Raw genomic sequence first — 461,373 nt, 5'->3', positions numbered from 1 at the left:
TTTTAGGCGGATTTTTCTTACGTTGAATATAATACGTTAGAAAAATGATGCCCGCAAAAATCACTAATTGTAAAAGCCAAGCACCGCCGTATCCGAGTCCAGTATCTGTAGCTAATGAAATAGCAGGAAGCGTTGGTGTTTCGTTCATCCAAAAATCAAAATGAGCAGCCCCGATAACGGAACCTGCAATAAAGCCAAATAGCGTAATAAACATCGAAGAGCGTCCGCCTCCAACCGAGTAGAGAGTACCAGAGGCACAGCCGCCTCCCAGCTGCATGCCGATTCCAAAGATAAAGGCACCGACTAATAAACTCGTACCGACTGGTGATACAAACCCAGTTGGATCATGCCCATAAAAACTTGCTCCATAAGCTAATATCGGAGCGAATAAGGAAGAGGCTACAGCAAGCATCAGCATATGAGCTCTTAGCCCTTCGCCATTACCAACGGACATCAGTCTGCGAAAAGCAGACGTGAAACCAAAGCGAGCATGAAATAAAGTATATCCGAGTAATAAACCGATCCAAAGCTGGATCAGCAGGTTAGCATCTGCAATCGTAAAAGTTGCAATACTTAACAAAATAGCTGCTGTGATTCCCGCTGCCAAAAAGATGGTCTGCACGGGCGGGAGTGCAGGGTGTTCAAGCGAGCGAGAATCTAGCGGCTCCGCTTTTGTTTGTAAATTCATTTATAAACACCTCTAATTCTTAGTGGTTTAATAGGATATGAACATGGTAAAGGATTGTTACAAATGCGTCAACAATAAAAGCCTATCCAATTTATTGAATAGGCTTTGGTGCTAGTTGGTTGAAATGGATTTCAAGTAAGTAAAGATTTCCTGTGAATGATCTTTAAGTGTGTATCCTTCCGCAGCTAAGACAGCTTGGTGTTCTTTATTGAATAACCAAGATTCTACGTGAATGTCCTTCACATGACTAGCTAATTCTTCTTGTTCAGAGGTTGTCAAAGATTCTTCAACAGTGGTACATATAAAAGAGCGGCACACAGCATTTTTAAATGAGGGAGGCAGTGTGCAGCCTTTGCCGTCTTCAAAATAACGGCAGACAGAATAAGATGTTTTTAAGTCGTCAAATTCTAATGATGATAATGATGTATGTTTAGAAACTTCGAAAAACGCTGGGTGGACAAAAGCATGTACACAAATTGTGTAATCAAAAATCACAGCATGCTCGTCCTTTAGCAGGTTGAAGTAGAAAGCAGGATTGGATTGTGCCATTTTTGCCAATTCAAATAACGTAAAAACGGGACTATAGGAGCAGCATCCAACTTGTGGAAGATCTGCAATAGGCCTCCTGAAATGAGGTTCACTGCAAGAAAAACAGGCATCTGTAAGCAGCTGGCGGTTCTTTTTGTCAAAATTTATCATCTGAAAACGTCCTTTTATAAAAAATATTGAAAAAAAGCAATAAATCTTTCGAAATAACTAGATTTTCTGAATAAAAAGTTTTACACTTTTTAGTGAAGGAAAGCAGTATAGCGAATTGATACTTCCCAATACATTTAACTATATTCGTTCCGAGTTTATCAGACAAGAGTAAACAAATCTATGAATGTTGCAGATAACCTTTGAGCAAATGTGACAATCATGTTAAAATGGGAATGAAAGCGTTATAATTTCCAGTCTCTCACTAGAGTCAACTAGTGTCCGACTTAAAAGTTACTAGGAGGTTTTTGTCACATGTCCAGCAAGGAGCACAAACCGGAAGAGCCATGGCAAGGATTTCATGGTCCGAACCTTGGCGTCGCAATTGAGTTGTATGAAGAATTCACTAAAGACCCAGAAGCTGTAGAGGAAGACCTACGCGAATTATTTGAACAATGGGGTCCACCGCCTTCTTCTACTCAAACTGAACCTGTTCAAGCGACAAATGCCCCTTCAGCAAACCAAGCTGCAGGAGCGGACATGATGAGGAAGTTTGTCGGAGCAACAAAGCTTGCCGACATGATTAGAACGAAGGGCCATTTAGCAGCCGACGTTCACCCGATTCATAAGGATAAGAAGAATGAAGAGTTAATTGAACTTTCTCGCTACGGTTTAACCGAAGCAGATCTGAAACAAGTACCAGTTGATTTAATTTGTCCAGATGCCCCTTCACATGTTAAGGACGGTTTAGATGCAATCAAACACTTAAAAAATGTTTATACAAAGACAATTGCATTCGAATTTGGTCATGTACATGATGAGGAAGAGCGTCAATGGTTAAATAAGATGGTGGAATCCGGTATCTACTTGCCGAATCTATCAAAACAACAAAAAGTTGCATTACTTAAGCGTTTAACACAAGTTGAAGGATTTGAGAAATTTATTCATCGTACGTTTGTTGGACAAAAGCGCTTCTCTATCGAAGGGCTTGATATTATGGTGCCGATGCTTGATGAGGTTGTTCGTGAATCTGTCCATGAAGGAACAGAGCATGTCATGATTGGTATGGCGCACCGCGGACGTTTGAATGTATTAGCGCACACACTAAGCAAGCCTTACAAAATGATCTTCTCTGAGTTTTTACATGCTCCTAACAAAGATTTAGTGCCTTCAGAAGGATCAACTGGCATTAACTACGGTTGGACAGGAGATGTGAAGTATCACTTAGGTGCTGATCGTCAAATTAAAGAAGAGAATACAGTAGAAGCAACGGTTTCACTTGCAAACAACCCGTCTCACCTTGAATTCGTGAGTCCAATTGTAGAAGGTTATGCACGTGCAGCTCAAGAAGTACGTACGAAAAAAGGCGATCCAGAGCAAACGGTTTCAAAAGCATATTCAATCTTAATCCACGGAGACGCTGCTTTCCCAGGACAAGGGATTGTTACTGAAACTCTAAACCTCTCTCGTCTAACAGGTTATCAAACGGGTGGATCACTTCATATTATTGCTAACAATAATATTGGGTTCACTACTGAAACGTATGATTCACGTTCTACTACATATGCAAGTGACCCAGCTAAAGGGTTTGAAATTCCGATCGTTCATGTCAATGCAGACGATCCTGAAGCCTGTCTTGCTGCTATGCATCTTGCATTTCAATATCGAAAGCGTTTCAAAAAGGATTTCTTGATTGACTTAATCGGATATCGTCGCTTCGGTCACAATGAAATGGATGAGCCGGCTGTTACTCAACCAGGACTTTATCAAAAAATCAGAGCGCACAAAACGGTACGTGTGCTGTATGCAGACCAACTAGTCGCTAGCGGTGAAATTGAGTCAGGATACGGCGAGCAGCTAGATAAAGAAGCCCAAGAGTACCTTCAATCACAATATGATGCGGTTGCAGGCAATAAGTCTAATAAAGCAAAAGAAATCGTTACACCTGATTTCATTGTAAGCGGACTTCCAAAAGTGAAGACTTCAGTTGAATTTAATACACTAAAGTCTATTAATGAACAATTGCTGACGTGGCCGGAACAATTTAAACCAAATGAAAAGCTTGAGAAAATTCTTAAGCGTCGTCTTCAATCGTTTGAAGGGGAAGGTAAAATTGACTGGGCATTAGCTGAAACACTTGCATTTGCTTCAATTTTACATGATGGTACTCCAATTCGTCTTTCAGGTCAGGATTCAGAACGTGGTACATTTGCACATCGTCACTTAGTGCTGCATGACCGTGAAACGAACGAAACACATACGCCGCTTAAAGAATTTGATGATGCGAACGCGTCGTTCTCTGTTCATAACAGCCCGCTTTCTGAAATGGCTGTAGTCGGCTTTGAGTATGGCTACAACGTATTTGCACCTGAGACTCTTGTTCTATGGGAAGCTCAATTTGGAGATTTCGCTAACGGTGCTCAAGTAATGTTTGATCAATGGGTATCTGCAGGGCGTGCTAAGTGGGGCCAAAAATCAGGACTTGTATGTCTTTTGCCACACGGATATGAAGGGCAAGGACCTGAGCACTCAAGCGGCCGTGTTGAACGTTTCTTAGTACTTGCGGCTGAAAATAACTGGACAATTGCTAACTGTACATCAGCAGCGCAATATTTCCACATTTTACGTCGTCAAGCGGCTATCCTTGAAAAAGATTCGGTTCGTCCGTTAATTATTATGACACCAAAAAGTCTGCTTCGTAATCAAGTTGTTGCTTCCACGCATGCTGAATTTACTGAAGGAGAATTCAAGCCTGTGTTTGAACAAGCTGGCTTAGGTGAAGCTGCAGATAAAGTAGAACGTATTGTCCTTTGCAGCGGTAAAGTAGCGATTGACCTTGCAGACCGTGTGAAGAAATCTGACGAAAACTGGGATTGGCTTCACATTGCACGTGTTGAAGAGCTGTATCCGTTCCCGAAAAAGCAAATTCGCGAATTATTTGCTAGATACTCAAACTTAAAAGAGATTGTTTGGGTTCAAGAGGAGCCTAAGAATATGGGTGCTTGGCCATTTATCGAGTCACGCATCCGTGAGATTACACCTAGCGAGGCATCGGTTTCATACATTGGACGTACTCATCGTTCAAGTCCTGCTGAAGGTGACCCGGTTGCACATAAGAAAGAACAAGATCGTATCATCACAGAATCATTGACTCGCAAATAATAAGGAGGCCATCGCCGTGATTGAAATTAAAGTACCAGAACTAGCTGAATCGATTACTGAAGGAACGATTGCACAATGGTTAAAACAAGTTGGTGAGCAAGTAAACCAAGGGGAATATATTGCTGAACTTGAAACGGATAAGGTTAACGTAGAAATTACTGCAGAACACTCTGGTGTGATTAAAGAGTTTAAAAAAGAGCCAGGTGATACAGTTGAAGTAGGAGAAGTTATCGCTGTGATCGATGAATCAGGAGATGCTTCTGCATCAACTGAAGCACCAGCTGCTAAGGAAGAGCCTAAAGAAGAGCCAAAAGCAGAAGCTCCAAAAGCAGAAGCTGCCGAAGAAACTCAAGAAGAGACGTCATCTACAGATCGTCCTCTAGCTTCACCTGCTGCTCGTAAGCTTGCTCGTGAAAAAGGAATTGACTTAAAAGAAGTGGCAACAAATGATCCGACAGGACGAATCCGCAAACAAGATGTGGAATCTCATCAGTCACAACCAAAGGCCGCGCCGCAAGCAAAATCGGAAGCACCTGCTAAGAAGCCGCAAGCAGCAGCTGCAGACCAGCCAGGCAAGCCTGTAGAGCGTATTAAAATGTCACGCCGCCGCCAGACGATTGCAAAACGTCTTGTTGAATCTCAACAAACAGCTGCGATGCTGACTACGTTTAATGAAGTGGATATGTCGGCTGTTATGGATTTACGTAAACGCCGTAAAGATGGCTTCCTTGAGAAAAATGGTGTGAAACTTGGTTTTATGTCATTCTTCACAAAAGCAGTTATTGGTGCTCTTAAAGAGTTCCCATTACTAAACGCTGAAATTCAAGGCGATGAAATCCTAATGAAGAAGTACTACGACATCGGTGTTGCAGTATCTACTGATGAGGGCTTAGTTGTCCCTGTCGTACGTGATGCAGATCGTCTAGGATTCGCTGGTATCGAGCGTGAGATCGGTTCACTTGGTAAGAAAGCTCGTGACAATAAGCTTGCGATTTCTGACTTACAAGGCGGAACGTTCACTATTACAAACGGCGGTGTATTCGGTTCATTATGGTCTACACCAATCCTAAATGCACCACAAGTTGGTATCCTTGGCATGCATAAGGTACAATGGCGTCCGGTTGCGATTGATCAAGAAAACTTTGAAAATCGCCCAATGATGTACATTGCTTTATCTTATGATCACCGTATCGTTGATGGTAAAGAAGCAGTTAGCTTCCTTGTAAAAGTGAAGGAACTTCTTGAAGACCCAGAACAACTTTTACTTGAAGGATAATACAAAAAGCAGCCTATCTCATTGATAGGCTGCTTTATTTTGCTATAGAATTCCTTGATCTTTAGCCATTTTCTTCGCAACTTTAGGAGCAAGCCACAACGTAGGGAGCATGATCAATGAGACAGGGACTGCAGTAAAGACAATAAAGGATTGAAGAGCATTAATACTGCCTTCTCCTAAATATAATAGCACTGCAGCTACAGCACCCATTGAAAGCGCCCAAAACAATCGAATCGATTTAGCTGGTGTACTGCTTCCTGTTACTGTCATTGAAATGGTATAAGACATCGAATCTGTAGTAGTCGCAACAAACACAATGGTTACTAATAAAAACGCAGCAGCGATCCAAAAACCAAACGGCAATTGAGTGACAATAGCAATCATGGAAGCGGGCAGCCCGGCTTCATAAAGCGGTTCGCTGACTGAACCAGGATTTTGGAGTTCAAAGAAGATTCCGGAGCCTCCTACAACAGTGAACCAAAAGTTCGTCACAAGAGGGGCAATAACAATTACGGCAATAAATAGTTCTCTAATCGTACGGCCGTGAGAGATACGGCTGATAAAAATAGCCATCATTGGACCATACCCGATAAACCATCCCCAAAAGAAAATCGTCCAAAATGATAACCAGCCTGTATCACCTCGATATAAACTCAGTTCAAAATAATCGCGCAGGTAAACACCGTATGTTCCAACAAATGAATCAATAATAAAGCCAGCTGGTCCTACTAATAATACAATGACGACGAGGACGAGAGTAAAGATTATATTAAATCGGCTTAGCCATTGAATTCCCTGATGAATCCCGGTTACTGCAGAGATCCCTGCAATCGCAACTAATCCAAAAATAATCAATAACTGAGTGAGAAATGTATTTGGAATGCCAAATAAGGAATCTAACCCATATGCTGCTTGTAATCCAAGAAAACCGATCGGACCAATGGTACCAGCAGCTACGGCAATAATGGAGAATGAATCTACCGCAATACCTAATACATTGTTTTTATTCATGATGTTTTTACCTACTAGAGGGTAAAGCAAAGTTCGAGGTTTAAAAGGCAATCCCTTAGAATAGCCATACATAAGTACTACTACACCTAATGTACCTAAAATCGCCCAAGCAGAGAATCCCCAATCAAGAAAAGATTGAGCAAGAGCTGGAACGATTGTCTCCTGCTGACCAGGCGGAATATCACCGTACATAGGCGGCGTCTCTAGAAAATGATAGATCGGCTCAGCGGCAGCCCAAAAAACTCCTCCGCCTGCGAGTAACGTACACATTATCATGGAGATCCATTTAAATGTACTTGTTTCTGGTTTTTCACTTCTTCCGAGACGAACAGACCCGTACTTTGAAAACAATAACCCAAGTGCAATCAAGAACGTTAGAAGTATAAATACTTGCCAAAAGGCACCGAAATAGGCTGCAGACCAATTGAATGTAGCATCTACATAATTGGCAACTCCTTCAGCTGATATAAATGAAGCTAGTACGAATAAGATCAAAGCCCCGCCGCTAATGATAAAGACCGGCCAATCAATTGTTTGTTTATTCAAAAATATAACCTCCTATATAACTATCCGAAATAAAAATAACTTTATTACCCTACCATATAAATAAAGCTGGGTAAAACGTATCATTAATAGGCAAAATACTTAAATTTTAATCACTGTAGGACGAGCCTTATTATTAGCATTCTAATAAAGCACAAAAGCTATTCTCTCAAGGCCATGTTTTTGAAATCATTTGCTTCAACTAACAATTCTATTTATAATGAAATAAGCAGAAAAAGGAGGGGATATTATGCTTCACAAAACGTGGATGGATAAACAAACGATTCGTACAGTGGAATGTGTACATACGGATGCAAAAAAATACATGGTCGATCGTGCTTTAACGAAAGGCAAAACATACGAGCTTAAAAATGAAACGGATGAATTTTATTTTGTCATTGATAACACTGGTAAAATGGGTGGGTATTACAAAGAGTATTTTAAGAATTAAGACAGTGGGATCACTGTCTTTTTTATGTTCGATTGAGAAAGACGTATTGATTGCTTCAATATGGTCATTCTACTAAACTAGATATATAGGGAAAAATGAGAGGGGGCCATGATGGTTGCTTTTACTGAAATGATCTCTTTTATCCAAAGTCTTGGTTATATGGCCTTGTTTCTGATTTTTTCAATCGGATTATTCTTTTTTCCAGTCCCAAATGAAATCCTCCTGATGAGTGGAGGTCTGATTGCTACCACTGCTTATGTAGAGCCTATCCCAGCTATGTTTGTCGTTTATGCAAGCATTCTAGTGCACGGGACCTCCCTTTATATCGTTGGTCATTTCTTAGGTACTAAATCCATTCCTATTAAAGAAGAACGGTCGATTTGGTATAGGCGGGCATTAAAGGGAAAAGAGCTGCTTGATCGTTATGGATTAAAGGCAGCATCGTTTAGTTACTTTTTTCCTTTTATCAGGCATGCGGTGCCATTTAGTGTAGGGTTGTCAGCTATTTCCTATCAACGTTTTGCGGCGATCGGATTTAGTTCTGCTTTTGTTTGGATGAACCTTTACTATTGGATTGGATTTCATTACGGACGTTCGATTAAAGACTGGTCCTCATTTGTTCAACAATTAATTTACACATTAATAGGAATTGCGATCTTATTTGGCATTTATACCTTTATTAAATACAGGAGAGAACGTCACAGAAAGCAGCAGCCTAATGATCAATGAAAATGCCTGAAGATTTATCAGGTATTTTTTTGTTGCCAATTTTCATCTTTTGATCTATGATAGCGTACGTATGAAAGGGGAATGCAAAATGAGAGTGAGAGTCAGCGGGAGAGATCAAAAAGAATTAGTTGATTTTATGAAAGACCTTGAGAAGCTTCAGAACTTCGAGATTACGTACACCTCTGATTTAAGAGATTCAACGCGCACGAACAATCCGAAGTATAGAAACAGTAAAGAGATTATGCAGTATGTTGATATAAAACGCAAATCATAAGAAAACAGACACCCTACACGGCATGCTTGGGTGTCTGTTTTTTTATAGAGCGTGCTTTATCCGGCTTTGAAACTAAAAAGATAGAGAAGAGAACAAGAGCTACTCCGAACCATTGAATCAGTGATAATTGGTCTTTGAAAATGAGAAATCCGATGCCGATTGCTACCACAGGTTCAATTGTAGATAAAATAGAAGCCCGGCTGGATTCGATCTCGGCTAAGCCACGTGTATAAAGCAAGTAAGCTAAAACAGTGGGGAAAAAGGCCAGCCCGAGTCCATAACCGACTACATCTATCTGAGCGAATAAATGAGCTTTGTTCCATAACCCTGATGTAGGAATCATAAACATAGCTGCACAAATAAACGAATACGTAGTAATGGTCATTGAAGAATATCGTTTCGAACTCACTTTAGCAAATATGCTGTACAAGGCATAAAAGAACCCAGATCCAATACCAACTAGCAGTATATACGGAGTAATTACTGTGTTAAAGCTTGGGAGAAGACCAACGACAAACGCACAGCCTATAATTGTCAGCACTAGGGCTGTTACTTTATTCGGTGTTAACCATTCTTTAAAAAATATCCGCGATAAAAGCGTTACAAAAAATGGGCCCGTATATAAAAGGACAACTGCCAGCGATAGATTTGATTGATCAATCACGGTAAAGAAACACCAATTAAAGAATACAATACTGATAATACCGGTACCAATAAATAAAGGCAGATCGCGAATGTGAATCCTTAGCATCTTTCTATTTGTAATAATCAAATAGCCCACTAGCAAGAGCGCAGAAAAGATTGCTCGTATTGCGACTATTTCCCAAGCTGTAAAGCCATATGAATAAAGGGGCTGCACAAATAAACCGATAATCCCCCAAAGAGCTGCGCCTAAGACAGCATAAAGATAGGCTTGTTTAACGCTCATCCATCATCCCTCCACACATCCATTCCTATTATCATATCACGACTCATATAGCTTGTAAGCAGGGTACATGTATTTTGTAAGAATTAGTAAAAGAGATTGCAGAACAGCCAATAGTAGCATATACTTTCTTAAAAGATGATACATGTACGTACATAAAAAAAGCGATGAGAAAGAGGAGTACATACATAAAGCCTTCTTAAGAGAGCTCGTGGCAGGTGGAAACGAGTGCTGGCTGTGTATGGAATGGACTTTTGAGCTGTAGGCTGAACATAACAAGTAGGCTGTATCGTGTTAGTCCCGACGTTATCAGGGGACGCTGTTTCATAAAAATGAGACGGTGTAAGCGGGTTTATTAAGTTGTGCATATAAACCAATAAAGGTGGTACCACGGGTTCTCCCGTCCTTGTATAGGATGTGGAGGGCTTTTTTTATTTATTAAAGGGGGTGATCGTCATGGATTCTGATTGGTGGTGGCAAAGACTTTTTCCGACATGAATAAAACAAATAAGGAGAGATAGTGATGACTCAAAAACAAACATTAGTATCAGGGATCAGACCAACAGGCGATCTCCACCTTGGAAATTATATAGGAGCGATGAAGGACATTCATAGGCTGCAAAAAGAATATGAGGCTTACTTTTTTATAGTTGATTTGCATGCGTTAACGACACATCCTAAGCCCGAATTAATAAAACCAAGGACACGTGATGCAGTGAGAAGTTATTTAGGAGCCGGCCTTGACCCAAATCAGGCAACGATTTACGCCCAATCATCATTGGCTGCTGAGATAAGTGAATTACATCTTTACTTGAGTATGGTTATGCATATTGGTGAGCTGTTAAGATGTCCCACATTTAAAGAAAAAGCAAAACAGCATGCTGATCACGTTAGTTATGGGTTAGTAGGGTATCCGGTCTTAATGGCAGCTGATATGTTTATTCACGGAGCTCATAAGGTGCCTGTTGGAGCAGATCAGCTTGTGCACATCGAAATCGCAAGAGATATCGCACGCAAATTTAATTCTATGTATGGAGAAATATTGACTTTGCCAAACGGAATGGTTGAAAAAGAGGCGAGGGTACCCTCATTAGGCGGAAAAGGAAAAATGAGTAAATCATTAGGGGCGAAAACCTATATTTCTCTGCAAGATTCAAAAGAAACAATCGAAAATAAAGTGAAGAGAGCTTATTCTGATCCAACACGTACCCATCTAAGCGATCCCGGCCACCCGACAGTAGATGGCTGTAATGTATATCATCTCCATTCCTATTTTTCCAATGAAGAAGTGAGGAAAGATATAGAGAAGAGATGCAGCGATGCAAATATAGGATGTGTAAGGTGTAAGCAAATGCTTAGTGAATCTATCATTGAGCTGACAGAACCGATGCAAAAGCGCGCTCTGGCCTACAGTGATATCGATGTGGATGACATTTTACGAGAAGGGGCTAAAAAAACGCAAGAATCAGCGCAGGTAACGATTGCTAAAGTGAGGAAGGCAATCGGGCTGATTCAATTATAATTTCACGTACTGAATTAAAAACAAAATAGTTCAATTTAAAAAAGCCGCTAGTGAATAACTAGCGGCTTAACTTATTACTTTTTGTATTCAAGGAATTCATTGTAAGTCATTTGCTTATCAATCAAGCCATCTTCCGTAAGTTCAATAATACGGTTAGCAATGGATTCATTAAATTGATGGTCATGACTCGAGAAGATCATGGAGCCTTTGAAGGCAATTAAGCCATTATTTACAGCTGTAATTGATTCAAGATCTAAGTGGTTTGTAGGCTCATCTAACAGCAATACATTTGCACCGCTTAACATCATTTTAGAGAGCATACAACGAACTTTTTCTCCCCCTGAAAGCACGCTTGCTTTTTTCAATACTTCCTCACCAGAGAATAACATTCTTCCAAGGAAGCCGCGTAAGAATGTTTCACTATCGTCTTCCGGAGAGTATTGGCGCAGCCAGTTGACAAGGTTTAAGTCACAGCCTTCGAAGTATTCGGAGTTGTCTTTAGGGAAGTAAGCTTGAGAAGTGGTTACACCCCATTTATACGAACCGCTGTCAGGCTCCATTTCACCAGCTAAAATTTTGAATAAAACGGTTTTCGCAATTTCATTTGTACCAACTAAAGCGATCTTATCGTCTTTATTCATTGAAAAGCTGACGTTGTTTAGAACTTTTTCGCCATCAATTGTTTTTGTTAATCCTTCAACACGAAGCAAATCATTCCCGATTTCACGTTCCGGTTGGAAGTGTACATATGGATATTTACGGGAAGAAGGTTTAATATCGTCTAAAGAGATCTTATCAAGCAGCTTTTTACGTGATGTTGCTTGTTTCGATTTAGAAGCATTCGCGCTGAATCTAGCTACGAAGTTTTGAAGCTCTTTAATCTTTTCTTCTTTTTTCTTATTTTGGTCTTGAGCCATTTTAAGAGCTAACTGACTGGACTCATACCAGAAATCGTAGTTACCTACATAAATTTGAATCTTGCCAAAATCAAGGTCTGCGATATGAGTACATACTTTGTTTAAGAAGTGACGGTCATGGGAAACAACAATGACCGTATTCTCAAAGTTAATTAAGAACTCTTCCAGCCACTGAATCGCTTGTAAGTCAAGGTGGTTAGTCGGCTCATCTAGTAAAAGGACATCGGGCTCACCAAATAACGTTTGAGCAAGTAATACTTTTACTTTCTCACTACCTGTTAGATCAGCCATTTTCTTTGAGTGAAGATCTTCTTGAATGCCTAATCCTTTTAGTAAGATCGCAGCTTCAGACTCGGCTTCCCAACCATTTAACTCTGCAAATTCACCTTCAAGCTCCGCTGCTTTAATGCCATCTTCATCAGAAAAATCTTCCTTCATGTAAATAGCATCTTTCTCCTGCATCACTTGGTAAAGGCGTGCATGTCCCATAATAACTGTTTGAAGCACTTCATACTCTTCGTATTCGAAGTGGTTCTGCTTTAACACAGCGAGACGCTGGCCAGGCTTCATATGCACGTCGCCTTGTTGTGGTTCAATTTCACCAGATAAAATTTTCAAGAACGTTGATTTCCCTGCGCCGTTCGCGCCAATTAAGCCGTAACAGTTACCAGGTGTAAATTTAATATTAACTTCTTCAAATAGTTTACGGTCCCCATATTGTAGACCAACATTTGTTACTGTAATCATGTAGCTATATGCCTCCAATGTCTGTAATCGTATGAATTATACCATTCCTAACAACAAGAGGATAGCCAAAGAGCTGTTTTCTCAAAAAAACATCATAAAATGCGATTCGAAAAATGATTATAATAAGTAATAAAAAGCATATACAGCAAGGCCTGCACCAGCTGCGAGCATCACCACAGCAAGAAATTTCATTGATTTTAAAGAGTAATTGACAATGATTGCCCCAAGTAAAACAGCAAAGTATAATGAGAAGTCAAGCGGGAAACGTTCGACTGAATGAAGAAATGTATCTCTTGTTGCAATCATAATCAAGACAGGAGCTAAATAAATCAAGGCAACAATAATCAATCCGATGGTATTCTTTTGTTTTAACGTAAAGTTCATCAGGAACACACCTTTCTAACGTATGGTTATTACGTATAATGTGCCCATAATATTCATTTTTATCATCCATTTGAAAAGGGGAGAGGCTGTTGAGTATAGAGAAAATGCATGAGGCAGAACAGATTCTAAAAACGTATTATGGCTATGATTCCTTTAGGTATGGTCAACAACAAATTATTGAACAGGTGTTAGCCCAAAAAGATACGCTTGGGATTATGCCTACAGGCGGGGGGAAATCGCTTTGTTATCAAATTCCAGCCCTTACTCTTGAAGGAGTAACATTGGTGATCTCGCCATTAATATCATTAATGAAAGATCAAGTAGATGCCCTTCATCAGCTTAATATAGCAGCTACATATTTAAATAGTACATTAACAAGAGAAGAGGAAGAAGAACGGATCAGTCTTATTCAGACAGGTGAGTATAAACTGGTGTATGTTGCGCCCGAACGCTTAGTGCAGCCATTCTTCCAACAACTGCTAGCTTCAATTCCGCTTTCATTAGTAGCTATTGATGAAACCCATTGTTTGTCTCAATGGGGGCATGATTTTAGACCGAGCTATTTAGGGATTTCAGCGTGGCTCAACAATTTTAATCAAAGGCCGCCAGTCTTAGCTTTAACTGCTACAGCCACTGAGGCAGTACAAAAAGACATCCAAAATCATCTAGACATCCAAAACGAGAATACGGTTGTCACCGGTTTTAATCGTGAGAATTTAACGTTAAAGGTATTAAAGGGAATAGATAAATGGCGCTATGTGAAACAGTATGTACAAACCCATAAAAGCGAAGCCGGGATTATTTATGCAAATACACGTAAAGAAGTGGAACAGCTGTATCATAAGTTACAAGAGGCCGATATTCAGGCAGCAATGTATCACGGTGGACTGAATGAAAATGAAAGAGCACGACATCAAGAAGCTTTTTTGCATGATCAAGTAAGTGTGATGGTAGCGACCAATGCGTTTGGGATGGGGATTGATAAAAGTAATGTCAGGTACGTTGTCCACTACAATATGCCGCGTACAATCGAATCATATTACCAAGAGGCTGGTCGTGCCGGACGAGACGGAGAAGATAGTGAATGTGTACTCTTGTTCAGCCCTCAAGATATTCGTGTTCAATCCTTTTTAATTGAACAATCTGAGCTGACAGAAGACCGTAAAGCTCAAGAGTATGAGAAGCTTCAACAAATGACGTCTTATATTCATACGGAAGGCTGCTTAATGACGTACATCTTAAGCTATTTTGGGGATGTGTCTAAAGCGGATTGCGGCAGGTGCTCATCATGTGTCCGTGAAGGAGAAAAAGTGGACCGAACGAAAGAGGCACAAATGGTTTTCTCTTGTATAAAACGAATGAGGGAACGCTTCGGAAAAATGATGGTGGCTCAAGTATTAGCTGGCTCTGAAAATCAAAAAATAAAACAACTGCAGCTTCATACTCTTCCGACCTATGGCATTATGAGCGGGTATACGGCAAAGTATGTGGCAGAGTTTATTGACTATTTAACAGCCGAGAAATACATTAAACCCACTGGTTCACAGTATCCAACACTTCAGCTGACTGATTTAGCTCTGCCTGTTCTTAAAGGGGAAAAGCAAGTTCATCAATTTGTTGCTTTGCAAAAAGAAGAGGCAGAAGAAAATGATGAAGTATTTGAAGCATTACGGGATTGCAGAAAAAATCTTGCAGCAAAAGAAAATATCCCTCCTTATATGGTGTTCTCTGATAAAACGCTCAAGCAGATGAGTCAATATATTCCATTAACTAAAGAGGAATTATCCATGATACAGGGAGTGGGCGAACAAAAACTTGAGCGGTATGGTGAGACTTTCTTGAATGTACTCAGTTTGTTTAAGGATCAAAAAACAACAATGATTAATGAAACAGCAACTAGATCAAGCTCAAGTTCTAAAGGCACGAAAGCAACAAAAGGAAGCCACCTCATCACAATTAAGATGTTTCAAGATGGTCAGAAGGTAGAGGATATTGCAAAAGAGCGAGGGCTGAGCGAACAAACGGTATTAAACCACATTCTTAAATCAAAAGATGAGGGCATCGATCTTAAGCTGCCAACTTATGTGGAAGAAGAGGTTCGAAAGGAAATTGAAAAGGCTGCTGAACAAATCGGAACAGATAGGCTTCGACCGATAAAAGAAGCACTCGGAGATCATATAACGTATCAAGAGATCCGCTTTACAATAGAGAAGTGATTTAAATAAAAATTCACTTAATTGATCATAGATAATTCATGGTTAAGAGCCGATAAGGTGTCAGAAATGTGGTATGATAGGGACTAGAGAGAAGTTTTTTGCCCATTTCGAGAATGGGACAAGCGAACGGGAAGATAAAGGAGAATGTGAATATGACGACGATAAAAATTGTTACGGATTCAACTTGTGATTTACCTGCAGAGCTAGCTGCAAAGCATGGAATAGAGGTTGTTCCCTTATCGATAACATTTGGAGAAGAGACGTTTTTAGACGGGGTTGATATAACAGCTTCTGAATTTATGGATAAACTGAGAGCGAGTGAGGAATTACCAAAAAGTTCACAGCCTGCAGTTGGGGTATTTGAAGAAACCTATAACCGTTTAGCAGCAAGTGGTGATGATGTGAAGATCATCTCTATTCATATAACAGATGGTATGAGTGGAACGATGAATGCAGCACAAACTGCAGCAGACATGAGTAATGCTGATGTAACCGTTGTTAATTCACGATTTATTTCTCAAGCTTTAGCCTTTCAAGTAGTTAAAGCGGCTGAACTAGCAAAGGAAGGGAAGTCTGTAGAGGAGATTATTAAAGCCATTGATAAGGTACGTGAGGGTACATCATTATTTATAATGGTTGATACATTAGAGTACTTAAAAAAAGGCGGAAGAATTGGACGTGGGAAGGCATTACTCGGCTCTTTACTAAAAATTAAACCGATTGCTTCTTTAGCGGATGGAGTGTATACACCTGTTACAAAGGTACGTACTCATATGCAGATGATTCAGACGCTAACGAAGACGTTTGCTGATGAGACAAAAGGAAGAGTCGTAAAAAAAGTGGGTATTGCTCATGCAGATGCAGAAGCACTTGCTGCAAAATTAAAGCAATCCGTTGAATCAATTAATGAGTCAGTTGATATCACCATTTACCCAACTTCACCGATTATCAGCACTCACACCGGACCTGGTGCGATTGCATTAATGTATTATTCTGAATCAAACTAAAAAGAGGAGTGATGAGCATGAAAGAAATAACAACAGACCAAGAGTGGCATGACTTATTTAAGCAATCAGATGATGGTCCTGTTTTATTATTGAAGCATAGTACAACTTGTCCGATTAGTGCAGAGGCATATGATGAATTTCAATCATTTATAAATTCCTCGAACGAGAATGCTCACACGTATGCTATGGTTAAAGTCATCGAGTCACGACCTGTATCTAATCTAATTTCAGAAGAACTAGGTGTGAAGCATGAATCTCCACAACTATTTATTTTAGACAAGAAACAAGTTAAATGGGTTGATTCTCATTTCTCGATTACAAAAAAGAAAATTGAAAAAGCACTTGCTTAAATATAGAGTTCTCAACAATATGAAAGCCGCTTCATTTTTGAAGCGGCTTTTTTACTTTCTTTCGAGCCATTTGAATATAAGTGAATATTAAACAACTTGCCCCGCCAAATGAACAGATGTATTGTAAGATCCTCATAAACTCCATTAAAACCGCCTCCTACTTATAGAATGTACGAGCAAGAGGCGAATTATGCAAAAATGTGTAAAATATTGCAGAGGAATTTATAACTTTTTTTATTTGAGGGAGGAGTTCGGCAATCATTGTCGAATCTTTGTCAGAGTAACAAATAAAAGGGGGAACTCAAAATGAACGCTAAAGAGAAGCTAAGAGCATTAGTAGAAAAAATGAACCGTGAACCAGCACATATTGCTGAGGAGAAAGACCGCGTATTTCAATTTGATTTAAAGGAGTCAGGAAGCATTCAAGTGCAATTTAAAGATGGAAAAGCATATATGATAGAAGAGGCCACAGAAGAGCCTAATGTCACCCTTAAAATGAATGATGAATCATTCATAAAGATGTTGAATGATGATTTAAATACGACGATGGCCTTTATGAGCGGTAAATTAAAAGTAGACGGCAGTATGGGACTGGCGATGAAACTGCAGCAATTAGTAAAAGAATATAAAGAAGTATCCTAATAAAAAACAGGTCATCCGCTAATGGACGACCTGTTTTCATTTTATTTATAGAGCAAAAATAGCGAAACTGATACCGATCAAACCTATGATTGCCATGATATAAACCGGCAGTTTAGGCATCTCTCCGTTATTTTCCATTGCTTTACCGAACATAAAGAACACGACAGGGTGAACTAGAAACGGCATAGAGAAGATGAATGGAATAAGGAGTGAAGATTCAACCCCAAACATTTCACCTTGAATCGCTGCAAATAAACCAAAGTGAGAAATAGCTGAAGTTTGTGCCATTGCTCCGTATTCAAATGACATTGAACTCATACTTAGAAGGGCAAGACCACCGAAAACTGCACAGATCTGCCATCCAAATGAGAACTGCATTAACGCTTTCACCTCTTTACGATCTTCACCTTGTGCATTACGTAAATTTTTGAGTGCCAGCGCTGTTAAAACAATACCAATTGTTACGATAATGGCTGTTGGAATGAACCATAATGAGCCTTGTTCTGCACTAATCGCAAGAACAGAGAATACGAAAATATGTCCGAAAAACGGAATGTTAATCATAATTGGTGCACGTTGAGCCGCCACCTTACCAAAGTCTCCAGCTGTACAAGCGCCTGTCAGACCTGAGTGGGACAATGAACCTGCCATTCCTGGTGCTAGGTTGCGTGTATGAGCTGTTTTAGCAATGAACATCACAAGGGCAATACCGCCAAACATCCAGAACAATTGACCAAAGAAGCCATAGAATAGAACGGCATTCATACCTTCAATGGCAAATGCATCCCCAATTCGTGAACCTCCGACCATGAAGTTCGCTGCAAGGACAACAGGAATACCGGCAAATAGTAAAGCACGAACGGTCGGACCAAATGTCCAGTTATAAAAAATAGCTCCGATCGCTGCTGAGATCATCATAGCAAAGAAAATTTGCGGCAGGGCAATGATAGGCTGTACTGCTTGGGCAATCGCAAATGAAATAAATAAAACGATGATAATAAGAGCTGTCTCAAGAAGCCCTTTACGAATGTAGATATGCTTATTGCCAACTTGAGCTTTGTTATCGACTAAAATAACAGAGGCAATCAAACCGATAAACGCAATAAGCGGGTAAAAGCCAGCTACTGTATCAAGCGATCCTGGCTGCAAGAACATTCTCATGAATCCTTCAATCCCAATTAATAAGAAGAACGAACGAAGGATGAAGATGAAATGAGTACGGCCTGTACCTAATACCACTTCTTCATTCATAGGGACGACAATATCCTTCACTTCCATCTCTTTGTTTCCAAGAATCTTACGTAATTCTTGACCACCTACAAAGAAGGAAACGATCAAAGCGATAATCGTCGTACGCGCCATAAAATCAACAAGCGGGAATTCTGGAAGACCAGGTGTTGCAATATTCACCTCAACTAACAAAAATCCTAAAAGCAAACCGAAAATAACGATAATTAAAATCGGTGAAAACCTAGATCCTGCAACAACCATCCTTGAGATAATCACCATAGGAACGATAAAAAACAATAATAACCAAAACTGGTTCAAAACTTGTACCTGTGAAAGCTGATGAACGATTTCCATTGACATACTCCTAACTATTATACAAATGTGCTATCAAATACTATCTCATTAAAGCATTTACTGCAACACGTGAAAGCGTCTACAGAGTAAAGTTGTAATACTAAGTGTTTTCAAAAAATAATTACTCACTAAAAATATTTACATCTATATAAAAAAACGGAAATTGAAACATTTTTTGATATGATATCGTAAAGAGAGTGAGGGGGAATATTCAAATGAATCAGAAATTATTAGAGACATGTAAAGAAAACATGCGTCAAAAGGAAAAATGGGAGGATCATCTAAAACGGGCAAAAGATTATTTGAGGGGAGAACAAGCGAAAATCATACAATTGAAAAAACAAATAAAGAAAGAACAGCTAGATGTTGAGCGATTAGAAGGATTATCGTTTTCCAATCTATTTTATACGATCACCGGTCAGAAGCTTGAAAAGATGGAAAAGGAGCAACAAGAAGCGGCAGCTGCCCAGCTAAAGTATGAAGAAGCTAAGGAGACAGCAGCAGACCTTGAGAGGGAAATAGAAGAGATCAAGCAAAAATTGACCAATCTCGGCGACCCTATTAAAAAATATGAGCAGCTCATGCATGAGAAAGAAAAGCAGCTTCAATCAAGTAATAGTAAATTAACAGTTGAAATGGATGAATTAAGTGAAGAAGAAGCGAACAAAAAGTTGATTCTAAACGAATTAAAAGAAGCAATCAGCGCAGGTAATCAGGCCAGTTCTGCCTTATCGATTGCAATCTCCTCTTTAAACAGTGCAAAGGGCTGGTCAACATGGGATTTATTTGGAGGAGGAATGGTATCAACAGCAATTAAGCATAGCAAGATCAATGATGCTAAAAGCGATATTCATCATGCTCAGCGAAAGCTCCGCCATTTTGAAGAAGAAATGAAAGACGTACAAAAGTTTGCTTCATATTCCATTCATATCGGTGACATGCTTACGTTCGCTGATTACTTCTTTGACGGCTTTATCGTTGATTGGATGGTCCATGGGAAAATCAATGATTCACTCAAACAAACCGAAAAGATGAAATATAAGGTTGATCAAGCAATTGACTCCTTGATTGAGTTTCAAACAGAAATCCAAACAGAAAAAGAGCAAATCAAGCAGCAGCGTATCCGTTTGATAGAAGAGGCATAGACAGAGATATGAATAAACAAAAATGGATCATTATCCTCGTTTTATTAGCCGGCCTGACCTTGTTTGCTTATATCCAATCACTTGGTTACGAAACAGCTGGTACCGATGACAAAAACAATAAGGAAGAAGTCACGGACAGAATTTATTCTTATTTAAATGAAGTTAATGAAAAAGGTTTAGCCGAAGTCATGGAGAAGGCCGCACCTGGTATTACGAAGGCAAGAGAGTTGGGGTTGACGAGAACCTATGATACAGAGTGGGAGTTAGGTGATACGAATGATACGCTTCGCATAGAAGAGGTGTGGGTTCGTAAAAGTCATCATTCATTCCTCTTTTACAGTGTGGATTTAGCAGATGACACAGAACGCATACATGATTTCCCTAAACTAACAAGCCGGATTGAGTTCGATGATCATGATTTTGAATATTATAATGAAGTGTACTCAGACAATGAGTTTACGGGATTCAACCATGTTTATAAAGACGGGCGGTATTATGGTGTGGCCATGTTTTACCTGCCGTATTTTTCACCGGATATCGAAATTGTAGAGCTTGATGAGATCAAATTAACTCCAACCACGGTCCATTCGGGAGGAAACATTCATCAAATCGAATCCATTACGTTGGATGTGGATTATCAATATGATGACATTCCATATAATGAAATCAATGGTTCAGCTGTTATGGATATAGGAGATCTATCCGTTAAAGTTGATTCGATCAGAGCTCATCCTGAATCATTTGATCTGCAATTTAAGTTTATGGAGCACTCAGACTTAATGCTTGATTCACTTTGGGGCTACTTAACAGGAGCTGGAGATTCAAACAGTTCAGTGGGGATGAAGAAAGATAATTATACTTATTTAATCAGTTATGATACTTACAGCGAACCTGTTAATGATCCTACATTTACCTTGGATTGGGTCCGTTTAATAAGTAATGAAAGCTTTGCGGTGACACTGCCAACAAATAAAGAATTATTTGAAAGTGTCAAGGATGCAGAAATTTACAGCGGGGAATATGGCACCATTTTAATTAAGCAAGTATCTTATAATCAGGATAAGCATTACACCATTGATTTCCGTTTTATTCCGCATGAAGACGCCCCTTACCATTATGATTTATCGCATGTATCAATTGATTACGGAGATACACAATGGTCAGAAAATGAGGAGTTTGAACGGGCTAATATCCTTAGCTTCAGCTCAGATAATGAAAAATTAGATCCTCAGTACCTTTATATGGGCAGTGGTTCCTCGGAACATTCTTTTGAGCTTTTGCTTGATCAGAGAAAAGTGGAAGAACTAGATGAGATCACCTTGTCATTTGAAAATATCGGTATCAATGTTGATCTGAACGATTCATTCACCATCCCTCAAGATATCTTTAATTATTAATTTGCATAAGAATAAAATCACTTCACTCATCAAACGCTAAGCGTGAGGTGAAGAAGATGAATCGGCCAATGCTGACTGCGCTGTTAACAATCGGGCTTGCGCAAAGCCTTAAAGTTCCTATTAAAAAAATGCAAACGGACCAGTGGGAGTGGGATACGTTGTTAGAAACGGGAGGTATGCCAAGCTCTCACTCTGCAGGGGTCACAGCTCTTGCCACGTATGTAGCACTAGAGCGCGGGGTATCATCCGTAGATTTTGCTCTTTCCACTGTATTTGGCTTAATTGTGATGTATGATGCACAAGGAATTAGACGCCAAACAGGTGAATTAACGATTAAAGTGAATGAAATGAATGCAGACCTTGAACGAATGGCTGGGGACTCTCATGCGAAACAAAGTGAGAAACGCTCTGTGAAATTAAGAGAACGTTTAGGTCATCAGCCTGAAGAAGTTGTTGGAGGCGCTCTTTTAGGGCTGATTACAGGTGGAATTAGCTATGCATTGACGGGCAGGAGAAAAAAGAAATCATTTATATTTTAATGGAGGAATTGCCGAAAGTGGGCAATTCTTTTTTTTTAGATGAAACGTATACTCACTAACAGGCGTCTTATTGATAAAGAATATAAGGGGTGCACAAAAATGAAAAAGTTATTCGGGGTATTCATTATTTCCTTTTTAGTCATGCTCACAGCTTGTAATCAGCCGGTAGAAGATTCACAAGTAGAAGATTCACAAGAAGAGCAGCCTGTTGAGGAAAATGAAGAGGAAGTGATTGATGAGGAAGAAACAGACGGTGAACATGAAGACGGAAACGACGTGGAATCGCCAGGGGAAGCGGAGAATGGTGAAGGGGAAATTGAATTAGCAGACGAAAAAGAATTGACGTTTGAAATAGAAGGGCAGACAGAAACGCGTGTTGCTCAGTTTAACCGCAGCGAACTTGGATATGGGATCTATGTGCTAGAAGGGTATACGCTTCATAGTGAAGAGCCAGGCAGAGATGTCCTTGTTTTCAACAATGATGGAGACTTTTTCACACGTATTATCCCACATAAGAATGAAGGTTCGGCAGAGGAATTAAAGGGTGCTATTGAAGAGCATGCCCAAGGAGAGATTGAAAACCTTCAAGACCTGCCAATGAGCGGCCTGCAATATGCCCTAAAGGAATCAGTTGAGATTAGTGGAGAGCGAACGACGATCTATCATTTGGCGAAAGAGGCAGAAGGGGAGTTGTTTCAATTGACCGTCTTTCTACCTGCTAAAGAGGCACAGGAAGGCGTTGCTCCTAGCATGCTGGCTATGCTTGAAACAGTGCATCCATAAGTAAGGGACGTACCATTCTGATTTCAGTCAGGATGGTTCTTTTTTTAGGGTAGATAGAGGTGAATAAAGACAGCAGAAGGAAGACTATGGTACTGTAAAAAGAGATAAATTCCGTGTTGCGAAGGGTAATATAAGTAGTATATAGATAATACGCTCATATCAATAAGATATAACACAAGCCCTGAGGAGTGTGAGAAGCATGGAGGAGAAAATTTTGATCGTTGAAGGGACGAATGACCGCAAACGAGTGAAGAAAGTATTAAATGAATCCATTGATATCGTTTGTACGTATGGGACCCTGAGCGATGAAAAGCTTGAACAATTAATCCTTCCTTTTGAAGATCAAGATGTATACATTTTAGTTGATGCAGATGAGGCGGGCGAGAAATTAAGAAAACAGTTAAAAAGAGAGCTCCCGAATGCAACTCACCTTTATACACAAAGGGGATATGGACAGGTTGAAACGACTCCGCTTGATTATTTGAGCCAGGTGCTCAGGGGGTATTTTGAGGTGAAGCATTAAAGAAGTTGTGATAATTGCAAGAATACGCTAGCGTTCCTATTCGCCTATTATAACCGCTAGCATGCTTATATTATTTGGAAAAAAGACTGCTTATTTATACGTTTAAATATCAACTTCTTTTGACGCTCGTTGATTGTAGCGGAAGGCACCGACTCCTGCGGGATGCGCGTGGCCAGGGGAGATCCCACAGGAGCGTAGTGACGAGGAAGCTCCCGGACCGCCCGCGGAAAGCGTGTGCCTGCAGCGTAAATCAACATATTCAGTAAGCGGGGAGTTAGTACTGTTCACCTGATCATTATGAAGCTGGATTCCATATAAGGTCTCCAGATTTGTCTTGATGATCTACTTCTACATCAAAATGATGCTTTTCATAAAAATGGATGAGTCTGTCAAGATGACCCCAATCGCGTTGTGCGATATCACCGGTAATGTATTGAACATTTTGATCCATGGCATGGTTTTTTAAGTAATTCATGCAGATCGAACCATATCCTTTGTTTTCTTCCCCTTTTATATCACCGATGTGGATCGTATGATCATCTGCATATGTGGCTTGAATTGAAAAATCCCAGACCCCTCTAAAGGCAGAGTCACATTCATTGAGCATAATTTTACACTGAGCTCCATCATCTAAGATGTACACAATCACCCATTTTTCTTCTTTGGTCTGCTCGATGCCGAGTACCTGCCACCGTTTAGCAATTTGTTTCAAATTTTCTTGCATCCGGAACATTTGAAACTCCAAATCATTTAATTCTTTTTGCAGCTCCTCTGGCTCTTTGACTTCATCAGTCGTGAGAGTTGCGAGTACCACCGAACCACTCCTTTTATATTTAATATTTCTTAGTTAATTTGGCTCACACAAGTTCAGTATTATAAAGGAACTTAATCATTTTTTCAAATTAAAAAGCCGAGCTCAGCTCAGCTTTTTCTTACTAGTATTGACGAGTAATCCACTTAGATAATGCATCACGTACTTGTTTAAGTTGTTCTTCTGTAGAAATGGACGCTGGGGTGTCGCCTTTTTGAGCTCCGTAAGATCCAAATTGTGCATGGTTGCCGCCTTCGATTATGATTTCAAGGTGTTCAGAAGCGAGATATGCTTCGGCTTCATCGTAGCGGTCTTTATTTAAAACAGAATCATTTGTTGCAATAAATGAAATCGAGGAAAGTTGTTTATCTGTAAGGCTTCCTTTTTCATCAGGATAAGACGCTAGGAAAAAGACCCCGTTAAATACTTCCTCATTGTCAGCTGCAAATCTTGAGGCCATCACCCCGCCGAGTGAATGCCCGCCGATAAATACCGGCTCATCGCCTAACTCTTTGATCAAGCCCTGAGCTTTGTTCCCACCAAGAACAGCTAAATTCACCGGCATTTTTATCACAAATGTACGGAAGCCTTCTTCTGCAAGCGAGTAAGCAAGAGGGGCGTAGCTCTCATGCTGTACAAGGCCGCCAGGATACATAATCACGTTAGCTTCAAGCTCTGTTTTGCGCGGAGAGAATTCAATCCAGTTTGAATTCATTTTCACTTCGACTTGTTCTGATGATTGTAGGAGTGACAAGGCCTCTTCACTTGCCGTGTATGGTCTTAGGAACCAAAAGATTATTGCTATTAATATAAGGATGGTCGCTAATAAAACCTTCCACCAATGTTTGCGCAGCCACATGATGCCATCTCCTTTATATGACTTTTAAAAAAGCTATCCAGCAATTTGATAGCTTAGACATTATAATAAGGTTGTATGCAGTTTGATCTTTAATTCAACTGATTGGAAAACAGATTCCACACGCTCATGGTCCATTTCAAATGTATAAGTTGTAAAATCAGTGTCTTCAAGGTCTGGAATCTCGCAAATAATCGTAGCCAGTTTTTTACTGAGGATGGCCGACTCCCTACCTGCAATCAGCTTCTTCTGATATCGTTTATATGCAGGGTCAAATTCTCCAGTTTCTAATTGATTATAAACACCTTCAACGGATCCATATTGCTGAATAAGCGGAAGAGCGGACTTCTCTCCGACCCCAGGACAGCCCGGAATATTATCACTCTTATCACCAAGCAAAGCTTTTACATCTATCCACTGTGTCGGTGTAATGCCATATTCCTCTTCGAAATGGGTATGAGTGTATAGTATTTCTCCCTTTTTACTTGCGATAATTTGAGTCGTGCGCTCATCTAAAAGCTGAAGAAGATCGCGGTCATTACTATAAATCAAGCAGCGTCCATCGTTTCTGTTTGACCATTGACAGGAAAGAGCTCCGATTGCGTCATCGGCTTCATAAGGCGGAACCGTTACTTGCAATATTCCCATATCTTCTAAGATGCGAGTACACGTTTCATATTGCTCAATAAGCGGGGCAGGGAGATCATTACGTGTTTCTTTGTAAGTCGGAGCATATTGTCGTCTAACCGAATCTTCACGCTTAACATCCCATGCTACTGCGGCATGCGTGACATCATGTTCATGAATTAAATTCATTAATTTTTGAAAGAATACACGCAGTGCGTTTGTATATAAACCATCACTATTTTTACTAAGCTGATCATCACTTCTGCCATAAGACGTAGCAAAATATCCTCTGCTCAGTAAATTAAAACCATCAATTAATAATAAGGTAGGCTGTGTCAAAATAACGTCTCCTTTAAAATGAAAGTTCTTATATTTTAACATGTCTTATGCATAAATGAGCAATTCTTTTAGGAAAGGGATTTCATTAGATGGAGAAGTCATTTAATGATAAAATGGAATGAATTGATAAAAAAGGAGTTCCACAGTATGACGGTCTTATTTATAATCGCTATCATCACATGTATCGCAGCTCTAGTGATTACTCTTGCACTAACAAAGCAAGAGGATGAACAGTATGGAAGCAAACGCAGTATTACGAATCTGTCCCTCGTTTATTTAATTATCTTGCCAATCATTACGGTTATTATTGTATTCATCTGGTGGATATTCTAAAGAAAAACATGCAGCCAAATTGGACTGCATGTTTTTTTAGAATGATTTTTTTAGTTACACTTCTAATTGATCCACATCCACAGTCCAAAATTGTTCAGTGAAAAATTTCACTGCAGCATCTGGCTGATCTCCGTTTACTAACGTTTCTTCAAGGTCTTTTAACATCCAGGCAGTTTGTGAGATGTGTGCTCTTAAAGCAGCCATTTTTTGATTAGCAAACGGGCTGATCGAGTGAACGACATCTGCATTGCCAATATGTTCTTCATGTCCATTTGAGAAGGCGACACAGTGAAGAGTCGGACGGTCTTCTTTTTTCATCTTTTTAACCGCACGTACAACAGCTCTAGCTGTCGCTTCATGGTCAGGGTGTACGGAATATCCAGGATAGAAACTGATAATAAGAGATGGATTACTTTCCCTAATAAGGTCACTTACCAACTGAACCATTTGATCATCATCTTCAAACTCCAATGTTTTATCACGCAGCCCCATCATTCTAAGGTCAGTGATTCCAATAGCTTCCGCAGCCTTTTTCAGCTCATCTTTACGGATAAGGGGCAGAGATTCACGTGTGGCAAAAGGAGGATTCCCCAAATTTCTTCCCATTTCTCCTAGTGTTAAACAAGCATATGTAACAGGCGTTCCGCTAGATGTGTGCATCGCAATGGTTCCTGACACTCCAAACGCTTCATCGTCTGGATGAGGAAAAATGACAAGAACATGTCTTTCATTACTTGTAGTCATGGACATTCACTCCTTTACTGATTATTCGAATGGTGTTTTGCTGATTTCAAGCGCCACGGCTAGTTTTCCGTCAAAACCATGGCCAGCTAACAGCAGACGCCCTTCTTGATCTAATTCAAAGTGAGTCAATCCCTCTGCATAGACCCAGCCGATTTCAATTTTAAGACCGGCGCGAAAAGGACCTTCGCCTATAATTTTTCCATGCTCGTATGTAACATTTGCATTTCGTATATAAGCACTAGCTGAGAAAAAAGATTGATCAAAATGACTCGCATAGGCCCCGTTTGTTGTTTCAAGATGTATGTATACGGGCTGCTTAGCAAATTGATTAATCAAAGGCTGTACTTCTTCAATTGTTATTGGTTTCACTGAACAGTCCTCCAAATGTAGTCTAGTATGTCGTTCATTATAATGTATCAGCGAATGTAATAACAGTAAAACGCGTTAATGTGTGTGCTTAAAAAGGATTATAATTGAGTTTTGTCGAACCTAGGGAGGAAAAGCTATAATCAAACAATTAAAATAGGGGCTGGATGATAAATGAGTAGAAAAGCTTTATTGATCGTAGATATGAGTTATGATTTTGTAGCGGATGATGGCGGATTAACTGTCGGTACTCCTGCACAGACCATTGTGCCTGATATTGTCCGTACAGCAAATTTGTTTCTTGAAAAGGGAGACGTAGTGGCCGTTTGTATGGATGCCCATACAGAAGATGATCCCCATTTTGAACTATGGCCAAAGCATAATATTATCGGAACGAAGGGGCAGGAATTGTACGGTGAACTCGGGACGTGGTACGATAAAAACAAAGAAAATAAGAGTGTCCTCTATATTCCAAAGCCTGAATATGACGCATTTTTTAACACGAATTTAGAAGAGGAATTACTTGCAGCGGATGTTGGTGAAGTATATGTTGTAGGTGTATGCACCGATATTTGCAATTTCCTTACTGTGTACGGGGCCTATGCACGAGGCTTTAAAACGGTTGCGATTTATGATCAGATGACAACATTCACGCAAAATCAAGATGTTTTTATCCAGCAAATGGAATCTATTTTTAAAACGAAGATTGTGTATACAAGTGATTTAGAGAAGCTAGAGTAAGGGGGATTATTGAGATAGTGTCTAGGCACCGAGATGATTCAGATGAAACAAAAAAAGATCAATTAGATGAAGACATAATGGAAAATAATACTGAGGAAGATCCTTATGGAGAACCACCGCTAGAAGATTTCTTATTTGATGAAGAAGAAGAGGAAGGTCCGGAAATACTTGAACAGAAACGCAAAAGAAAACAATTTATCATTCGATCGATTGCTATAGGCATCAGTTTATTATTAGTAGTCAATGTGCTAAGCATCTGGCTGAATGTGTTTAGTTTAGATTCCCTTAAGCTCCTTCGTGGAACGGAACAATATTCAGAGGATGAGATGGTACAAAACAGCATGGAATCAGTCGTTCTGATCCAGAACCAACAGTCACGCGGCACTGGTTTTATTGTATCAAGCGAGGGACTTATTGTGTCTAATGATCATGTTGTCGATGGCGGTGGACCGTTAGCTGTCACGTTACCTTCTGGTGAGCAGTATGTAGCTGAGATCGTTGATTCTGATGAAGGGCTGGATCTAGCGCTGCTTGAAATTGAGGCGGATGGACTGCCGTATCTGCCATTAAGTGATGTAGGGGCTGAGCGCGATGAGCGAATTTTAGTTATCGGAAACCCGCTTACCCAGCAGCAAATTGTTAATGAAGGAGAAGTCTTAGATCAACAAGAAGGCTTTGAGATTTTACGAATTTCTGCACCAATCTATGGCGGTCACAGCGGAAGTCCTGTACTGACAGAAGCTGGTGAAGTCATTGGCGTTGTATATGCGAGAACGGTTCCTGGTTTATTTGATGAAGAACCTTCAAGAGGGCTGGCAGTTCCAATTGAAAAAGTGAAAACAAGATTTGCAGAGTATTTAAATGAATAAAGAGAGCTGTCCGCTATTAAGAAGTGGACAGCTTTTTCGTTTGAGAGGCGAATGGACGCAAACTGCAGATTGACGCAATTACTGTCTCAACTGGCGCTATCCTTCAAGCAATCCGCGCAATTCCCTTACTGACTGACGCCATAAAGAGGCTGAAAAAATATAATAGATGATTGCTTCAGGTACCGGGTACTAGCAGCATCCTCTACTCATATAGCTTCCCGTTTTGGTCAACATAGACGCTCTTTATCAACGTTCGCTCGAAAGGGTAGCCTTTTTTCGTTTCGCTTTCCATGTCAATCGTAAGCGTATAGATGCCTTCTTTCTTTAGAGGAATGGACAATTCGCCTGCTGAGTTGATTGTAACTGGAACGCTGCGGCTTTTCTGTTTACCGTGTTTATCTGTATAGGTTGCTTCTGCACGATAGGTTGTTTTCTTGGACGGTGGAGGCTGGAGGTTATCTTTAATAGCTATTTTCTGCTTAGCGGCGCCTGTTATTTCAAGTGTAACCGCTTTATCATAAGGGCTGTCAATCGATGCTGTTACTAAATAGGCGCTGCCTTTTGCATGATTCGTTTGAATATGCCACTCTCCTGGTGATGGCTGATTTAGCTTGTATAAATGATGGTAAGCGCCTTCAAAAATTTCGTCATTTGAATAAGAGATATTAGCAGGAATAACTTCACCATTTGGTCCGTGCAACGTTGCAGCAGAAAAATGCTCATCACTTAAGAAATCAATGGTGACGGACGTTACGTCTTCTTCAATATGAAAGGAATCCGTTTTACCGAAAGCTTGAAGAGGGCCTCCGCGTACAATTTGGCTGCTTGCTTCTTGCTTACTTGGAATGTCTTCGTTTGCAGTCATTGAAAACAGCGATTTCTCAGATGTAAGATAAGGCTTAAATGTCGTGAATGTCGCATGACCTTCTTTAACTGTTGTATGATTCCAGCGTCCGACGGCAAGTTCTCTTGAGTATGGAAGTCTAGAATTAGCGACGGTTACGGCTCCATCATTTTGACCGTATGAGCTTAAATATACACCGCCCCAGTAAAGGGATGAACCAAATGACCCCCAGCTTGTTCCTGCCAGTGTAAAGAAAGGGTTGATTCGGGCGTTAGGGTGATGGTCGGTTTCACTCCTGAAAAATGCCATGTATCCCGTTTGGAGAGAGTTCGTTGCTGCATTTCTTCCACCTATAATGCCGGCTAGCCATCCTGCCCAGCTGCTATAAGCTAAATCAGCCAGCTGCGAGCCATAATGCGGGGTCGATAATGTGATCACATTGGATACATAGGCATGAGCACCATGATGAACTAAGGCCGATTGAGTATCAATCCCGCCTTTACTATGTGTGACTAGGACAAGATCTTTGCCGAAATACTGATGAATTTCAGCCAGCTTTGCAGCCAGCAGTGCGCCGTTTGTCCACATATCTTCCGTTCCGTGAAGGTCAACAAAAGCTGTTTCATATCCATCTTGCAGAGCGACTTGATACATGTCATTTCCTTCCCACCATGTGCGAGAGGAGCTGTTTAGCCCATGGATAAATATAAGCGGCGCTTTTGTCGGATTAATGCTCTCAGGTGATTCTCCAATATACCACTGGCCCGGAACGCCTGGAGTCCCTTTGTCGCCAAACGACCCAGCGTGGACTTGGATGGGGCTGACTAACATAACAATAAGCAGAAGAATCAACAACACGTGTTTAATCATGCATAACCTCCTTGTATAAATGATAATGAACTGCACAGAAGTGAATATATGCAATGAGTACTTACTCTATTAACCTTTTTTTATTGTTTTCCTGCAGGAAGGAAGACTTATTTTGAATAAAATGACAGATGGAAAAAGTCGAATAATAACGTTATAATGGAGTAATACATATCCAAGTATTTAGATGTACGCAACTCAACTGTAACCTGAATCATTAAGAACTGGGAGGAAAGCAAAATGATTTCACAAGAAATTAAGCAAAATTTAACTCAAAGCTCATGGATTCGTAAAATGTTTGAAGAAGGTCAGCGCTTAAAAGCAATCCACGGGGCGGATAAGGTTTATGATTTCTCCTTAGGGAATCCTGTGATTGATCCTCCAAAAGAATATTTCGAAGCTCTAAAAAATTATGCGCATAACCCTATTTCAGGAGGCCACAGCTATATTCCTAACCAAGGTCTAGTCGAGGCGCGAGAGAAGGTAGCTGAACATTTAGGGGATCGTTACGGTGACATTGGAGTAAGCCATGAGTCCGTGATTATGACTTCTGGTGCAGCAGGTGCATTAAATGTGGCGTTAAGAAGTATTCTTAACGAAGATGATGAAGTGATTATTTTTACGCCGTTCTTTGTCGAATACAAGTTCTATGTAAATAATGCAAAGGGTAAGGCAGTGTATGTTCCTCTTGCTGAAGACTTTACTATTGATTTAGATAAATTAGCTGAACATATTACAGGCAGAACGAAAGCGGTTATCTTAAACAACCCGCATAACCCAACAGGACAGCTTTTGACTCAGGAAGATCTTGAAGCATTTAACAGTCTTCTTCGTGAAAAAGAAACAGAGCATGAAGCGATGATTCACGTCCTTTATGATGATCCATACAGTCAATTAATCTATGATTATGATGCGCCAAATCCATTTAAAGCAATTGACCGATTATTTTACGTATCATCATTCAGTAAAGACCTTGGACTAGCCGGTGAACGTCTTGGCTATTTAGCAATAGACAGCCGCATGGAAGACGCAGGTGAATATATGGCTGCCTTCGTATTTGCAAACCGTACATTAGGATTTGGAAATGCGTCCGTTACAGTGCAGCGTATGATCAGTCAATTGCCGACTCTTACACAAGAGCAAGCAGGTTATAAAGAAAGACGTAATGCGATGGTTGAAGTGTTAACAGATGCCGGTTTTGATTTTGTGGAACCTAAAGGTGGATTCTTCATTTTTCCAAAATCACCTTTAGCTGACGATACAGCTTTCTGTAAGCTTGCAGCTGAAAAGTTCAATATCTTACTTGTACCTGGATCTGGCTTTGGCCGGGAGGGACATTTCCGTCTCTCATACAGTGTGTCACTTGAGCAGATTGAAAACTCAAAAGAGGCTTTCAAAGCATTACTTCAGGAATGTAAGGCTATGAACCAAAAATAAAGAATGGGTTAGGAGTTTTTACTATGTTTATCGTCCATTCGACGTTTAAAGTTCCAGACGAAAAAGCAGATGAAGTAATTGATATTTATAAAAATAGATCTGGCCTGGTTGATAAAGCCTCGGGATTTCAACGGTTCAGGCTGCTTCAAAATGCAAAGCGGGATGGAGAAATTACGGTTGAAATTGAATGGGATTCAAAAAAAGATTATCTAAACTGGGTCCGCAGTGCAGAGTTTAAGCATATTCATGATCTTGAGAAGAAATATCCAGACCAAGAGCTTGCTGCTGTTATTCCAGAAGTAAAGCAGTTTGAGGTGGTGATTGATTGATACCTTTTCCATATCCTGAATACCATCCAATTATTGATGCCATTACAGAAGAGATTTATCAAGCTTATCCTGAACTTGAAGAAAAGTACGGAGAGGCTGGCCGGAGAAAGTGCCGAGAGGACAATCAACACCACTTCCATTCCTTAGAAACAGCTTATCAAATGAAACAAGAAAAGATCTTTGTCGACTATGCGCTTTGGTTAAATGGAATATTAGTCAAACATGGAATGGACAAACAGCATTTAATTGATAATTTCGAGCGAATTGAACGTTTGATCAAAGAGAAAGTAGACGATCAAAAGGAAGAAGCGTTTAAAGCATATCTACAAGCTGCTATCCAAGCTGTAAACGAGAACAGTGAGTGAAAGCAGCTATAAAACTAGAAAAAAGTGCTCGGCAGCTGCTGAGTACTTTTTTTGTTAAGTAGCTATTTTGAAACCATCGAATGGCTCCATCACAGTTACTATGAAAAATAAAATAAGGAACGTTGACATTATGCCGTTACAATTCCTCTTTGATATGCATCCATTAGTAGTAGAAGGAGGATGAAAAATGGACTTTAACATAGCGAATGAAATCGCTACAAGTCAATATGTGTGGGCTATTCTTTGTATTCTGTTAGGCTACTATGTGATTCGCGAAATGAGAAAAGAAAACAAAGAACATAGAGAGCATTCTAGACAAAGAGAAATAGATTTGATGAAGCATTTAGACAGGTCGAATGAATCACAAGAAAAGATGGTTATAACCCTTGAGAAACTGCATGATTCTCTAGATTCGCTTGAGAAAAGAATTGACCGCATTGAACAAAAAATGGATAAAGATTAACGTTTAATCCCTTGATGCGTTTTCACTCCAAAGGGATTTTTTACATAACTGAATTAGTTCATTAAAATACAAAGGACGGTTCCTTGTGTTTTTATTTTGAGAATAGAAAGAAATACCTTGTACTGGTTAAGAAAGAGGAATAAACTGAATATACTAACTAACATACTGACTGGTAGGTATTAAAATCATGGAGGTGCAGAGGTGGATACGAAGAGAATATGGATGTATTCAATAATTGGAATGCTTACTACGATTGTTGTTCTTGCTTTTGCCAGGCTTTCTTTTGGAGTTATTCTTCCTTTTATGAGGGAAGGGCTGGTCATTACGTATAAAGAAGCAGGCATATTAGGAACGGCGATCTCTTTTGGATATGTGAGTATGGTTGTGTTCTCAGGGGTTGCTGCATCAAAATGGGGAAGCAAAAGAACCATCATCTTTGGTACTATCCTTGTCAGCATGGGGTTCATCGGGATTGCAATGACACCTGGCTACTGGGTTGCATTCGTTTTTATGATCATCTTAGGTATCGGGACGGCATTCACCTATACACCTCTGATATCATTGTTGGTAGCATGGTTTCCTTTAAAGAGAGGGTTAGTGATAGGATTAACGACAAGCGGTGTTGGGATAGGTATTCTTTTATCCGGTATTATTATTCCTTTTATAAGTACGATGTTTCCTGTGTTTGGCTGGAGATATGCTTGGGGAATGTTTGCATTATGCGGAATCATCGTTATATTTATTATCGCTTTCTTTATTGAAAATCCTCCCATAACCAAAAGAGGAGCAGCAGATGAGAAAACAGCGAATGTACGAGAGATTTATAGAGACAAAGGTGTCATCAATGTTAGTCTTATTTACGGTGTCGTTGGCGTTGCCTATATTATTCAAATGGTGTTTGTTATGAGCTTTATGATAGAATCAGGGATCTCAAGTAGAACAGCAGGACAATTCATGGCACTAAATGGATTTCTATCGATTTTTACGGGGCCGGTGTGGGGGCATCTTTCTGATAAAATAGGCAGGAAAAAATCATTAAATCTCACAATGGCTATAACATTGATTGCGATGATGATCCCTGTTTTTTATCCAACATTTATTGGTTTCACTGCACATATCATTTTAATAAGCTGTACATTAACCGGTTTATTCACCCTTGTTCAAGCTGCAACACTTGATCAAGTGAAGCCAAGTGATATGCCTGTCGCTTTTAGTTATGCAACCTTTTACTTTGCGGTAGGCCAGCTTATTGGACCAGTTATCGCGGGATGGCTGATTGAAGACTTTGGCGGGTTTACATATGCCTTTCTCTTTTCATCGATGTGTCTAGGAGCAGGGTTCATTTTAAGTCTGAGAGTAAAGAACCGGCAGCATGAGACTGTCGCAGTAGAAGGGGAAGTAAGTGTATAAGAATTTAATGTAAATTCAAAAAAGGTCATCATTCGTTGAAGAATGGTGACCTTTTTTAGCATGTTACTAGAAAAACCAAAGCCCGAACAAAGTGGCAGCAATTAACCCCAATATAACAGGGAGGAAGCTTTTACGTACTAGTTCCATCACTGGCACCTTGGCAAATCCAGCAACAGCCACAAGAGAGGACCAGGCAATGAGCGTTCCTCCTCCGACCCAGATCGATCCCATTTGACCAATAGCAGCAAGGGTAGCCGTATCTACACCGACCGTTGGGCCGATTGCACTTGATAAGGCACCTACTAACGGAAGCCCTGAGAATCCTGAGCCATCAAGACCTGTAATCATTCCAATGATTAATATCGCAAACCCGGCAAGGAAAGCGCTCTCTGGTATGAGTTGTTGTCCTGCTTGCACAAGATCGAATAAGAAGGATGGAGACGCCTCGCTTCCAACTCCTAAAATCGTACCGGCTAGTTCACCGCTTCCGATAAAGAAGAATCCTGCAATGGGAATAACGGGCCCCATCGCTTTAAACGCAAACACAAAGCCAGTAATTAAATGTTCACTTACTTTTGTAAGAGAGGTTTTTGCCTTATCAGCAGTGGTAGAGGCGAGTAATAGCAGGGCAGCTGTTCCACCGATTAATGCAGCGCCAGTTCCACCTTCAATCGATGGAATCACATCTGAAAACTTAGCCATGACCATGTACACAATGATGAATAAGAAAGAAGCTGGTACAAGTAAGGCAAAAACCATGCTTTTCTTTGTGACAGGTTTTCTCGTTTGGTTGGACTCTTCTGTTGATGCTGAAGTGATTTTCTCCCATTTAATTAAATGATTTTTTGATGGAGATTTAATCCACTTTCTAAGCAAGAGGTAGGCCGTCGTAATAGCAATACCGCCTGTTACAAGGGAAAGAACAAACGCACGGTCTGCTACTAGAGAAATATCAACACCAGCAGCTGTAGCACTAAGCATCGGCGCTATTTGAATAATGTAATCCGATGACAGAGCCATCCCTTGGCCCGCGAGTGATATCGCGATGGCAGCACCAATCGGCGGAAGGCCTGCACGGATTGCCACAGGAATGAGCAAAGCTCCTACAAGCGGAACCGCTGGAGTTGGCCAGAAGAACAATGAAATGGAATAGGTAACTAGAACAATAACCCAAAACGAAATGTGACCATTGACCATGACTTTTTGAAATGGGGTAATCATTTGTTCATCGGCACCTATATCTTTTAATGCATGCAAGAGAGCAGTCATGATTGCAATAATTAAGAAGATATTAAACAGCTCGCCAGCAGCAATCAAACTGGCTTGGAAGATGGTCTGCAAGCCGATAGATAATGACCCGCTGAAGATCCATCCTACTAAAAATGTCATCAATATAGCCGGAACGACAACATTTTGCCTAAATAACATCGTTAAAATGATTAAGAGTGTCCCAGCTAAATACATCCAATGAGACATCGTAAGCTCAATCATATCGCAGCCTCCTATCTGTCAAACTACGATATCTTATGAAACAAACTAGGCATTGGTGTATAGGGTGAAAAAATCTTAAATTTTCTACCTCAATATATATCTGAATTTTCTTTTTCTTTGATTAATTTTTAGGTTTTATTCTTTTTTTAGAAGGGAATATCTAGCAACATATTGAATTATTTTATCAACCATTTTTTGAAGGAGATGACCTAAATGACACAGTCTGAAATCAAAGAAATGAATGCAGCTCAATCTGAATCAAGACGTTTAAAAGTACATAAGGAATTAGATGAACAATTTAAGAAACCTCTCATTCATAAGGCGATAACAAGTAATACTGTGTATGTTCCTTTGAATAAAGAGAAGTTATGGGGTTAAGGATCAACTTTTGTTGGTCCTTTTTTCTTTTTAAGATTAGATTGCTAAAAAATAAAGGAAAGCTTAGAGAAGAGTAGTACTTTAATAGTAAGGATACAGGATTGATTTCCTGAGCGATTGGAAGTAAGCTAGGTAATTAGTATAGATAACAGGAGGGTCAAATGAAGAAAGGGATACTCATTTTTCTCGTAATCATTTTATTGCTAGCTGGAATCGGGTATGGCGTTTACTATATTGGAACTAATATTGCTTCAAAGAAGATCACTGATGATCTATCGGCAGAACTTCATAACAGCGGGCAATTGGAAGAAGTTAGGGCATATATCGAAAACGATCCTGACTTACAACGCTATGTAGAAGAAGCTAGGCAGGCAGATCGTGCTGCGCTCCCGTTCACAACGAAAGAAGAAGCGACTAGAGTGCTCATAAGAAAAGTCGGTGTTACGGATCTGCTTGAGATGCAGTCACGGGTTGAGAGAGGGAAGGCGAGCCACCAAGAAATCATTAATGAGCTTGAATCGAGTTTAACAGAGGATGAATTACTTGCTTTAAAAGTGATTGCTTATAAAGAGCTATACGAATAAAAAGGCTAAGCTCAAAGATGAGAGCTTAGCCTTTTTTCTTATTCTGGTACGCGGATCTTATTTTGGTAGCCATTTGTTTTGTGAGAGCCGTCACAGAATGGAAGGGACTTTGATTGTCCGCACATACAGAGAGAGAAGGCAGGTTTTTTAGGAAAAGGCTTTCCCTCACCGTCAAGTAGTTCAACATCTCCGGTCACTCGTATTGAGCCATTGTCATTAATTTTTAACGTTACTTTTTTGTCTTCAGCCATAATCTTCAGTCCTTTATAAGTAGTATAATTATGTAGTTCAGCAAAAAATGCCTAAATCCTTTAATATTCTAGCATAAACTTACATTAAATAGCTCTCAATCCTATAAAGAGTGCGAGATTCTGTGTGAAAGGTACTAGGGAATCACTCATTTTTTACGGTTCTCACAAGTTATTACACGGTTACTTTTAAGAAAATATGCTATGATATTGGCTATAGCTTTCGTAGGATAGCTAGATAAGATAAAAGATTTATGTAAAGAAGGGGATCTAAATGAATCAACGGACCTATCCATCGTTATTCTCTAGTATTAAAAAGCCAGCTTCAGCGTTTGAATGGTTTACGGCCTTTTTATTTGTTTTATTATTTATCGTTGGCTTATTTAATGCGTTTGCATTTAGGTTATTTGTGATGTTGTTTTTAGTAGGGTTATTACTGCAAGTGAACCGATTTATCCAAAGTCGTCCTATGGAGAAAGTTCCAGTGACTGATATTGAACAGGAAGCAGCAAAAGTGAAAGTCCAGTCGGCTGCTGCGGCAGAGCGTACTAAGGAACATACAGATGAGGACATTTTAGAAAAGACTACACAGCTGCAGAAAATTGATTTAGATCGTACTGAGCTTCTTGAAGAGCTGTTTGCGAAAGCGTCATTAGATGATGAAGAAAAGCAAAAATACCGCTCTAAAATTAAACAAAAAGATAATGAGATTTCAAGACTACGCCAAGAATTAATGAATGCTGGTGAGAAGATCCAGCAAGTGGTGCTAGATACAAAAAATTATTTTGTGAAGCACGATCCAATGAAGGAGCTTGCTACATCAATCGATCAAGAGCTGCTTGAAGCTGATTCGCTTGATTTATTAAATGAGCACTTGCAAAGAAAGCGTGCGACGATGTCAGAGGAAGATCTCATGGCTTTAAGCAAAGCAGGCTATGTTGATGAGGATTTCAAATTGACGCGTGCCGGGTTTAAAGCTTTAACAAAAGCAGTAGAGAAGTAGTATGAGGTGCAGTGTGGTAAAGAGATTGCTTTATTGTGGAGCTTTATTGAGCGGATTTAAGGCAATATAGCGTCAGTTCGGTCTGTAAATGCGTCGCTTCGGCTGCTATATGCGCCGGTTGAGAGGAAATGCGTCAATGCAGCGTCTGATTGCGTCTGTTCATGTTCATATTGCGCCGCTTCACCACATAATTGCGTCAATCTCAACTATGCGTGTCTCACCAAAAAAAGGTTTGCCCAAATCGGGCAAACCTTTTTCTATTTTCCTTCAAATTCATCGACTAACTCTGTAAAGAAGGCTAAGGCTTTCTCGATTGGCTCAGATGTCGTCAAATCTACACCGGCCTTTTTAAGCAGCTCGAGCGGATAATCAGAACTTCCGCTTTGCAGGAATTCAAGGTACGCTTCTTTTGCACCTTCTTTATTTTCTAAGAGACCGTTGGCTAGTTGAATAGCCGCTGCGAATCCTGTAGCGTACTTATACACGTAGAATGGGCGGTAGAAATGCGGAATTCTAGACCAGCCGTATTTTACTTCCTCATCAAATACCATATCAGGTCCGTTGTATTCACGGAATAACTGCTCATATACCTCATTAAACACCTCAGCAGTAAGCGGCTTGCCGGCTTCTGCTAACTCGTGAGTATCCTTTTCGAAGTTCGCAAACATTACTTGAGTGAAGAACGTGCCTTTAAACTTGTCGATAAAGTCATTCACTAAATATTTTCTTGTTTTATCGTCTGTCGATTGGTTGAGTAAGTAATGAATGAGTAACACTTCATTTACTGTTGATGCAACTTCGGCGACGAAGATCGTATAGCCGGCTGTGATTTGCGGCTGATGCTTCGCTGACAGGTAGCTGTGCATTGCGTGACCCATTTCATGGGCGAGTGTAAATAAGCTGTTTAAATTATCTTGATGGTTAAGGAGTACGAATGGGTGAACCCCATACAGCCCCATATTATAAGCGCCTGAACGTTTGCCTGGCGTTTCACGGACATCAATGTAGCGTTTGTCTTTAAATTCAGCTAAAGTCTCTACATACTCCTCGCCAAGCGGAGCCAAGGCTTTAAGCATTAAATCATATGCTTCATTGTAAGGTATATCCTTATCTACACCTTTAACTAGCGGAATGGATAAATCGTACTGACGGAGTTCATCCACACCGAGCATCTCTTTCCTAATCTTTTGATAGCGGTGGTAAGGGGCAAGATGGTTTTTCGTTGCTTCAATCAGCTTGTCATACACTTCTTTTGGAACTTGATCGGCAAAAAGTGATTTTTCAAGCGCTGACGGATAATTCTTCATTTTTGAGACGGTGACATTTGTTTTAATGGCTGATGACAGGGTTGAAGCAATCGTATTATTCAGCTCCACATAAGGCTTATAATACGCATGATAGGCTTCTTTTCGCTTATTGCGGTCTTCGTTTTTAAGCAGCTTTTCATACATGCCGCGCGTTAATTCTACTTTCTCGCCATCATCTTTTGTCACTAGACCGAATTTAATATCTGCATTATTTATCATGCCAAAGGTTTTACTAGGAGAGGACAGGGCTTCGCCGAGCTGAGTTAACACCTCTTCTTTTTCTTTACTTAAAACATGGGGCTTATAGCGAAACAGATCCATTAAATCGTCTTCAAAATAAGTCAGCCCTTCTACTTCTGATATGTATTCTTGAAGGGTGGACTTATCAAGACTTAAGATGAAAGGTCTGAAAAAAGAGACTGCTGTACTTGCTTTTACACTTAGTTGAGTCGCTTCATCAAGTATGGATTCAGCCTTCTTATCGCGAGTATCAACATCTACTTGCAGCCTAGCATAGACGACTACTTTAGATAAATGAAAGCTTAGTTTTTCCTGCATGGATAAAAAATCGTACAAGGAATGTCCATCCTCAATCTTTCCATCAAACTCTTTAAGCTTTACTGTCATTTCCTCAATGACTGCTACATCTTCTCTCCATTCATCTAAAGAAGAGTAAATATCGGAAACATCCCATTTTTCGTGTTCTGGTACCTCTTTGCGAGAAGAATATGTGCTCAATACGATCACTCCTTTTTTATTAGGTTTACCATTATCCACCATAGTTATGATTGTATCACAAGGAAATGCACACAAAAATGGAGAAGCTTTATAGGAACAGTAATCGTTATATAATTCTGACTATCTTTACAAAATCCCTCTATTTGTCTACGATATAGATATGTTTACTAGGAGATGAAACGGATTTAATTAGTTGGAGGATGATGACATGGGGAAACCATTAGCAGGTAAAACAATTGCATTGACTGCGTCGCGTAAAGTCGAGGAGATGAGCACGCTGATTGAAAAGCAGGGCGGGAATGTGATCGTTCGGCCGATGCAAGGTACGGTGTATGTTGCAAAAGAGGAAATTGTTTCAGAACTAAAAGAAATGATTGATCAAGGAGTAGATTGGTTTGTCCTTACAACGGGTATAGGGACAGAGAAGCTCGTTGAGTTAGCTGAAGAGATTGGTTTGAAAGATGAATTAATCGAGCGATTACGTCATGCGAAGATTGCAGCAAGAGGCTACAAAACGAAAAATGCATTAAAAAAGCTTGGGTTAACAGCAGATATTAGTGACGAGGATGGTACGACCAATGGACTGATCCGTGCAATGGAATCAAATTCATTTAAAGGTAGTAAAGTGGCGGTGCAGCTTCATGGTATCCCTTCTCCAAACCTTCGTACATTTTTTGAAAGCGAGGAAGCTGAAGTTGTTGAAGTCTTGCCATATCGTCATATAGCACCTGATGAAGAAAAAGTTAAAACACTTTATGAAGAAGTAGTTGAAGGAAAAGTGGATGCTGTCTGCTTTACTACATTTCTGCAAGTGAGAGCATTGTTTCAGTATGCGGAATCTATCAAGAAAGAAGAGACGCTGCTCAATCAATTTAATAAAAATGTCTTAGCGGTTGCAGTAGGTAAAGTGACTGCCGAAGCGTTAACTGATGCCCAAGTGACAAGAGTCATTGTACCCGAAAGAGAGAGAATGGGTGCCATGATCATTGAGCTTGCTAAATTTATGGATGCGGATGAATAGAAGACAGTCATGTAACATGTTACTTTATAAAGTGAATATAAAAAGTTTGTACATAATCTAGTGTATATAATCGAAAGGTGGAATAAGCTATGCGTACATTTGATGTGTTTGTCATTGATCTTGAAGACGGAAAAACAAAGCTTGAGCACAAGCAGGTAACGGAAGAATTTTTAGGTGAAGGAGAAGTGACGATTGAAGTTGCTTATTCAAGCGTAAACTATAAAGATGGACTAGCCACTTTGCCAAAACAGATTATCCGAAACTATCCGTTAATTCCAGGGATTGATCTATCAGGTACTGTCATCGAATCAAAAGACGACCGTTTTAAAGAGGGGGATGAGGTCATCGCCACTAGTTATGAAATAGGCGTGTCTCATCACGGCGGCTTTAGTGAAATTGCTAGAGTACCAGCTGATTGGGTTGTTCCTTTGCCTGACGGTTTATCACTAAAAGAAGCAATGGTGCTTGGCACAGCTGGATTCACGGCAGCTTTATCTGTCCAAAAGCTAGAAGACCAGGGTATCACGCCTGAAGCTGGACCTGTTCTTGTTACAGGTGCTACAGGCGGTGTCGGCAGTGTAGCCGTTGATATTTTAGCAAAAAACGGCTATGAGGTGCATGCTAGTACAGGGAAAGAAAGTGAGCATGCCTACTTACGTGAGCTAGGTGCTGCTGAAATCTTAAATAGAGAAGATTTAACGCCAGAAGACAGAAAGCCGCTTCGAAAAGAAGTGTATGCTGCGGCAGTTGATCCCGTAGGAGGAAGAACTCTTGAACATATTTTAAGTACGCTGAAGTACGGGGGCTCTGTAGCTACAAGCGGACTGACTGGCGGTAATAAAGTAGAGACGACCGTATTCCCGTTTATCTTAAGAGGGATTAACTGGCTCGGTGTCGATTCTGTTTTCTGTCCAATGGATGTACGTAAGAAAATTTGGGACAGACTTGCATCTGATTACAAGCCAAATCATTTAACAGCAGGCATTGTCAATGAAATCACTCTAGATGAGCTGCCAGATACCTTATCTAGCATTCTAAAAGGTGAGGTACGAGGCAGAACAATTGTGAAGATGAAGTAATCCTTTGCCTAAGTCTGTTTTATTCAGGCTTAGGCTTTTAAGATCTAAGGAGGTGAGAGGATGCCTCACACCATTTTACCGCGTGAATTTTATGATCAACCGACTCTTGACTTAGCTAAAGCTCTTTTAGGAAAACTCCTTGTGCACGAAACAAGTGAAGGAATCTGTTCAGGCTATATTGTTGAAACGGAAGCTTACCGAGGGCCGGATGATCAAGCGGCACATAGTTATCAAAATTTGAGGACAAAGCGAACAGAAGTAATGTTTGGTGAAAACGGACACTGTTATGCCCATGTGATGCATACTCATTGCTTAATTAATGTCGTAAGTGGTGGAGTCGATCGGCCGGAAGGTGTACTGATCAGGGCTTTAGAGCCAGTTAGCGGGATTGATCTTATGTACAAAAGGCGAGAGAAAGCGAAACGGGACAAAGATTTGACGAGCGGCCCTGGAAAATTAACCAAGGCGCTCAACATTACCAAAGCAGATTACGGCAAGCCATTTTTTCAACCGCCGCTTTATATCGCTGAAGGAAAAGAAGTAAGTCAAATTTCGATGGGCCCTCGGATTGGAATTGATAACAGCGGGGAAGCGAAGGACTACCCTTGGCGTTTTTGGGAAACGGGTAATCCTTATGTATCTAGATAATAAACAGAGCCTCATCTAACTAATAGATGAGGCTTTGTTGTCGTTATCAGCTGCTATGACTATTCTTTTTATTATATTTCCACATCATATAACGATAGCGGATCGTACAGCCAATACAGTATCCGGAAAGAGCAAGAGCAGCAGCTAGAACAACCATACCAGACATGATGTACATGATGACTAGAAAGCCGAAGCTATAGCTGATAAAGGCCACAGCTAAACAAATCGTCGCAATCCACTGATTAAATCGCTGCTGAGCTGCATCCTCTTGTACGTATTCTCGAGCAGGCTTTTTTAAGAAAGGTGTAAATGCGCGCATGATTAGGTTGCGTCTGAAAGCAAGAGCGATGATTCCAACAATTAAAGGAACGAGAAGTAAAAGCGGGTTTACTAGCCAGCTTAATAGAACAAAAACGATAAGAAACACTTGATTAATCTGTACAAGTGGTTTCGGGATACTCATTTTAAAACCTCCAACATGTTAATAACATTGTTACTCATTCAAGTATACCAGTAAGAGTACCACATGAAAAGAAATAAACCGACTAAATAGGGCGGTTTAATGAATGGTCGTATGAATGTGGGTTACAGTATAGTCGCCGTTCCTGAAAAGTGCTTTGCTTTCCGTGGGGAGCTGGTGAGTTTCCTCGAGCTTTGGCCTGTGAGATACAGCCCTGTTCTAGTAGGCGCTCATTACCTCTCTAACATAAAGTGCCTCAAACATGGGTTACAGCAAAGTCACCGCTCCTGAACTATACTTCGCTTTTCGCAGGGAGCTGGTGAGCTTCCTCGGGCTTGGGCCCTGTGGGATCTCACCCCTGCTCTAGTCCCTGCAGAAGTCTCCGTATAGTTCATCCGCTTGGTTACTGCTTTTTGTAATTATGAAGTAGAGCGATTTAGTTAGGTTCAGTTCAAATTATAAACCGCCTTTCGTTTTCTAAATCACTGAGCAACGAACAAGTTCGATGAGGGAGCACTATACAACCTTCTTGCTCCGTTGATTGGAGCTGCAGGCGCCGACTCCAGCGGGATGCGCGTGACCAGGGAGACCCCACAGGAGCGTATAGCGACGAGGAGGCTCCCGGACCGCCCGCGGAAAGCGTGCGCCTGAAGCGGAGATCAACAGTTATGGCAGGAGGGGATTTTTCAGCTTCCTAAAAACCCCTACTGGTCTGTCGGGAATGTTACAAATGGTAATGACTTTTGCTCCAATCGAACTTCCGCCGGTGTTTCTAAGTAAATTTCCCCGTCCATATCGATTTCTTCCTTCTGTTCGATTTGTAATTCGAAGGAGTCAGTTTGGATAAAGTCGATTCCTTCCATCTCCTCAGGGAAGGTTGGAGAAGTGGCTTTACTAAATAGGTTCTTCAACAATGATAACCCTGCTTCTTTGATTAAATAGACGTCTAGCAGACCATCTGTCAGGCTTGATTTTTCATGGTATAAACTGGTTGTCCCTAAAGAATGCCCGTTCATCGCGAGTATCATCACTGCCTCGTCTTCATACACGCCATCGTTTGTTTTCATCTTATAGGAAAACGGATCTGCCTGCTGCATCGACTGCAGTGCGCTGACAAAATAGCTGAACTTTCCTATGCTTTGTTTAAGATCATCATTTGTCCCTTCAGATGCTTTTGTGATAAGTCCTATCCCAAAGAAATTAGAGAAGGCTCGGCCATTTACTGTACCTATGTCTGATTGGATCATTTTTGCCTCTTCAAAAGCTTCACATGCTGCATCTATTTTAAGTGGAATGTTCAAGGATCTAGCAAAGTCATTGCATGTGCCTGTTGGAAGAATAAAAATAGGGGGCGATTCCTTAAGCTTGATTAATCCATTTACACATTCGTGTACTGTCCCGTCACCGCCCATAATGATAATAAGATCAAATTGAGATGCACGCTCTAAACAAAAGGTTTCCGCATCTCCTTTTTTTAGTGTTTTCATTAAGGTTAATTCATTGATATAAGACTCAAGTCCTTCGACTGCTTCAGCTAGGGAGGCTTTAATATCATTGCTTCCGGCAGAGCCGTTATAGATCAGCATCGCTTTGTTATACATTTCCATCCCTCATTTCTATACTGTGTATAGTTTCCCTTATTCCCTTATTAGATGAGTTCAACACATAGGATCCGTCCTTTTTTAAATGACCAAATTTAGTATGACATTGTCTAAAATGGTTTGTTATAATACGGAAGAATACTTGGTCAGTTGACGTGAAGGAGTTTATCTAATGGATTTTACGATACAGTACTTATCATTTTTTGTGATCAATGTGGAAGGACAAGGAGAGCAAGCTAACAAGACATATAAGCATTATCAGACACTCGATCATACGTCTTATGAAAACCATGCGTTAAAAGATTTCTTAGATGGGGAATTAATGAAAGTGGCGAAGCGAAAAGTAGAACAAAATCCGAAATCAGAGCAGGTGCCGACTAAAATTGGACGCTTTGTCGTAGAACCGGGTTATGATCTGGATACTAATCCTAATTACAACCAATTTAATCGGATTCGTTTAGCCGAGACATCTGAGGATTTTAAACGCCATAGTGAGCAGCTCGTTCATGCTTATATGGATACGAGTGCGATCCGCGGCGGTGCTTTGCTTGTCATTAGAGCTAAATTGAATAAATACATGGATGACCCTTTTGTCTTTGTTTTAAAATGTGATTTTGAACAGAAGGTAGCAAGTATTACGGATGAGAAAACGTTGATTCATCATGTCAATCGTGCGATTACAACAAAGAATATGAAATCCATTCAATACCCTTATATGCCAGAAGAAGGAATGGTCGAAGAGTGGGAGCTGAAGGTTCATCAATCCTCCCATGCAAGATATTTTGAAGACTTCTTGAAATTTGTGGAATACAATAAATCAATGCCTGAACTTGTAAAGCATCAAATGATCGAAATGGCACAGCAGCATATAGCCGACACGTATCAAGAAGCAAGTCCAGAAAGAGAGCAGGAAGAAGAGTTTATTGAAGCATGGTCCAATACGCCTGTACGTGAAATGCAGGAGAAATGGACGCCCGATCAGGTGGTAGAAGCTTCTGCACCGATCATTGAGCATCAACCAGAGATTGAATTGAAGCTAAAGCTAGACCATATCGATGTGCGTGCCATGCTATCAGATTTCGGTGAATGTCTGCATATTGCTAAAGTAAACGGTAAATACGTGATTGTCATAGAAGGAGATTCATTTACGTTTGAAAAAGGCGTGTCGCCAGTAGAATTTTTGAAGCCTGATGATTTAGAGGAAGTGTTGAAGAGGGTAGGGAGATAGTTTTATATAATTAGTACGCAAGCATAGAGGCCACAGTGATCGTGTGGCTCTATGCTTTTTTATGATGTGAAAAAAACCATTTTTACGCCCCTTTAAATAGAAGGAGGACAAGAGTCTTTGCACTAACAAATTTCGAACATATGGTGGAAGTAAAGGGGGTGTAAAGATGTCAATCAGCAGAAGAAAGTTACGCAAAGCATTAAGAGTTGTAGCAAGCCTGCCTTTAATTCCACTATATCAGCCGCCGGCAGAAGGGAGCTCTGGCAGCTGCTCAAACTTCTGTTCTAACGTGTGCAGGACGCTTTATCCGTTTCAGTTTAACCAATGTTTTAATGACTGCATCAATTGCCAACAAGGCGCCGCAGAAACAGAAGAGGACTAATTAAAAGAAAAGAAGCAGGAAAAAGTTGAGGCTGACATGCCTCAATTTTTTATTTTCCTATCATTAATTTCCTATTAATTAGTGCTTATCCGATAAAGTGCTTTTTCTGTCTCTATTTTAATCTCGTTTCCATCTGAATGAAATTTGAATGATTCATCAAGAGGAATTTCAAAGTAATTATCAGGGAGCGGGGTGCGAGTTTCATCTCCATGTATGTAGCCTTCACCGTATAAAATGACTTCTTCGCTAGGCAGGTAATCATCTTGAGTGTTCTGATTTGCTGAACGAACCTCAACTGATTGTAATTCAAGTGAAATTAAATCAATATCTAATACATCTTTGCTTCCTGTCTCATGTTCACCTTTTTGAATAGAAAGAGTTTGACCGTTATGTTCATCAAGCCATTGCGTAAATTGGTCGACATTTGTGTTCATTTATATCAGCTCCTTACTTTAGTGTGTGCAACTTAGTATGGTTAAGAACCCTTTACTTTATAAGGGTGAATTCATTTCATAACAAAAAGCAATGAAAGAATGAGCCTTTGATTGCTTAATTAACCTGATTTATATTGTTCTAAACCTAAATAAAGAGATAGAAGCTGAAAATTGCTTCTATCTCATTTAACTATATTTATCTCACTTGTCCTGAACCTGAAATTTTAAGCTTTGTTGTCGTTAGAGCAGGGAGCCCCATAGGTCCGCGTGCGTGAAGCTTTTGAGTTGAGATCCCAATTTCTGCACCGTATCCTAGGGCACTTCCGTCAGTAAAGCGTGTAGAAGCATTATGGTAAACTGCTGCTGCATCCACTTGATTTAGGAATAGATCGGCTGCAGCTTGGTCCTCTGTTACAACAGCCTCAGAATGTTTCGTTCCATATTGCTCAATATGATTGACGGCTTCTGTAATGTCATCGACAATTTTCAGAGCAATATCAAGGCTTAAATATTCTTCAGCCCAATCCTTTTCTTTCGCAAGGACAGCGCCAGGGATCGTATTGACGACCTCTTGCTCACCATGAACCGTAATACTGTATTCTTTAAATGTTGAAATGAATGTTTCTTTGTGAGCTGTGAAAAACTCACGGTGAATAATTACTGTTTCAAGCGCGTTACACACAGCAGGGCGGTCTGTTTTCGCATTGATCATGATATCAAGCGCTTTTTTTAGGTCTGCTTGTTTATCGACATACACATGCACGTTTCCAACACCTGTCTCAAGCACCGGAATCGTTGCCTTACGTACAACCGTATCAATTAATGAACCGCCGCCACGAGGAATAAGCACATCAATATGTTCTTTCATCGTAAATAACTGCTCGGTTGCCTCGCGGTCTGTGCTCGCGATAAATTGAACAGCATCAACTGGTATGCTTGTTTTTTCAAGTGCTCGATGGATAACGGAGATAATTCCTTTATTAGAATTCAAGGCAGATGAACCGCCTTTTAACACGATCGCATTTCCTGATTTTAGAGCAAGCCCTGTTGCATCAACCGTTACATTTGGACGAGCTTCATAGATCATTCCGATCACACCTAGCGGAACACGCTCATTTTTAACATTCAGCCCGTTCTCAAGCGTCCATTCAGAAACGGTTTCACCTACAGGATCTTTAAGTTTAACTAGCTCGCGTAGGCCGTTTGCGAAATCTTCAATTCTTTCTTTTGTTAAGAGCAGGCGATCCATAAATGCTTGCTCATAACCTTTTTCGCGTCCAAGCTCTAAATCTTTCTCGTTCTCTTCTAAGATAGACGAATGATTGGCTTCAAGTTCATCGGCAATAATTAAAAGTGCTTCATCTTTTTGCTTTGTTGAAAGGGCAGCGAGTGATTTGCTCGCTTTTTGAGCCTTTTGTGCTTGTTCTCCTACATTAACAGTCGGTTTTGTGATGGTAGTCAATTCGATCCTCTCCTTATATCGGTTTTAGGACATAGTTACACTTGGAACACAAACAAATTCATCTTGACGAATTGCTTCACTTTTCGTCACTTTTATATCAGCAGGTATATCATTAAGTTTCAGACGTTTAATTTTACGCAGTTGTTCAGCCGAATAGTTAATAACGCCGCGGCCAACTTCCTCGCCATTCAGGTGGCGTATAACTACAACATCCCCGCAGTCAAAGTCTCCATTTACTTCACGTACGCCTTGAGGGAGGAGGTGGCTTTGTTCTTCTGTGATCGCAACTCTGGCGCCATCATCAATGATGACTTCTCCTTTAGAGCCAGAGTTAAATGCAATCCAGTGCTGAGTGACATCAAGACCGTCTTCTTTTTCATCCGGTTTGAAATATGTTCCTCTAGCTGAATGATGCACAGCATCTGAGAGAATATTCGACTTGTTCGCATCCCCGATAAACGTTTCAATGCCTGCAGCTAAAGAGATTTTCACCGCATCGATCTTAGAGCTCATTCCACCTGTACCTACATCACTGTTAGAATCTCCGGCGGCAGCCTCAATTTCAGGAGTGATTTCACGTACTTCTTCTAATAGGGTAGCTTCAGGATTCGTTTTAGGATTGTCATCATATAACCCGTCAATATCAGAAAGAATGATTAATTCATCAGCCTCGACAAGGCCGGCTACTTTTGCTGACAAGGTATCGTTATCGCCGAATTTCAGCTGTTTAATTGTAATCGTATCATTTTCATTAACAATTGGAACGACGCCGCGTTCAAGCAAGACTTGAATCGTGTTACGTGCGTTCATGTAACGCATTTGATCAGAGAAATCACTGCGCGTAATTAAAATTTGCGAGGCAATATACCCGTGAGAAATGAAGCGCTCAGAGTATGCCTCCATTAATAGACATTGTCCGATTGAAGCGGCTGCTTTTTTTCTGCAAGTTTAGTAGGGCGCTCAATTAAGCCAAGCTTCCTGTAACCTGCTGCAACAGCTCCTGAAGAAACTAATACGACCTCATGACCCTCTTCTTTAATAAGTGCGATCTCATCGACTAAACGGTCAAGTTTACGTAGGCTGATCTCACCGTTACGGCTAGTCAATGAACTGCTTCCAATTTTTACTACGATACGTTTTTTGTCTGTCAATTTCTTCACTCCAGTATATCTATAAAATTAGCTAAGTGTTTTCTCACGTACAGTTGATAATTCTTTCGTAATATCGCGAGAGCGCTTTGCTGCTCCTTTAATACATTCAATAATAATGTCTTGATAATCATTGTCTTCAAGAACATTTAATCCAGCTTCTGTTGTACCGCCTGGACTTTTTACATTTTGATATAGTTCACGAGGAGACTTATCTGTTGATTTCATTAAATCAATTGCCCCTTGCATCATCTGTAAAATGACTTCTTCTCCTAGATCTTGATCAAGGTTAAGCTCCTCAAGAGATTGCTGCATCCCTTCAACAAGATAGTACATATAAGCAGGACCGCTGCCTGCGATCGCAGTAAGGCTGTCAATATCATGTTCAGGCACTGTTTTAACCATACCGACTGATTTAAATAGTTCCTCTGCAATAGTCAGCTGATCCTTTGTCACACCATCGCCCGCTGCAATCATTGTTGCAGATGAACCAACAGCAGCTGACGTGTTTGGCATAATTCGAATCACAGGCGCATCGTGACCAAGCAATTCTGAAATATATTCAGTTGTTATACCTGCAAGAACCGATAAGAATAGTTGGTTTTCTGAAGTGAATGAACGAATTTCTTCTATTGAATCCTTCACACCAACAGGTTTCATCGCAAGAATAACAACATCTGCTTTCTTTAAAATTTCTTCTTTATTCGTACTCGTTTGTACACCATACGTTTCCTTTAAATGGTTCAGGCGGTCAAGATTTGAGCGGTTTGTCACATAGATATTCTCCGCTCGGACCATTTTTTGTTTAATCAATCCTGCAAAGATCGCTTCTGCCATCGATCCTGCACCAATAAAAGCAACATTCTGTTGTATCACGTAGTATCATCTCCACATTTCGTTTTTGGCTGTTAACCATTTAATTCTGTTGTTAGTTGATAAAGCTTAAATCTGGTCATATTCGCTTAAAAAAGCTGATTAATTAATCTCACAAGTAATAATGCTAAAGGAATTGTTCATTTGATTCAACTCGTGTAAGGCTTCATTATATGTACTGTCGCATTCTATCGCAGATTGTGAAAAACGTGAGGAATGGTAAGGTTACATATACGGCTTTATAGGAGCTGATGCTCGCGGAAGCTAAATAAACTTGAAGATTTGAGGTGAATAGTTTTAACTATTTAACAAAAAAAATCACGTTAGGCTACATACCCAAAGTGATTTGGTATTACTATTATGGAAGAATATAAGGTCCTAATTGGTTACATGGAATATCTCTGTATGTTCTAGAAGTTGAAGGAAGAGTTGCATATATGATTCTAACAGTAGTACAACAATTTTTTTTGTTTATATTAGTTAAGATGATCTCAGCAATTGTTCCAGCTCCTGCTACTGGATCACCTCCTCCGACTCTAAAGATCGCTCCATTGATTACTAACGATGTGAAGTAAACAGGAGTTTCTTTCGCAAATTGGTTACATAAGCAGGCACACGATCTCTTTTCTTTTTTCTTCTTAGATTTATGCTGAGGGTGCCCATCTTGATTTCTAGATCCGCAACCACATCCGTATTGTTTAGGTTTAATGGAATTGAAGTTATTCATATTATTTCCTCCTAATATATGTTTTTTATTTCCTTTTCATTAAGGTTACTATACTCTATGTTTTAGAGGTGAAAAGGTATAGGTTTGTGGCTAGTAAATGTAAAAACAGGCAAGATGCAGCGGTGGATTCTCTGTTTTTACTAGATTTCAGACAATCAACAGTTAATCCTGTATCTAAAAAATTACTCACCTTTCAGAAATAGTAAGATTACATATGAAGATATATATGAGCTGAAACTCTTTTTAACGAAGATGGTAAGTTCTATAGAGATGCTACTTTATGTACCATGAGCAAGAAACTATTCACTATATGTTACCTAAATTGAATGATGTTTGTTGTTGAAGTGGTGTGTACCTCAATAAAAGACAAAGACATTAAATTAAAGTTAAAAAATCTGCCAGTATAACCGGCAGATTTTTTAACTTTATAGCTCTTCATATAACACTATATTTTTACAGTCAGTTGTAAAAGTGTAATTTTGAATATTAGGGTTGTCGCCTTCACAAGGGCTTCCACCCGGACGTGAAATAATTCTAAAAGTGGCACAGCAATCTTTTATTCTAATGAGTGTAATTCGACAAATATTTAAAGGTGGACTACTGAAGAACGGATCTCTTTCATCTAGAACAAAGTTCTTATCATCAATTACTAACTTTGCTAATGCAACATTTGTTTCGCCTTTAAATTCTTTACAGAAACACCCTTCACATTTCTTCTTTTCTTTCTTCGGCTTATGGTGGTGATGATGTCTTTCAGGTGAAACAGGACCGCATCCACAACCTTCGAATTCTGAATCAAAAGAATTAAATCTACCCATTTTTATTTCCTCCTAATATAGTTAATTTCCCTTTTCATCAGGGTTACTATACTCTATGTATTTGGGGTAAAATGGTATAGGTTAGTGGCTACTAGAATGAAAAACAGGCATAATGGCTCTATGAATAGCCTACGAATGCTAGATTTTTAGACGTATATAACATGATTTGACAAATGGAATGCAGATGCCGTCAGCATCCGTCGAAATATGCGCTTACCCGGGAAATTTACATTTTCACCATGGAAATAGAGGAATGAAAGGAGTCTATCATGAAGACAAAACTTTATTATGAATCAGCTTATTTAACCCATTTTGAAGCGAAGGTAATAAAGAAAGATACAGACGAACGAGGTACTTACCTCGTATTAGATCAAACCGTCTTTTATCCAACTGGCGGGGGGCAGCCTTGTGATAGGGGGCAGCTAGATGATGTGGAAATAACATTAGTAGAAGAAGTAGAGGGAGAAATAAGACATTATGTACAATCGCCTTTACTAGAAACTGGTCAAACGGTCCACGGTCAAATAGATTGGAGCAGGAGATTTGACCATATGCAGCAGCATGCAGGCCAGCATATCCTATCAGCGGCTTTTGCTGAACTGTTTGGCTATCAAACAGTGGGATTTCATTTAGGTACAGAAGAAGTAACGATTGATTTAGAGATTCCCCAGCTGACAATAGACGAGGCGGAGAAAGTGGTCCACTATGCAAATGAAATCATCCAAGAAAACCGAGTAATCGAGGCAAGATGGGTGAGTGAGGAAGAAGCTAATCGTTATCCGCTTCGCAAAGCACTCTCAGTTAAAGGGGATATCAGGCTTGTGATTATTCCTGATTTTGATTACAACGGCTGCGGGGGCACCCATCCAAAACAGACGCTTGAGGTGCAGGGGCTATCGATTACTGGCTGGGAAAAACAGCGAAATAATATCCGTATTAGCTTTTTGTGCGGTAATCGGGTGTTTAAACAGTTCGCTCGGCACAACCAAATTCTGCAGAAACTGTCCCAAACGCTAAATGCTCAGTACATTAAATTACCTGAAAAAGCAACAAGCCTTATCGTAAAACAAAAAGAGGCGGATAAAGAGCTTGAGCAGATAAAGAGTGAGTTATTAAAGTATGAAGCAGCGGAATTATTGAATAGCTGTGAAGTAGTGAGCAATCAATCGCGATTATTTAAACGCTTCAAAAACCGTTCAATCAAGGAACTCCAGCAGCTTGCGAAAGATGTTGTCGAAGAAAATGATCAAGCTGTGGTCTTTTTTGTATCGGAAACAGCTGAAAAAACTCAACTTGTTATGGCTGTCGGAAAGGCGGTAAATTCTGTTCAAGCGAATATGATGATGAAAAAGGTACTGCCTTATCTAGATGGAAGAGGCGGTGGAAATCAACATTTTGCTCAAGGCGGAGGAAATAAAGGGGCGGACGTCGAATCATTATTTGAGCTTGTTAGAGAGTTATTCTAGAGATGAACGAGAGAGGCTGCAGCTGTAGTCTCTTTATTATGTAAAAGTTCACATTACATATCGCATCAGAAGGTATGTTCTGCTATGATAAGGAGTGGACTTTTACAGAAAGCATACTAGATAAGGCTGATAGACTGTATAGTAAGGAGATTATGATTTGATTAAACCATTACCATTTACAATATCAAAAACAGAAAATTTCTTTGATCAATTAGGTGATTATGTCGGAGATGTCTTTTATGACATCTTGCCTGAAAAGGGCTATGAGCTGCGTGATGAGCAGATATTTATGGCTTTTCAGGTGGAGCAGGCGTTTAAACAGAAGAAAACGATCTTTGCAGAGGCTGGAGTAGGGACTGGAAAGACATTTGTTTACCTCCTTTATGCGATTTGTTACGCACGCTATATGCGTAAGCCTGCAATTATTTCCTGTGCAGATGAGACGTTGATCGAGCAGTTAGTGAAAGAAGGCGGAGACATCGAGAAGCTGCAAAAGGCGTTAGGGCTTCAAGTAGATGTTCGCCTAGCAAAAGCGCGTGAGCAATATGTCTGTATGAAGAAGCTCGACCCGCTTTCTAACCAAACAGATGATGAGGATATTTTGCGTGTGCATGATGAGATTCCTAACTTTGTGTATGATCAGTCAACCTCAATGAATGCATTTAGAAGCTATGGTGACCGTAAAGAGTATCCATGGGTGCCAAATGATAAATGGGAGCAGATTGCATGGGATCCGTTGCAGCAATGTTCCACCTGTGATTGGCGTCATCGCTGCGGGCAAACGTTAAACCGTGAATATTACCGTCATGCTGGTGATTTGATCATTTGTTCACATGATTTTTATATGGAACATGTGTGGACGAAGGAGTCAAGAAAACGTGAAGGACAGCTGCCGCTATTGCCTGAGGCGAGCTGTGTCGTGTTTGATGAAGGTCATTTATTAGAATTTGCGGCTCAAAAAGCACTAACGTACCGCTTCCATTCTGAGACGTTAACAACTGTACTTACCGGTTACATGAGCCAGGATGTACGCGAGGAATCATTATTTGCGATTGAGGAGCTCCTTGCTCTTCATGATGAATGGTTTGATGTTCTTAGAGAAACGGCTAAGCAGGTAGAAGGCTCACAAAGACGTGAGGTGCCTCGTACAAAAGAAATGCAAGCTCTAGCTTCTAAAATGGATAAGCAGGTGCAGATTATTTTAGAGCAGCTTGTTTTTGATTCTGAGTTATTTGTGCTTGAAGATTATCATATTAAAATGATTGAAGAGTACTTAGAGTTCTTCTCTTACGGGTTATCGATCTTGTTAAAAGAAGACGAGGGGATTTTCTGGCTTGAAGAGAACGCAACAGAGACTTCCTTTGTTATCATGCCGCGGCTGGTTGAAGATATCTTGAAAAAAGAAGTCTTTACTCAAAACATACCGTTCGTTTTTTCTTCTGCGACATTATCGCGTAATAAAGATTTTTCATATATGTCTAACAGTCTAGGAATTGACGAGTCTCTTTCGTTCTCTGTCGAATCACCATTTGATTATGATGAACAGATGAATATCTATGGCCATATTGATCAAGATGAAGAAAAAAAATGGGAAGAGATCGGCAGTAAGCTTGTTGAAAATGGCGGCCGCTCGCTCATCCTATTTTCTTCTGTAGAAGAAATGAACCGATTTAGGAGCTTTACAGAACAACAAAACTGGTCGTTTCAAATGATCTATGAAGGTGACGGGGAAATAAGTGAAGCGGTGAAAGAGTTTCAATTCAATGAAACAACTGTCTTATGTTCGTATCATTTATGGGAGGGACTTGATGTTCCTGGGCAGTCACTAACACAAGTATTGATCTCATCCCTGCCATTCCCGCCACAAGACCCAGTATTTAAAGCGAAGCGAATGCATGCGCTAGATCCTGTTGAAGAAGTAGATGCACCGTACATGCTGCTGCGGCTTCGTCAAGGTATCGGCCGTTTGATTCGCAGCAGTGAAGACAAGGGAGCTGTCCACATCTGGATGAATCGAGCTCAAAAAGAAAAACATGAAGCAAGTATTCAAGAAGTTTTTCCTGTATCACTGAACTGGAAATAAACCATATTGGAAGCCGTGCGTAAATAATCGCACGGTTTTTCTCACAAAAGTGTTGACAGCGAATACAATAGCGAGTAAGATTATCTTAAATTCAAGACAATCGCACCGACAGACAAAGTCGGTTAATTATTCAACTAATATCTTAAATTCAAAACACTTTGTCTTAAGATATTTTATTTTAGAATAATATCTTGAATTTAAGATAGTGTGTAAGATGGATGGAAAATGGTAACAGTAAAGCAAGTAAAGGTTGCTTATCTCAGTTTACCGACTGATCACATAAATAAAATATGCTGAGGTGAGATGGATGGGATTTTTAGAAAAATTATTCGGGAAACCAACCCAAAAGGAGAATGAAACGATGTCAAACGTAAAAGTAGCAATCATTTATTACAGTTCAACAGGTACTAACTACAAGATGGCGAAGTGGGCAGAAGAGGGAGCAAAAGCACAAGGAGCAGAAGTGAAACTAGTTAAGATTCCTGAGCTTGCTCCCCAAGCAGCGATCGATTCAAATCCAGCGTGGAAAGCTCATGTAGAGGAAACAAAGGACGTACCTGAAGTAACGCTTGATGATCTAGAGTGGGCAGATGCATTTATCTTCAGCGTACCTACACGCTTCGGTAACATTCCTGGCCAAGTAAAACAATTCCTTGATACAACTGGCGGACTTTGGTTTAACGGGAAGCTTGTTAATAAAGTAGCAAGTGCAATGAGTTCGGCTCAAAATGCACATGGTGGACAAGAGGCTACGATCTTAGCACTTTATACTACGATGCATCACTGGGGAACGATTGTGGCATCACCAGGTTACTCAGATCCAGTAACATTCGCATCAGGCGGGAATCCATACGGTACAAGTGTAACTGTTGACCAAGATGGAAACATGAAAGAAGACGTAGAAGAAGCAGTAAAATACCAAGCAAAACGTACAATTGACATTGCTTCACGTATTAAAAGAGGAAATGAGTAAGAAGAAGCAAAAGAAGCTGTCCCGAGGGGGCAGCTTCTTTGTTTGGATTTGGTCAAGTGACGCAATTGTCCTGGCAATTGATACAATTCTTTTTAAGCATGACGCATATAGTGGGTGAACAGACGCAATGGATTGAGATAAGCGCAATTATGTTCGCAATGGACGCAATAACCCAAAACAAGTGCGCCATCAACTTGCAGATAGACGCATAAATCGCTTCAAATTATACAATCCCAGCCTAGACTACATCACACACAAACGACTATTCTTCATTAGATGGTCTAGTCGTTTGGAAAGGAAGTGTCTCCCAGAAACTTGTGTCGACTGTATCAATCGAACCATCAGCAATGGCTTTTACTGTTGAATCTAGTGTATTAACCGTTTGTCTGATTAAGTAGCCGTTACTTTTTTGACCAAGAACAGCTGTCGGATTCGTATGATCACTCATCCCGCGCATTTCAAATAATAGTGTAGCGATGTCATAACGCAATGCGATTCCGTTACGGCCGATATTGTCGCCGCTGCCACCATTATACTTGCCAAGATGTCCCCAGCCTTTTGATTCAATTTCATGGAAGACAACCGCGCCTAGTTTCTTAGAATCCTCCACAATAGCAGGATCTACATTTGGATTTGTAGGGTAAAGTATAGAACCTGATACAAGCTTTCCATCACGCTCGCTTTGAGTGCCTTGGTGGTGAAGGTCAATTAAGTAATCGATTTCATATTTTTCAAATACGTTTTCATAGAGAGCACGAGCTTCTGGCTCCATTTCATCGATTGGCTTGTTATGCTCACGGTTTAAATCAATATTATTTGCATTCGTACGTGTTAAGTGGCGGTCTCCACTTGCAATATAATCATCGGTAGAGAAGTTTACATCACCCATAGCCCCGTCCGCATTCAACATTGGAATGATTAAAATGTTTACGTTATCTAAAACAGAGCTTGTCTTGCCTGTCCCTAAATGCTTAATGAATTCCATTGCGCCCTCAGTCGTTAACTGCTCATTTCCATGCTGCTGGGTTAAGAATAGGATGGTAGGATTTTCTTCATTTGAAATATATTTGGCCATATAAATGTCACGGCCTTTAACTGTTTCACCAATAACTTCAAGCTCCATTGCTTGTTGTCTTTGTTCTTGCTTCTCTAAGTAATCAACTAATTCTTCATATGTAGTAAGGATGGAAGTTTGAATGGATTCATTCCCATTATAGTTTGGACCATTTCCCACCGCTCCAACAGGAAGGCCTGCCGTTGTCAGTGCACCAAACGTCATAACACCTGATAAGGATAATGCTAGCATTGTCTTTGTGATCTTTTTCATTCATTTTCCTCCTCTAAAGAAATGTGGGTAACTTACTAAAAATAACTATATTTTAATAATAAAGAAAAGTGAATAATCTGTGAATAAGGAAGAAAGACTGTTTTGGGAATCGAAATATTAGGGAGGATAGAACTATTAGTGTGAGGTTATCTATCAAGGCTTGATTCAAAAGTTTGGGATAAGTAGATAAAAGATTCCTATATTATGAGTATACTAATATATTTATGATGAATGCAGGTGGGAAAGGGCTTTCTCGAATGAAAAAGAACTAGAATCTATTGTTTCCAATAATGGCTAGCGCTGTAGAAGAGGTTTTTTTGTCATCACTCGTGAATATAGTAGATACATAAGAAAACAACCTAAAAGTGGTGATGCTCATGTTTATTGAAACCATAAAACGACCAGAATTATTAGAAGCCATTATTCATAGTATTGATGAAGCCATTCATGTGGTAGATGCAAGTGGGATCACGATTTTTTATAATGACAGGGCAGCCCAGAATGATGGAATCTCCATACATGATGCCCTCGGAAAACATGTGCTTGATATTTTTCCATCGTTAAATAAAGAAAACAGCACCTTACTCAAGGTCATTGAAAGCGGCCAGCCTATCTATCAGCAGCATCAATCGTTCACAAACATACGGGGGAAGCTTATAGATACCGTGAATACAACGGTTCCGATCTATTCTGGAACAAAATTAATTGGTGCGGTCGAGATTGCCAAAGACCTTTCTACAGTCAAACAGCTCTCACAAAAATTAATCGACCTGCAGTCAAGTGTGGTGAGTCAGCAAAAACCAAGTCTGACCACAGGTGCCACCTATACATGGGATGATCTTATTACACAAGATGCGCAGATGTTGAAAATGATTGAGCGAGCCAAAAAAGCGGCAGCCACTTCTTCACCTATTATGGTCTATGGCGAAACAGGGACAGGGAAAGAACTGGTTGTCCATTCCATTCATCAATCTTCAAAAAGAGCCAAGGAATCACTGATTGCTCAAAACTGCGCTTCACTGCCATCCACGCTTTTAGAGAGTATGTTATTTGGAACGAAGAAGGGATCCTACACAGGAGCAGTGGACCGGGCGGGTTTAATTGAACTAGCACATGGGGGGACCTTATTTCTAGATGAATTAAATACGATGCCGCTTGATTTTCAAAGTAAATTATTGCGTGTATTAGAAGATGGAGTGATTAGAAGACTCGGAGGCTCACAAAGCTATCAAACGGACGTACGCTTTGTTGTCGCACTGAATGAGCATCCTCATGTATGTATGGAAAAAGGGATCCTTAGACGGGATCTTTATTATAGATTGAATGTATGCTTGCTTGAGATTCCACCTTTACGCGAAAGAAAAGCTGATATACCCTTGTTAATGGAGCATTTTAGAAAGAAATATAATTATACGTTTCAAAAGCTTGTTACTCATATTGACGAAGATGTATTAGAGCTTTCTAGCAGGTACTACTGGCCCGGAAATGTGCGAGAACTTGAGCATGTTGTTGAATACGCGATGATGATGACAGAAGGAGATGCGATTCAGCTAGACCATCTCCCAGCTTATCTAAAACAAGAGTTGATGAATCATTCAAGCGTAAAACGAGAGCAGCCAGAGAGAAAGCGTTCATTGCGTAAAACGCTTGAGGAGACCGAGCGAACGTTAATTAAAGAAGCGATTCAAGATGCAAAAGGAAATGTCTTGCAAGCAGCCAAACGGCTTGAGATACCAAGACAAACACTTCAATACAAGCTGCAAAAATTACACATTACGTACGAGGAGGGCAGAACATGACAGAAACTGTGCAAAAACCTTCATTTACAATGGAGCTTACAAAAGATGATTTTAATAAGCGGCTTAGAGTGGAATCGTTTAGAGGCAATGTAGACGACGTCGCAGCCTTTCTTTTAACAGAGGCCAATTCAGGGAACTATGAAAAGGTGATTGTTCAATCTGCCGCTAGCCAATGGCAGGCATTTCTCAGGCAGGGGTTTGAATTAGAAGGTGTGCTAGAAGGATTTTTTAATGGAAGTGATGCGCATGTGATGACCTTTTATACAACAGACGCAAGGAGAACAAGTTCAGCTTGGCAAGAAGAGCAAGATATTTTAAAAGCGGTTCAACAGAAATATGTAAAGCCCCATCTAAATGATCTTCCACTATTATACCAATTGCGAAAAGCGACAGAAGTGGATGCAGAAGCATTGGCCCATCTATATAAAACGGTGTTTCCTGTATATCCCACGCCGATGGATCAGCCAGAATATGTCCGCAAAATGATGGCGGGCGGCAGTCTTTTCTGTGTGACCGAGTATGAAGGAACGATTATCAGTGCCGCGTCGGCTGATGTAAATGAAACCTTTCATCATGCTGAACTTACGGATTGTGCAACCTTGCCAGAGCATAGAGCACACGGGTTGATGAAGCATCTGCTCTTAAAGCTAGAAGAGGAGCTGAGGGAAAAAGGTATTTACTGTGCCTTCTCCCTTGCTCGTGCAAAATCATTTGGGATCAATGATGCCTTTTTCCAGCTAAGCTATTCGTACGGGGGCAGGCTGACGAATAATTGCTACATTTTTGAGGATCTAGAGGATATGAATATTTGGGTAAAGGATCTATCACAAAATTAATACCTGTTACAAAACGAGCTGCCAATAATTAGTCGAGTGCTGATTATTAGGCAGCTTTTTTTGGGGTGGTTTTCCTTATAGAGTGCCAGAAAATCGGCAGTTTTTTTCATTCAAGTAAGACCCAGCCCATTTCTTTTACGTCTCGGTAAAACCAAAAACGTTGATAAACCAGCCTTGGGTGCCCAATTTAGGCAAAAGAGGAACAATTGGCACGTTCCTTGCTTTTATTATTAGGGAGTAGATAAAGGGGGAGATCATATGTGGATGGATTTATACAAACCTGATCGTCATTGGAAAGAGATTTCTTTATGGAAAGATGTCACAGATGAGCAGTGGAACGACTGGATTTGGCAGCTCACCAACACCATTCGTACGTTAGATGACTTAAAGCAAGTAATCAATCTGACGCCTGAAGAAGAAGAGGGCGTGCGTATTTCGACAAAAACGATTCCTTTAAATATTACTCCTTACTATGCTTCCTTAATGAATCCAGATGATCCGAGATGTCCGATTCGAATGCAGTCGGTGCCGATTGGAGAAGAAATTTACAAAACGAAATACGATATGGAAGATCCGTTAGAAGAAGATGAGGATTCTCCTGTTGCGGGCCTTACGCACCGCTATCCAGATCGAGTGTTATTCCTTGTAACCAATCAATGCTCGATGTATTGCCGCTACTGTACACGCCGCAGGTTCTCCGGACAGATTGGGATGGGGGTTCCGAAAAAGCAATTAGACGGGGCGATTGACTATATTAAAAACACACCTGAGGTTCGTGATGTTTTAATTTCTGGCGGTGACGGACTATTAATTAATGACACGATTCTAGAATATATTTTAAAGAATTTGCGCGCTATTCCGCATGTAGAAATCATTCGCATCGGTACCCGTGCACCGGTTGTATTCCCGCAGCGAATAACTGAAAATTTGTGCAATATTTTAAAGAAATACCACCCAGTCTGGCTGAACACCCATTTTAATACGTCGATTGAGATTACTGAAGAGTCAAAGAATGCCTGTGAAATGCTTGTCAATTCAGGCGTGCCTGTTGGAAACCAAGCTGTTATTCTTGCTGGCATTAATGACAGTGTGCCAATTATGAAAAAGCTATGCCAGGATCTTGTGAAAATTAGAGTAAGACCGTATTACATTTATCAATGCGACTTATCAGAAGGGATCGGGCATTTTAGAGCGCCGGTATCAAAAGGACTTGAAATTATTGAAGGCTTAAGGGGGCATACCTCTGGCTACAGTGTACCAACCTTTGTTGTCGATGCTCCGCATGGCGGCGGGAAAATCACCTTGCAGCCAAATTATATGATCTCTCAAAGTCCCGATAAAGTGGTGCTTCGTAACTTTGAAGGCGTAATTACAACCTATCCAGAGCCGGAAAATTATACAGCAGGTACAGCTGATGAGTACTTTAACGGCGTATATCCAGATACGGCTCTAAAGCATACAGATGTGGGCGTTGCTTCTCTGTTAAACGACAGTCAGCCAACATTAACACCAAAATCATTAAAGCGTTATGAGCGTCGCGTGGCATATCAGTCAACTGCTGAACATACAACTTTAAAAGATAAACGTGAAAAGCGTGACCAGCTGAAAGAAAAGAAGTACCAAGCAGAATTAAAAAAGAATGCGTCGAAAGAGGAGCCACCAGAACAACCGGAGAGTAAAGAGAAGGAGGCGTAACGGATGCAATGTGTTTGGTGCGAGGAGGAGAGCGCAAAAGAAACGACATCTAGTGTGTATTGGGAGCTTCCAGACGGCACAAGGGCGATTGAAATAACCGACACTCCGACCATTGAGTGTACGGAGTGCGGGATGATGTATCAGGATGATCAATTAATTGAAGAACTTGAAGACCACCTTGTATTAATCAATATCAAAAATGTACCGAACTGTATCTCTTATAAAGCACTTATGGCAGAGCCGAAACTGTTAAAACGTAATTACTTCCGTTTTTAAAAATGGCAGCAGCAACGAGTGTGCGGAGGGGTGGGGAGGTTTGTGAAAAAATATCAGTCGCTTGTCATTAAACCGTTGTTAGATGAAAATTATCCAGTCATTTCACACGGTGAGGGCATCTATTTATATGATAAGGACGGAAAAGCTTATATCGATGCCGCCTCAGGTGCTGTGACTGCAAGCATTGGACACGGCAACGCGGAGATTATTGAAGCGATGAATGAGCAGGCAAAGAAAGTCTCTTTTGTGTACCGGTCTCAATTTACCTCAGATGCTGTAGAGGAGCTTGCGCGTGAGTTAAATGAATGGGCAGGTGGAGACGAGGATTATTATACTTTTTTTGTTAACAGCGGCTCAGAGGCAACAGAAACAGCGATGAAAATAGCAATTCAGCATTTTCAAGAGAGAGGGCTGCCTCAAAAAAATAAAATCATCTCCCGCTGGACCAGTTACCATGGCATTACGATCGGAGCGCTGTCCATGTCTGGTCATAAAAAGCGGCGCGAGCGGTTTCACAGCTTATTAGCCGATTATCCAGTCGTCGCCCCTCCCGCGTGCTACAGGTGTCCATTCGGTGAAACGTATCCTGCTTGTCATTTGAAATGTGCAGACGATCTTATTACTGCAATTGAAAAAAACGGTGCAGAGCATATCGCTGCTTTTATCGCTGAGCCGATTATCGGAGCGGCTGGGGCAGCGATTGTTCCGCCTCCGGGCTATTACGAGCGCATCATGGAAATTTGCCGGGAGCATGACATTTTGTTTATCGCAGATGAAGTGATGACCGGAATTGCGAGATGCGGTACACCTCTTGGTATCAATCATTGGGACGTATTGCCTGACATTATTGCATTAGGGAAGGGGTTAAGTGCTGGCTACACCCCGATAGCTGCGGCCTTATGTACGGAGACGGTTCTCGAGCCGATTAAAAACGGCTCCAATTTCATCATGAGCGGACACACATATAGTGCCAATCCGCAATCTGCCGCAACGGCCTTAGCGGTTTTACGCTATGTAAGGAAGCATGGTCTGATTGAGAGATCAAAAGAAAATGGGACATATTTGAAAACAAAATTAAAGTCGCTGTTTAACTACTTCGCATGTATTGGAGACGTACGTGGTGCGGGAATGATGGTCGGCATTGAATTTGTACAGCACCGTTCGTCAAAAAAGCCGTTTGACAGCCAATTAGGGTTTACACAGAAGCTGGTTAAAGCCGCACAGAACAATGGATTATTAATATATCCCGCCGGCACAGCACGGACGAAAGGCGACGGTGATGCTGTAATCATTGCCCCTCCTTTAATTACTACTAAAGAAGAAATAGATGAGATTGTTCACCGGTTAAAACAATCGATAGAGCAGATTCTACTAGAAATGCCTAGCTGAGATAAGATGGGAGGAGTGGAGATGGAGGCCAAAAGGTCGTTAAATAAAATAGGTACCTTATCAGATGCTCTGTCTGTGATTCACGATGGCTCAACTGTGATGTTTGGCGGATTCGGAGGGATCGGGAATCCGCCGACCATTATTCGCGGAATGTTAGAAAAAGGCGTGAAGGATCTTACCTTAATAGGGAATGATTCGGCCTTTCCGCATATTGGAATCGGACAAATTATTAAAAATAAACAAGCAAAAAAGTTGATAGCCTCCCATATTGGTTCCAATCCAGTGGCAGGTCAGTTGATGACAGAAGGCGAATTGGAAGTTGAATTCTCTCCACAAGGAACGTTAGCTGAACGGATTAGAGCCGGCGGTGTCGGCATTCCAGCATTTTTAACCGATGTGGGTCTTGGCAGCATGATTGAAGAAGGAAAAGAGAAAGTCACCTTAAATAATAAAGAATACTTACTTGAAACAGCTTTAACAGCAGATGTTTCCATTGTATATGCCAAAAAAGCAGATACATTTGGCAACCTTATTTATGAAACGAGTGCCCGCAACACAAATCCGCTCGTCGCAATGGCTGGTACATTTACAATAGCCGAAGTAGAGGAGATTGTAGAACCAGGAGAGCTGGCGCCAGAGGAAATTACAACTCCTGGTATTTTTGTGGACCTCATTATTAAGACCGAGGGGGTCGATTGGAAGTGGGTATGGGAGTAGATATCAGAAATCAAATGGCCAATCGTGCGGCTAAAGAAATACAATCAGGCATGATCGTTAACCTTGGCATCGGCATCCCTTCGCTCATTCCAAATCATATTTCACAGGAAGTAGAGGTTCTATTTCATGCAGAGAACGGGGTGCTTGGGATGGGGCCATCACCAAGAAAAGGAGAAGAAGATCCTACTTTATGTAATGCGGCGGGCTATCCGGTAACGACGGTTCACGGAGCTTCTTATTTTGACAGCGCAATTGCTTTTGGAATTATTCGTTCAGGCTATCTCGATATGACCTTCCTTGGCGGTCTTGAAGTCAGCGAAGACGGAGACCTTGCCAATTGGATTGTTCCTGGAAAACGAGTGCCAGGAATTGGCGGAGCGATGGAGCTTGCGCAAAAAGCAAAAAAGGTTGTTGTTTTGATGAATCATTTGAATAAGGACGGTGAGCCGAAAATTGTAAAGCAATGCTCCTTCCCGCTTACCGCAAGGCGATGTGTATCATTGATTATTACTGATATGGCAGTGATTGAAGTGACATCTTCTGGACTCCTATTAAAAGAGGTTATCGCTCCCCGCACGATAGAGGATGTGATAGCTGCAACAGGCGCAGAGCTTACGATCGCTGACAGGGTTAAAGTCCTTGACCCGAGGAAGGAGGAACATTCATGAAGCCATCTATCAATAAGGCTCAAGTGATTAAACAAAGTATTGATTCAAAAAAGAACGAGATCATTCATTTGCTTAGAGTTTTTGTTCAAGCAGAAAGTACTCAAGGGAATGAACGAGGGGCTCAAAGTCTCGTCATTGAAACCCTGCAGCAGATGGGACTTGAAGTAGATGTTTGGGAACCTGATGCAAAGGAAATTACAAGCCATCGTTATTTTGCCTCATCTAGAACAGAGTTCAGGGGCAGCCCGAATGTAGTCGGGGTGTTGAAGGGAACGGGGGGCGGCAGGTCCATTATCCTTAATGGACATATTGATGTAGTTCCTGCAGGAGATGTCACGCAATGGAGTGACCACCCATACAGCGGTGTTGTGAAAGACGGGAAGATGTACGGGCGTGGTGTGACGGATATGAAAGGCGGCAATGTTGCCCTCCTGCTAGCCATTCAGGCGATCCAAGAAGCGAAGATCTCTTTAAAAGGGGATGTCATTTTTCAAAGTGTCATCGAAGAAGAGAGTGGAGGGACGGGGACACTTGCTGCTCTTTTGCGCGGCTACAAAGCAGATGCAGCGATTATTCCGGAACCTACAAATATGAAGTTTTTCCCTAAGCAGCAAGGCTCGATGTGGTTTAAGCTGCATGTAAAAGGCTTATCTGCCCACGGAGGGACGAGGTATGAAGGAGTAAGCGCGATTGAAAAAAGCATGACCGTTATTAATCATATAAAAGAGCTGGAGAAGATTCGAAACGACCGTATTACGGACCCGTTATATCAAACGATTCCTATTCCTATTCCAATCAATATAGGCAAAATTCATGGAGGAGACTGGCCGTCTTCTGTACCTGATCTAGTGACGGTGGAAGGCAGATTTGGAGTGTCGCCTGAGGAGACTATTGAGGAGGCGAAAGAAGAAATGAAGCAATGGATCCTAAGGCTTGCCGAGAAAGATCCTTGGTTCGAAGAGTTTCCAGTAACCCTTGAGTGGTTCGGGGCCAGATGGCTTCCTGGCTCACTTGATCCAAATCATTCATTTATGCAGTTACTCGGGGATAAATATAAAGAAGTAATCGGTGTTCCACCTGTGATTGAGGCCTCACCATGGGGCACAGATGGAGGTCTCTTAACTGAAATTGGCAGCATTCCAACGGTTGTATTTGGTCCAGGTGTAACAGAGAAAGCACATTTCCCTAACGAATATATTGAACTTGAAAAGGTCTTCTCTTGTGCCGAAGTGATTGCGCACACGATCATTGGTTGGTGCGGCGACGAGAAAGGCTGAGCAAGTCACTCTCATTCTATTCGGTCTTAAAATATGCTAGGATTTAAAAGGAAGATTTATTCGATCGCATAGAAAGGGAGATTGTGAGTAGGAATGAAGTTGATTTCATGGAACGTAAATGGCCTGCGAGCTTGTGTGAAAAAAGGATTTCTTGATTTTTTTCATGAGCAGAATGCAGATATCTTCTGCCTGCAAGAGACGAAGCTGCAGGAGGGACAGATTGAATTAGAGCTTGACGGCTATCATCAATTTTGGAATTATGCATTGAAGAAGGGGTATTCCGGCACGGCTGTATTCACGAAACAAAAGCCGATCTCCGTCAGGTACGGAGTAGGTGAGCTAGAATCAGAGGATGAGGGCCGCATTATCACTTTGGAGTTTGATTCGTTTTATTTAGTTAATGTGTATACGATTAATGCAAAACGTGATTTATCTCGTTTGCCAGAGCGGCTGGAATGGGAGGATGCATTAAAAGAGTATCTTCTAGATCTCGATCGGCATAAACCCGTTGTCTACTGTGGAGACCTAAATGTTGCCCACGCCGAGGTTGACTTGAAAAATGCCAGATCAAATCACGGCAATTCAGGGTTTACTCTAGAAGAGCGAGGGAAGATGACGACTCTCTTAGAATCTGGTTTCATTGATAGTTTCCGTTATTTGTACCCTGAGCGGACAGATGCTTTTACTTGGTGGTCTTATATGAGAGATGTTCGTGCAAGAAATATTGGCTGGCGGATCGACTATTTTATTGTCTCCACTCAGCTAAAAGAAAAGATTAACGAAGCATCGATCTATGCTGAGGTTTTAGGAAGCGACCACTGTCCGATTGGCTTAGAACTTGATATATAATTAAACCATGCTCTAACAATTATAGTAAATCTGGATATCTATTCTCATCTAAACCAACAACAGCACATCACAAGATATGCTGTTGTTTTACGTATAGAACCAAGGTAGTTTGCTATCTAGTAACACATAAATGAATGATGAATAATAATTGAAGATCGCTTAACATTCAAGTAAAATAGGTGATTATTTACTTTGTGTTAATATTGTTAGGAGGTACAGCATGAATTTTATAAGTGATAATAATAAATGGATCTTTAAACCTAAGAAGTTTGAGATTCAAGATCACAATGTAGCAATTACTACAGAACCACAAACGGATTTTTGGCAACGTACATACTATGGTTTTCAAAATGATAATGCTCCTGCGTTGCTGTTACCTGTTGAAGAAAAGTATTTTTCATTCGTAGTGCGCACGGATTTTGATTATAACGGGCGGTTTGACCAATGCGGTGTGATCATTTATCAAGATAGTGAGAATTGGTTCAAGGCTTCTATTGAATATGAAAATGAACAGTTTCAACGTCTTGGAAGTGTCGTTACGAACAATGGATATTCCGATTGGGCAACCATAGATATATCTTCAAAACAAAAACATATGTATTACAGATTAAGCCGTCGAGAGAGTGATTTTTGCATTGAGTGTTCGTATGATGGTATAGATTTTAAGCAAATGCGAATTTTTCATTTGTTCTCTGGAAATGAAACTGTAAACATTGGTATTTATGCATGCAGCCCTGAAAGTTCAAGCTTTTTAGCTAGATTTTCTGAGTTTGAAATGACCGATTGTTTGTGGAAAGAGCATGAATAGCAGCTGCTACAGTATCCAAAAACCTAACAATTAAAGTAGACGATGAAGCTTATAGCTTTTAAAAAAACTGCACCTCCAATTGTTGATTAATGACCAACAATTGAGGTGCAGTTCTATTTCTGTAAGTTTTCTTTGGTTATTCCCCTAAATCAACATTATGATGGACTTGCTGTACATCTTCTAAATCTTCTAAGGTGTCAATAATCTTCTCAAATTGAACTAGATCATCACCAGTCAGTTCTACTTCACTTTGCGGAAGCATCGTAATCTCAGTGACAGTAAAGTCTTCAACTCCTGCTTGCTTGAACGCTTCAAGTACCGCGTGGAATTGATCAGGCGCAGCATATGTAATGACTGACTCGTCTTCTTCAATGATGTCACGAACATCCACATCCGCTTCCATTAATAGTTCAAGAGCTTCATCAGCCGTTTTACCTTCTAAACCAATAACAGCTGTCTCATCAAACATATAGGCAACCGAGCCGCTCACACCCATGTTTCCGCTGTTCTTACTGAAAGCTGCACGAACCTCTGCTACGGTACGGTTTACATTATTTGTTAAGGCATCAACGATAATCATCGAGCCGCTCGGACCAAAGCCTTCATAACGAAGCTCATCATAGTTTTCTTCTGTGCCGCCTTTTGCTTTTTCAATTGCGCGTTCAATAATATGTTTTGGAACATTGTACGTTTTAGCACGTTCTAGTACGAATTTTAATGCCTGATTTAATTCAGGGTCAGGTTCGCCTTGTCTAGCTACCACATAAATTTCACGACCGAATTTTGCATAGATTCGGCTCGTATTTTTATCTTTTGCCGCTTTTTTCTCTTTAATATTGTTCCATTTACGACCCATCGTGAACACTCACTTTCCAAAATAAGTTTCTTCTTAATACGTCCTCTATTATACATCATCCTATTATGAAGGAAACAAGGAATGCCTAATTTTAGGTGAATGAAGAGGCCGGCCGCATGAATTGTGGCAGCCTCTATAATTAACCTATTTATTGGGTAACCTTATTAAGTACAAACTCTTCAACCACTTTGGCTACACCGTCATTCATATTCGTGTCTGTTACATAATCGGCAATCTCTTTAATGTCATCTGGGGCGTTGCCCATTGCAACACCAAGTCCTGCAAACTCAATCATCGTCTGATCATTGTAGCTGTCGCCCATTGCGATAACCTCTTCTTGCTTAATTCCAAGCTTTGTGATCAAGCTGTGTAAGCTCGCTCCTTTTGTCACACCATCTTCTGTAAATTCAAGAAAATAAGGCTTTGAGCGCATCACACTAAGCTGGCCGCGAAACTCTTCTTGAAGCTTCTTTTCTACCTCTACTAAACGATCGGGATGACCGACCATTAATGCTTTTACACAAGGTTCATCAACGGCATCAACAAAACGCTCGACTTCAATTACTGGCATTCCTGTAATTTCGCCTTCAATCATCGTATATTCGTTATTAGCCTCCGTAACAATGTCATTTTCCATATATGTGTGGATCCCGACATTTTCACGCTGGCTGACATGATACAACTCGTGGAGTTGTTTGGGAGATAATGTGCTGCTGTACATTTCTTCATTCGTTTTGGAGTTAATGATTTTAGCTCCGTTAAACGATAGAATAAAGCTTCCGTAATCAGCTAGTTTTAATTCGTTGGCAACAGGTACCATTCCGTATGTTGGTCTGCCTGAAGCAAGTACGACTTTTATGCCGTTTTTTTGTGCCTGCATTAATGCTTCTTTCGTACGGCTGGAGATCGTATGGTCGTCTCTAAGCAGTGTATCATCTAAATCTAGGACAATCATTTTATACTCTTTATTTATATCAGTCATGGTAAAAAATCCTTTCGTCCTTTACTGTTGTGCTAGTTTACTATAACGGAATGTTGTCTATTCTTGCAAGGGCAGGACTTGGTAAAGCTAAGAGGAATTGAGAGGCTGCATCTCGAATCAGTAAGGGTACGGCATAATTTAACCAGCGGAGGATCTAGAATGAACATTAAGATTTTACAAAGTGAGCAATATATAGAAGCTATTAATTTATCAGAATATGCCTTTCAATATAAAGTATCAAAGGAACGAATAGAGGAATTAAAGGAACGGATGCACCAACATCATATTGTATATGGAATTGATGAGGAGGAAAAGCTGGCCTCAAAGCTTCATCTTCTTCCTCATCATATTTATTTGCAAGGTAACAAGTGGAAGATGGGAGGGGTAGCCGGGGTTGCGACTTACCCTGAATATCGCAGGAGCGGTCATGTGAAGGCGCTGCTGCATCATTCTCTTTGTGAGATGCGAGAAAAAGGCATGACGATCTCGATGCTTCATCCATTTTCTGTGCCATTTTATCGAACATACGGGTGGGAACTTTTCACAAATCGTCTAATCACCACCCTCAAAAAGAGTGACCTTAAAAGGATCGGCAATACTGCTGGGAGCATCAAACGATTCACCACAGAGGAAGAGCATCCCGACCTAACTGAAGTGTACAATACCTATGCGAGCCAATTCTCAGGTATGCTGATCCGAGTGGCGTACTGGTGGAAAACGGTTGTAAAGGATATGAATATCGCTGTGTATTACGATAAAGCAAAAAGTCCAAAAGGTTATCTTCTTTATACAGTGAAGGACTCAAAGATGGACGTTGAAGAATTTATCGCTCTTGATGCGGAAGCAAGAACAGGGTTATGGAATTTTATCTGCCAGCATGATTCGATGGTAGAGGAAGTGAGCCTCACTACTCATGAGAGAGAACCGCTCTTTTTTGCCATAGACGAACCAAGAGTAAAAGCTGAAGTGAAGCCTTACTTTATGGTGAGGATTGTTGATGTGGAAGAATTTATCGCAAACTATGAGTGGGGTCACACTAAGTTAGCAGAACCGCTTACTATCCATGTTACTGATTCATTTGCCGAGTGGAATAATCAATCATTTCTATTCAATAAAAAAGGCGTTAAATCACAAAAGCCGAATAAAGAGGGTGTCACATTAACCATTCAATCGCTAGCAGCACTTTGCTTTGGCTATAAGAGTCCGGCTGAGTTAAAAGCAAGCGGTCTGCTTGATGCAACAGAAGAACAGCTAAATCAGCTAGAGCAACTAATCCCACAATCAATACCTTACTTTTATGATTTCTTTTAACGCTTAGAGGATTAGCTGAGAGAAAATAAGCATTTTAAGACGAGCTCGGGAGCAGGTATTTTAACTTATATGGGATCAACACATTATAGAAGTGTCTAGACATGCCGCTCCTGAAATATACTTCGCTTTTCGCGGGGAGCTGGTGAGCTTCCTCGGGCTATGCCCTGTGGGATCTCACTCCTGCTCTACTCCCTGCAGAAGTCTACGTATATTTCATCCGCTGTTTTTCTGCTTTTTCCAGGAATGAAGTGAATAATGTAGGTAATGGGCTCAGTGCTAAAATATACTTTTACATTCATCTCCCGCTCCGATTTTAAGGTCCCTAAAAGCTCATTATAAAGAGGGAGGACCTTCACAACATCCTTCCTCTGTTGATTGGAGAGGAAGGCACCGACTCCAGCGGGATGTGCGTGGCCAGGGAAGACCCCACAGGAGCGTAGCGACGAGGAGGCTTCCGGACCGCCCGCGGAAAGCGTGTGCCTGCAGCGGAAATCAACTACTACTATAGGAAGAGGATGTATCTTTTCCAGCTACGTCTTTACTCATTATTCTCTTGAAGGGTTTTGATGAGTTCTTCAAAATTCTCGTTGAATCTATTTAATTCATAATCTAATTCATAATAATACGTGTCATTGCCTGTGTAGTTTGGTTGAGTGTCTCTAATTGCACTTGATATATTACATGAAGAAAATAATATCGTAATACTTAATAGAACGATTGCGCCTGTCAAAGACAATCTTGGTTTTTTCTCCTCCAAAAATACTTCCCCCTAGTAAATTTAGGTTGTATATAATACCGTATTTTAACATTTGATTACAATTAAGCTGTTAAATAGTGTAGGTGCTTCAATCATAAAAATGGTCAAATTCATAGTCTTCATACGGATAAATCATCCGTGTATGTTTTTTGCCATTTCCGTACGTAACCTCTAATTCAATCTCTCTTATTTGCAACCCGCTAATTTGAAGTTTCCATTGTTCTAAGTTTCCATTCTTATTCTTAGTAAGCGGAACCTTTGAAATCTCACCGTTTTTATCGGTCACAATGGCCTGGGCTTTAGTTGCTTTAAAATAGTCTGGCTGATTAGCAGGTAAAGAGAACGCTGCCTCGTAAGCTGAGATGATATCATTATTTGTATGAGTATAAGAGCTAAACTCCATGGTTAACGGCTGCGGTCGGTAAAGGTCAGCAGGCACATAGTCAATATCAGAACTTCTGGTCATGGCTCCCTTTGACACAACTTGGTATTCATATTCTAGGTTAGGTAGGACATCAAAGCTTGCTTCATAAAAGAGCTCATCTGATTGGATTGCATCTACTGTGTGCCATTCAGACTCACCCACGGCTCTGCTTCTTAAAAAGACCGAGGACTCAGATTCATTTTCTGAAAAAGACCAGCTTATCGTAATCGCAACAGGAGGCCCATATGTTTCAGGGTAGGCTGCTGTATAGTCCGTGTACGACAGCCATTTAGTTTCTTCTCTTATTGTGTAGAGTTCGGAATGTAAATACGACAGTTCTGACTGAGTGTTTTGCAGCTCATTTTGAACATGGTACAGTGCCGCTTTGACTGAGGTTACGACATACATTTGATACAGGGAAAAGATGAGTAAGCAGGTGATAAGGAGGATGTTTACATAGAGAAGGCGTTTGAGCTTCATGGATTTAGTCCCCTTCACTTGATGTAATGGTGTTTTCTTCCTTATTATATTCCGAAGATGAGGTTGGAGGGATGTCATTTACTCGACAAAAAACGCAAATAGCTGTCTATTTGCGTTTCTTTAAGTTATTCATTTCTTCCGTAACGACAAAGGCTAAATCATCATTACCGAATAAAGAGAGTACTCCAAGCAAGGTCTGATCATTTATTTCACCTGCTTCTTCTTTAGGTACTGTTAATTCTAAGGCATGCTTAAGGGCTGGATTATCTCCTTGATTGGGGTAAGCACGCTTATAAAGGTCAGCAGGGTCTAGGTCGTGATTGACACACCACTGTGCAAAGACGAGGATCATCATGCTTTCTTCTTGTTGATATTGTCCAATAATCTTATCTTCTATCTCTTTTTTGTTCATCTTAATGACTCCTTTTTTAAAGGTATATGTTGCTAGTATAACGAACATAGCATGAAAATCCTATAAAAGACTATGAAAACAGCAGCTTACATAGTAAAATGTAAGAATTTAGAAAGAGTAAATGTGTAAGGGGAGCAGATAGAACATGAGTGTAGACATCAAGGAATACGAAGAAAAGATTAAAGAACAAATTATAAATTTAATCCTGCCGATCCAGCAAGATGAATACGGGGTTTCAATTACCGCGGCTGACCAGCCAGATTTATTAGATATCCATAGCCACTACATCAAAAAAGGCGGGAATTTTTGGACGGCTGCTATTGAAGATGAAGTGGTAGGGACGGTCAGTTTTCTTAAAGTAGAAGAAGGAGTGTTGGCCCTTAGAAAAATGTTTGTAAAAAAAGAATATAGAGGATCTCGTTACAACATTGCAGCCAGGCTTTTAGAGTATGCGCTTGAATGGGCAAAAGCGAACGAATTTGACGTAATCTATCTTGGAACGACAAACGAATTTAAGGCGGCACATCGTTTCTATGAGAAGAATCATTTTCAAGAGATCACAAAGTCAGACTTGCCCTCGTCATTTCCGATTGTGCATGTCGATCGAAAGTTTTATAGACGTAAATTAAACTAGCCATGCGTTACTCGCACGGCTAGTTTTTTTGACGAAGCTCTTTGATCGAATAGAACGTTCCTCTCCATACAATCCCGCCGCGATAGGCAGTAAGAAAGGCAGCACGGGCAATACAGTAAATAAAAAGAAGAGCAGTAACCGGGAGGACGGGAAGAGACTTAAGGGCCCCTTTAGTCATCTTATGAACGGTCTGCATGTACACACCAGCAATCAACACGATACTAAGAATAGATAACATACGGACGAGTTCAGAGTTTGAAAATAAGGTCAAGAATGGGAGAACATGGGTGATAAACACACCGCTTACTGCAAGAGCGACCATGGAATATCGATAATAGAGTCCTGCTAATGTGTTTTTCTCAAGGCCTACAAATGCCTCTTTTAAAGTCGCATACCATTCTACTTCGAGGTGATTGAGTGCCGTGACCATCCTCTGCTTATATCCTTTTTGTTTCAAAAGGACCCCAAGCATCAAATCATCGTCAGGCCGCTCTTTTATTGCTTGATGACCACCGATTGATTCGTAAGCCTCCTTTGAAACTAAATTAAAGGCACCAATCCCGATGGCTGATTTACTTGCATCAACATTGGCCATCCACGGTCTTTTAAAGAAGGAAAATCCAAATAAGAAAAACGAAATAAACGCCTTAGGCCAAAATCGTTTCACATTCATGTTGGGTGCGAGCGTGAGATGATCGATATCGTTTTTCTTCACGTAGTTCATCGCCTTTTCAATCGTATCAGGCTGATAGATAATATCCGCATCCGTAAATAAAAGATAGTCTCCTTTTGCTTTTTTGTACCCCTGATACAGCGCATGATTTTTACCAAGCCAGCCTTGTGGAAGGTCCTTTATATGGATAGGGGTTATTCTCGCATCTGTTTTACGAATAGATTCAATATGCTCGCGGGTAAGGTCAGTAGAACGGTCATTCACGACGATCCATTCCAGTGCTGGATAGCTTTGTTTTAGCTGTGAATAGAGACTAGCAGATATACCTGTTTCTTCATTTCTAGCAGCAATAATAATGGATATAAGGGGAGCGTCATCGAGCATTTCCACACTTACATCTTCTAATCGATCAATCTTTCTCATTCCAATCGCTGCATCTATTAAAATGATCAGCCAAAAAAGGCAAGTAAATAGAAGAAGCCACATAATCATATAGTAATCACTCCTTACCTATGATCTTAGCCTTTTTTAGTATCGATGAGAAGCGAGATGATCAAATAAAAAAAGCGAGGGGAATCCCCTCGCTTTTAGCGGCCAATGAACATTTGTGTCCAATAGTGACCGTACGAACCTCCTTTTGCATAACCTACACCAATGTGTGTATAGTTTGAAGAAAGAATATTCTGACGGTGGCCTGTGCTGTTCATCCAAGCATTGAACACAGCCTGTGCAGAAGTTTGACCAGCAGCGATGTTTTCACCCGAAGCGCGGTATGTAATCCCGAAATTACGGATCATTTGATGCGGACTTCCGTATGTTGGTGATGTATGGCTGAAGTAGTTTTTATCACGCATATCCTCTGACTTGAATCTAGCAACACGTGATAATTCCCAGTTGCTTTGTAGTGGATTTAAGCCGTGTTTCGCACGTTCTTGGTTCACAAGACGAATGACTTCTTCTTCCATTGATACAAAGCTTGATGCGCTAGGGATCGTTAGGCGCTGGCCAGGATAGATCACATTAGGATTAGATACTTGCGGGTTTGCTTGGATAATTTCTGTCACACCCACTTGATAGCGGACAGCAATTTTCCACATTGTATCTCCTTGTGAAACAGTGTGTGTGGTAGACGCTTCGGCATCTGTTCCACCAAAACCAAAGACTAGGGCAACGGACAATAAAAAGAGTGAGGTAAATCGTTTGAAATGTCTCATAAATCTATAATAAAAAGGTTTACTATGTAAGTATAGCGGTAATTGCTGCCTCTAAAGGGTAGTAATTGGCTCGTTTACTAGTGTTAGGAAGTTTAGTACGTCCATCGTTTTTATATGAAAAAACGAACTAAGGCGAATGGAGGGATCTAGTAATGAAAATGTTGCTGCTTATTGGGATGTTATTACTAGTTTTGGCTGCATGTCAAAATTCTGCAAATGAAAGGGAGGATTTACTACAAGAGGAAGTATCTGTTGAAAATGTAGAGACTGATCCAGAAGAAGCAGAGGGTGATGCAGAGCTCACGGAAAAAGAAAAACTGCTGAAAAAAGCAGATACTGCGCTTCTTACACTTTCAAAGCAAGATTGGCCGAGTCTCTCTAAAATGACTCATCCCGATAAAGGCTTAACATTTTCCTTTTATGCCGCTATCGGAACAGATGAAGATAATGATGTAACCTTTACAAAAGAAGAGGCAGCCAACCTCGGTAATGACACGGAGTATATATGGGGATATGATCACGGCGATCAGCAATTTATAATGACAGCCCATAATTGGGTGACAAATTACCTCCTTATGCATCAAGGAGTATCGTCCGTTGATTACACTGAAGTGACCTATAACGACTCCATTGTAGAAAGTGGGGGAATGATAAATACGATTGCTGATGAGTATCCTGAAGCAAAGTATGTAGAGTATTACTCACCACCTTCTGACATTGAGTTCGATTGGCAGGCGCTTCGGTTTGTATTTGAAGAAAAAGAGGGCGAGTGGTATCTAGTTGCCATTGTTCGTGATGTCTATTCGCCATAAAGACCTTTAACCCCCATGAATGAATTATCATTCATAGGGGATTTTTGTTGAATAAGCAGGAAAAACCTGTTTACTAGACGAATGTAAAAGTATAGTAGTAAGAATATTATGTTAATGAGAATGGTGAGCGTTGCATAAAGTAATAGCGATAAGATAGTTAATAAAGTAGAAATGAAAGCGTTTTAAAGGGGGATATGCATGGGTACAGCATCTTTTTTAAAAGAAGAGCATATGATTTTTCGTAAAGCGGTTCGGAGTTTTCTAGAAAAAGAGATTAAACCTCATTATGAAAAATGGGAGAAGGATGGACTCATTCCTAGGGATATTTGGTACAAGCTTGGAGGTGAAGGACTTTTATGTCCGTGGCTTCCTGAAGAGTACGGCGGAATGGGAGCTGATTTTGGCTACTCCTTTGTCCTGATCGAAGAACTAGAACGCATTGGTTCAAGTCTAGTAGGAGTTCCATTGCATAATGATGTGGTTGTTCCTTATTTATGGCACTATGGTAATGAAGAACAAAAGGGTCGGTGGCTTCCTAAATGTGCTACAGGGGAGGCAGTGACAGCCGTTGCGATGACAGAACCAGGGACAGGTTCTGACCTGCAGGCAATTAAAACAACGGCAATATTAGATGGCGATTCCTATGTATTAAATGGCTCTAAAACGTTTATTTCAAATGGCCTTCACGGGGATCTGTTTGTCGTCGTTTGTAAAACAGATCCAAGAGCAGAGCCAGCTAGAGCAGGAATCAGTCTTTTAGTCGTAGATGGAAATTCTGAAGGATTCATTAAAGGGAAAAAACTCGATAAGGTCGGACTCAGATCTCAAGACACGCTTGAACTCACATTTGAAGATGTCCGTGTACCAAAGGAAAATCTATTAGGAGAGGCCGGGAAGGGTTTCTACTACTTAATGGAGCAGCTGCAGCAGGAGAGGCTGATCGTAGCGATCGCAGCTGTTACAGCAGCAGAAGTGACGCTTGATTCTACTCTTACGTATGTAAAGGAAAGAAAAGCATTTGGAAAACCGGTCGGATCGTTTCAACATAATCAATTTACTTTAGTTGAACTAGCAACAAAAGGGGAAATTGGCCGTACCTTCCTTCACTCCTTAGTAGAGCGGCATATGAGAGGCGAGGATGTGGTTAAAGAAGTGTCTATGGCAAAGTGGTGGCTCACTGATCTTGCGAAAGAGACAGTCAGTACGTGTGTCCAGCTGCACGGAGGGTATGGATACATGGAAGAGTATGAAGTAGCAAGACGTTCTAGAGATATTCCTGTATCAGCAATTTATGCAGGGACAAATGAAATCATGAAAACGATCATTGCGAAAAAAATGGGGTTATAGAGATGATTCTGGCTAAACAAGGAATGCTTGATTCAATAAAAATCATTGATTTCACAAATTATCTCCCTGGTCCTTTTGCTTCTTTACGACTTGGAAACATGGGGGCACAAGTAATTAAAGTAGAACCTCCGCATGGTGATCCTGCCCGGCACCTGTCCACGATGCATGAAGGCGTGGGAGTTATTTATGCCGCAACGAACTGGAATAAACAATCGATTCACCTTAATTTAAAGGACCCCGCAGATCAAGAAAGAGCCCTGCAGCTCATTAAGAATGCGGATGTTGTCATTGAGTCATTCAGGCCTGGTGTGATGGAGAAATTCGGCCTTCATTACGAACGGCTGAAAAAAATGAATCCTGGCTTAATATATTGTTCAATCTCTGGCTACGGGCAGCATACAGATCATCAAAGCGGATTTGGCAGCCATGATATTAATTACATGGCAGAGAGCGGGATATTATCTTTGTTATCTGATGAAAATGGGAAGCCTGTTCATCCCCATATTCAATTTGCCGATTATATGGGCGGAATGTATGCTTCTGAGCAAATTCTTGCGGCCCTAGTCAGCCGCGGTGTGAATGGATACGGGCAATATGTAGATATCAGTCTTGTCGATGCCTTATTTTCAATGCTTGGTGCCCATGAGTTAATTTACAGGGAAACTGGACGTACTGCCGGAGTAGATGAACTGAACGGTCAGTATGTATGTTATTCCATTTATGAGACGAAGGACGAGCGCTATATGGCAATAGGGGCGCTTGAGGAGAAATTTTGGAGTAACTTTTGTACAGCTGTTCACCAGCCGCACTGGAGACATAGAGGACAAGACCGGCGGGATGAGGTGCATTCAATTGCAAGTGAAGTCACTGCTCTGTTTAAAAGCAGGACGTTAGATGAATGGACGCAATTTGCTAAGAAAGTCGATTGCTGCTTGTCCCCAGTCCTGACCATAAACGAGGCAGTTTCTTCTCCGCTTATACATGAACGAGGGCTGATTGAGATGCTTACAGATGAGAGAGCAAGAATTCGCACATTACCAGCTAACCAACCTAACAAAAGAAAGGAACGATCAATATGAGAGAAGTAGTCATTGTAGAAGCAGTAAGAACTCCGCTAGGAAAGAGAAAAGGTGCCTTATCAAACCTCCGTGCAGATGAACTATTGGCGCTGCCTTTAAAAGAGCTTGTTGAGCGGACGAACATTGATCCCGCAGATATTGAAGATGTAATTGCCGGCTGTGTCTCGCAAGTAGGAGAGCAGGCACCAGATATTGCACGGCTCGCAGCGCTTATTGCAGGCTATCCCATTGAAGTACCTGGTGTGACGATCGACCGTCAATGCGGCTCAAGCCAGCAAGCCGTTCATTTTGCTGCGCAAGCGATTGCTAGCGGTGATATGGATGTCGTCGTTGCAGCCGGAGTTGAGCATATGACGCGGGTTCCAATGTTTTCAAATGTTCAAGGAAGCTCTTACAGTAAAAAGCTAAGCGACAAATATGAACTCCTGCATCAAGGGGTATCATGTGAACGGATGGCCGAAAAATGGGAATTAACAAAAGAAGAATTGGATCAGTTCTCGTTAAACAGTCATAAAAAAGCAGTAAGTGCTTGGGAAGCTGGACATTTCGACCGTGAAGTGATGCCGATTCATTGTACGGCAGAAGACGGATCAGTTATTGAGCTGACAAAAGATGAAGGTCCAAGAGCAGATACAACATTAGAAGCTTTGCAATCTTTAAAAACAGTGTTCAAAGAAGAGGGTGGCACCATTACGGCGGGAAATGCAAGTCAAATGAGCGACGGGGCGGCAGCAATTCTACTTATGTCACGTGATAAAGCAGACGCTTTAGGTCTTAAACCCCGCTGTAAAATTACAGCACGGAGCGTAGTCGGCTCTGATCCAACACTTATGCTGACCGGACCAATCCCAGCTACGCATAAAGTATTAAAGAAAGCCGGCTTAACGATTGAGGACATGGACCTTTATGAAGTAAATGAAGCGTTCGCTCCCGTTCCGCTTATTTGGGCGAAGGAAGTAGGGGCGGACTTAAATAAACTAAACCCTAACGGTGGTGCGATAGCTCTTGGCCACCCGCTTGGAGCAAGCGGGGCACGTGTGATGACGACTTTGCTCCATGAGCTTGAACGTACAGGAGGACGCTACGGCCTTCAAGCTATATGTGAAGGTTTTGGCATGGCGAATGCGACGATTATTGAACGACTAGACTGATCTTTTCGATGGATTAACTCGATGAATTAACTCGATTGATTAACTTAGAGGGGGGCGTGAGAAAATGAGAGTAAAGAACAAAACGTTTCTAGTGTCAGGAGGCGCATCAGGCCTAGGCGAGGCGACGGTACGGATGATCGTTTTAAATGGAGGTCAAGCGGTGATTGCTGACCTAGATTCGACGAAAGGCGAAGACTTAGTAGCTGAACTAGGAGAAGCAGTCACATTTGTCAAAACAGATGTGACAAACGATGAAGATGCAAAAAGTGCAGTCGCTCATGCTGTTTCCCATTTTCAAACGTTGCACGGTCTCATCAATTGCGCAGGCGTAGGAATCGCCAAAAAAGTGCTAGGTAAGAGAGGGCTTCACGGGGTCGAAACATTCCAAAAGGTCATGCAGGTGAATTTAATCGGTACTTTTTCAATGATTCAACATGCAGCAGAAGTGATGAAAGAGAATGAGCCGAACCGTGAAGGAGAGCGGGGAGTCATTATTAATACAGCATCTGTTGCTGCTTTTGACGGACAAATTGGGCAAGCTGCCTATGCTGCCTCAAAAGGTGGAGTAGTCAGCATGACATTGCCGCTAGCTAGAGAGCTTAGCGCATTTGGCATCCGAGTGATGTCGGTAGCACCAGGAATATTTGAAACGCCGATGTTTGCTACGCTTCCAGAGGCCGCTAAGCAATCACTAGGTCAAATGACCCCATTCCCCAATAGACTCGGTCATCCGAAAGAGTATGCCGATCTCGTTCAGCATATTATCACAAACCCGATGTTAAATGGGGAAGTGATCAGGCTGGACGGGGCCATTCGAATGCAGATGAAATAATGTCTTGAAAGCCGCTAAAACAAAACTCATGACTAGGTCCAGTCAACGCACTTGATGTTCTAAAATTCCTTTCTGCATTAGTTGTTGATTTCCGCTGCAGGCACACGCTTTCCGCGGGCGGCCCGGGAGCTTCCTTGTCGTCACACTCCAGCGGGATCTCCCCTGGCCACGCACATCCCGCAGGATTCGGTGCCTTCCGCTATAATCAACGGAGGAAGGATGTTTTATAATGCTCCCATTTTATTAAGTAGCTGTTAAGTAATCCTTACAATCAACTCAAGGATGTCTGCTTTAATATAATTTGAACTTCTCCATAACTAAATCTCTCCACACAATAATTACATAAAGCAACACCCCAGCGGATGAAATATGCGTAGACTTCTGCGGTGCCTAGAGCAGGGCTGAGATCCCACAGGGGTATAGCCCGAGGAAGCACAGCAGCTCACCGCGAAAAGCGAAGCATATTTCAGGAGCGAAAACTATGCTAAAAACCGTGTTTAAGGCACTTAAAGTTTTGAAGCTATAACCACATCACTTTGCATAATAATTACACATCAATAACCCGGCACACTTTCTGTTAGGGCAGTTAATCCCTTCTAACCCCCTTTAGTTAACCCTGCTCTATCCAAATACTCTATTAATCCGCAAATAATAAAAAGACTTATTTCCAAATGGATAAGAATGGTGTAAGATGAATGAAGTTTAGGTCTAATGTATTGTGAAAAATGTCTGTTATATGTTTATGAGGGTATGTATATAAAAAAGGGTGATAAGGGGAGAGAATGACGTTGAAGCTGTTATTTAAACAACGTAAAAAGCAATCTGAATTATTAGAAGAAATGGATACACTTACCTATGATGATGTAGTGCTAGATGTATCACCAGAAGTGGCACTCCAATTAAAAATGATTCATTTAACAAAAGAAGATTTAGTTCGAATTAAAGCAATCCAACCGCTTATTCATGAGCATATTGAAGAGATTGTCGATAATTTTTATAAAAATCTCTATCAAAATCCTGCACTTACAACGATTATTGAAGATCACAGTTCAGTAGACCGGTTAAAGAAAACATTGAACAGACATATTGAGGAAATGTTCGCTGGGAAAATGGATGCAGCGTATGTAGAGCAGCGAAATCGAATTGCTCATGTTCACGTTAAGATTGGTTTAGAACCAAAATGGTATATGTGTGCATTTCAAGATTTGTATACATCGATTGCAGTGATGATCAAAGAGCATGCGGTGGATACTTCTGAATGTCTGGATGCAATGCTCTCTGTATCCAAAATTTTAAATATTGAGCAGCAGCTCGTACTTGAGGCTTATGAAAATGAAAATGAGCGTAACCGTCAGAAAGATCTTGAAGAACGCCACGAGCTTCAGTTGAAAGTGAATACGACTGCTGAAGAGCTTGCAGCGATCTCAGAGGAAACGAGTGCGTCGATTGACGAGTTGAAAGCAAAGTCAGAGGATGTGCATCGTTACAGCACGGAGGGGACAGCTGCCTCATCTCAAGTGGAGAGCCTATCGAAAGAAGGAAAGGATAAGCTTCAAGAACAGTATTTAAAAGTAAAAGAAGTCGATCAATACATGGAGAAAATTTCATCTGAAATGGAATTATTAAAAGACGTTTCAGAAAAAATTAATGATATTGTAGGGCTTGTCCAATCGATTGCTGATCAAACGAATTTGCTTGCACTAAATGCAGCGATTGAGGCAGCACGTGCAGGAGAAATGGGTAAAGGCTTTTCAGTTGTAGCAAGTGAAGTCAGAAAGCTTGCTGAGCAGACAAAAGCATCCGTAAGTGAAGTGTCTGGCTTAATCGTCTCTACAAAAGAACGGATAGGTTCTGTATCGTCCTATATGTCGACCATTGATGAACTTGTTAAAAATAGTGCCAATGGTTTATCTAGTACGAATGAATTTTTCGACCGTATTGTCACTCAAACAGAAACGACGAAAGAACAGAACAGGAATGTCGATCAAGAAATTAAGAAGATCGCTCATGTTATTGAAGAGATTAATGATGCAGCCTATCAGCTTGCAACAACTGCTAATGAATTGAATATGATTACGCATCATCTTGACTAACAGAACGCACCTGAAGTGAAAAACTTCAGGTGTTTTTTTCGTTCTTAATTAAATTTTAATATTTATCTTGTACATTATAATCAACTACTTAGAGAGGATGAAAATAATGAAAAAAGCAACTTTTCTAGCATCTGCCTTATTAGGTGCTTCCATATTTGTAGCAGGCTGCAGCGAGGAAACGCATACGGACCATGAGCCTGCTATGGAACAAGAGATGGATGAGAATATGAACGAAGAAATGGAAAATGAGGGAATGGATCACGATGATATGGATCATGATCAAATGGACAGTGACGACTCCACTGAAGATGCCCATCAAAGTCATAATAATCAAGGTGGAAAAACGGATTATGCAGACGAACCCCATTCATTTAACGAGGCTGCAACCGAACAGTTACTCGTATCAAACACAAAAAATATTACAAGGTTAAATGAAGATAATCCGATAACATTGTCTATTCATGTATCTCAGATGATCTGGCCTTCTACACATGAGGAAAATCAACCGGGCACCGTTATTTTAGCTCCAGTTAATAATTGGCAGTATTCTTTAGCTGCTTTAACTTTAGTACATCATCCAAATGATGGCCCTATTCTTTATTATGATGAGGAAATAAATGATGATGTATTAAATGAATTAAACCGTCTAAATCCAAAAGGTAATAATGAAGGAATTGAAGTATTAGCTGTCGGGGAGCTTAGCGAGTCTGAACGAAGTAAATTAACTGCATTTGAAGTGAAAACGATTAACGAGAACAACCCAGCGGCGTTCGCACAAATGGTAGAAGAAGAGTTTTCAAAAACAATTGATACTGTAGAAGAGGCAGTAATCATTGGTTCGATGGAAGACTCTGCAAAAGAATATACGCTCACTGCAGCGAATTGGATTTCTCATATGAATGAATCACTTTTGTATGTGAATAGCGACACGATTCCAGAAGAAACAAAAGAAGCCTTAGCACAAAGAGAAGGTTCGGCAAAAATATATGTGTTAGGACCCGAAAAAGTTATTAATCAATCGGTAGTAAGCGAACTAGAAGAGTATGGTGATGTTGAACGTATAGAAGGTGAGAATGCGGTCAGTCAATCAATTGAAATGGCTTCTTTTAAAGACGAAGAGACTGGTTTTGGCTGGGGGATCACAGAACCAGGACACGGCTTAGTGTTTGCATCGACTGCCTCACCAGAGCTCGCGATTGCAGCGGCCCCATTTGCCCATTTAGGCAAACATGCTCCAATGATCTGGCTCGATGAAGGAGAACTTACTGAAGATCTTTACAATTATTTGGCTCAAGTAAAGCCTGAATTTCAGGAAGATCCAACAGAAGGACCTTATAATCATGGATATCTGCTAGGTACCTTTGATACAATATCATTCAATACACAAGGAATACTAGATGAAAAATTAGAGATTGTCTCAGCTGATGGAGACGGTCATGGTCAACATTAAGCAAAAGGAGAAATAAAATGAAAAAATGGTTGTTACTAGGAGCGGGTTTAGTAAGTATCCTTGCGGGATGTCAAACTGCAGGAAGTGAAGTAGAAGAGTTTTCTCACCTCCATGGACTGGAGTATGCCCATCATGAAGATGCTTTTTATGTTGCTACTCACCACGGGTTAATTAAGCATGCAGATGGGGAGTGGATAGATGTAAATAAAGAAGCAGAGAAACATGATTTTATGGGTCTTGCAATTCTGGATGAGAATACAATGCTCTCAAGTGGTCACCCGAGTCACTCGTCAGATTTAGAAGATCCTCTTGGGGTGATGAAAAGTACCGATCAAGGAGAAACGTGGGAACCGATTGCTCTTTATCCAGAAGTGGATTTTCATCTTCTTCATGCAAATAAAGGAGACTCAAACCAAGTTTATGCTATAGATGCGTACAACTCTCACTTTTATCACTCGGAAGATGGTGGTTATTCATGGGAACAGGTTGAAACAGAAGGGTTGCCAGAGCCAATTGGTCACACGTACAGTTTAACGTCACATCCTCAGTTTCCTAGTCATGTACTTGCTGGTACTGAAGAGGGAGTGTATATGTCATTAGATAACGGTCAGACCTGGGAAGAAATGGAGAGCAATTCTACAGCGACTGCACTTGAATCATTAAACGGAGATAACGAAGAATTAATGGCCTACTTTGTAGGTGAATTAGAAGGGTTATATTTTAGTAAAGATTTTGGACAAACATGGGAGTCCCTCGATTTCACTTTAGAAAATGATATGATTTCTTATATTAGTCAACATCCAGGCCAAGATAATGAAATCATTTTAGGTTCCATGCAAGAGGCGATCTATCATACAAGTGATTTTGGAGACACTTGGACGCAATTAGCGGAAAATGGAAAATTTCTTCCGTAGAACATTAAGCTGACCATTTAGAAGATATCTAAATGGTCAGTTGTTTTTATAGCATGATGATGATTGGAATGGGGATCTTCATTTGGAGCGAGACTTGGAACTTCGATAAAATGAATACAGATAAAGCTTGCGCAAATGAATAAGAAATACCAGATAGTCTTGAGAGATAAGGTCTTTTGGGTGTTGTTTTTTATTTCTTGAGCTAGTGCTAAATAAAGAATAAACAGGGTGCCGACTAAAAGCAGCAGCATGACTTGAGTGAGTGGCAAGTGATGCTGCGTGGGCACCATTACGGCAAGCATAGTGCCCATCATACCTCCCATTAAACCTGAGATAAATCCGTCCATTACAGCAATAAGTGAGAATGGATAGCCAAATAAAACGCCTATTAAAGCGCCGATAAACATGCTGATGATGGTCGTCTCAAAAAAGGCATCTGAAAATAATATTCCAAGGACAACACCCGATGAAAGTCCTATCATCATACCAATTGCCATAGCTGCGCACATTCCGAGCATATTTGATAAATAAGATTTATAAACAAAGACAATAAAACCAATGATGGCCAGTAAAAGGACGAGGAGACATAGTAAATACCACTGCATGACGAATTCTCCCTTCTATTTCAAAATGTACATTTATGGACTATGTAAATACAACGATTAACCCTTTATTCAAAAGGTAGTTTGTACACTAGTATTAGTTTGTCTTAATAAATATGTCTAAAAACGTAAAGAAGAGATTGGTGAGAATAGATGAAGAAAATATTAATTATTGATGATGAGAGGGAAATGCAAAAGTTACTTGAACTCTGCATTCAATCAAGCAGCTATGATATTAGAACGTTATCAAGCGCCATTGAGGCAGAGTTTTATTTAAACAAGGAGGATATCCACCTCATCTTATTAGATATTATGATGCCAGAGATGACGGGTTTTGAATTTTTGAAGCTCATAAATGAATTACAAAAAGAAATTCCGGTCATTTTAATTACCGCTATGGATGATACAGAAGCTGTTGTTAAGGGTCTTGAGCTTGGTGCTTATGACTTTATCACAAAACCGTTTGAGCCTAGAGAATTAAAGGCTAGAGTTCAATCAGTTATCAAAAGAACAGAACACTTATTTGAGAAAGATACAATTATTAGCAGGTTCGGAATTAATAGGAACCCATCTCAAAGAATTTTCACATATAATGAACAGGTCATCCCGTTTACAAACAAAGAATATCAATTATTCTCTAGGTTCTTTCAATATCCAGGAAGAGTATATACCAGAGATCAACTCCTAACACTTGAATGGGAAGAGGAAGAAGAACGCTTCAACCGAAATGTAGATGTCCATATCAAGCATATTCGAGACAAGTTAGTACAAGCTGGCATAGAAAGACCCTTAATTGAAACCGTGTGGGGTGTGGGGTATAAAATGCCATTAGAGGAGCTGGACTAGGTGAAGCTGGCTACAAAATTATTAATAGCTATTTTCTTCTCTATTGTTTTTGTCATCATCGTAATGAGTCTATCTTTTTATCATTTTTCTAAGTCTTATTATAAACATCAACTTCAAGAAGACGTGGAAAACCGGCTGCTTTCTCATGCCGAAATAATAGGCGCGCACTCTGATGAGACAACCTTAGCGCATGTCATGATGATGGAGGCAGGGCAAGAAGAAAATACATTCATTATTTTTGATGAATCACTACAAGTCATCAACAGTTCGAGGTATTTTTCTGATGAGGTCTTAGCTAATTACCAATTATGGATATCAAAGAAGATTCATCAGAACAGCAAAACTGAATTTATCGACACAATGGAAGAACATATCCCTCATGCTTGGTCTTACACTTCCTTTGCGACAATAGATGGAGAAAGAGGGTATTTGTTTATTGATCAAGATACTGGAAGCTTCGAGAAGACGAGAAAACATATCTTTCTATTAACATTAGGCATAGGTTTCCTTGCCATGTGTTTAGCTGTCATCGTAAGTTTCTATTTATCAAAGCGGCTGACCAATCCTATTATGAAGGCTCAAGAACTAACTAGAGAGATTGCCTCGGGTCGATTAGATGTAGACGTACCTATATCGACTAGTAAAGATGAGGTCTCCATATTGCTTTCCGATATTTCAATTATGGCTATAAGTTTAAAAGAGTATCGAGATGAAAGGCAGCAATTTTTAACGAATATCTCTCATGATCTTAGAACCCCCTTAACTTACATAAAGGGCTATTCCGCGTTATTAAAAGATCAGCAGCTTGAACCACCTGTAGTCAAAGAGCAATCAAACATTATTTATCAAGAAGCCTCCCGGATGGAGCATTTAGTTCAAGATCTCTTTCATTTAATGAAATATGAAGAGGGTTCATTCCATTTGGATGTTGAAAGAACGGATCTGAAAGGTTTTTTTGATCAAATACAAACAAAATTGAAGCTTGACATCCAATCAAAACAGCTAAATTTAAAGGTTCATGCAGCTAATGATGATATGTATGTAGCTATTGACAGAGGACAGTTTGAGAGGGCGGTAATGAATCTTTTATCTAATGCGATTCGTCATACTCAACCTGGGGGAGAAATTAATGTTGCTCTAACTCGGGAAACTCAGAGGTGTATGATTGAAATACGCGATAATGGCACAGGCATACCTGAAAAAGATCTTGATCGCATTTGGGAAAGGTTTTACCGAGTAGATTCTTCTCGTTCTACTAAACTTGGCGGCAGCGGTTTAGGTCTTGCCATTACGAAAGAGATCATTCATCTCCACCACGGGTTGATCTCCGTTTCTAGTAAAATGGGGGAGGGGACAACGTTTATAATCGAAATTCCTGCTGAATAGAACGCTTTTATGATATATTTCAATTATATGAGTCTTTTATACAATTGGAGAGGGGCATATCATGAATACAATACATCCAACAACAATCCCAGCACTAAATAAAGAATTAGGCGAGCAGGTTTCAGGTTATATTAACACTTTAACGAAACCGCCAGGAAGCTTAGGAAGATTAGAAGAATTAGCGATTCAGTTAGCCGAAATGAAAAATAATCCATTTCCTAAAGTATCCCCTGCGGGCGTTCTAGTGTTTGCGGCTGACCATGGAATAGCCGCTGAAGGGGTCTCTGCATTCCCGCAAGAAGTGACCGAGCAAATGGTCATGAATTTTCTTAACGGCGGAGCTGCGATTAATGTATTTTCAAGACAAATTGGTGCTGCATTGAAGGTTGTAGATATTGGTGTAGCAGGAGAGATCGAGCATGAGGCGTTAATTGCGGATAAGGTACGAAACGGCACTCGTAATTTCTTTGAAGAAGATGCGATGACATACGACGAAGCAGTTGAAGCCATTGCGGTCGGAAGAAGGCAGGCTGAAAAACTCATTGAAGAAGGCATTGAGAGCATCATTCTTGGAGAAATGGGAATTGCCAACACAACATCAAGCAGTGCGCTCCTAGCTGTATTGACTGGCAAGCCCGTTAAAGATTTAGTTGGATATGGGACGGGTATCACAAATGAACGCCTGCAGCATAAAATAGAGATTATTAATCAGTCAATCGAGAATAGAAAAGCGGATGCAGCAGATCCGATTGATATTTTGAGGAAGCTAGGGGGTCTTGAGATTGCAGGCATGACAGGAGCTATGCTGTTTGCGGCTGAACGTCGCGTTCCGATTATTTTAGATGGGTTTATTTCCACGGTCGCAGCACTGATTGCTGTCCGTATGGCACCAGTATGTGCAGAGTACATGATTGTCGGGCATCAGTCGGTTGAGCCAGGACACTTAACAGCAGTGGAAGCCCTCGAAAAGAAACCGCTAGTTAATTTGGGATTAAGGCTTGGTGAAGGTTCTGGTGCTGCGGTAGCTTTTTCAATTATTGAATCTGCATGTAGAATGGTGAGTGAAATGGCTACCTTTGAATCGGCTGGTATCTCGAAATAATTATCACACAAAAATGATCTCGCCATAAAAAATCCCGGTAGACACAGCTAGTCGCTGTCCACCGGGATTTATTTTTACAGTTATTCAGTACGTGTATTACCGCCATTATTCTGCCCATTTCCACGAACTAGAACTTTTAATCCTTGTCCCATATCAGAAGCTAGTACGTAATTTCGGTCAACGAATACGCCCCATACATCGCCTTGATCTGGTACATACTGACCGATTTGCTCTGGGTTAGCTGGGTCTGAAATATCTACCATGTACACGCCGCCAGCATAGTGGCTTAAGTAAAGCGTATTTCCTTGTACTTTAGGGTCATGAACAGTATTAGCAAATGTCGTACCATCTTCTACTTTTTCCGTTAAGTCCGTTTTGAACTCACTTAAAAGCTTTGGATTGGTCTTATCCTTCACATCGAAAATACGAGTATAACCATAAGACTCTTCATAGCCCGCGCGTACAGGAACATACACTTCTCTTGTTTCAATTAAGACGTTGCCGCCACGAGCAAGTGCAGCGGAGTGAGCAGAACCTTGCTGCTCAGAAGAGAAGTCTGTGCGCCCAAGGTATACAGGGTTTTCAGGGTCACGTACATCGAAAATGACCGTTCCTAAATCCCACATAGACACATATGCATATTGTGCATTATTGTCTGTAATGACTGAATGATTAAATACTGCTCTAGTTTTACCGTCCGGAGCGTTCCAGTGGTATCCATTAAAGGAATCGTCTACTTCAGCAAGATCACGAGGGTCAAACTCCCACAACTTTTCAGGGTTTGCAGGATCAGTGACATCAATAATTTGGAAGTCTTTTTCTTCGCCCCCACTATAGTAGTCAGCATACGGGTTTGAAGTGAATACTAGGGCGCGATTTCCTTGAGTCGCTAAATAAAGCTCATGTGTACCTGCTGTATTATCATACACTTCATAGAATCCAAGTTTTTCTGGGCTGTATGGATCGGTTACATCATAAAGCAAGAATCCTCCTGCAGTGTCGGCATTGCGGTTCCGCTGCTGAACACTTACAACCGCAAGATCTCCTTTGAATTCTGGTGTATTCACTGATTTAACAATCACTTTCTCCTGCCATGTACCAGGGACGTCATCGTGAGCAAATGCAGCTACTTCAACAGGGTTGGAAGGATCTTTCATATCAAAAACACGAACCCCGCCGTTCGCACCGCCAGCTGTATGTGTTCCTAAATAAGCAAATCCTTTATGGGCATACACATCAGCGGTATTGTTTTGAGCACCTCCGTTAATTTTCTCGATTTGTACAGATGCTGCTTCTTGTAAGCTTGACACTTTGCCTGACCCTTCATTTTTCGCCTCACCTAGCGTGGCTAACTCTTCATTTGAGAAGACGATACGCTCACCCTTTTGAAGTCCAGACTCATCTAGTGCATCATGTGCAAGTACTGCAGGTGCTGCAGCCGATAATACTAAAGCGCCTGCTAATGTAGATTTAAGAACAACATGTCTCATTTTTTTCAATCGAATAACCTCCAATAATTTTTAGATTATTTCACCTTTTCACAATTCAATATACTAAAGCAGAAACCTTTATTAGTATACTAATTATTTCGGTTATTGAAATAATTAATGCTATTTTCCTAACGAGCAGTAGGTATGTAGTTGGATATTTTTTCTAGGATGATAGTTGCTGAATAAAAAAGAACTAGAATATTTCTACATGCGAAACATTCTCATTGCTTCTATTATTAAATAGGAGTAAAGTGGAGGAATGGAAAAAAGAGAGTAAGAGGGGAAACCAATGAATCATTTTTTGAAGCAACATTTATATGTTGTTTATTCTGTCATTTTACTTATGTATATAGCCAATACGTTTATAGGCAGTGAACCAATTCATTATGTAATCGGAATCCTTGCCATTCCGATGCTTCTCATATCCTTTTTAGGGGCGAGTAAACTATTTCGTATTTTAGGCAGTATTTTTATTACTGTCGGTACGGGGATGTATATCTATTCTGGACTGCCGCTCTATCAAGTCCCGCTGTATTTTACATCCACTATGCCGTTACTCGCCTTTTTAACCGTGTTACCTTGGATGAACAGCATCGTTCGTGCAGGACGTTTTGACCGTCGTATTAATGAATTAATGAAAGCAAATGTGTCAGACTTAGGGAAGCTGTATGTCAGAAGCTCGTTTACGACGTACACTTTATGTTCGTTCATTAATTTATCCGCCTTATCGATTTCTCAAGAAGTGCTCCTAGAGAATATGGCTAAAATGAAGAAAAAAATCAAGGATTCTTTTATAAGTCAAACGACGCTGCGAGCATTTGCCGTTGCACTCTGCTGGAGTCCGATGGAGATTATGGTGGCGATGACAGTGGATGCGACAGGTGTCAGCTATCTAGCTTATCTTCCTTGGCTCATTCTTTGTTCATTCATTGTGTTAATGGTGGATTGGTTATGGGGGTCCAGGCGATTCAAGTCGGTACCTTATGAAGCAGCTGTCTACCATCCCGAACGAACGATTGAACCTGGCATCATTGCATGGAAAATCACCAAACTGGTAATTGCATTAACTGCCTTTTTGCTCATTGTGGTGACATTAGGGAATGCCTACAACTTAAACTTTATTTTATCTGTTACGCTTGTCATCTTGCCATTTAGTTTCTGCTGGGCTCTTGTTATGAACAGGATGCGGAGTTTTCTTGCGATTGGATGGGGGACGTGGAAATTTCGAACAAATCACATGCAAAATTTTGTTGTGTTGTTCTTATCACTTGCTTTTTTCTCTTCTAGTTTAAACGAAACACCTTTTCTAGGAATGATCCAGCAGCCGTTTTTAGCTGCCTCTGAGACACCTTTAGTCATTTTACTGCTAATTCAAGGTACTTACTTATTGATGAGTATGATCGGAGTCCATCCTGTAGCTACAATCGGCATACTAGCTGAGGTAATGCAGCCTTTATATTCAGTCATTAATCCAATGAGCGTCGGAATGGTATTAATTACAGGTGCACTAGCAACAGCTACAGTTGGAGCTTACGGGATCACTGTCACGATGACCTCGATGAACACGATGCAAAATCCTTATCGCATTACGTTGCGGAATATGCCATTTGCTATATTGTACGGAGGGGTTGGCACGTTAATCGGATATTTGCTTTTATAAATTAAAAAAGGAGATGACCAGCGCATTGGCGGTCATCTCCTTTTACCTTACCCTAACAACTTACAATCTGGGGTCGTAACGATTATTATCTGCCACAGACACCTCATTTCATTCTTGTTAAAAACAATCTTGAAATTTCTGGTTACTGTACAATGCAATCACCTCATAAAAGGGATAATCGAAAAACATCCAATTTGTATAGCTAACATCATGTTAAAATGATGGGGTATGGTTGTTGAGAGCACTGCTGCCCTCAAAACTTATTATAGCCAGAGGATTATTTTCTATACAAAAAAATAAAAAACATTTAGGTGCCTATAAAAGTGCAACCTAATCATATGGACAAAAGAAAAGATGAGGGATGTTATGGAGAATCGAATAAGCAAGGGAATTCAAATAAACAATGAAATTCAAATAAGTAAAGAAGTTCAAAAAGCGCTTGACCTCTTGAATTATAAAAAGCTGACGAACGTTCAGGAAAAAGTTGTACCGGTCGCTATAGCTGAAAAAGATGTCATCGTTAAAGCACAAACAGGAAGCGGAAAGACAGCTGCTTATGCCATTCCTTTATGTGAGAAGGTCATTTGGGAGGAGAATAAACCGCAAGCATTAGTATTAACACCGACAAGAGAATTAGCGGCCCAAGTGAAAGAAGAAATCATCAATATCGGCCGATTTAAAAGGGTGAAAGCAGCAGCGGTTTATGGAAAGCAATCCTATGAAAGACAAAAAATAGAGCTGAAGCAGAAAAATCATATTGTCACAGGCACTCCAGGACGAGTTCTTGACCATATCGAGAAGAATTCACTGGATACAACAAATATTCGATTTTTGGTTATTGATGAAGCAGATCAGATGCTGAATATGGGATTTATTGATCAAGTGGAGGCCATTATCGCACGGATACCAGCTAATCGAGTGACAATGTTATTTTCAGCTACGTTTCCTTATGGAGTAGAGGAGCTTTCTAAGCGTCATATGAGTCTGCCTGAATATATCGAAATTAACTCAACGGAAGCAAGCCGGCCAAATATTAACCACGCTATAATTGAAGTAGAGGCTGATGAGAAAACAGACGTTTTAAAAAAGGTATTAATTACAGAAAATCCTGATAGCTGCATCATTTTCTGCCAAACGCAAGTAGAGGTAGATAAGCTTGAAAAATCCCTTTTAAGAAGCCAATATCCTGTAGAAAAATTACATGGGGGAATGAAGCAGGAAGACCGTTTTGATGTAATGGATCGGTTTAAAGAAGGTGCTTTTCGTTATTTAGTCGCAACAGGGGTAGCGGGCAGAGGGATTGATGTCGCTGATATAGACCTTGTCATTAACTATGATGTACCTGCCGAAAAAGAAAATTATGTGCATCGGATTGGGCGGACAGGCCGGGCAGGGAAAAAAGGAAAAGCGAGAACCCTTGTTACTCCGAGTGAACATGGATACATTGATGATATTGAGGATTTTATTGGTGAGCAAATTACACGAGTACCACGTCCTGGAAAAGAAGAAGTAAAGAAAGCTATGAAGGCGTTTCAGATTAAATTGAAAAAGAAACCTCAACTAAAAGAAAATAAGGCAAAAAAACTGAATCAAGATATTATGAAATTGTATTTTAATGGGGGAAAGAAAAAGAAATTACGTGCGGTTGACTTTGTAGGAACTCTCTCTTCCATAAATGGCATACAGTCAGATGATATCGGGATTATTACCATTCAAGAAAGAGAAACCTATGTTGAAGTTTTAAATGGAAAAGGCCCGCTCGTTCTTGAAGAAATGAAACATCGTACGATTAAAGGCAAGCAATTAAAAGTTCACCCGGCGAAAAAATAAGCGAACTGCCAGTCTAGTACTGGCAGTTTTTTCTATAAAAATGTTCACGTTTCGTTCAATCAGATTAAGTGCATTTTACTAATAGATTGTTTATAATAGACATCAATAAAGATATTGTGAATCATTTCACTAACTCCAGCTATACAAGTTAAAAAACAGGGGAATGAAACGATGACTGAACTTAAGCAAATCGCAAAATCATATAAAATGACTAGGCTTGCTCTTATTATCACAGCGATTTTAACTGGTGCAACAGTGATTGCCCAAGCCTATTTCATTGTCACGATTGTCGATGAAGTATTTGTACAGGGCAGCGCATTTACAGAACTCATCCCACTATTCGGCTGGCTTCTTGCGGCACTTATTGGGAGAGTGGTCCTGACTCATATAAACGGATTACTTGGTGTTAAAATGGCTGCATCAGCTAAAGCCAAGCTTAGAAAAACATTAATTGACAGGCTGGCAGCGAATCCGCTTCAAGCATCGATGAAAGGACAGTCTGGAAGAAAAGTCAGTGTGCTGATGGATTCAGTGGATGAGGTGGATAGTTATTTCAGCAAGTATATCCCGCAGGTCATCCAGACCTCTGTTATTCCGCTGATGATTTTGATTGCCGTTTTTCAAGCGCATATCTATACCGCGCTGATCATGATTATAACAGCACCATTTATTCCATTGTTCTATGTGATCATTGGATTAAAAACAAAGCAAAAATCAGAAGAACAAATGGATAAGCTTGCTGCATTTTCCGGACGTTTTTTAGATACACTCCAAGGGTTGACGACATTAAAATTATTTGGTCAGGCTAAAAAACAAAAAGAGACGATTCGAGAGAGCAGCACGGGGTTTCGCGAAGCGACAATGGATGTATTAAAAATTGCCTTCATCTCCTCATTAATGCTCGAATTTATCTCCATGCTGGGGATTGGCTTGATCGCTCTTGAAGTAGGATTACGTTTAATCATTTTTGAGAGCATCACGTTTCATGCAGCCTTCTTTGTCCTTGTTTTGGCACCGGAATTTTATATGTCGCTAAAAGACCTCGGCAGTGCCTTTCATACAGGGCGAGGCAGTTTAGGGGCTGCTAAAAAAATTACCGATGAACTAAAGGAAGAAAGCGGGAAAGTAAACTGGGGTGATGCTCAAATGAAGAGTGATGAAGTGCCGCCTCAAATTGAGCTGCAACAGTTCGAGGTCAAATATGGCGAAGGAGAATTCACTTTACAGGACATTAATACAACAATTAAACCATATGAAAAAGTAGCCATTATCGGACGCAGCGGCTCGGGCAAAACCACACTCCTCCATGCTATTGCGGGGCTGTTGCCACGCACTGCGGGAGCGATTCTGATCGACGGTTTATCTCAATCAAAGTATAAAGAGTCAGAATGGTTTGATCAGGTTTCCTATATTTCGCAGAACCCTTACTTGTTTGCTGGCACTATTGCTGAGAACATTGCGATTGGAACAAGTGGTGAGGTGACTCGCAATGATATTGTTGAGGCATGTGACAAGGCAGGCTTAACTGAGTTAATCAACGAGTTAGAAAATGGCTATGATACAGAAGTCGGTGAAGCCGGACGAGGACTTTCTGGCGGTGAGAAGCAGCGTCTCGCAATCGCTCGTGCGTTCTTAAAGCAGCCTAAAATTATTCTATTTGATGAGCCTACTACCGGCCTGGATCTGAAAACAGAGAGAATTCTGCAAGCGTCAATCGAGGAGCTTTCTAAAACATCAACGGTAATTACAGTAGCTCACCGTCTTCATACGATACGCCATGCAGATCGCATTATTCTCTTAGAAAAGGGTGAAAAGATCGCAGAAGGTCGTCATGAAGAGTTATTACAAACGTCTCGTGAGTACCGTGAGATGGTTCAGATTCAACGAGGAGGGGAGACTCGATGAAAGAATTAGCGAATGTGGCGGCTTTATTGCTTTCACAAAAAAGAGACATTGTCTATTCAGTTCTTTTAGGCTTTTTAGCGGGTCTTGCTGCCATTGGGTTGTTTTCTGCAAGTGGATATTTAATCTCCAAAGCAGCCCTCGCCCCTCCGCTTTATGCATTATCCATCATGATTGCGTTATTGAAGTTGTTCAGTATATCAAGAGCAGCAGCCAGATACGGCGAGCGGCTGTTCTCACACCGAGCAACATTTACTATGCTAGGGGACCTGAGAGTTTCCTTTTATGAGAAACTTGAACCGCATGCCCCTAATTTATTTACTAAATACCGGAGCGGTGACCTGCTTGCGCGAGTTGTCGGTGATGTGGAAAGCCTGCAGAACTTTTTCTTGCGTGTATTCTATCCGCCCCTTGTGCTTGGGCTCGTTTTTTTAGCAACAATCATGTTTTCAATGTTCTACTCATTCTATATTGCCTTATTGCTTTTATTTGGCTTGCTGTTAACAGGCATTATTCTCCCAGCTCTTTTTGCAGTCAGCCTGAAGAAAAAGAAAAACGCCGTGCGAGTGGAACGAGCAAAGCTATCAACCGATGCCACGGAATTCATGCATGGGTACCGCGACTTGAAAATTTATCAGAAGCTAAATGAGAAACAAGGTCTGCTTGAGAAATCAGCTGCCTCCTATGTTAGGGAACAGCAGATTGAAGGGAATGTAGCAATGGTCAATCAAACAATTCATCAAGCTGCATCTCTTATGATTTCATGGGGCGTCCTTCTTTTAGGTGCCTATCTTGTAAGCGGCGGACAGTTAGATGGAGTGTTCCTTGCGATGCTCGTGATGATTTCGTTAACAGCATTTGAAAATGCAGCCCCGATGGCTGTTTTTCCGAATCATTATGAGGAAAGTCGTAAAGCTAGCAGCAGATTAAATGAAGTGGTGAAGGATGAGGCGCAAGAAAAGTCAATAAAGCCATTGTCACTTTCTGACCCACCATCCATTGAAGTGAAAAGTCTACAATTTTCATTTGAGGGAGATTTTAGACCGGTATTAAGAAACATTTCAGCGGTCTTTCCAAGAGGCTCCAAAACAGCGATTGTCGGTGCAAGCGGCTCTGGAAAATCAACCTTGATGCAGCTTTTATTAAAGGTACAAAAAGCAGACTCAGGTGAGGTTGCTTTTAACGAAACATCGATTAATGATGTATCAGACGAGAGTATATGGACACATGCAAATGTTGTTCTTCAAGAAAATCATTTCTTTTACGGCACAATTAAAGATAATCTATTAATCGCTAAAGGTGATGCATCAGATGAAGAGCTGATTGAACTCTTGCACAAAGTGGAACTAAGCGGGTTTCAGCTAAAGGATCAGGTATATGAAAAGGGAGAAAACTTATCTGGCGGCGAGAAGCAGCGTCTGGCCATTGCTAGAGCGATGCTAAAAGGAAAGTCTCTCTGGCTGTTAGATGAGCCGACCTCTTCACTCGACGCTCTAACAGAAAAGAACATTTATAGGCATCTCTTTCAACAAGCCAAGGACGATACAATGATTTTCATCACCCACCGCCTGACAGGTCTTGAACACATGGATCAAATCATTGTGATGGACCACGGGGAAATCGTAGAATCAGGAAGTTATGAAGAACTGATGGAGAAAAAAGGATACTTCTATGAGATGAAGCAAGTGGAAAGAGAAATGGTTGGATAAACCTATATAAATAAACCGAGTGAAGGATGCTCGGTTTATTTTTTTATGATCGTTTTTGGGGTGGAGTGTATGGGGCCTTAAGATGCTCACTGAAAAAGTCCCCCCTGCAGTAATTGTTGATTTCCACTGCAGGCACACGCTTTCCGCGGGCGGTCCGGGAGCTTCCTCGTCGCTACGCTCCTGTGGGATCTCCCCTGGCCACGCTCATTCCGCAGGAGTCGGTGCCTTTCGCTCCAATCAACGGAGTGAGTAGGTTGATAAGTGGTCCCTCTCATTTATTTAGCTTTTTACTAATCCTTTCAAACACACAGTAATGAAACAACAATAATATTTTAAATTTGAACTGACCTTCAACTCTATCATGTCACTAAATATTTCCAAGAAGCAGTAACCGAGCGGATGAAATATACGTAGACTTCTGAGGGAACTAAAGCAAAGGTGAGACCCCACAGTGCTTTTGCACGAGGAGGCTCACCAGCTTCCCTCGAAAAGCGTAGTATATTTCAGGAGCGGTATCCCATAGGCCGCATCTATAATATTCTAATTCATACAAGTTAAAATACTGTTCCCAGCCTCTTTTATTAAATACTAATTATTTCTTCCCCAGCTTCTTCAACTCTCCAAGCACTGCCGCAAACGCTTCTCCTTGCTCATCAAGATTTTCACGTATGCTGCGGAATGGATCACCTTCCGAACGTAACCGCTCGATTACTCGTGGAATCGTAAAGTCATCAGGTGTAAGTTTGTCACCAACCTCATCCCAATAAAGCGGAGTGGCAACAAGCCCTCGTCTGTGCCCTCTCGTTGAGTACGGAGCAATGATTGTTTTTCCAGCATCATGCTGAATGTAATCAATGTATAAACGACCGCCACGATTTTTCTTCAGCCGCTCAATGGTAAATATCTCAGGGTTTTGTTCGCATAAATAAATACTGACAAACTCACTAAATGCTCTAGTTTGCTTATATGAAAATGCTTCCTCTGGCAGCGGGAGATAAAGCTGAAGTCCTTTATTCCCTGACGTTTTCACATAAGAGGTGAGATGAAACTGATCAAAGATCTCCTTCATCTGTAAGGCTGCTTGAACAGCTAGTCCAAATTCATCTACACTGGGCGGATCAAGATCAAATACTAATTCTGCAGGCTTGGTTTGATGAATCGTCTGATACGGGATGTGAAACTCAAGTGCTAATTGATTACCAAGCCACAATAAGCTTTTAAGGTCATTGCAAAGTATATATTCAATATCCTCATCGACTGCCGTTTGAATGAACGATGGGGCATAATCAGGCGTGTTTTTCTGGTAAAATGACTCATCATCTGCTCCGTGTGGAAACCGGATAACAGTTAACAGTCTGTCTTGTAAAAAGGGAAGGAAGAATGGAGCTGCTTTTTGCAAATACAAAAGATAATCATCTTTCACTAGATGAATAGATGGCCAAACTGGCTTGTCAGGATGAGTGATTTCAACTTGTTTAGGGATAGGGTGGAGCTGTCTTTGTAGAGAATTCCATGTGCAACCATCCGGTTCTGCGTCCATCAAAAATGAATCAAACTGAGGTTCACGAAGCTGTTTTCCATCAAAGCCGATAGAAGCTATATTCACCACGATAGATGGTGGCAGGGTCCACGTTTCTTTCCCTCTTTTTTCGCCATTTTCCTTAAATAATGCAGTTAGAGTCGTGTACTCCTCATCCTTCATTCCGTGTTTAAAATGAGTTACAGCAGTCAGCTCACCATCTTTTAAAACGCTGCCTTCAAAATATCCGTTTCCTTTATCATAGGCGGTCACTATTAATTGAACATAGCGCCAGTTTTTAATTTTCAACCAGTCTTTTGAGCGGGTAGATCGGTACGTACTCGTCTTCTTCTTTGCTACAAGACCCTCGCCATTATGTTCTGTAACAAAGTCAAAGAGTTCCTCTCCTTTCTTAAATGTTTCGATGATCTGCAGAGGAGATGTATCTTTTGTTATGCCTAATACTTTGCATAGCTTATCTAACTGTTTTTTTCGTGTGAAAAGTGGATTCTCCATAAGAGATGTGCCGCTGATTTTTAGGAGGTCAAATGCGATAAAATTCATTGGGTAAAGCCTGCTGTGTCGGGTGATGGATTCTATTGTCCGCAGTTTGCCGCGCTGCTGCACTAATGTGAATTCACTTTGATAGGAGTTGGTAAGGTGAACCAACTCACCGTCTAATATAAGAGGCAGATATTCTTTAACTTGCTCATAATTCGAGCGGCACCACTCAATGATTTCTGGAAAGTTTGCTGTTAATTCTTTTTCGTTCCTGCTATAAAGCTGCGGCGTTTCATTTTCCCAAACCAACAGGCAGCGATAACCATCGTACTTTGCTTCGTAGAGCCATTGGCCGCCTCGGGGTATGGTTGGATTGGAGTGAAGAAGCATCGGTTTCAAGTGTAAAACCTGCCTTTTCTTTTTTCTAGGTAGCGTTTGATAAATCCAACCTTCTATACATAATTCGAGACAAACTTCTGCATAGTAAGAAAAAAAGCAGGTGAGAAAATGCATACAGTATGGAAGGGCAGCATTAGTTTTGGACTTGTAAATATACCAGTGAAACTGCATACAGCAACTGAAAATAAAGATATCAAATTAAGACAGCTCCATAAAAAGTGTCACACACCGATCACTTACCAAAAAAGATGTCCTGATTGCGAGGAAGAAGTGGCTCAAGAAGATATCGTCAAAGCCTATGAATACGCTAAAAATAAATTTGTCGTTCTTGACGCAGAGGATCTTGAGCAATTAAAGAAAGAACAAGAAGAAAAAGCGGTAGAAATTATTGACTTTGTGAAGTTAGAGGAAATTGATCCGATTTACTTTGAAAAGAGTTATTTCATGGCACCTGATGCTGGAGGTGCGAAAGCGTACAGTCTACTTAAAGAAGCGCTGAATGAATCAGGAAAAATCGGCATCGCAAAAATTATCATTCGTTCAAAAGAGCAGTTAGCTGTTGTTCGGGTCTATAAAGAAGGCTTAATCATGGAGACCATTCATTTTCCCGATGAGGTCCGAAAAATAGAAGATGTACCAAACTTGCCTGAGGGGCAGAAGATTGTGAAGAAGGAATTAGACACGGCCTTGTTGTTAGTTGAACAGCTGACGACCACGTTTGACCCTGAAAAATACCACGATGAGTACAGAACCGCATTGATGGATCTTATAGAAGAGAAGAAAACGGGCAAGAAGACCGTTACAGCAACAGATAAAAAGCCGAAAGAATCGAATGTCACTGACTTAATGTCTGCGCTGCAAGCATCGATTGATAAGACGAAAAAGAAAAAGCCTGCTGCAAAGAAGCGGACAACGGCTAAAGCTAAGAAAAACGCATAAGGATGAAGCTGCCGAGGCAGGGGCTTAGGAACAATTGTATAGATTCAGACGATTTATGTGTCAATGTGAGCGCTGATTGCGCAGGTGTTATAGATATTTGTATTCGTACACCTCATTATTGCGTCGCTTCCAACACCGAAAGAGAGCTGCGAAAATGCAGCTCTCTTTTCTTAGGAGGAAATAACCTTTAGATGTATTTTCCGGTTTTTTCTCGGGCCGTCAAATTCACAGAAATACACACCTTGCCATGTGCCAAGAACAAGCTGTCCATTTGAGATAATAAGGGTTTGCGCGTGGCCGACAGTGCTTGTCTTTAAGTGAGCGGCCGTATTGCCTTCTGCATGACGATCAAGTTCCTGCTCCCACGGATATACTTCATCTAGTCTTCTTAGGAAATCTGTTTTCACATCAGGATCCGCATTCTCATTAACCGTAATTCCTGCTGTTGTGTGCAGTGAAGAAGCGATCACAATCCCATCTGCTGCTCCAACATCTTTTAACCAATGTTCAATTTGCGAGGTGATATCAATCATCTGATCTCGGCTGTTCGTATCGATATGTAAGGTTTTCTCCATTGCTACCCTTCCTTTCTTTTCCTTTAACGTATCATTAACGTATCATTCATATCGTACCCTTACTATAGAAGACAGAAACATGAATAGAAAAAAGCCGCTGCACGAGGCTGCGGCTTTCTCTATTAATAAAAGTAAGGGAAGAATAAACTGCTTAATAAGAAGAAAGGGAAAAATTGACGTCTAAATCTGCGGAATCTTCTAGGGTAACGGCCATAATAGCCATAAGGATATTGACGCTGATTGTTGTTCATGTTGTTATCATAATCATCATCACCAGCAGGCATCAGCATCGTAACCCCTTCTTGATTGACATCCTCAATGATTCCATCGTACATACTTCCATCATTTGTACCAAATTGTACTAAATGCTGCATGAATTGAGTACAGAAATTATACATTTCTTCTTGAGAAGGTTGATCCATCTGTCCATTTCCATTCATCATCTCAGGCGGCATTTGTCCATTCATGCCTGGCATCTGCATCTGTCCGTTGCCATTCATCATTTCAGGCGGCATTTGCCCATTCATACCTGGCATCTGCATCTGGCCAGTACCATTCATCATACCCGGCATCATCTGTCCATTCATACCGTTTTGCATATGGTGATCTCTCATTGCGTTTCTGTTCATGTGTAACATAGTTAATTCAGCCTCCTTGTTTTGCTCTCATCGTTAGCCTATTCATGACCTAGTCAAATGACACAAAAAATTGCAAGAGATATTTAAAGTGTCCAGGCATTATATTTCATTTTATGAATACCGTTTTTAGAGGAGCAAAGTACGGCACAGAAAAGATAAGATAAGAGGGGGGCGGGAATTTGCAAATTCATGTGGTGGTACCGGGAGATTCGGTCTGGTCAATCGCTAGACAATATGAGATCCCTTATCAGATGATTGTAGATGCAAACCAGCTAGAAAACGCCGACCAGCTTGTTGTAGGGCAAGCGTTGGTCATTCCATCAGTCGGGAGATTTCACTGGCTGCAGCCTGGTGAGAATATTTGGGAAGTGAGTCAACGGTATCACATTCCGCCAGAGCTGATAACTCAAGTTAATCAAATTCATTCTACACGCGACGTGCATGTGTGGAAGAGGTTGTATATTCCGACCGAATACCGTCAAAAGCCTGCGATTGATGTGGGTGGTTATATTGATTTAAATATTACAGGGGAAGATTCGGCAAATGTTGTAGGGGATAAGGCCCGCTATTTAACATTTGTGATGGTATTTAGTTACGAAATGAACTACGATGGAACGCTTCGTCCGATTGATGATCAAGCGATTATAAATACTGCATACAGTCAGAATGCGATTCCGCTTATGGTCATTACAAATATTGAAGATGGTGGCTTCAGCACAGAGCTTGCTACAGCTATTTTGCAAGATGAACAGCTGCAGGACCGGCTGCTCGACGAAGCGATCGCAATTATGGAGGAAAAAGGCTACTTAGGGCTTGATTTTGATTTGGAATATTTAGGATCAGAAAATCGAGAAGCCTATAACAATCTTATGAGGAAAGCAAAAGAAAGATTGGATGAAAAAGGATTTTACTTATCGAGCGCGCTTGCACCTCAAGTGGAAGAGGGGATGGAAGGGGTCTTATATGAAGGGCATGATTACCGGACGCATGGCGAGGTCGCTGATTTTGTCTTTTTAATGACCTATGAATGGGGTTGGACAGGAGGACCTCCTAGAGCTGTTGCGCCAATTGACCAGGTAAGGCGAGTGATTGAGTTTGCCGCCTCTCAGATGCCTAATGATAAAATTATGATGGGCATTCCGTTGTACGGCTATGATTGGACTCTGCCATTTGTCGCAGGTCAATCACGTGCGAGAGCCATTGATCATCAAGAAGCGATCAGGCTTGCTGCCACATACAATGCAGCCATTGAATATGACCAAACCGCTCAATCTCCCTATTTCAGGTATGTTGATGAAGAGGGCCGCCAGCATGAAGTGTGGTTTGATGATGCAAGAAGCATTCAGGCTAAATTCGATCTTGTCAAAGAATTTGGGCTGCGTGGTTTATTTTACTGGGTGCTTGGCTGGGATTTTCCACAAAACTGGCTCTTGCTTGAAGACAATTTTATGATTAATAAACGAGTGTAAGTATTTTACCTCTAAGCCCTCTGGTTTAGAGGTTTTTTGATTTCCAATAACACCCTGATTGATGGGGTGCTATTTTGCAAATAGTTAAAGAATGCAAGTTAAACTTAAATAGCAGGTTAAACTTCAATAAAGGATGGGAAAAAAATGACACGACTTTTAGTAAGTGTACTACTATTCATGGCCATTATGATGCCCCATTCTGCCTTAGCAAAAGAGGAAGCTGCGCCAATCATGCTTGTGGTCAAGTCATCGAGTGATGCTGTTCATCAAACAGAGCTTGAGATTCGGTCTTCTCTTGTCAATCGAGCACTGCAAAACATAAGACCCATTCAAAAGGTCCAAGAAATCCCTTTCTCTACCCGCTCGATTTTAGTTGATCAAGGGTATCGTGTACAAGCTTTTTCAATTGATGAAAGAGGGTATTTATATGACCCCTCAACTATGACCAAATATCAATTTGAAAAAGAGGAGATATGGAAGAAGCTAAGGACGTTCTTTAACGGGCTAGAAGAAAAGCATTTTGGTGAATTGATGGAATGGGAAGAAGTGGATAAGCTCATCCCAAGGTACACGAGTTTTACGATTTTAGACCTTGAAACAGGACTAAGCTTTCGAGGACAACGCAGAGCAGGAGCGAATCATGCGGATGTGCAGCCTTTAACACTAGAAGACACAAAAATCATGAAAGAGATATATGGCGGAAAATGGAGCTGGGCGCGTCGAGCGATTCTTATCCAACATGACGGCCGTGAAATCGCTGCTTCTATGCATGGCATGCCGCATGGGGGCGGGGCCCTTGCAAATGGATTTCCAGGTCATTTTTGTATTCATTTTGCAGGGAGTGTAACCCATAAAACGAAGAATTTGGACTTGTCTCATCAAGTAATGATACACAAGGCTGCAGGGTTAGTTGTTCCTTTTGTAAAGCAGCAAACGCCTGAAAACATCGTACATTTATTAGCAACAGCATACAACCATAATGATTCAGACTTGGCCAAATTAATTCATATACCTAAAACCGACATCCGAACGGAAGAATTAAAACAGATAGAGATTATGCGAATCACAAAAGAGCACACACCTAGCTTAGATAACCTTCTGTACCGGGAAATACCATTTACGTACAGGTTGTCTGAGAGAGGGAAAAAGGAAAGAGAACTCACAACCACATTCCGCTTACAAAGAGAATCTCCTCTAAGTGAATGGAGAATGATTAGAACCGCAATCAATTAACATTGCGGTTCTTTTTGATAATGTAGTGTGATATTCACTCAATTAGTAAAAAAACGAAACTGTCTCGTGTTGGAGGCAGCTTCGTTTACAATTCCCTTTCTATTCATCTACATCAACTTCAGGCGGGAGTTTATTAGGCGCACGTCAGGGCCATACCAGCTGACTGTTGCATCTCTTCCTGGCGGCACGTACGTCACACGTTTTGAATGCGTATAACGCTCAATGATGTTCATGCCAGCTTTATCTACGGCATTAAACAAGGTCGATGAAACCTGACAAATGCCGCCGCCGATTCCTTCCGTTAATTCACCGCGCACAATGACTGGTGCTGGAAGGTAACCTCGCTCAGGTGTCCTCTTGCCCACCGCTTTATTAAAGGAAAAGCGTTCATTTGGAAAGACAACATAATTATTAATCGCTTCAGCTGCGAGGGTAATATTATGGGCTCGTTCCTTGTTGTGTGAATTGAAATAGGTAACATAGGCACCCATCTGAACAGCGCGGATCTCTTTTAACAGTTCTTTATCTACTTTTGCAAATAGAGTAAAGGTCGGCACGTCAGTTGAGACCCGTTCGCTTCCGTAAAAATACTCAAAAAATAACTCTCTAAACGCTCTGCGGTCTAAGGTTATCCCAGTTTCTTCAGGGATAATCTGGCCAAATTCATCAAGCTTGGCATTTACAGGATCCATGTACACCTGAGTGGCAATGGTATCCTCAAGCTCAGCGTATTTATCCTCATCTACAGCAGCTCTGCCAAGAATGCCATCTGCAAATTCAGTGCGATGAATGGTAATCAGTGTTTCACCGTCATGGGTTAACGTTAGAGTTTCTTCACTCGGCATAAAAGAAAATAATAGTATGATGGATAGTAGTGCACTTGACATTTTAATGGTAATCACCCCTCAAACTAGTATGAGTCTGGCTCTAGATTTTCATTCGAAAAAAATCGCCAGTGCCGGGGTGTTCCGTTGTATAATGGACTGATGCAGAATACGAACAAACAAAGAAAGGAGATTTAGCGATGAAAGGTTCGTTTGAGCAAAAAAATAAGCCGGACATTGATCCAAAAGATCCACGATTTAAAATTGCTCATCGTGAGGCGCTGATTGGACTCATTTTAGTCATCATAAACTTCGCATGGTGGTACGGCTTTGCATATGGACTTGGCTCTAAGCCAGTGAGTGAATATACATATATATTCGGACTGCCTGCATGGTTTTTCTACAGCTGTGTAGTTGGATTTCTCGTTATGGTTGTTCTCGTCATTATTGCTGTAAAGGGATTCTTCAAAGAGGTTCCGTTTGAGGATGAGGAGGGGGAGTCTAAATGAACTGGCCCGTCATCATTCCACTGATTATTTTTTTAGCTTCAATTTTTGTCGTTGGTTTTTGGTCTTCGAAGTTTTTAAAGCGGTCTGACTCCTTTTTACAAGAATATTTCCTAGGGAGCCGGGAGCTTGGCGGCTTTATATTAGCGATGACCATGATTGCTACATACGGCAGTGCTAGCAGCTTTATCGGCGGGCCTGGCATCGCTTATACCCAAGGATTAGGCTGGGTACTACTTGCAATGGCGCAAGTGGCGACAGGTTATTTTGTCTTAATGGTGCTTGGGAAAAAGTTTGCGATCTATGCTAGAAAATACAAAGCGATTACGCTTGTTGACTTTTTAAAGCAGAGGTATCAAAGCAAGTGGGTCGTGCTGTTTTCTGCCTTCAGCATTATTATCTTTCTATTTTCAGCGATGACTGCCCAGTGGGTTGGCGGTGCGCGATTAATTGAGTCGCTAACTGGGTTAAGTTATACGTCGGCTTTATTTATTTTTGCCGTTGCGGTCCTATTTTACGTTATTATCGGGGGCTTTAGAGCTGTTGCTTTAACGGATACGATTCAAGGTGTGGTCATGGTATTTGGTACATTGATCATATTAATTGGGACGATTATTGCAGGGGGCGGGATTACGAACATTATGCAGGAGCTCGTCGCTGAAAATCCGAATTTGGTTACCCCGTTTGGGCATGACGGTGGATTGACGCCTGCTTATGTCTCATCTTTTTGGATTTTAGTCGGAGTAGGAGTTGTCGCTCTGCCGCAAGTAACCGTTCGTGCGATGTCTTATAAAAATGCCAAGGCGATGCACCGCGCCTTGATTACTGGAACAATTGTTGTCGGTTTTATTATGCTCGGAATGCATTTGATCGGTGTATTTGCACGTCCGATTCTTCCAGGCATTGAAGTGGCTGACAGTGTCATGCCGCTTATTACATTAGAGGTGCTGCCGCCATGGCTTGCCGGCATCGTACTCGCAGCACCAATGGCAGCGATCATGTCAACGGTGGATTCCCTGCTTCTTTTAGTCAGCTCCACTGTTGTTAAGGATGTCTATTTAAATTACATTAAGCCCGATGCAGCTGATAAAGAGGTAAAGAAAATTACCATAGGAACAACCTCGGCTCTTGGTATTTTAGTGTTTATGCTTGCGTTAAGCCCGCCTGATTTGCTTATTTGGTTAAATTTATTTGCATTCGGAGGACTTGAAGCGGCCTTTATATGGCCTGTTATTATGGGACTGTATTGGCAAAGAGGGAACAAACACGGTGCTCTCGCTTCGATGATTGTTGGAGTGGCATCCTATATTCTTATTCATACCTTTGCGCCGAATTTACTCGGTTTGCATACCGTGGTGTTCCCAATCGTATTATCCTTTATTTTCTTTGTGGTCGTCAGTTTACTAACAAAGCCTGCAAATGAAGCTGTCCTGTAGAGGGCAGCTTTTTCATTTATCTAGCAAGTTATAAAAGCGAATTATTTATGAACTAATATATATAAACGTTCGTAAATGGTGTAAAATACCTTGATTATATCATCTGATTCGCGTTATCATTAGTTAAAACCAATCATTTGATAAAGGGGTCGTTACATATGTATGGTGTGCCAAATACAGTGAATGCCAAAAAAATGCTGCTATTAGGATCAGGTGAATTAGGAAAAGAAATGATCATTGAGGCTCAAAGACTCGGAGTGGAAACGATTGCTGTTGACCGTTATGCGGGGGCACCAGCGATGCAGGTTGCTCACAGATGTCATGTGGTAAATATGCTTGATGCAGAGGAACTGCGCAAAGTGATTGAATTAGAAAAGCCAGATCTCATTGTTCCAGAAGTAGAGGCCATTGCAACAGATGCATTGGTTGAACTTGAAGGAGAAGGCTTTAACGTGGTTCCTACTGCAAGAGCGACGAAGCTTACTATGGATCGTGAAGGAATCAGACGTTTGGCAAGAGAAGAACTAGGTCTGCCAACAGCGAATTATGCGTTTGCTGACTCTCTTGAAGAATTAAAAGAAGCGGTTGCTGAAATTGGTACACCATGCGTGATTAAGCCGCTTATGAGTTCTTCGGGAAAAGGACAAACGCTTTGCAAAACATTTGAAGATGTTGAATCCTCGTGGAATGAAGCGATTGAAGGCGGCCGCGGGAAGAGCACACGAGTCATTGTTGAGGAATTCATTCACTTTGATTCAGAAATTACCTTGTTAACAGTCCGCTCTGTATCAGGGACTTCTTATTGCGCACCAATCGGCCATGTGCAAAAGGGTGGAGATTACATACAATCATGGCAGCCGCACCAAATGTCAGCTGCTCAAATCGAGGAATCACAGCAAATTGCTAAAAAGATTACTGATGAACTAGGCGGATATGGATTGTTTGGCGTTGAATTATTCTTAACAAAGGATAAAGTATACTTCAGTGAAGTGTCACCGCGTCCTCATGATACAGGCCTTGTTACATTAGTCACGCAGAATTTATCTGAATTTGCTCTTCATGTTCGTGCGATTTTAGGGCTGCCTATCACTGAAATCGAACTGCATTCAAACGGCGCAAGCCATGCGATTAAAGCAACAGAAGCAAGTAACACGTATCAAATGACAGGTATGGAAGACGCTCTAAGGGTTCCTAACACACAATTACGGATCTTTGGAAAACCGAATGCCCTCAAAGGAAGACGTCTTGCTGTCAGCTTAAGCACGGCTGATACAGTGGACGCGGCATGTGAAAAATCAAAGAAGGCTGCAGAGAAAATTGGCATTATTTATGAGAAGGAAGTCCAACCGATTAACTAGTAATCTTTTCATTGTTTGTAAGCTGGAAAACATTGAATCTACTCCCTTTATTCATCCATAGATGTCACTTAACATCTCACCTATAATGAGGGGAGCGAATAATAAAGGATGATCGGTATGGATAAAGAACAAGCGATTTCATTATGTGAGGACCTTCTGAGGAATGAAGAAGAAGTTTCAGAAGTGACCTATCTCTATCTATTTTGGAATATGAAACAAAACTATGAAACCAAAACATTCGAATGGCTCTTAGCTAATGCCACATTGCTCGCATCTCTTCAGGAACAAGCTGCAGCAAATGAGATCTTTATTGATATGCTAAAGAAAATGAATAGCTATCAAGATGCTGTCAAGCTGATGAAAGACCCGGAGGAAGTAAGAGAATTTAACCGTTATACGAATGTGGTGCCGTTGTTTAGTTGAGATGGTGATGCCCTTAACACTTAGTGTTAAGGGTTTTTTAGTATTTACAGCAGGGAAAGTAAAGGGGCGCAATGATTTCGTGAAAGCATACAATTACCATTCACACCCGCACATATAGTATTTAGATTGACGCAATACGTGTGGATTGACGCAAATCCCTCTTTAAAAGATTCGATTAAGAGGTGAAAGGGCGCATTAAATCATTCAAAGGACGCATATACGGCTTGAAAGGAAACAAAAGCAGACTGCACTCTTTATCTTTTCTTTAGAAATTACGCCTAAATCATATGCTAAACTTTAGTTGTGTGTAATAAGTTATAAGATTGAGATTAGGAGGAAGGTACATATGGTTTGGGATTTTATCTTTATTGGAGCGGGGATTGCAGCAGCTGGTTATTTTATTGGTGAGGGGTTAAAAAACTTCAAAAATCCAAACTCGCCAAATTTTTTTGATTCACTAACGGAAGATGAAGAGTATGGATTAATAAAAGAAAACGAGATTCATTATTTTATGGGGATTTCAAAAGAGGATGCAAAACATTTAATAAAAGAACATCCCCAAATTCCTCATTTAATAATTAATAATACAGTCTATTATCCAAAAGCTAAGGTCAGAGCGTGGCTGAAGAGGGTTGGTGACTAAACGATTTCTGCATGCTAGTAAAAGGGGGAGTATAAATGAGCAAAGTCGTTGTAATAACGGGATCAAATTCAGGTATTGGCCGAGTTGCTGCTTATAAATTTGCAGAGCTTGGCTGTGAGGTCGTAATGGCTTGTAGAGATATGGAAAGAAGTAAACAGATACAAGAGGAAATCATTCAAACGACAAACAACCGGCATATACACCTCATGCAGGTGGATATGTCCTCATTTAACTCAATAAAAGTATTTTGCAAAGAGTATAAAGCACGTTTTAATAAACTTGATATCTTGATACATAATGCGGCTTATATTAATCATGGTTCCCCGCATCGTTTAAATTCCGATAATATAGAATTGACATTTGCCACGAATGTGGTCGGCCCGTTTTACATGAGTGAAATATTGAGAGATGTTTTAAAGCGTGGAGAAAAGCCTGTCATTTTAAATGCATCGAGCAATATCGTTAAGCACTTCTTTGATCCGAAAAAGCACATTCATTTTGAGCACTTAAAGGGTGAGTGGAGTGCTAGTGAGCCATTTAGTGTGTATAAACAATACTGTGAATCAAAAATGGCTCTAGTGATGTTAACCTTCTATTTAGCTGAAAAGTATAAAGAGGAGGGCATCAGAGTAAACGCATTGCAGATCAACGGGGCACGAATGTCACGAGAGACCCTGGATAAATTCACGCTTAAGTGGAGGCTTGCAGCTAGAGCTCAAAATGTATTCTTCCCGCCTCCTGAAAAAATGGCGAAATGCTATGTGGATATTTGTACATCATCACGCTTTAAGGATGTAACAGGGTCACTAATGAACGATAAGCTTGAACTGATGGTGCGTGCAGATGAGGAGCCATCTGTCTTTAAGCAGGTTAAGCAGCTAACCGGATCTCAGTATTATCCGTATTATGCAGATAATCAAGAAGTTAGAAAAAAGCTGATTGAGTTCTGTGAATCGATCATGACTCCCTATCAACAAGATGTTTCAACTCTTTGAACCTTCCTAGCTCACACAAGACACAATAGCTGTGAAGAGGTATAATAGAGGGTGATGACGACATAGACATAGGAGTTTAGATCATGTACCAAAACCTTGAAGAATGTATTGTTGACTTAGAAAAAAATGGGCAGTTAATTCGTATAAAAGAAGAGGTTGACCCTCATTTAGAAATGGCAGCCATTCACTTGAAAGTATTTAATGAAAATGGACCTGCTATTTTGTTTGAAGATGTGAAAGGCTCAAAATTTCCAGCCGTGTCGAATTTATTTGGCACAGTTGAGCGCAGTAAATTTATTTTTAGAAAGACATGGGAAAAAACACAGGAAATCATTGGGCTTAGAAATGATCCCATGAGCGCACTAAAAAGCCCATTTAAACATGTCGGTTCAGGGCTTGCAGCAACGAAAGCACTTCCGCAAAAAAAATCTTCACTACCAAGCACATTTAAAGAAGTGAAGATTTCAGATCTTCCTCTGATTCATCATTGGCCGGATGACGGCGGGGCCTTTGTGACTTTGCCGCAAGTGTACTCAGAGGACCCTGAAAAGCCAGGGATAATGAATGCTAATCTCGGCATGTACCGTGTCCAGTTAAGCGGTAATGAATATGAGCTAAATAAAGAAATTGGACTTCATTACCAAATCCACCGCGGAATCGGTGTTCATCAAGCGAAAGCGGTGAAACAAGGCAAGCCGTTAAAAGTGAGTATCTTTATCGGTGGACATCCATCTCATACCTTATCTGCTGTTATGCCGCTGCCTGAGGGCTTAAGTGAGATGACGTTTGCTGGAATGCTTGCTGGACGACGCTTCCGTTACAGCTATGAAGACGGCTACTGTATTAGTCATGATGCTGATTTTGTGATCACCGGAGAAATTCATCCTGGAGAGACAAAGCCTGAAGGACCATTCGGTGACCATCTCGGTTACTACAGCTTAACCCATGAATTTCCGCTGATGCTTGTGCATAAAGTGTATGCAAGGGACAATGCCATTTGGCCGTTTACGGTTGTGGGACGTCCGCCACAAGAGGACACAGCATTCGGTGATTTAATCCATGAGCTGACTGGAGATGCCGTGAAGCAGGAGATTCCTGGGGTTAAAGAAGTACATGCGGTTGATGCTGCTGGCGTTCACCCGCTGTTATTTGCAATCGGAAGTGAACGGTATACGCCTTACCAAAAAGTAAAGCAGCCGGCAGAGCTTTTGACGATTGCCAATCGAGTACTCGGCACGGGTCAGCTTAGTCTTGCTAAATACCTGTTTATCGCAGCAGAAGAGGACAAGCCGTTATCGACTCATAAAGAAGTAGAATTCCTATCGTATATACTAGAACGGATGGATTTGCGCCGGGATATCCATTTCCAGACGAATACGACGATTGATACACTCGATTATTCTGGAACGGGCTTAAATACAGGAAGTAAAGTTGTGTTTGCCGCTTGCGGAGATAAGAAAAGAGACCTTGCTTCTAGTCTTCCAAGCGAGCTTGAGGGCTTTATGAACGCGCGCTTCGTAATGCCGGGAGTTGTTGCTCTTCAAGCGTCTAAGTTTGAAGACTATACGAAGGTCGAGCAGGAAATGAACGAACTGACCGCTGCATTAAAGCAAAAAGGGGACCTCTCAGGTTGTCCGCTATTTATTGTGTGTGATGACAGTGAGTTCATGAGCGCCTCTCTCAGCAATTTTTTATGGGCAACATTTACTCGCAGCAATCCATCTCATGATATGCACGGAGTAAACAGTTCGATAGAGCACAAGCATTGGGGCTGTGACAATCTAATCATTGATGCAAGAATTAAACCGCATCACGCACCGCCGCTTATTCCCGATGCGACAGTGGAGAAGAAGATTCAGCGCTTTTTTGAAAAAGGTGCAGTGTTAGGGAATTTAAGTAAATAGATAGAGGAAGGAGCTGTCCCTTTTTGGGGCAGCTCCTTGTTTGTTAATGTGAAGAGGTGCAATTATAACGTGAATGTGGGTAATGCCGATTAACATCGACGCATATAGCTGCTGAACCGGCACAAATAGAGCAGACTGACGCAATTAGTGAGTGAAGCCACACAATAACCGGATGAACCCGCGCAATCCTCTCACCAACTAACAAATATACAGCTTCAAAAGAGACAATACATGCTGCCGGGCTATAGCAGCAGCTATTTACTATAAAGCTAAAACCATTAAATCCTCATCATAATAACAGTCATCAATTTTCAAAGCATGTTGATCAACACCGTATGGGGTGAACCCGAGTGATTCATATAATCGTTTTGCTGGGAGATTTGTTGAGGTCACTGTCAAATAGATTCGTTCCATCTCACATTCATTTTTTGCTGTTAGAATCGCTTGCTTCACTAAAGCCTTACCTATGCCAGACTTTCGTTGCTCTGGTGCGACATACATGGCAACGATGGTTCCCCGATGCATGATTTTTTGTTTTTCCTCTTTGAGTAAAGTGACCATTCCAACGAGTTGTTCGTCCACGTACGCGCCAAAAGTTATAAAATGATCGAGTGTAAGGCGTTTTTCTGTTTTCTTCAGCGACCATTTCTTTTCTTCTTCATAACTCGAACTAAACGCTTCCGGATGATGTTTGAGTGCTCGTAGGCGTAAGCATTTGTAATCATAAGCATTCGCAGCATCTAGTAATCGAATATCCATGTCAGAGCCCTCCAATCTATTACTACTCAGTATAACAATAGATTAAAGAGGACGAAATAAATAAGGTAGTGTATCTTTTAATCAGCTCACATATGAAGTGGCGCTATAATCGATTAAGTGAATACAATTGTGCTCTCCACCGGCACATATCCCCGCTGAACCAGCGCAATTAGAGTAAACTGACGCAATTAAGCCTTGAAGCAATGCTATAACCGGTGGGACCCGCGCATTAACATCCTCAACCGACGCATAAACGGTGACAAAGGGACAAATACGGTTACCTCTTTACGAAACATAAAAAAGAGCATGATCCTCATCATGCTCTTTCTCTCGTACTATGAACGATCTTTCAACATCTGTTTCATCTTATCACTGACAAACTCAACATCCGTGCCAACAATGACTTGAATGCTTGATTTACTCATTTTCATTACCCCGCGGGCGCCACTTTTCTTAAGGGTACTCTCATCAATCAAACTAGAATCAGCAATCTCAAGACGCAAGCGTGTCGCGCAGTTATCAATGGAAGTGATGTTTTCTTTGCCGCCTAATGCATCAATGAATTGAACAGCCATCGTGTGATACTTGTCGCCAGCTGCATGCTCGGCACTTGCTTCTTCAACGATCTCATCATCATCTTCACGGCCCGGTGTTTTTAAGTTTAATACGCGGATTAATACATAGAAGATGACAAAATAGATGACCCCGTACACAAGTCCGACTCCTAACAATAAGAGAGGCCTTTGTGCTATGGAGAAGTTCAACGCATAATCTAGAAAGCCTGCTGAGAATCCAAACCCATGCCGTATTTCAAGTAAGTAGGTGATCGACATCGCAGCCCCTGTTAAGAGTGCGTGAATCACATAAAGTAATGGAGATAAGAACATGAACGAGAATTCAATCGGCTCTGTAATTCCTGTTAAGAATGAAGTAAGCGCAAGACCAATGAACATTCCTGTCACTTGCTTTTTCTTCTCTTTTTTAGCCGTTAAAATAATCGCCAGACACGCTGCAGGAAGACCGAACATCATGACAGGGAAGAAACCAGTCATAAAGATTCCGGCACTAGGATCACCTGCAAAGAAACGATTCAAGTCACCTGTTGCTCCGTTAAACTCTCCAAATACAAACCATACTAAACTGTTTAACACATGATGCAGTCCGATTGGAATAAGCAAACGATTTAAGAAACCATATACTCCGGCACCTAGTGCACCTGCATCGATGATCCATTGCCCAAGGCCGTTAATCATTTCTTGAATCGGCGGCCAAACGACACCGAAAATACCAGCTAATATAACCATTGTCGCAGCAGTAACAATCGGGACAAACCTCCGGCCGGAGAAAAATCCGAGCCATTGCGGGAGCTGGATGTTATGAAAGCGGTTGTATAAAAGTCCAGCAATAATCCCTGAGATAATTCCTCCTAAAATAGCCATCTCAATGTTGTCGTTAATTGCCTGTGTTCCATTCACTAAGACAAAATATCCGATCGCCCCTGCAAGAGCAGCTGATCCATTGTTATCGTGAGCAAATCCAATTGCCACACCCATCGCAAAGATCAACGCCAGGTTGTCAAAAATAGCAGCTCCAGCTCCGGCCATAAATGGAATGTTTAATAAGTCCTCTTGCCCAAGCCTGAGCAACAGTGCAGCTGCGGGTAAAACAGCAATTGGCAGCATTAATGATTTACCAATCTTTTGTAAAAACGCAAGCATGTACCTCATCTCCTTATCGAATAATAGGGTAGTAAAGATGAAATTAGTGTAGCATTAGAAAAGTATAGATGTCTATACCTATTATTTTATTTTGAGACTTATGACAGTCGTTTATTGAATTAACAAAGAAAATCATATATAATTGGTATAGACAAATAAAAGTTGTTTTGTTTTGGAGAAGGATGTGAGAGTAGGTATGAGAGAGAATCTTTTTATTACAAATGTAGAGATATATGAGGAGATGAACCTGACTACAAACGGGTTTATCAAAATACATGACGGAAAAATTGCAGAGGTTGGGTCAATGGATGCGTTTAAATGCGCTGAAACGGACACGGTTTTGGATTATACCAATGAGTATTCGCTGCTTCCTGGCTTTATTGATGTTCATATTCACGGGGCCAATGGGGCTGATACGATGGATAACAGTGTTGAGTCGTTAAAAGTGATTGCTGAGTATCTTCCAAGGGAAGGGACGACAAGCTTTTTAGCAACAACCATCACCCAATCGGAAGATTTAATCGAAGAGGCTTTAAAACAAACGGCTTTCTATAAAGAGGTAAAAGCCTCAAATCTTGGTGCAGATATGGCAGGTGTACACCTAGAAGGGCCTTTCATTTCGGATAAACGAGCAGGAGCACAGCCCCTTCATCATATTAAAGAACCTGACATCGAGCTTTTTAATCAATGGCAAGAATGTTCAAATCATCAAATTAAAGTAGTAACGATGGCACCAGAAGAAACGAATGGACTCGCTTTTGTAGAAGAGGTTCAGAAAAATAGTGTGGTCGTATCGATCGGACATTCGGATGCCACTTATCCGGTCATTGTGGAGGCGATTGATAAAGGCTTATCGCATGTCACCCATTTATATAACGGCATGAGAGGTTTGCACCACAGGGAGCCAGGTGTTGCGGGTGCAGCAATAGCCCATTCAGAATTAATGGTCGAAATGATTGTGGATGGCGTGCATATTCATCCGACAGTCGTGAAGAGTACCTATAGAGCAAAAGGGGCGGATGAGATTATTTTAATTACAGATGCCATGAGAGCGAAAGGGCTTGGAGAAGGAACATATGACTTAGGCGGACAGGAAGTAAAGGTAGAAAACGGCAAAGCATTATTAGCCGATGGGACGCTCGCTGGAAGTATTGTGAAAATGGATGAGGCTGTAAGAAATATGATCGCTTATACTGGCTGCTCACTAAGGGACATAACTAAAATGACGGCGGTGAACCCAGCGAAACAGACAGGGATTTGGGATAACACAGGCAGTATTACCGTTGGAAAAGATGCGGATCTTGTGCTTTTAGACAAGCATAATCAAGTTGTATTGACCATTTGTAAGGGACATATTGCTTTCCAAGAAGGAGTGGAATCATGAATATTGTAAGAGTAGATAATTATGAGGAAATGAGCAAGGCTAGTGCTCGTTATATTATAGATAAAGTAAAAGCTAACCGTAAGATGACGCTAGGTTTAGCAACTGGAAGTACGCCTAAGGGCACCTATCAATATATCATTGAAGATCACAAGCAAAAAGGGACGTCATATCAGCAGATTTCAACGTTTAACCTTGATGAATACATCGGGCTTTCGGCGAAAGATCCAAACAGCTATCATTTTTATATGAAAGATGTGTTATTTAATCATATTGATCTTCCTTTAAATCATACGCATATTCCAAACGGAGATGTATTGGATAAAGAGGAGGAATGTGTTCGGTACGAGGCAAAAGTGAAGGAATCTTCTATTGATTTACAGATTCTTGGAATCGGTGCGAACGGGCATATTGGATTTAATGAGCCAGGTACATCCTTTCAAAGTGAAACGCATGTTGTTGCGCTTGCTGAATCGACAAGAGAAGCCAATGCACGCTTTTTCCCGTCAATTGATGATGTGCCGACACATGCAATTACAATGGGGATTGCCTCGATTATGGCAAGTAAAGAAATTCTGCTCCTTGTCTCAGGGGAGGCAAAAAGTGAGGCGCTCGAACGATTGTTATCAGATCAATTACCAAGCGAGGACTTTCCTGCTTCTATTTTAAAAACACACCCTCGTGTTACAATTATTGCTGACAACGAAGCGCTCATGGCGACAGGAATCACTCGTTAACAGAAAGGAGACTGGTTTTATTTTGATGATAGATAAAAATTCACCTCTGCCGATTTACAGCCAGATTGAAGAATATATAAAAGAACGAATTGAAAAAGGGGAATTAAAGCCAGGAGACGTTCTCCCGCCAGAGCGAGAATATGCGGAGCAGTTTGATGTGAGCCGTATGACAATCAGGCAAGCCATCAATAACCTTGTGAATGACGGCTTGATTTATCGTAAAAAAGGAAGCGGAACATTTATTGCGGAAAAGAAATTTGAACAGCCGCTGCAAGGATTGACCAGTTTCACGGAAGATATGAAAGGAAGAGGACTTACTCCAAGCAGCAAACTTCTCTCGTTTGAATTAATCCCGGCTTCTGCTAATATTGCGGCCGTATTGCACATTTCTGAATATACACCTGTATATGAAATCAAACGAATACGAATGGCTGACAATACTCCGATGGCTCTTGAAACGTGTTATATCTCTGCCAACCTGATTAAAGGGCTGACAGAAGAAATTATTAACCAGTCATTATATCAATATATAGAAGAAAAACTACAGCTAGAGATCGGCGAAGCGACGCAAGTAATAGAGTCAGCACTTGCTAATGATCTAGAAGTGGAACTGTTAAAAATAAATGACGGTGATCCGATCCTTTTAATTGAGAGATGTACGTATTTAAAAAATGGCACCCCATTTGAGATCGTTCGTTCTTCGTACCGGGCCGACCGTTATAAATTTACATCTAAATTAAAACGCTAAATGAGGGGTTTTATTGATTACGAACTATTTTGAGCAGATTAAAGCACTATTAAAAAAGGTAGAAGTAACCGAAGCTGAGTCTATCGAGAAAGCGGCTTCTAACATCGCTCACGCCATAAAAAGTGGAGGGATTGTACACGTGTTTGGCTGTGGGCATTCTCATATGCTTTCAGAAGAAGTGTTTTACCGCGCTGGCGGCCTTGTACCTGTACAGCCGATTTTTATCGAAGAACTGATGCTGCATAAAGGAGCCGCTAATTCTTCGAAGCTGGAACGAAGTGAGGATTATTTTCAGGAGATAAAGGTACAGCTTGATATTAGAAGCGGGGACGTGTTGCTTGTTGCCTCCACCTCTGGCAGGAATCCAGTGCCGATTGATCTTGCCCTTTATGGAAAAGCGCAAGGGGCATACGTGATTGGCATAACGTCTCTCTTATATAATCGATCTCAAGCATCCAGGCATAAAAGCGGGAAGCTGTTAGCGGATGCAGTTGATCTTGTTTTGAACAATCATACAAAACCAGGCGATGGCGTACTGCATAGAGGGGAGCTCTCGTTTGGCCCCACGTCCTCTGTGATTGGACTGGCCTTAATCAATGCGCTAATGGCAGGTGCGGTCGATAATCTGATTCAATCAGGCAAGACACCGCCTGTATTTAAAAGCGGAAACATTGATGGGTCTGATGAGTATAATCAAAATCTCATGGATCAATATTCGGACCGCATTCGCTTTTAATAAGTTTGTAAGAAGCTTTTGCAAATATGTAGATTCGCCCTAGACTTTGTCTGGGGTTTTTGTATGGGAGAATAAGGTATCTTTTAAAGGGGAGATTAAGAACATGTCTTATTATCAGGGGTTGATGGTAGATGATGCAAGAATCTCTCGTTACGATTGTGCGAGCAGTCATAACTTTTTTTACGATCCTATTATATTCAAGGTTAATCGGCAAGCAGCTCATAGGGAATCTTACGATGTTTGATTACATAAACGGGATTACAATAGGTTCAATCGCTGCGACTCTCGCAACCGATGTTTCCTCAAAAGCACTTGTCCATTGGATTGCGTTAACCGTATTCCTCGTACTAACGATTGTTTTGCAATACATCGGTTTAAAAAGCCGCTTTCTCTCAAAAGTTCAAGACTCTGAACCTGTTGTGCTTCTGCAGCGTGGGAATATGCTAGAGAAAAACTTAGCGAAAGCAAGAATCACGAAAGATGAATTGATGCTCCAGCTTCGCTCCAAAAATATATTCTCGCCTATAGAAGTGGAAGTGGCGCTGTTAGAACCTGACGGCACGGTGTCTGTTTTACCCAGATCACAGTATCAGCCGGTCCAGAGGGGAGATCTTAATCTCCCGCCAAAACCAGCAAAACTTACAACAGAATTAATTATTGATGGAAGAATCATTGAACAAAATTTAGAACAAAGGAAAAAAGATAAAGACTGGTTAATGAGTCAGTTAAAACTGCACGAGATTTCTTCATTAGAAGAGGTTTCTTATGCGGCGATTCTTCCGAATGATCAATTGTATGTTGATAAGTTTGATGATGACGTTTCAGATGATATGAACATTAGTGATTATAAGGGACCTTATTAAGAAAGGAGGAATGAGTACCTTGAGAAAGTTTTTATTGTATGCCATTCCTATTCTTTTTATGATCGTATCTTTTTCCATTATGATCAGCGGCATATGGTTAAAGGAGCCTCTTGGCAGCGATGATCATCTCCTATCCTACATTCAAAACGTTGAAGAAAATGTGAAAGCAGAAAATTGGGAGCAAGCAGATCAAGAGCATCAAAAAGCTGAACGCGCTTGGAGGAAAATATCCAAACGAGTTCAATACAGCGTAGAACGTGATGATATGATGGCCATCACAGAGGTCTTATCTCGAATTGAAGGAGGGATTAAAGCAAAAGATGAACCGACTATTTTACCAGACATTTATTATTTTTATGGGATATGGAAAGATCTCGGATAACAATACGGATCAACGTTTGCGGATGGAGAATGTTGATCCGTTTTTTGCTTGAACGTTTATAATAACAGCCGGAACACCGGTTGAGCGAAATAATAAATACTAAAAACAACAAAAACTCCTCCAGTTACAAACGCACATGAGAGAATTATAAATTTTCTTCGGCTTATTTCTTCTTTTGATAATGCGATTTTTAATACCTTTACCATATAAAACACGGTTATAAAGACGATTACTGCTGAAAAGGCGCAGAATAATAGAATTTCTATCTTCATCCGGGGAGTCCACCTCTTTCTTATTTTTATTTTTGGAAAATTACGTTAATATAAATGGTATTAGATAAGCAGTAAAAAAGAAAGGGGAATCCCCATGTATATCCCAAAAGCTTTTAAGCTGAATGATCAAGCCGTAATAGAGAAAATTATAAACGAGAATGGCTTTGCCACCCTGTTCAGCCAGCATAAAGGAAGACCTGCTGCTACACATTTACCGCTGATTCTAGATCGTGAAAGACATTATTTATACGGTCATTTCGCACGTCCTAACTCACAATGGAAGGACATTGAAGGTCAAACGGTGCTCATGGTATTCCAAGGTCCGCATAGTTATATTTCACCAACTTGGTATGAAACAGAAACAGCTGTTCCAACGTGGAATTACCTATCTGTCCATGTGTATGGCAGCGTAGAATTAATCGATGACGAAAAGAGTACGCTGGCATCTCTTTGTGAATTGATAGAAAAATATGAAGGCCCTGATAGTACATACAATCTTAATGAAGTGGATGCTGATTATATAGCTGGACTAACAAAAGGAATTCAAGCGTTCCGAATCAGAATCACAGAAATGGAGGGAAAAGCCAAACTGAGTCAAAATCATCCAACAGAACGTCAAGAGCGGGTAGCTGAACAATTGGCGAAAAGTGAGCATACCAATGATAAGCTGATTGCTGAGTGGATGACGGCACAATCTAAAAATAATGATTAGGAGAGAGGTTAAATGAAGCAAAAAAAGAGCGTCTTTCCTGTGCTCGAAACAAAACGACTAAAGTTACGTGAAGTTACGCATGAAGATGCAGCTGATATGTTGAACTATATGTCTGATCCTGAAGTAGTAAGGCATATCGGCTTAGAGCGGTTTAAATCTTTAGAAGATGCCAAAAGTGAAATTGATTGGTATGAGACGATTCATAAAGAAGGTTCAGGAATGAGATGGGGCATTACCTTGAAAGGGGAGGATCAGCTAATCGGAAGCTGCGGGTTCCTTAATAGAGCAAAAAAGCATTTTCGAGCAGAAATTGGAACAGAGCTTAGCAGGGAGTATTGGGGGACTGGGATAGCAAGTGAGGCATTTCAAGCTGTAATTAGCACAGGCTTTAATCACATGCAGCTTGAAAGAATTGAGGCATTGATTGAACCGCTCAATATTGCCTCGCAGCGACTAGCAGAAAAACATGGGTTTGTTAAAGAAGGCCTTCTACGTAAATATGAATACACGCAAGGGAAATTTGATGATTTGTATATGTATTCATTGTTGAAAGAAGAATGGGGTTAATAGGGGGGATAAATAATCGCTTTATCATCTAAACAAAGAATGCTATTAAACATTAAGTGCCTCAAACAAGGGTTATAGCTTTGACGCCGCTCCTGAAATATATTTCGCTTTTCGCGGGGAGCTAGTGAGCTTCCTCGGGCTTTGCCCTGTGGGATCTCACTCCTGCTCTACTCCCTGCAGAAGTCTACACATATTTCATCCGCTTGTTTACTGTTTTTTGTAACTATTATGTGGTCCGATTTAGTTAGGTTCTGTTCAAATCATAAAAACTTACATGCGGTACTTCGTTTTACTAAAATCGCTGAACAGCTGCTTATATGAGGAATCAGCTTAACAATATCAACGATTACTGCAGGGGACCCATTTTCCAGTGTACTTATGTCTGTTATGAGCGGATGCGACGAGGAGGCTCCCGGGCCGCCCGCGGAAAGCGTGTGCCTGCAGCGGTGATCAACAATTACTTCAGGGAAGGTAAATAATTTTAGTTGCTTTGAAACGTCTATGGGATTTAAAACAACGGTTCTTGTTTATCTGTAAAATGAAATGTGAATGGACTGAAAGATAATCCTATGAGTAAGAAAAACAGGCCGTAAAGTATAATTCCAGGAAATCCTATGTCAAACATATTTAAGCCAATAACCATAATGATGATTAGAATAGGCGTATACCAAGCGCCTTTTTTTCTTGATTCCGCGGTTAAATAATTCGTTTCTCCGCAGCGTGGGCAGACAGTACTTCCTACCCATAATAGCAAGAGCTTTCCGTAGCTAAACTGTTTTTTGCAGCTCCAGCATGCAGGTAATTTCATGCATGATCCCTCCTTCTACCGATGTTTCATATTATTCAGCTTTTCTTCAATAGCTTGCAAACGTCTATTCATCTCTTTACGTTGTTTAGACGCATTCAGCAAATATCGAATAATAAAAAAGATGATCGTAAACAAAATAATAAAATTAAATACTTGGACAATCATTGATGGAAGATGATAGCCATCCATATGTAAACCTCTCCTAACGTAGCTTTCAAATGTTCTCTACCTAGTGTAACAAAGAATAAAAAGAAAATTATGGATAAAACGACAGATTTTATACTTATTTCACATTTCTATGTTAAGGTGTGGGTATCCGTTGAAAGATATAGGAGTTGAAGCTATATGAACTTATTTTTTGAAAAACGAAACAGCGATGTCATTATAGAAGCAGATACAAAAGTGATGGCAGAGATTAATGGCAATCTAACGGTTTTACCAGGTGCCAAATTAGAGTTGACGGCTCCAGTACAAGGTGATCTTATTTTAAAAAGATACTCAAAAGCATCGATTGGAGCAGATGTAAATGGGATTGTGTATGACGAAGGTGCAAGTCTTGAAATAGCTAAAGATATTGACATTCAGTATGAAAAAATAAAGAAATAAAACAAGATTTTGTATGATAGATATAGGAGGGGAATTTGTATTCTTAACAAACTAAGGATTGTGTTGGTTGTTGCTGGGGTTAGTTTGGCCGGGTACGGAATTATCACTCAAAACGTTGAATATACAAATTATTTACTGATCATTATCGGACTAACACTTCTTACAACAGGTGTAATTGAACTACAAAAAAATATAAAAGGTACTACAGGCTACTTAAGCTTAATTGCGGCATTGTTTGTTTTAATTGTGGCCATTCAAGGGGCTTTGCTAGGTAGCTAGTACATACTTGTCCAAAGGGGGAGAAGTGTTGCATACGGCTTTTATTGTCTTAATTATTGGTGCGCTGGGTATATTAGTTGGTTTTATCACCGTTACTGAATATATCTTTAAACGAAAGTGGAATATTCCAAGAAGCAAAATAAGTATTTTTTCCGTAGAAAGAAAATTAGTTTACACTGCAATTGAGATTGGGTTGTTTGGGCTCTTAATATTGATCTTTATAATTATGACATTTTTTATACTTATTACCGAAACTGTAGATTTGTCGCCATTTTTTAGTCTATTAAGCAGTGTAATGTTCACTTTGTTTTCGGCTGTTCTAAGTACATTTCGAGCTTTTGAAGAGTGGAAAGAGAATAAGAGTCAGAGAAGGTATTATCATGATATAGCAGCCGCAGCGACATTTATTTCCATTGCGACGCTTATGGGACTAACGCACATTATCTATCTTTAAAAAAGGATGTTGACCATGCAAACATACCATTTCGTAATCCTAAGCTTATTATTGCAGGCGACTTTTTTTGTTCTTTTCTTAAGCGGAAGTCTTTCTTATATAGGTCCTGTTGTTGGTTTTACCACCTGTCTCTTAATAGGTTCTGTCAGTCTAGGTGCAGGAGTGAAAGCGATTCGAAGTGCTTATCCGGATTCCTTATGGCTGACTATTAGTTCGCTAGGAGCGGTTGTTTCCTCTCTATTAATTATCCTGTTTACTTTATATATTTATTTATCAGTTGAAGGAGACGAGCTCGGACCGATTCTTTTTCAATCATAAAGGAGAGAAGAGATGTTTATTTTTGCACTTATAGCCTTTGCTTTACTAATGGCAACGTTATTTGCAATTGAGAAGAAACTAGCTAAGATGAACGAGCAAAATGAAGAGATTATAAACTTATTAAAGCAGCAAAATGAGACTGATAGGAAAGATGGAGAACTATAAAATAAATGTGTCCAATACATACATAAAGTAAAAGGATGTCAGTAAATATCCATATCCTCTCCATTTTTTTACTGAATTGGATGATATCATTTAATCAGCTTGTAAGATGACATAAGAGAGGAAGCGGAATATGGAAGAAATTACGATTTATCTAGCGTTTGCAGCAGGGGTCTTAGCCTTCCTATCGCCCTGTACCCTGCCTTTGTATCCATCTTTTATATCTTATATCACTGGAGTTTCGGTGCACGAATTGAAAACAAATAAGAAACTTTGGAAAATCACCCTTGCGCACTCAAGTTTGTTTTGTTTAGGGTTTTCAATTATCTATTATGTGCTAGGCTTTTCAGCGAGTCTTTTAGGCAGGCTGTTTATTGAAAATCAAATGTTAATCCAGCAGCTCGGTGGTATTTTTCTAGTATTAGTAGGGCTCTTTTTAGCTGGTGTGATTGAGCCGAAATTGCTGATGTCTGAGTGGCGCATAAAGTATCGTCCTAAAAAAGTCTCATACATAAACACTTTTTTAATCGGATTGATCTTCTCAGCAGGGTGGACGGCATGTATTGGACCGATTTTCAGCGCAATTATGTATTCATCTGTTGCCAACCCAGCTGGTGCATTTATCAATGTAACAGCTTTTTCCCTCGGTTTTTCGGTTCCTTTTATAGCGATGGGATTTGCAATTGGAAAAGTACTATTCCTTACAAAATACTCAGCCATGCTGATGAAAATTGGCGGCGTAATCATGATTATATTAGGTGTGACGATTTTCTTTAATAAGATGTATTACGTAAATATATGGGGCAACCAGATTCAACAGTTTTTCGGCGGTTTATTTTAATTAAATAGTTAAAGGTGATGCACATGTTTTTAAAAAGAATAACCTTGCTTCGTGAAGATGTTCCATCTTTCACGGCTTTTCCTTTTACAATTCCTGCAATTAAGAATCTTGAAGACATAACGGTAAATAAGAGTGTGACGTTCTTTGTGGGTGAAAATGGGTCTGGAAAATCGACGTTATTAGAAGCGATTGCGGATAAATGTGAATTTAATACTGCAGGCGGCAGCCGGAATAATCTTTATGAGACGCATGCTTCAGAATCTGCGCTCGGGGAGTATATCAGGTTGTCTTGGATGCCGAAAACGACGAACGGCTTTTTTCTTCGCGCGGAATCGTTTTATCATTTTGCCACTCATATTGATGAAGTAGATACGACGGGCTTTCAAGCATATGGAGGCAGGTCTCTTCATGAGCAATCACACGGGGAATCATTCTTATCTTTATTTTTAAATCGTTTTAATGGGAAAGCGATTTATTTACTTGATGAGCCCGAGGCAGCATTGTCGCCGCAACGACAGCTGACATTTTTGAGAATCATTCATGACTTAGCTTCAACAGGAAACGCTCAATTCATTATCGCCACTCATTCACCTATTTTATTAGGATATCCGGGAGCTGACATCTTTAGCTTTGATCAAGATCGAATGGAAAGAGTAGAGTATGAGACGACTGATCATTATCTCATCACGAAATCATTTTTGCAAAATAGAGAACGTATGCTAGAAGACCTTTTTAAAGAAGATTCATAAGAAAAGTCTTGGAGGGCACAAATGAAGATTGCAGGGGTGTTATTATTACCATTCTTTTTCTATGCTTTGTAAGTCTTTTATACCTATATAAGAAGCAGTGAAGGGAAAAGTGAAAGAGGGCAGAACATCTTGAATCATTCTTATAAGGCAGCTCTACCAATTATGCCGATTGGGTGGCTGTTAATTGAAGTCACGCACTCATTCATAAATTATTCGTTTGAAACGTACCGTGATTTGATGTAGATTCTTATTTTAATCACATTTCTCGTACAAGGTTTCACAGTTCATACATACAAAAATAAACAGTAAATTAGGTGATGAGATGAATAAGAAACACATGATGATCCGTTTTATCTCAGTAATTTCGTTAGGACTGTTAGTTGGGGGAACTGCTTTTTTGCTTTTGATTGGACCGTTAGATCAACATCAAGGTATACGTTCTGTGGTGATTGACTTGTATCAGATGGATCCTAAAGTGCAGCGTGATACCTTATCCGGGACCTTGCAAATCCAGCCAGATGAATTTGCAACAAATACTTTGCACTACATAAATCAATATATGTACCTGCCGATTGGAGCCCTTATCCTTTCTGCCGCCTTAACTGTAGTGAGCTTATTCATATTAAATAAAAACAGCAAAATGTCTGGCAGTCTCTTTATGTTTGCAGCCGCTGCTTCCTGCTTTACTGTTATTCCACCGATCATGCAGGTGATTTCAGGATCACTGCTTTTAAAAGGAGAAAACGGGGGAAGAAGAGAATTAAAGGCTGAGTCTAGATAATAAAACGAGGAATAGTTGGGAACTTTTTATCTAGCAGCTCGTATGAAAGGATGGGGGAAGAGTGCGAGTGGTGAACTTCCTTTTTGGCATACCAATTATTTTAATTGGAGCTTTCTTATTGAGTTTGACTGTTAATAGCTTTGGAACCTTTGGAAACATCTTTATGAATTTAGCAGGTATCGCCATTCTATGTTCAGGAGCTCTTATAATTAGAGGAAGGAAAGAAAAACATACTCTATAGTTCATTAATGTTATCACTAGTCAGGGAGGTGAGGGTATGGGTGTATTGAAATATATCGCCGTCTTTGTAGGGTTGGCTGTTAGTATGTGTTTTTTTTCAGGCTGTGACGAACAAACGGAAAAAGCATTTAACGACGGAATATTATCAGAAGAACAACTTATCTTAATTGATCAGGCTAAAGAGTATTTAAACGAAGAAGAATACACAGAAGTGATGTTAAAAACAGATACACGTAACGTTTTACAAAGCGGAAGCTATCAGACCTACTTATATACCGCAGCCTCCCTTTCAGAGGAACAATTTAAAGAAATTCAATCAACGTATTTTGCCTCCTTTGTTGATTATAGCGTCTATCTACATTATGCAGATTCACTAAAGTCACCACAGGAGTTATTTGGATTTGATAAAGAACAGGAGCTGCATTCCCTTCATACCCAGCAATACGCCTATTATATTGTAGGGATGATGGAAGTGTTATCGCCCCGGAGATAGAAGATGTCTTTTTGTACCTAGGAGGACTATATGAATATAAATGAAGAATATATAAGAGTAGTCAAAGCCCGTTTTAACAGTGTAAAAGAGCTCGGTGACAAAACGTTTCAGCAATTATCTAAAGAAGAATTACTTTGGTCGTTAAACAAAGAATCAAATAGTATAGCGGTGATCATCAAACATATCAGTGGGAATATGATTTCAAGATGGACAGATTTTTTGATCACAGATGGGGAGAAAAAATGGCGTAACCGCGATGAAGAATTTAAAATCGCTGCCTATTCAAAAGCTGAGTTGATCGAATATTGGGATAATGGCTGGAGAGTAATGCTCAATTCACTTACTAGTTTAAAAGAAGAAGATTTGTTAAAGAAGGTATACATCCGCGGGGAAGGTCATCTTGTTATAGAAGCAATCGAAAGGCAGCTAGCTCATTATTCCTATCACGTAGGGCAAATCGTATACATAGCCAAACAAATTAAGGGAAGCGAGTGGAGCAGCCTGAGTATTCCAAAAGGAAAATCAGAAGAGTTTAAAAGTGAACTGATGGAAAAACACCGAGATCAATAATGGAGATGAAAGACGAATGGTATCACATGAGCTGCTTGCAGAAGAAACGATTAATCAATTGACAAAACAAATAGATAAAGAGCAAAACCTGCTTTTCTACAGTTATTTAACACAGCGAAGAGATAGTGCATTCTTTATTGGTCAATATGTCGAGGGGCATTTGACAGCTGTTTTAGGCTACTTAAGTGACTTCCCATTCCCTGCTTTTTCATTTTACTGTGGCAATGTAAACGAAGTCTATTTACCAGAGCTGATGACTTTTACTAGAGAGTTCACAGGGTTAGATCATAAGATAATCTGTGGAACCATCCTTGGTGCAAAGGAACTTGAACTCTTTGAAGCTCATAATCTCCTTAAAAATCCACCACAGACTTTTCTGTCAATGAAACATGTAGACGAGTCTAACCTATTGGACTCTAGTATGAGTAAACGTGTGATTGAAGAGGACTTCCAAAATGTAACTAGGTTTTTACATGAGGGAGGAATGAAGTTCTTTATGAGCGAGGAATTAATTCGCTGTCCGTTTTATGGTGTGAAAGAAGAAAATCAATTCATTGCAGCCGGGGGATTTCATTTCTATGACCGATCATTTGTCGAACTCGGAAATATTTATACGCATCCAGATTACAGAGGCAGAGGTCTAGGCAAGATGCTGACAAGTGAATTAACGCATCTAGGCATAGAGTTAACCTCTGATATTTATTTAGGTGTGTTAGGAGAAAATCTTCCAGCAATACGTTTATATAAAGATTTAGGCTATGAGACGGCTGCACAGGTATCCATTATTGATTTTAGCTTAGCTTAATATGTTTTAGAGGATGACACTAATTGCTCGAATCTAAAAGATGTATCATACGAGGTTTTCAACGATCAGATATAACAGAGATAAGAAAGCTTTACAAAAGTGAAGAAGTGCGAAAGTATTTAGGCGGAGTTCCGCAAGGTGAATCAATAGAGTTGTCGTTAAAAGAATTAGAGTATCCACCAAAAGGCTCGTTTTATTGGATTATTCGAGAAAAACAAACGGACGAGTTTATAGGATTGGCTTCTCTTGATCCTCATCATGATGGGGTAAATATTGAATTATCTTATCAACTGCTACCTCGATGGTGGGGGCGAGGCTATGCTACAGAAATACTCCAGCTCATTGTTACCCATGTATTGAATGATCTGAATCTTACGAAAATAATTGCTGAAACACAAACAGCTAACACTGCATCATGCAGGCTGTTAGAAAAAGTAGGAATGAAAAAAGAGCAGATACTCATTCGGTTTGGGGCTGAACAAGCGATCTATTCCTTAAAGAAAAAGATATGACAATTGTAAAGTCCAGTTACTTTCATCCTCTGATTCTGTTCTCATGACTTATTAGTGCATTTACCATGGCACTATATACATTCAGAAACTACAGTAATCAAGAATTAGGTTTAGTAATTGTCTTTGTCGTGTTGGCCTTATTTTTCTTTTCGCGTGTCATCCTCGGATTGATCTTAAACCATAAGAATTCGGGCATAAAAAGAAGGAACCTTAAGAAATAGAGGGGGATTTAAGTGATATTAGGTACACCGATTGCAAGTGGTAATACAGCCGAAATCTATCTGATAGATGGAAGGATCATAAAGATTTTCAAGGATCACTTGCCGCCTGCAGAAGCAGGTTATGAAGCAAATAAGCAAAGGCATGCTTACGAGGCGGGGCTCTTTGTACCTGAAGTTTTTGATGTTACCCGGATTAATGAGAAGCAAGCCATTGTGATGGAGTATATAAAAGGTAAAGCAATGGGTGAGCTGCTAATGGAGAATATGGGGCTTGCAGAAGACTATATCAACCTTTCGATAGATGTCCAACAGAGGATACATAGTGTGAATACGGTTAATCTTGAGTCAATGGAAGCGAAATTAACTAGGCAAATAAAAGCAGCGAATCAATTACATCAGGAAAAAAGATCTTATCTGCTTCAAAAACTATTAAGGATGAAATATGAAGAGAAACTATGTCACGGAGATTTTCATTTATTTAACTTAATAGTCACAGAGGATGATCGTGTTTCAATCATTGATTGGGTAGATGCAAGTTCTGGAGACATCCTGGCTGATGTTTGCAGAACCTACTTATTATATCAACCTTTCTCTGAAGAATTAGCGGAATTGTACCTGCATCTTTATTGCCAAAAAAGCGGTTTTGGTAAGAAGGATATATTAAGGTGGATTCCGATTCTTTCCGCTGCAAGGCTGTCTGAAAATGTCTCAGCTTCAGAAGCTGAATGGCTAATAAAGTGTACTGAATTATCATATTAACCTAGAGTAAAGCGTTGTTTTAAATTGGAAACATCGCTTTTGTTCATCTTACTTAGTAATCTTTCTACATCTAAAGTTGTAGAGAATTTACTTCCTTCCGAGGTGTTTAGTTGCCTTAAAAGATTATATGCTGTAAAAAGAGGGCTGCATGATAAGTATGCTAACCCACCTGATAAATGCAACGGAGGCAGACTAAAATGAAATTTACTAATCTTACATTACTAACAACTAATTTAGGGGAGTTAAAACATTTCTACTCAGAGGTGCTCGAACTTCCTTTACTAAAAGAAGAGCGTACTAGCTTTGTTGTGCAAATAGGTAGTAGTGCAGTTACGTTTAAGCATGCAGATACTAAGGAAAACCCCGTTTATCACTTTGCTGTAAATATTCCTTCCAACAAGTTTCAGGAAGCAAAGTCTTGGTTGAACTCAAAAGTTATTTTGAATAAAGAGGACGGTCAAGATGAAGTCTTCTTTGAAAGCTGGAATGCACATGCAGTCTATTTTGAAGATCCATCAGGCAACATTGTTGAATTTATTGCCAGGCATAATTTAAAAAAAGAAGTGAATCATCCCTTTTCAGCTGAAGACCTTCTCAACATAAGTGAAATCGGAATTGTTGTTAATGAGGTTATCCCATTTGTACGGAAGCTAAATGAAGCTGGCATACCAAATTGGAGAGAGGATAGCGAGGCATTAACACCAGCAGGAGATGAGCAAGGTCTCTTTATTACCGTAAAAGAGGCAAGGCGCTGGTTCTTCACAAATAAGGAAGCACATTTCTTTCCTTTTGAAGTAAGTGTAGAAGGGATGGGCAGGTTCCTTTTTAACAAAGAACAAGGTGAAGTCATTATGGAAAACAAAGTGGAGTAATCCAACTTTCTTACACTAGTATTAAGGGGGAATGGACTTGCAAAATATGATTGAAGTCTTTGAGCGAGAGTCACGTGAATTTAACCCTTCAATTCATTTTGAATCACGAATAAAAGAGATGGAGAAGACATCCCGTTACGGTGTGCAGCTTGCTTCTAAATGGAGAGAGTTATTAAATAGATCAAAGATGAACGAGGTATATCCGGTTGTTCATCCGATTGGCAAGGAAACATTTTCTCTCTATGCAGACTATCCATCAGGTATTTTTGAGTATGCTTTAGATATTGACCTGGCGACTTCTTTAATTAAAGAAAAAGGCATGTCGCCAATAAAAGTCTCGCCGAAAAATATAATTGATGCTGTTGATCCAGGTAACATCAATAAAGACCCAGCTAAAATAAAACCCAATCATAAAAATCCCGTGATGATCATTCAGAGTCATTATCTAACTAACAATAAGTATTATTGTATTAATGGAAACCACCGGATATTTGAAGCGTATCGCAATGAGGATGAAGAAATCGAGATTTATCTATTTAAAGAATTAGAGTTCGTTCCGTTCTTTTATGATGACCTCAGCAAAGCGACTTACTTTTTAGAGATTGATGCTGCCCGTGTCCTCAACAATCAACAACATATATAGCAAAGTGATCAATATCCTTTTGATTTCTACTTTTCTCGATAGTAAATAATGGTAAGATATAGGGGTGAACTTTAAATAGGAGGTACTTATGAATCCATATAAAGTCGTTTTATTCGATTTAGATGGCACACTGTCAGATCCGAAAGCAGGAATTACTAAATCCGTTCAGTATGCTTTAGAGAAAATGAATAAAGCTGTTCCCGATGAAGAAAAGCTTGAATCATTTATTGGTCCTCCACTACATGTTTCATTTTCGGAATATTGCGGTTTTGACGAGTGGCATACTCAAACCGCAATCAATTATTACAGGGAACGATTTAAGAGAGCGGGGATGTATGAGAATGAGCTGTATGAAGGTATTCCTCACTTATTACATACTTTAAATAATCAGCGGTTTAAATTGGTAGTGGCCACTTCTAAGCCAACCGTTTTTGCTGAAAAGATCCTTAAATATTTTGCGATAGATCATTATTTTGAACTCATCGTAGGAAGTCAATTAGATGGTTCAAGATCTTCAAAAGCAGAAATTATTCAATTTATACTGGATTGCTTTCCTGATTGTGAGCTAGACGAATTTGTGATGATCGGTGATAGGGAGCATGATTTGATCGGGGCAAATCAAATAGGCATTGACTCAATTGCTGTGACATATGGCTATGGATCCTTTGATGAGTTAATGGCGTGTCATCCTACGTATCTAGCGGAAAGTGTCGCGGGGGTTAAAAATGTTCTAATTGTCGACCCCAGTAAGCAAGAGTATTAACCATAAGGAGTAGGAAGATTACACATATCATTCAAATTTATACAACAAACCTTTTTCTAAATAGATACAAAGCTAATCGTAGTGTGTGAGGAGGGTAATGATGAGTCCTTTCAGTATACGCTCAAGAAATCTCTGGCGCGAACAAGTGAAGAAAGCTGCTTTTGAAATCAATTCTAGCGATGACTTTTCTTGTATTGATCGCTTTGTAAAAGATAAACGAATCATCCTCCTTGGTGAAAACTCACACGGAATTGGAAACTATTTTACGACTAAAACGGAATTAATCCGTTACTTGCATCAACACCACGGGTTTAACGTCGTCGTACTTGAAAGCGGACTTCTTGAAGCCACTCTGTGTAAAGAGTTCTTAACAAATCTATCCCCCGATAAACAAATCCAAGAAACCTTATTAGATATTTACCATAATGAAGAAATGAAGCCATTGTTTGAAGAAGAATGGGCCCAGTCTATCAAACTCAGCGGAATGGACCCTCAGCCTACATACCCTTTAGTCTCTGAATACATGGTAGAATGGGTGAAAACTCACGTAGATGACGAATTATATCACTCAATGAAAAAAGCTGAAGAACAGTACTTTGAATTTCAAGACGAACTATTATTTAAGATCACAAAGCCGTTAAAAAGGAAAATGAAAAAAAGCATTCAAGATTATGAAGACTTACTAGATTTACTAGCAATCAAACAAATGAGAGAAAAAACTCCTGAAATACAGAAGATGCTTTTACTTATTGAGCGGGGAATGCAGAATAGGCTGCAGTGGCTGCAAGTGAATTTAAAAGGGTATGTTGCCTCAGGTGTGCAAAGAGGGTTACATATGTTTCAGAATCTAGAGTGGCTGATGAAGCATTATTATAAAGAGGAGAAGCTTATTGTTTGGGCTCATAACTTTCATATACGAAAGAAGCGTCCGATCTTAGCAAAAGCATTAGGAATTAAATCAGTTGGGTATTGGCTTGAAAAGAAGTATCCTGAAGACATTTATGCGGTTGGTTTGTATGCAGGGAGCGGAACGTTTGCCACCCAATTACGGGTGAATCTAGGCATACATATGAAGAAAAAGCAGTCTCATTTAGAATCCCTTCTTTATGAGGCAAAAGAAGCGGATTTATTCCTCCCTCTAACGGGAAACAAAGATCAAAAGTGGTTGAGAAGAAGATGGCGCTTGTTAGAATCAGGGTTTTCAGGACTATCTCCTATGATTGTTCAACCGCAAAAGCATTATGATGCTATTATGTTTATCCGAGAAGCATCTCCTCCTGCTTATTTAAAACGGAATGAATGTAAAGCGTGAAAAATGAGATGTAAGCCAGAAATAACACATAAAAAGAGGGGGATATTATGCGTAAAAATACATTAATGAAATCATCAAATGATCGAGCACTAACAGGAGTGTGCGGAGGCATTGCAGAATATCTAGGAATCTCTTCTTTTGTTGTAAGAGTCTTATTCATCTTTTTACCGGTTAATTTACTGGTTTACATTATTCTTTCAGTAATACTGCCGGAGGCACCTGAGTCTTTGTATTAATTAAAGTATATTGAGGTAAGTACCGTATATACGCCATCAGTATTGATAAGGATAGCAAGTATGGAGTTGTCCAATTCATACAAAATATTGAAGCATAAGGTCGCTGCTGATCTTATGCTTCATCGTTTGCCAATAAGAAAGGAAGAATGTGGTATGCCTTTTGAAGGCAGCGATGATAGGAGGGGAAAAAGTGCTCAAACTTGAAACAGAAAGACTTACAATAAGGCCTTTCACTAAAGAAGATATTCCGGCTCTCCATACGATCTTCTCTGATCCTGAAACAATGCAGCATTACCCAGCACCATTCAGTTATGAGAAAACGAAAAGCTGGGTGGAGAAAAATCTTCAACGTTATCAAAAGGACGGGCATGGCTTGTGGACCGTTTGCTTAAAGGAAACGGGTGAGGTCATCGGTGATTGCGGGTTGGTTACCCAACAAGTCGAGGGGAAAAAGGGAATAGAGCTTGGCTATCATATTCATAAAAAGCATTGGTCTAAAGGGTATGCAACTGAAGCAGCCATCGCATGCAGAGATTATGGGTTTCAGCAATTAAAGGTTGATCGACTAATCAGCTTGATTGTTCCTAAAAACAAGCCGTCTATTCGAGTGGCAGAGAAGATTGGTTTTAACAAAGAAAAAGAAATATTGATTTTTTATAAATACCACTACATTTATGCGGGTTTTAGACAACATGGATCGAAAGGTGATACGTCATGATCATAGATAAAATGAATCCGGATGATTGGACCGAAGTTAAAGGTATATATTGTGAGGGGATTGCTGATGGGAATGCCACCTTTCAAACAGAGGCGCCATCGTGGGAGGAGTGGGATAGAAGTCATGACAATGAATGCCGGTTAGTGGCAAGAATAGACGGCGAGCTTGCAGGTTGGGCTGCACTAAGCCCGGTATCGAACCGCCGTGTCTACGCAGGTGTGGCTGAAGTTAGTGTGTATGTTAGTCACAAGTGGAGCGGAAAAGGTCTTGGAAGCTTATTACTTAGCGCATTAGTTGATCTTAGTGAAAATAGAGATATTTGGACCCTTCAATCAAGTATTTTTCCTGAGAATACAGCAAGCCTTTTCATACATAAGAAGTGTGGGTTTAGAGAAGTTGGCAAACGCGAGCGGATTGGTAAGATGAACGGTGTGTGGCGGGATACCATTTTGTTAGAGAGAAGAAGTCAGCTTGTTGGAATTGATTAAAAACTCAGCGCTATAAGTGATAAGAGGAGGTCTATATATGAAAGGAGATTTAGTTTGTCTTAGAAGACTTGAAAAGCGAGATCTTCATAGCTTTTACCAGGCGATAGAAAATAAGGAAATTAGATATATGACAGGGACCAAAAAGCAATTTACATATGAAGATGTCGTTCAATTCTATGACAAAGCGGCAGATGACTCTACGAGACATGATTTTGCGATCTGCCTTCTTAATGATCAGTGTATCGGGGATTTAGCCATTTTGGAAATAGATGAAGGTAATAAAAAGGCCGCCTTCAGTATTGCACTTCATGACCCGAAGTACTTTAATAAAGGATACGGGAGGGAGGCAGTTCAATTAGCGTTAGACTATGCCTTTCATAAGCTGAACTTAAACCGTCTTCAACTAGAAGTATATTCCCATAATAAAAGAGGACTGAAAGCATACGAGGGGTCCTGCGTGAAGCCCTGTTTATTGACGGAATATATTCAGATGAAATCATTATGGGAGTTCTGAAAAGAGAGTACATAGAGAAAAATAAAGATAATAGAGGGATGTTAGAAAGATGAATCAATGGTGGTATAGCTTTTATTTTATCGTATTAGGGGTCGTTGCCTTTTTTACTGGGGAAATTGTGACGTTCGTTATGCTTGGCTTTATTTTGCTGAGCTTAAACAACATCAATAACACGTTAAAGAAGATTTATCATAGCAAAAAAGAGTAGTTTACTGCACGGGGGAATACATATGGATGAACGGGATTGGCTCATTTTAAAAGAGCTTTTTGCAAAGAAAAACATTACAAAAACAGCTCAAAGTCTCTATATTTCACAACCAACCTTAACGAAGAGAATTCAACAAATGGAAAAAGAATATGATGTTTCTATTATTAATCGAGGGGCAAGAGGAGTGGAATTCACGCCACAAGGTGAGTACTTGGCAAAATGCGCAGAAGAGATGATTGCTCGTTTTCAAAGCATTAAAGAAACGGTCTTAAATATGGAAGACGAGGTAAGCGGGACACTGCGATTAGGGGTTTCTAATTATATTGCGACGCATAAACTTCCTCACATGTTAAAGCTATTTCAAGAACATTTTCCAAATGTAAACTATAAGGTTACGACTGGATGGAGCCAAGAAGTGTTTAATCAAGTGTATCACCGGGATGTACAGATTGGGATCGTCCGCGGTGAGTATGAGTGGCCGGAATCAAAGCTTCTACTATTTGAAGAAAACATTTGCATTGTCTCAAAAGAGGAAATAAATCTTGAGAATTTGCCGTCATATCCAAGAATTGATTATGAAACGGATACTCTTCTTTTGCAGATAATCGATAACTGGTGGAGCAGGTCGTATTCGCACCCTCCGCTCATTGGAATGGAAGTTGACAAAGGAGTCACATGCAAGGAAATGGTGATTAATGGCTTAGGGTACGGAATTCTTCCTAGCACGTTAATAGAAGAGGAAGAAGGTTTGTTCCGTGTGAATTTAACGGATAAAAACGGCGCGCCTATCGTGCGGAAGACGTGGATGCTGTTTCATGAAGAGACTTTAAAACTTAAATCAGTCTCCGAATTCGTCCGTTTTGTGGAACGGATCGATTTTATTAAGTAAGTGAAAATGTCATTCCTTTTTTGAATACCTTTCAATAAATAGATTGAATTTTACACTCTTTCCTTTCAGCTATAAGCTAGCTTAAGAGGAGGGATGTGTAATGGATGTTTTTTTCGCCATACTTATTCAGGTAATGGTGCCGATCTTTTCATTAATAGCGATCGGTGCATACCTGCATCGGAAATTCACTTTAGATATGAAGACATTATCCAAGTTAAATACGTACCTGCTCATTCCGGCGGTTTGCTTTGTGAATGTATATAAAGGTGAAATGGGTGGCGAGGCGCTTTCTCTTATTCTTCTGTTTCTCGTCATTCAAAATAGCATTCTCATTATTATAAGTGCAGCCGTTGCAAAAGCAGCAGGTTTCGATCATCGCTTAACGTCTACCTTTAAAAACAGTGTAGTGTTGAGCAATAATGGGAATTTTGGCCTTCCGATCAGTCAGCTCGTTTTTGCGCAGCACCCAATCGGCGTAACCGTTCAAGTAGTCGTCTTAATCTTTCAGAATATCTTTACGTTTACCTATGGATTATTCAATGCTGTGTCGGCTGAGAAAAAAGGACTTCAATCTCTTGGCTTCCTGCTAAAGAACCCCGTCATCTATGCTTTATTGCTCGCCGTTCTTTTAAAAGGATTCTCTATTACGATACCAGCCTTTCTCTTCACACCCATTGAAAATATTGCTGATGCCTTCTTGGCTATTGCGCTTGTTACCCTCGGTGCACAAAGTGCCTTTATAAAATTCTACAGATTATCAAGGCCTTTACTGATGAGTTTAGCAGGTAGGCTTCTCTTATCACCATGTATTGGACTTCTCGTTATTTTCCTTCTAAATCTTGATGGAATCATTGCTCAAGCGTTGTTTATCGCAAGTGCGTTTCCAACGTCAAGGAACAGCTCGATTTTTGCACTTGAGTACAATAATCACCCTGAGTATGCGGCCCAAACGGTGCTTGTTTCGACAGTATTCAGTATGATCACGGTCACGGCTGTCGTTTATGCGGCTAGGATTTTATTTCCTGTTTATTAGTTCCCTTATAATTGAGCGAATGATTCGATTATTCCAATTTGTGAATGCTAGAATGGAAGGGTTTAGAGAAATTGCCACTTTAGCAGAAAGGGTGAAGATCGATGAAAAAGTTATTTAAGGGCGGAAGGGTACTGACGTTAGATAAGAAAATAGGGAACTTTGAGGAGGCTGATATTCTCGTTGAAGGATCTACCATTGTTGAGGTAAGACCTAATATAGAAGCAGGAGACTGTGAAGTGATTGATGCATCGGACATGATCGTGATGCCAGGGTTGGTCGATTCACACCGGCACACATGGGAGTCGCTTATCCGTAACATAGGAGCAGATTGGTCGCTGCAAACGTATTTGAGTAGAATCTATTATGGTGGCTTTGGATCCATGCGCAGACCTGAAGATGATTATATAGCAAACAGGCTTGGTGCTCTAGAAGCATTAGATGCGGGGGTTACTACTCTTCTTGATTGGACAATGATTATTTCCCCTGACCACACAGAAGAGATGATTAGAGGGTTGAAAGACTCTGGAATTAGAGCAGTCTTTGCTCATGGCACTCCGGGAGACACAGAATACTGGAATGCTGACAGTACCATTAATAATGCAGAGGATGCTCGCAGGATAAAAGCGCGCCATTTCTCTTCACGTGATCAGCTGTTAACAATGGGTCTAGCCATTCGCGGCCCTGAGTTTAGTTCTTGGGAAACTAGTGTAAAAGAAATTCAATTAGCAAGAGAGCTGGATGCCGTATGCAGCATGCATCTTGGTTTTGGTACATGGGGATCAACAGCTCGTTCGATTGAAAAGTTAAATGAGGAGAACTTATTAGGAAAAGATTTAAACTTCGTCCACGCCAATGCGATCAGCCCTGAAGAGGTAAAATTATTAGCAGAAAAAGGCGGAAGTATTTCCGTAACACCTGAAATTGAGATGATGATGGGACATGGGTATCCCGCTGTAGGGTTATCGCTTGAAAATGGTGTAAAACCAGCACTCGGAGTCGATGTCGTCACCTCAACAGGCGGGGATATGTTTGCACAAATGAAATTTGCCCTTCAAGCAGAGCGAGCGAGATATAATCAAATTCAACTAGAAAAAGGGATTATGCCAGGTCCCGAGCTGAATTTATCAGCAGAAACGATCTTAGAATGTGCCACCATTGAAGGCGCTAAAGCTCTTATGCTAGAAGATAAAATCGGCACCTTAGCTCCAGGCAAACAAGCGGACCTAATCATGATCCGTACGAAGGATTTAAATATCTTCCCTGTGAATGATCCTGTCGGCACTGTCGTACAAACGGCTAATACAGCCAATGTCGATTCTGTATATGTGGCAGGAGAAGCTGTTAAGAAAGAGGGGAAATTATTGAATGTTGATCTAGCCAGCTTGAAAAAACAAGCGGTTGAAGCAAGAGATTATATGTTAGAGGAATACCGCGAGCAGGTGAATCAGTAACTATAACTGAAGCTTGCTTTCAAGAGCTGCTTACATGCAGCTCTTTTTTAAAAGGATAAAAGCAGCTAGGGTAAAGGAGAGTGCCTCTCTATGAAAACAACGGTACGCTTTAATAAATGGATATCGATTACACTGTTGACTGTTAATCTCTTGTTATTGTTATTATTAGTGGAAGAATTAATCGATGCAACAGAACCAAATTACGGGGTATGGTCATTTTTGATGCCTGTATTTGGTTGGATTTCTTTTTATTACATTAGAATCACGAGCAAAGGAAAGGTTCATGTTTCACTGAAAATCATGCAAGGCTTAAATGTATTTTTTATCGTTTTTCCATTGATCATCATTGGATGGATAATCATTTTAATGGTTTAACAATAGGTAAACAAGCAATAATGGATGAGGTGATTTGATGCAATCTTTTTTTGAGTACATCTGGCAAGTGAGAGAGGAATGGCTCGAATGGTGCAGGCAGATATCAAGGGAAGAGATGCTCAAACCGCGCACTGGCGGACCAGGCAGTATACTATATACACTGTTTCATGTTATTGAGGTAGAATACAGCTGGATTAGAGCCATTCAAGGCAAAGAGGATGAAGTTATTCCATTTGAACAATACGATACGCTGGAACAATTGAAAAAGCTTTCTAATGACTGCCGGGCTGAAATCATGGAGTTTATGGAAGAAGGGTTATTTGCAAACAAAGATGAGCGTGTAAATGTGTCCTGGGAAAATCAATCTTATACTAAAGATGAGATCCTTCACCACGTCATTGCTCATGACATTCACCATATAGGCCAATTATCAGTCTGGGCAAGGGAGCTTGAATTAAAGCCTGTTTCAGCTCATTTTATAGGGAGAACTGAACATGGAAAATCATAATATTCATATCCGAAAAATGACTCAAGAGAATTTTTCAATCATGGCAAAGTGGCTAAGTACTAATGAGGTATTAGAATACTATGGTGATGTGAATGCCCCTTTTTCATTTGAGCAAGTAAAGCAAAAGTACGAACCGCGTGTGCAGGGAGAAGTGAAAGTACCTCCTTTTATCGTCGAGTGGCAAGGCACGCCGATTGGCTTTATGCAGTATTACAAGCTTGCTGAAGAGAAATATAATGAATTTGGATACGGTCATAGTCTCAAGGTGTATGGGATGGATCAATTTATTGGCGAGCCTGCTTTGTTTAATAAAGGGATAGGCACCATAATGGTTTCCTCTTTTGTCAGGAAGGTTATTGAGGAAACTGGAGCGGATACCGTGATTGTCGATCCAGCGGTATCGAATGTTAGAGCGATAAAGTGTTATGAGAAATGTAGATTTAGAAAAGTGAAGCAGATCAATGAGGGAAGAGAGTGGTTGATGGAAGTGAAATGTAATTAGTAACTTCCTATTATTTTAGTTGAGGAGGGAAGATTAAAATGGACATTCATTTTAGACTAGCAACAGAAGGTGATTTGGATTCGATTGTGTATATGCTTGCTGACGATGTATTAGGCAGCAAACGAGAAAAGTATGAACAACCACTCCCAGAAAGTTACATAAACGCCTTCCATTCAATCAAGTCTGATCCAAATAATGAGTTAATCGTTGCCTGCAAAGAGGAGACTGTCGTAGGTGTGCAACAACTAACGTTTACACCTTATTTAACGCATCAAGGAGGATGGAGGGCAACGGTAGAAGGTGTGAGAACAGCCGCATCCGTACGGGGGCAAGGGGTTGGCAGCGAGCTAATTATATGGGCAATCAATCGAGCAAAACAACGAGGCTGTCATGTGATACAACTGACAACAGATAAAGAAAGATCTGATGCCCTGCGCTTTTATGAACGGTTAGGATTTGAAGCCACGCATGAGGGATTAAAATTGAAACTGTAATGTTTATAAAAAAAGTGCGATTCTCAGGATCTAGAATCGCACTTTTTTTATGTTACTGTACGTTTAATTTACATTCTCGAGAACAAAGCTCTCAGTCTGACCGTCCCATTCAATCGTAAATTCAATACGGTCATCACGGGTGGTAACCGCACAGCCGCTGCAGCTGCTTCCACTGCTTGATAGAGAGCCATTTTCGTTTAATTCCCACCCGTTACCTGAGATACTTCCAATCTCAAAGTCTACTGGAGTGGCAGGAGGGTCTTCACCTAAATAGCGAATCAAAAATTCAGTCTGTTCACTATTCTCCTCATAAATATGAGCGGTATAAGTCGCCTCCCACTGGTCGCCTTGCCCGCTAAACTTCACCGTATCTTTCCCGCAAGCAGTGAGAATAAGAAATAGCATAAATAATATTCCAATTCCAATAGCCTTTTTCATCCGCATCCCCCATAATGAATGGTATTTTATATGTTATAGGTTCATTTTAGCATAATATTCCAGTTTTCAGTTAGGCTTTAAATATAATTACTCGATTTTAAGGATGTTTATTTGTTCTACCCGTTTCCTACCTCCACCAGCTTCGATTATGTCAATTACTTTCCTGGACGAAGAAGGCTTCTTCACAAATCCCTCAACCACATGCGCTTCATGCAGCTGCCAATAAGTAACTTTTGCTGGCTGCTGCAAGGCGATTTTTTCTTCTATTATGTACATCAGTTCTTCCATTGCTTGCGGATCAAGTTCTGGTTTTTGCGGGAGATTGCGTTTTTCCCGTTCTGTGCGGATCATCTCCATATGTTCTGGTATCGCCAGCTGTGTCCATTTAATCATACCTCGATATTGCATAATACATCACTTCCTCCCTTTTATAAGAATGTATGTTCGTATTTCGTGTTTAGTATACCCGGAAAGTGACGCAATTAAAAGAGGAGTGAGTACAATTCATGATAATAGAGACGCAATAATTCCTTGAAGGGGCGCAATAAAAGCCAACTGACTCAATAGAAGCTTGAACCCATGGAATAAAGCGAAACACCCGCGCATTAACCTCATAAACCAGCACATTTGAAAACAAGACTGACGCAATCTTCTTTTTAGGGAATGTTGTTCTCTTTAACTGCAAAACAAAGAAGACCTAACAAGTAGCTACCATCCTCCTTGTTAGATCTTTATGCTCTTTAAATCCGTTCCCCTTTTTTCAATCGTTCAATAAATTCATTCAAGTCTTCTTTTTTTACGCGCCAATGTCTGCCGATCTTAAAAGCAGGAATCTTTCCTTCTTGAACTAATTTATACGTAGACACTTCACTTAATTGTAAATACTCAGCGACCTGAGTAACCGTCATAATCTCTTTCTCCATACGATAAGTCCCTCCGAATCAAAGCTAACCTTCCTTTTATCATACTATATAATTCGATTTTGTGCCTATTCATTAGAGATATTTATACTCAGTTATAAATGGTTTAATTCAAAAGTAATTAAAAGGTGATTCATTCAAAAGAAGAGAATATGGACGAAATCGGATGTTTGAACGATAAAAAGTATATTTGTTCCCGCTTACATCGGATTTTAGGTTTTATGTAACTTTGTGGTATGATTCATTCTGTTGAAAACGGGCCTTGGCTTTCGTGAGAGTCGAAAGTCGTAAAAAAAGTTTAACAATTTAATAGAAAGAGGTGCTGAATTGAATATCGAATCAATTAAGCAAGAATGGTTTGGAAATGTACGGGGAGATGTGCTAGCGGGACTAGTCGTCGCACTAGCATTAATCCCAGAGGCGATTGCCTTTTCCATCATTGCCGGAGTGGACCCGATGGTTGGGCTGTATGCCTCTTTTTGTATTGCGGTGGTGATCGCCTTTGTAGGTGGACGACCTGGTATGATCTCAGCTGCAACAGGGGCTATGGCGCTAGTTATGGTTACACTTGTTGCTGAGCACGGGCTGCAATACTTACTTGCAGCTACGATTTTAACGGGAATCATTCAAATTATTTTTGGGATTTTCAAGCTTGCTAGATTTATGCGTTTTGTGCCTAGGTCTGTTATGGTTGGCTTCGTAAATGCCCTTGCCATCCTGATCTTTATGGCTCAGCTTGATCAATTTGTAGACGCGACATGGGTCATGTATGCATTAGTTGCTGTGACACTTGCGATTATTTATTTGCTGCCGCGTGTAACAAAGGCTGTGCCATCAGCTCTAGCAGCAATTGTAGCGATTACAGCATTTGTTATTTTTATGAACATTGATGTTCGTACAGTAGGGGATATGGGTGCGCTGCAGCAAGCACTTCCGATGTTCTTGATTCCGCAAATCCCGTTTAATTTAGAAACACTCATGATTATCCTTCCTTATTCATTCGCATTAGCGATTGTTGGTCTCCTTGAATCATTACTGACGGCGAATATTGTTGATGATATGACAGATACGGAAAGTGATAAGAATAAAGAGAGCCGCGGACAAGGGATTGCAAATATTGTAGCTGGTTTCTTCGGCGGTATGGCTGGTTGCGCCATGATTGGTCAATCGGTGATCAACGTGAAGTCAGGCGGACGTGGGCGTTTATCAGCACTTGTTGCAGGTGTAGTGCTTATGTTCTTGATCTTGGTATTAGGTGGCCTTGTTGTTCAAATTCCAATGGCTGCTTTAGTCGGGGTTATGTTCATGGTATCCATTAGTACGTTTGATTGGGGTTCAATCCGCCACATTAATAAAGTGCCGCGTACAGATGCCATCGTTATGATCGTAACGGTTGCAACAGTTGTTATCACGCATAACTTAGCAATTGGTGTATTTGCTGGTGTACTTCTAAGTGCGATTTTCTTCGCTGCGAAAATTTCTAAAGTAGATGTCGAAGGAATTAGAGGACAGTCGAGTGCTAAGAGGATCTACCGCATCAGAGGGCAAATTTTCTTCGCTTCGGTAACAGATTTAATTAATAAATTTGATTACAAAGAAGATATAAAGGAAGTTGTTCTTGACTTGTCAGAAGCTCATTTATGGGATGATTCAGCTATTGGTGCGTTTGACAAGATTGAATCAAAGTTTGAACAAAATGATATTAAAGTAAGCTACGCTGGCCTTAACAGCGAAAGCGAACAGTTAAAAGAACGTATCGGAGGCTTATCTAAAGCATCTGGACATTAATCATTTATAAAGAGAGGTTGATTGTAAGAGATTGCAATCAACCTTTTAATAAATATAAAAGGAGAATGAATCATGTATCGCAAAATACTATTGGCTGCAGATGGTTCAGAGCACTCATTCAGAGCTGCGAAAGAGGCAAGAACATTACTGGATCCTAAAGAGGGGAAAGTTGATATTGTCTATGTTGTAAGCGGTTCATCTTCTAGACAAGACGTCTTGCACCATGCGAGTAAAGAAGAAATGGACTATGCAAGAAAAGAAAAAGTTAGAGGAATTGCAGAGCTTTTTGAAGATGAAGGCATCTCGTGCACGATCCACGTTTTACGCGGTGAGCCAGGACCTGCAATCGTTGATTTTGCCAATAAAGGTGAATATGGGTGCTTGGTTATTGGCAGCCGCGGATTAAATAACCTTCAGACAATGGTGCTCGGAAGCGTCAGCCATAAAGTGGCGAAGCGAGTGGAATGTCCGGTCATGATTGTGAAGTAAATAGGTGGTAGAGAGGCTGGTACTAAGTGTAGTATCAGCTTTTTTTATTGTGGAGTTTATGGTGTGAAGCTCGATAAGGAAACTGACGCAATTAAGCCTGACATCGACGCAATTGGCAGATGAATCTATACAATTACTCGTCCACTCGGCGCATAAAATACCAACTGACGCATTTGTTGCTCCAACAGACGCAATAAAGCCAAACACCCGCGCAATCAACCGCAGCATCCACGCATTTCCCGCCCACACTCACGCAATCGCATCCGGCACCCCTCCCTCCAATATTTTTATGTTTATAAGAACGTTTGTTCGTGTATAATAAGCTTAAAGAGAGAAAAAGGGGGAAGTAGGATGTTCAATTATGAAGCATTCCCTAAACAGTCTTATTTATGCTGTGATTTAAAGAGTTTTTATGCGAGTGTGTCGGCTGTGAAGCTTGGTCTGCACCCGTTTGTAACAAAGCTTGCTGTCGTTGGAGATACAAAACGTAACGGAAGTGTGGTGCTTGCGGCGACACCTAAATTAAAAGAAATGGGCATCAAAACTGGTTCAAGGCTGTTCGAGATTCCAAAAGATCCTGATATCGTCGTTGTGAACGCGGAAATGGAGGAGTTTTTAAAAATTTCGACCGAGATTACATTACATATGGAGCAATATGTTCCGCCAGAGGACATCTTTGTGTATTCGATTGATGAGGCGTTTATTAAACTTACCTCAAAGCTTCATCAAGGAAGGGAGAATCAGCGTGAATTTGCACGTATGCTGCAGCAGTCGATTAAATCATGCTTCGGATTAACGCTTGCTGTCGGCTCATCTTCTTGCAATATGCTTTTATCTAAAGTAGCTTTAGACATCGAGGCTAAAAAGCAGGAGGATCATTTTGCCCACTGGGATTATGAGGACGTTGAAACGAAGCTGTGGAGAATTCAGCCATTATCAGATATGTGGGGGATTGGGCGCCGCTATGAGAAAACATTAATGAATATGGGAATCCGCTCGGTCGCACAGCTTGCGAATTCCTCTCTTAAACGTCTTGAATTTAAATTCGGCAAAGTGATGGGACAGCAGTTGTATCAGCATGCGTGGGGAATCGATGTCAGTGACATTCATAAGCCAGCAAAAATTAAATCGAAAAGCTATTCCGTCGGTCAAATTTTACTTAGAGATTATGTCGGGACCGAAGAAATTAAAACGGTTATTCTTGAAATGTGTGAGGAGGTTGTGCGCCGTGCAAGGAAAAAAAGAGCAGCAGGCCGAACGATCAGCCTTGGTCTAGGCTATAGTAAAAACGAAGGCGGGGGAGGGTTTTCCCGGCAGCTCACAGTTGATGAGCCGACAAACAGCACGCTCGATATTTACAATGCCTGTTTAAAACTTTTAAACAAACATTATCACGGGGAAACGGTTAGGCAGGTGTATGTGGCCCTTTCAAAAGTACAGCCGGATACCGAGCGCCAGTTATCTCTATTTGTAGATGAGGAAGAAGTGACTCGTAAGCGGGAGCTTGGTTATGTGATGGATTCAATTCGAGAAAAGTACGGGGCAACAGCGATTCTTCGTGCAAGCTCGTATACAAAAGGCGGGACAACGAGACATAGGAGCGGCTTGATCGCCGGACATAAAAAGTAAGTGAGAAACTCTCGGGATCTTCTGATATCCGGGAGTTGTTTAGCTTCAATTACTTTAACGATAAGAAACTTTTTGCAGTTGAATCTTTCTAAAAAAAGAAACAACCGTTACAATATCAACTAATGATGTTTTGAGAGAAGGGTTAGAATGTTGATGAGAAAAGTAAAGCTTCGTACCGTGATTCTGCTGCTTGTATGTATGGTCGTTTTATTATCTTTGTTTATCACAGACCTCTTAGTCTCAAGGTCGATTAATGAGAACAGCATGCGTTATGAAGAAGAGAAGGCTCTTACGACAGCTAGGATTGTTGCTGATTCTGATATTGTGATAAGTGGGTTAGAAAACCAAGAAACAGATGCCGTACAAGTATATGCCAATCGTGTACGAAGCTCTGCTGAGGTGCTGTTTGTGGTCGTGTTAGATATGAACGGTATCCGTTATTCCCATCCAAATGAGGAGATGGTCGGCCAACCGTTTGAAGGCGGTGATGAGAAAGAGGTCTTTTTAAATCAAGAGTATAGCTCAATCTCCGAAGGAACTCTAACTACTTCACTTCGGTCCTTTACACCCGTTTTAGATGATGAGGGGGAACAAATTGGGGCTGTAGTCGTTGGGATCTCGCTTGAGTATATTGATCAGATGATTAACCAGAACCACAGAAATATTTTGCTAGGATCGCTGTTTGGCTTGCTGGCTGGGGTTCTCGGGGCTTTTTTCATGGCAAGATACATAAAGAAAACATTATACGGCCTTGAACCTAAACAGATTGCAAGCATTTTAGGAGAGCGGAATGCGATGCTTGAATCGGTACATGAAGGGATTATTGCCGTAGATGAAGAGGGGAAAATAACGCTCGTTAATAAATCTGCTCGTAAGTTGTTAAAGCGTGCCGGACTAAAAGAAGATCCGATCGGAGTTGATATTGCTTCGTTCCTGCCTATGACAGGACTAGAACGAGTGCTTAAGACAGGAAGGGCTGAGCTAGGAGATGAGCTTGTTATTAATGACATGTCCTTCATTGTGAATCGTGCGCCGCTTATCGTTGATGATAAAGTAATTGGAGCGATCTCGACATTACGTGATAAAACAGAAGTGAAAGAGCTCGCGCAGCAATTAACTGGTGTAAAGCTGTATGTCGAAGCTCTTCGCTCACAATCCCATGAGGTGAAAAATAATCTGCATGTGATCTTAGGGATGCTTCGGATTGGGACGTATGATCAGTTAAAGGAGTTTATCCTGAAATTAGTCGATCACAAAAGTCATGAAATCAGCCAAGTGCAGCACGTACGAGACCCTGTCTTATCAGGTTTTCTATTAGGTAAATTAAGCTATGCGAAAGAATGCGGTGTTACCCTGACCATAAAAAGTCAGACACCTATTCATAAATCAACTGATCAAGAAATGGTGCATGAGATGATTACAATCCTCGGAAATGTGATCAATAATGCGATTGAAGCTGTTGCTGAGTCGCCGTTTAAAAAAGTAGAAATGACTCTTGCAGTAAAAAGGGGCAAATTGCACATAGAAGTGAAGGATACAGGTCCGGGCATTAAGACTGAACAATTGAAAGAAATATTCACTAAAGGCTACTCTACAAAAGGAGAAGGGCGCGGATACGGCTTAGCCAACGTTAAAGACAGTATTGATCACCTTTCTGGTCACTTGACGATCGATACAGTCGTAGGTGCAGGAACAACGATTATGATTGATATACCATATGATGCAGAGGAGAATGACCGTGATTAACGTACTTATTTTAGATGATGATGGTTGCATCGTTTAATAAACAATATGTAGAAGAAATAAAAGGCTTTCAACTGGCAGGTTTGGCAAAATGCTTCGATGAGGCGAAGCAGCTGTTAGAGGAAAACGATATACAATTGCTCTTACTAGACATTTATATGCCTGGTAAAAATGGGCTTGAATTGCTGCAATATATTCGTAAAGAGACGGCTTACAATGTCGATGTAATTCTAGTTACAGCTGCTGACGATGTGGATAGTATTCAAACGGCGCTCAGGTACGGGGCAGTTGATTACATTATTAAGCCGTTTGAATTCGAACGCTTTAATAAAGCATTAACAACCTATCGTGAAAAGCACAGTCTGCTCAAGGCCCAGCAGTCATTAAAGCAAGAAGAATTAGATGCAAGCATTCTTCACCAACAAGAGAAAAAGAATATGACGCTGCCAAAAGGCCTTACTCCGAATACGCTTCAGGTGATAGCAGCAGCCATTGTCGATAAAGAAAATGAACCCTTTACAACGGATGAAATAGCAGAAACTGTACAAATCTCGCGTGTTTCTGTCAGAAAATACATTAAGTATTTAAAAGAGATTGGAGCCCTGGCCGAGAGAATGACGTATGGAGCGATCGGAAGACCTTTTTATGTGTACGTCAATAGAAATTTAACGAAATCGTCTTTTCAAGATTTAGTATAAGCAGCCGTTATGGCTGCTTTTTTTAATTACAAAAGGTTACTTATCTTTCATAAACTATTCGATTTGATGTGATGAGTATAGACTTAGGTTCAAGATTATTGAAACCGATTACACCAAGGGGGAAAACATGATGACTGAAAGCAATCTTCGTGAGAGAGCCATTCAATTACATAGAGAACATAACGGTAAAATAGAGATGGTGAGCAAAGTAGATATTCATACTGAATCTGATCTCAGCCTGGTTTACACACCTGGAGTAGGAGATGTATGCAAGGAAATTGAGAAAAATCCTGAACAGTTGAACACCTTAACTTCAAGAGGGAATTCAGTAGCCGTTGTCACTGATGGAACCGCTGTCTTGGGTCTTGGTGATATTGGACCTGGAGCAGCGATGCCTGTAATGGAAGGCAAATGTATGCTGTTTAAAAAGTTTGCAGATCTTAATGCTTTCCCTATTTGTTTGGATACAAAAGACGTTGATGAAATTGTGGCAATTGTGAAAGCGCTGCAACCAACATTTGCCGGAATTAATTTAGAAGATATCTCAGCTCCGCGCTGTTTTGAAATTGAAAAGCGGTTGAAAGAGGAGCTGGACATTCCTGTTTTCCATGACGATCAACACGGAACAGCGATTGTCGTATTAGCAGGGTTATTGAACAGTTTAAAAGTCGTTGGCAAGCATATGAGCCAGGTTAAAGTCGTCATCAACGGCGCAGGGGCAGCAGGCATCTCGATTGCTAATTTACTGCTTGAGGCAGGCTTTCGTGATCTGACTCTTGTCAGCTTAGAAGGGGTTGTTCACAAAGACGAAACGTGGCTAAATCCGAGTCAAAAAGAGATGGCTGCTATCACCAATAAACAAGATTGTAAAGGCCGCTTGAAGGATGCGATTGTTGAGGCGGATGTCTTTATCGGTGTCTCTGGTCCCGCTGCTTTAAAAGCTGAAGAGGTCAAATTGATGGCAGCTGATCCGATCGTGTTTGCTATGGCAAATCCAATCCCAGAAATATATCCTGAAGAGGCGCTTTCTGCAGGAGCAAAAGTGATCGGCACCGGTCGTTCAGATTATCCGAATCAAATTAATAATCTCCTCGCATTCCCAGGAATTTTCAGAGGGGCGATTGATTCAGGAGCAACAGACATTACTATTGAGATGAAAATTGCTGCAGCCTATGCGATCGCGAACGTTATACCAGAAGGAGAACTTGCGCCTGATTACGTCATTCCGCATGCACTTAACGAGCAAGTCGCTGATGTTGTTGCGAAATCAGTAGCAGATGAAGCTTTAAAAACAAGGAAACAAGTAGTGAAAACGAGCTAGAGCATAGATAGAGTAGAGAGGAGTGCAAGAGATGGGAGAATCAGCAAAGAAACTTCACAAAGAAGAATTAACTGCAAACGAACTAAAAGTGTATGATAGGAAAAGAAAAGACCAACTCAAAATTATGGGCCTGCCGCTAGTTTGGTTTGCTGTTTTTTTAGCGATTACACTAGTGACACTTTATACAGGAAACCTGCCAACAGGAATGATTGGAAGTCTTCTAGTAATGGTGGTTTTAGGAGAGGCGCTTGGTTGGATTGGTGACCGTCTGCCAATTATTAAGTCGTATTTAGGCGGGGGAGCGATTGTTGCGATTTTTGGTTCGGCATATATGGTGTATGCCGGTCTCCTTCCTGAAAGTGTGATCACAGGCGTCGATGAATTTATGACAACAGGCGGATTTCTTGATTTCTATATAGCTGCGTTAATTACAGGAAGTATCCTAGGAATGAATTCAAAAGTGCTAGTCAAAATAGGCGTACGTTATTTTGTACCGATTTTTGGAGCGGTCATCGGTGCAATGGTTATTGCCGGGATTGTAGGTTTCTTAATTGGGTTTTCCGTTCAAGATGCTGTGTTAGTAATCGCCCTGCCAATCTTAGGCGGCGGCATGGGGGCTGGGGCAATCCCAATGGCGCAGGTGTATTCTGAGTTTTTAGGGAATCCTCCGAGCTATTATATTTCAATTCTCGTGCCGGCACTCGCACTCGGAAATGTCTTTGCAATCGTTTTTGCGAGTCTGTTAAACTCGCTTGGAAATAAAATGCCGTCTTTATCTGGAAATGGTCAGTTGATTCCAGGATTTAAAATTGAAGAAAAACAGTCAAGCTTTGATATTTCTAAAATGGGTATCGGACTTCTAGCTGCTCTTTTATTCTTTGCATTAGGGCATCTGCTAGGAGCATTTATTCCGCTTCACCCATATGCGTTAATGATTATGTTAGTCGCGTTGGTGAAAATACTTGATCTTATTCCTGAAACAGTCGTTGAAGGAGCAAGCCAGTGGTATCAATTTGTGGCAAAAACATGGACGCTTGCTTTATTATTCGGAATTGGGGTAGCCTTCACGGATCTTGATTCAGTCTTAGCCGCACTAAGCCTGCAGTATATTCTACTTGTTGCGGGTGTGGTTTTCGGAGCAGTGTTAGGAGCAGCATTACTTGGTCGTTTAGTTGGATTCTATCCGATCGAGTCTGCAATCTCAGCTGGTTTATGTATGGTCAATATGGGCGGTACGGGAGACGTTGCCGTTTTATCTGCAGCTAAACGCATGCAGTTAATGCCTTTTGCACAAATTGCATCAAGACTTGGCGGCGCGCTCATCCTTCTTTTAGCCGGATTGATTATACCGCTGCTCGTTTAATAGAATTCTTTCTTTACACACCCTTACTTCAAATTGAAGTGAGGGTGTTTTATAAAATAGGATTTAATTCCTAATATTCGGGTATATAACCAATCAGGGATGGTAAACATTTCCTAAATAAAATAAGCATTCCTTAGAGAGGATGACAAGAGTGACGGAGACAAATAACTTACCTCTGCCTTATTTTAAAATTGATCGATCCTACGACGTACTACAGCAATCCAATTCTGCATTTAACCTGTTTGGAACCGTCATGAACCTTTCTGCAATTGTAGACCAAGATAGTTTATTTAAAAGTAAGCTTCTGCAGGTCAACGCGCTAAATATTGAATTAGTATTAAAAACCTCGAAAAACCCACTTGCTTTATTTGAATGTTCAATCGAATGGTTTGAAGATACCGGCTTCTTACTTTGCGCACCTTCCAATCACATGATTCCCAAATTAGAGCAGCTAGTCAAAGAGCATCAAAAACGGTTAGCATCAACAAACTTTGAATTACTTGAGCAAAAAGAAGAGCTGCATGCCTTATTAACAAAAATACTTAGATTATCAGCCCCGATTCTCGATATTGATGATCATAGAGCAGTCATCTCGTTCTTTGGTGATTTAAACGCTGGATTGATAAAGGTAAATACGCATTCTCTGCTAAATAGAGCGTATGAAAAATCATATAATGAATTGTTGATTGATTTTAGCGGTGTTGGAGAGATTACCGAAGAGGGAATGAATCAGTTTGTAAAGTTAATCAACCAGTTTAAATTTATGGGAATGACGATCGGAATCAGCGGCATTAAGCCTGACCAAGCATTAGATTTAAAGAAAAACAAGATAAAAGAGGACATTGTATTCAAAAACAGTTTAAAACACTTTTTGAACGTAAATAAAAGAACGACTTCTTAGTTAGAGTAGTCGTTCTCAATCCGTCTTCGTTTTTTTAGATAATAATAGTAATATTTGCGAGAAAACCGCTAGAATCGGCAGCTCAAGCAGCGGACCGATGACGAGTATGAGAGCAATAAAAGGTTCGTCAGGAAAAGCCGTCATTGCAATGGCTAGAGCGAGAGGTGAATTTCTAGCCAGTGTTGTCATACTCAAGCTCGCACAATCCCTGTATGAAAACTTAAGGAGCTTGCCGGCTTTTTGAGAAATAAAGAAATTAACGATGAAAAATAGCAAGATTGGAAGCAAAATAATCCATAGTAAATCTAAGTGCTCTAGCAGCAGTTGGCCATGGGCTGCAAACATCGCCATAATCGCAAGACTTAATAAAACGATAGGTATCGTGCTTAGCTTATTTAGTAACGATTCCTGCAGTGCTTTACGTTTCTTTAAGAATAGATTGGTTAACACAGCGAGTAAAAGAGGAAGCAGCAACACGATTAACACGCTCTCTACTAAAAAGCTGAACTCAACGACACCAGACGACCCAGCAAACAGTATTAAATAGATAGGCAGCAGCACAACTTGAAGCACCAAGTTCAACGGCAGAATCGCAGTGGATAGAGCAACATTTCCTTTTGCAATGCCTGTGAAAATTAAATACCAATCTGTGCACGGTGTCACCATCAGCATGATGAAACCAATATAGAGCGCCGGATGATCACTTAAAAAAATCATTGCTAATAACCAAGCAAAAACAGGTGTCCAGACAAAATTCAGCAAGAGTGAGGTTGAGGTGAATTTGATGTTTTTGAACGCTTTTTTCAATTGATCAAGCGGTATTTGTAAAAAGGTGATGTAGAGCATAGCTAATAAAAAAGGAACAATAAGACTCTCAGCATGAATACGTATCAGATCGACTTGACCTAGGCTTAAGCCAAGGATAACCGCCGCTAAAATAATGATGGAATATAATTTTTCAATAACACTCATTCAACATGACAACTCTTTTCAAGATGTAGTAGTGTTCATTTTACCATATTCAGACTTTATCAAGTCAGGGGAAAAATTCTTTCAGTCGATGATATTTTTTATCCAAACAGGGTATTGTATGGTAGTAGGAAAAATGTCGTCCAATTTTGTACATAGTAAATGACAGGAGGAATGTATGTGAGTAAAGTAGCGGTTATTACTGGTGGCGGCAGCGGATTAGGTCAGTCTTGTGCGATTCGTTTAGCTGAAGAAGGGGTAAATATTGCAGTTGTCGATGTAAGTGATGAAGGTGGTAATCAAACCGTTGAAGCGGTTAAAGAACTCGGCCAGGATGCGATTTTTATTAAAGCAGATGTCTCAAAAGCAGAAGATGTGAAAAGATATGTAGATGAGACGATAGAGTATTTTGGCACGATTGATTATTTTTTCAATAATGCAGGAATCTCAGGAAGCGGAGCGTATTTTCTTGAGACAGATATTAAGGAAATTGAACAGATTGTCGGGATTAACTTGCTAGGTGCTTTGTATGGCATTCGATATGTCGCAGAAGTGATGCTGAAAAATGGAGGCGGCTCGATTGTCAATACCGCTTCAAGTGCTGGCGTAATTGGGCAGGATACGGTCGTCACCTATTCAGCAACAAAGCATGGGATCGTCGGCTTAACGAAGAGTCTGGTCGCAGAGTATGCAAAAGATGGGCTCAGGGTAAATGCGATTGCCCCAGGACCTACTGAAACGCCAATGGTGAAGTCTTATTTTGAAGCGAATCCGAAAATGAAAGAAAGTGCAGAAAGCGGCATCCCGCAAAAACGGCTTGGAACACCAGAAGAAGTAGCGGAACTGGTCACATTTTTGCTAACATCAAAAGCAGAATATATTAACGGTGAAGTCATCAGAATTGATGGAGGCTTTACGAATACTAAATTTTAATGCCTAAAAGCAGTCCATATCATCAGGGTATGGACTGCTTTTTTCATTAAAATTAGAATGATGTAAGCGCCACCGCTGTAAACTCTTCCAATAAATCCTAAAATTATTGAGGAAACATAAGGATTTGTTACCAATCTAGCGGAATAGTTAAGATCTCCATCCTAATACTAGATTGCTATAGTATATCCCTGCATATCACGATTTATCCATACGAACGGCGTTTTAAATCAACATCAAGTTTGTGGTTAAATAGTAAAGTGTTTTCAATGACGATAGGGAAAAAATAATTGAATAGGAAGTGTTGACTATTAAAGACGACAGGATAGTGTTTAAGATTTCAGTTGGAATTGCCGCCATTTTTGTATTAATAGGTGCGTTAATTCCAGAACAGTTAGGTGAGGCAATGAATATCGCTCAAGCCTTTGTGCTTGAATCATTTGGTTGGTTTTATCAGCTTGTTGCGACGTTCTTCCTGCTGTTTGCAGCATTTATGATTTTTAGTAAGTATGGAAAGATCAAATTAGGAGCGCCTGATTCTAAACCTGAATACAGCCGTCCTACTTGGTTTGCAATGCTGTTTTCAGCAGGGATGGGAATAGGGCTGTTATTTTACGGAGTATCAGAACCAATTGCTCACTTCTCTGCACCTCCGATGGGAGAAGGAAGCACAGAAGCTTCCGCTGTTATGGGTATGCGTTATACATGGCTGCATTGGGGCCTTCATGCTTGGGCAATCTATGCTGTTGTTGCCATGGCGCTGGCTTATCAAAAGTTTAGAAAAGGCGCACCAGGATTAATGAGTGCTACCCTGTATCCCGTATTAGGTGATAAAGTGAAAGGGCCAATTGGACATGCGGTTGATGTTGCTGCCGTTTTCGCTACATTATTTGGTGTAGCGGCATCGCTTGGACTTGGATCACAACAAATTAATGCCGGGCTTGAATATTTATTTGGAGTACCTAATACATTCGGCATTCAAATGCTGATTATGGGGATTATCACCGTTCTCTTTATTGTTTCAGCCAATACAGGGATCTCTAAAGGAATTAAATACTTAAGTAATGCGAATATGTCGATAGCAGTTGTATTATTTGCTGCGATGCTTATTTTAGGACCAACCTTATTTTTACTGAATATGTTTACCACGAGTCTTGGAAGCTACATGCAGAATTTAATGCAAATGGGCTTACGTTTATCTCCGTTTGATGAAAATGAAGCAGCTTGGACTCAAGGCTGGACCGTCTTTTACTGGGCATGGTGGATTTCATGGACGCCGTTTGTCGGTATGTTTATTGCCAGAGTCTCAAAAGGAAGAACGATTAGAGAATTTACCGTAGCCGTTATTTTGGTTCCATCACTTGTATGTGCAATGTGGTTTACCGTTTTTGGCGGCACAGGAATGTTCTTAGAGTTGACACAGGGACTCGCTGTATCTAGTCAGTCTCTTGAGACAGCTTTATTCTATGTATACCAGCAGCTGCCGTTAGGTGCTTTGTTATCATTCTTAACAATTGCCCTAATCACCACATTCTTTGTGACATCAGCTGATTCGGCAACGTTTGTACTTGGTATGATGACTACCGGCGGAAAGCTTAACCCGTCTAATAAGGTTAAAGTCACGTGGGGCATTATTTTAGTTGCTGCAACATGTGTCCTGATGGTGTCAGGAGGCTTGCAAGGACTGCAGACAGCGATTATCGTCAGTGCCTTGCCGCTAACGTTCATTGTTCTATTGATGACGTACGGACTAGTCAAAGCACTGAATCAAGAATTAAAGGATTTAGGTGCGAATCCAACTGTTGAATTGAAGAAGAAAAAAGTGAGTTAATCACTTATAAGGCTTATCCACAATTGGATAAGCCTTTTCTAGTATAGATAAGTTAAATAGATTGCTCACTTAAGAGCACTGGATCAACAGGAATAGACGGCTGTGGGCTTTTCGTAAGCGGAAAGGTAATGGTAAATGTCGTTCCAATACCTTCTTTACTTACAATCTTTCTTGTCCCGTTATGATTATCGATAATTTTGTCGCAAATAAGTAAGCCCAGTCCCGTGCCTTTTTCTTTTGTCGTAAAGAAAGGCTCGGATATTCTTGCTAACGCATCATCAGAAATACCGCAGCCCTCATCTTTCACGCTGATCTCAACAAACTGGTCCCGCTTTTTAACGGTAATATAAATATGACCATTGGATGTCGCTTCTATAGCATTTTTTATAAGGTTCACAAATACTTGTTTGATTTTCGTTTCTTCACAAGTTATGAGCAATTCTTCTTCGTATTGATAGGACGTAATGATATCATTTCCTTTTATAATCGCTTGCGTTTCAAGAAGCGTCTTCACTTCCTCAATAATTCTCGAAATAGAATGAACTTTGAAGACATCGGTATGAGGTTTTGATAAAATTAAAAATTCATTCGCGATTTGTTCGATTCGGTCTAGTTCATCATCAATAATCGTGTAATAGCTTTCTTTTCCCATGCCATGCTTGATCAATTTATAAAACCCTTTAATAGAAGTAAGCGGATTTTTTATCTCATGAGCAATTCCTGCAGCTAGTTGACCTGCAATGTTTAACTTTTCTGCACGAATCATTTTCTTTTCGAGCATCTTGTAAGGGGTAAGGTCAATAAACACATGCAGCACGGCCTCCCCATTTTTATACCAGGTGCGGATTGATTTAAGCTTAAAGGTTTTGACACTGCCATTTTCAAGTTTTAATTCAACTTCCTTTAGATCATATTCTTGATTGGCATCCAGTGTATCAATCCATTGTTTTCTAAGAGTATAGTTTGTTAGATCAATAAAGTTAAAGACTGTTTCCCCTTTTATCTCTTCAAAACTCGGCAGTTCAAGGTCTATGAGAGCTTTCTCATTTGCAAATACGACCTTATGTTCTTTCGTAATTAAGATTGAAATAGGCAGCTCTTGCAAAAGCTTCCAATATTCAAATTTCTTTCTTGCTATTAGTTCATAGGCTTTACTTAATTTTTCATTATCTAAAATAAGTTGTTTATTTTCACGTTCGATATTAGACATCCGGTCTTTATCTTGCTCGTTTATTAACTGCAAGTAGTCTCTCTGATAAAGGCCTGAGATCGTTACTTCATCATCAGTCATAAAATATTTATGCGTTTTAAGGAGGTCGGTTTGAATGTAGGCAGGGGTTATAAAGCCATTATATGCGCAAACAGTGGTAAGCCAATGCTCCGCAATAAATTGATCACACTGGATCTCATAGGTTCTTAATTGGGAGAGAATGGAATCTTGACTTGGTAAAAGCACCTGACCCCAGATCATGATACGATGACCTTCTTCAAGTAGAGGGGAGATTAAAGTTAAAAGTTTAGTAGAATTTTGCTCGGCATTAAATCTATTTGAAGACAAGTAAAATTGCTTGCTTTCTTGGTGAAGGATATTCTCTAATACATCATTAGGATACATCATGTGCAAATGGGAGATGATTTCCTCATAAAAGGACTCTTCCTCAATGAAGAGAACTTTATAGCCACGGTCTAATGCGTAACTAAGAAAGTCGAGAGCGTTTTTAATATACTTTTCGCGCTCAGAGAAGGTGTAGTAGACATGGATAGGTTCTGTACCATTTTTTTCGTTTAATAAGGCTTGAATTGGAGTCATCATTTCCATAGCGATTGTAAATCCACCCTTTCCTTTCTAGTTCTTTTCGACACGGTTCTTACTTACTTATTCCACATCGAGGCATCAAAGTCCTTTTGATGATGGTAAGAATTCACAAATATGAATGTATGGAAACAGGCAATGAATATGATAAAACACTTACACTCAATATTTTCTTCAACCGCATAATTATTCTATCGAAGTTTTTATCGTAATGTAATTTAATTATACAAAAAGTAACCTATAGGGAGACTTTTGTAAGTGTCTACACAATAGGTTACTTTTTAAAGCTGCAGTGGTTAGGATTCAACTGAAGTGGGAGATAGGGGATTTGGAACACGCGGAAAACGGATCGTTACCTTAGTACCTACTCCTTCCTGACTTTCAATGCTCCTAGTACCATTATGAGTGTCAATAATTTTATCGCAAATTAATAAACCTAAGCCAGTTCCTGTTTCTTTCGTTGTAAAGAAAGGCTCTCCCACTTTTTTTAAAGTGGTTTCTGAAATCCCGCAACCTTGATCTTGTATGCTGATTTCTACATTCTCGCCTCGTAGTTTGGTCGTTATAAATATGTGTCCGTTTGTTGTAGCTTCAATGGCATTCTTAATGAGGTTAACAAATACTTGTTTCATTTTTGTTTCCTCGCAATAAATGAAAAGCTCGTCACTTTTCTGTAAGGACGTTATAATTTCATTTCCTTTAAGAATCGCTTCTGTTTCTAGTAAAGTTTTCACTTCTTGAATGATTTTTGAAATCGAGTGAACTTCAAATACATTTGAATGAGGTTTAGATAAAGCTAAGAATTCATTAGCGATTTGTTCAATCCGATTAAGTTCATCATCAATTATTTTATAATAGAATTCTTTCCCCATATTAAGTTTAAACAATTTGTAGAAGCCTTTGATAGCAGTAAGGGGGTTTTTAATTTCATGAGCAATCCCCGCCGCCAGCTGCCCGGCAATATTTAATTTTTCTGAACGAATCATTTCTTTTTCTAACACTTTATATGGAGTTAAATCAATTAGAACATGTAAAATGGCTTCGCCGCCTTGATACCAAGTACGCATCGACTTTAGCTCAAACGTTTTAACCTGCCCATTAGAAAGGATTAGTTCTACTTCTTTCAGTTGAAAATCTTGATTTGATTGAAGGCTTTGTATCCATTGCTCTTTAATGGAATGATCAATAAATTGAATGATCTCAAATACATTTACATCTTGAATAAATTCAAAGTTCGGGAGCTCTAAATCTATGAGAGCTTTTTCATTCGCATATACTATACAATCTGATTTGGTAATAAATGTAGCAATGGGTAACTCAGTTAATAGTTTGCGATATTCCTTTTTTTGTCTACTAAGCAGTTCATACGCGTTACTCAATTTTTCATTATCAATTGAGAGTTGCCTGTTCTGTTGTTCAATCATATGTATACGTTTCTTCTCTAACTCTTCTTCGACGTGATAATACCCCATCTTAAAGATACCTGATTTAGTAATTTCATCATCTGTCATAAAATATTTATGTGTTTTTAATAATTCCGTTTGAATATAGGCAGGGGTGTTAAACCCATTCATCGCACACACTGTTGATATTTGGTGCTCTGTAATAAATGGATCGCAATAATCTTTAAACTTTTTGAGTTGTTGAAGAATGGCTTTTTCATTTGCAAATTTTATATGACCCCACATCATGAGATGGTGCCCATCGCTTACTATGGGTTTCATTACATTTAATAGTTTTGAAGAGTGGTCCTCTCCTTTAAATACATTTGAGGCAAGATAAAATTCGCTGCTGTCATAAAAGGTAATATTTTTAAGCAAGTCATCAGAGTATACTAGTGATAATTGAGAAAGTAAATCTTGATAAAGAGAGTCATCTTCTATACATACAACTTTATAATCATTCTTTATTGCAAAACTTACAAATTGGAAAGCATGATTTAAATATTTTTTACGCTCAGTGTAAGTGTAGTAGGCTTGGATGGAGTCCGTATGATCCTGATTTTGTAATAATGTGTGTAGAGAATCTGTTTTCTCCATCGTTCATACAACCCTTTCCTGGGATTAAGATTTAATACAATCCCTGCTTTATAGATTCAAATATTGTATCTCAATTTTTACTATTCAACAAGGGTTGTCTCTCCATGAAATAACTAGGGCTATATTAGGTAAACGTATAAATATCTATTATTTTCTCATCAACAAATACATAAAATAAGGAGCACCGATTAACGCGACCATGATGCCTGTTGGAATTCCGTCCGGTTCGACAAGATTGCGTCCAACCGTATCAGCTAACACTAAGAGCCAGCCGCCAAGCAGGATTGCGACAGGAATATAGAGCTGGTTTCGAGGCCCAACTAACGCCTTAGCCATATGAGGTGCCATTAGCCCGATAAAAGCAATGCCTCCGGTAACTGAAACAGCTGATGCAGCAAGAGCTACGGCTGTGATCAACAGTACAAATCGTTCACGCTCAACACGGATGCCAACTCCAATCGCAGCCGGCTCCCCAAGCCCGAGAATGTTCAGTCGGTTTGCTTTATACAGCGTAAAAGGAATTAAAATAACAAGCCAAGGCAGGATCGCCCAAATAAATGGCCAATCGGCCCCCCACACATTTCCTGCCATCCACCGGGCAATAAAATCTACTTTAAATGGATCAACAGAAGAAAAGAGTAAAATCATCACACCTGATAAAGCCATCGAAAACCCTACACCCGTTAACACTAACCGCACAGGAGCAAGGCCTGTTGTACGATTATAAGCGAATAAGTAGATCGCTATTGCTGTTATGAGCGCAGAGGCAAAGGCGATCAGAGGGAGCAAAAAGACAAAGCTGCCATTACTAACCGGGAAAAATAAATAAAAGACAGCTACTCCAACGCCGGCTCCAGAATTAATGCCGATAATACCCGGGTCAGCCAAATCATTTCGTGTAATGCCTTGTAAGATTGCGCCGGATAAAGCAAGGGCCATACCTGCAAGAAGAGTTACAACAATTCTAGGCAGCCTCACAGAAAATAAGATAAATTCCTCTTTAAATTCTCCCTGACCAAACAGAGTAGGGAGGATGCGGTTAAAAGAGAGGGGAGAGGGGCCTATGCTTGCTCCGATGGCCGCTGTAAGTATGATTAGAACCGTTAAGACAATTAAAATAATGCGCTGTTTTTTGATAATATTTGGATGAATCATAAAAATGCCTTCCCTTCTTTTCGAACAATAAAGAGAAAAAATGGAAGCCCAATGATTGCAACAATTGCAGCAACAGGGGTTTCATAAGGTGCACTGATTGTACGTCCAACAAGATCAGCAAGAAGCATAAAACCGGCACCAAATAAGACGGACATCGGCAATACATTGCGATAATCTGTTCCAACTACTGCTCGAACGATATGCGGGATCATGAGGCCGATAAACGCCATATTACCAACAAGTGCGACTGCAGCCCCTGCGAGAATCACAATCACGATAAAAAGCATCACTTTTACTTTGGTCGTATGCTGGCCAAGCCCTACAGCCACTTCTTCACTTAAGCTTAAAATTGTCAGCTGCTTAGACAGAAGGACCGCAATTAAAATTCCCCCCAAAATAAAGGGCGTAACTATTTCCAGCTGTCCCCAAGACGTACCGATTAACCCGCCTGCCGTCCACATTGAGACGTCTTTAGAAATCTTAAAATAGATCCCGATCCCTTCAGCGATGGCTGTTAAAAAAGCAGTTACGGCAGCCCCGGCTAAAACGATCCGAAAAGGGGAGAACCCGCCGCGGCGGGAGGCGCCTATGCCAAGGACCATAAGAGTTCCGACAGCTGCACCAATAAAACAGGCAATCATCATCCCGAAATAATTAGCGGCAGGGATAAAGGCGATTGTAATAGCGAGCGCAACATTCGCACCTGCTGTAATTCCTAAAAGACCGGGATCAGCTAATGGGTTTCTCGTTAACCCTTGAATAATCGCACCTGAAACCGCAAGAGCAGCTCCAACAGCCATTGCACCAACTGCACGTGGGAAGCGGATTTCACGAAGCATCGACAGCTTCTCACCAGAATCACGTGTAAACATAGCCGCCCGCACATCCTGAATCGTCACATCAGCTGCGCCAAACAAGACGGAGCTTATAAAAATGGCGATAAATACTGCTGCAGTTACAAGAAATGCTACGGATTTAGATTTAATTAATCGTTTAGTATGTACCATCAGATCTCAACTCTTCTTTTGAAATAATAGAATAAAATAAGAGGAGGAATCCGCTTTAGATTCCTCCCAAATCAATCATTGAAACAACCATTAATTACTGCTTAAAAAACTTTCAGTGAAAAAGTCTAATTGGAAGTCTAGTGTAATTGGGTCATTAAAATAAAATTCAGATGCATTTGCTGTAAATACACGATCATTTGCAACGGCTGGGATGTTCTTATACGTTTCTGTTTCCTGATAGGCCGTATCTACACCATCTGAACTGACGATCATATAATCACCAGCATATTCTGGCAATACTTCAACAGAAAGAGCATAGTAGCCTTCGTTTTGAGCCATTTCTTGAACTTTTTCAGGCATCTCAAGCTTCATTTCTTGATAAAGAATTTCCGTACCGCGGCCCCAGTTATTTCCGAATACATATAATTGTTTATCAAAATTTTCTATAACTGTAACCGTCGCATCTTCTCCGATTTTTTCTTTCACTTCTTGGCCTGCTTTATGAGCACGTTCTTTAAAGTCATCCACCCAAGCTTGTGCTTCTTCTTCCTTATTTAACAGCTTGCCAATTTCAACATGCTGTGTTAAATAATCAACCTCTCCGTACGTAAACGTAACAGTTGGAGCAATTTCACCCAGTTTGTCTAAGTTGTTGTTTGTTGGTGCTGCAATAATGAGGTCAGGGTCAAGCTCAATAATTTGCTCTAAACTCTCATCAGTCACTTCCGCTGCATCGCCAATATATTCCTCATAGCGTGGGTTCATTTTCGCCCAAGAATCAACACCGACAATAGGGACATCAAGAGCCATTACGCTTCCTGCATTAAATGAAGATAACACAACGACACGCTGTGGATCAGCTGGAACTTCAATCGGACCGTTTTCTGACTGATAAGTGACTGTACCAGTCTCTTCAGTATTTGTATCTTCTTCAGCTGAAGAAGCAGAGTCTTCTGATGTGCTGCCGCAAGCGCTAAGAACTAGCACTAAGAGCATAAGAAAGGGAATGAGCAGTTGTTTTTTCATGGTGGTTTTCTCCTTTAAGTAAATTGTAAGTGATACACATTGGTTTGTTCGTATTCGGGTCGCGTCCGATGACAGCATCAATTCCAAACACTTGCTTGAGAACATCATTTTTAATGACGTCTTCACATGTACCAGATTGAATGATGCCACCGTCTTTTAGCGCAATGATATGATCAGCGAATCGTGCAGCTTGATTCAAGTCATGAAGCACCATCACAATCGTACGGCCTTCTTCATGATTAAGCCTCTGCAACAGCTCAAGCACTTCAAGCTGATGAGCCATATCAAGGTAAGTGGTAGGTTCATCAAGAAAGATAATCTCAGTCTCCTGTGCAAGGGCCATCGCGATCCAGACCCGCTGTCGCTGTCCGCCTGATAAGGCATCTACCGAACGATATTTATACTCCATCGTTCCTGTCACACTAAGAGCCCAGTCAATGACTTCGATATCTCTTTTACTTAGACGGCCAAATCCTTTCTGGTAGGGGAAACGACCGTAGGAAACAAGTTCTGCAACCGTTAATCCGCTTGCACTCTCAGGTGTTTGCGGCAAGGTCGCTATTTGCTTGGCAAGAGCCTTCGTATCCTTCGTGAAAATACTCTCGCTGTCTAGTATGACGTTGCCAGATTGCGAGGAAATCACACGCGTAATCGCTTTAAGCAGCGTCGACTTTCCGCAGCCATTGGGACCGATAATGGTTGTGATTTTGCCATCTGGTATGTTTATACTTAAATTCTTTACAATGACATTCTCACCGTAACCGATTCGTAAATCTTCTGTATAAAGACGAGTCATTTTATGTAGCCTCCAATCCCTCCATCTAACTGAAAACAATTATCACTATCATTTATGATTTTACTATAAGTCTTGAGTTTCTTAGTGTCAACGAATTTTTTTAAAAAGTAAAAACAGGGTGGTTCTTCGTATATGAATACGCAGCGGGGAGGATGTATTAGAAATTTTAAATAGGCTGTGTTAGGATAGTCTTACGGGGTATACGTATAAGGAGGATGGTTATGGAAGCAAAAAAAACAGTCCAGCCGAATAAACAGCAAATGCTAAACCGATTGAAACGAATAGAAGGACAAGTTAGAGGAATCCATAATATGATTGAAAATGATCGCTATTGTGTAGATGTATTGACTCAAATTTCAGCTATCCAAGCTGCTATAAATAAAGTATCTTTAGGACTTGTCGAGGACCATACTCGTCATTGTGTAGCCAATGCTATTAAAAATGATAACGGTGAAAAGGCAATTGATGAACTAATGGATGTAATGAAGAAAATGCTCTAATAAGCCTTCATACTAGATGTAAAAAAGCAATTAATACTTTACTTTTTATTTATTTCTTGAATACTATACCCTAGTATAGTATATTGAGGTTGAAGTGATTAAAAACTATTTCTTGGAGGGTTCAAAATGGCACAAGAAACACTCACAGTAAAAGGAATGTCTTGCGGGCATTGTGTAAGTTCAGTAGAAGGAAGTGTTGGCGAATTATCAGGAGTTGAATCTGTAAAGGTTGCCCTTGATAAAGGTCAAGTGGAAGTATCTTATAACGAAAACGAATTAAACCTTGGAAAGATCAAGGAAGTAATCGAAGACCAAGGATATGATGTAGTATCATAAGCATCCCTATTTAGGAAAATGTCGTGCTTACTTGTGAAGCACGATATTTTTTCAAAAAAATATACCTATACTGGGTATAAGGTTAGGTGGGATTTACATTGGAACAAAAAGAAGTTTCCTTAACTATATCTGGCATGACATGTGCAGCCTGTGCCAATAAAATAGAAAAAGGGTTATCTAGAGTCGAAGGGGTAAAAGAAGCTAACGTAAACTTTGCCCTTGAGAAAACAACAATTAAGTATGACCCTTCTGTCGTTGATAAGAAAGAGTTCGAAGCAAAAATCGAGAAACTAGGGTATCAGGTCATTCATGACAAGACTGAATTTGATATATCAGGAATGACATGTGCGGCTTGTGCAAATCGGATTGAGAAAAGAATGAATAAACTAGAGGGCGTTTCATCTGCCAATGTTAACTTTGCATTAGAAACTCTTTCCGTTGAATATGATAACCGGGCTATTAACCCGAATGAAATGGTAGAAACAATTAAAAAATTAGGATTCACACTCATTCCCAAGCAAGATGCAAGGGAGACGGTCGACCATAAAGAAAAAGAAATTGAAAAGCAATACGGGAAGTTTATCTTCTCAGCCATTCTAACATTACCGCTCTTATGGACGATGGTTACTCATTTTGAAATGACGGCGTTTTTGTATATGCCAGGTATGTTCATGAATCCATGGGTGCAATTAGCACTCGCAACACCCGTTCAATTTATTGTAGGTGCTCAATTTTATAAGGGTGCTTATCAAGCTCTAAAAAACAAAAGTGCCAATATGGATGTGCTAGTGGCGCTTGGAACGAGTGCAGCTTATTTTTACAGTATCTATTTAGGGTGGGAATGGATGGCAGCCGGAGGTCAAGGGATGCCTGAGCTTTACTTTGAAGCAGCTGCAGTGATCATTACCTTAATTGTGCTAGGTAAGCTGTTTGAAGTTCGTGCCAAAGGCCGTACAAGCCAAGCCATTCAAAAATTGCTTGGCCTTCAAGCCAAAACAGCACGGGTCATCCGGAACGGAGAAGAAGTGGAAATTCCTGCAGAAGAAGTCATTGTGGGGGATGTAGTTATCATCAAGCCAGGTGAAAAAGTTCCAGTTGATGGAGAGTTGATCGAAGGCCGATCTGCCATAGACGAATCAATGATTACAGGTGAGAGTATTCCGGTTGATAAGAGTATAGGAGATTCCGTGATCGGTGCGACTATTAATAAGAACGGATCGATTAAAGTAAAGGCGACAAAAGTCGGTAGAGATACAGCTCTATCACAAATCGTAAAAGTTGTTGAAGAGGCGCAAGGATCTAAAGCTGACATCCAGCGTTTAGTGGATAAAGTGTCAGGAATCTTTGTTCCAGTCGTAGTAGCTATTGCCATTGCTACATTTCTTATTTGGTATTTTATTGTTGCGCCCGGAGATTTACGTCAAGCATTGATTCCGATGATTTCCATTTTAGTTATTGCCTGCCCATGCGCACTAGGTCTAGCTACTCCAACTTCTATTATGGCGGGATCAGGCCGTGCAGCTGAGATGGGACTATTATTTAAAGGCGGCGAACACTTAGAAAATACGCAGAACATCCAAACGGTCGTCTTAGATAAAACGGGGACCGTCACAAAAGGACAGCCGGAATTAACGGATGTAGAAATTGCTGAGGGCTTCACTGAAGAAGACGTTTTATATTATGTCGGCTCTGCCGAAAAACATTCAGAGCACCCTTTAGCTCAGGCAATGGTCAAAGGAATTAAAGAAAAAGGGATCAGTCTAAATGACTCAACGGACTTTGAGGCAATTCCAGGCTATGGAATCCGGGCTATTGTCGATAATAAAGAGATTTTAGCTGGAACAAGAAACTTAATGAAACAACATTCTGTCCCTATGAAGAACGCAGATTCTTTAATGGAAGAACTAGAAAACCAAGGGAAAACGGCGATGCTCATAGCTGTGGAGGGTCAATTTGCAGGGATTATCGCGGTTGCTGATACGGTAAAAGAAACCTCAAAAGAAGCAATTGAAAGAATGCATGATTTAGGGCTTGAAGTGATTATGCTTACCGGTGACAATGAACGTACTGCCAAGGCTATTGCCAGCCAAGTTGGGATCACGCACGTCATAGCAGAAGTCATTCCAGAACAAAAAAGTTCTGAGGTTAAGAAGCTGCAAGAGCAAGGGAAGAAAGTAGCGATGGTTGGCGACGGGATTAATGACGCGCCTGCCCTTGCAGTTGCTGACATTGGAATGGCCATTGGAACAGGGACAGATGTTGCGATTGAAGCGGCAGATATCACACTTATGCGAGGCGATTTAAATAGTGTAGCAGATGCGATTCATATGAGCCGCAAAACGATGAAAAATATTAAGCAAAACTTATTCTTTGCTTTTATTTACAACACATCTGCCATCCCAATTGCTGCAGTCGGCCTGTTAGCTCCGTGGGTTGCAGGTGCTGCAATGGCGTTTAGTTCCGTATCGGTTGTATTAAATGCTCTACGTTTACAGAAAGTGAAGTTTACAAAATAAAAGGAGGCCCCTTTTATGTACAATAAAAGAAATTGGGCGTTAGCAGGATTTGTGTATGTTGCGCTCGTAATGGTTGCATATGGTGCAATTACCGGAGAAGATCCATTTGAGAGAGGAGACTTCCATGATCATCACCCTCAATCGGAGACTGAACATGGAGAACATTCTTCCTAACTCTTAAATGAGATGGTGACGGGATAAAAAAAGTCACTACGCCCTTAACAGTTTTTTATTAAGAAACGAGAGAATGATTAAAAAAGCTGTGGTCTGCTTTTCAGTAGATCCAGCTTTTTTTCGATTTCTTAAGATCTTAATACTTTCTAAATACATATCATCTATTCTTTAGGATGATCGTTAGAAATGAGGGATAAGAGATGCGTAGAACAGAGGATGAAACAATGAAAAAAACAGAAGGAAATTCCTTTTACTGTAAACTCAATAGCAGACAAGATATCACTCTTCCTCATACCGTTCGAAGAACATTACTAATTGAACCAGGAGTATTGATTACTGTTGGTCTGGTACCTGGGACAACAAGCATTTTTATTAAAAAAGATATAGGATCTTTAGTTGATAATAAAATGGTCGTTAGTGAAAATGGCTCTATTCGGATCCCGTCTGAAATAACCAAGCGTGCGGGCTTTTGTAAAGGTGACCGTTTTCGTATTCATGTAAAAGAAAAAGATGGTTTAATACTGCTACACAAATTAGAAATGTAGCGAGAGGACAAGGGTTGTCTAATTTCAATAATAAATTTTAAGATATCTATCGTTTCTTCATATTTTCTAAATATTTTTTGTTTATTTTAGGAGTGTAAGGATTTAAGAAAGGAGCGCCAATAATGAAAAAGACTTTAAAAGCGACAGGGATTGCAACAGCTTTTGCCGTCGTAATAGCAGGCTGCTCAAATGAAGCGGTTGACCTGCAGGTATCAGATGAGGAGGTCACTCAAGAGGATAAAGAAACGATCAACACATCATCAAATAATGAGGGGGTCAAAGAATTTAATTTAACTGTAGAAGAAACCCATTGGATGTTCAATGAAGAGGTAATGGAAGATGCTTGGACATATAATGGCAGTTTACCTGGTGAAGAGATTAGAGTTCAAGAAGGAGATAAAGTGATCGTCAATGTAGAAAATCAATTAGATGAACCTACTGCCCTTCATCTTCATGGCTTTCCGGTTCCAAATGAAATGGACGGGGTGCCAGGTATTACGCAAAATGCAATTATGCCTGGGGAAACATTTACCTATGAGTATGAAGCAGACATTCCAGGAACCTATTGGTATCATTCTCATCAAGATGGAGCTAGACAAGTAGATAAAGGACTATACGGAGTCTTTATCGTAGAGCCCAAAGATGAAGAAGACTATGATATAGACGAAGTTATTGTTATAGATGAATGGTCTTCTATGGGGATGGGTGATATGGACCACGAGGGAATGAATCATGGAAACATGGATCATGGTAATATGAATGAGAACGACACGGATCACGGAAATATGAATGATGGAGACATGGACCATGGAAGTATGAATGAGGACGAAATGGATCACGAAAATATGAATGATGGACACATGAATCATGGAAATATGAACTCTGATGAGGAAGGGGAGAATCATAACATGGGTGGTATGACTCATGCAGAAATGATGAACCGCATGTATGATACCCCTTTAATTAACGGGAAGGCAGCGCCTGAAATTGAAGCGATTGAGGTACAGGAAGATGGAAAAGCAAAGCTTCGTTTTGTTAACGCAGGCCTCTTTACCCAAATTGTATCTATACCTGGACACTCTTATAAAATTACTCATTATGATGGACAGGCTGTAAACGAACCAGAGGCGATTGAAGGTACCCCATTTCGTATAGCTCCAGCTGAACGATTTGATGTAGAAATTGAGTTGGATCAACCTGGTGCGTGGGGCATTCAAATTTATGCAGAAGAAAATAAAGAGAGATTAGATGCAATCGTTCCACTTGTTTATGAAGGTTATGAAGATAATGATCTTGAAACTGAAGAAGCAAGCTCCTCTTTCTTTGATATAAGTTCTTACGGTGAAACAAAAGAAGTAGATTACGGCGAAATAACAAAAGAATATGACATGATTCTAGGAACAGATGATGGAGGGGAAACCTTTACAATCAATGATAAGCAGTTTCCAAACCATGAAAGCTATGAAGTGGAAGAAGGCGATGTTGTAAAGTTTACTATTGAAAACGACACAGAAGTAGATCATCCTATGCACTTGCATGGTGAATTTTTCAACGTCATTTCAAAAGATGGCACTCCTATTTCTGGGTCGCCTATTGTAAAAGACACATTAAATGTCAGACCAGGAGAAACGTATGAAATTGTGTTTGAAGCAAAAAATCCTGGGATATGGATGTTCCACTGTCATGAATTCCATCATGCGAATGCAGGAATGATGGCTGAAGTTCGCTATAAAGATTTTGAACCTGATTTCACGGTAGATCCTGATATTCCTAATAAACCTGAATAAGAAATAAACAATGGCCCGAGTAGAGAGGAGTGTTCTCTCATTCGGGTTTTTTAGGTTCGCGCAGATAGTGTAGTTACAATTGTATCTTTTCACACCTATTATGCGCGGTTTCCACAGCTTATTGCGCCGGTTCCAGACGCAATTGCGTCAGTCTGCTAGTATTGCACCGATTGAGAGGACAATAGCGTCGGTGTCACTCGCAATTGTATCTAGTCCAATAATAATTGCGTCAGTCTCAAGACACTCAGCACTCCAACTCATCTCCCTTTACCACTTAAACCATATAATGGTAGAATCTTGGCATAGGGTGATAGATAACGAATAAGAGGTGAGGCAGGAGTGAGCGAATACTCGATCCAAGAATTTATTCAAAAGACGATGAACAAAGAGAAGCAATACGATACGTTCGGATTAGAGACGGACCGCATATTAAGAGTGGAGCTTGATGATTTAATTTGGTCTAAAATGGGCTCAATGATTGCCTATGAAGGGGATATTCGCTTTGAACGTGAAGGGATGCTTGAGCACGGGGCAAACCGGATGTTTAAAAAAGCCTTTACTAATGAAGGCAACGAGCTGATGAAAGCGAAAGGAAACGGCATCCTTTATTTATCGGATCAGGGAAAGAAGATTACGATTTTAGATTTGCTTGGAGATAAGATCACTGTCAATGGAGACGACGTGTTAGCATTTGAGCCTTCAGTTGACTGGGATATTCATATGATGCGCAAGGTAGCAGGGATGATGAGCGGAGGGTTATTTAATATAGGTTTAGAGGGGCGTGGGAAAGTAGCGATTACAACCCATTACGAGCCGCTGACCTTACTCGTTGAACCTGGAAAGCCTGTATTTACAGACCCTAGTGCAACTGTCGCCTGGTCAGGTCATCTCGAACCGAAATTTAAGACCGATATGAACTACCGGACCTTCTTAGGCAGAGGAAGCGGCGAGTCCATTCAAATGGCGTTTGAAGGAAATGGCTTTGTCATTGTTCAGCCATATTTTGAAGGGGCTAAATAAAAGAATTTTAGTGAGTCACCAAGTATTTTAATTCTTTGCTATATGGGTTGTTGCAGCGGCGCTGTCCGAAAAAGGGCAGCGTCTTATTTAAATTGTTCTAAAAAATTAGGAAAGCGGTTTCGAAAAAAGTATTGCATACTAGAAAAGGAGAGTATATAATAACTTTACGAAAGGGCTTTCTTAAACAATTTTACATAAACGAGATCGCGCATTGCTGATAGGCAGGCGAAGATCCAAGATTACTTTTACGTTTTGTAGAATATAGCAATTTATTTTTTTCGCTAAATACGAAAGCGCTTTTACTAGACAGAATATTCAAAACGATATGGAGGGAGTTATCATACATGACTATTATCCAATTTCCTAAAGATATGAAATGGGGAGTCGCTACAGCATCCTATCAAATAGAGGGTGCCGCAAATGAGGGCGGCAGAGGAACATCGATTTGGGATACATTTTCAAAAACTCCAGGCAAAGTAGTAAACGGAGATAACGGAGATGTCGCTTGCGGCAGCTATCACAAGTATGAAGAAGACATTGAGATTATGGACGACCTTGGGGTTGATTTCTACCGCTTCTCAGTGGCATGGCCGAGAATTTTTCCAGAAGGCACTGGAGAAGTAAACCAAGAGGGCTTAGATTATTATCATAACTTAGTAGACCGTCTGCTTGAGAAAGGTATCGAGCCGATGTGTACCCTTTATCACTGGGATCTTCCGCAAGCACTTCAAGATAAAGGCGGCTGGGATAACCGTGAAACGATTGAAGCCTTCTTGCAGTATGCAGAGTTAATGTTCAAAGAATTCGAAGGGAAAATTAAGCATTGGATTACGTTTAATGAACCTTGGTGTGTGTCATTCTTATCCAATTACGTAGGTGCTCATGCTCCTGGTAATAATGATTTGCAGCTAGCAATGAATGTGGCGCATCACCTGCTTGTGGCACACGGCAAAACAGTTATTCGCTTTAGAGAACTTGGAATAAAAGGACAGATTGGTTACGCTCCGAATGTTGAATGGAATGAGCCATACAGCAATAAAGAAGAAGATATTGATGCATGTAAGCGAGTGAATGGCTATTTTATGGATTGGTTCTTTGACCCGGTATTCAAAGGAACGTACCCAGATTTCATGGTGAAATGGTTTGAAGAAAAGGGAGCGGTACTGCAAATTGAAGAAGGCGACATGGAGATCATCTCACAGCCGATCGATTTTCTTGGAATTAATTATTACTCTGGCGGGGTCGGACGCTACAAAGAAAATGAAGGATTATTCGACCACGAAAAAGTCGATGCAGGCTACTTAAAAACAGATATTGGCTGGAACATCTACCCTGAAGGTTTCTATAAAGTGTTAACACATATTAATGAGAATTACGGAAATGTTCCGATCTATATCACGGAAAATGGTGCTTGCATTAATGACGGTGTGGAAAACGGTGAAGTGAAAGATGATCGCCGCACAGATTATTTGAAGCAGCATTTAGTAGCTTTGCAGCGCAGCATCGAATCTGGTGTGAACATTAAAGGATATCTTACTTGGTCTCTATTAGATAACTTTGAATGGGCAGAAGGCTATACAATGCGCTTTGGAATCGTTCACGTGAATTACAGAACGCTCGAACGTACGAAAAAAGACAGCTTTTACTGGTACAAACAAACGGTTGCGAATAATTTCTTTGAAGTGTAAGTGATATATTTTTTTACAATGAACTAAAGCGCTTTAGTAGCTAATTCGAGCTTAAGATTGCAGCCTTTTCCTTTATTACTTTTACTTCATTAAGGGGGGTGAGGGGTAGAGAATTGTTGTAAAGTAAATAACATCACTGTTTCAGACAGAAAATAACTGGTATAAGGGGGAGCAATAAAAATGAAAAAATTCTTGAGATTAACAGCAACAACTGTATTAGCTCTATCCGTTCTAGCTGCTTGTGGAGGAAATGAAAACACGAACGGCGATGGCGGTGACACTGATAACGCAGGAGATGACACAACGTCAGAAACAATTGGCGATGGTGACATTGAGTTAGTTTTTTGGGAGTTCGGTAATACAGGCTACGATAAATTAATTGAAGAATATGTAGAAGAGAATCCAAATGTAACAATTAACCTACAAAACAGTGATATGAATGATTTACATGATAACTTATTTACATCGATCTCTGCTGGGACGGGTGCTCCTGACATCACGATGATCGAAGAAGCTCAAATCGAAAGATACCGTAATGCTGAACATGCGTTTACAAACCTATACGATCTCGGAGCAGAAGAAGTGTCTGAGAACTACCTTGATTGGGTTTGGCAAAATGGTGAAAATGCAGACGGCGACTTCCTGTTCGGACTGCCAACAGACATTGGACCAACTGTAATGTTCTACCGCACAGATGTCTTTGAAGAAGCAGGCTTTGATTCGTCACCAGAAGCTGTATCTGATTTAGTTGCAACGTGGGATGACTTTGAAAATGTAGCCAAAGAAATTCAAGAGAAAACAGGAAAGCAAATGGTTGATGGAGCGGAGCTTGTATACAATGCAAGACGTGACCAAGCAACGGAGCAATACTTCAACACAGACGATGAGCTAATCGTAGAAGAGCATAACCAAATCAGCGATGCTTATAACTATGTAGCTAGTTTACTTGACCAAGATTTAATTGGAAATATTCCGCTTTGGACGCCTGAATGGTTCGCTGGAATGGATGAAGGAAGCTATGCAACAATGTTAGCTCCTGCTTGGATGCAAGGGGTTATTAAAGATAACAGCCCTGAAGAAGGCGTATGGTCTCTAACGACAATGCCTGAAGGTGCGGGAAACTGGGGCGGTTCTTACTTAACAGTTCCAGCTGAGAGTGAGCATCCGGAAGAAGCGTATAAATTTATTGAGTGGCTTACTGCTCCAGAACAGCAGCTAAAAGCATTCTTAGATTACGGTTTATTCCCATCAGCCCCAGCTGTATATGAAATGCCTGAATTCTTAGAGTATGAAGATTCGTATTTCGGTGGTGCTCCAGTTGCTCAAATCTTCTCTGAAGCTGCAGAAGCGGTTGTACCTGTATACAAAGGCAGAAACTACTACCCAGTTGACGGCGAAGTGAAAGAAGCGATTGATAACGTAGCAGCAGGCAGCGATCCACAAGAAGAGTGGGAAGCAGCGCTAGTACGTATGGAGCGTATTCTGGACAGACAATAACTAAGTGAATGGGGATGCCTGACTACCCAGGCATTCCCTCTCACTCACAATGAAATGGACAGTTATCTTGCTTGTTGGACTAGGATTTCATCGTTTCGAGGCTGGCTTCTACACCTATAAATGAACTTTTAAGTGACCATAGGCAATATAAGCCACTCTCGAAAACCAGCAAGCCATTCTAACAGCAGTCAAATTATTTTGCAGGGAGGTACATACGATTGGAGACAACTAAAAAAGCCAAATGGCTGACAGAAAAACGACGTACCGCTTTATCAGCCTACTTATTTATTTCTCCTTTTTTCATTCTATTCGCGATCTTTGGGCTATTCCCAATGATATTCAGCTTTTATTTATCCTTCTTTAGGTGGGATGGATTAAATCCAATGACATTCAATGGATTTAAAAACTTTGAATTTATCTTTAATGATCCAGTGTTTTATTCATCTATCAAAAACACGTTCATTATTGGGATCATGGGAACCTTACCGCAGATTATCATTGCTATTTTAATAGCCTTTGCACTTAATTCTACATTGATTCGTTTTCGTAACACATTTAGAACGATGATTTTCCTGCCGTATATTACATCCATTGTAGCAGTAGCGATCATCTTCGGTGTTGTATTCAATAATCAGCCGTTTGGATTTGCAAACTATATTTTAAGCTTCTTTGATGTAGGGCCTATTCGCTGGGATGCTGAATACTGGCCTGTAAAGATTGCCATTGCAACGATGGTATTCTGGAGATGGGTTGGTTATAACACGATTATTTTCTTAGCAGGGATGCAAAGTATTCCAAAAGAATTATATGAAGCAGCAAAAATGGACGGGGCTACATTGAGCCAGCAAATTCGTCTCATTACTCTTCCTATGCTTAAGCCGATTACGATGTTTGTTGTGTTCACAGCAACAATCGGAAGCTTTCAATTATTTACAGAGCCATTAATTTTCTTAGGACGTAATTTACGTGAAGAGGGGATTACAATGGTTGCGTACTTATGGAGAGATGCGTTTGTTTACAATTCCTTTGGAACCGCATCAGCTGCAGCCATCGTTTTATTCTTAATCATTATTACGTTAACTGCAATTAACCTATGGATTACAAACAGAATCGGCCGATCAAAAAAGATTAGTTAGGAGGGATTGGCATGGCAGCTAAAAAAGAAGTTGGAGAAGGGAAATTTTCACTTAATAAGGTTCTGGTTTATCTGTTTTTGATCACTGGATCTTTAGTTTCCCTGTTTCCCTTTTATTATATGTTCGTTATGGCAACACGATTAAACCGAGACATCAATTCAGTACCGCCGCCATTTACACCAGGTACACATTTAGTTGAGAATTTTCAGAAGGTAACGAGTAATATTGATTTCTTCGGTGCGATGTGGAACTCATTCTTTGTCTCAACGACAATTACGATTGGAACATTATTCTTATGTTCCCTAGCTGGGTATACCTTTGCTAAATTAGAATTCAAAGGGAAAAACGTATTATTCGTGATGATTCTTGTTACGATGATGGTCCCGCCGCAGCTTGGGTTAATTCCACAATATTATATTATTACAACATTAGGCTGGTTAAATGACTTCAAAGCATTGATCATTCCTGGTTTAATAAATGCATTCGGTATCTTCTGGATGAGACAGTATATTAAAGAAAGTGTACCGTTTGAAATGATTGAAGCAGCAAAAATTGATGGCTGCTCGAACTTCCGAATTTATTGGAATATTGTTGTACCGATGACACTTCCGGCGTTTGCGACATTAGGAATTATCGTATTCATGCATGTGTGGAATGACTTCCTATGGCCGCTTGTTGTTCTTCGCGATCCATCAATGCACACGTTGCAAGTAGCGCTTCGTGCATTAAATGATTCCAGACAGATGGATTATGGTATGATAATGTCTGGTACGTTCTGGGCAACAGTACCATTACTAATTGTCTTCCTATTATTTAACCGTTTGTTCATTCAAAGTTTATCAGAAGGAGCAGTAAAGAGCTGATCACCATCAGCTCTTTGCGGTGTCTATTTAAGATTGATATAAGATAATTCCCTTCAACATTGGTTAGAGCGGAATTGCCGCTGCTGAACGATACTACGCTTTCCGTGTGGAGCTAGTGAGCTTCCTCGGGCTTTGGCCCTGCGGGATCTCACTCCTGCTCTAGGCCACACAGGAGTCTACGTATCGTTCATCCGCTAAGGTATGTTTATTTGGAGATTATGTTGTGGAAAGAAGTAGTTTTAGATTCACACATAAAGTGCCTCAAACATGGTGTATTGCAGACTCGCCGCTGCTGAATTATGCTTCGCTTTCCGCGGTGAGCTGCTGAGCTTCCTCGGGCTTGTGCCCTGCGGGATGTGCGTGGCCAGGGGAGACCCCACAGGGCGAAAGCCCGAGGAGGCTCCCGGACCGCCCGCGGAAAGCGAGTGCCTGCAGCGGAAATCAACAACTACTGCAGGGGAGACTTTTTCAGTATGTGCGTGGCCAATAGATATCCAGGGTCTGTAATAGAACTAGCAACTAGTGAAATAAACCGCACAATAAGTATTCTTAATTAGAAGGAGGGTTTCAAATGGGCAAGTTAATCGTTCAAATAACCGAAGTCGTCTATAAGTTTATTGCACTGAATATCCTATGGCTGTTCTTTTTTGTAGCAGGGCTTGGTTTATTTGGATTTATGCCGGCGACCCTTGCTTTGTTTCGAGTCATAAGAGACTGGATCAAAGGAAATCAGTTCAATTTATTCTCAAGTTATTTCACATATTATAAAGCGGAATTTATACGTTCAAATATTGTAGGTGCAATCTTTATCGGATTGTTTTATATTATTTATGTAAACTTTTCATTTGCTGGATATTTTTACAGTGAGTCGACACAATTATTCGTTTACCTCGTCATTGCGGCCATTGCAGCTATTGTACTAATGACATTTTTAAATGTATTTTCTGTAATGGCGCATTTTGAATATAAAACGTTCTCTTATATTAAAGCATCACTTGGACTTGTTTTTGCTCATCCATTAATGACACTTACGCAGCTTGTTTGGCTTCTTGCGTACTTTTTAATTGTGGTCAATTTCCCGAGAGTGTCCTTTGTCATAGGGATTAGTGTGTTTGCTTATGTGCTGATGAATGTGAATTATTCTGTTTTTAAGAAGTATAATGCGGTTTGATGAAAAAAATGCTGGTGGATATGTTCCTAATAGCCAAGGAAGTATGTGTTTTAGCGAACTCGCCGCTCCTGAAATATACTACGCTTTTCGTGGGGAGCCGGTGAGCTTCCTCGGGCTTGTGCCCTGTGGGATCTCACCCCTGCTCTAGGCCCCACAGAAGTCTCCGTATATTTCATCCGCTAGGTTATTGCTTTTTCCAAAAATATAGTTGAATGATATCGGAAGTGAGCTTAGTTCTAATTTTAATTGCTTTCATCTACCGAAAGTCTTTAAGTTTTTAGAAGCTGCTTATAATGAGGAAGCAGTTTATCAAGAGCCTTCCTCCGTTGATTGAAGCGGAAGGTGCGAGACTCCTGCGGGATGTGCATGGCCAGGGAGACCCCACAGGGCGAAAGCCCGAGGAGGCTCCCGGACCGCCCGCGGAAAGCGAGTACCTGCAGCGGAGATCAACAACCAATGTGGGGGCTAGTTAATAGATTTATGTTGGTGACAGACGTAACAACTATTTAATTATAAATTTCACAATAGAATAAAACTGAAAAGGGGGGATACACATGGCTACTATTTATGATATTGCGAAAAAAACAGGCTACTCAATCAGCACGGTTTCGAAAGTGCTAAATAATTATACTGATGTTGGTGAAAAAGCGAAGCGGATTATTAATGAAGCAGTCGAAGAGCTGGGATACTATCCGAGCTCTAGTGCGAGAACACTATCAACAAAAAAATCCTGGACGATCGGCGTTGTATTTGTCGAAGATTCTGGGATTGGGATTGAGCATCCTTTCTTTAATGCAGTCATTGAAAGCTTCAAGAAGGCTGCCGAAAAAGAAGGATACGATCTTTTGTTTGCATCAAACAAGATTGGCACGGAGCAAAGATCGTATTTAGATCATTTTCTCTACCGTGGCGTAGACGGAGTTGTGGTCGTTTGTTCAACCATGGATTCCCCAGATGTTGATATATTAATGGAATCTGATCTTCCTTCTGTCGTCATTGACCTTGATACAAGAGGAGCAAGTGTCGTTTTTAGTGATAATATTCATGGAAGTGAACTAGCAGTGGATCATCTTTATAAGCTTGGACATAGAAAGATTGCTCATATTGCTGGTCACAAAAGTTTATATGTCGGCGTCCACAGGTTAAAAGGCTACATTCAAGCGATGAACAAACATAATCTTACTATACCAGATGAATACATTGCAGATGGCGGGTACTTCACTTTTGAAAGTGGAAAGAAAGCAATGAAAAATTTACTAAAGTTAGAAGATAAACCGACAGCTGTTTATGCGGCAGGGGACTTAATGGCTCTAGGTGCAATTACTGCGATTCAAGAGCAAGGATTAAGCGTCCCTAATGACATCTCGGTCATCGGTTTTGATGATATCCAGATTGCTCGTTACATGACGCCAGGGCTTACTACAATCAAACAAGATACATTCTTGATCGGAAAAACTGCTTGCGGCTTGTTGTTAGAACAAATTAACGATAAGAAAAAGCATTACATGTCGATCAAAATTCCAGTAACTCTTATTGAAAGAAACTCTTGTAGACCAATTTCTTAATATTGGTCTACACTCTTTCACTTTTTCGTCTGTACGGATTCGTATAGCATACTCCGAAAGCGCTTTAGTAAAAGTCTACGATATATTTAGAAGGTGATACCGTGTATACATTAAAAGATCATAAACGATTTGAGATCACTAATTATCAGCAAATATCCCCGTTTGCAAGTTTCTTGCCCGGCATTGCAGGGGTCGACGGCATTCCAATGTGGGTATTCTATGTGAACCGCGGACAAGGCATCGCAAGCTTTGGTGTCCAAGATAAAAATCATGCGATGCTTGAGTTTATGCCTGCAGATAAATCCTATCAACAGGTGCAGATTCAAGGGTTTAGAACCTTTATTAAAGTCAAAGAAGCTGGGAAGGAAACCTTTATTGAAGCATTTTCTCCTCTCACATCAGGTGAGGATGATGTGCAGGAAACGATGAAAATCGAAGAGAATATGCTTGCACTCGAATACGTCCATCATCAACATGCATTTAAGTTAAATGTTGAATATTTCATCCTGCCTGAAGCGCCTTTTTCCGGCCTGGTGAGAACGGTTACTTTAACGAATCTAGGAGATGCAGCAAGAGAGTTTGAGATTGTAGACGGTCTGCCTTCGATTTTTCCAAGCGGTGTGCCGCATGCAGCTTATAAAGAATTAGGCCATACGATCAAAAGCTGGTTCGATGTCAAAAATATCGAAAATAAGATTCCTTTTTATCAACTAAGAGGAAGTATTGAAGATTCAGCTGAAGTCAAAGAGATTCATCACGGACATTTCTATACGAGCTTTTCACGTACACCAGCATCAGAGGAAACACACCTAGAACCGATTATTGATAAAGATGCGATCTTTGGGAGTGACACCTCACTGCAGGTGCCGCGTTCATTTATTAAAGAGCCGCTTCACTCCTTAAAAGACAAGCCGCAGCATACGACTAATAAAGTTTCATGCGGATTCTCTTGTGAATCAGCCAGTCTGCAAACAAATGAACAGATCGAGCTATACACTGTGATTGGATATGCAAAAAACCTTGATCTTGTAAATACAGGTGTAAAAGAAATTCTTTCTATCAGAGCTCTTCGTGAAATGAAGACGCGTGCCCAAACAATTACAGATTCGATTACAAATAAAATGGCGACGAAAACGAGCCAGCCATTATTTGATGCGTATGTGAAGCAAAGCTATTTAGACAACGGTTTGCGCGGTGGATTCCCGTTAGTGGTTGAACGTGACAACGAGCATAAAATGTACTACTTATTCTCAAGAAAACACGGGGACCTAGAGCGGGATTATAACTTCTTCTCAATCAGTCCAACCTATTATTCTCAAGGGAACGGGAATTACCGCGATATCAATCAAAACCGCCGCTGTGATGTGCTGCTTGAACCAAGAGTAAAAGATTACAATGTTCAACTGTTTATGAATCTGATTCAGCTTGACGGCTATAATCCTCTTGTTGTTAAAGGAGTACGACTTAAAGTAAACAGCACCTTAAATCTAGCAGCCTACGTAGAAGCAGGCAAAGACAAGCTCCAATCATTTCTTGAAAAAAGCTATACACCGGGTGAGCTGAAGCATTTTGTTGAAGATGAGAACATTTCTTTATCCGAGCCGTTTGAATCATTTCTTGCTTATGTGATGCATGCATCAGAAGAGCTGCAGCAGGCAGAGTTTGGTGAAGGATACTGGGTCGATCACTGGACGTATAACTTAGACTTAATTGATAGTTATCTAGCTATTTATCCTGATAAAGCAGACGAGTTTTTCTTAACGCCTGGCTACCGATTCTTTGACAGCCCTGTACGAGTGAAAACACGCCGGGAGAAGTATCGTTTAGCAAAGAGCGGTCTGCGTCAATATGAAGCTGTAGAGAAAATCGCGGAAAAAGCAGCAAAAGCGGCTCGAAATGAAGGCGTCCTCTGGGTCAAAGATGCAAGCGGAGAGATATATCGTACAAGCTTGTATTCAAAACTAATTACACTTGCTTTAGTGAAAACATCGACAATGGCTCCTTTCGGGTTAGGCATTGAGATGGAAGGGGACAAGCCGGGCTGGAATGATTCATTAAACGGACTGCCTGGAATGATCGGGGCGAGTACGTCTGAGTTATATGAATTAAAACGCCTGCTCAAGCTATTAGATAGTGTGGAAAGTGAGGGTGAGATTGCTCTGCCGGCTGAAGTGAATGAGTTCCTTCTACAAGTCGCAGGTGAAATGAAAGAGGTTGAAGAGGGCTCTGATGAAGCAGAACAACGCTACTGGAAGCAAGTCACATCACACCGAGAAGCGTATCGTGAAAACGTGTATGCAGGAATAAGCGGTCAGGAAGTTACCTACACCGTAAAAGAAATCAAAGAATATGTGAAGCAGTTGGCTAAACGAGTTGACACAGGAATCGAACGTGTTGAGTCATATGCGAAACCATTCAGCCCGACGTATTTCTACTTTGAACCAAAGGAAGAGCTCACACAAGAATCGCTTGAGCGTCTTGAGTTTGATTGGTCGCCTAAAGCAGTCACTCCATATTTAGAGGGAGTTGTAAAGCAGTTAAAGCTAACAGATGACCGTGATTCAGCTAAGGCCTTATACGATGAAGTGAAGCAGTCAGCCATTTATGACCGTAAACTAAAGATGTACAAAACATCTATGAGCATTAACAGTGAGCCTAATGAACTTGGCCGAGTAAAATCATTTACACCTGGCTGGCTGGAAAATGAATCTATTTTCCTTCATATGGAATATAAGTATTTGCTCGCAACCCTTAAATCAGGTCTATATGATGAGTTTTATGAGGACATGAAACAAGCGCTCATTCCATTTTTAGATCCAGAAATGTATGGCCGAAGTATCTTAGAGAACTCTTCATTTATCGCAAGCAGTGCCAATCCAAATGAAGAGCTGCATGGCAAAGGATTTGTGTCACGTCTAAGCGGCTCAACGATTGAACTGATGAATATGTGGTTTGTAATGATGACAGGAGGCTCGCCATTTACGGTTAAAGAAGGCGAGCTGGCATTAGAGTTATCTCCGCGTCTGCCTGATTGGATGTTTGATGAGAATGGAGAAGTCACGTTCAACTTCCTTGGCGAGATCCGTGTCACGTATAGTAATAGCGCAAAGAAATCTACGTACGGTGAAGACGCAGTATCTCCATCTGTCATTGAGCTTACGTTTAAAGATGGGGCAGTAAAAGAAGTACGTGCAAATGAAGTGACTGGAGAACTTGCTCAAGCGGTACGCAGCCGTGATGTAAGCAAGATCAACGTTCATTTAAGCTGAAAAGTAAGGACAGAGAGGGAATGACAACTCCTTCTCTGCCTCTTTTAACAAGATCTGAAAGCGCTTTCGGTATATCTCTTAAGGAGGTGAGGAGTGGCTGTTGGTTGGAATGCTTGAAACAACAAAAAATGGGAGGGGAAAATCAGGTGAAAAAATCACTACGTTTACTTGCAGGAACAGTTATGGCTGCTTCACTTATTAGCATGAACATCAACGCACAAGCTGCCGGAGAGCAAAACGGTACGAAAGATTTGAACGATAAGTCAAGCGACGAATGGAAAGTTGTTTGGGAGGATCATTTTGAAGGAACAGACTTAGATTTAGACAAATGGAGCTATGACACAGGAAATGGCTTCGTTGATTCAAATGGGACATATGTGTCAGGATGGGGAAATGAAGAACTGCAATCATATCAACAAGATAATGTAAGAGTAGAAAACGGCAAGCTTGTTCTTACGGGCAAGGAAGAAACGGTTTCAGATGAACATGGAACGTACAATTATACCTCAGGAAAGATCCATACACAGGGTAAATTTTCGCAAAAGTATGGCAAATTCGAAGCGAAAATGGCCCTTCCAGAAGGACAAGGCTACTGGCCGGCATTTTGGATGATGCCAGAGGATGATGTATATGGCGGCTGGGCTGCATCAGGTGAAATTGATATTATGGAAAATGCCGGCGGACGGCCTAATGAAATCGGCGGGGCAATCCACTACGGCGGACAATGGCCGAATAACACATACACAGCAAAAGATTATCATTTTCCGGAAGGACAAGATGTAACTGACTTTAATGTGTACGCGGTGGAATGGGAGCCAGGTGAGATCCGCTGGTATGTTAACGGCGAACTGTACCAAACGCTGAATAACTGGAGCTCACAAGGTGCAGGCAGCCCTGCACCATTTGCCTACCCTGCTCCGTTTGATCAAGAGTTTTATCTCATTCTAAACTTAGCGATTGGCGGCTGGTATGGCGGAAACCCTGATGCGACAACTGATTTCCCAGGTGAGATGCTGGTTGATTACGTTAAAGTATATGAGCTTGAAGGACGTGATTACCGAGAGCCGGTTGAGCCAGTATTTGAGGCAGAAGAGCTGCCTGAAAATGCGAAAGAAGCAATAGACGGCAATTTTGTGTATGATTCAAGCTTTGAACAGGAGATAACAACGATTGCAACGGGTGCAGAGCTTGACCAGAAGTGGAATAAGGATTATTGGAACTTAGTGTATTTATCAGAGTTCAATGGACAAGCTTCTGCTTCCATTGAAGATTTAAATGGAGATCGTTTTGCCAAAGTAGATATTGCACGCGGCGGAAGCCAGTCATATTCCGTCCAGATGATTCAAAATGTCACACTAGGCAAAGGACGCTGGTATAAGCTGAGCTTTGATGCTAAATCTACGACAGCCCGTCCACTGAATGTAAAGCTTGGCGGGGGGCCTGACCGCGGCTATACTGCTTACTCACCAAATCGTGATTATACACTGTCTAATGAAGTGAAAACGTATGAATTAGTGTTTCAAATGCAGCATGATACAGATATTCTCTCGCGTTTAGAATTTAATATGGGCCTCAACACAAATCCTGTTTGGTTAGGGAATGTGACGCTTGAGGAAGTAGATGCCGAAGATCCATACCAAGAAGATGCTCCTAAAAATCCATTAAGAAATGGAAACCATGTGTACAATGGAAACTTTGATTTAGGCCGCATGGATCGTATGACCTTCTGGAACTTCGAGACAAATGGCGCCGAAGCAGAAGCATCGGTTGATCCTGATCAACGTGAGCTTCATGTACAAATTTCAGATGGCGGAGCGAGTACTGATGCGATCACTCTCACACAAAACGGGATGAACCTTCTAGCAAACAATGAATATCAATTGTCATTTGAAGCAAGAGCAGATGAAGCAAGAGAGATCGGAGCAGCCTTGCTTAGTAAAGACGGAACAATCAGTTATTTCGAAGGAACTGAAACCATTACCATAGAAATGAATGAACACGTCATGACGTTTACAATGCCTGATACGACAGATGTTGAAGGACAATTAGTGTTTTATCTTGGCGGATCTGCTCATGATGTAGTAATCGATTCAATCAAACTTGAACGTTTAACTGACATATTTGACGGATTAACGTTTGATGAAAGCTTCCCGCTTAAAAATGGTGCATTTGTCAATGGTCTGAACTACTGGGATACACATATTCAAGGAGATCATGAGGCAGGTACATCCATAGCTGAAATTAAGCATCAAGAGGGAATGGCAGCAGCATCGATCGAAAATGAAGGATTTGAGCCGTGGCATGTACTATTAATGCAAAATCAAATGCAGCTGCTAGCGAATCAAACGTATATTCTAGAGTTTGTTGCCTCCTCTACAGTAGAACGAGAACTAGAAGTCGTGCTTGAAAATAGTGCATATGAACGATATGTCGATGAGGTGATTTCGTTAACGCCTGAGGTCCAGACCTATTCGTTTGAATTTAACATGACGGAAACAGACCTTGTCGACCTAAAGTATTTAATGGGTAAAGTAGGGGACGCAGCAGCAATCGGCCCGCACGAAGTGAAGATTGATCAAGTAAGATTAGAAGTAAAAGGTGAAAGAGAAAAGTACTTCCCGCTAGCTAATGGTGATTTTTCATCCGGTTTAGAAAACTGGAATGAACATGTTCAAGGAGTCTATGACGGGCCGTCACAAGCGAGCTTTGAAGAACGTGACGGGGAAGCAGTTATTTCGATCACTAACGAAGGGGAAAACCCTTGGGATATCTCCTTATCTCAGCAGGAGATGGAACTTAAGGCAAGAGAAACCTATGTTTTACAATTCGACGCAAGAGCGAGTTTGGACCGAAAAATTGAACTAGTCGTCGACAACGGGGCACCAAATTATCATCGTTATTTTGAAGACATCGTCCAATTAGATCAAACGATGCAAACATTCAGCCATGAATTTGAGATGCCGGCAAGTGATTCAGTTACACTGAGCTTCTTAGTCGGAAAAGTAGCAGGAGAAATAATCGGAGAAGCACATGACATTGTTATCGATAATGTCATCCTCGAAGTAAAAGGCGCACAAGATGCCTTACACGGCGGGTCAATGGAAGAGGAGCCGGGTACAGAGGAACCAGGAAATGAAGAGCCGGTAACGGATAAGCCAGGTAAAGGTAAGGATAAGAAAGAGAAGAAGGATAAGAAGGATAAAGACAAGAAAGACAAGAAAGATAAAGACAAATAATGATTGATGTAAGGGAGCTGTCTTAGTTGACAGCTTCTTTTTCTGTTTGTGTGCGGTGGATGAAGCTAGCTGGGCGCAATTACTGTAAAAGTAGATACTATTGCGACTCACACTGACGCATATCACAAGCGAACAGACGCATTTAGCAGCGAGTGGCGCAATAGCAGCCGCAACGGACGCATAAATCTGTTGAACCCGCGCAATTAAGCAGTAGACCAGAGCATAAATGATTTAAAAAAATACAATTAAATGAACAGCTAATATAAACATAGGCCGATACCGGCAAAATAACGAGGTAAGGCGAAGGATAAACAAATATGTTACAATCCTAACTGTAAACCATTGCTAAAATCTTCCTTAAATCGAGGTGAAACCGTGAATCCATCAACAAAAGAAAATCGGACATTTTATAAAGTACTCGCCATCATCTGTTTATTACTCATTCCTATCGCGGCAGCAATAAACCTCTTATTTGGTTTTAACCGCGATCCGCTGCAGCTTGGTATTATGGCATTAAGTTTTATTATTTTGGCATGGATGAACTGGTCCATGTATCGGAAAAAAGATCAAGAAAAGCTGGATTCTTAGCTGGAGTACCTTATTTATAATGCCCCATTCTTATGTTAATAATGCATAAAGGACTGCTCTCATGCAAAAGATAACTCCTGTAACATGTCAATCCTCACCTGAAACGAGGTATATGATGAACTTACAAAAATTTGCGAGGAGTGTCGTTATGGGTATTCTAAGTGGGAATCCGCAAGATGAGCCAATGCATTACGGGGAAGTTTTTACGGTATGGAGCAATGTACTTGCAAATAACGGAATGATTGCTGGCTACCAATCGTTACTAAATCATGCGGGCGATCAAGACTTACAAAAGCTTGTTCAAGAAGGTATTGAAGGGTTACAAAATGAGAACAAGCAATTAGAAGAGCTGCTTAAAGCAAATGGAGTAGGGCTTCCTCAAGCTTCACCGGAACGTCCATGTGCTGATCTGGAGTCAATTCCAGCAGGAGCTCGTTTTATGGACCCAGAAATCGGAGCGAAATTGTCAGCTGACACAGCAGCAGGCCTTGTTGCATGCAGTCAAGCGATGGGACAATCGATCAGAGAAGATATCGCTATGATGTATGGCCAATTCCACACAGCAAAAGCTCAGTTCGGTGCTAAAGTGCTAAAGCTAAACAAAGAAAAAGGCTGGTTAATTCCGCCGCCATTACACATGAGTAAGAAATGTGATTAATGATTAATACTAACAAAGCTTACAGTTTCGGCTGCTGGTGAGAAAACACCAAATAACAACCATACAGGAGATACCATTCATATACGAATAGGTGTCTCCCTTTTTTGTCTCAACGGCTGCCCTCTTTATACAAGGTATGTTTTTTAAGTTAATGAAAAGGAAATTAATGTTAAACTGAAGAGGGATATTAATTTTAGGAAATATTTAATTAGGGGGAGTCATGAAATTAAGAGAAATCAACCTTAAACAACGAATGGAACAGTACAAAGTAAACGGTTTGAGTACGGTTTTAATCAACATCATTTGTTGCGCTCACTGTATAAAGATTAATAGGCTTTATCTGTAACTATATAAACTCAAAGCAGGAGGTACACTTGTGGAATTATGGGATGTCTATGATATAAATAGGGAAAAAAGAGAGCGCACATGGATCCGGGGCAAAGAGCTTGGACCTGGAGATTTTCATTTAATTATTCATGTATGCATTTTTAATTCAAATGAGCAAATGCTCATTCAACAAAGGCAGTCCTTTAAAGAAGGCTGGCCTAATCTGTGGGATCTTACTGCAGGAGGGAGTGCTATAGCAGGGGATACTAGTCAAGCTGCTGCAGAAAGAGAATTACATGAAGAGATTGGGTTGAAAGTGGATTTTAAGCACATCCGACCTCACTTCACAATAAATTTTGAGTATGGATTTGATGACTTTTATTTAATCCAAAAAGATGTGGAAATACATACGCTCACTTTACAGTATGAAGAAGTTCAAAACGTGAAATGGGCAAGCAAGGAAGAGATTTTAAAGTTGATCAAAAATGAGGAGTTTCTACCGTACTATGAAAGTCTTATCCACCTGCTATTTGACAGTCGAGACAAGCGAGGAACGATTCAAGGGTAGAATTCTTTTCGGCTTTTCATATCGTCTATTTACTTTGGTACGTATAAAGAGGTGACAACAATGATCAGAATCCTATTAGTATTTTTGATCCCTCTCGCATTTCTTAACTATATCATCTTTCAAACAACCGTTTCGGGGTTCGTTTCATTAGGTATTCTTGGGGGTGGAGTAGTCATTTATTTACTTCAAACACCTAAGAAATCTAGGTACGATCGTATTTTTCCTAATCAGCATCCCGCTGCTGCTTGTGATGATGACCTACTTAAGATAATAAGCTATCATTTTAAAGCCTTGGAAGTGTCATTCTTCCAAGGCTTCTTGTTTATAAAAATTAAAACACCCATTTTCCCAAAATGACCCCCAATCTACCCCTCAAAATAACGTTTTGTCCTAGGCGAAAAATCCATTTTGCCTATGTACTGAACCAATGTTTTGCAATTTTATCTACATGCGGTTTTTATTATGCTCAGTTATGCTTTGCCTACCAACTATAAGGAGGCAGCAAATGCAAAACGTTACTAAAGAAAATTACAAACAGTTAAGTCCTTTTCAAACAGACGATCACTTTAAAAAAGAGGTCAGGCAGCATCTCGCATTTTATACTGAATGCTTTACCACGAGTGAGCGAATTGCCTTGAATCAATTAATCAGAACAAGTATTCCACATCGCGGTGTCGCGGTGTCTACCGTGTGCAAAATGCTTGCAGCGGCCCATGCAAGTGGAAACCCGGTATCGCGGTCAACATTTGAGAGGATGCTCGTGAAAGCTCGGAAACTAGGGATCATCACCATGCATCATACGATCCGAGAAACGGGCGGATACCATCATAGCATTTACATTTTTCAGCAGTTTACATCTTCAGAAAAATCACCAATCCAACTAACAACTCCCATACTCCTCAAAAAAGTAAATCCAGTCTCTCAGAAAACAGTTCATCCATCCGTTCCACAAGAGTTCACTAAAGCAACAGCCCCATTCACTGACTGGGAGCCGAATCTTTCTTTTAAACTTTGGTCGATTGCCGAAGCTTCCTTCAAACGAATGAAATTCACAGATTCGATTGAAAACCACCTTCCACTTATTATTCAAACCTTTAAGCAAGTCATTCAACAGTACAAAAAACAAAAGATACAGTCTTCCATTTATTCGTACTTTTACGGCACACTGCTTGCCAAACTAGCAGAAGAGAAAAGAAGAATAGTCAGAGACCGCGACGGCATGCCCGCCTGGCTCGAGCAAATGTAAATAACCTTTTATCTACAATTACCCCTAAGGAGGCAATCCATGAATTACGAACAACAAATCCAAGCTTTCTACAACCAACTAGAAACAAACCCGCTTACCCCATCAGGCATTGCAACATGGCATGCATTAATGCAAGTATGGCAAAAAGCAGGCTGGCCGAAGTCGTTTACTGTTGCTGTATCTGTCATTGCCGTGAAGTCAGGAATGAAGGTACGTCACTTTTATAACATTCGAAAAGAGCTGGAAGAAAAGGGCTATCTCACCTTTACAAGCAGAGGCAGCGGTCAAGCTGCTCAATATGCGATGACCGACCTATCAACTAACCTTCATCACCAACCTCGTGCACTATATGCACCAGATCGTACCCAAGCTAGTGCATCAACTGCTTCCCAACCTAATGCACAACCTAGTTCCCTATTAATTAAAGAAAACAATATAAAAGAAAATAATAAAGATATCACTCCATTTCGATTTTATGAAGAAAATGGATTTGGCAGACTTTCACCATTTATCTCTGAATCAATCAATGCTTGGCTGGATGATCCAACCTTTACAGAACCGAGTGGAGTGGTGATTGAAGCGATGAAAGTGTCACTCCTGCAAAATGTGAGAACTTGGGGCTATGTCTCAAAGATTCTGCAAGATTGGAGCGGCAAAGGCTTGCAAACGGTGGGTGAAATCCGAGCAGAGCGAGAAAAGTGGAAACAAAAAATGGCTGCTTATCATGCGGAGAAGAAAGAGGTGAGTCAACATGAAAAAAGCATGCACTCATCTGCCGCCGACTATTCAAGCTATGACTTCGGATTCTAATATTATTAATAGGATGGTTTGCACGGGCTGCCATGAGAAGATTACCGTAAGAAGAGTGTTTATTCCCTTTGGACCGGAGAAAGGAACAGAGAAGGAGTTAACGTATGGCTGTCGCTGTGAAGATATTGAACTGGCAAAGAATGTGCTTAAAAGAAGGAAAGAATTAGAGAGAAAGCGAATCTATCAGATATTCGATCGTGAAAGCTTATTAAATCAAGACTTACTTGAATCAAGTTTTGACAGCTATGTCCCACGTACGGAAAGCCAAAAATCTGCATACAAGCAAGTGAGAGAGTTTTGTGATACGTATTCAAAAGATAAACCAAGAAACCTTCTATTAACCGGCTCATACGGTCTTGGAAAATCCCACTTATCATCAGCCGCTCTAAAAGTATTGATAGAGTCAGGATACACCTCGATCTTCATCTCTGTACCGAAACTCCTAACAAAACTAAAAGCAACCTACAACAAACACAGTGAGTTCTCAGAAGATAATTATTTAGAGCTGCTAGAAAAAGCTGATTGCGTCGTCCTGGATGATGTCGGCGCTGAGCACGGACGTGATCCATCTAGCTGGGCAACATCAAAGCTGTTTGAAATTATCGACAGCCGGATAGGCAAGCATACAATCTATACAACGAATTTAGGCGGAAAAGCATTGCAGGATAAGGTTGGGGCCAGGAATTTTTCCCGGATGATGCAGAAAACAAAAGTGATTGCCATAAGCGGACCTGACCACCGCTTAAGTCATTTCTCACAAGAAAAAGGGAGTGGTGTGCATGAGTAAAATCAAAATAATGATCGACCCAGGACATGGCGGACGAGATCCGGGAGCAGTGGCAAATGGCTTAGTGGAGAAAGATTTAACATTGACGATTGCTCGTGAAATACGTGAAGTGCTGCTAAGAAATTATGACGTGCTCATCAGGATGACCCGCGATAGTGATATGTTCGTCTCCCTTGAAGACAGAGCTCGGCTGGCTAATAGCTGGGGAGCTGATTACTTCATCTCTGTTCATATTAATGCAGGAGGCGGCACAGGATTTGAAAGCTTTATCCACCCGCATGCAGCAAAGCACACCGGCCAATTTCAAGCCTGCATCCACCAAGGCATTTTGGGAAAAATTAAGGCTCGTGACCGCGGCAGAAAGACAGCCAATTATGCTGTGCTGCGCTTAACGAAAATGGCTGCTGTCCTGACTGAGAGCTACTTCATCGATCATGTAGAAGACTCAAAAAAGTTAAAAGAAGCGAGTGTGATTAAAGCAATCGCTACAGGCCATGTCGTCGGTTTGCAGGAAATGCCTAATCTGAGGCTGATAAATGAAAGCCTCACACCAAGACCGAGGCTTGTGAAAGTGTACCGCCTCCTTGTCGACGGCGTGCAGGTCGGAGCATACGGCGAACGTGAAAATGTGATGGCTCAGGTCAATCAGTTTCTCGATTCAGCGAAGAAGATAGAGGTGGAGAGAGTGGAGTAGCGGTTTGCTTTGATGGAGCATTAGCTTCAGCGGGTAATGGCGGGGACGGTGGCGATTGCGTCAGTTGAGAGCATTTATACGTGAGTTCAGGACGCAATAGCGTGGGTCCTTCTGCTAATTGCGCCAGTTCAGCAGCGTTTTGCGCCTGTATGCAGCTGAATTGTATCTAGTCTACCAGTAATTGCGCCGTTTCAAGCCACTCAACGTTCCGCCATCCCCAAAAAAACTTAACAAAAAGAGCCGCACCTTTAGGTCAGCTCTCAATATGTGCAGCCTTTTGCTCTTTAACCAAAATCATCATACTTGCAATAATAAATAATGTAGATTGAATAATGGTTCCACCCATTGTTAAAACGAGCATCACTAGGGCAGTGATCAAAAATCGTTTCACTGCCTTTCTTCGCTCGGTTTTTAACAGTTTGTAAGCCTGTAATCCGATCACAAAGCCGATAATATGGGCTCCGAGGACCACATATGCAAGCCATAGCTCGAGTGGAGTTGGAAGTAATTCGGGATAATACATGTGAACAAAAGCAACGGGCGGTATTACAAGTACAGTAATCAGACCTTGCAAAAATAATCCCGTACCAAATAACATTCGTTCCAATGAATACATACACAGCACCTCATTTCTTACTTAATTTTACAAAAGTGAGAAAAGAAATGCCTCCGTCTTAAGGCTGAACTTGTAATACTTTACCAATTTCGCAGCTGCTTTTTATCAAGCTTACCTACTGCGGTATAAGGCAGCTCATCAACCATCACGATTTCCTTAGGCGTTTGATGTCTTGCAACACGCGGTTTCAGCCATTCCGATAGTCGTTTCCTACAGGCGGTCCGGAATCATCCTCATCCCTCCACTTAATTGCTGAAAAAACATTAACCTAGCGGATGAAATATGCGTAGACTCCAGCGGTGCCAAGAGCAGAGCTGAGATCCCACAGGGCTAAAGCCCGAGGAAGCTCAGCAGCTCACCGCGGAAAGCGAAGCATATTTCAGAAGCGGCTAGTCTGCTATAACTTTTCTTTGAGTCACTTTAGGTTTTGAATAAATAAACATATCATTCTACAACCCTTATAATCAAAAGCTTTTTGCTCACAACTTCCGTTTTTACTCCTACATTGTATCTATAAATTGTTTATAATAGATAACAGGAGGTGCTTTCCTTGGAAGAGACGATGATCATATTAAAAATAAAAAAGCATATACATCAATTTACAGCAGCAGAACGGAAAGTTGCTGATTATATTTTGGAGTACGGAGAATTTGTTCCGACGATGACGACCAAACAATTAGCAGAAGCTGCTGATGCGAGCGAAGCGAGTATTGTCCGCTTTTGTAAGCGAATTGGTTTTGACAGCTTTCGCATGTTAAAGGTGGTGTTAGCTAAAGAGTTCTCACAAGGTCCGATGACGGTGAACAGTGTGTCGCTTCTTCAATCCAATGACACACCGCACAGCTTGTTTCAAAAAGTAACTCATGTGAATAAAATGGCACTCGACCTCACGTTAAAAACCCTCAGTCATTCAGAATTTGAAAAAGCCGTGAATGCGTTTGTTCAAGCAAAAAAAGTGGCTTTGTTTGGAGTCGGCGGTTCCTACCCTCCGGCGGTTGATGGACAGTACAAACTGATGCGTATAGGCTATCACGCGGCTGCCTCATCCGATTATCATTATATGGTCCCTTTTATTACCTATATGAAAAAGGGAGATGTCATCCTTTGCTTCAGTTCTTCTGGAAAAACGAAAGAAGTCATTGATATTGCTCAATACGCAAAAGAAAGAGGAATTACAGTGATCTCCATTACCACATTGAACCAGTCACCGTTATATAAAATGTCTGATATTACACTTTGCATTCCAGATCTTGAAGCGGAAGAACGAATTGGCAGTATTGCTTCAAGAACAGCACATCAAAATGTAGTCGATGCCTTATATGTCAGTATTTTTCATGAGATTGGAGAGAACCTCATTGAAGCCTTTGACCTCTCGAGGGAAAAAGCTAGTGAAAAAAGAAAATGAAAAGTTTGAAGAAAAAAGGAGGATTTTTAATGTCTTTGTTGAAATTTAATTTCAGAGAAAGATAAATAAATTTAGAATTTTAATTTTAACATGCTAAGCGGACGCATTAGCTGTTCATCCAAGGAGCTGGGTAGGTATGCTGGACAATTTATCAACGGAAGGTAGAAATAACAAAACGATGAGAATGGATGAGATGTCCTCTCAAGAGATTTTGACGGTTATGAATGCAGAGGATGCTGAAGTGCCTCTTGCTGTCAAAAAAGCAATCCCCGAAATTGCAAAATTAGTAGAACAAACGATTAGTGCTTTAAAAAATGGGGGGCGAGTAATCTATGCAGGGGCCGGTACGAGCGGACGATTAGGTGTATTAGATGCAGTCGAGTGTCCGCCAACTTTTGGAACAGACCCGGCTATGGTCGTTGGGCTCATTGCTGGAGGCGAGAAGGCTTTTACAAAAGCGGTTGAAGGAGCTGAAGATTCACTAGAATTAGGCGGAGCTGACTTAGCGGAAATCAAGCTGACAGAAAAAGATGTAGTTGTTGGTATTGCTGCGAGCGGCCGTACACCGTATGTGATTGGTGCTCTTAAATATGCAAAAGAAAAAGGGGCGCATACAGGCAGCATCTCTTGCAATCAAGACGCAGAAATCAGCAAGTGGGCCGATTGTCCAATCGAAGTCGTAACCGGCAGTGAAGTTCTTACTGGATCTACCCGGCTTAAAGCAGGGACCGCCCAAAAGCTGGTCCTAAACATGATCTCGACCGCCACAATGATTGGCTTAGGAAAAGCATACAATAATTTAATGGTCGATGTGCAGCCAACGAATGAAAAGCTAGTAGCAAGAGCGATTCAAATCATTGTTCAAGCAACTGGGGTAAATGAGTTGACGGCAGAAGACGCTTTTCAGAAAGCAAAACAGCAAGTAAAGCCTGCAATTGTGATGATCTTAGCAGACGTTTCTTATGAAGAAGCGAAAAGCCGGCTAGAAAAGGCTCAAGGGTTTGTAAAAGAAGCGATTTCCATCACTTCGTAAAGGGGGAGTAATCAATGAAAAAAGAAACGATGATCGCACAGGGGATAGCAGATCTCGTTGGCGGCAAGGAAAACATTAAGAGCATCACTCATTGTATGACAAGGGTACGCCTAGATGTAAGGGATCATTCAAAGGTTCAAATGGAAGAGCTAAAGAAACTTCCAGGCGTCATGGGTGTAGTTGATGATGAAACGCTTCAAATTGTCGTCGGTCCAGGTACGGTTAACAAAGTAACAGCGGAGCTTTGTCAAATAACAGGCCATTCGCTAGGCAGTGTGGATGAGGGCGAAGGGCAGAATCAATCAAACAAGCAGCAAGTGAAACGAACACCGATCAAGAGCTTTTTAAAACGAATCGGAAATATTTTTATTCCGCTTATTCCCGCACTAGTCGCATCAGGATTGATAAACGGCGGAGCTAACTTTGCCCGAAATGCCGGCGTTGATCCTGAGACAACGTGGCTACAAATCTTACTAGTCATCGGGAGCGGGATTTTCACATACTTGGGCATTTTGGTTGGTTGGAACACAGCAAAGGAATTTGGCGGAACACCGGCACTTGGGGCCATTGCTGGTATTCTCATTATCAACCCAGCTCTAGCCGACATCACTCTCTTCGGCGAACAGCTCATACCCGGCCAAGGGGGATTGTTTGCGATCATTTTAGCCGGCTGGGTGATGGCAAACGTAGAAAAATTCATTCGAAAAGGCGTACTGTCTTCATTAGATATTATTTTAACGCCATTTTTAACGGTATTAATTGTCGGAATATTAACAATTGTAGTACTCCAGCCGATTGGAAGTCTTTTATCAGATGGCATTACGACAGGCCTGCACGCCGTATTAGATGTTGGCGGAGCATTTGCAGGGGCCATTTTAGCAGGAACCTTCCTGCCACTCGTTATGGTTGGAATGCACCATGGCTTAACACCAGTACACTTAGAATTTATTAACACCATTGGCGTCACACCGCTGTTAACCATTTTAGCGATGGCCGGAGCAGGCCAAGTCGGGGCTGCGATTGCCGTATTCGTCAAAACGAAGAGCGAGCGCTTAAAAAATACCGTAAAAGGTGCACTTCCCGTTGGTTTCCTTGGGATTGGCGAGCCGCTCTTATACGGGGTCACACTGCCGCTCGGACGTCCATTTATCACCGCCTGTCTAGGAGCAGCTGTTGGCGGAGCGTTTCAAGCTGTTATGCAAACCGCTTCACTTGGGATTGGGGTCTCTGGGCTGTCACTTATCCCGCTGATTGCTGATAATAAATATTTACTCTACTTCTCAGGACTTGTGATTGCCTATACATTTGGCTTCATCTTTACGTACCTGTTTGGCTACAAAGAGGAAATGGCGAAAAACTTGCAATAATCGACATGGGTGTCTCATGAATCAAGATGAGACGCCCTTCATTACGAAAAGGAGGTGAGAGACATGCGAGGATTTTCTGTCTATCTAGGACAGCAGACATATTCTGAACTGAAAAACTATTTAGTGAAAATGAAAGAAGCTGGGTTTCAAACTGTTTTTACTTCTCTTCATATTCCAGAAGACGATCCAACAGTGTATAAAGAGCAGCTTCAGCAGCTGGCACAATTAACATCAGATTTATCTTTAGATTTGGTTGCAGACATCTCCCCTGCATCATTAGGCCACTTAGGATATTCATTTGAACAGGCAGATGAACTAATCGAATGGGGCATTTCAGGCTTGCGTATCGATTACGGCATAGATTCAGACATCATCGTTTCCTTGTCGCAAAAAATGAAAATCGTCTTAAATGCCAGCACCCTGACTGCAGAAGCGATCCATAACTTAATAAAAAAAGGGCTCGTCACACAAAATGTAGAAGCCTGGCACAACTATTATCCACGTCCTGAAACAGGGTTAGATAAAGAGGCCTTTATTCAAAAAAATGAACAGCTGCGTCACTACGGGATTATGATGGCAGCATTTGTTCCTGGGGATGCTAAAAGACGAGGACCACTATACAAAGGGTTGCCCACATTAGAAAAGCACCGCGATACTTCTCCTTTTACTGCGGCAATCGAGCTTTGGAGATTAGGAAAAATCGATAAAGTACTTATAGGAGATCCAGATCTATCTGAGTCTACCATTCATGCATTTAAACGGTATGATCAAGGCATACTGACCTTTCGTACACATCTTTACCCAATGAATGAAGAGGTAAAAGCAATAGTCAATCAAACTCATACTCAGAGAATGGATGCAGCAAGAGATGTGATCAGGTCACAAAATGCGAGAATTTATGTCCAAGAAAATAACATAAACGTTTTACCCGAGCGCTGCCACGCGCGGCCAAGGGGCACGATCACAATTGATAATGGAACAAACGGCAGGTATGAAGGGGAGCTTCAACTAACGAAAACGTCATTAGCCCCGCAGCCGGGCGTAAATGTGATAGGACATGTGATCAATCAGGACGAGCCTTTACTAGATCAGCTGCAACCTGGAGAAGCGTTTATATTAAATGAAGTAAATGAGCAGCTTATTTAAATAATGGTAATGGGGGATGAGAATGAAACAACTAATTAGTCTCGGTTTGGTATGTATGTTAATCACGGCCTTACTCCTAACAAGCTTTCAACCAAGGTCCGTACTCGCTGATAACTCGCTTAAAGATCTTGTCATCTATCAAAATATGCCGCAAGCAGATATAAATGATTTAGAAAACGCCTTTCAGTTAAACGCCCTGAATGTCTATCAAGACGGGAAGTTCCTTCTTGTCACAGAAGGGTTGGAATGGAAGTCTTCTAATAAAAATGTGGCTGATGTTAATCAGGATGGAAATGTGCACTTAACTGGGCAAAATGGTAAAACATTTATTAGCGTGACAAATGGTGAATATACAGACCGAATTGCCTTTAGTGTTAAACCAGAGCCAAACAAAGGAAAAGGAAAACCAGCATCAAAAGTTAAGATCGAAAAAGAATCCGGAAACCGCTACAACCTGATCGATCATGCGATTAGTCAAATGACAATGGAAGAGAAGATTGGTCAATTGCTTATGCCTGATTTCCGAACATATAATGGAGCAAATGTAGAAGAGATGCTTCCAGAGATCGAGCAATTAGTGAAAGACTATCATTTAGGCGGAGTCATTTTATTCCGTGAAAATGTGGTGACAACTGAGCAGACAACGAAGCTCGTTGCGGACTATCAAGCAGCAAGTGAGAAGTTTGGTCTATTAATGACGATTGACCAAGAAGGCGGCATAGTGACAAGACTGCAATCAGGAACCGATATGCCAGGAAATATGGCACTTGGTGCAACGCGCTCACCTGAGCTTGCCGAAAATGTTGGTAGAGTCATTGGAAGCGAGCTGCATTCACTTGGGATTAATATGAACTTTGCCCCTGTGATGGATGTGAACAACAACCCTGATAACCCGGTCATTGGTGTGCGTTCGTTTGGAGAAGATCCGAAGCTTGTCGCAGACATGGGTGTAGCTTACACTCACGGTCTTCAATCAAGCGGAGTAGCAGGTACAGCTAAACATTTCCCAGGTCATGGTGATACGGCTGTGGATTCTCATTTAGGGTTGCCAGAAGTCCCGCATGATATCGAGCGTTTAAGAGAGGTAGAGCTGTATCCGTTTCAACAAGCGATGGATGCTGGAATTGATGCGATCATGACAGCTCATGTCACGTTCCCAAACATTGATGATACAAAAGTGATCTCTCAAAAAACAGGAGAAGAAATTGCGATACCAGCGACCCTTTCCTATAAAGTATTAACTGAACTTATGCGGGAGGACATGGGCTTTGATGGAGTGATTACAACAGATGCCCTCAATATGCTTGCGATAGCGGATCATTTCGGCCCAGTAGATGCAGCTGTGCGTGCCGTTCAAGCGGGATCTGATATTATTTTGATGCCTGTCGGACTGAGTGAAGTGAGAAATGGCTTGTTAGAAGCAGTTGAAGCAGGAAAGCTGACAGTTGAACGGATTGAAGAATCAGTAGAACGTATTCTCGCTTTAAAACTAAAACGAGGTGTAATCCTTGAAGAAACGCCTTTATCGGTGGAAGAAAAAATAGAGCAGGCCAAACAAGTGGTAGGGTCGAATGAACATAAAGAAATCGAAAAAGAAGCAGCGGACAAATCGATTACTTTGATTAAAAATGAAGATGTGCTGCCGCTAAGCCCTGAGGCAAGTGATTCATTAGTCGTTGTAGGCAGAAGCTATATTAACGAATTAGGCGCTGCAATTAAATCGCATCATGAACAAGCAGAAATCATTGAAGTAGCGGCAGATTTTACATTAACTCCTGCGCAGCTTGAAAAAGTAAAAGCTGCAAGTACTGTTATTGTCGGTACCGCAACAGCCGGAGTCAATGATCGTCTGCCAAACAGCCCTCAAATGCAGCTTGTTCATACGGTCATAAATGAAACAGAGGCACCAGTTGTTGCAGTAGGAATCCGTAATCCGTATGACATTATGGCTTATCCGGAAGTGGATGCCTACCTTACGCAATATGGATTTAGAGCAGCAAGCTTTCAGGCAACAGCTGCGACCATCTTTGGAGAAAATCAACCGACTGGGCAGCTACCTGTTACTATTCAAGATGATGAAAATGGAGTGCTTTATAACTTTGGCCACTATTTGAACTATTAAGCATAAAACGGAGGGATCAGGTTGAAAAAATGGTTGATTCTATTACTTGTTGCAACGCTAACGTTAAGTTCGCTATCAGTCGTGTTTGCTGATAATGGAAAAGGGAAAGGCAAGGGAAAAGGAAAAGAGAAGGCCTTTGCTCTTGGGGTAGAAGTGTTAGTAGAAGAAGAAAAAGACTTGATTGCAGGTAAACGAGTAGGTCTTATTACCAATCCGACAGGGGTAAACCAAGAGCTTACAAGCATTGTCGACCTCTTGCATGAAGACCCGGATACAGAATTGACGGCGCTTTACGGTCCGGAGCATGGGGTAAGAGGAGATGCACAGGCCGGTGATTATGTAGAGTTCTATATTGATGATAAAACAGGTCTGCCAGTATACAGTTTATATGGTCCGACACGAAAACCGACACCGGAAATGCTTGAAAATATTGATGTACTTCTTTTTGATATTCAGGATGTAGGTACACGATTCTATACCTATATTTACACAATGGCCTATGCGATGGAAGCAGCCCAAGAGCAGGACATTCCATTTATCGTTCTCGACCGTCCAAACCCGCTTAATGGTGTGGATGTTGAGGGTCCGGTACTTGATATGAAATACGCAACGTTTGTTGGAAATTACCCGATCCCGCTTCGTCACGGGATGACGGTAGGAGAGCTTGCTCACCTTTTCAATGAAGAATTCGACATTGGAGCCGAATTGACAGTTGTTGAAATGAATGGATGGAAGAGAGGGATGTACTACGATGAGACGCCGCTGCCATTTGTGCTGCCTTCGCCGAATATGCCGACATTAGATACCGTTCTCGTGTATCCAGGTGCCGCTCTGATAGAAGGAACGAATGTATCAGAAGGCCGTGGAACAACGAAACCATTTGAATTCATTGGAGCCCCATTTATTGATGCAAATGAATTATCAAGTACATTAAATGAATTAAACTTGCCGGGTGTCACGTTTAGAGCAGCTTCATTTACACCAACCTTCTCTAAGCACGCAGGCAGCCTATCACATGGGATTCAACTTCATATCACTGACCGAAAGCAATTTGAGCCAGTCGAGACAGGGCTTCATATCGTGAAGACGATCCATGATCTGTACCCAGAAGACTTTGAGTTCCGTGCAGAAAACAGCGCAGGCATCTCATTTTTTGATAATCTCATCGGAAACAGTTGGATTCGTAAAGGGATTGAAGAAGGACGCTCGGTGGAAGACATGACAAAGCAATGGGAGAAAGGATTGCGATCATTTAGCAAGGTTCGTAGTAAATACTTGCTCTATTAAAAGGGTAGTTAAAGAACTTGAGGTGAGCAGCCTCAAGTTCTTTGCATTTGTACGGCGAAGTTTTGGAAAAAAGAGGCTGAGGATAAAGGATTACCTCTGCAAAAATAGAAGATTTATAGTGAACTAAAAAAATCCATAATATCCATTCGACGCATCTTAGAATCGGTAGCTCAACCATTAGCTTTTATACCATACAGGGAGAGGGGTTAAATAATGAACATATCAGAAAAATTAGCCTTATGCGCAGAGAAGAACCCAAATAAAGTGATTACGACGTACAACAACCGAGAGACGACGTACGCAGAGTTTTATAAACAAGCAAAAAACTTAGCAGGATACTTCCAAGCAAAAGGGTACCAAAAAGAAGATCTTATAGCTGTTTATTTACCAAACACCGATTATTTTCTAGTATGCTATTACGCTTGTCAGATTGGCGGTTTTACCATTTTACCTGTTAATACGAAATTGACTGCCGCTGAGATCGACTATATCTTTACTCACTCTGAAGCTAAAGCTCTTATTTATGATGAACGCTATAAACCTGTTGTAGATGAGTTAGAAGAGACGACTTCCAAAATGAATGACCTGATCATCGTTGGCAAGGATGAGCATTCATTAGCTGATATTTTAAGAGGGCCCGCGCTCTCTGTTCAAAAAAATGATAACCAAGGTGAGGAAACGGCCGTTGTTTTTTACACTTCAGGGACTACAGGAAAACCTAAAGGCGTCATGCTATCAGCAGCCAATATCGAAGCCTCTACAAACATATGGATGGAAGCGATGGACATTACAAGTGAGGACCGGATGCATATTGTCGCACCTCTCTTTCACTGTGCAGCAAGTAATGTGTTTAGTTTACCAGTGATCTATGCAGGGGGAACGATCATTATTGAAGAAGGTTTCTCCCCTGACCAAGCGCTTCAAACGATGGAAAAGGAGAAGGTAACCATTTTCTTTGGTGTCCCAGCTATGTACAGCATCCTGCTTAATACCCCTAAGATGTCCACTTTAGATTTATCTCATCTACGGTTATTCACATACGGGGCAGCACCTATGCCTTATGAGTTAGTGAGGAAAGTAAAAGCCCTCTTTCCTGCTATAAAAGTACAAAATTTATATGGTCAAACAGAGAACTCCCCAGCAGCTTCGACCTTAAAAGACCATTATGCCCTTAGTAAAGTTGGTTCTGTAGGAGAAGCTCTACCTCAAACAGAAATTCGTGTTGTCGATGAAATGGGTGAACCTGTTCCTGTTGGAGAAGTAGGAGAAATTATTGTCAAAGGTCCTCAAGTGATGAAAGGCTATTTAAAAAATGAAGAAGCCACAAATGCGACGATAAAAGATGGCTGGCTCTACAGCGGTGATCTTGGACGTTTGGATAAAGATGGTCTTCTCTATATTGTGGACCGGAAAAAAGATATGATCATCCGCGGCGGGGAGAATGTATATCCTGTTGAAGTGGAAGAGGTATTGTATGAAATACCTGAGCTTCTTGAGGCCGCAGTGGTCGGTGTTCCAGACGAAGTATTAGGAGAGGTGCCAAAAGCCTTTGTTGTGTTAAAAGAAGGGGTTGATTTGGAAGAAGAAGAGATTCTGCACTTCTGCAAAAAAAGACTTGCTCCATATAAGCTGCCAAAAGAAATTGAACGTATCGAGAGCTTGCCAAGGAATGCAAGCGGGAAGGTGTTAAAGACAAATTTACGCGCTCACTACAGGTTTTAAGTTGGCTATTACATGCCCAGTATAAATTCCAAAAAATTAAGCTAGATAGTTCCAAAAAAGAGGTGCACCGTGCACCTCTTTTAGTGTAAAACGCTCGACTATTTATCCTCTCCTGAAATTCCCCAGCACCTCCATTGTCTCATTAATACTGACAAACGCATTCGGATCGACCTCTTTTATAATTGGCTTGATGATCGCTAACTCATAGCGTGAAATCACCGTATAGAGAACTTGCAGTTTCGCTTTTGAATAAGCACCTTCGCCTTCCATCACAGTGATCCCGCGATACAAATTTTTAAGCAGTGCCTCTTTTAACTCATCCTCCCGACTCGTCACCACCACAAGGCTGAGTTTGATATGGCGTGTATGAATACGGTCAATAACGAGCCCTGTTATATAGATGGATGCCATGGTATAAAGGGCTAAATCCCAAGCAAAGACAAAGCCTGAAATAAACACAACAATACTATTTAAAGCAAAAATTAACGCGCCAAGTGGAACATCACGCTTTTTCGTAAGTATTAGTCCAATCACATCAAAGCCGCCTGTTGAACCATAAAATCGAATGATAAATCCAATTGCAGCACCTGCAATCACGCCGCCAAACACCGACGATAATAAAGCATCTTCCGTTACTTGGACAACTGGAATATAAAGCATAGAAATTGACGTTACAACTACTGAAAACACGCTGTTTGCAATAAAGGTTTTACCAAGTCCAAGCCAGCCTAAAATGAAGATCGGAATATTTAAGACAAAGATCCATATCCCCGCATTAATAGGTGTAAGTAAGCCAAATACCATCGCAAGACCAGTGACACCGCCCGTTAACACTTCATGCGGCAAGAGGAATAAGTTAAACGCAAAGCCAAGCACTATAGAGGCAGCAAAGATTCCAATTAAACGATACACGTTGCTCATCCTGACACTCCTAACTTAAAACAAGATCTTCCACTTATTTACCCCAAAAACAACTAGAGCAAAAGTAATTTGTCAAAAAGATAGAAAGGAGGTAAAAAGTACTGAATCAAGCCGTAAGGTGCTAAAAACCAAATCTTTTTGGTATAATTTACAAAAAGGTATAGTGAGAAAAGGGGGGCATGATGCGAGAAGAGAAAATCAAATCAAAGTTATTTGTCCTATCTAAAGAGTTAAATGACTTGCTAAATATTCTCTATGAACATTCAAAAACACATCAGAAGCTGACCTGGACACTTATTACTAAAAATGCGTTCATCCTGCTATTTCGAAAAGTCCAGCTGCTGTTATCTCTTCAAGGCTTCTTAAGTATCCTGCTCATCCTTATTCCAAGCTATCTTCTAAACGAAACAACAAGTGCCTTTGAGCATATTATCAGTCTGCCCCCAAGCTCACTCATGCTTCTAATAGCCGTTGCAATAGTCATTACGTTTTTATTTATTCGAACGCTTACCTTAAATGAAATGAGCAGGGTTGAAAGCGATCTGTTTCATATTGAGGTATTTGAACGAAGACGTCAGATTGAATATCGTTCCTTGATTGCACTTGCCAAAGAATTAGATTTTATTGACAGGCTGCGTGCAGATATTATAAGAGACATAGAAGAAGCAAACAGCCAGGAGCCAAGCGGTGAAGGCGGATATGAAAGTTTAGTGAAGAAGCTAGAAGAGGCGATCCAATTTAAAAATGAAGCGATTGAATCACTTCTCGTCCAACTGGAAGAGACAGAAGATTCGGCGGATTTATTTAGAGAAAAGTATGATCTGTTAATCGACTTTCTATTTCAATTAAAAGCCAAGCTGAACCTTCTCGTTACCGATCAATTCAACTTAGATAATCTTGACTTCGGTGTCAACTATTCCTTATATAAAGTGAATGAAGATCACTTAACATTTATTGATTCCTATGGGCTGAATAAAGCAGAGCTTGATGTTTCTATACCTATGAGCGAGGGTAAAAATAAATACGTGATGTCGATCGATAAAACTCAGGAGAACCCTCTTGTTCTAACTGATTTTATTTCGTGGAAAAGAACGCTTCAAGATGGGACGGAATGGATTATTTCTCTTCATCTTGATCAATCGAACCGACATAAATTGAACCCCTCAGAGGAAGCTGGTAAGCTGAATGTAACCATAACGCAAGAACTGTTGTGGATCTGCTGCGAACTGTTAAATAAATTTTCACCTCACTCTACTACCCAATAGAAAGGGGTGCGCTAAAATGAGACAAGCCTCTACTATGAAACCATACTCCAAACAACTTTCTAACCATTATTTGAATAAGCGTAAATTAAAAAACAAACAAGTGCGAGAACAAGCGCTTCAAGCCTTAGAAAAGAATGAAGGACAAGCCGATAAGCGAATAGAAAAAGCTGGCACATAGTGTCAGCTTTTATTTTCCTAATGCTTCGCTCGCTTTGTTTTTTGCTTCTTCATTGCGGCGTTTCATCTCATTCATCATTTGTTCCATCTGCTTTGATGATTCTGATTTACTCAAACGAAAACCCTCCTGCCCTTTGCTTGTCCTCTCCATTGTTTCCTATATGGAATATATGTATACAGCCAACCGGATGTAGGTGACAAAGTCCATTTTTTCAATAGGTGTATCAACCGCTCAAAGGACTTTTTTCCAAGCATAGTTCCTGCGCGAGAGGTCACAATACTTATGTACGTTTGCTTCACACATTTTTGGGGAGGTATGCAGCATGGGATTTTTTGATTTATTTGCAGAGGAAGAAGAAAATAAAAAACAAAGAGAAGTTCGTAAAGAAGGGCAAGATACAGAATTTGCGAACGAGGCACACTTAGATCTACGTGAAGAAGAATTGGATATTCATAAACACCGTGTGGAAACAGGCGATGTCGAGCTTCACAAGCAAATTGTTGAGGAAGAAAAAGAAGTGAATGTTCCTGTATCACATGATCAAGTCATCATTGAACAAAGAGCAGTTGACCATGAACCAACTGAAGAACCTATTTCTGCAGAAGAGACGATGCATATACCTGTAACTGCTGAAAGAGTAGATGTAGAAAAACACACTGTCGTCACAGGTGAAGTAACAGCTCACAAACGCTCAGTTGAGGAAACCGAGCAGGTGCATGATGTCCTTCATAAAGAAGTGGCTGAAGTTGAAAAACATGGAGATGCAGAAGTGATTAATGAGGATTAGTTAGTCACTCTCTTTTTTTCCCTACTTAGCTTAAGTTAAGTAGGGATTTTTGATATAAATTTCTTCAATAGGCTAAACTATAGTCAAATATGTTGCAGGAGGCATGTCAATGGGTATGATTATCATCAGTGGAGCAGTTTTAGGAGGACTCCTAAGTTTACTTTTGAATATTACAGTCGCGACTGGAGCCATTTCAGGAGCTATTGTTGGCGGGATCGTCGGCACATGGTATAAGCATAAATCCTCAGCAGAAAGTAAGCAGGATCAGGACTCACAAACCATGCAGCTTCGTGAAGAGGAACTGGATATAAAAAAAGAACGCGTGCAAACAGGTGAAGTGAAAATACACAAGGAAATAGTTGAAGACAAAAAAACAATTACTGTTCCGATTAGACGAGAAGAGATGGTGATCGAAGCGGGAAGTGAGGATGAGTTACGAATACCATTGAAAGAAGAGGAAATAGAAATAAGCAAACATCCAGTCCAATTAAATGAAGTCACGATTAAGAAGCAGCAAATTAAAGACGTCCAGCATATAAAAGAAAACGTGAAAAAAGAAGTTGCCGTAGTTGAAACAGAAGGGAAAGCGGATGTTATAGAAAAGGAAGAACAGTAAAAAGGAATCTCTTTCTTAGAAGATTCCTTTTTTAGCCGTACGTATAAAACACCGAATATGGCCTCTTATGTGCGTTTTGAAAGAAATGCTGCGACCTCATTTGAAATTCAGGCACAGAGAATAAAAGATGTTCTTGATTTGTATGAGTGGATATACGTTGATATTGATCGGAAAAGGTTAAAAGGGAGTCAATATACTCACCAGATTGTGATTCAATCAGCTGTTTTGCTTGATAAATCGTATAATTTGCTTCTTCATTTCGCTCAATTAAGGCTCTAAGCCGGTTCGCTTTTTGGTCTATAAGCGAACTTGAATGATTGGTAAAGGTATGAGTACGTCTAAAGACCATATAGATTCACCTCGCATAAGGACCGATTGAGCTGGCAATTGATTCATCTGTTGCAAACATTTCAAGATAAGTCGCCTGAAACGACGATACGAAGGATTCTAAATGATTAATCTCATTTTCGATTTGATTGATCACATTGTATACAGGATTGGTGATCGCTTCATCCATAGGTTTAAAGGAACGATCAAACTCAATCCGATCTAACGTTCTAAAATCAGAGAAACTTCCACCCAGGACACCGCCTGTGGATCGTTTCGGTGTGGATACGATTGAGCCAGGAGAGGATTCAAGTGAGGTCATTTTCGCATTCAAATCTCGTTTGACCTCATCATACAAATCATCTATTTCTTGATGCAAGAACGTTCTCAGTTCTTGCAGAATAAGATATTTTTGTTCAATTGCATGCTCATAACGTAACCCGAATTCTCTTAAGTCCTGTTTATTCAAGAGGACATACTCCCCAGATATCACATCTTGGATTTGATAGATCGTTTGCTTCGTGTCATGTTGTTCATTGTAATAGGAAATAAGCGCATCTAACGTGTGGTTATGGACAAGGTGCCAATTGGACTTAACCTCATAAGACTGGTATAAGATACCCGGACTTCTCAGAGCTTGCTGAGCTGTGTACAATAAATACGTAGCAGAAGCTCCTAAAGCTAATTGACCCTCTGGTCTAGCGGCTGAGCGGCGAAGAATATCCTGCCAATTCGTCATGACGTACTCCACACCTTCGCTCCCAAAGCGTTGATCTGTTTCTCGCACCAACCAAAATAAAGAACCAACCTTTGATTCATACCGCAGCTTATCTAATGTGAGATGAGGAGAGTATTTAGCCAAGTTAGATAACGGGTATTGACCAACGTCCGGAAAATCCCTCGTCTCTAAATCACCAATATAATGAATCTGTTCACCAATGTACAATTTGCCAGGAAAGCTCTGCGAATAAAGTGGATCACCTTTAACCCGAGTGTGGCTGATCACTTTTGATTGTTCCTTGTAGAAATCACGAGCAAGGGCTGTGATGGTTTCTTCTTTGATTTTGTTTGGGTTTACTTCACCGGTATGAATTCTAAGAAACTCTGCAAAATTTAAATCATATCTACTCAATTGATAAACGTTAATAGGTGCATCATTTAGTCCTCTTACATCAGAGAAAGCTTGAGTTTTTAATGCTAAACTTGTTATTAAATGTCCACCTAATGAATGACCATCTCCATATAGATGTTGTTTTGTTTTAGGGAGTTTATGTTGTACAATTTTATAAAAATTTTCAGCATCCATAATTTGAACATTATTTGAAGCAGTTGCAATCCCGGTAGCATTATAATAAATATCTTCAAATTTAGCTGTACCACGAAAGATATAGTACACCTCATTAATATTTTGATCTTTGTTATAGATGTGTATAGCAGAACCATCAAACCCTGATTCTGAGCCAATATTTAGATCTTTACTATGGTAAACATTTATCTCTACATCACTAAGGTTATTATTCATTTGTTCTTTAACAATTGACTTAACATCATCCACGGTAAAATCATCTGTGTACTGTAATTTTGTCAGATAGTTTCGGGTACGGTTATCAAAATATGGTTTATTCATAACAGACCTCTTAATCTAAAAATTTTATACTCTTCATTATCTTTAAAGCAAAATTATATTGGTCTTCACTTTCATCCTCACAACCGAGCTCTTCATTATAACAATTAGTAGAATAAACGAATTCAATAATGCGATTTGTATTTAGATCTCTTATAAGTCCAAAAAATCGATTCGCACCATATTGGTTAGGATCTTTCAAATGCCCCCTTGGTTCGGAAGCATCCCAGTAAGAGGACCCATGATAGAGGATCGTTTCATCTTGCTTAAGCTCAACATAATGATTTTTGAAAGCATGGTCTTCTAGTAAAATATTTAAGCGCGTTTCAGATAAATCCTCTTCGGTTTCCCTAAACATTGCCCTAATTTCGTAACTATTCCCATTATTCGTATCGTCATAGATTAAAGCGCTCCACATTTCAAAGCCTTCTCCCTGTCTCCCATAATACTCTGGCGGCTCACTAATCATCTGAAACTTATTCGGAAACAACATCCGATATTGACCAGTTTTAGATTCGAATAAATGAAAATCCTCCTCAACAAACTCCTCTACAATGAATTCTTTCGTAAATGAATCGTTCAAAGCAGTCGCTTCACCATTCATGGCTTTCATTACAAAAAAACCTCCTAACACAAGTAAAAAGAATAAACTAATCATTACAATTCGCTTTTGCACCGACATCACACCTAATCATGTATTCATAGAAAAATAACATTTATTAAAATTTACCATATAATCACAATTACTTTAACGCATTAAGCAGATTATAGTTGCAATTTGATCCATAAGGACTAATTAAAAGAGTAGGGGGGGCGAGTGGGGTAGTTATAAAGGTATAGAAGGCGATTCTTAGTTCGCTTAAGGGTTAAGGAATTCAATACTTTTCATTAATTTCAAAGCAAACTCATATTCTTTATCACTATTTAAATCGCAGCTTAGTTCCTCTTTATAACAAATTGTTGAGTAGTTAATTACTATTGAACGATGTGAATCAGTATCAACTATGAGTCCGAAAAATACATTTGCGTTATATTTATTTGGATCTTTTTTGTCGCCCCTTGGATCATTAGAATCCCAAAACGAAGAGCCATGAGAGATAATTTTATCTTTTGTTACTAGCTCTTCAAAAAGTCCGTTATATGAATTATCCTCTAACATTCGGGTGCTCCACACTAGATGTTCACCCAATACATGTTACTTCAAACCTTCCCCTCACACCCCCATCTCTGCTACAATTAACTGGTTAAAAAAGACATCTACCATAACTATTCAACATCAGAAAGGAGGGACACCATGCCTTCATACTGGTTATGGCTGGCTATACTAGGCATTTCTTGGACAGCGGCCTTGATGCACACACCCCTCACACCGCTGCACTTGATTGGGGCAGCGATCTTTTTCGCCTTATTCTTTTTATCTGCTTTATTTAAAAAGCGAGAAGCGATCTATACAATCATCCTAGTATCTGCAGCAATCGTGACTACACTTACATTGTGGCCTGAGCCAATTGCTGCCCCAAATCCATTTACATTGTTTATCTATTCAATTATTTGGGGTAAGGCTCTGCTGCATCTACATAAATGGTATGCAGGAGGGGTGGGTGTTCTCCTTTTGTGTGCTGCATTAACCCCAGCCTTTCTTGGGCATCCTTCTTTTTCAGCAATGTTTCTGATCCTTTATTTCAGCATGGCTGGGTTGGGCTTCATTGCTTTCTATCATTATTACAACAGTCACAAAGAGGTTACTGCGCGAAATGAAGCTCTTTTAAGTGAATACCGTAAAGTAAAGCGACAGGTAGCTGCAAGCGAGCACCTTGCAAGGCAGGAGGAACGTACGCAGATTGCTCGTGATATCCATGATTCAGTTGGACATAAATTAACGGCCCTCTTGATGCAGATTGAAGTCTCAAGGCTTAAAGCTGACGTGCAGACAGCATCCGATTTGCTGAATCTAAAGGAACTAGCAAAGGAAAGCTTGGATGAAACAAGAAGTGCGGTTAAAACATTAAAACAAGATGAGGTTGGTGGGATATCTGCGATTATTAATTTAATCAGGAAGTTAGAAGCGGAGAATTTTTTACGCATTCAATTTTCATTAAAACCAGGTGCCTTCTCAGCCTCTCTTTCTAATGAGCAAATGATTACCGTTTATCGCGCAGTTCAAGAAGCTCTGACGAATATGATGCGCCACAGCGGCGGGCGTGAAGTGAAGATCACATTTGAAGCACCTGCCGGGGAGGTATTTCGCTTTGAAGTCACGAATCCATTAAAGGAAGAAACGCCTTACACAGAAGGGTTTGGACTGAAATCGATGCGAGAGAGAGTAGAGAATGTTTCAGGACAGCTTGAAATCTATCAAGGAAATCGTCAGTTTGTTGTACGCGGTACATTGCCGATACAAGATAGGAAGGAGGGGTAGGATGGTACGTATTTTATTAGCCGAGGATCAGGGAATGGTCAGACAAGGATTGAAAATGATGATTGAAACAGATCCTGAGCTGAAGGTGACTGGTGAGGCTGTGAACGGGAAAGAGGCAGTCACTTTATGTGAGAGCCATCATTATGATCTAATCATTCTGGATATCCGTATGCCTGTAATGGACGGACTAGAAGCAGCACGGATTATGCATTCTCGCTGGCCTGAGCGAAAGGTATTAATCTTGACGACGTTTAATGACGATGAATACGCACTTGAGGCGCTGCGTAACGGGGCTCGCGGCTATATGCTGAAAGATGCTGATGCCGTTGAGTTAATCCGGGCGATCAGGAGCTGTTTATCGGGCGGGCTCTCAATCGAGGAGCATGTTGCAGCAAAAGTGATGCCACGATTAATGAAGAAAACTAATGATGCCGCGGTAGACCCAGCTATTACCCCAAGGGAGTTAGCGATTATGAAGCTTGTTGGCGAAGGGCTAAGCAATAAAGAGATCTCAGAAGAGCTTTCATTATCTGTCGGCACGATCAAAAATCATATTAGTGCGATTCTTGATAAATTAAGCTTACGTGACCGCACACAGCTGGCGATTTATGCGATCCGCCACAATGTCGTGTAGAAAAAGTGACTCAAGTCATGGGTTCATACATAAGTGATGACTGAAGACAGTGTGCGCACTGTCTTTTCGTTTATATACTGTTTGATAGATTGAAGTTTTGAGTGGGAGGGATGAAGCATGCTTGAGACAGAAGCATTGAAAAAAGTATTTAAAACAAAGCCTGCAGTAGACGGGGTGAGTCTGTATTTAGATAAAGGGGAATCAGTCGGCCTGCTAGGACCGAACGGGGCAGGAAAATCAACGACGATCTCCATGATTTCTACATTAGTCAAACCAACGTCAGGTGAGGTGTATTTGCACGGGGAAAGTGTGATTAAGAATCCCAGTAAAATGAGAAATGTGTTAGGCATCGTACCACAGGAAATTGCGTTATACACCGAGCTCACGGCATATGAAAACCTTAAGTTCTTCGGAAGGCTCTACGGGCTAAAAGGAAAAACCTTAGACAAGAGAATCCAAGAGGTGCTTGAGATTGTAGGACTAGAAGGAAGACAAAAGGAGATTGTCAAAACATATTCTGGCGGGATGCAGCGCAGGATTAATATGGCTGCTGCGATGCTGCATGAACCAGAGATTCTTATTATGGATGAACCGACTGTCGGGATCGACCCTCAATCTCGCAGTCATATTCTAGAAACCGTACGTCATCTAAATGAAGAGAAAGGTCTGACTGTCCTCTACACTAGTCACTACATGGAAGAAGTGGAGAGGCTGTGTGACCGCGTCTACATTATGGATCACGGCAGGGTCATGGCGAGCGGCACAAAAGAAGAGTTAAAAAGCATTCTATCTGGTGAAGAAACAATCATTCTAGAACTCGATAAACCATACCCTAGTCTCACAGCCGATTTAAAAACGCATGACAGCATCCGGCAGACGATTGAAACGGAGAAAGGATTGAAGCTGATTGTACCTAAGGGAAGCAGGCTTTTAGCAACGATTTTCCAAGAGGCAGAAAAACATCAAGCGCATATTTTAAATGTAAACGTCCAAGTCCCAACCTTAGAAGATGTTTTCTTACACTTAACGGGCAGAAAGCTAAGAGACTAGGGGGGATATGATGGGTACATTTTTGAAAAAAGATATTCTCGTGCTGATCCGCGATCGAAGTGAATTAATTGTCCTGCTTGCCATGCCGTTTATCCTTTTAACAATTCTCGGCTTTGCATTAAGAGGGCTGCTTGGCGGAGATATGGAAGCCTTGCACATGAACGTAGCCATTGTGCAAAATGATCATGAAGAAGAGGGGATCGCACAGTTTATTGAAGATCTTAAGGCGAGCGGACTGCCTGATGAGGCAATAGACACGTTAGGAGCAACAGCTGTTGAAGTCAGTCCGATTCCAATGCTTCATCAGATGTTTTTAAGTGAAGAAGTGAAAGGAATAATCGAAATCACCGAGCTAAGCGAAGCTGCTGCAAAACAGCAATTAAAAGAAGGCAGCGTTGATGCAATCATTACTATACCAGATAATTTCACATACCGTATTTTAAACAAAATAATAATAAACCAAGACAGCGGAAGTGAATTAAAAATCACTTTAAATGAATACTCAATGAAAACAAATGTGCTTGAAAATTTGATGGAAAGCTTTGTTGATACCTTGAATTTTGAGACAGCCGTTGCACAAGCAGCGGGGGAGAGTGGTGCCGCCGGAATCAGTGAAGCAGAGCCGATCGAGGTTGGAGGGGTGGAATCCATTACGGCAAAGGAACCGATATCATCTTTTCAGTATTACACGATTGGGATGGCAGTCATGTTTGTTCTATTTGTAGGCTCAACCATTTCAAGTAAGGCGTTTGTAGAAAAGAAGCAGCATGTTTTTCACCGAATTATGCTCGCAGGTACATCACCAATGGCGTATTTAAGTGGAAAAGCAATCGCAGCCACAGTCATATCATTTTTGCAGCTTGTTATTTTATTTAGTTTGTCATCCTTATTATTCCAATCCTTTTCCTTTGAATCAGTGGAGTTCTGGGCAGGTATGGGATTGATTTCATTTTTGCTTTCTCTATGTGTTGGAGGATTTGCCGCATTATTAACTGCTCTTTCAACTAAATGGGATACAGACAGTGTGTCATATGTATTTGCTGGAGGACTTGTAACGATCCTTGCCTTTGCAGGAGGAAGCTTTTTCCCAACCACAGGAATGCCTGAAATTGTTCGCGAAATTGGAAACTGGACGCCGAACGGGGCAGCATTAACGGCTTACTTGCAGTGGATGCAAGGACTTGGAATGGTGGCTGTTTGGCCGCTTTTACTCCGGATTATAATAATCACTTTTGTGTTATTAGCGCTCAGTGTTCTTGTGTTTCCAAAAAGGAGGTCCGTGTAAGATGAAATCTGTCTTTTTACTACAATGGCAAAGGTTCAGAAGATCTCCTATGTTAGTGCTTTCTTTCTTTGTCTTAACGATCATCTTTGTTGTGTTTATCGCAGGATTTTCATCGGGCGATCACCAGCTAACAATCTCTACTTTTGCTGATGATTCTTTAACTGAAGAAGAAAAAGAAGCTTGGATTACGACTTTAAATGAATCCGATGCTTATGAGTTTGTTTGGGTAAAAGAAGATACAGCTAAACAATCTGTATCATTAGGAGAAGAAAGTCTGGCACTTAAGCTTTTACCAGATGACTACAGGATTGTCGTAGCAACGGAAGATCCTTCACAATTTGCAATTGAAACTTATCTACAAAAGGTTTACCGAGAAGAACTACGCTTGCAGCAGTTAGATTCATCCCTTGAAAATAAGGAGTTTCGATCAGACGTTATTGAATACATGCAGGAGCCTGCGTTACAAGTGAAAACGTCGACATTAGGAGGGGACCAGTCTTCTTCTAATCAATTTGAGCAAGTGCATGCTTTAGTTGGAATGACTTTATTCTTTGTCATTTATACGATTATCTATAGTTTAATGAATGTAGTAGATGAAAAGCAGCTTGGAACGTGGGATCGTTTAATCATATCACCGATTAAAAAGTGGCAGGTGTATCTTGGCCACTTAGCATTCAGCTTTGTGATCGGATATTTACAAATCATCCTAATATTTATCCTGTTTATCTTTGGATTTGGTTTTGATTTAGGGGATCGAATAGGTACAATTCTGTTTGTCATTGCATGCTACACATTTACCATTGTTGCCGTTGGAATCTTGTTGATTGGACTCTCCAAATCATCTCAGCAGTTAAATGCGATTATACCCATCGTAGCAAGCGGGATGGCGATGCTTGGCGGAGCGTATTGGCCAATCGAAGCGGTATCAAATGATATTCTGTTAACCTTATCAAAAGGCATGCCGATTTTGTATGGAATGGAAGCATTAAAAGGTGCAGCTCTTTATGACAGAGGAATCGTCGCTCTCGCTGAACCAATCTCCTTCTTGTTGCTCATAGGTGTCTTATGTATGGGAGTAGGAATGAATTTGATAGAAAGACGGGGGTAGTACCGATGATTAGGAAGAAGTGTTTTCCAAAAATTTGCTCCGTTTGTTTATAAAAATGCTTATTTCGTTTAAAAATTAGCAAATTCGCTCATAAAATGCTAAGTTCGTTTAAATATACTTGTCAGTTATTTATATAATTAAAGTGCTGTCCATTGTGGGCAGCACTTTTTTAACTGGTTCAGCAAACGGCACTATTACGCGAGGGACCCGCGCAATAACCTAACGAACCAACGCATAAACAGCCTGAAATCCTACAATCTCAGGCCGCAGCTTCCAATCTTATTCCTCAGTTACACGGTTTTTAAATGCTTCTTTTGTAGATAAGTATCCTTCTTCTTCAGGTGTTTTAGTATCCGTATTTTTAGCCTGCACGTTTTCGCTGCCTTCAGGAAAGGCACCCGGATGACCTTTTCGCTTATGATTATGGCTTTTACCAGTGGACATGTTGAAAACCTCCTTCTCATATATGAGAGTAGTGTCTTCAACAAGAGGAAGAATTATGCATAAGTAAATGTACTGCTTACTCTATATCTTCCTCAATCTTCATTTTCAGCAGCAACACCGTCGTATGTTTTTTTACCATCTGTTCTAGATCTTCCTCATTTTCAAAATTAAAGCCAGAGATCGAGCCATTAGAAGACTGTCTATAGGCAGCTAAAAGAACGGTTTCACCTAGCTCTACATTTTTCGCTTTATCTTCAGATATGGCATAATCCCATGTACTCGCCACCCCAGCCTCAGCTTGAAGTTTCTCTTCAATTGATGATGGGATAATACTGACTCCCGGAGCGTAAAGGAAGATAAGAGGATCTTCTGTATTCGGATTGATTAACCCAAAACCTAAAGGACCTTCTGATTTATCTGAAGGTTGACTGCCGTATGAAAGGTGTGTGAGCGGCTCAGGATCTAATTCACCCATATGATATCTCTCCACCCAAAGGTTCACCCATCTCTTATCAGCATCAGGAACATAAAGTTCAAAATCAAATAAGATTCCTAGATGCATCGCTTCAAACGCCTTTACATAATCAGAATTTGGCGCTGCTTTGATTGTCGGATTGTTATTAGATTGAAACACTCCAGTTGAGCATCCTGCAGAAAAAAGTGTTAGCAAGCCCGCTATACATAGAGCAGTGATCTTCTTACGACTCATTTTGATGAGCTCCTCTCGGGAAAGTAGACTGTTGTTTTTCTTTTTTATATCGATTATATGCAGTAAATAGGCTAATCAGAAAGACTCCCCAGAGGATTGGGCTTGTGACACTGATTCCTCTTTCTGATGTACCGCCAAAAACAGGCAGCAAAGCTAACAAACCGAAAAAACCAGCGCTTGTTACGATAATAAACATCAATTCCTGCTTAGCAGACTGAAAGACAGGTTTACCTTTTGGCCGGAAAACCACACTAAGCAAAATAGAAAAAACTACGCCTAAGGCAGCCACTGTCATACTAACTGGAACAGCAGGGAAAAAGTCTTTGACGAGCATTAAAATGAAGAATCCAGCCGCTGAAATTTGTGTTGCTGTATATATCCGATTACTCATTACGATTCTCCTTTTGACTGAACATTCATTCCTTTATATTACCACTAAATGTATAATATGGGGTATAGCTAACTAAGGAAGTGTGGAATTTACGATCGAGCAGGCAATAAGGAGATGAATTCATGGGTATTTGTCATGCTTCAAAGGGTACGATTCACTATAAGATAGAAGGAGAAGGAACTCCTATATTAATTCTCCATCCTTTAGGTACAGACTATCGCTCTATGTATCTATGGTTAGAACCACTGTTCAAGAGATGTACTGGTTTTCAACGAATTTATATAGATCTCCCAGGACATGGTGAAAGCACCGCCTCTCATCAACTAAAGACAACCGATGAAATGCTGCTAAATGTACTCGAATTTATTGATATGATGATGGATAAACAACAATTTTCGATGATTGGCTGCTCTTTTGGAGGATATATTGCACAAGGAATTTTAGATCGTAAAATAAATCAAGTTAAAAGTCTATGCCTCCTTGCGCCAGTATTGCACCTAAAAGAAAGAAATCTTCCAATGCAAACAATGGTTTCAGATCGTACAGACGAACCTATTATTAAGCAATGGAATGCAGATGTAAAAAATGCGTATCACTCCTTAGTCACGTATCAAAACAGTGTAAACGCACAACGATTTATAGACGAAATTCAACCTGGAAGAATGCTTATAAATAAAGACGTCATAAATACTGAGTGGAAAGAGAATCATTATTTATTTTCCGAAATGCCTCTAGCAAAGGTTGCAGGGGCAAACCATAAAGTATTAATCATTGTCGGGAAGCAAGACCATATTTGTGGATGTCAAGATCACTTAGATTATTTTAAGAAGTTTCCAAACAAATCATATGTTGCAATTAATAATGCAGGTCATTTGCTCCATATAGAGAAGCGCGACTTCGTTCTGCCAATGATTGAAGAGTGGTTACATGGAATCCACAAAAAAGACTAATTCTTCAGTTAATATTTTTAGGAGGCAAGCATGCTCATTTTATTCACCATTTTCATTTTACTAACAACGTTTACTTTATTTTTACTTTTCACTGCACAATTCATTTATTCTAGAGTTAAAAGTAAGGCTTTTCCGAAGAAATTATTTATAGCAACGTTAACAGGAGTGGTCTTGCTTTTCTCTATCTACATACATAGGGTTTACTTTTTTTCATTTGATCGAATAAATGATGAATATACTCAAAAAGGACCTGGACCGATCATTTCTCCCTCTGAAAAATACAGTGTAAAGGCATATTATGAACCATATGGAGGGGCTGTAGGTGGTGTGAATGTGTGGGTTGAAAAGACTAATCTTGAAGAAAATAAGACCAATATTGTTTATTATGCTGATGCGAAAAGTGATTTTTCAATGCAATGGAAGGATGAAAAAACTCTTTCTATTATAAATGATGAACCTGACTATCCAGGATCAGACCGAAGTATCACGTTAAACATTGAAAAAGAGATTTATCACGAAAATGGGTGGGCATGTAAAAGTATATTAATGAAGAATACATATGAACGCTGCTATCAGGATTAAGGGAATGATTATTCAAGCTAATTTAAATAAAACTGGATTCACTTCAGTGAAAATGATGAGAGATTATCTATATAACTTATAATTATTAAACAGTTTTTCATGAATTTTCTGGAAAAAAGGTGCTATCATTTGTTTTAGATAGCACCATAGCACCTTTTTCGTTTGAACTATTCAAGCTGTGTTTTAAGCTTTTTTGTTACTCTTACTTGGACTATCTTATTGTCGTTCATTTCTCTAACTTCAAAATGTAGATGATGGAACTCAAAGGTTTCACCTTCATTAGGAATATGACCGAGTTCTTTGTAAATAAATCCGGAGATTGTATCAAATTCTTCTGGAACTTTTGCTTTAAATATTTCATTAAACCGACGAATCGTTAGTTTACCATTGCATGTAATATGGGTGTCGGTTAATTCCTGTATTAACACTTCTCCTGCATCATCTGTCTCATCCTCAATGTCTTGTCCTATCATTGCTTCAATAATATCTTCATGACTAATGATCCCAGTCGTACCGCCGTATTCATCAATTACAATAGCTAAGTGCTTTTTTTCTTTCAGCATCATTTTGAACACTCTCTCGATGGATATAAATTCTGTAACAAAAAGAGGGGAGTTATCCATAAAATCTTTTATTTCCATTGAAGGATTTAATGACCACTTAAGCAAAAGCTTAGAATGAAACACCCCAACAATATTATCCATATTATCTTTATATACTGGGTACCTGGTATAATTACTTTCCATGACTATTTGTCTCGCATCTTCGAAAGTCACATTGCAAGGAAGTCCGTCAATTTCTGTTCGAGGGGTTTTAAGTGCATCTCGAACATCCTTTGTATAAAAATCAATTGCTCCCTTAATTCGTTGTGATTCCTCTTTAACAAAAGTTCCTTCCGTTAAGGCAATGTCAACCATGGTTTTGATTTCTTCTTTAGAAAATCCGTTTTCTTCATTGTTTCCCTTTGAAAGAATGTTAATGACGATATTTGTAAATTTAGATAATAAATAAATGAGTGGTTTAAATAATACTATTAATACCCTAATGACTGGAGCGACGAGATAAGCAATTCTTGTTGAAAAAGTGGCAGCGACCGATTTTGGCAGTACTTCTGCAAAAATAATGAGTACGACGGTTAAGATTCCAGTAGCTATACCAATATTAATTCCATACTCAATAGCAATAATGGTAACAAGAGTAGGGAGCATAATGTTTGAAATATTATTACCTATTAGGATGCCTGTGATAAATTGATCTGGTTTAGAAATTAACTCTAAAAGCTTTTGAGCTTTTATATCATTATTTTCTGCTCTTGATTGGACTCTTGTTTTATTAACTGCTGTTAATGCCGTTTCACTGCCAGATAAGAAAAATGACATAAATAAAAAAAAGACTAATGCGATAAACACTGTGAACACCTCCGTTATCCATACTTATTCTTCCCTATAATTGGTAGATAAAAACTCTTTAAAAATAACTCTGCAAAAGACCCTTCATAAGGTCCTCATATTCAGAATCTCCTCCTAGAGACGGAGCTGAGAAACGACCTCAGCACGATGATCTAATTTACATAAAATGGTTTAATGAAATAACGATGAGAATATAAGGGGGAAAATGGATGAACGTACGGTTCAGAATATGGTGGGTACTGTTCTTCGCTATTTGTTTATTAGCATTTTTTAATGGGCAGGCATTTGCTGAACAGGAGTTAGATGCGTTAGATGATTATCTTCAAACATTCATAGAAGAACATCGAATCCCCGGAGCCTCAATAGCTCTAACGAATGAAGAAGGAATCTACTATACAAAAACATGGGGAATAACAGGGGAAAGAGAGGAAGAGGTAACTACCGAGACGCCTTTTACCATAGGATCCATAAGTAAATCACTAACGGGGTTAGCCGTGATGAAATTAGTGGATGACGGGGAGATTGATCTGAATGACCCTATTACCCTCCATCTTCCTTGGTTTACCATGCAAGACGACCAAGCAGCCCGCCAAATCACAATCAAGCAAGCATTAACCCATACAAGCGGAATTAGTACCTATGATGGGCTAGCATTATCTGATCAGGAAGAAACGACAGTCAATCCAATTAAAGCTCGTGTAAAACGATTGGCCAACGTACAACTTACTGCACTTCCCGGAGACAAACATCAATATAGCAATGCCAACTATCTCATTCTGGGAGCTCTTATTGAAGAAGTGACGAATCAACCTTTTGCTGAGTATATGGCTGAAAGTGTATTTGCGCCCCTAGTAATGCATACTGCCGCAGCTGACTTCAACAATGCTGCAAAAAATGGATACTTATCAGGCTATCAATCTTGGTTTGGCATACCAGTTAAAAGTCAACGCATGTATGATCACGGAGGGGCACCATACGGCTATATGAGCGCAAGTACCATCGATATGGTTGAATATATAACTTTTCTACAGCAAACTGACCACAAACTTATAGGGGGAGAATTTATTGAATTATACAATTACCCACATGTACAGACAGGGGAAGAACGATTTTATGGGTTAGGCATTAGAGTATCGAATCCTGATACGCCTGAAGAGATGATCTGGCATTCTGGTTCCACACCGAATTCACGCTCAGAGTTATTCTTCTTGCCTGATACAGGATGGGGCGGAGTCATCCTTACAAACAAGAATCACTTTTTAGAGGAGGCTTCTTTGATTAATTTAAGGAACGGAATTATTCGTATTCTAAATGGAGAGCAACCAGAGCCAGTAAATCCTCCGTTTCAAATCATTCCGGTTCTTATCTCAGCTCTGAATCTTATCTTTTTATGCGTGCTTACCTATAGCTTGGTAAAATTAAAAAAAGGTGAAATAAAAAACATCCTTACCTGGCGTATAGCAGGTATTTTACAATTACTAATAGCTATTGCTTTATTTCCTATGCTCACCGAGTTGGTTGGTGTACCCTGGCATACGGTTAAAGCTTTTGCTCCTGATCTCGCTTTTTTAATAAGTATGTTCTTTATTTTTTTATTACTAAACTCATCTATACACATTTTCTATTCGATTAAGAAACCTCTTAGAAACCTTTAATCTGAGAGGTTTTTAATGATAGTTAAAAATACAATTTCAATAAAAACAATATGGTATTTAATGTTAAAGTGCTAAGATAAAACTAACTCATTTAAACTCACAAAGGAGCGGATAACCAATGGATCCATTACTATCATTTATGTTGCTTTTCTTTTTCGGCGGATGGCTGGTTCTTATATTAATAAAAAAGAAAATAGATAAGAGAGAAAGTTCGAATCCTGAACCTGTTGTCAGATGGATAATCGCGGTAACTGGTTGGGGAGTGATCTGTCTTTTTCTAGTATCATGGTGGTTTAATAAAACGATGTAACATCCTCAAACTATTGATCTAGGATTTTTTTGTATAGATAGGAGCATTCTCCCGTCTTTTCATCGAAGTTTGTCGAATGTATTCGGATTGGCATGAAGATTTGGTATGATCTACGGTGGAAAGTGACTGCTAATCAGTATGTAGTTCCCTGTTGGCGGGGATATAGGAGGGACAATATAGAATGAAGAAAATAGTATGGATCACGGTAGCTGCCTGCATGTTAGCAGCCTGCTCAACGGAATCATCTGAAACACAAACGGACGAAGTGCAAGATATAGCTGTAGAAAATGTGGCAAACGAGGAGAGTGAATCATTAGAAGAAGGATCGTCAGAGAAAAGTATTCAAGAAACAAACGATTTTTCATTTAATCAACCTGAAGCCCCTTATGTGCCAGAGTCTATGGAGGATGTGCTCACATACCCTGTGGGTGAATTTGCCCTTGTTGATCCTTCAGAGTCTGAAGAATTCCAAGACGTACTGGCAGAACTCCCTATCCTCAGAGAAGAAGCCACATCAGAAGAAATTCGTACATACATCATTCACTTGTCAACGTTAACGTCACCAGCGTATCCCGACCCTCGCTTATTAGCGAATCGCTGGGAGCAATTAAGTTTCTTAGCCCCAAATGAAGAGGGAGAGTTAGGTCCAGAAGAAAAGGAATTGAATGTCGAGATTTTACTAGATGCAAGCGGCAGCATGAGAGATGAAGTCGATGGGGTAGATAAGATGACCCTGGCGCGTGAAGCGATCCAAGGATTTGTCGAGGAGCTGCCTGATCAAGCAAATGTGGCGCTTCGAGTCTATGGACACGTAGGAGAAAGTCCGGAAAAATCATGCGAAGGCATTGACCGTGTGTATGACCTTCAACCTTATGATGAGAGCAGCTTCCAAGATGCGATCGATGGGGTCATGGCTAATGGCTGGACACCTCTTGCAAAGGCAATCGAGGTAACAAGTGACGATTATCGAAATGCTTCAAAAGATGCGACAAATATGGTGCTCGTGGTGAGTGACGGAATGGACACATGCGGTGGTGATCCTGTGCAAGCCGTTAAAGATTTGAGTGAACTGGATGTGACACCGCTTATTTCAATCATCGGGTTTGATGTCCCTGCAAACGAGCAGCAGCAGTTAAGAGAGATGGCACAAGCTTCAGGAAGTGCATTTGCTACCGTAAATGATCAAGCGCAGTTAAGCGCCGAACTCGACCGAAGTGCCGAACTAGCTAAAGCATGGATGATGTTTCAAACGGATGCTAGAGTTGAAATTGAGGCAACTCGTACCGAACAAGCTGTTGAAATTATGGATGAACGAGTAAAATGGCGCCTTTTAACTCAGGACGAACGTTTATACATGGTGGATCTAGTTCAATATCTTAATGATATCGATAAAGTCGCTCCAGTTCATACAATTGAAATATGGGATATTTTACTCGAAAGACAACAAGCAGCGTATGATATCGGCGAAGAAGTGTATGATGAACTGTATAACGCAAATGAAGAAAATAGAGAGCAGATGAGAGAAAAAATTGACGAGCTGGTCAATGAAAAGACAGAGTAATGAATGATAAAATAAAAAAGCTCAAATTATGAGCTTTTTTATTATACATTCCTAATACGATTTGCTTTGCTCAAAATTTAACTTATTACTTGGTTGTATGAAGCTTCCGACTAATCTTTGAAAGCAGTCTAATCATTTCTGCTATGCCTAGTAAAAGCACTCCTCCCACTAAACTACCTACACTTACTAGCAATATCAACCCGTCACTTGATGTATCAAACTGCACCTGAGCATAAACACTAAAAAAAATGGCGCACAAAGAAGTGAAGTATAAAAGTAGAGCAATCGAATTTATGTTTTTCAAATGAACACCTCGTTAAATATAATTTAGTTAGTTGATTAGTTAGCACATTACATCTTTTATTCTTAAACTAATCTAACCATTCTCACCTAGTTTTTGATCAATCGAGTGTAAGCACGTATGCACTAAAAAAAAAAACGAGTGCTGCAGTGATGTAAAACATGGTATCCATAAAGCTAAAACGGTAATTCCCAGAAAAACCGAACGGAAGGATTATACTACCTACTATTCCTACCATTACATAGTAGAGGAAGACTGGACCTTTTGATAAGAAACGTTCAATCATAAAGGCAACCGGTACCCCAAGTGTCAAATAAACAGGGAAAGCATAAATATACACAAATAGTGGATGTAAGATACTCTCTGGAACCTGTCCCTCTAAGATCATTTGGAAAGTTCCAAGTAGGATAACCATTAAATACAAAATAAGCGGAGCAATAAAAGCAGTTACTATATTTAGCATGACAAAACATCCTTATATAAATAGTTCTCGAAAACTATGACGCTTTCTCAAATATCTTCTTACTAACTGTCGAACGTCCCCTAGCTGCCTTCATAATTATTACAACCAGAAGAGAATAGACAATAACCATGGAGGAGAAATTCATTTCTTGAAAAAAGCGGCTTTCATTATAAGGAAGAATCACAGGCATAGGTAGATTAAGTAATCCGTGAATGAAGACCGCAATCCAAAGATTCTTCGTATATAAATAGAGAACAGACAAGAACATTCCTAGAAAAAGAAGTATACTAAATCTTATTGAAAAAAAGTTGATATCAGGGTATCTTATAAAATCTATAGGAAAATGTATAAGGCTGAATAAAATCTGTGTAATAAGCAGCGCCCATAAAATCCGGACAGATTTTCTTTTCAATGTAATAAGTGAATACAAAGACCAGAAAATAATAAAACGAAATACGATCTCTTCCATGATTCCAACTCCAAATATCTGTGCAATAAGGCCGCCTGTCCACATAGTAAAGCTGACTTCATTCAAACTAAAGGTCGAAATTAATGAAACACCATTATATAAACTATACATCCAAATTTGAATGTGAATTAATGAAAATACAATCAAGAATACCATAAACCCTTCAGCCACATTTCGCAGGCTTAATAGGCCGCTCTTCTTAAGTACATTAAATATAGATTCTCCAGTCAATATTTTCATTAACAGCAGAACAATAATTAATATCCCAACGCTAGTGAGTAAAACTGGGCTAATAAGTTCCATACTCCACACTGATAGAGGGAGTAGAAACTTTATAAGGTCCATATTAAAGGTCACTACGAATGAAGTAAGGCTAAAAAAAGCGATCACAAAGAGTACAAAAGAGGAGACAGTGGGTAAAACACTCTCTTTTGACTTCTCGATGGACTGGCTGTTTACATAAAAGAACAAACCCATCACGAATAAGGCTGCGTAGAGTAGGATGAAGCTTAATAGCGAAGACGGATTTCCAAAGTAGGAAGATACATAAGCAGCTCCGGCATAGCTAAACAAAAGCAAACTAATCAGAAGAAAACGATTTAAAGGTTTGTATGTATGAAGCAACATAATCATAAACGTAAATAGAACAAAAGCATACTCACCGTTACTAGATAGTGCAGCCGCTGTATCTAATACGGGCAGTACGATAAACCAATTTAACAAAAGGTAAATGCCAATTGTAATAAGAATGATCTGTAAGTAAGACCTGCACTGTAATTGTTTCATAATAAGCATGAACCAACCCTCACAAAAATAAGATGGAATAATCAGGTTTATTTTACCATATTTAGATACCGTTTAAGGGGATTTATGCTATATTAATAGCATCGTAGAGGAAAAGGGGAGTTATGTATGGAAAAAGCGGATAATAGCAGTTATATTCATAACAAAAAACGGCTTGAACTTATTGCATTCATCATTGGCATTCTTTGCTTCAGTATTGTTTTCATTCCTTTTACCAGAATCACCATGACAGGTCATGCGTGGGGGGATATGATTTCTATTTCTCTTATGTTCATCGGGGTTACGTTAACAAGCATCTTGCTGAAAAAATATGGCCGCAGCCCGTTACTGATCTTTTCCATTATTCTATCTTTATCATTTCCGATCTACTTAGTTATTCTTTTCGTTGCATTATTTACGGGTTTGATTGAATTCGGACCTTAAGAGGGGAAACGTATGAAAATATATTCCTTTTTCGTAGGTTTTATCTTTGTTTCTTGGGTGATCCTCTCCTTCTTATACCCAGAACCAAGCTGGTGGTCGATTTTCTCATCAGACCGATCGACTCACACGCCGATGGTTGAACAAGTATCACTTGTGAAAGTGTCATTTGTCGCTTTACTTTTTGCCGTTCCTATCCTTTTAAGGAGGGTTGTTAAATGAAGAAAACACAATTAAGTACAATCCTTTATGTATGCTCATTGATCCCTGTTATTGCAAACATCATGATCTATTATGTTTATAGAGGACCAACTATTGATATTTATTTTGTGATCTTAACATATGGGGTGCTTGCTGCTCTTGGAATCGCATCCGCTTCAGTTTCTTGGTATTTGAAGAAACGTCATCTATTATTTATCTTCAGCCTGCTGGGTAATGGCTTTTTTGTGGTTATAGCTGCGTTATTACTGCTAGGTATGGGGATCAGTGAATCGTAATAAATAAGAAGGAGGATTTGAATGTTTAGAGTCGTAGATGGATTTAAAAATATGTTTCTCGATCTATTTTCAATGGGAAAAGGGTTTCTTTATGGATTTGTCATGATCGGGTTGTTCATTGTGATTGGAACTACTCTGATATATGGAACGATATTGTTGTACAATCTATTATTTTAACAATTAAATAAGGCAGGAGTCGTTGTCGTGATTAAGTTTTTAATGTATGTCGTGATTTTCTTTGTTATTGGTTATAACTATGCAATTATTACAAAAGGTACTATATTTGATCATTTTTTAATCATGCTTTTAACCTTGTTTGTAATCATATTCTTAGTTGAATGGTTATTTAGCATGATTAGAAAAAGAAAAATTCGAAAAAGTAAAGTTCGGAATCAGAACACTCAAATGGAAGAAAATGCAGAGAGTGCAGAAGAGCAATCATTAGTAGATTTAATGCAAGAATTAAAAACAGAATTTCATAAAACATGGGAAATCCCATATAAAGACTACCACATAAAAATCGTCAATCAATATAATGAAGAACAGTTATATATAAACGATACGCTTGTTGACTCTAGAAAGCGAACGTCTTGGTATTCATTTCTCATCCCCTTCCAGTCACTTAAGGCACTCATTGAAGTTGATCATCAACCGATGGACATCAAGGTGAAGTTAGGCGGCTTAGTAAGCTTGCAATGCAAAGTGTATATTAATAAAAAGTTAGTTTTCAAAGAGAAAATTAAGTACGACTGGTTATCAGGTACTATCAAAGAAAAGGATTGAGCATGAAATAAAAGGGATACCACTTATATGCTTTACTACTAAGGTAAATCTTTCTTCCTACTAATGTTGAGCAATCCTTGTCGCTCCCTGGATTGGGGGTACGCTTTTTCCGCAGGCGTGCGCTGAACTAATTGGCTTTGCCAGTGGATTTCAGCATGATCTCTCTCTCATCCTGCAGGAATTGACCGCCCAATCCCGTTCGCTTGAGTTTCATTTCTGGCTTTATACTTCTACTCCTCTTAAGAAATTCCAAACAACCCTTCAATAAACTTTCTACAATTTTTAAAAGAAGGTCTTCTACTTTCTATCCTTAAAATCACTTCCTTAAATCTATTTCCTTTTATTCCAACGTTTAGTAATCTATGTTACGATCGTAACTGTGTCTTTTTTTGGCACAGTCATTATTGCTTAGTTGGAGGGAATATATTTGCAGTTTTCACTTCACGTACCAATGAATGTGATCGATCTAGTTGGTACAGTTTTATCGTGGGGAATTTTTATTTATTTCATTTATTATTTTTATCAGAAGCAAGAAAAAGAACTGACGCTTTGGAAGGCATGTCTTGCCGCATTTGCAGGGGTTATCAGCTTTAACATTAATACCACGATGTTTCACACCGATCTCAGTCTGCCTATTTTACCTATCGGTGTATGGCTGCTGCTATGGTATGCCTCAACAAGAAAAAACGGAGCATGGGAGAGGTATCGCCCATTTGCCTGGCTTGGATTTCTGAGTAATTATGTAACGATTGTCATTATGATTTTATCACTAGCAATACATAATCTGGTTTTCCCGAAAGATGATCTGACAACGTTTATAGCTAACTATGAACATGCTGAATTGATGGCAACCCATCCCTCGGCAGATGAGGTCATATTAGATGTGGAGAGACTAGAGCAACAACTTCCTTTGTTTGAGCAGTCATCATTAATGGATTTGAGCTGGTACGAAGAAATAGCCTATGGAGAACGATCAGAACAAAACGAGCAATTTCCATACATGCTTACGGGCACATATACGAAATGGGGAAGCGGACTGCCTGCAATACTATATGTGGAGAGAGATGGGAAAGGTATTTTAATTGAGTTGCCCGATGAGCAGAGATATTTCCGAGCGGATGACTCCGTGTTGAAGGGCGGGGGAATCGAATGAAGAAGAAAGTATGGATCTCACTTAGTGGCATCATAACTATGGTCATTGTAGCTAGTGTCTATTACAATTATTTCTCAAACCCGTCGGAGTTTTTATCAGAGGGTGAACTAATTGACATCATCAATGAACCACAATATGGTTTTGACTCACTCGAAATTCTAGATACGATCTACTTAGATGATAAACATGTGTTTGTCCCATTTGCACAGGACCAAATTTACGGAACTAGCTTTTGGAAATGGGAGAAACGTAACTGGGAGATGAAAGGATTTAATACAAGGGCAGATCCTTATTTATGGCAGCTTGATCCTAATGACCCGAACACCTTCTATGTTACCTGGAATCTTGATCCAGCCAATGATCTTTCACAAATCGATTTGTACCTCATAAATCGCAGGGGATTTCGATCAAGTAACTATTACCAAACGAACACTTATACACCTGGAGTCCAGCTGCGGCATCAAATTGAAACTAACCTTGATGAGGCATCATACGGTGTAGAACGCTTGCCAAAAGAGTGGATTACTTTTCTTGAAACTTATTTAGAAGTTGAAGGCGCTAAAAGCACGGATGATTTTTTCTCAACTCACTTTCATGTGAGCAGCCTCAGCTATGGCTGGATTCCGCGTGATCATAACGGTCTATTAAAGGATCTCAACATTACAAACGGTTATTCCAGCAGGTATGGTAGGTTTTATGGAGAAAGTATCTTACGGATAAGTGACGATGAACTGGAGTAAATATTCTTGAAAAGGAGAATACTTGATGGATATGGTAGGAAGTTTGCTGCTTAGTTTATTCATGTATATATGGTTTGGTGCATTGGCTGTTGTTGTGATAGCTGTCGGTGTATACACAGGAATGCAAATGCATGTTAGAAAAGAGGAGAAGAAAAGAGCTAAGCGAATATGAAGAAAAGTAAAAGAAGAGTTCACTTAAGTAAGTGGACTCTTCTTTTATTACTCATCTTTTACCTTAACCTCCGTTGGCACTTCTGAAAAAATAAAATGCGTAACAGTACGTGCATAGGGATTTACGTCTTCTATAAATTGTTCTGCTTCTTTAAAACTTTGAAAATGCAGCTTCATCATAAAGCAAGCCGGGCCAGCGATACGGTAGCAGAATTCTACATTCGAAAGGGTCTGAATATAGCGTTTAAATCCATTATAATCTCCATTTTTGACCGTCGCTTCAACCATGCATTGTATAGACTGTCCTAATTTCTCATAGTTAATCGTCAAGGTATAGCCTTTAATAATACCAAACGATTCCATTTGCCTTACGCGTTCTGTAACTGAGGGAGAGGAGAGATTCACCCTCCTTCCAAGCTCGCTCATCGACAGCCGGCTGTCCTGCTTTAATTCATCTAATATCCTTCGATCAACCTCATCAATTTTCATTTAACGTTATTCTCCTTAAATTAATTAAATTATATAAGTAAATCTTAAATATACGTTTACTATTTAATGTGATTTATATTATCAACTTATTATAATGAATCATACAAGGAGGAGATCTAAATGGCAAGGATAACGGAATCAAAAACAGGCAGTACACCATTTCAACGACTATTGGGACATAACCCCGAAGTGATGAATGCATGGTCAAATTTAGGTAATGTATTAGAGCGGGATGCATTAATCTCTGCTGATCTAAAAGAACAAGTCAGAAGAACATTAGCACAGGGCAACGGGTGTGAGTATTGTAAGGCAAAGGGAAAACCAGACGATGTGCATAGCGATGAAAAAACATCCGTTGCAGTTGCGCTATCTGAAGTATTTTTAAAGCAAAAAGGTACAATCTCAGATCGGCAGTTTCAAATACTCGAAGAATTATTTACAGAAGAAGAAATAAGTGAACTGATTGCCTTCATTACATTTACGACAGCTTCACAGTATTTTGGAGCGATGATGAGGTTGGAAGGTTAAGAGCCTAAAGTAAGGTAAAAACTTTTAATTCCTTGTTGGTATTTAATGTTAAAATAAAGAATAGATATGATCCTGCAGAGTTTGAATAAGAAAGGAATCAAAATGAAAAAGTTAATAACGACAGTTCTATTAGCAGCCTTTGTTTTAAGTGCTTGTGGGAATAATGACGTACCCTCAAATACAATTGTAAATGCAGAGTTAACCGAAAGAGAAAAAACCATTCTTTCGGCAACAACGGATCAAACATTTATTTTTGACTTCACTACCGGCAGTGAATTTAACGAACTAGATGTGTGGATTGAAAAATATGAATTTGGGAAGTTGGTTGATGAACCAATAGGTCACATTAGAACGGAGATTGAGGAGAACGGTTCTATTTTCTTTACTACTAATCAATCAAGTGTAGAGTCTAACGAAGCCTTTTTTCGTTTAGGCATTTCCAGTAATGGAAGTACAGGATCTTCTGCGCTTTCTGACATCATTTCTAATAAAGACTCAGAAGGGATGCAAACAGTGTGGGATACCCTTAACTAAGAGATCGATATTACAAACGATGAGCTTGTTCTAGGTAGTATATGTTATTCATGGGACGAAGCAGGTATGAGTTCACTTTCTTCAGAATTTTATCATGATGTGGAAGGACGAATGCATGAGATTGAAAAGTATGAAGTGGTTTACCTGCTGAGAAGTAAATTTATGAATTGAGCTTGGTCCTATAATAAAGGAGACGTTTATGAATAATAAATTTATTCTTCTAATCATTGTTCTTTGTTTAGTTTCAGGTTGTAAGAACGAAGTAAATACTAGCCAGTTTTCATATCCACAGCTACTTCCGGCAGAAGACGGGAAGTACTCTTATGTAGTGATTTATCCAAACGAACATACAGAGCATAGGATACCTGAATTTATGAGAGGGTATGAACAAAATTCAAACTTAACACTCGGAACCATGATGTCGCTTGAAAACTTTAACTTAGAATACTCTGAATTAGCGATAGGTGAAGCTCCTTATTATGTATTTCTAGATACAAACGGAATTGTTTTTGAAACGAGTGATGAACGAGAAGCAGGGGAGTTTTATTTAGAAAACATTCATTTAAATTAAAGGGTAGAAGAGCTGAGAGCGGTATGTTCTTAGCTTTTTTGTTGTTTTTTCAATTTAAGAAAGATAATGAATTACGCCCAACCTGAAACCACGACAACAAATAATACGTAAAGGTATAAATTAGAAATAAAGTAAAATTTAATATATTCAAGGAAGGAGCTACGATGAAACGAATACATAATATTTTAGTGTACACATTACTGTCTTTGTTCCTTGCTGGATGCATAGAAACTCAAACCTCCTCATTACCAACTTCAGAAGATTTACCAGCTGAAGCAGTAAGAACGCAATTAGATAAAGAGAGAGATTATTATCCTACGCAAAATTGGAAGATAAAATCTCCTGCTGAACTTGGTTTAAACGAGGATGTGCTAGAAGAATTAATAGAAAAAGTCCGTCAAGAAGATGTGTACAGCATGCTGTTAATCAAAGACGGCTATCTAGCTGAAGAATATTACAAATCGATCACCTTTAATGATTCAAGAACTCCTATCAATTCGATTGCAAAAAGTATCACCTCTTCCTTAATTGGCATAGCAATCGACCAAGGCTATATTGAGGGAATCGATCAGAAAGCCTCAGACTTCATCCCAGAAATACTTGAGCAAGAAGACATTCGTAAACATGAATGGACAATTGAGCATTTTTTAACTTTAACAGATGGATTGTATTGGCCGGAGACAACCCGATGGAATGATATCATGTTCCCATTAGAGTCTAGTGATAACTGGGTGGATTTCATTATTTCTCGTGAGCTGGTAAATGATCCTGGAACTCAATTTAACTATAATACAGGGGCCTCTCATTTATTGTCTGTCATACTTGAAAGAGCTTCAGGTCAGTCAACAAAGCATTTTGCTGATAAGCATTTGTTTTCGCCGCTAGCCATTGGGACAATGGATTATTTCTGGGATATTGATTCAAATGGTTATTATACAGGTGGATATAAAATGGAAATGGTTCCTGCTGACCTCGCAAAAATCGGCTATTTATTTTTAAATGGAGGCAGGTGGGATGGAGTTCAGATCATCCCTTTAGAATGGGTGGACGCCTCAACTAGTTATCACACCACAACTGAATTAAATGAAGCAGGCTTTGGAGATTATGGGTATCAGTGGTGGGTCAAGACGCTGCAACTTGATTCAGGCGAATTAATTCATAGCTATTATGGGTCTGGCGCCTTTGGACAGAAACTGATCGTCATTCCTCATTTCGATTTTACAGCTGTATTTACAAGCAACTTGCCAAACGATTCGTATGGTCTGTATTTTGAACAAATTACGGAGCAATTTTTATTAAAGTTATTTGAAGAGTGATCGTACATATTTGAAACTAAAAGAAAGGAGAAGTTGAATGAAGCCTTTAAAAAGTACGAACCGTCTGCTTATTCTCGTCGTATCTGCGTTAATAGTTTCAACGTTCATTTTTGTTGCAATGATTCGCTTGACTCCAGATACAGTGGCTCATGTAGATGAAGATCAGATCGCAATGGGCGTGGCAGCTACCCAGATTCTTTTACATGAAGAACAGCTTTCTTCTTATTTTGATCAACAAGTATATCTACCTCATATGTACAGCTATCCTCTAGGAATGATCTGGACTGCAGACAAAGAGATGAATGATGAGTTAACTGCTCCCAAAAATGCAATGATTGTGTACATTAACGATGCTATAGATGAACCTTTTATTAATGAAACTGAGCGTGAGTTCTTGATAGAAAATGGGGACTTTCTTTATCTCAATCATTTAAATGAAGAGGATGCTACAATCGTTATTCATATATCTGAATTTGATCCTAACCTCCCACTAAATGGAGAGAGCATTGAATTGGCTGGCACATCTGTAAAACATCAGCTAATTGAACAGGATAACCATAATATTAATAGACTAAGTTTCCAAGAATCTGGTATGGTTTATGATATAAATTTCCATTTGCTCGATTATGATTCCCGCGAGGAAGCCATTCATATGGTCGAAGCATTTATTAAAAAAGTGACAACTAAGTAGAGAGAAACATAATAGAGGAGTGATTAATGTGACAAAGATATTTGAAGCAACGTATGAAGGACGTCAAATACGAGTGGAAAATAGCTGGTTTAACGGGGAAAAGCTGTATGTAGATGGGAAATTACAAGATCAGAACCTAGGTCTTGCTTTAAGGTCAACGTTACAAGGCCAGTTAAAAGCAGCAAACGGGGATATTAAAACGATTAAAGTAACTCTTGGCGGAACTGTAAAAATTCAATGCAAAATCTTTGTTGATCACAATTTGGTCTATCCTGAGGAACAGAAGTAATGGCAGACTGGTTGAATGTAGGGAGCCTCGTGCTTGGACTGACTGCGTGGTTCCTGCCCGTAATCAGTATTATGCGTGATAAAAGAAAGCCAAATAAAAATTGGGCTAGTTATTCAATCATGAGTTTAAGCGCGTGTGCCATCGCCCTTTTTTGTCAAATCCTGTATAGCTATCATCTTGTTAGAATTGAAGATATAAGTGCCATTTATGATACAGCTGGCGGTGTCGTGCTTGCTGCTACGGTGCTGCTTATCATCACATTTATATTAAATACAATAAATGTGAGATTAAACCGTATAAAGGGGTAGGTAATTGGCGCAATTGGTCAGGAAGTAGAGACAATTAAACTTTCACCTGACACATCCTTAAAATGAATAGGAGCAATTGAGCCACATAAGCGCATATAAACATTCAACCGACGCAATAAAACAGTAGACTAGAGAAATATCCCTCTTAACCAACACAATTAACCTCTCAAAAGGTGCAATCACCAAACCTCAAAAGAGCTGACAAGGATCAGCTCTTTTTTATGCAAAACATGCTAATCGTATAAGACTATTCCTTTGAATATCTAGTAGAGCTAACGTATACTATACTTATACTTTGCACAAAGTAATTTGAACAAAGTAAAAAAGACGTCCAGGGGGATTAAAAATGAGAGTAAAAGATAAAGTAGCGATTGTAACAGGTGGAGCATCAGGGATTGGAAAAGAGATTGTACGATTATTTCAACAGGAAGGTGCAACGGTAATTGCTGCTGATATCAATGAAGAAGCCTTAAAAGAAGTGGCAAAATGGGATCTTGTCCATGCGAAGGTACTTGATGTATCTTCTGAAGAATCTTGGTCAGCACTCGCTTCGACGGTAGAGGATGAATTTGGTAGAATAGATATATTAGTAAATAATGCAGGAATCTCAAGTGAGAAGCCGTTGGAAGACATATCAATTAATGATTGGGATATAATGATGCGTATTAACAGCTTTGGTCCATTTGCAGGGATTAAGCATGTGGCTCCTATTATGGAAAAACAGAAATCAGGATCAATCGTAAACATCTCTAGTTATACAGCTCAAATCGGCCTCGGGTTGAATGCATATTCCGCTTCAAAAGGAGCCGTGAGAGCTCTATCTAAGGCAGCAGCTACTCACTACGGCCGCCAAGGAGTACGAGTAAATGCCATTTTCCCAGGAGTGATTGAAACACCGATGACCCAAGCCTTGCAATCATCAAGTCAAATGTTGAACCAGCTTATTCAAGCAACACCACTTGGGAGATTAGGGAAGCCAGAAGATATTGCTAATACCGTTCTTTTCTTATCTTCTGATGAGTCATCCTATATTACAGGAGCTGAAATTGTAATTGACGGAGGTTTCTCTGCTCAATAATTTAAATAAGGGAATGTTCTTATGTCCATGCAAATTCTAGTGTTGGCTACACTTAAAAAGAAGCCGAATCACCCATATGAAATCAAACAAACGCTTTATAAAGATGGATGGAATAAATTAATCCTGATTACAGATGGCAACCTATACCAAGCGATCCGAACGTTAACTAAATTAGATTGCATTCGTGAAGTGAAATCGGAGAAAGAGAATAATCGTCCTAACCGCACCATCTATGAGCTCACCCCTACTGGGGAAAAACATCTACAAGCATCTATTGTATCAGTATTTGAAAAGCAGCAAACAGACGCAAGAACCCTTTATCCAGCTCTCGCTTATATTGAGCATGCAGATAAATCAAACGTGCTGCAGCATATTGGAAGATGGATGAATGAATTAAGTGAAGAGTTGAATCAGCGCAAAGAGTACAATGATAAAATCAATCAATTGATTCAAGAGCATTATTATGAACAATTAGAGCTGCAGTACAATTGGTTGAAGCGAGTAAATGAGGTTCTAAGAGAGGAAGATTCTTAAATTAAATTAACAGGTAAATTAGTCACTCTTAAAGAAGCAACCGTTAAAGATCTAGATGAACTTTATTATTTGAAGTTATGAAGAAACGTTTCCACCAGAAGAAATAAGCCTAGAGATGAGTAGGCCACACTGCTCCCGCAATCAGATCGTCCTTATCGAACCTTTTGTAAGACGTAATTCAATAGAAATAACAACCTACCTCACCAACTGAGGTAGGTTGTTACTGTTGGAATAAGAAATTTTTTGAGGGAAATGATTTTATTTAAATAGAACGAGCATATAAATTTAAAGGAATTGTTTCACTTATCTAGAAAGGTAAAGATGAAGACCTCAAAAATTGATAAAAGGAGGAAGAGAATGTCGAATAGAGATGCGGTGATTGTTTCAGCAGTTCGAACGGCAATAGCTAAACAAGGTGGTGCACTAGCAGGTTTAGAGGCCCATCAATACGGAGCGGTTGTGATTAAAGAAGCGCTTGAGCGGGTTTCTGTTTCAGCCGATATGGTGGATGACGTGATTATGGGGAATGTTTTAAGTGGTGGCGGTAATATCGCTCGCTTAACAGCTCTGCAAACTGGTTTGTCCTTAGAAATCCCTGGTCTAACGATTGACCGCCAATGTGGATCTGGTATCAATTCTATTAATCTTGCAGCCCAAGCGATTAAAGCAGGTGATGGGGATGTGTTCATTGCCGGCGGGGTCGAGAGCATGAGTCGGGCACCTTACTTAATGGATCGTCCAACGAAAGCCTATTCACCAGTTCCTCCTAAATTCCGTGCTTCTCAACTATCACCTAAAGAAATTGGCGACCCGCCTATGGGGATTACAGCCGAAAATCTTGCAAAAAAATACCGTATTTCCAGAGAAGAACAAGATGAATTCTCTGTGCGAAGTCAACAAAGAATGGCTAGAGCTATGCAAGAAGGTTATTTTAAAGATCAAATTGTTCCGGTAGAGATCCCGGTTAAACGAGGGGAAAGTATTAGATTTGATACCGATGAGCATCCACGACCTTCGACCAGTCTCGAAGCTTTAACAAAGCTATCCCCAGCATTTCTTAAGGATGGGACTGTAACAGCAGGGAGTAGTTCTGGATTAAATGATGCTGCTAGTGCTGTTGTGATCATGTCTAGAGAAAAAGCAAAAGCTTGCGGTTTACAACCTTTAGCGGTCATACGAGATTATGCGGTGAGTGGTGTCGACCCTACGATTATGGGGATCGGGCCAGTACCAGCGACCAGAAAGCTGTTAAACAAAGCAGGAATTCAATTGAATAGGATCGATTTAATTGAATTAAATGAAGCTTTTGCAGCACAGGTTATCGCCTGTGATCGCGAATTAGAATTTGACCCTGAAAAATTAAATGTTAATGGTGGGGCGATTGCACACGGACATCCATTAGGGGCGACAGGAGCGATTCTTTTAACAAAGGCAATCTATGAATTACAAAGGAGAAATCAAGCAACAGCCTTAATTACCGCTTGCATAGGTGGAGGGCAAGGAATTGCTACCTTGATTGAAAGGGAATAACAAAAAGGAAAGAGAAATGAACGTACGTAACTAAAACATACCAACTAGTAGGTATGTTTTAGTTGCAAAGGATATAAATGTGAGTGTTCAGAACACCATTATACTAAGGAGGCAGAAATGAAATTCGAAACCAATGTAAAAGTGCGCTTCTGTGAAACGGATGCCTTAGGTCATCTTAACAATGTCAGCTACTTTATCTATTTGGAGGAAGCACGTGTAGAATTTTTTAAAGCCCTCAATCCAGATATGACAATCGAAAATTGGAATATCATTTTAGCATCAACTTCATGTGACTTTATTAAACAAGTTTATTTTGACGAAATTCTTTCGATAGAGACGTCGGTTGAAAAAATCGGTACATCTAGCTTCCATATTGTCCATGAAGTGTTTAATCCCGCTAAAGAAGTTGTAGCGAGAGGCCGGGCTGCTGTGGTCCATTTTGATTTTCATTCGCAAACAACTGAACCACTACCAGATTTTATGAAAGAACGTTTAAATAAGTATTACCAAGAAAAGATATCATCCAACTAGAAGGCACCTTTCACGTAATGGACGAAAGCTTACGATCAGTAATCTTGAAACGACTTAATACAAGGAGGATCACTATGTCCATTTACAACGATAAGCCATGGTTATCGCTTTATCATGAAAGTGTAGAAGAAAGGATTGAAGTAAAGGATCTCTCGTTAAATGATTTATTTACCCAAACGGTTGAAAAATACAAGAACAAAACCGCTTTAACTTTCTATGACCGAACCTTTACCTATGAGCAGGTTGATGGAATCACCAAGCAATATACGGCATCTCTTCATAGTTTAGGATTTACAAAAGGAGATCGCTTCGCTGTTATGCTTCCGAATACTCCTCACTATCTCTTTACGTTGTTTAGTGTGTCAAAACTTGGTGGTATCGGAGTTCAAGTCAATCCGATGTATATCGAAAGAGAGATTGAACATGTGCTCAAAGACTCCGGGGCAGAATACATGATTGTTTTAGATCAACTATATCCACGCGTCAAACAAGTTCAAAAGAAAACAAATCTGAAACATGTCATCGTTGTAAGCTTGGGGTCAGAAGTAACGGAAATAGAGGAGAATGATTTCTTTTTTAATGACTTCTTATCCTTGGGAACAGAACAACCACCTCATGTAGAGATTGATCCAGTGGAAGATATTGCGATGCTTCAATATACAGGTGGTACAACAGGTGTGTCAAAAGGGGTTATGCTTACACATCGTAATTTAATGACGAATATAGAACAAATCTATGAGTTTATGTTTAAACCTATTGAGTACCCAGACAATCCGAAAATCATGAGTGTTTTACCTATGTTTCATATTTACGGCTTAACATGTAACGTCTTTTTGGGATTCAAGTGTGGATGTAATCAAATTATTTTACCTCGTTTCGAGCTCCAAGAAGTCGTCGAAACGGTTAAACGAGAGAAGCCTTTCCAGTTTTCGGGTGTGCCGACCATGTATGTAGCATTAAATAGTCATCCGAAATTAGAAGAATACGGATTTGATCAAATATCCTATTTTAATAGCGGAGGCTCAGCTATGCCTATTGAGCAGCTACAGACTTTTGAAAAAAGAACGAATTCCAATTTATGCGAGGGCTATGGTCTGTCTGAAGCCTCACCAACCACTCACTTTAATCCTCCAACGCGAGATAGAAAAGTGGGAAGCGTCGGTATACCACTTCCTGGGTTAGAATCAAAAATAATTAAAGAGACTGATCGTGGTCCGATTGACGTACCTGTAGGTGAAGTAGGTGAGTTACTCGTTAGAGGGCCACAGGTGATGAAAGGCTATTGGCAGAGAGAAGAGGAGACAAACGCCGCATTAAAAGAAGGATGGCTCTATACAGGGGACTTGGCGCGAATGGATGAGGAAGGGTACTTTTATATTGTCGATCGCAAAAAGGATATGATTATTGCAAGTGGATTCAATGTCTATCCTCGCGAAATTGAGGAAATCCTTTATCAACATCCTGCCATTCAAGAGGTGATTGTCGTCGGTGTTCCAGATGAATACAGAGGAGAAACTGTAAAAGCTTTTATTAACTTAAAATCAGGTGAAAAGGCGACTGAAGAGGATGTAATTGCTTTTGCAAGAAAATTACTTGCTCCGTACAAAGTTCCAAGCATTGTAGAAGTACGCGATGAACTACCAAAATCAGCTGTCGGGAAATTATTAAGAAGAAAGCTACGTGATGAGGAAATAAACAAGGCTCGTTCATAAAGGTCTGTATCGTTCGTAAATCCATTAAGAAAAGCTAGATCCTTAATGGATTTTTCATTTTTAGAATTAACGGAACAAAAATTAGAAAATTCAATCTTCTTGTTGACATCGTAAACAAATCGATTTAGAGTAAATATAAATCAACATACTGACCGGTTAGTTTATCACTTAAATAAAAATGAAAGCGTTTACTTATGGGTGTTATTTTCATCTAAACAAAAGTAATGATGACATTAGGGAGGTTGAAATATGGGAAAAAAACGTACATACGGCGGAATTCAGCCAGGTGTTAAGTGGGGACCTTTTACGATGCGGCTACCTGGGGTACATGTGGCGATTTCGTGGCCTGAAGCCATTCAAGGGGCATTTTTATCGCTTGCTACAGGGGGAGCTCTAGCACCGCTCATGATGCAATTTTTTGAAGTGCCTTTCGAAGTAGCATGGTCGATCTTAACGATTCAACTATTCTGGGTATGGTCGCAAACGGTACTATTTGGAGATGCTTATGCTGCTGGTTGGATCACCCCAGCTCTCCCTTTAGTATTAGTCTTTTTAGGTGGTGTATCACCTGGATCTGAAGCCGTGCAAGCGATGATAGCGATTACTTTAGTAGTCTCGTTCTTATTTATTTTCTTCGCGATAACAGGCCTTGGACAAAAGTTTAATCAACTAGTCCCAGGGCCCTTAAAAGCAGGGATAATCCTTGGTGCTGCCATAGCTGCATTTATGTCGGAGATTAATCGAGTACAAACATTACCCTTTACCCTGATCACCTCATGGGTTGTTGTATTAGTACTCATGTTTTCAATACCATTCGGACGTTTACCAAATACGAAGGCAAAAGTATTGATGGCATCTAATGCGATGCTAGTAGGTTTTATCGTAGCCGGGATTGTTGGAACATTTGCAGGGGAATTAACATTTTCCATTGAGTGGGGATTCTTCATCCCGCAATTTGGTGAATTGCTGGCTACGGTTTCTCCATGGGGAGTCGGCATGCCATCATGGTCATTGATCCTATCTGCAGTTCCCATTTCCCTAATGATTTATGTTTTAGTTTTTGGAGACCTTCTTGTAGCCGATTCGCTATTAAAGGAAGCATCTAAATCAAGACAAGATGAAAAGGTTGATGTCAATCACACTCGGACACACTGGGCGTTAGCCATTCGTAACGTTGGTCAAATGTTTACAGGCGGGGTGCTCATTCCCTTGCATGGGCCGATGTGGACGGGAATTCAAGTATTTATTATGGAGCGTTACAAGTCTGGTCGAAAAGCATTAGATTCCATCTACTCTGGTACCATCAGCTGGTATTTACTATCGTTACCATTAGGGTTTTTATTGCCAATTATCGGGCTCATCGTCCCGTTATTACCAGTTGCTCTATCTCTTACGTTATTATTAACAGGGTTTGCCTGTGCCTATGTTGCGATGTCGATGGTAAATGATAACATCTCACGTGGATATGCATTAGCGATTGGGATGATCACTGCCTTTGTAAGTCCAGCATGGGGAATAGGAGCCGGTATCGTTCTATACTTGCTCTTAATCGGCAAAAATGGTGGTGCTATGGAAGGTACTGCATCGAAGGAGGATAAGCAAGTTTCATAAAGCTTCTATATTGATATTAAAAAAATCATGCGTTTCTGTCGTAAGCAGGAACGTTTTTCTTTTGCTTAATAAGAGCTATCTCATTTAAAATGACATATTTGTACTACGATACTGTCAAATGAATTATCTATCACCAGACGATCACTGCTAAGGTGATCGTCTTTCAGATTTAACCTATATAGTGCCACAGTGGTTTTTTAAAGACCCACAAACTAACGTGGAAATTTTAAATAAACAACACAAACGTATCACGGTTGATCTAACCCATTTTAGTTGAGTTATTCATAGAATGAAGAGGGAAGCAACCTTGGGTAGTATATGCATGACAACTTGTTACGTAGATAAAGCCCTCCATTAACAGCTGTCGCTCTATACTAAATTTGTTCTAGCTCAACTTTTAAAGGTGGTGCATCTTTTTCAGTTGTATAGTGTCTTGCTGCTAAGTGTCTAGTGTTGCAGGTGTTACAAGTAATGTTATATATTGTCACCTTATTAGTTGAATGTCTTAGGTCTGATGACATTTGTTTTTCAATCAGATAACTAGATAAATCAGAGCTGTTTGATTGATATAAGTGGTGCAAAATTGCCCTCTCTTTTTCATATTCTTCAGGAAGAACATCGAATAATTTAGTAGTAGAATAATAGCCTGTCGTACACCTTTTGCATTTATAAACATTTGCTGACAACAAAAACGGAATAGCTAAAGCTCCTGCTACATATCCAGCAACCTCCACCCATAGGGCAGGAACAATTAATACTTGATCTACAGGTATTAGATGTTGAAAGTTTCGATCTGAATAAAGATTATTCATAAATGAGAAGAAATCTACCTGCTGCCCGGCCATTAAAACCACACTCGGATCACTAATATGCGTTCCATCGCCGAAATAATTAATAAACCCATGATCAGAAATAAATGTCGCGTGATAGTGTATAAAAAAGATCGCGATAAAAGTAAGAAGTGAAGTGAAACTAACAAATACTAAATCACCTACCTGCCACTTTCTTTTCTTTCTTAGATAAATGAAATAGCCAAGTGAAGATAATAAGCCGAGTATAAAGGCACCTAGAGGGAACACCCACACCGCAAAAGAGTGAACAGGTGATCCTAATAAAAGCAGAAGAGAAGAAATCATTACTGTTCCGACGACTGAGACAAGCCCCCATATATACTTCATCATATCAATCAACACCACCTATCTTGGCATAATTATACCATATTATTCTAACCTTTGATAAAAGTGGGTTATTACGATAAAATAGGAGACTAATAGAGAATGGCTGGAGGGTTATCATGATCAACATTTCAGGCAAGTTAGTCACTCTTAAAGAAGCAACCGAAAAAGATCTAGATGAACTGTATTATTGGAAGTACGTAGAAGAAGAACAAGCCGCTAAAAAGTGGAATGCACCTTACATACCTGAGCCTGAAATATCAAAAATGGAATTTAAGCAGCATTGGCAAGAGACTAATGAAATCATTCCAAACACTCCAAGCGCACTAACCATCCATACTAATGAAAAGCTGATTGGCATTGTCAGCTGTTATTGGGTAGATAAACATACAAACTGGCTGGAAACGGGAATCGTCATCTATGACAAGGAATACTGGAATGGGGGCTACGGTACAGAAGCCTATCGTCTCTGGATTGATTATTTATTTACCACTACAGACTTACATCGCTTAGGAATGTCTACTTGGTCAGGAAATGTGCGGATGATGAAAGCAGCCGAAAAGATCGGAATGAAAGAAGAAGCACGAATCAGGCAGGCTAGAACCGTGAACGGAGAATATTATGATGCGATTAAGATGGGGATGTTGAGAAGCGAATGGGAATTAATCTATAACACATCATCTACTATAGAAGGAATAGAATCATGAAGCACGATCAAGAAGATGTTATACAACTGTTTAAAGGGATCACCATCTGGGAGGTCAGTTTGTTTGTACCTGCCACTCTATTATTCTTATACCTGCCAGCAGATAATTTCTTTCATATTATTATAAATGTTGTTATATTTTTTCTTTGTGTGATTGGGATCTATTCCATTATTTCTTATCTTAAATTAGTGAAAAAGAAAAAACGTAACAGCGTCACATAATGATGAAAGGAAGGGACTGATTCATATGAATCGTGTCACCAAAACTGTTCTCATAACGATTTACATAGCAGTAATCGTCCTTGCCGTCGTTCTTATTGTAACAAACAAACTTAATCCAGTTGGGTATGCTTACTCCTTAAGTGATGATTTGAGTGTGATAACGATTGAAGAGGGATATCTAACAAAAGAAGTGTACCAGTTCGAAGTGGAAACAAGTGAAGCATTACGCATTGTTTTGCCAATTACAGAAGCGAATCAACTATGGGAATTGAACGTAGCCATCTTTGCAATACTTGTAGCAACCTTTAACTTGATTTATCCAAAAGTTATTAAGCCGCAAACATATTCAAAGTGGATTACAGCGGGTTTTATCCTGCTGCTCATCGTATTAGCAGCCATCCATTTTAATGCCCACCTTGAGTTAAACCGTACGATTTCAGAAGTCCTTAATACACTTAGAGAGTAGGAAAATAAAATGAACAAACAGTCTATTAATCACCTATGGGAAACCTTCCGTAAAAACAATCCCAATGCACCAGAAAAATATTCAGCCTGGGCCTTTGGAGATTCCAAGGAAATGGCAGATGAGCTTGCCTTATTAGTCGTTGATGGAGTGAAAACAGCGACGGCATCAAACTTTACGCTGTATGAACTCGAAAATGAGGCTTTGCCGCAAGTGGGTCAGCTGAATATCATTTTAAATGGAGAAGGAGATGCCGCAGCAATTGTGCAAACAAAGTCAGTCGAGGTTATTCCATTTGATGAAGTGACAAAAGAACATGCGTATTTAGAAGGCGAAGGGGACCGGTCGTTAGCTTATTGGCGTGAAGTGCATGAGACGTTTTTTAGAAAAGAATTTGAGCAAATTGAAAAAGAATTCACCTATAAAATGCCCGTTGTTTGTGAGAGGTTTGAAGTCGTTTATAAGTAAGATGTTACTTCTTATTCTGATCTGACATCTTTGCTAATTGTTGCTGTAATTGCTCCATTTGGCTCTCTAATTTGGCAAAACGTTCGTCCTGCTCCTGTTGAGATTTAAGATTATCAAAATTACTAGAGACCTCCTCATCTATTGCAATTCTTGCTGAATAAACAGCTAAAGCATCACCAATGGTCGTAATAATCCCTGCTATTAATCCTAATCGCAGGCTCAAGCTAACGTTATAAGGATTATCTTGTGGTGAAGGACCAGGTTGGTTAGATGGGAGCGAATTATCCGAATCATTGTTAGCAAATGTAGCAGGAATTTGCCTGTTCATGTCACCACCACCTCACTTAGAATCGTTAGTTTATCTTATGTGAGGCATAAGCCTAGGTTGCTTGTATAGGTTTAAAAAGACCTAAATAATAATGATGAATGATGAGTGAAGAAGCTGACCGGTATTAACGGGCGCAATTAATACATAAGTGAATACAATAACAAACTATATCCGCGCATATAGTATCAATACTGGCGCAATAAGTGAGAATCGACGCATTTACACTCTCAACAGGAGCATTTAAGACGAACACCAACGCAATTGCACCGGCAAGCAGAGCAATAATCAGTTCAATACATACAATTAACTCATTCTCACCAAACCAATAAGCTGAACTTTACCTAACCCTTTATAAAAGGAGATAAACTATGAGAGATAAATTAACTCCACTGCTACTCATCTTAGCAGGCGCAGGTGTTGGACTCATCGGCTATTTACTCTTTCAATATCTCTTCATTCCGAATTTGATGTAACTGAACACAGCAAGTTTCTACCGATCGTTCAATCGATGAAAAGGGGCCAAACCACAGTGAATCATCACACCAATAACCTCTCCAACGTATTCATCCTTATTCTATTATTCTTAGTTTTATTTACTTATCTTCCAGTAACTCTATCTGCAAATGTAGCTGATTCCATAGAAAATAAAGTTAAGGAGTATTTAAAAGAACACGAACAAGACATCGCTGGGTTAGCAACAATTGTAATAGACGAAGATAAAGTCATTTACAAAATGAAGGGTTACGCTGATATAGAAAATCAAATCCCCGTTACTGAGAATACGGTATTTGAATGGGGATCTGTATCCAAGCTTCTTATTTGGATCAGTGTTATGCAATTAGTCGAGCAAGGACAACTCGATTTAGACACAGATATAAAAACCTACTTGCCAGAAGATTTCAGCACCAAAACAACATATGAGGAACCAGTCACGATGCGTCACTTAATGCATCATTCAGCCGGATTTGATGACAGCTATACAGATTTAATGATTCATAATCCAACTAAAAGGCACACCTTAAGAGGAGTACTTGAAGAGGCAGATATCAAGCAAGCTTTTGCTCCTGGTGAGGTTGTGGCATACTCAAATTATGGGAGTGGTCTTGCGGCCTATATTGTAGAAGAGGTTAGCGGCTTAGACTACCTTGAATACGTGCAGCAGAAGATTTTCGACCCTCTTTATATGACAAAAACAGCAATCGACCCCGAACTAGCCGATAAAGAATGGGTAAAAGAGGCGAGGGGAGAGGTGCAGGGATATACATATGCACTGCAGCTTATTGAACCTAATTTTTACTCAATCCCTATGTATCCAGTTGGCAGCGCGACCGGGACAGCTGCAGATTTACAAAGGTTAATGCAAGCTTTATTAGCTGAAGATAATACCCCTCTATTTAAAAATAAAGAGACACTTGATCAACTGTTTGAACCAACATTATATTATCCGGGTACCACTATCCCAAGGATCGCAAATGGCTTCTTTTATTTACCATCCAAAAGTCAGCATGTGTATGGTCACGGCGGTAATTCTAAAGCCTTTAGCTCCTCTTTTTATGTAGATCGAAACGAACGTACCGGAGTGATCGTGTTAACAAACATTAAAAATGAAAGTACGTTCACAATGGGAATACCTGAACTGATTTTTGATGAATATGTACATGTTGAATATAACGGAAATCTTGAAGAGTCATCTATGTGGAGTGGTGTGTATGAGCCAGCCAGGCTTCCAAGCTCTGGATTCAGCAAGGTGTACGGGTTATTTTTAAGAGGGAAAACGACACAAAGTGAAACGAATCATTTAGCTATTAATGGCTTACAATATACCCAGCTAGAACCAGGCATCTACAAAACAGAGGACAGCCCGAGCTTATACAGCTTAGATGTGTATTCAGAGCACCCACAACTGAGAAACGTGTTATCTAATACGTATTCTGATCTCCTTTACGTGCCTTATTATAAACATGTGCTAGAGTGGGGTGGACTCGTTCTCTGTGCAGCAGCTATACTGTTTTCATTCATCTATGTGATAATTGCTGCTATTAGAGGGATATGGACTAAACAACCTCTGCATCGATTGCTATTTACTCAAAATCTTTTAAATCTGCTTATATTCACAAACGTTCTTTGGATCGTTTACAAGACAGCATCCATGGTCAGCTATGACTTTCTCAAGCCCTTTTTAACTCTGAACCTAATCTATATCGTGATCGCTCTTATAAATAGTGTATTTTTAAGTGTTAGGCTAAAAAATCAACGTTTAAGTAAAGGTGAAAAACGATTTTGGATCATGACTATTATTTTTACGGTTATTCTATGTGTAAACATGCTGTACTGGGAGTTTTATTTTTAGGGTAGTTAGTATAGGATGACGATTGTATAGTAAGCATGAGCAGCACTTTTCAAGAAGCGCTGCTTTTTTGTCGTTGATTAAAGGCTATTGCTGCCCACTACCTGCAGCACTCATCTCATTCATTTTGTATATTTAAACGAAAAGTATTACACTCTATACTAATCAAACGAAGAGAGGAGAAAAGATATGAAAGCTGTACAAGTAACAGGGTATGGTGATGTAGATAAATTAGAAATGGTTGAAAGGGCCATTCCTGAACCGAAAGACAATGAAGTGCTCATTAAAATAAAGGCTTGTGCCATAAATAATACAGAAATCTGGATGAGGGAAGGAGCTTACGGAACTGGCTCTAAGTCTGGATGGCGTCCAGAAGGGGTAGAGTTTCCACGCATCCCAGGCTCTGATATTACCGGTACCGTCGTAAAGGCGGGCAGCCTTGTAGATCAATCGATGCTCAATAAAAATGTCGTTCTTTTCCCGTTTAAATCGAGTGGAGAGGAAGGATTCGAACATATTTCAGATGATATGTCCTTTATCGGCTCAGAATTTGATGGGGGATATGCAGAATACGTCGTATGGCCGGCTGAACTATGCTTTGATATGCCGCTTGCCGATTATATCGAAAGTGCCGTTTTTTCAGTTAGCGGGTTGACGGCTTGGCATATGGTTGAACAAATTCAAGCTCAACCCGGCGAGACTGTGATGGTTACAGGCTCAAATGGTGGTGTGGGATCTCTTAATGTGCAAATTGCGGCTAACGTTTTTGGCGCTAAGGTGATTGCAATTGTTGGCGACCTACGTTTGGAAGCACAATTAAAGGAGCTAGGCGCAACCCATGTATTATCTTATAAATCACCTAATCTTGCTCGAGAAATAATCGAAGTAAATGGCGGACCAATTGATGCCGTGTTAGATGTAGTAGGGGATGCATTATTCCCAACTTCCCTCGAAGTACTGAAAAAAGGCGGGAAGTTCTGTATATCTGGTTCTGCTGGCGGTCAAAAGACAGAACTTGATTTTAGAACACTCTACTTAAAACATATTACGTTTTACGGCTCTGTATTGGGTACTAGAGATGAGTTCAGACGCATGCTTCAAGCTATATCTGCGGGCAAAATCAAACCCGTCATTGATTGCACGTTTCCTCTAGAACAAGCTAGAGAAGCTCAAGCCTATTTTAAAAAAGCAGGAAAGCTAGGAAAGGTAGTCTTGCTTCCTGAAGAATAAAGAGAAAAGCCTAATTCCTCTCATTAGTGAGCAGGGATTAGGCTTCTTTTAATAGTCTTACTTCTCCGGCGTAATATAAGGAACCATCTCCGCAGTCACTCCAACAGATGCCCCGCGTATAAAACCTTCACCAACTAATTGTGCAAAATTCTCTGCTTGCCCTGTCAACATGACACCAAGTATCTCAACATCATCCAATGGCTTTTCCTCGTTTTTACTTAAAAACTCTTGGATCGCGTCGTTATATCCTTTGTCATCATACTCTTTTAGTGTCTCAACAAAATAGGCATAGGAGGCATCATCAGGCGACGAACCAGGAGCAAATCCGTAAACAGGCATCCCAGCCGGCCCCATGCTTTCATCACTAATTTCAGAAACCATGTACATCCACACAATGTTTAAGTTATCTGGAATACGCTCTTCTACCTCCGCGAATGTGTAGGGGCGGTCAAAAGATACAGCAACTTCAGCTACATAGTTTTCCATTTCTGAAACAGCTGCTAATTGGTTCTGCACCCCGTCATGGTAGTCTTCGATCAATGGGTGATAAAAGGTGGCTACTTTCTGTTTTGTTTGCTTATCATACTCGTAAAAACCTGTATCAGACCAGTAAAATCCGGGTATTAGTTCATTAAAATCAATTTCCGTTTTCATCCAGCCATAGGAACTTGTAAGAGTACTCCAAGGAACAACATAGCCATTTATATTTTTCGAGCGGTTTGTGACAATATTTCCGCCGAACATCGAGCGGTTACTCGTCACTCGTGAATCCATTTGCACGTTCGGCTGAGAGATGGTATGGTGCATCACTAGTGCATCATGGAGTCTCATTGTACTTTTTGCTGCGAAATAATTTCCCGTTCGATAAAAGGCAAGCAGTAAAAGCATGAAGACAAGGATAGAAATCATCGTAATTTTTAGGATTTGTTTTCGCTTAGCTTTCTTTAAGGCTTTTTTTAGTGAGTGATCCATCAGCGTTTTCCTCCGGTCTTTGAGTGAATGAACTTTCTGGCGCGGTACAACTTTTGTTTCACTGTATCTGTCTTCACGCCTAACATTTCAGCAATTTCATCATAAGAAAAATCATAATAATACTTCAGCAAAAAAATTTCTTTGTATTCTTTTTTGACCTCTTTTAAAAGGTAGAAGATCTCATCCTTATTCAAGACCGCGTCAAATTCACGATCTGCATGAGCAAGTTTTGTATAAATGTCATCACTCAAGTAAATATTTTGTTTCTCCTTTTTCCTCTTCAAGTCAATATGTTCATTCAAAGCGACCCGAAAAAACCAAGGACGCAAGTTGCTTTCTGTTAAATCATCGAGCAGGGTGTACACCTTATAAAACGTATTTTGAATAATATCCTCTGCGTCTTCCTTCACAGCACCTCTCACCAGTAACAACCGAAACACTTCCTCTCCCAATTGGATAAGATAGGAGGCAAGCACATCTTCTTTTTTCATTTCTTTATCCTCCCAACACTTATACAACGAATCAGCATTTCAAAATGTATACAGTAAAACCAATTTTATATGAAAAGTAATCTTGGATGGAGACAAATTTAAAGACCTTGGAATTTTCTTCAATAATTGTAATCAATGAATCTCAATAAAGAGATCTATGCTAAAATTAAGTGATAATAAAAATGTACATAAATAGTGGATATTTCTATTGAAAGGGGAGCAGCATTGCAATGGCCTTCAGATTTCGGCGAAGTAAGAAAATCGCTCCAGGCGTAAGAATAAATGTCAGTAAAAAATCAATTGGATTAAGTTTAGGAGGAAAAGGGTTCAGACACTCTATTAACACGAGCGGAAGACGGACAACGACTGCGGGAATACCAGGAACAGGTATGTCCTACTCTAAGTCTCATTCCTCTGCGAAAGGAAGGAAAACGAACTCAAGCCAGGCTTTGAGTAAAAAAGCAACGGATCAATCTAATGAAGCCTCTCAACTTGTAGAAGAATACGAACAACACATAAAAGCATTACAAGAACTCCATTTACGTGTGTCAGAACCGATTAATTGGAAGGAAAAAGCAAGTGAAACACCGCCATTTTCAATAGGTGAAATGGGGCCAATCGAGACGGATGCACGAAGAGAAATTGAACAATATAAGCCGTCCTTTTTTTCGCGGCTGCTAAAAAAAGAAGCGAAGGAAATGGCTGAGCTTGAGGAAAAGCTGGAACATGCCATCTTAAAGGATAAAGAGAGCTATGCCGCTTGGCTTAACCGTGTCAAAAAAGCACAAACTCTTGCTGCTGGCGGAGTAGAAGTATACAAGGAATTACTCGATGAAACCGACCTTTTCCAAACAGCAGAAGAATATGGTGCCGCTGTAGAGCTTGTGCCGATTGATAAAAGTGAAGTGATCTTGACGTTTTTAGTAAACGATGATGTGATTCCTGATGAGACGTTTAGTTTAACGAAGACAGGAAAGCTTTCAAGAAAGGCACATACGAAAACCAATTACTATCATTTATATCAGCAATTCATTTGCTCTCTTCTCTTAAAAGCAGCGCGCGACTGCCTGCATGCATTGCCAGATGTCACGTCGGTTCATTGTCATGTAGAGGAGAGGCGCATGGATCCAGCTGATGGTCATCACAAGAATAGTAGATTAATAGAAGTGACATTTACCCGTGCTCTAATGGAGTCTAAGCGGTTTGAACATATTGATGCCAAAGCTGCAGTAGCTGGGTATGATCCGGCATGGAAATTCTTAAAAACGAAGGGATTCCAGCCGATTCGTTAAAACAGGTTAAGGAGATAAGAATGATGTGGAAAAAGTGGTCGCGGATCATCTTACCAGAATTACAGTTATTAGATTTTAAACGCAACACAAAAGAAAATCAGGCGCATGCAAGAGTGCCGGGGACACATGCAGCACACACACCAAGCGGACTAGAAGCAATGAGGCCAGCCCCTTCTCAGCATAAAAGCGAGACAATCCTGCCCGTTTCAACAACAAAGTCAGGCAAAGAGAAGTCTTCACGAAAAAGACTTTATAAAGAAGAAATTGATCAATTATTTCATCTAGTTGAAACATCTGCAGGCCAGCGTGTATATGGACAAAAGGAGTATATGAAAGATCTTGTCTTATGGTTTAAAAAGCAATACTTACTTGAGGGAAGCCTTGACGGGAGGGCCCAAGTGATCTCTGTGACAGGGCCGATCGGAACAGGTAAAACGGAAGGATTGACGGAAGTCGTTAAGATGCTTCATCATCATAAACTGCTAAACAACCAGCAAGTTATTACACTCGATGTGAGCCTCTACAGTGAAAAAGATATACACTCTAATTTCGTCAAAGATTTCTCAAGCGCCTTCTCCTACGGGGGCTCAACGATTGTATTTAAAGGAATCACCCAAGCACATACACAGGTTTTAACTAACTTAGAGCAATTAGTGAAAAATGGCTATTTCCGAACAGAAGCAGGCGTCATGATTGATGCTGCAAATCATAGACTCGTCTTTATTGCTGAAAGAGAACGAGATCTGCCAGAATCGATTCGGTCACATATCACTGATCACTTGCATACAAAGCCGTTAGAGCTCGAGCATCTCATAAAAATAGCAGATCTAATGCTGCAACGAGCCCAGTCACAAGTAGCCGAGCTCACAAATAAACAAATTACCTATGATGATGCGGTGGCAAAACTATTAGCAGAGCTATCCTTGCAGGCTGAAGAAAACGGCCGTGCTTTAAAGAGATGGATCAGCATTCAGCTTATTGACAGTCTCGTCGCAGCTCGTGCCCGGGGTCAATTAGATAACCAGGCTCGTCTCATCACAGCTGAACATGCGATTTACATTGAAGGTCAGGCACAGCCGCTTCTCACATTAGAAAAAGCAGAAGCAGCGTCAGTGGAGCAGGCATTTAATGAACTCGAAAGCTTGATTGGATTAGCCGAAGTGAAGACTTTTGTACATGAACTTACGAAAACGGTTGAACTGCAAATGAAGCGAAAAGAGAGGGGCTTATCAACGACTCCGCTGACGCTTCATATGATCTTTTCTGGGAATCCTGGTACGGGTAAAACAACGGTTGCGAGACTCATTTCCTACATATTAAAAGGACTGGGTATTCTATCGAAAGGGCAGCTTGTTGAGGTCGCTCGTCAGGATTTAGTCGGAGAATATGTTGGTCACACTGGACCAAAAACGATGAGCAAAATCCAAGAAGCTCTAGGCGGGGTGCTCTTTATTGATGAGGCCTACGCTCTTTCAAGAAATCAGCATGACAGCTTCGGGCAGGAAGCCATCGATACATTGGTAAAAGGGATGGAAGATCACCGTGAAGATTTAGTCGTTATCTTAGCAGGTTACACGCAGGAAATGGAAGGTTTTCTTAAAACAAATCCTGGCCTGCGCTCACGCTTCCCGTTTCAAGTTGAGTTCTCAGATTACCAAGCCGACGAACTTTATACGATGCTTGAGTTAATGGCGCAAAAGCGTGATTACCAGCTTGATCAAGAGTCGAAGAAACCTTTAATTGAACTATTTGAACGAAAACAAATTCCTGGCCGTAATGACAGCGGCAACGGCCGCCTAGTTCGTAACGTATTAGAAGAAGCCATCCGCAAGCAATCGGTGAGAGTAAACGAGGAAGAAGCTGCCGACTATCAACTGTTAACAGTGGAAGACTTTGGTATCACGGATACTCACAATTTTGATCTTGAGGAAGAGCTCTCAGCTTATGTCGGATTAGATTCGGTGAAAAATGTGATCCGCACGCTTGAGAAACAGCTTCTTGCGAATAAACGCAGAAAAGAAGCGGGCCATACCATCCGCACAGAACAGGTGTTAAACATGGTGTTCTCCGGAAATCCAGGAACAGGTAAAACAACGATCGCCAGAACCCTTTCTCGCATGATGAAGGAGCTTGGTGTGTTGAAAAAAGGGCATCTTGTTGAAGTCGGAAGAAGTGAGCTCGTTTCCGGTTATGCTGGTCAAACGGCAGAAAAAACGAAGAGTGTCGTCGAGTCAGCCCTTGGCGGTGTGCTGTTTATTGATGAGGCGTATGCGTTAGTCGACGGACACGGCGGCTACGGGGAAGAAGCGATTAACGAGATTGTTCGGCTGATGGAAATTCATAAAGATAATTTGATTGTCATTTTAGCAGGATATGAAGACGATATGAAAAAATTACTCGATACCAATGCGGGCTTATACTCGCGCTTTCCGCTGCATATTCACTTTCCGGATTATACGGCGACGGAGCTTGTACAGATGCTTCATATCCTAACCAAGCACCGTGGTTTCCTGCTGTCACATGAGCTTGATACAGAGCTTGAAGAGGCCTTTAGAAAGAAGCAAGCAGCCGATCGTGAAGCGGCTGGAAATGGGCGGATGGTTCGAAATGAATTAGAAGCAGCAATTCGAAGACAGTCAGTGCGTATTGCTGAAATAGAGTCAAATGAACCTGAAGCACTGATCGAGCTGCAAGCAGAAGATTTCGACATCCACGCGGAAACAGAAAACAAGGATCAGGCTAAGGAGCAGTTAAATGACATTATTGGCTTGCAAAATGTGAAAACCTTTATGGAAAATCTTTTTGCTCAAGTCGCAATGAACGAAAGGCGCAAGGCGTTGAACCTGCCTGAGATCAGCGGGCAAAGTCTGCATATGTCATTTACCGGTAACCCAGGAACAGGGAAGACGACCATCGCCCGCATAGCGGCTAAACGCTTGCATGAACTCGGTGTCATAGCGACAGACCGCTTAATTGAAACCGATCGCAGCGGTCTCGTAGCTGGATATGTCGGACAGACGGCCTTAAAAACGAAACAAATCATCGATGAGGCAAGAGGCGGCGTCTTATTTATTGATGAAGCCTACAGCCTGGCTGGTGATCAATTCGGGCAAGAAGCGATTGATACGATCGTAAAAGCAATGGAAGATTTAAAAGGAGAGCTCGTGGTCATTGTTGCCGGCTATGAAAAGGAAATGACGGAATTCTGGAAGTCAAATTCTGGGTTAAGATCACGTTTCCCACATCAAATTGCCTTTCCTGACTATTCAACAGATGAGCTCGTGAAAATTGCCAACGTGATGTTCACGCATAAAGGCTACAAAATAGAGGCTGGTGCTCTTGAGGCGATTCGTGAGCAATGTGAAATGGAAACAGCAAAGGCATCCGGAGGCAACGGGCGATTTGTCCGTAATTTAATGGAAGCGACCATCCGCAAGCATTCCGTCAGACTGATGGATGTCCCTGATGCAGAGCTTGAAGAATTAATTACGATCACAAAAGAAGATGTCTCTAGAAGGGAGGAGATCGCATGATGCGTTTATTACGTGTCGGCGGAAGGCTGGTCTTTTATCCGTTTTTCTTCTTTATTGCTGTAAGTATCCTCATTGGTCCGTTTTTGGCCATTGATGATATACGGACGATGCTGCAATACGGAACACCAACCGGGTCTGTCTATCTGTTCATGATCGGTCTGTGCAGCTTCTTCCTCTATTTATCAATCCGAATAGAGACCTTAAGCTGGATTTATACAAAGTGGCCGATTCTCTGGCCAATCTTGCAAATGGGGCTATTTATGCTAATCGGCCTTGGGCTTGGAGCGACCTTTTTGAATAGTTGGGCAGAGCATAATTTCCCTTCAAAAGGCTTTGCGATCTTCCTAGCAATTGTAAGCTTCATTGGAGTAAGAGTACTGATGTCATGGTGGTTTCACCGTCATCCAGCCTCATCTCTGTTCGCAAACAGGAGGGCGATGTAGATGAACAAGCGACCATATATGCATAACGAAAAGAAGCAAGATAAAGCGAGCCAAGTGAAAAACTTGATAAATGAAGAGCGGGAGGGATCTAGTCAGAAAAGAGAACTGACCCCATCGGCCAAACTGGCACGAACAGCAATCGGACTCTTGGCGTTAATCCTTACGATCTCAGGCATGGCCTTCTCCTCAGGTACGATGTCAGATGAAGCAGCATTAGATGAAATCGCAAACCGTACATCGACTGAAATGGAGTCAGGCTTTGTACTAGATGATGCAAGCCAAGTAGCACTAAATTCACAAGATTTTGCTGTAGGCAACTTTGACGGGGGCACGGCGCGTATGCTGATCTGGGACTTCACCGGTGACAGTGAGGACCGAGTACAGATCATGGTAGACGGACAAATCATCCGTGAAAGCCATACGCTCACATCAAATGCCGCAGCATACAGCGTCCCTGTCCCAAGTGTTGTCACCATTCAAGGACTAGAAGGCCAGGCAACGTATGCAGTCAAATTCCCAGAGCGGAAATACACGATTTTCAATGCCGTCGCACCAGGCGGGGCTAATGCGTATACACTGACGCCGAGCGTGTTGCCTTAGGGGACGATGAGCGCGGTGTTGGGTGCATGGCACGGGGCAGGGGAGCAGTGCCAGGACAGGCAACCGGCACAATTATGGTGAAAGTTAATACAATCCTGCGCTAGACCAACGCATATCCGCTCGCAACTGACGCAATTCAAAGAGAGTGGCACAATTACTCGCTCAACCAACGCAATTAAGCCGAAGAGGCGCGCAATAAACTTTGGAAGCCACGCAATAAGTGGGTGAAAAGATACAATTATAAGCTACACTAAAGGAGAGAACTGTATAACTCAGTTCTCTCTTTAAATTTATCTACTATAAAAAATACTTTTTTAAATTCAGATACATCATGTATAATTAGTTGGTAGATTATGTATATAGCTATTTTCTAAAAGGTTAAATTAATTCATCTCCTCGCAATCCCGACTTGGTTTGTTATTCAGTTGATAGTTATACGAATACATGAGTTTTATTCCCATTAAAGGAGGAAAAAGTTTGCAGCAAACAAACGTGCTTGAATTAAAACTGATATCTGATAAAGGAATGGAAGGATTTTATACTTTTCACCTACCGAAAGATCAAGAAATGTATACTTCGCTTCCTGAAAATTATAAAGAAGTAAAAGAGGGTCAATATCGGATAGGAATATATTATAAAGGAGAGCCGGTTGGTTTCTTCTTGCTCCATTCAACTGATAGAGTTAAAGAATATAGTTCTAATCCACGAAGTATGTTGCTTACTGCTTTTTTAATTACTGAAAACCAACAAGGAAAAGGGTACGCAAAACAAGCAATGCTGTTACTAAAGAATTTTATTAATGAAGAATTCCCCCACTATAATGAAGTAGTTTTAGCTGTAAATCACAAAAATTATGCAGCTCAGAATTTATACATAAAAGCAGGATTTTACGACACAGGCTCACGAAAAATTGGACCATTAGGCGAACAATACATCTTGCAATTAAAGCTATGAAGAATATTAATAAATTTAAGCTAAATATGGGGTATTAAGCATGGAGCATAGAATCTTTTAGAATCATGATGAAGCTATCGTACTAATGATGAAAAGCTAATTCAATCCTTTTCCTGAACTATCTATTTAAGAATGATAAGATATGTCTTGAATAGAATCTTAGTGAAATGGATTGAGGATGATAATTTCATATAAAGGCAGGTGGTTCTATTGCAACCAGTAGACGTAGAAATAAAGAAGGCTATCTCATATAGGCAAAACCACGAGTATAAAGCGTCAAACATGCTCCTTTTAGAACTTGTACGGCAACACCCAGACCATGCAATGATAAATTATCAATGTGCTTGGAGTTATGACATATTGGGAGAAGAGTCACTTGCTGTTCCATATTATAAAAAAGCGATTACACTTGGGTTACCTAAAGATGAACTTCAAGGTGCATACCTTAGGCTTGGCAGTACGTATCGAACACTAGGACTATATGATGAATCTAAAGAAACACTTAAAGAAGGAATATCTAAATTTCCTCATAATAAAGCACTTCAAACTTTTTATGCCATGACCTTATATAATTTGAATGAACATAGCAAAGCAGTGGATCTATTGCTAAACTGCTTAGTGCAGACAACCTCAGATCCAGAAATTAAATTGTACAAAAAAGCAATCGAATTCTATTCTGATAAACTTGATCATGTGTGGAAATAGAGTACTAACGAATTCATACTTAAACCACCATACAAAAGGGGCGTTACATTTGAACGAAACAAAAGGTTATCTATTAGGCTCTGTATTCATCCTATCAGGCACACTATTGCTTGGATTAATGCATCTAGCCATTGCTTTATACTTACCCCACCTTACGAGTTGGAGTAGTCCGCCTGGAAAGTTTGTTACCATGATGAATGATATGATGGGGTGGTTTCCATATCTCTTAGGTCTCATTCTACTCGTAGCAGGTGTCGTGTTAGTATGTAGAAACTATTTTTTACATAAGCCTACTAACTAATAAGAAGGGTATAAATCTATAGCTCTTCAGCACTCTGCTCAAATTTAAAGGGGATACACCTATTTTAAGACACAAGCGGCTTTACCTTTATAGGGGAAGCCTTTTTTAGAGCTATAGAGACCTTCAAAAGTAATTACCTTTCCATCTAAGAAAGATTTCCCGCATTTTACCTCAAATTACCCTTACCAAGTCTCTATCTATCTATCAAAAACCTTTGCTATATCAGCATGATTACGATACTATATAAATCGAAATAATTACTATTTTCAATAGATGAGTTTAAATCTTCCGAGATACATAAGGACTTAAGTGGACCCATTTATACTATTGGATGGGTTTATTTTTATTACAAAAGAAAGGTGAATGGAATGCAAACGAAACGTAATTCCTTAGAAGATTATACAATTAAGTCTGTAAGTCAGCGTCAATATTTACTATTGGCGATCCCTTTAATTATCTCAGGGATTTCTACTCCTATCTTGGGTGCAGTAGACACAGCAGTAATAGGTCGTATGCCGGATGCGGCTGCAATTGGTGGTGTGGCGATTGGTGCTGTAATTTTCAATACAATGTACTGGCTTTTAGGTTTTTTACGTGTAAGTACAAGTGGCTTTACCGCACAAGCAAGCGGGGCCAATAATTATCAGGAGATGATGTTGTCTTTTATACGCCCAATGATTCTAGCCCTTCTTTTTGGGTTCTTCTTTATCACTTTTCAACAGCCAATCATTAAAATCACTATATCTATTCTTGGAGGAAGCGAAACGGTCTCTGCCTTTGCAGAGAGTTATTTCTCAATACGTATTTGGGGAGCACCCTTTGCGCTAGCAAACTATGTGATTATCGGCTGGCTGATCGGGATGGGGAGAGTACGCCTATCATTAATTACACAACTATTTATGAATCTGCTAAATATCATCTTGGATTTAGTGTTTGTTTTAGGCCTAAATATGGGCGTTCAGGGCGTAGCCTCCGCCACCCTCATAGCAGAAGTTAGTGCAGTATTATTTGGTATTGGTCTCATCCTTTATACAAAAGATATAACCTTTTCTTCTATATCCTATTCAAAGATTATGGACGTGCATCCATTACTTAAGATGGCAAAGGTGAACAGGGATTTATTTTTACGTACGATTTGTTTGCTGATTATGACTGGAATCTTTACAGCTATGGGTGCGAGCATGGGCGAGGTTACATTGGCTGCTAACGCAATTCTTTTGCAAATCCATTATTTAATGGCCTATCTATTTGGTGGATTTGCTAATGCTTCAAGTATTCTAGTTGGTCGAGCAATCGGTGAAAATAATAAGGAAGTCTACAAACGGGCATATAAGTTATCAGCCCAATGGGGCATAAGTTCGGCAGTTATAATGGCTTTAGTTATGTGGCTGTTAGGTCCGGAAATTCTATCCTTATTTACAACTATTCCAGAGGTAAGAGCTACAGCCCATACCTTTCTTATATGGATGGTTTTATTTCCGATTGTAGGATTTTGGGGATTGCAGCTTGAAGGAATATTTTCTGGGGCTACAGAAGCCAAGTCGATTAGAAATTCAATCTTTTATGCCCTCATTGTCTTTTTACTGGTAATCTGGTTATTAGTTCCCGTCTTTTTAAACCATGGTATATGGTTTGCTTTTATTATATTTAGTCTCTCTAGATCTATCTTTCTATCATTATTTATTCCAAAATTAAATAGAATGCTGTTTCATTCGCCACATAAACCCTAAGCAGTCCTATTGTTACGCCACGGGATTAGATTCGCGCTTCTTTATAAGGAGCTCTTTTTTATTACAAGGGCGATTAAGCATTCATTATAGAATGTTTTTTTGTTTGGATAGACAAAGATTATAATTACATAAAAGGGGATTAATGTTAAAGTGATCAAGTAGAGTATAAGCTGGAAGGTCTAGTATTTAGGAAAGTATTTACACATGAATGGAGAGATAGCTGTGTCAGATGAGATTAATAAAGAGATATTAAAAGAGCTTCAGAAATTAAATGAGAAAGTTGATCGATTAGAAAACCCTACATATTTGCCACCAATGAAATTTATCCTTAACTGCATCTTAATCTTTTTTACCGTTTTAGCAGCAACATCATTATTGTACATCATTCCTATGTTTTTTTAGGAGAGAGTAAATCAAGGAACTAGAGAAATTTTAGAGTAGGTGGTTATTTTTATATAATCAGAGCTGTCGTATAGTCATATAAAATGTTTTTCTAAATTAATTATTCAAAGAAGGTGAAAGGTGGATCTTCAATCTACTATTTACATATGATTTTATCAATTGCAATTGTCATCTTAGTTATCACATTTCTTAACAAAAATGGGATTTCAGTAGGGGGGTATAAGAGGAATTATCACTTGAAATTCTTTATAGGAATAGTGCTTTTAGGGATTACCTTACAAATTAGCGATTTATTTATTGATTACGAGTATTTATTTAAAGATACTGTTGAACCCATAATTGGGATCGTTGTAATCTATATAAGCATGGCAATTATTAACAGGAAGGGTTTCTTAGATAATCAGAATGTGAATGATTTTGCTGGGGGGCTATTTCTAGTTGGAGGAATTACCTTTTTATTCTTTATAATGCTTTTTCAAACTATCTAATTCCGATTTCTTCATAATACTAAAAACATTGAATACATCTCTGCCACTTCAAAAGACGATGCCATAATCGGACATCGTCTTAGTTTGTATTAGTTATAATGCAGTCTTCTTCTTTACAGCAATCCAAATTTCACTATACACATTTTCTGAATTTGAATAATCTTCTACATAAGATAGTTCCGGTGCATCGACTAACTCATAGTCGGAGCTTGGAAGCCATTCGGATGCAATTTTTGCCCAAGTGTCCTGCATCGTTTTAGGGAAGCGGCCTTTAGAAGAGAAGATCGCCCAAGTATGGCTTGCGATTTCAAGACTTTCAAGTGAGTCATATGGTCCTTCTTTCGTTGTCGGGACGCCGATCATATGTTCTAAATAACCTTTTTCTTCCGAACGACCTTCATCAAATTGATAGGACGCGTTCACTACTTGATACGGTTCCATATTCTTCAATCCATTCATTGTCTCGTACTGTTTCTCCGTAATGCTTGCTGCGAGATTTTCAATTTCTTTGTTTACGCCCTCAAACTGAATCGGGACTCTCTTTTTAACCCCTGCTATTTTAAAGGCATCCTTTTTCACTATTTTGTATTCCATCTTCATTCCTCCTTGAATAGTTAATTGGAAGGACAGCTTTGGAAAAGCTTGCAATTTATGCGATTCATGCTGCTTCACTTCAGAGGGAGTAAAACCAACCCACTCTTTGAATGCTCGCGTAAATCCATCAACAGATTCGTAACCATATTTAAACGCCGTCTCAGTTACTGAAACATTCTCACGCAATAGGTCAGACATTGCCATTGAAAGTCTTCTATTGCGAATGTACGTACCAAGACTCATTCCTGATAAGTAAGAGAACATTCGTCGAAAGTGGTAGATAGATGTCCCAGTGATTTTTTCTAGTTTTTGTGAATCGATCTCTTCGTTTAAATGGTCTTCGATATAGTCGATAGCATCATTCATGCGCTTGAGCATGTGAATCCCTCCTGTCATCTATAAGAATACCTGCCTTGTAAGCTAGATACTCGATATTTTTAATACGTTTATTGTCGGATAGAGGCCAGGTGCCAGACCTCGGGTGATTATGTATACTATTCATATACAGTCTTTAGGAAATGAAGGGTTAATGGTTTAAGTAGTAACAAAATTATATATGTAAGGACAAGAAGAGTAAATGCGAGTGACCTATACAGCAATTAAATGTTTTCAATTCCCTTTTTATCTTCATTCTGAAGGGTACGAGGATGAATTGGATTCGGTATTAGAAAGTCGTGATGAATTCGACACACAGACAGCGATTGGAAGGAAGTGCAGTTAAATGAAAGTAGTCATACAAGCATGTATAGCTTCCCTCATTATTCATGTCGTTTACTTGATGGGGACACTCGGATTTGGTTATCTCCAAACAAAGTTCTATGAACCGAACCTAGTCGGCCAATGGGAGAAAGTAGATCATCTTCAAAGTGAAGTTGGGTTTGGAGGTGTTGTTATTCCACCTTTTTTATACGCGTTTACCTTTGTGGGAATGGCGATTATCTCTGGCGTTATTATTTTCTTACTTAAAAGATCAGTAACGAAAGAATAGCTTTTATTAATTTCCTATTAAACAATAGTTCTAATACATGAGTTTTAGTTATAATTAACACGGCACACTACATAGAGTAAGGGGAATTCAAATTGGAATTTAAAACAGTCAGGACATTCTTTATAGGTGGTCTTTGCTTGTTACTTGCTGCTTGTTCTTCTGCCACGCAGCCAATGATGACACAGGAAGAGTTAGTGAATCTTATTTATGAAGAAACTGGTGAGAAGATGTATCTCCCCAAATTTGAAGCGCTCGATGTATCTTATGTATACGTCCAATATGATGAAGCCGATCATGTGAGAAGCATTGATGTACAGTATGCAGAAGGACGAACAAGTGAGATCATCGATTATTTTCAGAACCCAAGCAATACAGCAGCGTGGGAAGAACAACATCATGCAAAAAAACTTTATGGCCCCTATGAGGGTGAAGTAGCTTTTATGCTTTCTTATAGCAAGGAGGGAGTGACCTCTACGGAAGCTGATAAAGTGGTTGAGCTTGAAGAGGTAGAAGTGGGTATTCAAGAAGATATGTCCTTTACAATTCATAGCATTTCTTTAAGAGGAGAATATCGTTTAGCGTATAATAATGATTATGTGACGGAGGAAGAAGCTTTAGAGCATACTCGCTCATATTTGATGAATGTGGAGTAAGATAGAGAGCTTTCAATTGGAAAATGTTATTCCATGAATGAATCAAGTATGGTTTTAATAGGAATGAGTATTTGAGAGGGTGAATGAGATGAAAGAACAACAACTCGAACAATCCAGTAACTTAGCAGTCGAAGCGAGAGGGCTTGTCAAAGTTTTTGGGGATCACCGAGCAGTGGATGGAGTTGATTTATCCATTCAAAAAGGAACAGTATATGGCTTTTTAGGGCCTAACGGGGCAGGGAAGACGACGACCATTCGCATGCTTGCGACATTGCTGCAGCCAGATGAGGGATCAGCTCGCATATTTGGTCATGATTTGGTTCAAGAAACAGAGGCCATCAAAAGCCGTATTAGCCTGACGGGTCAATATGCCTCAATTGACGAGGATTTAACCGGCGTTGAGAATCTAGTGATGATAGCCAGATTAATGGGTTATTCAAAAAAAGAGGCAAAAGGACGTGCAAATGAATTACTTAGTGCCTTTGGCCTCGAAGAAGCATCAAAAAGACAAGTAAAGACATATTCTGGCGGCATGCGCCGTCGTATTGATATTGCAGCGAGTATCGTTGTGACACCAGAGCTGTTATTTCTGGATGAGCCGACGACTGGATTAGATCCACGGAGCCGCAACCAAGTGTGGGATATCGTTCGTGCTTTAGTGAATGCTGGCACGACAGTGTTATTAACGACTCAATATTTAGAGGAAGCCGATCAATTAGCGGATCGAATTGCTGTGATAAATAAAGGAAAGATTATTGCCGAAGGAACGAGTAACGATTTAAAGGCTTCAGTAGGTACAGGAACGTTGAATGTATCACTTCTTAATCCAGAAGATCGTCCAAGGGCTATTAGTGTTCTGGCACAAAAACTGCAAGTGACGGTTTCCCCCGCTGGCGATGTTGCTTCTCTCACCGCTCAAGTCGCCGATGCTTCATTAGCAGCTGAGGCCCTTGGTGAATTAGCGAAGGAGAAAATAGCTGTACATAATTTCTCACTCGGTCAGCCTAGTCTAGATGAGGTGTTTCTAACGTTAACAGATCAGTCTGTGGAGGAAGCGAAAGAAAGTGAGGAAGCAAGATAATGAATAATCAATCAGAGACGAAAGAACAAAACGGAGCAGATGCAAAACTACTTGATGCGATTGCCTCAAGTAAACGCCCAGATCGGCCGAGTGCCTTATCTTCATCTCTCACATTTGCCAAAAGGGCTATGCTTCGGATTAAGCATATTCCTGAGCAGCTATTTGATGTGACTGTCTTTCCGATTATCTTTCTATTAATGTTTACGTATTTATTTGGAGGGGCGATTGCGGGATCGACGAGTGAATATTTACAATTCCTCCTTCCCGGTATTCTTGTCATGACTGTAGCGCAAATTACGATGTACACCGGGATTGACTTAAACAATGATATTAGAAAGGGGATTTTTGATCGATTCCGCACGTTACCGATTTGGCTTCCTTCTGCATTAGTAGGTGCATTACTCGTTGATACTGTTCGTTACTCAATTGCCTCGGCCATTATGATCGGACTTGGTTTTCTGCTTGGCTTCAGACCGGATGGCGGGTTTATTGGGATCATTCAAGCAGTCGCGTTAATGTTATTTTTCTGCTTTAGTTTATCATGGATCTGGACGACATTGGGACTTATCATGCGCTCTGAGAAATCATTGATGATGGTCAGCATGATGGTACTCTTTCCGCTCACGTTCGTCAGTAATGTATTCGTAGATCCAGAGACGCTGCCAGGCTGGTTGGAAAAGTTTGTTGATGTAAACCCGATCTCACTTCTAGTGACTGCTGTTCGTGGATTGATGCATGGGACGGCTACACTTGAACAAATTGGCTGGGTGCTCTTTGTCTCTGTGCTAATAATGGCTATATTCGCACCTTTGACGATGTATTTATACCGTAAGAAATAAGGGTGGCTGAGCTTAACGACTAGATGTCTGTCGTTAAGCTTTTTGAAGTTAACTTCTAGAGGAATATTAGTAAATAAAACCATAAATAAGGAGAATTATGGTAAAGTAATAATGGTAAGACTTAGCAGGAATGGCGAGAAGACAGCCTTATTGACAGGCAAGTAAGAGGTGGGATAGAAGGATGCAAATTTCTTTAGCAAACCTATACATGTATCAGAAGTGATTACGTTTTTAATGAATATTATGAGAAAATAAGTTGTGTTTGCAAAAGCAGAATGAGAATTTAAAACCTAGGCTTTTAACAATAAATCTCTTGAAAGTATTAAAAAGGAGTCTAATTAAATGATCAATTGGCAGCCCAAAACGTTCTCTGCTGAAGATAGACTGAAAATGACAGACAACATCCTCGACCATTTCAAAACAAAATACAAGAAAGATCTACTATCACTTGCCATTGAGGGATCAACAGCCAAGGGGATGAACACGCCTTTTTCGGATTTAGAGTTAAGAGTGGTACTCAATAACTATGAAAACGGGTGGTTCCCCTTCTTTTTTCAAGGAATGTACATTGGAATCAGCATGAGCTCGCGAGAAAAAATGTTATCCGAAGCAAGCAAAATTGATTATGAATGGCCGGTGAAAAGTGATACTCTATTCACCTCTAAAATAGTATATGACCCAACTGAGTTGTATAAAGAGTTACGTAATATAGCTGAAAAGACAGAAGGCGAAACGAACTTCAAGCTTTTGTTAACAGAGGCTATCGCAGATATGTATGAGCATGTATATAAAGTATTCCCACTTACTGAAGGGGATGAAATGGCAATGACAAATGAAGCCAGGCAGATTGCTTATTGGGCCGCCCTGTGTGTCGGCTTAAGCAACAAACATAGATATGTATCTAGCAGAACGATGTATAAAGAAAGTTTCCATTTAAACGATTTGCCTGATGGTTATGAAGAGCACATGCATGAATTATTAACACTAGAAACCACTGCCTCAAAAATAAAACAAAGCACGGCTTGCTTATGGACCTCGTTTGAAAAGTGGGCTAAAGAAGACGGCATCACACTTAATAAACACGATTTAACTTTCTTATAAGTTTTAAAACGTTTCTACAAATATAAATGAGGCTTGAAACAATGAACAAAATACATATTATTGGCTCAGTCGGAAGCGGTAAAACCACTTTAGCAAGAGAATTATCCGCAATATTAAATCTCCCACATATAGAATTAGATAATGTTTCTTGGGAGAGAAGAACTTCAGGAGATAGAAGGCGAACAGAGGAAGAATGTGCAGCCTTATTACATACCCTCGTTCAATCAGACCAGTGGATTATTGAGGGAGTACATACGAAAGAATGGGTTGACACTAGTTTTCGTAATGCCGATTTGATTATATTTTTAGATACAGCTAACCACGCTAGATTGTTTAGAATCATGAGGAGATATTTGTTACAGAAACTAAAAATTGAATCTTCAAATTATAAACCAACCAAAGAAATCTTGTTTAATATGTTTAAATGGAACAAGCACTTTGAGGATGTTGCAAAGCCAGAATTTTTCAAGAAATATGCTCCATTACAAGATAAAATACTCATCGTAAAAAATAAAAGATCGGTAGACGAATATAAGCAATCATTATCTGCTAAATAGATTAGGCTCCCTATAAGAAAGGATTTAAAAGTCATGTGGAAAAAACTTGAATGCATTGCGATTTTTACAGAGGATATTAAGGAATCCATCGCTTTCTATCAATCATTAGGGTTAACAAAAGCGTGGGAAGCATATCAAGACGAAGAACAATGGATGCTCGTCGGTATGAGGTTTCCTGATGGGGAGTCTGAGCTCGTGTTGAAGAACAACCCCAACCTTAACTTTTCTGAAATCGAGATCGTTTGTGAGGACGTTCAACATACATATGAAACTCTAAAAACAAATCCTGAAATAAAGTGGATTCGGACACCTTTTCCTAATTCGTTAAGCGGACACGTCGCAGTGATGCAGGCACCAGATGGGAATGTGTTTGTTTTGGTGGGGAGCTAGGTAGAAGAAATGCTGTTCTGGATCTACATAACAAAGTGAGGAGGAATAACGTGAAGAGAGGTGATTTTTTGTATAAGACACGTTGGGCCACAGCTGACGAATTACCGATTATGTCCGAGTATTGGTGTTTAATGGCAAATGAGATGGCTGATAACGATGGTACGCCAGAACCTGATAATGAAAGAGTCTATCAAGTTAAAGAATTATTTATAAACGAATATAAAGCAGGACATTTAGCCTTTAGAGTAGCAGTTGATAAAGAGGATCGCATCATAGCATGCGCAGGTGGATTAATACGTACTGAGTATGCCTATCCTCTTGCAGAAGAACCAACGTTATTTGGATGGATTATATCGGTATATACAAATAAAGCACATCGAAAGCAGGGCTTAGCTAAGGATTTAATTGATGAAATTTGCTTATGGTTGAAAGAAAACGGAGCAAATAGGGCAAGGCTATGGTCAAGTTCGCTTGCAAAAAATATGTATGAAGAATTAGGGTTCCAACAGATGTTCGATCTGGAGAAAAAACTATAAAAAAACATCATTCATACTATGGCAGGGAATAAGAAAGGAAGAAAACATTGAATAACCCATCCATCACACAATCTAAAGATATTAACCTGAACACAAAATCTATCGTATCACTTACTTTTGGGGTTACCGCATTGTTTATCGGTTATTTTAGTTTAGCGGGCATCGCCATAGCTAGTATCGGTTTTATTCTTGCTTTTCTAAGTTTGAGAGAAATTCATTACACTGCACAGCGGGGAAGAGCATTGGCTGTTGCTGCACTCACCTGCAACGCTCTAGCTATTCTACTCCCGTTGATAACAATAATGATAAATCTTATTCTACTTACCCCTGTAGATTTTAAGATGGTTGTATCTTAAAAATAAAAAGAAAGACTGAAACTTAATTCGTTCCTCTCATTTTTTCGTCGCTTTCACCAGTAAAAAATAACCGCCTCATTAGACGGTTATTTTTTATGTTCAACTTTACTCTAAGAAATATATCTCCCACATTATGCTTCTAACCAGTCTTGTGACCATCTTTCCATTTCTCGCATGAGAGGCTCAAGTGAAATTCCTTTTTTAGTTAAAGAATATTCGATTCGAACGGGAGTTTCTGGAAACACTTCACGTTTTACAATTCCTTCGTTTTCAAGGTCCTTTAACCTTTCTGAGAGGACTCTTCCACTGACACCGATTGCCGATTCAATACTGCAAAAACGCTGTGGACCAGTTAGAAGCTGGTAAATGATTAAACCTGTCCATCTTTGACTCATTAAACCCATAGCTTTTTCAAATCTAGGACAAATCGACTTATCCAATTCAATCAACTCCTCACTTCACATATTATAAACTGCTACGAGAAATAATAAAATTATTTTATATCAAAAAGTTACTTGACGTCATATAATTACAATTATATACTAACTTACATAAAGTAAGTTGATTATAAAACGTGTAAATCTATTCGGATTTTCAGGAGGTAACTATAATGAATTTTCATCGTGAGCCTACTACATATGTAGGTCAAGTAAACCTTAAAGTACAAGATTTAGACCGTTCTATTGCTTTTTATAAAGAAGTGATTGGGTTTAAAGTGCTAAACCAAACGCCCAGATCCGCCGTATTCACAGCGGATGGAACAACAGCATTATTATCAGTAGAACAACCAGACCAAGTCGTTCCAAAACAAGCAAGAACGACGGGCTTATATCACTTTGCTCTCCTTCTGCCAAAGCGAGAGGATTTAGCTCAGATTGTCCATCATTTTGTGAGACATGACGTACAGTTAGGTTCTTCTGACCATCTTGTAAGTGAGGCTCTTTATTTATCTGATCCAGATGGAAACGGTATTGAGATCTATGTAGACAGAGACCCATCCGAGTGGAGCTGGAGCAATGGAGAGGTACAAATGGCAGTTGATCCGTTGAATTTCCCTGATCTTTTAACAACGCATAAACAGCAGCCATGGAAAGGCCTTCCGGCAGGTACAGTCATGGGCCATATCCATCTACATGTATCAGAACTAAGAAAGACTGAAGAGTTTTATATCAAGGGTCTTGGTTTTGAGGTTGTCAATCGATTCGGCAGTCAGGCGCTTTTCATTGCAGATGGACAGTACCATCATCATATCGGGTTAAATACGTGGGCTGGGGTAGGGGCTCCGACACCGCCGCTAAATAGTGTAGGACTCGAATCATTTGATCTTATGCTCTCAAGTGAGGAAAAGAGAAATCAAATTATTACACAGTTAAAAGAAATCGGAGCAACCGTAATAGAAGACGAGGGTTCTACTGTAACTGTAGACCCTTCAGGAAATCGCATTCGGTTGATAGCAAAACAATAGAAGGCTCCCTACCTATTGAAGTTGGAATGAAAATAGTAAAAACATTTGGATAAAAGCTAGATTCGATAAGTAAAATTCTATTTAAACGAAATTAAGAAACATAGAGGAGAATGAACAGTGGCACAAAAATTTGAAGTAAGTCTATTAATAATTCGTGTCGTATTAGGAGTGACATTTTTAATTCACGGGATTGATAAGTTTCAAATGGGGCTTGGTAACGTAGCAGGGTGGTTTGAAAGTATCGGTATTATGGGCTTTTTCGGTTATGTTGTTGCGAGCATTGAGCTTGTTGGTGGAATTGCCTTAATCCTAGGAGTTGGCACAAGAATAATTTCTGCATTGATTGGATTCATCATGCTAGGGGCGATCTTTATGGTCAAATTACCACTCGGTTTCATGGGTGCAGAAGCAGCAGCAGGTTATGAATTAGACATAGCTTTATTGGCAATGGCAGCTGCCCTTGTTATTAGTGGCAGCAAACTGCTTGCATTGGACAATAAATTCTTTGGAAACAAAAACGAAAATTCGAGTACAAGAATAAGCGCATAAAACTAATTAAACCGACCTTTTAAATAAAAGAAGGTCGGTTTCTTTCTCGTTTAATGATTTAAATATAATACCTTATTTAATAGTTTACCCTCGTTCATTCAAAGGCTGAACCGGGCGGTGGTTCTCTTCATAAATCTCTTGGAATGCTTGAATTTGTTCCGCTGATTTTTGAATTGGCTCTTTGAATACAATCCATTTTACTTCTTCCGTACATGGCGGGGTAGTTAGTGATCCGTTGTAATGGAAGGAGGATTGGTCATCAGGCAAGAGATTTTGAAGGTTGATAGGCTCCTCTAATGCAACCTCATTTTCTGTTTCCTCTTCCGGCAGCTCTCCCCATGCAGGCGCGAGCTCTTCGTTTTCCGCACCTTCTTCAATCATCACACCTAAGACTGCTAGATTGCCATTAATATCTTGATGTACAAGATGCAGCTCCATGTCATAATGCTCTCCGTTAAATTGGTGTTCACTTGGAGTGTGGAAATGAAATTGAACTAACTGATATTCTTGTCCATCTAACGTGATCGCATTATTCTCATCAACTGCATTCTTTTGAATCGTGTGACCATTGTTAACGAGTGAAAAAGAAGCAGGCTCGTATTGAATATCAATCTCCTCTATTTGTTGATTTGCCTCCATTTCAGCCAAATCAATATTAATCGGTGATTGTTCACTGCCATCAACACATGCCGAATAAGAAGCGTGTAAATGACCCCAATGCTCAGGTCCAGATTCCCCTTCATAAGACCATTCCGTAAGTTCCTCAGTAGATTCCTCCTGAGTTTCATCACTAGGTTCCGTCGAGTCTGTGATTGGTGGGGTTTCTACAGGCGCGGTTTCTGTTTGTTCTGCGCAAGCCGCTAATGCCAAACTTGCAGCGACTAATAAGTAAATAGATTTCCTTTTCATCATTCTCTCTCTCCTTTTCTCTGTTAATACTCCCAGCAACTACCATACTAAAAATTGGAACGGAATCATGTGAAAAATCTATGACAGATAAAGTAAGTAAGAACCGACTAAAAGCGTACTAATAAAGCCTGAGACCATTGAGGGAGTTAGAGCAGGTAGGGGGACGCAATTATATCAAAAGTCTATACAATTCCTCACTGAACGGGCGCATATCCCAATGCAACTGACGCAATTACAGCCGACTGACGCAATTAGTCGCTCAACCAACTCAATTAAGCCGAAAAGCTGCGCAATAACTCGAGCAACCAACTCAATTACTTGCCGCAATAATACAATTAACAGCCTCTCATCATAAAAGAGGGAGGCCGGCACTATGCCAGCTGCCCATTTTACTGTTTATTCCAAAAATCACTTGCAACTCTCCACCTGCATATGATAATCTAATTTTACAGATTGATGATCTAATTTATTAGATTGAGAGGAGAACGGATTATGTCAAACCCAAAAAAATCACTCGACATCTCAGTGGAACAGGCGAAATTATTAGGAAACGCGCTCCGTGTAAAAATCATGAAGCAGCTGTTAGATGATCCGAAAACCTCGAAGCAAGTGGCAACTCAGCTTGGACACTCGCCAGGAAATGTGCATTATCACCTGAAGAAGCTTCATGAAGGCGGCCTCGTGGAATTAGTGAAAGAAAAGCCATTTGGCGGAGTGGTGGAGAAGTACTATCAAGCCGTAGCCAGCCGGTTTAATTCACCAGGAGGCGCAATGGATCCCGTTTTACAAGAGGGATTTAATTCACGTGATTCCTCGCTCATCAGTATTCGTTTAGAACTGACTGCCAAGCAGCGTAAAAATCTTCAGGAAGAATTTTTAGAGTTTTTGGAATCATGGGTCGAGAAATCTTCCCACACTCAAGCAGACGAGAAAACAGAAGAGTTCAGTGTCGGCGTGAAAATCGTCTCAACTGAACCAAAGGGGGAAGAAGAATGAAACTGTTCTTAAATCGCAACTTTGCCTGCATGTTTTTTGGCCGGATATTAACGAATGTAGGTGACAGCTTATATGCTGTTGCCGCGATGTGGCTCGTATATGATCTAGGAGGCTCGACATTTTATACCGGCCTTGCTGGTTTTTTAACGATTCTCCCTAGAATGATTCAGCTTCTCGCAGGGCCGATTATTGACCGTCTTCCTATTAGAAAACTCCTCATCACGACACAGCTCACACAAGCACTTCTATTACTCATCATACCTGTCGCTTCCTACTATGGATTTCTCACTGTGACGCTCGTATTAATCATTTCTCCAATCCTAACAACGCTGAATATGTTTGTGTATCCAGCCCAGATGGCCGCACTACCGTCCCTTGTTGAAAATGACGACTTAACAAAAGCAAATTCTTATTTTACCGTGGCCTATCAAGGGATCGAAATTGGCTGTAATGCGATTGCTGGTGTGTTGATTGTGGCTATTGGTGCCGTATCGATTTACGTGTTAGATTCGGTAATGTTTTTGATTGGAGCCATTTTATTTTCATTCTTAAGGGTACCAGCAGCTCCTAAGAACACGAGCAAGGAAAGTAAAAGCCTGCCAACCTTTATGCGAACGTACGCAAGTGAGTTAAAAGAAGGAGTAAGTGTCCTTTTCAACAAAACCTTATCTAAACTGCTGATTGGTGTCATCGGGATCAATCTTGTCGGTGGCGCAACCTTCGTCGTACTGCCCGCATTCAGTGACTATAAAGGCGGGGTAGAGATATATGGATTTCTACTTATGGCGCAAGCTGCCGGGAGCCTTACCGGTGCTCTTTTGACCCCGTACTTGAAGCTTGAGCGGTTTGGATTGGGAAAGGTGTATGCCTATGCGTTCATGGTGAGCGGGATTCTATGGTCGGTTGCCATTTTCAGTCCGTGGACGTGGCTTGTGGTCACTCTTTATGGCTTAGCATGGCTGCCAGGCGGGATTACTAACATTCTCATTAACACTGTGCTGCAAAAAGGAATTCCAAAAAACCTCTTGGGACGCGTGTTCTCTGCTGCCTATAGTGTCTCAGGCATTGCACTGCCACTCGGCTCTATGGCCGGCGGGGTGCTAGGGGTGTATATTGGCAGCCAGTATGTGATTGCATTAAGCGGTATTGTTGTTCTATGTGTCGGACTTATCTGGCTTGTCGACAAGCAAACGCGAAACCTTCCAAAAATCAACGAGATTAACGAGAGTACCTTTATAAAAGACGAACCAAAACAAATAATCTTAACAGAAACAGTGTAGATGAAATCGTTTCATGTTACATTATGACTAACGACAAATAGCCAAAGATAAGGAGCTCTCTTAATGACTACAATACACAAGGAATTAACTGCTGAACAACGTGAGGAATTACTAACAAAATTAAAAAAACGCTTCGAGAAACATATGAACCGCCATGAAGGAATGGAATGGGATGCAGTCCAAGCGAAAATCGACGCTCACCCGGATAAACTTTGGACACTGTTTCAAATGGAAGAAACAGAAGGCGAGCCAGATGTTGTTGCTTATGATGCGGAAGCAGACGAATACATCTTTTATGACTGTTCAAAAGAAAGCCCGAAAGGCCGCAGAAGTGTGTGCTATGACCGTGAAGCCTTGGAATCACGAAAAAAATACAAGCCAGAAACAAGTGCGATTGATTTGGCTGCGGAACTAGGGATTGATCTTTTAACAGAAGAGGAATACCGCTACCTGCAGACTTTAGGAGAATTTGATAAAAAGACATCCAGCTGGGTTATGACGCCTAGCCATATCAGAGATCTTGGCGGAGCCTTATTCTGTGACCGCCGTTATGACACGATTTTTGTCTATCATAATGGAGCTGATTCTTATTTTGGCGCACGAGGATTCCGCGGATCCGTTAGAATTTAACGTTGAAATAATTGCACTACTAACGTATAGTAGATAGTAACTAATGAGAGGAGGGTTGTTAAAAATGATGCATGCAGGAAGATTACGCCAAGAAACTTTGAACACGAAGTAATTTCATAGTTCAAAGGCTCTGTTTTAATAAATCAAACAGAGTAAACGGGAGTAGTCTGCACATTTTTAATAATCCTTTACGGACAAATGTACATTTTTGACGTGAAGAAGGCAGATACCTATCTGTCTTTTTTTCGTATGCTTAGATAGTTGAGACGTCTATTTGAGATCGCCTCGTTTACTCTAACACACAGACAGGAGCCCAGAAGCCAGTCTGTGTTTTTTTATGGCCAGATCCTTTATCACTAAAACCACTAGGAGGAAATCAACATGAATACACGTAAACTCAAACAATTAGCCGAGCAGAACGGATTAGATATTTTAGAAGCCTCGATAAAAATCAATGAATCAGGTGTAGATTTTCAGGTCGCACATGCCGAGGATGAAAAAGGGGATAAATGGATTCTTAGAGTGCCAAGAAGACCGGAATCGATGAGACATGCCGAGAAAGAGAAACAAGCGTTAAACATCATGCAAAAAGAGGCAAGCTTTCAAGTCCCAGACTGGTCAATTTACTCAAATGATCTGATTGCCTATAAACAGCTTAATGGAGTACCAGCAGCGACCATTGATATGGAGTTACAAGCATATGTTTGGAGCTTTGATGAAAAGAATGTACCTGCAAACTATTATGAGACACTAGGGAAATCACTAGCAAATCTGCACAATTTACCTGAGGCTCCATTTAAGAAAACGGGCATCGAGATGATTGAAGCAAGCGAGTTAAGATTGTCAATGAAACAACGTATGGAGAAAGTAAAAGAAACGTATGAAGTGAATTCAAACCTATGGGATAGATGGCAGACGTGGCTCAGTGAAGATTCATTGTGGCCAAAGCATGTGGGAGTGAGACATGGTGACATGCACCCTGGACATATTTTAATAGATGCAAATCAACGTGTAACAGGCTTTATTGACTGGACCGAAGTTGGGATAGGAGATGTATCGATCGACTTTATGTCGCATCAACTGCTGTTTGGAAAAGAGGGGCTCCAAAAGATCATCGCGGCCTATGACAATGCAGGGGGCAGAACGTGGTCAAAAATGGAGGAGCATATCACCGAGCTATTAACGACAAGCGGCATTACCGTTGCCGAGTACGCTGAAGTATCCGGCTTAAAAGAAATGCATGAGACAGCGGTTCACATGCTAGCAAGTGAATGATACGACATAGAATACTAGCTTAGACAGTAATGTTCACTGTTAATAGAGAGAAAAAATGAAATAACAAACCAATTGAGGACATCATTCACACACGAATAGTTGTCCTCTTTTTTGTTGCTATAGCGATGCTTTAACAGCTTTAGCATACGAATTCGTGTACCAGTTTCCAACAATATCGAAGGCAGCGTATTAATTTATGCGTCTTATTAACCTACGTGCTAAAACAGATTATTTTGAGCGCTAGTAAGCAAATGAATTTTTCGGAGGAGTTGGATATTTCATGGTAAAATGAATGTAAATATTGTTAAAGATTTCACTTAAACTAATTGAGCAGGTTTAGAGTTTTATGGACAACTGAAGAAATAAAAATCTGCTTTTATGGAGGTGCATCATGTCTTTCTCTACTTCAATCATTGACACCATGCGCAGACGCCAGTCGATTCGAACGTTTGATGATAATGACCTTTCAGCAGGAGACATCAATAAATTAACGGCGTATTTAAATGATGAAAGCAACTTGATCGGACCTTTCGGTGCAAGAGGCCGGATTGATCTCGTATTGGTTCAAAAAAATGTGACAGACAAAGGAATCAAGCTTGGAACGTATGGATTTATTAAGCATCCTAAAGCGTATTTAGTTGGTTCATCAGTGAATGCTAAGTATCCACTGATTGAGTATGCTTACATTTTTCATCGAATGACTTTATTTGCAACACAGTTCGGCATAGGTACGTGTTGGATGGGCGGGACGTTTACCCGAAACTCATTTGAAAAAGAAATACAGTTGTATGAAGACGAATTCATTCCATGCGTGACACCACTCGGGTTTCCAAAAGAAAAGCAGCGTGTCTTTGATAAGGCCTTGCGTTTTGTCGTGAGGGCCGATAATAAGAAGCCGTGGGAGAAATTGTTTTATGATGAGACTTTCGCCGCTCCATTACAACGCGATAACGCGGGCTCATTAGAAATCCCTATAGAAATGGTTAGATTAGGACCTTCCGCCTCCAATAAACAACCGTGGCGACTCGTTCTCTCAGAAAACCGAGAGACTTGTCATTTCTACATCGAACATACACCGAATTACAGTAAGGCATTAGGCTATCAAATGCAGCTGTTAGATATGGGCATTGCGATGTGCCAATTTGAATTGGCTTGTGATGAGCTAGGTATCAGCGGGATTTGGGTCATAGACGAACCTGGGTTAGAGAGACTAAATGAAAACATTGAGTACGTCGTTAGCTGGAACCAACAATAAACAGCCTCTGCCAATAGATAGAGGTCTGTTTGAAAACTCATATAGATGTTACACGCTCGAGATGGTGTTTTGAACGACAATAAACCTCAAAGACTATCACTTTGAGGTTCGAAGTTCTATAAGAATTTCAACCCTAACTAAACTCGCCCCTCTCATACTTATCCAACAATACCATCCTTACGTATTCCCTACATTCACTTGATAGGCTGGATCGTTCGGGATGAATGATGTCTCCGTACGGTCTACCTCCGAGGAATTTGACCTCTCCAGTAAACTTCTTTTCTATTATGGCGTCGTATCCATTAAATTGTACAAAGATCGATTGGTGTTCTGTTAGTTGGAAGTCCATTATACTTACGATATGTTGGGGTTTTTGAGTCATATTGGCTATTCTCCTTTTTAGTCGTTCACTCTATCAAAAGCTGTAAGCGAACAGATGTCAAGTGACTCAGTCATAAAACATCGAATAGCATAATAAGAGTCCGCATAATCAAATGCATAATCGGAGTAATAGTTCTCTGTTTATAATGTGGATTTTTTAAATAACGAAATACAAGGGGGGGTTATATTTGAACAAGATTTTAGGGTTGGTTGTTATCATTTTTTTATTTGTAGGTTGTTCATTTTTATTTGTAGGTTGTTCAATAGAAGAAAGAAAAGTAGTTGAAAGGTTAAAACCTGAGGAAGAAAATAAATTGAGTGTTAGAGTATTTGTAAAAAAAACACCTTCAAAAGAATATCAACGTAGCATTCTTAATATATTTGATGAGCATTCTCTATGGGGGGATAAAGTAACCTCACATGGTTTTACGATTTTAGATGAAAATTCCACACAGGAAGATAAATATAACAAGATTTTTGTATTAGATAGATTACCAGAAATATTTGTTTTTAATCATCAGGGTGTTATTTTTCGAACATACGAGGTTGATGAATTAGAGACTTTTCTCATTAGTGGAAAAGATTAGTCAACCAACGAATCTAATTAAAGTATATTAAACAAACGGAAGCATTCCTTCAACAAGGGATGTTTTTATTTATCAAAAAGGAACTTAATGTTACGCTAAAGAGGCAGGTTAGTTAAAGTTAATATTTCTTTAAATAGATTTGAAAACATGCTAAATAGGTAGGGGGGATCAAAGGATGTCTGGAATAAGCTACAGTATGATAATGGTTGCCGTAGTACTCATAACCTATCTCTTTGTCAGGCATAAAGGTGAGAAGAAAAAGCAGGAGAATTTTCTAAAGATGCTCGTTCCATTTTCTATTATTATCCTTCTTTATCTCCCTACTCAATTAACCGAGTCAGAAGAGCCAGCTTACCTGCTTTTCGTTAGTTTACTTGCCCTCCTTTCCATGGGGTTTGTCCATTTTGAGAAAAAAAGACTCTTTGTAGGTACTGTTATATTGGCACTCGCGGGGCTGATTGTGTATTATATTTCCCTGATCTAAACGCTTCCTAAACGTGAAGATACTAACTCTGCAAAGGAGGCTTCTGATGGATGCTGACCAACCTCACGCTAAAAATCTTCAAATACATAACGTCTAAATTAGCTGGTGCTGGATTGCTATTATTTATCTTATTTGTTATTTTGCTCGTATTCTCTACAGGCTTTAATCTCTATCAATTAGTAGAGGAGCTTTCTAGTCCAAACATATGGTTCCTTATATATATATATGGAGTGTTAAGTTCGATTGTTATCGATTTGATCGTTCATAAATTACCGAAATTAAAACGCAAGTTAAACGTTTCAGAGGACACTTTTAAAGCCAGCCTTTATGCCGTTGCCGGGTTTGGCGTGTTTCAAATATGGGGTTTAGATCCGTTTACGATCTTTGTTGGAGTGATCGGAGCAGGGAGCGCGTTCATTTTTTACTTAAGTACGAGGGCTGCCGAGCAAGTAAAATCATTTCGCTATCTATTCGCTATCCTCATTCCATTATTCATCTGCATCCTTTTGACGATCGACTTTACATCGAAAAGCGGGTGGACAGAAGAGAGAACCGACTCATCCTACGCAGCATCTTTCGATTATTTGAATGGCAGACATGAAATCCCGATTCACTTAGAAGAAGGAGAGGTATTTACCGTCACTTACGAATTTAACAATGCAAATGGCGCAGGACATGGCTTCCATATTCGGAATGATAAAAACCAATATGTCGGAATGGAACATATAAATGACGATCCATTCTTATTACAATTAAACGTAGAAGAAACAGGGACCTACAAGGTAGTTGTCACCGGCTACAAAGTAAGCGGCAACTTCACGGTTGATTGGAACATTGATTAAATTAGAAGAGATCTCTTGGTTGAGTATATGACAAAATAGAAAGCCATTCTGTTATTAACAGGATGGCTTTCTCCTTCTTTTGATGAAAAGTTATGTCATAAAGGATAGAGACTATAACCCTTAATTAGTCAAAACAAAAAAGTTATTTATCTGTTTTTAATTGATTCCAGTATCCTTGTTATTTTTAAATGATGAAAAACTGTCAATCCAATAACAATGACACTAAAAATTGAAGACATAATTGTGCTGTACATTAATCCTTTAACAACATTTTGGTTAAACAATCATATCATTCCTATCTCTATGGGGTTTAATTCAACTTTTAATATTTACTTAAACCAATGAAACTATACCCATTTAAAAAACATAGAACTTCTTTTAACTTAATAACGTAAAATATAATTGTCACAATGTAATATATAAATTGCATAATGTAAACTATAGTGTATAATAAGGATATACAAAATCTGGAGGTGTTCACTATGGCACTATGGAACAAAAAGCCTGTTGATGAACGAATCACAACGATCCAAAACAAGATTTACCGCGAGATTTATTACCTTGTCATGCTCATCACCCTGGCCTCAGTCATATTCAAATTTATTACAATCGGAACATCGCTAAATGTTGTCCTAACTGAGGTTCTGATTTTGCTAGGCGCATCCACCTATTACCTGATTCGCTCAGCCTCGCTTGGTATTTATTCAGAGGAGGTAGAAATTCACGACAGCAACAGCAAAGTAACAAGAAACAAAAAGAACTTTTACTGGGGTCTAGCATTAGGACTTGTTTTGGCTCTTATTTTTGCAACAAACAGTGCCATCAACTTTGCCGATACCAGCCAGCAAGCGATCTATAATTTCATTCTCGTCTTCATCGTTTCTCTATTCATTTACGCCCCATTTTTCATAGCGTTTAGTGTTGTTACTCACAATGCGGCGAAGAAACGAAGTGATCAAGTGAATCAAAAGTTACTTGATGAAGAAGAGGTAAAGTAGGCGATGAAGAATGTACGGCTAAAAATCGCACGAACAGAACATGATTTATCACAAGCTGAACTGGCAAAGAAAGTCGGTGTCACAAGGCAGACGATCGGCCTGATAGAGGCTGGTAAATACAACCCGACGCTGCAATTATGCCTTGCTATATGCAAGACACTCCATAAAACGTTAGATGAATTATTTTGGGAAGAGTAAGGAAGCGGTTGCTGCTTATAGCGGCCGCTTTTTTGTCTTTATAAATAAAAGTTAGAATGGTAAGAAATTTCCGGTTGTTCTGTAAGTAAAGCTTTGTTACTATTATGAGGTTGAAATTTTTTCTGTTGGAACGCAGTAAAGTATAAAAGTAGGAGTTGAAAGGGTTGGAAACGCAAAACGAACAATGGTCGTCAAAGCTAGGATTTATTTATGCGACGGCTGGCACAGCAATCGGACTAGGAGCCATCTGGAAGTTCCCTTATGTAGCAGGGACAAGTGGAGGAGGCGCCTTTTTCTTATTATTTATTTTATTTACGCTTCTCATTGGACTTCCGCTGTTAATTGGAGAATTCATTCTTGGCCGCAAAACAGGTAAAGATGCGATTTCTACTTATAAAGAACTCGCTCCAAAGTCAGCTTGGGTTGCAACAGGCTGGATTGGTGTCATCACTTGCTTTATTATTCTTACCTTTTACAGTGTAATCGGCGGCTGGATCTTAATTTATTTAATGAATGCAATCACGGGGCAGTTATCCGGCTTAAGTGTGGATCAGCTCGGTGTGGAGATGGGTGAGATTATTGCGAACCCATGGACGACATTAGGAGCGCAATTAGTATTTATTTTGTTAACAATCATTGTTGTCGCAAAAGGAATTCAGCAAGGTATTGAGCGTGCAAGTAAAGTCATGATGCCGGCTTTATTTGTTTTGTTACTCATTATTGCTGTTAGATCACTCAGCTTAGACGGGGCAATGGAAGGGGTGCAATTCTTACTGCTTCCTGACTTCTCAAGCATCACATCAGAAACGATCTTATTTGCATTAGGACAAGCTTTATTTGCTTTATCACTGGGGATCTCAATTATGGTCACGTACAGTTCATACGTTCCGAAAACGCAGAGCTTACCGCTAGCTGCAGGTTCGATTGGAATCATGAATATCTTTGTAGCACTTCTCGCTGGGTTAATCATTTTCCCTGGAGTGTTTACGTTCGGACTAGAGCCAAGTGAAGGGCCGCAGCTCATTTTTGTTGTTCTGCCAGCCATCTTCGAGCAAATGATGTTTGGACAATTATTTTTAATTGCTTTTCTTGTCTTATTCTTAATCGCAGCACTTACATCAGCCTTCTCATTACTTGAGATTATTGTGGCAAGTCGTGTGAAAAAAGAGATGAGTAAACGTCAAAAAGCGAGCTGGATCATGGGTATAGCTGCTTTTGTATGTGGAATTCCTGCCTGCCTATCTTTTGGAGTCATGGCAGATGTCGAGATTTTCGGCCTTACATTCTTTGATGCAGCCGATCAATTAGCGAGTAATATTTTGATGCCGCTCGGGGCGCTGTTAATTTCTATTTTTGTCCCGCTTAAATTAAGCAAAACAACGCTCTTAAATGAATTGAAGCAAGGTTCATCGGTTGCTTCTAAGCTGTTTATGACGTGGTATTTCCTTCTAAAATATGTGACGCCTTTTGCGATCATCGTAGTATTTTTAGATGCCTTAGGTTTGTTTTCATTATTTTAAAAAGTAAAGTGAGCCCCTGCAGTACACAACACTGCGGGGGCTTATATGGTTAATGATCATCTTAATGGAAAACGCCAGTAAAAGGCGTTTTCCTATTTTTAATGTTTATTGCGTTTGTTGTTATGTTGGTTCTTATTTTGCCCCGTCATTTTACTAACTGCATTTATTGTTCCATCCACAGCACTCATTGCAATGTTTTCTGTTGCTTCTAATGCATTATGCATTGTTTCAAACGCAGAACCTGCCGTATTTTTGATGCTTTGTGCAACTTGATGATTTTGCTGCTGGTTTTGGTTGTTTTGTTGTTGGTTTTGATTTTGACTTTGGTTTTGCTGATTAGCCATAATGATCTCACCTCCTGCTCTATATGATGTGAATTTTAAATGCTATTTATCCAGAGTGAGCTTTAGTAACAACGGTTCTGATCTATTTTCTTATCAAGAATGCTCAATTGTCATATTAGACCATTTGTCTCAATTTATTTTAAAAGGTTTTAACATTCATCTCTCAGTGTAAAGAACAGTAAGTACAAAAAAATACAAGGAGGAGATAAAGATGGATCATGTCAAAACGTTACTCATCAAAGGAGCTGCAACACTCATTCTCTTGTACTTGGTACTCGGGCTGGGACTTGGAATGGCGTTTGAAAATGTCCTGCTTATTACCCTTGTGTTAGGTGTAGTATCTTATATCGCAGGAGACTTAGTGATTTTACCTAAAACAAATAATAAGGTTGCCACGGCATCAGATGGCGTGTTAGCTTTTGTAGTTATTTGGCTGATGGGAATGGCGTTTGGTTTTTCAGGCGGAGCCATGGTCATAACAGCCCTAGTCGCAGCTGCTGTAATGGGAGCATTTGAATTCTATTTCCACGCCTATATTGCAAACAAAGAAGTCGGTATGAACCGCTCAGGCAGTCCTAAATGGCAAGCTGATAATTAAAAGGCTAAAAAGCATCAGAGCTAGCACTCTGATGCTTTTTTTATGGAATACCATGAATCATTTACTCTTTTCATATGCAATTTTCAAGGATTGGGCGGTAAGGCAAGCTACGAAAACTGCCTAAAAGTAATAGGCTACTGTATAAGCAAAAGAGGTGAGAAAATGGGTAGGCGAATCAAACATACTGAAAATGATGTGAATGCTTTAGCAAGGCTCATGATGTCGGAGGCGATTGGTGAAGGCCCCGAAGGAATGGAAATGGTTGGAACAGTTGTGGCCAATCGGGTTGAGGCAGACTGTGAGCCGGACTTCACCAATTTACGTAATATCCGTCATGCTATTTATCAAACGATACCGGGAACGGGAATTCCTCACTTCGAGCCTGTTTTAAATGGAACCTTGTATACACAGCGTCCAACTGAAGAGGACCTCCAGAGGGCTAGAAATTTGTTGCAAGGTCATCGGAACCCACGAGCCCGAATGAATTTATGGTTTTTTAATCCGAGTCCGGGGCAAGCATACCGAGATCCTTGTACCCCTACAATGCCAAGATCCCCGATGACGCAGTTCGATCATGCATACAGGAATCATTGCTTCTATGTCGGTGTACCGGGCTACTGCCCAGAGTTTTATAGATAAATCAAAAAGGAGATGGAATTCACATGAATTACGGAAACTCTAATTTTCATCAAATGAGCAATCAAACTGGTTTTCAACCAGCTGCAATGACGGGGAACGAAGCCCCGCAACAGTTTACTGGCTTTCAGGGGGGAATGCCTTCTGGACCTGCGTACTCAACGCCAGTGGTTCCGATGGGAACTGGGCAGCAGCTTTTGATGGGCAGAGTGGAAGAATCGTTTATTGAAAATATCCTGCGCTACAACAAAGGGAAGATCGGTACTTTCTACTTTACTTACCAAGGAAACAGCGAATGGAATGCAATGGTATACCAAGGCCGTATTGAAACAGCTGGCCGAGACCATATCATTATCAGCGACCCTGCTAGCGGTAAACGCTACCTGCTGATGATGGCAAATCTTGACTGGGTAGAATTTGATGAACAAATTAACTATCCGCACACGGAAATCAGCCCGGAAATCCAGGCATCTATGGAAGTATCAGAGTAATGTAACAGAATTCAAAAAAAAAACGATTATAAAAATGAACTGAACCATGTCATGTGGACAGTGAAAAATAATGTTAAGCGGCCTAAGCTTTAGGCCGTTTAATCGTTTTGGCAGACACACTAGTAGATGAAACAAGGTAGAGCATGGTGAAGAAACTGTTAATGGGTTATACCATTCAAGAGACGATTGCATTAAATGTGATCGTCTTATTCTAGTAGATAGATACTGTGCAGCAACGATATTCATTTTTAGGCGACATTGTGGAACAAGGATTTAATACAAGATGAAAATAAAAATATCGTGTACTAATTTAAGAATATGGATCCTAATATGAAGTGGAATGATTACAAGATGCGATTACATTTATTTAAAGGGGATGCTAGATGAAGTTATCTCGATTCAAAATAAATATGAAGAAATACTTCATTCTGAAGAGGAAGATGATATAAAGTCCTTGCTGTTTGGCAAATTAATGACCGATATGGAGATGTTTTATCATATACCGATTTTTAGTGATGAGGGATGGGAAAAGAAAAACAAAACAAAACAGTTCTGGCTTTATTACGGAAAATTTCTTCGACTCGAAACCTCTATAAAAAGCGTTTTCCACTTTAGGGAAGTGGAGAACGCTTTTAGATGTATTCCCGCATAATATATATGGCGGGTTATCAGGTTTCGTGTAGTAACCCGTATCCTATATTTGCAAGCGCCTGTTTTAACGTGGCGCAGGTAACAAGTCTGTCTAGTTTTATGTCTAACTGCACACTGGTTTGGGCAATGGCCGGACTAATACCTGTGATGATGGTTTTAACTCCTAATAAGGATAGAGCATCTGCTAATTTAAAAATATGGTTTGCCACCATAGTATCCACAAAACTAACTCCAGATAAATCCAAAATCAGTTTGGATATTTCTAATTCTCTGGCGCGTTGCATGGATTGATCTATAATCATCTGTGCTCTCTTTGTATCGATATCACCTACGAGTGGAAGCAGGGCGACATCATCAAATATAGGAACAATAGGAACAGATAATTCATCTAAAGCCATACTGAAAACCTCAGATAGTTTCCGGTGATTTTCTACATACGCTTGACTGAACCCGTAAACCGCTTTATCTAATAAGGGGTCAAGGGATTTAGCGATTGTGAAAATCTGATCTACGGACAACTGCTTTGTTTTTGTCTGATCCTCAATGAATGACCAAATAGCCGTCCGAAAGAAATGAGTTCCTGATAAAGCTTGTTCAAGGGACCGTCCATGTTGGATCGCTAATTCTCCTACCTGTTTCCCCCATTGGATGATATTGATGTTAAACCTGTCATCTTGTGTTTTTAATCCTTCTCCCAGTAGTTTGACAAAATCCGCAGAAGTGTTTATCGCTTCTGTTTGTTGTTCCGCGGTTTTGTCTGTATACTCAGGGTCTTCAAGGGCCCTTAGGTGTAAAGCGTGTTCTGCAATACTAGAAGCATGAAGAATGATTTGATCCGCTAATTCATTTAATGATTGTGTATTCATGATGCCCTCCCAAAACTTATTTACTTTAAACAAATTTTAATGTTTGTCATGTTTTTATCTGTTTATTTTTGAGGTTTTTTATTTGTACGATGTAGCAGAGACTTTTTATTGATTCAAGATTTAATTTTCCAGGCATTAAACTGGTAGTGCTTCCTAAAAGACAAGCAAACTATTTAAACAAATAAATATACAAGAGGAAAAGGAAGCAGCGGTTTCGCTTATTCTTTAGCTAAAGGAGAATAAGTCGATTTTAGCTGATCTTTACTGCACTGTACAACCATACTATACAATAGATATAGAAATATAAATAGAAATTGAACTTACTTTCCGGCTTTAAGAATTAAAGTTTAAAAAATAAACATGACTGTCACTTCCATAATAGTCTATTTGAACCAATTAGTAGCATAATGTTTCAATCTTCTTCTCTCAGTGTAAAGAACTGTAAGCACAGAAAAATACAAGGAGGAGATCATAATGGAACATGTCAAAGCGTTGCTCATCAAAGCAGCTGCAACACTGGTTATCCTGTACTTGATACTTGGTCTCGGGCTTGGAATGGCATTTGAATATGTCCTGTTTATTACCCTTGTGTTAGGGATAGGGTCTTATATAGCAGGCGACTTAATCATTTTGCCTAAAACGAATAATAAGATTGCCACCGGGTCAGACGTAGGTTTAGCATTTATCGTTGTTTGGCTAATGGGTATACCATATGGATATTCCATTGGAACGATGGCCATAACAGCTATTATTGCCGCTCCTGTAGTCGGTGTATTTGAATTTTTCTTCCATACCTATATTTCAAACAAAGAATTAGGCAGGTACGGTTCAGGAAACCGAAAATGGAAGACGGAAATTGAATAAAATGAAAAAGTATCAGAGGAATCCTTCTCTGATGCTTTTTTGTGTCAGATTAGATCACCCGCTTTTATTCCTCCACCAATTCACTCTCAAGTTTTGCGTTCCGGTGCATCTTAATAAACACGTTCGTAATCAATTTTGAAAATAAGAAAATGATCACATATAAAATAAACAAGTGCACATACGTTGTCCCATTATGCAGCTCAAAAAATAAGTGCATGGTTAAAAGCGGCTTAACAATGAATGATAAGAGTGCAGATAATAGAAGAGAGTATACATAGAAATTCTTCTTGTGATTTAACGTCCATTGATAAACGAGCATAAATAAGATAGGCACAAGAGCTGCTTCTAATGAGATGTTGCCAGATAAGAAGGGAATCATCTCAAAGGGGTATCCCCAAAAAACCCATTCTGTCCCCTGCAGTGTCTATATAACCAAACCATACATGGATGTTAAACCCGTAAAAGCCCAACAAAAACATTCTTCTCCGATCAATCACAAAATACAATACAACTAAAGGCGCTACAAAAAACAACAGAAAAATCACCCAAAATTCAAACGTTGTAAAGGATGAATAAAGATTCCAGTAATCCATCTCCACTTGTGAAAGTTCAGTTTTTGTAGCTTGTATCTTTTCATATAATGTCCGCTGCTCTTGATCCATTACTTTTTCCACAATTTACACCCCTTAACGGATAAATGACAAGGTTAGTTTTCACAAATGAAAGGGATATATGTACTTTTTCATTAACCTTAATAATGAATGAACAGCTAAACGGCTTAGAATTTGCTATAATTAAGTAAATATAAATAAATGGAGGGAGATAGCTATGGAAAATAAGACGAATGAAATCATCAAGGATTTCTTAATTGATAAACTTGATCCTTCATTTATACTTATATTTGGTTCATATGCAAAAGGAAATCAACGTGATGATAGTGACATTGATATTGCTTATTATCCAAATGACTCCATGTCTCCATCTCCTTATGAAAATTTTATCCTTGCACAAGAATTAGCCCGTATTTTAAATAAAGAGATCGATCTAATTAACGCCCGGAACGCCTCGACAGTCTTTCTAGCACAAATCTATACGACTGGATCTTTGGTTTATGCTGAGGATGAAAACTTTTTTAAATATCAGCAAATGTTAGCATTAAGTATGTATGCAAAACTTAATGAAGAGCGCAAAGAAATTGTAGATAGAATTGAGGAGAGTGGCTCCATTTATGAGAAATGATATTATTTTAAATAAGGTTGCTGCCATTGAACGCTGTATTCAGCGTATCCAAGAGGTATACGACAATGATCCAGCCACGCTTCAAGATTATACAAAGCAAGATTCAATGATCTTAAATATTCAGAGGGCATGTGAAGCTTCCATTGATTTAGCGATGCATATTGTATCAGACAAAAGGTTGGGACTGCCTCAGACAAGCAGAGATGCTTTCGATTTGTTAGAACAACATAAAGTGATTGATGCTAATGTATCTAAAAGACTACAGGCCATGGTTGGTTTCAGAAATATAGCCGTCCATGATTATCAATCATTAAACTTGATTATTATGAAGGAAATCATTGAGAAGCACTTAAAAGACTTTACGGATTTCACGGTACAAATATTGAAAGCATAAAAAAGAAAACTTAAAGACGCATAAGGTTAAGTATGAAATCACAGACGATTTCATGCTTTTTTATATGGTGTAGCGCATGCCTATAGCAGATCATTCAAATACTATTCCCAATCAACTGTAAAAGGAGCTTCAATATGGGGAACGTAACGAGAGTAATGCTACTCGTAATAATCATACTATTTGCTTCGAATCACCAGACATTTGCTGCACATCAAAGTGACCGGTCTTATTATGAAGAAAAAGGGGATGTCGTGTGGGAAATCAAAACGAAACATAAAATGGTCGCTCTCACATTTGATGACGGTCCGGACACTCGTTATACAAATACCATTTTAGACCTGTTAGCAGAACATAACGCATCAGCCACGTTTTTTGTGGTCGGAAATCGAGTAGAAGAAGCACCTGAAGTGGCAAAAAGGATTATTAAAGAGGGAAATGAAATTGCGAACCATACGAATACTCACCCGAATTTAAGCACTCTTTCGCAAAGTGAGCTCGATAAAGAAATAAAAGATGCAGAACAAGCAATTTTTAATGTGACTGGAGCAAGACCAAATCTCTTCAGGCCTCCACTCGGACTCTACAATGATGAGATTGTCCATAACATTCGCGAAAATGATTATATTGCGGTCATGTGGTCGTGGCATCAAGATACGTATGATTGGAGAAATCCTGGGGTTGAGGCGATTGTAAACAAAGTGCTCAAAAATATTACCAATGGCGACATCATTCTATTCCATGATTATGGCGGGGATCGATCTCAAACGGTCAAAGCACTGGCAATCATCCTCCCAGAGCTTCAAAAGAAGGGCTATCAATTTGTCACTGTATCAGAATTATTAAAAGAAGATAAGAAGTTCCAAGTTCCTTTAATGGAGATTCAAGAGAAAAACGAGCGGAAATGAGGGGTTTATTAGTTTTACATTTGAATCTATCCTATTTGTAGTTGCAGTAGCTGAAACCACCATTCCCCTCTCCATCAATGCCCAATAAACGAATGTTTTTCCCTATGGTATAGGTTGATTTCCACTGCAGGCACACGCATTCCGCGGGCGATCCGGGAGCTTCCTCGGGCTTTCGCCCTGTGGGATCTCCCCTGGCCACGCACATCCCGCTGGAGTCAGTGCCTTCCGCTACAATCAACTGAGCGAGAATGTCGTTTGCTGCTCCCCAAATTAGAACCAGCAGTTCAGAAATCTTATTAAACGAAGCAGTTGTAGAATAAAATAAATATCTGTGTATCAATCACTCTATTAAACCTCGATGAAATACCTCTGGCCCCGCACCTTCTTAGTTATTTTTTATGTTTATTCCAATCATACGGAACCCTACACCACTTGATAAAATGTAAAAATAAAAACATCCAGATCCCTGTGAATATATTCATCATCCAAGTGATCTCATCGCGCAACAAAAATTGATACGAGCAAAACAATAAAACATAAATAATGGAATAGAGGAGAGGTTGTTTAAACACAAGAGAACCTCCTTATGACGTAATCAAGTCTCCTTAATCTTCCTGCTGCGCTTGAAATAGTCCAAAATATCAACCACCCATAACATAGCTAAAAAGCCAGCAAATAGAATGGTCAGCAAGCTTAAGCTCAAGTCGAAAATCCAATTCAACAATAAAACAATAATTAAATAGCTTAACCCTAGAATGGTACGTACATATTTACTTTTCACATTACACCTCACACGCATTATGATTTCTTCTTACTCCAGTCACACGGCACCATGCACCAATGAACAAATTTGATGATAATATACATAATAATAGCCACCATTACATTATCAAACCAAGTAATCTCATCACGGAAGACCGCTTGAAAGAGAGTAAGAATGATAAAATAAATAAACGGAAAATAGGCCATTTGTTGAGACAAAACAAACCTCCTGTCAATCTAGTCAATATTGGTAGTTTACCAAAAGGGTAGAAGAATTTCAAAATAATAGAAAGTGCATGAGTATGGGTCAGAGGCTCGAGTATGTGGGAGGGGTTTTATGGACTTTAGCAGTGAACGACTAACATTACATTTCATAAAGGATTTCTGGAACAAGAATGAATGGACAGATAGCTTTGTTTACGGGATGTTACATAGTGATTTAGAGGGAGCAAGGTGACTGGTTAAAGAAGAGTTAAAGATAAACTTTTACTAACCCTCGAAATGCGAATCCTTGTATATAACGACTGTTTAGTTTACCCTTTGTGAAGGGGGCGAATGGTATGAGTGAGAGTATTGAAGGTATTGATTACAAGGAAGTCATTGAATATGCACTAGATCCGCTAATTGTTCATTCACAATTTAAGATTATCTATATTAACGAAGCAGCAGAATATTTTTTTAGAGCTTCGAGGGAGGAGGTAATTGGGGCAAGCCCTGTCGATATATTTAAAGAAACCTCTAAACCCGCCATTATAAAAAGAATATCGGGAGCTTATAGTGAACCCGCAGAGCTTATTGAGGAAACAATATATAAGATGGATGGAACTTCAGTAGAAGTTGAGTTATATTGTCACCCTATTATGATAGGTGAAACAAAAGCTATTCAAACTTATGTACGGGATCTCACTGAAAGAAAACATCTTGAAGCAGTACAAAATGAAATGAGTAAAGAAATAAACGAGATAGCTTCTAATATTGTACCAATTTCAGAAGGCATTGCTATTCTTCCTCTGGTAGGAGCCATCAATCAGGAGAGGGCAACTCACCTCTTAGAATTGGTACCAGTCAAGGTTCAAGAGCAGAGAGTAACCTGTTTAATTATAGATTTTTCAGGAATTTATCAACTTGATAACTTAGTAGTTGATTCTCTTTTTAAATTTAATAATGTACTAAACTTAATAGGAGTTGAGTGCATTTTAACAGGGGTAAGGCCCCAATTAGCCACGGAAGCAGTTAAACTGGGCTTCAACTTAAAAAATCTCATTACTTTTTCCACTGTTAAGGATGCCTTAAGCTTTTTACAGGAAAAGAAAACAAATTGAAGTGAGGATTTGTTCAAATATATCTTCCTAAACAGGCCGCTACTCCTAAAGGATTAGGGTGGTAAAAGCAACTTAATGCTACCTGTATTAATCTTAAACAAGAAAGGAAAGAAGAAGAAGGGGGAGAATGTGATATACATAAATTATTGATATCAAAACCTGTAGTCCATCATGAATTATTGGTATCATTAGACATTATCAGGGGAATTGCATTTTTTGGTATTATTTCTATGAACCTTGTTTGATGAAAATGTGATTTAAGGGAATAGCTTTTGATTTCCTCTTATACCGGAACGCTTTAGGATTAAAATAAAGAAGTGATTGTATACAATCACTTCTTACTTCTTAGGTATGTGTTTTTATTTAGAAGCCAATTTCACTTCTTTAAATTGTAAAGGCCATTCTTCTTTAAGAGTAAGCATATTCTCGGTTATAAATAGAGGTTTATGATTGGTTGGGGCTTCCATATTCTGCGGGTTAATCCAAATAGCTGACATACCAGCATCAATAGCCCCAACTATATCATTATTCCAAGAATCACCAATATAAACAGCTTGAGAGGGAGCGACTCCATACTTTACTAACGGAATGTGAAAAGCTTCTTCATGAGGTTTTTCTATACCCATTTCTTCTGAAATAAATATTTCTTCTTCACTTAAAACGTTATGAAGATTCATTTTTTGGATCTTTGCTCGTTGTTCCTCAACTTTTCCATTAGTAATAATCCCGATTTGATACGATTTCTTTAACTCAAGTAGATACTTATGCAAGGCCTGATCTGGCTTCACTAAATGAATTAATTGATGAAAGAACTCATTAAAGTAACAATCAGCTTCTTCCGTGCTAATCTTTTGATCAAATTCATCAAGCGTTTTGATAAGACGTTGTTGTCTAACTTCATCTAAAGAAATACGCCCCTCGTGATGTAACTCCCAAAAGTATTGATCATATTGACGATAATACGAGAAAAATTCATCAAATGGTAAGTCTTTTGTGAAATCAGAAAGATAAAAAATAGTGTGAGTAGCTTCGGTCCAATACTCGCTAAAAGAAAGAAGTGTATTATCTAAATCAAACAGCACTAATTTAATATCCTTTATCATTAGCTATCTCCTTTACTCATTCGTTTCTAACTTACTTCTTTCTTTAAAGAAACTGTCGTTGGTTTTGACTGTTCAAATTTAAGCCATAAAATTGCTGTAACCATGATAGATAAACCAGTAATTCTTATGAAGTTAGGCATAGGACCCCAGATAAACCATGTTAATAACATAGCTACCGGAAGTTCAGTAGTAGTTAAAGTAGCCATTAGTACAGAGCTAACATTTTTTGCTGCGTATGATAAAAGTTCGAACACTAGAATTTGACCTAAGATCGCTGTAACAACTCCAAATAATAATGCGTCAAATGTAAAGAGATTTAATTGATCATATTGCCCTAAACAAAAAAACAACACGATGATCGCAGCAATAAGGAAGATAAATACTTTTGTAAATGAATGGTTTGTTATCTTTTGTAAGCTGAATAGATATGTTGCAAAAGATACACCTGCTGCAATTCCATAGAGCATACCTGCTAGAGTCATATTCTCTAAAGTTCCGCCAATTAACAATATAGTACCTAACCATAAACATAAAATTGCTATTATATGTTTATGGACTACTTTTTCTTTAGCAAACACAATGCCAAATAGAAAAAGGATCCAAGGGTATTGAAATAATCCTAATGAGGCGATACTTGGATCAGTTAATTGAATAGAATTATAATAAAATAAGCCCGTCAATACAGTTGTAATGCCTGCAATCCAATTGAAGGGATTCATTATTAACACTCTAGAAGGCAAATCGTTATGCTTCTTATTGACAAATAAATACCTAATAAAAAAGTAAAGGATAGCAAATCCAAATTGATAAATAAGTAGATCTAACGTGGTTAAACCTGTATTATTTGCCACTTTTACAATATTTGAATTTACTCCAAAAACAACACCTGCTATAAGTGCAGCCCATGCCCCAGCTTTAACATTTTTATTGCTCATAACTTTATTTCCTTACGTAAAACAGGTAATGTAAACTTAGTAATTCCAGAGCCTAAATGAGTAGATTCTTTGGTGTGAATCGAAATCCATTTGTATTTTCCTATTTCATTGTCTGGTCGGGGATCTCCAGCCGTCTCAACTTTGTATACTGTTAAAAGCATAGGCTCAGTTCCAAACATAGATTTGGTATAAAAACTACCAAGTAATACATGGGTTGACATACTTAATTGCAATTCTTCTTTTAATTCCCTTTGCAGTGCTTCTAGTTCGGTCTCCCCATCCTCAAGCTTGCCACCTGGAAGCATATAAAAGTCTGGAGATTCTTTTTTGCTTACAACTAATAACTGATTGTTTTTTACAATGGCAGCTCCAATTTTTCGAATCATAACTCGACAGCTCCTGAGCCCTATACTAAGGATGATTGTTTATATTTAACGTTTTCTACAACATTAATAGTGTCTGTCATAAAGCTAACATGGTTATGACAAAGCGGGAGCTTGTCATTCATGTATTCTTGAACCATTTGATCAGTTGGTTCACTAAATGCATCTCCAAAAACAGATACACCCTCTAACGACTTTGAAGATAAGCCAATTGTTAGTAAAGCGTACTTTACATCATCTTGACTGCCAAAATGGTAAATAGGACATTCATAGGTAATTCCATATTCTTTTTCAAAAGAACTTAATATTTCAATAGAGACATCCTTCTGTTCAGCTAAATCTTTTTGGTAGCCGACACATCCATCTACAAGCCGTGTAATTCCATTTTCTATACAATAAACTGTTGCAGCAGCATGAATAGCTAGTTTGTCACCTAATAAAACGAGATTAACTCCCCAGCGCTTAAAGTCTTCTTCTAGATTAGAGATGGCTATACTTCGAAACAGACCATAAGTTGGCAAGATGGTACGACCCACAATGTTTTCTGGAAATCTTTTTTTTAATTCTTCTACTCTCACTTCTGACAACTCGCTCTTAATTCCAATTCCGCTATTACATGTCAATAAATGTACTTCTTTCCCTTGCAGAGCTTCTAGACATGCTACTAATGATGAATCTCGTCCTCCAGTAAATAATACTGCTACCTTTTCTTTAATCATTAATTTAGCTCCTTAATAATTAGTTTTTTAAGTTGATAATTCGTACTGGATTATAGCTGAGTATTAAATAAGTTTGCTTCACACTCGCTCTAGTTAAGATCCACATCACTCCTAGCGTTCAAAACCTAAAATGTGTACGTTCCTCTTAAAAAAAATGATATTGTTCGTTTTTTAAATGAAAACAAACTATTTATTAACATTTTTTTCTATTATTACATCGAAAAATTAAAATTGGCAAGTATTTTTGTAAAAATAATCCATGTCATTCGCTCGGGATTATAAGAAGTTTTTCTAATAGATTTTGACTCCTAAGTATTGATATAATTAAGGAATTTGCTAAATAGTAAAATAAATTTAAAGCAAGAAAATCAAAAAATATATAAGTATGTTTATATTTTTTATGACGGAAACTGTAATCACCCGAGGGTGAACTTCTACCAATATCCTCATTTATTCCTATTTTATCCAGATGTCGAATGTACTAAGATAATAGGTAAAGTATTCCTTTTTGGCGTAATAGAGGTGATGTATGAAAACATTAGACGTGTCTGGCTTACATAGTGGAATAGATGAAATAAAAACAAAGATCGAGCACCAGCAAGAACAGCTTAAACAAATTGAAACATCCGTAATGGGTATCGTCCGTTTAAGTGACTCCTTAAAAGGAGAGGGAGGGACAGCCATTCGTCGTTTCTATCAGGTGTGCCATCTTCCGTTTATTCATTACTTAACCGGGACCCTCGCACAATATGAGCACCTTCTTATGCAAATGAAATCCTCGCTGCAAGCACTTGAACCAGCATCAAACGGAAGAATTCAAGAGAGCTTCCTTGAACAAGAAGTCGAAAACGGCCTAAAGCAGGTTGAGCTCGTCACAACCGCACTCACCAACCAAACGAATGCGACTATGCAAAAAGTACAAGATATCGTCTACCTAAAGCCGCTGCAAGACGATGAAGTCAGGCAATATGTACAAAAAGCCAAGCAAGAAAAAGACCAAACGCGTGAGCAGCTGCATCAATTTGATTATGAGCAGTCGGCAGCACTAGGTTCAGTTGAAGCAAATGTAAACATTATGAAAAGCTATACACAAAATCTAAGTAGCATGTTTCAACGGCAAGGGTCTGATATAGTAAATTTTTCTTTGAATTCATTGTCGTACCAAGCAAGCTATACTATGTTAAAACCAAACCTATCAAACAAGCAACACCAACATTATCAGATCATCAACCAAATGAATCAACCTACTTATTTAAGGAACACTGGAATGCAACAATCTTTAGGCTTTGACAAATGGGTAAATCCAAGCTGTCCAAGACCTGACACAATTAATCAATCAACAGTGGTTCAGGATCAGCCCCCTTGGTGGGAAAAAGCAAGCAATAAAATTATTGATAGCGCGAAATCAGCAGGTAACAAAATCGTTGATGGTGCAAAGACAACAGCTAGAGTGGTAAATGAAAATTCTAGAGAAATAAGCTCCGCAATTCTCGATTTCACCCCCATTCTAGGAAACGTAAAAGCTGGATACGAAGCTACACATGGTGTCGACCCAATCACAAAAAGGGAACTAGAAGATTGGGAACAAACATTAATGATCGCAGCTGTACTAGGTGGAGGGTTTGTAAAGGCTGGGGTAAGGGGAACTCGAGGGGTAAAAAGTGTTGGTTTTACAGGGAAAGAAAATTTCAATAGAAAAGAAGCCCTGCAAGCAGCTAAAGACTTAGCAGGAGTTCCTAGATCACAACAACCTCTTCGCCAATGGCAGGTAGGAGATAACATTAATATGAAAGGCGGAAACTTTAAAAATTATGAGTTCAGCTCAAACCCTACCCATCATGGACGTTATTTTGAGTATGAAACTCCTCAAGGTAAACGAGTTATAGTCGAACATATAAATGATGGCAGAATGCATACACACGCAGGAAAACCTAAAGATGGTGCAAACCCTTTTAATTATGATTTCAAAAAAGAAAGGTACTCTAATATTTACGGGTCAAATAAAGATCATCATATATATTATAAAAAATAACGAGGTATAAAATATGTCAATTCCGAATGAAAAGATAATTAGAAAAAAAGCTATAATTGAAGCGAAAAAGACAATGAGCGCTCTTACTAATTTTGAATTACTAAATTTTGAGGAGTTTGACTCAGACTGGTTAATTTCAGTTGAAAATCAATTACAATTGTTCCGTAAGCTTGATTCTAAGCCCGCCTTTACTAATGCAAATAAGAACAAAGACGAGGTTAGTGAATGGATTGTTAACTCATTAGATTTTCTCAAGAACAAAAAAGAGTTCTCTGTAATCATTCCTAACACTTCATATCCTGTTTGGGCTAATGTTAAAGTTGAAGATTTAATTAAAGGCATTTCTGAACTCTTGAAGATATCAATATCTAATGAATTATCAATAGCGGACAAATCTTCTACTATTATTGCACAAATTTATTCTGAAGAAAAAGGTTATGAGATTCACATAGGGAAGGTTATTACTGATTACTAGGGTTAACTCGATCTTTCACTCGTGCTTAGGCTAAATATAGTCTAAGCATTTTTCAGATAATTTTAAGAGTATTTTCAATCTGATTAATCAATCATTCCTCTCATATGCTTTTAATGAATAAGCTGGCTCAAAGGAATATGTCGCCTAACTTGCTACATACGAATCAGCTAAACTCCTTACATACGGATTGGCAGGATCCTATTACCTTTAATCAATGGTATAATCCTTCCTGCGCAAAGCCTGTTGCAGCAGCAAATGCCACCGCAGAAGCTGAAGACACCGGCGGATTTTTTAAAGGGGCATGGCAGGGAATTGCGAAGGCTTTCACAGATACAGTAGATGGGATTAAGCGTCTAGTGACAGAGCCGGTGGAAGTACTGAATGAAACCGTTGATTTTATTACCGATGTAGCGGATGAACCAAGCTTGCTGCTTGATATCGGCCACGCTTTATGGATCTCATTTGATGAGAATGTGATAAACGGAACGGCTTCAACAAGAGGAGAATGGATCGGCTATACATCAGCCATCATAGGCGGTTCAGTTCTTGGTGATAAAGGATTAAGCAAAGTCTCACAAGCCGGACGTCTCGGTCAGCTAGGAGACAAGCCTGGTTATTCATCCCACCATCAATTACAATTACAACTAGCCGCACAAAATAGCTTAAATCAAACTGCAAATGCAGCGACAAATGCAAGAGGACTTACCCACATCCGAGAGCTAGCGCAGCAGTCAATGAATAGAGCCGGAGCAGCCGTTCATAATATGACACCAAACGCAGGCTTACAACCAGCCCTAGCTGGAATCCCACACAACGTCATCAATACAAACGGGATGAGAAACCAGCTAGGTGAGATAAACCAAGCGAACTTGATTAAGGTTGAGCAAGGAGCTGGGGTACGGAGTGGTAAAAGGGTAGATTCTGAGACAATAAAAAAATATATAAGAGATATGGAAGGCAGAACAGGAAGAGAATTACCCAAAAATCAAATAGAGAATTTGAAGGCTGCTTTAAGAAATAAAGAATATAAAAAAATGTCTCCAGTTGAAACAGCAAAGCACAGGGTAGTTTTTGATAGAGTAAAAAACAAAGTTATCAAAGATTGGGAAGTAAACACAGGACAACAGTGGCCAGTGTATAACGAAAATGTAATTTCAGAAAAAACAGGTAGAATTATTCGGAGAAAAGGAGACAAATATGATGCTCATCATATAATTGAAAATACTTTTGGAGGAGAACACGAATGGTGGAATATGCACCCAGCAAAATTCCCTACTGAGCATCAAGCTGGAATTCATGGATCAGGGTCGCCAGCAAATATACTTTTTAAAGGAGTTAAACAATAATGAATTATGATTTTATTATGGTAAACGAAGAAAACACATTCTATTCAGTGTCTAAAGATGAAATTAAGGAGGTTGAAAAGGAACTTAATTTAATATTCCCAAGAGAGTTAGTCAACTTTCTTAATGAGATTGGTTACGGTTTTATTAAAGGGTCAGAGTATAATATTAATCGTATTATGGACCCTTACTCAATAAGAGATTTCCGTTTAAGAGTTAATGATTTTGAGTTCTATCCTGACATTGAAATATATGATGCATTTGAAAATGATAAACTAATATTTTTTGAAGGTAGTGAATCAGCTTTAATGTCTATAGAATTAAATAAAAGCGACACGAATCCAATTTATTATTATGACATTAAAATTGCAGACTCTCTTAAAGAGTTTTTAAGTAAGATAGAAATTAATGATCAATATTACTTAGATTTAATTACAGATTAATTAAGTTATGCCTCCATGGAAAGAATTGTTAGCAGAAATTGAAAAGATTGAAAAGAAATACGGAAGTTCACTTAAGAAGCGAGCATCGCATACAGAAATAATAAAAATGAATCAAGGGATTCAGCTGAATTTCGGGAATATGGTATTACCTGATTCGTATGAGAGATTTTTAAAAACTATAAATGGATTAGACTTTAATGGATTAGTAATTTATGGTGTTGATAAAGGTCTACTTGATAATGAATTAAATGAAGACATTGCTTATTTAGAACTCGATAAACCTTCTGGGACTGTTATCCAATCTTACGAGAGTTTTGATTCTATGATCTCTCATGCACTTGAGACAGCTCTGTTATAATTGCTGTTCGTAGGCACCAGCCATTATGTCACTTAAATTCCAAATAATAGAACTTGTATGGCAACTTGCACAACAAGTGCTTTTATGAATGAAATAGTTTAATAGGTGATTAACCAATGAACCCAAAAATTGAAGAAATGATTAATGAATATATAGAAGATGGAGATTTTATTGGAAAAGTTTCAGATGAAGCTATTGAAAAGGCGGAAGAAGTTTTAAAAGTTAAATTCCCAAGAGACTATAGGAAATTTGTTAAACATTATGGCTCAGGTGGCATTTGTGGAGTTGATATATTGGGTATTAAAGGAGTAGACTATGCATCTGTGGTTGAGAAAACACAACAGTATAGAGAGTTAGGTTTACCTAAAAAGTATATTGTCATTGAGAATGTTGGTGAATTTGTATACTGTTTAGACACATTAGAGAATTTTAATGTTGTTAGATGGGACGATATAAGTAAAAGAGAACTTTTCAGGTATACAACCTTTGATGAGTATTTAACAGATAGTTTTCAAGAGGCAATTGACAATATCTAAAGGGAATTAAATACCTCACTATAAATCAAAGTGTTTTTCAACCACTCTGATTACATCTTATATTTTCTAAATCTGTCTCTAAGTATTAGCTTAGCAGGCAGATTTTTTCCTATTGTGTGTTTTCTTTAGTCCTTTTTTCTGTTGAGAAATATAGAAGGTGATAAGTCATATGAAATATTACTATGAATTTAATAAGGATCGACTTGGTAATACAAGAATTGTACTACCGGAAAAATTAAGTCTATTCGCTGATTTCATTGAAGACATTTCAACAGTGGATGAAGTTGATGAGTATATTGGGTACATACAGAATGTTATAAACTCACGATATATAGACTTTGAAATTACTTTGAATGCTACGAGTGTCATTATTAAGAAAGAAGTGACAATAGTTGAGCATCACTATCGTATTGAGGAACCTCATAATAGCACAATGGAAACTGAGGAGTTTCTTAAGATGTTATTTTTATGGAGAGAGAATTGTTAAGCTAATTTAATAACTGCAGCCAAATCGCAGTAAAATCATGGACCACTGTTTCAGGAGGGAAATGAATTTACTGAGGCCTAGAAAAAGGCTAACTAAAGAACATCAGTCATGGGAGGAGTAGAGGAATGGACTCTTATAAAGTAGCCAGACAGAGCATTCTAAAAGAGAAAGACTTAGCTGATTTCACTGGCGGTGCTTCACTTGAATTAATAAGAGCAGCGGAAGATAAGATAGGATTAAAATTCACTGGGGCCTACTTAGATTATTTAAAAACATTTGGAGCGGGTAATTTCGGAGCTCAAGAAATATATGGAATTTTAAATGATGAATTTGAAAATTCTTCAGTGCCAGATGCTATATGGTTTACCTTAACAGAAAGACGTGAAAGTAATTTACCAGCAAATCTGTTAGTTATTTATGACACTGGGAGTGATGAATTATTTTGTTTAGATTTTAATCAACTTGATAGTATCGGAGAACCTAAAGTTGTTTCTTTTATACCTGGAGTAGCTTTAGATAGCCAAACATATGAAACAACCGCTGAAAATTTTGGAGAGTTTTTATTAAAATTGATTAATGAAGAGATATAATTATTACATAGATAGATGGCAAGAAATGAGCTAGTTATCAATAACTTAAAGAAACTCCCCAACGATATAGTGAGATAAATATATGAATACGTTTGCAATCTATAAGGATAAAGTTTATCCCTTGAATATTCGCGATGGTAGTCTTAGGTTGAGAAGTAATATAAAAGAAGAAGGGTTTAAGCAATCTATTGATATTATGGGAAATGAACATAACGATCTCTTTATAAAGGAGCTAAGCGAAGAAGACGTTGAATTAGCTTTTGAAATTGAGGTAGTAGTGGTATTCAAAGGGGAAGAGTTTCAGTTGTTCACTGCGGTATCTCCTGATGATATCACTGTCAAGCTTATAAGTTTTAATCCAGAGCAGGCTAAACAATTCGATTTTGAAATTCATGAACCTTTTGTTTTCAAAAAAGAGATCTCGTTTGATGAGGTGGAAGAAATCATTGAAATTAGAAAACCAATATTAAAGTGGGAAGGTCAACCTGAAAGTAGAAGGATTATTCCGAAAGAGTCAGGTAAAGACTATTTTGGAAGGTGAATGAAATAGCGAACAGTGCCAGGCACTGTTCGCCATCCTATATTTAGTGGAATGGGGGGTTAATCTATTGGAAAAGAAAGAGTTTTGGAGTTTATTTAAAAAGTCCAGAGAATTTGATGATCAAGCGGAATGGTTAACAGAGGTACTTTCTCAAAAAGAACTAGAGGAGGTATTAGAATTTGAATTTTTATTTCAAAAATTGATGAATGCTAGTTATAGATCTCGTTTATGGGGAGCCGCTTATGTATTGATGGGTGGCTGTTCTGACGATGCTTTTGATTATTTTAGAGCATGGCTAATTGGACAGGGTGAAGAAGTTTATAACAAGGTAATGAAAGACCCAGAATTTTTAGCAGAATACATAAATGCAGATAACCTTGATGATGAAGCGTTTCCACAAAATGAAGAATTGCTCTCGGTTGGATTAGATGCCTACACATTTATAAAGACAGGTGATAGTGAATGGGATGACGATATTTATGATGAGCTACTAGAATCTCTAGAAAAAAAGGGGTTACAGCCTGTTGCTGACATAGAATTTGATTGGGAGGAAGATGATTTGGAACATTTATACCCTATTCTATGGGAAAGATTTGGTGAAGAACCACTGGGTTAACCTTTTATCATTAGACTGTTTTCATAAAAATTGTTGCTATTAATATTGCTATTAATATATAGAAGATTTATACATGGTATCATTAGATTTCATCTCCCGATCTACGGAGTTGTAATTTTTTATGTTGTCAATTAGACTCCACAGAGATTATTTAACATCAGTAAATAGTTATAGTAAACTCTGAGTGTTAGAAAAATAGAGGGAGGAATTAATTTGAAATTCTTTAGTGTTATTGTTGCGGGAACCCTTATTCTTGTGAGTTGTAACGGAGGTAGTTCCAATGGTGAAGAAGTCAAAGGAACTTTTAATAGCGAAGAAACTGAAGTTATTGAAAACGTAGAAGAAAGTGTTGATGAGGTCGTCATGACTGAAGAAGAAAAAATAAATTTCATAAACGAGTTTAAACCTGGACCAGAAGATGAAAATCCTTATAACATCTATGCGTTGTACGATTTCCATGTAACCGCAACCGAGGATGATTCGAAAGCAGAAGGGGAACGCCAACTTCAGGTTTATAGAAACTTTCAAGATAACATACATGAAATCGGATGGACTAACATTAACATCAACAACATTCCTTATACAGGAGGTGCAACAGAAGGAAAGGAAACTGAAATATTCGGAGTTGAAGAACTCCCCGCCTTTGTAGTGCTAGATGAAGATGGAGTTGCCTATATTGCATACGAAGTTAATGATGTTCTCAATTACGTTGGATATGAAGAACCGAACTAAAGAATAGATAAATGATCTTTTATTATCTCATTTTCCTTATGTTATTCAGGTCAAATTAAAAATAGCAGCTGAATAATTCAGCTGCTCAGATTGTTGAGAAACCCCCCTTATTTAGAAGGCGGGTTTCTCATTTATTTAGTTAGACATCTAAAAATACAAATGGAACAAGAGTCTAAAGAGGATCGCAAGCCACCTCACCCTCTAGTGAGGTGGTTTGCGATCTTCTTTATGTTCTGCGCTGTCGCAGTCATTAGCGCTTGTTCGCTCGCACCCTCTAAGCTGCGTAACCGGCAGTAGCGAAGCCCGTGGAGTTGTTTTGAATCCGCAAAGCTTCGCTCTATTGTTTCTTTTCTCATTTTGTAAATGGTCTTTCCTTCGGGTGAGAGGCGATTCTCTCGAACTTTCTCTTTCTTATCCTCCCATACATGACGGGTGATAACCTTCTTATGATTTTTAGATTTAGTACATTGAGAAAGCGACGGGCAATCTTTACAGATCTCTGGGTTGGAATGGTATTGCCGATATCCTTCACGATTTGTCGTTGCGTAGGTTAAAACTTGTGACTGAGGACAAATGTAAGTGTCTGTTTCATGATCAAACGTAAACTTCCATTTAGGTAGTAGTCCTTTTACGGTCGAAAATCTTCGGTGAGCAATGACACCCATAATGCCTCTTTGGTCAAGTCCATGACAAATAGGCATGGTTAAATACCCTGCATCAAGTCCAACAGCCTCTAGTTTAAAATCGAATCGAGTACATTGCCGATCTAATCGTTCCAAGTAAGGGCGAGAGTCATGAACATTGCCAGGAGTAACATAGACATCTGTAATAATATTGTATTTGTGGTCGGTCGTACGGTGATCTAAATAGAAGAACCCTTCAGGCTTTCCATCTCTAAACATATATCCGCTATCTTTATCCGTTGTACTCACTTTAATCTCTTTTTCCTCCACCTCCTTCTCCTTTTTGGGTAATGGCTTTTTTCCATGAGCTTTGCGATCGTCTTCGATTGCTTGATTTAACTCCTCTATGTATTCTCTTGTGTCAACTTGAACGGTTTCTTTTACAAATTTACGCTTGTTTGCATTCGCTTTTAAATGAGTCGAGTCTGTAAAAAGTAATCGACCACCAACCATACGGTGTTCCATTGCCAAAAGAACTACTTCATCGAAGATGTCTTGAAAGATCTTCGTCCCTTTAAAGCGTTTATGGCGATTAAAGCTAATTGTAGAATGGTGAGGAACAGAGTCCGTCAAGTTTAAACCTAGGAACCAGCGGTAAGCTACATTAGTTTGAATCTCTTTCTCCAACTGTCTTTCAGAGCGGATGCCAAAAAGGTATCCAACGAGCATCATTTTGAATAGCATGACAGGGTCAATGGGAGGACGCCCATTATCTTCGGAATAAAAAGACTTCACACGGTCATAGATGAAATTAAAATCAATCGTCGCATCAATTTTCCGTAAAAGATGATCTTCAGGAACCAGTTGATCAATAGATACCATCTCTAATTCAATTTGTTTTTCACGAATCGGACGTAACAATGTCATCACCTCAGCACATTTTTTCTATATATATTATATCTATCTGAATAATTGGTTTAAAGTATAAAAATAGGCTGTTGAGAAGACTTTCTCAACAGCCTGAGCAGCTGAATAATTCAGCTGCTTCTCTTTGATATATTTTCAGTAAAATTATAGAAAAGGATAGTAAACGAGAAAATAACCTATTAAAGTGATCATGCCAATGGTTGCTATGTAGATCCATTTATTATTTGCCTTTCTATAGAACCAATAGCCCAATATGATTAAACTAACCGAATTAAAAATAAGTTGGAACAAAAATGTATGATTGTTGTATAAATAGATACTCACACCAATGGTTTCAGCAGCTAACCCACTTACCGGTAATGCATATAACACATTACTCCATTTGTTTTCTTTATTCCAAAAGTAAAGTACATAACTAATAACACTGCATACTAAGGCAAACATAGTAAAGAAAATAAATAAACTCCATTGGAATCCTTCATTATCAAACATTGGAACAAAAAAGCCGAGTACATAATTCAAAAAGTAAAAACTAAAATTCATAGCAGTAAGGTATACAAAAACATTAATGGCCGCATTTATATTGGAAGAACTGAAATAGATAACTAGTGTTACGGTTACCATCCAAAAGCCAAATAATGTTGCTATGGAACTTAAACTCCATAAGTCATCATTTGGAAAGAAATCTGATAATCTAGTTATCATACCCGCAGCCAATCCAAACACGATATATAGCAGGTACGATTTAAACTGAACATGGTTTTCTTTCTTATACACTTCTCATACCATTTATTCTCTCCTTTGTTTTATGTAGAACAAATTCGTAAACAATTTCAAAAAATTCACATATATACTCATTATAGCTATTTTTTCATAAATGATCTATCTCCCTTTTAAGAGGAGTAAAGTGGTTATATCCCCGTAAAATGAACGAAGCTAAGCGGAATTAGACTTATTAAGCAATAAAATAAAAAATACTTTCGTTAAATTCCATATATTAGGTAAAACTTCAACGATCGTTAATGGTGTGTTATTTCCTGCAAACAGATAATGTTCAAAAAGGAGCATATCTGTGGGAAAACAAGGAAAAGATGCGTTAAGTGAATCGTTTGGAGTGATCATCCGTACAAAAAGAAATCGAGCCGGACTAACGATAGCAGAGTTAGCTTGGAGATCTGATTTAACAGAGACCTACATAAGTGAAATTGAAAATGGAAAACGAAATATCTCTCTAGACATTATCATGAAGCTCGCTGCATCGTTTGAACATGATGAACCTGGCAATCTCTTAAATGAAACTCCCAATGAAGTATACGAAGCCTTACGAGCACCAATCCAGCAGCGAATAGACGAAAGCAAGAAGTAGAGAAAATAGGTGCCCTCATCTATTTTCTCCTGACCAAACACCACATCCCCCAATACATCTACTACGTGACAAGGAAACCGTCACAATCCTACCAATGAACCTAAAAGGAGCGTTCCCCCATGAAACCATCTATCCTGCCGCATTATGATATTAACCGCCACACCCTTGCTATTATGCCTGCCTATCACACCGACTATGAAACGATTGTCTATGAGAATCATCAAATCTATTATGTAGCCGAATCAAGCATGTCGATTATCAAGCGAGCTTGCATTGAAGGCGGCGCCACCTATGACGGACGCAGAACGGCAGTAAGTGAAATCACAAGAGCTCAAAGTAAAGTGCCGATCCCGATTGATACGATGGATCAGATCTACACCTTCCCAACCCATTCACCCACAAAGCTCGAATGCTCCTGGCTTTTCTATCACCACATCCGCACTTTTATGCCGGACCCTGACCACCCTGCGAAAACAATCATTACTTTCCGCAACTCCATACAGTTAACAATCGATGCCACCTACGCAACCATCGAACGCCAAATCCAGCGCACTTCCTATTGCATTTTAAGACTCACATATAGACCATATAAAATAGAGCAGGTGATGAGGCAGATCGATTATTCACCAGTCCATTATTAATGAGCTAAAAAAATGCTGTTATTTGTAGAGATTTCATGTATGATGAAGATAGGAAATGAATGACAAACAGATTCCTTCACAAAACTCTCCAAGAAAAAAAGCGAACACTCACACAATCAACGACTCGACTCTTCACCCAAGACCCCTAAGAAGCAAAGCAAATTAAAGACTCAACCATCACATACTCCATTCCTAAAAACTTCATATAAACCATTCAACTGCCTGCTCAAAAACTCAAAATCAGCCACAACAACATTAAAAATCTCATCCACCAAATCCAACGACCCTTACTTGCGGCCAATAAGAATTGAATAAGCAAGCATGAAGAAAGGATAAATAACCTATGAAACCACAAAAAGAACATTCCGTCCGAGCCTATCAGCTGCTTTATGATCTAGAACACATCCTAAAGAAAATCATCGTCCTGACCCTCCCGCTTAAAATAAAACAAGACCCATCGTACTCCAACTTAGTCAATATCATCATCCTAAACAACCTCATCCCATTAACCCAAGTCCAACTCCAACACCTCACTCACACCAAAGTCACACGAAACAATGTCTGCCACATGCACCCAATCATCATCCAAGACCTCGACAACTTAAGAAGAGTTTACAGCCTAGCCGAAAAAGCCCTCATGAGACTCGAGCACAAACAAGAGATGCAGAGTGAGAGAAGACAGCGAGTGTATCGGAGGAAGGTAGATAATACGATGAGGTTTGGGTCGTAGTGAAGAATAGTATATAAAAGGAGAAGGGAGGTAGAAAATGTGGCAAAACATTCAGGAGGTAAAGTAGGAAAAGCAGGAAAAATATTGTCAGACCCTAAAACTTCCAAAACACAAAAAAGTAAAGCTGGTAAAACCTTAAGCAATCATAAAAAGAAAATGCATTAGAAAATAGTTTATAACCAGTACCATGTATTATATCTGTGCTAAAAGACGTAAAAGGCTAACTTCAATAATGAAGTTAGCCTTTTCTATTTAATTCAGAAAACTACTCTTTATACTTCCTCACCAGTCTGCACGTCACCCCTAACTCCTATCAACTGCTGGTGCAGCACACCCTCAACTAATATCATCGTTTCATACGCTGCCTTATAATCAAGAGTTTCAAAGTCAGTGTGCTCATGCAAGTAGCCTGCAGATAAGTTCACAGAGGGAATGCTATACTCAGCAAATACTCGAGCATCACTTGAGCCTCCAACAGTTACTTTCCAATCTTCCATACCTAATGACTGACCTGCTTTCTCAAAAAGCTCCCCGTACTCATCCGGGCAAAAAGAAGTGGAATAGTTTGATGTGACAATATCTCTTGTTCCTCTACGGTCAACGACAATCGCAGCATCGATATCAGAGATAAACTCTTGGTCAATCTCTCTAGCACCAACGCAGCCAATTTCTTCTTTAACGGTGAATGCGACTTTTAACGTACCATTAAAGTTTGTTTTAGAAATGCGGGATAAGACCTCTAAAACAACGGCAATCCCAGCCCGGTCATCTGCTCCTAGGACTCCATCTGAACTGGAGAGCACTGTTCCTTCTTCAATGATATACCGATCTTCACTAAACTCTTCAACTGTATCCATATGAGCTGAGAGTAAAACGGTTGGACCCTCACCGCAATTAAGGTAAGCAAGAAGATTGCCGGCACGGTCCATATACGTATAGTCGGTGATTTTATTTAATTGCTGGCGCAGGTGATTTCTAATCTTTCTTTCATTACCGCTTGCCCCTGAAATAGAGAGGAGGTCCATTACTTTAGACTTGAAGCCATCCGCCTCTAAGTGAATGATATTTGCAGGGTCTTTAACTAAAGCAAAGAAATGTTCTGAAACATCAAGCAGCTTTTGAACTTCTCCAGCTCGATACAAGAAGGTCGCTTTCTTGCCTTCAATTTTAATTCGTACATCTTTAGTGGCACAAGCTTTCAATAATCTAATTTCTTCTTTCTTTAGCAAACGAATGAAAGAGACATGAGCAGGCCTTTTGTTATGACCGTCACAGCAAAAACTTGTGTGCAACCCTAGTTCATTCAGCCAACGAACAATCCCGCGAATATAAGGATCCAGCTCGGCTAGAGGCAGCTCTTGTTCCCGTGGATCAACCGACATTTCACGGCCAACCCTTTCTACCTGTGTTGATGCATGGAGAAGTGCTTCCATCCATTTAGCCTCAGGGATTGGGTCCCCAGTTTGCCCCACATAATTTAGCGCCTGTTTCAGGAATGTACCGACCTTGCTACGCCCACCAATGACGTTAACCTCCAAATCTGACTCCATAAACCCATGACGTGCAAACAATGTTTCTTTTCTCATATTTACCAGCTCCTTCTGCTATGTTGAGATAAGTGTAGCAAGAACCTTGTGACAACACTGTCACAACGAAAGGAGGGGATGGTTATAGTAAAATAGAATTAGTACTTAAAAAAAAAAGAGTGGGGATCAACGGATGGGAAGATATTCGGAATATACCTTGGACGAATTATTAGATATAGAAGCAGACTGGTGGGATAGGGAGGATGAAACCAATCCCAAATGGATAAAAGAAGGCTTAAGCTTATTTCTTGCTTTATCAAAACTAGATAAAAAGAATAGTGGGTATATAGAAGTTAGAGCTTATTTGTCCATTCTACATGGTGAGTATTTGAAGATACAAGATCGATCATATGAGAGAGCAATCAAAGTGTTTCATCAAATTATTATGTTAGAGCCTGATAATGCACGCGCGAACTACAGACTTGGATTCCTATACTTTTACGAAGAAGAATGGACAAAATCGCTAGATTCTTTCTACCAGGCAGCCCATTCGAATCCTAACTTAACAAGAAAGAAGTTAACCGCAGAACAAATGGTAAAAGCTCATTACTACATACTAAAAAACAGTAAAATCATCACGCAAGCCTCACTCGATCAAATTGCTGATATGCCTTATAAACAACTAGAACAAAACGAGGAGCTAAAGCTGCTTCTAGATGAAATAAGAAACGGCATTGAGCCAAATGATGAAAAAAAGCCATACCAAATGATTTTAAATGGAGTAGAATACAGCAACATTTCAGAGGAAGAATACGAAAAGCACTCAGACATCGATCTGCCGATGTTTATATTCAACCAGATAAGCCTGAACGATACAGAAGTTTCATACCTAGGAAGAAGTGTATCAATACCAATAAAAAACGCAGCGATCCTAGAGTATTTAATGAAAAATCCCTCTGGAGTATCGAAACAAGACATCATCTCCAGACTTTCACAACAATCCAAAGATCCAGAAGCAGCATTAAGACAGATTATATCAAGGCTTCGTAGGAAATTAGCAAAATTAAACCCTGAGATTGAGTTTATTAAAACAATAGATGGAGGATACCTTTGGAGTGGAGGAGGGGAGTATCGGATGTTTAAGCATTTTAGGTGTGTGGGAACGGAATTGCAATTGGATTGAGATTGCTGTAAATAAAGACTAGGTAACCAAATAAAAGGAGTTTGTTAAACTGTTTATTGTTATAAGAACATATAAAAGGCGCCTGAGGCGTCATGTTGAATTTCACGTATGCTAAACATAGACTAATAAACAAGCTTTCCATCAAACTTAAAAGGCTACAGATTTAGTATGAAGCATTTACTACAAGAGTAGACCTTCCCTTCGTTTTTTGAATCTACAACAGCTTCAGTAATATTAGAGTTGCAGATATACCAATTATACATAGATGATTCTTCTTCCAATTTTAGGGCTTTTTTATTGTTCATTTTATATAGACATGTTGACGATAAGAAAATAGCAGTAATGTCTCTTTTCAATAATGGAATGAAAATATAGTAAGAAGATGTATTATTGTGATTTTTGCTCATCCTATTAGAAAGTATAAGGGACGATTTTGAGGCTTTTAATAAGCCATCAACATTCAAAGAGAAAGTTTGATGCTGGAATTTCCCCCGGAGGAAGTCTCTTTTTTATCCGAAGGGATTTAGTCTCATATAGTGAAAGAACCAAAATTATAATTAAATCTATCAAGATTAACATATCCTAGTCACTGATGTTTATAGACAGAATAATAACTAACCCCTTGGAGGGAGAGGAAATTTTTTATTATTTTGCTTTTCTATATGGGATTTTTTTAGAATGTTTGACAACCTCATTTGGGTAGTCTACTTAAGGGCTCTTCTGATAGCAGAAGTAAACTATAAATTTATTACTTGTTGGAAGAAATTGTGTAGTTTAGTAGAATAAATGTAAGAGGGCTCTAAATAAAAGATAATAAAGTATAAGAATAGAATATACACATTTAGAAAAGGGTGGCAAATATAAATGTTTGAAATTGAGGGTAAAGATATTAGTGAATTGAGTGACAGTGATTTAAGGTCGCTTATCGGACTACTTTGTGAGGCCGATCTTCGTTCTATGAAATTACCAACAGCAGGTGTTACATGGGGTGGTCACCAAAACGCGAAAGACGGAGGGATTGATGTACGAGTTGAATTAACGTCCTCAGTTCATAGTGACGGGTTTATTCCTCGGTCTAATACAGGTTATCAGGTTAAAAAGCCAGATATGCCTCGTAGTGCTATTTTTAAAGAGATGATGGTAAATGGTGAGCCGAAACAAGTTATTAAGAATTTAATAGCTTTAAATGGTGCATATATTATTGTAAGTAGTCAAGGGTCAACTGCTGACTCTGCTCTAAAAGATAGAAAAGATGCAATGCAGGAAGTGGTTGAAAACATTTCAAATACGTCTAATTTTAAGGTTGATTTTTACGATCGGGAACGAATAGCTGGATGGGTGCGAAACTTTCCAGCTCTAAGTATCTGGGTAAGGGAAAAAATCGGAAGGCCAATCCAGGGGTGGAGGACTTTTGGTAATTGGACTCGTTCTCCCGGGGGTCTTAAAGAAGAATACATCCTAGATGAACAAATACGTCTATATAGTAGTGGTAATTCCCACTACGACGGGTTGTCTGCTTTAGAAGGGCTAAATAAACTAAGGTCAATATTAGAAAGGCCAAAGTCGAATATTCGTTTAGTCGGCCTCTCAGGTGTTGGAAAAACTAGATTAGTACATGCCTTGTTTGATAATAGAATTGGTAACAACCCATTAAATCCTTCTACTGTTTTCTATACAGATATAAGTGATGGCCCTGATCCTGATCCATGTACCCTTGCTCAGCGTTTAGTAAATTTAAATAGTCATGCTACTCTTATTGTCGATAATTGCCCACCAGACTTACATAATCGTTTAGTAGCAGTAGGGGGAGAACCTAATAGTTTATTAAGCATCGTTACTGTTGAATATGATGTTCGGGAGGACCAACCTGAAGAAACTGAAGTTTTTCGCTTAGCGCCAGCATCTAAAGAGTTAATTAGTCATATTTTGGAGTTGCGCTTTTCTCATTTAAGTGAAGTAAATGCTAGGACTATAGCAGAATTTTCAGGAGGAAATGCACGTATTGCGATAGCTTTAGCCAATACTGTTAAAAGAGGAGAGAATCTTGCTGGGTTAAGAGATAATGTTCTTTTTAATAGATTGTTTGAACAAAGAAATGAACCCAATTTTCGTTTATTACAAGCTGCTGAAGTTTGTTCATTGGTTTACTCATTTGATAGTTCAATAAATGAAACAGATAGTAATGAGCTAAGTATATTAGGGTCATTAGTTGGAATGTCAACACAGCCAATATATGAAAATGTGAGTGAACTGATACGTCGTGATCTTGTGCAAAAGAGAAGCATATGGAGAGCAGTTCTGCCTCATGCAATAGCAAATAAGCTTGCACAAAGGGCTCTTGAAAATATACCTATTAATATTATCTGTAACACTTTTGAAAATGGAGAAAATGAAAGATTATTAAAATCTTTCTCAAGAAGGTTAAGCTTTCTACACGATTCTGAGGAAGCAAAAGAAATTTCAAATAGATGGCTGAAAGAAGGAGGGCTTTTGGGCAGTGTTAGTAATTTAAATGAGCTTGGTATTAGTCTTCTCAAAAACATTGCTCCAGTAAATCCAGAATTAGTTCTTTCTTCTATTGAAAAAGTTCTACTTTTAGAAGAAGTAAATATCTTCTTTTCTCGTGATAACCCAAAGTATATTGAGTTCACCAGGCTTCTTTGCTCTATTGCTTATGATAAAAATTACTTTGAGAAATCTGCTAGTTTACTTTGCCGGTTTGCACTATCTGAAAGGCCAAATGAAAATGTTAACTCAATTAGAAAAATGTTGAAGACACTATTCCATATTTACTTATCCGGTACAAAAGCTACTCCTGAACAAAGACTGAATGTAATTGACAAATTGGTAACATCTAAATTTCATGACGAGATGGAACTTGGTCTTTTATTGTTAGGGGCTGCACTTAAAACTGATAATTTTATTTCCGATCATTATTTTGAGTTTGGAGCGCACTCTAGAGATTATGGACTTCAACCTACTACTATGAAGGAAATACAGCATTGGTATAAGGTTTTTATCCAATATTCTTTAAAACTTATTATGAATCAAAGTCCAGTTTCAAATAAAGTAAAAGTAATTCTCGGGAGGAAATTTGGTAGGTTATGGCTTAAAACACGTTTGTATGATGAACTTGAACTTTGTGCAAATAAAATATCTGAAAAAGGTTTTTGGGGTGAAGCATGGGTAGCTGTTAAATCTATTAAGAAACGGAACCAAGAAGCTTTGGATTCAAGTATTGAATCTCGCTTAGATGAATTAGATAAAATTCTAAAACCAACAAGTTTAATTGAACATGTAAGACTTTATATTTTATCTGAAGATTCTTTTGCTTTAGTCGATACCTTTGATGGAAAAAATAGTGATGATGAAGATATTAAAATTGAGGAAAATGCAAAATCTTTAGGTATCGAAGTTGGATCCAATCAAGAGATCTTAAAGGAATTATTGCCTGATATATTATGCTGTAAAAATTGGGTAATGTTTAATTTTGGACAAGGATTGGCAGAGGGATCATTGAGCTCTGACTTAATCTGGGAGGAATTTATAAGCCAATTAACTACTCTAGAAAGAACAACTATAAACTATCAAGTAATTCGTGGTTTTTTAAGTGCACTATCAAAGAATAACCCCAATCATTGTAACAGAATTTTAGATGATGCTTTGACGAACAAAATTACAGCGGAAGTATTTCCTTTGTTACAGACAAGTATTGAAATTGATGAAAGTGGTGTGCAAAGGTTAATTGAATCTCTTGAAAGTGGTTCCTCACATATTTGGCAATATAGTAATTTAGCATATGGAAGAGTGCACGAAACTATTAATGATGGTGACTTTTATAAAATGATAAAATTAATCTCTTCCCAATCTAATGGTTTAGAAGTAGCAAATAAAATACTTCATATGAGAATTCATGGACAAAAAAAGAATGAGCAACATAATAAAACAATAATTGGATTAGGTCAAAAGTTGCTTTCTATGTATGAATTTCAAAGAAAGACTTCCAGAAACGACAGAAGTGATTATGAACTATCAAGTATTATTAAAGCTAGTTTTGTTCCTAATGCTGCCAAAGAGAATGCGAAAAACCTAGGCGAAAAGTTAATAAAGGGTTTTAATAATTATGATATTTACTCTTGGGACTATATTCAAGTATTAGAAGCACTAGCAGCCACCCAACCAATAGCTTTTCTTGAGACATTTCTAGAAAGTAATGAAGGTAGAGAAATAGATAGGCTATTTCTTGATGAGATACGTACCAGGGCGAATCCAATTTCTAAAATTAATGAGGAAGTTATTATTGAATGGTGCGAAGCTAATCCTAAAACAAGATACTTATCATTAGCGAGAATAATTATGCCTTATTGCACTTGTAAAAGGGATAATATTTTACAGTGGACGCCTTTAGCAATGAAGATCATTGATATGTCCAATGAACCTATCAAAATATTAGATATTTTTAAGTATTCTTTTTTTCCAAGGTCCTGGAGCGGGTCTCTAGCAGCAGAAATGGAAAGACGCTTGCCTTTAATTTATGAGTTAAAGGAACATCAGGATGAGTCTGTGACAAATTGGGCGGCCAAACAACAGGTAGTATTAGAGGGTTCAATCAGACAAGAACGTGAGAAGGAGTTAAACGAGGAAAGAAGGAGAAACGAGCGTTTTGAATAGTGTCAAGTGGTTCATATAATTTGAGGTTTCAAATATAAGGGAATTAATATAAAATAATGTTAAAAAGGAAGGAGCGATTAATTTGCTAGAGTGGGATCAACTTTTAAACACAGATAGACAAAGAGAATCGTTAGGTAAAAGCTTACCACATAGAAATGAGTTTGATAAAGATTATGAAAGAATTATATATTCCTCTTCATTAAGAAGACTTCAGGATAAAGCTCAAGTATTTCCATTACAAAATAATGATTTTATTCGTACTAGACTCACTCATTCACTTGAAGTAGCCTCTTTAGGACGATCTTTAGCTTGGAATATAGGTAGTTGGCTAATAGAAGAAGGGATATTCGAAAACTTTTATAGAGCAAAAGAATTAGCTTCTCTAGTTGAGGTATCATGCTTGGTACATGACTTAGGAAACCCACCTTTTGGCCATTATGGTGAAGATATTATTAGAAAGTGGTTTGAAAATTGGTTTGATAAAGATTCTTTCATAATTGCACAAGAAAGGTTTGGGGAACTTAATGAGCAACAAAAAAATGACTTTATGTATTTTGAGGGAAATTCACAGGCAATAAGGATTTTATCTAAGTTACAATTTTTAAATGACCCATTTGGTGCTAATTTCACATACGGAACGTTAGCAACGTTAATGAAATATCCATGGGCATCAAATGATGAAAATGTAATTAAAAAAGGAAAGAAAAAATTCGGTTATTTCTATGCTGAGAATGATTTATTTGAAAAAATATCTGAGAAGGTGGGAATTGGAAAATGTAGACATCCTGCTACCTTCATATTAGAGGCTGCAGATGATATAGCTTATTTAACTGCAGATATAGAAGATGCAGTTAAAAAAGGTGTTTTTAATTGGGAGGAAGAATATTTAAAAATAAAGGAAAAATTTAGCGATAAATATGATTCTGCATTTAAAAATCTAGAGGAGTACAGGCAACAAGCAATTAAAAATAAAGTTCCTAATAAAAGCCTTATAGATGTACAAAATTTTAAAGTTTCTATTCAAGGTATTATGATTTTTGCAGTAGTAGAGTGTTTTAAATCCAATTATGATCAAATAATGAGTGGTAGTTTTAAAGGAGATTTATTAACTCATTCATCTGCAAAAGAGTTAGCTGATGAATTAAGAAATTTAGCTTTTAAATATGTATATCCAAATAAGGAAGTTTTAACATTAGAATTAGTTGGGGATAGAGTATTATCTGATCTATTATCGTTATTTGTAGAAGCGGTTACTAATGTTAACAAATTAGAAAGCTCAAAAACCAAGCATGAAAAATTAGTTCATATTATATCAGAAAATTTCAGACACATTCAGCGGTTTTCTAATGAAGGAAAACTTGAAGTGGACTTTTCAGAATTAACATTATACAATAGATTATTATTAGTTACTGACTTTATTTCTGGTATGACTGATGGTTATGCTGTTAATTTACACCAAGAACTATTGGGAATAAAGCTACCGTAAAGGAGAGTTGGAGATGAGTAAACTTGAAAACAATATAAAAAATGATTTATTAAGTTTGCTTGGAAAATACTCAGAAACTCTAGAATTCGTTGAAAGGTTATCTGAAACAGGAGAACTATTATTTTTTGGAGGAGCTGTTCGTGATATTTTTATCAAAAATGAACAGTATCCCAGAGATTTTGATATTGCTGTAAAGTTTAAAGATGAATTAGAATTTAACAAAATTATAAAAAATTATGAATATAAAAAAAATAGATTTGGTGGATATAAAATTAAAGTTTCTGGAATAGATTTTGATATTTGGGACTTAAATAATACTTGGGCATTTAAAAATACTGAATTAAAACCAAGTGAAGAAAACTTAGCAAAATCTGTTTATCTAAATATAGATGGTGTAGTATATAACTTTAATTCTAATAGCTTGTATGCAGATTTATTACGGGATTCTCTAATAAAGGCAGAATTAGATATTAGCTTAGAGAAAAACCCGCATGTAGAGCTTAATTTGTTACGAGCTTTAGTTTTTAAAAAGAAATATAATATGAATATGTCAAATAAATTAAAGAGAGTTTTTAGGTTTTATTTAGATTCATTAAAGGAAGAAAAGTTAATTAGTAATTTGTTAGAAGTGCAAATCACACATTATAAAACTGAGAAAATTTCTGAGCCGGAAATTAAGAAAGAATTACAATTTATATAAAAAATTATTAGTATCTTTAATAGAGGAAATCCTCAGGAACTGCCTTTGTTTTCAATATTTTAGCAAGAAATATAATCAAACAAGTACAATAATTCACTACAGTAGGCCTATTCTGAGGTGGAAGCGCTGAATGTCTGCGATCACTACTCAAGACATGTTGAAAATGTTACAAAATTAATATTTGATTAAAACTTTGAAAACCCTTGAAAACTACTTCAAGGGTTTTCATTTTTATATGATGAGATAATAAGTGGGCTTACTAGCTACAAATATCAAACCTAAAGTTGTACAATGCTTAGTGAAATACGGCATCAGACTGATACACCGTTAAATAAAACTCAAGACACATGGTTTCTCCTGAAAAAGGCAATCAACTTTTGCAAACATAGTGACTTGCGGCCTATATTTATGTAAAATATAGTAGAAAGGTACACGAATACACTTAGTCCTTGTGTATTGTGGATAGAGTAAGCGTCTTAAATTTAATGCGAGGAGATTCATAAATGCTTCCACAAAGCAAGTTACAGTATTTGTTTAATTCGTATACATTGTATAGTTTATTAGAATTCAATGTTTCAAAAAAAATGATTGATCACCTCGTAGAGTATGATTTTGTAGTTAACGACTTTTTAACCGAGTCTAACAAGGTTGCCCAATTAAAGACTGCTAAAAAGGCAATGACGAGAAAAGTAATGAATGCCATAGCTTTTTTAAGTATTGAGGCATATGAACAATCTGTTTATAAATTGAGTGCTGCAGGATTGTCACCGTCAAGTATTCGCTTACTAGCGGATCATAACATTACATACGATCAAATTGATTCTATGACATACGATATTTTTTTTGAACGGATCGGTCGCAAGAACAAGAAAGTCATTTTTGAACGCATTATAGAAGCATATAGATTGTGTGAAGAGTTATTTCAATCCGATGTTACTGCAAAGACCTATCACTTTTACTTACATGAGTATTGCGAACAGCTGCAACCACGCCATTATGTCACCAAGGATACTCTGGCTAAGGAGTTAAGTGTAAGGCTTAACATACCGGAAACAGAAATAGAAGTAGAGAGCATAGAGCTATTTTTGCACAAGAAAACGATGGAAAACTACTTGACGTTTATCCCAGATCTTGGCTTCAAAAGAAATGTAAAAACGATAAAACAATTACTTGCAGAAGATTTTAAAGATAAAGAGATATTGATCCGCCGCATGAAGGGGGAGTCTCTTCAACAGATCGGTGATAGTTTGAATTTGTCCCGTGAACGTATCCGCCAAAGGGAAGCGAAGCTGCTCAACAGACTACCTGAACTTGAGGAGCTCAATTTTTATAAGGACGTTTTTGAGGTATACGAATGGGATGAGGAACTGTTTTCAGCAGTGTATGGGGAAATACCAGAAGTGTACCAGCTGCTAAACATAAAGTTGGATCAAGGAGAAAGAAGTGTATTAGATTTATTGGATAAACTTTCCTTGACAGCAGAGCAGCAAGAACTCGTTTTAGCTCATTTCAATTGCTATATCAATTATGAAAATAAGGTTGTTCCCTACAATAACAAAGTAGCTTTCTTTGAACACCTGATGTTTCACTTTGGGCAAACAGCAGTTAGCAATGAGGATTTTAATGAGGTAGCTAACGAGTATATAACGGAGCACCGTCTGGATCCGTCCCTTTACTATACAGAACGAAGTGCAATGGGATTGATTGATCGGTCCCGCAAGATCATCCGTACAAAAAGGAACAGTTTTCGATTTTATGATGTGGACAAAGTTGACCCAGAAATGATGAATCACTTAAAAGAACTTCTTGATCTGGACCCCGGTGTATATCACATGGCGAAGATATTCAATGAAAACGAAGCTTTAATGGTTGAGTTAAATATCGATTCAGGCCATGAGCTTCACAATTTATACAAAAGATACATTGAAGTAGAAGGCGTGACCTTTACGAAAATGCCTGAGTTTTGTGTGCAGACGAGTAAAAAGGAATTCTTAATAAGTCTGTTTTACGAATTGGCCCCGATCTCAATTGAAGAATTTTTGGATTATGTGAAGAATAACTATGGTTTACGGAAGGATTCGTTACACAGCCTCCTGTACAGCAATGACTACTTGCCCTATATACACGATCATTTTATTAAAGTGAGCTATAAAGAGGTCAGTGAAGCAGAGTATTCCCTAGTTGATTCACTTCTGAAAAACGATCTTTATACTGTTCAGGAGTTTATCAAACTTGGCTTTGAGCATATTCAGGATTTTAAAGAGAAGTTTGTTAACAATCAGGCCCTAATGAAACTAAATTATAGTTTAAAGGGGATGTTCGTCCTGAACCGGAAATACAACTCGATTGATCAGTATTTTACTAGACTTATTCTGAAAAACGATATGTTCCGTAATACGCGATCACACCACTTTAAAACGAATCACTTTTTGAGTGCACTATACAATTTGGAGAAAAAACTGGAAGTTGTAAAAGTGGCGCCGGATATGTATATGACTAGTAGAAAGATTGAAGGGGCAGGAATCTCTAAGGACGAATTGGCTGCATACAGGGAGGCAGCTTACCATTACTCCGAAGCACCTTATTTCACCTATTACTCTATAAAGGAGGAAGGGTTCGAGCATGAGCTGGAAAACTATGGATTTGAAGAGGTTTTTTACGAGCGGATCATCTGGACTCATCCAAAGCTTCGGGCGCTGAATACGAAAAACTGTACGATCTTCTCAAAAACAGGTGAGGAATTTACATTAAAGGAATTTCTCGAATGGTTTTTCAGTAAGGAAAGCGAGCCACTTGACCTTGACGTTCTGAAGACAAGGCTGAAGTGGGAATTTAGCATTGATCTTAATAAAGATAAACTGATTCGTACCATACAGAACACAACGTTTTATTACTCAAGAGAAATGAATAAGGTATACCAGAACAAAGAACGATTCTACGAAACTATCTACAGTGGAGAGAGGTAATGAAAATGCAAAACCTAAAAGAATACATTGGAATATCTATTAAGGAAACCGGGGAAAGTCGCCGGCTTAAGATAAAAAATACAGAAGAGTCCTACAAAGTGTTAACCATCCCCCTCGAACTGTGCCATTACAATGAAAAAAACGGTCGGATTTCGACATATATTAGTCAGTATTTATCAAGTGGGGAAGAATTACAAAAAAATGATATTGAGGCGTACAATAAATTATTGGAAAAGTTTATCTACCAATCCAATCCAAATGCGCTGGAGAAAACGAAGAAGAACATAAGCCTCCTCGGCCAGCTTGAACCGGGTGTCATTCTTAATGACGGCCGGATCATTGATGGAAACCGCCGCTTTACTGCGCTGCGCAAGCTAAAAGCAGAGGGGAAGGGCGATATATTTTTTAATGCAATTTTACTCGATCAATCAGTAGGCATAGACGCTAAAGACATAAAAAAACTTGAGCTGCAGTTGCAACACGGAAAAGAAAAGCCGATCGACTATAATCCGATTGATAACTTAGTAGACATCTATCAGGATATTATTGAAAACGAGCTATTTTCAATCGAAGAGTACAGCAACTACGTTAACAAATCGGTAAGTGATGTGAAGAAAATGGTCAAACGTGCAGTACTTATGAATCAATTTCTTGAGTTCATTAACGCAGAAAAGCAGTATTACATTGCACGTGATTGGGAATTCGATACAATCCTGCAGGATATTCTGACGATTATTGAAGGTCAGATAAAAGGAATAGATGTCATTACAATACTTGAGAACAAGGACGACAAACAAGATGTGCAGGAGTATATGCGCATCCGCGATACCTTGTTTACGGTGGCACTTGCAGGACGAATGCAAAAAACCCATGATCTGTCCCGAAACATGCGAGATATCGGCAGACATGTCATGAGTTCCGATGAAAAGGAAAACTTTTTGGATGACCTTGAAGATCAGGTTGAAGACATTTACGAGGCACTTCATGAGTATGAACAGGTTAACCTAGACACACTCAGCGAAGTGAGTAAGGAGAATGACGAGGCGCAGCAAGAAGTCGTTCAAAAAGGCCAACAGTATATTGAGAGCGGCAGACAGAAAGATGTGCAGACTAAGCCGGTAACCATCATGAACAAAGTTATTAAAGATATGGAGAAACTGGATATGGTTCAGTTAAAACATATGGACGATGAAACCGAACAGGAATTTCTTACTCATTACAACAAGCTTGAGGCAGAAATGAAAAAAATCGCAGAGGCCTTACGTGTATAAGACACTTCAGCTGCAGCCGTCTTATTTTTCAGATGAAGTGGATATTAAAAACGCTTTTTACGTTCCTGTTCTGGAAAAATCGGTCACATACGACCGCGTAAGTGCCTATTTTAGCTTCAAAGCACTGGCTGCCTACGCAAAGGGCATTGAAGGTATGATTCGTCAAAACGGAAAAATGCGTTTTATCATTTCTCATGAGATCAGCAAGGGTGATTATGATATACTCAAAAACGGCTACGAGATCAAGAAATCCTTGGCTCCAAAACTGTCAATCGAGGACTTTAAGCAACTCAGCCTGGAAGATCAGAGGAACGTCCATAATTTTACCCACTTAATTGCGCGAGGCATGATTGAGTTTAAGATAGGGTTTACGCACAATGGCCTGTTTCACAGTAAATATGGTATTTGCCATGATGCAGACGGGAATTGCATTTACTTTAGTGGCTCGAATAACGAAACACTTGCAGCCCTAGCAAGAAACTATGAGGCGTTTGATGTCACAGCCTCGTGGAAAAGCGCCCCCTTTGATCAGCAACGGATTTCAAGGGCTATTGCTGAGTTTAAAAAGCTATGGAGTACCGGCTCAAGCAACGGATTCGTTTTTGTAAAAGAAATCGATGAGATTGTTAGACAGAAACTAATTCAATATGATAAGGGGAAAATCATTGTGAATTCTACTTTTTTATCACCCAATTCGCTTATTTTAGATCACGTGGAAGGCGAATTAGTCGTCCACAATAATGTAACATCCTATATGATCCTGGGAACAGAACGGGTCTTTCAGTCAAAATTACTGGCCTACTTAGAAAGCGATTTCCCACACTTCCAAAAAGATCTGACGCACCTTGACCTACAGGATATTATTAATCATTTAAGAAAGTTTGCAAAACGAAAGAATTTTGAAGTGGTGGTAACCGAAGCGCTACAGCAATTCATCTCTCAAAAGACGTACTTTATTAAAGAAAGAGCAGATTACGGCAAAGCCATCAAGTTTTATCAGGAAGATTTGAACCCGGTTGTTGCTGAACGGTTCAACGCGTTTAAAGAAACAGCCACAAAGGCGCTTGCTCGACCACCACGGGAAGTACAGCTTTGGTGCGGTTTCTATATGTTTGAAATGCAGCGGGCTTCAAACTTTTCCGTGCCCGGGGCCGGTAAGACGACAATGTCTTATCTCGTTTACTCATATTTAACAGCACCGGAAGTTGACCTGGTTGATAAAATCGTTATGATCGGACCAAAGAATTCCTTTTTAGCGTGGAAGAAGGAGTTTTATGAAAACTTTAAAGAAAACAAACTGCTGCGCGTACTTGATGTGCAGCGCCGTAAATATTCACCGACGGAATTTATAACCGAATCCGGGAAGTGTAATGTTATTCTGGTCAATTATGAATCTGTTGGAAAGTATGAGGATGTGCTAAGCAATGTCATTGATGAGCGGACGATGGTTATTTTGGATGAAGTGCATAAAATTAAAGGCATTCAAAGTTCACGAGCGCAATCGGTAAAGGCGGTGACAAAGAGGGCAAAGTTTAAGTTTGCCCTCACAGGTACACCGATTCCCAACTCGTATGAAGATATCTATAACCTGTTAAAAATCTTATATGATGATGAGTATCGTATGTACTTTAATTTCAGAAAGGATCAATTGAAAAGTCCTAATGCTGTGATGGTTGAACGGATCAATGATATGCTGTATCCCTTTTTCTGGCGTACGACCAAGGACCAGCTACAGGTGCCGCCGGCCAATGAAAACGAATTGCTTTATGTCACCGCTGATGAACAGGAGCAGCAGCTTTTAAACCTGCTGTATCTAAAATACGGACACTCCATTTTTCATCTCTATATTCGTCTGATTCAGGCATCGGTCAACCCGCTGCTTTTACTAAACAGTATTGATTACATTGAAATGTACGGGGAGGACGTTCATAACAATGAGGACCATAGGGGCACGAACGATTTGGATCAGATTCAGTTTACAAAGGAAGAAATAGAGTTGATTCGTAGTGTTCCGAAAACGTCAAAATACGATAAAGCCATTAATCTGGCACACTCACTCTACAAGGAAGAAAAGCAATCGATTATCTGGTGCATTTTTGTTGATACGATGCTCACCCTTAAAGACGATTTACGACAAAAAGGCATCAATGCAGAAGTGATTTATGGAAATACGCTTCAAGAAGAACGTGACGCTATTATCGAACAATTCCTGAATAGGGAAATCGATATTCTCATAACGAACCCGCACACACTGGGGGAATCGGTCTCGCTGCATCATACTTGTCACGATGCTATTTATCTCGAGTACTCATTTAACCTGACCCACCTTCTTCAATCCCGTGATCGTATTCATCGTCTAGGATTAAAGGAAGATGATTATACACAGTATTACTTTTTGATGCTACAAGGCCAGGCTGGTGAACGCAGTACGATTGATGAACGCATTTATCAACGGTTAATGGTCAAGGAAGAACGGATGCTCTCCGCCATTGAACGTGGGGTTTTAATCCCGGACCCAACAGTGGACCTAGAGGAGATCACTGCTTTGTTTGATGAATAATTGGAGATATAAATGAGGCATTGGCTAAAATTGAAAGAGTCTTAGCTAAAGAGCCTAATATTTTGATGGATGAGGCTCTTTCGAATAAGAGCATCCAAGGACAGTATTATTATTGGGAACAGGCTGACAGTATTTCATTCAAAGTCGAATTTCGTTAGTTTAGAAAGTGTTGAATTTCCGTTTGATTATCTAGTATGAAGCATGTTGAACGAGTGGTTCAAGCATATTTGGGAGCAGGAGATTGCCAACCTTTCCATTCATTTAAGTACAAGATAGGGAATGACTATATTGTATACCCAATTGGAGCTGAGTACCGATCAAGAAACTGCGTGACGATATGGCTCCACAGACGCTACTCCCGGTCAACGGTGATATTCCTGCTTGCCAGGTTGGTCTTGAGCTGGCTTAGAGAGATACGACGACAAGTGCCTGGCACTTGTCGTCTATTATTCAACAGGTGAATTAGAAAACCTAGCAAAATACCCCAGATGAAAAATAGGTAATGCCCAAAGAAAATAACCTATTATGTTAGACTCGCCTATACAACAAAATGAATGATTACAATATATACCAACTGGTGTATACTAGGAATTGATAAGCTACTAGGAGGTATGTTACATGCTTAAACAGAAATGGTATTTATCAACTTGGTTCATTTCTATCTGGTTTGCACTATCTTATTTTATTCTTCCTTTTTTTATAGGTTTGATCTTGCTAGCTCTTCAAATCATTGATAACAAAAAGAGAAATAAAGAGTGGAAAGAACAGGGGTTAGATGATTTAGCAAAGGTTAAGCAGTTAACTATAGACCTAGAGAAAGAAAATGATAACTTAATTGTTCAAAAGGAAAAAGTGAAAATGGATATCAGCAAAGAAGAAGAACAACTGCAATTAATTAAGTCTGAATTAGTTTCCTATGAAGAAGAACATTTGTACCAAACGTTTGGTTTCTATGAGCCAAAGTATGGATTTGAAAATAGCGAGAAATATAAAGAGCAGCTAGATATTATTCGTGATAAACAAAAGCAAATGGCCAAAGATGATACTGCAACGAATTCAAAGAGATGGCAGGTTGATGGTAGTGAGAAGAAAGGTGAGGCTCTGCGTAAAGACAATGTGAAAATTGCTGTGAGAGCTTTTAATCAAGAATGCGATATTGCTATTTCAAAGGTTAAATTTAACAATATTGATACTGTCGAAAAGCAAATTAAGAAGGCTAGAGAACAGATAAATAGATTGAACAAACGTAATGGGGTAGAAATAAAACTCGATTATCTAGCTCTGAAAATTGAAGAGCTTTATTTAGCTTATGAGTACCAAGTAAAGAAAGAAGAAGAAAAAGAAGAGCAACGAATTCTTAAAGAACAAATGAGGGAAGAGAAGCGTATACAAGCTGAAATTGATCGAGAAAGAAAGAAGCTAGAAAAGGACGAAAAACACTTTAATCAAGCGCTAGAAAAATATAAACAGCAACTAGAAAAAGCAAGTGATGAATTGAAGCTAGAAATTGAGGTAAAGATATCTGAAATTGAAGAGAAGATGAGCGAAATTCAAAAAGAAAAAGAGCAGGTGGATTATCGAGCACAAAATGCTAAAGCTGGATATGTTTATATTATCTCTAATATTGGTTCTTTTGGAGAAAACATGTTTAAAATAGGGATGACAAGACGTTTAGAGCCTATGGAGCGTATAAATGAATTAGGTAACGCATCTGTTCCATTCTATTTCGATGTTCATGCAATGGTCTTTTCTGAAGATGCCCCCAAACTAGAAAGTTTATTGCACAAGGAGTTTGAAAAATATAGAGTTAATAAAGTGAATCATAGAAAAGAATTCTTCAAAGTTGATATTAATGAGATAGCAAGAGTAGTTAAAGAAAACCATAACAATACAGTTGAATTCACCAAACTTGCTGTCGCTGAAGAATTTAGAAAATCTTTACAAATAGCTAAAGAGACTGATCAAGAAAAAGCATATGACGAGGTGGCAGCAGGTTAAGTAATTATAAACATTAAATTAAGAGACAACGTGGTATGTCTCTTTTTTTTGATCGAGGTATAACAGCTTAAATCATAATGCTAGAAGAAATTTAGCATTAATAATGACAATTTAGATTATTCAGAGGTAAGCATTTCAATTGTAAATTTTTTGATTTAGAAGAACACAATAAAAAATTAATGACGAAGTGCAGTATAATAGTACCAATATATTTAACCAATATTAGAACCGGATGTGATTGGTATGATAGTCTATGAAGCTACTAAAAATGAATTTCTGATTGATGTCTATCAGGATGAGCTTGTTAACAACATTGTGAAAAATTACAATTCTAAAATTGGTCGTATTAATGAACGAGAAGTTCGTTCCTGGGATAATTCAATGCAATATATGTACAGAATTTTAAGTGATCCTGAAATCCCTGATAATGCTGGTATTGCTATTGAATTTAAAATACCACATACATCTAAAAGAGTTGATTTTCTAATTTCAGGAAAAAAAGAAAAGCGAAATTCTATTATTATTGTTGAACTAAAACAGTGGGAAGAAGTGGAATCAATTGAAGGAAAAGAAGCTATTGTCAAAACAGTAATTAACCGTGGAATTCGAGAAACACCGCATCCTTCTTATCAAGCTTGGTCTTATGCTGCATTAATTAAAGATTATAACGAAAATGCGCAAAAAAGAGAGATATCCTTTTATCCTTGTGCCTATTTACATAATTATATTAACCAAGGAAATAAAGATCCCTTAACTAGTCCCGCCTATCATTATTATATTGAACAAGCTCCTGTCTTTGTAAAAGGAGAAGCCGCTCATTTAAGAGATTTCATAAAACGTTATATTCAGTTCGGGGACAATAAAGAAAACCTCTATGAGATCGAAAATGGACGAATCAGACCTTCAAAATCATTGCAAGACTCTTTAAATAACATGCTTAAGGGTAACAAGGAGTTCATAATGATTGATGAACAAAAAGTAGTCTATGAGCAAGCTATACATATGGCTAATACGGCAATTAGGACGGGAGAAAAACAAGTATTAATTGTGAGAGGTGGCCCTGGAACTGGAAAATCAGTGCTTGCTATTAATCTATTAGTTGAGTTAACAAACCAAAACAAAGTGTGCCAATACGTGACCAAAAACGCTGCTCCAAGAAATATCTATGCAAATAAATTAAAACAAGACTTTAGAAAAGGACATATCGATAACTTATTTAAAAGTTCTGGTAGTTATATAGAAGCGCCAGAAAATGAATTTGATACTCTAATCGTAGATGAAGCTCACAGATTAAATGAGAAGTCAGGGATGTTTCAACATCTTGGAGAAAATCAAATCAAAGAAATTATTAATTGTTCTAAATTCTCTATCTTTTTTATTGATGAAAATCAGAGAGTGACTTTAAAAGATGCCGGGAGTCTCACTGAAATAAAAAAGCATGCTATTGATAAAAATGCAAATATTGAAGTGATGGAACTTGAATCTCAATTTCGATGTAATGGCTCGAATGGTTATCTAGCTTGGCTGGATGATGTTCTTGGAATTCGTGAAACAGCTAACACTAATTATATGGGTGGCCATTATGATTTTAGGGTATATAACAATCCAAATGAACTTAGAGATGAAATTGAATTATTAAATAAAACTAATAACAAGTCTCGTATAGTTGCGGGCTATTGTTGGAATTGGAATAAAGAAGGAAAAAGCGACTCAAACTACCACGATATTAAATTAGAAGAATTTAATTATAATATGAGCTGGAACTTGGACAATTCAGCTACATGGGCGATTGATTCGACCTCAGTAAAAGAAGCAGGATGTATTCATACCTGCCAAGGACTTGAATTTGATTACGTCGGCGTCATTATAGGAAATGATTTAAAATATGTTAATGGGGAAGTTATTACAGATCATAAAGCGAGAGCAAAAACAGATTCTTCACTTAGAGGATTAAAAAAGATGATAATAGAAGACCCTGAGAAAGCGACCAAAATAGCTGATGAAATTATACGAAATACATATCGAACTCTAATGACAAGAGGGCAGAAAGGTTGTTTTGTTTATTGTACAGATGATAACTTAGCTAATTACCTTTTGAGCAGATACGATAAGGTTAGTAAATCTTATGAACCAAATGATTTTTTCCATGAACATATAGCTGAAAGTGATCAGGAAAGATACAAGTGAACGTGATGATTGAATATATTACAGAAAATAGCGAAAATGCTATACTATAAAATAAACATCAAGCAACCAGAGAGGAGTTACAACATTGAAAAAAAACATACACGTAGTAGGAGCAGTAATATTTGAAGACAATAAAATTCTCTGTGCAAAAAGGGGAGGTGAGAAAGCTCTTCCTCACCTTTGGGAGTTTCCAGGTGGAAAAATTGAAAAGGGTGAGAGTCCTGCAGATGCTTTAAAGCGTGAGTTATTAGAAGAAATGAAGTGTAAAATAGATGTGCATGAACAAATTGAATATACCATCTATGAGTATGATTTTGGTGTGGTACACTTAACGACCTTTCGCTGTAATTTAATAGAGGAGAAACCAGTATTAACGGAGCATATAGATATGAAGTGGTTAACTCCAAATGAATTGCATCAATTAGAATGGGCTCCTGCTGATATACCAGCGATCGAAAAGATTGAGTCATTATATGTTTAATAGCTACTCCTATAAGAGTAGCTTTTTTATTTACATTTGAATCTATTACATTTACAATTTTAGGTATAAAAAGAACAGAATGGTGATCAGATGGATAATAATATATTAACTAATTTGCAAGAATCAATCTATAAAGGGTTTATTGATCATTCACAGGGTCGATCTTCTAAACACAAGCCAAAATTACTTGTGAATAATACTAATGCAAAAGAAACGATCCTATCAACAATCCAAGAGGAGCTTTCACAGTGTGAAGACTTCTTCTTCTCTGTTGCGTTTATAACTGAAAGTGGACTAGCAACATTAAAGTCTATTCTTTGGGACCTGCACCAAAGAAATGTTAGGGGAAGAATCTTAACCTCTACTTTCCTCCAATTTAACCAACCAAAAGTATTTAAAGAATTATTAAAGATACCTAATTTAGATGTACGATTAACAAATCTAAAAGGGTTTCATTCAAAAGGGTATATTTTTAAACACTCTACTCATTTCTCACTCATTGTAGGCAGTTCGAACTTAACCGCTCAGGCACTTAAAGCAAACTACGAATGGAACGTTAAATTGGATTCGCTCGAAAATGGTGAGATCATTCGCCACTTTACTCAACAGTTTGAAGATGTTTGGGAGGATTCGATTCCCTTAAGTTTACTTTGGATTACTGAGTATGAACGTATTTTTAAGAGCGAGCAATTTAGAAACAAAGATAGCATTATAGAAATGCCCTTAGATTATAGAATTAACTCTATTGAAGATGCGCTTTCTATCAAACCGAATAAAATGCAAGAAGCTGCACTTGAAAATATTGAAGCTGTTCGAGTAGCGGGGAATAAGAAAGCTCTTATTGTATCAGCCACTGGTACAGGAAAAACGTTTTTATCTGCTTTTGACGTTAGACGTTTTGCTCCCAACAAAATGTTATTTATTGTTCATAGAGAGCAGATATTACATAAAGCCAAAGATGATTACCAACTTATACTCGGCGGCCCTGACAAAGACTACGGCATCCTATCTGGTAATAAAAAGGAGACAAATGCTAAATACCTCTTTGCAACAATTCAGACACTCTCAAAAGAGGATGTATTATTAACATTTACACCTGAAGATTTCGATTACATTTTAATTGATGAAGTACATAAAGCAGGGGCAAATACTTATTTAAAAGTAATGGATTATTTTCAACCAACTTTCATGATGGGAATGACAGCGACCCCAGAACGGACTGATGACTTTAATATATACGAACTTTTTGATTACAACATTGCATATGAGATCCGTTTACAAGAAGCATTAGAAGAAGATATGCTTTGTCCGTTTCATTATTTTGGAGTCACTGAATACGAGTATGAAGGAAAACTAATAGATGAAACAGCTACTTTGTCTAAGTTAATAACCGAAGAACGTGTTCAACATATTCTTGAGAAAATTAATTATTATGGTCATTCAGGCGATCATGTCCGTGGTTTAATGTTCTGTAGTCGAAAAGAAGAGGCAGTAAAATTGACGGTGGCGTTGAATGAACACGGGCTTAAAACAGTTGCATTACTTGGAAATCATTCTCCTGATGAACGGTTACGTAGAGTTAATGAATTAGAAAGTGGAGAATTAGATTACATTATTACTGTTGATATTTTTAATGAAGGAGTAGACATCCCGAGCATAAACCAAGTGGTTATGTTAAGACAAACACAGTCAAGTATTATTTTTATTCAACAGCTTGGTAGAGGTCTACGCAAACACAATTCCAAAGAATTCGTAACTATTATTGATTTTATTGGTAATTACAAAAATAATTACCTCATTCCAGTAGCATTATCTGGTGATCGTTCGCAAAATAAAGATTCAATTAGAAAAAATACCAAGGATACATGTTATATAAAAGGGGTATCATCAATAAATTTCGAGGAAATTGCCAAGAAGCAAATATTTAAGTCTATTAGTGATTCTAAGTTAACATCCATGAAGATTTTAAGGGAAGCTTATATCGAATTGAAAAAACGGCTAGGACGTGTACCTTCTTTGCTTGATTTTTATACTACCAACTCCCTTGACCCTATTGTGATCGTTACAGAACATAAAAATTATTATCAATTTCTTGTTAAACTGAAGGAGAAAGTACCAATGCTTACTTCATACGAACAAACGGTTTTAACAATGCTGTCCCAGGAAATTCTCAACGGAAAACGAAAGCATGAGATCTCATTATTACAGGTATTATTGGCTGAAGGAATAGTGGAGGAGAGTACCATCCTAAGGAGATGGAAAGATAGTGGCTATCTAACTGATAAAAATACATTACTATCTGTTCACGTGTGCTTGATCTTTCTTTTTATACTTCAGCAACTATAAAAAAATACGGGGACAAGCCTATAGTAGAATATGAGATGAATCGATATAAATGGAACCGAAATTTTATGGAATCGCTGCAAAATAACCCACATTTTTATGAACAGGTTAAGAACATTTTACAAGTAGCTGAACATAAGAGTAAGCAATATGATAGCTCTACTGCACTTACACTTCACCAGAAATATTCTCGTAAAGATGCGTGTAAACTACTCAATTGGTTGAATGATGAAAGTTCAACAATGTATGGGTACAAAGCAAAACATGGAACATGTCCTATTTTTGTAACGTACCATAAACAGGAAGAAGAAGGATCAAGCATTAATTATGGTGATGCATTCTTAAGTCAAGATGTGTTTCAATGGTACACACGAAGTAATCGTACCTTACAGTCTGATGAAGTAAAAAAGATCATCAACTCTGAAGATAATAACCTTACTATGCATCTATTTGTGAAGAAAGACAATGCAGAAGGAACAGATTTTTATTATTTAGGAGAAGTTACCCCGGATAGACCGACCATCGAGCAAACAACTATGCCAGGAAATGACTTACCAGTGGTTCGTATTCAATTCAAGTTAAAAGAGACGGTGGAAACGTCCCTATATCATTATTTAATAGAAGAGTAGATAAAAACTATTGAATCTATCTGCTACTTATTATAACCGAATAGGTATTAGTAGATTAAATACTGAAGAATAAATTGTATTCATGAAACTGTTTGCAGAAAACTACAAGCCTTCAAGTTTGTAGTTTTTCATTTTGAGTAAAATTTCAAGCACAAGAAAGGAGTACCATTATGCAAAACAACCAATGTCCATTCTGCACCATCAAAGATTATTTATTTGAAAACAAACACGCTTACGCGATTTACGATCGATACCCTGTTACCGAAGGGCATATCCTTATCATCCCTAAGCGCCACGTAGCTGATTACTTTGAAGCAACGAGCACAGAACAGGCCGCTTTATTTGAGCTCGTGCATACTGCCAGAGCGTTCCTGAATGACACATATTCTCCAGATGGTTTTAACATCGGCATGAACTGTGGTGAGGCTGCTGGCCAGACAATTTTTCATGCCCACATCCACGTTATTCCAAGGTACAATGGAGATATGGAGAATCCTCGTGGCGGAGTTAGAGGGGTTATTCCAGCAAAACAATCCTATTAAACAGTAAAGGTGAGTGCCATGCCTGTATATAACAAACTAGTAAGAGATAGAATCCCTGAGATTATAGAGAAGACTGGAAAAGAATTTCGTACGGATATTTTAAATAAAGCAGACTATGAAGGGCAGCTTAAAGTAAAACTGAGAGAAGAGATGGGGGAATTGCTTGAAGCTGGTACGAAGAAAGATATTATCGAAGAAATGGCCGATCTATTAGAAGTCGTCTATGCGCTTGGTGCGATTCACAATATTAGACCGGGAGAGATTGAAACCGTGAGAAAGAAAAAGCAAAACGAGCGCGGAGGTTTTAACGAACGAATCTTTTTAGTTGATGTAGAGGATGAGTAAGGATGCGTCTAGTAACAGAACTATTAATTGATGAAATAAAAGAATCAATTGAAAAAGCTTCTTCCATTTACATAGTAACAGCTTTCCTAATGAAATCAGGTGTAGATTTGTTAAAAAGCCCTTTAAAACAAGCACTAGATAGAGGCGCAGAAGTGAAAGTGTGTACAGGTGATTACATGTATATCACCCATCCTGATGCTCTGCGCACTCTATTTAACCTTGATGAACGTATTGAGGTCAGGTTATGGAAAAACAATGGGCGATCGTTTCATCCCAAAGCTTATTTATTTCAATTTGAGGATAAGACAGGTCATGTAATTATCGGCTCTTCTAATATGTCAAAATCCGCTTTAACATCAGGGGTTGAGTGGAATGTTTCCATTCCATCAAAAGATGACCACATCATTTATGAAGAAGCCATACACGAATTTATGAAACTATTCTTAAGTGAACATACGATTCCAGTGAATGACGTAACAATCAAAGCGTATGAAGAAATGTATTTATTACAAAATCATTCACGAGATAATTGGTTTGATGAATGGGACGCAGATGATGAAAAAGAATTAATGTTTGGTCAGAAGGAGGAACATACACCTATACTTCATGACCCTCCAGAACCTTATCAAGTGCTAAAGCCAAGGCAAGCTCAGCTCGAAGCTCTAGAAGAATTAGAGAGAACCTTGGATGATGGATATGATAAATCATTAGTTGTTATGGCTACGGGGTTAGGAAAAACATATCTTTCCGCCTTCTTTGCACGTCGTTTTAAGAGGGTGCTCTTTATTGCACATCGAGAAGAGATCTTATATCAAGCAAAGAAGACATTTAATCATGTGATGCCTGATCGAACATGTGGTATTTTCAATGCCAGAGAGAAAGAAAGGGACGCGGATTTTGTATTTGCATCAATCTTTTCAATAGCAAACCAGAAACAAGTTGAAGAATTCGATAAAGATGCCTTTGATTTAATTATCATTGATGAATTTCATCATGCAGCTGCAAGGTCTTACCAGCATGTTCTTGAATATTTTTCTTATTCATTTTTATTAGGATTGACCGCAACTCCTGATCGCATGGATGGTAAAGATGTCTATGCTATTTGTGATGGAAACGTGGCTTATAAAATAGACTTTCTGACAGCCATTGAAAAAGGCTGGCTGGCTCCTTGATTACAGCCATCCGATTGAACCAGTTGTGCCATCTTTTTGATCCGCCTCGGACATGAATTTGATCCAATTAAGACATGACTGACCCACCCTCCTATATAATGAAGGAGCACATTTGTGCAAATTTATTATATAGGAGGTTTTTTTGTGGTTAAGTATCGAGAAATCTTAAGGCTTCATGCGCAGGAAGTCACACAAAGGGGGATAGCTTCGAGCTGTGGCCATTCTAGAAACACAATTAGAGAAGTAATTCGGCGAGCGGAAGAGAAGAACATTCAGTGGCCAATAGAAAAGGACATGACAGATCAAGACCTACAAATGATTTTATTCCCTGAGAAAAAGGTGCCGTCAGACCATCGTCGAAAGCCTGATGGCGAGTATATTCATAAGGAATTGGCTAAAACTGGGGTAACACTCTCCCTTTTATGGGACGAGTACTCTTTACAGTGCAGGGCAAACGATGAAATTCCGTACAGTTATCGTCAGTTTTGTAGATTTTACAACGACTATGCAAGGAAAACCAAAGCAACAATGCGCATCAAAAGAAAGCCTGGGGAACAAATGGAAGTGGACTGGGCAGGTCAAACTATGCATATCACGAACAATCTAACAGGAGAAGAAGCTCCTGTTTATATTTTTGTTTCTGCATTGCCATGTAGTCAATATGCGTATGTAGAAGGATTCTTATCCATGGATGTAGAGAGTTGGATTACAGCCCATATTCATGCTTTTGAATTTTATGGGGGAGTCACGAGGATTATTGTTCCCGATAACTTAAAGACAGGAGTGACAAAGTCTTCCCGTACCGATCCTATTATTAATCAAAGCTATCAGGAAATGGCTGAGTTTTACCAGACTACTATTATCCCAGCACGTGTACGTCATCCCAAGGACAAACCAAGTGTAGAAGGTAATGTTGGTCATATCTCAACTTGGATCATCGCTTCTCTTCGCAATGAAAAGTTCTTTTCTTTGATTGAACTAAACAAAGCGATAAAAGAAAAACTAGATGTAGTGAATACAAAACCTTTCCAAAAGAGAAAAGGGAATAGGCAGGAAGCATTTTTAGAGGAAGAAAGATTTGCATTGATTCCCCTGCCTCATTCACCTTATGAGATCGCAAGCTGGGCAAAGACCGTTGTCCAGCCTGACTATCATATAAAAGTGGATCATAACTATTACTCTGTTCCCTATGATTATATCAAATATGTGGTAGACGTTCGAGTAACGAGGAATATCATTGAAGTATTTTATAAGAATATACGAATTGCTTCGCATAAAAGATCAAATAAGTCAGGTGGAGATTTCAGTACTATTCCTGATCATATGCCTAGAGACCATAGAAAGTATGCATCATTTGATAAGGAATTTATATTAGAGTGGGGTGCTACAACTGGCCCTGCCACCTTATTAACCATTGAAAGAATCTTAGAATCTTATCCGACTGAAAAGCAGGGCCTGAAATCTGCCTATGCATTAATGAAACTAGCAGATAAATACTCTATCGAACGCATAGAGAAGGCATGTGAAAGAGTGTTGTCCTATACGCCAAGACCCAAACTAAAAAGCATTCAAACCATCCTAAAAACAGGACATGACAAATTACCAGTAGAGGATACAAGCAAACAGTTGAGCACACAAAAAAATGATAACGTTTACGGGTTTACTCGTGGCGCTGATTATTACGGAGGGAATAATAATGACAATTGATAACACTTTAACAAAATTAAATGAAATGAGAATGACTGCAATGGCAGAAACATTAAGAGAACAATTGAGAAATTCAGAATACCAAGAACTATCTTTCGAGGAACGATTTGGGTTACTCGTTGATATCGAATGGTCCAGAAGACAAAACAATAAACTTGATCGCCTGATCAAGTCGGCTGAATTACGTGATACACAGGCATGTATCGAGGATATTGAATATCATCCGGATAGAAAGCTTGATAAAGCGCAAATTTTACGATTAGCAACCTGTAATTATATTGAAGAACATCACAATATTATATTAATGGGTGCTTCTGGAAATGGAAAAACCTATTTATCTTGTGCATTTGGCATAGCTGCATGTCGTCAGTTGTATAAAGTGAAATATATTCGATTACCAGACCTCTTGGATGAATTAGCAATCGCAAGAGGAGAAGGAACTTATAGAAAGGTGATGAAAAAATACAAGAATGTAAACCTACTCATCTTAGATGAGTGGCTATTAACTCCGTTAAAAGAGACTGAGGCAAGAGATCTTCTTGAAATCGTAGAAGCACGCCACCAGCAAGGATCAACTATCTTTTGTTCTCAATTTGATCCTAGAGGATGGCACGATAAAATTGGTGAAGGTACACTGGCAGATGCCATTCTAGACAGAATTGTGCACGATTCCTACACCATACTTATTGACGGTGAAGTCTCCATGAGAGAACGTCACGGATTGGCGGTATCAAAATGATCCCAGAAGAAGTTGAAATCCGTATAGCGAAGTATTTTTTACACATGTATTTACCTGATGAAGTAATGCGGAAAGTGGAAGAAAAACTCCTACCTCCATGTATTTGGAAAGGTGAAGAGGAATTAGACTACGATGAACTCGTTCGTTGGTCTCTTGAGATAATTAATCAAGAACTAGACGGTAAAAGCTTTAAATAAGTCAAACAGCCATTGGAATGTTTCAGGTTTCAATGGCTTTATATCAATCTACTATTGTCTCTCTCCCCGGCACTTACTGGCTCATTCTGGCTCAATACTCATACGGAAAGATTACACCAATAATACTTTTGGATTCACTATTTATATGGTTGTGGATCACTTCTGTCATAAGTGGATCAATATCTTGTCCGGAGTGGGTCAAAAAGATGGCAGAGATGGGGCTAACCTATGTCCTTCTTCACTCCTTTCCGTTATCACGGTGTATATGATGAAATCGACTATTCATCCATAACATGGTTGGGAACACGATATGATGAAAGTGAGCTTTTAAATAAGCAGTTAAGTGATGATGTTTTTAACAATATTTATGATGCATGGCTTAAGTACAAACAAACTAGAACGCTTGTATTCTGTTCTTCTATTAAGCAATCTAACTATTTAGCAGAGTGCTTTCAACAAAAAGGTGTGTCTTGTATCAGCTTAAACTCAAAAACATCTTCCACTGATCGAAAAGGGGCAATCCGTAAACTTGAAACAGGTGAGCTTGAAATCATCCTAACAGTAGATCTTTTCAATGAAGGTATCGATATTCCGACTGTTGATACATTACTCTTTGTTCGTCCTACTGAATCACTGAGTGTATTCATCCAGCAAGTTGGAAGAGGATTACGTTTGGCCGACGATAAAGAAGCATGCGTGATTATTGATCTTATAGGAAATTATCGTAATGCAGACGTAAAGTTAAGAGTGTTTAGACAAGAAGAAGAGGATACGAAGTCAGCTAAGAAATCAGCTTCCATTCCATCTGTGCCGGATCTATGCTCGTTTGATTTAGAAACAAAGGTAATAGACCTTTTAAATCAATTACAGTTAAAAAGAAAACCTCGTCGAGAACAGATGATAGCATCTTTCCATAATGTGGTTAGAGAAATAGGTAGAAGACCAACTTATAAAAAGTTACACTTACAAGGGAGCTTCGATGGCAATCAATATAGGGTTGAGTTTGGCTCATTTTATGCTTTTCTAAAAGAAGCTAATGCTTTAGACAAGGAACAAATTGAAACATACGAGCTGTATTTAGATTGGTTAAAAGAAGTTGAAACTACCGATATGAATAAGAGCTATAAGATGGTTGTTTTGTCTTATATGCTTACCCGTGGTAAAGATGATTGGTTTAAAGCAATTACTCCAAGTGAGGCAGCTCCTTATTTCCATTCCTTTTTTATGGCAGAAGAATACCGAAAAAAAATAGACTTCTCAGCCAAAAATACTAGAGCTATGTGGGAATACAATGAAAAGAAGGTTGCTAAATTGATTGCAACTATGCCAATGACTATGTGGGCTGGAAAATCTAAGGGCTTAGTCGAATTTGACGGAGATCGTTTCAAAATGACGTTTGACGTGCTTCATGAACATAAGGAAACTCTATTTGAATGGACAAAAGAGATTTGTGAATATCGATTACATAGACATTTTGAAATGAAAGCAAAAAACAAGTAATGATGTGGAGGAAGTGTAATGTATCAACCAGAACCTCAGTCTATGACGTTTAGTACGTTAATTAGTGACATAGACAAAGGGATTATTAAAATTCCGCAATTTCAGCGTGATTTTGTATGGACAATTAATCAATCTGCTAAATTGATTGATAGTATTCTAAAAGGCTATCCGATCGGAACATTCATACTCTGGGAGTCAGGAGAAGAACTGCGATCAATAAAAAACATTGGCGGGGCAGAATTGCCGCCTACCCCATTAGGCTCTAAAGCTCAATATGTATTGGATGGCCAGCAAAGAATGACAAGCCTTTATGCAACACTTAAAGGGCTATTGGTACAACGAGAAACTAGAAAAGATAATTTTGCTGAGCTGTATATAGATTTAGTAGCTGATGAAGACGACCAGCTTGTCGTTACAGATATAGAGGATCGTAACCCTAAAGAAGTGATCTCTTTACGTAATTTACTCGAAGGTGATATTTCAGTTCTCATTGAGTATCCGAAGAGTTATCACAGTAAGCTAACTGATTACAAAAATAGAATGAACACATACCGCTTCTCCACGATTTTATTAAGAGATGCTACAATTGATGTGGCAACTGAAGTATTTACACGTCTGAATGTGGGCGGTAAAAGCTTAACTGTTTTTGAAATTATGGTAGCTAAAACATACGATGCTTCTAAGAACTTTGACCTGTCAGAGAAATATGATGATTTGTTGACTAGGCTGGAACAGGTCGAATATGAGACCATTCCAGAAAGTACCGTTCTACAAGTAGTTTCTACAATTCTAGTTAAAGAATGTTCTAGGCAGCATATTTTACGATTAGAAAAAGCTGATTTTATTTACGTTTGGGATAAAGCAGTAGACGCTATTGAAAGAGCTATTGAATACTTTAGAAACTATTACAGAATTCCGGTATCAAGACTCTTACCATATAACGGCTTAGTGGTGACATTCGCATATTTCTTTTACCACCATAAAAACAAGCCAACCGGATATATGCGTGAACTATTAGATGATTTCTTTTGGAGAGTATCTCTATCAGAAAGGTATTCAAGCGCATTAGAAACTAGATTAGGTCAAGATATTAAGCGAATTGACGTTATCTTAAAAGGCGAGCTGCCTAAATATGATTTAAAATTGAATGTAACAAAGGATTTAATTATTAATAATGGTCATTTCAGTGTCAATAGAAGCTTTATTAAATCTATCCTTTGCTTGATGGCATATCATGAGCCAAAATCATTTAGTGACAATTCAGTCGTTCGTATCAATAACAGTTTCTTGAAGCAGGCAAATAGTAAGAACTATCATCATTTTTTCCCTAAAGCATATCTTCAAAAAAAAGGTGAGGATATGTTCTATATCAATCATATCGTAAATATTACAATTGTAGATGATTTCTTAAATAAGAATATAATCAGAGCAAAAGCGCCGTCCGAATACATGAAGGATTTTGTTGAGCAAAACAGTAAAATAAGAGAAACGATGAAAGATCATTTAATAGGAGATTTAAATGAGTTTGGTGTTCTTAAAGATGACTATGAAACATTCTTTGAGAAAAGAGCAGAATTGATTGCAGAAGAGCTAAATAAATGGTTGATTACTAGTAAGTCTAATCTTGTAGAAACTATATAGTAAATAAATAAATCCCCTTACACTACAGAAAGTGAAGGGGATTTGTTTTTACCACGTACCTAAATTTTCGCCATACTGTTTTACTTCTTCAAGCATAAACTCAATATCTGAAGCTTCTAATATAACATCAGACATTGGAATGTCATCTTGTGAAACAAATTGATCGGTATTAACTATGAACATTGCGATATTTAATTCGCCTTGTTTTACATTAACTGAAACATTTTTGCATCTCGTATCCGGATTATTTTACAATTATACTTACCAATCTATTCAATTTATTGTAGGTTAGCAAGTGACTGATTATATAATTGATGAATTTATAATCGCTTATGAATCAATAGATAACTAAATTAACAAAAAGAGGAACCATACATGAAAAAATCAGCTGCAATCATCACTTTACTAATAGCCCTACTATTAACCGGCTGCCTGAACCGCGGCGAGTCGATGGTGTTGCTTGAAGAGCCTATCGTCCAAATGGATGTTTCCTACCCAAGAGGAGGTGTCATGAATCCAGATGATGACATTCTTTATACGTATACAGACGAAGCAGCCATTCAGTCCTTTCGAGAGATCATGAAAAACACAAGGGAGCGGCCAGTTGAGATTACTACCTACCCTGATTATGAAATCGTCGTTACCTATGCTAATGGATTGCCGATGCACGGCGGCTATGTATGGCTTGGTGATGAAGGTGAAGAAAGTGTTCTTACCTATTTACCTAATTTTGAAGAGACCTATATGACGAATGCCAATACGACGAAAATGCTTTGTGAGCTAGTAGAAAGAGAATAGGGGGACATTTTATGAAAGACCCGATAAAAGTAATGCTGCTAGGGATTTCGATCATGCTTTTAGGTTTATTTATACAGAACACTTCAAGCTGGGATGCTGGCCCGACGAATGCGGTGCAGCTTCTTATTGCTGCTGGGTTTATTACGGTTTTAATTGGATTTTTTATGAATAAGGGGAAGTAGGGTTTTAAATTCCGGCTCACATTTCTAGTAAATAGTACATGGGAATAAATTACTTTGACACCATTCTAAATATTCTGTATATTTAATGTTAAGTTAATCGTTTGCGCGGAGATGTTGAGAAGCTCATTGAAATACTGCCTGGCAGTCATTTTGTGAGCTTTTTTGTGTGAACGAGCAGCTTAAATGATGGAAAAGGGGAATGTTAGATGGTTAAATATTCGTTTCAATTCATTATTGCAATCGCTTTCTTTTTCGTTTTGCCCGATCATTTTAAGGCTGGAGAGGCATTCTTGCTTGAACAAGGAACACCGCCGCCTGGAGCAAACCTGCCAAATTGTGAACCAGCTTCAGACAAGCCTAACCCAGTTATTCTTGTTCCAGGTACATTTGAAAGAAGTGCTCAAAATTGGCTGACTCTCTCACCCGAGCTTGCTAAAAAAGGATACTGTGTCTATGCAATGAATTACGGTTTAACTCACTCTGGACCATCAACAGGTGATATTAAAGAGTCAGCTATAGAATTGAATGAGTTTGTAGATAATGTTTTGCAATTAACCGGGGCTGACAAAGTCGATATTATAGGTCATAGCCAAGGCGGGATGATGCCGAGATACTACTTAAAGTTTTTGGGCGGAGATAAATTTGTGGAGAATCTGATTGCTTTTGTCCCTTCTAACCATGGAACAACCGGATTTTTTGGATTAGAACAGATCAATTCAGGAGCAGCAGATATTACCTCGTGTTTAGCGTGCCAGCAGCAGCTCGTTGGATCTGAGTTCTTAGAGGAATTGAATAAAGGGAACGAGACCCCTGGAAATGTCTCCTATACTGTCATCTCTACAAAAACGGATCAAGTTGTGATTCCTTATACATCGGCATTCCTAGATGGCCCTGAAAAGCAGGTATCAAATATCACCATCCAAGACTATTACAGATTCAATTTAATTGGCCATCAGGGAATTGTGTACGATCAATTATCGTTTTCTTTTGTTTTTGATGCACTAGAACATGAAGGGCCTGCAAACCCTGAGCGCGCAGTAAAAAGGTAAGTAGAGTCTGTTCTTATTTCTTTGTATAATGAAGAAGAGACATACATACATCACAGAGACTTGAAGAGCAAATAGTAGACGAGGAGGGATCTATAGTGGCATCAGACAACGGCTTCCTTTCGAAGCTAAGTTCACCAGCAAGAAGCGCTTTAGTTCACGAAGGAATTGATACATTGGAGAAGCTTTCAACCTACACAGAAAAAGAAATCCTGAAACTCCACGGCGTTGGCCCAGCATCACTGCCAACGATGAGAGCTTCATTAGTGGAAGCAGGCTTATCGTTTAAGGAGAAATAGTATGGTCAATGAAAAGCTCATCTAGGCATGAGCTTTTTTGTTGATTTCTAAATTAAATATTGCGTGCCTCTTACAATAAGTACCTTTTATGAACCCATTTACATTAGCAGGTCAACATTTATATTGATTTCTTTATACTAATTCCACTATTAATCTCCTGCCAATACCTAAACATCATACTGATGCCGGCATAAGCTAATAATATCTTAAGAGTTTAGGAGGCTATAACTTATGTCTGATAGGCAGAGATGTAATTATTGCAAGTGTGTATCATGTTGTTGTCCCATAAAAAATAAGAATGAAATTGAGAATAACCCTTCTAATACAAACACAGCAAATCCAACAATCAATGTTAATCCAGTCATCAATATAACATCAACTGCTACACCGATTCCTGTGAATGGTGAGTGTGAATGTTCTGCTACTGTAGAGAGTTCCGTACCAGGGATATTTTTACAAGCAAGCATTTGTCCAAATTGCAATGAACTTGCAAGTTACGTTCGTTTTCGTAACGTTTCGTTAAGTGGTGGCGAAACAACAGAGTTATTTTCATCATTTGTCTCCGCTCCCACATGTTTTTCAATAGAAGACGGAATAGCATTAGCTGCTTCGGGTATTGGATTCCTACTAGTTAATGGAGAGTCATGTAGAGCAGTTTTTAATCTCACTTTATTTAGTAGAAATGAAGAGAATGATTTTTATACTATTGCTATCCAGTGTACTGATAATAGTAATAACTTTTTTACTTCCGTCGAACTTGAACCCGGTGATTTGCCTATTACCCCTTGCCAAGAATGATTCATAACACCAAGGAAGCATTGTAAAGTTACTCATTGTTTATTAAAACTTTAGTGGTGAGTTAAAGAAAGCATGGGTTAAAATGGAATCATCAAGAAAAAGCCAAGGTTCTAAGTAGATAAATCCATACCCGTCATACTTTTAAACTTAATTTAGTAAAACAAAGTTCTTGTGAAAATTGAACAATTTGAAACGGAAAGTAAAAGGTAAACGTCTTATAATTAATTCAGAAAAGGGGCTGGTGGTTTTCATCACTAAACGATTCATTTTACTGAGCTTTATTCTCACAGTAGTAATCATCACAGCATGCAATAGTGGTGAGCATGAGTTAACAGGAGAAGCTTCATTTACCGGTACGATCGAAAGCATCCATAATGACAGTGCGATTATTGCGATTGAAGAAGGAGAGATCTTAAGCTCTGGTGATAAGGTGAGCGTGAACTTGTCTTTAAATGAAGAAGACACGTTTGCGGTTGGTGACCGAGTGGTTGTTGAGTATGACGGGGCTGTGATGGAATCTTACCCTTTGCAGGTTCATACGATTTCAATCAAATTGATTAATTAAAATTAAACACCAAGCACCTAAAACATTCACAGAAGATTAGATCTTCGTTATATTGTTTATGAATAGGATTGTATATGTCGCATTTGGGTACTCTAAGAGCACTGTTTCTATGCGAGGTGTATCCATTTATGAAAACTTCTAGACGACATATCCTTTTTAATCTAATCATTATACTAGTTCCATGGCTTTCATTACTGTTTATTGGCAAAAGGCATTTCAAAAGGTTTTTTGCTTCCAGCTTTATCATAGCCACTTTAGAAATGATCAGCCATATCTATGGACACATGCGAGGATGGTGGGAGTTTTATGATAAACCGAGATCATTTATAAAAGACGAACTGCCCTTTGACATAGGCCCCTATATCCCAATTGCTGTCTGGATTCATAAATTTTCATACGGGAATTTTAAGAAGTTTGTTTTACTTAACGCTCTGGCTAACGCAGCTTTCAGCTTTTTATTCATGCCTTTTTTAAAGAAAATTAAAATCATCAAGTTAAAAAGACTAAACTACGTGCAATTCTTTTTCTATATTCATTACAAAGCCTACCTCTTATATGGTGTGCAGCATTTGATTGAAAAGAACAGGAATAACCGAAATACTTACTGAATTCACACTAGGTATAATAGTTCAAAGAGGTGATTTCATGTGTGGCAGGTTTACGTTAACCGCAACTAAAGAACAAATTGAAAAGCAGCTTAATGTTCATTTAGATGACTATGAGCCAAGATTCAATATCGCTCCAAGCCAGCCTGTCTTAAGCGTGATTTCAGATGGAAAGAAGAGGAAGGCTGGATATTTAAAGTGGGGTCTTGTCCCTGTGTGGGCGAAAGACCCAAAGATAGGGTATAAAATGATTAATGCCCGCGGTGAAACAGTGGATGAGAAGCCTGCTTTTAAACGCTTGCTGAAAAGAAGGCGTTGTTTAATTGTGACAGATGGATTCTATGAATGGAAGAGAACAGATGAAACGAAGCAGCCCTATCGAATCACTGTAAACGACAGGATCTTCACCTTTGCCGGTCTATGGGATCGATGGAAATCAGGGGATGAGGAGATCGTTTCCTGCACGATTTTAACAACAGCACCGAATGAATTTATGAGAGACATACACGATAGAATGCCAGTCATTCTAGGGGATGAGGAAAGAAAAGTGTGGTTAGATCCTTCCATAGAAGATAAAGAAATAGTAAAAGATATTATTAAACCATACCCAGCTCAATATATGACTGCTCACGAGGTTTCAACGTATGTAAATAATCCGAGAAATGAGTCTGAGGAATGTATTAAGTCTTTATCAGAATAAAGATTGAGCGGTGGTCTTTAAGAGACCACCGCTTTTCAAGTTGAATATACCGATACGATTATGTAGAAATGCTTATGATATTCGTAAATACGATATAAAAAGGGAAGGAGGCTAACGCCATAAGTAAGCAGATTTTCCCCATCTTTTTCTTCTCCAAGTCCTTCTCACCTAACCAAATAAGAGCTAAAAGCACACCTATGAAAGGGAAGAGGAGGCACACAATATAAAGCAGTATTCGATCATGCCGAGATTTCACAACGAATCCTCCTAAATAATTATTCCATTACTCCCTTACAACCAATAAAATCTACAGGAAACCCAAGATGGACATAGATGAAATAAAAGGATTTCCAGTATCTACATATTAAGTTTACCATAAACACTCTGCTTTCACGATTGATGTTATGATCTATTTTCAAAGCCTCCTTAAGAGAACAACTATTCTCTGAGTCTAGCACAACAAAGTGTTGGGAATGTTTGTATGAATTGAAACATTTATTCCGGCTTCGATCGTATTATAGTAAAGAAACTAGGGGTAACTTCATGTATAACACTTTGATTGTGCTTACCAGCTGTCTGCTTGCAGCTTTCAGTAATGAGGATCAAATGCAAAATGCTGCTTTTACAGGGATGATCGAAAGCATCCATAATGACCGTGCGATTTTTGTGATTGAAGAGGGAGAGATCTTAAGTTCTGGTGACAAGGTGAGCGTGAATTTGTCTGTGAATGAAGAAGACACGTTTGCGGTTGGTGACCGAGTGGTTGTTGAGTATGAAGGGGCTGTGATGGAATCAAGAAAAAGTAGTTGACGTTAAAAGTGAATTTATGATATTATTAAAAATTTGATAAAAAACAACATATATGTTAAGGTTAAGAAGGTTACCATATATGGAGGTGGATTATTTGTTTCAAATTGGCGACAATATTGTTTATCCAATGCACGGAGCAGGTATAATTAAAGCCATAGAAGAAAAGGAAATCTCAGGAAAAAAACAACAGTATTATGTTATAAAAATGTCAATCGGTAATATGCAAGTCATGATTCCTACAGGTAAAATATTGAGTTCAAATATACGACCTGTTACTGACATAATTGCATTAAAAAACATCATTCACATTTTTCAACATGGAGAATCAGATAGCTTACTGTCGTGGAAACAAAGGTATAAAGTGAACACGGACAAAATAAAAACAGGTAAATTACAAGAATGTGCTGAAGTTGTTCGTGATTTAATGCAAATGAAGAAAGAAAAAACACTTAATACAAGCGAGAAAAAAATGTTAGATAACGCACATGAATTTTTGATTAGTGAACTGGGATTCATTAAAGGGATTACTGAAAATCAAATTAAAAGTTTCTGTTAAGGTTAATTAAAAATAACGTCTTACATCACCCGGAAACATCCTGATTTTTTGGTGAATATGTTTATTATTAGAAGTAAATCCTTTCAAAGACATTCAACTTCTCCAACCCACCTTTAGAGCATTAACCTCTTTTGTTATTTCTACAATCTAACCCATTTTTAATATTTAACTTTCTCTAACGATCGTTTGAAGCTTCATCAAATAACTCGATAAAATAGTCACTTGATTTTTGCAATCCTGATTCACACTGGCACGGACAAGGAGCCGTAAGGATGAAAGAGAGGTAGGGCTTTCATTGTTTTAGGTATACAATTTATTATTTAAGTCATTATTTCTAGAAGAAAAACAATCATTCTCACATCTATCTTTAATAGATTTTTCATCTATTGAGACAGTGATTAGTAGTTGTTTATCTTCTTTACGTAAAAGAGAAAAACGAATTGGTAACAGTATATGGTCACCTATAAAAATGGCTTCCAAATCAGGAAACCATTTTTTTGTGTACTTAACAGAGGACATAAAACATCTATAGGAATATGAAGGAATAGTTTAAAGGAAATATCCCTTTCCACCACAGGAGATCTTTAATTGAACCATCCTGCCATCCAATTTATAATGAAGAAAAGAGAAAAAGGAGAAAACGATGACGACTAAACATAAGATCTATACGATGAGCTTCGCAAAGGTATACCCTTGCTATGTGGCAAAAGCCGAGAAAAAAGACCGTATGAAAGAAGAAGTCGATGAAATCATCCGCTGGTTAACAGGGTACAGCCAGGAAGAACTAGAGGCACATATCGAGAAAGAGACCGACTTTGAAACATTCTTAGCAGAAGCTCCTGAGATGAACCCATCTCGGAAACTGATCAAAGGAGTAGTCTGCGGCATTCGAGTAGAAAACATTGAAGAGCCAACGATGCAGGAGATCCGTTATATGGATAAACTGATTGATGAATTAGCGAAAGGCAAGGCGATGGAGAAGATTTTGCGCGGTTGATGCAAATTCTCTAAAAGATCAAAAAGGGCGGGGTATGGGTCTCCTAACTTTAGTTGTTGATTTGTGCTGCAGGTACTCGCTTTCCGCGGGCGGACCGGGAGCCTCCTCGTCGCTTTAGCTGCTGTGGGGTCTCCCATGGTCAACGCTAATCCCGCTGGAGTCTCGTACCTTCCGCTCCAATCAACGTAGCGAAAATGTTGTAAAGTGCTCCCGCATTATAAGATGCAGTTCAGTGATCTTAACGAATCAAATAACTTAGCGGATGAAATATGCGTAGATTCCTGTGTGGACTAGAGCAGGGGTGAGATCCAACAGGGCCCAAGCCCGAGGAAGCTCACCAGCTCCACACGGAAAGCGAAGCATAGTTCAGCAGCGGCGAGTCTGCTATACCCCATGTTTAAGGTACTTTCCTTGCATAATGGACATAAGCACCATAAAAAAACACCGAATCCACATCTCAATGGTCCGGTGTTTTCATTTACTCGGCGTTATGTGGGAACAGTGCGAATTTATTATGTTCATGCTGATTTCATAGGTAGTCTTTTAACGTTTCTTGCAGCGTTCCTCTAATGTCTGTATCATTTTCAAAACGAATTCCTGCTTTCACCATATTCTTTACAAGGTCTGGTCGTAATCCTGTAAGAACGGCCTTACATCCCATCATAGAAGCACCTGCTAAGATCTGATCTAATTGATCGATCACATTTTTCTCCATTACTGCTATTCCGGAAAGGTCTAGAATAAGTGTTTGAATCCGCGCTTCAGCGATTTCGTGTAACACTTTCTCCTCAATAATTTGAATTCGATACGAATCGACGCTTCCTATAAGAGGTAAGACGGATACATGTTCTTGCACAGGAATAATCGGTACCGACAAATGCTCTACTATTTGTCTTTGTTTATTCAGCATCTCATCTTTATAACATGAATACCTTAAGAAAAAGTTGTTAAGAAACTGATCTACCCTGTCATTGATCATCTTCTCTAATTCAAAGAAATCATTACGCGAGTCTGTAAATCTTTTCGTCGAATCTAAATCATTAACAAACTTCCAGATCGTTCTTCTAATAGCCTGTACCCATTCTAATTTTAATGACAATGTTAAAGAGTGCGAGGCCCATGCTTCTCCTTCTTGATTAGCAAAAGAGATTAATTCATCATCTTCTTGCTCTAAGACATAACGGGTTAGTCGTTGAGCATTTTTTAATAAATCAATGTTGCCTGTCTTTAAAATATCACTGATCTTACTTGATACATTCACCGCTTCTGAGAGCAGCATTTCTTTAAATTCTTCAACGTTCTCTTGAATATAAATATTTGCTTCCTTACCCATGCTATATATTTCCATAGTGGATCCTCTCCTAAAATTCTTTTAGTTATGTAATCGATAGATAGTGTGAGAAATTTCAAGGAGTGAACTTAATTAGAGGGCCTATCAAAAGTGTATACTGAATATTCTATAAATACAATATCATTTCAGTAACTTTCTATATAAGTATGTTGTATAACTAAAGTAAAAATAAAGCATTTACAAAAGTAAGATACTCCCATATGATAAGATCTAATTCCATATCAAAAGCGATGAAAAGAAGAGTAGGCTCATTACATTATCAACAGAGACCTCTGTAGCTGAGAATGAGGGATAAGAGTGTGAGTTGAACCAAGGCTTTGAGCTGTGCTCCGGATTTATGTAACCCATAATGATGCGGCATCGGGTTCTCCCGTTACAGAGATAGGGTATCGCAGGCGGAATCTAGCCATGCCGTACTTGATAAGGCTTCTTTAGTGATGAAGAAGTGAATGGGGTGGCACCGCGACATAATCTCGCCCCCAAAACGATTAGGTTTTGGGGGTGGGATTTTTTTGTTGTTTTTCAACATTTATTGAAGGGAATGGTGTCGGTGCTGAAATGGAAAGATCCACTATTACTACTAAGCGGTATAGGTATTTCAACCATTGGAGGCTGGGTGTATCTCATTGCGATCAACCTCATTGTATTACATGAAACAGAGTCGCCCCTTGCGATGGCGCTCCTCTATATTCTTGGCCCAATCGCAGCTGTTTGCTCGAATGCGTGGGCAGGAAGCTATATTGACCGGATGAATACTCGCACGTTAATGATCTATCTCGACGTATTTAGGGCGATTGGAATTTTCCTCATTCCATTTGTACCCTCCTTACTCTATGTGTACGTTCTGGCTTTTATTATCCATATGGCCAGCGCAATTTTTGAGCCTGCATCAATGGTTTACATGACAAAGCTGATACCAAAAGAAGACCGTCAGCGATTTAATGCACTGCGAAGCTTTATTCAATCAAGCGGAACAATCATCGGACCATCTGTGGCAGGCGTTCTATTTATCGTCGGTACACCTTATACGGCAATCTATGTCAATGCAGCTGCATTAGTTGGATCTGCCTTTATCATTCGTTTGTTACCAAATGTTGATCCTTTGTTAGGTCAAGGCAGTTCACCAAAGGTCACATGGTCAATGATTAAAAATGATATGAAAACAGTAGCTACCTTTTGTAGATCATCTTCCTATGTAGCTAAGATCTACTTGTTGGGCTGCGGGGTGACGATTTTTATGACAGCGATCGACTCATTAGAAGCGGCTTTTGCAAAAGGGGTGTTGCTGATGACGGATACTGCGTATGGATTTTTCTTAGCTGTTTTTGGCGCAGGAATCATTACAGGCTCGATCATAAATTCGATTTTTGCGAAGTCGTTACGTGTGAAGTTTTTAATTGGATTCGGAACTCCCGCTGCTGCTATTGGCTACTTCGCTTTATATAGCTCAACTCATTTTTACCATGCTGCAGTTGGCTGCTTTTTAATAGGGGCTGCAATTACGTTTTCCAATACCGGCTTTTTAACCTTTTATCAAAACCATGTCCCAGTAGAGATGATGGGAAGGTTCGGTAGTATTCTAGGGATCATAGAAGCTGTTTTCATTGTTATCTTGACACTTACGATTGGGATTGCGGCGGAATTCACATCCATACGACCTGTAGGGTTAATTGCGTCCTTGGGATTTTTCATGTTAACAGTGGTTACTTTAAGTTCGGTAATGAAGCAGAAGAGTCAAAGTTACTTTAGGAGTGATGGTGGAGAGGATAAAGAGGTGATTCGTCATTCTGTGTGAGTGGAATAAAAGAAAAGGCACTAATTGGTAAATAAGTGTTAAAATATAGAAGATTACAAGATTTGCTTGAAAGGAACCATCTATGGACATCATTACAGACAAAGTTATATTAATTGCACTATTTATCTTAAGCATTCATTGTATCGAGACCTTAGCATATTCGGTTCGTATATCTGGCGCAAGAGTTCGGTTGATTGCATCAGGCCTCGCTTTATTTAATGTGATGGTCATCGTTTCCCGACTAGCAAACATGATGCAGCAGCCGTTTACCGGAAGCTTAATTGATACTGCTCCTCCAGATCAAGCTCTAACGCTTGTTGAGAGCCAGTATAGAGTCATTATTGGGGCTTCAACCGTTGGAACGATCGTCGGCATATTATTACTGCCAACATTTATAGCTATCTTCTCACGCTCTATCATTCATTTATCAAGACTAAATGGTTCCGTTCCAGCACTTGTTCAACAAGGCCTCAAGTGGCGAGTGATGAAAAGAGGCATTCGACATATCCGGATGCCGCGGCTTGCATATCTTAGGGGAATGAAGTTGAGAGACTTCCCAATAAAATTGTTTCTTATCAACATGATCGTAACCTCGGTTTATACCATAGGTGTGCTGTCAGCGTTATATGCGTCTTTACTTGCACCAGAGCGAGCATCAACAGCTATTATGGCTTCTGGTCTTATCAATGGCATTGCTACGATTTTTCTGGTCATTTTCATTGATCCAAAGATTTCAGTACTGGCCGATCAGGTGGTGAATAAAAAAGGGAGTTACTTATCTCTGAAAACCATCTCCATCATGATGGTCACATCTCGACTATTAGGCACGCTGCTTGCCCAGGTGCTATTCATTCCTGGTGCTTATTATGTCGCTTGGTTTACTAAGTTTATTGTGTGAGGAAGGAAGGAGAGGTAAGCAATGAATCTATATGCATGCTGTAAATGCCACTCAAAAGCAAGCTTTAAAGATCGCTTTAAGTCGATGTTTTTAAATAAATTTAAATGTGAGACGTGTCATTTCAACAATGAGATCTCCATTTATTCTAGAGTAATTATGAGTGTACTCACTTCATTAAGTATATCTGGTTTTGGATTTTTGCTCTTTAGTAGTCTGGAATCTATTTTCTGGTCTATGTTAGGAGCTGTCATCTTCACACTGCTGCTCGTACCGTTGTATCCATTTTTGATTACATATGATTGTGAAGAGGTCTAGTACCTTGCGAAAATGCTTAAGGATGCCCAATTTGTTTAAAAAGTACAAGCTTCATATAATGGCTCTAGTTGGATACATACTATATCTCCTCATTACCGAAGAAACAGTTTCTTTTACGATGATCCTGATGATAATTTTTTCATTTGCGTTTGTTGCTTGGATGCTCGAGGAGCTGGATAAACAGAATGCAAATTAACGGCACTACATCGAACATAGTCAGATTAAACATAGTTAACTCGTCTGGTTTATATACTACATAAAGCACATAGATAAGGGGGAGTACGATGAAAGATGCGTGGAAGTATCTAGGCTGGATGCTATTGATCGGGGTGGTTTTATGGGGCGGCTTAACCTTTCAGCATCATTTAAGATTGGAAGCCTCAAGAAACTTTGAGATTTGGCCGTTGTTTCTATATTCAACATTATTTCCTATATTTCTAGGAGTTCTTCTACGTCTACCAAGGTTCATTAAAGAACGCAAAGGAAGGAAAGAGTGGAAAGTCAATTGGATAAAGCTGCTTATTGTAGGCATCCCGTTGTGTTATGTTACTTTCGTGCCGCTGCTTGCCCATTTTATCCCGTTACAATTTCTGCCGTTCACCCTCGAAATTATGCATATTGAATCATGGGCCATCACAGGAATTATTTTAGGGTATGTGGTGCTAGGTAGTTTTGTTGAAAAATAAGCGTGGAGGTTTCGCAAGCTATAAACCGAACTTATTAGAATCAGGAATTCACTTTAGAGGAGCGAGTTATTGATGAATTGTTTGTGTGAGCAAAATGGTACCTTTGATTTAAAAGTAGAAGGTGATGTCGGGGCAGATCCTATTTGGTGTGATGTCTGTGGTCATAATTTAGACTTAGAAGAATTCCCCCTATCAAATGAATTAAAGAACGATTTAATGGAATGGGCAGGAAAATACGGCGAATGGATCGATTTGGATGTAGATAGATTAATTCCTAATGGTGTTGAGATGGAAGAAGAACATAATAAACAAGGGGAGCAGTTGACGGAAAAAGTAAAGGAAGAGCTTAAAGGAAAATACAGAATTCGTTTTTCTCGGTCCACCATGGCGAGAAGCTATGCTAATAAATCTGTAAGTAAATACAGGTAAGAAGGGGGGCGCTTAACATTGATATCTTTGATGCAATGATTAATCTTGTATTCTTAATACTTATCATCTTTCTCCTATCAAGAGTCGCTCTTTTTATGAATTACACAAAAAATAGATTGGACGAGATTGATGAAAAAGTGAATGAGATTAAGGAATCCATGTCTAAAAAGAATTAAAACACCTGAATGTAGCAGCAGATATCTTAAGCTCAACTATTCGTGGAGGAATAAAATATGAAACCTATTTGGCAAGCAGATAATGATTGCGGTAAATTAGAACCATTAACAGAGGAAATGATTAAAAAAGCAGAAGCTGATTTAGAAATCAAGCTACCAGATTCATATAAAAAGCTCTTAAAGCAGCAAAATGGCGGCTATCTCAATTTTAATGCCCACCCGACAGATGTCCCAACATCTTGGGCCTCTAACCATGTTCAAGTTGATCACTTATTTGGTATTGGAATCGGTACGGAGAAAGGAATACTAGATAGCAGCTATCTTATTCAAGAATGGGACTTGCCTGAGAACATAGTGCTTATTTCTGGCGATGGACATGCCTGGATTGCCCTTGATTACCGAAATACCAAGTCGGAGCCTGCTGTAATGTATATTGATGTGGAACAAGAGCAAGAATTACAGCTGGCACATGATTTTGAGAGCTTTATTAATGGATTAATTGATTACAGTGAAGAAGAAGAGGTTGCTATTCCTGAATCTGAACTTTCTGATCAAGAAATAAAAGACTATTACACTCAAATAGACGACGTGATAAAGAATGGCACACCTAAAGATATTGACCGTCTATTAACGAAAGTGCTCTCCACAACGGACGAATTGATCCGTTATATGGTTGAAAAAATGAGGCAGCATGAGAAGCCTAAAGTTCATTTTTATTTACTTCTCTTTTTAATGTGCTGTGCTGAAGGTGGTAATAAAGGCATTTTAGAGGATGACTACTTAGATGAAGTCTTGCAGGAGCTTTATCTAAGTAAAAATAAGGATGTGAAAGAGCTCGCTCAGTATTCACTAGAACAATTACAAAGCAGACTTCATACATAAAGAGAGGTGCTTGATTTGAGCTTTTGGACATGGGCAGCAATTGTTATTGCATTAATAGGCGGTGTAGTTGGAGGCTTGGTTGGTGCTAATTCAAAACGGAAGAACTGATTTTTTATACAAAGGGAGGTAATTAGTTGAATGGTAAAACTAAAGTATTGATTACACTTGTTTGTAGTTTACTCATTTTTGCCGTCGGTATGTTTAGAATTCTTACGGAATCACTCTCTTCCACACCATTGTTTGTTGCGTATGTTTTAGTGATTGCTGGGTTAATAGGTGCAGTGGCTAACGGGATGGTTTCAAGAAAGGTACATACGAATTAACGACACGTAATTATCATTATCATAGAACAGCTGACAAAGGAGAGGCATATAATTAAACACTTTAAGAACAAACGTTATTGGATTCTCATGCCGCCATTTCTAATAACTACTATAATACTATTTTACTTTATTCCTACTCAATTAAAGCCTTATTACCCTCTTATAGTAATCATTACTTTTTGGCTCACATTTTATTGTTGGAATTATTACGCAGAGCGGAAGAATAAAGGGGTTTAATACGTATGTTCAATCCAAATAAGCAGGGTAGGTGCAGTAAAACGTCGATCTTTATAATTTATACTATTGTATTCAGTCATGAAGGGTATACAAATAATTATAAAGGGGGCGTTTCTCATGAAAAAAATAACTGAAATAGTTGGAATTCTTTCTGCAGCGTTACTAATCGTTGGATGTCAAAATTCAGATAATGATTTAGAAGAAATGAATGCCGAGCCGACGGAAGAAGGTGCTGCTGGTGAGAATAATCAAGATAACAAAGAAGAATTAAAAACAAATGACGACAATAACGTGATTGATAAAAATGAAGAGGCTTTACCTGAAGCGGATGAGAATGATATAGATGCTTATACAAGAACGGTTGAGACTCCAACATATTTAATTGGTTCACAGTATATTGAAGCAGAAGTTGATGGTATCGTTCGATTCTACACAGCATTTTCAATTAAACGCGATGAAGATCAAAAACTGTCACGTGAAGATACTATAGAAATCTCTCTTAATGAGGGAGACCTTTCTGAACAAGATATTCTAAGCACTTACGCTGATATCTCTGTAGATTGGCCGAAACTTCATTTACACTTTAATGAAGACGGAAATGAATTATCAGCAACTTCTGCGCAATCTGTTTTGTTTTACGACTCGCTGTTTGCAATTAGTGATTTATATGGGATAGAAGAAGTATTATTTTTTAATTCTGAGGGAGAAGAAGACATTATTGTGGCTGAACGGGGCATTGACGAGCCCATCATAGTTCAAAACGAAAGAGGTCTAACTCGTGGCTATTATACAGTCTACGATGAAGAATTAAAGGAGACGTTGTTTCTAGCGGGCGGAGAGTTAGGAGAGCAAGTGGAGCATGAGAGAGGTGAGTCTTTATCCTTTCCTGAGACGGTAGAGACGATGAATTCGGTAGATCGTGAAGATGCGTTTTATTCTTCTGCAATTGTAGAGGGAATGGAGATCGTCAACTCCTCTATGGAGAACGGCAGTGCTACAGTTAGATACGCAGCGGAAGAAGAAATCGTAACAGAAGAAGATCTAATTGTGTTTGAAAGAGCGATGCAGCTCGCTGCACTTGATTTTCATGCAGAAGAGATCCGTTTGATTAATCATACTACAGAAGAAAGCATCACTTACCCATTAATAGGTCAATAAATTGTGTAGGGTAAATCACATTCAAAAGAGATGCTGGTTGAATTTTCTATTACTATTTGAACAACACCCAAAGTATTTTTTAAAAAGGGATCTGAATAAAGAAAAGCAATAAGTACAGCCAAGTTAGAGTGTACTTATTGCTTTTTTATTTCTAAATCCATAATTCCAAATTAAATTACCCCATAAAAGAATCCACATATAACCTCCTGCAACTGCTGATACATGGAGATGAATAGCTAATAAACTGATAAGGAATATTATTTTAGGAGGTTATAGCTAATGGGTGTAAAACCATATTGTAAATCTTGTTGTTCATCCCCATGTTGTTGTCCGATTAAGAAGGAGAATAAAATAAGGAACAATCCTAGTAATACCAACACGTCTAATCCAACAATCAATGTTAATCCAGTGATCAATATACCCCCAACGAAAGCTAATGGGGAACGGGGGTTGCTAACAGAATTTGACGGGAGTGTAACTCCGGCCCCGATAACTATCACAGAACCACCTGCAGACCCTGTAACTCTTGGAACAGTGAGATTATTTATTGATGACCTTACAGACAGGGTATTATTACAAGCTACAATTCCTTGGCGAATTGATTTAGAAGATGAAACTGGTTTGTTTGGTCCTATATTTAGAATTTTGCGTAACGGAGATCCAATTTTTGAAGCTATAGATACGCTTCAGATTACTGACGGATTTTGTTTTAATAGAATAACAAGTATTACATTTCTGGATGAAAATCCTCCACTTGGAGTAGTAACGTATACATTAACAGCTTTACGATTTTGTAGTGAAGGTGGTCCTTTTACTGTATCGACATCAGCAGCTACAACTTTCACTGCAAGTGAAATTGAAGGAAATACACCTTAATTCACAAACTGAAAAGTCAAAAGCGATTGCTCGAATGAAGTCGTTTTTATGGCATATTTTTCTTTTGATAAACTCAATGATAGCAAGTGGTAAGTTTCACGAATTAGATGTTAGATTGAACCATCTTATAAAGTAAATAGATGAGCGCAATTGGTGATAACGCCCATCGTTTCGAAAGCTAATCCGGTCGTTTTATCTGCTTTGATCATTTTCTTTGCTAGGCCATAAAATCCAAAGGTGTAATGAAGAAGTAAAACGGGTTGTCAATTCTGAGTAAGATTTGACACCCCGTATCATATTAAGAGGGCTCTTTATTCTAGTCACTGAAAAATCTTCTAACAGCAATGCCCTTAGTCAGTTGTAGTATTGGAAAGAATTATACCCTTTTCAACTATTACTGCTGTACTTGCTCACTCCTAAATGTCTTTCCTCTCCATAGAACCAAAAGGGCAATCATTAATCCAATCAATGAAAAGCATAAGACAATATTCTGTATATCTAAACCTCTTGTAACAAGTAAAGTAACACCTGCATATGCAAGGGGATCAAACCCATTCATTGCTAAGAAGATCACACTCATCACTCTTCCCATAATTCTTGGATCTGTATTTTCTTGTGCTGATGTGAAAAACGGGATAGCTACAAATGTCATGGTAAAGCCGATCATGAATGCCAGGATGGTAAGTACATAGAGATTGGGAACTTGACTAAAACCTACGCTTATAACTAGTACTGCAATTAACCCCATAATTGAGGTCAATCCACGCCTTCTTATTTTTACTAAACCTAACACCGCAGTACTCGTAAGCATTCCTAGACCCATGCCGACTTCAATGAAACTTAAGTTAATAGGTGTACCGCCATAGGCCTCCACTAATATGGGTATGGCAATTGTGATAGCACCGAAAGCAAAAAAGTTTAAAGTCACTAAAATCAAAATACCCGTTACTAGAAATTTACTCGCCTTTACATAAGAAAAACCTTCTTTAAGATCTTTTAAAGGACTCTGTTTCACTGTATTTACCACAGCACCTTCTTTGAAAAATGGAGGGAACATCAATAATGCTGATAAAAGAACAATCATTGCTGCGACTAAATATCCTGCACTAACTCCAAAATACTCCATGACACTTCCGGATACGATAGGTCCTACTACAAAACCAATTTGACCCATACCTTGAATTATTGCATTTGCTTGTTGAATTTGATTTTTATTCACTATCTTTGGAATCAATGATGCCCCTGCAGGTCCTGAAAAAGCATCCAATGTCCCAAAAATCATACCCAATACAACCAAATGTGAGATTGATAAGCTAGACGTATAGGTTAATACAAATATTAATACAAGAATGCACCCTTGAATAAAGCTTGTGGTAAACATAATGGACGTTTTTTTAAATTTATCAGCGATGATCCCGCCAAAAGCCATCATTAGAATCCGAGGAACAGTAATAGAAACAAGGACAATCCCGAGGGAACTAGCAGAACCTAGCTCCGTAATTGCAAACCACGTAGTAGTCGTAAAAAATGAGCTAAACCCTATAAGGGCTAAGAATCCTCCTATAAAAATAAATAAGAACTGACGATTTTTAAATAATAATTTTTGTGTGTCCATAGATCAAAATCCTTTCTGCTAATATATAATCAGCATAAGGTGTGACGTAACGTCTTAGGCAATACTTAAAATAAAAAAAGTTAAATGTGGTGTGAAGTTATTTAGATAATACAAATACATTATTTGTAGCGAGGGTGAAATAACATGGAAGTCACAATTGGACACTTTGCAAAGCTCGTAAATACAACAATTAGAACGTTAAGGTATTATGATAAAATTGAACTTCTTAAACCGACAAATCGCAATGATAAAGGACAGAAAGTATACACGCGTAAAGAATGGGAATTGTATCAAAAAATCAGCATCTTTAAACAATTAGGTTTATCCCTAGAAGAAATAAAAACTCATTTATCTAAAGACACATTGAAAACTAAAGAACTATTAGATTTACAAGAACAAATGATTAATCAAAAAATGGAAGAACTAAATGAGACTTTACAAACGATACAAAGAATGAAGGAACTGTACGGGAAAAATTCCATCTCTGACAAGGAATTAGATGAATTCACGTTTATCATGCTCGATGTATTCAGGAGAGAAAAGAAACAAATTCATGCATTAGAGAAACATTTTCATGATAACCCATGCATATTAGCTGAAATAGAGTCTCTGAAAGATCCCAAACTTAACCTAGAGAGAGATAAAGCAACTATAGAATTGCTTTCTATCACAAGAAAGTTATTAGTCTATAATGAAACGGTGAACAATTCAGAAATGTTAAAAGCAATCAATAACCTGGTTACTCCTACAACAAGAACCTTGTTTACCTTACTACAGGACGAGACATTCTTGGAAGCCCATCAGCATGAGTTTAATAGTTATATCCCTGAAGATTTAGGTATTTATCTTTATGAAGGGTTGAAAGCTTATTTTACTAGTCGCTCGAGTCAAGAAGAGGATAAGAAGGATGTTTGAAGAATTAGTATGAATTTCAACCCTAACTAAAGGGGCATACCTTAAACAAGGGATGCTTTTTTATTTTTCTTAAAAAGGTGCTTGATGTTAAAATATAGAAAAAAGAATATTGAATAGATAAATATATATAACTGGGGGGAGAAGATATGTGGGAGCAAAAGCTAATTAATACCGAAAGAGGAGAGTTTGAAGTATTCGTAGCAGGGAGCGGGGAGCCGTTATGTGTTACTCACTTGTACAGCGAGTTTAACGAACGTGGAAATTATTTTGCAGATATGTTTGTTAATTCTTTTAGCGTTTTTCTTGTCAATTTAAAGGAAGCTGGTAATTCTCCTCGTGTTAAAAATGGTGACGAACTGAGTTTGAGTGCAACCTCAAAAGATTTAGAAGCCATAAGAAGAGCATTAGGATTTGAGAGATGGAGTTTTGCAGGGCATTCAACAGGAGGGATGCTGGGTTTGGTCTATGCTGCAAAACACTCCAGTTCTTTAAAACGGTTAATGGTCGGTGGAGCAACCGCTACGAAAGAATATATGGAGCATAAGAGTAGTATTTATAGTTTTAAAAATCCTCTAAACGAGACGGTAAAAGAGTTATTATCCATACTTAAATCTAGTGATTCAACAAAGGAACAACGAATACAAGCTGGACGCGAATGGACGGAAATGTCGTTGTATGAGCCAAGACTCTTTGATGAATATTTTTCAAAACCAAGCAGCGGTAAGGTTGTTCAAAAGCGTTTAGATTATTATATCAATAACGAACTGCCAACTTATGATATTCGCGATCATATTTCACATACCAACACGCCAACGATAGTTTTCTGCGGAAGGTATGATTCGCAATGTCCTTTTGTTTATTCAGAAGAGATACATAACCTTCTTCCAAATTCTAAACTGTATGTATTTGAAACAAGCAATCACTTTCCTCATTTAGAAGAGAAGGAAAGATTTTGCGAAATGGTAGAGGATTTTAATGAGTTAGAGTGATTGCTTGTTTAATAGGGAGGTTACACCCATAAATGAAAAAGAAAAAGTACATAAGCATTGGACTTGTAGCATTAATAATCTTTATAACTATTAATCTATTAAATGATTATAGAGAGAAAAACTTAGATGATGTTCTTAGCTATAATCCATCAAAATTTCATTCGTTGGACATTAATTTCGAGTTACATACTACTAACCCGGCTTACGCAGAGGAACTCACAGAGTTTTTAAGCCAATATAGAGTAAAGAAAATGAGTGCTGCTGATTGGGACAGAGATTTAAAAGCTATGGAGGGTTTTCATGTGTCTATCAACTCTAACAATAGGCCTTCTATAATGGCTTCTATTTATGAGGACCGCATACATCATTATGACGGGAATTATTATAAGGTGATAAATGGACCGATTCATGTGGAATGGCTTAATAGCTTTATTGAAGAATTGGAAAACGTGCCTGCAAATTAACCGTTTCTGCTTAGAGAACTCCCTAAAAAGAAACCTCCGTCTATCGCCGGGTCAGTTATTTCACGGAAACAGCTTGAAAATACGCAGCTTAAAATAATAATAGTAACCTAGAATACTTTAAAGTGAAATAGGGAAAAGGCAGACAGAGGAGGAGTCTGTATGCAGATCACAGCGTTTGCCTTTGCCATAATACTTGCAAGTATGCACATCTTCGCTAAGAATATGCGCTTTATCCAAATCATTCCGAGAAGCCGGTTCCTTTCGTTAGGTGGTGGTGTTTCTGTTGGGTATGTATTTATTCATATCCTGCCTGAATTAAAGGAACATCAAGAGCTAATAGAACATCATGGCTTTTTGCTTTCTTATCTAGAACATCATGCCTACTTACTCGCAATGCTTGGCCTTATATTATTTTATGCCTTAGAAAAAACGGCCAAAGAATCTCAGAAACAAAACCAGGAAGAAACAGGAGAAGATCAACCAACGAGAAGAATCTTCTGGCTGCATATTAGTTCCTTTGCCTTTTATAACGGACTTATTGGATATTTACTCATTCATAGAGATTCAGAAGGGCTGTTAAGTTTAATTTTATATGTTATAGCTATGGCCCTGCATTTTATTGTTGTTGATTATGGCTTACGTACTCATCATAAGGATATCTATAATCGTGTTGGTAGATGGCTGCTAGCTTTAGCTGTATTGTTGGGATGGGCAATCGGTGTCTTAACAGAAATCCCCGAATCAGTGTTAGCCTTATTTTTTGCCTTTCTATCAGGTGCCATCATATTAAATGTTCTCAAAGAGGAACTGCCTGAAGATCGAGAAAGCAGTACATTGGCGTTCTCCTTAGGAGCAATTGGATATATAGCTTTATTATTACTTGTCTCTTAATATCAATTACAAAGGTGTATGATAACGATTAACTTTCTAGAACGATTATTGAGTCAACTTAAACTCGATTTGCGTTATGGAATTTTATCTGTTACTCTTAAGGAGAATTATTTTTGTTCGATTTTAGGAATGAATAAGTGGTTAAGCTTTTCGCCTTTGATAACTGAACATCTATAGTAATAAATGGTGGAATTAAGCCACCGCAGGAGGAAACACACATGGAACAAGGTACAGTAAAATGGTTCAACGCAGAAAAAGGATTCGGTTTCATCGAAATTGAAGGTGGAGATGATGTATTCGTACATTTCTCAGCTATCCAAGGCGAAGGATTTAAATCTTTAGATGAAGGTCAAAAAGTTACATTCGAAACAGAGCAAGGTCAACGTGGACTTCAAGCTGTTAATGTAAACAAAGCATAATTGAGAAAGGACTCTAGATTAGAGTCCTTTTTTTATCGGCGCAAACCATACAAAAAAGGCTGACTACTAAATGCCTCTCCTTTTGAAGGATCCGGCATTTTACGTTTAGTCAGCCTCGGGGCATACATGTTACAAGTGGTAAAATGGTTAGATGAAGCATACCACACAATGCCTAGAATACCTAATGATACTTACAATTTATTTAAAATGAACGATACTAGAATTTATAGCACTAATTTAAAGGAAGTGAACTTTTGTGATTAATATAACAATTCCAACATCGAATGTGACGATTACCAAACAAGATAATCCAGAGCTTAGTAATATCTATGGATTTACTGATTTCCACCTGATCCCTAGAGATAAGGGTGGTATTTTTATGTTTTATAATGACAAGAAAGAGTTATTATTCGTAGGTAAAGCAAGGAAGTTAAGACAACGAATCAAAAAACATTTTGAAGATACGGTATCGCCAATCAAAGTACATAGAGATGAAGTTGCTAAAATTGATGTGTGCATTATTGAAGACCCTGTTCATAGAGAAATCTATGAGACATATATTATTAATGAACTCAAGGCGAAGTACAATGTAGATAAAGTGTTTTTTAAGTAAAACCTAATAGCCATAAATAAGAATAAAGGTAGTAACTAAAAAGAGTGTTGGCATAAGCTATGCCAACACTCTTTATTATGCCTGCTCAAAATCCATAGGATCTAAGTATATACCAGATTGATAATATTCTCCCATGTCTTGAGGTGTCACGATTTCGCCCGGAGCAATATCCGCCGCTGTATATTGAATGAAGTCCTCAGATATTTGATTATTTCTGTAAATTAGAAAAAGAGGGACTAAAGGAAGCTGGCTAGCGTCAACCCAAGTATAACCATTCTCGGAGGTGACAGATGATGGTCGTTGGGCTCCAAAGCTTATAACTAAATTAACATACCCCTCATTATCAATAATTGTCTGATAATCTGAAATAGTATATAGTCCCAACATACCAACTGGTGTGACAAAATTCATGCTCCAATATTGCATATCTTCATCGCCTGAGATCCCGAAATTATGATACGTATCCGGGAACGTAGGAGCTTTCCAGCGAATATATAACAACTTATTAGGGTCCCTGTCAATTAGGGTGGAAATGGTATAGATTGTATTTCCTTCAGGCTGAAGAAACTCTGGCCCAAAACGCTTCCATGTTAAATCGACGTTCTGTCTAAAGTTGTTCTCTATGTTATTTCTTGTATTCATATTGGCAACTTCATTTAGATACCTAAAGTCATCAAAATCCAGCTGATGCGGCGGAGTTGTGGTTTGAAATGCTGCAGAGGGGAGACTGCTATTTTGTGCATAAGTGATAAAAGGAAGATCGACACCTCCTGTTTTATCATAGCCTATACTCGGAACGTAAATTCTTAATATAATAAACCCGGTTCTATTTGGTGCACCACTTTCAAGAGTCCCTGCGTAAATCACATTATTACCCGCATCAGGAACAAAAAGATTCGAGCCCTCAGGAGGTTCAGTAAAACGGATTTTCAACGTATAGTTACGATTTGTTGCATCCCAATTCCCACCTGGAAAAAAGGGGTTCGTACTGCCTGGGTCAGGAATTAAATCCCTCCCAACTATTGCATCAACTAAACGATGAGTTGGAATATTTGCTACATTAAAGGTGAAATAGCGTGCATAGGGATATCGCCCTCTGATGACAATTTCGGTAGTGGGATCAGCTTCATACGGAAAAATGTAGTAGCTCGCGTTATGGTCCCCCAAGAAAAAATACGTATCACTTGGTTGATAAATCCAATTCTGATGAGGCCCGGGATGAGGAACATTAGAAGAGGTATGGTCCGTTTGATTTCGCGATACCGCTATGTTGGACACACTAGTTTGGTTTATTTGATTAGGTACATAAGGAGAGGTTTGGTAAGCATAATTCTGTGATAAAGGCGCGTAGTTAGGTTGGAATGTATAAGAAGAATGATAGGAATAATAGTGTGGCTGTGAAGTGAAAGAAGGACCAGCTTGCCTAAAATATCCATTTCTCAAGATAACATTCACTCCTCTTTTATTGGTTTCTATTAATGTATGCGGTCGTTTAAAACATGTGTAAAATGCCTATTTTGTTACTCTATTTAAGTCTTTTGGCAGTCGTCTTATCCATTTTCAGATAACCAACTAATAATTTTTTGGCATCATCAGCATATGTTATAGCCAGTGTTAAAGAGGTGATTAATCGATCTGTCACAGAAACGATATCCTCGCTTTCTGATGGTGTATCAAGGATCTCAATAACTGTAGAACCTCGATGCTTAATCGTACTAAACAGCCTTAAAATGGCATTGAGGGAATAATGAGCTTGTCTCAAACTGCGAATAACACGCAGCTGTTCCACTTCCTTTTCTCCGTATACTCTAAATCCGTTCTCAAGCCGCGGGACTGAAATTAGACCGTTACGTTCCCAATTTCGTAATGCCTCAGATGTGACACTTAAAAGCTTGGCCACTTCTTTTCTGGAGTACGTTTGATTACCTTGTACGGACTCTTTCCTCAGCCATTTCTCAACTACATCGGCCGCTTTTACAGCATGGTGATACTCGGTTTCCAAATGCGAGATATATTGGGTTGTTAACTGCAGAGCGCCTTGGAAATCTTCTTTACCCGATGCATATACGATTTGTCTTGCTCGATTTCTCATATCTCCTTGCACAATTTCACATGTAAACAATAATCGGGCAATCTTCATTTGCAGCAAGTGGACATCTGAATAGATCCGATATCCATTTTCTTTTCTAGGAACAGGGGAGATATAGCCCCAGTCTTCATAAATCCGCACAGTGTTAGGGTGCACGCTCACTAATTGTGCCATTTCTTTTGTTCGATACACCCCAACCACCTGCTTTTGGTTTAATTTTGATTCTCTATTATCAATTGCGACGGATCGTCTGCATCTTGCATAACGATGAGTTGATGCATAGCACGGGTGCAAGCCACGTACAACAATCCTTTTTCAAACTCATTTCTGTATGCACTGCCACTCACAAAAGGAACAACTACTTGATCAAATTCAAGTCCTTTAGCCAGCTGAACGGTAGTAAGTGTAATTCCTTCTGTAAAGCTAGAGCTTTCCTCATCTAGGCGTGTGAACGTAAATTTCTCACACAAAACTCCATCTAACGTTTGCACCATAGCTTCTGTTTTGCAAATAATTCCACAAGTTTTAAATTTGCTCTGTTCAAATTGATGAAGAGAGGCTATTAATTCCTCTACCTGCTCGTAGTCACTGTGATACGTGATGATCCTTGGCTTATCTCCATGACGTTTGACTGCTTCAATAGCATTCTCAGGGAGGAACTGTCTCGTAAATTCGATAATTTCATAGCTGGAACGATAACTTTTCTTTAGTTCAACAAACTCAGGCTCTGAAAAAATCGGCTTAAAGGTTTTCTCCGTATGCAAGGCGAAAGGGTTCAGTGATTGACTGAAGTCTCCAAGAATCGTTCTCTTGCACGGGAATACCTTTTGCAGCACCATATATTCTACCGGCGCATAATCCTGCATTTCATCGACAACAAGATGATCAACCGCATCAAAAGTATCGATGCCTTCTAGATAATCAATACAATACAGGTATGGATACACATCTGCAAATTCTAACTGATTTTTTTTCATGATAAAGAGTTCAGTTCGGTTTAAATGTACATAGAAGGACTTATACAGCTGCATAGGATCATTAAAGCGAAGTCGCTTTTTTAGCCTCTTAGTTACTTCTCCCAATGAGGGAGGCTTCATTTCGCCCATTCTTTTTGATTTTATAACTTCGAGGATATCCCTTGCTATATACTCAATTCGTTTTTTGACTGGATAACGGCTATAGCTTTTAAAACGTCGGCTAAGATAGTCCTGCGTGAACTCCATCTCTTGGATTGTAACCATTGTCGGTTCGAATATTTCTGTATCCAGTTGTGTTAAGTAGTCTTTAAAAAGGCTGAAAAACTCTATTGATGACTTAAACGAAATCCGCTCTGCAAACGATGGGGCATGAGGTTCGATCAGCCGTTTGGTTTGATCGTATTTTGTGGTGAAGGAGAATTTAGCTGGCATGATTGAACGGGCAATATCCTCAATCGTATTCTCTTTAATTGGTTCCTCACCAAGCTCGGGCAGGACAGTTGAAATATAATCGGCAAACACTTTATTAGGAGAAACAATCATCACCCGATCAGAGGAGAGTGTTTCTTTATTTTTGTATAGTAAATAGGCGATGCGGTGAAGAGCAATAGACGTTTTGCCGGAGCCTGCCACGCCTTGAATAACGAGCGTATGTGCTTTCTCATTTCGTACGATCTTATTTTGTTCTTGTTGAATGGTTGCGATAATTGTTTTCATACGATCATCAGCAGTTGTACTTAATTCCTTTTGCAAAATATTATCGTGAATATTAGTGGAGCTTTCTAGGACATACTCAAGCTCACTGTTTGTAATCTTAAATTGACGCTTTCTTGTGAGTTCACCTGAAATCAATCCATTTAATGACTGATACGAGGCAGGACCAAGCTCGTACTCATAATACATCCCTGAGACTGGGGCGCGCCAATCATAAATACATACAGATCCATCTTCATCTGTAAACGAAAACTTTCCTATATAGAAGATTTCAGTATCCTCCTCAGATTCTCCGTCATAAATAAAATCAATACGGCCAAAGTATGGAGAGTCAATCAGTTTCCCTAGCTGATTTAGCTTTTTTTCAACCATCACTCCAGTTTTATCAATTGTCGTAAGAGAGCGTTGATGACTAAACGCCTCCATAGAATCCATTTCATTTCGATAATCGACCATATATTGTTTCAAGTCCTTATATTCATCTTGATAATTTTCAAGCTTGTCGGCTTCTTTCTCATACGCTTTATGCAATTTGGTTAAAATCGTTGATAAAGATATGATCTCATCAGGAAATCTAGTCATTTTATCCCTCCTTAAATTAAACACAGCAACCATCTTAGCAAAAAAGGAAAGGGTGGTGGCTTATTGGAGGGTTTGGTTTAAATGAGATTGAAACTCCTATTTGAAGTGACACACATTACTCACACGCCTAATATATTAGCCAAAAGAGGTTCAAATTGAATGCACTTTCATTCTGTATTGTGTTAAATCATACTTGACTTATAGGATTTATGAGTTTACCATTAATTCAACCATTATTTTTATTTTCAGTTAATGAAAAGACGAATGAAAGGTAGTCTCTATCAATATAGTGACTGATGATAAGTTCATATTTGTGAGGTGGATATCGTTGCAACTTCAGGTAGTTAACAGTCCTTTTAGTCAGGAGCAGGCGGATCTCCTTAATCAACTTCTGCCAACGTTAACAGAGTCGCAAAAAATTTGGTTGATGGGCTATTTAGCTGCATCTCAATCTGCTGCAGCCACGGTTACACCAGAAGCTCCGGCAGCTCAAGCTTCTACAGAAAGTGCGCCGCAGCCCGTTTCCAAAGAAGTAACCATTCTTTTCGGTTCGCAAACGGGTAATTCTCAAGGTCTCGCAAAACAGGCAGGGAAGACTCTTGAAGAAAAAGGCTTCCAAGTAAACGTAGCATCAATGAATGATTTTAAGCCGAATCAGCTGAAAAAAATTCAAAATCTTTTGATCGTTGTGAGTACACATGGTGAGGGAGAGCCTCCGGATAGTGCACTGACATTCCATGAATTCCTTCACGGCAGAAGAGCTCCAAAGCTGGACGATCTACGTTTCTCTGTCTTAGCACTAGGTGACAGTTCTTATGAATTTTTCTGTCAGACAGGTAAAGAATTTGACCAACGCTTAGAAGAGCTAGGCGGCACACGAATACATCCGCGTGTCGATTGTGACCTTGACTATGATGACCCAGCAGCAGAATGGCTTGATGGAGTCATCAGCGGTTTAAGTGAAGCACAGGGCGCAATCAGTGCACCAACGCAAGCAGCAGCTGCACCTGCTAGTGGTGAATCAGCATATTCAAGAAAGAATCCATTTAAAGCGGAAGTATTAGAAAATCTTAATTTGAATGGCCGCGGCTCTAATAAGGAAACGCGTCATCTTGAATTATCGCTTGAAGGATCAGGACTTACGTATGCACCAGGAGATAGTCTAGGAATCTATCCTGAGAATGATCCTGTATTAGTAGATTTACTCATCAAAGAAATGAACTGGGATCCAGAAGAAATTGTAACGGTCAATAAACAAGGGGATGTTCGTCCGCTTAAAGAAGCGCTCACTTCTCAATTTGAAATTACCGTGTTAACAAAGCCGCTTCTTGAGCAGGCAGCAAAGCTATCTGCTAATCAAGACCTGACGGAGCTTTTATCAACAGGTAATGAGAAACTAAAAGAATTTATTGAAGGCCGTGATTTGCTTGATTTAGTTCAAACGTATGGTCCATGGAGTGGATCTGCACAAGACTTTATCTCCATCTTACGAAAAATGCCAGCCCGTCTCTATTCGATTGCAAGCAGCTTATCAGCCAACCCTGATGAAGTTCATTTAACAATCGGCGCTGTTCGTTATCAATCACATGGACGTGACAGAAGCGGGGTTTGCTCGATTTTATGTTCAGAACGTCTAGAGCCAGGTGATACGCTTCCTATTTACATTCAACATAACGAAAACTTTAAGCTCCCTGAAAATCCTGATACACCGATTATTATGGTCGGACCGGGTACGGGGATTGCACCATTCCGTTCATTTATTCAAGAGCGTGAAGAACAAGGGGCGGAAGGTAAGTCTTGGTTATTCTTTGGCGACCAACATTTCGTTACAGACTTCCTTTATCAAACCGAATGGCAGCAATGGTTAAAAGACGGCGTACTTACAAAAATGGATGTCGCCTTCTCACGTGATACAGAAGAGAAAGTGTACGTGCAGCACCGCATGCTTGAAGCGAGTAAGGAATTATATGCGTGGCTTGAGCAAGGTGCGGTTGTTTACATTTGCGGAGATGAGAAGCATATGGCCCATGATGTACATATGACTCTGATCGACATTATTGAAAAAGAAGGCCAAATGAGCCGTGAACAAGCGGAACAATACGTTGCTGATATGCAGCAGCAAAAACGTTATCAACGTGATGTATATTGATTTTGGATCGGAAGGAGAACAGACAACATGGCTAACGAGAAATTAAAAGCGCCAGACGGCCCTCCAAGTGATGTGGAGCGAATTAAACAGGAGAGTAATTTGCTGCGTGGTACGTTAAAGGAAGTAATGCTTGACCGTATCAGCGCGGGCATTCCAGATGATGATAACCGCCTGATGAAGCACCACGGAAGCTACCTGCAAGATGACCGTGACCTGCGTAACGAACGTCAAAAACAGAAGCTTGAACCAGCTTATCAGTTCATGCTTCGTGTCCGCATGGCAGGGGGCGTGTCAACACCCGAACAGTGGCTTGTGATGGATGAGCTTGCAGATAAATACGGAAACGGCACACTAAAGCTGACAACACGTCAAACATTTCAAATGCATGGGATCTTAAAATGGAACATGAAGAAAACGATCCAAGAGATCCATGCATCGATGCTTGATACCATTGCGGCGTGCGGGGATGTTAACCGTAACGTGATGAGCGTTTCTAACCCAGACCAATCTCAAATCCATACGGAAGTGTATGAGTGGGGCAAAAAAATAAGTGATGACTTATTGCCGCGCACAAGAGCGTATCACGAAATTTGGTTGGATGAAGAAAAAGTAGCTTCTACACCTGAGGCAGAAGAAGTCGAGCCCATGTATGGCCCGCTGTATCTTCCGCGTAAATTTAAAATAGGGATTGCTGTCCCTCCGTCAAATGATGTTGATGTGTATTCTCAGGATCTTGGCTACATTGCCATCATTGAAGATGGGAAACTGATTGGATTTAACGTTGCGATCGGCGGCGGTATGGGGATGTCTCATGGTGATAAGGAGACGTATCCGCAGCTTGCTAAAGTGATTGGATTCGTCAAACCAGATCAAATTGTTGATGTTGCTGAAAAAATCATTACGATTCAACGTGATTACGGTAATCGTTCTGAACGTAAGAATGCCCGCTTCAAATACACAGTAGATCGTCTTGGTCTTGAGAATGTGAAAGAGGAGCTGGAAAACCGCCTTGGCTGGAGTCTTGAGGAAGCAAAGCCTTTCCAATTTGACAGCAATGGCGACCGCTACGGCTGGGTGAAGGGTGTTCGCGGCAAGTGGCATTATACGATGTTTGTAGAAGGCGGCCGAATTGTTGATACAGATGAGTATAAATTAAAGACGGCTGTGCGCGAAATTGCTAAGGTTCATACAGGTGATATCCGCCTTACAGCGAACCAAAACTTAATCATCGCTAATGTATCCACTCAGAATAAGAAGCAGATTATGGCACTTATCGATCAATATGGGTTAACAGACGGGAAGAACCATTCTGCTCTACGCCGCAGCTCGATTGCCTGTGTGTCGCTTCCTACATGCGGCCTTGCAATGGCAGAAGCAGAGCGTTATTTACCAGTTTTAATTGATAAGATAGATGCAATCATTGATGAAAACGGGCTTCGTGACGAAGAAATCACAATTCGTATGACAGGCTGTCCGAACGGCTGTGCCCGCCACGCATTAGGCGAAATCGGTTTTATCGGAAAAGCGCCAGGCAAATACAATATGTATCTTGGAGCAGCCTTTGATGGCAGCCGTTTAAGCAAAATGTACCGTGAGAATATCGGGGAAGAGGAAATCCTGCGTGAGCTTGGAGTGATCCTTCCACGTTATGCAAACGAACGCCAAGAAGGCGAACACTTCGGTGACTTTGTCATTCGTGCAGGAATTATTAACGCAACGACTGACGGAACGAATTTTCATGCATAAATAGAGATGAGAGAGACAGGGATGCGTCCCTGTCTTTTTTTGTGTTGTGAGTAATAGGATTCAGTGAAACCAATGAAAATATTTCTTCTAACATTAGGTGTTGATTTCCGCTGCAGGCACACGCTACTGCGGTCATTCCGGGAGTGTCCTCCTCGCTACGATCTAGCAGGATACCTACTAGCCATGTAAAAATGAACTCCCCTGCCATAATGGTTGATCTCCGCTGCAGGGACTCGCTTTCCGCGGGCGGTCCGGAAGCCTCCTTGTCGCACGCTCCTGTGGGGTACCCGCTGGCCACGCACATCCCGCAGGAGTCGAGTCCCTTCCGCTCCAATCAACAGAGGAAAGATGTTGTAAAGTGCTCACTCATTATAAGTAGCTTCTAAACCTAACAGACGCTGAGGCAGATTAAAGCAATAGTTATTAGAACTGCGCTTACTTCCTACTCAATCTCACAACATTTCTTGAAAAAGCACATAACCTAGCAGATGAAATATGCGGAGACTCGAGCGGTGCCTAGAGCAAGGCTGAGATCCCACAGGGCCAAAGCCCGAGGAATCTCAGCAGCTCACCGCGGAAAGCGAAGCATATTTCAGGAGCGGCAATTTTCCACTAACGTACATTTGTTATTTGTTTAAAAAACAAACATGCTGGGAATATACATGCTGTACACGTATTTTAGAAGTTTAATTTAACATCAACATACTAAAAAGGAGTTTTTCCCATGCGAAATCAACTGAAGCATTATATTAATGGTGAATGGATAGAGTCGACTGGCTCTCGGGTTATTGAAGTCATTAATCCAGCAACAGAGGAAGTGATGGGTAAAATCAGTTCAGGTACGGAAGAAGATTTAGATAAAGCGGTAAAAGCTGCAAGATCGGTATTCCCAGCATTTTCACGTTCGACAAAAGAAGAGCGTATCGAATGGTTAGAGAAGATCGTTCAGGGCTATGAAGCGAGAAAAGAGGAGCTTATTGAGGTGATGACCGATGAGCTTGGTGCTCCGTTATCTGTCTCTGAAGAGGTTCATTATCCGATGGGGGTCGGGCACTTTAAACAGGCTATCGAATCCCTTTCTGACTACTCTTTTTCAGAAGATAGAGGCGGACACACCCTCTTAAAAGAATCGATTGGAGTAAGTGGTCTGATCACACCTTGGAACTTCCCGACCAATCAACTCTCCACAAAAATTGCTAGTGCCATTGCAGCAGGAAGTCCGGTCATTTTAAAACCGGCATCAAAAACACCATTTGCTGCGATCATTGTCGCTGAAATCATCCATGAAGCAGGCTTGCCAAAAGGTGCATTTAACCTTGTAAATGGCTCAGGTTCTGTCATCGGAAATGGAATCAGCTCACATCCTGACATTGATTTCGTTTCCTTCACTGGTTCTGGCGGTGTTGGAGAAACGATCATGCAAAAAGCAGCGGAAACGAAAAAGAAAGTGGCACTTGAGCTTGGTGGCAAATCACCTGTTGTCGTGCTCGATGATGCAAATGTGGAAGAGGCAGCGAAGACTGCTATCTCCCATATCACAAAAAATACTGGACAAGTTTGTTCAGCGGGGACGAGAGTATTGATTCCGGAATCTATGAAAGAGGAATTCGAACAGAAGGTCGTTGAATTGCTTCCGAATTATCCAGTCGGAGATCCTCGTAAAGAAGGAGTCGCAACTGGCCCGCTCGTCTCAAAGGATCAGTGGGAGACCGTGCAATCTTACATTGAAAAAGGTGAAAAAGAAGCGAAACTGCTTGTCGGCGGAGCAGGAAAGCCTGAAGGATTACCAACTGGCTATTATGCGAAACCAACATTTTTCACTGATGTGTCAAACGATTCCGTTATTGCACAGGAAGAAATTTTTGGCCCAGTATCTGTAATCATTACGTATAGTGACGTAGAAGATGCAATCGAGAAGGCCAATGATACAAAATACGGGTTAGCAGGCTATGTAGTCGGACAAGACCCTGTTCAGCTCAGTTACGTTGCTTCTAGTATTAGAGCCGGCCGTATTGTCGTTAATAATGCCGAAACAGACTTTAACGGACCATTTGGCGGCTACAAGGAGTCAGGCATCGGCCGCGAATGGGGCGACTTTGGCATCGAGGAATATTTAGAAGTTAAATCAGTACATGGCATGCCAAAATCATAAATGGAAAAATACCAGCACACACTGTGCTGGTATTTTTTATGAGGTAAAGGATGTAAATATCACGTTTAGTATCCTAAATTAGAGTTTTGACAGAAGAACTCAGACAAGATATTATGAAAATAATAATTATTACGATTTACATAAGAGGAGGCTATTATGAATAATATTATCCCAGTAACGGTCTTAAGCGGCTATCTTGGATCAGGAAAAACGACTTTATTAAACCATCTATTACAGAATAGAGATGGGCTGAAAATCGCTGTTATTGTTAATGACATGAGTGAAGTGAATATCGATGCAGAGTTAGTCAAACAGGGTGGCGAGTTATCTCGTACAGATGAAAAGCTAGTAGAAATGTCAAATGGCTGCATCTGCTGTACACTGCGGGAAGATCTGTTAATCGAAGTAAAGAAACTGGCACTAACAGGAAATATTGACTATATTGTCATTGAATCTACAGGCATTAGTGAACCAGTACCAGTTGCACAAACTTTTTCTTATATTGACGAAGAGCTTAATATTGACCTGACTGAATTTTACCGTCTGGACACTATGGTTACTGTAGTGGACGCAAACCGTTTCTGGCACGATTTTCGCTCTGGAGAAACACTTCTAGATCGAAAAGAATCTCTAGGGGAAGATGATATACGAGAAATTGCTGACCTACTCATTGATCAGATAGAGTTCTGTGATGTACTCCTGCTAAATAAATGTGATTTGGTAGATGAGGATGAACTGGAGAAATTAGAGAAGGTTTTACGCACATTACAACCCGATGCAAAATTAATTAAAACCATGCAGGCGAAAGTCGACCCTAAGGAAGTACTTAATACAAAACTATTTAACTTTGAAAAAGCGAATCAATCTGCCGGATGGATTAAAGAGCTTACAGCTGGTCACAAAGCTCATACCCCTGAAACAGAGGAGTATAATATTTCATCCTTTGTTTATAGCAGGAGATTGCCTTTTCATTCAGTCCGACTATATAATATGATCCACAATTTGCCTGAAAATGTTGTAAGAGCTAAAGGAATCGCATGGTGCGCCTCAAGAAATAACCTTGCTATTCTTATGTCACAAGCAGGACCCGCTGTTCAATTTGAACCGGTGTCATATTGGGTAGCAAGCCTTCCTGAAGCAGAGAAAAAACAGATCATTAAAGAGAACCCTCATTTACTGAATGAGTGGGACCCTGAATTCGGAGATCGTCATACAAAGCTTGTTTTTATTGGTACAAATTTAGATGAAAATGAGATCACTCAAGAATTAGACAGGTGCCTGCTAACCGATAGCGAATTGATGTCAGACTGGGACGAGTTAGAAGATCCATTCCGATGGAAGCTTCAAAACGCATAAGAAAGTGGGGACATAATGATTTTATCAAGCAAAACAATCCAAACAAAAATTGAGACTAATGAATTGGGCATTGACCCTTTTGAAAAAGAGCATATTCAGCCGGCTTCATTGGATTTGCGTCTTGGAACACATTTTTTAACAATTGATGAATATAAAGAGAACACATTGTCTTTAACAAAACTCGTATCGTATCGCGAAATAATTCCTGAGGATAACAAGCTCATTTTACCACCTCAAACCTTTTTACTTGCAACCACGCTCGAAACAATCCACCTGCCTAATACGTTAACTGCTTTTGTGGAAGGGAGAAGCTCAATAGGGAGACTTGGGTTGTTTATTCAGAATGCAGGGTGGGTGGACCCAGGGTTTAGCGGTCAAATCACATTGGAATTATACAATGCTAATCGATTGCCGATTGAACTCATACCCGGCAGAAGAATATGCCAGCTGGTATTTGCAGAAGTCACAGAGGAAGGCGTTCCATACAGAGGGAAGTACCTTAACCAAAAAGGGGCAACACACAGTAAAATATTTGATGACAAGGATTAAAATGGTCAATTTCCACAGGAAACCATCCTCATTAACAAGAAGAAATAAAGGAAAAAAGGTAGTGAGAGCTGCTTAAATTAATCTAAAGTAAATATATACAAAAGGAAGGGATTCATATACAATGTAAATCGAAATTATTACGATTTTAGTTTGTGAAAGGGAGATCTATATGGGCCTTAAATGTTTACATTCAATCTTATTCCTGTCCTTTATGTCATTACTTTTATCTGCGTGCGGGGGAGAGGAGACATCCTCAAATGAACATGATGCGAGCACAGATACAAATTCAGAGGAACGAAAATCTTTAACAATGCTTTTTAGCTTTGCCTCTTCATCCATTGATCCTCATCAAGATTTCATGGGAGTTCGTGCAGGGATTGCAGAAACTCTAGTAAAAATTGATGAAAATTTAGAGATCCAGCCGTGGCTCGCTGAAGAGTACGAACAGGTAGATGAGAAGACATGGAAATTCAAGATTAGAGAGGGAGTTACGTTTCATGACGGCACACCTGTTGATGCAGACGCTGTGAAAGCTTCATTTGAACGTGCTGTAGAAGTAAACGCCGCTGTTGCTTCTGCGCTTAAAATTGAATCGATTGAAGCGGATGGTATGGAAGTTACATTTACAAATGAAGAACCTTATCCAGCTTTTGTTAGTGAGTTAGTACATACAAATGCATCGATTATTAAGACAGATGCTGATAACATCAGTGAACAACCAATTGCTACTGGTCCTTTTAAGATAGAAAGTTTTCTATCAGAAAGTGAAATCAACCTTAATAAATATGAAGAGTACTGGGCTACACCAGCAAAGCTCGATGAAGTAACTGTGAAATTTAATTCTGATGCTAATGTACGAGCATTAAGTCTTCAGTCTGGTGAAGCAGATATCGCCTACCATCTACCTCCTGAAGCACTGGATCCGATTGAATCAAGCAATGAGCATTGGGTTGAATCCGTGCCTAGCTTACGAGTACATTTCCTGCTCTATAATCAATTATCTGAACCGCTGCAAGATAACAGAGTCAGAAAAGCATTGGACCTTATCGTGAACCGAGATGTAATGGTAGAAGAAATTATGAATGAACATGCAACAGCTGCCAGTGGACCATTTAACCCTGACTTTCCATTTGCAGGAGATAGCTTAACAGTTAACTATAATCCAGAACAAGCAGAAGCTCTGTTAGAAGAGGCAGGATATACTAAAAATGATCAAGGAAATCTTGAAAAAGACGGAAAAGAACTCTCCTTTACCATTGCAACGTATCAAGGCAGACCAGAGCTTCCATTAATGGCACAGTACTTCCAGGCTGAAGCTGCTAATATAGGGGTGAAGGTTGATATTGTAACGATTGAAGATATTGACAGCTATTTATTTGAAAAACAAGATGAATGGGACATTGCAACTTACAGTAATCTTACTGCACCACGAGGAGATGGGGGTTACTTCTTAAATGTAGCATACTTGCCGAATGGTGGACTAAACCCTGGGCAGATCAATATTGAAAAGCTAAACGAACTAACTCAACAGATTAATAGAACGGCTGACCCAGAAACTCGTAATGAATTGAAGAAACAAGCTGTTAGTGTAATTCAGGAAGAAGTTCCTCACTCATTCCTCCTTCATCCTCATATTATTGTAGGAGTCAATGAACGTGTTAAGAACTGGAAGCCGGGTTCTGAAGAGTATTATTTAATTACAAACACGTTGGATGTTGAATAAACGTTTGCAGTGAAAGTGTGAAATAAGCACTTTCACTGTTTCTGTTTTTGTGGAGAGGAAGTGAAGATGTGACTTGGTGGAAACAAATAGTAAAAGTAGTAAGCTCAAGGCTGCTGCAATTTATCATTATGATTTTAGTGCTTTCTTTCGTTACGTTCCTTTTAATGAAGATCACTCCAGGAGATCCGATAAGGACCATTTTAAAAGTGGATGATGTTGGTGTCACCCTGGAAGAAGAGCAACAATTAAGAGAGGCTTATGGATTTAACCAACCTATCCTTGTTCAATACCGAGAATGGCTCTCAAATGCGATACGGGGTGATTTAGGCGATTCATTAATTACAAATCGCCCTGTCATGGATATGATCACCTCCAGACTCCCAGCAACAATTGGCCTTGCAGCAGGGGGGATAGTCATGTTATTTATAATTGCTTTACCTTTAGGAATGCTTGGTGCCATCTATGAAAACAAATGGCCAGATAGGCTAAGCAGATTAATCGCTCTAGCAGGTGCATCCATGCCAAGCTTTTGGCTTGGATTTCTGTTAATCCAGTTATTTTCTCTTCATCTGGGGATTCTTCCCGTTATGGGTCGTGGAACATTTTCTCATTATATTTTACCTTCCATCACATTAGGTATTGCGATGGCACCCATGTATATTCGCCTGCTTAGAGAACGACTAATCCACACACTCAAAAGCCCCTATATTGAAGCAGCCGAAGCAAGAGGCGTTAGAAGAAGCAGAATCCTCATTGTACATGTGTTAAGGGGGAGTCTTATTTCGATTGTCACATTGCTTGGCCTTAGTATTGGCAGTCTTTTAGGCGGAATTACTGTCGTCGAAGTGTTATTTTCTTGGCCAGGGATGGGTGAGTTGATTGTGCAAGCTGTCATGCAAAGAGATTATCCGGTCATTCAAGGCTATATTCTAGTCATAGGAATCTTAGTTGTCACAGCTAATTTAATTGTAGATATAATATATACCGTTTTAAATCCACAAATTAGGTATGGAAAGGAGGGACTGTAATGGAGGCACTTCTGAACAGACCACGGACATCAATCAAACGGAACTTAGGTCTATTCATAGGAATTGGCTTGAGTTTAATCTTGCTAACGATAACCATATTAGGTTCCTTCTTCGTCCCACATGATCCTTTCACTATTGATATGACTAACCGTCTTCAATCCTCCTCAATGGTACACTGGCTTGGAACAGACCAATTGGGACGAGATGTCTTATCGAGAATGCTGTATGGTGCGAAAATTACTATTGGTTTAGGATTGGCTACGATTCTTATATCTCTTACTATTGGCGTACCTTTAGGCTTGATATCAGGATATGTTGGTGGTCGAATCGATCAATTTTTCATGAGAATTGTTGATGGAATTTTAATTTTTCCTGACTTTATTTTAGCGATCGCTTTAGCTGGTATACTCGGGCCTAGCTTAACTAATATCGTCATTGCTCTAATATTAGTGAAATGGATTACATACACCCGTGTAGTAAGAGGGTTAGTTTTAGCAGAAAAAGAGAAGGATTTCATCACTGCTGCGAAGGCAGCAAATTCAGGAACAATTAAAATCATTCGAATGCACATTATCCCTCATATATCCTCTGACCTTGTCTCTATGGCTGCTATTGATGTTGGTAAAGTCATTTTAATGATTTCAGCTTTATCCTATATCGGTATTGGAGCTCAACCACCTATTCCTGAATGGGGCGCCATGCTAAATGATGGACGTGCTTATTTTCAAGTACATCCTGCATTAATGGTATATCCAGGGCTTGCCATTATGTTTACCGTGTTATGTTTCAACTTATTAGGAGATGGAATCAATCAGGTTTCTAGGAGGGAGAAAGGATGAGCACAGCTTTACTTGAAATAGAAAACCTGCTCGTAGGTGTTTCAAATAAACAGACTTTATTGAATAAGATAAATGTATGTCTTAACAGAGGAGAAACAGCGGCCTTAATAGGAGAAAGCGGAAGCGGCAAAAGTTTAACTGCAAAATCAATTATGGGATTGCTTCCAGAAGGACTTATTCAGAGGTCTGGAAAGATAATGTTTAAAGGAGAATCAATGTCTGAAATGACAGTAAAAGAAAAGCGAGGCCTCCTAGGAAAAGAGATTGCCCTAATACACCAAGATTATCGCGGGAGCTTCACACCATACCTTAAAGTAGGCAGTCAAATGGCAGAAACCCTTAGAAGTCATGAGAAAATCAGTCGAAAAAGGGCAAAGGATCAGGTGCTTTTCGTTTTGGATCAGATGAATCTACCTGCTAAAAGAGTCTATCATAGTTACCCTTTTCAACTGAGCGGAGGTCAAATCCAACGAGCAGCCATTGCATGTATGATGCTGCTAAAACCCTCATTACTAATATGTGATGAAGCTACTTCTGCCCTTGATATGATCAGCGGCGAAATCGTCTTAGATTATCTAGAACGAGTTCAAAAACAAACAAACTGTGCTGTCCTTTATATAACACATGATCTGACGCAGGCCTACAAAAGAGCTGATTATATTTATATTATGAATGAAGGAACAGTTATTGAAGAAGGGCCATCAAGTAAGATCAAAGAGTCACCACAGCACCATTATACAAAACAACTGAATTCATCTATTTTGCCCCTTCCTCCAAGTGAGACTGAGCACAACATAAGGAGTGTGGGGAATTTATGAGCTACGTAGAGATAGGGAATATTTCAAGAACCTATAATAAAAATGTCCATGCTCTAAAAGAAATATCCTTTACCATTCAAGAGGGGGAAAGTATTGGAATCCTTGGAGAAAGCGGCAGTGGTAAAAGTACATTAGCAAAAATAATCACTGGAATAGAGCCAGCTACCAGCGGTACAATCACTTTAGACGGTGAGAGTTTAAATCAAAAGAAGCGCAAATTAATATCGTCTTACCGCAAAAAAGTTCAAATGATTTTTCAAGATGCAACGAGTGCGCTTAATCCGAGACTGCGAGTAGAGCAGTCAATTATGGAACCTTTAAGTAATTATCCTGATATCAATCCTTCTTATTCTGATGTTTCTTCTTTTTCGAAAAAAAGAAGAGAGCAGCAAATCGTAAGAGACCTCTTGAAAATGGTCGGGCTTAAAGAAGAAATGGCTCTGATGTATCCTGATCAGTTAAGCGGAGGACAGAAACAGCGAGTCGGCATTGCACGCGCTATCAGCTTAGAACCTTCTTTACTCGTATGTGATGAACCGACAGCCAGCCTTGATGTCACGGTCCAAAAACAGATTTTAGACTTGCTAAAAGCACTTCAAAATCAACACAATATGTCAATCTTATTTATTTCCCATGATGTTCGTGCTGTGTATTACTTATGCTCAAGAATCATTGTGTTAAAGAACGGGGAAATGGTTGACACCTTTAAACGGGATGAACTTTATGATGAGGCACGCCATCCTTATACGAAATCACTAATTCAAGCTGCCAGCGTTTCATGAACTGCCCTGTACTGACGTGGGGCAGTTTTTTCTTGTTAGTGCAACGACGCAATGACCTGCCGAATGTATACAATCCCCCCCGATCCATACGCATATCCTGCTTGAACTGGCGCAATTACAATCAATCGACACAATTCAGCCTACAACCGGCGCAATAGCTCACGCAATGCGCTCAATTATCATTCTTACTGACGCATAAACAGGATGAAAAAATACAATTAAATCGGCCGCATAAAGCATGCGTTAGGTTACAAAAAAACTATTGTGCTGCGCTTGATTAAAGACTATACTTTTAACAAATATTGGTCTGATTTGATTGGTCTGATTTGAGGTGAACCCTTGACAAAACGTATCATAAAGAGACTTACTATTAGCATTTTAACGGCACTACTAATCCTCTTCTTTTTTCAGTTTCAAAATAATTCCATTACCACAACTGATATACATATAGACTCTGACAAGATCCCTGCCGAATTTCACGGGTATACAATCGTTCAATTATCCGATCTTCACAATAAATCATTTGGCAAAGGTCAGAGGCGCTTGCTTGATAAAGTCGATGAGTCCAAGCCTGACCTTATCGTATTTACAGGGGACTTAATCGACTCAAAAAACTATGATGAAGAAGCAAGTCTTTTACTGATGCAGGAATTAGTAAGGCGTGCACCTGTCTACTTTGTGACAGGAAATCACGAGTGGTGGGCAGGGACTTTTTCATCGCTTGAGGAGAAGCTTGGAGACCTTGGCGTAATAGTGATGAGAAACACGGCAGCTGAGATTACCCAGGGAACTCATTCAATTCAAATATTAGGAGTTGATGACCCGGCAATATCCCCACACGAAGAAAAAGAAGTCTTAACAAGAGGAATTGAGCAAGCATTATCAAATGCTCCTGATGAGAATGCTTTTACCATTCTCCTCTCACACAGACCGGAGTGGCTGACTTTTTATGCAGCTTACCCGATTGATTTAGTGTTTTCTGGCCACGCTCATGGCGGACAACTAAGATTACCATTTATAGGAGGTCTAGTCGCACCAAGTCAAGGGATGCTGCCAAATTATACAGATGGAACATACACGTTGAATGAAACCACGATGATCGTAAACAGAGGCCTTGGGAATAGTATTATTCCACTCAGACTATTTAATCGGCCTGAGATGATCGAAGTGAAGCTTAATTCAGTGAAAAACGAATAAAGCCTCAATAAAATTAATAAGTGATGGCTCAGCATTAAAGCAAACAGTACACTTTGAAATAATTTGATAGCTTTGAGGTGATTAAAATAGAGAAGCTACAGTTACATAACAATATGGATTTCAAATCTTCGTTACACTTTATCAGCGGCAACGTGACAGTAGATGGGACGTTGCTTTTAATTGAGAGTGATGTCCTTGAATTGGACTATTTTAAGAGACCAGTTACGAAAAACACTTGGATCATTCGTACCATTAAAGATGGATTAATGAAGACGGTAGAATTAAAGAATGTTCCCCTCATACCAACTGGAATCGATCATTTTCAGGACGGATCCATTTTGCTTGTTCAATCACGCTGCGAAAATGCTGGGGACAGGGTTGAACGAAATGCAAGAAGATACAATATGAACGGACAGCTGATTGATGCCTTTATACTTGGTGACGGGATTAATACTGTGCAAATAGATGAGAATGATACGATTTGGGTTAGTTATTTTGATGAAGGGATTTTCGGCAATTTCGGCTGGGAGGATCCGATTGGGCACAGTGGTTTAGCATCCTTCTCTATTTCAGGTGAAAAGGTATGGGAAGCACAAGGGTATAATATGGCCGACTGCTGCGGTTTAAATGTGACTAATTCATCTAATGTTTTCTTTCATTATTATGATGATTTACATCTCGTTCATTTAACAAACGGACAAGAGGCTTTACACTATCAAGTTAAAGGGTCGGATGGTTTTGATCAGTTTATGTTTGATGAATATGGCCTCATCGCAGAAACAGATCGGCAAATATTAACTCGTTATAAACTGAACAAGAAAACTTTCTCACCCAGCGATAAAATAAACATGATTGATAAAGAAGGCAAGCGAATTTATGGACCTATATTTATGAGAGGCAGGTTCCTATATGTATGGGGGAATGAAACGATCTATTGGCGGTAAAAATGAATACATTTATTGATTAAAATATGGTAAACTAAACAGAACAAATGTTCCGGATTTACATACTATGATAAAGAGGTGTCCACATGATTAAAGCATTAGCTCCGTACATTGTAACAAATGGAAATGGTCATGAGGCAGTAGAATTTTACAAGCATGCGTTTGATGCTGAACTTATTGGTGTGCAGACATTTGGTGACATGCCCCCTAATCCAGAATATTCATTGCCTGAAGAAGCAAAGGATCGTGTCATGCATGCAGCCTTACAAGTTGGGGACACGAGATTAATGATATCTGATACGTTCCCAGGGCAGCCTTACGAATTAGGATCACAAGTAACGATTGCGATGATTTTAACTGATGTTGAAAAATCAAAAGATGTGTTCAGCAAATTAAGTGATGGCGGTAATGTTACGATGGAGCTTCAGGAAACGTTTTGGAGTCCGTCATATGGACAAGTAACTGATAAATTCGGCGTGAGCTGGCAGATTACAACGGAAGTAGAATAACTGTAACAAAGCATGTTTAAGGAGGATTCTTCTTACGCATGCTTTTTTTATTCATGATCATTTCCTCATTGGGACAAAATAACCTTACTACTTTTTAACACGGGAGAGGTTTACCTTGTCTGAAATCCCATTACACCTAGTCCTTATCTTATTTTTCTTACTCATCCTATCAGCCTTCTTCTCATCAGCTGAGACAGCCTACTCAAGTGCGAATAAAATGAGGCTGAAAAGTTATGCTGATGAAAACAGAAGCGGCGGGGCCAAAGCTTATCATATTGCACAGCATTTTGATCATGCGCTTTCAACGATCTTAATCGGTAATAACTTAGTCAATATCGCTGCTGCGACGATTTCAGCTCAAGTGGCTACCGCGATTGTTGGCGGCAACACTGGACTATTGATTTCAACGATTGTGATGACTATTCTTATTTTAGTATTTGGAGAAGTACTGCCAAAATCATTAGCCAAAGAAAATGCGGAATCCTTTGCTCTGAAAATATCCGTTATTTTACTTGCTTTAATGAAGCTGTTTACACCTGTAACATGGCTATTGGTAAAATTAAAGGAGGTCACTACCCGTTACGTTGCAAAATCAGAGGCCGAGCCATCAGTAACGGAAGAAGAATTAAAAGAAATATTCACCATAAGTCATGCTGAAGGTGTCCTTGATCCAAATGAAAAGGAACTGCTTCACAATACGCTTGATTTTAACGATATTAAAGTTGTAGAAATTCAAACACCAAGAACAGAGCTCGTTGCCATAGACGTTAATTCTGAGATCGAAGAGATTACTGCCCTTCTAATAAAGGAGCGTTTTTCAAGGGTTCCGGTGTACGAGGACACGATTGATAACATTATTGGTATTTTATCTGAACGAGATTTTCTCACGGCCCTTGTAACACATGGAGAAACCGATATTAGGACAATTATGCGAAAGCCGTATTTTGTCGTTGAGACGTTAAGAATTGCGAAGCTCCTTCCGATGCTGCAAAAGGACCGTGCTCATATGGCGATTGTGATTGATGAATTCGGCGGCACTTCTGGCATCATTACTCTTGAAGATATACTCGAGGAACTCGTCGGCGAGATTTGGGATGAACATGATGAAAAGATTAAAGATGTTACAGAGCTAGGCCCGAATGAGTATGAGTTTTTTGGTGACTATCCTCTTGATCAGTTTGCAAGAATGCTTGAAGTGGAGCTCCCTGACAGTCGAAATCATACACTAGGAGGCTGGTTAACGGAAAGGTTTCATTATGTACCGACTATAGATGAAGAAATAATTTATGACGGATTGAAATTAACCATTACAGACAGCGAAGATCGAAGGGTGAAGAAGGTAAAGGTCAGCCCGGCAGGATAAGCTGCAAGGTGCCAGTAGGATAAATTATGAGAACCAGACAGGGGAAACTTGTTTGGTTTTTTTGTCGTTCTATATCATTTCAAAAAATATATTGTAAATTATTAATATATACTAGATAATATTTCTAGTAATTTGAAATATTTTCTAATAGAACAGGGGTCATATGATGAGAAAGAAGACAAAATTAATTGTAGGAATTTGCGCATTATCAGTATCTTTAACTGCTGCGATTGGAGGTGGCTTATATTTTTCCACTGATCGAGAAGTCAATGCGATGCTAGATGAACCGTGGGTGGAACAAGTAGCGAATATGACTTATTATGACGACTATTCTTCATCCGCCTTTTCAGGAAAAGTAGAGCCTGAAAAGCATGAAAAAATATACTATGAACCAGAAAAAGGGAAGATTGAAGAGATTTTCGTAAAAGAAGGAGATTTGATTGATGAAGGAACCGAACTTTTTGTCTATGAACCGCTTGATTCTTCCACCCTTGAACTAGAGCAGCTAAAAATGCAGCTTGAGATGTCTTATCTTCAGATCAACCAAACAGATAAGAAAAAGAAAAAAATAGAGAAAAGCCTTAAAGAAACACAGGATAAAGAGGAAAAAGAACTAATCCAAGAAGAACTTGACCAAATTTCATTTGACCTGCGCATGAGCAACCTTGAAGCTGCTCAGCTGCAAAAGCAAATTGCTAGTATGGAAGAGGAAGAAAATTCAACAACAGTCGTAAGCAAAAGCCAAGGAATTGTGCAGTCCATCAATGAAGATGTGGTGAACGGTGCTAGCATGGAACAGGTGCCCGGTCCATTTATTCAAATCGTTTCTACAGGCTCTTACCTAATTAAAAGTCAGATCAATGAATTTTTATTAGATTCTATTGACGTTGACCAAATGGTGAAAATCACCAAAAAAGCTGGCGGCGAGGAAGAATGGCTAGGTAAAATTATTGAAATTGGGAAGCTGCCTGTAGGTAATGACCAAGGGGATCCGATGATGGATTATTACGGCGAGTCTAACCCCCAATCATCTAATTATCCTTTTACCGTGCTTATTGAGGAGCATGACGGGTTAGAAATCGGCTTTCATGTGAATGTAGAACCTGTCTCAGAAGATTCAAGCAGCGAGGCTGATGCCATAAGAGTGATGCGTGATTTTGTGGTATTTGAAGATGATGCACCTTATGTATGGCTAGTTAATGAAGAAGAGGAAGCAACGAAACAAGTCGTAGAAACAGGGGCTGAATTTGAAGAGGATTATACAATCGAAATTGTTAGCGGGATCTCTTTAGATGATTATTTAGTCTACCCAGATCCATCTGTAACTGAAGGAAAGAAGGTTACGATCTACCATGATTCATTTGAGTAAAATCTATAAAACCTTCAAGCTAGGAAAAGAGGATGTAACGATTCTCAAAAATATCGATTTTACTGTTGAGTCTGGGGAATTTGTTGCCATTATGGGCCCGTCTGGTTCTGGTAAATCGACGTTAATGAATATTTTAGGATGCCTTGATAAACCATCAACAGGTATCTATCAACTTGATGGAACAGATGTGTTAGCAAGTCGAGAAGGAGCGCTAGCTGATATTCGCAACCAGCAAATTGGCTTTGTGTTTCAAACCTTTCACCTTCTGCCAAGGCTGAGTGCTCTGCAAAATGTTGAGCTTCCGATGATTTACAGCAAAGTAAAGAAGAAAGAAAGAAGAGAAAAGGCGTTAGAAGTGCTGAGTAAGGTCGGCTTGAGTGATCGAGTCTCTTTCCTGCCAACTCGTCTGTCAGGCGGCCAGAAGCAGCGGGTAGCGATTGCTCGAGCCTTAGTGAACGAGCCTAAATTTATCTTAGCCGATGAGCCAACTGGAGCACTTGATTCAAAGTCCAGCGCACAAATCCTGCAGCTATTTAAAGAGTTAAATGAAGAAGGCGTTACGATCATTATGATTACGCACGACCAAGAAGTCGCTGATCAAGCGGATCGAGTCGTTTATATCCGTGACGGCGAATTACTAGTAAGTGAGAAGGGAGCGATCCCAAGTGCTTGAGAATATTCGAATATCGTTTCAATCCATTTTCGCTCATAAGCTGCGCTCCACACTAACTATGCTTGGTGTCATCATTGGGATTGCGGCAATCATTGCGATTGTGTCCATGATTGAAGGCCAGAGCGAGGCACTTAAAAGCAACTTAGTTGGGATGGGAAATAATACGATAAACGTCGTGTATGAGGAGCAGAGTATGATAGGCGAAGGGTATTATAATACCTCATCCTACCTTTCTGCTCCCCCAGTAAAAGAAGAAACCGTTGCACAAATCGAGAGCCTCGATATAGTAAATGGAATTTCTTTGTATCATGAATCATGGAATGCACCTGCCTTTCATTTAACGCAGTTTTCCTACCCAAGAGCAATTGGAGTGGATCAAGCCTACTTTGATCTTTTTCCTGTCACCATGGTAGAAGGCAGACCTCTCAGCGAAAATGAGCTAACTGGAACAGCCCAAGTTGTCATGATTAATGAAGATGTTCAAACAGAATTATTCCCAGATAAGAGCCCGCTTGGTGAATTTATAGAAGTCAAAGGGATCCCGTTTCGCGTAGTAGGAATATTCACAGAGACGACAGAGGAAAGCATGTTTTACGGGGGTTGGACTGAGCCAAAAATGTACTTTCCACGTGGGGTTTGGCCGTTTATCGAAGGATTTGATGCCCCGACTCAGATTGCTGTGCAAGCAACGTCTTCTAAACATATCCAGGAAGCGGGGATGATTGCAGCAGATTTGCTAAATAGCGATTTGTCTTCTGCAGATATGGAAACGGCGATGTATAATGTCATGGACTTAGAAGCCATTGCAGAAGAGATCGCCGCATTTAACATGGCATTTGCTCTATTATTAGGGGGAATTGCAAGTATCTCGCTGCTTGTCGGCGGAATTGGTGTGATGAATATTATGCTTGTTTCTGTGACAGAGCGAACTCGAGAGATAGGAATTAAGAAGGCCCTTGGTGCAAAACGTCATATCATCCTCCTGCAATTTCTAACAGAAGCAATTGTGTTAACAAGCATTGGCGGCATTTTAGGAATTGCCGGCGGGATCGGTATTGCAAAGATCATTTCAACGATTATTAATATGCCATTTATGATCTCGATTCCAGCTATTGTTGGGTCATTGATTTTTTCCATGTTAGTAGGGATTGTATTTGGGATCTTACCATCATTAAAGGCTTCAAACCTGCAGCCTGTCGATGCGTTAAGGTATGAATAATTCTCATCATTTTTTAGCCGGCTCACTAATGGGTCGGCTTTGATTTACTGTAAAGCTATTCTAATGGAGGGATCAAACAGAAAAGCTGTCAAAAGCGAGAGGTAAGAGCGTACTCGCCGCTCCTGAATATACTTCGCTTTCCGTGGGGAGCTAGTGAGCTTCTTCGGGTTTGTGTCGAGTGGGACTTCATACGCTGCTGCAGTCTTTCATCATTCTCCACAGGTTTGAACAATTATGGACAAATAGGCAAATTAGTTGTCTGATTGAAGCCTATCGATTATGATAATATTTATCATTATTTATAAAGGAGAAAACGATTTTGTTTGAATGGAGAAATATCTTTAAAGGCATGACGATGGGTGTGTCTGACCTGATTCCTGGTGTCAGCGGTGGAACAATCGCCTTAGTGCTAGGCATTTATCAAAACCTTGTCGCTGCAATCAACGGCTTATTTACAAAGGATTGGAAGAAGCATTTGATGTTTTTAATCCCGCTAGGAACGGGGATCGTGATTGCCTTACTGACGATTAGTCATCTAATTGAATGGCTGCTTGCGGAATACCCGCAGCCGACATTTTTCTTTTTTCTTGGTCTAGTCATTGGGATCATTCCTTCCTTATTAAAGGAGATTGATTATAAAAGGAGCTTTACTAACAGACATTATGGATTGTTAGCTATTGGTGCGCTTCTTGTTGCTTCAACGTTTTTCTTTAAAAGCAATGAACTGGCAGAGGTGATGACTAGTTTAAGCTTTAGTGATTATATCCTATTATTCTTTGCAGGGTGGCTCGCAAGCTCAGCAATGATTCTCCCTGGCGTGAGTGGATCGTTTATTTTCCTGCTATTCGGGGTTTATCCGACAGTCGTTAACGCATTATCTTCCTTCAATATCCCAGTCATTCTTACTGTAGGGGCAGGGATTGGAATTGGGTTAGTATTAACGAGTAAATTAATTACGTTTTTATTTGAACGCTTTAAACTTGAAACGTATGCGATCATGATTGGCTTTATCACAGGATCAATTGTCGTTATCTTTCCGGGTTTCACCGAAGACCATCTATTAAGTATCGGAGCCATCATTTTAGGGTGGATGGCTGCGAAGCTGTTGAGTGTTGCTGAGAACAAAAAAACAGTGGTGAAAATTCAGAATTCGTAATAAAATAGAAGTAATACTACTATGGAGTGTGATGTATAGATGGACGATGTTCCGTCGAGTTTGATTGCGTTTTTTATCATATTGTTAGGGTTATCCGCTTTTTTCTCCTCAGCGGAAACGGCATTTTCGAGTGTAAATAAAATCCGTTTGAAACATTATGAGGATGAGGGAAGGAGAGGGGCACGAAAGGCAGTCCAGATAGCTGAGAATTTTGATAAGACGCTCTCAACACTTTTGGTCGGCAATAACCTGGTGAATATTGCGGCTGCAACGCTATCTTCACAAATTGCGATCCAATTGTTTGGTCCAAGTCTTGGAGTGTTTATTAGTACATTTGTTGTTACGATTTTAGTGTTGATTTTTGGTGAGATTATCCCTAAATCATTGGCTAAAGAGTACGCAGAAGGCTATGCGCTTAAGACATCAGGGTTCTTATTTTTGCTCATTCAAGTGTTCTATCCAGTCACTTGGGTGTTTCTGCAAATTAAGAATGTGATCTCACTCTTTGTAAAAAATAAAGATCAGACTCCATCTGTCACAGAAGAAGAAATTAAAATGCTCGTTCAAATAAGTGAAGACGAAGGGGTCATCGGTAAAAGCGAGAAAGAAATGGTGCACCGTTCACTCGAATTTGATGACATTATCGTTCAAGAAATCTTGAAGCCTCGTCCAGATATGATTGCGATTGAGGTGGATCAAGATATTGCGTTGATTAAACATGTATTTTTGACCGAGCATTATTCAAGAATCCCTGTGTATGAAGGCACCATTGATAATGTGGTCGGCATCCTTTCAGAGCGTGACTTTCTTACGGCGTATATCGAAGAAGGGGAAACACTTAATGTGCGCTCATTAATGAGACCTCCTTTATTTGTTGTAGAATCTATGAAAATTTCATCGTTATTACCTGAACTTCAAAAGAAAAAGGTGCATATGGCGATTGTTATTGATGAATTTGGAGGAACCTCAGGTCTTGTCACACTCGAAGATCTTCTTGAAGAAATTGTAGGGGAAATTTGGGATGAGCATGATGTCAGTATTAACCAAGTCCGACAAATCGGTCCGTCGAGCTATGTGGTGGATGCTGATTACTCGATTGATGATTTTGCTGAGCTTGTTGATATCGCACCTCCAGTGACTACTCATCATACAGTAGGGGGCTGGCTGATTGAAGAATTTCAGCGCATTCCTAAAGAAGGCGAAGAATTCCATTATCAGAACTTAAACTTGCGTATTGAAAAAGCAGAAGAGAAGCGAGTACGCCAAGTTCATTTAAATATTAATCATAACTCAACCGAACCCGGCCAAATGGCTGCGATATAAGGGAAGAGGAGTTGTCCTGTGGGCAGCTTCTTTTTTTGTGTGGATGTGAGAAGGGAAGGCGGTGGGAGTAAGGTCAACCGGCGCAATTATTGGTTCAATCTATACAATAGTTCTCAGCACCGGCTCATATCCAGCTTGAAGGGACGCAATAGGAAGGGATTAACGCAATTAAGCTCCCAACCGACACTATTACACGAAAGAAGAGAGCAATTACCTTTCCTACCGGCGCATAAACGAGGGGAAAAGATACAATTGAAATGACAGCAACTATGCGTGGGGAGTCAGTAAGGGCGAATCTTCACTTCCATATGGTATTTAGTGTATATAAACCTTAATTATGGAAGGGTAATGTGCTATGATGATAGAGTCATTACTTTTGTAGAAGGAGAAAAGCGTTGACTATCATTATTCCAGAGTGGGTATATACCCTATTAAACATACCCTCTAAAACAATATTCACCCTGCTTTGTACAATGTTGACTGTATTATTTTTTAAATTATTTAAAATTGAACTAAACAAATGGATGGTCTCTATCGTCTTCCTAATCATTATGATCCCTGCACACATGTTCATTTCAAATCAATATTCACAAGCTTGGCTGCATGATCATATGACCGTCATTACTGGTTCAAATGAAATCTTAGAGCATTCCTACGAAAATCCTGTTCTTCTGACGACTGATGATGACTTAATCCTTTTTACTGAATTTCCCTATGAAGAAGTAATTCCAATGCAGCTAACGGACGATTACTCTACTAATATACTTGTGAAGCCCGTTATATTAGATGTTGAGTCGATTAGATATTTACAGCAAATTCATTCAAAAACAACTGATATAGAATATGAATTTCAATTTTTTTCTTTAGGTTATTATTTAATGGATATAATCATTCCTAAGCTGCAAAATGAGCTGGAAAACGAAGCAGCAAATCTAGAATTCTTTCTAAATGAACAGCAATTCAGGCAGGAGGAAGTCAACGAATTAGTTAAGCAGCACCTACATAAGGTTTTAGATAATACCGAAATGGAATTATTTGATTTAGAGATTATAGACTGAAGTAATAAATAGAATGGGCTGTTTGGGTGGGATGTTATTGAAAATTAAGTGCTTCTTATACACGTGTGTGGTTATTTCATTGTTAGCAGGCTGCAGCACAACAACAACACTCGACGAGTTAATTGAATTTGATAAGGGCGATGTAGAATCCATCGAAATTTGGGAACTGGACGCAAATGAACGAATTGAAGTTGAAGACAGCGATAAGAAACAAGAACTGTTCGATCATTTCTCGAGTATGACTTTAAAGAACACAAAGCAAGCTGCAGGCAAAGAGCCTGATAAGATATTTATTATTTATTTAAGAGGGCCGCATATTGAGTTTACGATTTACAGTAACTATACAGCCATTATAAATTCAGAAGATTATATAGTGGAAGACTTTGATATGAAGATCTTATAGTCATTCTTTCGATAAACGAATTGCATATATGCATAGACCAAACCCAACTTTAGGGGATGATCATCTCAAGAATGAGTCAAGCAGCACCTACATAGAATTTTAGACAACATATATAAGGGAGGTGGGGAAGTGAAAAGAGGTTTAAATATCATCTGGCTGATCTTTTCGGGTGCTTTTGTTTTATTATTTTCCCTATGGATGAGCGGGCCTGGTATAGCTGAAACGAATGAACCTACCTATCGACTCTATTTTATGATTCCATTTCTAGTTTGGTTGATTGGCGTATTTATACAGTTTTATTATAAACACTTCCTATTTGGTTTTTTCGTCACCTTAGGCGCTACGTTCTTCTATGTTTCATTAGTGATTCAAGCAGCCCTCTTATAATCGTTTATGAACAATCCTTGAAGTCTTCTTTTTAAGAAGGCTTTTTTCAATGGATTATCGAAATATATTTTTATAGTGATTTTATGAAGGGAGGATTGTGATGGATCGACCATATAACGACCTTATTGGTGACATATTAGAAGAGAAAGGCGAGAAGGATACTTTAAAGGGTAAGGGGCAGCCTTTATCCTCAGACTATATGAAACGTGATACCTTTCAGCAGTTTCAGGAGATCGCAAAAGATGCAGGGTATGTGCCTCATTGGTTAAAGCTTCAAAAGGAGATATCAGCTTTAATTCATACATGCAGGAGTGCAAGTGACCTTGAGCTGATTAATGTAAAAATTAAGGAACATAATTTAAAATGTCCACCGCAGATGCAGCGTAATCTGATCACAGTGAACAACCTAGACAGGGCGAAAGAAGTTTGGTAATTACATTGATTATATGAGGAGTGTAAAAGATGAACCGAGTTAACCTGATTACTTTAGGGACAAAAGATATTTCCAAAGCGCATGACTTCTATAAAGAAATTGGTTTCGAGACCACAGTAGTAGGCGATCCTGATAGCCCTGATATTGTATTTTTCAGAAATGAAGGCTCAAAAATATCACTTTATCCAATTGAACATCTTGCACAAGATATTAATAAAGAACAACCTCCTGCCATCAATCAAGGTGGATTTCGGGGGATTACTTTTGCGTACAATACCAAATCAAAAGATGAAGTAGACAAGGTACTAACCCAAGTTAGACAAGCTGGTGCAAGTGTAATAAAAGAAGCAGCACCAACGGATTGGGGAGGGTACGGTGGTTATTTTCAAGACCTAGACGGCTACTATTGGGAAGTCGCTTACGGTGAAATGTGGGAATTCGATGAACAGAATATGTTGAAAGTTTGATCGTCTTGCTTGGATTATTCCAAGCTTTTTTATTTGAACTAAACGGGCTTGAACTTACGAAGAGAATCGATTACCCAGTCATAAACCTTCTACAAACAACGAAATAGCAGGCAGGACATAAAACAACCCTAATAAACTGAACACAAACAGTGCAAATAACCATCCTTTCTTTACGTTTAAAAGAATATAGGCGGATAGGATAACAAATACATCAAATATAAGAATGGCAGCGATCCACGTTTCAAACGTACGGTTAGGATCAGAAGCTGAGGGATTGTAGATTCCTGCTATACCGATCATGGCAGCAAACAAAATAATAAGGATATGCACTGATATTACAGTTATTCTGTACATTTGCACCTCTCCTTTTACTATAAATTGTTCTCTATTTTAATTAATGACTTTCAAATCATATAAAACCAAGCAAAACCAGGTATAAATTCCCAAACCGTCATTCTAATCTGCTAATATAAGGAAAGTGAGATTATTTCATACATATTGAAGAGGTGAGCATCATTGAGGATTATTGGTTGGATCGGATTATTCCACGTAGCAGGATTCGTTACGTGGATGGTAGTAAACCTTATTTTTCAGATACAGAATCCTATTACTATTGAACAAGACTCTAGACTTTCCATCTCTGTGCTTGACTATTACAGTCAGTTTCCAGGATATTTTGGCTTTGACCATGGCTCGAAGGCTATTATTCTTTTAATTAGTGCAGTCATACCAATCGGAATCTACCACTTATGCAGCGGGACTCGTTCTTTTCAAATGAACAATCTTATCGCTTTTATATGTGGCAGTGCTGGGTTTATCCTGTATGCCTTATCATTCATTCTACAAGCCGCTGCTGTTAGTTATGCCATTAAGTTATACAGTCAAGCAGTCGATGAAACCACTAAACAATTTGCAGCCCTTCTCATAGAGTGGTCTATGATGGAAGGTGGTTTATCGACAAGCATCTACATATTAGCTAATTTTTTGATTGGGATATGGATCATTTTACATTCTCAAGGTATTAAAAACATAGGTTTTTCATATCGGTTTAGGTTATTTGGTTATATTGTTGGAGGTTTACTAATCGTAAGTTATTTCATTGCATGGTTTTTCTTAATGCAAGGCACCCAAGTGATGCACGATGTAACAGAGGTCATTGGGATTCTTTTCTTTGTTTGGCTTACGATCCTAAGTATTTCATTTGTTAAGGGAAGTTCAATAATACCTAAAAGAGTGGAGGAATAGCATGTTGCGTTCAAAACGAATTCACCTCAGAAAAGTAACAGAAGATGATGTTGAGTTATATCACAGTTGGCGGAATGACTTGGAGGTAATGAAAACAACGAGCCCTTATATAGATAGCTATACACTAGAAGAAACTAGGAACTTTGTTCAACATATTCTTATCGGTTCTGTTGATTCTAAAAGTTATATGATTGTTGACATTTCCAGTGGAGAGGCTCTAGGTATCACTTCTTTAGTTCATCTTGATATGAAAAATAGAAACGCTGAATGCATTATTGACATTGGCAATAAAGATTTTTGGGGCAAAGGTTACGCTAAAGAAGCTCTCACTGTATTGCTTGACTATGCCTTTTATGAGTTAAATCTACATCGTATCTCACTTAAGGTTTATTCAATGAATGAAAAGGCTATTCATTTATATAAAAAGCTCGGTTTCAAAGAAGAAGGTGTGAGCCGAGAAGTTCTATTCCGTGAAGGCAAATGGCATGACCTTATACATATGGGAGTGCTGTCTGGGGAATATAGTAACAACAAATGATGTTGGGACGTGATTCAAATGAAACTCAAAACGATCTTTGTAACCTGTGTGTTTTCTATTATGTTAGCTGGTTGTATGCAAGCAGGCGAAACACCGGAGGACGCGTTACCTACTCAACCAGATAGCGTTCTTTCTCAAGCTGCACTTAATGAAGAGACAATCGCTATCGCTTATTCAGCAAATGAGACCATCAACGTATCTACTGTCCAGAAACAAGGCGGAAGCTGGTTTGTATTAGAAGAATTACAATTAGGTGAAGCTTCCTTAGACAACATAGACACCGTTAAGGAAGGACAGTTTATCATTGCGGGATTTTCGGAGCAAGATGACAACGCCTCCGTAGATCAAGTTCCCCTAACATTAGGTGATGCAGGTGAAGTGAACGTATGGTTCTTAAACAAGAAAAGTAGAACGAATTAATGATTACCTAACGAATCTGATTATACGTTTATCTCCTCTTTACCAGGGAATAGATGGGTATTAGCATCTATTTCAAGGAGGCGGTACATATGACAAAATCAATTCTTATCACAGGAGCTGGCACAGGACTTGGCAAAGGAACCGCTATCGGTCTTGCGAAAGTCGGGCACAAAGTCATGGCAGGGGTAGAGATCGATTCCCAAGTCACTTCCCTTAGAGAGGCTGCTAAAGCTGCAGGAGTGGAGCTCGATGTATTCAAAATGGACATTACTTGCCCAGAAGAAAGAGGGAAGATGGCTAGCCGAGACTTCGATATCTTTGTTGCCAATGCAGCAATTAATCAAGGGGGACCTCTAGGCGAAGTGCCAATGTCTATTTTTCGTGAAATGTTTGAGGTAAATGTATTTAGTACGCTTGAAACTGCCCAAATAGCAGCGAAAAAGTTTGTAAAGAAAGGAAAAGGAAAGATCATCTTTATGTCCTCCATGGCCGGATCGATGGCGGGTCCTTATGCAGGGCTTTATGCATCAACCAAGCATGCACTTGAAGCGGTGGCTAAATCATTACAAAAGGAAATGGACTATTTTGGTGTTCAAGTAGCTACCATTAATCCAGGACCGTTTGCGACAGGATTTAATGATCGTGCGGTTGAAGCGAAATGGGACTGGCTGCGTGAAGGCATCCATTACTCGCCATTTGATGAGATGAAAGAAAAGGATAAAGGTGTAGAAGATCAGTTTGACCCTGAGGGAATGATTGAGAAAATGGTCGAAATCATACCAAAAAATTCTCATAAATTTAGAACCGTCTATCCTCCAGAAACAGAAAAGCAAATGCGTGAAGAGGAAGCAGAAAATTGGACGAAAGAAATATAAGATAGATATGACGCAACAGGATCACTGTTGCGTCTTTTAAATTTTTCAGATTACCTATAATCATCTCTAAAAAGAGACCAAATCTACTATGATTAGGTCTCTTTCGTCTATTACTAGTAAATGTAAGAAAGATGGCAGCCCGTTTTGTTTATCCTTCTTTAAAACATCTATACCTTTCTCTTGTGCGATGCATAGGTTAAGAGAGAGGAGGTGATAGAGTCATGTCTAAGAAAAGAAAGAGCTGCTGCTGTAAAAAGACGATTCGTGAACTAGTAAAACAGTTTAAGTCTCTTTTAAACATTAGAACCATCCCAATTGCAGACATTCCTGATAATTGTGAACTAGTTTGTAATGGACCATTTTGTATACTCGTTTGTTATGCGGAGGGTGGGGAGACGATTCACTGCGATATTGTCTGTGATGATGCAGGTAATTGCCAGGTCATTTGTAATGAATAACACTTCATTCTTGAGCGGTTTCATTTGCTCAAGATTACATAAAGTTTTAATGAAACCAAATCCTCGCCATCGATAAAAATAGAAGGTATCGATGATTTTAACATAGAATAAGAAGTTAAAATAGCACATTTATTCTTAAACTTTCCACTTATTGATGGTAAACTGAGAAAGTTCATTAAAACAAAGGCTTAACAATTCCGTTTTCACAAAGAAGACTACCTTCGATAAAAAACAACCGATGAAAGAAGAATAATGCAGCTTATTTCAACGGCTGAAACCGAAATGATAGTTTAACTACTAGACGAACCATTATGGGAATCAGCACATTTCATTTACACCTCTAGCACTAGCGGATACATCTATTATATGAGTTTATATAATATAGTATCTCACTTTTAGGAGGTGTAGATATGTGTTACTACCATGACTGTAGATGCCATGATAGACGTGACGACCGTCGTGATGATAGGCGTGATGATCGTCGTGATGACAGGCGTGACCATCGTTGTGATAGACGCGATGATCGTCGTGATGATAGGCGTGACGACCGTCGCCATCACCATCACCATTGCTGCAAAAAGTGCTGCTGCCGCTGCTGCCATAGACGTAGATGTTTCTGTAACCTTTTCTTCTGGTAGAAAAAAGAAGCTCTCACATGGTGGGAGCTTTTCCGATGAATTCATAGAAAAATAAGAGGCATCAATCTTAAATACATACGAAAGGTTGGACCAATTTCTTTTTTGTTTATGCTGATGATCATGCTGGCAGTTCTGGTTTAGCAGGTTGAAAATAAGCGAAAGGCACCCACTTAAGCATGGGTGCTCATACATGTTACATTAATTATTTAAATCCGTTAAACCTGGTGCGTGTTCATTTGGCATATCAGGCATTTCTGGAACAGGATGCCCTTTAGGCGGCGGGGTAACAGCCAATTCACCGTCATTTCTGCTTGGAGATGTTCCTTGGAAGATTTCTCCCATGCGAGTTTCATCCAAACGGAAGTTAAACTGAGCATTATGGAATCCCATCTCGACATATTTGCGGCACTCAGGATATTTATTAAGATCATAATTTGGAACAGGGAAGAGCTTACCCCAATCAACACCTAATGTTTCTAGCGCTTTAGCAAAGGCATTTTGATGGGCGTTATCCCGTACAATCAGAAAAGCGATCGTCTCACGTAATGTCTTATTATCGCTCATCTCATAAATTCTAGATTTTTGCAAAACCCCAGTGGATTCAAGTACCACATTATTTAAAAGGTTTGCTACTAAGTTTCCATGGTCATACACCCAAGAGCCGTTCCAAGGGTTACCGCCTGCATCAACAGGAAGCGATGCTTTAGCTCCAATGATATAATGATGAGGATTTGCTCCAGCTTGGATGACATCATCTAACGGGGCCCCGTCTTGCGCTTGGTTTCCTGGCATATCGCCGCCTGATTCATTTAACAGCTGGTTAATGGTTGATTGAACAAGCTCAATATGACTCAGTTCTTCTAAGAAAACGCCTCTAATTAAATCACGGTACTGCTTCGCTTTGCCTCTAAAGTTTGCGCTTTGAAATGAAAATTGCATCATCGTTCTCATTTCACCAAACTGACCGCCAAGCGCTTCTTGCAGGACTTTTGCTGCATGTGGATCTGGTTTATCAGGAACAATCATGTTGATTAAATCTTCTCTATAGAAATACATAGGATCTACCACCTTTGAATGAAAGTCATTTCCTATTGTCCCTAAACCGTTACTATCTATTCAAAGTAACTGATACAGAAAGGATTGAATAACATTGTATCCATACGAAATGATTGATCCATACTTTTGGGAGAAATTTTTCCTATTTATTTTGTTAACAGCACTAGTGCTTTTCTTATTTAACGAAGGGATGCGAAGACTGCTGAAGGTTGAAAAAAGAGGGTTTTTCAATAAAGCTGTCTATGTCAACAAACGGCACAAATTGATTGATAGGATGATACGGGTTATATTTTTGGTGTTCATGATCATTGCGCTGATTGTAAATGTAACTAGAGACTCTGTCGAGATGATCAGAATTTTCGATCCAGCTATTTTATTATTTTTTATGCTTTTTTTAACGGAAACTACCCGCGCCGTGATGGAATATAAATATTCGGAGGAACGCAATCGCTATCTTTTAACCACGAGCTTCGTGCTATTTACGTCGATTCTTGTCATTTCTATGCTCATGACGGATTTTTACGGGTTATTCTAATGTTCCCGCTTCATAATACTCATAGATTCTCCATGCAAATGGCATACTATCTGCAAAATGAATTGTATGCTTGGAGGAATGAGAGTGGAAATGAACGGAGATCAATTGTCTGTCTATGCATTAGGCGGACTCCATGAAGTAGGCAAGAACATGTATGTGATTGAATATGGGCAGGAGATCGTTGTAGTGGACTGTGGTAATAAGTTCCCCGATGAAACGCTGCTTGGGATTGATTTAATCATTCCTGATATTCAATATTTAATTGAGAACCAAGAAAGAGTTAAAGCCCTCATTGTCACTCATGGACATGAAGATCATATCGGAGGCATTCCTTTCTTTTTAAAGAAATTAAATGTCCCTGTTTATGCGACACGTTTTACATTGGGCTTGATCGAATTAAAATTAACAGAGCATAAGATTTTACGAGAAACGGAATTAATTGAAATTCTAGCTGATTCAGTGATAACGTTTGAGGAAATTAAAATCGAATTTTTCAAGGTGAATCACAGTATACCTGACTGTCTTGGGATTGTTTTCCGAACTCCAGAAGGAACCATTGTTCATACTGGAGACTTTAAATTTGATCTGACTCCTGTAAACCAGCAGCATTCAGACATTCACAGAATGGCCGAGATCGGCAAAAAGGGGGTCCTGCTTTTACTATCTGAAAGTACGAATGCCGAAAGACCCGGCTTAACGCCGTCCGAGCAAATGGTAGGGCATCATTTAGAAAAGGCCTTCATGGATGCAGAGGGTAAAGTCTTTGTGTCTACGTTTGCCTCAAATGTCAGCCGCGTGCAGCAAGTTGTCCAAGCTGCTATACTAACCAACAGGAAATTAGCTCTGATTGGCCGCAGTATGGTGAATGTGGTGGGAGTGGCGATAGAAAGAGGGTACTTAGCGGTCCCTGACGAGATGTTGATTGATCAAAAGCAAATTAATGACTTTCCTCCAGAAAAAGTGGCCATTCTCTGTACCGGGAGCCAAGGGGAGCCGATGGCAGCTCTTTCCCGGCTCTCAACTGGCAATTTTAGAGGGGTCGATGTCCTTCACGGGGATACAGTAATTTTAGCAGCGGGTCCGATCCCAGGAAACGAGCGCAGCGTGACGACGATTGTCGATAACTTATTTGCTTTAGGTGCAAATGTCATCTATGGATCAGGCGTCACAACGGGAATGCATGTCTCTGGCCACGGTTATCAAGAAGACTTAAAATTAATGCTCAGCTTCATGCGGCCAAAATATTTCATCCCTATACACGGGGAATACCGGATGTTGTACAAGCATCAACAGTTAGCTGAATCAGTCGGGGTACAAGAAGGCCATACATTCATTTTAAAAAATGGAGATGTGGTTGATATCAAAAATCAAGAAGCCCGTCAAACAAGAAAAGTCCACGCAGGACATACATATGTGGACGGAATGGGTGTCGGTGATGTTGGGAATTTAATTCTGAGAGACCGCAAACAGCTTTCTGAGGACGGGATGCTCGTTGTTGTGCTGACCATGAGCAAAACCAAAAAAGAATTAATCTCAGATCCAGATACGATCTCACGTGGATTCGTGTATGTAAAAGAATCTGAAGCGCTGATGAACGAAGTGAATCACCGTATTAAGCAAAGTCTTGCTGAGCTTCGCGAAGAGAACAAAATGGAGTGGAAAGCGATTAAACAGCAGATCAAAAAGTCAGTTGGGGAGTTCCTCTTCTCAAAAACAAAGCGTAAGCCGATGATTATCCCGATTATTATTGAGATTTAATATGGAACAGCTGCCTTCAGTGAGGGCAGCTTTTTTGTGTGAATAATTGGGCGGTGAAGGGAAGGAAATGGGCGCAATAGTCGGCTGAATGAATACATATGTGCTTGCAACCGACGCATATCTCAATTGAACCGGCGCAATTATGATGAACGGACGCAATAATCCCTGTAACCGACGCCATTATAAGGTGAATCAGCGCAATAATTTGAGTGACTCACGCATAAAAAGCTTCAAAAGATACAATCGCATTCGGCGCAACAGCTCTGCACCTTATCCCATATACCCCGCAAAAGAATTTCCATCAAATTACGTACGTTATCTCTCCTTAGGCATATGATGATTTTGATAACTTTAGATAAAGGGGATGACCAATTTGCATTATGGAAGACAAGGAACTAATCCTTATTACCCTAATTCAAACCCATATGTAAACCAGTCGTATCATATGCCTAGAAACAGCTTCGAGAATGATCAACAAGCGGCTGCGGATGCCTTGCTTGAGGGCATGAAAAGGGAGGCCAAGGCAGTTCAGCTTTATACACAATTAGCGAATGCGGCTCCTAATCAAGAGCACAGAGATAACCTTCTTTACGCCCTCGAAGGAAAGAAGGCGTACTTATCACAATTTACTAATCTGTATACAAATCTTACTGGCAGCCATCCTGTATATGATGTTGAACCTGTTTCTGTTAATAGCTACCAAGAAGGACTGCAGAAGGCGTATGAATTAGAAATCGAAGGGTTAAATGAGTACCACCGCTCATGCATGGTCCCGCAGCACCCGGATGTACAGCAAACACTATTATGGGCATTAAATGGCGAACAAGAAAATGCTGCTCGTCTTGATTCATTGCGCTATGACTTCGAACATCGGGCAGAGGACTACGGCGGCCAGCCGTTTGTTGTAGACATTGAGGAAGCGACAAAAGAGAACACCAATTTTAGAACAGCCCTATGGACTGGAGAACATTTTCAGCTAACGTTAATGAGTATTGATGTCGGAGATGATATCGGTCTTGAAACACATCCAAACCTTGATCAATTCCTTCGCATTGAAGAGGGGCAAGGGATTGTTCAGATGGGTGACTCTCCTGAGAACCTGTATTTGCAGCAGGAAGTAGAGGATGATTACGCGATCTTCGTTCCTGCAGGCTACTATCATAACCTTATCAATACAGGGGATGAGCCTCTTAAATTGTACTCCATTTATGCCCCGCCTGAGCATCCATTTGGCACAGTGCACAAAACGAAAGAAGATGCGCTGGCTGCTGAAGAAGAGCATAATCATTATTAAGATTTATCCCAAGATTCAACAGGAGATTCCCGTTGAATCTTTTTTAATTTTCAAATAATAAATCGGCACTCTTGTTAAATTGTGGTAAACTACTGTTACAACCAACTTGAGAGGGGAGTCGAGCGTGTATGCTGGGGAAGAAACACTTTGAGGTGAAGACTGTAAACGGAGTGCTCATGGGGAACGGTTCAATCTCAATTAAGGGAGTCCATCTGAATGTTCATAGCTTTTTCATAGATGGGATCTTAATTGATGCAGGAGCAAGATCTCTTGAAAAGCATTTTATCCCTTTTTTTAAAGAATTGAAGATTGATCAAGCGATCCTCACTCATTATCACGAAGATCACTCTGGATGCGCCTCTTTTCTGCAAAATGAACTTAGTGTTCCTATCTATATGAACAACTTAATGATTGCATCTTGTAAAAAGAAAGCCGATTACCCGCTCTACCGCCAGTTATTTTGGGGCAAACGGAGGCCATTTACAGCACAGCCAATCACTGATTCCTTTCAATCAAGCCGAGTATTGTGGCAAGTAATTAACACACCAGGCCATGCAGCAGACCATTTCGCATTTTTAAACACCGAAACAGGACAGCTTTTTACTGGGGACCTTTATTGTCAGGAAAAAACGAAAGTCGTTCTGCGCGAAGAACATGTGCCTGATATTATTGCGTCTCTTAAGAGAGTGTTAACGTATGACTTTGAAGATGTGTTTTGCAGTCATGCCGGCTACTTGAGGGAAGGCCGGGTTGCACTTACTAGAAAATTAGAGTATTTGCTTAATTTAGAGAGCACTATCTTAAAGCTTCATGAGGAAGGTAAGAGTGTAGAAGAGATCAATCATGAGCTATTTCCTAAAACCTATCCTATTACTCGTTTTTCACGCGGAGAATGGCATTCGATTCATATTGTCCGGTCTGTTATAAGTCAAAATAAGGTGACAGTAAAGAGTTAACCACCCCATGAATTGAATGATTATTCATTCAATTCCTTCTGCATAGTTAGGCACCTTGTCAAACGGGGTGCCTTTGGTCTGTTTGAATAAAAGGAATTGTATAATTTCAAGCCGTTTATGCGTTGGTGAAAGTAGTAATTGTGCGGGTCCGGCTGTTTTATGTGCCTATGGATAGAAGGATTACGTCACTCTGCTTTTAATGCGCTGATTGGAGGACGATATGCGTCACTCTCTAACAGAATTATCTGCTTTCGCAGAGTAATTGCGTCGCTTGCACCGATAATACCCGCCCACATACCCTTTATTTAATCGCACCAAGCCCGTAACTAGTAAATGAATGAATCAGCTCGGCCATTTCTCTTGGCGTTTTATCCATGCCATTATCAAGCCAGTTCTTCAAGACATGCAAGCTGCCGCTGATCACATAGAGGCTGAGGTATTCTGATACTTTCTCATCGGCATTGTGGATCTCCATCCAATTTTTCATTGTAAAATCATAGGTCACCTTCATGACTTTATGTTGAAATTGAGGGTCGCCATGCTCACTCAGAAGCGTCTGGCACACATTCCGGTTATCCGCTACATATTCGAGTATTTTCTCGGTCATCTGCAGAGCTTCATCCTCTTTATTAAAATTGTAGCTTGAGAGTGTTTGGTACATATCCACTAATATTTCTTCTTCTATTTTTGTAAGCAGGTCATACGGGTCGGCATAATGCGAGTAGAACGTCGAGCGGTTGATATCAGCGAGTTCACATAATTCTTTCACAGTGATGGATGAAATTTGCTTTTCCTTTAATAGGTTAATTAAGCTTTCTTTTAATACCATACGTGTATATTTTTTACGTCGATCTAATTTTGCGTTCACGTTGATTCACCCTTTTGTCAAAAGTTATCCAACAGTTATTGTGAATGTGTTGGGGAAAGTACGGATCATAAAGAACTGTTTGTTGTATAAGCAACACGGTGTTTATATAATGATAAAGTGTAAATGGTGTAATGACAAGAAAGGGTGCATGATCATAGGTTTAGCAGCACGAATAATTAAAAATAAAAAGTCCATTGTGATTGTATTTATGCTTCTTGCGGTGATCTCTGTAGCAGCGCAATTTTTTGTGTCTGTCAATTACAATATGGTTGATTACCTGCCTGATGAAGCACAGTCCACAAGGGCCATTGAAGTAATGGAAAATGAATTTTCTTCTTCTGTACCCGATACAAGAGTGATGGTTGATAACGTCACATTACAAGAAGCTCTTCTAGTGAAAGAACAGTTAGCTTCCATTGACGGCGTAACTGATGTGATGTGGCTAGATGATGCGATTGACTTGAAAACGCCGATTGAAGTCGCTGACATTGATACAGTAGAGTCTTATTACGTAGACAATAAAGCACTATTTCAACTCAGTATTCGTGCAGGTGAGGAGGTACGCATCACTGATGAGATTTATGAATTAATCGGGGAAGACGGGGCTATGGCCGGTGAAGCGGTCAATACAGCCACCTCACAAAAAATGGCAGGAACTGAAACGATGTATGCTTCAGCTCTGCTTATTCCTATTATTATTTTTATTCTCGTGATATCAACGACATCATGGGTAGAACCGTTGTTTTTCTTAACGGCGATTGGCGTATCCGTTCTGATTAACTTAGGGACGAACATTTTTATCGGAGAAGTTTCGTTTGTTACTCAATCTGTAGCGCCGATCCTTCAGCTAGCCGTATCACTGGATTATGCGATTTTCCTTCTTCACAGCTTTCAAGAATACCGAAAGAAAACAAATAACCCTGAAGAAGCGATGCAGCTTGCGATGAAAGATTCCTTTTCACCGATTTCAGCAAGTGCTGCGACCACATTTTTCGGCTTTATGGCCTTAATGTTAATGAGCTTTGAGCTCGGTGCGGACCTTGGATTAAGCCTTGTGAAAGGAATCCTGCTAAGCTTTATAAGCGTGATGGTATTCTTACCAGCATTAACGCTTCTATTCTATAAATGGATGGACAAAACAAAGCACAAGAATTTTGTTCCTAGCTTTGAAGGATTAGGCAGGCGGGTTATGAAGGTAAGATTCCCTACACTCATTCTCATTCTAGCAATCTTAGTTCCTAGTTTCTTAGCTCAAAGCAACACTGCTTTCACATATGGACTAGGAGAGCAGCCGGAATCAACCCGCACTGGAGCTGACTTGATTGCCATTCAAGAGACATTTGGAGAATCAACGCCGATTGTTTTACTAGTGCCTACTGGTGATTTAGTAAAAGAAGAAGAGCTTGTCAGTGAGTTAGAAGAGATGAATCATGTGACTAATATTATTTCATATGTGAATACCGTCGGAGCAGGAATTCCTCCTGAATACTTAGACGAGTCGATCACAGAAGAGTTCTTCTCAGAGAATTACAGCCGAATCATTATTAATACAGATACTGAAAAAGAGGGAGACATTCCGTTTGGGATCGTAGAAGCCGTTCAAAGAACTGCTGCTTCCTATTATGGAGATACAACGTTAAGCCTCGGTGAGAGTGTGACGTTGTATGATATTAAGAATACGGTTCAAAAGGATAATACCTTTGTAAACACGATGACAGTTGTTACGATTGCGATTGTGCTGTTGATCACCTTTAAATCGTTGACGCTGCCAATCATTTTGCTTGTGACGATTCAAGCAGCCGTATGGATTAACTTATCTGTCCCTTATTTTACGAATACCTCATTTGATTTTATTGGGTATCTGATTATAAGCACCGTCCAGCTCGCAGCCACTGTGGATTATGCGATTCTTTTTTCAGAAACATATAAAGAACACCGCAGAGAAATACCGGCGATGCAAGCGATTATTAAAACGTTAGATGAGAAAACATTCTCGATTTCAATATCTGCATCGATTTTATCAAGTATTGGATTTATTTTATGGATTACATCAACAAATCCTGTCGTGCAATCAATCGGACTCCTGCTTGGAAGAGGGGCGCTTTTAGCGTTCGTACTCGTCCTGTTCTTCCTGCCAGCGATGCTTTATGTACTTGATAAGGTGATCAGCAAAACGACATTAAAAGCGAATTTTTATAAGGGGAAATGATGATGAAAATGAAACGACTGCCTGTTGCTGCACTAGCTGTGTTGCTTGTCGCTCCATCTTTTTTAGTAGATGCAGCGCCTCAAACGATTGCTGCTCAGGCTGCATCAAACACTCCTACCGAAGGAGAGCTCGCTTCAAAAGAGGAAGTCATCTATGCCAATTTACTGGCTGATGGCAGCCTGGATCAAATGTATATTGTGAATACGTTAAATGTATCAAAAGCTGGGACGATTATGGATTACGGTAACTATAACAGCTTGAAAAACCTTACTGATCTAACGGAGCTTGAGCAAATGGAAGATCATGTTCAAGTGGAGGCAGAAAAAGGGCCGTTTTATTATCAAGGGAATGTGGATGGCACGATGCAGCTGCCATGGGATATAACCGTCACTTATTTTCTAGACGGAAAAGAAGTATCGCCTGACGAGCTTGCTGGAGCAGACGGCAGCTTAGAAATAAACATTGAAACACAAGCAAACGACGACGTAGATCCTGCATTTTTTGAAAACTATCTGCTGCAAATTTCGATGCTGCTAGAAGAAGGCGTATATAGCAACATCGAAACAGAAGAAGGCATGATTGCGAATGCTGGGAAAAATAAGCAAGTGACCTTTACTGTCATGCCTGAACAAGAAGAGAAGCTATCTCTTTCTGCAGATGTTGTTGACTTTGAAAGCGATGGAATTGAAATTGCTGCGGTTCCTTCTACAATGTCAATCGATTCACCTGATATCGAGGAGATTACAAGTGAATTCAACTCCTTATCAGACGCAATTAAAGAGATTGATAACGGCGTCGGGGAATTAAAAAACGGAATTTCAGAGCTGAACAGCGGAGTTGCAAGTCTATATGATGGCTCTGGTCAATTTAGGAATGGCATGAGCGAGCTGGCTGGTTCCTCTGGTGAATTAGTCAATGGCTCAAAAGCAATTGATCAAGCTTTATCAGAGATCAGCCGCTCTCTCCAAGTAACAGATACCATGGATTTAGGCGACTTAAACAGCCTGCCACAAGGATTAACACAAATTGCAGAGGGATTGCATGAAACATCTGTTGGATTAAGTACCTTAAGGGAAAATTATACGCTTGCCTATGAATCATTAGATGAGGCAATGACAGCAATTCCTGATCACCAAATCAGTGAATCTGACATTCAAAGCCTGTATGAAAGCGGAGCAGATCCCGCAGTTGTAGAGAAATTAGTGGACACGTATGCAGCTGCTCAAAAAGCGAAAGGCACGTATACTGCTGTAGCTGCGGCATTTGCAGCTGTGGATTCTACATTAAATGAGGTAAGTTCGGCAACAAAAGAAATGGGTGACACGCTTAAGTCCATTGCTAATGGCCTCAGTTCATCTTTAGCCAATATGGACAGCATGGATTCACTTACTCAGCTGCAGCAAGGACTCGCGGAATTATCAGCGAATTACAGCGAATTTCACTCAGGTCTTGTCAGCTATACGAATGGCGTAGGTGAATTATCAAGCTCCTATAATGAAATTCATTCAGGAATTGGTGAGCTTTCCGGTGGTACAAACGAACTTGAAAATGGCACAGGCGAGCTGCGTTCTGGCACGACTAAGTTGTATGATGCAACGAGTAATTTACCAGAGCAAATGCAAGAAGAAATTGATGCGATGATCTCAGAATATGATAAATCAGACTTCGAAGCCGTGTCCTTTGTCTCTGATAAAAACGAGAATGTAAATACAGTACAATTTGTCATAAAGACTGAAGCCATTAAAAAAGAAGAACAAGAAGTAAAGGAAGATGCGGAAGAAAAAGAAGAGAATTTTTGGACCCGTCTGATGGATTTGTTTAGAAGAGGGTAACGTATAAGCCGTGCACGGAGTGGAAACTCTGTGCGCGATTTTTTGTGCTCTTTAGCTTGCACTGATCAATTGTATATTTACAAGTTTTTTATGCACTCGGTTTGGAGAGTAATTGCGTGGATCGAACCTCTAATTGTGTAGGTAGACAGCTAAAATGCGTCAATTTGCAGTTATTGCGTTTATTGAAAAGATTTATGCGTCAAAGGAATCTGGAATTATACTCAGTCAAAGGATTATTGCGTCAATTTCACTCGAAGAAAAAAAATTTACCTCAAATTCGGATTAAATGGTAAATACAGCAAATACTATTTTCGAGTTACAACAATAACCCAATGACCATAGGAGGCTTTACAAATGAAAAAAACAAAATTTGCATTTGTATTACTTGCATTTATGATGGTTGTCTCGTTTACAGCTAACGCATTGGCTGCAGAACAGACAGAGGCAAAGGATATCGTGGAAACTGCAGTGGCTGCAGGTGAGTTTAACACATTAGCGGCCGCTCTTGAGAAAGCGGGTCTTGTTGATGCACTTAAAGGAGAAGGTCCTTTCACTGTATTTGCTCCAACAGATGAAGCATTCGACAAGCTGTTAAAGGAACTTGGGGTGACAGCTGATCAACTTCTAGCTCGTGAAGACCTAGCAACGATCCTTCAGTACCACGTAATACCAGGAAAAGTATTATCTAGTGATTTGAAAGACGGAATGAAAGTAAAAACACTTGCTGGTAAAGAAGTGACCATTTCCCTAAACCCAACACGCGTGAATAATGCGAATGTCACTACTGCAGACATCGAAGCATCAAACGGCGTGATTCACGTGATTGACGCTGTATTGATTCCGGCTGAGTAGTAAGTGGAAGAGAAAAAGGCTGAATGCTTGTCCATTCAGCCTTTTTCTTATTATTTTGAGGAAGGGCGTTGGATGTAATGGTCTCTTTTGAGATGATTTTATGAGTCTTTCATCAGCATTATTGTGTTACTTCACTAGATGATTGAACCAATTCCCAGCAATACTTGCCATCACCTATAATCTCTTCGTCATCACTACATGGGGAATACCGTCTTCCATAAATTCATCTGAAGCTGTTTCATATCCTAACTTGTGATAAAATCCTTCTGCTTGAGTTTGACCATGCAGTTTCACTTTCGCCAATTTTTTTCCCTCTGCAAGTTCTTCAAGCGCTTGAATGATTAACTTGCCTAAACCAAAGGCACGAAAAGGCTCAAGTACACAGATTCTTTCTAGCTTCCCAATTCCATCAACAACTCGGATTCTTCCCGTTCCAACAGCCATTCCATCGTAAAAAGCTAAAATATGATCACAGTCTCCATCAAGATGATCATATTCATCAAATTCATCTTCTAGCGGAACACCTTGCTCAGCCACAAATACTTTTTCTCGTATATGAAAGGCTTTTTCTAGATCTTCTATATCAACAATCCGTTTTGTTTTCACATTCGTGCCTCCAATAATGTTTTAGTATCTATTAAGTATAAATTATAAGTAGTTAATCATGCATTTCACATGCTTTATGTATTCATTGCTTGTGAACTATGAACTATACCTTTTCCTTACTTATTATTGTTTAAACCTCCAATACGGCTAATTTCCTAGATTCTGAAGATAAAGTGAATTATAATAAGCTTACGTCATTTTTTCAAACATTTGTATTCCCTTAAATATGTATTCGTTAAATATGTATTCGTTAAATATGTATTCGTTAAATAGAAAGGAACATCCATGGAATCTTTACTAATTGGAAGCTTACTGGCCTCACTTGCAACAGGTGCAGGAGCGATCCCAATCTTATTTTTTCGTGATTTAAATCATCGAAAGCGTGATATATTACTTGCTTTTGCTGCTGGTATTATGGTGGCAGCCGCAACATTTGAATTAATACCTGAGGCAATGGAATATTCAAGTTCAGTTTGGACGGTCGTTATTGGAGTGCTGCTTGGTACGGTGGCCCTCATGATCTTAGAGAAAAATGTGCCGCATATTGACCTTGAGCATAAAGCACAACGAATTGAAATCGACCGAAAAGCAATGCTTGTCATTTCAGCCATCATTCTTCATAACTTGCCAGAAGGATTGGCGGTAGGTGTGAGCTATGCAAGTGATAACGAAGCTTTAGGACCCCTGATTGCACTCGCTGTTGGACTGCAAAATGCTCCTGAGGGACTGCTCGTTGCGCTATACCTTGTGAATCAAAAGATCAGCCGCATCAAAGCTTTCCTTATAGCCACTGCTACGGGTTTAATGGAAGTCGTAACAGCCATTATTGGTTATTTACTTGCCTCTAGAGTAGAATTTTTACTTCCTTATGGGCTCGCATTTGCAGCTGGTGCGATGTTATTTATTGTGTACAAAGAGCTGATCCCAGAAAGTCATGGTGACGGTAACGAAACCGTTGCAACTTATGCCTTCATTTTTGGACTGCTCTCAATGCTCGTTTTAGTTTTTTATTTTGGATAATGTTCAGCTAGAAGCCGTTTATTTTCTTGTACGGCTTCTTTTTCGTTTGTTAATAAGAAGATAGTCCAGACACCCTCCATTTTTCAAACATATTGTTTAAAAAGGAGAGTGATTCTATTGTCATTTGATCACTATGACAGCTTTAATAAGTCTGTTAATATACCAAACCCGCTGTACCAATCATTAAAAGGCAGGTATTATGTCGGGCAGACAGAAATCCTTCGTTTACAAAAAGGGAAGCATGCATGGGGAGGTTTGTTTAATCCAACTCGCTCAGATATCGATTTATTCGTCAATGCGTTTACCATTACCAATTATTCAAGTCAGCCGATCGTTGCAGAAATATGGTTTAACCCAAAACTGTCAGGGAGGCCATCTATCTCAAATCTAATAACTCCCGCTAATACTGCTCGCACACCTCTAGTAGACCCAGAAGTAAAAATTGCTTCAGCAGAACTAGTAAAAGGCAATCCAAAAAAGGGGGTCAATGCGTTTAAACGAATAGTTCCGCCGATGAGTACTTTAGCTAGTGATGAAGACGGGAAATATATTTTCCCTCCATGCGGGGCATTTGTTCTTTTTTTTACGTACCTTAGATGGCGGCCCAGCAGAGGCAGAGCTTGCATTTGGCTGGTTTGAGAAGGACATTTGCGAATAGAATGTCGAGTCTTGTCATCAACTTTTAATATAATTGAAACATTAATAGAAGGAGATACAGGGAACCTAAGAGAATATAAAAATCAAATACATTTAATTAGTGGAGGGGTTATGATGAAAACATCTACAAAAGGTATCATCTTAGGTTCCGTACTATCAGCTGGAGGCGCAGTACTAGCAACAACCGCCCTCAGAAAAAAGAAAAATGGACAAGCAAATGAGTCGAATGCAAATGAAGCAAGCGACCAACTGATGAACGAACTAGAAACAGAATTAGGAGATACACCTGAAAACACAATTAAAGATAAAGATACATGGGAAGCAGACAAAGAGGAAAGTTCCGACGCACCCATTGCAGCAGAGGAAGAAGGCTTGACTCAGCTCGACAAAGCCCACAAAGACGACTGGGTCGCTAACGGATTCCCGCAGACTCATCAAGAGATGAGAGAGCTTGAAGAAGAAGCAGCCGAGGAGCGAGAGGAAAAAGCGAAGTAATGAGAAAAGAGCTGTCCTGCGGGGCAGCTCTTTTCTCATGTTAATGCTGAAAGGGCGCAATAAACCGATGAATCAATACAATCCCATAGTAGACTGACGCATATACCCGCTGAATTGACGCAATAGCAGTCGAATGTCGCAATTCTACCTTGCAACCGACACTATTACTCGTTTAACAAACGCAATGATCACACGAATAGACGCATAATTCGACTGAAAACATACAATTCCAAGCTCTCGCAAGGCAAGGCTCCTAACCCATCATCACACTCTATAAAGATCAATAAACGTTTCTAGCTTATCCAAACTCGTCATATTGCGGTTGCATTTTTCACTGTCTTTACAAATATAATTGCCTCTATTTGTGTATTGTTTCTGGCTTGTTTTTACGTTTGCCATGAATAGTCCAAGCTCCTCATGACCGTTGCAAATGGAACATATTCCTTTTTTGCTCTCCGTAAAAGTTCCTTGAATCCCTTTTAACACCTCTTGATCACGGACAATTAAAAATTTGCGTTCCGAACGAATGTCATACCAGCCAAAATAAGAGAGCTCTCTGTAGTCGACCTCATCAAGAGAAGGGGCTTTTAGTTTCTTAGCTTTAGGAAATAGCTTTGCGATCGTTTTATCCGTTAAATGAGGAAAGGGGATCACATATCGCTTCAATTCTCTAAGCTCAAATTCTGCATTAGCAAAATCTTCTGCAGTTATGACCTGTTCGAGCAGCTCCAGTTGACCAGGAGTCGCATCTTTTAGCATTTCTGTAATTTTATCTAAAGCATTGCCTTTCAATGCATGCAACACTCCAGCATCTTTAACCGTCGTATGAGCATGAACGAGAGTGCCGATTTGATACCTGATAAAGTTATACTGGTCGCTTCTCAAAAAAGGGACGATCATTTCGACTACATCATATTTACTTCTCAATTTATCCACCTCCCAATCCTTTATCTCTCTTGGCTCATTATACAAGAACAACTAGGCTTGATAAAGAAATAATACCTTATACAACACCCTACGCATCCACACGCCCAATTATCCTGAATAGACAGTATAATTAGAAATTTCTGTTGACAGTGGCAATTAAAGCGCTTACACTAACTTTAGTAGATATTAGATGGCGAGCGCCAAGTTGATAAGTGAAAGAGTTGTTTGTATGGCTTTGAACAAGGAACGACGTATTGGCCGTCATGCCGTTTTACTCCTTCTTTCAGATGAGTCAGAAGGGGAATTAGAGAGGCTTCGGCAGCTGGATTGGATTGGCTGTAAAGGGAAAGTAGGATCAATGGAAGCACACAAAGTCGTTGCTGCCATTGAAACAGCAGCGAAGAAAAATGGGATTATACAACCAGATTTATACCGTGAGTCGCATGCGTTGTATCATGCGATTATGGAAGCCTTGCATGGTGTCACGCGAGGGCAGGTGCAGTTAGGTTCGGTGCACAGAACCGTTGGACTGACATTTGCTGTGCTTCGGGGAAATCCGTATGAAAACGCGCAAGAAGGAGATTGGATTGCCGTTTCACTGTACGGAACGATTGGAGCGCCTGTTAAGGGGTCCGAGCATGAGGCGATCGGCCTTGGAGTAAACCACATATAATATGCCCATAGTATTTTAGCAAATAGGGGGCTATATCTTAGGAATCTTTTCAAGAGATTGCTTTGATATAGCCCCCTTTTCTATTGATCCTTTACTTACCTAAAGTAAAAAGACAGGGGAGAAGAACATGGTGTTGTTAAACGGACAGACATTAACATTTGAAGAAGTAAATCGTGTGTTATTTGATGAGGTTAAAGTAGGATTTTCAGATGAGAGTCTTAGAAAAGTAGAAGAAAGCCGAAAAGCGGTTGAGAAGATAGTGGAAGATGAACGAATTGTTTATGGAATTACGACTGGATTTGGAAAGTTTAGTGATGTATATATCGGCAAGGAAGATGTCGAGACCTTGCAGCTTAACCTTATTCGGTCTCATGCATGCGGAATAGGGGAGCCATTTCCAGAAGTTTTATCACGAGCCATGCTTTTGCTTCGCGCAAATGCGTTACTTAAGGGATTTTCAGGCGTCAGACCTGTTGTCATAGAGAGATTGCTTGATTTAGTAAACGCGAAAATTCATCCAGTCATTCCCCAGCAAGGCTCCCTTGGCGCAAGCGGGGATCTAGCGCCGCTCTCGCATTTAGCGTTAGCTCTAATTGGCGAAGGAGACGTGTTTTATAAAGGAGAGAAAGTGCCTGCTCTAACAGCCTTAACAAAAGAAGGGCTCTTTCCTATTACGTTAACTGCTAAAGAAGGTCTCGCTTTAATTAACGGTACTCAGGCGATGACCGCAATGGGAGTGGTAGCCTATTTAGAAGCAGAGAAACTGGCCTATCAATCAGAGTACATTGCCGCCATGACAATTGAGGGGTTGAGAGGAATTATTGATGCCTTTGATGAGGACATCCATCTCGCTCGCGGTTATAGGGAACAGGTAGAGGTAGCTAGACGAATCCGCGATCACTTAGCTGACAGCCAATTGACAACAAGACAAGGCGAGCTTCGCGTGCAGGATGCCTATTCGATCCGCTGTATCCCGCAGGTGCACGGGGCGACTTGGCAGGCGTTAAATTATGTAAAAGAAAAGCTTGAGATTGAAATGAATGCTGCAACGGATAATCCGCTTATATTTAATAACGGCGAAAAAGTACTTTCAGGCGGCAATTTTCACGGACAGCCGATTGCGTTTGCGATGGATTTCTTAGCAATTGCAATGGCTGAGCTTGCTAATATTTCAGAACGCCGGATTGAGCGGCTGGTTAATCCTCAATTAAATGATTTGCCGCCATTTTTAAGTCCAGAGCCTGGCCTGCAATCAGGGGCAATGATTATGCAGTATGCTGCGGCCTCACTTGTTTCTGAAAATAAGACGCTTGCGCATCCGGCGAGTGTAGATTCCATCCCGTCATCAGCGAATCAAGAGGACCATGTCAGCATGGGAACGATCGGTTCACGCCATGCTCATCAGGTGATCACCAACGCCCGCCGTGTCCTAGCAATTGAGACAATTTGCGCGATGCAGGCTGCTGAGATCCGCGGCACTGATTTAATGGCTCAAGCTACAAAGCAATTTTTAAAAGAAGCAAGAGAGGTCGCTCCATTTATTGCTAAGGATCGCATTTTTTCTAATGATATTGAAGCCGTGACTTCATGGTTAAAAGGAGCTAGTTTACCTGCAGGGCAGTCTTCAAAGGATCACAGCCGTACAAAAGCATAAGGTGTCATTCACCTAGGTTTCTCTAGGTGAGTGCTGCTTCATTAGATTTAGATAAGGTAACTAAAAGGGGGCAGGACATTTGTTCAATGCAGTCGTTATATCAGTTATCGTCATGGTTGTACTCAGTTTACTTAGGGTGAATGTAGTGCTGGCGATCTTATTCGCTGCACTCACTGCAGGGCTCGTATCAGGGCTTGGGGTGGTTTCATCTATTGATATGCTCATATCGGGGATGGGTGGTCAGGCAAGCACCGCCTTGAGCTATATTTTACTTGGTGCCTTCGCCGTCATGATTGGACACACCGGCATTACAGGTTTCTTAGTTCGTTTATTAATCAACTCGTTAAAAGGGAAGAAAGCCTTTATGTTGCTTGCTATAGCAGGCGTGGCTTCTCTTTCACAAAATGTCGTACCGGTTCACATTGCGTTTATTCCAATTCTTATCCCGCCGCTTTTACATTTGTTTGATAAGATGAAATTAGATCGCAGAGGGGTGGCAACCTCTTTAACGTTCGGTTTAAAAGCACCTTATGTAATGATTCCAGCAGGTTACGGTCTGATCTTTCATGGGATTATATCAGGGGAAATGCAAGCAAACGGAATGGAAATTGCTACGAGCCAGATTCCGCTCGCTATGCTGTTACCTGGACTTGGAATGGTAGCAGGGTTGCTCATTGCCATTTTCGTTACATACAAAAAAGATCGAGTCATCACTCCTAATACAGAGACTGATTCTGAAATTGCTGCGACATATGAGCAGGAAAATGTATCATTTACCACGAAGCATCTATTTACACTGATTGCGATCATAGCTACATTAATTGTACAGCTTACGTTTGAATCATTAATCTTAGGGGCATTAACCGGTATTGTATTGATGTTTGCTTTTAGAGTAGTGCCTTTCAAATACGGAGATCAGTTTGTTAATGACGGGATTAAGATGATGGGAATGATCGCTTTTGTTATGCTGATTGCTTCAGGTTATGCGACCATTTTAAAAGAAACTGGGGCAGTGGAGTCGTTAGTAGAATCCTCGTCAGCTTACCTCGGTAACAGCATGCTGCTTGCTGCCATCCTAATGCTATTTGTCGGGATGTTTATCACAATGGGGATTGGCTCTTCCTTTGGGACGATACCGATCTTGGCTGCATTATTCGTTCCGCTTTGCCTGGCTTTAGGTTTCTCTCCGCTAGCAACTGCTGCTTTAATCGGAACAGCAGGGGCAATTGGCGATGCCGGCTCTCCTGCATCAGATAGTACACTCGGACCAACTGCAGGACTGAATGCAGACGGCAGACATAATCATATTTGGGATACATGTGTTCCGACATTTATCCATTTTAATATACCACTGTTTCTATTTGGTCTCGCAGCGGCGATGATTTTGTAAATATCAACTCGACCCGCATGAACTGCGGGTCCGAGAGTTTTTGGCTCAAAAAACTGAATGAAAGACTTATCAACTGAATGAAACATACTGTGGGAGCTACAGTATGTTACGAAAAAGTCCCCTAAAGTTGTTGTTGATTTCCGCTGCAATCAACAGAGCGAGAATGTTGTAAAGTGCTCCCTCAATATAAGTAGCACTTAGTGAATAGAACTGAGCCTATGAACTACATCAATCTACTCGATTCGGGGAAAAGCAATAACTCAGCGGATGAAATATGCGTAGACTCCAGCGGTGCCTAGAGCAGGGCTGAGATCCCACAGGGCTAAAGCCCGAGGAAGCTCAGCAGCTCACCGCGGAAAGCGAAGCATATTTCAGGAGCGGGGGACTCAACTACCTACCATGTTTACCAACTTTTCAATTCTGTAATGTTCTGATTCCCATAAGTTAAACCAGCCTCTTAATATAGTTAGAAGGTGTATACGATGCACGTTTATTTAGTAGCGAAAGACGAACTAGAAGCCCAAGGAATTCGGTGGATGATTGAGAGTCACTTTACCGGAGTAACCCTTACCTTGCTGAAAAAAGTTCAAGACGTAAAAGAGACAATAGAAATAGAAAGAGTAGATCTGGTTATCTTAGATATGGACCGCTACCGGGAAGAAGGAGAATATTTTGATCGTCTTATGAGCTTAAGAAACGTACGCTGGCTGTTTCTATCATCTGAACGCATGTTTCAAATTGCATATAGAGCACTGCAATTTCGTGCAGAGGATGTATTATTCCGGCCTTTTGCACCAGAAGACTTAATGAAGCACCTTCAGCAGATACGTTTCTGCGTAAGAAACCAGGAAGATTCTGTAAACATAATTGACTATAAAGCTGATAAGGGCATTGATTACCCCGATCTATTCATGCAAGAGCACATCCCGGACCAATATATAACAATGGCTGCCTTTTTAACCCCAGATCCAAATAATCTAACACTCGTGCATGAGGCCGTTAAGCGATTCTCATTTACAGGGCAGCCCTATGTGTTTGCGTTGTCTAATCTTATTTTGTGCGTGCAAGAGACCGGGGAACGAATACATACACAAGAAGAGTATCGAGCTTTTTTGACTGATTGGAAGAAGAAGATGGATGAACCACTTGCAATTGTTGTAAAATCCAGCGATAAAAACAGCTCGATTAAACAGTTGTATCAACAATCAGTTGAACTTTCGAGCCGTATCTTTTATGAAGGCTATGATATTATTATCGACGATACATCTACGAATACAGCCCAAGAATTAGATCCTTTTTTAACACCTCTTGAGCAGAGACAATGGATTGAAATGCTTGAAAAACGTGATCTAGCCTCTATTCGTGAATGGCTTTGGAAAGAGTTTTTAACGTTTAAACAGCCTTACCCTGACCCTGAGATTATTCGAATTCGTTTAACCAGTGTCTTAGCACAAATCAGGCGGCATATGAAGTCCTATCAGATTGCATCGGGACCGATAGAATCTTTTTATCACAGAGTGTTTCAAGACATCATTCACCAGCCAGTTATCTATCAGATTGTTCAGCAGCTGCTTACCTTTACAACTGAGCTTCTTGAAGAAAGTCATGAAATCACAGATAACAGGCGCACCTTTATTGAAAAAGCTAGAGAGTTAATGGAATCAAATTACTGGGATCCACAGTGGAGCCTTGAGCAATGTGCAGAGGCTCTCCGTATGAATAAGAGCACGCTGAGCCGCAAGTTTAAAGCTGAATGTGGCAAAACATTTAGAGAAACACTGCATGAAATTCGAATTAGGGAAGCGAAACGGATGCTGCTTGAGACTGACCTCTCCTTGGAAGAGATCTCAAGTCTTACCGGTTATTCACACCAGACGTATTTTAATGCAAAGTTTAAATTAATGGAGAATTGCACTCCTACGAGTTTTAGAAGCGGGGCATAAAGGGTACATTGATGTCATACACCAAAAACGAGTGGGAGTGGATAAGTATGGATCCTATTGTCATTATGGCTGTCCTAACTTCTAAGCCAGGAATGAAAGATAATTTAAATAAAGTATTAGAGCAAATGGTCCACCCTTCACGTAAAGAAGAGGGATGTATCACATATGACCTTCATCAATCCCTCGATGATCCAGGTACATTTACATTTTATGAGGTATGGGAAAGTGATAAGGCTATCCAAGCTCATATCGTATCCGAACATTATAAAGCTTATAAAGAGCACGTCGATGAGCTAGTTGAAATGAGACATGTGTATCGCTTACGCAAAGTATAATGGTGGAGACCCTGTATAGCTGGCAGGGTCTTTTTTTCTAATCAGCCTCATCCACAATTTTATTTTTAAATGCTCCCGTATGTCGTAATTTTATTTTTAGGTCTACATTTGTTAGAGTGTTATCGTCTAATACCAGCGTCTTTCCCGACTGTTTCCATAATGTGTTGTGATTACGGTAAAGAAGATGCTCTAAATTAAAAAAATCTACATTATCTTTTACCCCTAGCTTGTACAAGTCTTCAATTTCTTTTTTGATGCTATTTCTTGCGTCTTTCTGCATCATAATAAGTTCGTTATTTCCATTTAACTGATTTCCAATCGTCCCTTCCATATCAAAAGAAGCTGTAAAGGAGGGCTCGGACAATTCTTTCACTTTAACATCAAATCTAATCCGGTCAACCACTGTCAAAAAATCCGGCTTCATTTTATCCGGTACCAAAATCGACGCACGCTTGGTTTCAGGTGCAATCCAACGCAATCCTCTCAATTCTTCAAGAGAATATGAACCTTTATAGCTGTCACCTCTCAAAAAGAAAGCTCCTTCTAACTTTAACTTCGATTCAGGCTCCATATTATTAGTCCATTCTTCTTCTGAAATAGAAAGATAGGGTATATAGGTTGTCAGTGCTGGTTCAAATACGTCTCTGGCCAATTCCTGCAATTTTATCGGCCTTATCGTAGAATTTTGTCTTTGACTGCTTTCTGGGTTATGGAGTGTAGTTTCAAGTACAGATTGATCAAAAAATCCTAGTGTCGACAATACTTCATCAATAGGCTCTTTGGTGCCAAACACCCAAGGAGTCAACCTAAATTCGTAGTACCGAGTTAACCCATCAAATACATTCCCAATACCCTGATTTAATACGGACTCACTTAAGACAATAGATGTAATATGCGACCAGATAAACATTTCTTGACCAGTTTGATACACATCAAAAAAAGCATCGATAAAGGTGTGTCCTTCTGCCTTTGATACAGAGGTTTGAGCACTTCCAGTTTCCCCTTCCGTTTTTGCGACAGAGTTAAGGCCAATCACCTGAAGATAAATAAAATATTTGTCATCTTTATAATCGACACCAATGGCAGTAGCATAATTCAAATTCTGAATTTCTTTCATGTCCGTCCTGCACCCAGAAAGGAAGATCGCTATAACAAGAAGGATACAAAACCATTTACCACACGCTTTATACATAGCTACTTCCTCCTTTTAGATACCATAGGCGCAGTGAACCTCTTTCGATTAAATGGGTTTATTAAAAAGGCAGCTAAAAACTCTTTATAATTAAGAGATACTACAGGCTCAAGGTAAGAAAGCTTAAATGATTCTAGTTGACTGAGATACATCAGGATACTCAAAAAACTAAGAACAAATCCGTACACACCAAAATATGTGGCAAGCAGCAACGAATAGATACGCAAGATCGTCACTGTTCCCGTTAATGATTGATTGACAAGAGTATAGGTTGCTACTGCTGCTACAGCGACCACAACAAGCAGGGTAGGAGAAGTAAGTCCTGCACGAATGGCTGCATCTCCAATAATTAAGCCACCTACAATTGAAATGGTCTGCCCAACAGCGGTCGGCATTCGAATGCCCGCTTCCCTAAGAAGTTCAAACAATATTAATATGAGTAAAGCTTCAATTGGCAAGGACAACGGAAGGCCTTCGCGTGACACCACGATCGTTGCGAGCAAGGCAAATGGCAGCTGATCTACATTGACATTCGTAATGGCTATATAAGCTGCAGGAAGGAAAATAGCCGTTAACAAGCCTATAATTCTTAATAGCCGCTGAAAAGCTACAATGAAATAAGGAAAGTGAACATCCTCTGGTGACTTTAATAACAGAAATAAGTTCGTTGGACCAATCAATACACTCGGGTTCCCATCAACTACAAGCACAAAACGTCCGCGCAGCATGCATTCAATGGCAAAATCCGGTCGCGTAATGTAATCAAAATGTGGAAAAAGAGAAAACGTACGATCAGAAAGCCATTGCTCTAACTGCCCGCTGCTCGTAACCCTCTCTGTTTCAAGCTTTTCTAAACGGCTGCGTATTTCATCAAGAGCCTTAGTATTTGCTTTTCCTTTTAGGTAGAGCAAGGAAACTTTAGTGTGACTTAACGAACCAAGCTCAAATGTTTCATTATTGAGAGTTTCTGTTTTTAGCCTTTTACGAATGAGCGAAATATTTACAGGAAGATCTTCAGTGAACCCGTCTCTTGGGCCTTTTAAAGAGATTTCCGTTTTTGATTCTTCCGGTGTTCTTTGCGGCAGCTTAGCAATATCTACTGCATAAAAGCATGTATCGCCATACTTATAAAAAAGCAAGTAACCAGAAAATACACTCCTCATCATGTCAGTAAACGCTGTTAGTTTACGAATAGGAGGGAGGTCGCTCTTCAAGTTTTTCGGGCAATCCTCTGTGATATAAGTAAGAAGATCGTTAAAGTATTCATTGTACTGAGACGTATCTGTCATCCCTTCACAATAAAATGCAAGAACAGCTTCGCTTGGTTCTGAAGGGATAAACATAACATCAGCACTACCTTCGAATATCGCTTTGAGGTCCTCTTCTTTAAGCTGGCCTTCCTTTAAGGCTTGCTCTAGAATATTCTTATCTGTTACAGCCTTTTGGTTTCTCATCATGTTGTTAATCCTTTCTTTTTAGGCAAGAAACTTATGATCAACAGGACCCATGTCATTACTATTCCAAATAGGAAAGCAAAGGGATAAAAGTACATCTTTAACGTGGTCTGCATCCAAATATCACTAATGTGCATCACCATTAGAGTGCCAAAACCCAACGCCGGAATAATGATGAGGCTGTACCTAAGTTTAGACGAGTTGATCCTTAGTAAATCAGGCAATAGATATAAACACAAAGAGATGCGGATAATCGTACCGCATAAAAGTTGAAGAACTGCTAGTGCATCGACATGAGATACATGATCGCCAATTGTTACTAGACGCCACTGCTCAAAAGCAGGGAAACGTAAATCAGCAGCCACATTAGGACCAAAAGCCGCTAAAGCCCCCATCGTCGGTCCAATAATTAAACCCGCCAAAATGGTAATAAGCAAAACGATAAAACCATAAGACACAGGTTTGTTGAAATAATGATGCAATAAAAAAAGAACAAGTAAATCGACACTGCCGCCCAAAATAATGACTACTCCTTGAATAATAGAAGCTTGCTCATCTGCAAAAATCGGGAACAAAAAGGAATATCTTTTGCTCTCTATCGTGGTAAATGCTACAAAATGACCAAGTATCCATACAAGGGGCAGCAATATAATTGAAGTGTAAACAATCATTTTTAAGCCCTTTAACGCAGCCCATACGCTTAATACAAGAAAAGGGATTACAACCACCCAGGTCGGGGTCATAGGCATAAAATAAATTTTGACTGAGGCAATTAAATCAAAGAATGATATGAATCCTATCACCACGATATACAAGAAAAAAAGGGTCATAAGGACAGAAGGGATGTGTCGCCCGGTCCGTTCTTTTAGCCACAGGAAAAGGGGCAGCCGTTGTTTATTTTTAGAAAGAATATAAGTAATAAGCCCACCCCATGCAAGCAATATCACATAGGAAATGAGCACACAAACCCAAGCATCTCGTTTAGCAGCGCCAAGCAAGTGAGGAACAATTAACACATGGTTTGAAATTCCGATAAATAAGATAAGTACAAAAAGAAGCTGCACCCGAGAAAAGGTCATAACCTAATCACCTACTACATCCGTTTATGGTAGGTTTTGATTCATTTTGTTAAATTATGCTTATAAAATGAGAAAGGTATTTAAAAGAGGGACTACTTCAGTTAAGTTATAATGAGAGATAAACTGAGAACAAGAGGGGATAGCAAATGGTTGAATTTACATATGAGCGAAAAAAAAAGAGAAAAAGCACTGGGTCTACCTCATCTAATTTAGCCTATTTGTCGTTGTAAACTCCACTTCATTTATCATAAGAGGGGAATACCCGCGAGCAGTGTCTAGCTTCTTCTTTTTTCGATTGTTTTTTATTTCAGCCTGAAAGAGAAATATTGGGCCGCTTTGATCGTTAAAGGGATGGTGTGGCTGTATGCGATCGTTTTAGTTATTATCATTATTGTTCTTTTGTTGCAATAACACGTGCCAGATTACATACAAAGGAGGGGGAAGTGTGACCCAATTAGTAGATATTCTAATGGCCTTACTTATTCCTATTTTACTTATCATTCTCATAGTTTTAATTATAAAGTGGCTAGGTTCTCTTAAGCCCCCAAAGCCGGATTCAGAACTAGAAGAAATCAAAAAGCAGCTTGATCGAATAGAGAAGAAAGTTGATAAATCAGGGTAAAAGAATAACGCACAGAAGCAGAAAACTTCTGTGCGTTTTGCGTCTAACCTTTTACTTTACTTGAATCCTGCCTTCAACGTCTGGAATGTCTTGACGTGACTGAAGTGAGTCAATCAAGATCGTACTTAGTAATTCTCCGCTGTCAAATTCAATGTTCTCTATGCTGAACATATTAAACCCATCTCCGCCTGCTGCTGTAAAGTTATTTGTCGCTACCGAATACGACTCACTTACATTAAGTTCTTCCCCATTTACAAACACTTCCTCGACACGACTTCCTGCAGGCTGTGCTGGATTAAACGTAAACGTTAATCCTGACACATGAAGGAATCCACCATTTTCCTCTGGATAGACTCGTACAGAATGTTCAAGAGCAGCTAAAATTTCTTCACCTGTTAGCATCGTTCTTACCAAGGTGTTATCGAAAGGAAGGGTAGTGAACACATGATTCCTAGTCACTTCACCTGCTGGAATGGACGCACGAATGCCGCCGCCATTTGTTACGGCGATATCTGTTTCGAGTTCATTGCGCATTGCATCTGTAAGAAGGTTGCCAAGGTTTGTCTCCTTCGTGCGAACATTCGCTCGTTCTCCGTCTAAACGTACATTTGTTGAGGCAATCACCTCATCCATTTCACGATCTACTTCTACTTTATAAGATTGAAGAATGGAAGAGATCTCTGGATCTTCTGTTTTCTCAGCACCATCTCTATACAAGAATCCATTCACACCGACTAACTGATCCTCATGGAAAATAAGGTTTGTATGACCTAGTGCTTTGCCGTATTCAAATGCCTGAGTCACATAACCATGCTCGTATTTAACTGGCGTTTCTAATGTATCGTGGCTGTGTCCGCCAAATATCACATCGATACCCTCAACTTCATTTGCGATCGAACGATCCGTTTCTAAACCTGAATGAGAAATAGCAAGGATGGTGTCTACCTGTCCTTCAAGTTCGGCCACAGCTTCTTTTGCTGCCGTAACTTCATCTTCAAACGTAATGCCTTCAATACCTGCAGGATTCGTTTTCTCCGCTGTGTCTGTGGCTGTTAAACCAACAAGAGCGATTCTCTTTCCGTCTTTCTCAATCATTGTATAACCATCTAGATAAGGGTTACGATCCTTTAGAATATTGGCACTTACTAGAGGGAAGTCTAGTTTATCTTTCAATTCGAGAAGATAGTCTTGTCCGTAGTTAAAGTCGTGATTTCCCGGAACCATTGCATCATAACTCATGGCATTCATCGCTTCAACAGCCGCTAAGCCTTTGTTAAAGTCAACGTAATTTGTACCGTGGAACGTATCTCCTAAATCAACTAGAAGAGTCGGATTCTCGTTGCGGGCCTGGTTTGTCAGCTCGCTGATTTTTGCTAATCCTAATTCACCATTTTCCGAGTTATGCATGATTCTGCCATGCATATCATTCGTATGAATCACACTCACAAAATCAAGCTCATTTTCTAAGCTGTCAAAGATGTTTTTCATTTCCTTTTGATTTAAAGGCTTTTTCGGCTGCAATACATTCGTTGCATCAATAAGACCTAATGCTTCTGCAGCTGCAAGCTCCGCGTAATAAGAAGAGTCGATTGCGTTGAAGTCTCTATAAGACTCAAGTAATTCTTGAGAATACGAATCTCGTAAATTAAGTGCGCGAATTAAGAATACATACGCCTGTTCACGAGTTACTTTTTCATTAACACCAAATGGCGATTCACTTACCTCATCCTCAGATACAATGTTCGTGCGGATAGCCGCTTCGAAATAAGGTTTTAATTCATCATTAACATCTGTAAAAGGAACCTCTCCATCTTGTAAATCAATCCCGAGATTCGTTACTAATTCCTGTACAAAATCTCCTTTTGACACTGGCTCATTCAAAGATTTGGCATCAGCCATACTCGGCAAAAAGCCGGAGAATGCAAGCAATACAGCTAACAGGGAAATAAGTATACTCTTACGATTCTTCATTTAATCACTCCTTATCTAGTTAATGTATAAACACTTATTAGTATAAGGGAGAAAAGAATTCAAAAGATTTATTTATTTTAAAATGGCAAGAAATAGACTTTAAGTCACGGGTTATTTCTAGTAACAAAGAATGTCATATTATACATAATAAGGTAGTCGCAAATATTAAGTTAAAGATTCATTGTTTAATAAAACTCATTCGATTATAATCTAATTAGATAATCATCTAATCGTTTAGATTCTGAAAACAACGCCACTTTTTTTTCGATTGAAAGGAGGGGAGACATTGTCATTGTTTAAATCGTGGAGAAAAGAAACAAATTATCAATTTCTGTTTTGGGCGGGGATGATTAATGGGATAGGCAGCAGAATAAGCCAGATCGCCATATTTGGGCTTTTATATCAATTGACAGGTTCAGGAATGGCCATCGGTTTGGTTCTTGCCATTCGAATGATTCCTTTTCTTATCCTTGCACCGTTAGGAGGGATGCTCGCAGATCGTTTTTCCAAAAAAAAGTTGTTATTTACCGTAGATCTCTTTCGAATTCCAGTGGTTTTATCCTTACTTCTTGTTCAAGACTCTTCGAATGTTTGGTTAATCTATTTAATAACCTTTGTACTTGCAAGCTTAGAAGCTTTGTATGTACCTACTAGAATGTCTGCGATACCCTTCTTAGTCAAGCAAGATCGGCTCATAGATATTAATTCCTTAGAACAAGCAATGGTTGGATTTGTTTTAGTAATAGGGGCAGCATCAGGCGGAGTCATCGCTTATTATTTCGGACTGTCAACTTCGTTTGTTTTAAATGGGATCACCTTTTTGTTGTCAGCTTTGCTCATAGCGAAAGTTAACACCCCTTTTGATACCCATAATGAAAAAGGAAATGAGCCTTTGTTTTTATCAAGAAGGAAATTATGGTCATCAGCTGCCCTAATCACGTTCTTTTTTATTGCTGTAACTATGCCACTCGCAAATGGCATCGACAATGTCCTTGTCAGTATCTATGCTCTTGAAGTATTTGAAATGGGGGAGCTTGGAGTAGGCTTTCTATATGCAGCTTTAGGGTTAGGTTTTATTTTCAGCTCAATGTGCTCTAGCTTTCTAAAGCGATCCTTATTAGCACTAACTGTTCTTTTTATTGCCTTTGAAGGCCTTGGACATTTATTATTGAGTATAGTTCCATCTTTTTCCACAGCTATATACGTAATCATATTCATCACATATGTAGGTGGCTTAAGTAACATTTGTATCGATACGGTGATGATGAAAGTGATTCCCCGTCGAAAGCAAGGGACCATTTTCGGCTTTATGCAAGCTATATCAAATACAGCGCTCAGCTTATCAATGGCGTCCGCCGGATTTCTTTTAGAAGTTTTCACTCCTAGAGAATTGAGTTTACTTGTAGGAGCAGCTTACATTGCCTTCACTATCTTATATTCGATTCTGTTTTCGAAATTGAATCTTGTAAAGGAGAAAAGAGAGTTGTTGAGAGGTATGAAATCAGCGTAAAAATCGATAAAAGGAGTATTGAAGAATGGAAGTTAGATTGTTAAATGCGATTGAGAACCCACCTATGGACCTGCTGTTGCTCGCAGACCCCTCTGAAAAATTAATAGCTGACTACGTTTAGCGAGGGGAATGTTTTATTGCTGAGGAGTCCGGTGAAATAATTGGTGTGTTGGTATTATTGCCTACAAGACCTGACACAGTTGAGCTAGTGAATGTAGCTGTATGTAATAACATGCAGGGCCGGGGTATTGGCAGGAAATTAGTAGAGTTTGCTGTAGATTCAGCTAAAAAGCAGGGATTTAAAACAATTGAAGTAGGAACCGGTAATTCAAGTATTGGCCAGATCGCACTTTATCAAAAATGCGGGTTTCGAATGATAGGAGTAGATGTGGACTTTTTCATCAGACATTACGAGGAAGAGATTTATGAAGATGGGATTCAGTGCAGGGATATGGTCCGGTTATCGCAGGACTTGTTGTAAAAAAGTACTGATGCAAAGTGGAATAAATTGGTATTATAAATATAAAAGAGCAATTGCTAATAATGTAATACCATACAGTTTTCATACCAATGAGGTGACCAAATGCTGGATTTCTTCTTTTCGAATTTATTTTACATTGTATTGATTATAATAGTCTTGCTGTTCATACGTATAAACTCTTCCTATTCAAAGCGCAGGGCTAAAGTAAATGAAGATATGAAACAGCTGCAGCAGCGAGTGAACGAGCTTGAACGAAAGCAGGATAGTCCTTATAAGGAGAAGTGAGGATCGCATGGATAAAGAAACATTTAAGAGTCTTATGACATTCGGTGCTATAGTTGGCGCGTCAGGTTTAATTATATTATTATTCAGTGTTAACATTGGCCTCGGGCTATCACATTCTTGGCTAAACTCACAAGGCGGAATGGCCGATACTCATCTTTTTGAGACGGTTACGAAAAGCTATACAAACGCCATTATCATTATTGGCGGTGTACTATTTGCCTTAGGTTCTGCTGTTATTACCGCGGTTCAATTTATAGATCGGTTGAAAACCCCAGTGTAATAATTCAGGAGAGTAAAGGAGCTTCCTCACACGGAAGCTCCTTTTATATTTAATCTACTATATCTATAGCTCATCCAATTTAGTTAGAAATACCAATATTAATCTCCTTGTTCTATTTATATTAAAAGATAGGAAACTATAAATCATTCATAAATGAGACACCAATACCAAAAACTTATGCAACAAATCATAAAATCAGCACGAATCTATAAATAACTTCAAGAATAATCTGTATACAATTAAATTAATACATCTAGGGGGTAGGTAAAAATGAATACGGTTACAAACGGTAAAGTTAAACGTTATACAGGAACCAAGCTCAACACAAAAGGCTGGCAGCAAGAAGCGGTATTGCGTATGTTGATGAATAACTTAGATGCGGATGTAGCGGAACGTCCGAAAGATCTTGTTGTTTATGGAGGGATCGGAAAGGCTGCTCGTAATTGGGAAAGCTTTGATGCGATCGTTGACAGTTTGAAGAAGTTAGAGGCTGACGAGACCTTGCTTGTGCAGTCGGGTAAACCCGTTGTCGTTTTTAAAACACATACGGATGCTCCGCGTGTATTACTTGCTAATTCAAACATCGTACCAGCGTATGCAAACTGGGAGACCTTCCACGAGTTAGATAAGAAAGGCTTAATGATGTACGGGCAAATGACAGCGGGAAGCTGGATCTACATCGGCTCGCAAGGAATTGTTCAAGGGACATATGAAACTTTTGCCGAGCTTGCTAAGCAGACATTTAATAATACTCTCCAAGGAACGATTACGGTAACTGCCGGTCTTGGCGGCATGGGCGGGGCTCAACCGTTAGCTGTAACAATGAACGGTGGCGTTTGTATTGCCATTGAAGTAGACGAGACACGAATTGACCGCCGTATTGAGACTCGTTACACCGATGTAAAAGCTGTAACTTTAGATGAAGCAATCAAACTAGCTGAGGAAGCTAAGCGTGATGGCAAGGCATTATCAATTGGGTTGTTAGGCAACGCAGCTGATCTGCTTCCAGAGATGATTAACAGAGGGTTTATTCCAGATGTGTTAACCGACCAAACTTCTGCTCATGATCCATTAAACGGCTATATTCCATCTCAAATGTCATTAGAAGAAGCGGCAGAACTACGGGCAACGGATGAGCAAGAATACGTGAAGCGTTCAAAATCGTCAATGGCACAGCATGTTCGAGCGATGCTTGAGATGATGAACCGCGGGTCTGTGACATTTGATTATGGTAATAACATCCGTCAGGTAGCTAAAGATGAAGGGGTAGAAAATGCATTTGATTTCCCTGGTTTTGTACCGGCGTATATCCGCCCACAGTTCTGTGAAGGGAAAGGGCCGTTCCGCTGGGTAGCGTTATCCGGAGACCCTGAAGATATTTACAAAACAGATCAAGCGATTCTTCGTGAGTTCGGTGATAATGAACATCTTTGTAACTGGATCCGCATGGCGCAGGACAAAATTCAATTTCAAGGGCTGCCGTCTCGTATTTGCTGGTTAGGTTACGGAGAGCGTGCACGATTCGGAAAGATTTTAAACGACATGGTCGCAAGCGGCGAGTTAAAAGCACCAGTCGTTATTGGGCGTGACCACCTTGATTCAGGTTCGGTTGCCTCACCTAACCGTGAAACAGAGGGAATGAAGGATGGGTCAGATGTAGTCTCTGACTGGCCGATTTTAAATGCGATGGTTAATGCTGTCGGCGGTGCAACATGGGTTTCTGTTCATCACGGAGGCGGAGTAGGAATGGGGTATTCTCTGCATGCGGGCGTCGTTATCGTAGCAGATGGTACGAAGGAAGCTGAAGCTCGCATTGAACGCGTTCTGACAACTGACCCTGGGATGGGTGTCGTCAGGCATGCAGATGCAGGATATGACCTTGCTAAGAAAACAGCACGTGAGAAGGGTATCAATATGCCGATGCTAAAAGACGAGAACTAAGAGGAGAGATAACATGAGTAAAGCTATATTTATAAGACATGCAAATGAAGTGATTACGTTAAAAGGAGGCTCAGATGCGCCTCTTACAAAAGAAAGAATGGAAGAGCTTCATATTATTAAAGGCGGAAGTGTGTGGATTGAGGACGGTAACATTCATGCGGTAGGAACAGACGAAGAGATCCTAGCAGACTATCAAAATCGTTTGGATGAAGCTGAAGTAATCGATGCTCGCGGAAAAGTGGTCGCACCTGGTTTTGTAGACCCGCACACTCACCTTGTTTTTGCTGGCAGCCGTGAAAATGAATTTAACATGCGCCTAGAAGGGTCCTCTTATATGGAGATTATGAATGCAGGAGGCGGCATTCATGCTACAACGCGCGCCACAAGAGAAGCAGGTCAAGAGCAGCTTTTCACTGAAAGCAAACGACGCTTGGATAAATTTTTAATGCATGGTGTGACTACAGTCGAAGCAAAGAGCGGCTACGGGTTATCACTTGAACATGAAATGAAGCAGCTTGAAGTAGCCAAAAAACTAAATAACTCACATTGTATCGATATCGTTTCCACCTTTATGGGAGCTCATGCGGTGCCTGGTGATTATAAAGAAAATCCAGATCAATTTGTCGATATTGTGATTAATGAAATGATCCCTAAAGTCGCTGAAGCAGGGCTAGCTGAATTTAATGATGTGTTTTGTGAACATGGGGTGTTTACGCCTGAGCAATCAAAACGCATTTTAGAAGCTGGTCTCAAGCATGGACTGAAGCCTAAGATTCATGCGGATGAAATTGAACCTTACGGCGGTGCGGAAACAGCAGCAGAAGTCGGGGCAGTGTCTGCCGATCATCTTTTGAAAGCATCTGATGAAGGGATGAAAATGATGGCTGATAAAGGAGTCATCGGTGTTCTCCTGCCTGGTACAGCCTTCTTTTTAATGGCCGATTCAGCAAATGGACGCAAAATGATTGATACCGGTGTTCCTGTTGCACTCTCTACAGATTGTAACCCAGGGTCATCGCCAACGGTTTCCTTGCCGCTCATTATGAATCTCGGATGCTTGAAAATGGGGATGACACCGGCAGAAGTCATTACAGCAACAACGATTAATGCGGCACATGCCATTAACCGCGGTCATGAAGTTGGAAGTATTGAAGTTGGGAAGAAGGCGGATGTTGTCATTCTTGATGTTCCTAATTACATGCAGCTTCAATACCATTACGGCGTCAACCATACCGAAACGGTTATTAAAGGCGGCAAGGTCGTGGTAAATGGGGGAAGGCTGGTATGAGCAGCTATCCATACCCGCTCTTAAATCCACCGCCATTCAGTTGGACTAGGGGAGAAAACGTATCAGAACCAAAAGTGCACCAATGGATAGAGCCCATTGATGCACATCATCAAGAAGAATGGGGAGCTTATGATGCTGTCATATTAGGAGTTCCTCTTTCACGCTCCTCGATCTCTGCATCAAGTGCAAGCGAGAATCCTGAGGCATTTAGAAGAGCGTGGAAGTCATTTACTACGTATAACTTAGATGAAGAGCTCGATTTATCAGAACTTAGAGTCGTTGATCTGGGTGATGTGAGGGAGCATGTAACTGACATTTCAATCTGTCATCAAAATATCCGCGACGCGATGAAAGCCATACAGTCAAATCATCCAAATTCTCTTCCCATCATGATCGGAGGCGATCATTCGATTACGGCACAGCTCATCAAAGGCTATAAAGATATCCATCCGAAAGAGCGAGTGGGCATTCTGCAGCTCGATACTCATTTTGACCTGCGAGACCTTACAGATAACGGTCCTTCAAACGGTACGCCGATCCGAAACCTGCTTGAGAATCAGGTAGTTCGCGGGGAGGATGTATACAATATTGGTTTGCACGGCTTCTTTAACGCACGTTCGCTCAAAACGTATGCTGATGAAGCTGGTGTGAATTATATGACGATGAAAGAAGCACGTCAGAAGGGGATGGAACAAGTAATCGGTGAAGCCCTCAGCAAGCTTGAAGCGAAGGTCGATAAAATCTATTTCACGGTTGATATGGATGTATTAGATATTAGCGCAGGACCAGGTGCCCCTGCTGCGACCCCAGGCGGGATGTATGTACACGAATTACTAGAAGCCGTTCAAATAGCCGGCGCTTCACAAAAAGTATGTGCGATGGACATCGTATGCCTTGACCCGACAAAAGATGTAGCACAAGCAACCGTCAAAACAGGGGTCCATGTGATGCTTTCCTTTTTAACTGGTTTTATGCAACGAAAAGAGCAGTAGCTGCTGCTCTTTTCATCTATTCTCTTATTCTCAGCTTTAATTCCTTGTATTCTTTCAACTGATATTCCAATAAGTATTCCTAAACTGCTGGTCCTTTGGGTACAGCGAACCATTCTATCAATTTTAATTGCTGCGCCGATTGCTTATTTATTTTATAAGTAATATATGCCTCCTAGAGCGAGATGCTTTAGGAGGTTTTGTGTTAAGGCAACTTTTTTGGACAAGTTTAGAAGTGTTAGCTTTCTATAATAAGTGTTCTCTTTAACAAAAAGATTGCTATAGACCCACACAAATGTCGTTTGGTAGGATATACTAGCACGTTTGAACGAGAGAAAGAATTATAGAGGTGGTAGTATGAGCAGTAATTTTAAACAAGCAGAAACTGCTACTTGGATTGGTATTATTGTAAATGCGTTATTAGCTATTATAAAAGGGGTTGCTGGCTGGCTTACAGGTAGCCGTGCACTGATTGCAGATGCTGCTCACTCAGCATCCGATATTGCAGGATCATTTGCAGCTTTGTTTGGCCTTCGGACAGCACAAAAGCCTCCAGATGAAGATCATCCATACGGTCACGGGAAAGCTGAGAACATCGCAACCATTATTGTGGCCATTTTATTAATCATCGTAGGGGTAGAAATTGCTTTTTCCTCAGCAAAAGGATTTTTAGGAGAAGCCCCAAGTTCTTCACCTGGCTGGATCGCACTGATTGTCATTCTATTTTCGATCGGTGTAAAAGAAGTGATGTTTCAATATAAATATAGACTTGCTAAAAAGATCGACAGTCCTGTGTTATTAGCAGAAGCATGGCATCACCGCTCAGACGCCTTATCATCTATTGCTGCATTTATCGGGGTGCTTGGATCGATCATTGGTACATACAGTAATAACGCGGCACTTCTTTATTTAGATCCGTTAGCTGGTATTTTCGTCTCTTTGCTCGTAATTAAAGTAGGGTTCTCGTTAGGAAAAGAATCAAGCTTAATTATGATGGAACAAGTATTAGATAAAGAGAAAACAAAGCCGTTCATGGAAACGATCTTAAGTGTAAAAGGCGTAAAACGAGTTGATGAACTGCTAGCAAGAAACCACGGGCATTACGTTGTCATTGATCTTAAAGTAAGTGTCGAACCGCATATAAGTGTAGAAGACGGTCATTCGATTTCAAAAAAAGTGAAATCAAACCTTTTAAACACCCATCAAAATGTAAAAAAAGTCATGATTCATATTAATCCTTATAGAGAAGATAATTAATAGTACATTTATATAGTCAGTTAAAAGGTCGTCATTTCTTAAGAAAGCATTTATTCAAAAATTCTAATCAAAAATGGAAAAGAATAGAAAAGTGATATGTCAAAGTGTAAAATAGAATATGAAATATCTATTTAAGGAGGCGTAAACCATCGATCTAACTATTTCCGCAACCATACTTGTTACGATTTTATTTTTTATCATCGCTATTTTCCAAGTACTACTTTCCTTAGGTTTCCCTCTAAGAGAAGCAGCCATGGGCGGTTATTATAAAGTCTTGCCTGTCCCGCTTAGAATAGTTAGTGCTTTCAATGTTTTAATTCTTTTATTTATGGGTTATGTATTCTTAGTACATGGGGGTGTGCTCACTAACGCCATTTTTAGTTTGCCAACAAATGTATTAGTTTGGGTGTTCACGATTTTTCTAGGAGTGAATACTTTTGCAAACCTTATTTCAAAAAGTAAAAAAGAGAGAGTGATTATGACTCCGCTCTCTGGAATGGCTTTTCTATTGTGTTTGCTCATGATTATCTAATTAATCGAGTAGGAGGAGGCGACTAGCCTCCGACCTCTCACACCACCGTACGTACGGATCCGTATACGGCGGTTCACTTAGGTATGACGTAAGTGGTTGTATCTATCTACTAGACTTTTTAGCTTTTTCTTTCGCCAAAACTCTAGGTTAAGCGTTGTGTTTAAAACAGGACTGTTCGAGATGCGCCAATATTTCTTGCGGGAATTACCCCATTCATAGGCTTTCTCCTTGGGAACTCCAAGTGAGATAAGCCTTTTTGTTTTGGTTTTAGGTGATTTCCATTGCTTCCATAGACACATCCGAAGTCTTCTTCTCAGTGATTCATCAAGCCGTTTAAAGGGAGTTGGCGTATCCGCCAAGGCAAAATATCCACACCATCCAACGAGATATTTATTGATCTTCTCAATGCGCTCTTCCATTGAGATGGAATGCCTAGTAACCTTATGCCACCATTCGGTTTCGGGATTTCGACCCGTCTGACTGGCATAGGCTCGTAGGTTCCGTCTTTAATTGAATTTCGGATTTCGTCCCAGTTAAGTAGAAGATGCGCTCGTAGGGATTTTACAGGCATTTCATCTACACCATGTTTACCCTTATTCTTTTCGACCCTTTTAAGAGCCGAAATCAGATTGTCCCGTGACAACAGTTGTTTCATCATTTCGATACATCCTCTCACGTGAATGTCCGTTCTATTTGTGCCATTGTTTATTCCACCCTCTTAAAGTCCCCCACGGGATTCACCGTTTCCTCCTTTAAGTAAGTCCAATTTGGATTGTCTGTATCATCATAAACAATGAACGCCTAGTCGCACATTCTTCCTAAATGTTCGGTCCTTCCTCGACTATCTTAAGCTAGTCGAGTACTATGACCTCTGCTGACTTCTGACTGTTCAGCTATTTATCGCTAAATAGGTTACCGAGTGTGCTCGGCTTTTCAGTCAGACCTCCCCAGGTAAGAGTACAATCTTTCCTTCCATCTATCTGCTTCATTTACTCTGTATCACCTTTGGCAGAAAGGGCTTCGTCTTGTCTAGCAGACTCATCCAATGATACCTAGCCTTATATGAAGTTCGTGTTCCTCAGACCGGAAGTTTGCCGCTCGCTTCCTTCAGATCCTGCGTCACCACAGGCACCCTTGCGTTAAGCTACTGTTACTTCTGCCTTCACAGTTCGGGACTTTCACCCTATAGATTGCACCCATGCTGGGCGCACTAGAAAAAACAGCCTGAGCACCCTCAGGCTGTTTTATATCACTGTAATTTAACCCTTACTCGCTTTGTCAATTGGCGAATGAGCCAAAGACCAGCTGCAATGATCACTATCGTCCCAATAAGCGACGTAAAAATGGGTAGCTCTGGAAAGGTGAGATTGATTGAATTTGCGATGGGATGAGCAATCTCTCTTTCCCAGAATAAATCAGTTAGTGCGAGAAACATAACCCCAACCGCAATAAACGCCATTCCTATAAGCCAGCCGAATTTATAGAATCCAACGGAGATGATCCAACCTCCTATATAATAGGATAAGATGATCAAGCTAGTAGATAGGATAAATGTTAGCAAGTTGAGATCTGTACCTAAAGAATCTAATTGTCCTGTTCCAGGTGAAAAAGCTGTCAATGAACCTATGAGCATCAAAACAGCTGATAGTAAAGTTGAGATGATGATAATGCTTACAGCTAAAAGAGCCGCAGCGATTGATGTACCCAAAAACACATCCTTTCTCGTCACGCCATTTCTAACATAGAAATTAAAGAAAGCAAAACAGGCCATAATCCCACAGACAAGCATAAAGATCTTAGATGGTTGATACATAAAAGCATGAAACGCTAGATCTAGGTCCACACTATCTCTGAGAAAGCGTCCAAGTAGTAAATAGACCACTAATACACTTGGGATAAACCAAGCCACCCATTTCATTTGCATCAAATAGAAATCTAATGTAACTTTCTTATATCTAGAATTTTTATCAATCCCCATTTTAATCCTCCTCGCCTGTTAAATGGATAAATAAGTTTTGAAGAGTAACTGTGCTGATTTCCACACCTGATTGTCCAGCTTCTACTAAAAGATTTTCACTTACTTCACCATACACCATCACTGACTTAGTGCCCCCAAGCTGCTCAGCATGAATGCGGTTCAATTCACGAGTGAGCGTATCAACTATTGCGGCCTCACCAGTAAAGGTAACCCCACGGCTTATTACCTCATCATACGGTTCATCAATTACCATTTTTCCATCCTCAATGATAAAAACGTGATCAAATAAATATTCCATCTCCGAAACTAAATGAGTAGAGAGGATCATAATTCGCGGATGCCTCTCTTGTTCATTTAAGACTTCCTTATAAAACAACTCACGTGTAGGGGCGTCCATTCCTCGATAGGCCTCATCAAATATCGTAATTTTTGATCTGCTTGCAAGCCCAAGGATGACATTTAGAGCAGATTGTTTTCCGTCTGATAGTTTATAAATTGCTTTATCAAGTGGCAGCTTAAATTTTGCGGCAAGTTCTTTTGCATAAGTCATGTCAAAGGCAGGACGATAACGTTTATGGAATTCAAAATAGTCCAAAGGCGTATCATATTCCTCTTTATAGTCCGCTTCAAAAATAAAATTTACATGTGGCATGATGCGTGAACTTTCAAATGGGTTCTCACCATCTATAGTAATTGTACCTGATGAAGGCTCTACAAAAGAGGCGAGGAGGGAGAGAAGAGTGGTTTTACCAGCCCCATTCCGACCGACTAAACCGTAAATCCCTTCCTGATTAATCGAAAAGGAGATATTTCTTAATGCTTCAAATTGTTTGTATTTTAGCGAAACATTGTTCAGCTCTAATTTAAAGGTCATTCGTATCACGCTCCTTTAATTTTTTGATAATATCATCTAGTTCTTGCTCGCTCAGCCCCAACTTATCAGCTTCTTCGACCATAGGCTGAGCAAAGTTTTCAATAAATACATCTTTCCGTTTTTGTACCAGCTTTTCTTTAGCACCTGCAGCTACAAACATTCCAACACCTCGTTTTTTATAGATAATCTCCTCATCGACGAGCAGGTTAATTCCTTTAGAAATCGTGATGTGGTTCACTTTATAAAATTGAACCATTTGCGTAGTAGAAGGGATTTGATCATGCTCTTTTAATTGTTCTTTGAAAATTTGATCCTCTATTTTTTCTTTGATTTGCAAAAAGATTGGTTTCTTTTCATTAAATTGACTCAACAGCCATCACCACCTTGTTTTACCTCAATAACCAAGTAAGGACGATAAGGTTATATAGTTATATATATAACTATAATCCTATAGAGGTGTATATGTCAACAAGAGTAAAAAGAAATATTTCATTCAAATATTCATTTGATTAAACAAACCTCTTCCTGCTATACTATATTCAAACAAACATTTGATTGAATGGGAGGAATGAATGCGAGCAGTAACGATTCATGCGAGATATATAGCTATGATGCAGAAAAGGTAACACGTCTAAAAAAGGGATTAGAAAAGGAAGAGCTAGGCGGGGTCGCGCAGCTTTTTAAGGCGATAGTTGACGTGAACCGGGCAAAGATCACATACTCTTTGTGTGAAGAAGAGGAGTTATGCGTATGCGACATAGCCAACATTATTGGTTCCTCCGTAGCAACAGCCTCTCATCATTTGCGGACTCTCCATAAGCAAGGCGTTGTAAAGTACCGTAAAGAAGGGAAGCTTGCTTTTTACTCACTAGATGACCATCACATTAAACAGTTACTATTAATTGCTTTAGAACATAAGAAAGAAGGGAAGGCACATGACTGAAGCACGAGCCAGAATCTCAGAGGAAGAAAGTAAGACCTATCGTGTTCAAGGATTTTCTTGTGCAGGGTGTGCCAAAACGTTCGAAGAAAATGTGAAGCATCTGGATGGTGTGTCTGATGCACAAGTGAACTTCGGAGCCTCAAAGATCACGGTTACAGGAGCAGTCAGTATGAAAGAACTTGAGAAAGCAGGAGCGTTTGAAAACCTCCAGCTTAGAAATGAACACGAAAAAGCCGCTCCTCACATACCGTTTTGGAAGCAGAAAACGACGATTAAAGTGTATATTGCCATTGCTTTATTACTGATGAGTTTTCTTTCTAATTATATAGTCGAAGAAGGAAGCTCACTGCCTTTGATGTTGATTATCCTCTCTATCTTAATTGGCGGATATACATTGTTTATTAAAGGCCTGAATAACTTAATTCGATTGAAGTTTGATATGAGCACATTGATGACAATTGCCATCATTGGCGCAGCCTTCATCGGAGAGTGGATTGAAGGCGCTGTTGTTGTCATTTTATTTGCCATTAGCGAGGCGCTTGAGCGATATTCAATGGATAAAGCAAGACAATCCATTGCCTCACTCATGGATATTGCACCTAATGAAGCACTCATTCGCCGCAGGGAGCAAGAAATGTTGGTCAATGTAGATGAAATCGAGATCGGTGACATTATGATTGTTAAGCCTGGCCAGAAACTTGCGATGGACGGAGTTGTCGTAAAAGGCATATCTACCATAAACCAAGCAGCCATTACGGGAGAGAGTGTTCCGGTGATGCGATCGGTGGATGATGAAGTGTTTGCTGGGACATTAAATGAAGAAGGTCTGCTTGAAGTGAGAGTGACGAAGCGGGTAGAAGACACGACGATCGCTAAAATTATTCATTTAGTAGAAGAAGCTCAAGCGGAAAAAGCACCATCTCAAGCATTTGTTGATAAATTTGCCAAATACTATACTCCGGCAATCATTATACTCGCGGCACTTATCATTGTCATTCCACCAATGATGCTCGGTGGAGAGTGGAGCGAATGGATTTACCTTGGTCTTGCCACATTGGTCGTCGGATGTCCTTGTGCCCTTGTTGTCTCCACCCCGATTGCAGTCGTTACAGCGATTGGGAATGCTGCCCGTAGCGGAGTATTAATCAAAGGCGGTGTTTATTTAGAAGAAGCAGGTGCATTACGTGCGATTGCTTTTGATAAAACCGGGACATTAACTAAAGGTGTACCAAATGTCACAGAGATCGTTACATTAAAAGGTGAAGAAGCAGAGACGTTAAAAATTACCGCAGCAATAGAAAAAGGCTCCCAGCACCCGCTTGCTTCAGCTATTATGCGTAAAGCAGAGGATTCCGGGTTAGACTTTCACTCGGTGCAGGTTGAAGAATTCCAATCCCTTACAGGTAAAGGACTTAAAGCTCAAGTAGATGGTGTACAGTATTACGTAGGAAGCCCTGCCTTATTTCAGGATCTTCATAAAGAAATCGAATCAACTATACACGACCTCATTATCCAGCTGCAAAACGAAGGTAAAACAGTGATGGTCGTAGGGACAAAAAACGAGATTCTCTCCTTAATAGCTGTGGCAGACGAAGTAAGAGAATCATCTAAAGAGGTCATTCAAAAGCTTAATCAAATAGGTATCGATACAATGATGCTGACGGGCGATAATAGAAGAACAGCAGAGGCAATCGGCAAGCAGGTAGGTGTTAAGAACATTGAAGCAGATCTCCTGCCAGAAGATAAGTTAACCTATATAAAAGGGCTTAACGATAAGCACCAGCGTGTTGCAATGGTTGGTGACGGGGTTAATGATGCACCGGCCCTTGCTGCTTCTACTGTCGGAGTAGCGATGGGCGGTGCCGGAACGGATACTGCCCTTGAAACAGCCGATATCGCTCTTATGTCAGATGACCTTAGCAAACTTCCTTATACGATTCTATTAAGCCGCAAGGCACTCACGATTATTAAGCAAAACATTACTTTTTCTCTTGCTATTAAGGCATTTGCTCTACTTTTAATCATACCCGGCTGGCTGACATTGTGGATGGCTATTTTTGCAGATATGGGAGCGACGCTATTAGTTACACTAAACAGCTTACGCCTAATGAAAATGAATGATAACGAATAAATCAAAACCAACGCCTAAGCATCTGCTTTAAGCGTTGGTTTTCTTTCTCGAAGATTGAAGACTCAAACTTACATACCGTATGATCCATATTCCCACTATAAATAGTATTGCAGTCAATGCGACTGCAATATCCCTGCCAACTGGGTTAAACCAGCTCGTTTCAGCTGGTAAGAAGGACATCGCTAGTACAACTGAGATAACTAAGTGAACTAGATTAGCTGCTAGTAAGAACCTCACGTCTATTTTAGTTGATAGAATACCTGCAATTGCTACAAACAGTAATGAAGCTATAAACAAGAAGTTGGCATCCTCTTGCCTAAGGTGCTGGCTATACTCATAAAAATGAAACAAAAAGGCAGCTGGGATTAAGCTACACCCAAAACTTACTATTCTTATCATTTGTTCTCCTTTTCTACTAAAACCTATATTTGTTCATACTACTATACATTAACACCATTTGTTTTTAAGTTTACACATGTTAATAAACAGGTAATAGATAAAAGCTTGCTTATTTTAAACCTTCATAGCAAAATAGAATTAATGATAAAAAAAAGGGGTAATAGGAATGCTTAGCATGTATGAATTTTTTAAAGAGAGAACTTGGGATTTAACGGAAAAATGGTATGCAAATCTAGATCATTCATTAGAAGGCGTATACAGTTTGAAAAATGAGAGTGAGATTAATCAATTAAAAGAACAAAATCATCAATTCCATGTTAATTTTTGTGAATTATTTAATGGAAATACCACGAGTACACATGCGAAATTTAATGATTGGTTAGATGAAATTGCGAAAGACCAATCTCACCTTAATACACCATTAGACCAAATCATTGGCGGATTTTTAAATGTAAAGATTATATACCATGACTTAATTCAAGATTATGTCGAGTATCTAGATAACAAGCCCTCTCACGCGGAAGTGAATGAGTGGAATCAAGTGATCCGCAATGCGTTTAAATCGATTATTCAAGAATTCAGTAAGCGTCATTTACAAGAGCAAGGACGCCTACTACAGTCACAGCAAGAAATGATTACAGAGCTTAGCTCACCTGTAATTCTGATTAAAGACCAAATTGCTATTCTGCCATTAGTTGGGGATATTGATACATACCGAGCCAAAATCATATTCGATAAAACACTGAAGCAATGTAATGACTTACAAGTGGAACATCTTGTCATTGATCTGTCTGGTGTACCAATTATTGATACAATGGTAGCCAATCAAATCTTCCATGTCATCAGCGGCCTTGAATTGATCGGTACAGAGACAAGCTTGTCAGGCATGCGTCCAGAAATTGCCCAAACAGCCGTTCAACTAGGCATTCGATTTAATGAAGTGAAGTCTTTTTCGTCTTTATCACAAGCATTATCAAGACTTATTAATAAATAAATGAATAAAAAGAGATGAACAATAAGATTGACGTTCATCTCTTTTTATTTGTTAAATTCTCACTTAAATTATAGTCTGATGGAGGAGAGAAGAGGGAGGCTCTCTATATCTTATCCGCTAGATTCGTATTTCGGTCCTATCCTGAGTCAAACACTCTAATGATATCTTAGCCTCTTTTTTTGAATCCGTTAGAATATTCAAACACTAGATACCCGAAATATGTTATCCTTATTAAAATACTTTTATCAGTTAATGTGCTAGAGGGGGCTTTAAGGTGAGTACGATCCTTTCAACTATTCAGCGATATCCTTATTTCTTATTAGTATTAGCAACATTTTTCTGGGGGACTAATTTTGTTTTCAGCCGTTTAATCGTAGAATACGTACCCCCGCTGCAGCTATCTTTAATAAGATGGACATTAGCAAGTCTATTCTTTTTGCCATTCGTTTATAAAGAGCTCAGACAACATAAGACAGTGCTTTTAGCAAATTGGAAAGTACTTACGTTAATGGCGTTCACAGGAGTCGCTGGCTTTAATTCATTAATTTACATAGCCATTCAATACACCACCTCCATCAATGCATCACTCGTTAATTCGCTGTCACCGTTATTAATCGTTATTTTATCTGTATTCTTTCTAAAAGAACGTTTTTCAGCGGTTCAATTTGCCGGAGTGATGGTCTCACTTGTTGGGGTGATCATTGTGATCTCACAAGGTAGTTTTGAGCGCTTGCTCAGCTTGACCTTTAACCCGGGAGACCTTATCGTGTTAGTCGGTGTTTTTTGCTGGTCAATTTATTCGGTTGTCATGAAAAAATTCAGCGTCGGGCTGCCGAAGCGCCCGACATTTCTCGTTACAATGTACATCGGTATAATCGGGCTCTTTCCTTTTTTCTTATTTGAACGAACCTACGCACCGGCAGCCATTGCAGAACTGCCGCTAGAGGTGATCTTAGGTGTTGTTTATCTCGCTATTTTTCCAAGCATTGTGTCGTTTGTGTGTTGGAACGAGGGAATTATTCAAGTCGGTCCGGCTAAATCATCAAATTTTCTGCACCTGATTGTTTTGTTTACAGCCATTATTGCGGTTATAATCGGCGCAGAAACATTAACACTGAATCAGGTGATCGGCGGAGCTGCGATTTTAACCGGAGTCATCTTAGCATCTAATCCAGACTACTTGTATAAACGGTTAAGAAAAGCGAGCAGCCTTCATAAAAGCATGAGTCGATAATACGTTGAAAGGATGTTAGATCATGAGGCAAGTCTATTTAGATTACAATGCAAGTACGCCGATTGCACCTGAAGTACGCCAGGTCATGCTGCCCTTATTAGAAAATGATTTCGGAAACCCATCCGCATTGCATGGGTTTAGCAGAAATGCAAAGCGAGCAGTTGAACACTCGAGAACACAAATGGCAGACCTAATCGGTGCGAACCCTGAAGAGCTCATATTCACAAGCGGAGGCACAGAATCTAACAACCATGCGTTAAAAGGAGTTTATGATCATTACAAAGATCAAGGTAACCATATTATTACAACAAGCATTGAACATCCTGCTGTTATAGAGCCTTGCCGCTACTTATCACAGAATGGGGCAAAAATCACCCAGGTTGGAGTCGATGAGTATGGCCGTGTAGATCCTGATGAAATTGAACACGCAATAACAGAGGATACCATTCTCATTTCGGTTATGCACTCAAATAACGAGGTTGGAACCATTCAACCGATCAAAGAAATAGGAAAGCTGGCTAAAGAACGAGGAATTCTATTTCATACTGACGCGTCACAATCTCTTGGAAAAGTTGAGATCGACGTAGATGACTTACATGTAGATCTCTTAACCTTCGCAGGACATAAACTTTATGCCCCTAAAGGAATTGGAGCGCTATACATACGTGAGGGAGTTAAACTGAGCAATTTTATGCATGGTGCCGGGCATGAACGAGGGTTGCGCGCTGGTACGGAAAATGTCATTTTTGCAGCAGCTTTAGGGGAAGCGTGCAGGTTAGCAAAAGAAAACTTGCAGCAAAACGAAGAAATCAAGCAGCTGCGAGACTATTTCTGGGGAGAATTAAAGGAACATTTTCAAGAGAAGATCTCATTAAACGGCCACCCTGACCACCGCCTGCCAAACACACTGAATATTAATATGATCGGTCGTATCGGACAAGAGGTATTAGCACAGCTGTCACAAGTTGCCGCATCAACAGGCTCTGCCTGTCATGCAGGAGAAGTAACCCTTTCACCCGTGTTAAGCGAAATGGGAGTAAGAGAAGAAGAGGGAATGGGAGCGATAAGATTTAGCTTAGGAAAGTACACAACAAAAGAAGAGATCGAATATGTGTTAGAGCATATGAAAAAAATCTAATAGCTAAAGTTAGGGAGAAGTCAAACCGTCATAGGTTTGGCTTATTTCATTATAAGAATAAATGTTGGTAGACTTTGTAACTTTAATCAATGTAGTGACGTTATATGTTCATTAGATAAGTGTACAACTGTATAAAGACTAAGAATAGGATGAAAAACAATGAATACCTTACCAAGAAAAGCACCTAAATCATTTCAAACGGAAAGATTATGTTTACGTGCCCCTTTAAAAGAAGGTGATGGCCTTATTATTCATCAAGCAATAATCGAATCTATTCAAGAATTAAAGCCTTGGCTGCCATTTGTTCAGAATATACCTACTGAGGATGAAACCGAGAAATCCTGGCAGACTGCTTATCAAAAATTTATTGAAAAAGATTATTTTCGTTATCTTATTTTAACGAAAGAAAGAAAAGAATTTATTGGAGTGGCAAGCTTTGAGAACGTCGATTGGCGTATTCCTAAATGTGAAATAGGTTATTGGATAAACACAAAGTATAGCGGCAATGGATATATGATCGAAACCGTTCAAGAGTTAATAAAAATTGGTATTAATCAAATGAAATTTAACCGTATAGAAATCCGCTGTGAATCAACGAATGTAAAAAGTCGTGCGATTCCTGAGAAACTAGGGTTGAACTTAGAAGGCATTTTAAAGAACGAAGATAGGTCCGCAGACGGCAGCAAGCTGACGGATACATGTATTTACTCTATTACTCCTTAAATAGCTAGCTTTGGATCAATTAGCAGCTGCCTAAAACCTATTTATCTAGCAACCCTAAGAATATTGGAATTTTCTGCTATAATAAAAGTAAGATTACTAATCAAGCAGGAGGAATGTATATGATTTTAGGGGTAGATCACGTTCAGATAACGATACCTAAAGGAGCAGAGGAAGAAGGGAAATCCTTTTACTGCGATATTTTAGGGCTTAAAGAAGTGGAGAAACCTGATTCACTGAAAGGTAGAGGCGGTTTTTGGCTTGAAGCTGGCAGCCTCCAAGTACATGTAGGAACAGAAGAAGGCTTTGACAGACTATCAACGAAAGCCCATGTGGCCTATCAGGTAGAGGATATTTCTTTTTGGAGAGATCGTTTATCAGAGAACAAGATTGAGATTTTTGACTCCGTGCCGATTCCTGGCTTTGAACGCTTTGAGTTTAGAGATCCATTTGGTAATCGAGTAGAGATGATTCAAGAAATCAAGTAATTCAAAATCAACCAATTAATCAACGATGGGGAAGAGGGATCTAATGATAAAAAAACTCATTCCGCTAACCTTCTTGATCGTAATGCTAACTGTTTTATCGCCCAATTCAACTCATGCCCTTAGTTGTATTGAGTTTGAAGAGCCTGTAATCAATTATTTTGATCTTGCTATTATCGGGACAGTTACTAATATTAATAAAAAACCAAATGATTATATGTATCCGGTTGAAGTAGAAGTGGTTAAGAGCTGGAAGCAACAAGTTCCTTCTAAAATGGAGATGGACGTGGACTATACTTGGGGCTATGAATTCCAAAAGGATCAGACCTATCTGATTTACTTAAGTGTCGACGATCACAATTATATTAACAGCCCATGCAGTCCGGTCACTCAAGTTGATTCAGAAACTGATTATAAAGATTCCTCTCTTGGAGAAGAGTTTGAACCAGCTACAGCAGAGAACCAAGAGGCAGCAGCTGTGAACGGAAATCCCTTTTATATCCCGATATTTGTACTCATTACTATCATTTCAGCTATTCTTCTATTCTTGTTAATAAAAAGAAGCAGGACTAAATCCGAGTAGAGTTCTACTCGGACTTTTCTTATTTAAGCAGCTTTCTGTTTTGTCTGTCTGGGCCTGCTTCCTAAAAGCTGTACAATCAATACACCTGACAATGCCACCGCGCCCCCGATTAGAGAAAGGGCAGCTGGCCATTCACTCAGCCAAAGCCATGCAACAATAACCGCAATCACAGGTTCGGCATACATCATGCTGGTTACAGCACCAGCATTCCCATTGGATAACGCAATGGCCCATGTTACATAAGCGATGCCCGCCGGAAAAATCCCTACAAATAAAGCTGCTAGATGTGCTTCAAGACTAGCTTGTTGAAGAGAAGTGACAAGCCCTGGTGCAAAAAGGAAAAAGGGAATCGTTCCTGCCCAAGTAAAATAGGCTGTTAATTCAATCGGACTGTAGCGCATTAATAGCGGCTTTTGGAATACAAAGAAGATTGAAGTCGCCACTGCAGCCATTAATACAAAAAATGCGCCCGTAGAAATTGAAAACCCCTCGCTTGATGTACCTAATGTAATGAGTAAGATCCCTGTAAATCCAACGATTAGACCAAACCAGCCTGCAGCATTCGGCCTTTCTTTCAATCCGATTAAAGCAATTAATGCAGTAAATATAGGGGCTGCACCAATCAACATTCCAGCTGTCCCTGCTGAAACGGTCTCCATCCCAAAAGTGACCCCGATATGATAGAGGCTGATACCGACCCAGCCTAGTACAACAATACGTAGGAGGTCACGTGTGTGGGGAAGCTTAAAGCTTACCTTTGGCCACAAAGCATAGAGTAAAAATAAGCTTGAAGCAATGAGGTAACGCACTAACACTAAATGTCCCGCATCATATCCTCCCTGTAAGCTCGCACGAATCGCCGCAAATGTTGAACCCCATATTAAAATGGTAATAGACGCCATAATAACAGCCTTTCGATTCATATATATCCCCCTTAAATTACCAACCAATCTGTCTCATTGATTTCTATTGTAGAAGGCAGATGGTACAATGTCTCCAACCAGTCAGAAAATAAAAACCCAACCAATTTGAATGTAAGGAGGGTACCAAGTGAAGCAATCAAAATATAAGCAGGTGATGAATTTAATCACCGCAAAAATTACAGGCGGCGAATGGACCATCGGCAGCCAAATTCCGAGCCAGCGTGAGTTAGCTAAGCTTTTTCAAGTTAATAGAAGCACCATTATCACTGCGATTGAAGAATTAAAAGCTGACGGGTTGCTAGTGTCACACGTAGGCAAAGGAACGATTGTCGCCAATAATACTTGGTCTCTTATGAAAGTAGATAAACCGATTAATTGGAGCGGCAATATAACGCTAGGTATGCATAAGGAAAGTATGAAAACGGTCAAAATGATCAATGAATTAGAGGCAAAAGAAGAACTTATTCAACTAGGAAAAAGCGAGCTTTCCCCTGATTTATTTCCTAAAGCAGCGTTTCAGAATATAGTGCAGAACGTCTCCTCAACTTTTTATTCACTGGGTTATGAGGAACCTAAAGGAAATCTAAAGTTACGAGAGACAATATGCCATCAGCTTAAATCAAAAGGGATTCAAGCATCACCATCGTCTGTATTAATTGTATCCGGCGCCCTCCAGGCATTGCAGCTAATATCAATTGGACTATTAAATAAGGGCTCAACTGTTTACGTTGAAAGGCCTTCTTATGTACTATCCCTCTCGATCTTTCAATCAGGCGGGATGAAATTAGCAACTATACCTGCAGACTTAGAAGGCCCTATTCCTAAAGGTATGAAAGATCTGCATAACACAAAAGCACATTCTGTTTTATATACCATCCCGACTTTTCATAATCCAACCGGCTATGTAATGAGCGAAAGAAGACGTGAACATTTAATGCAGCTATGTGAGGACGAGCAAATACCAATCATTGAGGATGATGTATACGGTGATTTATGGATCGATGAAAAGCCGCCTAAACCGCTGAAAGCAAGTGATACATATGGAAATGTTCTGTATGTAGGCAGCTTATCAAAAACACTTGCACCTGGACTTAGGATCGGCTGGGTTGTCGGACCAGAATCTGTGATTGACCGCTTAGCCGATTTAAAAATGCAAACGGATTACGGCTCAAGCTCACTCTCCCAGCACGTAGCAGCTGAATGGCTTAAGAGCGAGAATTACGAACTCCATTTAGCCAAAGTAAGACAAGAACTTAAGGTTCGAAGGGATATGACTTTAAACGCTCTATCCAAACATCTTAGCACCGTGGCAGAATGGGAAGTACCAAAAGGGGGCTTTTTCATCTGGTTAAAGTTCCTGCCGCCTATTCAAAATAAACACCTTTTTGAAAAAGCACTAACTGCAGGAATCCTCATCAACCCTGGAAATATTTATGACAAGCACTCAACACAATACATTAGACTTTCTTACGGCTTTGCCGCATACGAAGAAATAGAGGCTGGTATTCGTAAACTAGGGGAAATGCTGAAGAACATTTAAAGTAGGATTACCTTATTTGAAGTGGTAAAATATAGAAGGGGGTGGGACTGTTGAATATACGAAAAGCGAACGTAGCTGATGCAGCAGGCATTGCAAAAGTCCATGTAGCCAGTTGGCGAACGACTTACAAAGGATTATTTTCTGATAAATTATTAGCAGGTCTCTCTTATGAAGAACGCGAGAAGTCTTGGATTAAGCAAATCCCAACAGGCCATGTGTTTGTTGCAGAAAATGATAACAGTGAAGTGATTGGCTTTGCTGCTGGAGGAAAAGAGCGAAGCGGAAATTATGAAGGTTATGATGGAGAACTACATATCATCTATCTTTTAAAGGATTATCAAGGGCAGGGAATAGGTGTGCACCTAGTGCGTCAAGTGGTAGATGAAATGATATGTTCCGGCTATCAATCTATGCTTTGTCTTGTCTTAGAAGGTAATCCATCACGCTACTTTTATGAAGCGATTGGCGGCAAGCTGATAGATCGAGTAGAAGGAGAGATTAGAGGCGAAAAGATAATTGATCTCGTATACGGCTGGGATCATCTTGATTTGTTTAAAGGAGACTGACATGAATATACGAAGCTCTGCTAAGGTCATCATTATCCAAAAAGGAAGTGTGTTACTTACTAAAAATCAAATGAATGAAGAATGCTTCTATCTATACGTACAGGGAATACAGTCTCCCGTTTATATTGGGGATATGAATTAAAGCAGTTGGCGGTGAAATGATTGTTTAGGCAAAAGAAAACTTTAGAAGAAATTAAAAATAAGGGGAAATGGCATTTTATTTTGACAGAAGGTGTGTTGAGCTGGGGAATTACTACAGCTGTTCTTTTCTATTTATTTATGAACTTTATTGAACATGGAATGAATCTTTCAATGTATATAACAAATGGATGGATCATCGATTTCGCTTCTATTTTATTTGCATTTCTAATTGGCGGACTCTTATTTGGCTGGGTTATGTGGAAACTCGTAGAAAGAAAACTGCCAAAAGATTAACGTTAAATACAGGGGGAGGGAAAATATGGACTGGGGAACCATCTTATATCAATTCATTGCTCTAATCACATTGATTGCCATTCCAGCAGTGGTGATATTCTTTATAAGACAATCAATCAAACGAAACAAACAGCTGCAGCGGATCGAGGATAAACTTAATTCACTAAAGAAAGAAAACAACACTTAAAGTATATTTATTGGGTTACATCCTCTTGCTATATCCTATACACTGTTTAAGGACATATTTATTGATTTACAGTATTAAAAGGGGAGAGAGATGTGGAGAGAGACATAAAGAAAGAGCAAACTCAAACTGCTTACACAACGCTTTATCATTACTTTAGCAAAATGAAAGGCGATCAAGTTAGAACCTCTAGTGTTCCTATTAAAGATAGCATGGTTAGTGCAGCAGGCAGTTTTATTGCTATCCTTGTTATTAGTGGAATTGCAATGCTCTTAGGGTACCCGATGATTTTAGGGCCAATGGGAGCTAGCTGCTTACTTGTTTTTGCAGCTCATGCAGGTCCGTTTTCGCAGCCAAGACAAATATTCGGCGGTCATTTAATAGCCTCAATAACCGCACTATCAATCTGGGATATCTTTGGTAGAAATCATTTAACAATTGGGATCACATTGGCCGTGATATTATTTTTAATGATAGTCATGAAGCTTGTGCATCCTCCGGCAGCGGCAAGCGGTATGGTTGCTATTAACACACAAGCAGGCTGGGGCTTCTTAGTCACCATAGCCGTTACCTCGATTGTACTGATTATCATTTCCGTCCTATACAATAATTTTTTCAAAGATAGGCAGTACCCTAAGCAATGGATTTAGCAGGAAAAGCCTAAATTTGCTTGATTTGTGAAAAACAGCTCTAATTCTGGGATATAGTTGAAGCATAAAGCGAATCAGGGGAATATATATGAACAGATTCACAAAAATTTAGGGCTAAGAAGGGCGAGTCGTGCAGCTGCGAAATATGCGGCTGCTCTTTTTTTGAAAAGATGTTTTGCATCCATTCCATCCTTTATGTTTTCTTTAGAATTGATTTGGTGTGATTATGGTAGAATGACAAGTAATTGGTATTTTTAAGAGATTGGTATTACACCCTCGTTTGTGGAAGCAGGAAGTGAGGCAGCATTTATGGGAGATTTACTCTTTATCATATTTATTATTTGGGTCCTAGTATATATCTTTACGTCTGAACCCGATAAAATGACTCCTGATGAAAAATCAGAGTTGAAAAGTGAATTAAAGACTAAGCCAATGATTGTGGTAGTTGCCGGTTTAGGAGTAATGGGGACCTTGCTCATGTTTATTGGCACTGTCATTAGCAGACCCTTTATTAGTTTAATCGGCACTTGGTTTATCACAGGCTACCTTGTCGGACAAGGATTCTTAATGTGGGAGAAAAATCGAGGGCTCAGTGGAATAGTTGTTATGGGTGCCATAGGCTTAAGTGTATACGGAAGCGGTGTTTACTTTTTGGGATGGTGATAAGGAGGCGATTTCATGGACTATATTATCTTATTCATTTTAAGCTTCATTTTATTATCAATTAGCACCACGGATAGGCGGCTTAAAAAAATAGAATATAAGTTAGATCAAATCTCGGATCAAGTTGGTGTAACAGGTTTGCCAGTTGATGATGAGATTCGTGAACTACTTAAGAAAGGACAAAGGGTAGAAGCGGTTAAATTAGCCAGGGATGAATTAGGTCTATCTCTAGTCGAAGGCAAAAAGTATGTGGATGGGTTGAGTGAGGAAGATTGATGGTCAAGAGAATTTTATTAATCATGTTTAGTCTGTTGGCAGCGGCCGTGATTCTAATACCTATCAGCTTATTTTACATCTTAAATAACGGAAACCCTTATCACAAATACCTTGTAAACAAGCATATCCCTCAGCATTTAGTAGAACTCGGTTATCCAGAGGAAGATATTATCGAGCAAGCATATCTACAGCCAAAACATCCTATAAATAATGATGTCTATCATGGTCATTACAAAGTTGTGTTTGCAGACGAGCCTCAGCTTGAATATTTATATGGATTCACGAAAAAAGGAAAAAACGTTGTTCAATTTTGCCAGAAGGAAACGTTGATCGCTCCCCGTCATTATGGAGAAATGACTACGGACGAAACAAAACATAGTGAAGAGGATTGTATAGGGTACTTTGATAACCGAGATTGAATCATTCATGAGTGTGGACCGGCGCAATAAATGAAAAAGAAGATACAATTGAAGAGGACATTTACACTATTATTGTTTGAACAGGCGCAATAAGCGCTAACTGACGCAATCATTATCGACATAAAACAATAATGAAATAAATACGAATAATTGCACATTTAAAAAATACAATGAAGCACCCAACTGACTCATTTCCCTGAGTTAATTAACTGCTTAAATAGAAAGAGATGATAAAATGGGACAGTTATTTAAAGATCAAAAAGATCCTGTTAGTACTCCTTTTGCAATTATCCATACATTATTACTGTTTGCAACCATCGCTGCACTCATTCTAGGCTTCATGAATAGCTTTGAAGGCATTTACGCCAATCTTGTCTTCTATGTTTTAATCGTTATGTCACTAGTGAACGGAATAGAGGCATATATTCGCAGTGAGAAATGGTGGACGATCTTACTAAGCGCCGTCCTCGTCATAGTCTGGTGTTATTTTGCTTTTTGGATGTAGGAACTGATTTCTAATTTATTTTGTCACTAAAGTAGAATAAAGAAACCTGGAGAAGATTATAGTCGCATACAACATTAAGGGAGGAGATACAGATGCCTGCTTGTAACGTAAATAATGTTGAGCTGTATTATGAAGTTCATGGAGAAGGTGAGCCGATCGTTTTTACGCACGGGGCTTCCTGGAACCATAAACTCTGGGATCCTCAAGTAGAGTATTTCTCAAACCATTATCAAGTAATCGTATGGGACGTCCGAGGGCATGGGGAATCTACCCTTCCGCCTGGAAGAATTGATACAGAGGATTTATCACGTGATTTGATCGGTTTACTAGATCATTTAGGGATAGAAAAAGCAACCTTATGCGGGCTTTCTATGGGAGGACATATTTCGATCCAAACTGCTATTAGGTATCCCCAGCGAGTTGATTCAATCATTTTAATTGGTGCCCCGTTTACGAGTCAGTTCAATTGGGTCGAGAAGTGGCTCTATCCAATGAACCTAGTATCAAATCGTTATCTATCTATGAGTATTTTTGCCAGATTGCAAGCGCGCTTTTTTTCAACGTACAATCCAGACAATAAAGTTTTTATAAAAGAAACGGTCAGTATGCTTCCACGAAAAAATTGGGTGAAGATTTGGGATGCTGTTACTCGAATGGATTCTAGTAAAGATCTAGAGAAGATCCTATGTCCTGCCTTAATTTTATACGGCGAATACGATATCCTGGTACGGCACCAGCAAGTGCACATGAATCGAATGATTCCAAAATCTACATTAAAAGTAATAAAACATGCTCATCATGCTACGAACTTAGATAACCCAAGAGATGTGAATGCTTATATTGATCATTTTTTAGAAAGCAGGTAAAGCAATGTCTCACGTGTTTCATATCAATCTAATGATTGCCAGGACAATTGAAAGGAAGACAGCGACCAAATTCCAAAGCATCGTCCTATACACAGTGCTCTATTTTGTTTTCACTGCTATATTAAACGTACTTACAAATGGTATAACTAATGAACTCATTCAATTGCTCATCACTCTTTTAACCACTTATTTATTGACCGGGATGATTTATGTAATCTTGTTTGAATGGAGGGATTGGTAAGGGAAATGAGAAAAGTACAAGTAGTACCTTATCAAAAGGACTGGCCGGATGCCTTTTATCGTGAACGTGAAAACATTCAACAAATACTCGGTGAACAATGTATTAGAGTCAGCCATATTGGCAGCACCGCTATACCTGAAATGGCAGCTAAACCTGTTATCGATATTCTTGTGGAAGTAGTTGATATTAATGAGACAGATCAATATAATGATTTATTTGCAAAGCTAGAGTACATAGCTTGCGGGGAAAACGGAATTCCTGGAAGAAGGTTCTTTATGAAAGGCGTAGATGATCGAACGCATCATATCCATACCTTTCAAACAGGTGACCCACACATCTTCAGACATCTGGCTTTCCGAGATTACCTTATACATCATGCAGAAGATGCCAGCCGATACATGAAGCAAAAGCAAGTACTAGCTCAACTATATCCATATAATATTAATCAGTACATAAAGGGGAAAGACGGGTTTATTAAAGAACTCGAGAAAAAAGCATTAGCTTGGTACAAAAACAGAAGTTGTTAAATGCAGTCTTTTATGAGAGGAAGTACCCTTACTATGTTTAGAAAGCGAAAGAATACGAATAAAGAACCGGAAATCTGGTACAGTTTAGCTATTATGACTGATCAGGAAATGTCAGATGAAGATTACGACCAAATCATGAATAAAATTGATGATCATGTTGATAAAGTAGGTTTTTCGTGTAATTTAACGAGAAGTACAAGCGATAAAGAGTATTTAATCGAACTTGAAGAGAAGATGAACCTCAACTCTTACACCAAGCCCAGCTATCTATTATTTAGGATTAGCCATAATGAAATTAAAGCAAAGGAGAAAGCATTAGAGAAAAAACATAGATTCAAGCATTTCTTTAATCTTATTTCTTTTGCAGAATATGATCTGATTGCCACAAAAGTTATGACAAGCCCACGCCATTTAGTTTTTTATTCAGACTCACTTGAGGAAGCAATTAAATTTCTTAAAGAGCATTAGGCTTGTGGAAAGAGGAGGCTCTTGATGCTAGGTAAACAATTAACCTCTTATATTCTAATAGGCGCTCTCATTGGCTTATTTTTTGGCGGGATGTGGCAAGGAATAAGTGCAATGGTACTGATCTATATCGCTATGAGATTTGACTATTTTATCCTTACATATGAAAAGAAGAATTTTGAGCAATAGAAGGACAGAACATTACATAGTGCCGGCCGGGAATTTAACCCGGCCGTTTTTTAAGTAACTTCAATAAAATAGTGCGCAGCAATATTCCTATCAAAAAACTAATGACCGCAACAATAACAGGCAGCCATAACGGACCTAATAAAAAGCCTGATAGATGTATACTTGGAGAAAAAACAATACCGATCGTCGTCATATACCCCGAAAATACAAAAGGAATAAAAGCATACTGTTCATTTATTCCCCCGCATTCGCGATACCCATCCCACAAAGCAAAAAAATATAAGCAGGAGTAAAACAAGAGCCACTGATAGTCGGTCACCCCAACAGCCCTTTGAGTCTCACCTTTAAGACTTAGAATGACGATTTCATTAATTCTAGCGTTAATATTAATAAGCAGGGCAAGTAAAAAGAAAAAGACTCCTTTTCCTAACCTTTTTGTCACTGTGATTTGAGCAAGACCCGGAAAGAACAAGTTCCAGGCAACCGCTTCTACTTTTTTATTCATACCCTTTTGACTTATTAGCCAATTCATTGCGGTCTGGTACTTGTGGGGGTTGTTCTAACCAGCCATTTTCAATCATTAAATTGGCACCGTCCTCAGCATAAAGAGAGATTTCCATTAATAACCTAGCGTATTTGAGGCCAATATCTTTTCTAGGACTAGCAGCCATGGCTGCCCCGTAATTACCTATACCTGCAGCGGACATCGCCGTAATGTGAAACAGCATTAGTTTATCAGAGAAAGGGGCAACTGTTGATTCAGTTACAGCAGAATCCCATGGACTTGGAACAGGAATATCATTTGTTTCAAGCAGCTTTCTAAAAATGGCTACCTGCTTATTAGCAATGTCTTTCCCACGTAAAATATAGCTGCGTAATTTATCAGAATGACAAACCTGTGAGAACCCAACCATTAAAGTCTTACCTATTGTATTCGTTTGTATATTCGTAAAGATGTGAGTTAATTCAACTGTATTAAGAGGCCTTTGTTTACCGAACATGCTTCCTAGATAATCTTGATCCTCTACCATCACAGCTTCTTTAGGATACGGAATGTAAGGGGGTCTGTTATGTATACCTTTTGCTTTTGTCACTTCTTTAATTAAACAGTGAAGATCCTCTGCATCCCGAGTTACTTTTCTGAAAAATTCTACAATGTCTGTACGGCTAGAAGTGCTTATGACAACCCCGCCAGCAGCCATTCCTAATGTGGATAGATGTAGAAGGTAATAAATATAAAACGTATCTGAAAACAATCTAGGTGCACCCATTACTAAATCGTTTTCAGAAAAACCTATAGGCTTAGCAATACCTTCTTTTTTATATAGCTTTTCAATAAATTCTACGTGTAATGTGGTGCTGTTTAACGCCTTTTTAAGTACTTTCTTTACTTCTTCATCCTCTACATGTTCCAAGTAATAATGCAGAACTTGAGAGGCAGCTGAATCATTTAAATATTGTGTCCACAAGTTCATTAACTCTGAAGAAGTTAACCTAAGCTCTTTATCATTCTTCACTTTAATTCCCTCCATTCCTACCCTTAGTATCCCCAATATCAGCTAAATTACTTCATTTAAATGGATAGAACAATAAGAATCAGGACAATTATCGTTATTAGCTGGAATGGGGGAAAAGCCGTATAAAAAGGAGTAAACGTTGTTTGAGAGGTCGAATTTCGGAGCTGAAATGGACACCAATTGTATAGACATGGTTGATATGCTTATATAAGATACATCTATAAACTGAAAATTCGAATAGATTTGGAAAAAGATGGTTTTAATGGGTTTACTTCACTTGAATTTGGGTAGATAAATAGTAAGCTTCCTAAGGTATAATCATCATTACTGTCATTTAATGATTAAATTAGGAGAGGGGTCAAGTATATGGAAAATTTACAAATAAGAAGGCTTCAAAGATACTTTATCCTTGCTAAAGTCGCCTTTGGATCCACTTTTTACGTAAATTTGTATCAAAGTAGTTCATCCACATTTCTACAGCCGCCTTCACCTAAAATTGAAAAGTCCTGTTATATATCGTTATTAAATCAAGGGTACATAGAACCAGCCTATGGGAGTTCATCAGGAAATCAATCCTATCGACTAACTCCCTTAGGCCGTAATTATCTTATAACTCAGGCCACTGATTGGACCGAAGAAGTGAAAAGGCATATTCATACCCTCAAGCCTTTACTCGAATCAAAACGTGCCAGGGTGAGTAAGCTTACGAATTATGCATTTATGTCTCAATATCTTAATTATGCTCATGTTATTCCTTTTTATATTTTACTGATCTTTAAAAATGAAGAAATTCCGTTAAAGATCACGGAAATTGAAAAGAAAATTAAAAGGCTGTATGGATTTCATACCACTACCCCTACAGTAAAAAGATATGTGCTTATATTAGAAGAAAAAGAGTATATCAAACGAATAGAAGGAGCTTCCGCTGCTTCATTTGTTTACAATCAAGCTAAAACCATTGCTTGGAGCACCTATAGAACAGCAGCTTATAAGGAAATAGAGAACGGAATTCATCACCTGCAAGAACTCGTACAATTATTTGAACATATCATAAAATGGCCAAGCACCAAGAATCTTCAGTATATCTAGGGTTACAAGGGAGTTGGAGCTAACATACATGTTTAATAATGAAGAGTATTCAAGAAGGTTTTTTGAAAATTTCAGTGATGACTTCTTATTAGAAGCACATCATATGTCCCTGAAAAAAGGTCTTGATCATACATTTATCTCCTTATTAGAAGAGGAACTTGAAATACGTGGAATTCATAAAGATGACTTAAAGTAAAAGAGCCGCAGTCTAAGAAACTTCGAAAGCATACACCTTTATATTTCTGCTACAAAGCTCCTCAAATCAATTAAACCCTTACACGCTAAACAGGTTAAATCCCCAGCGTGCTTTAGGGTTTTATTTATGTAATGTCTTAAGAGATTAAAGAGCGGTAAGTAAAACCTCTATTGTATTTTATGTTTTTTTGTTAAGGTTAAAGTAATGATGAATAAGGACATATAATGTTTGTTTTTATAGAATATTGGATGTATGTCCCTGTTTAACTTGAAAGGGCGTTTTACATGAAATTGATTCAATCGGTATTTGCTGCTTTTCTAACAACCATGCTCATTTGTATCATTGTGCTTGTTGGGGAAAATATCCTTCTTTCCTTTATGTCTCAAGGTGTGGGGCTTCCTTCGGGGTTAAATATCTTTTTTCTTGTGCTTTTAGGTTCTCCGATCTTTTTCCTTATATTATCTGTTGTTTTCTATATGAACATGGATCGTTTTAAAGATTATTTGTCCTAGAAGTGTATACATAGGAATATTTTTGGATCCATACAACAAGTTTTTCGATTTCAGGGAGTCATAATTGAATAAGGATTTATGAAACGTAACGGTGCTGAATTCTAGCACCGTTATTTTTATTAGCACCAAAAAAACCATGTTATGAAACCTGACACACCATTTGAATTAACTTCCAATCATTCGTATACTAAACTCCATTAGAAGTATTTTAAATTATCAGACATTTTAAAGAGCGGTATGACGATTAAAAAAATTGGAGGAGAGTTTATGTTATCAACGTCCACGGGGTATTTGATTTTATTCATTTTTGGCAGTTTTTTTACCATCTTGACCATTGTAATGCAGCGCAGACGAAAGACTGCTATGACAGCGGAACAATTCAGCACGGCAGGCAGGAATGTTGGTGTAGGACTGGCAAGCGCATCTATTATTGCCGCTTGGACATGGGCAGCCACATTAATGATGTCATCATCGACAGGTTTTCAATACGGAATAAGCGGTCCTTATTGGTATGCAGCTGGTGCTTGTATTCAAGTATTGTTATTTGCAATCGTTGCGATTCACTTAAAACGGAAAGCACCTAAAGCTCACACGTTTCTTGAATTTATCGGAAAACGTTTTGACAAGAATAATCATAAATTAATGATGGTTTTTGCCTTAATGACCAACATAATTGTAACATCCATGGTTATTTTAGGAGGGGCTATCGCTCTTAACTCATTAACTGGAATGAATATTTACATAGCGGCCTTTTTAATTCCTTTAACCTTCACCATCTATACAATGATTGGCGGCTTGAAAGCTTCATTTATTGCCGATTATTTAAACACAGTCATGATTTTTGTTATCTTAACGATTTTTGCTGCTGCAGTTTATATGCAATTCGGTGTTCAAACCGTATATGAGGGGTTACGTTCTCTTCCTGAATCACAGCAAATGCTGACAATGGCGTCGATTCCAGGTTTATTATTTGGAATGATCAACATTATAGGAAACTTCGGAACCGTATTTGTTGATCAATCTTACTGGCAGCGAGCCATTGCAAGTAAGGACAGTGCCGCTTCTAAAGCATACATTTACGGTGGGATTGCTTGGTTTTCCATTCCTTTTGCTATCGCTACATTCCTCGGTGTAACCGCTGCCGGCTTAGGTTTAAATGTAGGGGACCCGGATGCATCAGCACCATTAATGGCAGCTCATGTACTGGGAACGGTTGGCTCAATTTTATTTTTAGTGATGCTGTTTATGGCTGTCATGTCAACAGGAGCTGCTGAATTAACAGCCATTACGAATATTATTGTCACAGATATTTACCGTAAATCAATAAACCCGTTAGCAAGCAGTGCAAAGACTTTAAAAGTATCTCGCATCGTTACGTTAAGTTTCGGTTTAGCGATGGGTTTCTTTTCTATATTGCTATTTAGTATCGGTATAGGCCTTGGTTTCGTCTATATGGCAATGGGGATCTTTGTTAGTGGTGCGGTCATTCCATTAACGATCGGCCTATTGTGGAAGCGAGCAACGAATAATGGCTGCTTCTGGGGGGCATTACTCGGTATGGTCTCTGGAGTGACTGTCTGGAATGTTTCTGCATATGTTATGCATGGTGCAATAAATGTTGAATCACTTGGCCATCTTCATTCTATGCTGTTCGGCAACCTGACTGTCTTTATCGTCAGCGGTGTCATTTCAATCGGCCATGCGCTTATGTCTAATGAACAATTTGACTTTGAAGCAATGAAAGATTCTTTCAAAAGCTTTGATGATGAACAAGAAGAATTAATTGTGGTTGCTAAGAAGGAGGTTGTGTAAGAAATGAATGATAAGCAGCTGATTAAAGATGCAAAGCTGTGTACTCGCTGGGCTTTAGCGTTAACATTTATACTCATATTTGCTTTTCCGGGAGTGATGTTTGTAACAGGTTATAATTATAGCCTGCAATTCTTTCAAGGCTGGACCTATCTTGCATTTATCTGGTTATTAACCGCCGGCATATATACCGCCGTTCGTCCATGGGTTGAATATTTTTTAGAGAAAAAGCGATCTGAAAATGTTTAATAAAAGTATTTTGATATCTAACAAAAATGAATCAGGAAATATTTGAAAGGTGCATGCATATCCTATAAAATTAAAGAGAAATGTAGACGACAACCATACACGTTTGTCGTCTTTTTTGAGCTGAAAGTTTTAATAAAATAGGAGGTGTGACTTATGAATCTGTTCTTTGACCTCACTTGGACTCTATTTCCATTTATATTAGCAGCTGCAGCTGTTTTGGGTTTAACTGCCTTATTCAGCTTGTTTATTAAGAGTCGATATCTATTAGCTACAATAGTAGGGCTCATAGTCTTAAGCGGAATAATTATTGTCATTCAAGCTCCTTACACTAGCTTCACTTCTGAATTTTCAAATCATATGAACCAGAATTCTACGATTGAAAAAATTGAACTTGCCGCCTATGATACGGCCGGTGACAATCATGATAAAGAAGTGAGCCTTACCGTATTAGAAAAGGATGTAATCGAGAAAATCTTATCTGATTTAAATCAAATGACATTAAAAGAAGCCCGCCATAACGAGCACCCTCTGAAATACTCAATCACTTTTGTGATCACAAATGAATTAGGGGATAGACAATATCAGACAAAGACTACTACTTATTATATGAATGATAGTCATTTTGATCAATATGAAATAACTAGTGATGGCAGTCATTTGCAGACAATCCAGCATCTAATTGAGAAAAACAGATAAGAAAAATTCATTTTTAAAAAAGGTATATTGTTACTTTTGGTAGAATATGTAGGAAAGAAGTAGAATTTAGCACATGTAAAAAGATATAACACCTTTAATCGTTAACGTTTGTAGGAATAGTGATAGAGCCTAGCAGATCAGCTTCATACCAGCATCTCCCTTCCTTAATACTATTAGCGGTTTTAGTTCTCCAAAGTATGTTTTAAAATTGAGAGGAGACTAACCATGGAAAAAGTGATGTGGAAGCACGTAAAACAATTTGGTTTTGAATGCTGTTTATTAACATCTGAAGATGCGGAGTTAACTGCCCAAGGCACAATGATCTATGAAACAACATCCCCTGCACAAGCCCATGTGGTCAACTATTTTATTAAATTTGATGAAAAATGGATTACAAGGAATGTTGAGATCTGTGTGGATGACTACTATAAATTAATTCTAAGTACAGACGGTGAAGGTAATTGGTTTAATGTAGCTGGTAATTCTATACAAAAGCTAAAAGGTGCCATTGATATAGACATTTCAAACTCTCCCTTTTCTAATTCCTTGCCTATAAATCGCTTAAGCTGGAAATTAAGTGATCACTACTTTATCGATGTCGTTTATATTTCCCTTCCTACTCTTGAAATCAAAAAAATTCCACAATCCTATAAATTCCTATACCAAGATGGATGCTTACGATATTTCCACTATCAATGTGGGAAAAGATTCGAACAAACATTAAGTGTTGATACCAACGGTTTAGTCTTTCGGTCTCCGAAGCTGTTTGAACGTTTACTGTAACTTACAATAAATAGGCCATTCACCCTATTACAAATTCTTCCTGACACATTATAATGAGTGAAGCAGTAATCACTTTACGTAGTTAGGGGATAGCAAGTTGAACAAAAAGGTAACATTCAGCATTGGGACGGTTATCATGGTTTTAATTGGAGGATATGTTCTTTATCAAACATTCTTTGGCAAAACTGCTCTGATGACCACCTATTTAGAAGAAACAGAAGGAATTACAGATGAATATCTGATGCTGATACAAGAGGAAATGGACATTGATGATCCAGAAGAATTAGCTCTTTTCACTGAAGAGAAGCTGATCCTCTCACTCGAACAATTAGTCTCTCAATCAGAGGAACTACGAAACAACTATTCAAATGAAGAGCTTCTTAACGTACATGCGATGCTGCCGCAAGCATTTAAGCTATTAATAGAAGCAAATGAGAGCTGGCTTTTAGGCAATGAGGATTCAGATGAATTGTTTGTTGCGGCTGACGAAAGCTATCTTCATTATGAAAAAGAGTTAGAAAAGCTCGCTTCAAAATGGGGAATCGAAATTGTGTGGGAAGAAATCGAATAATGATCAGCCCTTCACGTATGAAGGGCTTTTTATATTGAAATTTTTTAGAAAAAAATGAACTTTTTACCTGCTGTGCGAGTCATAGTATTGAGAGAGGTGAAGGAATGAATGTTAAGAAACTTGTAGCAAAAGCAAAAAAAGGTAATAAGGAAGCATTAGTTCAATTAATCATGGCCAGAAAAGATGATTTCTACCGCCTCGCATACTCTTATATGGGGAATGAGCATGATGCAATGGATGCAATGGAAGAAATGATTGTTATTCTTTATGAGAAGATTGAACAACTTCAGAAAAACGAGACTTTCTACAGTTGGAGTAAAACCATATTAGTTAATCATTGTAAAACATCACTAACAAAGAGAAAGAAAATGGTATTGATAGATGATTGGCAAGAGGCAGAGGATCAAGCTGCAGAAATTCAACATTCCTATTTCCAAATTGAACAGCAGCTTGATATTCAAGAATTATTAAGCCATATCAATGAACATCAAAGAGAAGCAATTGAACTAAAGTACTTTCATGATCTGGATTATCAAACGATTGCAACGATCACAAATGCTCCAGTAGGTACCGTCAAATCAAGAGTGGCAGAGGGGTTAAAAAAACTCAGAAGGCAAGCAGGGGGTGCAGTGAATGAATGAATTAGAAAAACAATTATCAGAGAGAAAAATAGAGTTACAATCTACCACAGCGCCGCCTGAATTAGAAGGAAGGCTGCGAGATGCTCTATCTACCATACCTCCTAAAAAAGCAAACCCTTTGAAGCTGATGTGGAGACTCTCAGCTGCAGCACTCTTTTTTATAGTACTTGTAGGTTATCAGTTTAATGGTTTTGCTTATTACGGAAAGAAGTTTTTAGGGTTTGACGACCTTAATTCTGGCACATTGAATCAGTTAAATGAAGCAGGAATGGGGCAAAATGTTGATGAACAAATCGTTTTAGAGGACGGCTCTATCCTGACGATTGATGGTGTGATGACTGATGCGAACCAACTCATAATGTATTACACCGTTTTAAATGAAGAGGGATTAGATGAGGAGTCCATTCACACGCTTCATCTTCATCATATCAGCGGCTTTCTAACCAATTCAAATGCAAGCAGCGGAACTTCCACATTTAATGAGAATCATACAGAAATAAAAGGACTGATGAGATTTGATCCAGTCAGCGGCTTTGCGAAAAATCTGACACTTACTTTACATGAATATATTGAAGATTCACCTTTAATCGAGAAGAAGATAACATTTCCGTATAACCCTAATCTAGCGATGCAAACACAACTCAAGCAGCCGATCAATGAAACATTTAAAGTGGACCAAGGTCAAATAACCTTTACATCAATAACAGCCACCCCGACTAGTACGTTTATTGAAGGGAAATTGAATGTAGATAATTATGGAAGATTGAATCAGGATTTCGCGGGGCTCGAACTAATAGCAAACGGCAAACCTGTTATACGCTCCGGAAGCAGCAGCCGCTCTCACATACGTGGCTATACCTTTGATATTCGATATGATGCATTACCAGAAAATCTTGAAACATTGGAACTGAAAATGAAAAGATTTGTAGGATATGATGGTTTGAATCAGAGAGTTGATTTGGATTCATTTGTAGGTGAAACGATTGATTTGAATGGTAAACGTCTGCGGATTAAAGAAATAAATCGAGCAGAAGACGAGCTTCATCTAATCATAGCTACAGAAGATGATATATTATTAGACGGAGTAACCCTCATTTCTGAAGAGGCATCAATTCCTTTATCGACCACCCTTAATCAAACGTATACGGCAGATGAAAACGGGCACGAGTGGAAGTTGCGGACACTTGTATTCAAAACAGCTGGAGATGCTGATGCACTTCACATCGAAGGAATGCATTTTATGAAAGAGTATGATTTGAGCGTGGAGATACCAATTAAATAACTTGTTAAAAGGAACTGCAAAGGTGGATGCAGTTCCTTTTTGAGCTTAATTAGAGTGACGCAATGAACTTTTAAAGAGATACAATTCATTACTACACCGACGCATAACGTGGTTGAATTGACGCAATACATTGAGACTGGCGCAATTCATTCTGCAATCGACACATATAAACAATGATCCAACGCAAAAAAGCTCGTAATAAACACATAAACGCCTTGAAAATATACAATTGCAGATAGGCATGTATCGACATACTTGCTGTCACTTTTAGTAAAAACAAATCGGTCAGTCCGTTCTTAATCTAGAATACATAGCTAAATCAACAAAAGATCCTCGAGCTTTTTCGCTTTGCCTTAACGTGCCTTCGTAGCTGAATTGCAGCTTATTAAGTAATTTAATTGAAGGTAGATTAGCAGGCTGTACCTTTGCTTCTACTCGATGAATGGACAATGTTTCAAAGGCATATGACAACAGTGCGGTTAAAGCCTCTGTTGCAAACCCTTTTCCCCAATAAAATGTAGATAGCTCATAACCAATTTCTACTTTCTCATTCTCTAGATCAATCACATTAAACCCACACGAACCTATGATTTTATTAGAAGCTGATTCAATCATTGAATAACGTATCGCTTGATTTTCATCTGCAAGTTGATTCAATAATAAGATCATTTCTTCAGCTTGCTTTACCTCTGTAAAAGATGAAATATCCATGTATTTGGTTACCTCTGGATCGGACCATATCTCAAATAGAGATCCTGCATCACCTTCATCCATCTTTCTTAAACATAATCTTTCTGTTACTAATTCTGTCTTAATCAATACTTTTACCTCCTGAATGTTTATTGATGTGAGTTAAAAATACTGATATCTGCGCATCGTTCATTCCCTTCAAATATACTGTATACCTTATCCATTATACTACATTGCGCACACACACAATTCATCCAAAGAATATAGTAATCTAATGTGTAATCATTTTGATTGGGGGAGTTGAAATGGCAAGGTTAGATCCTGATAAATTAACAGTGAATTACAGAGAAGGAGTCACACCAACAGAACCAATTATACCCCGGCGCTACACTTTGACTCATTCAGACTTCACTGGAGAATTGTTTTTAACAATTGGTGAGGAGTTTGCGTTTGATGAAATAACTGAAATGCGTGATGAAGTGCTTGGGGAATGGGTATCTTACAATGACTCGTATTACCTCCATGTATACGTTTATGTCGGTAATTTCGGACCAGAACTTAATACAATAAGAGATGAAATCTTCAGGCGAGAGTTACCACTTGCATTAGAAGCCATCGTATATGGAGATACGCCTTTTTTCGAAGCGCATCCAGATTTGTATGATGCACCGATTTGGATTCAATTTGATTCAGAAGATCCCGCATATCAAGCATTCGAAAAGTGGGGCACGCCAAGGGACTATCAACTATAATTTTTTCACCCTCCTCACATTTGTAAATTTTTCTAAATAATTTCTATTTTTTGAAACTTATAGTGTTCTTTACGCGTCTCATATGTGAATTAATTAAATAACGTATGGGAGATGATTGTATATGAAAAAATGGCAAAAGATTTCTGCAGCCATCGTAACAGCCACAATATTAGCCGCAGGTGTTCCATCTGGTGTGGGAGCACAAGCAGCAAGCGTACCTTACATTTTTGACCTTTCTCAATCAGGTACTTTAAAGGAAGGGTCACGCGGAGAAAACGTTAAAATTATGCAGCGTGCGTTAAACAGAGAAATGGGTGCAGAGCTAACTGAAGATGGAATCTTTGGTCCGAATACGAAAACAGCTGTCCTAGCTTTCCAAAAAACAAAGTCTGAATTAAAAAATGATGGTATTTACGGCCCCGCCACTCACAAAGCATTATCATTAGAATTTAATACTTGGGGATTTTCTAATGAAGTATTGAAAGTGGGCAGCCGTGGAGAAGCAGTAAAGACATTACAGCGCGGCTTAAAGGATATGAGCTACCATGTGGCGGTGGATGGTGTATACGGCCCACAAACGAGAGATGCTGTTATTAAATTCCAAGAACGCTTTCCATCTTTAGCTAATGATGGAATCTTTGGACCGAGAACCAAAGAAGTAATGGATAAGGTATTAAATGATTGATAGATTAACAATGCAAAAACTGCATCCCCATCCAAGGGAATGCAGTTTTTTAAATATGTTCAAGAGCCTGTTGTACACTCGAATAGGATCTGACTCTTGCCATATCTAGTCCGCCTTTAACAGAGGTTAAAGCTAATTGCGGACTTATACCTGATGTAATGATCCTTATGCCTAACAGCCTTAGCACATCACCAATTTGATGAATATGATTAGCTGTCGTTTCATCAATCGTAGATATACCCGAGAAATCTATGATTAGACATTCTATATTCAGCTGAGGTATTTTAGGTACTACTTTTTCTTGGATATAATCTGCTCTTTCTTTTGTGATGCTGCCCATTAACGGAAGTACAGCTACCCCGTCTTGCAGAGGTACAACTGGAGCCGATAATTCTTTTACTTCTTTTTGCATTTTATCTTTGTACTGATCAGATAACTTCTCAAAAGCGATGACCGTTTCATCTAAACTAATATCAAGCATTTCATTAATTCGTGTTAAAACATATAGTGCGTCATGAGTAGATAACTCAAATTGAGCACTTAACGTTTCTACCAACTCAGCAAAAACTTCACGCGTCGGAGGGTAACGAACGATGATATCAGAAACTTTTCCTCCCGCTTCTACAATCGCCCACGCATTGCTTTTACTCCATTCAATGAGTTCAGCCGGCACGCCCTTTTCACGTGTGTGCAGCGTGTCACCAATGAAGTTCATAAAAGTTGTATACATACAGACGGCTAGATCTGTCTCTTCTTTTGAAATAATTAAATCTATTTTAGCAAGTACCTCATCAACAACCTGTTCGGCAAGCTGTGATGCATTTTCTTTAATATGACTTGCAAGTTTATTTATGTGCGGCATAAAAGAAATACCTCTC

At 39.5% G+C, this 461,373-nt stretch carries 484 protein-coding genes, 9 pseudogenes and 2 other annotated features (1 of these 495 only partly in view); of the genes and pseudogenes, 380 read left to right on the top strand and 113 right to left on the bottom strand.

Translation table 11 applies throughout. The annotated features are described in order from the left end of the window. Together BPOF4_RS10745 and BPOF4_RS10740 are read right to left on the bottom strand one after the other, a co-directional pair. A protein-coding gene (locus tag BPOF4_RS10745; protein WP_012959188.1) for a YeeE/YedE family protein crosses the window boundary here: on the bottom strand, positions 1 to 688 show its 5' portion. It extends 560 nt beyond the left edge of the window; the window shows 688 of its 1,248 coding nt (coding positions 1-688); the start codon lies at positions 686 to 688; the stop codon falls past the left edge of the window. Between the two features lie 111 nt (positions 689 to 799). Continuing rightward, the gene (locus BPOF4_RS10740) at positions 800 to 1,387 is read right to left on the bottom strand and encodes a hypothetical protein (RefSeq protein WP_012959187.1); all 588 of its coding nucleotides are present in this window, start codon (positions 1,385 to 1,387) and stop codon (positions 800 to 802) included. Between the two features lie 312 nt (positions 1,388 to 1,699). Between BPOF4_RS10740 and BPOF4_RS10735 the strand changes: the two genes are divergently transcribed. Together BPOF4_RS10735 and odhB are read left to right on the top strand one after the other, a co-directional pair. Continuing rightward, positions 1,700 to 4,546: a 2-oxoglutarate dehydrogenase E1 component gene (locus BPOF4_RS10735; RefSeq protein WP_012959186.1), complete on the top strand. Its 2,847-nt coding sequence runs from the start codon at positions 1,700 to 1,702 to the stop codon at positions 4,544 to 4,546. 16 nt (positions 4,547 to 4,562) lie between these two features. Further along, positions 4,563 to 5,822, top strand: coding sequence for a 2-oxoglutarate dehydrogenase complex dihydrolipoyllysine-residue succinyltransferase (gene odhB, locus BPOF4_RS10730; RefSeq protein WP_012959185.1), 1,260 nt, complete (start codon positions 4,563 to 4,565; stop codon positions 5,820 to 5,822). Between the two features lie 42 nt (positions 5,823 to 5,864). Here odhB and BPOF4_RS10725 read toward each other — a convergent pair whose 3' ends face one another. Further along, positions 5,865 to 7,385 (bottom strand): BCCT family transporter, encoded by a 1,521-nt coding sequence (locus BPOF4_RS10725; protein ID WP_041822448.1) that lies wholly within the window; start codon positions 7,383 to 7,385, stop codon positions 5,865 to 5,867. 241 nt (positions 7,386 to 7,626) lie between these two features. Between BPOF4_RS10725 and BPOF4_RS10720 the strand changes: the two genes are divergently transcribed. The 3 genes from BPOF4_RS10720 (at position 7,627) to BPOF4_RS10710 (ending at position 8,830) form a co-directional block, all read left to right on the top strand. Continuing rightward, a complete protein-coding gene (locus BPOF4_RS10720; RefSeq protein ID WP_012959183.1) occupies positions 7,627 to 7,827 on the top strand; it encodes a DUF6501 family protein in 201 nt (66 codons plus the stop codon). 108 nt (positions 7,828 to 7,935) lie between these two features. Further along, a complete protein-coding gene (locus tag BPOF4_RS10715) occupies positions 7,936 to 8,556 on the top strand; it encodes a DedA family protein (protein ID WP_238446460.1) in 621 nt (206 codons plus the stop codon). 88 nt (positions 8,557 to 8,644) lie between these two features. Beyond that, positions 8,645 to 8,830, top strand: a complete 186-nt coding sequence (locus tag BPOF4_RS10710) for a DUF3970 family protein (protein ID WP_012959181.1) — start codon at positions 8,645 to 8,647, stop codon at positions 8,828 to 8,830. A gap of 13 nt (positions 8,831 to 8,843) precedes the next feature. Here the strand turns inward: BPOF4_RS10710 and BPOF4_RS10705 are convergent, their stop codons facing one another. Beyond that, entirely contained in the window at positions 8,844 to 9,758 is a 915-nt protein-coding gene (locus BPOF4_RS10705; protein WP_012959180.1) for a DMT family transporter, read from the bottom strand. Positions 9,759 to 9,913: 155 nt separating this feature from the next. Continuing rightward, positions 9,914 to 10,166: a binding site (T-box leader), on the top strand. Positions 10,167 to 10,278: 112 nt separating this feature from the next. On the opposite strand from BPOF4_RS10705, the gene trpS reads away from it, so the two are divergent. Continuing rightward, the gene (gene trpS / locus BPOF4_RS10700; RefSeq protein WP_012959179.1) at positions 10,279 to 11,277 is read left to right on the top strand and encodes a tryptophan--tRNA ligase; all 999 of its coding nucleotides are present in this window, start codon (positions 10,279 to 10,281) and stop codon (positions 11,275 to 11,277) included. Positions 11,278 to 11,351: 74 nt separating this feature from the next. On the opposite strand, the gene BPOF4_RS10695 is transcribed toward trpS, so the two are convergent. Together BPOF4_RS10695 and BPOF4_RS10690 are read right to left on the bottom strand one after the other, a co-directional pair. Continuing rightward, complete coding sequence (locus BPOF4_RS10695) at positions 11,352 to 12,941, bottom strand: ABC-F family ATP-binding cassette domain-containing protein (protein ID WP_012959178.1); 1,590 nt, start codon at positions 12,939 to 12,941, stop codon at positions 11,352 to 11,354. Between the two features lie 117 nt (positions 12,942 to 13,058). Further along, a complete protein-coding gene (locus BPOF4_RS10690; RefSeq protein WP_012959177.1) occupies positions 13,059 to 13,325 on the bottom strand; it encodes a hypothetical protein in 267 nt (88 codons plus the stop codon). An 89-nt stretch (positions 13,326 to 13,414) separates the two neighbouring features. Here BPOF4_RS10690 and recQ point away from each other — a divergent pair, with 89 nt between their 5' ends. The 4 genes from recQ to BPOF4_RS10670 all read left to right on the top strand — a co-directional run bounded on the left by recQ (position 13,415) and on the right by BPOF4_RS10670 (position 17,540). Continuing rightward, on the top strand, positions 13,415 to 15,541 hold the full coding sequence (gene recQ / locus BPOF4_RS10685; RefSeq protein ID WP_012959176.1) for a DNA helicase RecQ: 2,127 nt from the start codon (positions 13,415 to 13,417) through the stop codon (positions 15,539 to 15,541). Positions 15,542 to 15,693: 152 nt separating this feature from the next. Further along, on the top strand, positions 15,694 to 16,548 hold the full coding sequence (locus BPOF4_RS10680; protein WP_012959175.1) for a DegV family protein: 855 nt from the start codon (positions 15,694 to 15,696) through the stop codon (positions 16,546 to 16,548). A gap of 17 nt (positions 16,549 to 16,565) precedes the next feature. Continuing rightward, positions 16,566 to 16,898, top strand: a complete 333-nt coding sequence (ytxJ, locus tag BPOF4_RS10675) for a bacillithiol system redox-active protein YtxJ (RefSeq protein ID WP_012959174.1) — start codon at positions 16,566 to 16,568, stop codon at positions 16,896 to 16,898. Between the two features lie 306 nt (positions 16,899 to 17,204). Further along, positions 17,205 to 17,540 (top strand): SCP2 sterol-binding domain-containing protein, encoded by a 336-nt coding sequence (locus tag BPOF4_RS10670; RefSeq protein ID WP_012959172.1) that lies wholly within the window; start codon positions 17,205 to 17,207, stop codon positions 17,538 to 17,540. 45 nt (positions 17,541 to 17,585) lie between these two features. Here BPOF4_RS10670 and BPOF4_RS10665 read toward each other — a convergent pair whose 3' ends face one another. Further along, positions 17,586 to 19,124: a hypothetical protein gene (locus BPOF4_RS10665; protein ID WP_012959171.1), complete on the bottom strand. Its 1,539-nt coding sequence runs from the start codon at positions 19,122 to 19,124 to the stop codon at positions 17,586 to 17,588. A gap of 215 nt (positions 19,125 to 19,339) precedes the next feature. Between BPOF4_RS10665 and BPOF4_RS10660 the strand changes: the two genes are divergently transcribed. The 5 genes from BPOF4_RS10660 (at position 19,340) to BPOF4_RS10640 (ending at position 23,511) form a co-directional block, all read left to right on the top strand. Further along, positions 19,340 to 20,269: a hypothetical protein gene (locus BPOF4_RS10660; protein WP_012959170.1), complete on the top strand. Its 930-nt coding sequence runs from the start codon at positions 19,340 to 19,342 to the stop codon at positions 20,267 to 20,269. Positions 20,270 to 20,277: 8 nt separating this feature from the next. Beyond that, the gene (locus tag BPOF4_RS10655) at positions 20,278 to 21,666 is read left to right on the top strand and encodes a hypothetical protein (RefSeq protein WP_012959169.1); all 1,389 of its coding nucleotides are present in this window, start codon (positions 20,278 to 20,280) and stop codon (positions 21,664 to 21,666) included. A 56-nt stretch (positions 21,667 to 21,722) separates the two neighbouring features. Continuing rightward, a complete protein-coding gene (locus BPOF4_RS10650) occupies positions 21,723 to 22,205 on the top strand; it encodes a divergent PAP2 family protein (RefSeq protein WP_012959168.1) in 483 nt (160 codons plus the stop codon). 99 nt (positions 22,206 to 22,304) lie between these two features. Beyond that, positions 22,305 to 22,988 (top strand): hypothetical protein, encoded by a 684-nt coding sequence (locus BPOF4_RS21225; RefSeq protein WP_012959167.1) that lies wholly within the window; start codon positions 22,305 to 22,307, stop codon positions 22,986 to 22,988. Between the two features lie 199 nt (positions 22,989 to 23,187). Continuing rightward, positions 23,188 to 23,511, top strand: a complete 324-nt coding sequence (locus BPOF4_RS10640) for a toprim domain-containing protein (RefSeq protein WP_012959166.1) — start codon at positions 23,188 to 23,190, stop codon at positions 23,509 to 23,511. A gap of 295 nt (positions 23,512 to 23,806) precedes the next feature. Here the strand turns inward: BPOF4_RS10640 and BPOF4_RS10635 are convergent, their stop codons facing one another. From BPOF4_RS10635 to BPOF4_RS10625, 3 genes are all read right to left on the bottom strand, one after another. Continuing rightward, complete coding sequence (locus BPOF4_RS10635; protein WP_012959165.1) at positions 23,807 to 24,325, bottom strand: GNAT family protein; 519 nt, start codon at positions 24,323 to 24,325, stop codon at positions 23,807 to 23,809. A gap of 121 nt (positions 24,326 to 24,446) precedes the next feature. Beyond that, entirely contained in the window at positions 24,447 to 25,181 is a 735-nt protein-coding gene (locus BPOF4_RS10630) for an alpha/beta hydrolase (protein WP_012959164.1), read from the bottom strand. 60 nt (positions 25,182 to 25,241) lie between these two features. Beyond that, a complete protein-coding gene (locus BPOF4_RS10625) occupies positions 25,242 to 26,144 on the bottom strand; it encodes a 5'-3' exonuclease (protein ID WP_012959163.1) in 903 nt (300 codons plus the stop codon). Between the two features lie 147 nt (positions 26,145 to 26,291). Here BPOF4_RS10625 and BPOF4_RS10620 point away from each other — a divergent pair, with 147 nt between their 5' ends. Further along, on the top strand, positions 26,292 to 26,477 hold the full coding sequence (locus BPOF4_RS10620) for a hypothetical protein (RefSeq protein ID WP_041822857.1): 186 nt from the start codon (positions 26,292 to 26,294) through the stop codon (positions 26,475 to 26,477). Positions 26,478 to 26,531: 54 nt separating this feature from the next. Here BPOF4_RS10620 and bshB2 read toward each other — a convergent pair whose 3' ends face one another. Next, a complete protein-coding gene (bshB2, locus tag BPOF4_RS10615) occupies positions 26,532 to 27,221 on the bottom strand; it encodes a bacillithiol biosynthesis deacetylase BshB2 (protein WP_012959161.1) in 690 nt (229 codons plus the stop codon). A 21-nt stretch (positions 27,222 to 27,242) separates the two neighbouring features. Further along, entirely contained in the window at positions 27,243 to 27,590 is a 348-nt protein-coding gene (locus BPOF4_RS10610) for a YojF family protein (protein WP_012959160.1), read from the bottom strand. A gap of 171 nt (positions 27,591 to 27,761) precedes the next feature. Between BPOF4_RS10610 and BPOF4_RS10605 the strand changes: the two genes are divergently transcribed. Beyond that, positions 27,762 to 28,328 (top strand): cysteine hydrolase family protein, encoded by a 567-nt coding sequence (locus BPOF4_RS10605; protein ID WP_012959159.1) that lies wholly within the window; start codon positions 27,762 to 27,764, stop codon positions 28,326 to 28,328. Between the two features lie 17 nt (positions 28,329 to 28,345). Further along, positions 28,346 to 29,197 carry a S1C family serine protease gene (locus BPOF4_RS10600; protein ID WP_012959158.1) on the top strand — a complete coding sequence of 284 codons (852 nt, stop codon included), beginning with the start codon at positions 28,346 to 28,348 and terminating at the stop codon, positions 29,195 to 29,197. Between the two features lie 202 nt (positions 29,198 to 29,399). On the opposite strand, the gene BPOF4_RS10595 is transcribed toward BPOF4_RS10600, so the two are convergent. Continuing rightward, positions 29,400 to 30,911: an esterase/lipase family protein gene (locus tag BPOF4_RS10595; protein ID WP_012959157.1), complete on the bottom strand. Its 1,512-nt coding sequence runs from the start codon at positions 30,909 to 30,911 to the stop codon at positions 29,400 to 29,402. Between the two features lie 237 nt (positions 30,912 to 31,148). On the opposite strand from BPOF4_RS10595, the gene BPOF4_RS10590 reads away from it, so the two are divergent. The 5 genes from BPOF4_RS10590 (at position 31,149) to BPOF4_RS10570 (ending at position 34,912) form a co-directional block, all read left to right on the top strand. Next, the gene (locus tag BPOF4_RS10590) at positions 31,149 to 32,345 is read left to right on the top strand and encodes a pyridoxal phosphate-dependent aminotransferase (RefSeq protein ID WP_012959156.1); all 1,197 of its coding nucleotides are present in this window, start codon (positions 31,149 to 31,151) and stop codon (positions 32,343 to 32,345) included. Positions 32,346 to 32,368: 23 nt separating this feature from the next. Then, complete coding sequence (locus BPOF4_RS10585) at positions 32,369 to 32,674, top strand: antibiotic biosynthesis monooxygenase family protein (protein ID WP_012959155.1); 306 nt, start codon at positions 32,369 to 32,371, stop codon at positions 32,672 to 32,674. Next, positions 32,671 to 33,039, top strand: a complete 369-nt coding sequence (locus BPOF4_RS10580) for a hypothetical protein (RefSeq protein WP_012959154.1) — start codon at positions 32,671 to 32,673, stop codon at positions 33,037 to 33,039. Before BPOF4_RS10585 ends, BPOF4_RS10580 begins: the two co-directional genes overlap by 4 nt. 187 nt (positions 33,040 to 33,226) lie before the next feature. Then, positions 33,227 to 33,502: a BhlA/UviB family holin-like peptide gene (locus BPOF4_RS10575; RefSeq protein ID WP_012959153.1), complete on the top strand. Its 276-nt coding sequence runs from the start codon at positions 33,227 to 33,229 to the stop codon at positions 33,500 to 33,502. 201 nt (positions 33,503 to 33,703) lie between these two features. Next, positions 33,704 to 34,912 carry an MFS transporter gene (locus BPOF4_RS10570; RefSeq protein WP_012959152.1) on the top strand — a complete coding sequence of 403 codons (1,209 nt, stop codon included), beginning with the start codon at positions 33,704 to 33,706 and terminating at the stop codon, positions 34,910 to 34,912. Positions 34,913 to 34,978: 66 nt separating this feature from the next. Here the strand turns inward: BPOF4_RS10570 and BPOF4_RS10565 are convergent, their stop codons facing one another. Next, positions 34,979 to 36,403 (bottom strand): hypothetical protein, encoded by a 1,425-nt coding sequence (locus BPOF4_RS10565; protein ID WP_012959151.1) that lies wholly within the window; start codon positions 36,401 to 36,403, stop codon positions 34,979 to 34,981. Positions 36,404 to 36,616: 213 nt separating this feature from the next. On the opposite strand from BPOF4_RS10565, the gene BPOF4_RS22225 reads away from it, so the two are divergent. Together BPOF4_RS22225 and BPOF4_RS10560 are read left to right on the top strand one after the other, a co-directional pair. Beyond that, on the top strand, positions 36,617 to 36,781 hold the full coding sequence (locus tag BPOF4_RS22225) for a hypothetical protein (RefSeq protein ID WP_012959150.1): 165 nt from the start codon (positions 36,617 to 36,619) through the stop codon (positions 36,779 to 36,781). A gap of 161 nt (positions 36,782 to 36,942) precedes the next feature. Beyond that, positions 36,943 to 37,365: a hypothetical protein gene (locus BPOF4_RS10560; protein WP_012959149.1), complete on the top strand. Its 423-nt coding sequence runs from the start codon at positions 36,943 to 36,945 to the stop codon at positions 37,363 to 37,365. Between the two features lie 38 nt (positions 37,366 to 37,403). Here BPOF4_RS10560 and BPOF4_RS10555 read toward each other — a convergent pair whose 3' ends face one another. Further along, the gene (locus BPOF4_RS10555) at positions 37,404 to 37,616 is read right to left on the bottom strand and encodes a CDGSH iron-sulfur domain-containing protein (RefSeq protein ID WP_012959148.1); all 213 of its coding nucleotides are present in this window, start codon (positions 37,614 to 37,616) and stop codon (positions 37,404 to 37,406) included. 271 nt (positions 37,617 to 37,887) lie between these two features. Between BPOF4_RS10555 and BPOF4_RS10550 the strand changes: the two genes are divergently transcribed. Beyond that, positions 37,888 to 38,616: a hypothetical protein gene (locus tag BPOF4_RS10550; RefSeq protein ID WP_012959147.1), complete on the top strand. Its 729-nt coding sequence runs from the start codon at positions 37,888 to 37,890 to the stop codon at positions 38,614 to 38,616. A gap of 257 nt (positions 38,617 to 38,873) precedes the next feature. Here BPOF4_RS10550 and pepF read toward each other — a convergent pair whose 3' ends face one another. Next, positions 38,874 to 40,703, bottom strand: coding sequence for an oligoendopeptidase F (pepF, locus tag BPOF4_RS10545; protein WP_180316871.1), 1,830 nt, complete (start codon positions 40,701 to 40,703; stop codon positions 38,874 to 38,876). 166 nt (positions 40,704 to 40,869) lie between these two features. Here pepF and BPOF4_RS10540 point away from each other — a divergent pair, with 166 nt between their 5' ends. The 3 genes from BPOF4_RS10540 (at position 40,870) to BPOF4_RS10530 (ending at position 43,409) form a co-directional block, all read left to right on the top strand. After that, on the top strand, positions 40,870 to 41,682 hold the full coding sequence (locus BPOF4_RS10540) for a uroporphyrinogen-III synthase (protein ID WP_012959145.1): 813 nt from the start codon (positions 40,870 to 40,872) through the stop codon (positions 41,680 to 41,682). Between the two features lie 89 nt (positions 41,683 to 41,771). After that, positions 41,772 to 42,761, top strand: a complete 990-nt coding sequence (locus BPOF4_RS10535; RefSeq protein ID WP_012959144.1) for an NADPH:quinone oxidoreductase family protein — start codon at positions 41,772 to 41,774, stop codon at positions 42,759 to 42,761. 60 nt (positions 42,762 to 42,821) lie between these two features. Beyond that, positions 42,822 to 43,409, top strand: coding sequence for a DNA-3-methyladenine glycosylase (locus tag BPOF4_RS10530; protein WP_012959143.1), 588 nt, complete (start codon positions 42,822 to 42,824; stop codon positions 43,407 to 43,409). Positions 43,410 to 43,455: 46 nt separating this feature from the next. Here BPOF4_RS10530 and BPOF4_RS10525 read toward each other — a convergent pair whose 3' ends face one another. Both BPOF4_RS10525 and BPOF4_RS10520 read right to left on the bottom strand, forming a co-directional pair. Then, the gene (locus BPOF4_RS10525) at positions 43,456 to 43,872 is read right to left on the bottom strand and encodes a DUF4395 domain-containing protein (RefSeq protein WP_012959142.1); all 417 of its coding nucleotides are present in this window, start codon (positions 43,870 to 43,872) and stop codon (positions 43,456 to 43,458) included. A gap of 701 nt (positions 43,873 to 44,573) precedes the next feature. Next, positions 44,574 to 45,470 carry a diacylglycerol/lipid kinase family protein gene (locus tag BPOF4_RS10520; protein WP_012959141.1) on the bottom strand — a complete coding sequence of 299 codons (897 nt, stop codon included), beginning with the start codon at positions 45,468 to 45,470 and terminating at the stop codon, positions 44,574 to 44,576. 172 nt (positions 45,471 to 45,642) lie between these two features. On the opposite strand from BPOF4_RS10520, the gene BPOF4_RS10515 reads away from it, so the two are divergent. After that, a complete protein-coding gene (locus tag BPOF4_RS10515) occupies positions 45,643 to 46,698 on the top strand; it encodes a DUF3900 domain-containing protein (RefSeq protein ID WP_012959140.1) in 1,056 nt (351 codons plus the stop codon). Positions 46,699 to 46,864: 166 nt separating this feature from the next. Beyond that, complete coding sequence (locus tag BPOF4_RS10510; protein WP_012959139.1) at positions 46,865 to 47,080, top strand: hypothetical protein; 216 nt, start codon at positions 46,865 to 46,867, stop codon at positions 47,078 to 47,080. Between the two features lie 74 nt (positions 47,081 to 47,154). Here the strand turns inward: BPOF4_RS10510 and ymzB are convergent, their stop codons facing one another. From ymzB to BPOF4_RS10480, 6 genes and pseudogenes are all read right to left on the bottom strand, one after another. After that, complete coding sequence (ymzB, locus tag BPOF4_RS10505; protein ID WP_012959138.1) at positions 47,155 to 47,514, bottom strand: protein YmzB; 360 nt, start codon at positions 47,512 to 47,514, stop codon at positions 47,155 to 47,157. 196 nt (positions 47,515 to 47,710) lie between these two features. Further along, a complete protein-coding gene (locus BPOF4_RS10500) occupies positions 47,711 to 48,976 on the bottom strand; it encodes a glutamate-5-semialdehyde dehydrogenase (protein ID WP_012959137.1) in 1,266 nt (421 codons plus the stop codon). Between the two features lie 24 nt (positions 48,977 to 49,000). Further along, positions 49,001 to 50,127: pseudogene (gene proB, locus BPOF4_RS10495) on the bottom strand (glutamate 5-kinase). A gap of 27 nt (positions 50,128 to 50,154) precedes the next feature. After that, entirely contained in the window at positions 50,155 to 51,000 is an 846-nt protein-coding gene (gene proC / locus BPOF4_RS10490) for a pyrroline-5-carboxylate reductase (protein WP_012959136.1), read from the bottom strand. A 355-nt stretch (positions 51,001 to 51,355) separates the two neighbouring features. Then, positions 51,356 to 51,724: a hypothetical protein gene (locus BPOF4_RS10485; RefSeq protein WP_012959135.1), complete on the bottom strand. Its 369-nt coding sequence runs from the start codon at positions 51,722 to 51,724 to the stop codon at positions 51,356 to 51,358. Between the two features lie 425 nt (positions 51,725 to 52,149). Further along, positions 52,150 to 52,542, bottom strand: a complete 393-nt coding sequence (locus BPOF4_RS10480; RefSeq protein WP_012959134.1) for a hypothetical protein — start codon at positions 52,540 to 52,542, stop codon at positions 52,150 to 52,152. A 269-nt stretch (positions 52,543 to 52,811) separates the two neighbouring features. Here BPOF4_RS10480 and BPOF4_RS10475 point away from each other — a divergent pair, with 269 nt between their 5' ends. The 3 genes from BPOF4_RS10475 (at position 52,812) to wrbA (ending at position 57,064) form a co-directional block, all read left to right on the top strand. Then, on the top strand, positions 52,812 to 54,008 hold the full coding sequence (locus BPOF4_RS10475) for an alanyl-tRNA editing protein (protein WP_012959133.1): 1,197 nt from the start codon (positions 52,812 to 52,814) through the stop codon (positions 54,006 to 54,008). A 157-nt stretch (positions 54,009 to 54,165) separates the two neighbouring features. After that, positions 54,166 to 56,091, top strand: a complete 1,926-nt coding sequence (locus tag BPOF4_RS10470) for an ATP-dependent DNA helicase (protein WP_012959132.1) — start codon at positions 54,166 to 54,168, stop codon at positions 56,089 to 56,091. 307 nt (positions 56,092 to 56,398) lie between these two features. Further along, the gene (gene wrbA, locus BPOF4_RS10465) at positions 56,399 to 57,064 is read left to right on the top strand and encodes an NAD(P)H:quinone oxidoreductase (protein ID WP_022627892.1); all 666 of its coding nucleotides are present in this window, start codon (positions 56,399 to 56,401) and stop codon (positions 57,062 to 57,064) included. Between the two features lie 262 nt (positions 57,065 to 57,326). On the opposite strand, the gene BPOF4_RS10460 is transcribed toward wrbA, so the two are convergent. Then, positions 57,327 to 58,391, bottom strand: a complete 1,065-nt coding sequence (locus BPOF4_RS10460) for a M14 family zinc carboxypeptidase (protein WP_012959129.1) — start codon at positions 58,389 to 58,391, stop codon at positions 57,327 to 57,329. Between the two features lie 377 nt (positions 58,392 to 58,768). Between BPOF4_RS10460 and BPOF4_RS10455 the strand changes: the two genes are divergently transcribed. From BPOF4_RS10455 to BPOF4_RS10410, 10 genes are all read left to right on the top strand, one after another. Beyond that, the gene (locus BPOF4_RS10455; protein ID WP_012959128.1) at positions 58,769 to 60,190 is read left to right on the top strand and encodes a sigma-54 interaction domain-containing protein; all 1,422 of its coding nucleotides are present in this window, start codon (positions 58,769 to 58,771) and stop codon (positions 60,188 to 60,190) included. Continuing rightward, complete coding sequence (ablB, locus tag BPOF4_RS10450; RefSeq protein ID WP_012959127.1) at positions 60,187 to 61,026, top strand: putative beta-lysine N-acetyltransferase; 840 nt, start codon at positions 60,187 to 60,189, stop codon at positions 61,024 to 61,026. Before BPOF4_RS10455 ends, ablB begins: the two co-directional genes overlap by 4 nt. 258 nt (positions 61,027 to 61,284) lie before the next feature. Beyond that, positions 61,285 to 62,721 (top strand): lysine 2,3-aminomutase, encoded by a 1,437-nt coding sequence (gene kamA, locus BPOF4_RS10445; RefSeq protein WP_012959126.1) that lies wholly within the window; start codon positions 61,285 to 61,287, stop codon positions 62,719 to 62,721. A 3-nt stretch (positions 62,722 to 62,724) separates the two neighbouring features. Continuing rightward, the gene (locus BPOF4_RS10440; RefSeq protein ID WP_012959125.1) at positions 62,725 to 62,997 is read left to right on the top strand and encodes a YokU family protein; all 273 of its coding nucleotides are present in this window, start codon (positions 62,725 to 62,727) and stop codon (positions 62,995 to 62,997) included. Positions 62,998 to 63,039: 42 nt separating this feature from the next. Then, on the top strand, positions 63,040 to 64,386 hold the full coding sequence (locus BPOF4_RS10435) for an aspartate aminotransferase family protein (RefSeq protein WP_012959124.1): 1,347 nt from the start codon (positions 63,040 to 63,042) through the stop codon (positions 64,384 to 64,386). A gap of 21 nt (positions 64,387 to 64,407) precedes the next feature. Beyond that, a complete protein-coding gene (locus BPOF4_RS10430) occupies positions 64,408 to 65,103 on the top strand; it encodes a CoA transferase subunit A (RefSeq protein WP_012959123.1) in 696 nt (231 codons plus the stop codon). Continuing rightward, on the top strand, positions 65,088 to 65,771 hold the full coding sequence (locus tag BPOF4_RS10425) for a 3-oxoacid CoA-transferase subunit B (protein WP_012959122.1): 684 nt from the start codon (positions 65,088 to 65,090) through the stop codon (positions 65,769 to 65,771). The genes BPOF4_RS10430 and BPOF4_RS10425 overlap by 16 nt, the downstream gene beginning before the upstream one ends. Next, on the top strand, positions 65,768 to 67,048 hold the full coding sequence (locus tag BPOF4_RS10420; RefSeq protein WP_012959121.1) for a peptidase: 1,281 nt from the start codon (positions 65,768 to 65,770) through the stop codon (positions 67,046 to 67,048). The genes BPOF4_RS10425 and BPOF4_RS10420 overlap by 4 nt, the downstream gene beginning before the upstream one ends. A 93-nt stretch (positions 67,049 to 67,141) precedes the next feature. After that, on the top strand, positions 67,142 to 67,897 hold the full coding sequence (locus BPOF4_RS10415; RefSeq protein ID WP_012959120.1) for an exodeoxyribonuclease III: 756 nt from the start codon (positions 67,142 to 67,144) through the stop codon (positions 67,895 to 67,897). Between the two features lie 220 nt (positions 67,898 to 68,117). Further along, the gene (locus tag BPOF4_RS10410; RefSeq protein WP_012959119.1) at positions 68,118 to 68,705 is read left to right on the top strand and encodes a DUF1349 domain-containing protein; all 588 of its coding nucleotides are present in this window, start codon (positions 68,118 to 68,120) and stop codon (positions 68,703 to 68,705) included. 136 nt (positions 68,706 to 68,841) lie between these two features. Here the strand turns inward: BPOF4_RS10410 and BPOF4_RS10405 are convergent, their stop codons facing one another. Both BPOF4_RS10405 and BPOF4_RS10400 read right to left on the bottom strand, forming a co-directional pair. Beyond that, the gene (locus BPOF4_RS10405) at positions 68,842 to 69,561 is read right to left on the bottom strand and encodes a YebC/PmpR family DNA-binding transcriptional regulator (protein WP_012959118.1); all 720 of its coding nucleotides are present in this window, start codon (positions 69,559 to 69,561) and stop codon (positions 68,842 to 68,844) included. Positions 69,562 to 69,709: 148 nt separating this feature from the next. Next, on the bottom strand, positions 69,710 to 70,543 hold the full coding sequence (locus BPOF4_RS10400; RefSeq protein ID WP_012959117.1) for a Cof-type HAD-IIB family hydrolase: 834 nt from the start codon (positions 70,541 to 70,543) through the stop codon (positions 69,710 to 69,712). A 159-nt stretch (positions 70,544 to 70,702) separates the two neighbouring features. Between BPOF4_RS10400 and BPOF4_RS10395 the strand changes: the two genes are divergently transcribed. Then, on the top strand, positions 70,703 to 71,854 hold the full coding sequence (locus BPOF4_RS10395) for a GNAT family N-acetyltransferase (RefSeq protein ID WP_012959116.1): 1,152 nt from the start codon (positions 70,703 to 70,705) through the stop codon (positions 71,852 to 71,854). Positions 71,855 to 72,392: 538 nt separating this feature from the next. Here the strand turns inward: BPOF4_RS10395 and BPOF4_RS10390 are convergent. From BPOF4_RS10390 to BPOF4_RS10380, 3 genes are all read right to left on the bottom strand, one after another. Further along, positions 72,393 to 72,611: a hypothetical protein gene (locus BPOF4_RS10390; RefSeq protein WP_012959115.1), complete on the bottom strand. Its 219-nt coding sequence runs from the start codon at positions 72,609 to 72,611 to the stop codon at positions 72,393 to 72,395. Between the two features lie 88 nt (positions 72,612 to 72,699). Then, positions 72,700 to 73,515, bottom strand: a complete 816-nt coding sequence (locus BPOF4_RS10385) for a hypothetical protein (RefSeq protein WP_012959114.1) — start codon at positions 73,513 to 73,515, stop codon at positions 72,700 to 72,702. 106 nt (positions 73,516 to 73,621) lie between these two features. Then, a complete protein-coding gene (locus BPOF4_RS10380; RefSeq protein WP_012959113.1) occupies positions 73,622 to 73,927 on the bottom strand; it encodes a hypothetical protein in 306 nt (101 codons plus the stop codon). Between the two features lie 145 nt (positions 73,928 to 74,072). On the opposite strand from BPOF4_RS10380, the gene BPOF4_RS10375 reads away from it, so the two are divergent. Then, positions 74,073 to 74,561, top strand: coding sequence for a GNAT family N-acetyltransferase (locus BPOF4_RS10375; protein WP_012959112.1), 489 nt, complete (start codon positions 74,073 to 74,075; stop codon positions 74,559 to 74,561). Positions 74,562 to 74,580: 19 nt separating this feature from the next. Here BPOF4_RS10375 and BPOF4_RS10370 read toward each other — a convergent pair whose 3' ends face one another. Continuing rightward, the gene (locus tag BPOF4_RS10370; RefSeq protein WP_012959111.1) at positions 74,581 to 75,726 is read right to left on the bottom strand and encodes a glycosyltransferase family 2 protein; all 1,146 of its coding nucleotides are present in this window, start codon (positions 75,724 to 75,726) and stop codon (positions 74,581 to 74,583) included. A gap of 95 nt (positions 75,727 to 75,821) precedes the next feature. Then, on the bottom strand, positions 75,822 to 76,448 hold the full coding sequence (gene safA, locus BPOF4_RS10365; RefSeq protein ID WP_081457657.1) for a SafA/ExsA family spore coat assembly protein: 627 nt from the start codon (positions 76,446 to 76,448) through the stop codon (positions 75,822 to 75,824). Between the two features lie 152 nt (positions 76,449 to 76,600). Between safA and BPOF4_RS10360 the strand changes: the two genes are divergently transcribed. The 8 genes from BPOF4_RS10360 (at position 76,601) to BPOF4_RS10325 (ending at position 86,126) form a co-directional block, all read left to right on the top strand. After that, entirely contained in the window at positions 76,601 to 77,260 is a 660-nt protein-coding gene (locus tag BPOF4_RS10360) for a hypothetical protein (protein ID WP_012959109.1), read from the top strand. A gap of 198 nt (positions 77,261 to 77,458) precedes the next feature. Further along, on the top strand, positions 77,459 to 78,607 hold the full coding sequence (locus BPOF4_RS10355; protein ID WP_012959108.1) for an acyl-CoA dehydrogenase family protein: 1,149 nt from the start codon (positions 77,459 to 77,461) through the stop codon (positions 78,605 to 78,607). 2 nt (positions 78,608 to 78,609) lie between these two features. After that, positions 78,610 to 79,686 carry a CaiB/BaiF CoA transferase family protein gene (locus BPOF4_RS10350; protein ID WP_012959107.1) on the top strand — a complete coding sequence of 359 codons (1,077 nt, stop codon included), beginning with the start codon at positions 78,610 to 78,612 and terminating at the stop codon, positions 79,684 to 79,686. Next, a complete protein-coding gene (locus tag BPOF4_RS10345) occupies positions 79,683 to 80,837 on the top strand; it encodes a thiolase family protein (protein WP_012959106.1) in 1,155 nt (384 codons plus the stop codon). The genes BPOF4_RS10350 and BPOF4_RS10345 overlap by 4 nt, the downstream gene beginning before the upstream one ends. A 64-nt stretch (positions 80,838 to 80,901) precedes the next feature. Further along, on the top strand, positions 80,902 to 81,669 hold the full coding sequence (locus BPOF4_RS10340; RefSeq protein WP_012959105.1) for a 3-hydroxyacyl-CoA dehydrogenase: 768 nt from the start codon (positions 80,902 to 80,904) through the stop codon (positions 81,667 to 81,669). 788 nt (positions 81,670 to 82,457) lie between these two features. After that, entirely contained in the window at positions 82,458 to 83,762 is a 1,305-nt protein-coding gene (locus BPOF4_RS10335) for a globin-coupled sensor protein (RefSeq protein ID WP_012959104.1), read from the top strand. Positions 83,763 to 83,868: 106 nt separating this feature from the next. Beyond that, the gene (locus BPOF4_RS10330) at positions 83,869 to 85,212 is read left to right on the top strand and encodes a cell wall-binding repeat-containing protein (RefSeq protein WP_012959103.1); all 1,344 of its coding nucleotides are present in this window, start codon (positions 83,869 to 83,871) and stop codon (positions 85,210 to 85,212) included. Between the two features lie 17 nt (positions 85,213 to 85,229). Further along, on the top strand, positions 85,230 to 86,126 hold the full coding sequence (locus BPOF4_RS10325; RefSeq protein WP_012959102.1) for a F510_1955 family glycosylhydrolase: 897 nt from the start codon (positions 85,230 to 85,232) through the stop codon (positions 86,124 to 86,126). 17 nt (positions 86,127 to 86,143) lie between these two features. On the opposite strand, the gene BPOF4_RS10320 is transcribed toward BPOF4_RS10325, so the two are convergent. Beyond that, positions 86,144 to 86,731 (bottom strand): hypothetical protein, encoded by a 588-nt coding sequence (locus tag BPOF4_RS10320; RefSeq protein ID WP_012959101.1) that lies wholly within the window; start codon positions 86,729 to 86,731, stop codon positions 86,144 to 86,146. A gap of 150 nt (positions 86,732 to 86,881) precedes the next feature. On the opposite strand from BPOF4_RS10320, the gene BPOF4_RS10315 reads away from it, so the two are divergent. The 3 genes from BPOF4_RS10315 to cobT all read left to right on the top strand — a co-directional run bounded on the left by BPOF4_RS10315 (position 86,882) and on the right by cobT (position 90,062). Then, the gene (locus BPOF4_RS10315) at positions 86,882 to 87,574 is read left to right on the top strand and encodes a response regulator transcription factor (RefSeq protein ID WP_012959100.1); all 693 of its coding nucleotides are present in this window, start codon (positions 86,882 to 86,884) and stop codon (positions 87,572 to 87,574) included. Further along, positions 87,575 to 88,960, top strand: coding sequence for a sensor histidine kinase (locus BPOF4_RS10310; protein ID WP_012959099.1), 1,386 nt, complete (start codon positions 87,575 to 87,577; stop codon positions 88,958 to 88,960). It begins immediately after the preceding gene. Between the two features lie 61 nt (positions 88,961 to 89,021). Beyond that, positions 89,022 to 90,062: a nicotinate-nucleotide--dimethylbenzimidazole phosphoribosyltransferase gene (gene cobT / locus BPOF4_RS10305; RefSeq protein ID WP_012959098.1), complete on the top strand. Its 1,041-nt coding sequence runs from the start codon at positions 89,022 to 89,024 to the stop codon at positions 90,060 to 90,062. An 80-nt stretch (positions 90,063 to 90,142) separates the two neighbouring features. On the opposite strand, the gene BPOF4_RS10300 is transcribed toward cobT, so the two are convergent. Beyond that, positions 90,143 to 91,552, bottom strand: a complete 1,410-nt coding sequence (locus BPOF4_RS10300; protein ID WP_041822839.1) for an LVIVD repeat-containing protein — start codon at positions 91,550 to 91,552, stop codon at positions 90,143 to 90,145. A 289-nt stretch (positions 91,553 to 91,841) separates the two neighbouring features. On the opposite strand from BPOF4_RS10300, the gene BPOF4_RS10295 reads away from it, so the two are divergent. The 4 genes from BPOF4_RS10295 to cydC all read left to right on the top strand — a co-directional run bounded on the left by BPOF4_RS10295 (position 91,842) and on the right by cydC (position 98,653). Beyond that, entirely contained in the window at positions 91,842 to 93,212 is a 1,371-nt protein-coding gene (locus tag BPOF4_RS10295) for a hypothetical protein (RefSeq protein ID WP_012959096.1), read from the top strand. 366 nt (positions 93,213 to 93,578) lie between these two features. Continuing rightward, positions 93,579 to 95,042, top strand: coding sequence for a DEAD/DEAH box helicase (locus tag BPOF4_RS10290; protein WP_012959095.1), 1,464 nt, complete (start codon positions 93,579 to 93,581; stop codon positions 95,040 to 95,042). A gap of 171 nt (positions 95,043 to 95,213) precedes the next feature. Next, positions 95,214 to 96,947, top strand: a complete 1,734-nt coding sequence (gene cydD / locus BPOF4_RS10285) for a thiol reductant ABC exporter subunit CydD (protein WP_012959094.1) — start codon at positions 95,214 to 95,216, stop codon at positions 96,945 to 96,947. After that, a complete protein-coding gene (cydC, locus tag BPOF4_RS10280; RefSeq protein WP_012959093.1) occupies positions 96,944 to 98,653 on the top strand; it encodes a thiol reductant ABC exporter subunit CydC in 1,710 nt (569 codons plus the stop codon). The genes cydD and cydC overlap by 4 nt, the downstream gene beginning before the upstream one ends. 592 nt (positions 98,654 to 99,245) lie before the next feature. On the opposite strand, the gene BPOF4_RS10275 is transcribed toward cydC, so the two are convergent. Then, positions 99,246 to 101,063: a DNA ligase D gene (locus tag BPOF4_RS10275; RefSeq protein ID WP_081457714.1), complete on the bottom strand. Its 1,818-nt coding sequence runs from the start codon at positions 101,061 to 101,063 to the stop codon at positions 99,246 to 99,248. A 117-nt stretch (positions 101,064 to 101,180) separates the two neighbouring features. Between BPOF4_RS10275 and ku the strand changes: the two genes are divergently transcribed. Beyond that, positions 101,181 to 102,011 (top strand): non-homologous end joining protein Ku, encoded by an 831-nt coding sequence (gene ku, locus BPOF4_RS10270; protein WP_012959091.1) that lies wholly within the window; start codon positions 101,181 to 101,183, stop codon positions 102,009 to 102,011. Positions 102,012 to 102,181: 170 nt separating this feature from the next. On the opposite strand, the gene BPOF4_RS10265 is transcribed toward ku, so the two are convergent. Next, the gene (locus BPOF4_RS10265) at positions 102,182 to 102,586 is read right to left on the bottom strand and encodes a secondary thiamine-phosphate synthase enzyme YjbQ (RefSeq protein ID WP_012959090.1); all 405 of its coding nucleotides are present in this window, start codon (positions 102,584 to 102,586) and stop codon (positions 102,182 to 102,184) included. 122 nt (positions 102,587 to 102,708) lie between these two features. Beyond that, positions 102,709 to 103,224 (bottom strand): hypothetical protein, encoded by a 516-nt coding sequence (locus BPOF4_RS21220; protein WP_012959089.1) that lies wholly within the window; start codon positions 103,222 to 103,224, stop codon positions 102,709 to 102,711. Positions 103,225 to 103,403: 179 nt separating this feature from the next. Between BPOF4_RS21220 and BPOF4_RS10255 the strand changes: the two genes are divergently transcribed. Then, the gene (locus BPOF4_RS10255; protein ID WP_012959088.1) at positions 103,404 to 104,693 is read left to right on the top strand and encodes a glycoside hydrolase family 18 protein; all 1,290 of its coding nucleotides are present in this window, start codon (positions 103,404 to 103,406) and stop codon (positions 104,691 to 104,693) included. 144 nt (positions 104,694 to 104,837) lie between these two features. After that, positions 104,838 to 105,926: a hypothetical protein gene (locus BPOF4_RS10250; RefSeq protein ID WP_012959087.1), complete on the top strand. Its 1,089-nt coding sequence runs from the start codon at positions 104,838 to 104,840 to the stop codon at positions 105,924 to 105,926. Positions 105,927 to 106,033: 107 nt separating this feature from the next. On the opposite strand, the gene BPOF4_RS10245 is transcribed toward BPOF4_RS10250, so the two are convergent. After that, a complete protein-coding gene (locus BPOF4_RS10245) occupies positions 106,034 to 106,771 on the bottom strand; it encodes a VanW family protein (RefSeq protein WP_238446459.1) in 738 nt (245 codons plus the stop codon). Positions 106,772 to 106,950: 179 nt separating this feature from the next. On the opposite strand from BPOF4_RS10245, the gene BPOF4_RS10240 reads away from it, so the two are divergent. The 7 genes from BPOF4_RS10240 (at position 106,951) to BPOF4_RS10210 (ending at position 114,015) form a co-directional block, all read left to right on the top strand. Further along, positions 106,951 to 107,259 (top strand): YhdT family protein, encoded by a 309-nt coding sequence (locus BPOF4_RS10240; protein ID WP_012959085.1) that lies wholly within the window; start codon positions 106,951 to 106,953, stop codon positions 107,257 to 107,259. Further along, a complete protein-coding gene (gene panF / locus BPOF4_RS10235) occupies positions 107,256 to 108,692 on the top strand; it encodes a sodium/pantothenate symporter (protein ID WP_012959084.1) in 1,437 nt (478 codons plus the stop codon). The genes BPOF4_RS10240 and panF overlap by 4 nt, the downstream gene beginning before the upstream one ends. 158 nt (positions 108,693 to 108,850) lie before the next feature. Next, positions 108,851 to 110,050: a formate-dependent phosphoribosylglycinamide formyltransferase gene (gene purT, locus BPOF4_RS10230; RefSeq protein ID WP_012959083.1), complete on the top strand. Its 1,200-nt coding sequence runs from the start codon at positions 108,851 to 108,853 to the stop codon at positions 110,048 to 110,050. A 117-nt stretch (positions 110,051 to 110,167) separates the two neighbouring features. After that, entirely contained in the window at positions 110,168 to 110,473 is a 306-nt protein-coding gene (locus BPOF4_RS10225) for a hypothetical protein (protein ID WP_041822433.1), read from the top strand. Between the two features lie 346 nt (positions 110,474 to 110,819). Then, positions 110,820 to 111,116, top strand: coding sequence for a hypothetical protein (locus BPOF4_RS10220; RefSeq protein WP_012959081.1), 297 nt, complete (start codon positions 110,820 to 110,822; stop codon positions 111,114 to 111,116). Between the two features lie 35 nt (positions 111,117 to 111,151). Continuing rightward, on the top strand, positions 111,152 to 112,111 hold the full coding sequence (locus BPOF4_RS10215; protein ID WP_012959080.1) for an SDR family NAD(P)-dependent oxidoreductase: 960 nt from the start codon (positions 111,152 to 111,154) through the stop codon (positions 112,109 to 112,111). Positions 112,112 to 112,194: 83 nt separating this feature from the next. Next, positions 112,195 to 114,015, top strand: a complete 1,821-nt coding sequence (locus tag BPOF4_RS10210; protein WP_012959079.1) for a UbiD family decarboxylase — start codon at positions 112,195 to 112,197, stop codon at positions 114,013 to 114,015. A 261-nt stretch (positions 114,016 to 114,276) separates the two neighbouring features. Here BPOF4_RS10210 and BPOF4_RS10205 read toward each other — a convergent pair whose 3' ends face one another. Beyond that, the gene (locus BPOF4_RS10205) at positions 114,277 to 114,774 is read right to left on the bottom strand and encodes a GNAT family N-acetyltransferase (RefSeq protein ID WP_012959078.1); all 498 of its coding nucleotides are present in this window, start codon (positions 114,772 to 114,774) and stop codon (positions 114,277 to 114,279) included. A gap of 335 nt (positions 114,775 to 115,109) precedes the next feature. Further along, positions 115,110 to 116,492 carry an N-acetylglucosamine-specific PTS transporter subunit IIBC gene (gene nagE / locus BPOF4_RS10200; RefSeq protein WP_012959077.1) on the bottom strand — a complete coding sequence of 461 codons (1,383 nt, stop codon included), beginning with the start codon at positions 116,490 to 116,492 and terminating at the stop codon, positions 115,110 to 115,112. A 196-nt stretch (positions 116,493 to 116,688) separates the two neighbouring features. On the opposite strand from nagE, the gene nagA reads away from it, so the two are divergent. The 6 genes from nagA (at position 116,689) to BPOF4_RS10170 (ending at position 121,339) form a co-directional block, all read left to right on the top strand. Continuing rightward, the gene (gene nagA / locus BPOF4_RS10195; protein WP_012959076.1) at positions 116,689 to 117,876 is read left to right on the top strand and encodes an N-acetylglucosamine-6-phosphate deacetylase; all 1,188 of its coding nucleotides are present in this window, start codon (positions 116,689 to 116,691) and stop codon (positions 117,874 to 117,876) included. Next, complete coding sequence (gene nagB / locus BPOF4_RS10190; protein WP_012959075.1) at positions 117,873 to 118,610, top strand: glucosamine-6-phosphate deaminase; 738 nt, start codon at positions 117,873 to 117,875, stop codon at positions 118,608 to 118,610. The genes nagA and nagB overlap by 4 nt, the downstream gene beginning before the upstream one ends. A gap of 25 nt (positions 118,611 to 118,635) precedes the next feature. Then, the gene (locus tag BPOF4_RS10185) at positions 118,636 to 119,358 is read left to right on the top strand and encodes a GntR family transcriptional regulator (protein WP_012959074.1); all 723 of its coding nucleotides are present in this window, start codon (positions 118,636 to 118,638) and stop codon (positions 119,356 to 119,358) included. Between the two features lie 13 nt (positions 119,359 to 119,371). Next, a complete protein-coding gene (locus tag BPOF4_RS10180; RefSeq protein WP_012959073.1) occupies positions 119,372 to 120,094 on the top strand; it encodes an SIS domain-containing protein in 723 nt (240 codons plus the stop codon). 131 nt (positions 120,095 to 120,225) lie between these two features. Continuing rightward, entirely contained in the window at positions 120,226 to 120,957 is a 732-nt protein-coding gene (locus tag BPOF4_RS10175; RefSeq protein ID WP_012959072.1) for a YetF domain-containing protein, read from the top strand. Between the two features lie 19 nt (positions 120,958 to 120,976). Beyond that, complete coding sequence (locus tag BPOF4_RS10170) at positions 120,977 to 121,339, top strand: DUF4363 family protein (protein ID WP_012959071.1); 363 nt, start codon at positions 120,977 to 120,979, stop codon at positions 121,337 to 121,339. A gap of 56 nt (positions 121,340 to 121,395) precedes the next feature. Here BPOF4_RS10170 and BPOF4_RS10165 read toward each other — a convergent pair whose 3' ends face one another. Continuing rightward, entirely contained in the window at positions 121,396 to 121,611 is a 216-nt protein-coding gene (locus BPOF4_RS10165; protein ID WP_012959070.1) for a hypothetical protein, read from the bottom strand. 94 nt (positions 121,612 to 121,705) lie between these two features. On the opposite strand from BPOF4_RS10165, the gene BPOF4_RS10160 reads away from it, so the two are divergent. Continuing rightward, positions 121,706 to 122,323: an FMN-binding negative transcriptional regulator gene (locus tag BPOF4_RS10160; protein WP_012959069.1), complete on the top strand. Its 618-nt coding sequence runs from the start codon at positions 121,706 to 121,708 to the stop codon at positions 122,321 to 122,323. 12 nt (positions 122,324 to 122,335) lie between these two features. Continuing rightward, positions 122,336 to 122,890 (top strand): GNAT family N-acetyltransferase, encoded by a 555-nt coding sequence (locus tag BPOF4_RS10155; protein ID WP_012959068.1) that lies wholly within the window; start codon positions 122,336 to 122,338, stop codon positions 122,888 to 122,890. A gap of 508 nt (positions 122,891 to 123,398) precedes the next feature. Here the strand turns inward: BPOF4_RS10155 and BPOF4_RS10150 are convergent. Further along, entirely contained in the window at positions 123,399 to 123,698 is a 300-nt protein-coding gene (locus tag BPOF4_RS10150) for a TIGR04104 family putative zinc finger protein (RefSeq protein ID WP_012959067.1), read from the bottom strand. A gap of 15 nt (positions 123,699 to 123,713) precedes the next feature. Further along, positions 123,714 to 123,887: a hypothetical protein gene (locus BPOF4_RS22220; protein WP_012959066.1), complete on the bottom strand. Its 174-nt coding sequence runs from the start codon at positions 123,885 to 123,887 to the stop codon at positions 123,714 to 123,716. Between the two features lie 156 nt (positions 123,888 to 124,043). Between BPOF4_RS22220 and BPOF4_RS10145 the strand changes: the two genes are divergently transcribed. The 29 genes and pseudogenes from BPOF4_RS10145 to BPOF4_RS10015 all read left to right on the top strand — a co-directional run bounded on the left by BPOF4_RS10145 (position 124,044) and on the right by BPOF4_RS10015 (position 142,494). Further along, positions 124,044 to 124,304, top strand: coding sequence for a hypothetical protein (locus BPOF4_RS10145; protein WP_012959065.1), 261 nt, complete (start codon positions 124,044 to 124,046; stop codon positions 124,302 to 124,304). Between the two features lie 60 nt (positions 124,305 to 124,364). Continuing rightward, entirely contained in the window at positions 124,365 to 124,583 is a 219-nt protein-coding gene (locus BPOF4_RS10140) for a DUF3953 domain-containing protein (RefSeq protein WP_158305568.1), read from the top strand. A gap of 28 nt (positions 124,584 to 124,611) precedes the next feature. Further along, positions 124,612 to 125,037: a DUF4181 domain-containing protein gene (locus BPOF4_RS10135; RefSeq protein WP_012959063.1), complete on the top strand. Its 426-nt coding sequence runs from the start codon at positions 124,612 to 124,614 to the stop codon at positions 125,035 to 125,037. A gap of 15 nt (positions 125,038 to 125,052) precedes the next feature. Then, entirely contained in the window at positions 125,053 to 125,355 is a 303-nt protein-coding gene (locus BPOF4_RS10130; RefSeq protein ID WP_012959062.1) for a hypothetical protein, read from the top strand. A gap of 12 nt (positions 125,356 to 125,367) precedes the next feature. Next, positions 125,368 to 125,520, top strand: coding sequence for a hypothetical protein (locus BPOF4_RS22215; RefSeq protein ID WP_012959061.1), 153 nt, complete (start codon positions 125,368 to 125,370; stop codon positions 125,518 to 125,520). A 130-nt stretch (positions 125,521 to 125,650) separates the two neighbouring features. Further along, entirely contained in the window at positions 125,651 to 126,358 is a 708-nt protein-coding gene (locus BPOF4_RS10125) for a cytochrome c biogenesis CcdA family protein (RefSeq protein WP_012959060.1), read from the top strand. 23 nt (positions 126,359 to 126,381) lie between these two features. Continuing rightward, positions 126,382 to 127,107: an AAA family ATPase gene (locus BPOF4_RS10120; protein WP_012959059.1), complete on the top strand. Its 726-nt coding sequence runs from the start codon at positions 126,382 to 126,384 to the stop codon at positions 127,105 to 127,107. Between the two features lie 322 nt (positions 127,108 to 127,429). Then, positions 127,430 to 127,888 carry a DUF4064 domain-containing protein gene (locus BPOF4_RS10115; RefSeq protein WP_012959058.1) on the top strand — a complete coding sequence of 153 codons (459 nt, stop codon included), beginning with the start codon at positions 127,430 to 127,432 and terminating at the stop codon, positions 127,886 to 127,888. A gap of 277 nt (positions 127,889 to 128,165) precedes the next feature. Then, complete coding sequence (locus tag BPOF4_RS10110; RefSeq protein WP_012959056.1) at positions 128,166 to 128,621, top strand: hypothetical protein; 456 nt, start codon at positions 128,166 to 128,168, stop codon at positions 128,619 to 128,621. A gap of 30 nt (positions 128,622 to 128,651) precedes the next feature. Further along, complete coding sequence (locus BPOF4_RS10105) at positions 128,652 to 129,191, top strand: DUF1572 family protein (RefSeq protein ID WP_012959055.1); 540 nt, start codon at positions 128,652 to 128,654, stop codon at positions 129,189 to 129,191. Positions 129,192 to 129,207: 16 nt separating this feature from the next. After that, complete coding sequence (locus BPOF4_RS10100; protein WP_012959054.1) at positions 129,208 to 129,996, top strand: GNAT family N-acetyltransferase; 789 nt, start codon at positions 129,208 to 129,210, stop codon at positions 129,994 to 129,996. A 23-nt stretch (positions 129,997 to 130,019) separates the two neighbouring features. After that, complete coding sequence (locus tag BPOF4_RS10095) at positions 130,020 to 130,508, top strand: GNAT family N-acetyltransferase (protein WP_012959053.1); 489 nt, start codon at positions 130,020 to 130,022, stop codon at positions 130,506 to 130,508. A gap of 233 nt (positions 130,509 to 130,741) precedes the next feature. Then, complete coding sequence (locus BPOF4_RS10090; RefSeq protein ID WP_012959052.1) at positions 130,742 to 131,488, top strand: aminoglycoside phosphotransferase family protein; 747 nt, start codon at positions 130,742 to 130,744, stop codon at positions 131,486 to 131,488. A gap of 197 nt (positions 131,489 to 131,685) precedes the next feature. Beyond that, the gene (locus BPOF4_RS10085; protein WP_012959051.1) at positions 131,686 to 132,360 is read left to right on the top strand and encodes a VOC family protein; all 675 of its coding nucleotides are present in this window, start codon (positions 131,686 to 131,688) and stop codon (positions 132,358 to 132,360) included. Positions 132,361 to 132,397: 37 nt separating this feature from the next. Continuing rightward, positions 132,398 to 133,003: a hypothetical protein gene (locus tag BPOF4_RS10080; protein WP_012959050.1), complete on the top strand. Its 606-nt coding sequence runs from the start codon at positions 132,398 to 132,400 to the stop codon at positions 133,001 to 133,003. Between the two features lie 88 nt (positions 133,004 to 133,091). Beyond that, a complete protein-coding gene (locus BPOF4_RS10075; protein ID WP_012959049.1) occupies positions 133,092 to 133,766 on the top strand; it encodes an HAD family hydrolase in 675 nt (224 codons plus the stop codon). 97 nt (positions 133,767 to 133,863) lie between these two features. Continuing rightward, a complete protein-coding gene (locus tag BPOF4_RS10070; protein ID WP_081457654.1) occupies positions 133,864 to 135,078 on the top strand; it encodes an erythromycin esterase family protein in 1,215 nt (404 codons plus the stop codon). Positions 135,079 to 135,125: 47 nt separating this feature from the next. Next, positions 135,126 to 135,314 (top strand): PspC domain-containing protein, encoded by a 189-nt coding sequence (locus tag BPOF4_RS10065; RefSeq protein WP_012959047.1) that lies wholly within the window; start codon positions 135,126 to 135,128, stop codon positions 135,312 to 135,314. Positions 135,315 to 135,504: 190 nt separating this feature from the next. After that, positions 135,505 to 136,032 carry a GNAT family N-acetyltransferase gene (locus BPOF4_RS10060; protein WP_012959045.1) on the top strand — a complete coding sequence of 176 codons (528 nt, stop codon included), beginning with the start codon at positions 135,505 to 135,507 and terminating at the stop codon, positions 136,030 to 136,032. Then, on the top strand, positions 136,029 to 136,520 hold the full coding sequence (locus BPOF4_RS10055) for a GNAT family N-acetyltransferase (RefSeq protein WP_012959044.1): 492 nt from the start codon (positions 136,029 to 136,031) through the stop codon (positions 136,518 to 136,520). Before BPOF4_RS10060 ends, BPOF4_RS10055 begins: the two co-directional genes overlap by 4 nt. A gap of 37 nt (positions 136,521 to 136,557) precedes the next feature. Further along, positions 136,558 to 137,087: pseudogene (locus tag BPOF4_RS10050) on the top strand (GNAT family N-acetyltransferase). Continuing rightward, complete coding sequence (locus tag BPOF4_RS22460; protein WP_012959042.1) at positions 137,084 to 137,242, top strand: hypothetical protein; 159 nt, start codon at positions 137,084 to 137,086, stop codon at positions 137,240 to 137,242. Before BPOF4_RS10050 ends, BPOF4_RS22460 begins: the two are co-directional and overlap by 4 nt. A 22-nt stretch (positions 137,243 to 137,264) precedes the next feature. Next, positions 137,265 to 138,131, top strand: coding sequence for a LysR family transcriptional regulator (locus BPOF4_RS10045; RefSeq protein ID WP_012959041.1), 867 nt, complete (start codon positions 137,265 to 137,267; stop codon positions 138,129 to 138,131). Between the two features lie 100 nt (positions 138,132 to 138,231). Next, positions 138,232 to 139,164, top strand: a complete 933-nt coding sequence (locus BPOF4_RS10040) for an AEC family transporter (RefSeq protein WP_012959040.1) — start codon at positions 138,232 to 138,234, stop codon at positions 139,162 to 139,164. 101 nt (positions 139,165 to 139,265) lie between these two features. After that, entirely contained in the window at positions 139,266 to 140,615 is a 1,350-nt protein-coding gene (locus tag BPOF4_RS10035; RefSeq protein ID WP_012959039.1) for an amidohydrolase family protein, read from the top strand. Positions 140,616 to 140,705: 90 nt separating this feature from the next. Next, positions 140,706 to 140,990 carry a hypothetical protein gene (locus tag BPOF4_RS10030; RefSeq protein ID WP_012959038.1) on the top strand — a complete coding sequence of 95 codons (285 nt, stop codon included), beginning with the start codon at positions 140,706 to 140,708 and terminating at the stop codon, positions 140,988 to 140,990. 37 nt (positions 140,991 to 141,027) lie between these two features. Next, entirely contained in the window at positions 141,028 to 141,498 is a 471-nt protein-coding gene (locus BPOF4_RS10025) for a DinB family protein (protein WP_012959037.1), read from the top strand. Beyond that, entirely contained in the window at positions 141,485 to 142,000 is a 516-nt protein-coding gene (locus BPOF4_RS10020) for a GNAT family N-acetyltransferase (RefSeq protein ID WP_012959036.1), read from the top strand. The genes BPOF4_RS10025 and BPOF4_RS10020 overlap by 14 nt, the downstream gene beginning before the upstream one ends. 38 nt (positions 142,001 to 142,038) lie before the next feature. After that, on the top strand, positions 142,039 to 142,494 hold the full coding sequence (locus BPOF4_RS10015; protein WP_012959035.1) for a GNAT family N-acetyltransferase: 456 nt from the start codon (positions 142,039 to 142,041) through the stop codon (positions 142,492 to 142,494). A 63-nt stretch (positions 142,495 to 142,557) separates the two neighbouring features. Here the strand turns inward: BPOF4_RS10015 and BPOF4_RS21215 are convergent, their stop codons facing one another. The 3 genes from BPOF4_RS21215 to BPOF4_RS10000 all read right to left on the bottom strand — a co-directional run bounded on the left by BPOF4_RS21215 (position 142,558) and on the right by BPOF4_RS10000 (position 143,855). Beyond that, complete coding sequence (locus tag BPOF4_RS21215; protein WP_012959034.1) at positions 142,558 to 142,932, bottom strand: hypothetical protein; 375 nt, start codon at positions 142,930 to 142,932, stop codon at positions 142,558 to 142,560. 87 nt (positions 142,933 to 143,019) lie between these two features. Continuing rightward, entirely contained in the window at positions 143,020 to 143,340 is a 321-nt protein-coding gene (locus BPOF4_RS10005) for a YolD-like family protein (RefSeq protein ID WP_012959033.1), read from the bottom strand. A 332-nt stretch (positions 143,341 to 143,672) separates the two neighbouring features. Continuing rightward, a complete protein-coding gene (locus BPOF4_RS10000; RefSeq protein WP_012959032.1) occupies positions 143,673 to 143,855 on the bottom strand; it encodes a helix-turn-helix domain-containing protein in 183 nt (60 codons plus the stop codon). A 324-nt stretch (positions 143,856 to 144,179) separates the two neighbouring features. Here BPOF4_RS10000 and BPOF4_RS09995 point away from each other — a divergent pair, with 324 nt between their 5' ends. The 8 genes from BPOF4_RS09995 (at position 144,180) to BPOF4_RS09960 (ending at position 153,784) form a co-directional block, all read left to right on the top strand. Beyond that, positions 144,180 to 145,640 (top strand): SulP family inorganic anion transporter, encoded by a 1,461-nt coding sequence (locus BPOF4_RS09995; RefSeq protein ID WP_012959031.1) that lies wholly within the window; start codon positions 144,180 to 144,182, stop codon positions 145,638 to 145,640. A gap of 72 nt (positions 145,641 to 145,712) precedes the next feature. After that, entirely contained in the window at positions 145,713 to 146,129 is a 417-nt protein-coding gene (locus BPOF4_RS09990) for a universal stress protein (protein ID WP_012959030.1), read from the top strand. Between the two features lie 351 nt (positions 146,130 to 146,480). Beyond that, the gene (locus BPOF4_RS09985) at positions 146,481 to 147,758 is read left to right on the top strand and encodes a Y-family DNA polymerase (protein WP_012959029.1); all 1,278 of its coding nucleotides are present in this window, start codon (positions 146,481 to 146,483) and stop codon (positions 147,756 to 147,758) included. Positions 147,759 to 147,905: 147 nt separating this feature from the next. Next, positions 147,906 to 149,504, top strand: a complete 1,599-nt coding sequence (gene dcuS, locus BPOF4_RS09980; RefSeq protein ID WP_012959028.1) for a DcuS/MalK family sensor histidine kinase — start codon at positions 147,906 to 147,908, stop codon at positions 149,502 to 149,504. A gap of 14 nt (positions 149,505 to 149,518) precedes the next feature. Beyond that, positions 149,519 to 150,199 carry a response regulator gene (locus BPOF4_RS09975; protein WP_337999200.1) on the top strand — a complete coding sequence of 227 codons (681 nt, stop codon included), beginning with the start codon at positions 149,519 to 149,521 and terminating at the stop codon, positions 150,197 to 150,199. 130 nt (positions 150,200 to 150,329) lie between these two features. Continuing rightward, positions 150,330 to 151,520 (top strand): NAD(P)-dependent malic enzyme, encoded by a 1,191-nt coding sequence (locus tag BPOF4_RS09970; RefSeq protein ID WP_012959026.1) that lies wholly within the window; start codon positions 150,330 to 150,332, stop codon positions 151,518 to 151,520. A 31-nt stretch (positions 151,521 to 151,551) separates the two neighbouring features. Continuing rightward, the gene (locus BPOF4_RS09965; RefSeq protein ID WP_012959025.1) at positions 151,552 to 152,883 is read left to right on the top strand and encodes a 2-hydroxycarboxylate transporter family protein; all 1,332 of its coding nucleotides are present in this window, start codon (positions 151,552 to 151,554) and stop codon (positions 152,881 to 152,883) included. Positions 152,884 to 153,034: 151 nt separating this feature from the next. After that, a complete protein-coding gene (locus BPOF4_RS09960; RefSeq protein ID WP_012959024.1) occupies positions 153,035 to 153,784 on the top strand; it encodes an STAS domain-containing protein in 750 nt (249 codons plus the stop codon). A 15-nt stretch (positions 153,785 to 153,799) separates the two neighbouring features. Here BPOF4_RS09960 and BPOF4_RS09955 read toward each other — a convergent pair whose 3' ends face one another. Next, positions 153,800 to 154,756: an arsenic resistance protein gene (locus BPOF4_RS09955; protein ID WP_012959023.1), complete on the bottom strand. Its 957-nt coding sequence runs from the start codon at positions 154,754 to 154,756 to the stop codon at positions 153,800 to 153,802. 177 nt (positions 154,757 to 154,933) lie between these two features. On the opposite strand from BPOF4_RS09955, the gene BPOF4_RS09950 reads away from it, so the two are divergent. Both BPOF4_RS09950 and BPOF4_RS09945 read left to right on the top strand, forming a co-directional pair. Next, complete coding sequence (locus BPOF4_RS09950) at positions 154,934 to 155,686, top strand: SDR family NAD(P)-dependent oxidoreductase (RefSeq protein ID WP_012959022.1); 753 nt, start codon at positions 154,934 to 154,936, stop codon at positions 155,684 to 155,686. A gap of 325 nt (positions 155,687 to 156,011) precedes the next feature. Next, the gene (locus BPOF4_RS09945; protein ID WP_012959021.1) at positions 156,012 to 157,514 is read left to right on the top strand and encodes a glycine betaine uptake BCCT transporter; all 1,503 of its coding nucleotides are present in this window, start codon (positions 156,012 to 156,014) and stop codon (positions 157,512 to 157,514) included. Between the two features lie 52 nt (positions 157,515 to 157,566). On the opposite strand, the gene BPOF4_RS21210 is transcribed toward BPOF4_RS09945, so the two are convergent. The 6 genes from BPOF4_RS21210 to BPOF4_RS09915 all read right to left on the bottom strand — a co-directional run bounded on the left by BPOF4_RS21210 (position 157,567) and on the right by BPOF4_RS09915 (position 165,350). Further along, positions 157,567 to 159,333: an ATP-binding protein gene (locus BPOF4_RS21210; protein WP_012959020.1), complete on the bottom strand. Its 1,767-nt coding sequence runs from the start codon at positions 159,331 to 159,333 to the stop codon at positions 157,567 to 157,569. A 290-nt stretch (positions 159,334 to 159,623) separates the two neighbouring features. After that, complete coding sequence (locus tag BPOF4_RS21205) at positions 159,624 to 161,366, bottom strand: ATP-binding protein (RefSeq protein WP_012959019.1); 1,743 nt, start codon at positions 161,364 to 161,366, stop codon at positions 159,624 to 159,626. A gap of 147 nt (positions 161,367 to 161,513) precedes the next feature. Then, complete coding sequence (locus tag BPOF4_RS09930; protein ID WP_012959018.1) at positions 161,514 to 162,521, bottom strand: FecCD family ABC transporter permease; 1,008 nt, start codon at positions 162,519 to 162,521, stop codon at positions 161,514 to 161,516. Further along, positions 162,518 to 163,528, bottom strand: coding sequence for a FecCD family ABC transporter permease (locus BPOF4_RS09925; protein ID WP_012959017.1), 1,011 nt, complete (start codon positions 163,526 to 163,528; stop codon positions 162,518 to 162,520). Before BPOF4_RS09925 ends, BPOF4_RS09930 begins: the two co-directional genes overlap by 4 nt. A gap of 90 nt (positions 163,529 to 163,618) precedes the next feature. Continuing rightward, positions 163,619 to 164,554, bottom strand: a complete 936-nt coding sequence (locus tag BPOF4_RS09920) for an iron-hydroxamate ABC transporter substrate-binding protein (protein ID WP_012959016.1) — start codon at positions 164,552 to 164,554, stop codon at positions 163,619 to 163,621. Further along, positions 164,502 to 165,350: an ABC transporter ATP-binding protein gene (locus tag BPOF4_RS09915; RefSeq protein ID WP_012959015.1), complete on the bottom strand. Its 849-nt coding sequence runs from the start codon at positions 165,348 to 165,350 to the stop codon at positions 164,502 to 164,504. Before BPOF4_RS09915 ends, BPOF4_RS09920 begins: the two co-directional genes overlap by 53 nt. A gap of 221 nt (positions 165,351 to 165,571) precedes the next feature. On the opposite strand from BPOF4_RS09915, the gene BPOF4_RS09910 reads away from it, so the two are divergent. The 23 genes from BPOF4_RS09910 (at position 165,572) to BPOF4_RS09800 (ending at position 192,331) form a co-directional block, all read left to right on the top strand. Further along, on the top strand, positions 165,572 to 165,850 hold the full coding sequence (locus BPOF4_RS09910) for a metal-sensitive transcriptional regulator (RefSeq protein ID WP_012959014.1): 279 nt from the start codon (positions 165,572 to 165,574) through the stop codon (positions 165,848 to 165,850). 126 nt (positions 165,851 to 165,976) lie between these two features. After that, the gene (copZ, locus tag BPOF4_RS09905) at positions 165,977 to 166,186 is read left to right on the top strand and encodes a copper chaperone CopZ (protein WP_012959013.1); all 210 of its coding nucleotides are present in this window, start codon (positions 165,977 to 165,979) and stop codon (positions 166,184 to 166,186) included. Positions 166,187 to 166,320: 134 nt separating this feature from the next. Next, on the top strand, positions 166,321 to 168,702 hold the full coding sequence (locus tag BPOF4_RS09900; RefSeq protein ID WP_049779927.1) for a heavy metal translocating P-type ATPase: 2,382 nt from the start codon (positions 166,321 to 166,323) through the stop codon (positions 168,700 to 168,702). 15 nt (positions 168,703 to 168,717) lie between these two features. Further along, a complete protein-coding gene (locus tag BPOF4_RS22210) occupies positions 168,718 to 168,876 on the top strand; it encodes a hypothetical protein (protein ID WP_012959011.1) in 159 nt (52 codons plus the stop codon). Between the two features lie 200 nt (positions 168,877 to 169,076). After that, positions 169,077 to 169,421 (top strand): AbrB/MazE/SpoVT family DNA-binding domain-containing protein, encoded by a 345-nt coding sequence (locus BPOF4_RS09895; RefSeq protein WP_012959010.1) that lies wholly within the window; start codon positions 169,077 to 169,079, stop codon positions 169,419 to 169,421. Positions 169,422 to 169,543: 122 nt separating this feature from the next. Continuing rightward, positions 169,544 to 171,208, top strand: a complete 1,665-nt coding sequence (locus tag BPOF4_RS09890; RefSeq protein WP_012959009.1) for a multicopper oxidase family protein — start codon at positions 169,544 to 169,546, stop codon at positions 171,206 to 171,208. A gap of 339 nt (positions 171,209 to 171,547) precedes the next feature. Beyond that, on the top strand, positions 171,548 to 172,228 hold the full coding sequence (locus BPOF4_RS09885) for an AIM24 family protein (RefSeq protein WP_012959007.1): 681 nt from the start codon (positions 171,548 to 171,550) through the stop codon (positions 172,226 to 172,228). Between the two features lie 344 nt (positions 172,229 to 172,572). Further along, positions 172,573 to 173,916, top strand: coding sequence for a GH1 family beta-glucosidase (locus BPOF4_RS09880; RefSeq protein WP_012959006.1), 1,344 nt, complete (start codon positions 172,573 to 172,575; stop codon positions 173,914 to 173,916). A 180-nt stretch (positions 173,917 to 174,096) separates the two neighbouring features. Then, positions 174,097 to 175,413: an ABC transporter substrate-binding protein gene (locus BPOF4_RS09875; RefSeq protein WP_012959005.1), complete on the top strand. Its 1,317-nt coding sequence runs from the start codon at positions 174,097 to 174,099 to the stop codon at positions 175,411 to 175,413. Between the two features lie 218 nt (positions 175,414 to 175,631). Continuing rightward, entirely contained in the window at positions 175,632 to 176,549 is a 918-nt protein-coding gene (locus BPOF4_RS09870; protein ID WP_012959004.1) for a carbohydrate ABC transporter permease, read from the top strand. 11 nt (positions 176,550 to 176,560) lie between these two features. Then, the gene (locus BPOF4_RS09865) at positions 176,561 to 177,412 is read left to right on the top strand and encodes a carbohydrate ABC transporter permease (protein WP_012959003.1); all 852 of its coding nucleotides are present in this window, start codon (positions 176,561 to 176,563) and stop codon (positions 177,410 to 177,412) included. Positions 177,413 to 177,983: 571 nt separating this feature from the next. Continuing rightward, positions 177,984 to 178,583, top strand: a complete 600-nt coding sequence (locus BPOF4_RS09860) for a YesL family protein (protein ID WP_012959002.1) — start codon at positions 177,984 to 177,986, stop codon at positions 178,581 to 178,583. Positions 178,584 to 179,137: 554 nt separating this feature from the next. Continuing rightward, positions 179,138 to 180,148: a LacI family DNA-binding transcriptional regulator gene (locus tag BPOF4_RS09850; RefSeq protein WP_012959000.1), complete on the top strand. Its 1,011-nt coding sequence runs from the start codon at positions 179,138 to 179,140 to the stop codon at positions 180,146 to 180,148. Positions 180,149 to 180,249: 101 nt separating this feature from the next. Further along, on the top strand, positions 180,250 to 183,417 hold the full coding sequence (locus tag BPOF4_RS09845) for a hypothetical protein (protein WP_012958999.1): 3,168 nt from the start codon (positions 180,250 to 180,252) through the stop codon (positions 183,415 to 183,417). A 146-nt stretch (positions 183,418 to 183,563) separates the two neighbouring features. After that, positions 183,564 to 186,653 carry a carbohydrate binding domain-containing protein gene (locus BPOF4_RS09840; RefSeq protein ID WP_158305566.1) on the top strand — a complete coding sequence of 1,030 codons (3,090 nt, stop codon included), beginning with the start codon at positions 183,564 to 183,566 and terminating at the stop codon, positions 186,651 to 186,653. Positions 186,654 to 187,028: 375 nt separating this feature from the next. Continuing rightward, on the top strand, positions 187,029 to 187,241 hold the full coding sequence (locus BPOF4_RS09835) for a hypothetical protein (protein WP_012958997.1): 213 nt from the start codon (positions 187,029 to 187,031) through the stop codon (positions 187,239 to 187,241). Positions 187,242 to 187,389: 148 nt separating this feature from the next. Further along, entirely contained in the window at positions 187,390 to 187,899 is a 510-nt protein-coding gene (locus BPOF4_RS09830) for a DUF3231 family protein (protein ID WP_012958996.1), read from the top strand. A gap of 376 nt (positions 187,900 to 188,275) precedes the next feature. Then, a complete protein-coding gene (locus BPOF4_RS09825) occupies positions 188,276 to 188,794 on the top strand; it encodes an NUDIX hydrolase (protein WP_012958995.1) in 519 nt (172 codons plus the stop codon). A gap of 60 nt (positions 188,795 to 188,854) precedes the next feature. Then, positions 188,855 to 189,151 carry a hypothetical protein gene (locus BPOF4_RS09820; RefSeq protein ID WP_012958994.1) on the top strand — a complete coding sequence of 99 codons (297 nt, stop codon included), beginning with the start codon at positions 188,855 to 188,857 and terminating at the stop codon, positions 189,149 to 189,151. Positions 189,152 to 189,299: 148 nt separating this feature from the next. Next, positions 189,300 to 190,040, top strand: coding sequence for a hypothetical protein (locus tag BPOF4_RS09815; RefSeq protein WP_012958993.1), 741 nt, complete (start codon positions 189,300 to 189,302; stop codon positions 190,038 to 190,040). Positions 190,041 to 190,079: 39 nt separating this feature from the next. Beyond that, positions 190,080 to 190,850, top strand: a complete 771-nt coding sequence (locus BPOF4_RS21200) for a DnaD domain protein (protein WP_012958992.1) — start codon at positions 190,080 to 190,082, stop codon at positions 190,848 to 190,850. Continuing rightward, positions 190,792 to 191,637 (top strand): ATP-binding protein, encoded by an 846-nt coding sequence (locus tag BPOF4_RS09805; RefSeq protein ID WP_081457653.1) that lies wholly within the window; start codon positions 190,792 to 190,794, stop codon positions 191,635 to 191,637. Before BPOF4_RS21200 ends, BPOF4_RS09805 begins: the two co-directional genes overlap by 59 nt. Next, positions 191,630 to 192,331 carry an N-acetylmuramoyl-L-alanine amidase family protein gene (locus BPOF4_RS09800; RefSeq protein ID WP_012958990.1) on the top strand — a complete coding sequence of 234 codons (702 nt, stop codon included), beginning with the start codon at positions 191,630 to 191,632 and terminating at the stop codon, positions 192,329 to 192,331. The genes BPOF4_RS09805 and BPOF4_RS09800 overlap by 8 nt, the downstream gene beginning before the upstream one ends. A 253-nt stretch (positions 192,332 to 192,584) precedes the next feature. Here BPOF4_RS09800 and BPOF4_RS09795 read toward each other — a convergent pair whose 3' ends face one another. Continuing rightward, positions 192,585 to 192,947 carry a hypothetical protein gene (locus BPOF4_RS09795; RefSeq protein ID WP_012958989.1) on the bottom strand — a complete coding sequence of 121 codons (363 nt, stop codon included), beginning with the start codon at positions 192,945 to 192,947 and terminating at the stop codon, positions 192,585 to 192,587. A 541-nt stretch (positions 192,948 to 193,488) separates the two neighbouring features. Between BPOF4_RS09795 and BPOF4_RS09790 the strand changes: the two genes are divergently transcribed. The 7 genes from BPOF4_RS09790 to BPOF4_RS09760 all read left to right on the top strand — a co-directional run bounded on the left by BPOF4_RS09790 (position 193,489) and on the right by BPOF4_RS09760 (position 203,029). Then, on the top strand, positions 193,489 to 194,352 hold the full coding sequence (locus BPOF4_RS09790) for a MurR/RpiR family transcriptional regulator (protein ID WP_238446457.1): 864 nt from the start codon (positions 193,489 to 193,491) through the stop codon (positions 194,350 to 194,352). Positions 194,353 to 194,488: 136 nt separating this feature from the next. After that, on the top strand, positions 194,489 to 195,385 hold the full coding sequence (murQ, locus tag BPOF4_RS09785) for an N-acetylmuramic acid 6-phosphate etherase (RefSeq protein WP_012958987.1): 897 nt from the start codon (positions 194,489 to 194,491) through the stop codon (positions 195,383 to 195,385). A 14-nt stretch (positions 195,386 to 195,399) separates the two neighbouring features. Further along, positions 195,400 to 196,752, top strand: a complete 1,353-nt coding sequence (locus BPOF4_RS09780; protein WP_012958986.1) for a PTS transporter subunit EIIC — start codon at positions 195,400 to 195,402, stop codon at positions 196,750 to 196,752. 63 nt (positions 196,753 to 196,815) lie between these two features. Further along, positions 196,816 to 197,898: a DUF871 domain-containing protein gene (locus BPOF4_RS09775; protein WP_012958985.1), complete on the top strand. Its 1,083-nt coding sequence runs from the start codon at positions 196,816 to 196,818 to the stop codon at positions 197,896 to 197,898. A gap of 22 nt (positions 197,899 to 197,920) precedes the next feature. After that, entirely contained in the window at positions 197,921 to 200,020 is a 2,100-nt protein-coding gene (locus BPOF4_RS09770; protein ID WP_012958984.1) for a glycoside hydrolase family 3 protein, read from the top strand. A gap of 21 nt (positions 200,021 to 200,041) precedes the next feature. Further along, positions 200,042 to 201,307, top strand: coding sequence for an exo-beta-N-acetylmuramidase NamZ family protein (locus BPOF4_RS09765; RefSeq protein ID WP_012958983.1), 1,266 nt, complete (start codon positions 200,042 to 200,044; stop codon positions 201,305 to 201,307). 213 nt (positions 201,308 to 201,520) lie between these two features. Next, positions 201,521 to 203,029: a class I adenylate-forming enzyme family protein gene (locus BPOF4_RS09760; RefSeq protein WP_012958982.1), complete on the top strand. Its 1,509-nt coding sequence runs from the start codon at positions 201,521 to 201,523 to the stop codon at positions 203,027 to 203,029. 102 nt (positions 203,030 to 203,131) lie between these two features. Here BPOF4_RS09760 and BPOF4_RS09755 read toward each other — a convergent pair whose 3' ends face one another. Further along, entirely contained in the window at positions 203,132 to 203,950 is an 819-nt protein-coding gene (locus BPOF4_RS09755; protein ID WP_012958981.1) for a YitT family protein, read from the bottom strand. A 179-nt stretch (positions 203,951 to 204,129) separates the two neighbouring features. On the opposite strand from BPOF4_RS09755, the gene BPOF4_RS09750 reads away from it, so the two are divergent. The 4 genes from BPOF4_RS09750 (at position 204,130) to BPOF4_RS09740 (ending at position 206,796) form a co-directional block, all read left to right on the top strand. After that, positions 204,130 to 205,215 carry a hypothetical protein gene (locus BPOF4_RS09750; protein WP_238446501.1) on the top strand — a complete coding sequence of 362 codons (1,086 nt, stop codon included), beginning with the start codon at positions 204,130 to 204,132 and terminating at the stop codon, positions 205,213 to 205,215. Between the two features lie 16 nt (positions 205,216 to 205,231). After that, a complete protein-coding gene (locus tag BPOF4_RS22455; protein ID WP_012958979.1) occupies positions 205,232 to 205,393 on the top strand; it encodes a hypothetical protein in 162 nt (53 codons plus the stop codon). Positions 205,394 to 205,715: 322 nt separating this feature from the next. Then, positions 205,716 to 206,180 carry a YsnF/AvaK domain-containing protein gene (locus tag BPOF4_RS09745; protein ID WP_012958977.1) on the top strand — a complete coding sequence of 155 codons (465 nt, stop codon included), beginning with the start codon at positions 205,716 to 205,718 and terminating at the stop codon, positions 206,178 to 206,180. A gap of 109 nt (positions 206,181 to 206,289) precedes the next feature. Beyond that, positions 206,290 to 206,796: a YsnF/AvaK domain-containing protein gene (locus BPOF4_RS09740; protein ID WP_012958976.1), complete on the top strand. Its 507-nt coding sequence runs from the start codon at positions 206,290 to 206,292 to the stop codon at positions 206,794 to 206,796. A gap of 31 nt (positions 206,797 to 206,827) precedes the next feature. Here BPOF4_RS09740 and BPOF4_RS09735 read toward each other — a convergent pair whose 3' ends face one another. The 4 genes from BPOF4_RS09735 to BPOF4_RS09720 form a co-directional block, all read right to left on the bottom strand. Beyond that, the gene (locus BPOF4_RS09735; protein ID WP_012958975.1) at positions 206,828 to 207,145 is read right to left on the bottom strand and encodes a hypothetical protein; all 318 of its coding nucleotides are present in this window, start codon (positions 207,143 to 207,145) and stop codon (positions 206,828 to 206,830) included. A gap of 6 nt (positions 207,146 to 207,151) precedes the next feature. After that, complete coding sequence (locus tag BPOF4_RS09730; protein WP_012958974.1) at positions 207,152 to 208,750, bottom strand: DUF6792 domain-containing protein; 1,599 nt, start codon at positions 208,748 to 208,750, stop codon at positions 207,152 to 207,154. Positions 208,751 to 208,760: 10 nt separating this feature from the next. Further along, positions 208,761 to 209,360: a hypothetical protein gene (locus BPOF4_RS09725; RefSeq protein ID WP_012958973.1), complete on the bottom strand. Its 600-nt coding sequence runs from the start codon at positions 209,358 to 209,360 to the stop codon at positions 208,761 to 208,763. A gap of 246 nt (positions 209,361 to 209,606) precedes the next feature. Continuing rightward, a complete protein-coding gene (locus tag BPOF4_RS09720) occupies positions 209,607 to 209,906 on the bottom strand; it encodes a hypothetical protein (RefSeq protein WP_012958972.1) in 300 nt (99 codons plus the stop codon). A 135-nt stretch (positions 209,907 to 210,041) separates the two neighbouring features. On the opposite strand from BPOF4_RS09720, the gene BPOF4_RS09715 reads away from it, so the two are divergent. The 5 genes from BPOF4_RS09715 (at position 210,042) to BPOF4_RS09695 (ending at position 215,243) form a co-directional block, all read left to right on the top strand. Beyond that, positions 210,042 to 211,166 (top strand): sensor histidine kinase, encoded by a 1,125-nt coding sequence (locus BPOF4_RS09715; RefSeq protein WP_012958971.1) that lies wholly within the window; start codon positions 210,042 to 210,044, stop codon positions 211,164 to 211,166. A 1-nt stretch (position 211,167) separates the two neighbouring features. Beyond that, entirely contained in the window at positions 211,168 to 211,800 is a 633-nt protein-coding gene (locus tag BPOF4_RS09710) for a response regulator (RefSeq protein ID WP_012958970.1), read from the top strand. 117 nt (positions 211,801 to 211,917) lie between these two features. Then, positions 211,918 to 212,850: a daunorubicin resistance protein DrrA family ABC transporter ATP-binding protein gene (locus tag BPOF4_RS09705; RefSeq protein ID WP_012958969.1), complete on the top strand. Its 933-nt coding sequence runs from the start codon at positions 211,918 to 211,920 to the stop codon at positions 212,848 to 212,850. A gap of 7 nt (positions 212,851 to 212,857) precedes the next feature. Then, positions 212,858 to 214,135: an ABC transporter permease gene (locus tag BPOF4_RS09700; RefSeq protein WP_238446500.1), complete on the top strand. Its 1,278-nt coding sequence runs from the start codon at positions 212,858 to 212,860 to the stop codon at positions 214,133 to 214,135. 1 nt (position 214,136) lies between these two features. After that, a complete protein-coding gene (locus tag BPOF4_RS09695; protein ID WP_012958967.1) occupies positions 214,137 to 215,243 on the top strand; it encodes an ABC transporter permease in 1,107 nt (368 codons plus the stop codon). A gap of 279 nt (positions 215,244 to 215,522) precedes the next feature. Here the strand turns inward: BPOF4_RS09695 and BPOF4_RS22450 are convergent, their stop codons facing one another. From BPOF4_RS22450 to BPOF4_RS09685, 3 genes are all read right to left on the bottom strand, one after another. After that, complete coding sequence (locus BPOF4_RS22450; protein WP_012958966.1) at positions 215,523 to 215,687, bottom strand: hypothetical protein; 165 nt, start codon at positions 215,685 to 215,687, stop codon at positions 215,523 to 215,525. A gap of 76 nt (positions 215,688 to 215,763) precedes the next feature. Then, positions 215,764 to 216,396, bottom strand: coding sequence for a hypothetical protein (locus BPOF4_RS09690; protein WP_012958965.1), 633 nt, complete (start codon positions 216,394 to 216,396; stop codon positions 215,764 to 215,766). Further along, the gene (locus BPOF4_RS09685; protein ID WP_012958964.1) at positions 216,386 to 216,787 is read right to left on the bottom strand and encodes a hypothetical protein; all 402 of its coding nucleotides are present in this window, start codon (positions 216,785 to 216,787) and stop codon (positions 216,386 to 216,388) included. Before BPOF4_RS09685 ends, BPOF4_RS09690 begins: the two co-directional genes overlap by 11 nt. 122 nt (positions 216,788 to 216,909) lie before the next feature. Between BPOF4_RS09685 and BPOF4_RS09680 the strand changes: the two genes are divergently transcribed. Continuing rightward, positions 216,910 to 217,737: an alpha/beta fold hydrolase gene (locus BPOF4_RS09680; protein ID WP_012958963.1), complete on the top strand. Its 828-nt coding sequence runs from the start codon at positions 216,910 to 216,912 to the stop codon at positions 217,735 to 217,737. 30 nt (positions 217,738 to 217,767) lie between these two features. Next, positions 217,768 to 218,319 (top strand): DUF5412 family protein, encoded by a 552-nt coding sequence (locus tag BPOF4_RS09675; protein WP_012958962.1) that lies wholly within the window; start codon positions 217,768 to 217,770, stop codon positions 218,317 to 218,319. A 167-nt stretch (positions 218,320 to 218,486) separates the two neighbouring features. Here the strand turns inward: BPOF4_RS09675 and BPOF4_RS09670 are convergent, their stop codons facing one another. Then, the gene (locus BPOF4_RS09670; protein ID WP_012958961.1) at positions 218,487 to 219,728 is read right to left on the bottom strand and encodes a hemolysin family protein; all 1,242 of its coding nucleotides are present in this window, start codon (positions 219,726 to 219,728) and stop codon (positions 218,487 to 218,489) included. A 209-nt stretch (positions 219,729 to 219,937) separates the two neighbouring features. On the opposite strand from BPOF4_RS09670, the gene BPOF4_RS09665 reads away from it, so the two are divergent. From BPOF4_RS09665 to BPOF4_RS09655, 3 genes are all read left to right on the top strand, one after another. After that, on the top strand, positions 219,938 to 221,383 hold the full coding sequence (locus BPOF4_RS09665) for a serine hydrolase (protein ID WP_012958960.1): 1,446 nt from the start codon (positions 219,938 to 219,940) through the stop codon (positions 221,381 to 221,383). Between the two features lie 118 nt (positions 221,384 to 221,501). Then, complete coding sequence (locus BPOF4_RS09660; protein ID WP_012958959.1) at positions 221,502 to 221,693, top strand: hypothetical protein; 192 nt, start codon at positions 221,502 to 221,504, stop codon at positions 221,691 to 221,693. A gap of 181 nt (positions 221,694 to 221,874) precedes the next feature. Further along, positions 221,875 to 223,254, top strand: a complete 1,380-nt coding sequence (locus BPOF4_RS09655) for a vWA domain-containing protein (protein ID WP_012958958.1) — start codon at positions 221,875 to 221,877, stop codon at positions 223,252 to 223,254. Positions 223,255 to 223,655: 401 nt separating this feature from the next. On the opposite strand, the gene BPOF4_RS09650 is transcribed toward BPOF4_RS09655, so the two are convergent. After that, complete coding sequence (locus tag BPOF4_RS09650; protein WP_012958957.1) at positions 223,656 to 224,018, bottom strand: hypothetical protein; 363 nt, start codon at positions 224,016 to 224,018, stop codon at positions 223,656 to 223,658. A 34-nt stretch (positions 224,019 to 224,052) separates the two neighbouring features. Next, positions 224,053 to 225,273, bottom strand: coding sequence for a CPBP family intramembrane glutamic endopeptidase (locus tag BPOF4_RS09645; RefSeq protein ID WP_158305565.1), 1,221 nt, complete (start codon positions 225,271 to 225,273; stop codon positions 224,053 to 224,055). A 126-nt stretch (positions 225,274 to 225,399) separates the two neighbouring features. Here BPOF4_RS09645 and BPOF4_RS09640 point away from each other — a divergent pair, with 126 nt between their 5' ends. The 8 genes from BPOF4_RS09640 (at position 225,400) to BPOF4_RS22200 (ending at position 229,056) form a co-directional block, all read left to right on the top strand. Continuing rightward, the gene (locus tag BPOF4_RS09640) at positions 225,400 to 225,714 is read left to right on the top strand and encodes a hypothetical protein (RefSeq protein ID WP_012958955.1); all 315 of its coding nucleotides are present in this window, start codon (positions 225,400 to 225,402) and stop codon (positions 225,712 to 225,714) included. Positions 225,715 to 225,726: 12 nt separating this feature from the next. Further along, positions 225,727 to 225,933: a hypothetical protein gene (locus BPOF4_RS09635; protein ID WP_012958954.1), complete on the top strand. Its 207-nt coding sequence runs from the start codon at positions 225,727 to 225,729 to the stop codon at positions 225,931 to 225,933. Further along, positions 225,930 to 226,208, top strand: a complete 279-nt coding sequence (locus BPOF4_RS09630) for a hypothetical protein (protein WP_012958953.1) — start codon at positions 225,930 to 225,932, stop codon at positions 226,206 to 226,208. The genes BPOF4_RS09635 and BPOF4_RS09630 overlap by 4 nt, the downstream gene beginning before the upstream one ends. Positions 226,209 to 226,229: 21 nt before the next feature. Then, positions 226,230 to 226,385: a hypothetical protein gene (locus tag BPOF4_RS22205; RefSeq protein WP_012958952.1), complete on the top strand. Its 156-nt coding sequence runs from the start codon at positions 226,230 to 226,232 to the stop codon at positions 226,383 to 226,385. Positions 226,386 to 226,412: 27 nt separating this feature from the next. Continuing rightward, a complete protein-coding gene (locus BPOF4_RS09625) occupies positions 226,413 to 226,991 on the top strand; it encodes a hypothetical protein (protein ID WP_012958951.1) in 579 nt (192 codons plus the stop codon). Positions 226,992 to 227,403: 412 nt separating this feature from the next. Then, positions 227,404 to 228,144, top strand: a complete 741-nt coding sequence (locus BPOF4_RS09620; RefSeq protein WP_218959108.1) for a hypothetical protein — start codon at positions 227,404 to 227,406, stop codon at positions 228,142 to 228,144. After that, positions 228,141 to 228,884 carry a hypothetical protein gene (locus BPOF4_RS09615; protein ID WP_012958949.1) on the top strand — a complete coding sequence of 248 codons (744 nt, stop codon included), beginning with the start codon at positions 228,141 to 228,143 and terminating at the stop codon, positions 228,882 to 228,884. Before BPOF4_RS09620 ends, BPOF4_RS09615 begins: the two co-directional genes overlap by 4 nt. A 25-nt stretch (positions 228,885 to 228,909) precedes the next feature. Then, on the top strand, positions 228,910 to 229,056 hold the full coding sequence (locus BPOF4_RS22200) for a hypothetical protein (RefSeq protein ID WP_012958948.1): 147 nt from the start codon (positions 228,910 to 228,912) through the stop codon (positions 229,054 to 229,056). Positions 229,057 to 229,103: 47 nt separating this feature from the next. Here BPOF4_RS22200 and BPOF4_RS09610 read toward each other — a convergent pair whose 3' ends face one another. Next, positions 229,104 to 229,544 (bottom strand): Lrp/AsnC family transcriptional regulator, encoded by a 441-nt coding sequence (locus tag BPOF4_RS09610; RefSeq protein WP_012958947.1) that lies wholly within the window; start codon positions 229,542 to 229,544, stop codon positions 229,104 to 229,106. Positions 229,545 to 229,664: 120 nt separating this feature from the next. On the opposite strand from BPOF4_RS09610, the gene BPOF4_RS09605 reads away from it, so the two are divergent. From BPOF4_RS09605 to BPOF4_RS09545, 13 genes are all read left to right on the top strand, one after another. Next, complete coding sequence (locus BPOF4_RS09605; protein ID WP_012958946.1) at positions 229,665 to 230,072, top strand: carboxymuconolactone decarboxylase family protein; 408 nt, start codon at positions 229,665 to 229,667, stop codon at positions 230,070 to 230,072. A gap of 66 nt (positions 230,073 to 230,138) precedes the next feature. Next, the gene (locus tag BPOF4_RS09600) at positions 230,139 to 230,606 is read left to right on the top strand and encodes a hypothetical protein (protein WP_158305564.1); all 468 of its coding nucleotides are present in this window, start codon (positions 230,139 to 230,141) and stop codon (positions 230,604 to 230,606) included. A gap of 199 nt (positions 230,607 to 230,805) precedes the next feature. Continuing rightward, entirely contained in the window at positions 230,806 to 231,177 is a 372-nt protein-coding gene (locus tag BPOF4_RS09595; protein WP_012958943.1) for a hypothetical protein, read from the top strand. Between the two features lie 164 nt (positions 231,178 to 231,341). Continuing rightward, complete coding sequence (locus BPOF4_RS09590; RefSeq protein ID WP_012958942.1) at positions 231,342 to 232,493, top strand: serine hydrolase domain-containing protein; 1,152 nt, start codon at positions 231,342 to 231,344, stop codon at positions 232,491 to 232,493. Between the two features lie 37 nt (positions 232,494 to 232,530). Continuing rightward, a complete protein-coding gene (locus tag BPOF4_RS09585; RefSeq protein WP_012958941.1) occupies positions 232,531 to 233,184 on the top strand; it encodes a hypothetical protein in 654 nt (217 codons plus the stop codon). A 28-nt stretch (positions 233,185 to 233,212) separates the two neighbouring features. Beyond that, a complete protein-coding gene (locus BPOF4_RS09580) occupies positions 233,213 to 233,473 on the top strand; it encodes a hypothetical protein (protein ID WP_012958940.1) in 261 nt (86 codons plus the stop codon). Next, a complete protein-coding gene (locus BPOF4_RS09575; protein ID WP_012958939.1) occupies positions 233,473 to 233,781 on the top strand; it encodes a hypothetical protein in 309 nt (102 codons plus the stop codon). Before BPOF4_RS09580 ends, BPOF4_RS09575 begins: the two co-directional genes overlap by 1 nt. Before the next feature lie 346 nt (positions 233,782 to 234,127). Then, a complete protein-coding gene (locus BPOF4_RS09570) occupies positions 234,128 to 234,859 on the top strand; it encodes an SDR family NAD(P)-dependent oxidoreductase (RefSeq protein ID WP_012958938.1) in 732 nt (243 codons plus the stop codon). A gap of 21 nt (positions 234,860 to 234,880) precedes the next feature. Then, positions 234,881 to 235,393 (top strand): PadR family transcriptional regulator, encoded by a 513-nt coding sequence (locus tag BPOF4_RS09565; protein WP_012958937.1) that lies wholly within the window; start codon positions 234,881 to 234,883, stop codon positions 235,391 to 235,393. 357 nt (positions 235,394 to 235,750) lie between these two features. After that, on the top strand, positions 235,751 to 236,923 hold the full coding sequence (locus BPOF4_RS09560) for a thiolase family protein (RefSeq protein ID WP_012958936.1): 1,173 nt from the start codon (positions 235,751 to 235,753) through the stop codon (positions 236,921 to 236,923). A 117-nt stretch (positions 236,924 to 237,040) separates the two neighbouring features. Further along, on the top strand, positions 237,041 to 237,454 hold the full coding sequence (locus BPOF4_RS09555) for an acyl-CoA thioesterase (RefSeq protein ID WP_012958935.1): 414 nt from the start codon (positions 237,041 to 237,043) through the stop codon (positions 237,452 to 237,454). 74 nt (positions 237,455 to 237,528) lie between these two features. After that, a complete protein-coding gene (locus BPOF4_RS09550) occupies positions 237,529 to 239,166 on the top strand; it encodes a long-chain-fatty-acid--CoA ligase (protein ID WP_012958934.1) in 1,638 nt (545 codons plus the stop codon). Between the two features lie 249 nt (positions 239,167 to 239,415). Further along, positions 239,416 to 240,777 (top strand): hypothetical protein, encoded by a 1,362-nt coding sequence (locus BPOF4_RS09545; RefSeq protein ID WP_012958933.1) that lies wholly within the window; start codon positions 239,416 to 239,418, stop codon positions 240,775 to 240,777. A gap of 374 nt (positions 240,778 to 241,151) precedes the next feature. Here BPOF4_RS09545 and BPOF4_RS09540 read toward each other — a convergent pair whose 3' ends face one another. Beyond that, positions 241,152 to 241,958, bottom strand: a complete 807-nt coding sequence (locus BPOF4_RS09540) for a hypothetical protein (RefSeq protein WP_012958932.1) — start codon at positions 241,956 to 241,958, stop codon at positions 241,152 to 241,154. 113 nt (positions 241,959 to 242,071) lie between these two features. On the opposite strand from BPOF4_RS09540, the gene BPOF4_RS09535 reads away from it, so the two are divergent. From BPOF4_RS09535 to BPOF4_RS09520, 4 genes are read left to right on the top strand one after another with little or no spacing between them, the layout of a single operon-like run. Further along, positions 242,072 to 242,659 (top strand): GNAT family N-acetyltransferase, encoded by a 588-nt coding sequence (locus tag BPOF4_RS09535; protein ID WP_012958931.1) that lies wholly within the window; start codon positions 242,072 to 242,074, stop codon positions 242,657 to 242,659. Next, on the top strand, positions 242,656 to 242,880 hold the full coding sequence (locus BPOF4_RS09530) for a DUF6007 family protein (protein ID WP_012958930.1): 225 nt from the start codon (positions 242,656 to 242,658) through the stop codon (positions 242,878 to 242,880). The genes BPOF4_RS09535 and BPOF4_RS09530 overlap by 4 nt, the downstream gene beginning before the upstream one ends. Positions 242,881 to 242,905: 25 nt before the next feature. After that, entirely contained in the window at positions 242,906 to 243,346 is a 441-nt protein-coding gene (locus tag BPOF4_RS09525) for a hypothetical protein (RefSeq protein WP_012958929.1), read from the top strand. 9 nt (positions 243,347 to 243,355) lie between these two features. Beyond that, on the top strand, positions 243,356 to 243,811 hold the full coding sequence (locus BPOF4_RS09520) for an ASCH domain-containing protein (RefSeq protein ID WP_012958928.1): 456 nt from the start codon (positions 243,356 to 243,358) through the stop codon (positions 243,809 to 243,811). A gap of 4 nt (positions 243,812 to 243,815) precedes the next feature. On the opposite strand, the gene BPOF4_RS09515 is transcribed toward BPOF4_RS09520, so the two are convergent. Next, a complete protein-coding gene (locus BPOF4_RS09515) occupies positions 243,816 to 244,139 on the bottom strand; it encodes a hypothetical protein (protein ID WP_012958927.1) in 324 nt (107 codons plus the stop codon). Positions 244,140 to 244,668: 529 nt separating this feature from the next. On the opposite strand from BPOF4_RS09515, the gene BPOF4_RS09510 reads away from it, so the two are divergent. Further along, positions 244,669 to 246,489 carry a serine hydrolase domain-containing protein gene (locus BPOF4_RS09510; protein ID WP_012958925.1) on the top strand — a complete coding sequence of 607 codons (1,821 nt, stop codon included), beginning with the start codon at positions 244,669 to 244,671 and terminating at the stop codon, positions 246,487 to 246,489. Between the two features lie 186 nt (positions 246,490 to 246,675). After that, positions 246,676 to 247,716 (top strand): zinc-binding dehydrogenase, encoded by a 1,041-nt coding sequence (locus BPOF4_RS09505; protein ID WP_012958924.1) that lies wholly within the window; start codon positions 246,676 to 246,678, stop codon positions 247,714 to 247,716. Between the two features lie 57 nt (positions 247,717 to 247,773). Here the strand turns inward: BPOF4_RS09505 and BPOF4_RS09500 are convergent, their stop codons facing one another. Continuing rightward, positions 247,774 to 248,688 (bottom strand): sigma factor regulator N-terminal domain-containing protein, encoded by a 915-nt coding sequence (locus tag BPOF4_RS09500; protein WP_012958923.1) that lies wholly within the window; start codon positions 248,686 to 248,688, stop codon positions 247,774 to 247,776. Then, positions 248,688 to 249,179: an RNA polymerase sigma factor gene (locus tag BPOF4_RS09495; protein ID WP_012958922.1), complete on the bottom strand. Its 492-nt coding sequence runs from the start codon at positions 249,177 to 249,179 to the stop codon at positions 248,688 to 248,690. Before BPOF4_RS09495 ends, BPOF4_RS09500 begins: the two co-directional genes overlap by 1 nt. Positions 249,180 to 249,409: 230 nt before the next feature. Between BPOF4_RS09495 and BPOF4_RS09490 the strand changes: the two genes are divergently transcribed. The 10 genes from BPOF4_RS09490 to BPOF4_RS09445 all read left to right on the top strand — a co-directional run bounded on the left by BPOF4_RS09490 (position 249,410) and on the right by BPOF4_RS09445 (position 259,627). Then, the gene (locus BPOF4_RS09490; RefSeq protein WP_012958921.1) at positions 249,410 to 250,471 is read left to right on the top strand and encodes a DUF4236 domain-containing protein; all 1,062 of its coding nucleotides are present in this window, start codon (positions 249,410 to 249,412) and stop codon (positions 250,469 to 250,471) included. Between the two features lie 20 nt (positions 250,472 to 250,491). Then, positions 250,492 to 254,004: an AAA family ATPase gene (locus tag BPOF4_RS09485; RefSeq protein WP_041822414.1), complete on the top strand. Its 3,513-nt coding sequence runs from the start codon at positions 250,492 to 250,494 to the stop codon at positions 254,002 to 254,004. Next, positions 254,001 to 254,447: a hypothetical protein gene (locus BPOF4_RS09480; RefSeq protein ID WP_012958919.1), complete on the top strand. Its 447-nt coding sequence runs from the start codon at positions 254,001 to 254,003 to the stop codon at positions 254,445 to 254,447. Before BPOF4_RS09485 ends, BPOF4_RS09480 begins: the two co-directional genes overlap by 4 nt. After that, positions 254,448 to 255,047, top strand: coding sequence for a hypothetical protein (locus BPOF4_RS09475; protein WP_012958918.1), 600 nt, complete (start codon positions 254,448 to 254,450; stop codon positions 255,045 to 255,047). It begins immediately after the preceding gene. A gap of 477 nt (positions 255,048 to 255,524) precedes the next feature. Continuing rightward, on the top strand, positions 255,525 to 256,001 hold the full coding sequence (locus BPOF4_RS09470; protein ID WP_012958917.1) for a GNAT family N-acetyltransferase: 477 nt from the start codon (positions 255,525 to 255,527) through the stop codon (positions 255,999 to 256,001). 324 nt (positions 256,002 to 256,325) lie between these two features. Next, positions 256,326 to 256,706: a tetratricopeptide repeat protein gene (locus BPOF4_RS09465; protein WP_337999212.1), complete on the top strand. Its 381-nt coding sequence runs from the start codon at positions 256,326 to 256,328 to the stop codon at positions 256,704 to 256,706. 49 nt (positions 256,707 to 256,755) lie between these two features. After that, positions 256,756 to 257,007, top strand: a complete 252-nt coding sequence (locus BPOF4_RS09460) for a hypothetical protein (protein ID WP_012958915.1) — start codon at positions 256,756 to 256,758, stop codon at positions 257,005 to 257,007. A gap of 368 nt (positions 257,008 to 257,375) precedes the next feature. Next, positions 257,376 to 258,737: an MATE family efflux transporter gene (locus BPOF4_RS09455; RefSeq protein WP_012958914.1), complete on the top strand. Its 1,362-nt coding sequence runs from the start codon at positions 257,376 to 257,378 to the stop codon at positions 258,735 to 258,737. Positions 258,738 to 258,959: 222 nt separating this feature from the next. After that, positions 258,960 to 259,139 (top strand): dynein light chain family protein, encoded by a 180-nt coding sequence (locus BPOF4_RS09450; protein ID WP_148229516.1) that lies wholly within the window; start codon positions 258,960 to 258,962, stop codon positions 259,137 to 259,139. 113 nt (positions 259,140 to 259,252) lie between these two features. Next, positions 259,253 to 259,627, top strand: a complete 375-nt coding sequence (locus tag BPOF4_RS09445; RefSeq protein ID WP_158305563.1) for a hypothetical protein — start codon at positions 259,253 to 259,255, stop codon at positions 259,625 to 259,627. A gap of 93 nt (positions 259,628 to 259,720) precedes the next feature. Here the strand turns inward: BPOF4_RS09445 and BPOF4_RS09440 are convergent, their stop codons facing one another. Next, entirely contained in the window at positions 259,721 to 260,599 is an 879-nt protein-coding gene (locus BPOF4_RS09440) for an AraC family transcriptional regulator (protein WP_012958911.1), read from the bottom strand. Positions 260,600 to 260,942: 343 nt separating this feature from the next. Here BPOF4_RS09440 and BPOF4_RS09435 point away from each other — a divergent pair, with 343 nt between their 5' ends. The 9 genes from BPOF4_RS09435 to BPOF4_RS09395 all read left to right on the top strand — a co-directional run bounded on the left by BPOF4_RS09435 (position 260,943) and on the right by BPOF4_RS09395 (position 266,722). Next, positions 260,943 to 261,209: a hypothetical protein gene (locus BPOF4_RS09435; RefSeq protein ID WP_012958910.1), complete on the top strand. Its 267-nt coding sequence runs from the start codon at positions 260,943 to 260,945 to the stop codon at positions 261,207 to 261,209. Between the two features lie 92 nt (positions 261,210 to 261,301). Next, positions 261,302 to 261,862, top strand: coding sequence for a hypothetical protein (locus tag BPOF4_RS09430; protein WP_148229515.1), 561 nt, complete (start codon positions 261,302 to 261,304; stop codon positions 261,860 to 261,862). Between the two features lie 88 nt (positions 261,863 to 261,950). Then, positions 261,951 to 262,943 (top strand): ATP-binding cassette domain-containing protein, encoded by a 993-nt coding sequence (locus tag BPOF4_RS09425; RefSeq protein ID WP_012958908.1) that lies wholly within the window; start codon positions 261,951 to 261,953, stop codon positions 262,941 to 262,943. After that, entirely contained in the window at positions 262,943 to 263,782 is an 840-nt protein-coding gene (locus tag BPOF4_RS09420) for an ABC transporter permease (RefSeq protein WP_012958907.1), read from the top strand. The genes BPOF4_RS09425 and BPOF4_RS09420 overlap by 1 nt, the downstream gene beginning before the upstream one ends. 342 nt (positions 263,783 to 264,124) lie before the next feature. Beyond that, the gene (locus BPOF4_RS09415; protein WP_012958906.1) at positions 264,125 to 264,883 is read left to right on the top strand and encodes a kanamycin nucleotidyltransferase C-terminal domain-containing protein; all 759 of its coding nucleotides are present in this window, start codon (positions 264,125 to 264,127) and stop codon (positions 264,881 to 264,883) included. Positions 264,884 to 264,924: 41 nt separating this feature from the next. Next, the gene (locus tag BPOF4_RS09410) at positions 264,925 to 265,440 is read left to right on the top strand and encodes an AAA family ATPase (protein ID WP_012958905.1); all 516 of its coding nucleotides are present in this window, start codon (positions 264,925 to 264,927) and stop codon (positions 265,438 to 265,440) included. 33 nt (positions 265,441 to 265,473) lie between these two features. Continuing rightward, complete coding sequence (locus BPOF4_RS09405) at positions 265,474 to 265,830, top strand: VOC family protein (protein ID WP_012958904.1); 357 nt, start codon at positions 265,474 to 265,476, stop codon at positions 265,828 to 265,830. Between the two features lie 50 nt (positions 265,831 to 265,880). Next, positions 265,881 to 266,366 carry a GNAT family N-acetyltransferase gene (locus tag BPOF4_RS09400; RefSeq protein WP_012958903.1) on the top strand — a complete coding sequence of 162 codons (486 nt, stop codon included), beginning with the start codon at positions 265,881 to 265,883 and terminating at the stop codon, positions 266,364 to 266,366. 47 nt (positions 266,367 to 266,413) lie between these two features. After that, positions 266,414 to 266,722 carry a DUF4190 domain-containing protein gene (locus BPOF4_RS09395; protein ID WP_012958902.1) on the top strand — a complete coding sequence of 103 codons (309 nt, stop codon included), beginning with the start codon at positions 266,414 to 266,416 and terminating at the stop codon, positions 266,720 to 266,722. Positions 266,723 to 266,853: 131 nt separating this feature from the next. Here BPOF4_RS09395 and BPOF4_RS09390 read toward each other — a convergent pair whose 3' ends face one another. After that, on the bottom strand, positions 266,854 to 267,162 hold the full coding sequence (locus BPOF4_RS09390; protein ID WP_012958901.1) for a winged helix-turn-helix transcriptional regulator: 309 nt from the start codon (positions 267,160 to 267,162) through the stop codon (positions 266,854 to 266,856). A gap of 170 nt (positions 267,163 to 267,332) precedes the next feature. Here BPOF4_RS09390 and BPOF4_RS09385 point away from each other — a divergent pair, with 170 nt between their 5' ends. Both BPOF4_RS09385 and BPOF4_RS09380 read left to right on the top strand, forming a co-directional pair. Continuing rightward, positions 267,333 to 268,187 (top strand): VOC family protein, encoded by an 855-nt coding sequence (locus tag BPOF4_RS09385; RefSeq protein WP_012958900.1) that lies wholly within the window; start codon positions 267,333 to 267,335, stop codon positions 268,185 to 268,187. Between the two features lie 117 nt (positions 268,188 to 268,304). Further along, on the top strand, positions 268,305 to 268,736 hold the full coding sequence (locus BPOF4_RS09380) for a DoxX family protein (RefSeq protein WP_012958899.1): 432 nt from the start codon (positions 268,305 to 268,307) through the stop codon (positions 268,734 to 268,736). 84 nt (positions 268,737 to 268,820) lie between these two features. Here BPOF4_RS09380 and BPOF4_RS09375 read toward each other — a convergent pair whose 3' ends face one another. Then, complete coding sequence (locus BPOF4_RS09375) at positions 268,821 to 269,648, bottom strand: carbonic anhydrase (protein ID WP_041822401.1); 828 nt, start codon at positions 269,646 to 269,648, stop codon at positions 268,821 to 268,823. A gap of 489 nt (positions 269,649 to 270,137) precedes the next feature. On the opposite strand from BPOF4_RS09375, the gene BPOF4_RS09370 reads away from it, so the two are divergent. The 11 genes from BPOF4_RS09370 to BPOF4_RS09315 all read left to right on the top strand — a co-directional run bounded on the left by BPOF4_RS09370 (position 270,138) and on the right by BPOF4_RS09315 (position 280,091). Next, a complete protein-coding gene (locus tag BPOF4_RS09370; protein ID WP_012958897.1) occupies positions 270,138 to 270,641 on the top strand; it encodes an ArsR/SmtB family transcription factor in 504 nt (167 codons plus the stop codon). Beyond that, the gene (locus BPOF4_RS09365; protein ID WP_012958896.1) at positions 270,638 to 271,921 is read left to right on the top strand and encodes an MFS transporter; all 1,284 of its coding nucleotides are present in this window, start codon (positions 270,638 to 270,640) and stop codon (positions 271,919 to 271,921) included. The genes BPOF4_RS09370 and BPOF4_RS09365 overlap by 4 nt, the downstream gene beginning before the upstream one ends. A gap of 63 nt (positions 271,922 to 271,984) precedes the next feature. Further along, entirely contained in the window at positions 271,985 to 272,551 is a 567-nt protein-coding gene (locus tag BPOF4_RS09360; RefSeq protein ID WP_012958895.1) for a DUF4256 domain-containing protein, read from the top strand. A gap of 381 nt (positions 272,552 to 272,932) precedes the next feature. Then, a complete protein-coding gene (locus BPOF4_RS09355) occupies positions 272,933 to 273,826 on the top strand; it encodes a macrolide 2'-phosphotransferase (protein WP_012958894.1) in 894 nt (297 codons plus the stop codon). 391 nt (positions 273,827 to 274,217) lie between these two features. Further along, positions 274,218 to 275,081 (top strand): nitroreductase family protein, encoded by an 864-nt coding sequence (locus BPOF4_RS09350; RefSeq protein ID WP_012958893.1) that lies wholly within the window; start codon positions 274,218 to 274,220, stop codon positions 275,079 to 275,081. Positions 275,082 to 275,650: 569 nt separating this feature from the next. Beyond that, positions 275,651 to 276,049 (top strand): hypothetical protein, encoded by a 399-nt coding sequence (locus BPOF4_RS09340; RefSeq protein ID WP_012958891.1) that lies wholly within the window; start codon positions 275,651 to 275,653, stop codon positions 276,047 to 276,049. Between the two features lie 175 nt (positions 276,050 to 276,224). Continuing rightward, a complete protein-coding gene (locus tag BPOF4_RS09335; RefSeq protein WP_012958890.1) occupies positions 276,225 to 276,533 on the top strand; it encodes a hypothetical protein in 309 nt (102 codons plus the stop codon). 50 nt (positions 276,534 to 276,583) lie between these two features. Next, positions 276,584 to 277,375, top strand: a complete 792-nt coding sequence (locus BPOF4_RS09330; RefSeq protein ID WP_012958889.1) for a hypothetical protein — start codon at positions 276,584 to 276,586, stop codon at positions 277,373 to 277,375. Positions 277,376 to 277,857: 482 nt separating this feature from the next. Further along, a complete protein-coding gene (locus BPOF4_RS09325) occupies positions 277,858 to 278,373 on the top strand; it encodes a DUF6773 family protein (protein ID WP_012958888.1) in 516 nt (171 codons plus the stop codon). Positions 278,374 to 278,376: 3 nt separating this feature from the next. Continuing rightward, positions 278,377 to 278,571: a helix-turn-helix transcriptional regulator gene (locus BPOF4_RS09320; protein ID WP_012958887.1), complete on the top strand. Its 195-nt coding sequence runs from the start codon at positions 278,377 to 278,379 to the stop codon at positions 278,569 to 278,571. A gap of 164 nt (positions 278,572 to 278,735) precedes the next feature. Beyond that, positions 278,736 to 280,091, top strand: coding sequence for a sodium-dependent transporter (locus BPOF4_RS09315; protein ID WP_012958886.1), 1,356 nt, complete (start codon positions 278,736 to 278,738; stop codon positions 280,089 to 280,091). A 98-nt stretch (positions 280,092 to 280,189) separates the two neighbouring features. On the opposite strand, the gene BPOF4_RS09310 is transcribed toward BPOF4_RS09315, so the two are convergent. Further along, positions 280,190 to 280,435: a hypothetical protein gene (locus tag BPOF4_RS09310; RefSeq protein WP_012958885.1), complete on the bottom strand. Its 246-nt coding sequence runs from the start codon at positions 280,433 to 280,435 to the stop codon at positions 280,190 to 280,192. 211 nt (positions 280,436 to 280,646) lie between these two features. Here BPOF4_RS09310 and BPOF4_RS09305 point away from each other — a divergent pair, with 211 nt between their 5' ends. The 4 genes from BPOF4_RS09305 to BPOF4_RS09290 all read left to right on the top strand — a co-directional run bounded on the left by BPOF4_RS09305 (position 280,647) and on the right by BPOF4_RS09290 (position 282,812). Further along, the gene (locus BPOF4_RS09305; protein WP_012958884.1) at positions 280,647 to 281,033 is read left to right on the top strand and encodes a DUF2512 family protein; all 387 of its coding nucleotides are present in this window, start codon (positions 280,647 to 280,649) and stop codon (positions 281,031 to 281,033) included. 162 nt (positions 281,034 to 281,195) lie between these two features. After that, positions 281,196 to 281,672 (top strand): cell wall hydrolase, encoded by a 477-nt coding sequence (locus tag BPOF4_RS09300; protein WP_012958883.1) that lies wholly within the window; start codon positions 281,196 to 281,198, stop codon positions 281,670 to 281,672. A 134-nt stretch (positions 281,673 to 281,806) separates the two neighbouring features. Next, positions 281,807 to 282,160: a spore coat protein GerQ gene (gene gerQ, locus BPOF4_RS09295; protein WP_420796443.1), complete on the top strand. Its 354-nt coding sequence runs from the start codon at positions 281,807 to 281,809 to the stop codon at positions 282,158 to 282,160. Between the two features lie 376 nt (positions 282,161 to 282,536). Next, positions 282,537 to 282,812 carry a hypothetical protein gene (locus BPOF4_RS09290; RefSeq protein ID WP_148229513.1) on the top strand — a complete coding sequence of 92 codons (276 nt, stop codon included), beginning with the start codon at positions 282,537 to 282,539 and terminating at the stop codon, positions 282,810 to 282,812. Positions 282,813 to 282,828: 16 nt separating this feature from the next. Here BPOF4_RS09290 and BPOF4_RS09285 read toward each other — a convergent pair whose 3' ends face one another. Continuing rightward, positions 282,829 to 283,677 carry an STAS domain-containing protein gene (locus BPOF4_RS09285; protein WP_012958880.1) on the bottom strand — a complete coding sequence of 283 codons (849 nt, stop codon included), beginning with the start codon at positions 283,675 to 283,677 and terminating at the stop codon, positions 282,829 to 282,831. Positions 283,678 to 284,151: 474 nt separating this feature from the next. Between BPOF4_RS09285 and BPOF4_RS09280 the strand changes: the two genes are divergently transcribed. Further along, the gene (locus BPOF4_RS09280; RefSeq protein WP_012958879.1) at positions 284,152 to 284,541 is read left to right on the top strand and encodes a YndM family protein; all 390 of its coding nucleotides are present in this window, start codon (positions 284,152 to 284,154) and stop codon (positions 284,539 to 284,541) included. Between the two features lie 64 nt (positions 284,542 to 284,605). On the opposite strand, the gene BPOF4_RS21195 is transcribed toward BPOF4_RS09280, so the two are convergent. Beyond that, positions 284,606 to 284,920 (bottom strand): hypothetical protein, encoded by a 315-nt coding sequence (locus tag BPOF4_RS21195; RefSeq protein ID WP_012958878.1) that lies wholly within the window; start codon positions 284,918 to 284,920, stop codon positions 284,606 to 284,608. 1 nt (position 284,921) lies between these two features. Next, positions 284,922 to 285,215, bottom strand: coding sequence for a hypothetical protein (locus BPOF4_RS21190; RefSeq protein ID WP_012958877.1), 294 nt, complete (start codon positions 285,213 to 285,215; stop codon positions 284,922 to 284,924). Between the two features lie 154 nt (positions 285,216 to 285,369). Here BPOF4_RS21190 and mntA point away from each other — a divergent pair, with 154 nt between their 5' ends. The 3 genes from mntA (at position 285,370) to BPOF4_RS09260 (ending at position 287,079) form a co-directional block, all read left to right on the top strand. Beyond that, positions 285,370 to 285,780: a type VII toxin-antitoxin system MntA family adenylyltransferase antitoxin gene (mntA, locus tag BPOF4_RS09270; RefSeq protein WP_012958876.1), complete on the top strand. Its 411-nt coding sequence runs from the start codon at positions 285,370 to 285,372 to the stop codon at positions 285,778 to 285,780. Then, the gene (hepT, locus tag BPOF4_RS09265) at positions 285,770 to 286,174 is read left to right on the top strand and encodes a type VII toxin-antitoxin system HepT family RNase toxin (protein ID WP_012958875.1); all 405 of its coding nucleotides are present in this window, start codon (positions 285,770 to 285,772) and stop codon (positions 286,172 to 286,174) included. Before mntA ends, hepT begins: the two co-directional genes overlap by 11 nt. Before the next feature lie 134 nt (positions 286,175 to 286,308). Beyond that, positions 286,309 to 287,079, top strand: coding sequence for a polysaccharide deacetylase family protein (locus BPOF4_RS09260; RefSeq protein WP_012958874.1), 771 nt, complete (start codon positions 286,309 to 286,311; stop codon positions 287,077 to 287,079). A 595-nt stretch (positions 287,080 to 287,674) separates the two neighbouring features. On the opposite strand, the gene BPOF4_RS09245 is transcribed toward BPOF4_RS09260, so the two are convergent. Beyond that, positions 287,675 to 287,860, bottom strand: a complete 186-nt coding sequence (locus BPOF4_RS09245) for a hypothetical protein (RefSeq protein ID WP_162467778.1) — start codon at positions 287,858 to 287,860, stop codon at positions 287,675 to 287,677. A 17-nt stretch (positions 287,861 to 287,877) separates the two neighbouring features. Then, positions 287,878 to 288,060: a hypothetical protein gene (locus BPOF4_RS09240; RefSeq protein ID WP_012958870.1), complete on the bottom strand. Its 183-nt coding sequence runs from the start codon at positions 288,058 to 288,060 to the stop codon at positions 287,878 to 287,880. A gap of 136 nt (positions 288,061 to 288,196) precedes the next feature. Between BPOF4_RS09240 and BPOF4_RS22535 the strand changes: the two are divergent. Further along, positions 288,197 to 288,298 (top strand): annotated as a pseudogene (locus BPOF4_RS22535) (GNAT family N-acetyltransferase); the annotation flags it as partial. Between the two features lie 103 nt (positions 288,299 to 288,401). Next, positions 288,402 to 289,163: a PAS domain S-box protein gene (locus tag BPOF4_RS09235; protein WP_012958868.1), complete on the top strand. Its 762-nt coding sequence runs from the start codon at positions 288,402 to 288,404 to the stop codon at positions 289,161 to 289,163. 359 nt (positions 289,164 to 289,522) lie between these two features. Here BPOF4_RS09235 and BPOF4_RS09230 read toward each other — a convergent pair whose 3' ends face one another. The 4 genes from BPOF4_RS09230 to BPOF4_RS09215 are packed head-to-tail and all read right to left on the bottom strand — an operon-like array spanning position 289,523 to position 292,303. Then, positions 289,523 to 290,266 (bottom strand): HAD family hydrolase, encoded by a 744-nt coding sequence (locus BPOF4_RS09230; protein WP_012958867.1) that lies wholly within the window; start codon positions 290,264 to 290,266, stop codon positions 289,523 to 289,525. A gap of 26 nt (positions 290,267 to 290,292) precedes the next feature. After that, positions 290,293 to 291,201, bottom strand: coding sequence for a DMT family transporter (locus tag BPOF4_RS09225; RefSeq protein ID WP_012958866.1), 909 nt, complete (start codon positions 291,199 to 291,201; stop codon positions 290,293 to 290,295). Beyond that, complete coding sequence (locus tag BPOF4_RS09220; RefSeq protein ID WP_012958865.1) at positions 291,198 to 291,587, bottom strand: NUDIX hydrolase; 390 nt, start codon at positions 291,585 to 291,587, stop codon at positions 291,198 to 291,200. The genes BPOF4_RS09225 and BPOF4_RS09220 overlap by 4 nt, the downstream gene beginning before the upstream one ends. A 20-nt stretch (positions 291,588 to 291,607) precedes the next feature. Beyond that, the gene (locus tag BPOF4_RS09215) at positions 291,608 to 292,303 is read right to left on the bottom strand and encodes a hypothetical protein (protein ID WP_012958864.1); all 696 of its coding nucleotides are present in this window, start codon (positions 292,301 to 292,303) and stop codon (positions 291,608 to 291,610) included. Between the two features lie 529 nt (positions 292,304 to 292,832). Here BPOF4_RS09215 and BPOF4_RS21650 point away from each other — a divergent pair. The 11 genes and pseudogenes from BPOF4_RS21650 (at position 292,833) to BPOF4_RS09155 (ending at position 300,456) form a co-directional block, all read left to right on the top strand. Further along, entirely contained in the window at positions 292,833 to 294,335 is a 1,503-nt protein-coding gene (locus BPOF4_RS21650) for a T7SS effector LXG polymorphic toxin (protein ID WP_012958863.1), read from the top strand. 13 nt (positions 294,336 to 294,348) lie between these two features. Next, positions 294,349 to 294,810 (top strand): hypothetical protein, encoded by a 462-nt coding sequence (locus BPOF4_RS09200; RefSeq protein WP_012958862.1) that lies wholly within the window; start codon positions 294,349 to 294,351, stop codon positions 294,808 to 294,810. A gap of 920 nt (positions 294,811 to 295,730) precedes the next feature. Next, positions 295,731 to 296,156 (top strand): annotated as a pseudogene (locus BPOF4_RS21645) (T7SS effector LXG polymorphic toxin); the annotation flags it as partial. After that, the gene (locus tag BPOF4_RS09190) at positions 296,156 to 296,596 is read left to right on the top strand and encodes an SMI1/KNR4 family protein (RefSeq protein WP_012958860.1); all 441 of its coding nucleotides are present in this window, start codon (positions 296,156 to 296,158) and stop codon (positions 296,594 to 296,596) included. The pseudogene BPOF4_RS21645 and the gene BPOF4_RS09190, both read left to right, overlap by 1 nt. Before the next feature lie 7 nt (positions 296,597 to 296,603). Then, a complete protein-coding gene (locus BPOF4_RS09185; RefSeq protein ID WP_012958859.1) occupies positions 296,604 to 296,954 on the top strand; it encodes a YrhA family protein in 351 nt (116 codons plus the stop codon). Between the two features lie 116 nt (positions 296,955 to 297,070). Then, positions 297,071 to 297,490, top strand: a complete 420-nt coding sequence (locus tag BPOF4_RS09180; protein WP_012958858.1) for an SMI1/KNR4 family protein — start codon at positions 297,071 to 297,073, stop codon at positions 297,488 to 297,490. 169 nt (positions 297,491 to 297,659) lie between these two features. Next, complete coding sequence (locus BPOF4_RS09175; protein WP_012958857.1) at positions 297,660 to 297,977, top strand: hypothetical protein; 318 nt, start codon at positions 297,660 to 297,662, stop codon at positions 297,975 to 297,977. Positions 297,978 to 298,102: 125 nt separating this feature from the next. Further along, positions 298,103 to 298,567, top strand: a complete 465-nt coding sequence (locus tag BPOF4_RS09170) for an SMI1/KNR4 family protein (protein WP_012958856.1) — start codon at positions 298,103 to 298,105, stop codon at positions 298,565 to 298,567. Between the two features lie 82 nt (positions 298,568 to 298,649). After that, on the top strand, positions 298,650 to 299,108 hold the full coding sequence (locus tag BPOF4_RS09165) for a hypothetical protein (RefSeq protein WP_012958855.1): 459 nt from the start codon (positions 298,650 to 298,652) through the stop codon (positions 299,106 to 299,108). Positions 299,109 to 299,175: 67 nt separating this feature from the next. Further along, on the top strand, positions 299,176 to 299,724 hold the full coding sequence (locus BPOF4_RS09160; protein ID WP_012958854.1) for a DUF4240 domain-containing protein: 549 nt from the start codon (positions 299,176 to 299,178) through the stop codon (positions 299,722 to 299,724). 213 nt (positions 299,725 to 299,937) lie between these two features. After that, positions 299,938 to 300,456 (top strand): hypothetical protein, encoded by a 519-nt coding sequence (locus BPOF4_RS09155; protein ID WP_012958853.1) that lies wholly within the window; start codon positions 299,938 to 299,940, stop codon positions 300,454 to 300,456. 194 nt (positions 300,457 to 300,650) lie between these two features. On the opposite strand, the gene BPOF4_RS09150 is transcribed toward BPOF4_RS09155, so the two are convergent. Continuing rightward, positions 300,651 to 302,000: an IS1182-like element ISBspe1 family transposase gene (locus BPOF4_RS09150; protein WP_012958852.1), complete on the bottom strand. Its 1,350-nt coding sequence runs from the start codon at positions 301,998 to 302,000 to the stop codon at positions 300,651 to 300,653. 150 nt (positions 302,001 to 302,150) lie between these two features. Then, positions 302,151 to 302,783 carry a hypothetical protein gene (locus BPOF4_RS09145; RefSeq protein ID WP_012958851.1) on the bottom strand — a complete coding sequence of 211 codons (633 nt, stop codon included), beginning with the start codon at positions 302,781 to 302,783 and terminating at the stop codon, positions 302,151 to 302,153. A gap of 295 nt (positions 302,784 to 303,078) precedes the next feature. On the opposite strand from BPOF4_RS09145, the gene BPOF4_RS09140 reads away from it, so the two are divergent. From BPOF4_RS09140 to BPOF4_RS22790, 3 genes are all read left to right on the top strand, one after another. Further along, positions 303,079 to 303,372 carry a helix-turn-helix domain-containing protein gene (locus BPOF4_RS09140; protein WP_012958850.1) on the top strand — a complete coding sequence of 98 codons (294 nt, stop codon included), beginning with the start codon at positions 303,079 to 303,081 and terminating at the stop codon, positions 303,370 to 303,372. 119 nt (positions 303,373 to 303,491) lie between these two features. Beyond that, positions 303,492 to 304,013: a competence protein ComK gene (locus BPOF4_RS09135; protein ID WP_012958849.1), complete on the top strand. Its 522-nt coding sequence runs from the start codon at positions 303,492 to 303,494 to the stop codon at positions 304,011 to 304,013. Positions 304,014 to 304,782: 769 nt separating this feature from the next. Further along, entirely contained in the window at positions 304,783 to 304,908 is a 126-nt protein-coding gene (locus tag BPOF4_RS22790) for a hypothetical protein (protein WP_012958847.1), read from the top strand. 107 nt (positions 304,909 to 305,015) lie between these two features. On the opposite strand, the gene BPOF4_RS09125 is transcribed toward BPOF4_RS22790, so the two are convergent. Further along, on the bottom strand, positions 305,016 to 306,329 hold the full coding sequence (locus BPOF4_RS09125; RefSeq protein ID WP_012958846.1) for a M20/M25/M40 family metallo-hydrolase: 1,314 nt from the start codon (positions 306,327 to 306,329) through the stop codon (positions 305,016 to 305,018). 133 nt (positions 306,330 to 306,462) lie between these two features. Between BPOF4_RS09125 and BPOF4_RS09120 the strand changes: the two genes are divergently transcribed. The 21 genes and pseudogenes from BPOF4_RS09120 to BPOF4_RS09030 all read left to right on the top strand — a co-directional run bounded on the left by BPOF4_RS09120 (position 306,463) and on the right by BPOF4_RS09030 (position 336,587). Further along, positions 306,463 to 307,452, top strand: coding sequence for a winged helix-turn-helix domain-containing protein (locus BPOF4_RS09120; RefSeq protein WP_012958845.1), 990 nt, complete (start codon positions 306,463 to 306,465; stop codon positions 307,450 to 307,452). A gap of 864 nt (positions 307,453 to 308,316) precedes the next feature. Continuing rightward, the gene (locus tag BPOF4_RS09115) at positions 308,317 to 312,123 is read left to right on the top strand and encodes an ATP-binding protein (RefSeq protein WP_012958844.1); all 3,807 of its coding nucleotides are present in this window, start codon (positions 308,317 to 308,319) and stop codon (positions 312,121 to 312,123) included. An 82-nt stretch (positions 312,124 to 312,205) separates the two neighbouring features. After that, a complete protein-coding gene (locus BPOF4_RS09110; protein WP_012958843.1) occupies positions 312,206 to 313,609 on the top strand; it encodes a deoxyguanosinetriphosphate triphosphohydrolase in 1,404 nt (467 codons plus the stop codon). A 13-nt stretch (positions 313,610 to 313,622) separates the two neighbouring features. Next, a complete protein-coding gene (locus BPOF4_RS09105) occupies positions 313,623 to 314,309 on the top strand; it encodes a nucleotidyltransferase family protein (protein ID WP_012958842.1) in 687 nt (228 codons plus the stop codon). A gap of 503 nt (positions 314,310 to 314,812) precedes the next feature. Beyond that, a complete protein-coding gene (locus BPOF4_RS09100) occupies positions 314,813 to 317,275 on the top strand; it encodes a sigma factor-like helix-turn-helix DNA-binding protein (RefSeq protein ID WP_012958841.1) in 2,463 nt (820 codons plus the stop codon). Continuing rightward, positions 317,275 to 318,546 carry a ParB/RepB/Spo0J family partition protein gene (locus BPOF4_RS09095; protein ID WP_012958840.1) on the top strand — a complete coding sequence of 424 codons (1,272 nt, stop codon included), beginning with the start codon at positions 317,275 to 317,277 and terminating at the stop codon, positions 318,544 to 318,546. The genes BPOF4_RS09100 and BPOF4_RS09095 overlap by 1 nt, the downstream gene beginning before the upstream one ends. Further along, positions 318,539 to 321,106 carry an SNF2-related protein gene (locus tag BPOF4_RS09090; RefSeq protein WP_012958839.1) on the top strand — a complete coding sequence of 856 codons (2,568 nt, stop codon included), beginning with the start codon at positions 318,539 to 318,541 and terminating at the stop codon, positions 321,104 to 321,106. The genes BPOF4_RS09095 and BPOF4_RS09090 overlap by 8 nt, the downstream gene beginning before the upstream one ends. 20 nt (positions 321,107 to 321,126) lie before the next feature. Beyond that, positions 321,127 to 321,264, top strand: coding sequence for a hypothetical protein (locus BPOF4_RS22530; RefSeq protein WP_012958838.1), 138 nt, complete (start codon positions 321,127 to 321,129; stop codon positions 321,262 to 321,264). 460 nt (positions 321,265 to 321,724) lie between these two features. Further along, positions 321,725 to 323,104 (top strand): SNIPE associated domain-containing protein, encoded by a 1,380-nt coding sequence (locus BPOF4_RS09085; RefSeq protein ID WP_012958837.1) that lies wholly within the window; start codon positions 321,725 to 321,727, stop codon positions 323,102 to 323,104. 243 nt (positions 323,105 to 323,347) lie between these two features. Next, positions 323,348 to 325,291: a DUF2075 domain-containing protein gene (locus BPOF4_RS09080; protein ID WP_012958836.1), complete on the top strand. Its 1,944-nt coding sequence runs from the start codon at positions 323,348 to 323,350 to the stop codon at positions 325,289 to 325,291. An 85-nt stretch (positions 325,292 to 325,376) separates the two neighbouring features. Beyond that, positions 325,377 to 325,772 (top strand): (deoxy)nucleoside triphosphate pyrophosphohydrolase, encoded by a 396-nt coding sequence (locus BPOF4_RS09075; protein ID WP_012958835.1) that lies wholly within the window; start codon positions 325,377 to 325,379, stop codon positions 325,770 to 325,772. A gap of 90 nt (positions 325,773 to 325,862) precedes the next feature. Beyond that, a pseudogene (locus tag BPOF4_RS09070) lies at positions 325,863 to 328,210 on the top strand (DUF8090 domain-containing protein); the annotation flags it as partial. Beyond that, positions 328,184 to 328,744 carry a DUF3427 domain-containing protein gene (locus tag BPOF4_RS23025; RefSeq protein WP_476489875.1) on the top strand — a complete coding sequence of 187 codons (561 nt, stop codon included), beginning with the start codon at positions 328,184 to 328,186 and terminating at the stop codon, positions 328,742 to 328,744. The pseudogene BPOF4_RS09070 and the gene BPOF4_RS23025, both read left to right, overlap by 27 nt. Before the next feature lie 170 nt (positions 328,745 to 328,914). Continuing rightward, complete coding sequence (locus BPOF4_RS09065; RefSeq protein WP_012958834.1) at positions 328,915 to 329,286, top strand: HIT family protein; 372 nt, start codon at positions 328,915 to 328,917, stop codon at positions 329,284 to 329,286. A gap of 18 nt (positions 329,287 to 329,304) precedes the next feature. Continuing rightward, positions 329,305 to 329,631 (top strand): nucleoside triphosphate pyrophosphohydrolase, encoded by a 327-nt coding sequence (locus tag BPOF4_RS09060; RefSeq protein WP_012958833.1) that lies wholly within the window; start codon positions 329,305 to 329,307, stop codon positions 329,629 to 329,631. 2 nt (positions 329,632 to 329,633) lie between these two features. After that, positions 329,634 to 330,803, top strand: a complete 1,170-nt coding sequence (locus BPOF4_RS09055; RefSeq protein ID WP_012958832.1) for a DEAD/DEAH box helicase family protein — start codon at positions 329,634 to 329,636, stop codon at positions 330,801 to 330,803. A 144-nt stretch (positions 330,804 to 330,947) separates the two neighbouring features. After that, positions 330,948 to 332,510 carry an IS21 family transposase gene (istA, locus tag BPOF4_RS09050; protein WP_012958831.1) on the top strand — a complete coding sequence of 521 codons (1,563 nt, stop codon included), beginning with the start codon at positions 330,948 to 330,950 and terminating at the stop codon, positions 332,508 to 332,510. Then, positions 332,500 to 333,249, top strand: coding sequence for an IS21-like element helper ATPase IstB (gene istB, locus BPOF4_RS09045; protein WP_012958830.1), 750 nt, complete (start codon positions 332,500 to 332,502; stop codon positions 333,247 to 333,249). Before istA ends, istB begins: the two co-directional genes overlap by 11 nt. Then, the gene (locus tag BPOF4_RS09040) at positions 333,246 to 333,446 is read left to right on the top strand and encodes a hypothetical protein (protein ID WP_012958829.1); all 201 of its coding nucleotides are present in this window, start codon (positions 333,246 to 333,248) and stop codon (positions 333,444 to 333,446) included. Before istB ends, BPOF4_RS09040 begins: the two co-directional genes overlap by 4 nt. A 228-nt stretch (positions 333,447 to 333,674) precedes the next feature. After that, on the top strand, positions 333,675 to 334,946 hold the full coding sequence (locus BPOF4_RS09035) for a DEAD/DEAH box helicase (protein ID WP_012958828.1): 1,272 nt from the start codon (positions 333,675 to 333,677) through the stop codon (positions 334,944 to 334,946). A gap of 18 nt (positions 334,947 to 334,964) precedes the next feature. Next, positions 334,965 to 336,587: a DUF262 domain-containing protein gene (locus BPOF4_RS09030; protein WP_012958827.1), complete on the top strand. Its 1,623-nt coding sequence runs from the start codon at positions 334,965 to 334,967 to the stop codon at positions 336,585 to 336,587. 48 nt (positions 336,588 to 336,635) lie between these two features. Here the strand turns inward: BPOF4_RS09030 and BPOF4_RS22785 are convergent, their stop codons facing one another. Then, a complete protein-coding gene (locus BPOF4_RS22785; RefSeq protein ID WP_012958826.1) occupies positions 336,636 to 336,770 on the bottom strand; it encodes a hypothetical protein in 135 nt (44 codons plus the stop codon). 192 nt (positions 336,771 to 336,962) lie between these two features. Here BPOF4_RS22785 and BPOF4_RS09025 point away from each other — a divergent pair, with 192 nt between their 5' ends. The 4 genes from BPOF4_RS09025 (at position 336,963) to BPOF4_RS09015 (ending at position 338,912) form a co-directional block, all read left to right on the top strand. Then, positions 336,963 to 337,385: a YhfM domain-containing protein gene (locus tag BPOF4_RS09025; RefSeq protein WP_012958825.1), complete on the top strand. Its 423-nt coding sequence runs from the start codon at positions 336,963 to 336,965 to the stop codon at positions 337,383 to 337,385. 11 nt (positions 337,386 to 337,396) lie between these two features. Then, positions 337,397 to 337,567 (top strand): hypothetical protein, encoded by a 171-nt coding sequence (locus tag BPOF4_RS22195; RefSeq protein ID WP_012958824.1) that lies wholly within the window; start codon positions 337,397 to 337,399, stop codon positions 337,565 to 337,567. A 206-nt stretch (positions 337,568 to 337,773) separates the two neighbouring features. Next, a complete protein-coding gene (locus BPOF4_RS09020) occupies positions 337,774 to 338,616 on the top strand; it encodes an esterase/lipase family protein (RefSeq protein WP_012958823.1) in 843 nt (280 codons plus the stop codon). A 71-nt stretch (positions 338,617 to 338,687) separates the two neighbouring features. Next, a complete protein-coding gene (locus BPOF4_RS09015; RefSeq protein ID WP_148229512.1) occupies positions 338,688 to 338,912 on the top strand; it encodes a helix-hairpin-helix domain-containing protein in 225 nt (74 codons plus the stop codon). 254 nt (positions 338,913 to 339,166) lie between these two features. On the opposite strand, the gene BPOF4_RS22190 is transcribed toward BPOF4_RS09015, so the two are convergent. Then, positions 339,167 to 339,394 carry a hypothetical protein gene (locus BPOF4_RS22190; RefSeq protein WP_218959107.1) on the bottom strand — a complete coding sequence of 76 codons (228 nt, stop codon included), beginning with the start codon at positions 339,392 to 339,394 and terminating at the stop codon, positions 339,167 to 339,169. Positions 339,395 to 339,406: 12 nt separating this feature from the next. After that, positions 339,407 to 339,580 carry a hypothetical protein gene (locus tag BPOF4_RS22185; RefSeq protein WP_158305561.1) on the bottom strand — a complete coding sequence of 58 codons (174 nt, stop codon included), beginning with the start codon at positions 339,578 to 339,580 and terminating at the stop codon, positions 339,407 to 339,409. A gap of 317 nt (positions 339,581 to 339,897) precedes the next feature. On the opposite strand from BPOF4_RS22185, the gene BPOF4_RS09005 reads away from it, so the two are divergent. The 5 genes from BPOF4_RS09005 to BPOF4_RS08975 all read left to right on the top strand — a co-directional run bounded on the left by BPOF4_RS09005 (position 339,898) and on the right by BPOF4_RS08975 (position 343,943). Beyond that, entirely contained in the window at positions 339,898 to 340,275 is a 378-nt protein-coding gene (locus BPOF4_RS09005) for a DUF3221 domain-containing protein (protein ID WP_012958820.1), read from the top strand. Positions 340,276 to 340,920: 645 nt separating this feature from the next. Continuing rightward, positions 340,921 to 341,580, top strand: coding sequence for an SOS response-associated peptidase (locus BPOF4_RS08995; protein WP_012958818.1), 660 nt, complete (start codon positions 340,921 to 340,923; stop codon positions 341,578 to 341,580). 543 nt (positions 341,581 to 342,123) lie between these two features. Beyond that, the gene (locus BPOF4_RS08985; RefSeq protein ID WP_012958816.1) at positions 342,124 to 342,390 is read left to right on the top strand and encodes a hypothetical protein; all 267 of its coding nucleotides are present in this window, start codon (positions 342,124 to 342,126) and stop codon (positions 342,388 to 342,390) included. 79 nt (positions 342,391 to 342,469) lie between these two features. Further along, positions 342,470 to 342,946, top strand: coding sequence for a CarD family transcriptional regulator (locus BPOF4_RS08980; RefSeq protein WP_012958815.1), 477 nt, complete (start codon positions 342,470 to 342,472; stop codon positions 342,944 to 342,946). Positions 342,947 to 343,589: 643 nt separating this feature from the next. Then, positions 343,590 to 343,943: a DUF2200 domain-containing protein gene (locus BPOF4_RS08975; protein ID WP_012958814.1), complete on the top strand. Its 354-nt coding sequence runs from the start codon at positions 343,590 to 343,592 to the stop codon at positions 343,941 to 343,943. A 529-nt stretch (positions 343,944 to 344,472) separates the two neighbouring features. On the opposite strand, the gene BPOF4_RS08970 is transcribed toward BPOF4_RS08975, so the two are convergent. After that, positions 344,473 to 345,291, bottom strand: coding sequence for an STAS domain-containing protein (locus tag BPOF4_RS08970; protein ID WP_012958813.1), 819 nt, complete (start codon positions 345,289 to 345,291; stop codon positions 344,473 to 344,475). 224 nt (positions 345,292 to 345,515) lie between these two features. Continuing rightward, positions 345,516 to 345,778 (top strand) — a binding site (T-box leader). Positions 345,779 to 345,835: 57 nt separating this feature from the next. On the opposite strand from BPOF4_RS08970, the gene BPOF4_RS08965 reads away from it, so the two are divergent. The 9 genes and pseudogenes from BPOF4_RS08965 (at position 345,836) to BPOF4_RS08930 (ending at position 353,069) form a co-directional block, all read left to right on the top strand. Next, complete coding sequence (locus BPOF4_RS08965; protein ID WP_041822758.1) at positions 345,836 to 347,089, top strand: MFS transporter; 1,254 nt, start codon at positions 345,836 to 345,838, stop codon at positions 347,087 to 347,089. An 82-nt stretch (positions 347,090 to 347,171) separates the two neighbouring features. Beyond that, entirely contained in the window at positions 347,172 to 347,987 is an 816-nt protein-coding gene (locus tag BPOF4_RS08960) for a lipid II flippase Amj family protein (RefSeq protein WP_012958811.1), read from the top strand. Between the two features lie 21 nt (positions 347,988 to 348,008). Next, on the top strand, positions 348,009 to 348,302 hold the full coding sequence (locus BPOF4_RS21955; RefSeq protein WP_148229510.1) for a TIGR04104 family putative zinc finger protein: 294 nt from the start codon (positions 348,009 to 348,011) through the stop codon (positions 348,300 to 348,302). Positions 348,303 to 348,586: 284 nt separating this feature from the next. After that, positions 348,587 to 348,988, top strand: coding sequence for a hypothetical protein (locus BPOF4_RS08955; RefSeq protein WP_012958809.1), 402 nt, complete (start codon positions 348,587 to 348,589; stop codon positions 348,986 to 348,988). A gap of 72 nt (positions 348,989 to 349,060) precedes the next feature. Beyond that, the gene (locus tag BPOF4_RS08950; RefSeq protein WP_012958808.1) at positions 349,061 to 349,417 is read left to right on the top strand and encodes a hypothetical protein; all 357 of its coding nucleotides are present in this window, start codon (positions 349,061 to 349,063) and stop codon (positions 349,415 to 349,417) included. Between the two features lie 233 nt (positions 349,418 to 349,650). Next, positions 349,651 to 350,115 (top strand): annotated as a pseudogene (locus tag BPOF4_RS22890) (SMI1/KNR4 family protein); the annotation flags it as partial. A gap of 494 nt (positions 350,116 to 350,609) precedes the next feature. Beyond that, on the top strand, positions 350,610 to 350,798 hold the full coding sequence (locus BPOF4_RS08940; RefSeq protein ID WP_012958805.1) for a hypothetical protein: 189 nt from the start codon (positions 350,610 to 350,612) through the stop codon (positions 350,796 to 350,798). A 354-nt stretch (positions 350,799 to 351,152) separates the two neighbouring features. Then, positions 351,153 to 352,193: a hypothetical protein gene (locus tag BPOF4_RS08935; RefSeq protein WP_012958803.1), complete on the top strand. Its 1,041-nt coding sequence runs from the start codon at positions 351,153 to 351,155 to the stop codon at positions 352,191 to 352,193. 279 nt (positions 352,194 to 352,472) lie between these two features. Beyond that, a complete protein-coding gene (locus BPOF4_RS08930) occupies positions 352,473 to 353,069 on the top strand; it encodes a hypothetical protein (RefSeq protein ID WP_148229509.1) in 597 nt (198 codons plus the stop codon). Positions 353,070 to 353,463: 394 nt separating this feature from the next. Here the strand turns inward: BPOF4_RS08930 and BPOF4_RS08925 are convergent, their stop codons facing one another. Further along, entirely contained in the window at positions 353,464 to 354,684 is a 1,221-nt protein-coding gene (locus BPOF4_RS08925) for an MFS transporter (protein ID WP_012958801.1), read from the bottom strand. Positions 354,685 to 354,828: 144 nt separating this feature from the next. Between BPOF4_RS08925 and BPOF4_RS08920 the strand changes: the two genes are divergently transcribed. The 6 genes from BPOF4_RS08920 (at position 354,829) to BPOF4_RS08895 (ending at position 358,975) form a co-directional block, all read left to right on the top strand. Further along, entirely contained in the window at positions 354,829 to 355,599 is a 771-nt protein-coding gene (locus tag BPOF4_RS08920) for a MerR family transcriptional regulator (RefSeq protein ID WP_012958800.1), read from the top strand. Positions 355,600 to 355,745: 146 nt separating this feature from the next. Further along, a complete protein-coding gene (locus tag BPOF4_RS08915; protein ID WP_012958799.1) occupies positions 355,746 to 356,588 on the top strand; it encodes an alpha/beta fold hydrolase in 843 nt (280 codons plus the stop codon). 32 nt (positions 356,589 to 356,620) lie between these two features. Continuing rightward, positions 356,621 to 357,052 carry a hypothetical protein gene (locus tag BPOF4_RS08910; RefSeq protein WP_012958798.1) on the top strand — a complete coding sequence of 144 codons (432 nt, stop codon included), beginning with the start codon at positions 356,621 to 356,623 and terminating at the stop codon, positions 357,050 to 357,052. Positions 357,053 to 357,211: 159 nt separating this feature from the next. Further along, positions 357,212 to 357,943 carry a membrane protein gene (locus tag BPOF4_RS08905; RefSeq protein ID WP_012958797.1) on the top strand — a complete coding sequence of 244 codons (732 nt, stop codon included), beginning with the start codon at positions 357,212 to 357,214 and terminating at the stop codon, positions 357,941 to 357,943. 218 nt (positions 357,944 to 358,161) lie between these two features. Then, positions 358,162 to 358,362 (top strand): cold-shock protein, encoded by a 201-nt coding sequence (locus tag BPOF4_RS08900; RefSeq protein WP_012958796.1) that lies wholly within the window; start codon positions 358,162 to 358,164, stop codon positions 358,360 to 358,362. A gap of 256 nt (positions 358,363 to 358,618) precedes the next feature. After that, complete coding sequence (locus BPOF4_RS08895; RefSeq protein ID WP_012958795.1) at positions 358,619 to 358,975, top strand: nucleotide excision repair endonuclease; 357 nt, start codon at positions 358,619 to 358,621, stop codon at positions 358,973 to 358,975. Between the two features lie 75 nt (positions 358,976 to 359,050). Here the strand turns inward: BPOF4_RS08895 and BPOF4_RS08890 are convergent, their stop codons facing one another. The 3 genes from BPOF4_RS08890 to BPOF4_RS08880 form a co-directional block, all read right to left on the bottom strand. Continuing rightward, positions 359,051 to 360,418 carry a hypothetical protein gene (locus BPOF4_RS08890; RefSeq protein WP_012958794.1) on the bottom strand — a complete coding sequence of 456 codons (1,368 nt, stop codon included), beginning with the start codon at positions 360,416 to 360,418 and terminating at the stop codon, positions 359,051 to 359,053. A gap of 82 nt (positions 360,419 to 360,500) precedes the next feature. Next, complete coding sequence (locus tag BPOF4_RS08885; protein ID WP_012958793.1) at positions 360,501 to 361,256, bottom strand: MerR family transcriptional regulator; 756 nt, start codon at positions 361,254 to 361,256, stop codon at positions 360,501 to 360,503. 20 nt (positions 361,257 to 361,276) lie between these two features. Then, positions 361,277 to 363,337, bottom strand: a complete 2,061-nt coding sequence (locus tag BPOF4_RS08880; RefSeq protein ID WP_012958792.1) for a HelD family protein — start codon at positions 363,335 to 363,337, stop codon at positions 361,277 to 361,279. Positions 363,338 to 363,665: 328 nt separating this feature from the next. Here BPOF4_RS08880 and BPOF4_RS08875 point away from each other — a divergent pair, with 328 nt between their 5' ends. From BPOF4_RS08875 to BPOF4_RS08760, 24 genes are all read left to right on the top strand, one after another. Then, positions 363,666 to 365,486: an assimilatory sulfite reductase (NADPH) flavoprotein subunit gene (locus tag BPOF4_RS08875; RefSeq protein ID WP_012958791.1), complete on the top strand. Its 1,821-nt coding sequence runs from the start codon at positions 363,666 to 363,668 to the stop codon at positions 365,484 to 365,486. Positions 365,487 to 365,513: 27 nt separating this feature from the next. After that, on the top strand, positions 365,514 to 367,232 hold the full coding sequence (gene cysI / locus BPOF4_RS08870; RefSeq protein WP_012958790.1) for an assimilatory sulfite reductase (NADPH) hemoprotein subunit: 1,719 nt from the start codon (positions 365,514 to 365,516) through the stop codon (positions 367,230 to 367,232). Between the two features lie 724 nt (positions 367,233 to 367,956). Continuing rightward, positions 367,957 to 369,384 (top strand): aldehyde dehydrogenase family protein, encoded by a 1,428-nt coding sequence (locus tag BPOF4_RS08865; RefSeq protein ID WP_012958789.1) that lies wholly within the window; start codon positions 367,957 to 367,959, stop codon positions 369,382 to 369,384. 156 nt (positions 369,385 to 369,540) lie between these two features. Then, positions 369,541 to 370,740, top strand: a complete 1,200-nt coding sequence (locus BPOF4_RS08860) for a GTP-binding protein (RefSeq protein WP_012958788.1) — start codon at positions 369,541 to 369,543, stop codon at positions 370,738 to 370,740. Positions 370,741 to 370,755: 15 nt separating this feature from the next. After that, positions 370,756 to 371,289, top strand: a complete 534-nt coding sequence (gene dcd / locus BPOF4_RS08855; protein ID WP_012958787.1) for a dCTP deaminase — start codon at positions 370,756 to 370,758, stop codon at positions 371,287 to 371,289. 211 nt (positions 371,290 to 371,500) lie between these two features. After that, positions 371,501 to 373,012, top strand: coding sequence for a nickel ABC transporter substrate-binding protein (gene nikA / locus BPOF4_RS08850; RefSeq protein ID WP_238446499.1), 1,512 nt, complete (start codon positions 371,501 to 371,503; stop codon positions 373,010 to 373,012). Between the two features lie 68 nt (positions 373,013 to 373,080). Then, a complete protein-coding gene (nikB, locus tag BPOF4_RS08845; RefSeq protein WP_012958785.1) occupies positions 373,081 to 374,040 on the top strand; it encodes a nickel ABC transporter permease in 960 nt (319 codons plus the stop codon). Next, positions 374,040 to 374,879, top strand: a complete 840-nt coding sequence (gene nikC / locus BPOF4_RS08840; protein WP_012958784.1) for a nickel transporter permease — start codon at positions 374,040 to 374,042, stop codon at positions 374,877 to 374,879. Before nikB ends, nikC begins: the two co-directional genes overlap by 1 nt. After that, positions 374,876 to 375,697 carry an ATP-binding cassette domain-containing protein gene (locus tag BPOF4_RS08835; protein ID WP_012958783.1) on the top strand — a complete coding sequence of 274 codons (822 nt, stop codon included), beginning with the start codon at positions 374,876 to 374,878 and terminating at the stop codon, positions 375,695 to 375,697. Before nikC ends, BPOF4_RS08835 begins: the two co-directional genes overlap by 4 nt. After that, positions 375,694 to 376,479 (top strand): ABC transporter ATP-binding protein, encoded by a 786-nt coding sequence (locus BPOF4_RS08830; protein ID WP_012958782.1) that lies wholly within the window; start codon positions 375,694 to 375,696, stop codon positions 376,477 to 376,479. The genes BPOF4_RS08835 and BPOF4_RS08830 overlap by 4 nt, the downstream gene beginning before the upstream one ends. A gap of 339 nt (positions 376,480 to 376,818) precedes the next feature. Continuing rightward, a complete protein-coding gene (locus tag BPOF4_RS08825) occupies positions 376,819 to 377,676 on the top strand; it encodes a metallophosphoesterase (RefSeq protein ID WP_012958781.1) in 858 nt (285 codons plus the stop codon). A 152-nt stretch (positions 377,677 to 377,828) separates the two neighbouring features. Next, positions 377,829 to 378,620 (top strand): hypothetical protein, encoded by a 792-nt coding sequence (locus BPOF4_RS08820; RefSeq protein ID WP_238446498.1) that lies wholly within the window; start codon positions 377,829 to 377,831, stop codon positions 378,618 to 378,620. 86 nt (positions 378,621 to 378,706) lie between these two features. Then, on the top strand, positions 378,707 to 379,129 hold the full coding sequence (locus BPOF4_RS08815; protein WP_012958779.1) for a VOC family protein: 423 nt from the start codon (positions 378,707 to 378,709) through the stop codon (positions 379,127 to 379,129). Positions 379,130 to 379,244: 115 nt separating this feature from the next. Further along, the gene (locus tag BPOF4_RS08810) at positions 379,245 to 380,492 is read left to right on the top strand and encodes a hemolysin family protein (protein WP_012958778.1); all 1,248 of its coding nucleotides are present in this window, start codon (positions 379,245 to 379,247) and stop codon (positions 380,490 to 380,492) included. Positions 380,493 to 380,655: 163 nt separating this feature from the next. After that, complete coding sequence (locus tag BPOF4_RS08805; protein ID WP_148229508.1) at positions 380,656 to 381,861, top strand: efflux RND transporter periplasmic adaptor subunit; 1,206 nt, start codon at positions 380,656 to 380,658, stop codon at positions 381,859 to 381,861. Continuing rightward, a complete protein-coding gene (locus BPOF4_RS08800) occupies positions 381,845 to 382,534 on the top strand; it encodes an ABC transporter ATP-binding protein (protein ID WP_012958776.1) in 690 nt (229 codons plus the stop codon). The genes BPOF4_RS08805 and BPOF4_RS08800 overlap by 17 nt, the downstream gene beginning before the upstream one ends. After that, positions 382,527 to 383,753 (top strand): ABC transporter permease, encoded by a 1,227-nt coding sequence (locus BPOF4_RS08795; RefSeq protein ID WP_012958775.1) that lies wholly within the window; start codon positions 382,527 to 382,529, stop codon positions 383,751 to 383,753. Before BPOF4_RS08800 ends, BPOF4_RS08795 begins: the two co-directional genes overlap by 8 nt. 349 nt (positions 383,754 to 384,102) lie before the next feature. Next, positions 384,103 to 384,909 (top strand): DUF368 domain-containing protein, encoded by an 807-nt coding sequence (locus tag BPOF4_RS08790; RefSeq protein WP_412675613.1) that lies wholly within the window; start codon positions 384,103 to 384,105, stop codon positions 384,907 to 384,909. 39 nt (positions 384,910 to 384,948) lie between these two features. Then, on the top strand, positions 384,949 to 386,232 hold the full coding sequence (locus BPOF4_RS08785) for a hemolysin family protein (RefSeq protein ID WP_012958773.1): 1,284 nt from the start codon (positions 384,949 to 384,951) through the stop codon (positions 386,230 to 386,232). Positions 386,233 to 386,705: 473 nt separating this feature from the next. Further along, a complete protein-coding gene (locus BPOF4_RS08780; RefSeq protein WP_158305560.1) occupies positions 386,706 to 387,290 on the top strand; it encodes a hypothetical protein in 585 nt (194 codons plus the stop codon). A 67-nt stretch (positions 387,291 to 387,357) separates the two neighbouring features. Then, the gene (locus tag BPOF4_RS08775; protein ID WP_218959106.1) at positions 387,358 to 387,693 is read left to right on the top strand and encodes a hypothetical protein; all 336 of its coding nucleotides are present in this window, start codon (positions 387,358 to 387,360) and stop codon (positions 387,691 to 387,693) included. Between the two features lie 129 nt (positions 387,694 to 387,822). Continuing rightward, a complete protein-coding gene (locus BPOF4_RS08770) occupies positions 387,823 to 388,080 on the top strand; it encodes a hypothetical protein (RefSeq protein WP_012958770.1) in 258 nt (85 codons plus the stop codon). Between the two features lie 100 nt (positions 388,081 to 388,180). Beyond that, complete coding sequence (locus BPOF4_RS08765; RefSeq protein WP_012958769.1) at positions 388,181 to 388,513, top strand: DnaJ family domain-containing protein; 333 nt, start codon at positions 388,181 to 388,183, stop codon at positions 388,511 to 388,513. 29 nt (positions 388,514 to 388,542) lie between these two features. After that, positions 388,543 to 388,980 carry a VOC family protein gene (locus BPOF4_RS08760; protein ID WP_012958768.1) on the top strand — a complete coding sequence of 146 codons (438 nt, stop codon included), beginning with the start codon at positions 388,543 to 388,545 and terminating at the stop codon, positions 388,978 to 388,980. A 78-nt stretch (positions 388,981 to 389,058) separates the two neighbouring features. Here the strand turns inward: BPOF4_RS08760 and BPOF4_RS08755 are convergent, their stop codons facing one another. Continuing rightward, a complete protein-coding gene (locus BPOF4_RS08755; protein ID WP_012958767.1) occupies positions 389,059 to 389,334 on the bottom strand; it encodes a hypothetical protein in 276 nt (91 codons plus the stop codon). Between the two features lie 162 nt (positions 389,335 to 389,496). On the opposite strand from BPOF4_RS08755, the gene BPOF4_RS08750 reads away from it, so the two are divergent. The 6 genes from BPOF4_RS08750 to BPOF4_RS08725 all read left to right on the top strand — a co-directional run bounded on the left by BPOF4_RS08750 (position 389,497) and on the right by BPOF4_RS08725 (position 393,209). Beyond that, positions 389,497 to 390,225 (top strand): hypothetical protein, encoded by a 729-nt coding sequence (locus BPOF4_RS08750; RefSeq protein ID WP_012958766.1) that lies wholly within the window; start codon positions 389,497 to 389,499, stop codon positions 390,223 to 390,225. A gap of 1 nt (position 390,226) precedes the next feature. Continuing rightward, positions 390,227 to 390,763 (top strand): GNAT family N-acetyltransferase, encoded by a 537-nt coding sequence (locus BPOF4_RS08745; RefSeq protein WP_012958765.1) that lies wholly within the window; start codon positions 390,227 to 390,229, stop codon positions 390,761 to 390,763. A gap of 18 nt (positions 390,764 to 390,781) precedes the next feature. Further along, positions 390,782 to 391,183, top strand: coding sequence for a hypothetical protein (locus BPOF4_RS08740; protein WP_012958764.1), 402 nt, complete (start codon positions 390,782 to 390,784; stop codon positions 391,181 to 391,183). Between the two features lie 89 nt (positions 391,184 to 391,272). Next, positions 391,273 to 392,058: an SDR family oxidoreductase gene (locus BPOF4_RS08735; protein WP_012958763.1), complete on the top strand. Its 786-nt coding sequence runs from the start codon at positions 391,273 to 391,275 to the stop codon at positions 392,056 to 392,058. A gap of 221 nt (positions 392,059 to 392,279) precedes the next feature. Beyond that, the gene (locus BPOF4_RS08730; protein WP_012958762.1) at positions 392,280 to 392,516 is read left to right on the top strand and encodes a hypothetical protein; all 237 of its coding nucleotides are present in this window, start codon (positions 392,280 to 392,282) and stop codon (positions 392,514 to 392,516) included. Positions 392,517 to 392,939: 423 nt separating this feature from the next. Further along, entirely contained in the window at positions 392,940 to 393,209 is a 270-nt protein-coding gene (locus tag BPOF4_RS08725; RefSeq protein WP_041822385.1) for a hypothetical protein, read from the top strand. 143 nt (positions 393,210 to 393,352) lie between these two features. Here the strand turns inward: BPOF4_RS08725 and BPOF4_RS08720 are convergent, their stop codons facing one another. Beyond that, positions 393,353 to 394,210, bottom strand: a complete 858-nt coding sequence (locus BPOF4_RS08720; protein ID WP_012958760.1) for a manganese catalase family protein — start codon at positions 394,208 to 394,210, stop codon at positions 393,353 to 393,355. A gap of 109 nt (positions 394,211 to 394,319) precedes the next feature. On the opposite strand from BPOF4_RS08720, the gene BPOF4_RS22945 reads away from it, so the two are divergent. The 4 genes from BPOF4_RS22945 (at position 394,320) to BPOF4_RS08700 (ending at position 398,753) form a co-directional block, all read left to right on the top strand. Then, the gene (locus BPOF4_RS22945; protein WP_412675612.1) at positions 394,320 to 394,745 is read left to right on the top strand and encodes a DUF4181 domain-containing protein; all 426 of its coding nucleotides are present in this window, start codon (positions 394,320 to 394,322) and stop codon (positions 394,743 to 394,745) included. 90 nt (positions 394,746 to 394,835) lie between these two features. Beyond that, positions 394,836 to 396,503 carry a ribonuclease J gene (locus BPOF4_RS08710; protein WP_180316883.1) on the top strand — a complete coding sequence of 556 codons (1,668 nt, stop codon included), beginning with the start codon at positions 394,836 to 394,838 and terminating at the stop codon, positions 396,501 to 396,503. Positions 396,504 to 396,876: 373 nt separating this feature from the next. Beyond that, on the top strand, positions 396,877 to 397,797 hold the full coding sequence (locus tag BPOF4_RS08705) for a cupin domain-containing protein (protein ID WP_012958757.1): 921 nt from the start codon (positions 396,877 to 396,879) through the stop codon (positions 397,795 to 397,797). 128 nt (positions 397,798 to 397,925) lie between these two features. Continuing rightward, entirely contained in the window at positions 397,926 to 398,753 is an 828-nt protein-coding gene (locus tag BPOF4_RS08700; protein ID WP_012958756.1) for an MBL fold metallo-hydrolase, read from the top strand. 301 nt (positions 398,754 to 399,054) lie between these two features. On the opposite strand, the gene BPOF4_RS08695 is transcribed toward BPOF4_RS08700, so the two are convergent. After that, complete coding sequence (locus tag BPOF4_RS08695) at positions 399,055 to 399,621, bottom strand: TetR/AcrR family transcriptional regulator (protein WP_012958755.1); 567 nt, start codon at positions 399,619 to 399,621, stop codon at positions 399,055 to 399,057. A gap of 148 nt (positions 399,622 to 399,769) precedes the next feature. Between BPOF4_RS08695 and BPOF4_RS08690 the strand changes: the two genes are divergently transcribed. The 3 genes from BPOF4_RS08690 to BPOF4_RS08680 all read left to right on the top strand — a co-directional run bounded on the left by BPOF4_RS08690 (position 399,770) and on the right by BPOF4_RS08680 (position 404,514). Next, complete coding sequence (locus BPOF4_RS08690) at positions 399,770 to 401,830, top strand: efflux RND transporter permease subunit (RefSeq protein ID WP_012958754.1); 2,061 nt, start codon at positions 399,770 to 399,772, stop codon at positions 401,828 to 401,830. Then, entirely contained in the window at positions 401,827 to 403,662 is a 1,836-nt protein-coding gene (locus BPOF4_RS08685) for a hypothetical protein (protein ID WP_012958753.1), read from the top strand. Before BPOF4_RS08690 ends, BPOF4_RS08685 begins: the two co-directional genes overlap by 4 nt. A gap of 354 nt (positions 403,663 to 404,016) precedes the next feature. Then, the gene (locus BPOF4_RS08680) at positions 404,017 to 404,514 is read left to right on the top strand and encodes a fasciclin domain-containing protein (protein WP_012958751.1); all 498 of its coding nucleotides are present in this window, start codon (positions 404,017 to 404,019) and stop codon (positions 404,512 to 404,514) included. A 174-nt stretch (positions 404,515 to 404,688) separates the two neighbouring features. Here the strand turns inward: BPOF4_RS08680 and BPOF4_RS08675 are convergent, their stop codons facing one another. Then, positions 404,689 to 405,120 (bottom strand): GNAT family N-acetyltransferase, encoded by a 432-nt coding sequence (locus BPOF4_RS08675; RefSeq protein ID WP_012958750.1) that lies wholly within the window; start codon positions 405,118 to 405,120, stop codon positions 404,689 to 404,691. Positions 405,121 to 405,405: 285 nt separating this feature from the next. On the opposite strand from BPOF4_RS08675, the gene BPOF4_RS08670 reads away from it, so the two are divergent. From BPOF4_RS08670 to BPOF4_RS08660, 3 genes are all read left to right on the top strand, one after another. After that, on the top strand, positions 405,406 to 406,140 hold the full coding sequence (locus BPOF4_RS08670) for a ZIP family metal transporter (RefSeq protein ID WP_012958749.1): 735 nt from the start codon (positions 405,406 to 405,408) through the stop codon (positions 406,138 to 406,140). A 117-nt stretch (positions 406,141 to 406,257) separates the two neighbouring features. Further along, complete coding sequence (locus tag BPOF4_RS08665) at positions 406,258 to 406,779, top strand: DUF6143 family protein (RefSeq protein ID WP_238446496.1); 522 nt, start codon at positions 406,258 to 406,260, stop codon at positions 406,777 to 406,779. Between the two features lie 129 nt (positions 406,780 to 406,908). Then, positions 406,909 to 407,292: a hypothetical protein gene (locus tag BPOF4_RS08660; protein ID WP_238446495.1), complete on the top strand. Its 384-nt coding sequence runs from the start codon at positions 406,909 to 406,911 to the stop codon at positions 407,290 to 407,292. Positions 407,293 to 407,556: 264 nt separating this feature from the next. Here BPOF4_RS08660 and BPOF4_RS08655 read toward each other — a convergent pair whose 3' ends face one another. After that, complete coding sequence (locus tag BPOF4_RS08655) at positions 407,557 to 408,228, bottom strand: FusB/FusC family EF-G-binding protein (protein WP_420796442.1); 672 nt, start codon at positions 408,226 to 408,228, stop codon at positions 407,557 to 407,559. Positions 408,229 to 408,448: 220 nt separating this feature from the next. Here BPOF4_RS08655 and hutP point away from each other — a divergent pair, with 220 nt between their 5' ends. The 5 genes from hutP (at position 408,449) to BPOF4_RS08630 (ending at position 414,214) form a co-directional block, all read left to right on the top strand. Continuing rightward, the gene (gene hutP / locus BPOF4_RS08650; RefSeq protein ID WP_012958745.1) at positions 408,449 to 408,892 is read left to right on the top strand and encodes a hut operon transcriptional regulator HutP; all 444 of its coding nucleotides are present in this window, start codon (positions 408,449 to 408,451) and stop codon (positions 408,890 to 408,892) included. Between the two features lie 127 nt (positions 408,893 to 409,019). After that, entirely contained in the window at positions 409,020 to 410,546 is a 1,527-nt protein-coding gene (hutH, locus tag BPOF4_RS08645; RefSeq protein ID WP_012958744.1) for a histidine ammonia-lyase, read from the top strand. A gap of 79 nt (positions 410,547 to 410,625) precedes the next feature. Then, complete coding sequence (locus BPOF4_RS08640; RefSeq protein ID WP_012958743.1) at positions 410,626 to 411,936, top strand: Na+/H+ antiporter family protein; 1,311 nt, start codon at positions 410,626 to 410,628, stop codon at positions 411,934 to 411,936. 482 nt (positions 411,937 to 412,418) lie between these two features. Continuing rightward, positions 412,419 to 413,879, top strand: a complete 1,461-nt coding sequence (locus tag BPOF4_RS08635; RefSeq protein WP_012958742.1) for a response regulator transcription factor — start codon at positions 412,419 to 412,421, stop codon at positions 413,877 to 413,879. A 47-nt stretch (positions 413,880 to 413,926) separates the two neighbouring features. Further along, complete coding sequence (locus BPOF4_RS08630) at positions 413,927 to 414,214, top strand: putative quinol monooxygenase (protein ID WP_012958741.1); 288 nt, start codon at positions 413,927 to 413,929, stop codon at positions 414,212 to 414,214. Between the two features lie 37 nt (positions 414,215 to 414,251). Here BPOF4_RS08630 and BPOF4_RS08625 read toward each other — a convergent pair whose 3' ends face one another. Genes BPOF4_RS08625 through BPOF4_RS08615 form a run of 3 tightly spaced genes read right to left on the bottom strand, consistent with a single transcriptional unit; the run spans position 414,252 to position 417,939 of the window. Then, positions 414,252 to 415,406, bottom strand: coding sequence for a Ger(x)C family spore germination protein (locus BPOF4_RS08625; RefSeq protein ID WP_012958740.1), 1,155 nt, complete (start codon positions 415,404 to 415,406; stop codon positions 414,252 to 414,254). A gap of 2 nt (positions 415,407 to 415,408) precedes the next feature. Next, positions 415,409 to 416,863, bottom strand: coding sequence for a spore germination protein (locus BPOF4_RS08620; protein ID WP_238446494.1), 1,455 nt, complete (start codon positions 416,861 to 416,863; stop codon positions 415,409 to 415,411). Then, complete coding sequence (locus tag BPOF4_RS08615; RefSeq protein ID WP_012958738.1) at positions 416,860 to 417,939, bottom strand: endospore germination permease; 1,080 nt, start codon at positions 417,937 to 417,939, stop codon at positions 416,860 to 416,862. Before BPOF4_RS08615 ends, BPOF4_RS08620 begins: the two co-directional genes overlap by 4 nt. Before the next feature lie 445 nt (positions 417,940 to 418,384). Here BPOF4_RS08615 and BPOF4_RS22180 point away from each other — a divergent pair, with 445 nt between their 5' ends. Beyond that, a complete protein-coding gene (locus BPOF4_RS22180) occupies positions 418,385 to 418,561 on the top strand; it encodes a hypothetical protein (RefSeq protein WP_012958737.1) in 177 nt (58 codons plus the stop codon). A 51-nt stretch (positions 418,562 to 418,612) separates the two neighbouring features. Here BPOF4_RS22180 and BPOF4_RS08610 read toward each other — a convergent pair whose 3' ends face one another. After that, positions 418,613 to 420,532 carry a bifunctional metallophosphatase/5'-nucleotidase gene (locus BPOF4_RS08610; protein ID WP_012958736.1) on the bottom strand — a complete coding sequence of 640 codons (1,920 nt, stop codon included), beginning with the start codon at positions 420,530 to 420,532 and terminating at the stop codon, positions 418,613 to 418,615. Positions 420,533 to 420,818: 286 nt separating this feature from the next. Here BPOF4_RS08610 and BPOF4_RS08605 point away from each other — a divergent pair, with 286 nt between their 5' ends. The 10 genes and pseudogenes from BPOF4_RS08605 to BPOF4_RS08565 all read left to right on the top strand — a co-directional run bounded on the left by BPOF4_RS08605 (position 420,819) and on the right by BPOF4_RS08565 (position 429,095). Beyond that, on the top strand, positions 420,819 to 422,042 hold the full coding sequence (locus tag BPOF4_RS08605) for an MFS transporter (protein ID WP_012958735.1): 1,224 nt from the start codon (positions 420,819 to 420,821) through the stop codon (positions 422,040 to 422,042). A gap of 25 nt (positions 422,043 to 422,067) precedes the next feature. Beyond that, positions 422,068 to 422,523: pseudogene (locus BPOF4_RS08600) on the top strand (GNAT family N-acetyltransferase). Positions 422,524 to 422,664: 141 nt separating this feature from the next. Then, entirely contained in the window at positions 422,665 to 422,808 is a 144-nt protein-coding gene (locus BPOF4_RS22525) for a hypothetical protein (RefSeq protein ID WP_218959105.1), read from the top strand. Positions 422,809 to 422,815: 7 nt separating this feature from the next. Further along, the gene (locus BPOF4_RS08590) at positions 422,816 to 423,088 is read left to right on the top strand and encodes a hypothetical protein (RefSeq protein WP_012958731.1); all 273 of its coding nucleotides are present in this window, start codon (positions 422,816 to 422,818) and stop codon (positions 423,086 to 423,088) included. Between the two features lie 270 nt (positions 423,089 to 423,358). Further along, positions 423,359 to 425,029 (top strand): urocanate hydratase, encoded by a 1,671-nt coding sequence (hutU, locus tag BPOF4_RS08585; protein ID WP_012958730.1) that lies wholly within the window; start codon positions 423,359 to 423,361, stop codon positions 425,027 to 425,029. A 13-nt stretch (positions 425,030 to 425,042) separates the two neighbouring features. Then, positions 425,043 to 426,317, top strand: coding sequence for an imidazolonepropionase (hutI, locus tag BPOF4_RS08580; protein WP_012958729.1), 1,275 nt, complete (start codon positions 425,043 to 425,045; stop codon positions 426,315 to 426,317). Next, on the top strand, positions 426,314 to 427,309 hold the full coding sequence (locus BPOF4_RS08575; protein ID WP_012958728.1) for an agmatinase family protein: 996 nt from the start codon (positions 426,314 to 426,316) through the stop codon (positions 427,307 to 427,309). Before hutI ends, BPOF4_RS08575 begins: the two co-directional genes overlap by 4 nt. A gap of 12 nt (positions 427,310 to 427,321) precedes the next feature. Then, positions 427,322 to 427,471, top strand: a pseudogene (locus BPOF4_RS22640) (YjiH family protein); the annotation flags it as partial. Positions 427,472 to 427,663: 192 nt separating this feature from the next. After that, the gene (locus tag BPOF4_RS08570) at positions 427,664 to 428,563 is read left to right on the top strand and encodes a cation diffusion facilitator family transporter (RefSeq protein ID WP_012958727.1); all 900 of its coding nucleotides are present in this window, start codon (positions 427,664 to 427,666) and stop codon (positions 428,561 to 428,563) included. Between the two features lie 253 nt (positions 428,564 to 428,816). Further along, positions 428,817 to 429,095: a hypothetical protein gene (locus tag BPOF4_RS08565; protein ID WP_012958726.1), complete on the top strand. Its 279-nt coding sequence runs from the start codon at positions 428,817 to 428,819 to the stop codon at positions 429,093 to 429,095. Positions 429,096 to 429,172: 77 nt separating this feature from the next. Here the strand turns inward: BPOF4_RS08565 and BPOF4_RS21630 are convergent. From BPOF4_RS21630 to BPOF4_RS08545, 4 genes and pseudogenes are all read right to left on the bottom strand, one after another. Then, positions 429,173 to 429,753 (bottom strand): annotated as a pseudogene (locus BPOF4_RS21630) (group II intron maturase-specific domain-containing protein). 591 nt (positions 429,754 to 430,344) lie between these two features. Then, the gene (locus BPOF4_RS08555) at positions 430,345 to 431,073 is read right to left on the bottom strand and encodes a hypothetical protein (protein ID WP_012958724.1); all 729 of its coding nucleotides are present in this window, start codon (positions 431,071 to 431,073) and stop codon (positions 430,345 to 430,347) included. Between the two features lies 1 nt (position 431,074). Continuing rightward, positions 431,075 to 431,947, bottom strand: a complete 873-nt coding sequence (locus BPOF4_RS08550) for an ATP-binding cassette domain-containing protein (RefSeq protein ID WP_012958723.1) — start codon at positions 431,945 to 431,947, stop codon at positions 431,075 to 431,077. Beyond that, entirely contained in the window at positions 431,937 to 432,320 is a 384-nt protein-coding gene (locus BPOF4_RS08545) for a GntR family transcriptional regulator (protein ID WP_148229507.1), read from the bottom strand. The genes BPOF4_RS08550 and BPOF4_RS08545 overlap by 11 nt, the downstream gene beginning before the upstream one ends. Before the next feature lie 195 nt (positions 432,321 to 432,515). On the opposite strand from BPOF4_RS08545, the gene BPOF4_RS08540 reads away from it, so the two are divergent. Both BPOF4_RS08540 and BPOF4_RS08535 read left to right on the top strand, forming a co-directional pair. Next, positions 432,516 to 432,890, top strand: coding sequence for an ArsR/SmtB family transcription factor (locus tag BPOF4_RS08540; RefSeq protein ID WP_012958721.1), 375 nt, complete (start codon positions 432,516 to 432,518; stop codon positions 432,888 to 432,890). Next, a complete protein-coding gene (locus BPOF4_RS08535) occupies positions 432,883 to 435,021 on the top strand; it encodes a heavy metal translocating P-type ATPase (RefSeq protein WP_012958720.1) in 2,139 nt (712 codons plus the stop codon). Before BPOF4_RS08540 ends, BPOF4_RS08535 begins: the two co-directional genes overlap by 8 nt. Before the next feature lie 27 nt (positions 435,022 to 435,048). Here BPOF4_RS08535 and BPOF4_RS08530 read toward each other — a convergent pair whose 3' ends face one another. Then, on the bottom strand, positions 435,049 to 435,420 hold the full coding sequence (locus BPOF4_RS08530; RefSeq protein WP_012958719.1) for a hypothetical protein: 372 nt from the start codon (positions 435,418 to 435,420) through the stop codon (positions 435,049 to 435,051). Positions 435,421 to 435,586: 166 nt separating this feature from the next. Here BPOF4_RS08530 and BPOF4_RS08525 point away from each other — a divergent pair, with 166 nt between their 5' ends. From BPOF4_RS08525 to BPOF4_RS08500, 6 genes are all read left to right on the top strand, one after another. Then, positions 435,587 to 436,414, top strand: a complete 828-nt coding sequence (locus BPOF4_RS08525; protein ID WP_012958718.1) for an STAS domain-containing protein — start codon at positions 435,587 to 435,589, stop codon at positions 436,412 to 436,414. Between the two features lie 274 nt (positions 436,415 to 436,688). Continuing rightward, positions 436,689 to 437,648, top strand: coding sequence for a DMT family transporter (locus tag BPOF4_RS08520; protein ID WP_012958717.1), 960 nt, complete (start codon positions 436,689 to 436,691; stop codon positions 437,646 to 437,648). A 22-nt stretch (positions 437,649 to 437,670) separates the two neighbouring features. Further along, positions 437,671 to 438,786 (top strand): cysteine desulfurase family protein, encoded by a 1,116-nt coding sequence (locus BPOF4_RS08515; RefSeq protein WP_012958716.1) that lies wholly within the window; start codon positions 437,671 to 437,673, stop codon positions 438,784 to 438,786. 159 nt (positions 438,787 to 438,945) lie between these two features. Next, positions 438,946 to 439,509, top strand: coding sequence for a GNAT family N-acetyltransferase (locus tag BPOF4_RS08510; RefSeq protein ID WP_012958715.1), 564 nt, complete (start codon positions 438,946 to 438,948; stop codon positions 439,507 to 439,509). Between the two features lie 119 nt (positions 439,510 to 439,628). Further along, positions 439,629 to 439,994 carry a VOC family protein gene (locus tag BPOF4_RS08505; protein WP_012958714.1) on the top strand — a complete coding sequence of 122 codons (366 nt, stop codon included), beginning with the start codon at positions 439,629 to 439,631 and terminating at the stop codon, positions 439,992 to 439,994. Positions 439,995 to 440,037: 43 nt separating this feature from the next. After that, on the top strand, positions 440,038 to 440,574 hold the full coding sequence (locus tag BPOF4_RS08500) for a hypothetical protein (protein WP_012958713.1): 537 nt from the start codon (positions 440,038 to 440,040) through the stop codon (positions 440,572 to 440,574). 23 nt (positions 440,575 to 440,597) lie between these two features. Here BPOF4_RS08500 and BPOF4_RS08495 read toward each other — a convergent pair whose 3' ends face one another. After that, positions 440,598 to 441,497 (bottom strand): DMT family transporter, encoded by a 900-nt coding sequence (locus BPOF4_RS08495; protein ID WP_012958712.1) that lies wholly within the window; start codon positions 441,495 to 441,497, stop codon positions 440,598 to 440,600. 127 nt (positions 441,498 to 441,624) lie between these two features. On the opposite strand from BPOF4_RS08495, the gene BPOF4_RS08490 reads away from it, so the two are divergent. The 14 genes from BPOF4_RS08490 to BPOF4_RS22445 all read left to right on the top strand — a co-directional run bounded on the left by BPOF4_RS08490 (position 441,625) and on the right by BPOF4_RS22445 (position 449,023). Further along, positions 441,625 to 443,037: an aminotransferase-like domain-containing protein gene (locus tag BPOF4_RS08490; RefSeq protein WP_012958711.1), complete on the top strand. Its 1,413-nt coding sequence runs from the start codon at positions 441,625 to 441,627 to the stop codon at positions 443,035 to 443,037. 50 nt (positions 443,038 to 443,087) lie between these two features. Beyond that, on the top strand, positions 443,088 to 443,603 hold the full coding sequence (locus tag BPOF4_RS08485) for a GNAT family N-acetyltransferase (RefSeq protein WP_012958710.1): 516 nt from the start codon (positions 443,088 to 443,090) through the stop codon (positions 443,601 to 443,603). Between the two features lies 1 nt (position 443,604). After that, entirely contained in the window at positions 443,605 to 443,745 is a 141-nt protein-coding gene (locus tag BPOF4_RS22175) for an NUDIX hydrolase (RefSeq protein WP_012958709.1), read from the top strand. Between the two features lie 20 nt (positions 443,746 to 443,765). Beyond that, positions 443,766 to 444,038, top strand: coding sequence for a hypothetical protein (locus tag BPOF4_RS08480; RefSeq protein ID WP_012958708.1), 273 nt, complete (start codon positions 443,766 to 443,768; stop codon positions 444,036 to 444,038). Between the two features lie 25 nt (positions 444,039 to 444,063). Beyond that, complete coding sequence (locus tag BPOF4_RS21940; protein ID WP_012958707.1) at positions 444,064 to 444,225, top strand: hypothetical protein; 162 nt, start codon at positions 444,064 to 444,066, stop codon at positions 444,223 to 444,225. Between the two features lie 92 nt (positions 444,226 to 444,317). After that, positions 444,318 to 444,872, top strand: a complete 555-nt coding sequence (locus BPOF4_RS08475) for an HPP family protein (protein WP_012958706.1) — start codon at positions 444,318 to 444,320, stop codon at positions 444,870 to 444,872. A gap of 282 nt (positions 444,873 to 445,154) precedes the next feature. Then, the gene (locus BPOF4_RS08470) at positions 445,155 to 445,535 is read left to right on the top strand and encodes a hypothetical protein (protein ID WP_158305559.1); all 381 of its coding nucleotides are present in this window, start codon (positions 445,155 to 445,157) and stop codon (positions 445,533 to 445,535) included. 15 nt (positions 445,536 to 445,550) lie between these two features. Then, complete coding sequence (locus BPOF4_RS08465; protein WP_012958704.1) at positions 445,551 to 445,811, top strand: hypothetical protein; 261 nt, start codon at positions 445,551 to 445,553, stop codon at positions 445,809 to 445,811. Next, on the top strand, positions 445,811 to 446,230 hold the full coding sequence (locus tag BPOF4_RS08460) for a DUF3139 domain-containing protein (protein ID WP_012958703.1): 420 nt from the start codon (positions 445,811 to 445,813) through the stop codon (positions 446,228 to 446,230). The genes BPOF4_RS08465 and BPOF4_RS08460 overlap by 1 nt, the downstream gene beginning before the upstream one ends. A 235-nt stretch (positions 446,231 to 446,465) precedes the next feature. Beyond that, positions 446,466 to 446,735, top strand: a complete 270-nt coding sequence (locus BPOF4_RS08455) for a hypothetical protein (RefSeq protein WP_012958702.1) — start codon at positions 446,466 to 446,468, stop codon at positions 446,733 to 446,735. 92 nt (positions 446,736 to 446,827) lie between these two features. After that, positions 446,828 to 447,601 (top strand): alpha/beta fold hydrolase, encoded by a 774-nt coding sequence (locus BPOF4_RS08450; protein ID WP_012958701.1) that lies wholly within the window; start codon positions 446,828 to 446,830, stop codon positions 447,599 to 447,601. A gap of 246 nt (positions 447,602 to 447,847) precedes the next feature. Beyond that, positions 447,848 to 448,369, top strand: coding sequence for a GrpB family protein (locus BPOF4_RS08440; RefSeq protein ID WP_012958700.1), 522 nt, complete (start codon positions 447,848 to 447,850; stop codon positions 448,367 to 448,369). 33 nt (positions 448,370 to 448,402) lie between these two features. Then, entirely contained in the window at positions 448,403 to 448,837 is a 435-nt protein-coding gene (locus BPOF4_RS08435) for a hypothetical protein (RefSeq protein ID WP_012958699.1), read from the top strand. 24 nt (positions 448,838 to 448,861) lie between these two features. After that, positions 448,862 to 449,023 carry a hypothetical protein gene (locus BPOF4_RS22445; RefSeq protein ID WP_012958698.1) on the top strand — a complete coding sequence of 54 codons (162 nt, stop codon included), beginning with the start codon at positions 448,862 to 448,864 and terminating at the stop codon, positions 449,021 to 449,023. Between the two features lie 34 nt (positions 449,024 to 449,057). Here BPOF4_RS22445 and BPOF4_RS08430 read toward each other — a convergent pair whose 3' ends face one another. Then, positions 449,058 to 449,555, bottom strand: coding sequence for a hypothetical protein (locus tag BPOF4_RS08430; protein WP_218959104.1), 498 nt, complete (start codon positions 449,553 to 449,555; stop codon positions 449,058 to 449,060). Further along, positions 449,521 to 450,540 carry a DUF3231 family protein gene (locus BPOF4_RS08425; RefSeq protein WP_012958696.1) on the bottom strand — a complete coding sequence of 340 codons (1,020 nt, stop codon included), beginning with the start codon at positions 450,538 to 450,540 and terminating at the stop codon, positions 449,521 to 449,523. The genes BPOF4_RS08430 and BPOF4_RS08425 overlap by 35 nt, the downstream gene beginning before the upstream one ends. Before the next feature lie 366 nt (positions 450,541 to 450,906). Here BPOF4_RS08425 and BPOF4_RS08420 point away from each other — a divergent pair, with 366 nt between their 5' ends. The 10 genes from BPOF4_RS08420 (at position 450,907) to BPOF4_RS08380 (ending at position 458,368) form a co-directional block, all read left to right on the top strand. Beyond that, positions 450,907 to 451,629: a hypothetical protein gene (locus tag BPOF4_RS08420; protein ID WP_012958695.1), complete on the top strand. Its 723-nt coding sequence runs from the start codon at positions 450,907 to 450,909 to the stop codon at positions 451,627 to 451,629. A gap of 28 nt (positions 451,630 to 451,657) precedes the next feature. Further along, a complete protein-coding gene (gene sda, locus BPOF4_RS21625) occupies positions 451,658 to 451,825 on the top strand; it encodes a sporulation histidine kinase inhibitor Sda (RefSeq protein WP_012958694.1) in 168 nt (55 codons plus the stop codon). Between the two features lie 284 nt (positions 451,826 to 452,109). Next, positions 452,110 to 452,337: a hypothetical protein gene (locus BPOF4_RS08415; RefSeq protein WP_012958693.1), complete on the top strand. Its 228-nt coding sequence runs from the start codon at positions 452,110 to 452,112 to the stop codon at positions 452,335 to 452,337. Positions 452,338 to 452,604: 267 nt separating this feature from the next. Continuing rightward, positions 452,605 to 454,149, top strand: coding sequence for a sodium:solute symporter family protein (locus BPOF4_RS08410; RefSeq protein ID WP_012958692.1), 1,545 nt, complete (start codon positions 452,605 to 452,607; stop codon positions 454,147 to 454,149). A gap of 3 nt (positions 454,150 to 454,152) precedes the next feature. Beyond that, positions 454,153 to 454,395, top strand: coding sequence for a hypothetical protein (locus tag BPOF4_RS08405; protein ID WP_012958691.1), 243 nt, complete (start codon positions 454,153 to 454,155; stop codon positions 454,393 to 454,395). 153 nt (positions 454,396 to 454,548) lie between these two features. Further along, positions 454,549 to 455,091, top strand: a complete 543-nt coding sequence (locus tag BPOF4_RS08400) for a hypothetical protein (RefSeq protein ID WP_012958690.1) — start codon at positions 454,549 to 454,551, stop codon at positions 455,089 to 455,091. A gap of 225 nt (positions 455,092 to 455,316) precedes the next feature. Beyond that, complete coding sequence (locus BPOF4_RS08395) at positions 455,317 to 455,874, top strand: putative glycolipid-binding domain-containing protein (RefSeq protein WP_012958689.1); 558 nt, start codon at positions 455,317 to 455,319, stop codon at positions 455,872 to 455,874. Positions 455,875 to 455,971: 97 nt separating this feature from the next. Continuing rightward, a complete protein-coding gene (locus BPOF4_RS08390; RefSeq protein ID WP_012958688.1) occupies positions 455,972 to 456,445 on the top strand; it encodes a hypothetical protein in 474 nt (157 codons plus the stop codon). Between the two features lie 104 nt (positions 456,446 to 456,549). After that, the gene (locus tag BPOF4_RS08385) at positions 456,550 to 457,086 is read left to right on the top strand and encodes an RNA polymerase sigma factor (protein WP_012958687.1); all 537 of its coding nucleotides are present in this window, start codon (positions 456,550 to 456,552) and stop codon (positions 457,084 to 457,086) included. Beyond that, a complete protein-coding gene (locus BPOF4_RS08380) occupies positions 457,079 to 458,368 on the top strand; it encodes a DUF4179 domain-containing protein (RefSeq protein WP_012958686.1) in 1,290 nt (429 codons plus the stop codon). The genes BPOF4_RS08385 and BPOF4_RS08380 overlap by 8 nt, the downstream gene beginning before the upstream one ends. A gap of 285 nt (positions 458,369 to 458,653) precedes the next feature. Here the strand turns inward: BPOF4_RS08380 and BPOF4_RS08375 are convergent, their stop codons facing one another. Next, complete coding sequence (locus BPOF4_RS08375; protein WP_041822740.1) at positions 458,654 to 459,184, bottom strand: GNAT family N-acetyltransferase; 531 nt, start codon at positions 459,182 to 459,184, stop codon at positions 458,654 to 458,656. Between the two features lie 179 nt (positions 459,185 to 459,363). On the opposite strand from BPOF4_RS08375, the gene BPOF4_RS08370 reads away from it, so the two are divergent. After that, positions 459,364 to 459,810, top strand: a complete 447-nt coding sequence (locus BPOF4_RS08370; protein WP_012958684.1) for a staygreen family protein — start codon at positions 459,364 to 459,366, stop codon at positions 459,808 to 459,810. A 121-nt stretch (positions 459,811 to 459,931) separates the two neighbouring features. Then, on the top strand, positions 459,932 to 460,495 hold the full coding sequence (locus BPOF4_RS08365) for a peptidoglycan-binding domain-containing protein (protein ID WP_012958683.1): 564 nt from the start codon (positions 459,932 to 459,934) through the stop codon (positions 460,493 to 460,495). Between the two features lie 49 nt (positions 460,496 to 460,544). On the opposite strand, the gene BPOF4_RS08360 is transcribed toward BPOF4_RS08365, so the two are convergent. After that, on the bottom strand, positions 460,545 to 461,357 hold the full coding sequence (locus BPOF4_RS08360; RefSeq protein WP_012958682.1) for an STAS domain-containing protein: 813 nt from the start codon (positions 461,355 to 461,357) through the stop codon (positions 460,545 to 460,547). Between the last annotated feature and the right edge of the window lie 16 nt (positions 461,358 to 461,373).

Origin of the sequence: Alkalihalophilus pseudofirmus OF4 (assembly GCF_000005825.2) — a bacterium.
Lineage (GTDB): Bacteria > Bacillota > Bacilli > Bacillales > Bacillaceae_D > Alkalihalophilus > Alkalihalophilus pseudofirmus.
The sequence above is the reverse complement of the archived record's forward strand: the minus strand, read 5'-3'. Positions and strand labels throughout refer to the sequence as shown.

Bases quoted from the DNA above. Each gene is read 5' to 3' on its own strand.
- BPOF4_RS09190 (WP_012958860.1), top strand. From the start codon at position 296,156: ATGAATTATGATTTTATTATGGTAAACGAAGAAAACACATTCTATTCA.
- BPOF4_RS09890 (WP_012959009.1), top strand. From the start codon at position 169,544: ATGAAAAAGACTTTAAAAGCGACAGGGATTGCAACAGCTTTTGCCGTC.
- BPOF4_RS08550 (WP_012958723.1), bottom strand. From the start codon at position 431,947: ATGACCTTTAAATTAGAGCTGAACAATGTTTCGCTAAAATACAAACAA.
- BPOF4_RS21210 (WP_012959020.1), bottom strand. From the start codon at position 159,333: ATGGAAATGATGACTCCAATTCAAGCCTTATTAAACGAAAAAAATGGT.
- BPOF4_RS09770 (WP_012958984.1), top strand. From the start codon at position 197,921: ATGAAACAACTAATTAGTCTCGGTTTGGTATGTATGTTAATCACGGCC.
- BPOF4_RS09465 (WP_337999212.1), top strand. From the start codon at position 256,326: ATGATAAATTATCAATGTGCTTGGAGTTATGACATATTGGGAGAAGAG.
- hepT (WP_012958875.1), top strand. From the start codon at position 285,770: ATGAGAAATGATATTATTTTAAATAAGGTTGCTGCCATTGAACGCTGT.
- BPOF4_RS08540 (WP_012958721.1), top strand. From the start codon at position 432,516: ATGAATGCGAGCAGTAACGATTCATGCGAGATATATAGCTATGATGCA.
- BPOF4_RS09260 (WP_012958874.1), top strand. From the start codon at position 286,309: ATGGGGAACGTAACGAGAGTAATGCTACTCGTAATAATCATACTATTT.
- BPOF4_RS21200 (WP_012958992.1), top strand. From the start codon at position 190,080: ATGAATTACGAACAACAAATCCAAGCTTTCTACAACCAACTAGAAACA.
- BPOF4_RS09550 (WP_012958934.1), top strand. From the start codon at position 237,529: ATGTCCATTTACAACGATAAGCCATGGTTATCGCTTTATCATGAAAGT.
- BPOF4_RS09875 (WP_012959005.1), top strand. From the start codon at position 174,097: ATGAAAAAATTCTTGAGATTAACAGCAACAACTGTATTAGCTCTATCC.
- BPOF4_RS08725 (WP_041822385.1), top strand. From the start codon at position 392,940: ATGACTGTAGATGCCATGATAGACGTGACGACCGTCGTGATGATAGGC.
- BPOF4_RS08615 (WP_012958738.1), bottom strand. From the start codon at position 417,939: ATGACCTTTTCTCGGGTGCAGCTTCTTTTTGTACTTATCTTATTTATC.
- BPOF4_RS22200 (WP_012958948.1), top strand. From the start codon at position 228,910: ATGGATATGGTAGGAAGTTTGCTGCTTAGTTTATTCATGTATATATGG.
- hutH (WP_012958744.1), top strand. From the start codon at position 409,020: ATGGTGTTGTTAAACGGACAGACATTAACATTTGAAGAAGTAAATCGT.
- BPOF4_RS09695 (WP_012958967.1), top strand. From the start codon at position 214,137: ATGAAATCTGTCTTTTTACTACAATGGCAAAGGTTCAGAAGATCTCCT.
- BPOF4_RS09760 (WP_012958982.1), top strand. From the start codon at position 201,521: ATGAACATATCAGAAAAATTAGCCTTATGCGCAGAGAAGAACCCAAAT.
- BPOF4_RS09850 (WP_012959000.1), top strand. From the start codon at position 179,138: ATGGCTACTATTTATGATATTGCGAAAAAAACAGGCTACTCAATCAGC.
- ku (WP_012959091.1), top strand. From the start codon at position 101,181: ATGCATACAGTATGGAAGGGCAGCATTAGTTTTGGACTTGTAAATATA.
- BPOF4_RS09865 (WP_012959003.1), top strand. From the start codon at position 176,561: ATGGCAGCTAAAAAAGAAGTTGGAGAAGGGAAATTTTCACTTAATAAG.
- panF (WP_012959084.1), top strand. From the start codon at position 107,256: ATGAACTGGCCCGTCATCATTCCACTGATTATTTTTTTAGCTTCAATT.
- BPOF4_RS09300 (WP_012958883.1), top strand. From the start codon at position 281,196: ATGGGTAGGCGAATCAAACATACTGAAAATGATGTGAATGCTTTAGCA.
- BPOF4_RS09555 (WP_012958935.1), top strand. From the start codon at position 237,041: ATGAAATTCGAAACCAATGTAAAAGTGCGCTTCTGTGAAACGGATGCC.
- BPOF4_RS09745 (WP_012958977.1), top strand. From the start codon at position 205,716: ATGGGATTTTTTGATTTATTTGCAGAGGAAGAAGAAAATAAAAAACAA.
- BPOF4_RS09880 (WP_012959006.1), top strand. From the start codon at position 172,573: ATGACTATTATCCAATTTCCTAAAGATATGAAATGGGGAGTCGCTACA.
- BPOF4_RS09860 (WP_012959002.1), top strand. From the start codon at position 177,984: ATGGGCAAGTTAATCGTTCAAATAACCGAAGTCGTCTATAAGTTTATT.
- BPOF4_RS10430 (WP_012959123.1), top strand. From the start codon at position 64,408: ATGGAGGCCAAAAGGTCGTTAAATAAAATAGGTACCTTATCAGATGCT.
- BPOF4_RS08575 (WP_012958728.1), top strand. From the start codon at position 426,314: ATGAGCAGCTATCCATACCCGCTCTTAAATCCACCGCCATTCAGTTGG.
- BPOF4_RS09930 (WP_012959018.1), bottom strand. From the start codon at position 162,521: ATGATTCATCCAAATATTATCAAAAAACAGCGCATTATTTTAATTGTC.
- BPOF4_RS09480 (WP_012958919.1), top strand. From the start codon at position 254,001: ATGATGCGTTTATTACGTGTCGGCGGAAGGCTGGTCTTTTATCCGTTT.
- BPOF4_RS10130 (WP_012959062.1), top strand. From the start codon at position 125,053: ATGCAAACATACCATTTCGTAATCCTAAGCTTATTATTGCAGGCGACT.
- BPOF4_RS08985 (WP_012958816.1), top strand. From the start codon at position 342,124: ATGTATAACACTTTGATTGTGCTTACCAGCTGTCTGCTTGCAGCTTTC.
- BPOF4_RS09650 (WP_012958957.1), bottom strand. From the start codon at position 224,018: ATGCTAAATATAGTAACTGCTTTTATTGCTCCGCTTATTTTGTATTTA.
- BPOF4_RS10340 (WP_012959105.1), top strand. From the start codon at position 80,902: ATGAGAGTAAAGAACAAAACGTTTCTAGTGTCAGGAGGCGCATCAGGC.
- BPOF4_RS22210 (WP_012959011.1), top strand. From the start codon at position 168,718: ATGTACAATAAAAGAAATTGGGCGTTAGCAGGATTTGTGTATGTTGCG.
- BPOF4_RS10185 (WP_012959074.1), top strand. From the start codon at position 118,636: ATGATAGATAAAAATTCACCTCTGCCGATTTACAGCCAGATTGAAGAA.
- cydD (WP_012959094.1), top strand. From the start codon at position 95,214: ATGACTGAACTTAAGCAAATCGCAAAATCATATAAAATGACTAGGCTT.
- BPOF4_RS10015 (WP_012959035.1), top strand. From the start codon at position 142,039: ATGGACATTCATTTTAGACTAGCAACAGAAGGTGATTTGGATTCGATT.
- BPOF4_RS09280 (WP_012958879.1), top strand. From the start codon at position 284,152: ATGGAACATGTCAAAGCGTTGCTCATCAAAGCAGCTGCAACACTGGTT.
- BPOF4_RS08365 (WP_012958683.1), top strand. From the start codon at position 459,932: ATGAAAAAATGGCAAAAGATTTCTGCAGCCATCGTAACAGCCACAATA.
- BPOF4_RS09505 (WP_012958924.1), top strand. From the start codon at position 246,676: ATGAAAGCTGTACAAGTAACAGGGTATGGTGATGTAGATAAATTAGAA.
- BPOF4_RS09165 (WP_012958855.1), top strand. From the start codon at position 298,650: ATGAATACGTTTGCAATCTATAAGGATAAAGTTTATCCCTTGAATATT.
- BPOF4_RS08625 (WP_012958740.1), bottom strand. From the start codon at position 415,406: ATGTATAAAGCGTGTGGTAAATGGTTTTGTATCCTTCTTGTTATAGCG.
- BPOF4_RS09360 (WP_012958895.1), top strand. From the start codon at position 271,985: ATGACTACAATACACAAGGAATTAACTGCTGAACAACGTGAGGAATTA.
- BPOF4_RS08415 (WP_012958693.1), top strand. From the start codon at position 452,110: ATGAAATTGATTCAATCGGTATTTGCTGCTTTTCTAACAACCATGCTC.
- BPOF4_RS08505 (WP_012958714.1), top strand. From the start codon at position 439,629: ATGATTTTAGGGGTAGATCACGTTCAGATAACGATACCTAAAGGAGCA.
- BPOF4_RS10475 (WP_012959133.1), top strand. From the start codon at position 52,812: ATGAAGACAAAACTTTATTATGAATCAGCTTATTTAACCCATTTTGAA.
- BPOF4_RS09500 (WP_012958923.1), bottom strand. From the start codon at position 248,688: ATGGATCACTCACTAAAAAAAGCCTTAAAGAAAGCTAAGCGAAAACAA.
- BPOF4_RS10155 (WP_012959068.1), top strand. From the start codon at position 122,336: ATGAAGCAAAAAAAGAGCGTCTTTCCTGTGCTCGAAACAAAACGACTA.
- BPOF4_RS09055 (WP_012958832.1), top strand. From the start codon at position 329,634: ATGCGTCTAGTAACAGAACTATTAATTGATGAAATAAAAGAATCAATT.
- BPOF4_RS09585 (WP_012958941.1), top strand. From the start codon at position 232,531: ATGAAGCCTTTAAAAAGTACGAACCGTCTGCTTATTCTCGTCGTATCT.
- BPOF4_RS09525 (WP_012958929.1), top strand. From the start codon at position 242,906: ATGAATCGTGTCACCAAAACTGTTCTCATAACGATTTACATAGCAGTA.
- cysI (WP_012958790.1), top strand. From the start codon at position 365,514: ATGGCTAACGAGAAATTAAAAGCGCCAGACGGCCCTCCAAGTGATGTG.
- BPOF4_RS21195 (WP_012958878.1), bottom strand. From the start codon at position 284,920: ATGATTCCCTTCTTATCTGGCAACATCTCATTAGAAGCAGCTCTTGTG.
- BPOF4_RS08555 (WP_012958724.1), bottom strand. From the start codon at position 431,073: ATGGGGATTGATAAAAATTCTAGATATAAGAAAGTTACATTAGATTTC.
- BPOF4_RS09700 (WP_238446500.1), top strand. From the start codon at position 212,858: ATGATGGGTACATTTTTGAAAAAAGATATTCTCGTGCTGATCCGCGAT.
- BPOF4_RS09645 (WP_158305565.1), bottom strand. From the start codon at position 225,273: ATGAAACAATTACAGTGCAGGTCTTACTTACAGATCATTCTTATTACA.
- BPOF4_RS08360 (WP_012958682.1), bottom strand. From the start codon at position 461,357: ATGCCGCACATAAATAAACTTGCAAGTCATATTAAAGAAAATGCATCA.
- BPOF4_RS09895 (WP_012959010.1), top strand. From the start codon at position 169,077: ATGCGTAGAACAGAGGATGAAACAATGAAAAAAACAGAAGGAAATTCC.
- BPOF4_RS10245 (WP_238446459.1), bottom strand. From the start codon at position 106,771: ATGCCGAGTGAAGAAACTCTAACGTTAACCCATGACGGTGAAACACTG.
- BPOF4_RS09290 (WP_148229513.1), top strand. From the start codon at position 282,537: ATGCTAGATGAAGTTATCTCGATTCAAAATAAATATGAAGAAATACTT.
- BPOF4_RS10370 (WP_012959111.1), bottom strand. From the start codon at position 75,726: ATGATTATGTGGCTTCTTCTATTTACTTGCCTTTTTTGGCTGATCATT.
- BPOF4_RS22450 (WP_012958966.1), bottom strand. From the start codon at position 215,687: ATGTCCACTGGTAAAAGCCATAATCATAAGCGAAAAGGTCATCCGGGT.
- BPOF4_RS08370 (WP_012958684.1), top strand. From the start codon at position 459,364: ATGGCAAGGTTAGATCCTGATAAATTAACAGTGAATTACAGAGAAGGA.
- BPOF4_RS09495 (WP_012958922.1), bottom strand. From the start codon at position 249,179: ATGAAAAAAGAAGATGTGCTTGCCTCCTATCTTATCCAATTGGGAGAG.
- BPOF4_RS10660 (WP_012959170.1), top strand. From the start codon at position 19,340: ATGAATCAGAAATTATTAGAGACATGTAAAGAAAACATGCGTCAAAAG.
- BPOF4_RS09125 (WP_012958846.1), bottom strand. From the start codon at position 306,329: ATGAGAAAAGAAACATTGTTTGCACGTCATGGGTTTATGGAGTCAGAT.
- trpS (WP_012959179.1), top strand. From the start codon at position 10,279: ATGACTCAAAAACAAACATTAGTATCAGGGATCAGACCAACAGGCGAT.
- BPOF4_RS10300 (WP_041822839.1), bottom strand. From the start codon at position 91,552: ATGAGACATGTTGTTCTTAAATCTACATTAGCAGGCGCTTTAGTATTA.
- BPOF4_RS10005 (WP_012959033.1), bottom strand. From the start codon at position 143,340: ATGCAATATCGAGGTATGATTAAATGGACACAGCTGGCGATACCAGAA.
- BPOF4_RS08465 (WP_012958704.1), top strand. From the start codon at position 445,551: ATGGACTATATTATCTTATTCATTTTAAGCTTCATTTTATTATCAATT.
- BPOF4_RS09560 (WP_012958936.1), top strand. From the start codon at position 235,751: ATGTCGAATAGAGATGCGGTGATTGTTTCAGCAGTTCGAACGGCAATA.
- BPOF4_RS09750 (WP_238446501.1), top strand. From the start codon at position 204,130: ATGATGCGAGAAGAGAAAATCAAATCAAAGTTATTTGTCCTATCTAAA.
- BPOF4_RS10460 (WP_012959129.1), bottom strand. From the start codon at position 58,391: ATGAAAAAGATCACAAAGACAATGCTAGCATTATCCTTATCAGGTGTT.
- BPOF4_RS09780 (WP_012958986.1), top strand. From the start codon at position 195,400: ATGAAAAAAGAAACGATGATCGCACAGGGGATAGCAGATCTCGTTGGC.
- BPOF4_RS09595 (WP_012958943.1), top strand. From the start codon at position 230,806: ATGAATAATAAATTTATTCTTCTAATCATTGTTCTTTGTTTAGTTTCA.
- BPOF4_RS21940 (WP_012958707.1), top strand. From the start codon at position 444,064: ATGGACTGGGGAACCATCTTATATCAATTCATTGCTCTAATCACATTG.
- BPOF4_RS21215 (WP_012959034.1), bottom strand. From the start codon at position 142,932: ATGAAAAAGGCTATTGGAATTGGAATATTATTTATGCTATTTCTTATT.
- BPOF4_RS08900 (WP_012958796.1), top strand. From the start codon at position 358,162: ATGGAACAAGGTACAGTAAAATGGTTCAACGCAGAAAAAGGATTCGGT.
- BPOF4_RS09285 (WP_012958880.1), bottom strand. From the start codon at position 283,677: ATGAATACACAATCATTAAATGAATTAGCGGATCAAATCATTCTTCAT.
- BPOF4_RS10025 (WP_012959037.1), top strand. From the start codon at position 141,028: ATGCAATCTTTTTTTGAGTACATCTGGCAAGTGAGAGAGGAATGGCTC.
- BPOF4_RS22445 (WP_012958698.1), top strand. From the start codon at position 448,862: ATGCTAGGTAAACAATTAACCTCTTATATTCTAATAGGCGCTCTCATT.
- BPOF4_RS09415 (WP_012958906.1), top strand. From the start codon at position 264,125: ATGATCAATTGGCAGCCCAAAACGTTCTCTGCTGAAGATAGACTGAAA.
- BPOF4_RS09915 (WP_012959015.1), bottom strand. From the start codon at position 165,350: ATGACTCGTCTTTATACAGAAGATTTACGAATCGGTTACGGTGAGAAT.
- safA (WP_081457657.1), bottom strand. From the start codon at position 76,448: ATGAGACATTTCAAACGATTTACCTCACTCTTTTTATTGTCCGTTGCC.
- BPOF4_RS10000 (WP_012959032.1), bottom strand. From the start codon at position 143,855: ATGGAGAAAGAGATTATGACGGTTACTCAGGTCGCTGAGTATTTACAA.
- hutP (WP_012958745.1), top strand. From the start codon at position 408,449: ATGGCTTTGAACAAGGAACGACGTATTGGCCGTCATGCCGTTTTACTC.
- BPOF4_RS08590 (WP_012958731.1), top strand. From the start codon at position 422,816: ATGGATAAAGAAACATTTAAGAGTCTTATGACATTCGGTGCTATAGTT.
- BPOF4_RS10020 (WP_012959036.1), top strand. From the start codon at position 141,485: ATGGAAAATCATAATATTCATATCCGAAAAATGACTCAAGAGAATTTT.
- BPOF4_RS08730 (WP_012958762.1), top strand. From the start codon at position 392,280: ATGTCTAAGAAAAGAAAGAGCTGCTGCTGTAAAAAGACGATTCGTGAA.
- BPOF4_RS08670 (WP_012958749.1), top strand. From the start codon at position 405,406: ATGGAATCTTTACTAATTGGAAGCTTACTGGCCTCACTTGCAACAGGT.
- BPOF4_RS09085 (WP_012958837.1), top strand. From the start codon at position 321,725: ATGCTTAAACAGAAATGGTATTTATCAACTTGGTTCATTTCTATCTGG.
- hutU (WP_012958730.1), top strand. From the start codon at position 423,359: ATGAATACGGTTACAAACGGTAAAGTTAAACGTTATACAGGAACCAAG.
- BPOF4_RS10415 (WP_012959120.1), top strand. From the start codon at position 67,142: ATGAAGTTGATTTCATGGAACGTAAATGGCCTGCGAGCTTGTGTGAAA.
- BPOF4_RS08440 (WP_012958700.1), top strand. From the start codon at position 447,848: ATGAGAAAAGTACAAGTAGTACCTTATCAAAAGGACTGGCCGGATGCC.
- BPOF4_RS08980 (WP_012958815.1), top strand. From the start codon at position 342,470: ATGGAGGTGGATTATTTGTTTCAAATTGGCGACAATATTGTTTATCCA.
- BPOF4_RS09365 (WP_012958896.1), top strand. From the start codon at position 270,638: ATGAAACTGTTCTTAAATCGCAACTTTGCCTGCATGTTTTTTGGCCGG.
- hutI (WP_012958729.1), top strand. From the start codon at position 425,043: ATGAGTAAAGCTATATTTATAAGACATGCAAATGAAGTGATTACGTTA.
- BPOF4_RS10045 (WP_012959041.1), top strand. From the start codon at position 137,265: ATGGATGAACGGGATTGGCTCATTTTAAAAGAGCTTTTTGCAAAGAAA.
- BPOF4_RS10670 (WP_012959172.1), top strand. From the start codon at position 17,205: ATGAACGCTAAAGAGAAGCTAAGAGCATTAGTAGAAAAAATGAACCGT.
- BPOF4_RS08965 (WP_041822758.1), top strand. From the start codon at position 345,836: ATGGTGTCGGTGCTGAAATGGAAAGATCCACTATTACTACTAAGCGGT.
- BPOF4_RS10630 (WP_012959164.1), bottom strand. From the start codon at position 25,181: ATGTGGCTGCGCAAACATTGGTGGAAGGTTTTATTAGCGACCATCCTT.
- BPOF4_RS09420 (WP_012958907.1), top strand. From the start codon at position 262,943: ATGAATAATCAATCAGAGACGAAAGAACAAAACGGAGCAGATGCAAAA.
- BPOF4_RS08995 (WP_012958818.1), top strand. From the start codon at position 340,921: ATGTGTGGCAGGTTTACGTTAACCGCAACTAAAGAACAAATTGAAAAG.
- murQ (WP_012958987.1), top strand. From the start codon at position 194,489: ATGCTGGACAATTTATCAACGGAAGGTAGAAATAACAAAACGATGAGA.
- BPOF4_RS08935 (WP_012958803.1), top strand. From the start codon at position 351,153: ATGAAAAAAATAACTGAAATAGTTGGAATTCTTTCTGCAGCGTTACTA.
- BPOF4_RS10705 (WP_012959180.1), bottom strand. From the start codon at position 9,758: ATGAGCGTTAAACAAGCCTATCTTTATGCTGTCTTAGGCGCAGCTCTT.
- BPOF4_RS10655 (WP_012959169.1), top strand. From the start codon at position 20,278: ATGAATAAACAAAAATGGATCATTATCCTCGTTTTATTAGCCGGCCTG.
- BPOF4_RS09320 (WP_012958887.1), top strand. From the start codon at position 278,377: ATGAAGAATGTACGGCTAAAAATCGCACGAACAGAACATGATTTATCA.
- BPOF4_RS09665 (WP_012958960.1), top strand. From the start codon at position 219,938: ATGAACGTACGGTTCAGAATATGGTGGGTACTGTTCTTCGCTATTTGT.
- BPOF4_RS08460 (WP_012958703.1), top strand. From the start codon at position 445,811: ATGGTCAAGAGAATTTTATTAATCATGTTTAGTCTGTTGGCAGCGGCC.
- BPOF4_RS09040 (WP_012958829.1), top strand. From the start codon at position 333,246: ATGATCCCAGAAGAAGTTGAAATCCGTATAGCGAAGTATTTTTTACAC.
- BPOF4_RS09815 (WP_012958993.1), top strand. From the start codon at position 189,300: ATGCAAAACGTTACTAAAGAAAATTACAAACAGTTAAGTCCTTTTCAA.
- BPOF4_RS10210 (WP_012959079.1), top strand. From the start codon at position 112,195: ATGTACCAAAACCTTGAAGAATGTATTGTTGACTTAGAAAAAAATGGG.
- BPOF4_RS08755 (WP_012958767.1), bottom strand. From the start codon at position 389,334: ATGTACAGAATAACTGTAATATCAGTGCATATCCTTATTATTTTGTTT.
- BPOF4_RS09200 (WP_012958862.1), top strand. From the start codon at position 294,349: ATGTCAATTCCGAATGAAAAGATAATTAGAAAAAAAGCTATAATTGAA.
- BPOF4_RS09335 (WP_012958890.1), top strand. From the start codon at position 276,225: ATGTCTGGAATAAGCTACAGTATGATAATGGTTGCCGTAGTACTCATA.
- BPOF4_RS10275 (WP_081457714.1), bottom strand. From the start codon at position 101,063: ATGCTTCTTCACTCCAATCCAACCATACCCCGAGGCGGCCAATGGCTC.
- kamA (WP_012959126.1), top strand. From the start codon at position 61,285: ATGTGGATGGATTTATACAAACCTGATCGTCATTGGAAAGAGATTTCT.
- BPOF4_RS08420 (WP_012958695.1), top strand. From the start codon at position 450,907: ATGGAAAATTTACAAATAAGAAGGCTTCAAAGATACTTTATCCTTGCT.
- dcuS (WP_012959028.1), top strand. From the start codon at position 147,906: ATGTTGATGAGAAAAGTAAAGCTTCGTACCGTGATTCTGCTGCTTGTA.
- BPOF4_RS08455 (WP_012958702.1), top strand. From the start codon at position 446,466: ATGGGACAGTTATTTAAAGATCAAAAAGATCCTGTTAGTACTCCTTTT.
- BPOF4_RS09725 (WP_012958973.1), bottom strand. From the start codon at position 209,360: ATGAAAGCCATGAATGGTGAAGCGACTGCTTTGAACGATTCATTTACG.
- BPOF4_RS09575 (WP_012958939.1), top strand. From the start codon at position 233,473: ATGGCAGACTGGTTGAATGTAGGGAGCCTCGTGCTTGGACTGACTGCG.
- BPOF4_RS09180 (WP_012958858.1), top strand. From the start codon at position 297,071: ATGAACCCAAAAATTGAAGAAATGATTAATGAATATATAGAAGATGGA.
- BPOF4_RS09710 (WP_012958970.1), top strand. From the start codon at position 211,168: ATGGTACGTATTTTATTAGCCGAGGATCAGGGAATGGTCAGACAAGGA.
- BPOF4_RS09545 (WP_012958933.1), top strand. From the start codon at position 239,416: ATGGGAAAAAAACGTACATACGGCGGAATTCAGCCAGGTGTTAAGTGG.
- BPOF4_RS08530 (WP_012958719.1), bottom strand. From the start codon at position 435,420: ATGATAAGAATAGTAAGTTTTGGGTGTAGCTTAATCCCAGCTGCCTTT.
- BPOF4_RS08395 (WP_012958689.1), top strand. From the start codon at position 455,317: ATGGAAAAAGTGATGTGGAAGCACGTAAAACAATTTGGTTTTGAATGC.
- BPOF4_RS10710 (WP_012959181.1), top strand. From the start codon at position 8,645: ATGAGAGTGAGAGTCAGCGGGAGAGATCAAAAAGAATTAGTTGATTTT.
- BPOF4_RS08690 (WP_012958754.1), top strand. From the start codon at position 399,770: ATGATCATAGGTTTAGCAGCACGAATAATTAAAAATAAAAAGTCCATT.
- BPOF4_RS08385 (WP_012958687.1), top strand. From the start codon at position 456,550: ATGAATGTTAAGAAACTTGTAGCAAAAGCAAAAAAAGGTAATAAGGAA.
- BPOF4_RS09350 (WP_012958893.1), top strand. From the start codon at position 274,218: ATGTCTTTCTCTACTTCAATCATTGACACCATGCGCAGACGCCAGTCG.
- BPOF4_RS09475 (WP_012958918.1), top strand. From the start codon at position 254,448: ATGAACAAGCGACCATATATGCATAACGAAAAGAAGCAAGATAAAGCG.
- BPOF4_RS08430 (WP_218959104.1), bottom strand. From the start codon at position 449,555: ATGAATTGGCTAATAAGTCAAAAGGGTATGAATAAAAAAGTAGAAGCG.
- BPOF4_RS08565 (WP_012958726.1), top strand. From the start codon at position 428,817: ATGGGCGGTTATTATAAAGTCTTGCCTGTCCCGCTTAGAATAGTTAGT.
- cobT (WP_012959098.1), top strand. From the start codon at position 89,022: ATGAATACAATACATCCAACAACAATCCCAGCACTAAATAAAGAATTA.
- pepF (WP_180316871.1), bottom strand. From the start codon at position 40,703: ATGGTGGATAATGGTAAACCTAATAAAAAAGGAGTGATCGTATTGAGC.
- BPOF4_RS08525 (WP_012958718.1), top strand. From the start codon at position 435,587: ATGCTTAGCATGTATGAATTTTTTAAAGAGAGAACTTGGGATTTAACG.
- BPOF4_RS08400 (WP_012958690.1), top strand. From the start codon at position 454,549: ATGAATCTGTTCTTTGACCTCACTTGGACTCTATTTCCATTTATATTA.
- BPOF4_RS10395 (WP_012959116.1), top strand. From the start codon at position 70,703: ATGAACATTAAGATTTTACAAAGTGAGCAATATATAGAAGCTATTAAT.
- ytxJ (WP_012959174.1), top strand. From the start codon at position 16,566: ATGAAAGAAATAACAACAGACCAAGAGTGGCATGACTTATTTAAGCAA.
- BPOF4_RS22215 (WP_012959061.1), top strand. From the start codon at position 125,368: ATGTTTATTTTTGCACTTATAGCCTTTGCTTTACTAATGGCAACGTTA.
- BPOF4_RS09530 (WP_012958930.1), top strand. From the start codon at position 242,656: ATGAAGCACGATCAAGAAGATGTTATACAACTGTTTAAAGGGATCACC.
- BPOF4_RS10380 (WP_012959113.1), bottom strand. From the start codon at position 73,927: ATGAACAAAAAAGAGATAGAAGATAAGATTATTGGACAATATCAACAA.
- BPOF4_RS10150 (WP_012959067.1), bottom strand. From the start codon at position 123,698: ATGAAATTACCTGCATGCTGGAGCTGCAAAAAACAGTTTAGCTACGGA.
- BPOF4_RS08700 (WP_012958756.1), top strand. From the start codon at position 397,926: ATGCTGGGGAAGAAACACTTTGAGGTGAAGACTGTAAACGGAGTGCTC.
- BPOF4_RS10220 (WP_012959081.1), top strand. From the start codon at position 110,820: ATGGTTTGGGATTTTATCTTTATTGGAGCGGGGATTGCAGCAGCTGGT.
- BPOF4_RS10105 (WP_012959055.1), top strand. From the start codon at position 128,652: ATGAATATAAATGAAGAATATATAAGAGTAGTCAAAGCCCGTTTTAAC.
- BPOF4_RS09715 (WP_012958971.1), top strand. From the start codon at position 210,042: ATGCCTTCATACTGGTTATGGCTGGCTATACTAGGCATTTCTTGGACA.
- BPOF4_RS10145 (WP_012959065.1), top strand. From the start codon at position 124,044: ATGAACTTATTTTTTGAAAAACGAAACAGCGATGTCATTATAGAAGCA.
- BPOF4_RS10320 (WP_012959101.1), bottom strand. From the start codon at position 86,731: ATGCAGTGGTATTTACTATGTCTCCTCGTCCTTTTACTGGCCATCATT.
- BPOF4_RS10410 (WP_012959119.1), top strand. From the start codon at position 68,118: ATGAATTTTATAAGTGATAATAATAAATGGATCTTTAAACCTAAGAAG.
- BPOF4_RS10735 (WP_012959186.1), top strand. From the start codon at position 1,700: ATGTCCAGCAAGGAGCACAAACCGGAAGAGCCATGGCAAGGATTTCAT.
- BPOF4_RS10585 (WP_012959155.1), top strand. From the start codon at position 32,369: ATGTTTATCGTCCATTCGACGTTTAAAGTTCCAGACGAAAAAGCAGAT.
- BPOF4_RS08780 (WP_158305560.1), top strand. From the start codon at position 386,706: ATGTTGACTGTATTATTTTTTAAATTATTTAAAATTGAACTAAACAAA.
- BPOF4_RS08660 (WP_238446495.1), top strand. From the start codon at position 406,909: ATGATGAAAACATCTACAAAAGGTATCATCTTAGGTTCCGTACTATCA.
- BPOF4_RS09035 (WP_012958828.1), top strand. From the start codon at position 333,675: ATGTCCTTCTTCACTCCTTTCCGTTATCACGGTGTATATGATGAAATC.
- BPOF4_RS09605 (WP_012958946.1), top strand. From the start codon at position 229,665: ATGGCAAGGATAACGGAATCAAAAACAGGCAGTACACCATTTCAACGA.
- BPOF4_RS10400 (WP_012959117.1), bottom strand. From the start codon at position 70,543: ATGACTGATATAAATAAAGAGTATAAAATGATTGTCCTAGATTTAGAT.
- BPOF4_RS09540 (WP_012958932.1), bottom strand. From the start codon at position 241,958: ATGATGAAGTATATATGGGGGCTTGTCTCAGTCGTCGGAACAGTAATG.
- BPOF4_RS23025 (WP_476489875.1), top strand. From the start codon at position 328,184: ATGGAATCGCTGCAAAATAACCCACATTTTTATGAACAGGTTAAGAAC.
- BPOF4_RS09820 (WP_012958994.1), top strand. From the start codon at position 188,855: ATGATCAGAATCCTATTAGTATTTTTGATCCCTCTCGCATTTCTTAAC.
- BPOF4_RS09120 (WP_012958845.1), top strand. From the start codon at position 306,463: ATGGGAAGATATTCGGAATATACCTTGGACGAATTATTAGATATAGAA.
- BPOF4_RS10215 (WP_012959080.1), top strand. From the start codon at position 111,152: ATGAGCAAAGTCGTTGTAATAACGGGATCAAATTCAGGTATTGGCCGA.
- BPOF4_RS09305 (WP_012958884.1), top strand. From the start codon at position 280,647: ATGGATCATGTCAAAACGTTACTCATCAAAGGAGCTGCAACACTCATT.
- BPOF4_RS08735 (WP_012958763.1), top strand. From the start codon at position 391,273: ATGACAAAATCAATTCTTATCACAGGAGCTGGCACAGGACTTGGCAAA.
- BPOF4_RS08930 (WP_148229509.1), top strand. From the start codon at position 352,473: ATGGGTGTAAAACCATATTGTAAATCTTGTTGTTCATCCCCATGTTGT.
- BPOF4_RS09115 (WP_012958844.1), top strand. From the start codon at position 308,317: ATGTTTGAAATTGAGGGTAAAGATATTAGTGAATTGAGTGACAGTGAT.
- BPOF4_RS09690 (WP_012958965.1), bottom strand. From the start codon at position 216,396: ATGAGTCGTAAGAAGATCACTGCTCTATGTATAGCGGGCTTGCTAACA.
- BPOF4_RS22455 (WP_012958979.1), top strand. From the start codon at position 205,232: ATGAGACAAGCCTCTACTATGAAACCATACTCCAAACAACTTTCTAAC.
- BPOF4_RS10225 (WP_041822433.1), top strand. From the start codon at position 110,168: ATGGATAAAGAACAAGCGATTTCATTATGTGAGGACCTTCTGAGGAAT.
- BPOF4_RS10595 (WP_012959157.1), bottom strand. From the start codon at position 30,911: ATGATTAAACACGTGTTGTTGATTCTTCTGCTTATTGTTATGTTAGTC.
- BPOF4_RS22225 (WP_012959150.1), top strand. From the start codon at position 36,617: ATGACACAGTCTGAAATCAAAGAAATGAATGCAGCTCAATCTGAATCA.
- BPOF4_RS10665 (WP_012959171.1), bottom strand. From the start codon at position 19,124: ATGGAAATCGTTCATCAGCTTTCACAGGTACAAGTTTTGAACCAGTTT.
- BPOF4_RS08510 (WP_012958715.1), top strand. From the start codon at position 438,946: ATGAATACCTTACCAAGAAAAGCACCTAAATCATTTCAAACGGAAAGA.
- BPOF4_RS09640 (WP_012958955.1), top strand. From the start codon at position 225,400: ATGGAAAAAGCGGATAATAGCAGTTATATTCATAACAAAAAACGGCTT.
- BPOF4_RS08960 (WP_012958811.1), top strand. From the start codon at position 347,172: ATGGACATCATTACAGACAAAGTTATATTAATTGCACTATTTATCTTA.
- BPOF4_RS09720 (WP_012958972.1), bottom strand. From the start codon at position 209,906: ATGTTAGAGGATAATTCATATAACGGACTTTTTGAAGAGCTAGTAACA.
- BPOF4_RS09565 (WP_012958937.1), top strand. From the start codon at position 234,881: ATGTCCATGCAAATTCTAGTGTTGGCTACACTTAAAAAGAAGCCGAAT.
- BPOF4_RS10520 (WP_012959141.1), bottom strand. From the start codon at position 45,470: ATGTATAACAAAGCGATGCTGATCTATAACGGCTCTGCCGGAAGCAAT.
- BPOF4_RS21225 (WP_012959167.1), top strand. From the start codon at position 22,305: ATGAAAAAGTTATTCGGGGTATTCATTATTTCCTTTTTAGTCATGCTC.
- BPOF4_RS22785 (WP_012958826.1), bottom strand. From the start codon at position 336,770: ATGTTCATAGTTAATACCGATCAATTTGTTTCACAAGATGACATTCCA.
- BPOF4_RS10375 (WP_012959112.1), top strand. From the start codon at position 74,073: ATGAGTGTAGACATCAAGGAATACGAAGAAAAGATTAAAGAACAAATT.
- BPOF4_RS09370 (WP_012958897.1), top strand. From the start codon at position 270,138: ATGTCAAACCCAAAAAAATCACTCGACATCTCAGTGGAACAGGCGAAA.
- BPOF4_RS08745 (WP_012958765.1), top strand. From the start codon at position 390,227: ATGTTGCGTTCAAAACGAATTCACCTCAGAAAAGTAACAGAAGATGAT.
- BPOF4_RS08880 (WP_012958792.1), bottom strand. From the start codon at position 363,337: ATGACTAGATTTCCTGATGAGATCATATCTTTATCAACGATTTTAACC.
- BPOF4_RS10540 (WP_012959145.1), top strand. From the start codon at position 40,870: ATGGGGAAACCATTAGCAGGTAAAACAATTGCATTGACTGCGTCGCGT.
- BPOF4_RS09225 (WP_012958866.1), bottom strand. From the start codon at position 291,201: ATGAGCAATAAAAATGTTAAAGCTGGGGCATGGGCTGCACTTATAGCA.
- BPOF4_RS10650 (WP_012959168.1), top strand. From the start codon at position 21,723: ATGAATCGGCCAATGCTGACTGCGCTGTTAACAATCGGGCTTGCGCAA.
- BPOF4_RS09975 (WP_337999200.1), top strand. From the start codon at position 149,519: ATGATGATGGTTGCATCGTTTAATAAACAATATGTAGAAGAAATAAAA.
- BPOF4_RS09570 (WP_012958938.1), top strand. From the start codon at position 234,128: ATGAGAGTAAAAGATAAAGTAGCGATTGTAACAGGTGGAGCATCAGGG.
- BPOF4_RS10160 (WP_012959069.1), top strand. From the start codon at position 121,706: ATGTATATCCCAAAAGCTTTTAAGCTGAATGATCAAGCCGTAATAGAG.
- BPOF4_RS09455 (WP_012958914.1), top strand. From the start codon at position 257,376: ATGCAAACGAAACGTAATTCCTTAGAAGATTATACAATTAAGTCTGTA.
- BPOF4_RS09235 (WP_012958868.1), top strand. From the start codon at position 288,402: ATGAGTGAGAGTATTGAAGGTATTGATTACAAGGAAGTCATTGAATAT.
- BPOF4_RS09900 (WP_049779927.1), top strand. From the start codon at position 166,321: ATGACATGTGCAGCCTGTGCCAATAAAATAGAAAAAGGGTTATCTAGA.
- BPOF4_RS10605 (WP_012959159.1), top strand. From the start codon at position 27,762: ATGAGTAGAAAAGCTTTATTGATCGTAGATATGAGTTATGATTTTGTA.
- BPOF4_RS08535 (WP_012958720.1), top strand. From the start codon at position 432,883: ATGACTGAAGCACGAGCCAGAATCTCAGAGGAAGAAAGTAAGACCTAT.
- istB (WP_012958830.1), top strand. From the start codon at position 332,500: ATGACAATTGATAACACTTTAACAAAATTAAATGAAATGAGAATGACT.
- BPOF4_RS10100 (WP_012959054.1), top strand. From the start codon at position 129,208: ATGGTATCACATGAGCTGCTTGCAGAAGAAACGATTAATCAATTGACA.
- BPOF4_RS10550 (WP_012959147.1), top strand. From the start codon at position 37,888: ATGAATCAACGGACCTATCCATCGTTATTCTCTAGTATTAAAAAGCCA.
- BPOF4_RS10720 (WP_012959183.1), top strand. From the start codon at position 7,627: ATGCTTCACAAAACGTGGATGGATAAACAAACGATTCGTACAGTGGAA.
- BPOF4_RS10035 (WP_012959039.1), top strand. From the start codon at position 139,266: ATGAAAAAGTTATTTAAGGGCGGAAGGGTACTGACGTTAGATAAGAAA.
- BPOF4_RS10555 (WP_012959148.1), bottom strand. From the start codon at position 37,616: ATGGCTGAAGACAAAAAAGTAACGTTAAAAATTAATGACAATGGCTCA.
- BPOF4_RS10120 (WP_012959059.1), top strand. From the start codon at position 126,382: ATGTTTTTAAAAAGAATAACCTTGCTTCGTGAAGATGTTCCATCTTTC.
- BPOF4_RS08710 (WP_180316883.1), top strand. From the start codon at position 394,836: ATGAACGGAGATCAATTGTCTGTCTATGCATTAGGCGGACTCCATGAA.
- nikC (WP_012958784.1), top strand. From the start codon at position 374,040: ATGGAGGCACTTCTGAACAGACCACGGACATCAATCAAACGGAACTTA.
- BPOF4_RS22175 (WP_012958709.1), top strand. From the start codon at position 443,605: ATGAATATACGAAGCTCTGCTAAGGTCATCATTATCCAAAAAGGAAGT.
- BPOF4_RS10040 (WP_012959040.1), top strand. From the start codon at position 138,232: ATGGATGTTTTTTTCGCCATACTTATTCAGGTAATGGTGCCGATCTTT.
- BPOF4_RS09105 (WP_012958842.1), top strand. From the start codon at position 313,623: ATGAGTAAACTTGAAAACAATATAAAAAATGATTTATTAAGTTTGCTT.
- BPOF4_RS09755 (WP_012958981.1), bottom strand. From the start codon at position 203,950: ATGAGCAACGTGTATCGTTTAATTGGAATCTTTGCTGCCTCTATAGTG.
- BPOF4_RS09535 (WP_012958931.1), top strand. From the start codon at position 242,072: ATGATCAACATTTCAGGCAAGTTAGTCACTCTTAAAGAAGCAACCGAA.
- BPOF4_RS09385 (WP_012958900.1), top strand. From the start codon at position 267,333: ATGAATTTTCATCGTGAGCCTACTACATATGTAGGTCAAGTAAACCTT.
- BPOF4_RS10480 (WP_012959134.1), bottom strand. From the start codon at position 52,542: ATGGGTAGATTTAATTCTTTTGATTCAGAATTCGAAGGTTGTGGATGC.
- BPOF4_RS10525 (WP_012959142.1), bottom strand. From the start codon at position 43,872: ATGAGTATCCCGAAACCACTTGTACAGATTAATCAAGTGTTTCTTATC.
- BPOF4_RS08860 (WP_012958788.1), top strand. From the start codon at position 369,541: ATGAATAATATTATCCCAGTAACGGTCTTAAGCGGCTATCTTGGATCA.
- BPOF4_RS09680 (WP_012958963.1), top strand. From the start codon at position 216,910: ATGGGTATTTGTCATGCTTCAAAGGGTACGATTCACTATAAGATAGAA.
- BPOF4_RS09970 (WP_012959026.1), top strand. From the start codon at position 150,330: ATGACTGAAAGCAATCTTCGTGAGAGAGCCATTCAATTACATAGAGAA.
- BPOF4_RS09215 (WP_012958864.1), bottom strand. From the start codon at position 292,303: ATGATTAAAGAAAAGGTAGCAGTATTATTTACTGGAGGACGAGATTCA.
- BPOF4_RS09485 (WP_041822414.1), top strand. From the start codon at position 250,492: ATGATGTGGAAAAAGTGGTCGCGGATCATCTTACCAGAATTACAGTTA.
- BPOF4_RS08380 (WP_012958686.1), top strand. From the start codon at position 457,079: ATGAATGAATTAGAAAAACAATTATCAGAGAGAAAAATAGAGTTACAA.
- BPOF4_RS08495 (WP_012958712.1), bottom strand. From the start codon at position 441,497: ATGAATCGAAAGGCTGTTATTATGGCGTCTATTACCATTTTAATATGG.
- BPOF4_RS10690 (WP_012959177.1), bottom strand. From the start codon at position 13,325: ATGAACTTTACGTTAAAACAAAAGAATACCATCGGATTGATTATTGTT.
- BPOF4_RS09775 (WP_012958985.1), top strand. From the start codon at position 196,816: ATGCGAGGATTTTCTGTCTATCTAGGACAGCAGACATATTCTGAACTG.
- BPOF4_RS08500 (WP_012958713.1), top strand. From the start codon at position 440,038: ATGATAAAAAAACTCATTCCGCTAACCTTCTTGATCGTAATGCTAACT.
- BPOF4_RS09805 (WP_081457653.1), top strand. From the start codon at position 190,792: ATGAAAAAAGCATGCACTCATCTGCCGCCGACTATTCAAGCTATGACT.
- BPOF4_RS09925 (WP_012959017.1), bottom strand. From the start codon at position 163,528: ATGGTACATACTAAACGATTAATTAAATCTAAATCCGTAGCATTTCTT.
- BPOF4_RS09060 (WP_012958833.1), top strand. From the start codon at position 329,305: ATGCCTGTATATAACAAACTAGTAAGAGATAGAATCCCTGAGATTATA.
- BPOF4_RS09490 (WP_012958921.1), top strand. From the start codon at position 249,410: ATGGCCTTCAGATTTCGGCGAAGTAAGAAAATCGCTCCAGGCGTAAGA.
- BPOF4_RS09025 (WP_012958825.1), top strand. From the start codon at position 336,963: ATGAAAAAATCAGCTGCAATCATCACTTTACTAATAGCCCTACTATTA.
- BPOF4_RS09635 (WP_012958954.1), top strand. From the start codon at position 225,727: ATGAAAATATATTCCTTTTTCGTAGGTTTTATCTTTGTTTCTTGGGTG.
- BPOF4_RS09740 (WP_012958976.1), top strand. From the start codon at position 206,290: ATGGGTATGATTATCATCAGTGGAGCAGTTTTAGGAGGACTCCTAAGT.
- BPOF4_RS08740 (WP_012958764.1), top strand. From the start codon at position 390,782: ATGAAACTCAAAACGATCTTTGTAACCTGTGTGTTTTCTATTATGTTA.
- BPOF4_RS10055 (WP_012959044.1), top strand. From the start codon at position 136,029: ATGATCATAGATAAAATGAATCCGGATGATTGGACCGAAGTTAAAGGT.
- BPOF4_RS10315 (WP_012959100.1), top strand. From the start codon at position 86,882: ATGAAGAAAATATTAATTATTGATGATGAGAGGGAAATGCAAAAGTTA.
- BPOF4_RS08630 (WP_012958741.1), top strand. From the start codon at position 413,927: ATGGATCCTATTGTCATTATGGCTGTCCTAACTTCTAAGCCAGGAATG.
- sda (WP_012958694.1), top strand. From the start codon at position 451,658: ATGTTTAATAATGAAGAGTATTCAAGAAGGTTTTTTGAAAATTTCAGT.
- BPOF4_RS08835 (WP_012958783.1), top strand. From the start codon at position 374,876: ATGAGCACAGCTTTACTTGAAATAGAAAACCTGCTCGTAGGTGTTTCA.
- BPOF4_RS10695 (WP_012959178.1), bottom strand. From the start codon at position 12,941: ATGATTACAGTAACAAATGTTGGTCTACAATATGGGGACCGTAAACTA.
- BPOF4_RS08915 (WP_012958799.1), top strand. From the start codon at position 355,746: ATGTGGGAGCAAAAGCTAATTAATACCGAAAGAGGAGAGTTTGAAGTA.
- BPOF4_RS09600 (WP_158305564.1), top strand. From the start codon at position 230,139: ATGATCCTGCAGAGTTTGAATAAGAAAGGAATCAAAATGAAAAAGTTA.
- BPOF4_RS09590 (WP_012958942.1), top strand. From the start codon at position 231,342: ATGAAACGAATACATAATATTTTAGTGTACACATTACTGTCTTTGTTC.
- ablB (WP_012959127.1), top strand. From the start codon at position 60,187: ATGACAGAAACTGTGCAAAAACCTTCATTTACAATGGAGCTTACAAAA.
- BPOF4_RS22945 (WP_412675612.1), top strand. From the start codon at position 394,320: ATGATTGATCCATACTTTTGGGAGAAATTTTTCCTATTTATTTTGTTA.
- BPOF4_RS10330 (WP_012959103.1), top strand. From the start codon at position 83,869: ATGAAAAAAGCAACTTTTCTAGCATCTGCCTTATTAGGTGCTTCCATA.
- BPOF4_RS22220 (WP_012959066.1), bottom strand. From the start codon at position 123,887: ATGGATGGCTATCATCTTCCATCAATGATTGTCCAAGTATTTAATTTT.
- BPOF4_RS08815 (WP_012958779.1), top strand. From the start codon at position 378,707: ATGATTAAAGCATTAGCTCCGTACATTGTAACAAATGGAAATGGTCAT.
- BPOF4_RS10740 (WP_012959187.1), bottom strand. From the start codon at position 1,387: ATGATAAATTTTGACAAAAAGAACCGCCAGCTGCTTACAGATGCCTGT.
- BPOF4_RS08830 (WP_012958782.1), top strand. From the start codon at position 375,694: ATGAGCTACGTAGAGATAGGGAATATTTCAAGAACCTATAATAAAAAT.
- BPOF4_RS10290 (WP_012959095.1), top strand. From the start codon at position 93,579: ATGGAGAATCGAATAAGCAAGGGAATTCAAATAAACAATGAAATTCAA.
- BPOF4_RS08800 (WP_012958776.1), top strand. From the start codon at position 381,845: ATGATTCATTTGAGTAAAATCTATAAAACCTTCAAGCTAGGAAAAGAG.
- BPOF4_RS10680 (WP_012959175.1), top strand. From the start codon at position 15,694: ATGACGACGATAAAAATTGTTACGGATTCAACTTGTGATTTACCTGCA.
- bshB2 (WP_012959161.1), bottom strand. From the start codon at position 27,221: ATGACTACAAGTAATGAAAGACATGTTCTTGTCATTTTTCCTCATCCA.
- BPOF4_RS08785 (WP_012958773.1), top strand. From the start codon at position 384,949: ATGGACGATGTTCCGTCGAGTTTGATTGCGTTTTTTATCATATTGTTA.
- BPOF4_RS09660 (WP_012958959.1), top strand. From the start codon at position 221,502: ATGGATCCATTACTATCATTTATGTTGCTTTTCTTTTTCGGCGGATGG.
- BPOF4_RS08720 (WP_012958760.1), bottom strand. From the start codon at position 394,210: ATGTATTTCTATAGAGAAGATTTAATCAACATGATTGTTCCTGATAAA.
- BPOF4_RS09100 (WP_012958841.1), top strand. From the start codon at position 314,813: ATGCTTCCACAAAGCAAGTTACAGTATTTGTTTAATTCGTATACATTG.
- BPOF4_RS09735 (WP_012958975.1), bottom strand. From the start codon at position 207,145: ATGGTCTTTAGACGTACTCATACCTTTACCAATCATTCAAGTTCGCTT.
- BPOF4_RS10515 (WP_012959140.1), top strand. From the start codon at position 45,643: ATGGATTTTACGATACAGTACTTATCATTTTTTGTGATCAATGTGGAA.
- BPOF4_RS09375 (WP_041822401.1), bottom strand. From the start codon at position 269,648: ATGATGAAAAGGAAATCTATTTACTTATTAGTCGCTGCAAGTTTGGCA.
- BPOF4_RS08955 (WP_012958809.1), top strand. From the start codon at position 348,587: ATGAAAGATGCGTGGAAGTATCTAGGCTGGATGCTATTGATCGGGGTG.
- BPOF4_RS09685 (WP_012958964.1), bottom strand. From the start codon at position 216,787: ATGAGTAATCGGATATATACAGCAACACAAATTTCAGCGGCTGGATTC.
- BPOF4_RS08685 (WP_012958753.1), top strand. From the start codon at position 401,827: ATGATGATGAAAATGAAACGACTGCCTGTTGCTGCACTAGCTGTGTTG.
- BPOF4_RS09095 (WP_012958840.1), top strand. From the start codon at position 317,275: ATGAAAATGCAAAACCTAAAAGAATACATTGGAATATCTATTAAGGAA.
- BPOF4_RS08635 (WP_012958742.1), top strand. From the start codon at position 412,419: ATGCACGTTTATTTAGTAGCGAAAGACGAACTAGAAGCCCAAGGAATT.
- BPOF4_RS10355 (WP_012959108.1), top strand. From the start codon at position 77,459: ATGGGTACAGCATCTTTTTTAAAAGAAGAGCATATGATTTTTCGTAAA.
- BPOF4_RS10360 (WP_012959109.1), top strand. From the start codon at position 76,601: ATGAAAATGTTGCTGCTTATTGGGATGTTATTACTAGTTTTGGCTGCA.
- BPOF4_RS09795 (WP_012958989.1), bottom strand. From the start codon at position 192,947: ATGTATTCATTGGAACGAATGTTATTTGGTACGGGATTATTTTTGCAA.
- BPOF4_RS09135 (WP_012958849.1), top strand. From the start codon at position 303,492: ATGAAACCATCTATCCTGCCGCATTATGATATTAACCGCCACACCCTT.
- BPOF4_RS09730 (WP_012958974.1), bottom strand. From the start codon at position 208,750: ATGAATAAACCATATTTTGATAACCGTACCCGAAACTATCTGACAAAA.
- BPOF4_RS22195 (WP_012958824.1), top strand. From the start codon at position 337,397: ATGAAAGACCCGATAAAAGTAATGCTGCTAGGGATTTCGATCATGCTT.
- BPOF4_RS09310 (WP_012958885.1), bottom strand. From the start codon at position 280,435: ATGGCTAATCAGCAAAACCAAAGTCAAAATCAAAACCAACAACAAAAC.
- BPOF4_RS10535 (WP_012959144.1), top strand. From the start codon at position 41,772: ATGCGTACATTTGATGTGTTTGTCATTGATCTTGAAGACGGAAAAACA.
- BPOF4_RS08905 (WP_012958797.1), top strand. From the start codon at position 357,212: ATGCAGATCACAGCGTTTGCCTTTGCCATAATACTTGCAAGTATGCAC.
- BPOF4_RS21220 (WP_012959089.1), bottom strand. From the start codon at position 103,224: ATGTTACACATGAACAGAAACGCAATGAGAGATCACCATATGCAAAAC.
- BPOF4_RS21205 (WP_012959019.1), bottom strand. From the start codon at position 161,366: ATGGAGAAAACAGATTCTCTACACACATTATTACAAAATCAGGATCAT.
- BPOF4_RS10715 (WP_238446460.1), top strand. From the start codon at position 7,936: ATGATGGTTGCTTTTACTGAAATGATCTCTTTTATCCAAAGTCTTGGT.
- gerQ (WP_420796443.1), top strand. From the start codon at position 281,807: ATGCCTTCTGGACCTGCGTACTCAACGCCAGTGGTTCCGATGGGAACT.
- BPOF4_RS09705 (WP_012958969.1), top strand. From the start codon at position 211,918: ATGCTTGAGACAGAAGCATTGAAAAAAGTATTTAAAACAAAGCCTGCA.
- BPOF4_RS08910 (WP_012958798.1), top strand. From the start codon at position 356,621: ATGAAAAAGAAAAAGTACATAAGCATTGGACTTGTAGCATTAATAATC.
- BPOF4_RS10070 (WP_081457654.1), top strand. From the start codon at position 133,864: ATGATGAGTCCTTTCAGTATACGCTCAAGAAATCTCTGGCGCGAACAA.
- BPOF4_RS09220 (WP_012958865.1), bottom strand. From the start codon at position 291,587: ATGATTCGAAAAATTGGAGCTGCCATTGTAAAAAACAATCAGTTATTA.
- nagA (WP_012959076.1), top strand. From the start codon at position 116,689: ATGAGAGAGAATCTTTTTATTACAAATGTAGAGATATATGAGGAGATG.
- BPOF4_RS09020 (WP_012958823.1), top strand. From the start codon at position 337,774: ATGGTTAAATATTCGTTTCAATTCATTATTGCAATCGCTTTCTTTTTC.
- mntA (WP_012958876.1), top strand. From the start codon at position 285,370: ATGGAAAATAAGACGAATGAAATCATCAAGGATTTCTTAATTGATAAA.
- purT (WP_012959083.1), top strand. From the start codon at position 108,851: ATGTATGGTGTGCCAAATACAGTGAATGCCAAAAAAATGCTGCTATTA.
- BPOF4_RS09355 (WP_012958894.1), top strand. From the start codon at position 272,933: ATGAATACACGTAAACTCAAACAATTAGCCGAGCAGAACGGATTAGAT.
- nikA (WP_238446499.1), top strand. From the start codon at position 371,501: ATGTCATTACTTTTATCTGCGTGCGGGGGAGAGGAGACATCCTCAAAT.
- cydC (WP_012959093.1), top strand. From the start codon at position 96,944: ATGAAAGAATTAGCGAATGTGGCGGCTTTATTGCTTTCACAAAAAAGA.
- BPOF4_RS08790 (WP_412675613.1), top strand. From the start codon at position 384,103: ATGACGATGGGTGTGTCTGACCTGATTCCTGGTGTCAGCGGTGGAACA.
- BPOF4_RS10110 (WP_012959056.1), top strand. From the start codon at position 128,166: ATGGGTGTATTGAAATATATCGCCGTCTTTGTAGGGTTGGCTGTTAGT.
- BPOF4_RS10350 (WP_012959107.1), top strand. From the start codon at position 78,610: ATGATTCTGGCTAAACAAGGAATGCTTGATTCAATAAAAATCATTGAT.
- BPOF4_RS10345 (WP_012959106.1), top strand. From the start codon at position 79,683: ATGAGAGAAGTAGTCATTGTAGAAGCAGTAAGAACTCCGCTAGGAAAG.
- BPOF4_RS10125 (WP_012959060.1), top strand. From the start codon at position 125,651: ATGGAAGAAATTACGATTTATCTAGCGTTTGCAGCAGGGGTCTTAGCC.
- BPOF4_RS08515 (WP_012958716.1), top strand. From the start codon at position 437,671: ATGAGGCAAGTCTATTTAGATTACAATGCAAGTACGCCGATTGCACCT.
- BPOF4_RS09325 (WP_012958888.1), top strand. From the start codon at position 277,858: ATGGCACTATGGAACAAAAAGCCTGTTGATGAACGAATCACAACGATC.
- BPOF4_RS10265 (WP_012959090.1), bottom strand. From the start codon at position 102,586: ATGGAGAAAACCTTACATATCGATACGAACAGCCGAGATCAGATGATT.
- BPOF4_RS10420 (WP_012959121.1), top strand. From the start codon at position 65,768: ATGAAGCCATCTATCAATAAGGCTCAAGTGATTAAACAAAGTATTGAT.
- BPOF4_RS10205 (WP_012959078.1), bottom strand. From the start codon at position 114,774: ATGGATATTCGATTACTAGATGCTGCGAATGCTTATGATTACAAATGC.
- BPOF4_RS08805 (WP_148229508.1), top strand. From the start codon at position 380,656: ATGATGAGAAAGAAGACAAAATTAATTGTAGGAATTTGCGCATTATCA.
- BPOF4_RS10085 (WP_012959051.1), top strand. From the start codon at position 131,686: ATGAAATTTACTAATCTTACATTACTAACAACTAATTTAGGGGAGTTA.
- BPOF4_RS10030 (WP_012959038.1), top strand. From the start codon at position 140,706: ATGAAAACAACGGTACGCTTTAATAAATGGATATCGATTACACTGTTG.
- BPOF4_RS10560 (WP_012959149.1), top strand. From the start codon at position 36,943: ATGAAGAAAGGGATACTCATTTTTCTCGTAATCATTTTATTGCTAGCT.
- BPOF4_RS08970 (WP_012958813.1), bottom strand. From the start codon at position 345,291: ATGGAAATATATAGCATGGGTAAGGAAGCAAATATTTATATTCAAGAG.
- BPOF4_RS10385 (WP_012959114.1), bottom strand. From the start codon at position 73,515: ATGAAGCTCAAACGCCTTCTCTATGTAAACATCCTCCTTATCACCTGC.
- BPOF4_RS10590 (WP_012959156.1), top strand. From the start codon at position 31,149: ATGATTTCACAAGAAATTAAGCAAAATTTAACTCAAAGCTCATGGATT.
- BPOF4_RS21650 (WP_012958863.1), top strand. From the start codon at position 292,833: ATGAAAACATTAGACGTGTCTGGCTTACATAGTGGAATAGATGAAATA.
- BPOF4_RS09955 (WP_012959023.1), bottom strand. From the start codon at position 154,756: ATGAGTGTTATTGAAAAATTATATTCCATCATTATTTTAGCGGCGGTT.
- nagE (WP_012959077.1), bottom strand. From the start codon at position 116,492: ATGCTTGCGTTTTTACAAAAGATTGGTAAATCATTAATGCTGCCAATT.
- BPOF4_RS08435 (WP_012958699.1), top strand. From the start codon at position 448,403: ATGTTTAGAAAGCGAAAGAATACGAATAAAGAACCGGAAATCTGGTAC.
- BPOF4_RS08450 (WP_012958701.1), top strand. From the start codon at position 446,828: ATGCCTGCTTGTAACGTAAATAATGTTGAGCTGTATTATGAAGTTCAT.
- BPOF4_RS10175 (WP_012959072.1), top strand. From the start codon at position 120,226: ATGATGCAAGAATCTCTCGTTACGATTGTGCGAGCAGTCATAACTTTT.
- BPOF4_RS10325 (WP_012959102.1), top strand. From the start codon at position 85,230: ATGAAAAAATGGTTGTTACTAGGAGCGGGTTTAGTAAGTATCCTTGCG.
- BPOF4_RS10575 (WP_012959153.1), top strand. From the start codon at position 33,227: ATGGACTTTAACATAGCGAATGAAATCGCTACAAGTCAATATGTGTGG.
- BPOF4_RS09080 (WP_012958836.1), top strand. From the start codon at position 323,348: ATGATAGTCTATGAAGCTACTAAAAATGAATTTCTGATTGATGTCTAT.
- BPOF4_RS09440 (WP_012958911.1), bottom strand. From the start codon at position 260,599: ATGCTCAAGCGCATGAATGATGCTATCGACTATATCGAAGACCATTTA.
- BPOF4_RS10065 (WP_012959047.1), top strand. From the start codon at position 135,126: ATGCGTAAAAATACATTAATGAAATCATCAAATGATCGAGCACTAACA.
- BPOF4_RS10485 (WP_012959135.1), bottom strand. From the start codon at position 51,724: ATGAATAACTTCAATTCCATTAAACCTAAACAATACGGATGTGGTTGC.
- BPOF4_RS08680 (WP_012958751.1), top strand. From the start codon at position 404,017: ATGAAAAAAACAAAATTTGCATTTGTATTACTTGCATTTATGATGGTT.
- BPOF4_RS09920 (WP_012959016.1), bottom strand. From the start codon at position 164,554: ATGAAAAAACAACTGCTCATTCCCTTTCTTATGCTCTTAGTGCTAGTT.
- BPOF4_RS09520 (WP_012958928.1), top strand. From the start codon at position 243,356: ATGAACAAACAGTCTATTAATCACCTATGGGAAACCTTCCGTAAAAAC.
- BPOF4_RS09030 (WP_012958827.1), top strand. From the start codon at position 334,965: ATGTATCAACCAGAACCTCAGTCTATGACGTTTAGTACGTTAATTAGT.
- BPOF4_RS09610 (WP_012958947.1), bottom strand. From the start codon at position 229,544: ATGAAAATTGATGAGGTTGATCGAAGGATATTAGATGAATTAAAGCAG.
- BPOF4_RS08620 (WP_238446494.1), bottom strand. From the start codon at position 416,863: ATGATGAGAAACCAAAAGGCTGTAACAGATAAGAATATTCTAGAGCAA.
- BPOF4_RS09630 (WP_012958953.1), top strand. From the start codon at position 225,930: ATGAAGAAAACACAATTAAGTACAATCCTTTATGTATGCTCATTGATC.
- BPOF4_RS08760 (WP_012958768.1), top strand. From the start codon at position 388,543: ATGAACCGAGTTAACCTGATTACTTTAGGGACAAAAGATATTTCCAAA.
- BPOF4_RS22205 (WP_012958952.1), top strand. From the start codon at position 226,230: ATGTTTAGAGTCGTAGATGGATTTAAAAATATGTTTCTCGATCTATTT.
- BPOF4_RS09830 (WP_012958996.1), top strand. From the start codon at position 187,390: ATGGGTATTCTAAGTGGGAATCCGCAAGATGAGCCAATGCATTACGGG.
- BPOF4_RS09910 (WP_012959014.1), top strand. From the start codon at position 165,572: ATGGAAGCAAAAAAAACAGTCCAGCCGAATAAACAGCAAATGCTAAAC.
- BPOF4_RS09330 (WP_012958889.1), top strand. From the start codon at position 276,584: ATGCTGACCAACCTCACGCTAAAAATCTTCAAATACATAACGTCTAAA.
- BPOF4_RS10440 (WP_012959125.1), top strand. From the start codon at position 62,725: ATGCAATGTGTTTGGTGCGAGGAGGAGAGCGCAAAAGAAACGACATCT.
- BPOF4_RS10510 (WP_012959139.1), top strand. From the start codon at position 46,865: ATGTCAATCAGCAGAAGAAAGTTACGCAAAGCATTAAGAGTTGTAGCA.
- BPOF4_RS09230 (WP_012958867.1), bottom strand. From the start codon at position 290,266: ATGATAAAGGATATTAAATTAGTGCTGTTTGATTTAGATAATACACTT.
- BPOF4_RS09990 (WP_012959030.1), top strand. From the start codon at position 145,713: ATGTATCGCAAAATACTATTGGCTGCAGATGGTTCAGAGCACTCATTC.
- BPOF4_RS08975 (WP_012958814.1), top strand. From the start codon at position 343,590: ATGACGACTAAACATAAGATCTATACGATGAGCTTCGCAAAGGTATAC.
- BPOF4_RS09435 (WP_012958910.1), top strand. From the start codon at position 260,943: ATGAAAGTAGTCATACAAGCATGTATAGCTTCCCTCATTATTCATGTC.
- BPOF4_RS08920 (WP_012958800.1), top strand. From the start codon at position 354,829: ATGGAAGTCACAATTGGACACTTTGCAAAGCTCGTAAATACAACAATT.
- BPOF4_RS09655 (WP_012958958.1), top strand. From the start codon at position 221,875: ATGAAGAAAATAGTATGGATCACGGTAGCTGCCTGCATGTTAGCAGCC.
- BPOF4_RS10075 (WP_012959049.1), top strand. From the start codon at position 133,092: ATGAATCCATATAAAGTCGTTTTATTCGATTTAGATGGCACACTGTCA.
- BPOF4_RS21955 (WP_148229510.1), top strand. From the start codon at position 348,009: ATGAATCTATATGCATGCTGTAAATGCCACTCAAAAGCAAGCTTTAAA.
- BPOF4_RS10405 (WP_012959118.1), bottom strand. From the start codon at position 69,561: ATGGGTCGTAAATGGAACAATATTAAAGAGAAAAAAGCGGCAAAAGAT.
- BPOF4_RS10115 (WP_012959058.1), top strand. From the start codon at position 127,430: ATGAATAAGAAACACATGATGATCCGTTTTATCTCAGTAATTTCGTTA.
- nagB (WP_012959075.1), top strand. From the start codon at position 117,873: ATGAATATTGTAAGAGTAGATAATTATGAGGAAATGAGCAAGGCTAGT.
- BPOF4_RS09175 (WP_012958857.1), top strand. From the start codon at position 297,660: ATGAAATATTACTATGAATTTAATAAGGATCGACTTGGTAATACAAGA.
- ymzB (WP_012959138.1), bottom strand. From the start codon at position 47,514: ATGAACACAAATGTCGACCAATTTACGCAATGGCTTGATGAACATAAC.
- BPOF4_RS08410 (WP_012958692.1), top strand. From the start codon at position 452,605: ATGTTATCAACGTCCACGGGGTATTTGATTTTATTCATTTTTGGCAGT.
- BPOF4_RS09065 (WP_012958834.1), top strand. From the start codon at position 328,915: ATGCAAAACAACCAATGTCCATTCTGCACCATCAAAGATTATTTATTT.
- BPOF4_RS08405 (WP_012958691.1), top strand. From the start codon at position 454,153: ATGAATGATAAGCAGCTGATTAAAGATGCAAAGCTGTGTACTCGCTGG.
- BPOF4_RS10240 (WP_012959085.1), top strand. From the start codon at position 106,951: ATGAAAGGTTCGTTTGAGCAAAAAAATAAGCCGGACATTGATCCAAAA.
- BPOF4_RS10250 (WP_012959087.1), top strand. From the start codon at position 104,838: ATGACACGACTTTTAGTAAGTGTACTACTATTCATGGCCATTATGATG.
- BPOF4_RS09985 (WP_012959029.1), top strand. From the start codon at position 146,481: ATGTTCAATTATGAAGCATTCCCTAAACAGTCTTATTTATGCTGTGAT.
- BPOF4_RS08950 (WP_012958808.1), top strand. From the start codon at position 349,061: ATGAATTGTTTGTGTGAGCAAAATGGTACCTTTGATTTAAAAGTAGAA.
- BPOF4_RS22460 (WP_012959042.1), top strand. From the start codon at position 137,084: ATGAATCAATGGTGGTATAGCTTTTATTTTATCGTATTAGGGGTCGTT.
- BPOF4_RS09515 (WP_012958927.1), bottom strand. From the start codon at position 244,139: ATGAACAGGCAAATTCCTGCTACATTTGCTAACAATGATTCGGATAAT.
- BPOF4_RS10165 (WP_012959070.1), bottom strand. From the start codon at position 121,611: ATGAAGATAGAAATTCTATTATTCTGCGCCTTTTCAGCAGTAATCGTC.
- BPOF4_RS08925 (WP_012958801.1), bottom strand. From the start codon at position 354,684: ATGGACACACAAAAATTATTATTTAAAAATCGTCAGTTCTTATTTATT.
- BPOF4_RS08610 (WP_012958736.1), bottom strand. From the start codon at position 420,532: ATGAAGAATCGTAAGAGTATACTTATTTCCCTGTTAGCTGTATTGCTT.
- BPOF4_RS09675 (WP_012958962.1), top strand. From the start codon at position 217,768: ATGCTCATTTTATTCACCATTTTCATTTTACTAACAACGTTTACTTTA.
- BPOF4_RS09800 (WP_012958990.1), top strand. From the start codon at position 191,630: ATGAGTAAAATCAAAATAATGATCGACCCAGGACATGGCGGACGAGAT.
- BPOF4_RS10565 (WP_012959151.1), bottom strand. From the start codon at position 36,403: ATGATTGAGCTTACGATGTCTCATTGGATGTATTTAGCTGGGACACTC.
- BPOF4_RS09615 (WP_012958949.1), top strand. From the start codon at position 228,141: ATGAAGAAGAAAGTATGGATCTCACTTAGTGGCATCATAACTATGGTC.
- BPOF4_RS10455 (WP_012959128.1), top strand. From the start codon at position 58,769: ATGTTTATTGAAACCATAAAACGACCAGAATTATTAGAAGCCATTATT.
- BPOF4_RS10530 (WP_012959143.1), top strand. From the start codon at position 42,822: ATGCCTCACACCATTTTACCGCGTGAATTTTATGATCAACCGACTCTT.
- BPOF4_RS08765 (WP_012958769.1), top strand. From the start codon at position 388,181: ATGGATCGACCATATAACGACCTTATTGGTGACATATTAGAAGAGAAA.
- dcd (WP_012958787.1), top strand. From the start codon at position 370,756: ATGATTTTATCAAGCAAAACAATCCAAACAAAAATTGAGACTAATGAA.
- BPOF4_RS10620 (WP_041822857.1), top strand. From the start codon at position 26,292: ATGACGGTCTTATTTATAATCGCTATCATCACATGTATCGCAGCTCTA.
- BPOF4_RS09405 (WP_012958904.1), top strand. From the start codon at position 265,474: ATGTGGAAAAAACTTGAATGCATTGCGATTTTTACAGAGGATATTAAG.
- BPOF4_RS09170 (WP_012958856.1), top strand. From the start codon at position 298,103: ATGGACTCTTATAAAGTAGCCAGACAGAGCATTCTAAAAGAGAAAGAC.
- BPOF4_RS09410 (WP_012958905.1), top strand. From the start codon at position 264,925: ATGAACAAAATACATATTATTGGCTCAGTCGGAAGCGGTAAAACCACT.
- BPOF4_RS08865 (WP_012958789.1), top strand. From the start codon at position 367,957: ATGCGAAATCAACTGAAGCATTATATTAATGGTGAATGGATAGAGTCG.
- BPOF4_RS08570 (WP_012958727.1), top strand. From the start codon at position 427,664: ATGAGCAGTAATTTTAAACAAGCAGAAACTGCTACTTGGATTGGTATT.
- BPOF4_RS09425 (WP_012958908.1), top strand. From the start codon at position 261,951: ATGAAAGAACAACAACTCGAACAATCCAGTAACTTAGCAGTCGAAGCG.
- BPOF4_RS10295 (WP_012959096.1), top strand. From the start codon at position 91,842: ATGAATCATTTTTTGAAGCAACATTTATATGTTGTTTATTCTGTCATT.
- BPOF4_RS09965 (WP_012959025.1), top strand. From the start codon at position 151,552: ATGGGAGAATCAGCAAAGAAACTTCACAAAGAAGAATTAACTGCAAAC.
- copZ (WP_012959013.1), top strand. From the start codon at position 165,977: ATGGCACAAGAAACACTCACAGTAAAAGGAATGTCTTGCGGGCATTGT.
- wrbA (WP_022627892.1), top strand. From the start codon at position 56,399: ATGGGATTTTTAGAAAAATTATTCGGGAAACCAACCCAAAAGGAGAAT.
- BPOF4_RS10640 (WP_012959166.1), top strand. From the start codon at position 23,188: ATGGAGGAGAAAATTTTGATCGTTGAAGGGACGAATGACCGCAAACGA.
- BPOF4_RS09185 (WP_012958859.1), top strand. From the start codon at position 296,604: ATGCCTCCATGGAAAGAATTGTTAGCAGAAATTGAAAAGATTGAAAAG.